Annotated in this window: 336 protein-coding genes, 4 pseudogenes and 1 riboswitch (2 of these 341 running past the window's edge); of the genes and pseudogenes, 200 read left to right on the top strand and 140 right to left on the bottom strand. The window is 74.0% G+C overall.

The features are described from left to right. The 14 genes and pseudogenes from ACGFIG_RS16945 to ACGFIG_RS16880 form a co-directional block, all read left to right on the top strand. On the top strand, positions 1–7,822 hold part of the coding region annotated (locus tag ACGFIG_RS16945; RefSeq protein ID WP_393003756.1) for a type I polyketide synthase (this coding region is incomplete at its 5' end). The annotated region extends 1,688 nt beyond the left edge of the window; 7,822 of 9,510 annotated nt are visible. A gap of 196 nt (positions 7,823–8,018) precedes the next feature. Beyond that, a complete protein-coding gene (locus ACGFIG_RS16940; RefSeq protein ID WP_393003754.1) occupies positions 8,019–8,468 on the top strand; it encodes a hypothetical protein in 450 nt (149 codons plus the stop codon). A gap of 56 nt (positions 8,469–8,524) precedes the next feature. Then, complete coding sequence (locus tag ACGFIG_RS16935; protein ID WP_393003752.1) at positions 8,525–9,256, top strand: hypothetical protein; 732 nt, start codon at positions 8,525–8,527, stop codon at positions 9,254–9,256. Between the two features lie 846 nt (positions 9,257–10,102). Beyond that, entirely contained in the window at positions 10,103–20,239 is a 10,137-nt protein-coding gene (locus tag ACGFIG_RS16930; protein WP_393003750.1) for a type I polyketide synthase, read from the top strand. Positions 20,240–20,282: 43 nt separating this feature from the next. Continuing rightward, a complete protein-coding gene (locus tag ACGFIG_RS16925) occupies positions 20,283–34,844 on the top strand; it encodes a type I polyketide synthase (protein WP_393003748.1) in 14,562 nt (4,853 codons plus the stop codon). Between the two features lie 41 nt (positions 34,845–34,885). Next, entirely contained in the window at positions 34,886–46,114 is an 11,229-nt protein-coding gene (locus ACGFIG_RS16920; protein ID WP_393003746.1) for a type I polyketide synthase, read from the top strand. A 46-nt stretch (positions 46,115–46,160) separates the two neighbouring features. After that, the gene (locus ACGFIG_RS16915) at positions 46,161–60,299 is read left to right on the top strand and encodes a type I polyketide synthase (protein WP_393003744.1); all 14,139 of its coding nucleotides are present in this window, start codon (positions 46,161–46,163) and stop codon (positions 60,297–60,299) included. A gap of 47 nt (positions 60,300–60,346) precedes the next feature. Beyond that, the gene (locus tag ACGFIG_RS16910; RefSeq protein WP_393003742.1) at positions 60,347–71,299 is read left to right on the top strand and encodes a type I polyketide synthase; all 10,953 of its coding nucleotides are present in this window, start codon (positions 60,347–60,349) and stop codon (positions 71,297–71,299) included. Positions 71,300–71,335: 36 nt separating this feature from the next. Beyond that, positions 71,336–76,330: a type I polyketide synthase gene (locus ACGFIG_RS16905; protein ID WP_393003740.1), complete on the top strand. Its 4,995-nt coding sequence runs from the start codon at positions 71,336–71,338 to the stop codon at positions 76,328–76,330. A 51-nt stretch (positions 76,331–76,381) separates the two neighbouring features. Further along, positions 76,382–85,876, top strand: coding sequence for a type I polyketide synthase (locus ACGFIG_RS16900; protein ID WP_393003738.1), 9,495 nt, complete (start codon positions 76,382–76,384; stop codon positions 85,874–85,876). A gap of 25 nt (positions 85,877–85,901) precedes the next feature. Continuing rightward, a pseudogene (locus ACGFIG_RS16895) lies at positions 85,902–91,385 on the top strand (type I polyketide synthase); the annotation flags it as partial. 87 nt (positions 91,386–91,472) lie between these two features. Beyond that, positions 91,473–92,525, top strand: a complete 1,053-nt coding sequence (locus tag ACGFIG_RS16890; RefSeq protein WP_393003736.1) for an ABC transporter ATP-binding protein — start codon at positions 91,473–91,475, stop codon at positions 92,523–92,525. Further along, on the top strand, positions 92,522–93,361 hold the full coding sequence (locus ACGFIG_RS16885) for an ABC transporter permease (protein WP_393003734.1): 840 nt from the start codon (positions 92,522–92,524) through the stop codon (positions 93,359–93,361). The genes ACGFIG_RS16890 and ACGFIG_RS16885 overlap by 4 nt, the downstream gene beginning before the upstream one ends. Positions 93,362–93,706: 345 nt before the next feature. Continuing rightward, entirely contained in the window at positions 93,707–95,119 is a 1,413-nt protein-coding gene (locus tag ACGFIG_RS16880) for a glycosyltransferase (protein ID WP_393003732.1), read from the top strand. A 65-nt stretch (positions 95,120–95,184) separates the two neighbouring features. Here the strand turns inward: ACGFIG_RS16880 and ACGFIG_RS16875 are convergent, their stop codons facing one another. Together ACGFIG_RS16875 and ACGFIG_RS16870 are read right to left on the bottom strand one after the other, a co-directional pair. Continuing rightward, positions 95,185–98,001 (bottom strand): AAA family ATPase, encoded by a 2,817-nt coding sequence (locus ACGFIG_RS16875; RefSeq protein WP_393003800.1) that lies wholly within the window; start codon positions 97,999–98,001, stop codon positions 95,185–95,187. Between the two features lie 561 nt (positions 98,002–98,562). Beyond that, positions 98,563–101,418, bottom strand: a complete 2,856-nt coding sequence (locus tag ACGFIG_RS16870) for an AAA family ATPase (RefSeq protein ID WP_393003730.1) — start codon at positions 101,416–101,418, stop codon at positions 98,563–98,565. Between the two features lie 1,360 nt (positions 101,419–102,778). Here ACGFIG_RS16870 and ACGFIG_RS16865 point away from each other — a divergent pair. Beyond that, on the top strand, positions 102,779–104,155 hold the full coding sequence (locus ACGFIG_RS16865) for an AMP-binding protein (protein WP_393003728.1): 1,377 nt from the start codon (positions 102,779–102,781) through the stop codon (positions 104,153–104,155). Between the two features lie 45 nt (positions 104,156–104,200). Here ACGFIG_RS16865 and ACGFIG_RS16860 read toward each other — a convergent pair whose 3' ends face one another. Next, a complete protein-coding gene (locus ACGFIG_RS16860) occupies positions 104,201–104,680 on the bottom strand; it encodes a cold-shock protein (protein WP_393003726.1) in 480 nt (159 codons plus the stop codon). A gap of 174 nt (positions 104,681–104,854) precedes the next feature. Between ACGFIG_RS16860 and ACGFIG_RS16855 the strand changes: the two genes are divergently transcribed. Then, positions 104,855–105,517 (top strand): 4'-phosphopantetheinyl transferase, encoded by a 663-nt coding sequence (locus tag ACGFIG_RS16855; RefSeq protein WP_393003724.1) that lies wholly within the window; start codon positions 104,855–104,857, stop codon positions 105,515–105,517. Here ACGFIG_RS16855 and ACGFIG_RS16850 read toward each other — a convergent pair. Beyond that, positions 105,514–106,923, bottom strand: coding sequence for an acyl-CoA synthetase (locus tag ACGFIG_RS16850; RefSeq protein WP_393003722.1), 1,410 nt, complete (start codon positions 106,921–106,923; stop codon positions 105,514–105,516). The genes ACGFIG_RS16855 and ACGFIG_RS16850 overlap by 4 nt on opposite strands. A gap of 216 nt (positions 106,924–107,139) precedes the next feature. On the opposite strand from ACGFIG_RS16850, the gene ACGFIG_RS16845 reads away from it, so the two are divergent. The 5 genes from ACGFIG_RS16845 (at position 107,140) to ACGFIG_RS16825 (ending at position 110,757) form a co-directional block, all read left to right on the top strand. Next, positions 107,140–107,814, top strand: a complete 675-nt coding sequence (locus tag ACGFIG_RS16845; protein WP_393003720.1) for an HAD-IA family hydrolase — start codon at positions 107,140–107,142, stop codon at positions 107,812–107,814. Positions 107,815–108,182: 368 nt separating this feature from the next. Then, positions 108,183–109,124: an ABC transporter ATP-binding protein gene (locus tag ACGFIG_RS16840; RefSeq protein ID WP_393003718.1), complete on the top strand. Its 942-nt coding sequence runs from the start codon at positions 108,183–108,185 to the stop codon at positions 109,122–109,124. After that, on the top strand, positions 109,121–109,858 hold the full coding sequence (locus ACGFIG_RS16835; RefSeq protein ID WP_393003716.1) for an ABC transporter permease: 738 nt from the start codon (positions 109,121–109,123) through the stop codon (positions 109,856–109,858). Before ACGFIG_RS16840 ends, ACGFIG_RS16835 begins: the two co-directional genes overlap by 4 nt. 255 nt (positions 109,859–110,113) lie before the next feature. Next, positions 110,114–110,356, top strand: coding sequence for a DUF5988 family protein (locus ACGFIG_RS16830; RefSeq protein ID WP_393003714.1), 243 nt, complete (start codon positions 110,114–110,116; stop codon positions 110,354–110,356). 20 nt (positions 110,357–110,376) lie between these two features. Continuing rightward, entirely contained in the window at positions 110,377–110,757 is a 381-nt protein-coding gene (locus ACGFIG_RS16825; RefSeq protein WP_393003712.1) for a VOC family protein, read from the top strand. A 93-nt stretch (positions 110,758–110,850) separates the two neighbouring features. Here the strand turns inward: ACGFIG_RS16825 and ACGFIG_RS16820 are convergent, their stop codons facing one another. The 8 genes from ACGFIG_RS16820 to ACGFIG_RS16785 form a co-directional block, all read right to left on the bottom strand. Continuing rightward, entirely contained in the window at positions 110,851–111,801 is a 951-nt protein-coding gene (locus tag ACGFIG_RS16820; protein ID WP_393003710.1) for a DUF6528 family protein, read from the bottom strand. Between the two features lie 101 nt (positions 111,802–111,902). Further along, complete coding sequence (locus ACGFIG_RS16815) at positions 111,903–113,618, bottom strand: hypothetical protein (RefSeq protein ID WP_393003708.1); 1,716 nt, start codon at positions 113,616–113,618, stop codon at positions 111,903–111,905. 5 nt (positions 113,619–113,623) lie between these two features. Then, the gene (locus ACGFIG_RS16810; RefSeq protein WP_393003706.1) at positions 113,624–115,075 is read right to left on the bottom strand and encodes a VWA domain-containing protein; all 1,452 of its coding nucleotides are present in this window, start codon (positions 115,073–115,075) and stop codon (positions 113,624–113,626) included. Positions 115,076–115,110: 35 nt separating this feature from the next. Continuing rightward, complete coding sequence (locus tag ACGFIG_RS16805) at positions 115,111–117,291, bottom strand: tetratricopeptide repeat protein (RefSeq protein WP_393003704.1); 2,181 nt, start codon at positions 117,289–117,291, stop codon at positions 115,111–115,113. After that, the gene (locus tag ACGFIG_RS16800) at positions 117,288–118,151 is read right to left on the bottom strand and encodes a hypothetical protein (RefSeq protein ID WP_393003702.1); all 864 of its coding nucleotides are present in this window, start codon (positions 118,149–118,151) and stop codon (positions 117,288–117,290) included. Before ACGFIG_RS16800 ends, ACGFIG_RS16805 begins: the two co-directional genes overlap by 4 nt. Positions 118,152–118,171: 20 nt before the next feature. Next, a complete protein-coding gene (locus ACGFIG_RS16795; protein WP_393003700.1) occupies positions 118,172–119,254 on the bottom strand; it encodes a transporter substrate-binding domain-containing protein in 1,083 nt (360 codons plus the stop codon). After that, on the bottom strand, positions 119,251–120,633 hold the full coding sequence (locus ACGFIG_RS16790; RefSeq protein WP_393003698.1) for a hypothetical protein: 1,383 nt from the start codon (positions 120,631–120,633) through the stop codon (positions 119,251–119,253). The genes ACGFIG_RS16795 and ACGFIG_RS16790 overlap by 4 nt, the downstream gene beginning before the upstream one ends. Before the next feature lie 249 nt (positions 120,634–120,882). Next, complete coding sequence (locus tag ACGFIG_RS16785; RefSeq protein ID WP_393003696.1) at positions 120,883–122,121, bottom strand: PucR family transcriptional regulator; 1,239 nt, start codon at positions 122,119–122,121, stop codon at positions 120,883–120,885. An 84-nt stretch (positions 122,122–122,205) separates the two neighbouring features. Between ACGFIG_RS16785 and ACGFIG_RS16780 the strand changes: the two genes are divergently transcribed. Both ACGFIG_RS16780 and ACGFIG_RS16775 read left to right on the top strand, forming a co-directional pair. After that, complete coding sequence (locus ACGFIG_RS16780) at positions 122,206–123,297, top strand: ferredoxin reductase (RefSeq protein WP_393003694.1); 1,092 nt, start codon at positions 122,206–122,208, stop codon at positions 123,295–123,297. Between the two features lie 14 nt (positions 123,298–123,311). Next, on the top strand, positions 123,312–124,454 hold the full coding sequence (locus tag ACGFIG_RS16775; protein ID WP_393003692.1) for a fatty acid desaturase family protein: 1,143 nt from the start codon (positions 123,312–123,314) through the stop codon (positions 124,452–124,454). 171 nt (positions 124,455–124,625) lie between these two features. Here ACGFIG_RS16775 and ACGFIG_RS16770 read toward each other — a convergent pair whose 3' ends face one another. Continuing rightward, a complete protein-coding gene (locus ACGFIG_RS16770; RefSeq protein WP_393003690.1) occupies positions 124,626–126,191 on the bottom strand; it encodes a polysaccharide lyase family 1 protein in 1,566 nt (521 codons plus the stop codon). 473 nt (positions 126,192–126,664) lie between these two features. On the opposite strand from ACGFIG_RS16770, the gene ACGFIG_RS16765 reads away from it, so the two are divergent. After that, positions 126,665–128,482, top strand: a complete 1,818-nt coding sequence (locus ACGFIG_RS16765) for an acyl-CoA dehydrogenase (RefSeq protein ID WP_393003688.1) — start codon at positions 126,665–126,667, stop codon at positions 128,480–128,482. 60 nt (positions 128,483–128,542) lie between these two features. Here ACGFIG_RS16765 and ACGFIG_RS16760 read toward each other — a convergent pair whose 3' ends face one another. Beyond that, a complete protein-coding gene (locus ACGFIG_RS16760) occupies positions 128,543–130,231 on the bottom strand; it encodes a long-chain-fatty-acid--CoA ligase (protein ID WP_393003686.1) in 1,689 nt (562 codons plus the stop codon). 108 nt (positions 130,232–130,339) lie between these two features. Between ACGFIG_RS16760 and ACGFIG_RS16755 the strand changes: the two genes are divergently transcribed. Beyond that, positions 130,340–131,968, top strand: coding sequence for a glycosyltransferase 87 family protein (locus ACGFIG_RS16755; protein ID WP_393003684.1), 1,629 nt, complete (start codon positions 130,340–130,342; stop codon positions 131,966–131,968). Here the strand turns inward: ACGFIG_RS16755 and ACGFIG_RS16750 are convergent. The 7 genes from ACGFIG_RS16750 to ACGFIG_RS16720 all read right to left on the bottom strand — a co-directional run bounded on the left by ACGFIG_RS16750 (position 131,925) and on the right by ACGFIG_RS16720 (position 137,178). Continuing rightward, entirely contained in the window at positions 131,925–132,101 is a 177-nt protein-coding gene (locus ACGFIG_RS16750; protein WP_393003682.1) for a hypothetical protein, read from the bottom strand. The genes ACGFIG_RS16755 and ACGFIG_RS16750 overlap by 44 nt on opposite strands. A gap of 112 nt (positions 132,102–132,213) precedes the next feature. Then, on the bottom strand, positions 132,214–132,927 hold the full coding sequence (locus tag ACGFIG_RS16745; protein WP_393003680.1) for a spermidine synthase: 714 nt from the start codon (positions 132,925–132,927) through the stop codon (positions 132,214–132,216). Positions 132,928–133,209: 282 nt separating this feature from the next. Beyond that, positions 133,210–133,554, bottom strand: coding sequence for a hypothetical protein (locus ACGFIG_RS16740; protein ID WP_393003678.1), 345 nt, complete (start codon positions 133,552–133,554; stop codon positions 133,210–133,212). A gap of 207 nt (positions 133,555–133,761) precedes the next feature. Continuing rightward, positions 133,762–134,670, bottom strand: a complete 909-nt coding sequence (locus ACGFIG_RS16735; protein ID WP_393003676.1) for a sulfite exporter TauE/SafE family protein — start codon at positions 134,668–134,670, stop codon at positions 133,762–133,764. Continuing rightward, positions 134,667–135,272, bottom strand: a complete 606-nt coding sequence (locus ACGFIG_RS16730; protein WP_393003674.1) for a rhodanese-like domain-containing protein — start codon at positions 135,270–135,272, stop codon at positions 134,667–134,669. Before ACGFIG_RS16730 ends, ACGFIG_RS16735 begins: the two co-directional genes overlap by 4 nt. 54 nt (positions 135,273–135,326) lie before the next feature. Further along, a complete protein-coding gene (locus ACGFIG_RS16725; RefSeq protein ID WP_393003672.1) occupies positions 135,327–136,730 on the bottom strand; it encodes a rhodanese-like domain-containing protein in 1,404 nt (467 codons plus the stop codon). Between the two features lie 178 nt (positions 136,731–136,908). Beyond that, positions 136,909–137,178 (bottom strand): metal-sensitive transcriptional regulator, encoded by a 270-nt coding sequence (locus ACGFIG_RS16720; RefSeq protein ID WP_393003670.1) that lies wholly within the window; start codon positions 137,176–137,178, stop codon positions 136,909–136,911. 211 nt (positions 137,179–137,389) lie between these two features. Here ACGFIG_RS16720 and eccB point away from each other — a divergent pair, with 211 nt between their 5' ends. After that, on the top strand, positions 137,390–138,775 hold the full coding sequence (gene eccB / locus ACGFIG_RS16715) for a type VII secretion protein EccB (protein ID WP_393003668.1): 1,386 nt from the start codon (positions 137,390–137,392) through the stop codon (positions 138,773–138,775). A gap of 16 nt (positions 138,776–138,791) precedes the next feature. Here eccB and ACGFIG_RS16710 read toward each other — a convergent pair whose 3' ends face one another. The 4 genes from ACGFIG_RS16710 to ACGFIG_RS16695 form a co-directional block, all read right to left on the bottom strand. Further along, positions 138,792–139,397, bottom strand: a complete 606-nt coding sequence (locus ACGFIG_RS16710) for a class I SAM-dependent methyltransferase (RefSeq protein ID WP_393003666.1) — start codon at positions 139,395–139,397, stop codon at positions 138,792–138,794. A 98-nt stretch (positions 139,398–139,495) separates the two neighbouring features. Further along, complete coding sequence (locus tag ACGFIG_RS16705) at positions 139,496–140,362, bottom strand: carbohydrate ABC transporter permease (protein ID WP_393003664.1); 867 nt, start codon at positions 140,360–140,362, stop codon at positions 139,496–139,498. Next, the gene (locus ACGFIG_RS16700; RefSeq protein WP_393003662.1) at positions 140,362–141,321 is read right to left on the bottom strand and encodes a carbohydrate ABC transporter permease; all 960 of its coding nucleotides are present in this window, start codon (positions 141,319–141,321) and stop codon (positions 140,362–140,364) included. Before ACGFIG_RS16700 ends, ACGFIG_RS16705 begins: the two co-directional genes overlap by 1 nt. Further along, positions 141,318–142,712: an ABC transporter substrate-binding protein gene (locus tag ACGFIG_RS16695; RefSeq protein WP_393003660.1), complete on the bottom strand. Its 1,395-nt coding sequence runs from the start codon at positions 142,710–142,712 to the stop codon at positions 141,318–141,320. The genes ACGFIG_RS16700 and ACGFIG_RS16695 overlap by 4 nt, the downstream gene beginning before the upstream one ends. A 116-nt stretch (positions 142,713–142,828) precedes the next feature. On the opposite strand from ACGFIG_RS16695, the gene ACGFIG_RS16690 reads away from it, so the two are divergent. From ACGFIG_RS16690 to ACGFIG_RS16665, 6 genes are all read left to right on the top strand, one after another. After that, positions 142,829–143,869: a zinc-binding alcohol dehydrogenase gene (locus ACGFIG_RS16690; RefSeq protein ID WP_393003658.1), complete on the top strand. Its 1,041-nt coding sequence runs from the start codon at positions 142,829–142,831 to the stop codon at positions 143,867–143,869. Continuing rightward, entirely contained in the window at positions 143,866–144,684 is an 819-nt protein-coding gene (locus ACGFIG_RS16685) for a TIM barrel protein (RefSeq protein WP_393003656.1), read from the top strand. The genes ACGFIG_RS16690 and ACGFIG_RS16685 overlap by 4 nt, the downstream gene beginning before the upstream one ends. Further along, positions 144,681–146,042 (top strand): hypothetical protein, encoded by a 1,362-nt coding sequence (locus ACGFIG_RS16680; protein WP_393003654.1) that lies wholly within the window; start codon positions 144,681–144,683, stop codon positions 146,040–146,042. The genes ACGFIG_RS16685 and ACGFIG_RS16680 overlap by 4 nt, the downstream gene beginning before the upstream one ends. Positions 146,043–146,165: 123 nt before the next feature. Further along, a complete protein-coding gene (locus tag ACGFIG_RS16675) occupies positions 146,166–146,549 on the top strand; it encodes a DUF2267 domain-containing protein (RefSeq protein WP_393003652.1) in 384 nt (127 codons plus the stop codon). 269 nt (positions 146,550–146,818) lie between these two features. After that, the gene (locus ACGFIG_RS16670) at positions 146,819–147,574 is read left to right on the top strand and encodes a thioesterase II family protein (RefSeq protein WP_393003650.1); all 756 of its coding nucleotides are present in this window, start codon (positions 146,819–146,821) and stop codon (positions 147,572–147,574) included. A gap of 126 nt (positions 147,575–147,700) precedes the next feature. Beyond that, positions 147,701–148,636 carry a TauD/TfdA family dioxygenase gene (locus ACGFIG_RS16665; RefSeq protein WP_393003648.1) on the top strand — a complete coding sequence of 312 codons (936 nt, stop codon included), beginning with the start codon at positions 147,701–147,703 and terminating at the stop codon, positions 148,634–148,636. Positions 148,637–148,730: 94 nt separating this feature from the next. Here ACGFIG_RS16665 and ACGFIG_RS16660 read toward each other — a convergent pair whose 3' ends face one another. Further along, positions 148,731–149,993 (bottom strand): hypothetical protein, encoded by a 1,263-nt coding sequence (locus ACGFIG_RS16660; RefSeq protein WP_393003646.1) that lies wholly within the window; start codon positions 149,991–149,993, stop codon positions 148,731–148,733. A 326-nt stretch (positions 149,994–150,319) separates the two neighbouring features. Here ACGFIG_RS16660 and ACGFIG_RS16655 point away from each other — a divergent pair, with 326 nt between their 5' ends. Both ACGFIG_RS16655 and ACGFIG_RS16650 read left to right on the top strand, forming a co-directional pair. Continuing rightward, complete coding sequence (locus ACGFIG_RS16655) at positions 150,320–151,954, top strand: BCCT family transporter (RefSeq protein ID WP_393003644.1); 1,635 nt, start codon at positions 150,320–150,322, stop codon at positions 151,952–151,954. 127 nt (positions 151,955–152,081) lie between these two features. Then, a complete protein-coding gene (locus tag ACGFIG_RS16650; protein ID WP_393003642.1) occupies positions 152,082–152,660 on the top strand; it encodes an AAA family ATPase in 579 nt (192 codons plus the stop codon). A 25-nt stretch (positions 152,661–152,685) separates the two neighbouring features. Here ACGFIG_RS16650 and ACGFIG_RS16645 read toward each other — a convergent pair whose 3' ends face one another. From ACGFIG_RS16645 to ACGFIG_RS16625, 5 genes are all read right to left on the bottom strand, one after another. After that, positions 152,686–153,561, bottom strand: a complete 876-nt coding sequence (locus ACGFIG_RS16645; protein ID WP_393003640.1) for an alpha/beta fold hydrolase — start codon at positions 153,559–153,561, stop codon at positions 152,686–152,688. 177 nt (positions 153,562–153,738) lie between these two features. Further along, entirely contained in the window at positions 153,739–154,347 is a 609-nt protein-coding gene (gene prfH / locus ACGFIG_RS16640; protein ID WP_393003638.1) for a peptide chain release factor H, read from the bottom strand. Further along, on the bottom strand, positions 154,344–155,519 hold the full coding sequence (locus ACGFIG_RS16635; protein WP_393003636.1) for an RNA ligase RtcB family protein: 1,176 nt from the start codon (positions 155,517–155,519) through the stop codon (positions 154,344–154,346). Before ACGFIG_RS16635 ends, prfH begins: the two co-directional genes overlap by 4 nt. A 279-nt stretch (positions 155,520–155,798) precedes the next feature. Next, a complete protein-coding gene (gene blaOXA / locus ACGFIG_RS16630) occupies positions 155,799–156,743 on the bottom strand; it encodes a class D beta-lactamase (protein WP_393003634.1) in 945 nt (314 codons plus the stop codon). Positions 156,744–156,836: 93 nt separating this feature from the next. Beyond that, positions 156,837–157,442, bottom strand: a complete 606-nt coding sequence (locus ACGFIG_RS16625) for a DUF4291 domain-containing protein (protein WP_393003632.1) — start codon at positions 157,440–157,442, stop codon at positions 156,837–156,839. Positions 157,443–157,561: 119 nt separating this feature from the next. Between ACGFIG_RS16625 and ACGFIG_RS16620 the strand changes: the two genes are divergently transcribed. Beyond that, complete coding sequence (locus ACGFIG_RS16620; protein WP_393003630.1) at positions 157,562–158,041, top strand: type II toxin-antitoxin system PemK/MazF family toxin; 480 nt, start codon at positions 157,562–157,564, stop codon at positions 158,039–158,041. A 3-nt stretch (positions 158,042–158,044) separates the two neighbouring features. Here ACGFIG_RS16620 and ACGFIG_RS16615 read toward each other — a convergent pair whose 3' ends face one another. Then, the gene (locus ACGFIG_RS16615; protein ID WP_393003628.1) at positions 158,045–158,695 is read right to left on the bottom strand and encodes a flavodoxin family protein; all 651 of its coding nucleotides are present in this window, start codon (positions 158,693–158,695) and stop codon (positions 158,045–158,047) included. Positions 158,696–158,813: 118 nt separating this feature from the next. Continuing rightward, entirely contained in the window at positions 158,814–159,464 is a 651-nt protein-coding gene (locus ACGFIG_RS16610) for a GGDEF domain-containing protein (RefSeq protein ID WP_393003626.1), read from the bottom strand. 263 nt (positions 159,465–159,727) lie between these two features. Between ACGFIG_RS16610 and ACGFIG_RS16605 the strand changes: the two genes are divergently transcribed. The 10 genes from ACGFIG_RS16605 to ACGFIG_RS16560 all read left to right on the top strand — a co-directional run bounded on the left by ACGFIG_RS16605 (position 159,728) and on the right by ACGFIG_RS16560 (position 169,002). Continuing rightward, positions 159,728–159,967 (top strand): DUF397 domain-containing protein, encoded by a 240-nt coding sequence (locus tag ACGFIG_RS16605; RefSeq protein WP_393003624.1) that lies wholly within the window; start codon positions 159,728–159,730, stop codon positions 159,965–159,967. Between the two features lie 185 nt (positions 159,968–160,152). Beyond that, on the top strand, positions 160,153–160,986 hold the full coding sequence (locus tag ACGFIG_RS16600; protein WP_393003798.1) for a helix-turn-helix domain-containing protein: 834 nt from the start codon (positions 160,153–160,155) through the stop codon (positions 160,984–160,986). Positions 160,987–161,093: 107 nt separating this feature from the next. Beyond that, complete coding sequence (locus tag ACGFIG_RS16595) at positions 161,094–161,945, top strand: SAM-dependent methyltransferase (protein ID WP_393003622.1); 852 nt, start codon at positions 161,094–161,096, stop codon at positions 161,943–161,945. 163 nt (positions 161,946–162,108) lie between these two features. After that, positions 162,109–163,164: a LacI family DNA-binding transcriptional regulator gene (locus ACGFIG_RS16590; RefSeq protein ID WP_393003620.1), complete on the top strand. Its 1,056-nt coding sequence runs from the start codon at positions 162,109–162,111 to the stop codon at positions 163,162–163,164. Positions 163,165–163,166: 2 nt separating this feature from the next. Then, the gene (locus ACGFIG_RS16585) at positions 163,167–163,370 is read left to right on the top strand and encodes a hypothetical protein (protein ID WP_393003618.1); all 204 of its coding nucleotides are present in this window, start codon (positions 163,167–163,169) and stop codon (positions 163,368–163,370) included. A 93-nt stretch (positions 163,371–163,463) separates the two neighbouring features. Then, a complete protein-coding gene (locus ACGFIG_RS16580; protein WP_393003616.1) occupies positions 163,464–165,008 on the top strand; it encodes a protein kinase in 1,545 nt (514 codons plus the stop codon). Positions 165,009–165,212: 204 nt separating this feature from the next. Further along, positions 165,213–166,019 (top strand): DedA family protein, encoded by an 807-nt coding sequence (locus ACGFIG_RS16575; RefSeq protein WP_393003614.1) that lies wholly within the window; start codon positions 165,213–165,215, stop codon positions 166,017–166,019. Between the two features lie 609 nt (positions 166,020–166,628). Then, positions 166,629–167,216, top strand: coding sequence for a hypothetical protein (locus ACGFIG_RS16570; protein WP_393003612.1), 588 nt, complete (start codon positions 166,629–166,631; stop codon positions 167,214–167,216). Between the two features lie 104 nt (positions 167,217–167,320). After that, positions 167,321–168,295, top strand: a complete 975-nt coding sequence (locus ACGFIG_RS16565) for a pirin family protein (protein WP_393003610.1) — start codon at positions 167,321–167,323, stop codon at positions 168,293–168,295. A 41-nt stretch (positions 168,296–168,336) separates the two neighbouring features. Then, on the top strand, positions 168,337–169,002 hold the full coding sequence (locus ACGFIG_RS16560; RefSeq protein ID WP_393003609.1) for a hypothetical protein: 666 nt from the start codon (positions 168,337–168,339) through the stop codon (positions 169,000–169,002). Positions 169,003–169,251: 249 nt separating this feature from the next. Here ACGFIG_RS16560 and ACGFIG_RS16555 read toward each other — a convergent pair whose 3' ends face one another. Together ACGFIG_RS16555 and ACGFIG_RS16550 are read right to left on the bottom strand one after the other, a co-directional pair. After that, positions 169,252–169,905, bottom strand: coding sequence for a DUF1345 domain-containing protein (locus ACGFIG_RS16555; RefSeq protein WP_393003607.1), 654 nt, complete (start codon positions 169,903–169,905; stop codon positions 169,252–169,254). 173 nt (positions 169,906–170,078) lie between these two features. Continuing rightward, positions 170,079–170,351: a DUF2795 domain-containing protein gene (locus ACGFIG_RS16550; RefSeq protein WP_089000708.1), complete on the bottom strand. Its 273-nt coding sequence runs from the start codon at positions 170,349–170,351 to the stop codon at positions 170,079–170,081. A 155-nt stretch (positions 170,352–170,506) separates the two neighbouring features. On the opposite strand from ACGFIG_RS16550, the gene ACGFIG_RS16545 reads away from it, so the two are divergent. Beyond that, complete coding sequence (locus ACGFIG_RS16545; RefSeq protein WP_393003605.1) at positions 170,507–170,917, top strand: DUF2267 domain-containing protein; 411 nt, start codon at positions 170,507–170,509, stop codon at positions 170,915–170,917. Positions 170,918–170,971: 54 nt separating this feature from the next. Here ACGFIG_RS16545 and ACGFIG_RS16540 read toward each other — a convergent pair whose 3' ends face one another. Next, complete coding sequence (locus ACGFIG_RS16540; RefSeq protein ID WP_393003603.1) at positions 170,972–172,138, bottom strand: CaiB/BaiF CoA transferase family protein; 1,167 nt, start codon at positions 172,136–172,138, stop codon at positions 170,972–170,974. Positions 172,139–172,212: 74 nt separating this feature from the next. Between ACGFIG_RS16540 and ACGFIG_RS16535 the strand changes: the two genes are divergently transcribed. The 9 genes from ACGFIG_RS16535 (at position 172,213) to ACGFIG_RS16495 (ending at position 179,828) form a co-directional block, all read left to right on the top strand. Beyond that, positions 172,213–173,391 (top strand): glycosyltransferase family 4 protein, encoded by a 1,179-nt coding sequence (locus ACGFIG_RS16535; protein ID WP_393003601.1) that lies wholly within the window; start codon positions 172,213–172,215, stop codon positions 173,389–173,391. After that, positions 173,384–174,373 carry a glycosyltransferase family 9 protein gene (locus tag ACGFIG_RS16530; RefSeq protein WP_393003599.1) on the top strand — a complete coding sequence of 330 codons (990 nt, stop codon included), beginning with the start codon at positions 173,384–173,386 and terminating at the stop codon, positions 174,371–174,373. The genes ACGFIG_RS16535 and ACGFIG_RS16530 overlap by 8 nt, the downstream gene beginning before the upstream one ends. A gap of 236 nt (positions 174,374–174,609) precedes the next feature. Beyond that, on the top strand, positions 174,610–175,629 hold the full coding sequence (locus ACGFIG_RS16525) for a TerC/Alx family metal homeostasis membrane protein (RefSeq protein WP_393003597.1): 1,020 nt from the start codon (positions 174,610–174,612) through the stop codon (positions 175,627–175,629). A gap of 80 nt (positions 175,630–175,709) precedes the next feature. After that, the gene (locus tag ACGFIG_RS16520; RefSeq protein ID WP_393003796.1) at positions 175,710–176,300 is read left to right on the top strand and encodes a sulfite oxidase-like oxidoreductase; all 591 of its coding nucleotides are present in this window, start codon (positions 175,710–175,712) and stop codon (positions 176,298–176,300) included. Further along, entirely contained in the window at positions 176,297–177,031 is a 735-nt protein-coding gene (locus ACGFIG_RS16515) for a ferredoxin reductase (protein ID WP_393003595.1), read from the top strand. Before ACGFIG_RS16520 ends, ACGFIG_RS16515 begins: the two co-directional genes overlap by 4 nt. 19 nt (positions 177,032–177,050) lie before the next feature. After that, complete coding sequence (locus ACGFIG_RS16510; protein ID WP_393003593.1) at positions 177,051–177,344, top strand: DUF6510 family protein; 294 nt, start codon at positions 177,051–177,053, stop codon at positions 177,342–177,344. Beyond that, positions 177,341–177,784 carry a hypothetical protein gene (locus ACGFIG_RS16505; RefSeq protein ID WP_393003591.1) on the top strand — a complete coding sequence of 148 codons (444 nt, stop codon included), beginning with the start codon at positions 177,341–177,343 and terminating at the stop codon, positions 177,782–177,784. Before ACGFIG_RS16510 ends, ACGFIG_RS16505 begins: the two co-directional genes overlap by 4 nt. Before the next feature lie 60 nt (positions 177,785–177,844). Further along, on the top strand, positions 177,845–178,378 hold the full coding sequence (locus ACGFIG_RS16500) for a GNAT family N-acetyltransferase (RefSeq protein WP_393003589.1): 534 nt from the start codon (positions 177,845–177,847) through the stop codon (positions 178,376–178,378). A gap of 148 nt (positions 178,379–178,526) precedes the next feature. Continuing rightward, on the top strand, positions 178,527–179,828 hold the full coding sequence (locus tag ACGFIG_RS16495) for an NAD(P)/FAD-dependent oxidoreductase (RefSeq protein ID WP_393003587.1): 1,302 nt from the start codon (positions 178,527–178,529) through the stop codon (positions 179,826–179,828). A gap of 45 nt (positions 179,829–179,873) precedes the next feature. Here ACGFIG_RS16495 and ACGFIG_RS16490 read toward each other — a convergent pair whose 3' ends face one another. Together ACGFIG_RS16490 and ACGFIG_RS16485 are read right to left on the bottom strand one after the other, a co-directional pair. Continuing rightward, complete coding sequence (locus ACGFIG_RS16490; RefSeq protein WP_393003585.1) at positions 179,874–180,668, bottom strand: spermidine synthase; 795 nt, start codon at positions 180,666–180,668, stop codon at positions 179,874–179,876. Positions 180,669–180,730: 62 nt separating this feature from the next. Next, on the bottom strand, positions 180,731–181,708 hold the full coding sequence (locus ACGFIG_RS16485) for a DUF2267 domain-containing protein (protein WP_393003583.1): 978 nt from the start codon (positions 181,706–181,708) through the stop codon (positions 180,731–180,733). A gap of 230 nt (positions 181,709–181,938) precedes the next feature. On the opposite strand from ACGFIG_RS16485, the gene ACGFIG_RS16480 reads away from it, so the two are divergent. Continuing rightward, positions 181,939–182,253 (top strand): hypothetical protein, encoded by a 315-nt coding sequence (locus ACGFIG_RS16480; RefSeq protein ID WP_393003581.1) that lies wholly within the window; start codon positions 181,939–181,941, stop codon positions 182,251–182,253. A 69-nt stretch (positions 182,254–182,322) separates the two neighbouring features. Here the strand turns inward: ACGFIG_RS16480 and ACGFIG_RS16475 are convergent, their stop codons facing one another. Further along, positions 182,323–182,667, bottom strand: a complete 345-nt coding sequence (locus ACGFIG_RS16475) for an STAS domain-containing protein (protein WP_393003579.1) — start codon at positions 182,665–182,667, stop codon at positions 182,323–182,325. A gap of 56 nt (positions 182,668–182,723) precedes the next feature. After that, positions 182,724–183,080, bottom strand: coding sequence for an STAS domain-containing protein (locus tag ACGFIG_RS16470; protein ID WP_393003577.1), 357 nt, complete (start codon positions 183,078–183,080; stop codon positions 182,724–182,726). Between the two features lie 284 nt (positions 183,081–183,364). Between ACGFIG_RS16470 and ACGFIG_RS16465 the strand changes: the two genes are divergently transcribed. The 5 genes from ACGFIG_RS16465 to ACGFIG_RS16445 all read left to right on the top strand — a co-directional run bounded on the left by ACGFIG_RS16465 (position 183,365) and on the right by ACGFIG_RS16445 (position 187,937). Further along, positions 183,365–185,113, top strand: a complete 1,749-nt coding sequence (locus ACGFIG_RS16465) for a PP2C family protein-serine/threonine phosphatase (RefSeq protein ID WP_393003575.1) — start codon at positions 183,365–183,367, stop codon at positions 185,111–185,113. Beyond that, the gene (locus tag ACGFIG_RS16460; protein ID WP_393003573.1) at positions 185,110–186,162 is read left to right on the top strand and encodes a B12-binding domain-containing protein; all 1,053 of its coding nucleotides are present in this window, start codon (positions 185,110–185,112) and stop codon (positions 186,160–186,162) included. The genes ACGFIG_RS16465 and ACGFIG_RS16460 overlap by 4 nt, the downstream gene beginning before the upstream one ends. Before the next feature lie 91 nt (positions 186,163–186,253). Continuing rightward, positions 186,254–186,601 carry an STAS domain-containing protein gene (locus tag ACGFIG_RS16455; RefSeq protein WP_393003571.1) on the top strand — a complete coding sequence of 116 codons (348 nt, stop codon included), beginning with the start codon at positions 186,254–186,256 and terminating at the stop codon, positions 186,599–186,601. 70 nt (positions 186,602–186,671) lie between these two features. Next, positions 186,672–187,118, top strand: coding sequence for a response regulator (locus ACGFIG_RS16450; protein ID WP_393003569.1), 447 nt, complete (start codon positions 186,672–186,674; stop codon positions 187,116–187,118). Positions 187,119–187,403: 285 nt separating this feature from the next. Continuing rightward, complete coding sequence (locus ACGFIG_RS16445; RefSeq protein WP_393003567.1) at positions 187,404–187,937, top strand: ATPase; 534 nt, start codon at positions 187,404–187,406, stop codon at positions 187,935–187,937. A 39-nt stretch (positions 187,938–187,976) separates the two neighbouring features. Here the strand turns inward: ACGFIG_RS16445 and ACGFIG_RS16440 are convergent, their stop codons facing one another. The 3 genes from ACGFIG_RS16440 to ACGFIG_RS16430 form a co-directional block, all read right to left on the bottom strand. Then, a complete protein-coding gene (locus ACGFIG_RS16440) occupies positions 187,977–188,825 on the bottom strand; it encodes a hypothetical protein (RefSeq protein WP_393003565.1) in 849 nt (282 codons plus the stop codon). 344 nt (positions 188,826–189,169) lie between these two features. After that, positions 189,170–189,598 (bottom strand): OsmC family protein, encoded by a 429-nt coding sequence (locus ACGFIG_RS16435; protein WP_393003563.1) that lies wholly within the window; start codon positions 189,596–189,598, stop codon positions 189,170–189,172. Between the two features lie 78 nt (positions 189,599–189,676). Continuing rightward, the gene (locus ACGFIG_RS16430) at positions 189,677–190,624 is read right to left on the bottom strand and encodes a serine/threonine-protein kinase (RefSeq protein WP_393003561.1); all 948 of its coding nucleotides are present in this window, start codon (positions 190,622–190,624) and stop codon (positions 189,677–189,679) included. Between the two features lie 172 nt (positions 190,625–190,796). On the opposite strand from ACGFIG_RS16430, the gene ACGFIG_RS16425 reads away from it, so the two are divergent. The 3 genes from ACGFIG_RS16425 to ACGFIG_RS16415 all read left to right on the top strand — a co-directional run bounded on the left by ACGFIG_RS16425 (position 190,797) and on the right by ACGFIG_RS16415 (position 193,453). After that, positions 190,797–191,030: a hypothetical protein gene (locus tag ACGFIG_RS16425; RefSeq protein WP_393003559.1), complete on the top strand. Its 234-nt coding sequence runs from the start codon at positions 190,797–190,799 to the stop codon at positions 191,028–191,030. A 205-nt stretch (positions 191,031–191,235) separates the two neighbouring features. After that, positions 191,236–191,982 (top strand): response regulator transcription factor, encoded by a 747-nt coding sequence (locus ACGFIG_RS16420; protein WP_393003557.1) that lies wholly within the window; start codon positions 191,236–191,238, stop codon positions 191,980–191,982. Continuing rightward, on the top strand, positions 191,960–193,453 hold the full coding sequence (locus tag ACGFIG_RS16415; protein WP_393003555.1) for a sensor histidine kinase: 1,494 nt from the start codon (positions 191,960–191,962) through the stop codon (positions 193,451–193,453). Before ACGFIG_RS16420 ends, ACGFIG_RS16415 begins: the two co-directional genes overlap by 23 nt. A gap of 72 nt (positions 193,454–193,525) precedes the next feature. Here ACGFIG_RS16415 and ACGFIG_RS16410 read toward each other — a convergent pair whose 3' ends face one another. Then, entirely contained in the window at positions 193,526–194,377 is an 852-nt protein-coding gene (locus ACGFIG_RS16410; protein ID WP_393003553.1) for an arginase family protein, read from the bottom strand. Between the two features lie 37 nt (positions 194,378–194,414). Between ACGFIG_RS16410 and ACGFIG_RS16405 the strand changes: the two genes are divergently transcribed. Beyond that, positions 194,415–195,101: a helix-turn-helix domain-containing protein gene (locus ACGFIG_RS16405; RefSeq protein WP_393003551.1), complete on the top strand. Its 687-nt coding sequence runs from the start codon at positions 194,415–194,417 to the stop codon at positions 195,099–195,101. 9 nt (positions 195,102–195,110) lie between these two features. On the opposite strand, the gene ACGFIG_RS16400 is transcribed toward ACGFIG_RS16405, so the two are convergent. Beyond that, on the bottom strand, positions 195,111–195,506 hold the full coding sequence (locus ACGFIG_RS16400; RefSeq protein WP_393003549.1) for a VOC family protein: 396 nt from the start codon (positions 195,504–195,506) through the stop codon (positions 195,111–195,113). Between the two features lie 189 nt (positions 195,507–195,695). Here ACGFIG_RS16400 and ACGFIG_RS16395 point away from each other — a divergent pair, with 189 nt between their 5' ends. The 6 genes from ACGFIG_RS16395 to ACGFIG_RS16370 all read left to right on the top strand — a co-directional run bounded on the left by ACGFIG_RS16395 (position 195,696) and on the right by ACGFIG_RS16370 (position 202,062). Beyond that, positions 195,696–195,845 carry a hypothetical protein gene (locus tag ACGFIG_RS16395; RefSeq protein ID WP_165947858.1) on the top strand — a complete coding sequence of 50 codons (150 nt, stop codon included), beginning with the start codon at positions 195,696–195,698 and terminating at the stop codon, positions 195,843–195,845. Positions 195,846–195,853: 8 nt separating this feature from the next. Next, a complete protein-coding gene (locus tag ACGFIG_RS16390; RefSeq protein ID WP_393003547.1) occupies positions 195,854–197,278 on the top strand; it encodes a methyltransferase in 1,425 nt (474 codons plus the stop codon). Then, complete coding sequence (locus ACGFIG_RS16385) at positions 197,271–199,352, top strand: sulfatase-like hydrolase/transferase (RefSeq protein ID WP_393003545.1); 2,082 nt, start codon at positions 197,271–197,273, stop codon at positions 199,350–199,352. Before ACGFIG_RS16390 ends, ACGFIG_RS16385 begins: the two co-directional genes overlap by 8 nt. Before the next feature lie 297 nt (positions 199,353–199,649). Continuing rightward, on the top strand, positions 199,650–200,933 hold the full coding sequence (locus ACGFIG_RS16380; RefSeq protein ID WP_393003543.1) for a citrate synthase: 1,284 nt from the start codon (positions 199,650–199,652) through the stop codon (positions 200,931–200,933). 233 nt (positions 200,934–201,166) lie between these two features. Beyond that, positions 201,167–201,547, top strand: coding sequence for an SH3 domain-containing protein (locus ACGFIG_RS16375; RefSeq protein ID WP_393003541.1), 381 nt, complete (start codon positions 201,167–201,169; stop codon positions 201,545–201,547). 125 nt (positions 201,548–201,672) lie between these two features. Next, complete coding sequence (locus ACGFIG_RS16370; protein ID WP_393003539.1) at positions 201,673–202,062, top strand: SH3 domain-containing protein; 390 nt, start codon at positions 201,673–201,675, stop codon at positions 202,060–202,062. Positions 202,063–202,182: 120 nt separating this feature from the next. Here the strand turns inward: ACGFIG_RS16370 and ACGFIG_RS16365 are convergent, their stop codons facing one another. The 4 genes from ACGFIG_RS16365 to ACGFIG_RS16350 all read right to left on the bottom strand — a co-directional run bounded on the left by ACGFIG_RS16365 (position 202,183) and on the right by ACGFIG_RS16350 (position 207,648). Further along, positions 202,183–203,586 (bottom strand): glycosyltransferase family 4 protein, encoded by a 1,404-nt coding sequence (locus ACGFIG_RS16365; RefSeq protein ID WP_393003537.1) that lies wholly within the window; start codon positions 203,584–203,586, stop codon positions 202,183–202,185. A 354-nt stretch (positions 203,587–203,940) separates the two neighbouring features. Next, on the bottom strand, positions 203,941–204,627 hold the full coding sequence (locus tag ACGFIG_RS16360; protein ID WP_393003535.1) for a fasciclin domain-containing protein: 687 nt from the start codon (positions 204,625–204,627) through the stop codon (positions 203,941–203,943). Between the two features lie 92 nt (positions 204,628–204,719). Continuing rightward, positions 204,720–206,813 carry a M14 family zinc carboxypeptidase gene (locus ACGFIG_RS16355; protein WP_393003533.1) on the bottom strand — a complete coding sequence of 698 codons (2,094 nt, stop codon included), beginning with the start codon at positions 206,811–206,813 and terminating at the stop codon, positions 204,720–204,722. 178 nt (positions 206,814–206,991) lie between these two features. Then, positions 206,992–207,648 carry a response regulator transcription factor gene (locus tag ACGFIG_RS16350; protein ID WP_393003531.1) on the bottom strand — a complete coding sequence of 219 codons (657 nt, stop codon included), beginning with the start codon at positions 207,646–207,648 and terminating at the stop codon, positions 206,992–206,994. A 312-nt stretch (positions 207,649–207,960) separates the two neighbouring features. Between ACGFIG_RS16350 and glgX the strand changes: the two genes are divergently transcribed. Genes glgX through treZ form a run of 3 tightly spaced genes read left to right on the top strand, consistent with a single transcriptional unit; the run spans position 207,961 to position 214,179 of the window. Then, positions 207,961–210,078, top strand: coding sequence for a glycogen debranching protein GlgX (glgX, locus tag ACGFIG_RS16345; protein ID WP_393003529.1), 2,118 nt, complete (start codon positions 207,961–207,963; stop codon positions 210,076–210,078). Positions 210,079–210,133: 55 nt separating this feature from the next. Further along, on the top strand, positions 210,134–212,449 hold the full coding sequence (gene treY / locus ACGFIG_RS16340; RefSeq protein WP_393003794.1) for a malto-oligosyltrehalose synthase: 2,316 nt from the start codon (positions 210,134–210,136) through the stop codon (positions 212,447–212,449). Next, entirely contained in the window at positions 212,446–214,179 is a 1,734-nt protein-coding gene (gene treZ, locus ACGFIG_RS16335; RefSeq protein WP_393003527.1) for a malto-oligosyltrehalose trehalohydrolase, read from the top strand. The genes treY and treZ overlap by 4 nt, the downstream gene beginning before the upstream one ends. A gap of 10 nt (positions 214,180–214,189) precedes the next feature. Here the strand turns inward: treZ and ACGFIG_RS16330 are convergent, their stop codons facing one another. Beyond that, positions 214,190–215,065 carry an alpha/beta fold hydrolase gene (locus tag ACGFIG_RS16330; protein WP_393003525.1) on the bottom strand — a complete coding sequence of 292 codons (876 nt, stop codon included), beginning with the start codon at positions 215,063–215,065 and terminating at the stop codon, positions 214,190–214,192. Between the two features lie 90 nt (positions 215,066–215,155). Here ACGFIG_RS16330 and ACGFIG_RS16325 point away from each other — a divergent pair, with 90 nt between their 5' ends. Both ACGFIG_RS16325 and ACGFIG_RS16320 read left to right on the top strand, forming a co-directional pair. Further along, on the top strand, positions 215,156–215,710 hold the full coding sequence (locus ACGFIG_RS16325) for a YciI family protein (protein WP_393003792.1): 555 nt from the start codon (positions 215,156–215,158) through the stop codon (positions 215,708–215,710). Positions 215,711–215,851: 141 nt separating this feature from the next. Further along, positions 215,852–216,016 carry a DUF4440 domain-containing protein gene (locus ACGFIG_RS16320; protein WP_393003523.1) on the top strand — a complete coding sequence of 55 codons (165 nt, stop codon included), beginning with the start codon at positions 215,852–215,854 and terminating at the stop codon, positions 216,014–216,016. Between the two features lie 183 nt (positions 216,017–216,199). Here ACGFIG_RS16320 and ACGFIG_RS16315 read toward each other — a convergent pair whose 3' ends face one another. The 3 genes from ACGFIG_RS16315 to ACGFIG_RS16305 form a co-directional block, all read right to left on the bottom strand. Next, on the bottom strand, positions 216,200–217,366 hold the full coding sequence (locus ACGFIG_RS16315; RefSeq protein WP_393003790.1) for an epoxide hydrolase family protein: 1,167 nt from the start codon (positions 217,364–217,366) through the stop codon (positions 216,200–216,202). A gap of 321 nt (positions 217,367–217,687) precedes the next feature. Further along, the gene (locus tag ACGFIG_RS16310) at positions 217,688–218,764 is read right to left on the bottom strand and encodes a helix-turn-helix domain-containing protein (protein WP_393003788.1); all 1,077 of its coding nucleotides are present in this window, start codon (positions 218,762–218,764) and stop codon (positions 217,688–217,690) included. A gap of 46 nt (positions 218,765–218,810) precedes the next feature. Further along, positions 218,811–218,972, bottom strand: coding sequence for a hypothetical protein (locus ACGFIG_RS16305; RefSeq protein WP_393003521.1), 162 nt, complete (start codon positions 218,970–218,972; stop codon positions 218,811–218,813). A gap of 238 nt (positions 218,973–219,210) precedes the next feature. On the opposite strand from ACGFIG_RS16305, the gene ACGFIG_RS16300 reads away from it, so the two are divergent. The 3 genes from ACGFIG_RS16300 to ACGFIG_RS16290 all read left to right on the top strand — a co-directional run bounded on the left by ACGFIG_RS16300 (position 219,211) and on the right by ACGFIG_RS16290 (position 221,889). Continuing rightward, complete coding sequence (locus tag ACGFIG_RS16300) at positions 219,211–220,569, top strand: hypothetical protein (RefSeq protein ID WP_393003519.1); 1,359 nt, start codon at positions 219,211–219,213, stop codon at positions 220,567–220,569. Between the two features lie 40 nt (positions 220,570–220,609). Beyond that, a complete protein-coding gene (locus ACGFIG_RS16295; RefSeq protein WP_393003517.1) occupies positions 220,610–221,095 on the top strand; it encodes an NUDIX domain-containing protein in 486 nt (161 codons plus the stop codon). Between the two features lie 383 nt (positions 221,096–221,478). Continuing rightward, complete coding sequence (locus ACGFIG_RS16290; RefSeq protein WP_393003515.1) at positions 221,479–221,889, top strand: hypothetical protein; 411 nt, start codon at positions 221,479–221,481, stop codon at positions 221,887–221,889. 155 nt (positions 221,890–222,044) lie between these two features. Here ACGFIG_RS16290 and ACGFIG_RS16285 read toward each other — a convergent pair whose 3' ends face one another. The 4 genes and pseudogenes from ACGFIG_RS16285 to ACGFIG_RS16270 all read right to left on the bottom strand — a co-directional run bounded on the left by ACGFIG_RS16285 (position 222,045) and on the right by ACGFIG_RS16270 (position 224,594). Continuing rightward, positions 222,045–222,392 (bottom strand): hypothetical protein, encoded by a 348-nt coding sequence (locus ACGFIG_RS16285; RefSeq protein WP_393003513.1) that lies wholly within the window; start codon positions 222,390–222,392, stop codon positions 222,045–222,047. Positions 222,393–222,806: 414 nt separating this feature from the next. Then, positions 222,807–224,006, bottom strand: coding sequence for a pectate lyase (locus ACGFIG_RS16280; protein WP_393003511.1), 1,200 nt, complete (start codon positions 224,004–224,006; stop codon positions 222,807–222,809). A gap of 99 nt (positions 224,007–224,105) precedes the next feature. Continuing rightward, positions 224,106–224,198: pseudogene (locus ACGFIG_RS16275) on the bottom strand (IS5/IS1182 family transposase); the annotation flags it as partial. Positions 224,199–224,315: 117 nt separating this feature from the next. Continuing rightward, positions 224,316–224,594 carry a nuclear transport factor 2 family protein gene (locus ACGFIG_RS16270; protein ID WP_393003509.1) on the bottom strand — a complete coding sequence of 93 codons (279 nt, stop codon included), beginning with the start codon at positions 224,592–224,594 and terminating at the stop codon, positions 224,316–224,318. A 39-nt stretch (positions 224,595–224,633) separates the two neighbouring features. Between ACGFIG_RS16270 and ACGFIG_RS16265 the strand changes: the two genes are divergently transcribed. Continuing rightward, positions 224,634–225,608 (top strand): trypsin-like serine peptidase, encoded by a 975-nt coding sequence (locus tag ACGFIG_RS16265; RefSeq protein WP_393003507.1) that lies wholly within the window; start codon positions 224,634–224,636, stop codon positions 225,606–225,608. Between the two features lie 92 nt (positions 225,609–225,700). Here ACGFIG_RS16265 and ACGFIG_RS16260 read toward each other — a convergent pair whose 3' ends face one another. Then, positions 225,701–226,546: a CHAP domain-containing protein gene (locus tag ACGFIG_RS16260; RefSeq protein WP_393003505.1), complete on the bottom strand. Its 846-nt coding sequence runs from the start codon at positions 226,544–226,546 to the stop codon at positions 225,701–225,703. Between the two features lie 246 nt (positions 226,547–226,792). Here ACGFIG_RS16260 and ACGFIG_RS16255 point away from each other — a divergent pair, with 246 nt between their 5' ends. Both ACGFIG_RS16255 and ACGFIG_RS16250 read left to right on the top strand, forming a co-directional pair. Further along, positions 226,793–227,746: an SRPBCC family protein gene (locus tag ACGFIG_RS16255; protein ID WP_393003503.1), complete on the top strand. Its 954-nt coding sequence runs from the start codon at positions 226,793–226,795 to the stop codon at positions 227,744–227,746. Positions 227,747–227,771: 25 nt separating this feature from the next. After that, positions 227,772–228,944 carry a zinc-dependent alcohol dehydrogenase gene (locus tag ACGFIG_RS16250; protein WP_393003501.1) on the top strand — a complete coding sequence of 391 codons (1,173 nt, stop codon included), beginning with the start codon at positions 227,772–227,774 and terminating at the stop codon, positions 228,942–228,944. A gap of 68 nt (positions 228,945–229,012) precedes the next feature. On the opposite strand, the gene ACGFIG_RS16245 is transcribed toward ACGFIG_RS16250, so the two are convergent. Then, the gene (locus tag ACGFIG_RS16245) at positions 229,013–230,011 is read right to left on the bottom strand and encodes a hypothetical protein (RefSeq protein WP_393003499.1); all 999 of its coding nucleotides are present in this window, start codon (positions 230,009–230,011) and stop codon (positions 229,013–229,015) included. A gap of 615 nt (positions 230,012–230,626) precedes the next feature. Continuing rightward, positions 230,627–232,105, bottom strand: a complete 1,479-nt coding sequence (locus ACGFIG_RS16240; protein WP_393003786.1) for a glutamate--cysteine ligase — start codon at positions 232,103–232,105, stop codon at positions 230,627–230,629. A gap of 183 nt (positions 232,106–232,288) precedes the next feature. Here ACGFIG_RS16240 and ACGFIG_RS16235 point away from each other — a divergent pair, with 183 nt between their 5' ends. After that, positions 232,289–232,627, top strand: a complete 339-nt coding sequence (locus ACGFIG_RS16235; RefSeq protein WP_393003497.1) for a DUF3817 domain-containing protein — start codon at positions 232,289–232,291, stop codon at positions 232,625–232,627. 83 nt (positions 232,628–232,710) lie between these two features. Here the strand turns inward: ACGFIG_RS16235 and ACGFIG_RS16230 are convergent, their stop codons facing one another. Both ACGFIG_RS16230 and ACGFIG_RS16225 read right to left on the bottom strand, forming a co-directional pair. Continuing rightward, positions 232,711–233,571 carry an alpha/beta fold hydrolase gene (locus ACGFIG_RS16230; protein ID WP_393003495.1) on the bottom strand — a complete coding sequence of 287 codons (861 nt, stop codon included), beginning with the start codon at positions 233,569–233,571 and terminating at the stop codon, positions 232,711–232,713. 148 nt (positions 233,572–233,719) lie between these two features. Then, on the bottom strand, positions 233,720–234,259 hold the full coding sequence (locus ACGFIG_RS16225; RefSeq protein ID WP_393003493.1) for a hypothetical protein: 540 nt from the start codon (positions 234,257–234,259) through the stop codon (positions 233,720–233,722). Positions 234,260–234,410: 151 nt separating this feature from the next. On the opposite strand from ACGFIG_RS16225, the gene ACGFIG_RS16220 reads away from it, so the two are divergent. From ACGFIG_RS16220 to ACGFIG_RS16210, 3 genes are read left to right on the top strand one after another with little or no spacing between them, the layout of a single operon-like run. Next, positions 234,411–235,535, top strand: a complete 1,125-nt coding sequence (locus ACGFIG_RS16220; protein WP_393003491.1) for a Vms1/Ankzf1 family peptidyl-tRNA hydrolase — start codon at positions 234,411–234,413, stop codon at positions 235,533–235,535. Further along, entirely contained in the window at positions 235,528–237,282 is a 1,755-nt protein-coding gene (locus ACGFIG_RS16215; protein WP_393003489.1) for a thiamine pyrophosphate-binding protein, read from the top strand. Before ACGFIG_RS16220 ends, ACGFIG_RS16215 begins: the two co-directional genes overlap by 8 nt. Positions 237,283–237,333: 51 nt before the next feature. Continuing rightward, positions 237,334–238,422 carry an iron-containing redox enzyme family protein gene (locus tag ACGFIG_RS16210; protein WP_393003487.1) on the top strand — a complete coding sequence of 363 codons (1,089 nt, stop codon included), beginning with the start codon at positions 237,334–237,336 and terminating at the stop codon, positions 238,420–238,422. Between the two features lie 32 nt (positions 238,423–238,454). Here the strand turns inward: ACGFIG_RS16210 and ACGFIG_RS16205 are convergent, their stop codons facing one another. After that, a complete protein-coding gene (locus ACGFIG_RS16205; protein WP_393003485.1) occupies positions 238,455–238,682 on the bottom strand; it encodes a CDGSH iron-sulfur domain-containing protein in 228 nt (75 codons plus the stop codon). Between the two features lie 215 nt (positions 238,683–238,897). Here ACGFIG_RS16205 and ACGFIG_RS16200 point away from each other — a divergent pair, with 215 nt between their 5' ends. Then, positions 238,898–240,319, top strand: coding sequence for a hypothetical protein (locus ACGFIG_RS16200; RefSeq protein WP_393003784.1), 1,422 nt, complete (start codon positions 238,898–238,900; stop codon positions 240,317–240,319). A 227-nt stretch (positions 240,320–240,546) separates the two neighbouring features. Then, positions 240,547–241,686, top strand: coding sequence for a SigB/SigF/SigG family RNA polymerase sigma factor (locus tag ACGFIG_RS16195; protein ID WP_393003483.1), 1,140 nt, complete (start codon positions 240,547–240,549; stop codon positions 241,684–241,686). A 55-nt stretch (positions 241,687–241,741) separates the two neighbouring features. Here the strand turns inward: ACGFIG_RS16195 and ctaD are convergent, their stop codons facing one another. From ctaD to ACGFIG_RS16170, 5 genes are all read right to left on the bottom strand, one after another. After that, positions 241,742–243,745, bottom strand: a complete 2,004-nt coding sequence (ctaD, locus tag ACGFIG_RS16190; protein ID WP_393003481.1) for a cytochrome c oxidase subunit I — start codon at positions 243,743–243,745, stop codon at positions 241,742–241,744. Between the two features lie 106 nt (positions 243,746–243,851). Beyond that, entirely contained in the window at positions 243,852–244,577 is a 726-nt protein-coding gene (locus ACGFIG_RS16185) for an ATP-binding protein (protein ID WP_393003479.1), read from the bottom strand. A 105-nt stretch (positions 244,578–244,682) separates the two neighbouring features. Beyond that, positions 244,683–245,135, bottom strand: coding sequence for a DUF4383 domain-containing protein (locus tag ACGFIG_RS16180; protein WP_393003782.1), 453 nt, complete (start codon positions 245,133–245,135; stop codon positions 244,683–244,685). 101 nt (positions 245,136–245,236) lie between these two features. Continuing rightward, on the bottom strand, positions 245,237–246,394 hold the full coding sequence (locus ACGFIG_RS16175) for a glycosyltransferase (protein ID WP_393003477.1): 1,158 nt from the start codon (positions 246,392–246,394) through the stop codon (positions 245,237–245,239). A 70-nt stretch (positions 246,395–246,464) separates the two neighbouring features. Further along, the gene (locus ACGFIG_RS16170) at positions 246,465–247,448 is read right to left on the bottom strand and encodes a glucosyl-3-phosphoglycerate synthase (RefSeq protein WP_393003780.1); all 984 of its coding nucleotides are present in this window, start codon (positions 247,446–247,448) and stop codon (positions 246,465–246,467) included. Between the two features lie 221 nt (positions 247,449–247,669). Here ACGFIG_RS16170 and ACGFIG_RS16165 point away from each other — a divergent pair, with 221 nt between their 5' ends. The 6 genes from ACGFIG_RS16165 (at position 247,670) to ACGFIG_RS16140 (ending at position 255,606) form a co-directional block, all read left to right on the top strand. Beyond that, entirely contained in the window at positions 247,670–248,677 is a 1,008-nt protein-coding gene (locus tag ACGFIG_RS16165) for a Gfo/Idh/MocA family protein (RefSeq protein ID WP_393003475.1), read from the top strand. After that, positions 248,670–249,758, top strand: a complete 1,089-nt coding sequence (locus ACGFIG_RS16160; RefSeq protein WP_393003473.1) for a zinc-binding dehydrogenase — start codon at positions 248,670–248,672, stop codon at positions 249,756–249,758. The genes ACGFIG_RS16165 and ACGFIG_RS16160 overlap by 8 nt, the downstream gene beginning before the upstream one ends. A 48-nt stretch (positions 249,759–249,806) precedes the next feature. Then, the gene (locus ACGFIG_RS16155) at positions 249,807–251,642 is read left to right on the top strand and encodes an ABC transporter ATP-binding protein (protein ID WP_393003471.1); all 1,836 of its coding nucleotides are present in this window, start codon (positions 249,807–249,809) and stop codon (positions 251,640–251,642) included. Between the two features lie 97 nt (positions 251,643–251,739). After that, on the top strand, positions 251,740–254,031 hold the full coding sequence (gene secA2, locus ACGFIG_RS16150) for an accessory Sec system translocase SecA2 (protein ID WP_393003469.1): 2,292 nt from the start codon (positions 251,740–251,742) through the stop codon (positions 254,029–254,031). Between the two features lie 188 nt (positions 254,032–254,219). Then, positions 254,220–254,960 carry a GAF and ANTAR domain-containing protein gene (locus tag ACGFIG_RS16145; protein WP_393003467.1) on the top strand — a complete coding sequence of 247 codons (741 nt, stop codon included), beginning with the start codon at positions 254,220–254,222 and terminating at the stop codon, positions 254,958–254,960. A 142-nt stretch (positions 254,961–255,102) separates the two neighbouring features. Beyond that, positions 255,103–255,606 carry a DUF2231 domain-containing protein gene (locus ACGFIG_RS16140; protein ID WP_393003465.1) on the top strand — a complete coding sequence of 168 codons (504 nt, stop codon included), beginning with the start codon at positions 255,103–255,105 and terminating at the stop codon, positions 255,604–255,606. A gap of 175 nt (positions 255,607–255,781) precedes the next feature. Here ACGFIG_RS16140 and ACGFIG_RS16135 read toward each other — a convergent pair whose 3' ends face one another. Both ACGFIG_RS16135 and ACGFIG_RS16130 read right to left on the bottom strand, forming a co-directional pair. Then, positions 255,782–256,735 carry a DUF3500 domain-containing protein gene (locus tag ACGFIG_RS16135; RefSeq protein WP_393003463.1) on the bottom strand — a complete coding sequence of 318 codons (954 nt, stop codon included), beginning with the start codon at positions 256,733–256,735 and terminating at the stop codon, positions 255,782–255,784. A gap of 102 nt (positions 256,736–256,837) precedes the next feature. Then, positions 256,838–257,236: an ankyrin repeat domain-containing protein gene (locus ACGFIG_RS16130; protein ID WP_393003461.1), complete on the bottom strand. Its 399-nt coding sequence runs from the start codon at positions 257,234–257,236 to the stop codon at positions 256,838–256,840. A 165-nt stretch (positions 257,237–257,401) separates the two neighbouring features. Here ACGFIG_RS16130 and ACGFIG_RS16125 point away from each other — a divergent pair, with 165 nt between their 5' ends. From ACGFIG_RS16125 to ACGFIG_RS16080, 10 genes are all read left to right on the top strand, one after another. Continuing rightward, positions 257,402–257,857 (top strand): cysteine dioxygenase, encoded by a 456-nt coding sequence (locus tag ACGFIG_RS16125; RefSeq protein WP_393003459.1) that lies wholly within the window; start codon positions 257,402–257,404, stop codon positions 257,855–257,857. A 110-nt stretch (positions 257,858–257,967) separates the two neighbouring features. Beyond that, the gene (locus tag ACGFIG_RS16120) at positions 257,968–258,459 is read left to right on the top strand and encodes a rhodanese-like domain-containing protein (protein WP_393003457.1); all 492 of its coding nucleotides are present in this window, start codon (positions 257,968–257,970) and stop codon (positions 258,457–258,459) included. A 48-nt stretch (positions 258,460–258,507) separates the two neighbouring features. Next, positions 258,508–259,062 (top strand): winged helix-turn-helix domain-containing protein, encoded by a 555-nt coding sequence (locus ACGFIG_RS16115; RefSeq protein WP_393003455.1) that lies wholly within the window; start codon positions 258,508–258,510, stop codon positions 259,060–259,062. A gap of 273 nt (positions 259,063–259,335) precedes the next feature. Next, on the top strand, positions 259,336–259,938 hold the full coding sequence (locus ACGFIG_RS16110; protein ID WP_393003453.1) for a winged helix-turn-helix domain-containing protein: 603 nt from the start codon (positions 259,336–259,338) through the stop codon (positions 259,936–259,938). A gap of 130 nt (positions 259,939–260,068) precedes the next feature. Next, positions 260,069–260,707 carry a uridine kinase gene (locus ACGFIG_RS16105; protein ID WP_393003451.1) on the top strand — a complete coding sequence of 213 codons (639 nt, stop codon included), beginning with the start codon at positions 260,069–260,071 and terminating at the stop codon, positions 260,705–260,707. Positions 260,708–260,868: 161 nt separating this feature from the next. Next, the gene (locus ACGFIG_RS16100; RefSeq protein ID WP_393003449.1) at positions 260,869–261,267 is read left to right on the top strand and encodes a TraR/DksA family transcriptional regulator; all 399 of its coding nucleotides are present in this window, start codon (positions 260,869–260,871) and stop codon (positions 261,265–261,267) included. A gap of 51 nt (positions 261,268–261,318) precedes the next feature. Then, positions 261,319–262,191, top strand: coding sequence for a DUF72 domain-containing protein (locus ACGFIG_RS16095; protein WP_393003447.1), 873 nt, complete (start codon positions 261,319–261,321; stop codon positions 262,189–262,191). A 313-nt stretch (positions 262,192–262,504) separates the two neighbouring features. Then, entirely contained in the window at positions 262,505–262,933 is a 429-nt protein-coding gene (locus ACGFIG_RS16090; protein ID WP_393003445.1) for a DUF2267 domain-containing protein, read from the top strand. A gap of 211 nt (positions 262,934–263,144) precedes the next feature. Further along, entirely contained in the window at positions 263,145–263,432 is a 288-nt protein-coding gene (locus ACGFIG_RS16085; protein ID WP_393003443.1) for a hypothetical protein, read from the top strand. A 9-nt stretch (positions 263,433–263,441) separates the two neighbouring features. Beyond that, a complete protein-coding gene (locus ACGFIG_RS16080; RefSeq protein WP_393003441.1) occupies positions 263,442–264,710 on the top strand; it encodes a cupin domain-containing protein in 1,269 nt (422 codons plus the stop codon). Positions 264,711–264,819: 109 nt separating this feature from the next. Here ACGFIG_RS16080 and ACGFIG_RS16075 read toward each other — a convergent pair whose 3' ends face one another. The 6 genes from ACGFIG_RS16075 to ACGFIG_RS16050 all read right to left on the bottom strand — a co-directional run bounded on the left by ACGFIG_RS16075 (position 264,820) and on the right by ACGFIG_RS16050 (position 270,683). Next, positions 264,820–265,176 (bottom strand): YciI family protein, encoded by a 357-nt coding sequence (locus ACGFIG_RS16075; RefSeq protein WP_393003439.1) that lies wholly within the window; start codon positions 265,174–265,176, stop codon positions 264,820–264,822. 122 nt (positions 265,177–265,298) lie between these two features. Further along, positions 265,299–265,964 carry a hypothetical protein gene (locus ACGFIG_RS16070; RefSeq protein ID WP_393003437.1) on the bottom strand — a complete coding sequence of 222 codons (666 nt, stop codon included), beginning with the start codon at positions 265,962–265,964 and terminating at the stop codon, positions 265,299–265,301. Then, positions 265,961–268,633, bottom strand: a complete 2,673-nt coding sequence (locus ACGFIG_RS16065) for an FtsK/SpoIIIE domain-containing protein (RefSeq protein WP_393003435.1) — start codon at positions 268,631–268,633, stop codon at positions 265,961–265,963. The genes ACGFIG_RS16070 and ACGFIG_RS16065 overlap by 4 nt, the downstream gene beginning before the upstream one ends. Further along, entirely contained in the window at positions 268,626–269,882 is a 1,257-nt protein-coding gene (locus tag ACGFIG_RS16060; RefSeq protein WP_393003433.1) for a hypothetical protein, read from the bottom strand. Before ACGFIG_RS16060 ends, ACGFIG_RS16065 begins: the two co-directional genes overlap by 8 nt. A 9-nt stretch (positions 269,883–269,891) precedes the next feature. After that, complete coding sequence (locus ACGFIG_RS16055) at positions 269,892–270,152, bottom strand: hypothetical protein (protein WP_089000636.1); 261 nt, start codon at positions 270,150–270,152, stop codon at positions 269,892–269,894. A 123-nt stretch (positions 270,153–270,275) separates the two neighbouring features. Next, entirely contained in the window at positions 270,276–270,683 is a 408-nt protein-coding gene (locus ACGFIG_RS16050) for a hypothetical protein (protein ID WP_393003431.1), read from the bottom strand. Positions 270,684–270,852: 169 nt separating this feature from the next. Between ACGFIG_RS16050 and ACGFIG_RS16045 the strand changes: the two genes are divergently transcribed. Genes ACGFIG_RS16045 through ACGFIG_RS16035 form a run of 3 tightly spaced genes read left to right on the top strand, consistent with a single transcriptional unit; the run spans position 270,853 to position 273,936 of the window. Next, positions 270,853–273,408, top strand: coding sequence for an ATP-dependent Clp protease ATP-binding subunit (locus ACGFIG_RS16045; RefSeq protein WP_393003429.1), 2,556 nt, complete (start codon positions 270,853–270,855; stop codon positions 273,406–273,408). Between the two features lie 13 nt (positions 273,409–273,421). Further along, on the top strand, positions 273,422–273,586 hold the full coding sequence (locus tag ACGFIG_RS16040) for a hypothetical protein (RefSeq protein ID WP_393003427.1): 165 nt from the start codon (positions 273,422–273,424) through the stop codon (positions 273,584–273,586). Then, positions 273,586–273,936 carry a DUF3140 domain-containing protein gene (locus tag ACGFIG_RS16035; RefSeq protein WP_393003425.1) on the top strand — a complete coding sequence of 117 codons (351 nt, stop codon included), beginning with the start codon at positions 273,586–273,588 and terminating at the stop codon, positions 273,934–273,936. The genes ACGFIG_RS16040 and ACGFIG_RS16035 overlap by 1 nt, the downstream gene beginning before the upstream one ends. Before the next feature lie 63 nt (positions 273,937–273,999). Here ACGFIG_RS16035 and ACGFIG_RS16030 read toward each other — a convergent pair whose 3' ends face one another. The 4 genes from ACGFIG_RS16030 to ACGFIG_RS16015 all read right to left on the bottom strand — a co-directional run bounded on the left by ACGFIG_RS16030 (position 274,000) and on the right by ACGFIG_RS16015 (position 277,419). Then, the gene (locus ACGFIG_RS16030; RefSeq protein WP_393003423.1) at positions 274,000–274,242 is read right to left on the bottom strand and encodes a hypothetical protein; all 243 of its coding nucleotides are present in this window, start codon (positions 274,240–274,242) and stop codon (positions 274,000–274,002) included. 19 nt (positions 274,243–274,261) lie between these two features. Beyond that, the gene (locus ACGFIG_RS16025) at positions 274,262–275,257 is read right to left on the bottom strand and encodes a LysR substrate-binding domain-containing protein (RefSeq protein ID WP_393003421.1); all 996 of its coding nucleotides are present in this window, start codon (positions 275,255–275,257) and stop codon (positions 274,262–274,264) included. A 106-nt stretch (positions 275,258–275,363) separates the two neighbouring features. Next, positions 275,364–275,981 carry a hemerythrin domain-containing protein gene (locus tag ACGFIG_RS16020; protein WP_393003419.1) on the bottom strand — a complete coding sequence of 206 codons (618 nt, stop codon included), beginning with the start codon at positions 275,979–275,981 and terminating at the stop codon, positions 275,364–275,366. A gap of 232 nt (positions 275,982–276,213) precedes the next feature. After that, positions 276,214–277,419, bottom strand: a complete 1,206-nt coding sequence (locus tag ACGFIG_RS16015) for an RNA-guided endonuclease InsQ/TnpB family protein (RefSeq protein ID WP_393003417.1) — start codon at positions 277,417–277,419, stop codon at positions 276,214–276,216. A gap of 155 nt (positions 277,420–277,574) precedes the next feature. Here ACGFIG_RS16015 and ACGFIG_RS16010 point away from each other — a divergent pair, with 155 nt between their 5' ends. Then, entirely contained in the window at positions 277,575–278,900 is a 1,326-nt protein-coding gene (locus tag ACGFIG_RS16010) for a M20/M25/M40 family metallo-hydrolase (RefSeq protein WP_393003415.1), read from the top strand. 53 nt (positions 278,901–278,953) lie between these two features. Further along, the gene (locus tag ACGFIG_RS16005; RefSeq protein ID WP_393003778.1) at positions 278,954–279,607 is read left to right on the top strand and encodes a hypothetical protein; all 654 of its coding nucleotides are present in this window, start codon (positions 278,954–278,956) and stop codon (positions 279,605–279,607) included. Positions 279,608–279,682: 75 nt separating this feature from the next. Here ACGFIG_RS16005 and ACGFIG_RS16000 read toward each other — a convergent pair whose 3' ends face one another. After that, positions 279,683–279,874 carry a DUF5703 family protein gene (locus tag ACGFIG_RS16000; protein ID WP_393003413.1) on the bottom strand — a complete coding sequence of 64 codons (192 nt, stop codon included), beginning with the start codon at positions 279,872–279,874 and terminating at the stop codon, positions 279,683–279,685. Between the two features lie 179 nt (positions 279,875–280,053). Between ACGFIG_RS16000 and ACGFIG_RS15995 the strand changes: the two genes are divergently transcribed. Genes ACGFIG_RS15995 through ACGFIG_RS15985 form a run of 3 tightly spaced genes read left to right on the top strand, consistent with a single transcriptional unit; the run spans position 280,054 to position 280,876 of the window. After that, a complete protein-coding gene (locus ACGFIG_RS15995; protein ID WP_393003411.1) occupies positions 280,054–280,512 on the top strand; it encodes a DUF2975 domain-containing protein in 459 nt (152 codons plus the stop codon). Next, on the top strand, positions 280,512–280,724 hold the full coding sequence (locus ACGFIG_RS15990; protein WP_357093745.1) for a helix-turn-helix transcriptional regulator: 213 nt from the start codon (positions 280,512–280,514) through the stop codon (positions 280,722–280,724). Before ACGFIG_RS15995 ends, ACGFIG_RS15990 begins: the two co-directional genes overlap by 1 nt. Continuing rightward, the gene (locus ACGFIG_RS15985; RefSeq protein ID WP_393003409.1) at positions 280,721–280,876 is read left to right on the top strand and encodes a hypothetical protein; all 156 of its coding nucleotides are present in this window, start codon (positions 280,721–280,723) and stop codon (positions 280,874–280,876) included. Before ACGFIG_RS15990 ends, ACGFIG_RS15985 begins: the two co-directional genes overlap by 4 nt. 20 nt (positions 280,877–280,896) lie before the next feature. Here the strand turns inward: ACGFIG_RS15985 and ACGFIG_RS15980 are convergent, their stop codons facing one another. Together ACGFIG_RS15980 and ACGFIG_RS15975 are read right to left on the bottom strand one after the other, a co-directional pair. Further along, a complete protein-coding gene (locus ACGFIG_RS15980; protein WP_393003407.1) occupies positions 280,897–281,886 on the bottom strand; it encodes an SseB family protein in 990 nt (329 codons plus the stop codon). Continuing rightward, positions 281,883–282,302 carry a YbaB/EbfC family nucleoid-associated protein gene (locus tag ACGFIG_RS15975; protein ID WP_393003405.1) on the bottom strand — a complete coding sequence of 140 codons (420 nt, stop codon included), beginning with the start codon at positions 282,300–282,302 and terminating at the stop codon, positions 281,883–281,885. Before ACGFIG_RS15975 ends, ACGFIG_RS15980 begins: the two co-directional genes overlap by 4 nt. A 92-nt stretch (positions 282,303–282,394) precedes the next feature. Here ACGFIG_RS15975 and ACGFIG_RS15970 point away from each other — a divergent pair, with 92 nt between their 5' ends. Genes ACGFIG_RS15970 through ACGFIG_RS15960 form a run of 3 tightly spaced genes read left to right on the top strand, consistent with a single transcriptional unit; the run spans position 282,395 to position 284,701 of the window. Continuing rightward, positions 282,395–282,724, top strand: a complete 330-nt coding sequence (locus ACGFIG_RS15970; protein ID WP_393003403.1) for a hypothetical protein — start codon at positions 282,395–282,397, stop codon at positions 282,722–282,724. After that, positions 282,721–283,782, top strand: a complete 1,062-nt coding sequence (locus ACGFIG_RS15965) for a WXG100 family type VII secretion target (RefSeq protein ID WP_393003401.1) — start codon at positions 282,721–282,723, stop codon at positions 283,780–283,782. Before ACGFIG_RS15970 ends, ACGFIG_RS15965 begins: the two co-directional genes overlap by 4 nt. A 22-nt stretch (positions 283,783–283,804) precedes the next feature. Then, complete coding sequence (locus tag ACGFIG_RS15960; protein WP_393003399.1) at positions 283,805–284,701, top strand: hypothetical protein; 897 nt, start codon at positions 283,805–283,807, stop codon at positions 284,699–284,701. A gap of 25 nt (positions 284,702–284,726) precedes the next feature. On the opposite strand, the gene ACGFIG_RS15955 is transcribed toward ACGFIG_RS15960, so the two are convergent. Next, positions 284,727–285,698 carry an aldo/keto reductase gene (locus ACGFIG_RS15955; RefSeq protein WP_393003397.1) on the bottom strand — a complete coding sequence of 324 codons (972 nt, stop codon included), beginning with the start codon at positions 285,696–285,698 and terminating at the stop codon, positions 284,727–284,729. 176 nt (positions 285,699–285,874) lie between these two features. On the opposite strand from ACGFIG_RS15955, the gene ACGFIG_RS15950 reads away from it, so the two are divergent. The 12 genes and pseudogenes from ACGFIG_RS15950 to amt all read left to right on the top strand — a co-directional run bounded on the left by ACGFIG_RS15950 (position 285,875) and on the right by amt (position 297,851). Next, positions 285,875–286,927, top strand: a complete 1,053-nt coding sequence (locus ACGFIG_RS15950) for an LLM class F420-dependent oxidoreductase (RefSeq protein WP_393003395.1) — start codon at positions 285,875–285,877, stop codon at positions 286,925–286,927. Further along, positions 286,924–287,760 (top strand): undecaprenyl-diphosphate phosphatase, encoded by an 837-nt coding sequence (locus tag ACGFIG_RS15945; protein ID WP_393003393.1) that lies wholly within the window; start codon positions 286,924–286,926, stop codon positions 287,758–287,760. Before ACGFIG_RS15950 ends, ACGFIG_RS15945 begins: the two co-directional genes overlap by 4 nt. Before the next feature lie 162 nt (positions 287,761–287,922). After that, positions 287,923–289,371: a sugar porter family MFS transporter gene (locus ACGFIG_RS15940; protein WP_393003391.1), complete on the top strand. Its 1,449-nt coding sequence runs from the start codon at positions 287,923–287,925 to the stop codon at positions 289,369–289,371. Positions 289,372–289,573: 202 nt separating this feature from the next. After that, positions 289,574–289,876 carry an urease subunit gamma gene (locus ACGFIG_RS15935; protein WP_132237885.1) on the top strand — a complete coding sequence of 101 codons (303 nt, stop codon included), beginning with the start codon at positions 289,574–289,576 and terminating at the stop codon, positions 289,874–289,876. A gap of 43 nt (positions 289,877–289,919) precedes the next feature. Then, positions 289,920–290,255: pseudogene (locus ACGFIG_RS15930) on the top strand (urease subunit beta); the annotation flags it as partial. Between the two features lie 192 nt (positions 290,256–290,447). Then, on the top strand, positions 290,448–292,166 hold the full coding sequence (locus ACGFIG_RS15925) for an urease subunit alpha (RefSeq protein ID WP_393003389.1): 1,719 nt from the start codon (positions 290,448–290,450) through the stop codon (positions 292,164–292,166). A gap of 62 nt (positions 292,167–292,228) precedes the next feature. Further along, positions 292,229–292,792: an urease accessory protein UreE gene (gene ureE / locus ACGFIG_RS15920; protein WP_393003387.1), complete on the top strand. Its 564-nt coding sequence runs from the start codon at positions 292,229–292,231 to the stop codon at positions 292,790–292,792. Between the two features lie 19 nt (positions 292,793–292,811). Continuing rightward, complete coding sequence (locus ACGFIG_RS15915; RefSeq protein ID WP_393003385.1) at positions 292,812–293,489, top strand: urease accessory protein UreF; 678 nt, start codon at positions 292,812–292,814, stop codon at positions 293,487–293,489. Between the two features lie 85 nt (positions 293,490–293,574). Beyond that, positions 293,575–294,204, top strand: coding sequence for an urease accessory protein UreG (ureG, locus tag ACGFIG_RS15910; protein WP_393003383.1), 630 nt, complete (start codon positions 293,575–293,577; stop codon positions 294,202–294,204). Next, complete coding sequence (locus ACGFIG_RS15905; RefSeq protein ID WP_393003381.1) at positions 294,201–295,118, top strand: urease accessory protein UreD; 918 nt, start codon at positions 294,201–294,203, stop codon at positions 295,116–295,118. Before ureG ends, ACGFIG_RS15905 begins: the two co-directional genes overlap by 4 nt. Before the next feature lie 19 nt (positions 295,119–295,137). Further along, the gene (yut, locus tag ACGFIG_RS15900; RefSeq protein ID WP_393003379.1) at positions 295,138–296,163 is read left to right on the top strand and encodes an urea transporter; all 1,026 of its coding nucleotides are present in this window, start codon (positions 295,138–295,140) and stop codon (positions 296,161–296,163) included. 26 nt (positions 296,164–296,189) lie between these two features. After that, positions 296,190–297,851, top strand: a complete 1,662-nt coding sequence (gene amt / locus ACGFIG_RS15895) for an ammonium transporter (protein ID WP_393003377.1) — start codon at positions 296,190–296,192, stop codon at positions 297,849–297,851. A gap of 92 nt (positions 297,852–297,943) precedes the next feature. Here the strand turns inward: amt and ACGFIG_RS15890 are convergent, their stop codons facing one another. Further along, positions 297,944–298,681 carry a YoaK family protein gene (locus ACGFIG_RS15890; protein WP_393003375.1) on the bottom strand — a complete coding sequence of 246 codons (738 nt, stop codon included), beginning with the start codon at positions 298,679–298,681 and terminating at the stop codon, positions 297,944–297,946. Positions 298,682–298,857: 176 nt separating this feature from the next. Between ACGFIG_RS15890 and ACGFIG_RS15885 the strand changes: the two genes are divergently transcribed. The 4 genes from ACGFIG_RS15885 (at position 298,858) to mshC (ending at position 302,486) form a co-directional block, all read left to right on the top strand. Beyond that, on the top strand, positions 298,858–299,571 hold the full coding sequence (locus ACGFIG_RS15885) for an MSMEG_4193 family putative phosphomutase (RefSeq protein WP_393003373.1): 714 nt from the start codon (positions 298,858–298,860) through the stop codon (positions 299,569–299,571). Positions 299,572–299,764: 193 nt separating this feature from the next. Beyond that, a complete protein-coding gene (locus ACGFIG_RS15880; protein WP_393003371.1) occupies positions 299,765–300,349 on the top strand; it encodes a DUF3090 domain-containing protein in 585 nt (194 codons plus the stop codon). Beyond that, positions 300,346–301,161, top strand: a complete 816-nt coding sequence (locus tag ACGFIG_RS15875; protein WP_393003369.1) for an SCO1664 family protein — start codon at positions 300,346–300,348, stop codon at positions 301,159–301,161. Before ACGFIG_RS15880 ends, ACGFIG_RS15875 begins: the two co-directional genes overlap by 4 nt. Positions 301,162–301,247: 86 nt before the next feature. Then, a complete protein-coding gene (gene mshC, locus ACGFIG_RS15870) occupies positions 301,248–302,486 on the top strand; it encodes a cysteine--1-D-myo-inosityl 2-amino-2-deoxy-alpha-D-glucopyranoside ligase (RefSeq protein ID WP_393003367.1) in 1,239 nt (412 codons plus the stop codon). Between the two features lie 149 nt (positions 302,487–302,635). On the opposite strand, the gene ACGFIG_RS15865 is transcribed toward mshC, so the two are convergent. Beyond that, complete coding sequence (locus ACGFIG_RS15865) at positions 302,636–303,427, bottom strand: GntR family transcriptional regulator (RefSeq protein WP_393003365.1); 792 nt, start codon at positions 303,425–303,427, stop codon at positions 302,636–302,638. A 149-nt stretch (positions 303,428–303,576) separates the two neighbouring features. Next, positions 303,577–304,446, bottom strand: coding sequence for a PAC2 family protein (locus tag ACGFIG_RS15860; RefSeq protein WP_393003363.1), 870 nt, complete (start codon positions 304,444–304,446; stop codon positions 303,577–303,579). 273 nt (positions 304,447–304,719) lie between these two features. Between ACGFIG_RS15860 and metH the strand changes: the two genes are divergently transcribed. Then, positions 304,720–308,223, top strand: coding sequence for a methionine synthase (gene metH / locus ACGFIG_RS15855; RefSeq protein ID WP_393003776.1), 3,504 nt, complete (start codon positions 304,720–304,722; stop codon positions 308,221–308,223). A gap of 57 nt (positions 308,224–308,280) precedes the next feature. Here the strand turns inward: metH and ACGFIG_RS15850 are convergent, their stop codons facing one another. Both ACGFIG_RS15850 and ACGFIG_RS15845 read right to left on the bottom strand, forming a co-directional pair. Then, positions 308,281–308,817, bottom strand: coding sequence for a tyrosine-type recombinase/integrase (locus tag ACGFIG_RS15850; protein WP_393003774.1), 537 nt, complete (start codon positions 308,815–308,817; stop codon positions 308,281–308,283). Beyond that, positions 308,787–309,107: a hypothetical protein gene (locus ACGFIG_RS15845; RefSeq protein WP_393003361.1), complete on the bottom strand. Its 321-nt coding sequence runs from the start codon at positions 309,105–309,107 to the stop codon at positions 308,787–308,789. The genes ACGFIG_RS15850 and ACGFIG_RS15845 overlap by 31 nt, the downstream gene beginning before the upstream one ends. A gap of 197 nt (positions 309,108–309,304) precedes the next feature. Between ACGFIG_RS15845 and ACGFIG_RS15840 the strand changes: the two genes are divergently transcribed. Then, positions 309,305–310,054 (top strand): helix-turn-helix domain-containing protein, encoded by a 750-nt coding sequence (locus ACGFIG_RS15840; protein ID WP_393003359.1) that lies wholly within the window; start codon positions 309,305–309,307, stop codon positions 310,052–310,054. A gap of 26 nt (positions 310,055–310,080) precedes the next feature. Next, positions 310,081–310,551, top strand: coding sequence for an NUDIX domain-containing protein (locus ACGFIG_RS15835; RefSeq protein WP_393003357.1), 471 nt, complete (start codon positions 310,081–310,083; stop codon positions 310,549–310,551). Here the strand turns inward: ACGFIG_RS15835 and ACGFIG_RS15830 are convergent. The 4 genes from ACGFIG_RS15830 to ACGFIG_RS15815 all read right to left on the bottom strand — a co-directional run bounded on the left by ACGFIG_RS15830 (position 310,548) and on the right by ACGFIG_RS15815 (position 314,579). After that, the gene (locus ACGFIG_RS15830; protein WP_393003355.1) at positions 310,548–311,093 is read right to left on the bottom strand and encodes an HDIG domain-containing metalloprotein; all 546 of its coding nucleotides are present in this window, start codon (positions 311,091–311,093) and stop codon (positions 310,548–310,550) included. The two genes, ACGFIG_RS15835 and ACGFIG_RS15830, sit on opposite strands and share 4 nt — an antisense overlap. A gap of 127 nt (positions 311,094–311,220) precedes the next feature. Continuing rightward, on the bottom strand, positions 311,221–312,381 hold the full coding sequence (locus ACGFIG_RS15825) for a hypothetical protein (protein WP_393003353.1): 1,161 nt from the start codon (positions 312,379–312,381) through the stop codon (positions 311,221–311,223). Positions 312,382–312,605: 224 nt separating this feature from the next. Continuing rightward, on the bottom strand, positions 312,606–313,022 hold the full coding sequence (locus ACGFIG_RS15820) for a hypothetical protein (RefSeq protein WP_393003351.1): 417 nt from the start codon (positions 313,020–313,022) through the stop codon (positions 312,606–312,608). A 192-nt stretch (positions 313,023–313,214) separates the two neighbouring features. After that, a complete protein-coding gene (locus ACGFIG_RS15815; protein WP_393003349.1) occupies positions 313,215–314,579 on the bottom strand; it encodes an SEFIR domain-containing protein in 1,365 nt (454 codons plus the stop codon). 113 nt (positions 314,580–314,692) lie between these two features. Here ACGFIG_RS15815 and ACGFIG_RS15810 point away from each other — a divergent pair, with 113 nt between their 5' ends. Together ACGFIG_RS15810 and ACGFIG_RS15805 are read left to right on the top strand one after the other, a co-directional pair. Then, the gene (locus ACGFIG_RS15810) at positions 314,693–315,085 is read left to right on the top strand and encodes a hypothetical protein (protein ID WP_393003347.1); all 393 of its coding nucleotides are present in this window, start codon (positions 314,693–314,695) and stop codon (positions 315,083–315,085) included. Positions 315,086–315,233: 148 nt separating this feature from the next. Continuing rightward, positions 315,234–315,632 carry a hypothetical protein gene (locus ACGFIG_RS15805; protein ID WP_393003345.1) on the top strand — a complete coding sequence of 133 codons (399 nt, stop codon included), beginning with the start codon at positions 315,234–315,236 and terminating at the stop codon, positions 315,630–315,632. A gap of 395 nt (positions 315,633–316,027) precedes the next feature. Here ACGFIG_RS15805 and ACGFIG_RS15800 read toward each other — a convergent pair whose 3' ends face one another. Beyond that, positions 316,028–316,759, bottom strand: a complete 732-nt coding sequence (locus ACGFIG_RS15800) for a dienelactone hydrolase family protein (protein WP_393003343.1) — start codon at positions 316,757–316,759, stop codon at positions 316,028–316,030. A 342-nt stretch (positions 316,760–317,101) separates the two neighbouring features. Continuing rightward, positions 317,102–317,272: pseudogene (locus ACGFIG_RS15795) on the bottom strand (non-reducing end alpha-L-arabinofuranosidase family hydrolase); the annotation flags it as partial. Between the two features lie 703 nt (positions 317,273–317,975). Here ACGFIG_RS15795 and ACGFIG_RS15790 point away from each other — a divergent pair. Both ACGFIG_RS15790 and ACGFIG_RS15785 read left to right on the top strand, forming a co-directional pair. Further along, positions 317,976–319,280 (top strand): cellulose binding domain-containing protein, encoded by a 1,305-nt coding sequence (locus ACGFIG_RS15790; protein WP_393003341.1) that lies wholly within the window; start codon positions 317,976–317,978, stop codon positions 319,278–319,280. A gap of 157 nt (positions 319,281–319,437) precedes the next feature. Further along, positions 319,438–320,502 carry an N-acetylmuramoyl-L-alanine amidase gene (locus tag ACGFIG_RS15785; RefSeq protein ID WP_393003339.1) on the top strand — a complete coding sequence of 355 codons (1,065 nt, stop codon included), beginning with the start codon at positions 319,438–319,440 and terminating at the stop codon, positions 320,500–320,502. Between the two features lie 76 nt (positions 320,503–320,578). On the opposite strand, the gene ACGFIG_RS15780 is transcribed toward ACGFIG_RS15785, so the two are convergent. Then, positions 320,579–321,031: a hypothetical protein gene (locus ACGFIG_RS15780; RefSeq protein ID WP_393003337.1), complete on the bottom strand. Its 453-nt coding sequence runs from the start codon at positions 321,029–321,031 to the stop codon at positions 320,579–320,581. 117 nt (positions 321,032–321,148) lie between these two features. Beyond that, positions 321,149–321,365: riboswitch (cobalamin riboswitch) on the top strand. 186 nt (positions 321,366–321,551) lie between these two features. On the opposite strand from ACGFIG_RS15780, the gene ACGFIG_RS15775 reads away from it, so the two are divergent. Then, positions 321,552–323,927: a ribonucleoside-diphosphate reductase subunit alpha gene (locus tag ACGFIG_RS15775; RefSeq protein WP_393003772.1), complete on the top strand. Its 2,376-nt coding sequence runs from the start codon at positions 321,552–321,554 to the stop codon at positions 323,925–323,927. A gap of 62 nt (positions 323,928–323,989) precedes the next feature. After that, positions 323,990–324,985 (top strand): ribonucleotide-diphosphate reductase subunit beta, encoded by a 996-nt coding sequence (locus ACGFIG_RS15770; protein WP_393003770.1) that lies wholly within the window; start codon positions 323,990–323,992, stop codon positions 324,983–324,985. Between the two features lie 28 nt (positions 324,986–325,013). On the opposite strand, the gene ACGFIG_RS15765 is transcribed toward ACGFIG_RS15770, so the two are convergent. Continuing rightward, positions 325,014–328,370 (bottom strand): hypothetical protein, encoded by a 3,357-nt coding sequence (locus ACGFIG_RS15765; RefSeq protein ID WP_393003335.1) that lies wholly within the window; start codon positions 328,368–328,370, stop codon positions 325,014–325,016. A 117-nt stretch (positions 328,371–328,487) separates the two neighbouring features. Here ACGFIG_RS15765 and ACGFIG_RS15760 point away from each other — a divergent pair, with 117 nt between their 5' ends. Next, positions 328,488–329,156: a M23 family metallopeptidase gene (locus tag ACGFIG_RS15760; RefSeq protein WP_393003333.1), complete on the top strand. Its 669-nt coding sequence runs from the start codon at positions 328,488–328,490 to the stop codon at positions 329,154–329,156. A gap of 195 nt (positions 329,157–329,351) precedes the next feature. On the opposite strand, the gene ACGFIG_RS15755 is transcribed toward ACGFIG_RS15760, so the two are convergent. From ACGFIG_RS15755 to ACGFIG_RS15745, 3 genes are all read right to left on the bottom strand, one after another. After that, complete coding sequence (locus tag ACGFIG_RS15755; RefSeq protein WP_393003331.1) at positions 329,352–330,842, bottom strand: CoA-acylating methylmalonate-semialdehyde dehydrogenase; 1,491 nt, start codon at positions 330,840–330,842, stop codon at positions 329,352–329,354. A gap of 124 nt (positions 330,843–330,966) precedes the next feature. Next, entirely contained in the window at positions 330,967–331,425 is a 459-nt protein-coding gene (locus ACGFIG_RS15750; RefSeq protein ID WP_393003329.1) for a dimethylsulfonioproprionate lyase family protein, read from the bottom strand. Next, the gene (locus ACGFIG_RS15745; protein WP_393003327.1) at positions 331,422–332,210 is read right to left on the bottom strand and encodes a cupin domain-containing protein; all 789 of its coding nucleotides are present in this window, start codon (positions 332,208–332,210) and stop codon (positions 331,422–331,424) included. Before ACGFIG_RS15745 ends, ACGFIG_RS15750 begins: the two co-directional genes overlap by 4 nt. Positions 332,211–332,597: 387 nt before the next feature. On the opposite strand from ACGFIG_RS15745, the gene hydA reads away from it, so the two are divergent. From hydA to ACGFIG_RS15655, 18 genes are all read left to right on the top strand, one after another. Continuing rightward, positions 332,598–333,977: a dihydropyrimidinase gene (gene hydA, locus ACGFIG_RS15740; RefSeq protein ID WP_393003325.1), complete on the top strand. Its 1,380-nt coding sequence runs from the start codon at positions 332,598–332,600 to the stop codon at positions 333,975–333,977. 133 nt (positions 333,978–334,110) lie between these two features. Beyond that, on the top strand, positions 334,111–335,721 hold the full coding sequence (locus ACGFIG_RS15735; RefSeq protein ID WP_393003323.1) for an ABC transporter substrate-binding protein: 1,611 nt from the start codon (positions 334,111–334,113) through the stop codon (positions 335,719–335,721). Positions 335,722–335,879: 158 nt separating this feature from the next. Continuing rightward, on the top strand, positions 335,880–337,937 hold the full coding sequence (locus ACGFIG_RS15730) for a hydantoinase/oxoprolinase family protein (RefSeq protein ID WP_393003321.1): 2,058 nt from the start codon (positions 335,880–335,882) through the stop codon (positions 337,935–337,937). Next, a complete protein-coding gene (locus ACGFIG_RS15725; protein WP_393003319.1) occupies positions 337,937–339,970 on the top strand; it encodes a hydantoinase B/oxoprolinase family protein in 2,034 nt (677 codons plus the stop codon). The genes ACGFIG_RS15730 and ACGFIG_RS15725 overlap by 1 nt, the downstream gene beginning before the upstream one ends. 81 nt (positions 339,971–340,051) lie before the next feature. Beyond that, complete coding sequence (locus tag ACGFIG_RS15720) at positions 340,052–340,360, top strand: BMC domain-containing protein (protein ID WP_393003317.1); 309 nt, start codon at positions 340,052–340,054, stop codon at positions 340,358–340,360. A 188-nt stretch (positions 340,361–340,548) separates the two neighbouring features. Then, positions 340,549–341,166, top strand: a complete 618-nt coding sequence (locus ACGFIG_RS15715) for a hypothetical protein (RefSeq protein WP_393003315.1) — start codon at positions 340,549–340,551, stop codon at positions 341,164–341,166. Next, positions 341,163–342,323: a methyltransferase domain-containing protein gene (locus tag ACGFIG_RS15710; RefSeq protein WP_393003313.1), complete on the top strand. Its 1,161-nt coding sequence runs from the start codon at positions 341,163–341,165 to the stop codon at positions 342,321–342,323. Before ACGFIG_RS15715 ends, ACGFIG_RS15710 begins: the two co-directional genes overlap by 4 nt. Before the next feature lies 1 nt (position 342,324). Then, positions 342,325–342,957 (top strand): hypothetical protein, encoded by a 633-nt coding sequence (locus tag ACGFIG_RS15705; protein ID WP_393003311.1) that lies wholly within the window; start codon positions 342,325–342,327, stop codon positions 342,955–342,957. Positions 342,958–342,976: 19 nt separating this feature from the next. Beyond that, positions 342,977–343,264: a EutN/CcmL family microcompartment protein gene (locus ACGFIG_RS15700; protein ID WP_393003309.1), complete on the top strand. Its 288-nt coding sequence runs from the start codon at positions 342,977–342,979 to the stop codon at positions 343,262–343,264. 1 nt (position 343,265) lies between these two features. Then, positions 343,266–343,889: a BMC domain-containing protein gene (locus tag ACGFIG_RS15695; RefSeq protein ID WP_393003307.1), complete on the top strand. Its 624-nt coding sequence runs from the start codon at positions 343,266–343,268 to the stop codon at positions 343,887–343,889. A 1-nt stretch (position 343,890) separates the two neighbouring features. Next, positions 343,891–344,682, top strand: a complete 792-nt coding sequence (locus ACGFIG_RS15690; protein WP_393003305.1) for an alpha/beta fold hydrolase — start codon at positions 343,891–343,893, stop codon at positions 344,680–344,682. Beyond that, positions 344,679–346,121, top strand: coding sequence for an FAD-dependent oxidoreductase (locus ACGFIG_RS15685; RefSeq protein WP_393003303.1), 1,443 nt, complete (start codon positions 344,679–344,681; stop codon positions 346,119–346,121). Before ACGFIG_RS15690 ends, ACGFIG_RS15685 begins: the two co-directional genes overlap by 4 nt. A gap of 171 nt (positions 346,122–346,292) precedes the next feature. Next, complete coding sequence (locus ACGFIG_RS15680; RefSeq protein WP_393003301.1) at positions 346,293–347,465, top strand: CaiB/BaiF CoA transferase family protein; 1,173 nt, start codon at positions 346,293–346,295, stop codon at positions 347,463–347,465. Between the two features lie 11 nt (positions 347,466–347,476). Further along, positions 347,477–348,112 carry an isochorismatase family protein gene (locus ACGFIG_RS15675; protein WP_393003299.1) on the top strand — a complete coding sequence of 212 codons (636 nt, stop codon included), beginning with the start codon at positions 347,477–347,479 and terminating at the stop codon, positions 348,110–348,112. Further along, positions 348,112–349,125: an ABC transporter permease gene (locus tag ACGFIG_RS15670; protein ID WP_393003297.1), complete on the top strand. Its 1,014-nt coding sequence runs from the start codon at positions 348,112–348,114 to the stop codon at positions 349,123–349,125. Before ACGFIG_RS15675 ends, ACGFIG_RS15670 begins: the two co-directional genes overlap by 1 nt. Next, positions 349,118–349,984: an ABC transporter permease gene (locus tag ACGFIG_RS15665; RefSeq protein ID WP_393003295.1), complete on the top strand. Its 867-nt coding sequence runs from the start codon at positions 349,118–349,120 to the stop codon at positions 349,982–349,984. Before ACGFIG_RS15670 ends, ACGFIG_RS15665 begins: the two co-directional genes overlap by 8 nt. Further along, on the top strand, positions 349,981–351,018 hold the full coding sequence (locus ACGFIG_RS15660; protein ID WP_393003293.1) for an ABC transporter ATP-binding protein: 1,038 nt from the start codon (positions 349,981–349,983) through the stop codon (positions 351,016–351,018). Before ACGFIG_RS15665 ends, ACGFIG_RS15660 begins: the two co-directional genes overlap by 4 nt. After that, a complete protein-coding gene (locus ACGFIG_RS15655; RefSeq protein WP_393003291.1) occupies positions 351,015–351,974 on the top strand; it encodes an ABC transporter ATP-binding protein in 960 nt (319 codons plus the stop codon). Before ACGFIG_RS15660 ends, ACGFIG_RS15655 begins: the two co-directional genes overlap by 4 nt. A 62-nt stretch (positions 351,975–352,036) precedes the next feature. Here ACGFIG_RS15655 and ACGFIG_RS15650 read toward each other — a convergent pair whose 3' ends face one another. Further along, a complete protein-coding gene (locus tag ACGFIG_RS15650) occupies positions 352,037–352,696 on the bottom strand; it encodes a GntR family transcriptional regulator (protein WP_393003289.1) in 660 nt (219 codons plus the stop codon). A gap of 113 nt (positions 352,697–352,809) precedes the next feature. Between ACGFIG_RS15650 and ACGFIG_RS15645 the strand changes: the two genes are divergently transcribed. The 8 genes from ACGFIG_RS15645 (at position 352,810) to ACGFIG_RS15610 (ending at position 363,246) form a co-directional block, all read left to right on the top strand. After that, complete coding sequence (locus ACGFIG_RS15645; RefSeq protein WP_393003287.1) at positions 352,810–353,682, top strand: hydroxymethylglutaryl-CoA lyase; 873 nt, start codon at positions 352,810–352,812, stop codon at positions 353,680–353,682. Between the two features lie 39 nt (positions 353,683–353,721). Next, the gene (locus ACGFIG_RS15640; RefSeq protein ID WP_393003285.1) at positions 353,722–354,858 is read left to right on the top strand and encodes a CaiB/BaiF CoA transferase family protein; all 1,137 of its coding nucleotides are present in this window, start codon (positions 353,722–353,724) and stop codon (positions 354,856–354,858) included. Positions 354,859–355,090: 232 nt separating this feature from the next. Beyond that, positions 355,091–355,180: a K(+)-transporting ATPase subunit F gene (kdpF, locus tag ACGFIG_RS15635; protein WP_393003283.1), complete on the top strand. Its 90-nt coding sequence runs from the start codon at positions 355,091–355,093 to the stop codon at positions 355,178–355,180. Beyond that, complete coding sequence (gene kdpA / locus ACGFIG_RS15630) at positions 355,180–356,835, top strand: potassium-transporting ATPase subunit KdpA (protein ID WP_393003281.1); 1,656 nt, start codon at positions 355,180–355,182, stop codon at positions 356,833–356,835. The genes kdpF and kdpA overlap by 1 nt, the downstream gene beginning before the upstream one ends. A 19-nt stretch (positions 356,836–356,854) precedes the next feature. After that, positions 356,855–359,041 (top strand): potassium-transporting ATPase subunit KdpB, encoded by a 2,187-nt coding sequence (gene kdpB / locus ACGFIG_RS15625; RefSeq protein ID WP_393003279.1) that lies wholly within the window; start codon positions 356,855–356,857, stop codon positions 359,039–359,041. Further along, positions 359,041–359,922 carry a potassium-transporting ATPase subunit C gene (locus ACGFIG_RS15620; RefSeq protein ID WP_393003277.1) on the top strand — a complete coding sequence of 294 codons (882 nt, stop codon included), beginning with the start codon at positions 359,041–359,043 and terminating at the stop codon, positions 359,920–359,922. Before kdpB ends, ACGFIG_RS15620 begins: the two co-directional genes overlap by 1 nt. A gap of 91 nt (positions 359,923–360,013) precedes the next feature. Further along, positions 360,014–362,566, top strand: a complete 2,553-nt coding sequence (locus tag ACGFIG_RS15615; protein WP_393003275.1) for a DUF4118 domain-containing protein — start codon at positions 360,014–360,016, stop codon at positions 362,564–362,566. Then, complete coding sequence (locus ACGFIG_RS15610) at positions 362,563–363,246, top strand: response regulator (protein ID WP_393003273.1); 684 nt, start codon at positions 362,563–362,565, stop codon at positions 363,244–363,246. The genes ACGFIG_RS15615 and ACGFIG_RS15610 overlap by 4 nt, the downstream gene beginning before the upstream one ends. A 45-nt stretch (positions 363,247–363,291) precedes the next feature. On the opposite strand, the gene ACGFIG_RS15605 is transcribed toward ACGFIG_RS15610, so the two are convergent. From ACGFIG_RS15605 to ACGFIG_RS15595, 3 genes are all read right to left on the bottom strand, one after another. Then, a complete protein-coding gene (locus ACGFIG_RS15605) occupies positions 363,292–364,158 on the bottom strand; it encodes a MauE/DoxX family redox-associated membrane protein (protein ID WP_393003271.1) in 867 nt (288 codons plus the stop codon). A 66-nt stretch (positions 364,159–364,224) separates the two neighbouring features. Further along, on the bottom strand, positions 364,225–364,821 hold the full coding sequence (locus tag ACGFIG_RS15600) for a cell wall protein (RefSeq protein WP_393003269.1): 597 nt from the start codon (positions 364,819–364,821) through the stop codon (positions 364,225–364,227). A gap of 16 nt (positions 364,822–364,837) precedes the next feature. Then, the gene (locus ACGFIG_RS15595) at positions 364,838–365,251 is read right to left on the bottom strand and encodes a hypothetical protein (RefSeq protein WP_393003267.1); all 414 of its coding nucleotides are present in this window, start codon (positions 365,249–365,251) and stop codon (positions 364,838–364,840) included. Between the two features lie 281 nt (positions 365,252–365,532). Between ACGFIG_RS15595 and ACGFIG_RS15590 the strand changes: the two genes are divergently transcribed. Further along, entirely contained in the window at positions 365,533–365,898 is a 366-nt protein-coding gene (locus ACGFIG_RS15590) for a hypothetical protein (RefSeq protein WP_393003265.1), read from the top strand. 54 nt (positions 365,899–365,952) lie between these two features. On the opposite strand, the gene ACGFIG_RS15585 is transcribed toward ACGFIG_RS15590, so the two are convergent. Further along, entirely contained in the window at positions 365,953–367,821 is a 1,869-nt protein-coding gene (locus tag ACGFIG_RS15585; protein WP_393003768.1) for an adenylyl cyclase, read from the bottom strand. Between the two features lie 398 nt (positions 367,822–368,219). On the opposite strand from ACGFIG_RS15585, the gene ACGFIG_RS15580 reads away from it, so the two are divergent. The 3 genes from ACGFIG_RS15580 to ACGFIG_RS15570 all read left to right on the top strand — a co-directional run bounded on the left by ACGFIG_RS15580 (position 368,220) and on the right by ACGFIG_RS15570 (position 372,773). Next, positions 368,220–370,034 carry a DUF6461 domain-containing protein gene (locus ACGFIG_RS15580; RefSeq protein ID WP_393003263.1) on the top strand — a complete coding sequence of 605 codons (1,815 nt, stop codon included), beginning with the start codon at positions 368,220–368,222 and terminating at the stop codon, positions 370,032–370,034. A 199-nt stretch (positions 370,035–370,233) separates the two neighbouring features. Beyond that, positions 370,234–371,082, top strand: a complete 849-nt coding sequence (locus ACGFIG_RS15575) for an ATP-grasp domain-containing protein (protein WP_393003261.1) — start codon at positions 370,234–370,236, stop codon at positions 371,080–371,082. A gap of 290 nt (positions 371,083–371,372) precedes the next feature. Further along, a complete protein-coding gene (locus tag ACGFIG_RS15570) occupies positions 371,373–372,773 on the top strand; it encodes an endo-1,4-beta-xylanase (RefSeq protein WP_393003259.1) in 1,401 nt (466 codons plus the stop codon). A gap of 169 nt (positions 372,774–372,942) precedes the next feature. Here ACGFIG_RS15570 and ACGFIG_RS15565 read toward each other — a convergent pair whose 3' ends face one another. Together ACGFIG_RS15565 and ACGFIG_RS15560 are read right to left on the bottom strand one after the other, a co-directional pair. Next, complete coding sequence (locus tag ACGFIG_RS15565) at positions 372,943–374,970, bottom strand: hypothetical protein (protein ID WP_393003257.1); 2,028 nt, start codon at positions 374,968–374,970, stop codon at positions 372,943–372,945. 496 nt (positions 374,971–375,466) lie between these two features. Then, entirely contained in the window at positions 375,467–378,094 is a 2,628-nt protein-coding gene (locus tag ACGFIG_RS15560) for a CHAT domain-containing protein (protein WP_393003255.1), read from the bottom strand. A 185-nt stretch (positions 378,095–378,279) separates the two neighbouring features. On the opposite strand from ACGFIG_RS15560, the gene ACGFIG_RS15555 reads away from it, so the two are divergent. From ACGFIG_RS15555 to ACGFIG_RS15545, 3 genes are read left to right on the top strand one after another with little or no spacing between them, the layout of a single operon-like run. Further along, on the top strand, positions 378,280–379,590 hold the full coding sequence (locus tag ACGFIG_RS15555) for a S8 family serine peptidase (protein ID WP_393003253.1): 1,311 nt from the start codon (positions 378,280–378,282) through the stop codon (positions 379,588–379,590). 31 nt (positions 379,591–379,621) lie between these two features. Beyond that, positions 379,622–380,260 (top strand): RNA polymerase sigma factor, encoded by a 639-nt coding sequence (locus tag ACGFIG_RS15550; RefSeq protein WP_393003251.1) that lies wholly within the window; start codon positions 379,622–379,624, stop codon positions 380,258–380,260. Continuing rightward, the gene (locus ACGFIG_RS15545) at positions 380,235–380,699 is read left to right on the top strand and encodes a hypothetical protein (RefSeq protein WP_393003766.1); all 465 of its coding nucleotides are present in this window, start codon (positions 380,235–380,237) and stop codon (positions 380,697–380,699) included. The genes ACGFIG_RS15550 and ACGFIG_RS15545 overlap by 26 nt, the downstream gene beginning before the upstream one ends. A gap of 93 nt (positions 380,700–380,792) precedes the next feature. Here the strand turns inward: ACGFIG_RS15545 and ACGFIG_RS15540 are convergent, their stop codons facing one another. Further along, entirely contained in the window at positions 380,793–381,848 is a 1,056-nt protein-coding gene (locus ACGFIG_RS15540; RefSeq protein WP_393003249.1) for a hypothetical protein, read from the bottom strand. A 403-nt stretch (positions 381,849–382,251) separates the two neighbouring features. Between ACGFIG_RS15540 and ACGFIG_RS15535 the strand changes: the two genes are divergently transcribed. The 7 genes from ACGFIG_RS15535 (at position 382,252) to ACGFIG_RS15505 (ending at position 396,393) form a co-directional block, all read left to right on the top strand. Beyond that, positions 382,252–382,548, top strand: a complete 297-nt coding sequence (locus tag ACGFIG_RS15535) for a hypothetical protein (protein WP_393003247.1) — start codon at positions 382,252–382,254, stop codon at positions 382,546–382,548. 490 nt (positions 382,549–383,038) lie between these two features. Beyond that, positions 383,039–383,854: a DUF4132 domain-containing protein gene (locus tag ACGFIG_RS15530; protein WP_393003245.1), complete on the top strand. Its 816-nt coding sequence runs from the start codon at positions 383,039–383,041 to the stop codon at positions 383,852–383,854. A gap of 5 nt (positions 383,855–383,859) precedes the next feature. After that, a complete protein-coding gene (locus ACGFIG_RS15525) occupies positions 383,860–388,875 on the top strand; it encodes a hypothetical protein (RefSeq protein WP_393003243.1) in 5,016 nt (1,671 codons plus the stop codon). Positions 388,876–388,987: 112 nt separating this feature from the next. Next, positions 388,988–390,178, top strand: a complete 1,191-nt coding sequence (locus ACGFIG_RS15520; RefSeq protein WP_393003241.1) for an AAA family ATPase — start codon at positions 388,988–388,990, stop codon at positions 390,176–390,178. Next, a complete protein-coding gene (locus ACGFIG_RS15515; RefSeq protein ID WP_393003239.1) occupies positions 390,175–393,969 on the top strand; it encodes a DUF5682 family protein in 3,795 nt (1,264 codons plus the stop codon). Before ACGFIG_RS15520 ends, ACGFIG_RS15515 begins: the two co-directional genes overlap by 4 nt. Further along, complete coding sequence (locus tag ACGFIG_RS15510) at positions 393,966–395,882, top strand: hypothetical protein (RefSeq protein WP_393003237.1); 1,917 nt, start codon at positions 393,966–393,968, stop codon at positions 395,880–395,882. Before ACGFIG_RS15515 ends, ACGFIG_RS15510 begins: the two co-directional genes overlap by 4 nt. A gap of 160 nt (positions 395,883–396,042) precedes the next feature. Beyond that, positions 396,043–396,393 (top strand): STAS domain-containing protein, encoded by a 351-nt coding sequence (locus ACGFIG_RS15505; protein WP_393003235.1) that lies wholly within the window; start codon positions 396,043–396,045, stop codon positions 396,391–396,393. Between the two features lie 4 nt (positions 396,394–396,397). Here the strand turns inward: ACGFIG_RS15505 and ACGFIG_RS15500 are convergent, their stop codons facing one another. From ACGFIG_RS15500 to ACGFIG_RS15485, 4 genes are all read right to left on the bottom strand, one after another. Then, positions 396,398–397,216, bottom strand: a complete 819-nt coding sequence (locus ACGFIG_RS15500; RefSeq protein ID WP_393003233.1) for a PP2C family protein-serine/threonine phosphatase — start codon at positions 397,214–397,216, stop codon at positions 396,398–396,400. A gap of 521 nt (positions 397,217–397,737) precedes the next feature. After that, entirely contained in the window at positions 397,738–398,205 is a 468-nt protein-coding gene (locus ACGFIG_RS15495) for an SRPBCC family protein (RefSeq protein WP_393003231.1), read from the bottom strand. A gap of 73 nt (positions 398,206–398,278) precedes the next feature. Beyond that, the gene (locus ACGFIG_RS15490; RefSeq protein ID WP_393003229.1) at positions 398,279–398,992 is read right to left on the bottom strand and encodes a hypothetical protein; all 714 of its coding nucleotides are present in this window, start codon (positions 398,990–398,992) and stop codon (positions 398,279–398,281) included. A gap of 118 nt (positions 398,993–399,110) precedes the next feature. Beyond that, positions 399,111–399,491: a YccF domain-containing protein gene (locus ACGFIG_RS15485; RefSeq protein WP_393003227.1), complete on the bottom strand. Its 381-nt coding sequence runs from the start codon at positions 399,489–399,491 to the stop codon at positions 399,111–399,113. A gap of 253 nt (positions 399,492–399,744) precedes the next feature. On the opposite strand from ACGFIG_RS15485, the gene ACGFIG_RS15480 reads away from it, so the two are divergent. Together ACGFIG_RS15480 and ACGFIG_RS15475 are read left to right on the top strand one after the other, a co-directional pair. After that, on the top strand, positions 399,745–401,055 hold the full coding sequence (locus ACGFIG_RS15480) for a hemolysin family protein (protein WP_393003225.1): 1,311 nt from the start codon (positions 399,745–399,747) through the stop codon (positions 401,053–401,055). A 338-nt stretch (positions 401,056–401,393) separates the two neighbouring features. Further along, positions 401,394–401,615 (top strand): hypothetical protein, encoded by a 222-nt coding sequence (locus ACGFIG_RS15475; protein WP_393003223.1) that lies wholly within the window; start codon positions 401,394–401,396, stop codon positions 401,613–401,615. 234 nt (positions 401,616–401,849) lie between these two features. Here the strand turns inward: ACGFIG_RS15475 and ACGFIG_RS15470 are convergent, their stop codons facing one another. After that, positions 401,850–402,209 (bottom strand): ArsR/SmtB family transcription factor, encoded by a 360-nt coding sequence (locus ACGFIG_RS15470; protein ID WP_393003221.1) that lies wholly within the window; start codon positions 402,207–402,209, stop codon positions 401,850–401,852. A 68-nt stretch (positions 402,210–402,277) separates the two neighbouring features. On the opposite strand from ACGFIG_RS15470, the gene ACGFIG_RS15465 reads away from it, so the two are divergent. Beyond that, complete coding sequence (locus ACGFIG_RS15465) at positions 402,278–403,402, top strand: cation diffusion facilitator family transporter (RefSeq protein WP_393003764.1); 1,125 nt, start codon at positions 402,278–402,280, stop codon at positions 403,400–403,402. Positions 403,403–403,561: 159 nt separating this feature from the next. On the opposite strand, the gene ACGFIG_RS15460 is transcribed toward ACGFIG_RS15465, so the two are convergent. Further along, a complete protein-coding gene (locus tag ACGFIG_RS15460; protein WP_393003219.1) occupies positions 403,562–404,146 on the bottom strand; it encodes a hypothetical protein in 585 nt (194 codons plus the stop codon). Between the two features lie 80 nt (positions 404,147–404,226). On the opposite strand from ACGFIG_RS15460, the gene ACGFIG_RS15455 reads away from it, so the two are divergent. Both ACGFIG_RS15455 and ACGFIG_RS15450 read left to right on the top strand, forming a co-directional pair. After that, a complete protein-coding gene (locus ACGFIG_RS15455) occupies positions 404,227–406,896 on the top strand; it encodes a BTAD domain-containing putative transcriptional regulator (RefSeq protein WP_393003217.1) in 2,670 nt (889 codons plus the stop codon). Positions 406,897–406,989: 93 nt separating this feature from the next. Continuing rightward, the gene (locus tag ACGFIG_RS15450; RefSeq protein WP_393003215.1) at positions 406,990–407,610 is read left to right on the top strand and encodes a hypothetical protein; all 621 of its coding nucleotides are present in this window, start codon (positions 406,990–406,992) and stop codon (positions 407,608–407,610) included. A 75-nt stretch (positions 407,611–407,685) separates the two neighbouring features. Here the strand turns inward: ACGFIG_RS15450 and ACGFIG_RS15445 are convergent, their stop codons facing one another. The 3 genes from ACGFIG_RS15445 to ACGFIG_RS15435 form a co-directional block, all read right to left on the bottom strand. Beyond that, on the bottom strand, positions 407,686–409,014 hold the full coding sequence (locus tag ACGFIG_RS15445) for a PHB depolymerase family esterase (protein ID WP_393003213.1): 1,329 nt from the start codon (positions 409,012–409,014) through the stop codon (positions 407,686–407,688). Between the two features lie 156 nt (positions 409,015–409,170). Continuing rightward, positions 409,171–410,067, bottom strand: a complete 897-nt coding sequence (locus tag ACGFIG_RS15440) for a GNAT family N-acetyltransferase (RefSeq protein ID WP_393003211.1) — start codon at positions 410,065–410,067, stop codon at positions 409,171–409,173. Positions 410,068–410,231: 164 nt separating this feature from the next. Next, on the bottom strand, positions 410,232–411,596 hold the full coding sequence (locus ACGFIG_RS15435; protein ID WP_393003209.1) for an endo-1,4-beta-xylanase: 1,365 nt from the start codon (positions 411,594–411,596) through the stop codon (positions 410,232–410,234). Positions 411,597–411,984: 388 nt separating this feature from the next. Between ACGFIG_RS15435 and ACGFIG_RS15430 the strand changes: the two genes are divergently transcribed. The 3 genes from ACGFIG_RS15430 (at position 411,985) to ACGFIG_RS15420 (ending at position 413,559) form a co-directional block, all read left to right on the top strand. After that, a complete protein-coding gene (locus ACGFIG_RS15430; protein ID WP_393003207.1) occupies positions 411,985–412,191 on the top strand; it encodes a hypothetical protein in 207 nt (68 codons plus the stop codon). A gap of 155 nt (positions 412,192–412,346) precedes the next feature. Then, positions 412,347–413,117, top strand: a complete 771-nt coding sequence (locus ACGFIG_RS15425) for a rod shape-determining protein (RefSeq protein WP_393003205.1) — start codon at positions 412,347–412,349, stop codon at positions 413,115–413,117. Positions 413,118–413,277: 160 nt separating this feature from the next. Next, entirely contained in the window at positions 413,278–413,559 is a 282-nt protein-coding gene (locus ACGFIG_RS15420) for a potassium transporter TrkA (RefSeq protein ID WP_393003203.1), read from the top strand. 148 nt (positions 413,560–413,707) lie between these two features. Here ACGFIG_RS15420 and ACGFIG_RS15415 read toward each other — a convergent pair whose 3' ends face one another. The 4 genes from ACGFIG_RS15415 to ACGFIG_RS15400 all read right to left on the bottom strand — a co-directional run bounded on the left by ACGFIG_RS15415 (position 413,708) and on the right by ACGFIG_RS15400 (position 417,334). Next, positions 413,708–414,289 (bottom strand): TetR/AcrR family transcriptional regulator, encoded by a 582-nt coding sequence (locus ACGFIG_RS15415; protein ID WP_393003201.1) that lies wholly within the window; start codon positions 414,287–414,289, stop codon positions 413,708–413,710. A gap of 15 nt (positions 414,290–414,304) precedes the next feature. Continuing rightward, the gene (locus ACGFIG_RS15410; protein ID WP_393003199.1) at positions 414,305–414,982 is read right to left on the bottom strand and encodes an ABC transporter ATP-binding protein; all 678 of its coding nucleotides are present in this window, start codon (positions 414,980–414,982) and stop codon (positions 414,305–414,307) included. Next, on the bottom strand, positions 414,979–416,106 hold the full coding sequence (locus tag ACGFIG_RS15405; RefSeq protein ID WP_393003197.1) for an ABC transporter permease: 1,128 nt from the start codon (positions 416,104–416,106) through the stop codon (positions 414,979–414,981). Before ACGFIG_RS15405 ends, ACGFIG_RS15410 begins: the two co-directional genes overlap by 4 nt. 115 nt (positions 416,107–416,221) lie before the next feature. Then, positions 416,222–417,334: a DUF4185 domain-containing protein gene (locus ACGFIG_RS15400; RefSeq protein ID WP_393003195.1), complete on the bottom strand. Its 1,113-nt coding sequence runs from the start codon at positions 417,332–417,334 to the stop codon at positions 416,222–416,224. Positions 417,335–417,689: 355 nt separating this feature from the next. Here ACGFIG_RS15400 and ACGFIG_RS15395 point away from each other — a divergent pair, with 355 nt between their 5' ends. After that, a complete protein-coding gene (locus ACGFIG_RS15395) occupies positions 417,690–418,031 on the top strand; it encodes a YciI family protein (protein ID WP_393003762.1) in 342 nt (113 codons plus the stop codon). A 5-nt stretch (positions 418,032–418,036) separates the two neighbouring features. Further along, positions 418,037–419,329 (top strand): RNA polymerase sigma factor, encoded by a 1,293-nt coding sequence (locus tag ACGFIG_RS15390; protein WP_393003193.1) that lies wholly within the window; start codon positions 418,037–418,039, stop codon positions 419,327–419,329. A gap of 208 nt (positions 419,330–419,537) precedes the next feature. Here ACGFIG_RS15390 and ACGFIG_RS15385 read toward each other — a convergent pair whose 3' ends face one another. The 18 genes from ACGFIG_RS15385 to ACGFIG_RS15300 are packed head-to-tail and all read right to left on the bottom strand — an operon-like array spanning position 419,538 to position 448,191. Next, positions 419,538–422,969: a DUF6519 domain-containing protein gene (locus ACGFIG_RS15385; protein WP_393003191.1), complete on the bottom strand. Its 3,432-nt coding sequence runs from the start codon at positions 422,967–422,969 to the stop codon at positions 419,538–419,540. Then, positions 422,966–425,089, bottom strand: coding sequence for a hypothetical protein (locus ACGFIG_RS15380; protein ID WP_393003189.1), 2,124 nt, complete (start codon positions 425,087–425,089; stop codon positions 422,966–422,968). The genes ACGFIG_RS15385 and ACGFIG_RS15380 overlap by 4 nt, the downstream gene beginning before the upstream one ends. Then, a complete protein-coding gene (locus ACGFIG_RS15375) occupies positions 425,086–427,542 on the bottom strand; it encodes a hypothetical protein (protein ID WP_393003187.1) in 2,457 nt (818 codons plus the stop codon). Before ACGFIG_RS15375 ends, ACGFIG_RS15380 begins: the two co-directional genes overlap by 4 nt. Beyond that, entirely contained in the window at positions 427,539–429,917 is a 2,379-nt protein-coding gene (locus tag ACGFIG_RS15370; protein WP_393003185.1) for a baseplate J/gp47 family protein, read from the bottom strand. The genes ACGFIG_RS15375 and ACGFIG_RS15370 overlap by 4 nt, the downstream gene beginning before the upstream one ends. Beyond that, positions 429,914–430,276: a GPW/gp25 family protein gene (locus ACGFIG_RS15365; protein ID WP_393003183.1), complete on the bottom strand. Its 363-nt coding sequence runs from the start codon at positions 430,274–430,276 to the stop codon at positions 429,914–429,916. Before ACGFIG_RS15365 ends, ACGFIG_RS15370 begins: the two co-directional genes overlap by 4 nt. Next, on the bottom strand, positions 430,273–430,617 hold the full coding sequence (locus ACGFIG_RS15360; protein WP_393003181.1) for a hypothetical protein: 345 nt from the start codon (positions 430,615–430,617) through the stop codon (positions 430,273–430,275). Before ACGFIG_RS15360 ends, ACGFIG_RS15365 begins: the two co-directional genes overlap by 4 nt. Further along, complete coding sequence (locus tag ACGFIG_RS15355) at positions 430,617–431,123, bottom strand: phage baseplate assembly protein V (protein ID WP_393003179.1); 507 nt, start codon at positions 431,121–431,123, stop codon at positions 430,617–430,619. Before ACGFIG_RS15355 ends, ACGFIG_RS15360 begins: the two co-directional genes overlap by 1 nt. Then, positions 431,120–432,271, bottom strand: coding sequence for a hypothetical protein (locus ACGFIG_RS15350; RefSeq protein WP_393003177.1), 1,152 nt, complete (start codon positions 432,269–432,271; stop codon positions 431,120–431,122). Before ACGFIG_RS15350 ends, ACGFIG_RS15355 begins: the two co-directional genes overlap by 4 nt. Continuing rightward, complete coding sequence (locus tag ACGFIG_RS15345; protein WP_393003175.1) at positions 432,264–432,686, bottom strand: hypothetical protein; 423 nt, start codon at positions 432,684–432,686, stop codon at positions 432,264–432,266. Before ACGFIG_RS15345 ends, ACGFIG_RS15350 begins: the two co-directional genes overlap by 8 nt. Beyond that, positions 432,683–433,327 carry a hypothetical protein gene (locus tag ACGFIG_RS15340; RefSeq protein WP_393003173.1) on the bottom strand — a complete coding sequence of 215 codons (645 nt, stop codon included), beginning with the start codon at positions 433,325–433,327 and terminating at the stop codon, positions 432,683–432,685. Before ACGFIG_RS15340 ends, ACGFIG_RS15345 begins: the two co-directional genes overlap by 4 nt. Next, entirely contained in the window at positions 433,324–440,820 is a 7,497-nt protein-coding gene (locus ACGFIG_RS15335) for a DUF4157 domain-containing protein (protein WP_393003171.1), read from the bottom strand. The genes ACGFIG_RS15340 and ACGFIG_RS15335 overlap by 4 nt, the downstream gene beginning before the upstream one ends. Then, entirely contained in the window at positions 440,817–441,059 is a 243-nt protein-coding gene (locus tag ACGFIG_RS15330) for a hypothetical protein (protein ID WP_393003169.1), read from the bottom strand. The genes ACGFIG_RS15335 and ACGFIG_RS15330 overlap by 4 nt, the downstream gene beginning before the upstream one ends. After that, positions 441,056–442,882, bottom strand: coding sequence for an ATP-binding protein (locus ACGFIG_RS15325; RefSeq protein WP_393003167.1), 1,827 nt, complete (start codon positions 442,880–442,882; stop codon positions 441,056–441,058). Before ACGFIG_RS15325 ends, ACGFIG_RS15330 begins: the two co-directional genes overlap by 4 nt. After that, a complete protein-coding gene (locus ACGFIG_RS15320; RefSeq protein ID WP_393003165.1) occupies positions 442,882–444,168 on the bottom strand; it encodes a DUF4255 domain-containing protein in 1,287 nt (428 codons plus the stop codon). Before ACGFIG_RS15320 ends, ACGFIG_RS15325 begins: the two co-directional genes overlap by 1 nt. After that, positions 444,165–444,935, bottom strand: a complete 771-nt coding sequence (locus ACGFIG_RS15315) for a hypothetical protein (protein WP_393003163.1) — start codon at positions 444,933–444,935, stop codon at positions 444,165–444,167. The genes ACGFIG_RS15320 and ACGFIG_RS15315 overlap by 4 nt, the downstream gene beginning before the upstream one ends. After that, positions 444,932–445,648, bottom strand: coding sequence for a hypothetical protein (locus ACGFIG_RS15310; protein ID WP_393003161.1), 717 nt, complete (start codon positions 445,646–445,648; stop codon positions 444,932–444,934). Before ACGFIG_RS15310 ends, ACGFIG_RS15315 begins: the two co-directional genes overlap by 4 nt. After that, complete coding sequence (locus ACGFIG_RS15305) at positions 445,645–446,163, bottom strand: phage tail protein (protein WP_393003159.1); 519 nt, start codon at positions 446,161–446,163, stop codon at positions 445,645–445,647. Before ACGFIG_RS15305 ends, ACGFIG_RS15310 begins: the two co-directional genes overlap by 4 nt. 12 nt (positions 446,164–446,175) lie before the next feature. Further along, positions 446,176–448,191 (bottom strand): phage tail sheath family protein, encoded by a 2,016-nt coding sequence (locus tag ACGFIG_RS15300; RefSeq protein ID WP_393003157.1) that lies wholly within the window; start codon positions 448,189–448,191, stop codon positions 446,176–446,178. A 561-nt stretch (positions 448,192–448,752) separates the two neighbouring features. On the opposite strand from ACGFIG_RS15300, the gene ACGFIG_RS15295 reads away from it, so the two are divergent. Genes ACGFIG_RS15295 through ACGFIG_RS15260 form a run of 8 tightly spaced genes read left to right on the top strand, consistent with a single transcriptional unit; the run spans position 448,753 to position 458,797 of the window. Then, positions 448,753–449,709, top strand: coding sequence for an ABC transporter substrate-binding protein (locus ACGFIG_RS15295; RefSeq protein WP_393003760.1), 957 nt, complete (start codon positions 448,753–448,755; stop codon positions 449,707–449,709). Further along, positions 449,706–450,596 carry an ABC transporter ATP-binding protein gene (locus ACGFIG_RS15290; RefSeq protein WP_393003155.1) on the top strand — a complete coding sequence of 297 codons (891 nt, stop codon included), beginning with the start codon at positions 449,706–449,708 and terminating at the stop codon, positions 450,594–450,596. The genes ACGFIG_RS15295 and ACGFIG_RS15290 overlap by 4 nt, the downstream gene beginning before the upstream one ends. Then, positions 450,593–451,420, top strand: a complete 828-nt coding sequence (locus ACGFIG_RS15285) for an ABC transporter permease (RefSeq protein WP_393003153.1) — start codon at positions 450,593–450,595, stop codon at positions 451,418–451,420. The genes ACGFIG_RS15290 and ACGFIG_RS15285 overlap by 4 nt, the downstream gene beginning before the upstream one ends. A 48-nt stretch (positions 451,421–451,468) precedes the next feature. After that, positions 451,469–453,478, top strand: coding sequence for a hydantoinase/oxoprolinase family protein (locus tag ACGFIG_RS15280; protein WP_393003151.1), 2,010 nt, complete (start codon positions 451,469–451,471; stop codon positions 453,476–453,478). Positions 453,479–453,481: 3 nt separating this feature from the next. Next, on the top strand, positions 453,482–455,062 hold the full coding sequence (locus ACGFIG_RS15275) for a class I adenylate-forming enzyme family protein (RefSeq protein ID WP_393003149.1): 1,581 nt from the start codon (positions 453,482–453,484) through the stop codon (positions 455,060–455,062). Further along, the gene (gene purB / locus ACGFIG_RS15270; protein WP_393003147.1) at positions 455,062–456,420 is read left to right on the top strand and encodes an adenylosuccinate lyase; all 1,359 of its coding nucleotides are present in this window, start codon (positions 455,062–455,064) and stop codon (positions 456,418–456,420) included. Before ACGFIG_RS15275 ends, purB begins: the two co-directional genes overlap by 1 nt. Then, on the top strand, positions 456,417–457,178 hold the full coding sequence (locus ACGFIG_RS15265; RefSeq protein WP_393003145.1) for an enoyl-CoA hydratase/isomerase family protein: 762 nt from the start codon (positions 456,417–456,419) through the stop codon (positions 457,176–457,178). Before purB ends, ACGFIG_RS15265 begins: the two co-directional genes overlap by 4 nt. Then, entirely contained in the window at positions 457,175–458,797 is a 1,623-nt protein-coding gene (locus ACGFIG_RS15260) for a thiamine pyrophosphate-binding protein (RefSeq protein WP_393003143.1), read from the top strand. Before ACGFIG_RS15265 ends, ACGFIG_RS15260 begins: the two co-directional genes overlap by 4 nt. 91 nt (positions 458,798–458,888) lie before the next feature. Here ACGFIG_RS15260 and ACGFIG_RS15255 read toward each other — a convergent pair whose 3' ends face one another. Next, entirely contained in the window at positions 458,889–459,713 is an 825-nt protein-coding gene (locus ACGFIG_RS15255; RefSeq protein ID WP_393003141.1) for an IclR family transcriptional regulator, read from the bottom strand. Between the two features lie 199 nt (positions 459,714–459,912). Between ACGFIG_RS15255 and ACGFIG_RS15250 the strand changes: the two genes are divergently transcribed. Next, a protein-coding gene (locus ACGFIG_RS15250) for a hydantoinase B/oxoprolinase family protein (protein ID WP_393003139.1) crosses the window boundary here: on the top strand, positions 459,913–461,373 show its 5' portion. 558 nt of this gene lie beyond the right edge of the window; the window shows 1,461 of its 2,019 coding nt (coding positions 1–1,461); it begins with the start codon at positions 459,913–459,915; its stop codon lies beyond the right edge, outside the window.

The raw sequence follows: 461,373 nt of genomic DNA, 5'->3' as shown, positions 1-461,373 counted from the left end.
GCGCGCCGTCGCCGTGGTGGGCAACCGGGACGACCTCCTCTCCGCGCTCCGGGCCCTCGACGCGGGCGACCCCTCCGGTACCGTCGTCACCGGCTCCGCCACCACCCGCGGCCAGCTCGCCCTGCTCTTCTCGGGTCAGGGTGCGCAGCGTGTGGGCATGGGTCGGGAGTTGTACGCCGGGTTCCCGGTGTTCGCGGCGGCGTTGGACGAGGTGTGTGGGCAGCTGGATTCGTTGCTGCCGCGTCCGTTGCGGGAGGTGTTGTTCGCTGAGGCGGGTTCCGCTGAGGCGGAGTTGTTGGACCAGACGGTGTTCACGCAGGCCGGGTTGTTCGCGGTCGAGGTGGCGTTGTTCCGTCTTGTGGAGTCGTTCGGGGTCGTGCCGGACATGTTGGCCGGTCACTCGATCGGTGAGGTGACGGCCGCGCACGTCGCTGGCGTGTTGTCGCTGGCGGACGCGTGCGCTCTTGTGGCCGCGCGGGGTCGGTTGATGCAGGCGCTGCCGACCGGCGGCGGGATGCTGGCGGTGGCGGCGGACGAGGCGGCGGTGGCGGAGTCTCTCACGGGGATGACGGACCGCGTGGGTATCGCGGCCGTCAACGGTCCGGCCGCCGTGGTGGTCTCGGGTGCCGTCGACGCGCTGGACGAGGTGGAGCGACTCTGGCGGGACCGGGGTACCCGCACTCGCCGGCTCACCGTCAGCCACGCGTTCCACAGTCCGTTGATGGAGCCGATGCTGGCCGAGTTCCGGGCGGTCCTGTCCGGGCTCACGTTCTCCGCCCCGTTGCTGCCGATGGTGTCGAACGTGACCGGTGCGCTCGCTGACGCCGACGAGATCCGCACCCCGGAGTACTGGGTGCGGCACGTGCGGGAGGCCGTGCGCTTTGCCGACGGCGTGACCGCGCTGCGGAGCGCCGGTGTGGACACGTTCCTGGAGATCGGGCCGCAGAGCGTCCTGACGGCGATGGCCGCCGACGTGCTGCCCGACGACGACGCTGTGCTGGCTGTCGCCGTGCAGCGTCGGGACCGCCCGGAGGCGCAGGCGTTGCTGCATGCCCTGGCGGAGTTGCACGTGCACGGGGTTCCCGTGTCCTGGCGGCAGTGGTTCGCCGACAGCGGCGCGCGGCGGGTGGACCTGCCCACGTACGCCTTCCAGCACCAGCGCTACTGGCCCGAGGGCACGGCCGAGAAGCAGGCCGCCCCGGACGGCGGCGACGCCGAGTTCTGGACCGCCGTCGAGCGCGGCGACCTGGCCGCCCTCGCCGCCGAACTCGGTGACGACCCCGACGCCCTGGACGCGCTCGGCCCGGCCCTGCCGGTCCTCTCGCGCTGGCGTCAGCACCGGTCCCGGGACACCGCGCTGGACGGGTGGTCGTACCGGATCGGGTGGGAGCCCGTGCGGTCGAACCCGACGACCAGGCTGTCCGGGCGGTGGCTGGTCGTCACCGTCGACAGCGGCGCCGACGCGGGCGTGGCGAAGACCCTCACCCAGGCCGGTGCCAGGGTGGACACGCTGACCGTGTCGTCCACCCTGAGCCGCGTTGAGCTGGGCGAACAGCTGCGCCGTACCAGCGGGGAGGGCTGGGCCGGAGTGCTCTGCGTCCTGCCCCGCCAGGACCGGCCTCCGGCGGACACGCCGGCGCTGCCCGCCGGCACGGCGGTGCTGCTCGCCCTCGTCCGGGCGCTGACCGACACCGGCCTGTCCGGACGGGTGTGGGCGCTCAGCCGGACCGCGATGCCGGTCACGGCCGGGGAACGGGTCGACGACGTCTGGGCGGCCCTGGCCTGGGGCCTGGGTCGGGTCGTCGCCCTCGAACAGCCTGACCGCTGGGGCGGCCTGGTCGACCTGCCCGACCGCGCCGACCGCGGCGCCCGCGCCGGTCTCGTCGCGGTCCTCGCCGACGGCACCCTGGACCAGGTGGCCGTCCGCCGCAACGGCCTCTTCGGCCGGCGGCTGTTGCCGGCCGCGTCGCCGGCCGGTGCGGGTTGGCGGCCCGCCGGGACGGTGCTGGTGACTGGTGGTACGGGTGCGTTGGGTCGGCATGTGGCCCGTTGGTTGCTGGCCAACGGGGCGGCCGAGGTGGTGCTCGCTTCGCGGCGGGGTCCGGCGGCGCCGGGCGCGGCGGAGTTGGTCGACGAGTTGGGCGCGGTACGGGTGGTGACGTGTGACGTCACCGACCGGGCGGCCGTCGACGCCCTGGTGGCGGACCTGCCGGAGCTGACCGCCGTCGTGCACACCGCCGGGGCGTCCGGCGGCACCACCCCGGCGTACGAGGTGACCGACGGCGAGCTGGCGGAGACCCTGGCCGGCAAGGTGCTCGGCGCCCTGCACCTTGACGCCGCCTGCCGGGGCCGGGACCTCGACGCGTTCGTGGTCTTCTCCTCGGTCGCGGGCGTCTGGGGCGGCGGCGGGCAGGCCGGCTACGCGGCCGGCAACGCCCTGCTCGACACCCTCGTCGCCGCCCGTCGGGCGAAGGGCCTGCCCGCCACCGCCCTGGCCTACGGCCCGTGGGCGGAGGACGGCATGGCCGCCGGGGAGACCGCCGACGGGCTGCGCCGCCGCGGGTTCAGCCCGCTCGCGCCCGAGGCCGCCGTCGCGGCGCTGGGCCGCTGGGTGAACGCCCCCGAGGCGGCACCGGTGATCGTCGACGTCGACTGGTCCCGGTTCGTCACGGCGTTCACCGCCGCGCGGCCGAGCCACCTGTTCGACCGGGTCGCCCCCGCCGTCACCGAGGAACCGGAGCGGTCGGAGAGCGCCGCCGCCACCGACGGGCTGCGGGCCAGGCTCGCGACGCTGCCGGCGACCGGCCAGGAGTCGCTGCTGGTCGACCTCGTCCGCGCGGAGGCGGCGGCCGTCCTCGGCCACCCCACCACCGACCAGGTGCCGGCGGGCCGGGCGTTCCGCGAGCTGGGCTTCGACTCCCTTGCCGCCGTGCAGCTGCGGGACCGGCTGGGCCGGGTCACCGGCCTGACCCTGCCGTCGACCGTGGTCTTCGACCACCCGTCGGCGGCGGAACTGGCCCGCTTCCTGCGTACCGAAATCGTGGTCGGCGCCGACGGCGGCGCGGCCGTCGGCGGCGTGGCCTCTGCCCGGCCGGCTGCCGACGAGCCGATCGCGATCGTCTCCATGGCCTGCCGGTTCCCCGGCGGGGTGTCGTCGCCGCAGGAGCTGTGGCGGCTGCTGGCCGACGGGGTGGACGCGGTCACGCCGATGCCCACCGACCGGGGCTGGGACCTCGACGCCCTGTTCGACAGCGACCCGGAGCGGGTCGGCACCAGCTACACCCGCAGCGGAGGGTTCCTGCACGACGTGGCCGGGTTCGACGCCGCGTTCTTCGGGATCAACCCGCGCGAGGCCCTCGCCATGGACCCGCAGCAGCGGCTGCTGCTGCACACCACCTGGGAGGTCTTCGAACGCGCCGGCATCGACCCGCACCGGGTACGCGGCTCCGCCACCGGCGTCTTCATGGGCACCAACGGGCAGGACTACGCCACGCTGCTGCTGGGCGCCCGCTCCCAGGTGGAGGGCTACCAGGCGACCGGCAACGGCGCGTCGGTGGTCTCCGGCCGCCTGGCGTACTCGTTCGGGCTGCACGGCCCGGCGGTCACCGTCGACACGGCCTGCTCGTCGTCGCTGGTGGCCCTGCACCTGGCCGCGCAGGCGCTGCGCAGCGGCGAGTGCGACCTCGCCCTGGCCGGCGGCGTGACGGTGATGTCGACCCCGGGCGCGTTCCTGGAGTTCTCCCGGCAGCGCGGCCTCGCCGCCGACGGACGGGTCAAGGCGTTCGCCGACGCCGCCGACGGCACCGGCTGGGGCGAGGGCGTCGGCGTCCTGCTGCTCCAGCGGCTCTCCGACGCCCAGCGCGACGGCAACCGGATCCTCGCCGTCGTACGGGGCAGCGCCGTCAACCAGGACGGCGCGAGCAACGGCCTGACCGCGCCGAACGGGCCCGCGCAGCAGCGGGTCATCCGGCAGGCGCTGGACAACGCCGGCCTGAACCCGGGCGACGTGGACGCCGTCGAGGCGCACGGCACCGGCACCACCCTCGGCGACCCGATCGAGGCGCAGGCCCTCCTGGCCACGTACGGCAGGGACCGCTCCGCCGACCGGCCGCTGTGGCTCGGCTCGGTGAAGTCGAACATCGGCCACACCCAGGCCGCGGCCGGCGCCGCCAGCCTGATCAAGATGGTGCTGGCCCTGCAACACGAAGTGCTGCCGGCGACCCTGCACGTCGACGCGCCGACCTCGCACGTCGACTGGTCCTCCGGCACCCTGGCGTTGCTCACCGAGGCGCGACCGTGGACCGCCGACGACCGGCCCCGCCGGGCGGGCGTCTCCTCGTTCGGCATCAGCGGCACCAACGCCCACGTGATCCTCGAACAGGCGCCGCAGCGGCCGGAGCCGGTCGCCCCCGACGGGGAAGGGCCGGCGACGGTCCTGCCGTGGCCGGTCTCCGCCGCCGACCTGCCCGCGCTGCGCGAGCAGGCCGGCCGGCTGGCCGACCGGGTCGCCACGGACGACGACGCGGCCGACCTGGTCGCCTGGGCGCTCGCCGAGGGCCGCGCCCACCTCGGCCGGCGGGCCACCGTGGTCGCCGCCGACCGCGCGACCCGGCTGGCCGCGCTGCGGGCCCTGGCCGGCGGGGAGGACCACCCCGCGCTGGTCACCGCCCGGCGGCGTGCCGGCGGTCTCGCGGTCCAGTTCTCCGGCCAGGGCGCCCAGCGCCCCGGCGCCGGCCGGCAGCTGTACGACACGTTCGGAGTCTTCGCGGCGGCCCTCGACGAGGTCTGCGCGGCGCTGGACCACCAGCTGCCGCAGCCGCTGAAGCCGGTGCTGTTCGCGGCCGAGGGCAGCGCCGAGGCCGCGCTGCTCGACGAGACGGTCTTCACCCAGGCGGGCCTGTTCGCGCTGGAGGTGGCCCTGTTCCGGCTGGTCGAGTCGTTCGGGGTGGTGCCCGGGCACGTCGCCGGGCACTCCATCGGCGAGATCACCGCCGCGCACGTCGCCGGCGTGCTGTCCCTCGCCGACGCCGCCACGCTGGTGGCCGCCCGGGGCCGGCTCATGCAGGCCCTGCCCGCCGGGGGCGGGATGCTCGCCGTCGCCGCCGACGAGGCGGCGGTGGTCGGGTCGCTGGCCGGACTGGGCGACCGGGTCGGCGTCGCCGCCGTCAACGGCCCCACCGCCGTGGTGCTCGCCGGGGCCCTCGACGCCCTCGACGGGCTCGAGCGGCTCTGGCGGGAGCGCGGCGTACGCACCCGCCGGCTGCGGGTCAGCCACGCGTTCCACAGCCCGCTGATGGAGCCGATCCTGGCCGAGTTCCGGGCCGTGCTCGACGGGCTGACGTTCGCCGCTCCGCTGCTGCCGATCGTGTCGAACCTGACCGGGCGGCTCGCCGAGCCCGACGAGATCCGTACGCCCGACTACTGGGTGCGGCACGTCCGGGAGGCCGTCCGGTACGCCGACGGGATCGCCGCGCTGCGCGACGCGGGCGTGGACACCTTCCTGGAACTCGGACCGCAGGCGGTGCTGACGGCGATGACCGCCGGACTGCTCCCCACCGACGACGACGGCACGGCCGTGGCGGCGCTGCGCGCCGGCGCCGACGAGCCGGCCGCCCTGCTCGCCGCGCTGGCCGTCGTGGACGGCACCGGGCGGGACGTCGACTGGGCGGCGGTGCTCGCCGTGCTGGCCGGCCCCCGTCCGGATCCCCGCCGGCTGCCCGAGCTGCCGACGTACGCGTTCCGGCCGCAGCGCTACTGGCCGACCCTCGACGCGACGCCGACGCCGGGCGCCGACCCGGTCGACGACGCGTTCTGGCGGGCCGTCACCGACGGCGACCTGGGCCGCCTCGGCCTCGACCCGGACCAGCCGATGCGCGAGCTGCTGCCGGAACTGGAGTCGTGGCGGCGCCGCCAGCAGCTCGACGGCACCCTGGCCGGCTGGCGGTACCGGGTCACCTGGGAACGCCGGGCGCTGACCGGCGCCGACCCGGGCACGTGGCTGGTGGTGGCGCCGCCGCACCAGGTCACCGACCGGGTGCTCGCCGCCCTCACGGCCGGCGCCGCGGCGGTGCACCTGCTGACCGTCGACCCGGCCACCGTCACCCGCGACGGCCTGGCCGCCGACCTCGACCGGCTCGCCGCCGCGCACCAGCCGACGGCGCTGCTCTCCCTGCTGGCGCTGGACGAGGCGCCGCACCCGGAGCAGACCGCGCTGCCGACCGGCCTGGCGGCGAACCTGCTGCTCGTACAGGCGCACACCGGCCGCTCCGGCCCGGCCGTGCCGCTGTGGCTGGCCACCACCGGCGCCGTCGCCGTCGACGGGGAAGCGGTCGTGCACCCGACGCAGGCCACCACGTGGGGCCTCGGCCTCGTCGCCGCGCTGGAGCACCCCCGGCACGTCGGCGGAGTCGTCGACCTGCCGGCGGGCCCGGCCGAGGCGGCGTACGCGGCCCTGGTCGGGGCGCTGGTCAACGTCGACGGCGAGGACCAGCTCGCCGTCCGGGAGGCCGGCGTGCACACCCGGCGTCTGGTCCGCGACACCGCGCGGCCGGCAACGGGTGACGGGTACCGGCCGAACGGCACCGTGCTGCTCACCGGCGGGGCCGGCACCGTCGCTCGCCACGCCACGGACTGGCTGGGCCGCCAGGGCGCCGAGGTGCTTCCGCTCGCCGAGCCGGCGACCGGGAAGCTCGGTGACCTGATGGAGCAGCTCGCCGCCGAGAGCCGGCCGGTGACCGCGCTCGTGCACGTCCCGGCGGAGACCGGCTCGGTGCCGCTGGCCGAGTTGACCCTCGCGGGTCTGGCCGCCGACCTGGCCGCCACCGTCGGCGACGTCCCCGGGTACGCCGACGAGCTGGCGCACCGGTCGCTCGACGCGTTCGTGCTCTGCACCTCCACCACGGGCGTGTGGGGGGCGGGCGGCCGGGCCGGCCAGTCCGCCGGTGACGCGCTGCTGCACGCGCTCGCGGCGAACCGCCGGCACGGTGGACTGGCGGCCACGGCCGTGGCGTGGGGCCCGTGGCAGGACGATCCCGAGTCGGCCGAGCAGGAGCAGCTACGCCGGCGGGGCCTGCCGGGTCTGCCCCCGGAGCTGGCCGTCGAGGCGTTCGGGCAGGCGCTGCGCGCGGAGGCGGAGCTGATCGTCGCCGACGTACGCTGGGACCGGTTCGTGCCGACGTTCGCGTCGATGCGGCCGTGCCCGCTGCTGACCGGGGTCCCCGAGGCGGGCGCGGCGATGCCCGCCGACGACGACCGCCAGCCGGCGGACGACGAGGCGGCGACCGCGCTGCGGGAGCGGCTGCGCCCGCTGAGCCCCGCCGAACGCGAGGGCGTCCTCGTCGACCTCGTGGGCGGCCTGGCGGCGACCGTGCTGGGCCACGCCGGGGACGCGGGGCTGGAGCCCGACCGCGCGTTCCGGGAGGTCGGCTTCGACTCGATGACGGCGGTGGAGCTGCGCAACCGGCTCCGCGCCGCCACCGGCGTCCAACTGCCCGCCGCCGTGGTGTTCGACTACCCCACGCCGGCGGCCCTCGCCCGGCACCTGCGTGACCGCCTCGTCGAGGACGGCGCCGCCGCGGCGGCCCCGCTGCTCGCCGAACTCGAGCGGCTCGACGGTGTCTTCGCGGCGGACGCGCCGGACCGGCTGACCCGGCAGAAGCTGCTGGTGCAGTTGCAGGCGTTCGTCGCCCGGTGGGGCGACGAGCGTGGTCCCGTCGAGGAGAAGGCGGCCACGCACACCCTCGACGACGCCACCGACGCCGAGATCTTCGATTTCATCCACCGCGAGCTGGGTGGTCCCGGAGGGAGCCTGCCGGGGCTGTAGGAACGGGCCGGCGCGACCGCTGTCGGCGGTCGCGCCGGCCGTGGTCGGGCGGCGTGCCGCACCCGCCCGGCCACGGCCCGTGGGAACGGCGCGCGGTCACGGCCCACGAGCCCCGCCCACCGGACGGCGGGCAGTCTGCGTCGGTAGCGGCTTCGCCGTCGCCATCGCGGCCCACCTGGTCTGGGACATCTTCGCAATGGGCTGCCTGTACTGGGAGTCCGACAATTCCACGGTCCAGTTGTTCGTCGTGCAGCCGCTGAACCTCATTGTCCTCAAGGGGCCGGCGTTCGCCATCCTGCTGTTTCTCGTCATCACCGCGCTGCGTCAGGAAACGAGGTCACTGCATCGGCACCTCCGGGACGAGGCGGGCGACCCGCGTGGCGCGATCACCCCGGCCGAGGTGCCCGTACTGGTGAATCCACCGCTGCGTCTGCGGATGCGGCTACAGGCACTCCTGCGTGGTGACCGTCCGGCCTACACGCGGATGAAGCGGCTGCACTCCGCGCAACTGGACCTGGCATTCGCCAGATGGCGCCGCGACGGAGGCGACCCGCAGCCGCCGGGGGCCGAAGACGCGCTGCGGCAGCGGATTCACGGTCTCAAGACCGAATCTCCGGTCCCGGCGACCGTCGCCGGCAACGGGTGACCCCGGCCCGGACGGGGCTCCATCCGTCCTCAATGGAGTTGTGCCACACTTCCCGGGTGACGCTGCCGCCGACGTCTGATGTGCCCGACGACCCGGGTGCTACCCCGCCGGAACCCGGCCTGGCCGCGCCACCGCCACCGCCGGCGCCGCCGAAGAACAACGGACCTCTCATCATCGGTGTCATCGCTGGGGTGCTGGCGCTGTGCCTGCTCGGGACCTGTGTGGTGGCGGCCGGCGCGTTGGTCGTCGCCAACAGGGACGACGACGGCCGGCCGGTGGCCGTCGCGGACGGAAACTCTCCCGTGCCGTCGTCGACGACACCCCCGGCACCGTCCACGGAGGTGCCGTTGCCGCTGCCGGAGGAGCCGCCTCCCACGACCGAGGCGGCTCCGCCACCGCCGCCCGCGAAGATCGGGCAGTGCATCGTCGTCAGCGAGGACGGCGACTTCCTGGGTATCGGTAACTGCAACGGCACGCGGGGCACCTACCGGGTGGTGTCGGTGGACTACGACCAGGGCACGTGCGCCGATCCCAAGTCCGCGTACATCACGGAAGACGGCTACCGCCTTTGTCTCGAGCGCCATCTGGTGCGCAACTACTGTTACAAATTCCCAAAGGGCGATGGCTGGATCGTCGGCGCGTCGAAATGCAAGGCAAAGGGCACCGTGCACATCGTCGACATTGTCCCAGGGGCCGCCAACGACAGGAAGTGCACCCGGGACTACCGGTGGAACCGCTGGTACCGGTTCACGCACCCGACTGTCGTCTACTGCGTGATGCAGTATTAGCGCCCGCCGTGATGATCCCGCATCCAATGCTCCGCGCTATTGATGTGGTCACGACAGCGACGGTGAACTCGAAGCGCACGTGACGATGTTCACGCTCTGTCGGCCAGGACCAGGTCGGGCGAGGGTGTGGCCGGTGCCGGCCGGGGAAGCGGGGCCCGCCCGTGGCCCCGGATGGCACCGCCACGCCGCCGGGTCAGCCGGGCGTCGCTGAAGGAGGCACCGAACCAGCGGTACGAGAGCGGTCGCGGCGCGGCCACCTCGGGCGCGTCCCGCCCCGGGGCCCGGTCCGGACCCCTCGCGCGGCCGGCACCGAGGTGGTGGGCGGGACGGACGACGGCGGAGCGGCCCACCGGACCCGGCCGCCCCACCTGGCCCCGGCGCACCGACTCGTCGACGTCTGCCGTTTCGGCCCATCTGGCGGGCGCCCCTGGCCAGCTCCCGCAGCGGGGCGAGCCGCGACCGACGCCCACCGAGCGTCGCTCACGTCGTGCCGCCCCGTAGCCGCTACCCTGACGCGAGGACTTCGGTCGGTCATCGATTCGCTCGGTCGCCAACCGACCCACCGGAGCGCGGCTCTTATCGATCGCCGCCACGCCGGGCCCGCCTCCCTGGTCGGCGGTCCCTTACGAAACACGGGCTAGGGGCACCCGTAGGGGCACGCTAGGGGTTGTGACCGCCGTCCGGCGACAATTACCTTTCGTCCGGCGCGTAAGACCTGGTGGGGGCTGAAACGCTTATTGTCTGGCAATTCGTGGTCGGCTGAATGGGCTTAGATCTTCGCGGCTTGTGGCGTCTGTGGACGGTATTGGGTCGCCTGTTTCTTACCGGCCCGAAGAGGTGGCGTCAATGGCGACTGAAGATACGCTCCGGGAGTACCTGAAATGGGTGACGGCGGACCTTCACCAGACCAGGAGGAAGCTCGGCGAGCTTGAGGCGGCCAACCGCGAGCCGATCGCCATCGTCGGCATGGCCTGCCGGTTCCCGGGCGGGGTGGGCTCGCCCGAGGAGCTGTGGGAGCTCGTCGAATCCCGCCGCGACGCCGTCTCCGCGTTCCCCGCCGACCGTGGCTGGGACCTGGCGCGGTTGTTCCACCCGGACCCCGACCACCCCGGCACGTCGTACGTCGCCGAGGGCGGTTTCGTCGACTCGGCCACCGACTTCGACGCCGCGTTCTTCGGCATCTCGCCGCGCGAGGCGCTCGCCATGGACCCGCAGCAGCGCCTGCTGCTGGAGACCTCGTGGGAGGCGTTCGAGCACGCCGGGATCGACCCCTCGACGCTGCACGGCCACCAGGTGGGGGTGTTCGCCAGCACCACCGGCCAGGACTACGTGGGCCTGCTCCAGCAGCCGCCGCCCGGTACGGAGGGCTACATCCTCACCGGCACGGCGGCGAGCGTCGTGTCGGGCCGGATCTCGTACGCGCTCGGCATCGAGGGCCCCGCCGTCACCGTCGACACCGCCTGCTCGTCGTCGCTGGTCGCACTGCACCTGGCCTGCCAGGCGCTGCGGCAGGGCGAGTGCACCCTGGCGCTGGCCGGCGGCGCCACCGTCATGTCCACCCCGTCCGCCTTCATCGGGTTCAGCCGCCAGCGGGGCCTGGCCATGGACGGCCGGGTCAAGTCGTTCGCCGCCGCCGCCGACGGCACCGCCTGGGGCGAGGGGGCCGGCCTGCTGCTCGTCGAGCGGCTCTCCGACGCCCGCCGCAACGGCCACCCCGTGCTGGCCGTGGTACGCGGCAGCGCGGTCAACCAGGACGGCGCGAGCAACGGCCTGACCGCCCCCAACGGCCCGTCCCAGCAGCGGGTCGTGCTCCAGGCGCTGGCCAGCGCCCGGCTCGCGCCCGAGCAGGTCGACGTCGTGGAGGCGCACGGCACCGGCACCACCCTCGGTGACCCGATCGAGGCGCAGGCGCTGCTGTCCACGTACGGGCAGGGGCGGCCGGCGGACCGGCCGCTGTGGCTCGGCTCGGTCAAGTCGAACATCGGCCACACCCAGGCCGCCGCCGGCGTGGCCGGCGTGATCAAGATGGTGATGGCGCTGCGGCACGACACCGTGCCGGCCACCCTGCACGTGGACGAGCCCACGCACAACGTGGACTGGACCGCCGGCGCCGTGGCGCTGGCGACCGAGCCGCAGCCGTGGCCCGCCGGGGAGCAGCCCCGCCGCGCGGGCATCTCCTCCTTCGGCATGAGCGGCACCAACGCCCACGTGATCATCGAGGAGGCGCCCGCCGCCGACCCCGCCCCGGCGGACGCCCCGGACAGCCCCGCCACCGCGACCGACGAGGCCACCGCGCCGGCCGCCGTCGACCCGGCCCCGGTCGACGGGGCCGGCCTCGTGCCGGTGCTGGTCTCCGCCCGCGACGCCGAGTCCCTGACCGCGCAGGCGACCCGCTGGGCCGACTGGCTCGACGACCGCCCCGAGCTGCGCCTGACCGACGTCGGCTGGTCGTCGGTGCGTACCCGGGCCAGCCTCGAGCACCGCGCCGTGCTGCTCGCCGCCGACCGCAACGACCTGGCCGCCGGCCTGCGCGCGCTCGCCGCCGGCGGCGACGCCCCGGGCCTGGTCACCGGCGCGGGCCCGCGCGGCGGCAAACTCGCGTTCCTCTTCTCCGGCCAGGGCGCGCAGCGCAGCGGCATGGGCCGCGAGCTGGCCGCCGCGTTCCCCGTCTTCGGCAGGGCGCTGGCCGAGGTCTGCGCCGAACTGGACCGGCACCTGCCCCGCCCGCTCACCCCGGTGCTCTTCGCGCCCGAGGGCGACGAGGCCGCCGCACTGCTCAACCAGACCCTCTACACCCAGGCCGGCCTGTTCGCCGTCGAGGTCGCGCTGTTCCGGCTCCTGGAGAGCTGGGGGGTCGTTCCGGACGTGCTGCTCGGGCACTCGATCGGCGAGCTGTCCGCCGCGCACGCGGCCGGCGTGCTGTCGCTCGCCGACGCCGCCACGCTCGTCGCGGCCCGGGGCCGGCTGATGCAGGCCCTGCCGGCCGGCGGCGCGATGCTGGCCGTCCAACTGCCCGCCGACACCGTCCGGGCCGCACTGGTCGGCGTCGAGGACCGGGTCGCCGTGGCCGCCGTCAACGGGCCCACCGCCGTGGTCGTCTCCGGCGCCGCCGACGCCGTCGAGGAACTCGAACGCCGCTGGTCGGACCAGGGCGTACGGACCAGGCCCCTGCGGGTCAGCCACGCCTTCCACAGCCCGCTGATGGAACCCATGCTCGCCGAGTTCGCCGCCGTGGTGCGCCGGCTGGAGCTGCACCCGCCGGCGCTGCCGATCGTGTCGAACCTGACCGGCGCCGTCGCCGACCCCGACGAGATCCGCACCGCCGAGTACTGGGTGCGGCACGTGCGGGAGGCCGTCCGGTTCGCCGACGGCGTCGAGCAGCTGCGCGCCCTGGGCGTGCGTACGTTCCTGGAGGTCGGCCCCAGCGGGGTGCTCACCGCGCTGGCCCGCGACGTCCTGACCGCGGCCGGCGCCGACGACGACACCGCCGCCGTGGCGCTGCTGCGCCGCGACCGCCCCGAGCCCACGTCCGCGCTCACCGCCCTCGCGCAGCTGCACGTCGACGGGGTCGAGGTGGGCTGGGCGCCGCTGTTCGCGGGCGCCGACACCACGCGCGTGCCCCTGCCCGGGTACGCCTTCCGCCGGCAGCGGTTCTGGCCCGAGCCGCCGCCCGCCGCCCCCGCCGCCGGTGCGGACGGCGACGACGAGTTCTGGACCGCCCTGGAGCAGGCGGACGTCGACACGCTGCGCGGCGAACTGGGCGACGACGACGAGCAGGTCCAGGCGCTGCTGCCGGCCCTGCCCGTACTCGCCTCCTGGCGCCGGTCGCGGCGGGAACGCTCCCTCGTGGACGGCTGGTCGTACCAGGTGACCTGGCAGCCCGTGCCGGTCGAGGAGCGCGACGGCCCGGCGGGCCGCTGGCTGGTCGTGCTGCCGGCCGACGACGCGCCGGCGTGGGCCGACGGCCTGGCCGGGCTCTTCGGCGACGCCGAACCGCTGGTGCTGCGCGTCGGCGCCGCGGACCTCGACCGTGCGGCGCTCGCCGCCCGGCTGCGGAACCTGGTCGACGGCCGGCCCGTCGACGGCGTGCTCGCCGTCGTCGCCGGCCAGGACCGGCTGCTGCCCGAGCACCCCGGCGTGACCCTCGCCGCCGCCGGCACCCTCGCGCTCGTCCAGGCGATGACCGACCTGGACCTGGTGGCGCCGCTGTGGTGCGTCACCAGCGGCGCGGTGGCGGCGGCCCCGGGCGACCGGGTCGCGCACCCGTTGCAGACCGAGGTCTGGGGCCTCGGCCGCGCGGCGGCCGTCGAGCAGCCGCACCGCTGGGGCGGCCTGGTCGACCTGCCGGCCACCGTCGACGACGCCACCACCCGGCGGCTCGCCGCCGTGCTGGCCGGCCACGGCGGCGAGGACCAGGTGGCCGTACGCCCCGGCGGCACCTGGGCCCGGCGGCTGACCCCGGCCCCGCCGGCGGCCGACGAGAATCCGGCCGGCGACTGGTGGTCCGGGGCCGTCCTGGTCACCGGCGGCACCGGCGCCCTCGGCGGCCACGTCACCCGCTGGCTGCTCGACCGGGGCGTCGGGCGGGTGGTCCTCGCCAGCCGTCGGGGCACCGCCGCTCCCGCCGTGGCGGAACTGCTCGACCGGTACGGCGCCGACGGGCGGGTCACCGTCGCCACCTGCGACGTCACCGACCAGCGGTCCGTGGCGGAGCTGGTGGACTCGCTGCCCGACCTGACCGCGGTGGTGCACGCCGCCGGTACCGACCAGCTCACCCCACTGACCGACACCACCCTCGACGAGTTCTCCCACGTCGTGGCGGGCAAGGTGCTCGGCGCCCTGCACCTCGACGCCTGCCTCGCCGAGCGCGACCTCGGCGCGTTCGTCATGTTCTCCTCCATCTCCGGCGTGTGGGGCAGCGCCGGGCAGTGCGCGTACGGCGCCGGCAACTCCCTGCTGGACGCCCTGGCCGTCAACCGGCGCGACCGGGGCCTGCCGGCCACCGCCGTGTCCTGGACCGCCTGGGGCGGCGCGCACGGCATGGCCGCCGAGAACGTGGCCACCGAACAGCTCAACCGGATGGGCCTGCCGCCCGTCGACCCGGAGAAGGCGCTCGTCGCCCTCGACCGGGCGCTGCGCCGCCCGACGCCCTGCGTGACCGTCGCCGACGTCGACTGGACCCGGTTCCACCCCGCGTTCACCGTGGCCCGGCCCAGCCCGTTCCTCGGCGACCTGCCGCAGGTCCGGGCGCTCGTCGCGCAGGAGGAGGCCGCCGCCCCGGCGGGCGGGGTCGCCGCGCCGCTGCGTCACCTCGCCGCGCTGCCCGCGGCGGAGCAGGAGCGGGAGCTGCTGCGGCTGGTCAACGAGCAGACCGCGGCGGTGCTGGGCCACGCCACGCCCGACGAGCTGCGCGGTCGCCCGTTCAAGGACCTCGGCTTCGACTCGCTGACGGCCGTGGACTTCCGGGGGCGGCTGAACGCGGCCACCGGCCTGCGGCTGCCCACCACGCTGGTCTTCGACTACCCGACCCCCGCCGAGCTGGCCGCGCACCTGCGCGAGCTGGTCTCCGGCGCCGCCCCGGCCGACGCCCCGCAGACCGTCGTCGTGGACGCCGACGAGCCCGTCGCGATCGTCGGCATGGCCTGCCGCTACCCGGGCGGCGTCGACGGGCCGGAGGCGTTCTGGCGGCTGGTCGCCGACGGCGTGGACGCCATCTCGCCGTTCCCCACCGACCGGGGCTGGGAGATTCCCGAGCCGGCCGAGGGGACCCACCCGCCGGCGGGCGGGTTCCTCTACGACGTGGCGGACTTCGACCCCGCCTTCTTCGAGATCTCGCCCCGCGAGGCCCTCGCCATGGACCCGCAGCAGCGGCTCACCCTCGAGACGTCCTGGGAGGCGCTGGAGCGGGCCGGGGTGGACCCGGCGTCGCTGCGCGGCACCCGTACCGGCGTCTTCGTGGGTGCCTCCACCTCCGGCTACGGCACCGGGCTGACCGAGGTCCCCGAGGGCGTCGAGGGCTACCTGATGACCGGCGCCGCGCACAGCGTCATCTCCGGCCGGGTCGCGTACGCGCTCGGGCTGGAGGGGCCGGCCGTCACCGTCGACACCGCCTGCTCCTCGTCGCTGGTGGCGTTGCACCTCGCCGGGGCGGCGCTGCGACGCGGCGAGTGCGACCTGGCGCTGGCCGGTGGCGTGGCGGTGATGGCCACCCCGACGGCGTTCCAGGAGTTCTCCCGTCAGGGCGGCCTGGCCTCCGACGGGCGGTGCAAGTCCTTCGCCGCCACGGCGGACGGCACCGGCTGGTCGGAGGGCGTCGGCATGCTGCTCGTGCAGCGGCTCTCCGACGCCCGGCGGCAGGGGCGCCGCGTCCTCGCCGTGGTGCGCGGCTCCGCCGTGAACTCCGACGGCGCGTCGAACGGCCTGACCGCCCCCAACGGGCCGTCCCAGCAGCGCGTGATCCGGCAGGCGCTCGCCAGCGCCCGGCTGACGGTCACCGACGTGGACGTCGTCGAGGCCCACGGCACCGGCACCGTCCTCGGCGACCCGATCGAGGCGCAGGCCCTGCTGGCGACGTACGGGCAGGACCGGGGCGACGCCGGCCCGCTGCTGCTGGGCTCGGTCAAGTCGAACATGGGCCACGCGCAGGCCGCCGCCGGCGTGGCCGGCGTGATCAAGATGGTCCTGGCCATGCGGGAGGGCACCGTCCCGGCGTCGCTGCACGTGGACGAGCCGTCGCCGCACATCGACTGGTCGGCCGGCGACGTGGAGCTGGTGACCCGGTCCCGGCCGTGGCCGGCGGTCGACCGGCCCCGCCGCGCGGCGGTCTCCTCGTTCGGCATCTCCGGCACCAACGCCCACGTGGTCGTCGAGCTGCCCGCCGACGCGCCCGCCGACGCCGAGGCGGCCGACGCCCCGACGCCACCGGCCGCCGGTGAGGAGCGGGAACGCGCTGCCGGGCTGCTCGCCGCCGACGTGGTGGTCTGGCCCGTCTCGGCCCGCTCCGCCTCGGCGCTGGCCGCGCAGGCGTCCCGGCTGGCCCGGCACCTGCGCGCACACCCCGGCCTCGCCCCGGCGGCGGTCGGCTGGTCGCTGGCCGCGACCCGTTCGGCGTTCGACCGGCGTGCCGCCGTGCTCGGCGCGACCCCCGGCGAGCTGCTGGCCGGCCTGGACGCGCTCGCCGCCGGCACCCCGGCCGGCAACGTGGTGACCGGCACCGTCGCCAACCACGGCGCGGGACCCGTGTTCGTCTTCCCGCACACCACCCCGGCCGGCGCGGCGGCCGGCCTGGTGGGCCGCTGCCCGGTCTTCGACGACGCGCTCGCCGAGTGCCGGCAGGCCCTCGCGCCCTGGATCGACGTCGACCCCGCCGCCCTGGTCACCGGTGCCGACCCCTCCTGGGCCGACCGGCCGGAGCTGGCCCGACCCGTCCTGTTCGCCGTCGGGGTGGCGCTCGCCGCCGTCTGGCGGCACGCCGGCGTCACCCCCGCCGCGGTCGTCGGCGACGGCGACGGCGAGGTCGTGGCCGCCTGCGTGGCGGGCCTGCTGTCCCTGCCCGACGCCGCCCGGACGGTGGCGCTGCGGGCCCGGGCCGCCGCCGGCGAGCTGGACCCCGACGGCCTCCGCGCCGCCCTGGCGGGGATCGCGCCGCAGCCGGGGACCGCCCGGCTGGCCTCCGCCGTCATCGGCGACTGGGCAGACCCGGCCCGCCTCGGTGTCGACCACTGGGCCGACCCGGCCAGCCTCGGTGCCGACCTGGCCGGCCCCGGAGCGCCGAGCGTCCCCGGCGCCGACCGCCCGGCCGATGTCGCCGGGGGGCCGGAGCAGCTGGACGCCGCCCTGCGCGTCGCCGTCGCGGCCGGACACGTGACCTTCGTGGAGGTGTCGCCGGAGCCGGCGTTGGCCGCCCGGGTCTCCGCCGTTCTCGCCGCGACCGGCACCCCCGGCCACGTCCTGGACACCCTCGGCGGACCGGACGACGCCGCCATCCGGCTGCTGACCGGCCTCGCCACCGCGCACGCCCTCGGCCTGCCGGTGGAGCACCGCCGGCTGCTGCCCGAGTCCGAGCCGGTGGACCTGCCCACGTACGCCTTCGACCGGCACCGCTACTGGCTGGAGCGCACCGGCGCCCACCGCTCCGTCCTGCCCGCCGTGGGCCTCGACGTGGTCGACCACCCGCTGCTCAGCGCGGTGGCCGACCTGCCCGGCGACGAGGGGCTGCTGTTCACCGGCCGGATCACCCTCGCCACCCACCCCTGGCTCGCCGACCACGCCGTGCTGGGCACGGTGCTGCTGCCCGGGACGGCCCTCGTGGAGCTGGCGTCCTGGACCGGCCGGCAGGCCGGCGCGGCGACCGTCGCCGAGCTGAACCTGGAGGCGCCGCTGGCGATCCCCACCGAGGGCGGAATCGACCTGCGGGTCCGCGTCGGCGCACCGGACGAGACCGGACACCGGCCCGTCGCCATCCACACCCGGCGCGACGACGACACCGCACCCGACGGCTCCCGGGCCTGGCAGCGCCACGCCTCCGGCCAGCTCGCCGACACCGTCGACCCGGACCCCGCGCCGGCAGCCGTGTGGCCGCCCGCCGACGCCGAGCCGATCGCCCTCGACGGGCTCTACGGCCGGCTCGCCGCCCAGGGCTACCACTACGGCCCCACCTTCCGGGCGCTGCGCGCCGCGTGGCGCTCGGGCCAGGACATCCTCGCCGAGGTCGCCCTGGACGCCGACGCGTCCACCGACACCACGGCCTTCTCCGTGCACCCGGCCCTGATGGACGCGGCGCTGCACGCCATCGGCGCCAGCGCCACGGCCGGCGCCACCGACGCCGCGACCGGCGACGCCGCCGGTGGCGCGCCGAGCACCGACGGTGGCCCCGACATCCGCCCGGGGCTGCCGTTCACCTGGTCGGGCGTGACCATCCGGCCCACCCGCGCCCGCGAGCTGCGGATCCGGCTGCGCGCCACCGACGCCGGCTCCGTGGCCCTGACCATCACCGACACCGGCGCGACGCCGGTCGCCTCCGTGGACGGTCTGGTCCTACGGCCCATCTCCGGCGAGCAGCTGAGCGCCGCCCGCCGCTCGGCCAGCCGGTCCCTGCACCGCCTCGACTGGGTGGCCCCCGCCGCCGGCCGGGCCGACGGCAGCCCTCGGCTGGTCGTCCTCGGCGACGACTGGCCCGGCGCCGACCGGCACCCGGACCTCTCCGCGCTGGTCGCCGACGTCCGCGCGGGCGGTGCCGTGCCCGACGCGGTGGTGGTGACCTGCGCCGGACCGGCCGCCGACGAGCCGCACCCGGCTCGCCAGGCGCACCGCGTCGCCCACCGCATGCTCGCGCTGGCCCAGCAGTGGCTCGCCGAGGACGCCCTGACCGCCGCCCGGCTGGTGGTGGTCACCCACGGCGCGGTCCGGGTCGACCCGGACGAGCGGATCGCCGACGTGCCGGCCGCCACCGCCTGGGGCCTGCTGCGCTCCGCGCAGTCCGAGAACCCCGACCGGATCGTGCTGCTCGACGTCGACGACGACGCTCCGGCCGCCGCGCTGCTGCCGGCGGCCCTGGCCACGGGCGAACCGCAGCTCGGCGTACGCGCCGGCCAGCTCCGGGTGCCCCGGCTGACCAGGCTCGGCCCGCCCCCGGCCGAGGCGTCCGGCCCCGACCTGGCCGCCGGCACCGTGCTGGTGACCGGGGCGACCGGCCTGCTCGGGCGGCTCGTGGCACGACGGCTCGTCACCCGGCACGACGTACGGCACCTGCTGCTGGTCAGCCGCAGCGGGGCGGACGCCCCGGGCGTCGCCGCGCTGGTCGACGAGCTCGCCGGACTGGGCGCCACCGCCCGGGTGGTCGCCTGCGACGTCACCGACCGCGACGCGCTCGCCCTGCTGGTCGACCAGCTCCCCGCCGACCTGCCGCTGACCGGCGTGGTGCACGCGGCCGGGGTGCTCGACGACGGTGTCCTGCCCGCGCTCACCCCCGACCGCTTCGACACCGTGCTGCGACCCAAGGTCGACGCGGCCTGGCACCTGCACGAGCTGACCGAGAAGCTGGACCTGGCCGCGTTCGTGCTCTTCTCCTCGGCGGCCGGCCTCTTCGGCGGCCCCGGGCAGGCCAACCACGCGGCGGCGAACTGCTTCCTCGACGCCCTCGCCCAGCACCGACGCGACCGGGGGCTCCCGGCGCTCTCGCTGGCCTGGGGCCCGTGGGTCAACGACACCGGCGACGGGCAGACCGGGCACGTCGACGAGGCCCGGATGAACCGGGGCGGCTTCGTGCCGCTCGGCGCCGACGAGGGCATGGACCTGTTCAGCGAGGCGCTGCGTTTCGCCGAGCCGGTGGTCGTACCGGTCAATCTGGACCTCGCGCTGATCGGCCGGCACGGGCCGGCGGCGGTGCCCCCGGTGCTGCGGTCGCTGGTCCGCCCGGCGACGACCGGCGCGGCCCGCGCCGCCGAGCGCGACCCGGCCGAGGCGCTGCGGGAGACCCTCGCCGCCACGGCGGAGGGCGACCGCGACCAGGTGCTCTCCGACCTGGTCCGCACCCACGCCGCCGCGGTCCTCGGCTACGCGTCGATCCGGTCGATCGACGTGGAGCGCGGCTTCGTCGAGCTGGGCTTCGACTCGCTGACCGCGGTCGAGTTCCGCAACCGGCTCAACGCGGCCACCGGCCTGCGGTTGCCGTCCACGCTGATCTACGACCGGCCGACGACGGCCGCGCTGGTCGAGTACCTGCGCGGCGCGCTGCTGGCGGAGCGCAGCACGTCCGCGCTGACGGTGCTCGGCGAGCTGAACAAGCTGGAGCACGCCATGCGCGCGGTGTCCACCGGCGACACCGACCGGGCCGCCGTCGGCGCCCGGCTGCGTGAACTGCTCTCCCTGTGGACCTACACCGAGTCCGGTGCGGACTCCGCCGCCGACGAGGGCACCAGCCTCGAGTCGGCCTCCGCCGAGGAGATCTTCAGCCTGCTGGACGAAGAGTTCGGCTCGGCCTGATCCGGCATGTCGCACACCTCGAACCCCGATACGGAGCGTCCCGATGCCCACTGAGGCAGAGTTCCTCGACTACCTCCGGCGTGCGACTGCCGACCTGCGCGACGCGCGCCGGCGGGTGCGCGAGGTGGAGGCCAAGGACCGTGAGCCGATGGCCGTCATCGGGATGGCGTGCCGGTTCCCGGGCGGGGTGTCCAGCCCGGCGGAGCTGTGGGACCTCGTCGACCGGGGCGGCGACGGGGTGGGCGACTTCCCGAGCGACCGGGGCTGGGACCTGGAGCGGCTCTTCCACGTCGACCCGGACAACCCGGGTACGTCGACCAGCAACCAGGGCGGCTTCCTCTACGACGCGCCGCAGTTCGACCCGGGCTTCTTCGGCATCAGCCCGCGTGAGGCCCTGGCGATGGACCCGCACCAGCGGCTGCTGCTGGAGACCTCCTGGGAGGCGTTCGAGCACGCCGGCATCGACCCGCAGGCGTTGCGCGGCAGCCGGACCGGTGTCTTCGCCGGCGTCATGTACCACGACTACGCGTCGCGGGTGCTGGACCTGCCCGACGGCGTCGAGGGCTACATCGGCACCGGCAACTCCGGCAGCGTGGTGTCCGGGCGGGTGGCGTACACCTTCGGGCTGGAGGGCCCGGCCGTCACCGTGGACACGGCGTGCTCGTCGTCGCTGGTCGCCGTGCACCTCGCGACGCAGGCGCTGCGCCAGCGCGACTGCGACTTCGCCCTCGCCGGCGGCGTGACCGTCATGTCCACCCCGGGCACCTTCGCCGACTTCTCCCGCCAGCGGGGCCTGGCCTCCGACGGCCGCTGCAAGTCGTTCGCCGCCGCCGCCGACGGCACCGGCTGGTCCGAGGGAGTCGGGGTGCTGCTGTTGCAGCGGCTCTCCGACGCCCGCCGCGACGGCCGGCGCATCCTCGCCGTGGTCCGGGGCAGCGCCGTCAACCAGGACGGCGCCAGCAGCGGGCTCACCGCCCCCAACGGTCCGTCGCAGGAGCGGGTGATCCGGCAGGCCCTCGCCAACGCCCGGCTCTCGCCGGCCGACGTCGACGTGGTCGAGGCGCACGGCACCGGCACCACCCTCGGCGACCCCATCGAGGCGCAGGCACTGCTGGCCACGTACGGGCAGGACCGGGGCGACGGCGGGCCGCTCTGGCTGGGCTCGGTCAAGTCGAACCTGGGTCACACCCAGGCCGCCGCGGGCGCCGCCGGCCTGATCAAGATGATCGAGGCGATCCGCCACCGCACCATGCCCGCCACCCTGCACGTCGACGAGCCGTCGCCGCACATCGACTGGTCCGCCGGGCAGGTCTCGCTGCTCACCGAGGCGCGGGCGTGGTCGGCCAGCGACCGGCCGCGCCGCGCCGCCGTGTCGTCGTTCGGCATCAGCGGTACGAACGCACACGTCATCCTGGAGGAGGCGCCCGTCGACGACGCCCCGTCCACGGACGAGGCTCCGTCCGCCACCGCCGCGCCGGTGGCTCTCCCGCTGGCCCCGGTCTTCCTCTCCGCCCGTACGCCCGAGGCGCTCGCCGGGCAGGCCGGCCGCTGGGCCGACCACCTCGCCCGCGTCGACTCCCTGCGTCCGGTGGACGTCGCGGCCTCCTCGGTCAACCGCGCGGGGCTGGAACACCGCGCGGTCGTCCTGGCCGGCGACGCGGACGACCTGCTCGCCGGGCTGCGGGCCCTCGCCGCCGGCGAGCCGAACGGCACCGTCACCACCGGGACGTCGGCGCCGCGCGGACGGGTGGCCTTCCTCTTCTCCGGTCAGGGCGCGCAGCGCGCCGGCATGGGGCGCGAGCTGTACGCGGCCTTCCCGGTCTTCGCCGCCGCCCTGGACGAGGCGTGCGGGCACCTGGACCCGCTGCTGCCGCGCCCGCTGCGCGAGGTGCTGTTCGCCGGGGCGGGCACGCCCGAGGCGGAGCTGCTGGACCAGACGGTCTTCACCCAGGCGGGCCTGTTCGCCGTCGAGGTGGCGCTGTTCCGCCTCGTCGAGTCGTTCGGTGTCGCGCCGGACCTGGTGGCCGGGCACTCCATCGGCGAGATCGCGGCGGCACACGTGGCGGGCGTGCTCTCCCTGGCCGACGCGTGCGCGCTGGTCGCCGCGCGGGGCCGGCTCATGCAGGCGTTGCCGGCCGGCGGCGGCATGCTCGCCGTCGCCGCCGACGAGGCAGCAGTCGCCGCCTCCCTCGCCGGGCTGCCCGGCCGGCTGGACGTGGCCGCCGTCAACGGACCCGCCGCCGTGGTGGTGGCCGGTGACGTCGAGGCCCTCGACGAGGTGCAGCGGGTGTGGTCCGAGCGGGGCGTGCAGACCCGCCGGCTACGGGTCAGCCACGCCTTCCACAGCGCCCGGATGGACCCGATGCTCGCCGAGTTCGGGGCCGTCGCCGGCAAGCTGACGTTCCGGCCGCCGACGATCCCGGTGGTGTCGAACCTGACCGGCCGCGTCGCCGACGCCGACCAGCTCTGCGACCCGGGCTACTGGGTGCGGCACGTACGCGGCACGGTCCGCTTCGCCGACGCCGTCGACTGCCTGCGCGCCGAGGAGGTCGACACCTACCTGGAGGTGGGACCGAACGGCGTCCTGACCGCCATGGCGCAGAACTGCCTCGCCGAACGGGCGGAGAACGAGCCGGCGCCCCTGCTGGTGCCGGCGTCGCGCCACGACCGGCCCGAGCCGCAGGCCCTCCTGGAGGCCCTCGCGCTGCTGCACGTGCACGGCCGCACCGTCGGCTGGGCGGACCTGCTCCGCCGGGCCGGCGGCCGGCACCTGGACCTGCCGACGTACGCCTTCCAGCACCAGCGCTTCTGGCTGGAGCCGGCGGGCCGGTGGACGGACGTCTCCGGGGCGGGTCTCGGGGCGGCCGGGCACCCGCTGCTCGGCGCGGCCGTCTCCGTGGCCGGCGAGGACATGGTGGTGCTGACCGGCCGCCTCGCCACGTCGACGCACGCCTGGCTGGCCGACCACTCCGTCTCCGGCGTGGTGATCGTGCCCGGTGCCGCCCTCGTGGAGCTGGCGGTGCGGGCGGGCGACGAGGTGGGCGCGTCGCGGGTGCGGGAGCTGACCGTCGCCGCGCCGCTGGTGCTGCCGCCGGCCGGCGCGGTGCGGGTGCAGGTACGCGTCGGCGCCGCCGACGAGGCGGGCGTGCGGTCGGTGACCGTGCACTCGCAGCCCGAGGAGGCCGTCGACCCCGAGTGGGTCCGCCACGCGGAGGGTGTGCTGGAGCCGGCGACGGCCGACGAGCCGGGCGTGGGGGAGTGGCCGCCGGTCGACGCCGTCGAGGTGGACGTCACCGGTTGGTACCCGGCGCTGGCCGAGCGCGGCCTGTCGTACGGGCCGGTGTTCCAGGGGCTGCGTCGGGTGTGGACGGCCGGTGGCGACGAGGTGTTCGCCGAGGTGGCCCTGCCGGACGAGGTGGCGGGCGACGCGGCGGGATTCGGGGTGCACCCGGCGCTGCTGGACGCCGCTCTGCACCCGATCGGGTTGCTGCCCGGTTCGGAGGGCTCGGGTGGGCCTCGGGTGCCGTTCGCGTTCGAGGGTGTGCAGGTGTACGCCTCGGGTGCGCGGGTGCTGCGGGTGCGGTTGTCGCGTGCGGGCTCGGCGGTGCGGTTGGTGGCGTGCGACGAGTCGGGTGCGGCCGTGGTGTCGGTGGACTCCCTGGCCCTGCGCGAGCTGACCGGGGTGTCGTCGTCCCCGGACGAGGCGACCCGGTCGCTGTTCGAGGTCACCTGGCAGGCCCAGGAGGTCGCCCCGGCCGGGGACGCCTCCGGGTGGGCGCTCGTGGGCGCGCCGGTCGGCGTCGACCTGCCGGCGTACGCCGACGTCGCGGCGGTCACCGCAGCGGTCGCCGGCCCGTCGGACGTGGCGCCGCGCCTGCTACTGGTGCCGGCGGGCGGCCTGTGCCGACCCGGCCACGTCGAGGGCGCGGACCGCCACGACACCGACCCCGACACGGTACGCGCGGCGACGTCGCACGTGCTGGCGACGGTGCAGTCCTGGCTGGCCGCGGACGCGTTGGCGGATTCGCGGCTCGTGGTGATGACCCGGGGCGCGGTCTCGGTGGCGGCGGACGACCAGGTGTCCGACCTGGCTGCTGCGGCGGTGTGGGGTATGCTGCGTTCGGCGCAGTCGGAGCACCCGGGCCGCATCGTCCTGGCGGACGTCGACGGCGACGTGGACGCCGGGCTGCTGGGCATGCTGGCGGCGGTGGCGGACGAGCCGGTGGCGTTCGGCGGTCAGGTCGCCGTGCGTGCGGGCGGGGTGTTCGTGCCGCGTCTGGTGCGCGCGGTCGCCCCGGCGTCGGCGGACGCCGCCGTGGTGGGTGACGGCGCGGTGCTGGTCACCGGCGGTACGGGTGCGCTCGGTGCGTTGGTGGCGGAGCATCTGGTGTCGGTGCACGGGGTGCGGTCGCTGGTGCTCGTGTCGCGGCGTGGTCCGGAGGCCGCCGGTGCGGGCGAGCTGTCGGAGCGGCTGTCGGCGTTGGGTGCGTTGGTGCGGGTCGTCGCGTGTGACGTGACGGACCGGGACCAGGTGTTCGGCTTGGTGGCCGAGGTCGCCGCCGGGGAACGCCTGGCGGGTGTGGTGCACACCGCCGGTGTCCTGGACGACGGGGTCGTGGAGGGGCTGACGGCCGAGCGGCTGGCCGGGGTGTTGGCGCCGAAGGTGTCGGCGGGTTGGCTGTTGCACGAGGCGACGGCGTCGCTGGACCTTGACTTGTTCGTGGTGTTCTCGTCGGTGGCGGGTGTGCTCGGCTCGCCGGGCCAGTCGGCGTACGCGGCGGGCAACGCCTTCCTCGACGCCCTGGCGGCGTACCGGCGGCAGCTGGGTCTGCCGGCCGTCAGCCTGGCGTGGGGCATGTGGGACACCCCCGGCATGGGCGCGTCCCTCGACGACGCGGACCGGGCGCGCTCGACCCGGGGCGGCATCACCGCGATGAGCGCCGAGACCGGGCTGCGCCTGTTCGACGCGGCGCTGACCGCGGACCGCCCGGCCCTGGTGCCCGCCGTCATCGACCTGGCCGCCCTCCGGGCCGCGGCCGGGGCCGGCCTGGTGCCGCCGGTGCTCCGCAACCTGGTGGGCACGACCACGACCCGCCGCCAGGCGGGACAGGGCACCACCTGGGCGACCCGCGTCGGCGGCCTGAGCGCGGACGAGGCACGGGCCCAGATCGACCTGCTGGTGCGCGGCCTCGTCGCGCAGGTGCTCGGGCACGGCGGCGCGGAAGCCGTGCCGGCCGACCGGGCGTTCCGGGAGCTGGGCTTCGACTCGCTGACCGCCGTCGACCTGCGCAACCGCGTGAACGCGGCCACCGGACTGCGGCTGCCCTCGACGCTGGTCTTCGACTACCCGACGCCGCAGGCGCTCGCCGCCCACGTACACGCCGAACTGGCTGGCGCCGCCGCTGGCCCCGCCGCGCCCGGGGCGCGGACCACCACCCGGGTCGACGAGCCGCTCGCCATCGTCGGCATGGCCTGCCGCTACCCGGGCGGCATCGAGACGCCCGACCAGCTGTGGGCGCTGCTGGCCGCCGGCGGCGAGGGGATCGGGGAGTTCCCCACCGACCGCGGCTGGGACCTGGAGAGCCTCTTCGACCCCGACCCCGACCACCCCGGGACGTCGTACACCCGGCACGGCGGTTTCCTGTACGACGCCGGAGCGTTCGACCCCGCGTTCTTCGGCATCTCGCCGCGTGAGGCGCTCGCGATGGATCCGCAGCAGCGGTTGCTGCTGGAGGCGTCGTGGGAGTCGTTCGAGTCTGCGGGTCTGGACCCGTCGCGGCTGCGGGGCAGCCGGACGGGTGTCTTCGCCGGCGTCATGTACCACGACTACGCCTCCCGCCTCATGGAGCTGGCCGACGAGGTCGAGGGCTACGTCGGTACCGGCAACTCGGGCAGCGTGCTGTCCGGTCGGGTCGCGTACACGTTCGGGCTCGAAGGCCCGGCGGTCACCGTCGACACGGCCTGCTCGTCCAGCCTCGTCGCGCTGCACCTGGCCGCGCAGGCGCTGCGTAGCGGCGAGTGCGACCTCGCCCTGGCCGGTGGCGTGACCGTGATGGCGACGCCGGGGACGTTCATCGAGTTCTCGCGTCAGCGGGGCCTGTCGACCGACGGCCGGTGCAAGTCGTTCGCGGCGTCCGCCGACGGCACCGGCTGGTCCGAAGGCGTCGGGGTGCTCCTGGTGCAGCGGCTCTCGGACGCGCAGCGGGAGGGCCGGCGGATCCACGCCGTCCTGCGCGGCACGGCCGTCAACCAGGACGGCGCGTCCAACGGCCTGACCGCCCCGAACGGCCCGTCGCAGCAGCGCGTGATCCACCAGGCTCTCGCCAACGCCCGGCTCACTCCGGCCGACGTGGACGCCGTGGAGGCGCACGGCACCGGCACGACCCTCGGTGACCCGATCGAGGCGCAAGCCCTGCTGGCGACGTACGGGCAGGAGCGTCCGCAGGACCGGCCGCTGCTGTTGGGCTCGATCAAGTCGAACATCGGCCACACCCAGGCCGCCGCCGGTGTGGCTGGTGTGATCAAGATGGTGCTGGCGATGCGGCACGGCCTGGTCCCGCCGACCCTGCACGTGGACGAGCCGTCCCCGCACGTCGACTGGACCTCCGGGGCGGTCGCCCTCGCCACCGAACCCACCCCGTGGCCGGCCGTGGACCGGCCCCGTCGGGCGGCGGTGTCGTCGTTCGGGATCTCCGGCACGAACGCGCACGTGATCATCGAGCAGCCACCCGCCGAGGCGGTCGACGCGCGGCCCGCCGACCGGCCGCGCGCCGACGTCGTACCCCTGGTGCTCTCCGCCGTGGACGCCCCGGCACTGCGCGACCAGGCGGCCCGGCTGGGCGCGCACCTGGCGGCGCACCCGGAGCTGGCGCCGGCCGACGTCGCGCACGCCCTGGCCACCACCCGGGCCGCGTTCGGGCACCGCGCCGTCGTGCTCGGCCGCGACACCGTCGGCCTGACGCGGGCCCTGGAGTCGTTGCACCTCGGCGACGCCACCGCCGACACGGTCACCGGCATCGCGCTGCGCGGCGGGGACCCGGTCCTCGTCTTCCCCGGCCACGGCGACCCGTGGCCCGCCGCCACCGTCGAGTTGCTGGACCGGGCGCCGGAGTTCGCCGCCGGGATCGCCGCCTGCGAGGCGGCCCTCGCGCCCCACGTGGACTGGTCTCTCCCCGCCGTGCTGCGCGGCGCGGACGGCGCCCCGACCCCGGCCGACCCCGGGGTGGCGCAGGCCGTCCGGTGGGCCGTGGCGGTCTCGCTGGGCCGCTGGTGGCGCTCGCTCAGCGTACGGCCCGCCGCCGTGCTCGGCCACGCCCACGGCGAGGTCGCGGCCGCCTGCGTGGCCGGCGCGCTGTCGCTGGAGGACGCGGCGAAGACGATCGCCCTCGGGGCCGGAGCCGACCCGGACGCGCTGGCCGGGATCACCCTCCGGGCGGCCGAGGTGCCGCTGTACTCGGCGGCGACCGGCGGTCCGGTCGACACCGACGGCCTCGACGCCGCCCGGTGGTACCGAGGGCTGGCCGACGGCGTCGACGCCGACCCGGTCGTACGCGCCCTGCTCGACGCGGGCCACCGGGTCCTCGTCGAGGCCGCCCCCGAGCCCGTGCTCGACGCCGGGATGCGGGAGATCGCGGTCGCCGACGACGCCGTCGTGGTGGCCGCCGCCGACACCGGGGCCGGCGGTTGGCATCGGATGCTGACGCTCCTCGCCGGGCTCCACGTGCACGGCGTGCCCGTGGACTGGACGGCGATCCTGGGCGCCCGCACCGGCCCGCCGGTCGACCTGCCCACGTACGCCTTCCAGCGCCAGCGCTACTGGCCGCAGGCACCGGTGGCGACCGGGCCCACCCCCGCCGGCTCCGACGAGGCGGACCGGCACTTCTGGGAGGCCGTGGAACGGGCCGACCCGCAGGCGCTGGCCGCCGCGATGCGGATCGACGAGACCACGGCCCGTTCCCTCGACCCCGCGCTGCCGCTGCTCTCCTCGTGGCGCCGGCGTCGCCGCGACGAGTCCACCGTGGACTCGTGGCGGTACCGGGTGACCTGGAAGCCGGTGACCGTCGCGCCGGAGGCCACCCTCTCCGGCACCTGGTTGCTGGTCGTGCCGACGGCCGCCGCCGAGCACCCCTTGGTCGACGGCGTCGCCCGGGCGCTGGGCGAGGGCGGGGCCGAGGTCGTCCGGATCGACGCGACGGAGCCGGACCGGCAGGCGCTGGCCGACCGGCTCGCGCGTACCGGTGGACCCGTCGCCGGCGTGCTCTCCCTGCTCGGCCTGGACGACGCGCCGCACCCGGCCCACCCGGTCGTCCCGGCGGGCCTCGCCGGCACGTACGCCCTGGTCCAGGCCCTCGGCGACGCGGGCGTCACCGCCCCGCTGTGGTGCGCCACCGCCGGCGCGGTCTCCACCGGCCGGGCCGACCCGCTCGACCGCCCCCGCCAGGCGATGCTCTGGGGGCTCGGCCGGGTGGTCGCCCTCGAACACCCGGACCGCTGGGGCGGCCTGCTGGACCTGCCCACCGAGCTGGACCCCCGGGACCGGGCCCGGCTCGTGGCGGTGCTGGCCGGCGTCGACGCGGAGGACCAGCTGGCGCTGCGCCCCTCCGGGGTGTTCGCCCGGCGACTGGTCCGGGCCCGCGCCGAGCGCACCGCGACGCAGGACTGGCGTCCCGCCAGCGGCGCCGTCCTGGTCACCGGCGGCCTCGGGTCGATCGGCGCCCAGGTGGCGCGCTGGCTGGCCCGCGAGGGCGTCGGCGAGCTGGTGCTCACCGGCCGCCAGGGTCCCGCCACGCCCGGCGCCGACGCGCTGGCGGACGAACTGCGCGCCGCCGGCGCCACCGTCACCGTGGCCGCCTGCGACGTCGCCGACCCCGCCGCCGTGCGGGCCCTCGTCGAGCGGTTGGCCGGGCAGGGCACCCGCATCGGGGCCGTGTTCCACACCGCCGGCGTCGCCCACGCCGCGCCGGTCGCGGCCACCGACGTGGCCGACCTCGCCGACGCCCTGCGGGCCAAGGTGGCCGGCGCGGTGAACCTCGACGAGCTGTGCGGCGACGAGCTGTCGGCGTTCGTGCTCTTCTCCTCCGGCGCGGGCGTCTGGGGCGGCGGGCACCAGGGCGGTTACGCCGCCGCGAACGCCTTCCTCGACGCGCTCGCCGAGGACCGGCGACGGCGCGGCCGGGCCGCCACCGCCATCGCCTGGGGCGCCTGGGACGGCGGCGGCATGGTCGACGCCGAGGGCGCCGCCGACCAGATGTTCCGCTCGGGCGTCCGGGCCATGCGCCCCGACCTGGCGGTCTCCGTACTGGCCGAGGCGCTCGATCACGGCGACACCACGCTCACCGTGGCCGACATCGCCTGGGACCGGTTCCTGCAGACCTACACGCTGGCCCGCCCCCGGCCTCTGATCGCCGACGTACCCGAGGTGGCGCGACTGCTCGCCGCCGGGCAACGCGACGGCGACACGCCCGACGCGGCCTCCCCGCTGCGCGGCCGGCTGGCCGGCCTCGCCGCACCGGAACGCCGCCGGGTCCTGCTCGACCTCGTACGCGTCCACGCGGCGGCGGTGCTGCGGCTGGCCTCGCCCCAGGCGCTCGCGGCGGACCGGTCGTTCCGGGAGATCGGCTTCGACTCGCTCAGCGCCGTCGAGATGCGCAACCGCCTCGCCGAGGCGGTGGGGCTGAACCTGCCGGCGACCCTGGTGTTCGACCGCCCGACGCCCGACGCCCTCGCCGAGCACCTGGCGAGCCGGCTCACCGGCGACGACACCCCGGCGGCAGCGCCCGTGCGGGCGGCCACCGTGCTGGACGAGCCGATCGCCATCGTCTCGATGAGCTGCCGCTACCCCGGCGGTGTCACCGACCCCGAGGACCTGTGGCGACTCGTCGCCGAGGGGCGCGACGGGATCGCGGAGTTCCCCACCGACCGGGGCTGGGACCTGGCCGCCATCTACGACCCCGACCCCGACCGGCCCGGCACCTCGTACGTGCGGGAGGGCGGCTTCCTCAACGACGCCGCCGGCTTCGACGCCGCCCTGTTCGGCATCTCCCCGCGCGAGGCGATGGTGATGGACCCGCAGCAGCGGGTGCTGCTGGAGAGCGCCTGGGAGCTGTTCGAGCGCGCCGGCACCGCGCCGGCCGACATGCGGGAGACCAACACCGGCGTCTTCGTCGGCACCAACGGCCAGGACTACGCGACGCTGCTCATGGCCGCCCGCGTCGAGACCGAGGGCTACCAGGCCACCGGCAACGTCGCCGCCGTCATCAGCGGGCGGCTGGCGTACCACTTCGGGTTGCAGGGCCCCGCCGTCAGCGTCGACACCGCCTGCTCGTCGTCGCTGGTGGCGCTGCACCTGGCCTGCCAGTCCCTGCGGCAGGGCGAGTGCGACGTCGCGGTGGCCGGCGGCGTGACGGTGATGGCCACCCCCGGCCCGTTCCTGGAGTTCGCGCGGCAGCGCGGGCTGGCCCTCGACGGCCGGTGCAAGTCGTTCGCCGCCGCCGCCGACGGCACCGGCTGGGGCGAGGGCGTGGGCCTGGTGCTGTTGCAGCGGCTCTCCGACGCCCAGCGCGACGGCCGGCGGATCCTCGCCGTCGTACGCGGCTCGGCGATGAACCAGGACGGCGCCAGCAACGGCCTGACCGCGCCCAACGGGCCCGCCCAGGAGCGGGTCATCAGCCAGGCGCTGGCCAACGCGCGGCTGACCGCCGCCGACGTCGACGCCGTCGACGGGCACGGCACCGGCACCCGGCTCGGCGACCCGATCGAGGCGCAGGCGCTGCTGGCCACGTACGGGCGGGCCCGTCCCGCCGACCGGCCGCTCTGGCTCGGCTCCGTCAAGTCGAACATCGGGCACACCCAGGCCGCCGCGGGCGTCTCCGGCGTGATCAAGATGGTGATGGCGCTCCAGCACGACCTGCTGCCGCCCACCCTGCACGTGGACGAGCCGTCGCCGCACGTGGACTGGTCGGCGGGCGCCGTCGCGCTGCTGACCGAGGCACAGCCGTGGCCGGACGTGGACCGGCCGCGTCGGGCCGGCGTGTCGTCGTTCGGGGTCAGCGGCACCAACGTGCACGTCATCCTCGAACAGGCGCCCGCCGCGCCGCCGGCCGACACCGGGCCGGCCCGCCCGGCCGACGGGCCGCCGATCCTGCCGTGGGTCGTCTCGGCCGACGGCGCCGACAGCCTGCGGGCCCAGGCGGCACGGCTGGCCGAGTGGCTGCCGGGCAGCGGGACGCCCGCCGCCGACGTGGCCCGGGCACTGGCCACCGGACGTTCCCCGCTGCGGCACCGCGCGGTGCTGCTCGCCGCCGACTCCGACGCCGCCCTCGCCGGGCTGCGGGCACTGGCCGCCGGGCAGGAACACCCCGCGCTCACCCGGGGCGTCGCCGAGCCCGGCGGCGCGCTGGCGGCGCTCTTCTCCGGCCAGGGCGCCCAGCACGCCGGAATGGGCCGCCGCCTCTACGAGACGTTCCCCGTCTTCGCGGCGGCGGTCGACGAGGCGTGCCAGCATCTGGACGCGTACCTGCCGCAGCCGCTGCGCACGGTGCTGTTCGCCGAGCCCGGCACCGCCGAGGCCGACCTGCTCGACCAGACGGTCTTCACCCAGGCCGGGCTCTTCGCCGTCGAGGTGGCGCTGTTCCGGCTGCTCGAACACTGGGGGATCCGGCCCGACTTCGTGGCCGGCCACTCCGTGGGCGAGATCAGCGCGGCCCACGTCGCCGGGGTGCTCGACCTGCCCGACGCCTGCGCGCTCGTCGGCAACCGGGGCCGGCTGATGCAGGCCCTGCCCGCCGGCGGCGGGATGCTCGCCGTCGCCGCGCCCGAGGTCGACGTGCTGCGGGCCCTGTCCGGCACGCCGGGGCAGGCCGCCGTCGCCGCCGTGAACGGGCCGGCCGCCGTCGTCGTCGCCGGCGCGCAGGACGCGCTGACCGAACTGGCCGCCCACTTCGCCGAACTCGGCGTACGCACCAAGCGGCTGCGCGTCAGCCACGCCTTCCACAGCCCGCTGATGGAGCCGATGCTCGCCGAGTTCGCGGCCGTGGCGGCGACCCTGTCGTACGCCCCGCCGACGGTGCCGCTGGTGTCGAACCTGACCGGCGCGGTCGTCGACGCCGAGCAGATCTGCACCCCCGACTACTGGGTACGCCACGTCCGCGAGGCGGTCCGCTTCGCCGACACCGTCACCCACCTGCACGCCCACGGGGTGACCCGGTTCCTGGAGGTCGGACCGGACACCGTGCTGACCGCCCTGACCGCCGACGCGCTGCCGGTGGACGCCCCCGTCGTCGTGACCGGCGTGCAGCGGCCCGGCCAGGACGAGGTGGCCACCCTGCTCGGCGCGGTGGCCCGGCTGCACTGCCACGGCGTGCCCGTACGCTTCCCGGCGCTGCTGCCCGGCGCCGGACTCGTGGACCTGCCCACGTACGCGTTCGCCCACCAGCGGTTCTGGCCGACCCTCGACGCGGCGCCGGCGGGCACCCCCGCCACCGTCCACGACGACGTCGACTCGGCGTTCTGGCGGGCCGTGGCGTCCGGCGACGGCGACGAACTCGCCGGCCGGCTCGGCCTCGACGCGGACCGGCCCCTGCGGGAGCTGCTGCCGGACCTGGACCGGTGGCGGCGCCAGCAGCAGGAGGACACCCTCGCCGGCGGCTGGCGCTACCGGATCACCTGGCGGCCGGAGGCGCTCACCGCGGGCGCCGTCGACGGCACCTGGACCCTGGTGCACAGCGGCACGGACCAGCCGGTCGTCGACCGGCTCGCCGCACTCGCCGCCGCCCGGGGCGCCACCGTGCGGCAACTCGCCGTCGACCCGGCCACGACCGACCGGAGCACGCTCGCCGCGCAGCTCGCCGGCGCCGCGCCCACCCGGATCGTGTCGCTGCTCGCCCTCGACGAGCGGGCGCACCCCGACAGCCCGGCCGTGCCTCTTGGCCTGACCGCGAACCTCGCCCTGGTGCAGGCGGTCACGGACGCCCTGCCCCCGGTGCCGCTGTGGCTGCTCACCCGGCAGGCCGTCGCCACCGGCGCCGACGACCCCGTCGCCCGCCCCGCCCAGGCCACCACGTGGGGCCTCGGCCTGGTGACCGCGCTGGAACACCCCCGGCACTGGGGTGGCCTGCTGGACCTGCCCGCCACGGTGGACACCGCCGCCGCCGAGCACGTCCTGGCGGCCCTCACCGCCGCCGGGCACGAGGACCAGCTCGCGGTACGCGACTCCGGGACGTACCTGCGTCGGCTGGAGCGCGCGCCCCGCGCCGAGGCGCCCGCCGGCTGGCAGCCGCCGGACACCGTCCTGGTCACCGGCGGCACCGGCGCCGTCGGCCGGTACGCCGCCAGCTGGTTCGCCCGGCACGGCGCGCGGCGACTGCTGCTGGTCAGCCGGCGCGGCACGGCCGCCCCCGGGGCCGACGAGGCGGTGGCGGAACTGGCCGTGCTCGGCGCCGAGGCCCGGGTGCTGGCCTGCGACCTGGCCGACCGGGACGCGGTCGCGGACCTGGTCCGCGACCTGCGCGCCGACGGCGAGACCGTGCAGGCCGTGGTGCACGCCGCCGGGGTGGGCCGGCTGAACCCGGTCGCCGCGGTGACCGAGGCGGAACTCGCCGACGTCGTGTCCGGCAAGATCGCCGGTGCCCGGTACCTCGACGAGTTCCTCGACCCGGAGCCGCTCGACCTGGTCGTGCACTTCTCCTCCATCGCCGCCGTCTGGGGCGTCGGCGACCACGGGGCGTACGCCGCCGGCAACGCCTTCCTGGACGCCTGGGCGCAGTCCCGGCCGGACGGACGGGCCCGGCACCTCTCGGTCAACTGGGGACCGTGGGCCGGCGGCGGCATGGTGACCGACGCGCACGCGGCGGCCATGAGCCGGCGCGGGGTGTCCCTGCTCGACCGGGAGCCGGCGATGGCCGCCCTGCGCGCCGGCCTCGACGGCGACGACACCGCCCTCACCGTCGCCGACATCGACTGGGACCGCTTCGCGCCGGTGTTCGCCTCCGCCCGGCCCCGGCCGTTGATCAGCGACATCGCCGAGGTGGCCGCCCAGGCCGCGGCGGCGCGCGCCGACGCCGAGGACGGCGACCAGGTCGCCGGCGAACTGCGCAAGCGGCTCGGCGAGCTGTCGCAGGCCGAACAGGTGCGGCTGCTGGTCGACCTCATCCGCACCGCCGCGGGCGAGGTCATCGGCCACGACAGCCCGTACGCCGTGGAGGCCGGACGTCCCTTCCGGGACCTCGGCTTCGACTCGCTCACCGCCGTGGAGCTGCGGGGCCGGCTGGCCCGCTCGACCGGGCTGAGCCTGCCCAGCTCGGTGGTGTTCGACCACCCGACCCCGCAGGCGCTGGCCGAGCACCTGCGGGCCGAACTGCTCGACGAGGCGTCGGTGGAGGCGCTGCCCACCCTCGCGGAGCTGGACCAGTTGGAGAGCGCCCTCGCGCTGCGCGACCCGGACGACATCGGCCGGGTGCGGATCACGATGCGGCTGCACAGCCTGCTCGAACGGCTCGGCACCGCCGAGGAACGCCGGGAGGACACCGCCGAGGTGGCCGACCGGCTGCGGGCGGCCAGCAACCAGGAGCTGTTCGACCTCATCGACCAGGACCTCGGGCTCTCCTGAGCCGCCCGGGGACCTGTGGTGTCACGAGAAAGCGAGATGTCATGGCGGACGAAGAGCGGCTGCGCGAGTACCTGACGCGGGTCGTCGCCGAGCTGCAGCAGACCCGCCAACGGCTGCGCGAGGTCACCGCCGAGGAGTCCGAGCCGGTGGCGATCGTGGCGATGAGCTGCCGCTACCCGGGCGGCATCACCTCGCCCGAGGAGCTCTGGGAGTTCGTCTCGTCCGGCGGGGACGCCATCGGCGACTTCCCCACCGACCGGGGCTGGGACCTGGACCGGCTCTACCACGCCGATCCGGACAACGCCGGCACCTCGTACACCACCTCCGGCGGGTTCCTGCGCGACGCCGGGCACTTCGACGCGGCCCTGTTCGGCATCTCGCCGCGCGAGGCGGTCGCCATGGACCCGCAGCAGCGGCTGCTGCTGGAGGTCACCTGGGAGCTGTTCGAGCGGGCCGGCATCGCCCCGCTGTCGCTGCGCGGCAGCCGCTCCGGCGTCTTCGTCGGCACCTCCGGGCAGGACTACGCCGCCGTGCTGCACCGGGCGCCCGGCGTCGAGGGGTACGTGCTGACCGGCACCGCCGCCAGCGTCGTCTCCGGCCGGCTGGCGTACACGTTCGGGCTGGAGGGCCCGTCGGTCACCGTGGACACCGCCTGTTCGTCGGCGTCGGTCGCCATCCACCTCGCCTGCCAGGCGCTGCGCCAGCGGGAGTGCGGGCTCGCCCTGGCCGGCGGCGCGACCGTGCTGGCCACCCCCGGCCCGTTCGTCGAGTTCTCCCGGCAGCGGGGCCTGGCCGCCGACGGCCGGTGCAAGTCGTTCGCCGCCTCCGCAGACGGCACCGGCTGGTCCGAGGGCGTCGGCATGCTGCTGCTGGAACGGCTCAGCGACGCCCGCCGCAACGGCCACCCCGTACTGGGCGTCATCCGCAGTTCGGCGGTCAACTCCGACGGCGCGTCCAACGGGCTCACCGCCCCCAACGGCCCGTCCCAGCAGCGGGTCATCCGGCAGGCCCTGGCCGGCGCGAAGCTCACCCCCGACCTGGTCGACGTGGTGGAGGCCCACGGCACCGGCACCACCCTCGGCGACCCGATCGAGGCCCAGGCGCTGCTCGCCACCTACGGCCGGGAACGGGGCGACGCCGCGCCGCTGCTGCTCGGCTCGATCAAGTCGAACATCGGTCACACCCAGGCCGCCGCCGGCATCGCCGGGGTGATCAAGATGGTGCTGGCGATGCGGCACGGCGTCGTGCCGGCCACCCTGCACGTCGACGAGCCCACCCCGCACGTGGACTGGGCTGCCGGCGCGGTCACCCTCGTCACCGAGGCCACGCCGTGGCCGGCAGTGGACCGCCCGCGCCGGGCCGCTGTCTCGTCGTTCGGGATGAGCGGCACCAACACCCACCTCATCCTCGAACAGCCCGAGCCGGCCGGTGTCGAGACCGACCGGCCGGAGGTGCCCGCGCCCGCGCCGGTGCTGCTCACCGGCCGTACCCGCACCGCGCTGCGCCGCCAGGCCGAGCGCTGGTCGCGGCACGTCGCCGACGACGCGCACCTGCGGCCGGCCGACGTCGCCTGGACCTCGGTGGTCTCCCGCTCGCCCCTGGAACACCGGGCGGTCGTCCTCGCCGACGACCGCGACGGCCTGCTCGCCGCCCTGCACGCCCTCGCCGACGACCGGCCCGCCCCCGGCCTGGTCACCGGCGCCGCCGCCGAACGCGGCGGGGTCGCGTTCCTCTTCTCCGGCCAGGGCGCCCAGCGCGCCGGCGCCGGCCGGGACCTGTACGAGGCGTACCCCGTCTACGCCGAGGCGCTCGACGAGGTCTGCGCCCACCTCGACCACCGGCTGCCCCGGCCGCTGAAGCCGCTGCTGCACGCCGAGCCCGGCACCGCCGAGGCCGCACTGCTCGACCAGACCGTCTTCACCCAGGCCGCGCTGTTCGCCGTCGAGGTGGCGCTGCACCGGCTGCTCGGCTCCTGGGGGCTGGCCCCCGACCTGGTCGCCGGGCACTCCGTCGGTGAGTTGACCGCCGCCCACGTGGCCGGCGTGCTCAGCCTCGACGACGCGTGCGCCCTCGTCGCCGCCCGGGGCCGGCTCATGCAGGCCCTGCCCGCCGGCGGCGCGATGCTCGCCGTCGCCGCCGACGAGGCCCGGGTCGCCGAGTCGATCGCCGCGCTGACCGACCGGGTCACCGTCGCCGCCGTCAACGGCCCCGACGCCGTCGTCGTCTCCGGCGACGGCACGGCCATCGACGAGCTGGCCGAACTCTGGACCGGCCGGGGGGTGAAGGTGCGGCGGCTGCGGGTCAGCCACGCCTTCCACAGCCCGCTCATGGAGCCGATGCTCGCCGAGTTCGCCGCCGTCGCCGCCGGCCTCGACCTGCGCGCCCCGACCCTGCCGGTGGTGTCCAACCTGACCGGTGAGCTGGCCGACCCCGCGCAGCTCACCGACCCGGACTACTGGGTGCGCCACGTCCGGGGGGCGGTCCGCTTCGCCGACGGCGTACGGACCCTGCGCGCCCAGGGCGTCGGCACCTTCGTGGAGGTCGGCCCCGACGCCGTCCTCACCGCCAGCGTTCAGGCGACCCTCGCCGAGGCCGAGGCCGGCGACGCCGCCCCCGCCGTGGTGGTGCCGGTGCTGCGCCGGGACCGCCCGGACCGCCGTACCCTGCTCGCCGCCCTCGCCCAGCTCCACGTCGCCGGTACGCCGCCGCGCTGGGCGGACGTCCTCGCCGACCGGCCCGGCCAGCTCGTCGACCTGCCCACGTACCCGTTCGAGCGGCAGCACTACTGGGTGCCGGCCGAGGCGCCCGCCGACGACACCACGACGGGCGGGGCCGGCGCGCTCGACCGGCGGTTCTGGGCGGCCGTCGAACGCGCCGACCTCGACGCGCTGCGCGACACCCTCGCCGTCACCGACACCGCCGCCGCCGAGTCGCTGCGTACCCTGCTGCCCGTCCTCGCCGACTGGCGGCGGCAGCGGCAGGAACACTCCGTCCTCGACGGCTGGCGGTACCGGGAAGAGTGGCAGGTGACCCCAGAGCCCGCCCCGGCGCGGCTGGCCGGCACCTGGCTGCTGGCGCTGCCCGCCGGCGGCGTCGACGACCCGGCGGCGCGGACCGTCCGGGCCGCGCTGACCGGCGCCGGCGCCGACGTGCAGCCGCTGACCGTCGAGCCGGACGCCGACCGGGCGGCCCTCGCGGCGACCCTCGCCGGTACCGACCTCGCCGGGATCGTCTCCCTGCTCGCCGCGGAACCGCCCACCGCCGACGGCACCGTCCTGCCCGGCCTGACCGCCACCCTCGCCCTCGTGCAGGCGCTCGGCGACGCCGGCGTGGCCGCGCCGCTGTGGCTGGTCACCCGGGGCGCGGTCGCCGCCGCCTCGTACGACCGGCTCGTCGACCCGGCGCAGGCCGCGATCTGGGGCCTCGGCCGGGTCGTCGGCGTCGAGGCGCCGCACCGCTGGGGCGGTCTGGTCGACCTGCCACCGGACCCCGACGAGCGGGCCGCCACCCGGCTCGCCGCGATCCTCACCGACTCGACCGGCGAGGACCAGCTCGCGGTACGCGGCCCCGGCGTCTTCGCCCGCCGCCTCGTCCGCGCCGCCCTCGGCGACCGCCCCCCGGCGCGCCGGTTCACGCCCACCGGGACGGCCCTGATCACCGGCGGCACCGGCGGGCTCGGGGCCCGCGCCGCCCGCTGGCTCGCCGCCGCCGGAGCCGAACACGTCGTGCTGGTCAGCCGGCGCGGCCCCGACGCCCCCGGCGCGGCCGAACTGGAGGCCGAGCTGACCGGCCTCGGGGCCCGGGTCACCGTCGCCGCCTGCGACATCGCCGACCGGGCCGCCCTCGCCGACCTGCTCGACCGGGTCGAGGCCGCCGGCCCGCCGGTGCGTACCGTCGTGCACACCGCCGGCATCGCGCAGGCCACCCCGCTGGCGGACGTCACCCCGGCCGAGTTGGCCGAGGTCACCGCCGGCAAGACCGCCGGCGCCACCCACCTCGCCGATCTGCTCGCCGACCGGGAACTGGACGCCTTCGTCGTCTACTCGTCCATCGCCGCCACCTGGGGCAGCGGCGGGCAGGCCGGGTACGCGGCCGGCAACGCCTACCTGGACGCGCTGGTTCGCCAGCGTCGGGCCGACGGCCGGGCCGGCACCGCCATCGCCTGGGGCCCCTGGGCCGACGGTGGCATGCACGCCGCCGACGCCGAACGGAACCTGCGCCGCCGGGGCCTGCCCGCCATGGACCCGGCCGTCGCCATGGGCGCGTTGCAACAGGCCCTCGACCACGACGACGTCACCGTGACGGTGGCCGACGTGGACTGGGCCCGGTTCGCCCCCGCGTACGCCTCCGCCCGCCGCCGGCCGCTGCTGGAGGGCGTACCGGAGGCGCGGGCCGCCCTCGACGGCGGCGCCACGGTCGACGACGGCGACGACGGCCCGGCGGCGACCCTGCGCCGCCGCCTCGCCGCACTGACCCCGGCCCGGCAGGAGGAGAGCGTCGCCGACCTGGTCCGCGAACTCGCCGCCGACGTGCTCGGCCACGACGGCGGGGCCGCCGCCGTCCCGGCGACCACGGCGTTCCGCGACCTCGGCTTCGACTCGCTGACCGCCGTGGAGCTGCGCAACCGGCTTGCCGCCGCCACCGGGCAGGCGCTGCCCACCACCCTGGTCTTCGACCACCCCACCCCGGTCGTGCTGGCCCGGTTCCTGCTCGCCGGCCTCTTCGGCGCCGACGCCGGGGCGGCTCCCGTCGCCGCCCCGGCAACCGTGGACGACGACGAGCCGGTGGCCATCGTCGCCATGGCCTGCCGCTACCCCGGCGGCGTCGACGACCCCGAGCGGCTGTGGCGCCTCGTCGCCGACGGCGTCGACGCGATCGGCGACTTCCCGACCGACCGGGGCTGGGACCTCGACCGGCTCTACGACCCCGACCCGGCCAACCCCGGCACGACGTACGCCGACAAGGGCGGCTTCCTGCACGCGGCGGGCGAGTTCGACCCGGGCTTCTTCGGGATCTCGCCGCGCGAGGCGTCGGCGATGGATCCGCAGCAGCGGTTGCTGCTGGAGGTTTCGTGGGAGGCGGTCGAGCGGGCAGGGGTTGAGCCTGGGGTCCTTCGGGGTTCGCGAACAGGGGTGTTCGTGGGCACGAATGGTCAGGACTATGGGGCACTGCTGATGGCTGCGGGGGAGCAGGCCGAAGGGTTCGGGGCCACGGGGAACGCCGCGAGTGTGGTGTCGGGTCGGGTGGCGTACGCGTTGGGGTTGGAGGGGCCGGCGGTGTCGGTGGACACGGCGTGTTCGTCGTCGTTGGTGGCGTTGCACCTGGCGGTGCAGTCGCTGCGGCGTGGCGAGTGCGACCTGGCCCTCGCCGGCGGCGTCACGGTCATGGCCACCCCCGCCACCTTCTTCGAGTTCTCCCGGCAGCGGGGCCTCGCGGCCGACGGCCGGTGCAAGGCGTTCGCGGCGGCCGCCGACGGCACCGGTTGGGGCGAGGGCGTCGGCATGCTGCTCGTGGAGCGGCTGTCGGACGCCCGGCGCAACGGTCACCGGGTGCTGGCGGTGGTGCGTGGGTCGGCGGTCAACCAGGACGGCGCCTCCAACGGGCTGACGGCGCCGAACGGTCCGTCGCAGCAGCGGGTGATCCGGCAGGCCCTCGCCGGTGCCCGGCTGGGCAGCGCCGACGTGGACGTGGTGGAGGCGCACGGTACGGGCACCACGCTGGGTGACCCGATCGAGGCGCAGGCCCTGCTGGCGACGTACGGGCAGGGCCGCGAGGGACACGAGCCGCTGCTGCTGGGCTCGATCAAGTCGAACATCGGCCACACCCAGGCCGCCTCGGGCGTCGCCGGTGTGATCAAGATGGTGCTGGCGATGCGCGAGGGCGTGGTCCCCGCGACGCTGCACGTGGACGAGCCGTCGCCGCACATCGACTGGTCCGCCGGCGCGGTCGAGTTGGCGACGGAGTCGCGGTCGTGGCCGGCGGTGGACCGGCCGCGCCGGGCGGCGGTGTCGTCGTTCGGTATGTCCGGCACGAACGCCCACGTGATCATCGAACAGGCCGACGAGCTGTCCGAGGCCGCCGCTCCGGTCGGGCACGGTCCGGGCCTGGTGGCCTCGGATGTCGTGGTGTGGCCGGTGTCGGCGCGGTCGAAGGGCGCGCTCGCGGGGCAGGCGGCCCGGCTCGCGGACTTCCTGCGCGAGCGCGGCGACGGCGGCGCCGGTCACCTCCAGCGGGCCGCCGGAGCCGTGGTGGATGCGGCGGCGGTGGGCTGGTCCCTCGCCGCCACCCGGTCGACGTTCGACCAGCGGGCGGCCGTCGTCGGGTCGAGCACGGAGGAGTTGCTGGCGGGGCTGGATGCTCTGGCGTCGGGGTCGCCGGCCGGCAACGTGGTCGCCGGTACGGCGTCGTCGCACGGTGCGGGTGCGGTGTTCGTGTTCCCGGGTCAGGGTGCGCAGTCGGCGCGGATGGCGGCTGGCCTGGTGGGTCGTGCGCCGGTGTTCGACGCGCGGTTGGCGGAGTGTCAGCGGGCCCTTGCGCCGTACCTGGACGTGGATCTCGTGTCGGTGTTGACGGGTGATGACGAGTCGTGGTTGGAGCGGGTCGAGGTCGTGCAGCCGGTGCTGTGGGCCGTCGGCGTCGCTCTCGCGGCGGTGTGGCAGCACGTCGGGGTCACTCCGGCTGTGGTGGTCGGTCACTCGCAGGGTGAGATCGGTGCGGCGTGTGTGGCGGGGATCCTCAGCTTGGAGGACGCGGCGAAGGCCGTGGCGTTGCGGTCGCGGGCGCTGACGGTGCTGCGGGGTACCGGCACGATGGCGTCGGTGGACCTGTCGGCCGAGTCGGTCGCCGAGCGGTTGTCGGCGTTCCCCGGGGTGGGTGTCGCGGCCGTGAATGGCCCGTCGACTGTGGTGGTGTCGGGTCCGCCGCAGCCGGTCGCCGACCTGGTGGAGGCGTGCCAGGCCGACGGGGTGCGCGCCCGACTGATTCCGGTGGACTACGCGTCGCACTCGGCGGCGGTGCAGGAGGTCGCCGAGCAGTTGCGCGCCGACCTGGCGGGCGTGACCCCGCGACAGGGGCACACCCGGCTCGTGTCGACGTTGACCGGGGACTGGGTGGACCCGTCCTCGATGACGGCGGACTACTGGTACGACAACCTGCGGCAGACCGTCCAGTTCGACGCGGCGGTGCGGGTGGCCGTCGCCGCCGGGCACACGACGTTCGTGGAGATCTCCCCGCATCCGGTGTTGACGATGCCGGTCACGGCGATTCTCGACGACGCCGGTGTCACCGGGCACACCCTGGGCAGCCTGCGGCGGGGTGACGACGATCCGACGCGGCTGTTGACGAACCTCGCGACCGCCCACACGATCGGCCTGCCCGTCGACCTGACGGCCGTCCTCGCCGAGGCGGACACCGTGGCACTGCCCACGTACGCCTTCGAACGGGGACGTTTCTGGCTGGACGCGCCCGCGCACCGCGTACGCGACGTCGGCTCCGCCGGCCTCCAGGACACCGGTCACCCGCTGCTCAGCGCGGCCGTACCCGTCGCCGACGACCGGACGGTGGTGCTCACCGGGCGGCTGTCGGTGCGTACCCACCCGTGGCTGGCCGACCACGCCGTCGGCGGGGCGGTGATCGTCCCCGGCACCGGGCTGGTCGACATGGTGGTCCGGGCCGGCGACGAGGTCGACGCCGGCCAGGTGGGCGACCTGACGTTGATCAACCCGCTGGTGCTCCCGCCGGCCGGCGCGGTGCAGGTGCAGGTACGCGTGGGCCCGCCCGGCGACACCGGCGAGCGGAGCGTCACCGTGCACTCCCGCCCCGAGGAGGACGCCGACGCCGAGTGGACCCGGCACGCCGAGGGCCTCCTGCTGCCGCAGCTGCCCGCCCCGGTCGCCGTACCGGGGCAGTGGCCGCCGGCCGACGCCGTCGAGGTCGACGCCGACCTGGACGCCTGGTACGCGCAGATGGCCGAGGGCGGTCTCGGCTACGGCCCCGCCTTCCAGGGGCTGCGCCGGGTGTGGCGTGGCGACGGCGAGGTCTACGCCGAGGTGGCCCTCCCCGAGGAGGCGAGCGCCGACGCGTCCCGCTTCGGGCTGCACCCGGCCCTGTTCGACGCGGCCCTGCAGGCCAGCGGGGTCACCGCCCTGCTCGGCGCCCCGGCGGACACCTCCGGCGCGGGCTGGATGCCGTTCGCCTTCCGTTCGGTCGCCCTGCACGCCCACGGCGCCACCCGGCTGCGGGCGCGGCTGCGCCCGCTCGGCCCGGACACCGTCGCGGTCACCCTCGCCGACACCGCCGGCCAGCCGGTCGCGACCGTCGAGTCGCTGACGTTCCGCCCGGTCGCCGCGGGGCGGGCCGACGAGGCCGCCGCCCTGCGCCGCAGCTCGGTGTTCCACCTGGACTGGACGCCGCTGCCGGGCACCGACGCGGCGGCGGGGGAGACGACCCGCTGGGCGCTGCTCGGCGACGACACCCTCGGCCTCGCCGGGGCGCTCGCCGCCGCCGGGCACCCGGTGCGGGCCCACGCCGACCTGGCGGCACTGGTCGTGGCGGTCGAGGAGTCCGGGGACGTACCCGACGTGGTGCTGGACCTGCGCTCCGGCGCGGAGTCGGACCCGCGGCGGGCCGGCGAGGCCGCGCACGACGCGGCCCGCGACGCGCTCGCGCTGGTGCAGCAGTGGTTGGGCGAGCCCCGGCTGGAGCGGTCCCGGCTGGTGCTGCACACCCGGGGCGCGGTCGGCGCGGCCCCGGGCGAGGCCCCGCGCGACCTGGCCCGGGCGAGCCTGTGGGGGCTGGTGCGCTCCGCGCAGTCCGAGCACCCCGGCCGGTTCACGCTGCTCGACACCGACGACGCCGCCGCCTCCCTGGCGGCGGTCCCGGCGGCCGTCGCCTCCGGCGAGCCGCAGCTCGCGCTCCGCGACGGCGTGCCGCTGGTGCCCCGGCTGGCCCGGGCGCGCGAGGCCGGCGTGCTGCCGCTGCCCGCCGACGAGGTGCCCTGGCGTCTCGACGTCACCGAGAAGGGCACGCTGGAGAACCTCGCCCTGCTGCCCGCCCCCCGCACGACCGGGGAGCTGCCGGCGGGTCACGTCCTGGTCGGGATGCGCGCCTCCGGGCTGAACTTCCGCGACGTGGTGCTGGCCCTCGGCATGGTCCCCGACCAGGAGGTGCTGGGCAACGAGGGCGCCGGTGTGGTGCTCGGCGTGGGACCGGGGGTCACCGACCTAGCCCCCGGCGACCGGGTCATGGGCATCTTCTCCGGTTCGTTCTCCTCGGCGGCGGTCACCGACCGCCGGCTGGTCACCCGCATCCCCGACGGTTGGTCGTACACCGACGCCGCCGCCGTGCCCGTGGTCTTCCTGACCGCCTGGTACGGGCTGGTGGAGCTGGCCCGGCTGCGCGCCGGGGAGTCCGTGCTCGTGCACGCGGCGGCCGGTGGCGTCGGCATGGCCGCCGTGCAGATTGCCCGCCACCTTGGCGCGGAGGTCTACGGCACGGCCAGCCCCGGCAAGTGGCCGGCGCTGCGCGCCACCGGCTTCGACGAGGCGCACCTCGCCTCCTCCCGCAGCCTCGACTTCGCCGACGAGTTCGCCCACCGCACCGGCGGGCGGGGCGTCGACGTGGTGCTCAACGCGCTGCGCGGCGAGTACGTCGACGCGTCGCTGCGGCTGCTCGCCGACGGCGGCCGGTTCGTCGAGATGGGCAAGACCGACAAGCGGGACCCGCGGCGGGTCGCCGCCGACCACCCCGGCGTCAGCTACCAGGTCTTCGACCTCATCGAGGCCGGCCCGGAGAAGATCGGCGCGATGCTGGGCGAGCTGATGGCGCTCTTCGCCGCCGGCGCGCTGCGGCCCCTGCCCCGGCGTACGTGGGACGTCCGGCGCGCCCCCGAGGCGTTCCGCTTCCTCAGCCAGGCCCGGCACGTCGGCAAGCTCGCCCTGAGCGTCCCGCAGGCGCCCCGGCTCGACGGCACGGTCCTCGTCTCCGGGGCGACCGGCACCCTCGGCGCGCTGCTCTGCCGGCACCTGGTCACCGCGCACGGCGCCCGGCAGCTGCTGCTGGTCAGCCGGCGCGGCCCGGACGCCGAGGGCGCCGACGACCTGCTCGCCGACCTCAAGGCGCTCGGCGCGGACGTGTCGATCGTCGCCGCCGACCTGGCCGACCCGGACGCCGTGGCGGACGTGCTGTCCATGGTGGACCGGCGGCACCCGCTGCGCGCCGTCGTGCACGCCGCCGGCGTCCTCGACGACGCCACCGTCGAGTCGCTCACCCCCGACCGCCTCGACGCGGTGCTGCGGCCCAAGGTCGACGTGGCCTGGAACCTGCACCGGGCCACCCTCGGCCACGACCTGAGCGCGTTCGTGCTCTTCTCGGCCGCCGCGGGCGTGTTCGGCGGCCCGGGCCAGGGCAACTACGCCGCCGGCAACGCGTTCCTCGACGCCCTCGCCGAGCATCGGCGGGCCCTCGGCCTGCCGGCGGTCGCGCTGGCGTGGGGCCGCTGGGCGCAGGCCAGCGGCATGACGGGACACCTCGACTCGGCCGACATCCGCCGGCTCGACCGGGGCGGCATGGCCGCCCTGTCCGACGACGAGGGGCTCGCCCTGTTCGACGCGGTCTGGCGCTCGGAGCGGGCGACCCTCATGCCCGCCAAGATCGTCACCGGTGTGGCCGCGCCCGGGTCACCCGTCCACCCGCTGCTGACCAACCTGGTCCGCCCCGCCGGCCGCCGGGCCGCGGCCGGCGAGGCCGCCGACGGGCAGGCGTACGCCGAGACGCTGCGCGCCCTGCCCGACGACAAGCGGGTACGTGCCCTGCGCGACCTGGTGCTGTCGCACGTGGCGGTCGTCCTCGGTCACGGCGATCCGGCCGGCATCGAGCCGACCCGCGCGTTCCGGGAACTCGGCTTCGACTCGCTCACCGCCGTCGAGCTGCGCAACCGGCTCGGCGCGGCCACCGGGCTACGGCTGCCGGCGACGCTGGTCTTCGACAACCCGACGCCCGAGGCACTCGCCGCCCACCTGGCCGGTCAGTTCGCCCCGGCGACCCCGCAGGGCGACGCGTCGACGGCGGGCCGGGAACTGGACCGGCTGGAGGCGGTGCTCGGCGGGCTCAACCCGACCGACGACGAGTTCCGCCGGATCACCGACCGGCTGCACGGCCTGCTGGGCCGGCTGACCGAGCGGCAGGCGGACGCGGACGGCGACGACGACCTGGAGTCGGCCACCGCCGAGAACATCTTCGACCTGATCGACCGCGAGCTGGAGACGTCGTGACCACCAGCCGCAACGACATCGGCATGCCGAGTGAGGTAGGTCCACGGTGAGCAACGAGGACGAGAAGTACGTCGAGTACCTGAAGCGTACGACCTCGGAGCTGCGGCGTACCCGGCGTCGGCTGCGCGAGCTGGAGGCCCGCGACGCCGAGCCCATCGCCATCGTGGCGATGAGCTGCCGCTACCCCGGCGGGGTCGACAGCCCCGAGGCGCTGTGGCAGCTCGTGCACGACGGCGGCGACGGGATCGGGCCGTTCCCCGCCGACCGGGGCTGGGACCTGGAGAACCTCTTCCACCCCGACCCCGACCACCCGGGCACCAGCTACGTGCGCGAGGGCGGCTTCGTCTACTCCGCCGCCGACTTCGACGCCGACCTGTTCGGCATCTCGCCGCGCGAGGCCGTCGCCATGGACCCGCAGCAGCGGCTGCTGCTGGAGACCTCCTGGGAGGCGTTCGAGCGGGCAGGGCTGCCGCTGCCGGCCGTCCGGGGCAGCCGCACCGGCGTCTTCGTCGGGGCGTCCTCGCACGGCTACGACGGCATGATGGCGCAGGCCGAGAACGGCGAGGGGCACCTGCTCACCGGCAACGCCACCAGCGTCATCTCCGGCCGCGTCGCGTACACCCTCGGGCTGGAGGGGCCGGCGGTCACCGTCGACACCGCCTGCTCGTCCTCGCTGGTCGCCGTCCACCTGGCGGCGCAGGCCCTGCGCAACGGCGACTGCGAGCTGGCGCTGGCCGGCGGCGTGACGGTCATGCCCACCCCGGCGGTCTTCGTCGGCTTCAGCCGGCAACGCGGCCTCGCCGCCGACGGCCGGTGCAAGGCGTTCGCCGCCGGCGCCGACGGCACCTCGTGGTCCGAGGGCATCGGCATGCTGCTGCTCACCCGGCTCTCCGACGCGCAGCGGCACGGGTACCCGGTGCTCGCCGTGGTGCGCGGCAGCGCGGTGAACCAGGACGGCGCGTCCAACGGCCTGAGCGCCCCGCACGGCCCCTCCCAGATCCGCGTCATCCGGCAGGCCCTGGCCAACGCCCGGCTCACCCCCGAGCAGGTCGACGTCGTGGAGGCGCACGGTACGGGCACCCGGCTCGGCGACCCGATCGAGGCGCAGGCGCTGCTGGCCACGTACGGGCAGGACCGCGACGACGCCGCGCCGCTGCTGCTGGGGTCGGTGAAGTCGAACATCGGGCACGCCCAGGCCGCCGCCGGGGTGGCCGGTGTGATCAAGATGGTGATGGCGATGCGGCACGGTGTCGTGCCGCCCACCCTGCACGTCGACGAGCCGTCCCCGCACATCGACTGGACCGCCGGGGCGGTCACCCTCGCCACCGCCGCCACCCCGTGGCCCGCCGTGGACCGGCCGCGTCGGGCCGCGGTGTCGTCGTTCGGCGTGTCCGGCACCAACGCGCACACCATCATCGAGCAGGCCCCGGCCTCCGCTGAGGTCGAGGACGAGGCCGGATCCGCGCCGAGGGTCCCGGCGACCCGCACCGTGGCCCCCGTGCTGCTCTCCGCCCGCTCCGACGCCGCGCTCGCCGCGCAGGCCGGCCGCTGGGCCGCCCGGTTCGCCGCCGACGAGACCCTGCGCCCGCTGGACGTGGCCTTCTCGTCGGTCACCTCCCGCTCCACCCTGGACCGCCGCGCCGTGCTGTCCGCGACCGGCCGCGACGACCTGCTCGCCGGCCTGCGCGCCCTCGCCGCCGGGGAACCGGCCGGCACCGTCGTGGTCGGCGCCGGGTCGCCGCGCGGCCAGCTCGCGGTGCTCTTCTCCGGCCAGGGCGCGCAGCGCGCCGGCATGGGCCGGGAGCTGTACGACGAGTTCCCCGTCTTCGCCACCGCCCTCGACGAGGTGTGCGGGTACCTGGACCGGGCCCTGCCGCGCCCCCTGCGCGAGGTGCTCTTTGCCGCCGAGGGGTCGGCCGACGCCGAGCTGCTGGACCGGACGGTGTTCACGCAGGCCGGCCTGTTCGCCGTCGAGGTGGCGCTGTTCCGGCTGGTCGAGTCCTTCGGCATCGCCCCCGACCTGGTCGCCGGCCACTCGATCGGCGAGGTCACGGCCGCGTACGTGGCCGGGGTGCTGTCGCTGGAGCACGCCTGCGCGCTGGTGTCGGCACGGGGCCGGCTGATGCAGGCGCTGCCGGCCGGTGGCGGAATGCTGGCCGTGGCGGCGACCGAGGCCGACGTGCTGGCCACGCTGGACGGCCTGGCCGACGTGGGGATCGCGGCCGTGAACGGGCCGACGGCGGTCGTCGTCTCCGGTGCCGTCGAGGCCCTCGACGAGGTGGAGCGGGTCTGGCGCGACCGGGGCGTGCGTACGCGCCGGCTGACCGTGAGCCACGCGTTCCACAGCCCGCTCATGGAGCCGATGCTCGCCAGGTTCCGCGCGGTGCTCGACAAGCTGACCTTCGCCGCGCCGTCGCTGCCCGTCGTGTCGAACGTGACGGGGGCGCTCGCCGACGCCGACGAGATCCGTACGGCCGACTACTGGGTGCGCCACGTCCGGGAGGCCGTCCGCTTCGCCGACGGGGTCACCGCGCTGCGGGCCGCCGGAGTCGACACGTTCCTGGAGATCGGGCCGCGCAGCGTCCTGACCGCCATGGTCGGCGACGCCCTGCCTGCCGGGGAGAGCGTGCTCGCCGTGCCGGCGCAGCGCGGGGACCGGTCCGAGACGCACGGGCTGCTGGCCGGCCTGGCCGAGCTGCACGTGCACGGGGTGGCCGTCGACTGGCAGCCGTGGTTCGCCGACACCGACGCCCAACGCGTGGACCTGCCCACGTACGCGTTCCAGCACCAGCGCTACTGGCCCGAGGTCGGCGACGCCGCCGGACGGGCCGCGCCGGGCGACGCCGCCGAGGGGGACTTCTGGGCGGCCGTGGAGCGCGGCGACCTGACCGGCGTCGCCGCCCACCTGGCGGTGCAGGACGATCCCGCCGCGGTCGAGGCCCTCGCCCCGGCCGTACCGGTGCTGTCGTCGTGGCGGCGGTCCCGCCAACGCGACGCCGTGGTGGACGGCTGGACGTACCGGGTCGACTGGGAGCCGGTACGCCCCGCCGCCGCGCCGGCGCTGACCGGCCGCTGGCTGGTCGTCACCGCCGACGCCGACGACGCCGGCGTGGCCGGGACCCTGACCGTTGCGGGCGCCCACGTCGACATCCTCACCGTCACCCCGGGCGTCGACCGCGCGGAGCTGACCGGCCTGCTGCGCGGCCACGGCGACCAGGGCTGGGCCGGGGTGCTCTGCGTGCTTCCCGCGACCGACCGGGCGCTGCCGCACGCCCCGGCCGTCTCGGGCGGCGCCGCGCTGCTGCTCACCCTCACCCAGGCGCTCGCCGACGCCGGCCTGCCCGGCCGGCTCTGGTGCCTCACCCGGGGCGCCGTCCGCGTCGGCGTCGGCGAGACCGTCGCCGACCCGTGGGCCGCCCTGGCCTGGGGCCTGGGTCGGGTCGTCGCCCTCGAACAGCCTGACCGCTGGGGCGGCCTGGTCGACCTGCCCGCCCGCGTCGACCGCACCGCCTCCGACGCGCTGCTCGCCGTCCTCGCAGACGGTGGCCACGACCAGGTGGCGATCCGCCCGCAGGGCGTCCTCGGCCGGCGGCTGCTGCCGGCCGCGCCGCCCGCGGGTGCGGGTTGGCGGCCTGCCGGGACGGTGCTGGTGACTGGTGGTACGGGTGCGTTGGGTCGGCATGTGGCTCGTTGGTTGCTGGCCAACGGGGTGGCCGAGGTGGTGCTCGCTTCGCGGCGGGGTCCGGCGGCGCCGGGCGCGGCGGAGTTGGTGGCCGAGTTGGGTGCGGTACGGGTGGTGGCGTGTGACGTCACCGATCGGGCCGCCGTCGACGCCCTGGTGGCGGACCTGCCGGAGCTGACCGCCGTCGTGCACACCGCCGGCGTGGTCGACGACGGCGTCCTCGACGGGCTCGACCTGGCCCGCATGCAGACCGTCCTCGACGGCAAGGTCCGCGCCGCCCGGGTGCTGCACGAGGCCACCGCCCACCGCGACCTCGGCGCGTTCGTGCTCTTCTCCTCCCTCGCAGGGGTCATCGGCAGCGCCGGGCAGGGCAACTACGCGGCCGCCAACGCCTACCTCGACGCGTTCGCTGCCTGGCGCCGCGACCAGGGCCTGCCCGCCACCGCCATCGCCTGGGGCGCCTGGGCCGAGGACGGCATGGCCGCCGCCCTCACCGCCCGGCTCGCCCGCGGCGGGGTCAACCCGCTCCCCGTCGCCGAGGCCGTCACCGCCCTCGGCCGGCTGGTCAACACCGCCGAGCCGGCCGTCACCGTCGCCGACGTCGACTGGGGACGCCTCGCCGCCTCCTGGGGCCGCCCGACGCCACTGATCGCCGCCCTGCCCGGGGTGCCCGCCGTGCCCACCGGCCCCGCCCGCGCCGTGGTCGTCGGCCGGTCCCTGCCGCAGCTCGCCGACCTCGTCCGCACCCAGGCCGCCGTCGTGCTCGGCTACCCGGCCGGCCAGCCGCTGCCCGACCGCACCTTCCGCGACCTCGGCTTCGACTCGCTCACCGCCGTCGAACTGCGCAACCGGCTGACCGCCGAAACGGGCATGACCCTGCCCGCCACGCTGGTCTTCGACCACCCCACGGTCGCCGAACTCGCCGCCCACCTGCACGGCCTCACCGCCGGGCACACCACCAGCGAGGTGGTCGCCGACGGCACGGGCCGCGACCGCGAGCCGATCGCCATCGTCGCGATGAGCTGCCGATTCCCCGGCGGCGTCGCCTCGCCGGAGCAGCTCTGGGACCTCGTCGCCACCGGCACCGACGCGATGAGCCTGATGCCCGGCGAGCGCGGCTGGAACCTCGCCGAGCTGTACCACCCCGACCCCGAGCACCTCGGCACCAGCTACGTCCGGGAGGGCGGCTTCGTCACCGGGGCCGGCGAGTTCGACCCGGCGTTCTTCGGCATCAGCCCCCGCGAGGCCCTCGCCATGGACCCGCAGCAGCGGCTGCTGCTGGAGACCACCTGGGAGGCGTTCGAGCGGGCCCGGATCGACCCGACCGCCCTGCGCGGCACCCGCACCGGCGTGTACGTCGGCACCAACGGCCAGGACTACGGCTCACTGCTGATGGCCACCGGGGACGTCGACGAGAACTACCTCGCCACCGGCACCTCCGCCAGCGTCATCTCCGGCCGGCTGGCGTACACCTTCGGGCTGCACGGCCCGGCGGTCACCGTCGACACCGCCTGCTCGTCGTCGCTGGTCGCGATGCACCTGGCCGCGCAGGCCCTCCAGACGGGGGAGTGCGACCTCGCCCTGGCCGGCGGCGCCACCGTGATGGCCACCCCCGGCATCTTCGTCGGCTTCTCCCGCCAGCGCGGCCTCGCCGCGGACGGCCGGTGCAAGCCGTTCGCCGGGGCCGCCGACGGCACCGGCTGGGGCGAGGGCATCGGCCTGCTGGTGCTCCAGCGGCTCTCCGACGCCCGCCGCGACGGTAACCCGATCCTCGCCGTGCTGCGCGGCAGCGCCGTCAACCAGGACGGCGCCTCCAACGGCCTCACCGCCCCCAACGGCCCCGCCCAGCAGCGGGTGATCCGGCAGGCCCTCGCGAACGCCGGGCTCACCCCCGACCAGGTCGACGCCGTCGAGGCGCACGGCACCGGGACCACCCTGGGCGACCCGATCGAGGCGCAGGCCCTCATCGCCACGTACGGGCAGGACCGTCCCGCCGACCGGCCGCTCTGGCTCGGCTCGGTGAAGTCGAACATCGGGCACACCCAGGCCGCCGCCGGCGTCGCCGGGGTGATGAAGATGGTGCTGGCCATGCGGCACGGGGTGCTGCCGCCCACCCTGCACGTGGACGAGCCCACCCCGCACGTCGACTGGAGCGCCGGCAGCGTCGAGCTGCTCACCTCCGCCCGACCGTGGGAGCCGGTCGACGGCGTACGCCGCGCCGCCGTCTCCTCGTTCGGCATCAGCGGCACCAACGTGCACACCATCCTCGAACAGGCCCCCGCCGACGAGCCGGATTCCGAGCCGACGGCCGGCGGGCCGGGCGGGGAACTGCCCTGGGTGCTCTCCGGGCGCACCGTCGACGCCCTCACCGCCCGCACCCGCGACCTGCGCGACCACCTCGACACCGTCGACGACGCCGGGCTCACCGACGTCAGCTGGTCGCTGGCCGCCACCCGCGCGTCGCACGACCACCGGGCCGTCGTCTTCGCCGCCGACCGCGACGAGCTGACCGCGTCCCTCGACGCGCTCGCCGCCGGCCGGCCCACCCCGCAGACCGTCACCCGTGTCCCCGGCACGCCGGGCGAGGTCGCGTTCGTCTTCCCCGGCCAGGGCTCGCAGTGGGTCGGCATGGCCGCCGAGCTGCTCGACACCGCCCCGGTCTTCGCGCAGACGTTCACCGCCTGCGCCGAGGCGCTGCGCCCGTACGTCGACTGGTCGCCGACCGACGCGGTGCGCGGCGCGCCCGACGCCCCCTCGCTGGAGCGGGTCGACGTCGTGCAGCCCACCCTGTTCGCGGTCAGCGTCTCGCTCGCCGCCCTCTGGGAGTCGTACGGCGTACGCCCCTCCGCCGTCGTCGGCCACTCCCAGGGCGAGATCGCCGCCGCGTACGTCGCCGGCGGTCTCACCCTGGACGACGCGGCGGCCGTGGTCGCCCTGCGCAGCCGGATCATCGCAGGCATCGCCGGGGACGGCGGCATGGTCTCGGTCGCCACCACCGCCGACGAGGCCACCGCGACGATCACCCGCTGGGCCGGCCGGATCGCCCTGGCCGCCGTCAACGGACCCACCTCCGTGGTGGTGTCCGGCGACAGCGCCGCCCTCGACGACCTCGTCGCCCACTACGAGTCCCGCGAGGTGCGGGTACGCCGCGTCCCCGTGGACTATGCGTCCCACTCCGCCCACGTCGAGCAGCTGCGCGACCAACTGCTGGAACTGCTCGCCGGGCTGCGGCCCCGCACCGGCGAGGTCCGGTTCCGCTCCACCGTCGAGGGCGACTGGCTCGACACCGCCGCCCTCGACGCCGACTACTGGTACCGCAACCTGCGGCAGACCGTCCGCTTCGACGACGCGGTACGCAGCCTCGTCGCCGCCGGCTACCAGACCTTCGTCGAGGTCAGCGCCCACCCGGTGCTGACCATGGCCGTGCAGGAGAGCGTCGAGCTGGCCGCCGCCGACCCGGACGCGGTGACCGTCACCGGCAGCCTCCGCCGGGGCGAGGGCGGCCTCGGCCGCTTCCTGCGCGCGGTGGCCGAGGTCTGGACCGGAGGTACGCCGGTGGACTGGCGGCCCGCCTTCGCGGGCCTCGCCGGGCGGCGTCGCGACCTGCCCACGTACCCGTTCCAGCGGCAGCTCTACTGGCCGCAGCCGTCCGCCGCGCCCGCCCCGGCTGCCGGCGTCGCCGGTCCCGTGGCCGACGACGAGGTCGACGCCCGCTTCTGGGCGGCCGTGGAGGCGGAGGACCTGAGCGCGTTCACGGCCGAGCTCTCCGCCACGACCGAGTCGCAGCCGGTATCCGACGCGGCGTTCGCCGACGTGCTGCCGGTCCTCGCCGCCTGGCGTCGCCGGCACCGCGACCAGGCCACCGTGGACTCCTGGCGGTACCGGGACAGCTGGACGCCGGTCGCCCCCGACGCCGCCGGCGAGCCGACCGTCACCGGCACCTGGTGGCTGCTCACCGGCCCCGACGACACCGGCGCGGCCGAGGCCGCCTTCTGCGGCGAGGCGCTGCGGCGGCACGGCGGCACCGTCGTACCGCTGGCGCTGGACGCCGACCGCACGGACCGCGCGGCGCTCGCCGCCCGGCTGCGCGACCTCGCCGACGGTGGCGCCCGGCCCGCCGGGATCGTGTCGCTGCTGCCGCTCGACGAGACGCCCGCCCCGGCGCACCCGTCGGTGCCGGTCGGCTTCGCCGGCACCGTCACCCTCGTGCAGGCGCTCGGCGACGCCGGCGTCCGCGCGCCGCTGTGGTGCCTCACCCGTGGCGCCGTCGCCACCGGCCCGGCCGACCCGCTGCCGCACCCGCTCCAGCAGCTCACCTGGGGCTTCGGCCGGGTAGCCGCACTGGAGCACCCGGACCGCTGGGGCGGCCTCGTGGACCTGCCCGACGAGCTCGACGACGCGGCCGGCCGCCGGCTGGTGCGCGTCCTTGCCGGCGCCGACGGGGAGGACCAGGTCGCGCTGCGGTGGGCCGGCGCGTTCGGCCGCCGACTGCTGCACGCCCCGCTCGGCGACACCCCCGCCCCGCGCACCTGGCGGCCCTCCGGCACCGCCCTGGTCACCGGCGGCACCGGCGCGCTCGGCGGCCACATGGCCCGCTGGCTCGCCGCCAACGGCGCCGCGCACCTGGTGCTGGTCAGCCGGCGCGGCCGGCAGGCCGAGGGCATCGCCGACCTCGAGGCCGAGCTGGTGGCGCTCGGTGCCCGGGTGACCGTCGCCGCCTGCGACGCCGCCGACCGGTCGGCGCTCGCCGCCGTCCTCGCCGACCTGCCGCCCGAGCACCCGCTGACCACCGTCGTGCACACCGCCGCCGTGCTCGACGACTCGGTGATCAACTCGCTCACCCTGGAGCAGGTCGACTACGCGCTCAGCGCGAAGGTCACCACCGCGCTGAACCTGCACGAGCTGACCCGCGAGCTGGACCTCGACGCGTTCATCCTGTTCTCCTCGATGGCCGGCACCGTCGGCAGCTCCGGCGTGGGCAACTACGCCCCCGGCAACGCCTTCCTCAACGCCCTCGCCGAGCACCGGCGGGCCCTCGGCCTGCCCGCCACCTCGATCGGCTGGGGCGCGTGGGGCGGTGGCGGCATGGCCGACGGCGAGTTCGGCCGGATGCTGCACCGCCACGGCGCACCCGAGATGCCGCCGCGGCTCGCCGTCGCGGCCCTGCACCAGGCCGTCGAGCACGACGAGACGTTCCTGACCATCTCGAACATCGCCTGGGACCGGTTCTTCGTCGCGTTCACCGCCACTCGGCCCGGCCCGCTGATCTCGGAGATCCCCGAGGCACAGCGGTTGCAGGCCACCAAGGGCCTCGCCGAGGCGAAGGAGACCGACGAGGCCAACCCCGCCGGCGCGTTCACCCGGATGAGCGCCGCCGAGCGCCAGCAGGCGCTGCTCGACCTGGTCCGCGACCAGGCGGCCACCGTCCTCAAGTACGCCGACGGCCAGGCCGTCGACCCGCACCACGCGTTCCGGGACCTCGGCTTCGACTCGGTGACGGCGGTGGAGCTGCGCAACCGGCTCGCCACCGCCACCTCGCTGCGGCTGCCGGTGACCCTGGTCTTCGACTACCCGTCACCGACCGCGCTCGCCCGGCACCTGCACGAGGAACTGGGCGGCGAGACCGCCGTGGCCGCCGAGACCGCCCCGGTGGCGCTCGGCGACGACGAGCCGGTGGCCATCGTCGCCATGTCCTGCCGCTTCCCCGGCGGGGCCAACGACCCCGAGCGGTTCTGGCAGATGCTGCACGCCGGCCGCGACGCCGTGTCCGACCTACCCGGCGACCGGGGTTGGGACGTCGAGAAGCTCTACGACCCCGACCCCTATTCCACCGGCACCTCCTACGTCCGCAGCGGCGCCTTCCTCTACGAGGCGGCGGAGTTTGATGCCGGTTTCTTCGGGATTTCCCCCCGTGAGGCGTTGGCCATGGATCCGCAGCAGCGGTTGCTGCTGGAGGTGTCGTACGAGGCGGTCGAGCGGGCAGGGGTTGAGCCTGGGGTCCTTCGGGGTTCGCGAACAGGGGTGTTCGTGGGCACGAATGGTCAGGACTATGGGGCCCTGCTGATGGTGGCGGGGGACGAGGTGGAGGGCTTCGCGGGCACGGGCAACGCCGCGAGTGTGGTGTCGGGTCGGGTGGCGTACGCGTTGGGGTTGGAGGGGCCGGCGGTGTCGGTGGACACGGCGTGTTCGTCGTCGTTGGTGGCGTTGCACCTGGCGGTGCAGTCGCTGCGGCGTGGCGAGTGCGACCTGGCCCTCGCCGGCGGCGTGACCGTGATGGCGACGCCCGGGCTGTTCGTGGAGTTCTCCCGGCAGCGGGGCCTGGCCGCCGACGGCCGGTGCAAGGCGTTCGCGGCTGGTGCCGACGGCACCGGTTGGGGCGAGGGTGTCGGCATGCTGCTCGTGGAGCGGCTGTCGGACGCCCGGCGCAACGGTCACGAGGTGCTGGCGATCGTGCGGGGCAGCGCCGTCAACCAGGACGGCGCCTCCAACGGGCTGACCGCCCCGAACGGGCCCTCGCAGCAGCGGGTGATCCGGCAGGCACTGGCCTCGGCGCGGCTCTCCACGGCCGACGTGGACGTGGTGGAGGCGCACGGTACGGGCACCACCCTCGGTGACCCGATCGAGGCGCAGGCCCTGCTCGCCACGTACGGGCAGGAGCGCGACGAGCCGCTGCTGCTCGGCTCGGTGAAGTCGAACATCGGCCACACCCAGGCCGCCGCCGGTGTCGCCGGTGTGATCAAGATGGTGCTGGCGATGCGCGAGGGCGTGGTCCCCGCGACGCTGCACGTGGACGAGCCGTCGCCGCACATCGACTGGACCTCGGGCGCGGTGGAGCTGGCGACGGAGTCGCGGCCGTGGCCGGCGGTGGAGCGCCCGCGCCGGGCGGCGGTGTCGTCGTTCGGCATCTCCGGCACCAACGCGCACGTCATCATCGAACTGCCCGAGGACCGGCCCGCCGAGAGCGCGGAGACCGACGGCGAGGCCACCGAGGGCCGCAGCCCGGGACTCGTGGCCTCCGACGTCGTCGTCTGGGCCGTGTCGGGGCGGTCGAAGGGCGCGCTGGCCGGTCAGGCCGCCCGCCTGGCCCAGCACGTCCGCGCGCACGCCGACCTCGACGCTGCGGCGGTGGGCTGGTCCCTCGCCGCCACCCGGTCGACGTTCGACCACCGGGCCGCCGTCGTCGGCGCCGGGGTGGCCGAGCTGCTGGCCGGGCTCGACGCCCTGTCCGCCGGCGCGCCGGCGGGGAACCTCGTCACGGGTACGGCCTCCGGAACGGGTGCGGTGTTCGTGTTCCCGGGTCAGGGTGCGCAGTCGGCGCGGATGGCTGCCGGGCTCGTCGGTCGTGCGCCGGTGTTCGACGCGCGGCTGGCGGAGTGCCAGCGGGCCCTGGCGCCGTACCTGGACGTGGACCTGGTTGCGGTGTTGACCGGCGAGGACGAGTCGTGGTTGGAGCGGGTCGAGGTCGTGCAGCCGGTGCTGTGGGCCGTCGGCGTCGCTCTGGCGGCGGTGTGGCAGCACGCGGGGGTCACCCCGGCTGTGGTGGTCGGTCACTCGCAGGGTGAGATCGGTGCGGCGTGTGTGGCGGGGATCCTCAGCTTGGAGGATGCGGCGAAGGCCGTGGCGTTGCGGTCGCGGGCGCTGATGGTGCTGCGGGGCACGGGGACGATGGCGTCGGTGGACCTGTCGGCCGAGGCGGTCGGCGAGCGCCTCGGGGAGTTCCCCGGCGTGGGCGTCGCGGCGGTCAACGGCCCGTCGACTGTGGTGGTGTCGGGTCCGCCGCAGCCGGTCGCTGACCTGGTGGAGGCGTGTCAGGCCGACGGGGTGCGGGCGCGGTTGATCCCGGTGGACTACGCGTCGCACTCGGCGGCGGTGCAGGAGGTCGCCGAGCAGTTGCGCGCCGACCTGGCCGACGTGACTCCGCGACAGGGCCACGTCCGGCTCGTCTCCACGCTGACCGGGGACTGGGTGGACCCGTCCTCGATGACGGCGGACTACTGGTACGACAACCTGCGGCAGACCGTCCAGTTCGAGGCCGCCGTGCGGGTGGCCGTCGAGGCGGGTCACACGACGTTCGTGGAGATCAGCCCGCATCCGGTGTTGACGATGCCGGTCACGGCGATCCTGGACGACGCCGGTGTCACCGGGCACACCCTGGGCAGCCTGCGGCGCGGCGACGACGATCCGACGCGGCTGTTGACGAACCTCGCGACCGCCCACACGATCGGCCTGCCCGTCGACCTGAGCACGGTCCTGGCCGAGACCGACACCGTGGCACTGCCCACGTACGCCTTCGACCGCAGCCGCTTCTGGCCCACCACGGTGACGGAGCAGGACGGCGCCGAGGTGACCCCGAGCGGCGTCGACTCCGCGTTCTGGGCGGCCGTCGAGAGCGAGGACCTGGCGGCGCTCGCGGAACTCACCGAGCAGGACGCGGCGGAGTCCCTCGAACGGCTGGGCGCGGCCCTGCCGGTGCTCGCCTCCTGGCGGCGCCAGCAGCGCAACCGCTCCAGCCTGGACGACCTGCGGTACCGCAGCGTCTGGCAGCCGTACACCGGGACGCCCGTCAGTTTCCTGCCCGGCGCCTGGTGGGTGATCGCCGACGAGCGGAACCCGGAGGAGGGCGAGGCCGCCGCCGTCGAGCTGGCCGGCCGGGGCGCCGACGTCCGGCTGGTGTCGGTGCCGGAGAACCTGACCGACCGGGACGCCCTCGTCGCGCACCTGAGTGGCGCCACCCGTACCGCCGACGGCGGAACGGCCCCGGTCGACGGGGTGCTGTCGCTGCTCGCCCTCGCCGACGGCGCGGTCGACGACACCCAGCCGGTGCCGCCGTTCCTCGCCCGGTCGCTGGCGCTGATCCAGGCGCTCGGCGACCTCGACGTCGCCGCGCCGCTGTGGTGCGTCACCCGGGGCGCCGCCGGTACCACCCGGGGCGGAGCGCCCGGTCGACCGGAGCAGTCGCTGCTCTGGGGCCTCGGCCGGGTCGTGGCCCTCGAACACCCCGAGCGCTGGGGCGGCCTGATCGACGTACCGGCCACCCTGGACGACCACGGCTGGGACCTGCTCTGCGCCGCGCTCGCCGGCCTCGACGGCGAGGACCAGCTCGCGGTCGACGGCGCCACCATCCTCGTCCGCCGGCTGGTGCGTTCGCCCGGCGGTGAGACCGCCACCGACGAGGCCGGCTACCCGGGCACGACGCTGGTCACCGGCGGCACCGGCGCGCTCGGCGCGGAGGTGGCCCGCTGGCTGGCCGCCCGGGGCGCCGAGCACCTGATGCTGGTCTCCCGTCGCGGTGCGGACGCTCCCGGCGTCACCGACCTCGTCCGGGAACTGACCGGGGCGGGCACGCGGGTGACCGTGGCGGCCTGCGACGTGGCCGACCGGGCGGCGCTGGCCAAGCTGCTCGACGAGGTGCCGGCCGAGGTGCCGCTGACCAGCGTGGTGCACGCGGCCGGCGTGCTGGAGGACGGGGTGCTCGACGGGCTCACCGCCGACCGGCTCGCCACCGTCCTGCGGCCCAAGGTGCTCGGTGCCCTGCACCTGCACGAGCTGACCGTCGGGCGGGAACTGCGCGCGTTCGTGCTGTTTTCGGCGATGGCCGGCCAGCTGGGCGCGGCCGGGCAGGGCAGCTACGCCGCCGCCAACGCCTACCTCGACGCCCTCGCCGAGCAGCGGCACCGCCAGGGTCTGCCGGCCACCTCGGTGGCGTGGGGTCCCTGGGCGGCCGGCGGCATGGCCGCCACCGACCAGGCCGTCGAGGAGCGCCGCCGTCGTACGGGCGTGTCCCGCCTCGACACCGGGCAGGCGCTTACGGCGCTCGCGCAGTGCGTCGCGCGGGACGAGCCGGCGACGATGGTGGTCGGCATCGACTGGGCCCGCTACGTGCCCGGGTTCGTGGCCGTGCGGCCCAGCCCGCTCATCGCGGGTGTGGCCGAGGCGCGTCGGGCCGTCGCCGAGCGGGCCGAGGAGACCGGCGTCTCCGCCGAGTCCCTGGCCGCGCTGCTCGCCGGGCAGACCGATGCCGAGCGGCGCAAGACCCTGCTGGAGCTGGTACGCGGGCAGGCCGCCGCGGTCCTCGGGCACGCCTCGATGGACGCCGTGGAGCCGGACCGGGCGTTCCGGGAACTCGGCTTCGACTCGCTGACCGCCGTGGAGCTGCGTAACCGGCTCACCGCGGCGACCGGCGTCCGGCTGCCCGCCACGGTGGTCTTCGACTACCCGACCGCCGCCGGGCTGGCCGAGTACGTGCGGGCCGCGATCGTCGACGGCGGGGTGGTCGGGGTCGCACCGGTCTTCGGTGAGCTGGACAGGTTGGAAGCGGCGCTCTCCGGCTCGGCGCCGGACCGGAGCGCCCGAATTCGGATCACCGAGCGGCTGCGGGCGCTGCTGGCCTCCCTCAACGAGGCCGACGCGCCGGCGGGCGGCGACACGGTCGCCGAGAAGCTCCAGGACGCGACGCCGGACGAGGTCTTCGACTTCATCGACCGTGAGCTGGGGATGTCCTGACGTGATCGCTGCTGCGACGACGGGTCAACACAAGGAGTGCGCGGTCCATGGCTGACGAGGCGAAGCTTCTCGACTACCTCAAGCGGGTCACCGCTGACCTGCACCAGGTGCGCCAGCGCCTGCGCGAGGTGGAGGCCGGTGAACAGGAACCGGTCGCCATCGTCTCCATGAGCTGCCGCTTCCCGGGTGGGGTGCGGTCGCCCGAGGACCTGTGGGAGGTGGTCGCGTCCGGCCGGGACGTGGTCTCCGACTTCCCCGAGGACCGCGGCTGGGACCTCGGGTCGCTCTACGACAGCGACCCCGAGCAGTCCGGCACGTCGTACACGCGGCAGGGTGGCTTCGTCCACGACGTGGCCGACTTCGACCCGGGCTTCTTCGCGATCTCCCCCCGCGAGGCGCTGGCCATGGACCCGCAGCAGCGCTGGCTGCTGGAGACCTCCTGGGAGGCGCTCGAACGGGCCGGCATCGACCCGCACTCGCTGAAGGGCAGCCGCACCGGCGTCTTCGCCGGCAGCACCGGCCAGGACTACGGCACCGTGCTGATGGGTGCCGCGCAGGGCCTGGAAGGGCACCTGATGACCGGCAACGCCGGCAGCGTCGTCTCCGGCCGGATCGCCTACACGTTCGGGCTGGAGGGGCCGGCGGTCACCATCGACACCGCCTGCTCGTCCTCGCTGGTCGCCCTGCACCTCGCGGCGCAGGCGCTGCGGCAGCGGGAGTGCACCCTGGCGCTCGTGGCCGGGGTCACCGCCATGTGCACGCCGGCCGCGTTCGTTGAGTTCTCCCGGCAGCGGGGCCTCGCCGCCGACGGCCGGTGCAAGGCGTTCGCCGCCGCCGCCGACGGGACCGGCTGGTCGGAGGGGGTCGGCGTACTGCTGCTGGAGCGGCTCTCGGACGCGCAGCGCAACGGTCACCCGATCCTCGCCGTGGTGCGGGGCAGCGCCGTGAACCAGGACGGCGCCTCCAACGGCCTCAGCGCCCCGAACGGGCCCTCGCAGCAGCGGGTGATCCAGCAGGCCCTGGCCAACGCCGGCCTCGCCTCGGGCGGCGTGGACGTGGTCGAGGCGCACGGTACGGGTACCCGGCTCGGCGACCCGATCGAGGCGCAGGCGCTGCTGGCCACGTACGGGCAGGACCGGGGGGACGCCGCGCCGCTGCTGCTGGGGTCGGTGAAGTCGAACATCGGGCACGCCCAGGCCGCCGCCGGGGTGGCCGGTGTGATCAAGATGGTGATGGCGATGCGGCACGGCGTCGTGCCGCCCACCCTGCACGTCGACGAGCCCACCCCCGAGGTCGACTGGTCGGCCGGCGAGGTCTCGCTGGTGACCGAGGCGACGCCGTGGCCGGCGGTGAACCGGCCGCGCCGCTCGGCGGTCTCCTCGTTCGGGGTGTCCGGCACCAACGCGCACACCATCCTGGAGCAGGCCCCGGCGCCCCAGCAGTCCCCGTCGGCCGCCGCCGCGCCGGTGGTCGAGCGGCCGCTCGTGCCGGTGCCCGTGTCGGCCCGCGACGCGGCGGGCCTCGCCGCCCAGGCGGCCCGCTGGGCGGCCCGGATCGCCGCCGACGAGACCCTGCGGCCCCTCGACGTGGCCTTCTCGGCGGTCACCTCCCGGTCCACCCTGGACCACCGGGCCGTGGTGCCCGCGACCGGCCGCGAGGAGCTGCTGGCCGGGCTGCGCGCCCTCGCCGCCGGGGACCCGTCGGGCACGGTGGTCGCCGGCCAGGCCGGCAACCGAGGTTCGCTCGCGGTGCTCTTCTCCGGTCAGGGCGCGCAGCGTGCCGGCATGGGTCGGGAGTTGTACGCCGAGTTCCCGGTCTTCGCCGCCGCGCTGGACGAGGTGTGCGTCTACCTGGACGCGTTGCTGCCGCGTCCGCTGCGGGAGGTGCTGTTCGCCGAGGCGGGCAGCCCCGAGGCGGGTTTGTTGGATCAGACGGTGTTCACGCAGGCCGGGTTGTTCGCGGTCGAGGTGGCGCTGTTCCGGCTGGTGGAGTCGTTCGGGATCACGCCGGAGTTCGTGGGTGGTCACTCGATCGGTGAGATCACGGCCGCGCATGTGGCGGGGGTGTTGTCGCTGGTCGACGCCGCTGCCCTGGTGGCGGCGCGTGGGCGGTTGATGCAGGCGTTGCCGGCCGGTGGCGGAATGCTGGCCGTGGCGGCGACCGAGGCCGACGTGCTGGCCACGCTGGACGGCCTGGCCGACGTGGGGATCGCGGCCGTGAACGGACCGACGGCGGTGGTGGTCTCGGGTGCCGTCGAGGCTCTCGACGAGGTGGAGCGGGTCTGGCGCGACCGGGGCGTGCGTACGCGCCGGCTCACCGTCAGCCATGCGTTCCACAGTCCGTTGATGGAGCCGATGCTGGGCGAGTTCCGGGCCGTGCTGGACGGGCTGACCTTCGCCGCGCCGTCGCTGCCGGTCGTGTCGAACGTGACCGGGGCGTTGGCCGAGGCCGACGAGATCCGCACCCCCGACTACTGGGTGCGGCACGTCCGGAAGGCGGTGCGGTACGCCGACGGGGTCACCGCGCTGCGGGCCGCCGGAGTCGACACGTTCCTGGAGATCGGGCCGCAGAGCGTACTGACCGCGATGGCGGCCGACATCCTGCCCGGCGACGACGCCGTGCTCAGCGCGGCCGTGCAGCGCAAGGACCGGCCCGAGACGCACGGGCTGCTGGCCGGCCTGGCCGAGCTGCACGTGCACGGGGTGGCCGTCGACTGGCAGCCGTGGTTCGCCGACACCGGCGCCCGCCGGGTGGACCTGCCCACGTACGCGTTCCAGCACCAGCGCTACTGGCCCGAGGCGGGCGCCGGGTGGACCGGCGACGTCACCGCGGTCGGCCTGCGCCCCGCGCAGCACCCCCTGCTCGGGGCCGCCGTCGGCGTCGCGCACGCCGAGGGCTTCCTGTTCACCGGCCGGCTGGCCCGGCGTACCCACCCGTGGATCTCCGACCACGTTGTCTTCGACACCGTGCTGCTGCCCGGCACGGGCTTCGTCGAACTCGCCCTCCAGGCCGGCGCGCACGTCGGTGCGGACCACGTCCGCGAACTCACCCTCGAATCGCCGCTGATCCTGCCCGAGACCGGGGGCGTGGACATCCAGCTCTGGATCGGCCCGGCCGACGAGACGGGCTGCCGGTCCGTGTCGCTGCACTCCGCGCAGGACGGCGAGCCGGCCGAGGGCGCCGGCGAGCGGACCTGGACCCGCAACGCCAGCGGCGTGCTGGCCAGCGGCCCCGCCGCGCCGAGCGGCCCCGTCGGCTGGTCCGACCTGACCACCTGGCCGCCGCCGGGCGCGACCGAGGTCGGCACCGACGACCTGTACGTGAACCTCGCCGCCCAGGGCTACGACTACGGCCCGTCCTTCATCGCCCTGCGTTCCGCCTGGCGGCGCGGCGACGACCTCTTCGCCGAGCTGGCGCTGCCGGAGGCCCCCGCCGCCGAGGCCGGCGGGTACGGCCTGCACCCGGCCCTGCTCGACGCGGCCCTGCACACCCTCGGCCTGACCACGCCGGCCGGGGAGCCGTCCGGGGCGGACATGCCCCCCGGGTACGGCCGGCTGCCGTTCTCCTGGAACGACGTCGCCCTGCACGGCGCCGGGGCCGCGGCGGCCCGCGTGCGGGTCTCGCACACCGGCCCCGACAGCATCTCGCTGCTGCTCACCGACGTCACCGGCGCACCGGTCATCTCCGTCGGCTCCCTCGTCCTGCGGCCGGTCTCCGCCGACCAGCTCCGCACCGCCTCCGGCGGCGGCACCGAGTCGCTGTTCCGGGTCGAGTGGGCGCCGCTCGCGCTGCCCGCCGGCCCGTCCACCGTCGACTGGGCGGTGCTCGGCGACGCGGCGGCGCTCACCGACGCGGTCGCGGCCACCGGCACGGCCGTGGCGGCGTACCCCGACCTGACGGCCCTGGCCACGGCGATGGACGACGGGACGAACGCGCCCGGCGTGCTGGTCCTGCCGTTGCTCGACCCGCCCACGTCGGCGGACGTGCCGCGCGCCGTCGCCGAGGCGACCCACCGGGTGCTCGCCGTGCTCCAGCAGTTCCTCGCCGAGGAGCGCTACGCGGTGTCCCGACTGGTGGTGCTGACCCGGGGCGCGGTCGCCACCGACCGGGACACCGACCTGGCCGACCTGGCCGGCGCCGCCGTGATCGGCCTGCTGCGTTCCGCCCAGTCGGAGAACCCCGACCGGTTCGTGCTGGTCGACGTCGACGACGTGGCCGGCTGCGCCGCCGCGCTCGTTCCGGCCGTCGCGACCGACGAGCCGCAGGTCGTGATCCGCGCGGGCGTCGCCGCCGGCGCCCGGCTCACCCGGGTCCCCGCCGTGGCCGAACCGCCGGCCGCCCCGTTCGACTCCGACGGCACCGTCCTGATCACCGGCGCCACCGGCACCCTCGGCCAGCTGATGAGCCGGCACCTCGTCAGCACGTACGGCGTCCGGCACCTGATCCTCACCAGCCGGCGCGGCCGGGCCGCCGGAGGCGTCGCGGAGCTCTGCGCCGAGTTGGAGGCGCTCGGCGTGCGCGTCACCGTCGCCGCCTGCGACGTGGCCGACCGCAACGCCGTGGCCGAGCTGCTGGCCGCGATCCCGGCGGAGCACCCGCTCACCGCCGTCATCCACGCCGCCGGCGTGCGCGACGACGGCGTCATCTCCTCGCTCACCCCCGAGCGGATGGACGGCGTGCTGCGGCCCAAGGTCGACGCCGCCTGGCACCTGCACGAGCTGACCGCCGACCTCGACCTGAAGGCGTTCGTCTCGTACTCCTCGCTGGCCGCCACCGCCGGCGGCCCGGGCCAGGGCAACTACGCTGCCGCCAACGCGTTCCTCGACGGGCTGGCCCAGCACCGCAAGGCGCGCGGCCTCGCCGCGCTCACCCTCGCCTGGGGTCTCTGGGCCGACCGCAGCGGCATGACCACCGAGCTCGACGACGTCCACCTCAACCGGATCTCCCGCTCCGGCGTCGCCGCCATGGAGGCCGAGGAGGGGCTCGCCCTCTTCGACGCGGCCTGCCGCACCACCGACGCCGCGCTCGTCCCGGCCCGGCTGGACCTGGCCGCCATGAAGGTGCAGTTCGCCGGCGGCAGCATCCCGCCCCTGTACCGGGCCCTGATCCGCACGCCCGCCCGCGCCGCCGCGGCCACCACCGGCGCGTCGCTGGTACAGCAGCTCGCCGGGCTCGGCGACACCGAGCGGGCCGCCGCGCTCGTCGAGATCGTCCGGGGGCAGGCCGCCGCCGTGCTCGGCTACCCCGACCCGGCGGCCATCGAGCCGCGCCGGGCGTTCAGCGAGTTCGGCTTCGACTCGCTCACCGCCGTCGAGATGCGCAACCGGCTCAACAACGCGTTCGGGATGCGGCTGCCGGCCACCCTCGTCTTCGACTACCCGACCCCGCACGACCTGGCGGCCTTCCTGGGTACGGAGATCGCCGGCACCCCGGTTCCCGTCCGGCCCGCGACCCCGACCGTGGCCGTGGGCGACGACGAGCCCCTGGCGATCATCGGCATGGCCTGCCGGCTGCCCGGCGGGGTGTGGTCGCCCGACGACCTGTGGCGGCTGGTGGTCGACGGCGTCGACGCGATCAGCGACCTGCCGACCGACCGGGGCTGGGACCTCGACAGCCTCTACAGCCCGGACCCCGACGCCCCCGGCACCTTCTACGCCCGCGGCGGCGGCTTCCTCAGCGGCGTCGACCGGTTCGACCCCGGCTTCTTCGGCATCTCGCCCCGCGAGGCCCTCGCGATGGACCCGCAGCAGCGGCTGCTGCTGGAGACCACCTGGGAGTCCTTCGAGTCCGCCGGCATCGACCCCGCCGACGTACGGGGCAGCAGCACCGGCGTCTTCGTCGGTACCAGCGGCCAGGACTACGGCTCGCTGCTCGCGTACTCGCCGGAGGCAGCCGAGGGCTACATGCTGACCGGGATGACCAGCAGCGTCATCTCGGGCCGGGTGGCGTACACGTTCGGGCTGGAAGGGCCGGCGGTCTCGCTGGACACGGCCTGCTCGTCGTCGCTGGTCGCCCTGCACTGGGCCGGCCAGGCGCTGCGGCGCGGCGAGTGCGACATGGCCCTCGCCGGCGGCGTGATGGTGATGGCCACCCCGACCGCCTTCGTCGAGTTCTCCCGGCAGCGCGGCCTGGCCGCCGACGGCCGGTGCAAGTCGTTCGCCGCGTCCGCCGACGGCACCGGCTGGTCCGAGGGCGTCGGCATGCTGCTCGTGCAGCGGCTCTCCGACGCCCGCCGGCAGGGCCGCACCGTCTACGCGGTGGTACGCGGCTCGGCGATCAACCAGGACGGCGCCTCCAACGGGCTGACCGCCCCGAACGGGCCCTCGCAGCAGCGGGTGATCCGGCAGGCACTGGCCTCGGCGCGGCTCTCCACGGCCGACGTGGACGTTGTCGAGGCGCACGGTACGGGCACCACCCTCGGCGACCCGATCGAGGCGCAGGCCCTGCTCGCCACGTACGGGCGGGAGCGGCCCGGCGACCGGCCGCTGCTGCTGGGCTCGATCAAGTCGAACATCGGCCACGCCCAGGCCGCCGCCGGTGTGGCCGGCGTGATCAAGATGGTGCAGGCCATCCGGCACGGCCTCGTCCCGGCGACGCTGCACGTGGACGAGCCGTCCCCGCACATCGACTGGACCTCGGGCGCGGTGGAGCTGGCGACGGAGTCGCGGCCGTGGCCGGCGGTGGACCGGCCGCGCCGGGCGGCGGTGTCGTCGTTCGGCATCTCCGGCACCAACGCCCACGTGATCATCGAGCAGGGCGACGAGCCGGCCGACGCCGCACGCGTGGACCCGCAGCCGGGCCTCGTGGCCTCCGACGTCGTCGCATGGCCGCTGTCGGGGCGGTCGAAGGGTGCCCTGACCGGCCAGGCGGCCCGCCTGGCGCAGTACGTCCGCGAGCGCGGCGAGGTCGACGCGGCGGCGGTGGGCTGGTCCCTCGCCACCACCCGGTCGACGTTCGACCAGCGGGCCGTCGTCGTCGGGTCGAGCACGGAGGAGTTGCTGGCGGGGCTGGACGCCCTGGCGTCCGGAACGCCGGCCGGCAACGTCGTCGCCGGCGCCGCCACGCCCCACGGCGCGGGTGCGGTGTTCGTGTTCCCGGGTCAGGGTGCGCAGTCGGCGCGGATGGCGGCTGGCCTGGTGGGTCGTGCGCCGGTGTTCGACGCGCGGTTGGCGGAGTGTCAGCGGGCTCTTGCGCCGTACCTGGACGTGGACCTGGTGTCGGTGTTGACGGGTGATGACGAGTCGTGGTTGGAGCGGGTCGAGGTCGTGCAGCCGGTGCTGTGGGCCGTCGGCATCGCTCTCGCGGCCGTCTGGCAGCACGCGGGGGTCACCCCGGCTGTGGTGGTCGGTCACTCGCAGGGTGAGATCGGTGCGGCGTGTGTGGCGGGGATCCTGTCGCTGGAGGACGCGGCGAAGGCCGTGGCGCTGCGGTCGCGGGCGCTGACGGTGCTGCGGGGTACCGGGACGATGGCGTCGGTGGACCTGTCGGCCGAGTCGGTCGGCGAGCGCCTCGGGGAGTTCCCCGGCGTGGGCGTCGCGGCGGTCAACGGCCCGTCGACTGTGGTGGTGTCGGGTCCGCCGCAGCCGGTCGCTGACCTGGTGGAGGCGTGTCAGGGCGATGGGGTGCGGGCGCGGTTGATTCCGGTGGACTACGCGTCGCACTCGGCGGCGGTGCAGGAGGTCGCCGAGCAGTTGCGCGCCGACCTGGCGGGCGTGACCCCGCAGCAGGGGCACACCCGGCTCGTGTCGACGTTGACCGGGGACTGGGTGGACCCGTCCTCGATGACGGCGGACTACTGGTACGACAACCTGCGGCAGACCGTCCAGTTCGAGGCCGCCGTGCGGGTGGCCGTCGAGGCGGGTCACACGACGTTCGTGGAGATCAGCCCGCATCCGGTGTTGACGATGCCGGTCACGGCGATCCTGGACGACGCCGGTGTCACCGGGCACACCCTGGGCAGCCTGCGGCGCGGCGACGACGACCCGACGCGGCTGTTGACGAACCTCGCGACCGCCCACACGATCGGCCTGCCCGTCGACCTGACGGCCGTCCTCGCCGAGACCGACACCGTGGCACTGCCCACGTACGCCTTCGACCACCAGCGGTACTGGGTCGAGCCTCCCGTGCACCGGGCGCAGGACGTCAGCTCCGCCGGCCTCCAGGACGCCGGGCACCCGCTGCTCAGCGCCACGCTGACCTTCCCCGACAGCGAGCGGATGGTCTTCACCGGGCGGCTGTCGGTGCGTACCCACCCGTGGCTCGGCGAGCACCGGGTGATGGACAACATCCTGCTGCCCGGCACCGCCTTCGTGGAACTCGCCACGTACGCCGGTGAGCAGGCCGGCTGCCCGACGGTGGAAGAGCTGACCCTGCTCGCCCCGCTCGTCCTGCCCGAACTCGGCGCGCTCCAGGTGCAGCTGACGGTCGGCGACCGGGACGACGACGGGCGGCGTACCGTCCAGCTCTACTCCCGGCCCTACCGGGACGGCTCCGACGAGATCCTGGCCGACGTCGCCTGGACCTGCCACGCCACCGGTCTGCTCGGCCCGCAGCCGGCCGACGCCGCGCCCACCTTCGACCTGGGGGTGTGGCCGCCGCCCGGCGCGACGCGCGTCGAGTCCGACGACTTCTACTCCGGCATCGAGGCGACCGTCTTCGGGTACGGCCCGGCGTTCCGTGGCCTGCGGGCCGCGTGGACCCGCGACGACGAGGTCTTCGCCGAGGTCGAGCTGCCCGCCGACCACCACACCGAGGCCGGCCGCTTCGGCGTGCACCCGGCGCTGCTGGACGGCGCGTTGCAGGCCATGTCGATCGGCGGCTTCCTCGGCCGGATGGGCGACGGCGCCGACGCCAGCGTGCCCCGCCTGCCGTTCGCCTGGACCGGCGTCTCCCTGCTCGCCGCCGGCGCCACCGCCCTGCGCGTACGCGTCGCCGCGGCCGGCGAGGTCGGCGTCTCCTTCCAGGTGGCCGACGCCACCGGCGCCCCGGTGCTGCACGTCGACTCGCTGATCATGCGCCGTGTCTCCGGCGACTCCCTCGGTGCGGCCCGCTCCGGCCGGCACGAGTCGCTGTTCCAGGTGGACTGGCCGGTGCTGCCGGTGCCCACCGGCCCCGTGCCGGCGGCCACCCGTTGGGTGGCGCTCGGCGACGACCTGGCGCTAAGCGCCGCCTGCGAGGCGGCCGGTGCCCGGGTGCGTACCGACGTCGACCTCGACTCGCTGGGCGACCTGCTCGCCGGGGGCGAGCCCACGCCCGAGGCGGTGATCGTCCCGGTCGGCGACGCCGGAGACCCGACGGACCCGGCGCTCGCCGCGCAGGCGCGCGCCATCACGCACCGTACCCTCGCCGCGTTGCGGACCTGGCTCGCCGACGACCGGTTCGCCGACTCGCGGCTGGTGCTGGTCACCCGAAACGCGGTCGCGGCAGGGGAGCGGCAGGCGGTCAACCTGCGCCAGGCCCCGGTCTGGGGCCTGCTGCGCACCGCCCAGCTCGAACACCCGGGCCGGTGCCAGCTCGTCGACCTCGACGGCGCCCCGGACAGCGCCGCGGCGCTGGCCGCCGCCATCGCCTCCGGCGAGCCGCAGCTCGCCGTGCGCGACGGGCAGGTCCGCACGCCACGGCTCGGCCGGGTTCCGGCCGGCGTGGAGCCGCTGCCCGGCGGGATCGACCCGGACGGCACCGTGCTGATCACGGGCGGGACCGGCGTGCTGGGCCGCATCCTGGCCCGTCACCTCGCCACCACCCACGGCGTACGGCACCTGCTGCTGGCCGGGCGGCGCGGCGCGGCGGCCGAGGGGATCGGCGACCTGGTCACCGAACTCGCCGGCGCCGGTACGGAGGTGACCGTCGCGGCCTGCGACGCCGCCGACCCCGACGCCCTGTCGGCGCTGCTGGCCGGGGTGCCGGCAGCGCACCCGCTCACCGCCGTGGTGCACGCCGCCGGCGTCCTCGACGACGGCGTGCTGGAGTCGATGACCCCCGAACGGGTGGACGCGGTCGCCGTGCCGAAGATCGACGCGGCGTGGCACCTGCACCGCCTCACGGCCGACGCGAACCTCGCGGCCTTCGTCCTGTTCTCCTCGGCGGCGGCCACGCTGGGCAGCGCCGGCCAGTCCAACTACGCCGCGTCGAACGCCTTCCTGGACGCCCTCGCGGCGCACCGCCGGGCACACGGGCTCGCCGGCATCTCGCTCGCGTGGGGCCTATGGGAGCAGGCCAGCGGCATGACCGGTCACCTCGGCGACGACGACGTGCGGCGGATGGCCGAGCAGGGCGCCGCCGGCCTGGCCACCGAGCAGGCGCTGAACCTCTTCGACGCCGCGTGGCGGCTCGACGCGGCGGCTGTCGTGCCGATGCGCCTCGACGTCGGGACGCTGCGCGGACAGGCGGAGGCTGGCTCCCTCGCGCCCATGCTCCGGGCCCTGGTCCGGGTGCCGACGCGGCGCTCCGTCGACGCCAGCGGCGCCCGCTCCGGCGGGGTGCAGCTCAGCCAGCGGCTCGCCGGCCTGGCCGGCCCGGAGCGGCTCAAGGTGGTGCTCGACGTGGTACGGGCGAACATCGCCGCCGTCCTCGGTCACGCCGGCGCCGACGCGGTCGACCCGAACCGGCTCTTCACCGACCTGGGGTTCGACTCGCTCACCGCCGTCGACCTGCGTAACCGCCTCAACGGCCTGTCCGGGCTGCGGCTGCCGGCGACGCTGGTCTTCGACTACCCGACGCCGACGGCGCTCGCCGAGAAGCTGACCAGTGAGATCGCCGCCGACGCGGCGCCCTCCACGCAACCGCTCTTCCAGGGCATCGACACGGTGGAGAGCCTGCTCACCGCGATCCCGCTCGACCCGGTGGCCCGCGCCCGGTTCACCGCCCGGATGCAGGACCTGCTCGCCAAGGCGTCCGACCTGGCGGCCGGGCCCGCCGTGGAAGCGGACCGGCCCGACCTCGACTCGGCCAGCGACGACGAGATCTTCGACTTCATCAGCAAAGAGTTTGGAATCTCCTGAGATGACCAACCTTCGGATCGAGGCAGGGGCCACCCGATGAGCGACGACAAGCTGCGGTACTTCCTGAAGCGGGTGACCGCCGACCTGCACGACACCAAGCGCAAGCTGCAGACTGTCGAGGCGCGCGACCAGGAGCCCCTGGCCATCGTCTCGATGAGCTGCCGCTTTCCGGGTGGCGTGCGGTCGCCGGAGGACCTGTGGGAGCTTGTCGCCGACGGCCGGGACGCGCTCACCGAGTTTCCGGACGACCGGGGTTGGGACCTGGAGGCGCTCTACGACCCGGACCCGAACAAGCCGGGCAAGAGCTACACGCGCATCGGCGGGTTCCTCGACGCCGCCGGTGACTTCGACCCGTCCCTGTTCGGGATCTCGCCGCGTGAGGCCCTCGCCATGGACCCGCAGCAGCGGCTGCTGCTGGAGACGTCCTGGGAGGCCATCGAGCGGGCCGGCATCGACCCGCTGTCGCTGCGCGGCAGCTCCACGGGTGTCTTCGTCGGGCTGAGCACCTCGAACTACGGCATGGGTCTGCCGAACGTGCCCGAGGGCGTCGACATGTACATCGGCACCGGCAACACCACGAGCGTCGCGTCGGGCCGGATCTCGTTCACCCTCGGCCTCAACGGTCCCGCCGTCAGCGTCGACACCGCCTGCTCCTCCTCGCTGGTGGCCCTGCACCTCGCCGTGAACGCGCTGCGCCGCGGCGAGTGCGATCTGGCCATCGCCGGCGGCGTCACCGTGATGGTCACCCCCGGCGTGTTCGTCGTCTTCTCCCGGCAGCGCGGCATGTCCGTCGACGGCCGGTGCAGGGCCTTCGCGGCCGGCGCGGACGGCACCGGCTGGGGCGAGGGCGGCGGCGTGCTCGTCGTGGAGCGGCTGGCCGACGCCGAACGCAACGGCCACCCGATCCTCGCCGTGATCCGGGGCAGCGCCCTCAACCAGGACGGCGCGTCCAACGGGCTCACCGCCCCGAACGGCCCCTCCCAGCAGCGCGTCATCCGCCAGGCCCTCGCCAACGCCCGGCTCGGCACCGCCGACGTCGACATGGTCGAGGCGCACGGCACCGGCACCACCCTCGGCGACCCCATCGAGGCGCAGGCGCTCATCGCCACGTACGGGCAGGACCGGCCGGCCGACCGGCCGCTGTGGCTGGGCTCGGTGAAGTCGAACATCGGCCACACCCAGAGCGCCGCCGGCGTCGCCGGGCTGGTCAAGATGGTGATGGCGCTGCGCAACGGCGTCATGCCGGAGACCCTGCACATCGACGAGCCCTCCCCGCACGTGGACTGGTCGGCCGGAGCGGTCTCCCTGCTTACCGAGTCCAAGCCGTGGCCGGAGCTGGACCGCCCCCGCCGCGGCGGCGTCTCCTCCTTCGGGGTCAGCGGCACCAACGCCCACGTGATCCTGGAGGAGTACCGTCCGCGCGTCGCCGACCCGGCGACCGTCGACGGCGAGCAGACCGGCGGGGCCACCGCCGTCGAGCCCGCGCGCCGGCCCGGCCTGGTCGCCTCGGACGTGACCCTCTGGCCGGTGTCGGCCCGGTCGAGGTCCGCCCTCGCGGGCCAGGCGGCCCGGCTCGCGGCCTTCCTGCGTGAGCGCGGCGGGATCGACGCGGCGGCGGTGGGCTGGTCCCTGGCGACCACCCGGTCGACGTTCGACCACCGCGCCGCCGTCGTCGGGTCGAGCACCGCCGAGCTCCTCGCCGGGCTGGACGCCCTCGCCACCGGCCAGCCGGCCGGTAACCTCGTGAGCGGCACGGTCACCAGCGCCGGCACCGGCCCCGTCTTCGTGTTTCCCGGTCAGGGTGCGCAGTCGGCGCGGATGGCTGCCGGGCTCGTCGGCCGTACGCCGGTGTTCGACGCGAAGTTGGCGGAGTGCCAGCGGGCCCTGGCGCCGTACCTGGACGTGGACCTCGTGTCGGTGTTGACCGGGGACGACGAGTCGTGGCTGGAGCGGGTCGAGGTCGTGCAGCCCGTGCTGTGGGCCGTCGGCATCGCCCTGGCGGCCGTGTGGCGCGCGGCGGGCGTCGTCCCGGACGCGGTGATCGGCCACTCGCAGGGCGAGATCGGCGCGGCCTGTGTCGCCGGGATCCTCAGCCTGGACGACGCGGCGAAGGCGGTGGCGTTGCGGTCGCGGGCGCTGACGGTGCTGCGCGGGACGGGGACGATGGCGTCGGTGGACCTGTCGGCCGACGCGGTGGCCGAGCGCCTGCCCGCCTTCCCGGGTGTCGGTGTCGCGGCGGTCAACGGCCCGTCCACCGTCGTGGTGTCCGGCCCGCCGCAGCCCGTGGCCGACCTCGTGGCCGCCTGTCAGGCCGAGGGCCTGCGCGCCCGGCTCATCCCGGTGGACTACGCCTCCCACTCCGAGGCCGTGCAGCAGGTGGCCGAACAACTCCGCGCGGACCTGGCCGACGTCGCCCCGCAGGCCGGCCACACCCGGCTGGTCTCCACGCTGACCGGTGACTGGGTCGACCCGACCGCGATGACCGCGGACTACTGGTACGACAACCTGCGGCGGACCGTGCAGTTCGACGCCGCCGTACGGGTGGCGGTCGCCGCCGGGCACACCACGTTCGTCGAGATCAGCCCGCACCCGGTGCTGACGATGCCGGTCACGGCCATCCTCGACGACACCGGCGTCACCGGGCACACCCTGGGCAGCCTGCGCCGGGGCGACGACGACGCGACGCGGCTGCTGGCCAACCTCGCCACCGCGTACGCCATCGGCCTGCCCGTCGACCTCGCCGACGTCCTCGCCGAGACCGAGGTCGCGCCGCTGCCCACGTACGCCTTCGACCACCAGCGGTTCTGGCTCGACGGCAGCGGCGGCCCCGACCTGGAGAGCCTGCTGGCGGGCGCGGGCGGCGACCCCGGCGACGCGAGCTTCTGGGCCGCCGTGGAGCGCGGGGACGTCACCGCCCTCGCCGAGACCATCGCCACCGAGGACACCCCGGCGCACGAGGTCCTCGACGCGCTGCTGCCGGCCCTGCCGATGCTCACCTCCTGGCGCCGGCAGCGGCGCCGGCAGGCCGACATCGACAGCTGGCGCTACCAGGACACCTGGAAGCCGCTGACCGGCGTCGCCAACCGGGGCATGAACGGCACCTGGGTCGTGGTCATGCCGACCGGCGACATCATCGAGCCCTGGCAGGACGCCTGCGTCGAGGCGTTCGCGGCGGCCGGCGCGACGCTCGTGCCGGTGGCCGTGTCCACCCCCGACGTCGACCGCGACCAGTTCGGCAAGCTGATCCAGGAGGCGCTCGCCGCCGCGTCGGGCGGCGACACCGCCGCCGAGGTGACGGGCGTGGTCTCGCTGCTCGCCTTCGACGAGCTGGCCCACCCGCTGTACCCCTCCGTGCCCGGCGGCTTCGCCGCCACCGTCGCGCTCTTCCAGGCCCTCGGCGACATCGGCCTGCGCGCGCCGATGTGGAGCGTCACCTCCGGCGCCGCGTCCGTCGGCATGGCCGACCTGCTGCGCTCCCCGGTGCAGTCGCTGGTCTGGGGCTTCGGCCGGGTCGCCGCGCTGGAGCACCCGCAGCGCTGGGGTGGCCTCGTGGACCTGCCCGAGGCCGTCGAGGACCGCTGCGCCGACCTGCTGGTCGCGGCCCTCACCACCGCCGGCGAGGAGGACCAGATCGCGGTACGCCCCGGTGGCCTGCTCGCCCGCCGGCTCACCCGCGTCCCGCTCGGCGACAGCCAGCCCGCCAACCCGTGGCAGCCGTACGGCACGGCGCTGGTCACCGGCGGCACCGGCGCGCTCGGCGGGCACGCCGCCCGCTGGCTGGCCCGCAGCGGCGTGGAGAACATCGTCGTCGTCAGCCGGCGGGGCATGACCGCGCCGGGCGCGCAGCAGCTCGTCGACGACCTCACCGAGCTGGGCGCCCAGGCCACCGTGGTCGAGTGCGACGCCTCCGACCGGGACGCCCTGGCGGAGCTGATCGACCAGATCCCCGCCGAGTACCCGCTCACCGCGGTCGTGCACGCCTCCGCCGTACTCGACGACGCGATGATCAACGACATCCGGCCGGAGCAGATCGAGCGGGTGCTCCAGGCCAAGGTCGACGTCGCGTACAACCTGCACGAGCTGACGCTCGACCACGAGCTGTCCGCGTTCATCATGTTCTCGTCGTTCGCGGGCAGCGTGGCCAGCTCCGGCGTCGGCAACTACGCCCCGAGCAACGCGTTCCTCGACGCGCTCGCCCAGCACCGGCGGGGCCTCGGCCTGACCGCCACCTCCATCGCCTGGGGGGCGTGGGCCGGCGGCGGCATGGCCGAGGGGCCGCTCGGCGAGCTGCTGCACCGCCACGGCGTACCCGAGATGACCCCCGAGGCGGCGATCACCGCGCTGCACCAGGCCGTGGACCACGGCGAGGCGTTCCTCACCATCGCCGACATCGCCTGGGAACGGTTCTCCGTCGCCTTCACCGCCACCCGGCCCGGACCGCTGATCAGCGACCTGCCGGACGTCCGCCGGCTCGCCACCGCCGAGGCGGTGGCCAGCGTCGAGACCGGCGCCGGCCCGGACTCGTTGCAGGAGCGGCTCGCCGGGCTGCCCGCCGCCGACCGGCTCGCCGTGCTGCTCGGCCTGGTCCGCGGCCAGGTCGCCGCCGTGCTCAACTACCCGTCCGCCGAGTCGGTGGACGAGCACCGGGCGTTCCGGGAGCTCGGCTTCGACTCCGTCACCGCCGTCGAGCTGCGCAACCGACTCGGCTCGGCCACCGGCGTGGCCCTCCCGGTCACCCTGGTCTTCGACTACCCGACGCCGACGACCCTGGCGGAGTACCTCTTCGCCGAGGTCGCCCACGACGACGTGGTCACCCCGAACGCGCTCCTCGACGATCTGGACCGGATCGCCGACAGCCTCGACGTGGTCGCACGGGACGAGGCGGCCCGGGTGCGCGCCACCGTACGCCTGCAGGCCATGCTCTCCCGGCTCGGCCAGGACAGCGGTGGCGCCGACATCGGCCGGCACCTCGACGACGCCACCGACGACGAACTGTTCGCGATGGTGGACAAGGACCTCGGCATCTCCTGACCCCCTCAGCTCCAGCTCTCTCCCGTCTCTTTTCGAGGAAGCGGCACTCCGATGGCCAATGAAGACAAGCTCCGCGATTACCTCAAGCGGGTCATGGCTGATCTCCACGACACCCGCCGCCGACTCAGCGAGGCCCAGTCCCAGGAACTGGAGCCGGTGGCGATCGTGGCGATGAGCTGCCGGTTGCCGGGCGGGGTGCGCAACCCCGACGACCTGTGGGAGCTGTTGCGGGAGGGCCGGGACGCCGTCGCTCCCTTCCCCGACGACCGGGGCTGGGACCTGGAGCGCCTCTACCACCCCGACCCCGACCACCCGGGCACGTCGTACGCCCGGGAGGGCGGGTTCGTCGACGGGGCCGGGGACTTCGACTCCGCCTTCTTCGGCATCTCGCCCCGCGAGGCGCTGACCATGGACCCCCAGCAGCGGCTGCTGCTGGAGACGTCCTGGGAGGCGGTCGAGGCCGCCGGCATCGACCCGGCCTCGCTGCGCGGCAGCCGGACCGGGGTGTTCGTCGGCACCAACGGGCAGGACTACGGCACCCTGCTGATGATGTCGCCCGACGGCGACGAGGGGCACTCGATGACCGGGGGCGCGGCGGCCGTCGCGTCGGGCCGGGTGTCGTACGCCCTCGGGCTCGAAGGGCCGGCCGTCTCCATCGACACGGCCTGCTCGTCGTCGCTGGTGGCGCTGCACCTCGCCGTGCAGGCGCTGCGGGCGGGGGAGTGCGACCTGGCGCTGGCCGGCGGGGTGACCGTGATGGCCACCCCGGGCCTCTACATCGGATCCAGCCGGCAACGCGCCCTCTCCACGGACGGGCGGTGCCGGTCGTTCGCCGCCAGCGCCGACGGCGCCGGGTTCTCCGAGGGCGTCGGTTGGCTGCTGGTCGAGCGGCTGTCCGACGCCCGCCGCAACGGCCACCACGTCCTCGCGGTGGTACGCGGCACCGCCGTCAACCAGGACGGCGCGTCGAACGGGCTGACCGCGCCCAACGGGCCCGCGCAGCAGCGGGTCATCAGCCAGGCCCTCGCCTCCGCCCGGCTCGCCACCGCCGACGTCGACGTCGTGGAGGCGCACGGCACCGGCACCAAGCTGGGCGACCCGATCGAGGCGCAGGCACTCATCGCCACGTACGGGCAGGACCGGGGCGACGCCCCGCCGCTGCTGCTCGGCTCGGTGAAGTCGAACATCGGCCACGCCCAGGCCGCCGCCGGCGTGGCCGGCGTGATCAAGTTGGTGCTCGCCATCCGGCACGGCCTCGTCCCGGCGACGCTGCACGTCGACGCGCCGTCCCCGCACATCGACTGGACGGCCGGCGCGGTGGAACTGGCCACCGAGGCACGCCCGTGGCCCGAGACGGGCCGGGTACGGCGGGGCGCCGTCTCCTCGTTCGGCATCTCCGGCACCAACGCCCACGTGATCATCGAGCAGCCGGCGGAGCCGGCCGAGGCGCGCCCGATCGGCTCCGCCCCCGGCCTGGTCGCCGCCGCCGCGCTGCTCTGGCCGGTGTCGGCCCGGTCGAAGGGCGCCCTCGCCGGCCAGGCGGCCCGGCTCGCGGCCTTCCTGCGCGGGCGCGGCGAGATCGACGCGGCGGCGGTGGGCTGGTCCCTGGCGACCACCCGGTCGACGTTCGACCACCGCGCCGCCGTCGTCGGGTCGAGCACCGCCGAACTGCTGGCCGGGCTGGACGCGGTCGCTGCCGGCCTGCCGGCCGGAAACGTGGTCACCGGTGTGGCGTCGAGCCCCGGCGCGGGTCCGGTGTTCGTGTTCCCCGGTCAGGGCGCGCAGTCGGCGCGGATGGCCGCCGGGCTCGTCGGCCGTACGCCGGTGTTCGACGCGAAGTTGGCGGAGTGCCAGCGGGCCCTGGCGCCGTACCTGGACGTGGACCTCGTATCGGTGCTCACCGGGGACGACGAGTCGTGGTTGGAGCGGGTCGAGGTCGTGCAGCCCGTGCTGTGGGCCGTCGGCATCGCCCTCGCGGCCGTCTGGCAGCACGCCGGTGTCGTGCCGACCGCGGTGATCGGCCACTCGCAGGGCGAGATCGGCGCGGCGTGCGTCGCCGGGATCCTCAGCCTCGAGGACGCCGCGCGGACCGTGGCGCTGCGGTCGCGTGCCCTGGCGGTGCTGCGCGGTACGGGGACGATGGCGTCGATCGACCTGTCGGCCGACGCGGTCGGCGAGCGCCTGCCGGCGTTCCCGGGTGTCGGTGTCGCGGCGGTCAACGGTCCGTCCACCGTCGTGGTGTCCGGCCCGCCGCAGCACGTCGCCGACCTCGTGGCCGCCTGCCAGGCCGAGGGGGTCCGGGCGCGGCTGATCCCCGTGGACTACGCGTCCCACTCGCCGGCCGTGCAGGAGGTCGCCGAGCAGCTGCGGGCCGACCTCGCCGACGTCGCTCCGCAGGCCGGCCACACCCGCCTGGTCTCCACCCTGACCGGACAGTGGGCCGACCCGCTCACCATGGGCGCGGACTACTGGTACGACAACCTGCGGCAGACCGTGCTCTTCGACGGGGCCGTGCGGGTGGCGGTCGCCGCCGGGCACACCACGTTCGTCGAGATCAGCCCGCACCCGGTGCTGACGATGCCGGTCACGGCCATCCTCGACGACACCGGCGTCACCGGCCACACCCTGGGCAGCCTGCGCCGCGACGACGACGACGCGATCCGACTGCTGACCAACCTCGCCACCGCGCACGCCATCGGCCTGCCCGTCGACCTGGCGAAGGTCCTGCCCGCCGCGGCCACCGTCGACCTGCCCACGTACGCCTTCGACCACCACCGGTACTGGCCCGCGCCGCCGCTCTTCCTCGCCGCGCCCGACGCCGCGCCGGACATCGACCGGTGGCGCTACCGGGTCACCTGGCAGGCCGTGCCCGACCTGCCGCTGACCTGGCTCGCCGGCACCTGGCTGGTGCCGGTGCCCGCGGCGTTGGGCGACGACCCGCTGGTCATCGACGTGCTGTCGGCTCTCGGCAACTTCGGCGCGGACGTCGTACCCGTGCGGCTGGACGTCACCGACGACCCGGCGGCGCTGGCCGAACAGTTGGGCGCCGCGCTCGTCGGCCCCGACGGACCCGTCGCCGTGCTCTCGCTGCTGGGCCTGGACGAACGCGCGCACCCGGAGCACCCCGCGACCTCGCTGGCCGCCTCGGGCACCGCCCTGCTGGTGCAGGCGCTCGGGCTGCTCGGCGTCGAGGCGCCGCTGTGGTGCGCCACCCGGGGAGCCGTCGCGGCCTGTGCCGACGACCCGGCGCCGCGCCCCGTCGCCGCCTCCGTCTGGGGGCTCGGCCGCGCCGTCGCCCTGGAACACCCCGCCCGCTGGGGCGGCCTGCTCGACCTGCCGGACGTCCTCGACGCGCAGGCCGGCGCGCTGCTCTGCGCGGCCCTCGGCGCCAGCGGCGACGAGGACCCCTTCGGCGACGACGACGGCGCGGACCAGTCCGGCCGGGGCGAGGACCAGCTCGCCATCCGCGACTCCGGGGTCTTCGTGCGCCGGCTCGCCCGGATCACCGAACCCGAGCCGACCGGCTCCGGCGACGCGGACGACACCTGGCGGACGCGCGGCACCGTGCTGATCACCGGTGGCACCGGCGGGCTGGGCGGGCACCTGGCCCGCTGGGCGGCCCGCTCCGGCGCCGCGCACGTCCTGCTGGCCAGCCGGCGTGGCCCGGACGCCCCGGGGGCCGCCGAACTGGAGGCGGAGCTGACCGACCTCGGCGTACGGGTCACCGTGGCCCGCTGCGACGTCGCCGACCGGGCGCAGGTGGCCGACCTGCTCGCCGCCGTCCCCGGCGACGCCCCGGTGACCGCCGTGCTGCACACCGCCGCCGTCCTCGACGACGGGATCGTCGACACCGCCACGGCGCAGCGCCTGCACACCGTCGCCGCGCCCAAGTGCGCCGCCGCGCTGCACCTGGACGAGCTGACCCGGGACCTCGACCTGGACGCGTTCGTGCTCTTCTCCTCGGTCGCCGGCACCACCGGCAACGCCGGGCAGGGCGCGTACGGGGCCGCCAACGCCTTCCTCGACGCCCTCGCCGAGCGACGCCGGGCCGAGGGACTGCCCGCCCTCTCGGTGGCCTGGGGCGCCTGGCGCGGTGCCGGCCTGCCCGCCGACAACGAACGCGCCCAGGAGCGGCTGCGCCGGGGCGGCATGATCGGCATGGACCCGGAGCTGGCCGTCGAGGCCCTCGCCCGGGCGCTGCGGCGCGCCGAGACCACCACCGTCATCGCCGACATCGACTGGGCCCGCTTCGCCCCCGCGTTCACCCTGGTGCGGCCCAGCCCGCTGCTCGCCGACCTCGCCGAGGCGCACGAGGCGACGCAGCCCGCCCCGCAGGAGACCGCCGAGGAGGAGACGGACGTACCGTCGGCCCTGGCCCGGCGGCTCGCCGGGCTCGCCCCGGCGGAGCGCGCCGCGACGCTGCTGGAGCTGGTGCGGCAGTGCGCGGCGACCGCGCTCGGCTACGGGGCCGCCGACGACATCCCGGCCACCCAGCCCTTCCGCGACCTCGGCCTGGACTCGCTGACGGCCGTCGACATGCGCAACTTCCTGGCCGCCGCCACCGACCTGCGGCTGCCCGCGACGCTCGCCTTCGACTACCCGAACCCGACGGTGCTCGCCGCGCACCTCGACGAACTGCTCACCGGGATCGCCCCCGACGTGGCCGCCCCCGCCCCGGCCGCCGCGGCCGAGGACGACGACCCGATCGCCATCGTGGCGATGAGCTGCCGCCTGCCCGGCGGGGCGGACACCCCGGAGCAGCTGTGGCAGCTCCTCGCCGCCGGCGGCGACGCCATCGGCGAGTTCCCCACCGACCGGGGCTGGGACCTGGACCGGCTCTTCGACTCCGACCCGGAGAAGGAGGGCACCAGCTACGCCCGCGAGGGCGGCTTCGTCACCGGCGCCGCCGACTTCGACGCCGGCTTCTTCGGCATCAGCCCCCGCGAGGCCCTGGCCATGGACCCGCAGCAGCGGCTGCTGCTGGAGGCGTCCTGGGAGGCGATCGAGCGGGCCGGCATCGACCCGCACACGCTGCGCGGCAGCGCCACCGGCGTCTTCGTCGGCACCAACTACCAGGACTACCGCAACCTGATGTTCAGCGCCGAGGGCGCCGAGGGGCACCTGATGACCGGCAACGCCGGCAGCGTCCTCTCCGGTCGGGTGTCGTACACCCTCGGGCTGGAGGGCCCCGCCGTCTCGGTGGACACCGCCTGCTCGTCGTCGCTGGTCGCGCTGCACTGGGCCTGCCAGGCGCTGCGTCGCTCGGAGTGCTCGCTGGCTCTCGTCGGCGGCGTCACCGTCATGTCCACCCCCGGGGTGTTCGTCGGCTTCAGCCGGCAGCGGGGGCTCGCCCCCGACAGCCGGGTCAAGGCGTTCGCCTCCGCCGCCGACGGCACCAGCTGGGGCGAGGGCCTCGGCCTGCTGCTCGTCGAGCGGCTCTCCGACGCCCGCCGCAACGGCCACCCCGTGCTCGCGGTCATCCGCGGCAGCGCCGTCAACCAGGACGGCGCCTCCAACGGCCTCACCGCCCCGAACGGGCCGTCGCAGCAGCGGGTGATCCGGCAGGCGCTCGCCAACGCCGGCCTCACCCCGGCCGACGTGGACGCCGTCGAGGCGCACGGCACCGGCACGAAGCTCGGCGACCCGATCGAGGCCCAGGCGCTGCTCGCCACGTACGGCCGGGAACGGCCCGCCGAGCAGCCGCTCTGGCTCGGCTCGATCAAGTCCAACATCGGCCACACCCAGGCCGCCGCCGGCGTCGCCGGGATCATCAAGATGGTGCTGGCGCTGCGGCACGGCTACCTGCCGCAGACCCTGCACGTCGACGAGCCGACCGACCAGGTGGACTGGAGCGTCGGCGCGGTCGAGCTGCTCGGCGAGGGCCGCCCGTGGCCGGTCACCGACCATCCGCGCCGCGCCGCCGTCTCCTCGTTCGGGATCAGCGGCACCAACGCGCACACCATCCTGGAGCAGGCCCCGGAGCCGGCCGAGGTCGAGCAGCCGACGGGGGACCCGGCCCGGCTGCCGGTGGTGCCGGTGCTGCTGTCGGGTCGTACGGCGTCCGCGCTGGGCGCCCAGGCGCAGCGCTGGTCCGAGCAGCTCACCGGGCTGGAGGCCCCGCGTACGGTCGACGTCGGCTGGTCGTCGGCGGTCTCCCGGGCCACGCTGGAGCACCGGGCCGTCGTGCTGGCCACCGACCGGATCGCGCTGGGCGCCGGGCTGCGCGCCCTCGGCGCCGGCGAGGACTCGCCGCTGCTGGTCACCGGCGTGGCCGCGCCCCGGCCGAAGGTGGCGTACCTCTTCTCGGGCCAGGGGGCCCAGCGGGCCGGGATGGGACGCGAGCTGGCCGAGGCGTTCCCGGTCTTCGCCGCCGCCCTCGACGAGGCCTGCGCCGCCCTCGACGCGCACCTGCCCCGCCCGCTCAAGCCGCTGCTCTTCGCCGAGCCGGACACCCCCGAGGCCGGGGCGCTGGACCGCACCGAGTTCACCCAGCCGGCGCTGTTCGCGGTGGAGGTGGCGCTGTTCCGGCTGTTCGAGGCGTGGGGGGTCCGCCCCGACGCCGTCGCCGGGCACTCGATCGGCGAGTTCGCCGCCGCCCACGCCGCCGGCGTGCTCTCCCTGGCCGACGCCGCCGAGCTGGTCGCCGCCCGGGGCCGGCTGATGCAGGCGCTGCCAGCCGGCGGGGCGATGCTCGCCATCGCCGCCACCGAGGCCGAGGTGACCGCCGCGCTCGGTGACCGCGCCGACCGGGTCTCCGTCGCCGCCGTCAACGGTCCCGCCGCCGTCGTGGTGTCCGGGGCCGGCGACGCCGTCAAGGAGCTGGCCGCCGAGTGGACCGCCCGGGGCGTCCGGATCCGGCGTCTCACGGTCAGCCACGCGTTCCACAGCCCGCTGATGGACCCGGTGCTCGACGACCTCGCCGCCGTCGCCGGACGGCTGCGGTACGCGGCCCCGACCATCCCGATGATCTCCACCGTCACCGGCGCGCCGGTCGACGTGGCGGAGATCGGCACGCCGGAGTACTGGGTGCGTCACGCCCGCGAGGCCGTACGCTTCGCCGACGCCGTCGCGGCGCTGCGGGAACGCAACGTCACCGGCTACGTCGAGATCGGCCCGGACGGGGTGCTCACCGCCCTCACCCAGGCCGTGCTGGCCGAGGGCGCCCCGACCGGCGGCCGGACCCCACTGGTGGTCCCCGTCCTGCGCCGGGACCGTCCCGAGCCGACCACCCTGCTGCGGGCGCTCGCCGCGCTGCACACCCACGGCGTCTCCCCGGACTGGTCGGCCCTCTACGCCGGCACCGGCGCCCAGCGGGTCGAACTGCCCACCTACACGTTCGACCGGCAGCGCTACTGGCCGGAGCCGCCGCCCTGGGCCACCCTCGTGGCCTCCGACGAGGACACCGAGGTCGAGCGCCGCTTCTGGGCGGCGGTCGAGGCCGAGGACCTCGAGTCGCTGGCCCGCGACCTCGACGTGCACCGCGACCAGCCGTTCGGCACCGTCCTGCCCGCCCTGTCGGCGTGGCGCCGGCGCGGCCGGGAGCGGGCCCTGGTGGACGGCACCCGGTACCGGGCGGTCTGGGAACCCATGGCGGACGCCGCGCAGGAGCAGGATCCCGGCCGCTGGCTGGTCCTGCTGCCCGCCGACCGGGCCGACGACCCCGACCTGCACTCCTGCACCTGGGCCCTGGGCACCGAGGTGACCATCGTGCCGGTGGACACCGCCGCCGACCCCGACGAGCTGTGCGGAGGGTTCGCCGACGTGCTCACCGAGGCGCTCGGCGCGGGCGACGGACCGCTGTCGATCCTCTCCTTCCTGGGCCTGGACGACGCCCCGCACGCCGAGCATCCGGCGCTGCCGCGTGGCCTCGCCGCGACCGTGCACCTGCTCCAGCAGCTCGTCGACCTCGACGCGCCGGCCCGGCTCTGGTGCGTCACCCAGGGCGCCGTGGGCGTCGGCGACGACGACGTCCCGGCCAACCCCCGGCAGGCGATGCTGTGGGGCCTGGGCCGGGTGGCCGCGCTGGAGCAGCCCGCCCGCTGGGCCGGGCTGGTCGACCTGCCCACCGACCTCGAGCCCTGGACGGCGATGCGGCTCGGCGGCATCCTCACCGGCGGCGGTGTGGAGGACCAGCTCGCCGTCCGCGCGTCCGGGGTGCTGGTACGGCGGCTCGTCCCGGCCACCACCGCCGGGGAGCCCACGCCGTGGCAGCCCCGGGGCACGGTGCTGATCACCGGAGGCACCGGCGCGCTCGGCGGGCACGTGGCCCGCTGGGTGGCCGCCGAGGGCGCGGAACGGGTGGTGCTGACCAGCCGCCGGGGCACCGACACCCCGGGCGCCGCCGAGCTGCTCGCCGAGCTGACCGGCCTCGGCGTGGACTGCCGGGTCGCCCGGTGCGACGCCGCCGACCGGAGCGCGGTGGCCGAACTCCTGGCCGACCTCCGGCGGGAGGGACCGCCGCTGCGCGCGGTGGTGCACGCCGCCGGGGTCAGCGAGGTGGTGCCGCTGGCCGACACGACCCTGGAGGACCTGGCGTACGTCATCGCTCCGAAGCTGTCCGGCGCCGAACACCTCGACGAACTGCTCGACGACGCCGAGCTGGACGCGTTCGTGCTCTTCTCGTCCATCGCGGCGGTGTGGGGCAGTGGCGGGCAGGGCGCGTACGCGGCCGGCAACGCCTACCTGGACGCCCTCGCGGAGCGGCGACGTGGCCGGGGGCTGGCGGCCACCTCCGTCGCCTGGGGACCGTGGACCGAGTCGGGCATGTACACCGAGGGGGCGGCGGAGCAGCTGCGTCGCCGCGGCCTGCGGGTGATGCCGCCCGGCGTGGCGATGGCCGGGCTGCGGCACGCCCTGGCCGCCGGCGACACCTGCGTCACCGTCGCCGACGTCGACTGGGCCACCTTCCAGCCGCTGTTCACCTCGCTGCGGCCCAGCCCGCTGCTGGCCGACCTGCCGGCCGTACGCGAGCTGTCCGCCGCCCCCGCCGAGGTGCCGGACGCGTCGTCCGCGCCCGTCGCCCGGGACCTGCTCGCCGGGATGCGGGCGCTGCCCGCCGACGAGCGGCGGGCCGCGCTGCTGGAGATGGTGCGGGTCGACGCGGCCAAGGTGCTCGGCCACCCCTCCGCCGACGTGATCGAGACCGACCGGGGCTTCCTGGACCTCGGCTTCGACTCGCTCACCGCCGTGGAGCTGCGCAACCTGCTCACCGCGGCGACCGGGCACGACCTGCCCACCACGGTCGTCTTCGACTACCCGACCCCGGCCGGCCTCGCCGACCACCTGTACGAGGAGCTCTTCGCGGACGGCGTGGCCGGCGACGACGGCGACGAGGAGTCGGTCCGCCGGGCCCTCGCCGCGATCCCGCTCGACGAGCTGCGGGCGGCGGGCCTGCTCGACCAGCTGCTCCAGCTGGCCCGCACGAGCGCCGGTACGCCGGCCGTGGCGTCCGCCGCCCCGGCCACGTCGCCCGCGCCCGAGACCCAGATCAGCGAACTCGACGTCGCCGGCCTGGTCCGGATGGCCCTGGAAGGCTCCGACTCGTGACCCGGCTGGCCCTGAGGAGCCCCCGATGACTGTTTCCCTGGACCAGGTCGTCGGCGCGCTGCGCGCGTCCCTGCTCGACAACCAGAAGCTCAAGCAGCAGAACCAACAGCTCACCGCCGCGCTCAGCGAGCCGGTGGCGATCATCGGCATGAGCTGCCGGTTCCCGGGCGGCGTCGGGTCGCCGGAGCAGCTGTGGGACCTGGTGGCCGCCGGCACCGACGCCATGTCGGCGTTCCCCGACGACCGGGGCTGGAACCTGGGGGCGCTCTACGACCCCGATCCCGACCCCGACAGCCGGGGCACGTCGTACGTGCGGGAGGGCGGGTTCCTCTACTCCGCCGGGGACTTCGACCCCGCCTTCTTCGGCATCAGCCCCCGCGAGGCCCTCGCCATGGACCCGCAGCAGCGGCTGCTGCTGGAGACCGCCTGGGAGGCGTTCGAGCGGGCCGGCATCGACCCCACCACGCTGCGCGGCGCGCCCACGGGTGTGTACGCGGCCACCAGCAGCCAGGGCGACTACGCGGCGCTGCTCACCGGGGTGACCGGCGGCGTCGAGGGCTACCTCGGCACCGGCAGCGCCGCCGCCGTGGCCAGCGGCCGGATCTCGTACGCGCTGGGGCTGGAGGGCCCGGCGGTCACCGTGGACACCGCGTGCAGCTCGTCCCTGGTCGCGCTGCACCTCGCCTGCCAGGCGCTGCGGCTGGGCGAGTGCACGATGGCGCTGGTCGGCGGGGTGTCGGTGATGGCCACCCCGACCGTCTTCGTGGAGTTCTCCCGGCAGCGCGGCCTGTCCACCGACGGCCGGTGCAAGTCGTTCGCCGCCGCCGCCGACGGCACCGGCTGGTCCGAGGGGGCCGGCATGCTGCTGGTCGAGCGGCTCTCCGACGCCCGCCGCAACGGCCACCCGGTGCTCGCCGTGGTACGCGGCAGCGCCGTCAACCAGGACGGGGCGAGCAGCGGGCTGACCGCGCCGAACGGCCCGTCCCAGCGCCGGGTGATCCGGCAGGCGCTGACCAACGCGGGGTTGACCGCCGACCAGGTGGACGTCGTGGAGGCGCACGGCACCGGCACCACGCTGGGCGACCCGATCGAGGCGCAGGCGCTGCTGGCCACATACGGCAAGGAGCGGCCCGCCGAGCGTCCGTTGTGGCTCGGCTCGGTGAAGTCGAACATCGGCCACACCCAGGCGGCGGCGGGCGTCGCCGGGGTGATGAAGATGGTGCTGGCCATGCGGCACGGGGTGCTGCCGCCCACCCTGCACGTGGACGAGCCCACCCCGCACGTCGACTGGTCGGCCGGGGCGGTGTCCCTGCTGACCGGGGCGCAGCCGTGGCCGGAGACCGGTCAGCCGCGCCGGGCCGGGGTCTCCGCGTTCGGCATCAGCGGCACCAACGCGCACGTCATCATCGAGCAGGCCACCGCAGCGGACACCGACGACGCCCGGCCGGCCGGTACGCCCGCCCCGCCGGCGCCGTGGATCGTCTCCGCCCGGTCCGCGCCGGCGTTGGCCGGGCAGGCCCGGCGGTTGCTGGAGCACCTGGCCGACCAGCCTGACCTGGACCCCGCCGACGTGGCGTACTCGCTGGTCACCACCCGCGCGGCCCTGCCGCACCGGGCAGCGGTGATCGGCGGGGACCGCGACGCGCTGCTGGCCGGTCTGCGCGCGGTCGCCGAGGAGCGCACCTCCTCGGGCGTGGTACGCGGGGTGGCCCGCCCGGCCGGCAAGGTCGCGTTCCTCTTCACCGGCCAGGGCGCCCAGCGCCCCGGCATGGGCGCCGAGCTGTGCCGCCGGTTCCCGGTGTTCGCCGCCGCCTTCGACGAGGTGGCCGGGGAGCTGGACCGGCACCTGAGCCGCCCGCTGCGGGAGGTGGTCTTCGCCGAGCCCGACTCGCCCGAGGCGGAGCTGCTGGACCGCACCGAGTTCACCCAGCCGGCGCTGTTCGCCTACGAGGTCGCCGCGTACCGGCTGGTCACCGCCTGGGGGCTGCGCCCGCAGCACCTGCTCGGGCACTCGGTCGGCGAGCTGGCCGCGGCGCACGTCGCCGGGGTGCTGTCGCTGGCCGACGCGGCGACCCTGGTGGCCGCCCGGGCCCGGCTGATGCAGCAGCTGCCGCCCGGCGGGGCGATGCTGGCGGTACGGGCGTCCGAGGCCGAGGTGACGCCGCTGCTCGACGAGCGGGTGTCGCTGGCCGCCGTGAACGGTCCCCGGTCGGTGGTGCTCTCCGGCGACGAGGAGGCCGTGCTGGCGGCGGGTCGGCGGCTGGCCGCCGAGGGCCGGCGGTCCCGCCGGCTGCGGGTCAGCCACGCGTTCCACTCCGCCCGGATGGACGACATGCTGGCCGACTTCCGGGTCGTCGCGGAGAAGGTTACCTGGCATCCGCCGGCCGTGCCGATCGTCTCCGACCGGACCGGCGAGCCGCTCACCGCCGCCCAGGCCACCGATCCGGGCTACTGGGTCGAGCACGTCCGCGACACGGTCCGCTTCCACGCCGGCGTCGCCACCCTGGCCGCCGCGGGCGTGGCGACCTTCCTGGAACTCGGCCCCGACGGCGCGCTGACCGCGCTGGCCCGCGAGTGCCTGCCCGACGTGGAACCGGCGGCCTTCGTGCCGCTCGGCCGCCGGGACCAGCCGGAGCCGGCTACGCTGCTCGCCGCGCTGGCCGCCGTCGACCTGCGCGGCGCCGGGGTGGACTGGGCGGCGCTCTTCGCCGGCAGCGACGCCGCGCGCGTCGAGCTGCCCACCTACGCCTTCCACCACGAACGCTTCTGGCCGGACCCGCCCACCGTGGACCTCGTCCAGCCCGCCGCGACCGGCGAGGACGAGGAGTTCTGGGCGGCCGTGGCGCAGGGGCGACCGGACGCACTGGCCGCCGCGCTCGGCCTGCCCGCCGACCGGCAGGACGCATTGACCGAACTGCTGCCCGCCCTGGCGTCCTACCGGGACCGTCGGCGTCGCGGCTCGGAACTGGACGGGCTGCGCTACCGCGCCGACTGGGTCCGCGTCGACCCGCCCTCCGCCGGCACCGTGCCGGCCGGCCGGTGCCTGGTGGTGGCCGGGGTGGACACGGACGCCACGGCCGTGCTGGCCGCGCTGCGCGCCGAGGGCCTGGACCCGGTGCTGGTGAGCGTGGGCGACGACCCGGACGAGATCGCCCGGGTCCTGCCGACCGACGGCGCCCCGTCGGCCGTGGTCTCGCTGCTGGCGGCGGGGGTGCCGGTCGAGGCCACCGGGACGGCCGCGCTGGCCGGGACGGCCGCGCTCGTACGGGCACTCGGCGCCGCCGGGAGCGGCGCGCCGGTGTGGACCGTGACCCGGGGCGCGGTGGCCGTCGACGCGCACGACGCCGCGCCCGGCGTGGCCGGCGCGTACCTCTGGGGTCTGGGCCGGGTGCTGGCGCTGGAGCAGCCGCGCCTGTGGGGCGGACTGGTCGACCTGCCGGCGGAGCCGGACGACACCGCGCTCGCCGCGCTCGCCCGGATCGTCGCGTCCGGCGGCGACGAGGACCAGCTGGCGGTACGCCCCGGCGGGGTGTACGCACGCCGGCTCCGGCGTGCCCCGGCCGGCGCCGCCGACGTCGACTGGCGGCCCCGGGGAGCGGTCCTGGTGCACGGGTCCGCGCAGGTGCGTACCCCGCACCTGCTGCGGTGGCTCGCCGAGCGCGGCGCGACGCACCTCGTCCTCGTCGGCCCGGTGGCGGACGCCGACACGATCGGGGGGGACGTCACCGTCACCGCCGTCGACGACCTCGACGGGCTGCCCGAGGCGCTGGACCGGCTGGCCGCCGCCGGCACCGAGGTCCGTACCGTCCTGCACGTCGCCGACTCCGACGGGGCCGGCGACCCGGTCGCGGCGCTGGAGCCGCGCGACCTGGCCGACGCCGTGGCCGCCCGTACCGCCGCGGTGGAACTGCTCGACCGGGCCTGCGCCGACCGGCCGGTCGACGAGTTCGTCGTCTTCACCTCCACCGCCGCCGTCTGGGGCAGCGGGGGAGCGGCGGTCGCCGCCGCCGCAGGCGCCGGGCTGGAGGCGCTGGCCGCCGGCCGACGCGCCGCCGGCCGTCCGGCCACCGTCGTCGCCTGGGTGCCCTGGGCGGAGGAGGTCACCGACCCGGCACAGCTGCGCCGTCGGGGGGTCGATCCGCTCCCCGCCGAGCTGGCCGTGTCCGCGCTCCAGCAGGCCGTGGGGCGCGGCGACGACCAGCTCGCGGTCGCCGACCTCGACTGGGCCGCGTTCGTGCCGGCCTTCACCGCCGTACGGCCCAGCCCGCTGCTGCGCGGCGTGCCCGAGGCGGCGGTCGACGCCGACCGGGACGCCGCCGGCGGCGAGGCGACCGATCCGGCCCGGGCACTGCGTGAGCGGCTGGCCGGCGTGTCGGCCGGCGACCGGCACCGGATCCTGCTGGACCTGGTCCGGGCGCGCGTGGCCACCGTGCTCGGGCACGCCTCGCCGAACGCCGTCGAGGCCGACCGGGACTTCCTGGAACTCGGCTTCGACTCGCTGACCGCGCTGGAACTGCGGGACGCGCTGCGCCAGGAGACCGGGGCGGAGCTGTCGGCGACCCTGCTCTTCGACCACCCCACCCCTACGGCGCTGGCCCGTCACCTGCTCGGTCAGCTCCTCGGCGCGGACGCGGCCGGGGACGGCGCGAACGACGCCGGGGCACCCGCCGCGGAGAGTGCCGGCGGTGGTCTGCTCGGCGGGTTGTTCAACCAGCCGAAGGCGCGCGAGGACCCGGCCGGGTACGCCGAACTCCTGGTCAAGCTCGCCCAGTTCCGGCCCAGCTTCAGCGAACCGGCGCAGCTCACCCGCCCGGCCGGCATCCTGCGGCTGGCGGAGGGGAGCGCCAGGGCGCAGCTGGTGTGCTGCTGCACCATGTCGCTGCTCTCCGGCGCGCACGAGTACGCCCGACTCGCCGCCGGCTTCCGGGGCGTGCGCGACGTCTGGGCCCTGCCCAACCCCGGGTTCGGGGTGGGCGAGGAGCTGCCCGCCGATCTCGACGCGTTGCTGCGGGTGCACGCCGACACGGTGCTGCGCGCCGTCGGCGCCGGCCCGTTCGTGCTGGCCGGTCACTCGGGTGGCGCGATGGTGGCCAACCTGCTCGCCGGGGAGTTGGAACGCCAGGGCCGCTCGCCGGACGCGGTGGTGCTCATGGACACCTACCCGGCGAACAGCGAGGTGCTCGGCGGGTGGGTGCCGCAGCTGCTCGACGGGATGATCGACCGGGACACCGCGTACACGCCGATGGACGACTGGCGGACGACGGCGTGGGCGGGCTACCTGCCCCTGTTCCTGGACTGGCAGCCGACCGAGATGGCGGCGGCGACCCTGCTGGTACGGGCCAGCGAGCCGCTGGGGGAGTGGGACGGCGAACCGGACGGCTGGCGGTCGCGCTGGCCCTACCCGCACGAGGCGGTCGACGCGGCCGGTGACCACTTCAGCATGGTCGCCGACCGGGGACCGGAACTCGCCGGCACGGTCCAGCGCTGGCTGGCCGCGCGGGGCCTGTGACCGGTCCCGCCCCTGGCGTGCCCCTAGCGCCCCCTATCGGCACACGTACATCTATCGGACCGACGTTCCAGGACGGAGCATGACGACGTGGACGAGGCAGTGGTGGTCACGGAGCTGGTCAAGCGGTACCAGCCCAACATGCCACCGGCGGTGGACGGGCTGAGTTTCTCCGTCGCCGCCGGTGAGGTCTTCGGCCTGCTCGGGCCGAACGGTGCGGGCAAGACGACGACGATCGGGGTGCTGACCACACGGGTGCGGGCCACCTCGGGCCGGGCCCAGGTGTGTGGCGCGGACGTGATCGGCTCGCCCGCCGTCGCCCGGCAGTTGCTGGCGGTCGTACCGCAGCGGGTGAACCTGGACCGGGCGCTGACCGTCCGGCAGAACCTGCTGTTCCACGCGGCGTACCACCGCGTGCCCCGGGCGCAGCGCATCCGGCGGGCGGACGAGCTGCTGGACCAGATGGGGCTCAAGGACTTCGCGAACTCCCGCACCGACTTCCTGTCGGGCGGCCTCGCCCAGCGCACGATGATCGCCCGCGCGCTGATGCACTCGCCCCGGGTGCTCTTTCTCGACGAGCCGTCCTCCGGCCTCGACCCGCAGTCCCGGCTCTTCGTGCACGACCGGATCGCCGAGCTGAAGCGGGACGGGGTGACGGTGGTGGTCACCACGCACGACATGGACGAGGCGGAGAAGCTCTGCGACCGCGTCGGCATCGTCGACCACGGCAAGCTGCTCACGCTGGACACCCCGTCGGCGCTGACCCGGACGCTGCCGGGCAGCAGCACCCTGACCCTCGTGGTGACCCCCGGCGCCCCCGCCGAGGAGGTGCGGGCCGCGCTCGAGTCGATCCCGGACGTGGAGCAGGTGGAGCACTTCAAGGTGACGGCCCCGGCGCCCGCCGCCGCGCCGGCGTTTCCGGGCATGCCGGCGATGCCGATGCCCGCGCCGGCGCTCGACGCGCCCGCCGATCCGGGCGCCCCGCTCTCCTTCCGGCTGTACACCAGCGGCCAGCCGGCCAACGCCATCCCGATGGCGATGAAGATCCTCGCCGACCTGGGCTGCGAGGTTCGTGACCTCAACATCGGCCAGCCCAGCCTGGAAGATGTCTTCATCCACCTGACCGGAAGGGAACTTCGGTGAGCGTCGCCGCCCCCGCCCCCCCGTCCGCACCGTCGCCGGCCGCGGCACCGCCGCCGGTGCGCGCGCTGGACCAGTTCGCCACGTTCCGGGCGGTGCTCTCGCGGGACCTGTTCGTCACCGGTCGGGAACTGATCGGCTTCCTGCTCCAGGTCTTCATCCAGCCGCTGTTCATGCTGCTGATCTTCGGCAAGGTGCTCGGCGACCTGGGCTACGCCAGCGACGACTTCAGCAACGTGCTGCTGCCCGGCGTCATCGCGCTGAACGCCTTCCTGATCGGGCTGGAGAACACGGCGCTGCCGATGATGATGGACTTCTCCTTCACCCGGGAGATCGAGGACCGTCTCCTGTCACCCATGGCGATCCCGCTGGTGGCGCTGGAGAAGATCGTCTTCGGCGGCATCCGCGGCCTGATCGCCGGCGTGGTGCTCATTCCGGTCGGCATGCTCATGCTCGGTGTCACCTGGCCCGCTGCGGTCATCCTCAAGGTGATCGCGGTGCTGGCGATCGGCGCGCTGGTCGGTGCGGCGGTCGGCCTCGCCTTCGGCACGTTGGTGCCGACGCAGCACATCCAGATCATGTTCACCGTGGTGATGACCCCGATCATGTTCACCGGCGCGACCCAGTTCCCGCTGCTCGGCCTGGACTCGCTGCGCTGGTACCAGGTGGTCTGCTCGTTGAACCCGCTGACCTACATCAGCGAGGCGACCCGGTCGCTCGTCGGCCCGCCGGGCGTCGAGTCGCTGCCGCTCTGGCTGTGCATGTGCGTCCTCACCGGGGTCTTCGTGGTGTTCTCGGCGATCGGCATGCGTGGCTTCATGCGTCGCGCCATGGACTGACCGCCCCAGGATCCGATCCGCCGATGGCCCGAACCGCTCCCGCGGTTCGGGCCATCGGCGTGCGCCGTGAACGGGCAGGTCACCGCGTCGAAATAGCCGCGAAGGAAATTCATCTCACCGGTGGGCGTTTCGTGCCGACCGTGGCAGGCTGTATGGACGGCGAGGGATCATTCGTCCGGTTGCCCCGTGGCGGCAACCGTCTGATCGAAGCCTCCGTCGAACGTTGTCTCACGGCACACGTCGCATCCGACCCGCCGCCGACGAACGGCTCCCCGGACAGCCCGTCGGCGCGTACGTGACGGTCGGGCGCGCGGGTCGCCGCACAGGCGGAAGGAGTGGCGGACGGTGGACACCACCGGAGACGACCGCGGCCCAGCGGTGCTGGTCGTCACCTACAACAGCGCGGGGATGTTCAACCCGTTGCTCAGCATCGTGGGCGAGCTGAAGGCCCGCGGCGTCGGCAACGTCCACTTCGCCTCCACTGAGGACCGCCGGGCCGACGTCGAGGGGCTGCGCGGCCCGGGCCGGGTCACGTTCGTGTCGCTCGGGCCGCCCCGGCCGCAGTCGTCACCCGAGACCTGGGACGATGCGACGTACCGGCAGTTGACCACGAGCGACCGGGTCGCCAGCTTCGCGCGCTACCTCGACGTCAGCACCGACTACGACCACGTGCGGCAGCTCTACCAGCGCTGCCTGCGGGCGATCGACGAGATCGGACCGACGCTGGTGGTGGTGGACAGCCTCGCCAGCTGGGCGATGGACGCGGCGCAGACCCGTGGACTGCCCTTCGTGATCAGCGTCTCGCTGCCGCCGTCGAACTTCCTGCAGGAGCAGTTGCCGGTGCGCTACCCCGCCCCGTTCTCGGGACTGCCGCACCGGATGACGCCCCGGCAGCAGGCGGCCAACACCCGCTTCCGCAGCCGGCTCGTACGGGCGCTGATGGAGCCGGAGCGGTTGCGGCGTAGCCTCGCGGCCGTCGACAGCCGGAAGGCGGCCGGCATCCACAACGCGGAGATGCGCCCGGCGGGCTACGTCGAGGCCGCCGAGGTGCTCATGGCGTACACGGTCTTCGGCTTCGAGTACCCGTTCGCGACCGCCCCGGAGAAGCTGCGGATGCTCGGCCCCGTGGTGCCCCGGGAACTCCCGCCGGCCGACGGGGACGAGGAGCTGACCGGATGGCTCGACGAGCACCCCTCGGTGGTCTACGTCGGGTTCGGCACCATCATGCGCCTGTCGCAGGGGCAGGTGGACGCGATCGTCGAGGTCGCCGAGCGGCTCGGGCCCGAGCACGCCGTGCTGTGGAAGGTGCCCGCGCGCCAGCAGCACCTCCTTCCGCCGCCGCGGCGGCTGCCGGGCAACCTGCGGGTGGAGGCGTGGCTGCCGTCGCAGCACCGGGTGCTGGCCCACCCGCACGTGCGGGTCTTCTTCAACCACGGCGCCGCCAACGCCATCCACGAGGCCGTCCACTTCGCCGTACCGCAGCTGGTGATGCCGTTCTGGCTGGACTGCCCCGACGGCGCGGTGCGCGCGGTCGACAGCGGGGTGGCGCTCTGCGTCGAGCGGACCGACGCGCTCGACGTCGAGGACGTCCTCGCCAAGCTCGGGCGGCTGCTGGGTGAGGAGACGTTCCGGGCGCGGGCGCAGCTGTGGAGCCGGCGGATGCGGCAGGCCGGCGGGGTCACCGCCGCCGCCGATCTCGTGCTGCGGCACCGCGACGAGGCGGCGGCCCGGCGTGGCGTCGGGCTGGTCGTCGGTTGAACCGCAGGCCGCCGTACGCGCCGACGGGGCGCGGGGCCTTCGCCACCGCGCCCCGTCGGGGGCCGTCAGGACGCGGCGCCCTGCGTCTCGTCGGCCAGCGCCTCGGCGTAGGCGACGAGCCGGGACGGCAGGTCGGTGCGGCGCTTCACGTCGAGCTTGCGGTAGACCCGCGTCAGGTGCTGCTCGACGGTGCTCACCGTGATGAAGAGCTTGCTGGAGATCTGCCGGTTGGTGTGGCCCTGTGCGGCCAGCGCGGCGACCCGGCGTTCGGCGTCGCTGAGCCCGTCGTCCGGCTCCTGGAGTTCGGCCGCGGCCGGGTACGCCGGCAGGCCGCTGCCCGGCTCCCGGCGGATCAGCCGCTGCGCCAGCACCGACGCCCCGCAGTCCTGGGCGAGCTGGTAGGCGCGGCGCACGAGCAACCGGGCGCGGGCGGAGTCCCCGGCGCGCTGGAGCGTCTGGCCGGTGTCGCCGAGGGCCCGGACGAGCTCCAACCGGTCGCCGCTGGACTGGAGCAGGTTGACCGCCTCGGAGAGCAGCTTGCGCCGGTGGTCCTGGGCGGCGGTGGTCGCGAGGAGGCGCAGCGTACGGCCCCGGGTCCGGTCGTCGACCCCGTGCGGCACCCGCAGCTGCTCCTGGAGGAGCTGCGTGGCCTGCGTCTTGTTGCCGACGCTGAGCTGCACCCGGGCCAGCTCCAGCCGCCACGGCACCAGGCCGGCCGCGTCGATGCCCCAGGTGCGCATCAGCTCGCCGCACCGCCGCAGGTCGGTGGTGGCGGCGTGGGGCCGGCGTACGGCCAGGTGGTGCCGGGCGCGGGCGGCCAGGTAGTGCAGGCCCAACGGGGTGCGGAACATGCCGGGCGGGATCGGGTGGGCGAGCCACCGGTCGGCCTCGGAGAACCGGCCCGACTCGGTCGCGGAGGCGACCAGGGTGGACAGCGGGCCGGCGACCGCCACTCCCCACGCGGGGGCGGGCATGTCCGCCAGGGCGGCGCGGGCGTGGTGCTCGGCGCCGGGCAGGTCGCCGACGCGCAACGCCGCCTCCGCCCGGATCGCCCGGATCACGGCCCGCCAGCCGGGCGCGTGCTGGGCCGCCGGACGGCCGAGCAGCACGTCGCCCCAGACCGCGGCCCGGTCCGACCGGCCCGCCCAGAGCAGCGCCAGCAGGGGAGCGGTCAGCAGGCCCAGGGCGCCGTCATCCGTGTGGTGCCGTTGCAGGAGCTGCTCGGCGGTCGCCACGGTGTCGTTGTCGGCGGTCGGCGTCAACGCGGTGCCGAGCACCGTCACCGCCTGCAGCAGCGGGCTGATCGTGGTGGGCGCGCTCGCGGCGCGGCTCCAGGTGGTCGGGGTCTGCCGCACGCTGGCCAGGTGGTCGGGGTGGGAGAGGGAGACCAGCAACTGCATGATCCGCAGGCGGCCGGGCAGGACGGCCGAGCCCTGCTCCTCGTCCGCCGAGAAGGCGCCGACCGCCTCGGTGGCCTCGTCGATGCGGCCCTGCCACAGCAGGTAGGGCACGGCGGACAGACCAGCGTCCGTGGACCAGCCGGCGGCCCGCGCCGTCTGCACCAACTCGGTCAGCTGCCCGTTCACGGTCAACGGGTTGATCTGCCAGCGGGCGTTCACCAGCATCTCGGTGGTGGCGGTGCGCTGCTGCTCGTCGACCGGGGCGCGGGAGAGCAGCCGCAGGCAGGCTGCCGCCACGTCGGGACGGCCCGACGCGAGCGCGTGACCGGCGGCGTCCTGGAGCACCGGCACCATCCAGGACGCGACCGCCGAACCGGCGGCCACGAGGTGCTCGGCGACCACGCTCGCCTCGGCGCCGCGGTCGTGCAGCACCTCGGCGGCCCGCTGGTGCAGGCTGCGCCGTTCGTCGGCCGACATGTCGCCGAGGATCGAGCGCAGGATGCGCGGGTGGCGCAGTTGGTCGGACTCCATCAGACCCGAGGTACGCAGCACCCGTACGGCCGGGACCGTGGACTCGGGCACCACGTCGAGCAGGTGGCCGAGCAGTTCGGTCGTCGCGGGCCGGTTGAGCACCGCGAGCGCCTGGGCCACCCGGCGTACCCCGGGCTCGTGCCGGTAGAGGCAACCGAGCACGGCCTGGTCGAACGCGTCACCGACGACCGGGCCGTAGTCGTCGCTGCTCTCGCCGCTGGCCCGCTCCTCGAGCAGCGCCCGGGTGAGCAGCGGGTTGCCGCCGGTCATCCGCACGCAGTGCTCGGCGGTCCTGCGGGCGTCGGCGTCGTCGACGGCGCCCTCGACCAGCCGGGCGACGGCGTCGACGGTCAGCGGTGGCAGGCCGATCCGGGAGAAGTGCGGCTGGCTGAGCAGCTCGGCCCGGAAGAGCGGGTGCGGGGGGCGCAGCGTCGACGCCTCGGCGAGCACCACCATGATCCGGGCGTGGCGCAGCCGCCGGGTTACGTAGAGCAGGCAGTGCAGCGAGGCCGGGTCCGCGTGGTGCACGTCGTCGACGACGAGGATCAGGGGCCCGGTGGCGGTCAGGTCGAGCAGGGTGGCGAAGAGGCCGTGCAGCAGGGGCGCCCAGGCCCGGTCGCCGTCGGCCGCCTCACCGCCGGGCTCGGGCAGCGGTACGGCGAAGGTGGCGTCGCGCAGCAGCTTCTCGACGTGCGCCGCCGTCTCCGGGGCGAGCCGTGCGGTGTGGAACAGCTGCCCGACGACTCCCAGGTGGAGCCCGCGCTCCGCCCGCGAGCCGGCCGCGCTCATCACCTGCCCGCCCGCGCCGGCCGCCCACTCGCTGAACGACTCCAGCAGGCTCGTCTTGCCGCTGCCGACGGCGCCGGTGACCAGCGCGACGTGCCCGCGCTGTTGCTCCTCACATGCGCGGAACGCGCGCCGCAGACGGGTTGTCTGTTCCTCTTGCTGCACCAACACCAGCGGGTAAGCCCTTCTTGTACGCGGTGCGGGCCCGGGACCCCGGTGTGCCGACACCGCCCCCCCCTGCCGGACAGCCGCCCCTCCACCCGCGACTACCGGATAGGGGTGGAGCGCACCGGGCCGCCGTGCCGGGTGGACCTGGAAATCTTCCGCCGGACCGGCGTTCTGGCCGTACGGTCCGCGCGTCCAGGCGAGTCTGGCACCGGCGCGGTGGTGCGACAACGGGCGCGAGACCCCATCGTTTCGCGCACAAACCTGCGGCCCCGGATCGCATTTAGGGGTTGCGCGAATCGCAATGAGGGGTGCCGGGGTCAGCCAGTCGGGGGAGACGACGCCCCGATGAACGGCTGATGTCGGGTGGGCAGCTTGATGGTGCCACATCGGGCCTGCCGGTGCACGCCCGTTGGCACGGACAGTGGCGGTGGACGGACTCGCGGCGACGGTCGCCGGCAGCGACGGTCCGGTGACGACCGACCGGGTTGCGGGAGCCGTGACGGCCGGCGAGAGGCGAGGGGGCGCGGGGTGGCGGCCGGGGTGGACGGACCGGCGGGATCAGCGCGGCCGGGGCCCGGAAGGCCGGCGGCCCGGGTCGTCGGGGCCCCGCGACGGTGGATTCAGCACCGTCGCCCCGGGACGGTCCAGCCGCAGTCGGAGGGCCAGTTCGTTGCGGGAGTTGACGTCCAGCTTCCGATAGATCCGGGTCAGCCGCTGCTCGATCGCGCTGACCGTCAGGAAGAGCTGCTCGGCGATCTCCCGGTTGGTGTGGCCCTGGGCGGCCAGGGTGGCCACCCGGGACTCCGCGTCGGTCAGCCCCTGGATCACGACCACCGTGCCCGCGCGGACATCGGCGGCACCGCTCTTGACGGTGGGGACACTGGGCCGCAGCATCGGGATGCCGCACTCCTCGGCGAGCGCCCGGGCCGACCGCGTCGCGACGCGCGCCTGCCGCCGGTCGCCGGCCTGCTGGTAGGCGTGACCGAGGTCGGCCAGGTTGTGCGCCAGCTCCATCCGGTCGCCGCACTGCTGCAGCAGCAGCACGGCGCTGCGTAGGTGCGGGATCCGGTCCTGTCCGTCCTCGGTGGCGGCCAGGACCCGCAGCGCGGCGGCCCGGTACCGGACGTGGACGGGCCGCAGCCGGGCCAGCTCGTCGCGGACCAGCCTGCCGGCCTGCTGGCGGCGGCCCATCCGGAGCAACGCCCGGGCCGACTCGGTGCGCCACGGGACGAGGCCCGAGAAGTCCAGCCGCCACCGGTGCATCAGCTGTCCGCAGAGTTGGAAGTCGGCCAGCGCGGCCTCGGGGCTTCCGGCGGCGAGGGCGTGCGTCCCGCGGGCGTGCAGGTAGTGCAGCCCGATCGGCGTCTCGAAGATCGCCGGGGGCACCGGCACCTGGAGACAGGCCGCGGCCGTGTCGAGCTGGTCCATGTAGGTCAGGGCCCGGATCCGGACGGCGAGCGGTATCCCGATCACCACACCCCAGCCCTTCGGCGAGAGCTGCCCCAGCGCCTCGTCGGCCAGCTTGTCGGCGCGGGGAAGGTCACCGAGCCGGCCGGCGATGGCGGCCCGGAGGGCGGTGAGCGTTGCCGAGGGGGTGGGGTGGTGCGGGGCGGCGGGGTGGCGTCCCAGCCGGTCGCACCAGTCGCCGGCCAGGTCGAGCCGGTCGGCGTAGATCATGGCGATGAGGGCGCAGACGGCGGTCCACATGTGGGGTTCGTCGTCCAGCCCGGTGGTGGACAGCGTCCGCTCGGCCTGCTCGACCACGCTGGCGTCACCCCGCTCGAGCACGGCGGACAGCAGGGTCGTCCCCTCGATTCCGCGCTTCACACGTGCCAGCGTGAGCGGGTTCCGCGCGGCCACGGTGGGAGCGGGGCGGTCGACCGTCACGCCGGGGTAGAGCGTTGACATCCAGCCCGTGATCACGAGTAGCTCGGCCACGGACCGCGGATCGGCGCTGTCCGCCCGCTCGCTCAGGTGTCTGACCAGCTCGACGGCCTTGTCGATCTCACCGTGCCAGAGGAGGTACTGGATGGGGCCGGCGGCCTGCTGGCTGCCGAGGTGCCCGGCGCGGATGGCGGTGGCGACGCCGATCAGGTGGGGGATCGCGGCCTGCGGGTCGAGCCGCCACTCGGCGCGCGCCAGCGCGGACCGGATCCGCGCCCGCAGGCACTCGCCGGCGCCACCCCGGTGTGCGCGGCGCAGGTACCGCAGGGCGGTGTCCACCTCGCCGTCGAGCAACGCCTGCTCGCCGGCGTCCAACAGGGTCTGCGCCATCCAGGGCTCGGTCAGCTCGTCGATTCCGACCAGGTGCGGCGCGATCCGCACCGGGGGCGCGTCGTCGTCGTGCAGCAGACCGGCCGCCCCCAGATGCAGCCGTACGCGTTCCTCGGCGGTCATCCCGTCGATCACGGCCTGGGTCACCGCCGGATGGCGCAACCCCTGATCGTTGATCAGCCCCGCGCTGGTCGACTCGTCGATGGCGTCCAGCGCGGTGCGCGACCGGGCGTCGACGAGGTGCGGCAGCAGGGTGCCGTGCAGCGGCTCGCCGGTCACGGCGAGCACCCGGGCGGCGTTGAGCACCAGGTGGTCGCAGCGGTACAGGCAGTTCAGCACGGCCTCCCGGAACGACTCCCCGATCACCGGACGGTCGGCGGGCCGGGGCGCCGCGGCCCGGTCGTCGGCGAGCGCCTGCACCAGCAGCGGATTGCCGCCGCTGATCAGGTGGCTCTCCTCGGCGATGCTCCGGGCGACCGGGACGCCGAGGCGCTGGGCGAGCAGTTGGAACGTCCCCTCGGCGGTGAGCAGCGGGAGGCGGATGCGGTGCAGCCTCGCGGGTTGCAGTAGTTCGGCGTGCACGTCCGGACGCCACGGCCGGGTGCGCGGGGCCTCGGTCAGGACGATCAGCACGGGCAGGCCGGCGATCCGTCGGGCCAGGTAGTCGAGGCAACGCAGCGACGGGACGTCCGCGTGGTGGATGTCGTCGATCGCGACGACCAGCGGGCCCCGCGAGGCCATCTCGAGCAGGGCGGTCCCGATCGCGGCGGTGGCCCGGGCGGTGTCACCGTGCTCCGTGTCGGCGTCGGTCCAGGCGAGGACGCCCGCGTCCAGCAGCCGTCCGAGGCGGGCCCAGGTGTCCGGGCTGCCGGCCTCGTGCAACGGCGCCGCGCGTACGAGTTGCCGGACCACCTCCAGCGGTACGGTGCGTTCGGCGCGGGAGGCACTCGCGCTCACGACCCGTGCGCCGGCGTCGTGGGCCCGTCGGGCGAAGGTCTGCAACAGCGTGGTCTTGCCGGAGCCGACCGGACCGGTCAGCACGGTCACCGTCCGGCTGGTCGGCGAGGCGTCGTTGCGGAACAGGTCCGTGAGCCGGCGTTCCAGCAGGCTGAGTTGGCACGACCGCTCGGTCAGCTCCATCGACGCCGCCTCCGGGGGAGCGTGCGGTCCGCGGTCACCGGATGGGCCGCTCGCCCTGCGCGGCCCCGGAGCTCGACCAGATCGGAGACCGGCAATTCTTGACCCATTCCATTATTAGCAAATATCGACAAACATCGAGCTTTGGCCGAGGTGCCACCGGCTGGCTCGACCGGTCGGTTACTCCGAGTCGCGCTCCAGTCGGCGTCGGCGGCAATTCTCCAGCCCTCTCCCGGGCTGACCTCCCCCTATCGACTCCCGTGATGGTGGGAGTATGTCAGTTCGGCAATTGGGCGGCAAGCCGAGGTTTGTAAAGGATGGGCAAACATTCTTACCCGTCTCGGGTGGCGAGATCGGGCCTTGCGCCCGGATCGACAACGGAAAGTCGTCGCGCGGTCCCGTTACGTGACAGAGCGCTCTCGTAACCCATTGGTCCTGCCATTCTGGCCCGCTTGTCGATTGGCGACCGGGCTTTTACGTGCTAGGCGTCCGGTTCGTTCCCCGGTGCGTCGTCGCGGTGCGCCCCGGGCCTCGGCCGGTCACCCCCGTTCATGGCCGCTGGGCCTGTTCCGCGGGTGCGGGGCGCAGGCGCTGGAGTCGTCGTGTAATCGCTGTTCAACTCAGCGTTGATAAAACCTCGTCGACTGTCGGGGCCGTCTCGGCCCGGGCGATGGCGGGCGGCGGCGGGTGCGTCGGCTGGCGTGGTGCCGAGGTGCGGGGGTTGCGTCGGAGGTCGGGCGTGCGGCCCGGCAATTGCCGCACGCCCCGATTGTTGCGGTGCGGAAGACCGCCCGCGCGAAGTGCGACTGGTGGCTGCCCGTTTCGGTCGAGGATCAGGAGCCGGCATGCGCGGGCGGGTGCCTACGATTCGGACCTTTGGGAAATTCAGCGATTATGTTGTTAAAAAAGAATTATGTATCTGCTGCTCGATGATGGCCGGAGGCGCTGACCGCCGGCCGCCGGAAGAGTCTCCTCCGATATTGCAGGCGTCAATGCATAACACGCACCGACGTAGTCCGTCAGGTTTTCTCCGGCGGAATCCGAGTTCGATTTCCGCACGTCCCGTCAAACGGATATGGCTCCAATATGTACGGCGCTGAAATAGTTACCCCCGCCGATCGTCGCCGGAGTGGGAACGGCATCCCGTCCTACCTGGCTGGTCGGCCCCGACAGGGGATCCGGGCGCGGCGGCTAGGGGTTGTGCCGGGCGATAGCCCGGGCCTAATTTCGGGGCACCCGTTTCCAACGTCGGGTCAGCCGGATATGGGGCCGTGCGGGCCCATGACCTGAAGGGTTCTGTGGCCGTCGTGATGTCCCAGCTGCCGCCGCGACTCGTTGACGCCCTCCGCAGGGGATAGCGGAGATGACACTGCTGCCGGCGCTGCGGGGATTCGGTGCGGATCGGGCCGACGCGGTCACGGTGGCCGGCACGACCCTGTCCAGCGAGGCCCTGCTCGGCTGCGTCACCGCGGTCGCCGACCGGATCAGGGGCACGGACGCGGTCGCGGTCGACGGCGCACCGACCCCGGAGGCGGTGGTCGGAATGCTCGGCGCCGTCCTCGCGGGCGTCCCGCTCGTACCACTGCCGCCCGGCGCCGACGAGTGCGAACGGGGCCGCATCCTGCGGCAGTCCGGGGCGACGGTGGTGCTCGGCCGCGACCGTTCCGGGTCCCACCGGCTGCCCACGGTCCCGGTCGACCTGCGCGAGCGCTCCTCGACGCATCATCCCGAGCCGGAGCCGGGCGCCGACGCGGTCATCCTCTACACCGGTGGCGCCGCGGGGCCGCCGCGCGGGGTACGCATCTCGCGCCGTGCCATCGCGGCCGACCTCGACCTGCTGGCCGACGCGTGGCGGTGGAGCGAGGAGGACGTGGTGGTGCAGGGCACCCCGTTGTACCGGGCGTACGGCCTGGTCGTGGGCCTGCTGGGCGCGTTGCGGGTCGGCAGCCGCTTCGTCCACCTCGACCGAGACGCCACCGCGGGACCGGTCGGCACCATGCACCTGGCGTTGCCCGAACAGTGGGCGCGGATCGCGCTGGACGGGCCCCGGGCCCGCGCGCTGTCCGCGGCGCGGATCCTGATCTCCGCGGACGGCCCCCTGGCGTCCGCCGTGGCCGAGCGCCTCCGACTACTCACCTCGCACACCCCGGTGCAGGCGTACGGCACCACCGAGACGCTCATCGCGCTGACCGGACGGGCCGCCGACCGCACGGTCACGGGCGTCGTCGGCACCCCGCTGCCCGGCGTCGAGACGCGCGTGCTGGACCGCGAGGCCCGGCCGGTGCCGGCCGACGGCGAGTCGGTCGGCGAACTCAGCGTCTGCGGGCCCACGCTGTTCAGCGGGTACGTCGGGGGGCCGGGCTTCGCCGCCGGTCGCTGGCACGCCACCGGCGACCTGGCGAGCGTGGCCGCCGACGGCTCGTACCGGATCATCGGCCGGTGCGGACTCGACGTGGTGCACAGCCGGGGCCGGCGGATGCACGCCGGGCAGATCGAGGAGGCGCTGCTGAGTCACCCCGGGGTGCGCGACGCCGCCGTCGTCGGCACGCCGCACCACGCGCTCGGCGAGCAGGTCACCGCGTACGTCGTCGCCGAAGGGCTGACCGCGCAGGTGCTCATCGACCACGTCGGCCGGCATCTCTCGGCCGGGCAACGACCCCGGCGGGTGCACTTCGTCGACGAGCTGCCCCGCAGCGCGCTCGGGCGGATCAGGAAGTCCCTGCTGATCGCCGGCGGCTGAGCGGACCGGACAGCGGGCGGGTGCGCCACCCGACCCCCGCGTCGGTCAGCCCTCCACCCAGCCGTGCCGTCGGGCCAGGTCCAGCATCCGGGCGCGCACCGCCACGATCTGCGCGCCGGTCAGATCCGACACGGAGGTCACCAGCGCCTCGGTGGTCTCCGTGCAGAAGGCGCGCTCGGAGAGCACGTCACACAGGCCCTCGTCGTCCTCCGCGCCGCCGGTGGCCGGTCCGCCGTCCCTGCTGCGCCCGCCGCCGACCGTCACGCCCGTCCGCGCCGCAGCCGCGGTGCCGCCCGCCGGGTTGCGCTCCGCTCCCGGGGCGGCGCCGATCACCCGCACCAGCACGGCCTTGGGACCGCGGTCGGTCTCCACCGCGTCGTACTCGACCGGGACACCGGGCGTCAGCGCCCACTTGTCGCCGTCCAGCATGTTCGCGTGCACGAACACGTCGTCGCTGCCGTTGTCCGGGGCGATGAACCCGTAGCCCCGCACCTCGTCGAACCGCACCACCTTGCCAGTAAGCATCGCTTTTCCCGCATCCATCCGACCAAAATCCGCATGCCCCGCCCGTGGGACCGGGGCCGGCCCCCAGAGTGGCAGCCACCCGTGTGGCCCGGCACCCGTACCCGACCCCTATGGTGCACCGTACCGCCGACGCGGGGGCGGCGAGGGTTGCCGCAGCGCCTAGCATCGGCGAACGTGATCGAGCAGATCCTGCCCCCCGCCGTGGCGGTGGCCGAGTCCTTCACGGACCCCACGGGCCTGACCCTGTTCCCCGAGGAAGAGGCGCTGGTGGCCCGGTCGGTGGAGAAGCGCCGCCGGGAGTTCACCACCGTGCGGCACTGTGCCCGCCTGGCCCTCGGCGACCTGGGCCTCGCCCCGGCGCCGATCGTCTCCGGCGCGCGGGGTGCCCCGGTCTGGCCGGACGGGGTGGTCGGCAGCATGACGCACTGCGAGGGCTACCGGGCGGCCGTCCTCGGCCGTACGACGGCGTTCGCCACCCTCGGGGTGGACGCCGAGCCGCACGCGCCGCTGCCCGACGGGGTGCTCGACGCGATCGCCCTGCCGGCGGAGCGGACGCGCACCGCCACGCTGGGCGCGGCCCGCCCCGCCGTCTGCTGGGACCGCCTGCTGTTCAGCGCCAAGGAGGCGGTCTACAAGGCGTGGTTCCCGCTGACCGGCCGGTGGCTGGACTTCTCCGAGGCGGACATCGTGTTCGACCCGGCCGGCACGTTCGAGGCGCGGCTGCTGGTGCCCGGCCCGGTGCTCAGCGGGGCCGAGGTGACGGGCTTCGCCGGCAGGTTCCTGGTCGAGCGGGGACTGGTGGCCACCGCGATCAGCATCCCGGCCGTCGCGTCCTAGTCCGCGCTCAGCCGCGTCTTCTGCACCTTGCCGAGGGCGTTGCGGGGCAGCGCGTCGACCAGGCGTACCTCGCGCGGCCGCTTGTGCGCCGACAGGTGCCGGGCCACGAAGTCGATCAGTTCGGCCCCGTCCACCCCGTCGCCCACCACGTACGCGGTGACCTGCTGGCCGAGATCGGGGTGCGGGGTGCCCACCACGGCGGCCTCGCGGACCCCCGGGTGCGCCAGCAGGGCGTCCTCCACCTCGCCGGCGCCGATCCGGTAGCCACCGCTCTTGATCAGGTCGGTCGACGCCCGGCCGACGATCCGGTGCCAGCCGTCGGGGTCGACGGTGGCGACGTCCCCGGTGCGGAACCAGCCGTCCGGGGTACGGCTCGCCGCGTCGGCGTCCGGACGGTTGAGGTACCCGTCGAACAGCGTGGGACCGGTGACCTGGAGCTCGCCCATCGCCGCCCCGTCGGCCGGCAGGACGGCGCCGTCGTCGTCGACGAGCCGCGTACGCACGCCGGGCAGCGCCAGCCCGACGGTGCCCGGTCGGCGTGGACCGTCCGCCCGCGCGCTCACCGTGATCAGGGTCTCGGTCATCCCGTACCGCTCGACGGCCCGGTGACCGGTGAGGGCGGCGAGGTCCGCGAACACCGCCGCCGGCAGCGCCGCGCTGCCCGAGACGAGCAGCCGCGCCGGACGCAGCGCCCGGGCCGCGTCCGGGTCGGCGGCGATGCGGGACCAGACGGTCGGCACCCCGAAGTACATCGAGCCGTTGGCGGCGGCGTACCGGTCGGGGCGGGGCCGGCCCACGTGGTGCAGCCGGCTGCCCAGCCGCAGCGGCCCGAGCACGCCGAGCACCAGCCCGTGCACGTGGAACAGTGGCAGGCCGTGCACCAGCAGGTCGTCCGGCGTCCACGCCCAGGCGTCGGCGAGCCCGTCCAGGCAGGCGGCGACCGCCCGGCGGGAGATCACGGCACCCTTCGGGGCGCCGGTAGTGCCGCTGGTGTAGAGGATCACCGCGGTGCGCGCCGGGTCCGGCTCGGGGTGCACGGTGTCCGACCGGCGGGTCAGGTCGACGGGCACGACGGGCCGGCCCGCGCCCTCGGCGGTGCGTTCCGCGCCGGCCGCCACCAGCAGCGCCGCCGCGCCCGAGTCGCGCAGGATGTGGTCACGCTCCATCGGCCCCGCGTCCGGCGGAACCGGCACCACCGCAGCTCCGGCGGTCAGCGCGCCCACCACGCCGACCACCGTCTCCAGGGTCGCCGTGGCCTCGATCGCCACCCGGTCGACGCCGTGCAGCTCGTCGGCCACCGCCGCGGCCAGGCGGCGCAGTTGGTCCCAGGACACCGCCCGGTCGTCGACCCGGATCGCGTCCGGGCGCTCGTCGGTGCCCTCCGTCAGCCAGCTCAGCAGCGGCATGGTGCGATCCTCTCAGCGGCTCGGGGCCGGTCCGACCTCGGCCGGGGCGCGCCGGCACCGGACGCCGGGGCACCCGGGACGCCGGTAGGGTCGTGGGCAGCTGGCGGATCCGGGTGGGCGCGTGCGCCGCGCCGGCAGGACCGGGACGACGGTCCTGACCGTAGTCGGGGCCTGGGGGGCCTACCACCCCTACCGGCCGGGCCGGACGGGCGGGAGGTGACAGCGGTGGTCGCGGACGCGACGACGGTACCCGACGGTGTCCGGGCCGTGGTGCTCGACCTCGACGGCGTGCTGGTCGACAGCCTGGCCGTGGCCAGGGAGGCGTTCGCGCTGGCCTACGCCGAGGTGGTGGGCGACGGCGTGGCCCCGGTCGAGGAGTACTGCCGCCACCCGGGTCGGTACCTGCCGGAGGTGCTGGAGCTGATGGGCCTGCCGGCGGCGCTCGCCGAGCCGTTCGTCCGGCAGAGCAACCGCCTCGCGCACCGGGTCACCCCGGTCGACGGGGTGGCGGACCTGCTCCGCACCCTGCGTCGGCGGGGGATCGGGCTGGCTGTGGCCACCGGCCGCAGCGGCGTGCGCGCCCGGGACCTGCTCGGCCGGCTCGACCTGCTGCCGCTCGTCGACCACGTGGTGGGCTCGGACGAGGTGCCCCGCCCGAAGCCGGCGCCGGACATCGTACGGCGGGCACTGCACCTGCTCGGGGCCCGGCCGGCGGACGCACTGATGGTCGGCGACGCGCCGAGCGACCTGGTCAGCGCGCGGGCCGCCGGGGTGGTGGCGGTGGCCGCGCTGTGGGGCGAGTCCGACGAGCAGACCCTGCGCGCCGCGGGACCGGACGTCGTCCTGACCCGGCTCGGCGAGCTGCTGCCGCTGTGCCCGGCCCGGCGATGACCAGCTGACCCTCGACCGGCCGCCGACCCTGGAACGGACGCCCGCCCTCGCCCGGGCGTCGAGCATGGGACGGGCAGCGGCCTCGGGTCGGCGCCCGTGCGGACCGGACACCCGGGGTGACCGGTCGACACCCCTGCCTCCGGGACGCGTCGTCGGTCGGCACCCCTGTCCCGGGTCGTTTTCCATGTCGACACCCCCGATTCGTCAGCTGATCAGTTGATCGGGACATCGGTTGGCCGGATGATGTCGGGCGGCGGTCGACCTGGCTCCGGCCGGTACCGGCCCGTTCTCGCAAGCCGACGCCGCGATCAGCCGAGGGGTCCCGCCCTTCTCGACGGCAAACCGCACGTGAAGGAGGACCACCCCACATGCCGGTCATCGAAGTCGATCATCTGCAGAAACGGTACGGCGAGAAGATCGCGGTCGACGACGTATCCTTCACGGTCGAACAGGGCGAGATCTTCGGCGTCCTCGGCCCGAACGGGGCCGGCAAGACGACCACCGTGGAGTGCGTGCAGGGGTTGCGTCGTCCCGACGGCGGCACCATCCGGGTGCTCGGGCTCGACCCGGTCCGCGACCGCACCGAGGTGCGTCAGCGCGTCGGCGCCCAGCTCCAGGAGAGCCAGCTGCCCGACAAGGTACGGGTGTGGGAGGCGCTGGACCTGTACCGGTCCTTCTACCGCAACCGGGCCGACATCGACGAGCTGCTGACCGACCTGGGCCTGGCCGAGCAGCGCAACACCTACTTCCAGAAGCTCTCCGGCGGGCAGAAGCAGCGGTTGTCGGTGGCCCTGGCGCTGGTCGGCAGGCCGGAGGTCGCCATCCTCGACGAGCTGACCACGGGCCTCGACCCGCAGGGCCGCCGGGACACCTGGGACCTGGTCGAGCGCATCCGCGACCGGGGCGTCACCGTCGTACTGGTCACCCACTTCATGGAGGAGGCGCAACGCCTCTGCGACCGGCTCGCGATCATCGACAAGGGACGGGTGGTGGCCATCGACAGCCCCGCCGGCCTGCTCACCCGGGTCGGCAACGAGCACCGGGTGCACTTCCGTCCGGCCGAGCCGGTCGAGGACGCCCTGCTGCTCGCGTCGCCCGACGTGACCGGGGTGAACCGCTACGGCGCGGAGATGACGGTGACCGGCACGAAGGACGTGCTCCAGTCGGTCATGTCGGTGCTCAACGGGCGCGGGATCACCTACACCGACCTGCGGGTCGAGCAGCCCAGCCTCGACGACGCGTTCGTCGCCCTCACCGGCCGTGGGGGCCGGACCGCCGCGCAGTCCCCGACCGACGGGAGGTCGTCGTGAGCGCCCTGTCCAAGCTGATCGCCGTCGAGACGAAGCTGTTCCTCCGGGAGCCGGTGTCGTTGTTCTTCGTCTTCGCCCTGCCGATCGGCCTGATGCTCGTCTTCGGTCTGCCGCAGCGCGCCGGCACGGCCGCCGACACCGGGCAGCACGCCGAGCAGACCTTCCTGCCGTCGCTCGCGCTGGCCCTCACCATCGGCATGCTCGCCCTGTTCACCCTGCCGATGGCGCTCGGCATCTACCGGGAGCGTCGGGTCCTGCGCCGCCTGGCGACCACCCCGGTGCAGCCCGCGCTCCTGCTGGTCGCCCAGGTCGTGGTCAACCTCGTGATGGGCGTGCTCGGCGCGGTGGTCACCGCGATCGCCGTACGGTTCCTGCTGGATCAGCCGGCACCGGCCAACGTGCCCGGGTTCGTGCTGGCCTTCCTGCTCGGGGTGGCGTGCCTCTTCGCCGTCGGCCTGCTGATCGCGGCGCTGGCGCCGTCGGCCAGGGCAGCACAGTCGATCGGCCCCGCGCTGTTCTTCCCGCTGCTCTTCCTGGCCGGCGCTTGGTTGCCCCGCGACCGTATGCCCAGCGCCCTGGCCGCCGTGGCCGACTACTCTCCGCTCGGTGCCACGGTCGACACCATCGGCGCGGCGTGGGCGGGCGCCAACCCCGAACTGCCGCAGCTGATCGCCCTGGCCGTGACGGCCGTCGTCGCCTCCGTGGGGGCCACCCGGTTCTTCCGCTGGGAGTGAGACCCGGGCGTCCCGGTCGGTGCGGGGGACATCGTCGCTGCCCAGGGCCGTTCCTAGGGGTGCCCTAAGGGTGTCGGCCGAATGTGATCTGCATTACGTTCGAAGCTGAACGGGCGGCCGGTCACCGGACAGAGACGTTCGACCGCGAAGCGTCCGTTCACCCGGCAACGGGTGTCGTCAGGCCTGTGTGGACGGAGCCGCCGCTCCCACGCGGCGGCTCCTCCGAGGTGTGCGGAATGCGACGGAGGTCGTGCCATGAAGGACGTTTCGCAAGCTGATCCGGTCACCCGGGACGCCGCCGGCGTCATCGACGTCGTCCTGGAGGGCGGCCCGGTTGACCTGCCCGCCGACCTGCGCAGCCGGCGGGTGGCCGGGGCCGAGGAGAAGATCAAGGTCCTGCACTACGGCGGGTACGAGCACTTCGAGCGGGGCGCCAGCGCCGCCACGGTCGACCCGGTGGTCTTCCGCTGGACCGGCCGGACCCGGATCGCCGAGTAGGAGAAGGGCGCAGCAGTCTCATGAGGGCACAGGACCAGCGGCCGGGACCCCACCTGACGGTCGTCGACACCAACGAGGCGATCGCCTTCTACACGGACGTCTTCGACGCCGTCGCCATCCAACGGGAGTGTCTGCTCGACGGGCGCGTCCTGCACGCGGAACTGGCCGTCGGCGGCCACCACCTGACCGTGAGCGAGTGGTGGGAGACGGGCGGCCCGTCACCGGCCGAGGGCCGCGACGACGTGTTGACCATCGAGCGGACGGACCCGGAGTCGGTGCTGCGGCGGGCGGTGGCCGCAGGTGCCCGCGTCGAGCCGGCCGCCGACCCGTCGCGCCGGCCGCTGCTGCGCGATCCCGCCGGCCTGTGCTGGACCGTCGTCGGACCAGCCCGTCCGGCGTAGGTCGACCCTGCCCTCCACGCGACGGGGCCCGCGCTCGCCGAGCGCGGGCCCCGCTGTGGTGCGGCTGTCCCGGCACTCGGTGCCGGGCCCCGGTCACTCGAAGCCCGGCGTCCAGATGCGCGCCTTGTAGAACTCGGCGCCCGAGCGCTTGCGGTCCGGCGACTGGGAGAACCGCACGGTCGGGCTGCCCCAGGTGCGCGAGCCGGTGTTGTCGGCGCGTACGGACACCACCTCCCCGGAGGAGTGCCGCACGTACGACTTCACCCGCGTCTCGCTGGAGATCTTCCGCTTGGTGAACGAGCCGCCCGAGGTGTTGATCTCGTAGACGCCGTCGGTCGCGGTGCACAGCAGCTTGTACCTGTTGCCGTAGTCGGGTTGCAGGTCGTGCCCCAGGTTGCTGCTGCCGAGGCTCACCGAACCCCCGTAGTACTTGAGCCGGGTGTTGCGGTAGGAGCCCTCGACCGCGTAGTGCACCAGCTTGCCCTTGCCGATCGCCCAGAGGATCTTGTAGGTCGGGTCCCAGAGGACGCCGTGGGCGCCGGGAAGGCTGACCGTCTGCACCTTGGCCAGCGAGCCGAGGTTGCCGACGCTCGTCGGGGCGTAGAGCGTGAGGTAGCCGTGCGAGCTGGCCACCACGACCGAGCCGTTGCCCGGGATCCGCTCGATCGCGTGCGGGTTGCCGCCCGGGGTCGCGCTCCAGGCCAGGTCGTTGAGCTCGGTGTGCTTCTCGCTGTCGATGTCGACGATGCCCGCCCGGCCGCCGGAGGCGACCATGAGCGCGATCCAGCCCTGCTTCTGCGTCGAGCGGATCTTCACGTCCGACAGGTTGGACCACGCGCCGCCGCCGGGGCTGAAGCTCCAGTGCACGTTGGCGTCGGTCCAGCTCTTGTTCTTGTGGAACACCAGGACCTTGTTCTTGACCTGCTCGGTGGTGGCCACGTAGTAGCTGGTCGCCGCCTGCGCGGGGGCCGGGCCCAGCAGGGCCGCGGTCGGCGCGGCGACCGCCCCGGCCGCCAGCCCGCGGAGAATCGTGCGTCGCTGCATGCTCAACATCCTCCCGTGATCATGTTGAGTCACACATTCTGCCACTATCGTCCACATTGGTCTGTGCCTTTCGGCGAGGAGCGAAGGAGTGACCTCGGGGCTCAGGGGCGGCGGGCGTTGCGCTTGCGTACCGCGAAGAAGAGCGCCGCGGCCCGGCGGACGCCGCCGGGACGTCGCGGGTCCGCGGCGATGTCGTGCAGCAGGTCCCGGTCGGCCCGCCCCGCGGCCAGCGTCATGAGCAGGGCGAAGCACTCCCGGGCGCCGTCCCGACCGGTGGGGCCGTGGGCGCCGTCGGCCCAGTGCGTCAGCAGTGCCGCGAGCACGTCCGCGCGGAACGACGGCGTGCCGGCCTCGCCGGCCCCGGCGCGGCCGGCGAGCAGGTGCCCGGCGGCGATCGCGCCGTCCGGCTCCGCGAGGCGCTCCCGCAGGAAGGCCGGCGCGACGGCGGCCCGGCTGATCGCCTGCAACGCGACGAACCGCGTCGAGCGGGTGTTCATCAGCGTCACCCACTCGTCCGGGCGCCAGTCACGGGCGAGCGGCCCGGCCGCCAGGTACTCCACCAGGCTGGGCCAGACCGAGGCCAGGGCGTGCCGGTCGGCCCGGAAGAGATCCGTGGCGAGCAGGATCTGCCGTACGTGCGCGGGCCAGTCGGGCAGCACGGTCGCGGGGGGCACCGGCGCGTGGGCCGCCGACCAGTCGACGACCGCCGCCACCGGATCGCCGCCGGCGACGGCGGCGGTCGCCGCCACCTCGACGAGGTCGGTGTGCCGGGCACCCAGCCAGGCGGCCACCGCCTCGCCCCCGTCGGGGCGGTGCCGCAGCGCGGCGCAGGCGTCGTCGAGGCTGTCCCGGCCGCCGCGCAGCAGGGCGCGGACGAACTCGTCGAGCAGGGCCTCCGGGCCGGGCTGCGGGGATGCCCCCGCCTGCCCGCCCTCCCAGACCAGCACCGCGATGGTGGCGGTGAGCGGATTGTGGACCGGCCCGGTGATGCGCTGGGCGTGGGTCCAGTCCAGGAACCTGCGGGCCGTGGCGCCGTCCGGGAACCAGCGGGCCGCCAGCAGCGCCACGTCGGCGTCGGTGAAGTGCGCCAGGTGGTACGCCGGGTAGCCGTCACCCAGCACGGCCAGCTCGTCCTCCGCCAGGTGCCGCGTGGTCACCAGGAGCCGCCAGGGCCGCGGCGTGCCGGCCGGGCCGGGCGGACGGGCCAACTCCGCGAGACGGTTGAGCACGACGGCCCGCTCGTCCGGGTCGGTGACGGCGTCGAGCGCGTCGACGCAGACCAGCCACCGCCGGCCGGGGGCGGGGGGTCGCTCGACGTCGAGCGGGGCGCCCTCCCCGGGGTACGCCTCGGCGAGCGCGGCGGGCAGCGGCCGGTGCACCAGGGCGGCGGCCGGCAGGCTCACCAGCACCGGCCCGGCCGGACAGCGCCGGCGTCGACCGCGACCGGCGAGCCACCGCCGCGCCGACCGGGCGCTCTCGTAGCGTACGAGCGCCGTCTTCCCGCTGCCCGGCTCCCCGATCAGCAGCACGTCGCCGGTGCCGGTGAGCAGGTCCGCCACGTCGACGCCGTCGCCGGACGGAGCGAGCCGCGGCACCGCGCGACGCGGCACGTACACCTCGGACAGTGGCTTGACGTAGCCCCCGAAGCGGTGCGGGTGGACGATGCCGGCGTCCTCCTCCCTGCGCCACACCGGGCGCAGGGCGGCCCACCAGCCGCGCCGGCTGCGGGTGTGGCGGCGCACGGCGACGAGCGCGCCGGCGAGCGCCAGCGTGCCGCTGACGACGCTGGCGACCTTGTCCGAGACGTCCAGGTCCATCGGGGTCAGGGGCGGCCGGCGCCGGGCTGCTCGGCCGCCAGGTGGTGCGCGCCGCATCCCTCGCAGTACGCGCCGGTCTGCTCCTCGTCGCAGTGCCACCACGGCGCGGGCGGCCCCGCCGGCGCGGCCCGCTGTGCCGGCGGCTCCTGCGGTCCCCACCGGGACGTCTGGTGGGCCACGACCAGGGAGGACTGCGTGAGCCGGGCGTCGACGTCGGGCCTGAGCCGCACCCGGCCGCCGGCGGCGTCCAGGACGTCCACGATGCGGGCGAGCAGGGCGACGTCGTCGTCGCGGCCCGTGGCGTGGGCGAGCGCCACCGCGTGCCCGAGCTGCTCCTCCGCCTCGGCGACTCGGCCGGCCCGGGCGGCCGACAGCCCCCGCTGGACCGCCGCCGCGTAGTCCTGCTGGCGGGTGTAGTACGCCACGCTCTCGTTGATCTCCGAGTAGCGCAGCGCGTCCTCGGTCCACTCCACGGTGAGCGGCGCCTCGACGGGCGCGGCGTCCGCACCGGCGTGCACGCTCAGCCAACCGATGCGCCGCCGCACCCCGGGCGCCATCGCGTCGACCTCCAGGGCGACGTGGTAGTCCCGCTGGTCGTGCGGGCTCCACGCCCCGACGGGGTAGTCGGTGGCCAGCTCGCCGGCCGGCACGCCGCGCCCGGTCAGGTCGGCGAGCGCCGGGTGCACCTGCTTGACGAAGCGGACCCGGGCCAGCCCTGTGGTGCGTACGCGCAGCCGCACGTCGGGGACCCGCCGGGACATCGCCCGCCCCAGCACCGTCCGGAACTCGTCGGCGAGCCCGGTGAGGTCCTCCACCGGCACGACGGGGTTGGCGCCCAGTGCCTCCGCGATGCCCAGCAGCTCCACCGCGTCCCAGTCGTGCACGCCGTCGGCGGAGCCGATGGCGCGGCAGTCGACGGTGAACCGGCCGACGCACTCGTCCACCGCCGCCCGCAGGTCGGCGGGGCGTTGGGACTCGTTGCGCCCGTCGGTGAGCAGGATGACGTGCCCGATCGCGTCCGGTCGCGTGGCCAGCAGCTGGCGGGCCAGCAGCAGCCAGGTGCCGATGGCCGTGCCGCCGTGCGGCGCCAGGTGCCGCAGCGCGTTGCGGGCGGCGGCACGGGTGGTCTCGTCGGCGACCGCCAGCTTGCGGTCGCCGGGGTAGACCATGGTGGCGTGCGCGGTGCCGGACACGACCGCGAACGCGACCCCGTCGGGCAGGGCGTCGATGGCCGCGGCGGTGGCCTGCCGGGCGGCGCGCATCTTGGCCTGGGGCGCCCCCATCGAGCCCGAGGAGTCGATGAGGATCACCTCCGCGAGTTCGTCGTGCCGGACGTCCTCCTGGGTCGGCTCCTCGCCCCGGACGGTGGCGACCACGTCGAGCACCGCCCCGTCGGCGGAGATGCACTCGGTGTGGTGCGCGCGTAGCCGCAGCGGCAGATCGTTGGCGGGGGACACGGATGACCTCTTTCCGTCGGGGCCGGCGGCCGGGCTCACCACCACGTCACCGGCCGGTACGCGTTGGCCAGCTCGACGAGCGCGATCCGTTCCCGCCGGTCGGCGGTACGCCGGGCCCGGGAGCGGCAGCGGCGTTCGAACGCGCGGCGCAGGGTGTCCTCGTCGAGCGGGTGGCCGAACAGCCGCCGGCCGCCGTGGCGTCCCTCGGTCAGGTCGCAGCCCAGCGCGATCCGCAGGATGTGCGCCTCCACCTCCTCGCGTTCGCCGAACGGGGGCAGCTTGTCGACGGTCGCGGCCGCGTCGAGCGCGGCGTCGAGCCGGCGTCCGTCGTCCGGCGCGTCGAGCAGGATCCGCACCGCGCAGGTCACCGCCACCGGCGAGGCGCGGGAGGATTCCGGCACCCTGAGCAGGGCGTCCGCCGCGCTGCGGGCGTCGGCCGTGGCCAGCAGGCAGCGGGCCAGCCCGAACGCCGCGCCCACCACGCCCGGATCGGCGTCCCACACCCCCCGGTAGTGGTCGGCGGCCGTGCGCGCGTCGCCGTCGAGTTCGCAGGCCACGGCGTACGCGAGCCGGGTGGACACCTCGCCGGGCAGCCAGCCGTAGACCTGTTCGAAGCGGTGCCGGGCGGTGCTGGTGTCCCGCCCCACCAGGGCCACCAGCCCGCGGTGCCACCACAGCGACCAGTCCCGTAGGTCCTCCGGGAAGCCGGCGAGCAGCGGTCTCGCCTCGTCCGCCCGCCCGGCGGCGAGGTGGGCCCGCACCGCGCGGTAGGTCACCTGCGCGGTCCGTTGCGGCGCGGTCCGCAGCAGCTCGATGAGTTCGGCAGGGTCGGCGGGACCGAGCGAGGCGAGGAACCCGGCGGCCGGGTCGGCGCCGTCGACCAGGGGCGTGGGCAGGCCGAGCATGATCTCCACGGCGTCGAGGGCGTCGCGGTCGGTGTGCAGGGCGAAGGCGCACGCGGAGGGGCTGAACAGGGTGGACCGGGTCGGCCGGGGCACGCCGTCGGTCGACGAGCTGACCTGCCGTCGTACGCCCCGGACCTGCTCGCGCATCTCGGCCGCCGAGGCGAACCGGTCCTCGGGCTCGACGGCGGTGGCGCGGGCGAGCAGCCGCAGGAACGGGTCGAGCCGCGCGGGCACGGGCAGCCGCAGCACGTCCTGCCCCGCCGGGACGCGGGTCACCTCGGTGGAGCGGGGCACCAGGGTCAGCGCGGCGAGGGTCCGGCCGACGGTGTAGAGATCCGAGCGCACGCTCGGGCCGGCGGGCCCGAGCCGCTCCACCTCGGGCGCGGTGTAGCCCGCGGTGCCCCACGCCGGACTCACCGTGTTGTCGATCCGGCGGGCCGCGCCGAAGTCGACCAGTTTGATCGGGTCGTTGGCGCCCTGCCCGCCGACCCGCATCACGTTCTCCGGCTTCAGGTCGCAGTACAGCCAGCCCTGCTCGTGCAGGTACTCGAAGGCGTCGAGGATCTGCACGGCGTAGCCCAGCGCCTGCGCCACGTCCACGGCGGTCGACCCGCCGCCCGGGCCGGCCGTGCTGCGGGCCTCCTCCAGGGTGCCGCCGTTGACGTACTCCATCACCAGGTAGCCGGCGTCCCGGTCGGACTCGGGCCGCAGCGCGTGGGTGATGGTGACGATCCCCGGGTGGTTCAGCGCGATCAGCGCCTGCCGTTCGGCGACGAACGCCGCGACGGCCTCCCGGTCCTCCGGGTTGCGCTGCCCCTTCAGCACCCGCCACGCGCCGTCCATGTCCTCGTCGCGGGCGAGGAACACCCAGCCGACGCCGCCGTTGCCCAGGCAGCCCACGATCCGGTAGCGCCCGGCGCGCAGGTCGCCGTCGGCCAGGGGCGGGGTGAAGGAGTACCGGGTGCCGCAGTCGGGGCAGAACCCGGCGACGCGGGGCAGCCGGGGGCCGCGGTGGCGGTGGCACCGCGTGTTGCCGCAGTAGCGGGAGTGCTCGGGCACGACCGGCTGCGACACCACCGCCGTCAGGGGGTCGTGGGGCCGCGCGGTCGGCAGCACGGCCGGGCGCTCCCACGGCCGCGACGACGTACGCGGCGGCCGCGGGTCGACCGCCGGCGCCCGGACCGCGCCGCCGGCCGCGTCGGGCTCGGCCTCCGCGCCGGCCCCGCGGCACTCGTGGCCCCACAGCCGGCAGAACCCGTCCTCGTCGACGGTGCCGGGGCAGTTGCGTGCCGCGCAGTCGTCCGCCGTCATCGCGTACCCCCGTTCACGGTCCGCTGGTAGTCGCGCACCGCCCGGCTCGCGCCGGTCACGGTGAAGGCGTCCGGGCGCAGGGCGGCCAGCGCCTCCCGGTACGCCCGCTCGACCTCCGGGTGCTCCGCGCGGCCCTCGTCGGCGGCCTTCTGCCGGTAGGCCTCCAGCCGCCCGGTCAGCTCCAGGTGGCAGCCCCGGCGCAGCCGGCGCCGCGCGGTGTCGGTCCGCTCGACCGCCCGGTCGACGGCGGCCCCCAGGGACCCGTCGTCGCGTTCGGGCTGGACGTCGCCGCGCCACCACTGGCCCCGGCCCGCCGCCTCGGCGGTGGTGAGCCGGTCCAGCAGCCCGTCGACCGCGAGCGCCGCCAGCGGATCCGTCCCGTCGCCCAACCCCTCGCCGGCGGCCTCCGCCGCGAGCTGCCGGAGCCGTTCGAGCGAGGCGCGCAGCCGCCGGGCCCGGACCGCCAGCCGGTCCCGGCCGTACGCCTCGACGATCCGGCGGATCCGGGCCACGTGTTCGCGGGCCGCGACCAGGATCTCCTGGACGCTCATCGCCTCGGTGTGCACCGGTTCGCCGGTCGCCGCGGTGAACCGGACCTGGCAGGGGTCGTCCAGCAACCGGGCCAGGGACTCCGCGCCCGCGCCCGTCGGCTCCTCGACGCCGTCGAGGTCGTCCACCAGCCGGTCGAGGGCCAGCGACAGGCAGCCGAGCCGGTGCAGCAGGTCCCGGGCCTCCTGGGCGCCGGCGGCGGCCGGACCGTCGGGCTGCCGGAAGGCGTCGGTGACCAGTTGCTGCACGTCGAGCAGCTGCTCGCAGACCCAGGCGTGCGCGGCGAGGGTGGCGTCGAGGCGTTCCCGCACGGCCATTCACCCGCCGCCCATCAGTCGGCCGGCCGCGTGGTGGTCGGCGTGGGGTCGGGGGGCGGCCACCGCGTGGTCGCCGGCCCGGGCGAGGGCATGCCCCGGTCCCGGTGGCCGGCGAGCCACCGGTCGTGGGCCTGCTGCCACACCGTGGCCGTACGCGGCTGCGCCAGCACGTGGTTGACGAACGAGGTCAGCTCCCGGCCCTCGGTCAGGTGGAACGCGAAGGCGTGCGGCTCGTCGGTGAACCAGGTGCAGTTCTCGTCCCGGTGGTGGGCGCAGGACCGCCGCTCCGGCCGGGGCGCCTCGGTCACCAGCGTCGTGTCCGGTGCCATCCGGGCGAAGCCCAGCAGGATGTTGTCGTCGGTGCTGACCCCGTCCACCTGGCCCTGGCGCAGCATGACCAGGCAGTCGACCGGGTGGGGAGCCTGCACCGGCACCGGCCGCAGGCCTCCCGTGGTGCGGTAGCCGGCGATCATCGCCAGCGAGGTGGTGTTCGCGGCGGCGCAGACCCGCCGGCCGCCGAGCTGTTCCATGCCCGCGAACTCCGGGGTGCCGTCGGCGTGCCTGCGGACCAGCACCGTCTGCCCGGAGTCGAGGTAGTCGTTGGAGAACAGCACCCGCCGGGCCCGCTCGCAGGACGCCGTCAGCGAGGTGGCGACTACGTCGATCTCGCCCTTCTCGAGCATGGTGAAGGCGCCCTGGCCGGGTGGCACCGCCTTGAAGGTGAGCCGGGCGCGCGGGTCGTCGCCGGGCCAGAGGGCGCTGGCCACCGCCAGCATCAGCTCGATGTTGAAGCCCTCGAACCGTTGGGTCTGGGCGTCCCAGTGGCTCATGGTGGCGTCCGACGGGTCCACGCCGGCGACCAGTTCGCCCCGCTCGAGGATCCGGCGCGGTGGCGTCGGGGTCGGCGGGAGGCTGCGGCGTACCGGGCAGACCCCGCCGGTCTCGTCGGTGTTCGGCACCGTCGCCACCCCCGGCGGGCGCGCCGGGGGAGCGGGGGAGGGCGCCGGGGGCGCGGCGCAGCCGGCCAGGGCGGCCAGCAGCGCGAGCGACGCGGCCCGCCCGCGCCGCTTCGGCGGGCTGCGCCGGGGCGTGCTCACTGGTACTCCAGGTAGCGCTGGCGCAGCCCGGCGACCACCCCGGCGGCCGCGAGCAGGCTGACCCACGCGGCGGCGCCGCCCAGGTGGCGGCGCGCCTCGGGCAGGTCGGCGACCATCCGGGCGACCTCCTCGTTGCGGGTGGTCAGTTCCGTCAGCAGGTGCCCCTCGGCGGCGACGAAGTCCCGGCCCGCCGATCCGTCGCCGAGCACGGTGTCGACCGCGCCGCGGAAGGCGTCGGGTGCCTTGCTCTGCCGGGCCGGCCAGACCGTCTTCTCCAGGACGGTGCAGTCGATCCGGTCCCCGGGCGGTGCCGACCCCGTGGCCGGGGGCCGGCAGAGGTCCCGGCTGTCGAAGTCCGCCTTGTGCCCGGCCGGGTCGACGCTGGCGCCCAGGCCCAGGTAGACGTCGGCCCGCCCGGCCAGCAGGGAACCGAGTCGCTGCTGGGTGGCGCTCTGCGCGTCGATGGCCCGTTCCAGCTCCGGGAAGCCCCGATCGGCGTCCGGCCAGTGCCACCACGAGGAGGCCAGCATGGCCAGTACGGCCACGGTGCCCGCCGAGGCCAGCAGCAGTCCCGCGTTCAGCCGGCGGCGGGTCCGCCGGCGCAGCCACACCTGCACCAGCACCAGGGCGGCGAGGGCGGCCAGCGGCACCAGGACGGACGCGGCCAGCCACGGGCGGGCGTCGGCGCGGGCGTCCAGCAGCAGCCTGGTGTCGTAGTTCCACAGGCCCTGGGCCGCGGTGAGCAGCTCGGTGGACATGTAGTGCGACGCCTGGCGGGCGTAGGCGGAGGCGAGCACCGCGCGGGCCGCCGGACTGCCGGTGCCGGTCTGCTCCGCGCCCGCCGGTGGGCAGGGTTCCCGGTCTTCGGCGGTCGCCGTGGGCAGCGGACCGGCCACCCGCAGGGCGGCGCAGACCACGTCGCGGTAGACCCTCAGCCGGGCGGCGATCGTCGCCAGCCGGGTGAGGCGGTCCGGGTCGTCGACGGCCCGGCCCATCGAGTCGGTCAGCGTGCGCTCGACCTCGTGGACGGACGCGTCGTAGGCGGCCACCAGCGAGGCCCGCCGCTCCTCGTCCGGCGGCAGCAGGAAGACGGCGCTCGCGGCGACGTCCGCGTCGGCGAGGCCCTGGTAGATCTGCCGGGCGGTGGTGCTGGTGTCCACGGCCGTCGCCGCGGAGCGCTCGCCCAGCGTGGTGGCCGACGCGCGGGACTGTACGGCGACGACGGCGGTGGCGGCCAGCGCGGCGAGCAGCACCGCGCCGCTCAGCACGATCAGTGCCGGGGTCGTCCGGAGCGCCTCGCGCAGGCGTCCCGGGCGCGCGGGCCCGGTGGCCGGGGTCGCGCGGTCGGCCCCGGGCTCGTCCCCCGTGTGCGACGCCATGCCGGTCCTCCCGCTCGCCGAGGGCCCGTCCGGCGGCCTCCTGGCGGAAGGCGTCGCGGTACCGGAGGCGTCCCCCGTTCGCCCCGCCGGCGGGTCCACCGCGGCCTTCGGCGCTGGGGCCGGCGGCCGGTCGGCTGATCACGGACGGGGGAGGACAGGCTGACATCTTCCGCGCCAGGGCAGCACGGGTATGTCCGGTATCTGACCACAGCGTGACCGGCTCGACACGCAGCGGATCGGTGCGTCGGATCAGGACGCCGTCTCGTCGCCCTCGGCGCGGGGCGGGAAGGCCAGGGCGAGGGTCAGGTCGAGGACCGTCGCCGGGTCGCTCAGGCGCTCGCCGTAGAGCTCGCGCAGTTTGCCCATCCGGTAGCGGACGGTCTGCGCGTGCACGAAGAGGTCGGCGGCGACGTCGTCGCGCCGGCCCTGGTGCAGCAGCCAGGAGCGCAGGGTCTCGGTGAGTCGTTCGGCGGTGCCGGGCGGCAGCGACGCGAGCGGCGCCAGGACCCGGGCGCGCAGGTCGGCGACGGCTTCCGGGTCGGTGCTCAGCACCAGCTGGGCGAGGTGTTCCTCGGTGTCCAGCGCCGGGCCGTCGTCGCCGGGGCGCAGGCCGAGCGCCAGGGCCCGCAGCGCCCGCTGGTAGGAGGAGGCGACCCGGGTCCAGGGTCGGGCGGGGCCGAGCACGGCGCGGCGCCCGTGCAGCACCCGGGCGAGCTGTCGCCGCCGGTCGCCGTGGCTGTCGGGCACCAGCAGCACCGCCAGGTCCTCGCCCGCCCCGCCGCCCGGCGGGTCGTCGCCGCTCTCCAGGGTGCGCGAGGGCAGCCGCGCGAGCGCCGCCCGGAGGTTGGCCCGCGACAGCAGGACGACGGTGAGGGTCTGCGGTGGGGGCCAGTCGGCCCGCTCGGCGCTGCGCAGCAGCGCGTCCTCGGGCTCCCCGGCGAGCAGCCGCTGGGTGAGCCGTTCCAGGTTGCGCCGCCGGGCCTGCCCGGCGCTGGCCAGCTCGTCGGCGTGACCGGCCACGCTGGCGGCGGAGAGTTCGTCGATGTACGCGAACATCAGCCCGGCGAACTCGGCGACGGTGGCGGCGGACGATCCGCCCTGCACGGTGGTGGTGGACATCTCCCGCCAGGAGACCCGGGCGCCGACGCGGTACGCGGCGAGCAGCGCGTCCATGCTCCGGCCGGAGCGCGCCTCGCCGCTGCCGAGGGCGTACGCGGCCTCCAGCGCGCCGGTCAGCGGAGTGCTCGGGTCGCCGCCGTGGGAACGCCCGATGAGTTGGAGGAACGTGCCGAGCGCGAGCTGCACCGCCGTCTCGATCTTCTCGCGCATCTGGCCGGTCAGGGTGCCGGAGTAGCTGGGCACCTCGGCGGTGATGGCGGTGACGGTGCGCTCGGCGAGCAGAGGCAGCCGGTCGTGCAGATCGCCGGCCACCCGGGCGTCCAACTCGAGGCGGGCCGCGCGCCGCGTGGCCTCCGAGCGTTCGGACACGTTTGTTCCCTCCGCACAAAAAGCCTCGTTGGGTTTACCTTCGCAGGTCAAGATTTTATGCCATTCTGCCGCGACTATCGAATCATGACCACCACCGTCCCGAACCCCTCCGGGAAGGCGGCCCTGCGGGGCCGGATCCTTCGGCTGGCCGCGTCGGTCACCACCCCGCTGCTGCCCGACGACTACCTCGACATGGTCGCCCCGCTGCGCTCCGGCGCCGACCTGCGCGGCCGGATCCTCGCCGTGCGCCCCGAGACCGCCGACGCGGCGACGCTGGTGATCCGGCCCGGCCGCGACTGGCGCGGGCACACCCCCGGGCAGTACGTCCGCCTCGGCGTCGACGTCGACGGCGTACGCCAGTGGCGGGCCTACTCGGTCACCTCCGCGCCGGCGCGTCGGGGCGGGCCGATCTCGGTCACCGTGAAGGCGATCCCCGACGGGGTGGTCAGCAACCACCTCGTCCGCCGGGCCCGGCCCGGGACGCTCGTCCAGCTCGACCAGGCCCAGGGCGACTTCGTGCTGCCGGGCCGGCCGCCGGCCCGGGTGCTCTTCGTGACCGCGGGCAGCGGCGTCACCCCGGTCATGGGGATGCTGCGCGCCGACGTGCTGGGCGGCGCCGACGTCGTCGTCGTGCACTCGGCGCCCACCCCGGACGACGTGATCTTCGGCGCCGAGCTGCGGGACCTGGCCGCGCGGGGCGCGATCCGACTGGTGGAGCGGCACACCGACACCGACGGGCTGCTCGCCGTGGACGACCTCGACCGCCTCGTGCCCGACCACCTCGACCGGGAGACCTGGGCCTGCGGCCCGGTCGGCCTGCTCGACGCCCTGGAGCAGCACTGGACGGCCGCGGGGCGCGGCGACCGGCTGCACACCGAGCGGTTCCGGCCGACCGTCATCGCGACCGGCGAGGGCGGCACCGTCACCTTCGCCCGCTCGGGTGTCACCGTCGAGGCCGACGGCGCCACCCCGCTGCTCGACGCCGGCGAGAACGCCGGGGTGCTGATGCCCTCGGGTTGCCGGATGGGCATCTGCTTCGGCTGCGTCCTGCCGCTGCGCCAGGGCGCGGTCCGGGACCTGCGCAACGGCGCACTGACCACGGCGGTGCCCGGCGACGGCGTCCGCATCCAGACCTGCGTGTCGGCGGCGGCCGGCCCCTGCGACATCGACCACTGACCGGAGTACCTGACGTGACCGTGATCCAGAACAAGTCCGTAAACCCGATCGCCCACCTCACCGCCGAGGACATCGAGACCATCGGCAGGGAACTCGACGCGATCCGCGACCGGGTGCTCGCCGACCGGGGCGAGCGGGACGCCGCGTACATCCGGCGGATCATCTCCACCCAGCGCAAGCTGGAGATCGGCAGCCGGGTCGTGCTGCTGTTCTCGCTCTTCCCGCCGGCCTGGATCGTGGGCACGGCCGGCCTGACCGTGGCCAAGATCCTGGAGAACATGGAGGTCGGCCACAACATCCTGCACGGCCAGTGGGACTGGATGCGCGATCCGAAGATCCACTCCACCACCTGGGAGTGGGACATGGCCAGCCCGGCCGAGCAGTGGAAGCACTCGCACAACGAGCTGCACCACACCTACACGAACGTCCTCGGCAAGGACAACGACCTCGGCTACGGCATCATGCGGGTCGACGAGGACCAGCGCTGGCACCCGATGCACCTGGGGCAGCCGCTGTGGAACTTCGTCAACGCCTGCTTCTTCGAGTACGGCATCGCCGCGTACGACCTGGAGCTGGGGCGCAACCTGCGCAAGGGCCGGCACAAGGACCCGGGATTCCGGGCCCGGGCCAAGGCCGTCGGCCGCAAGATCCGCCGGCAGGTCCTCAAGGACTACGTCCTGCACCCGCTGCTGTCCGGGCCGTCCTTCCTGCACACCCTGGCCGCCACCTTCACCGCCAACGTGCTGCGCAACCTGTGGAGCCACTCGGTGATCATGTGCGGGCACTTCCCGGAGGGCGTGGAGACGTTCTCCAGGCGGTCCATCGTGGGCGAGACGCGCGGTGAGTGGTACGTGCGGCAGATGCTCGGCTCGGCCAACATCAGCGGCAGCCGGCTGATGCACATCATGACCGGCAACCTGTCGTACCAGATCGAGCACCACCTCTTCCCGGACCTGCCCAGCAACCGCTACCAGGAGATCGCCCCCGAGGTACGGGCCCTGTTCGACCGGTACGGGCTGAGGTACACCACCGGCTCCCTGCCCCGGCAGGTCTTCTCCGCCTGGAAGAAGGTCGTCCGGCTCTCGCTGCCCAACCGCAGGACGCCCGCCCGGGCCGACGACCGTCCCGCCCCGGCCCTCGCCACGTCCGGAGTCTGATCCGCCGCCCGCCGCCTTCTGCTCGTCGCGGGACGCGCTGGGCGGCGGCGCCGGGTTCGGCCGCGGGGGAAGCAGGGGCCGGGGCGCGGGGGCCGTCGTGTCTGACGACCCCCGCCGTCGCCCGGCGACCGGTGGTGGGAGCTGCGGGACCGCCGGTGCCGGACCGCGCCGCTAGCCGGCGTACGTCTCGAACTCGGCGACCTTCGGCGCGCCGCCCGAGCTGGTGATCCGGTAAGTGATCTTGGCTAGCGACGTCGCGGGGAAGGTGATGGTGCCCGCCCCGCTGCCGGAGGCCAGCACGGCACCGGTGCCGTGGTTGACGAGCTGCCAGGACCCGATGCTGCCCTGGGTGCCCGACGGCTCACGGATGACGACCCGGGACACCGTGGTCGCGGAACCCCACTTGATCGAGATGTCCCCGGTCGCGCCCTCCGGCGACCAGTAGGTGCTCAGGCTGCCGTCGCGCACGTTGCCGTAGCTCGTACCGCTGGCCTTGCTGGAGCCGTCGGAGCCGGCCCCGATGCTGAGGTTGGTGCCGCCGGGCTGGGTCGGTCCCGGCGTGGGGCTGGTGGGAGCCGGGGTGGGGGTCGTCGGCCCCGGGGCGGGGGTGGTCGGCGCCGGCGACTGTGGCGTGCAGTTGCCGTCCGACTCCCGCAGGCCCATGTTGGCGCCGGCGGTCTGGCGGACGACGTCCGGCACGCAGCTGGCCCCGTCGAGGCGGTAGGAGTACGGGATGCTGACGCTGGTGTTGGAGACCGGGTCGGGGCCGGCGGGGTTGTTGTCGCCGCTGCGGCTGGACCAGGTCACGTTGTCGAAGATGTTGCCGGCGACCTGCCAGTAGCCGGCCTCGCTGGTGTAGAAGGTGCCCAGGACGTCCTTGGAGTTTCGGAAGTAGTTGTTCTCCACCTTGGCCCTGGCCCCGGCCCGGGAGTTGATGCCGGACTCGTGCAGGCTCACGTAGTGGTTGTTGTAGATGTGGGCGATGCCCCCGCGCAGCAGGGGCGTACGGGAGTCGATGTTCTCGTACAGGTTGTGGTGGAACGTGACGAAGCCGTTCGAGCGGTCGGTCTCGCTGGAGCCGATGAGGCCGCCACGGCCGGAGTTGCGCAGGATGCTGTAGGACAGGGTCACGTACTGGGTGTCGTCCTTCATGTCGAAGAGGCCGTCGTACCCCTCCGACTCCCCGCCCGAGGCCTCCAGCGTGGCGTGGTCGACCCAGACGTTGCGGACGCCACTCTCCATGCCGATGGCGTCGCCGCCGTTGGACGTGGGTGAGCCGGACTTCTTGACGTTCCGGATGGTCACGTTCCGGATGATGATGTTGCGGGCCTCGCGGATGTGGATGCCCAGCTGGTCGAAGACGGCTCCGGTGCCGACTCCGATGATCGTGACGTTGCTGATCTGCTTGAGTTCGATCACGCCGTCGGCGGTGTTGCAGCTGTTTCCCGACACCTTGGCGGTGTTGCCGTGGTTGATGGTCCCCTGCACCTCGATGATGATCGGGGTGCTGCTGCTGGGTCGGGTGCACAGGGCCGTGTGGATCCCGGTTCCCGTGCTGACGCGTACCGTCTGCCCGCCCGCGCCGCCGGTGGTCCCGCCGTTCTGGGTGGCGTAGCCGGTGGCGGTGCCGACGGCCGCCGACGCCTCGTTCATCGGCAGGGCCGCCACACCGATCGCGGCCCCGACGGCCGTCGTGGCCAGTGCCACCTGGAGTCGCAGGGCGACTGGTCGTCTCATCTCTCGCCTCACTTCGTCTCGAATGCCGGGTCGTGCTGCCACCTGTCGTGGGTCGCGTCGGCGGGTCGTCGGGGCTGCCGGCTGCCGGCTGCCGGACGGCTCGCTGGTCGACCCTGAGGTGGGGGTGCTGTTCCGATGTGGATCGGGTCGGCGGTCGCGCTCCGGCTCCGACCTCGGGGCCGCGTCGGCCGCGAGGCCACCGTGACCGTGTCGCCGCCCGTTCCGCCTGTCGTGGTGCCGTCGCCCGGTGCCCGGAAAGCGCTTTCCAGCGAAGGATAGGGAGCCGTCGATAAATCTGGCAAGGGCTTGCCCGGATTGCGGTGTCCTATCCGGGCTCGCCCGGCCGCGGCGGCTGCGACCCGCACGGCGTCGCATGGTGCGCCGGCCGGGCGGATCAGTCAGGATGACCTGCGCGAGGGCGTCGCCCGGGCCGCGCCGCGGCCGCCGGCCCGTCCATCGAGGGAAGGAGACCCGTGTCGTCCAGCCTGCTCTCCCGTCGCGACCTGCGCTTCCTGCTGCACGACTGGCTGGAGGTGACCCGGCTGACCGAGCGGCCCCGCTACGCCGAGCACTCCCGGGAGACCTTCGACGACGTGCTGGAACTCGCCGAGCGGGTGGCCACCGAGCGGTTCGCCCCGCACAACCGGGCCGCCGACCTCGCCGAGCCCACCTTCGACGGGGGTCGGGTGCACACCATCCCCCAGGTCAAGCAGGCCCTCGACGCGTTCGCCGAGACCGGGCTGCTGGGCGCCGGCATGGACGCCTCGGTCGGCGGCCTGCAACTGCCGCACGTCGTACGGGCCGCCTGCTTCGCCTGGCTCCAGGCCGCCAACGTCGGCACGTCGGCGTACCCGCTGCTGACCCTCGGCAACGCCAACCTGCTGCTGGCGCACGGCAGCCCCGAGCAGATCGACACCTGGGTCCGGCCGATGGTGCAGGGGCGCTTCTTCGGCACCATGTGCCTGTCCGAGCCGCAGGCCGGCAGCTCGCTGGCGGACATCACCACCCGTGCCGAGCCGCAGGACGACGGGACGTACCGGCTGCACGGCACCAAGATGTGGATCTCCGGCGGCGACCACGAGCTGTCGGAGAACATCGTCCACCTCGTGCTCGCCCGGATCCCCGGCGGCCCGCCCGGGGTGAAGGGGATCTCGCTGTTCATCGTCCCGAAGGTGCTGCTGGGCGACGACGGCGCGCTCGGCGCCCGCAACGACGTCGTGCTGGTCGGCCTCAACCACAAGATGGGCTACCGGGGCACCACCAACACGCTGCTCAACTTCGGCGAGGGCGTGCACCGGCCGGGCGGGCGCCCCGGCGCGGTCGGCTACCTGGTGGGCGAGGCGCACCAGGGCCTGGCGCAGATGTTCCACATGATGAACGAGGCGCGCATCGGGGTGGGCGCCGGCGCCACCGCGCTCGGCTACACCGGCTACCTGAAGTCCCTGGCATACGCCCGGCAGCGGCCACAGGGCCGCCCGCTGGCCGACAAGGACCCGGCGGCGCCACAGGTGCCCATCGTCGCCCACCCGGACGTACGCCGGATGCTGCTGGCGCAGAAGAGCTACGTGGAGGGCGCCCTGGCGCTGGTGCTGTACTGCGGCCGGCTGCTCGACGAGGAGAAGACCGCGCCCGAGACGGCCGACCGGGAGCGGGCACGCCTGCTGCTGGACGTGCTCACCCCGATCACGAAGAGTTGGCCGTCGCAGTGGTGCCTGGCCGCCAACGACCTGGCCATCCAGGTGCACGGCGGCGCCGGCTACACCCGCGACTACGACGTCGAGCAGCACTGGCGGGACAACCGGCTCAACCCGATCCACGAGGGCACCCACGGCATCCAGGCGCTGGACCTGCTGGGGCGCAAGGTCACCATGCGCGGCGGGGCCGGGCTGGCACTGCTGGTGGAGACGGTCCGGGCCACGACCACCCGCGCGTGGAAGGCCGGCGGCGAGGTCGCCGAGCTGGCCGCCTCGCTCGGCGCCGCCCTCGACCGGGTCTCCCTGGTCACCCGCCGGCTGTGGGGCACCGGCGATCCGGAGGTGGCGCTGGCCAACGCGAGCGTCTACCTGGAGGCGGTCGGGCACGTGGTGATCGCCTGGATGTGGCTGGAGCAGGTGCTCGTCGTCGAGGCGGCCGGCGGCCCCGGCGACGGCCCGGACGCCGACCTGCACGCCGGTAAGCGGCAGGCCGCCCGGTACTTCTTCCGCCACGAACTGCCCCGCACCGGCCCGCAGTTCGACCTGCTGGACAGCCTCGACCGGACCACCCTGGAGATGCGCGACGACTGGTTCTGATTTCCGTCGCCGGGCGTCGGGTCCGGGCCGCCGGTGCGGGGCCTGCCCGTCCCGGTGGTCTCAGCCGCCGGCGAGCAGCCGGTCGCGGACCTCGCGGCGCAGGACCTTGCCGAGCTGGGAGCGGGGCAGCTCCTCGACGACGACCACGCGGCGGGGCACCTTGTACCCGGCCAGGTGCCGCCGGCACGCCGCCCGGACGTCCGCCTCGTCGAGCTGGGTCCCCTCGTCGGCGACGACCGCCGCCACCACCTCCTCGCCGTGCTCGCCGGGCAGGCCGACCACGGCGGCGTCGCGCACACCGGGAACGCTACGCAGCGTGTCCTCCACCTCGGACGGGTAGACGTTGAACCCGCCCGTGATGATCAGTTCCTTGATCCGGTCGACCACGCTGACGAAGCCGTCGGCGTCGGTCACCACGACGTCCCCGGTGCGCAGCCAGCCGTCGGGCAGCAGTGCCGCCGCCGTCTCCGCCGGGCGGTTCCAGTAGCCGGCGAACACCTGCGGCCCGCGGACGAGCAGCTCGCCCGCCTCGCCCGGGGCGCGGTCGCGCGACGGGTCCTCGGGGTCGACGATGCGGATGTCGGTGGACGGGAACGGCACGCCGACCGTGCCCGGCCGCCGGGCGGGGGAGACCGGGTTGCCCAGGGCGACGGGCGAGGTCTCGGTCATGCCGTAGCCCTCGACGAGCAGCCCGCCGGTGACCGACTCCCACAGCTCGACCGTCGCCGGGGGCAGCGCCATGGCGCCGGAGATGGCGTACCGGGCCGAGGAGAGGTCGACCCCACGCTCCCGGGCGGCCGTGGCCAGCTTCTCGTAGATCGGCGGGACGGCGGGCAGGAAGGTCGGCGGGCGGCGGCGTACGGCGTCCAGCGTCTGGTCCAGGTCGAAGCGGGGGAAGAGCACCAGCGTGGCGCCGATGCTCACCGAGAAGGTCAGGCAGAGCGTCAGCCCGTACGCGTGGAACAGGGGCAGCACCGCGTACACCGTCTCCTCGCCGTCGCGCAGGCCCGGCACCCAGGCGCGACCCTGCGCCGCGTTGGTCCGCAGGTTCCGGTGGGTCAGGATGGCGCCCTTCGGGGTGCCGGTGGTGCCCCCCGTGTACTGCAACAGCGCCGTGTCGTCGGGGCCGGGGGCGGGGTGCGCGGCGTCGAGCGGGCTCGCCTCGGCCACCAGCCGCTCCCAGGACAGCGCGCCGGGCGCGGGACCCGTCATCGCCGCGCGGGTGGCCCGCGCCCGGGCCAGCGGCAGCCGCAGCGCCCAGCGTTTGCGCCGGGGCAGCGCCCGGGTGAGGTCCACCGCGACCACCGTCTCGACGGCCGTCTCGCCGGCGGCCTCGCGTACGAGGGGGGTGATCCTGTCCCAGACCACCGCGACGCGGGCGCCGTGGTCGGCGAGTTGTCGGGCGAGCTCCTGCGCGGTGTAGAGCGGGTTGTGCTCCACCACCACCGCGCCGAGCCGCAGCACGGCGTAGAAGGCGACGACGTGCTGCGGGCAGTTCGGCAGCACCAGCGCCACCCGGTCGCCCCGGCCGACGCCGAGCCGGCGCAGCGCCTCGGCCGCCCGGCCCACCTGGTCGGCCAGGTCGGCGTACGTGGTGCCGGCGCCGAAGAAGTCCAGGGCGACCCGGGGACCGAACCGGCGGGCGGCGTCGCGCAGCAGGTCGACCAGCGACTCGTCGGACGGCGTGACGCTCGCCGGCACGCCCGGGGCGTAGCTGCGCAGCCAGGGCCGCTCCACGCTCAGGTCCATGTCTCTCCTCCGCCGTACGTCCTGTTCCTACCCCACGGTAACCTACGGTTGCGTAGGTAGCGGTCGAGGTTCCCCCCAGCCGACCCGCGCCGGTCGTACGATCCAGGGGTGCGGGATCGACGGGTCGCAGCGCTCTGGTCGGTGTTCGTCCTGCTCGCCGCCGGGTCGTCGGCGCTCGTCACGCTCCGCCCGGACCGCCTCTCCGACCTGCACATCTATCGTGGCGCGCTGCTGCACCTGCACGCGGGCCGACCGCTCTACGAGTTCGTCGCCGACAACGGCGGCCCCTTCACCTACCCGCCGTTCGCGGCGCTCGTGCTCTGGCCGGTCGCCGCCGTGCCGGAGGGCGTCGTGCAGGGTGCCTGGCTGGTGCTCACCTGCCTCGCGGTGGTCGCCATCGCGGTGCCGGTGGGCCGCGTGCTGGCCGACGGGCACCGCCGGCACCTGGTCGTGCCGGCGGTCGCCTGCGCCCTGATGCTCTCCGCGCCGGTGCAGAGCAACCTGCGCTTCGGCCAGGTCAGCGTCTTCATCGTGCTGCTCGCGCTGCTGGACGGCATGGGCATGGCCCCGGCCCGGCTGCGGGGCGTGCTCGTCGGGGTGGCCGCCGCCGTCAAGCTGACCCCGCTGCTGTTCGTGGTCTACTTCCTCGTCACCGGCCGGTACCGGGACGCCGGGCGGGCCGTGCTGACGTTCCTGGCCTGCGCGGCGCTCGGCGCGGCCGTCCTGCCGGCGGAGAGCGGCACGTACTGGACCGAGGCGGTGCGCAACACGTCCCGGATCGGCAACCTCGCCTCCCTCGGCAACCAGTCGGTGCACGGCATGCTGTTGCGGCTCGGCCTCGACCCGGGATCGTTGCCGGCGCTGTGGGCGGCCCTGGTGGCCGTCGTCTGCGCCGTGGCCCTGCTGCGTGCCCGGCACCTGGCGGCGAACGGGCGGCCCGGTCACGCCGCCGTGCTCGTCGGCTGCGCGACCGTCGCCGCGTCCCCGGTCTCCTGGACGCACCACCAGATCTGGCCGGTCCTGGCGGCGATGCTGCTGATCGGGGCCGCCGGGTTCGCCCGCCGGGTGGCCGGCGCCGCCCTGCTGGTGACCATGGTGGTCTCGCTGGGCGTGGTGCTCGCCCCGGTCTCGCCGACCCCCGGCATCCAGTTCCTCCTCGAGAACGCGCGGGCGCTCGGCGTCGCGACGCTCTGCCTCGCCGGGTTCGGCGGGGCGGCGCTGGCCGTGGCCGGCGCGCGGCGCCGCTCCCCGGCGGCCCGTGGCTGGCTGCGGGCGGGCACCACCGCCGCGCTGGCCGTGGCGTTCTTCGCCGTGCAGCCGCTGCCGGCCGGCGCCGACCCGACCTTCAAGGCGTACGCGCTCGCCGACGTGGACAACCCGCGTTACTTCTTCGTCTGCCGCGGCCCGGTGCAGTGCGCCGCGTACGGCACGGACGCCCCGGTGACGTTCGGCACCCGCAGGGAGAAGACCAAGGTCCGGGTCAACGGCGTGGTGTCGCCCGCCGTGGCCCGGCTGGAGTACCACTCCGCCCCCGGCGGCGCGCCCCGGGTCATCCCGCTGCTGGCGCCCCACCCGGGCCCCCGGACGTTCTCGTTCCGGTCGGCGACCATGGCCCACGGCCGGCTCGTCGCCTACGCCGCCGACGGGCGACCGCTGGCCACCTACGACGAGGAGTTGGCGGCGGCACTCGACGTCACCGGCGCCCGGCGGAGTGGTGCATCGCCTGCCGCCCCTTGACCACGGCCAGGACGACGACCACGGCCAGGGCCACCACGCCGATGATCACCAACCAGCGGACCGCCTCCAGCAGCAGCCCGAGCAGGACGAGCGCGCCCGCGATGACGCCGACGACCCAGAGCATGGTCCGCATGTCCACCTCCGTGACTCCCGACCGCGCCGCGCGGCCCCCGCCCGCCTTCCCGCTGCGTACGACGGCATGCCGGCGCCGGCCCGGGCGTCCGTCGTCAGGGCGATCCCCGGGGTCAGCGCCGGGCGACGTACACGGTGTTCGCCGACTCCCCGCCGGTCAGCGGGTTGGCGAACGGCACGACGTGCGCCCGCGCGGTGCGGAACACCGTGGCGAGGGTCGCCTCGAAGTCGGGATCGGGCGGATCGTCCGACCAGAGGGCGAACACCCCGTCGGGGTGCAGATGGGCGGCGAGCCGGCGCAGCCCCTCCGACGTGTAGAACGCGGCGTGGGTGGGGTGCAGCACGTTGCGCGGCGAGTGGTCCACGTCGAGCAGCACGGCGTGGAACCGCCGCCCCGGCTCGCGCGGGTCGAAGCCGCTGCCGTCGGCGACGGCGGCGAAGAAGTCGGCGTGCACGAAGCGGGTACGCGGATCGGCGGCCAGCCCGGCGGCGAAGGGCAGCAGTTCCCGACGGTGCCAGTCGATGACGTCCTCGATCGCCTCCACCACCAGCAGCGAGCCGACCCGGTCGTCGGCGAGCGCGGTGCGGGCGGTGTAGCCGAGCCCGAGGCCGCCGACGACCACGTCGAGGTGCTGCCCGGTCAACGGGGCCAGGCCCAGCCGGGCCAGCTCGATCTCCGCGACGGGGAAGAGGCTGGACATCAGGAACTCGTCGTCGAGCTTGACCTCGTACACCTCGACGTCGAGCGACGGGTCGCGGCGCCGACGCAGGCTGATCAGGCCGATCGGCGTCTCCCGCCAGGCCAGTTCCTCGAATCGCACTCCCACGGGCGGGATGCTACCCGTCGGCGCCCTGGTGCACCCGCGCTGAACGTCGCGCGGGCAATCCTAGTCACTGCGCCCGGCAGGCCCTCGCCGAACCCTGACGGACCCACCATCATCTGATGCAGCAGGATGACGAGATGGCCGCCGAGGACGCCACCCCAGATCGCATGACCGACGCGGAGATTCACCAACTCGCCAGGCTGCTCGCACGGTACGCGGCCCAAGAGTTGGACCAGTTCGAGCATTGGTGTGTCGAATCGCCGTATGGCCCGGTGTTCATCGACATCAGTCGACGATGCGCTCCAGGCACCGAAGACGCGTACCACGTCCTCGGGCCACTACCCGGTCAACCCCGCGACCCGCACTAATCGCCGTGACCGTCACGACGGCGAGGACCCAGTTCGTACTGTCCACCACCGCGTCCGGCGGCACGGTCCAGCGCTGGGTCAGGCACAGCAGCATGATCACCAGGGTGTCCACGGGCAGGAGCCACCCGCGGGAGCTGAAGCGGACATACACCACGCTCCAGGCGGCGAGCCCGGTGGCCACGCCCACGACCAGCGCGCGCCGGTCGGGGGCCGCCTGGAACAACGCGGCGCCGCTCACACAACTCAGCGCCGTGGTGCGCATGAGGACCGCGTAGCGTCGACCCAACCGGCGCAACTCGCCTTCGGTGGCGCCGGCAGGCTGCGGTGGTAACGGACCCGGTCGCCATGCGCTCATGACGGCGTCCCGTCCTTCGACCGCATCGGGCTCATCCCGGGGCGGAGCGGGAGCGTCGTGCGCGCCCGGGCCGACGACTACCTGCTCGAACGTCCACCAGCGTCAGCGTAATTCTTACATCGATCCCTGTCTGTGCCCAGTCGTATTGGAGTCAGACGACACCGGGCGCGGCGGAACCTGCTGGCGTCTCCGTCGCACCCCGGCGACCGCCACTGCCACCACCACCGTCGCCGTCGCGACGGTCCACGGCAGCGGGGCCGTCCGTAGTTGTTCGGGCAACTGCTGGGCCAGCACGAAGACGCCCATCGCCGCCACGAACCAGCCGAACGCGGCACGCAGCACGGCCTCCGGAACGCGCCCGGCCAGCCGGCCGCCGGCCAGGCTGCCGACGACGGCGGCGGCGGTCACGGCCGTGGCCAGGCCCGGGTCGATGTCGACCGTGGACAGGTAGCCGGCCAGCCCCGCGAACGACTTCATCGCGATGACCACGAGTGAGGTGCCGACCGCGACCGGCATCGGCAGGCCGCCGAGCAGCGCGAGGGCCGGCACCACCAGGAACCCGCCGCCGGCGCCGACCAGCCCGGTGACCAGCCCGACCAGCACGCCGTCGAGGAGCACCCGCGCCATGGGCAGCTCCCGCCGTTGCCGCCCGGGACCGGTGCGCCGGCCGCGCAGCATGGCCGTCGCGGTGGCGAGCATCATGACGGCGAAGCCGGCGAGCAGGACGGCGGCCGGGACGTACGCGGCGAGGCGGCCACCGGCGTACGCGCCGGCCATGCCCGCCGCCCCGAAGAGCAGGCCGGTGCGCCAGCGGACCCGACCCGCCCGGGCGTGCGGCAGCGCGCCCACGACGCTGGTCACCCCGACGACGAGCAGCGAGGTGGCGATCGCCTCCCGGGCCGGCAGGTCGGCGACGTAGACGAGCAGCGGTACGGCGAGGATGGATCCGCCGCCGCCGAGCAGGCCGAGGCTGACCCCGATGAGGACGGCCAGCGCGACGGTCAGCGCGAGGCCGCCGGTCACGGCAGCGGCCGGGGCGTTGCGGGGTCCCCCAGCCGGCTGACGAGGGTCTGCACGTCGCAGCTCGCGCCGCGGTTGTACGGCAGCCTGCCGAGCAGCATGCCCATTGCGCAGGTGTTGGTGACGGCGGCGAAGGTGAGGCCGGCGCCGATGAGGCCGGCGACCCACTTCAGGCCGGGTACGAACACCGAGCCCAGGATGCTGAGCAGCACGATCGAGCCGGCGACGAGGCGGACCTGCCGCTCCAGCTCCCAGCGGGGCGTGCCCCGCCGCACCGGTCCCTGGGCGGCCTGCCACGCGGTCATGCCCCCGTCGAGGACCCTGAGGTGGGGCAGGCCGACACCGGCGAGGGCCTCACCGGCCCGGGCGGCCCGGGCACCGGAGCGGCAGATCAGCACCACCGTCTCGTCGAGGTGCCGCCGCAGCTCCTCGCGGTGCTCCCTGAGCACGTCGAGCGGGACGTTGTATGCGCCGGGGACGTGGGCCGTCTCGAACTCCGCGGGGGTGCGCACGTCCAGCATGCGGGGGGCGCGTCCGGATTCGATCAGCTCGCGCAGCGTGACGGCGTCGAGGGTGGCGGGGTGAGTGTTCGGTGAAGTGTCCATGTCTCCTCGTCAAGGGGATGCAGCGATGAGTCGTCGTACGGGGGCGCGGGTCGGTCAGGCGGCGCGGGGGCTCATGGCGACCCCGGCGGCCTCGGCCCGGTCGAACCTGTCGTCGATGACGACGACCTCGCGGCCCGCGTTGGTCAGCAGGGACGCGGCGACGGTGGCCCGGTACCCGGAGCCGCAGTGCACCCAGACGACGCCGGCGGGCACCTCGGCGAGGCGGCCCGGCAGGTCGGGCAGGGGGATGTGCACGGCGCCCTCGACGTGACCGCCGGTCCACTCGTTGGTCATCCGGACGTCGAGCACGACGTCCGGGGCGGGCAGCCCCGCCGGGGTGTCGCCGGCCCGGGCGGCGGCCAGCGCGGGGAAGTCGGCCATACGCAGCTCACGCAGCTGTCCCGGCTCCGTCGCCCAGTGGCCGGGGTCGCCGGTGGCCTGGGCGGCCGGCCGGTCGATGCCGATGCGGACCAGTTCGCGCTGGGCGTCGGCGACCTGCTCTTCGGTCTCGGCCAGCAGGGTGAGCGGGGTGCCCCAGTCGATGAGCCAGCCGAGCCAGGTCGACATCGGGCCGTCGAGCCCGAGGGCGACCGTGCCCGCCAGGTGCGACGTGGCGTACGCCTTGCGGTGGCGCAGGTCGACGACCCACTGGCCGGCGGCGATCCGCTCTCGCAGTTCGGCGGCGTCGGCGCGGCCGACCGGGGTGAGGTCCACCGGCGCCGGGCCGGCGAGGTTCGCCACGCCCATGTGGGCGTAGTACGCGGGGTAGGCGTCGAGCCCGGCGAGGGTCTCGGTGACGAACTCGTCGGCGGCCAGCCGCAGCACGGGGTTCGCCTGCTTCTCCCGCCCGATGGTCGACTCGGGCGCGTCGGACTGGCTGGCGGAGCAGAAGCTGCCGAATCCGTGGGTGGGCCACACCTCGGCGCCGTCGGGTAGCAGGTCGGCCAGGCGCCTGGCGGAGGCGTGCTGGTGGTGGGCGAGTTCGTGGGCGTGCTGCCCGCCGAGCAGGTCGGTGCGGCCGGTGGTGCCGAAGAGCAGCGAGCCGCCGGTGAACACGCCGACCGGGCGCCAGCCGGCGCCGTCGGCCTCGTCGAGCACGTACGACAGGTGGTGGAACGTGTGCCCCGGCGTGGCGAGCACCCGCAGCCGCAGTGCGCCGGAGACGGGCACCGTGTCGCCGTCGGCCACCGGCGTCCGGTCGAAGCCGACCTCGTCGTCCGCGCCGACGAGGTAGCGGGCGCCGGTCACCCGGGCCAGCTCCAGTCCGCCGGAGACGTAGTCGTTGTGGATGTGGGTCTCCAGCACGTGCGTGACGCGGACGCCCTTCTCGCCCGCGAGGTACAGGATCCGGTCGATGTCCCGCTGGGGGTCGACGACGATCGCCACCGTGCCGTCGGAGGCCAGGTAACTGCGGTCGCCGAGCGAGGACGTCGCGATGACGGACACCTCAACTGCCATTGCCGTGCTCCTTGAGGGTCAGATACCCCGGGGGGTATATGCCGGACACACGTCGGGTATGCCGACGCGTGCGCTGTGTCTACCCGCACGCGCTGCTGTCACGCGGGCGCGTACGGGACGTTCCTGTCGATGACGGTCAGGCGAGGACGGTCATTCGGTCGCGGTCGTTCGGTCGCGGTCAGGCGAGGGCGAGGAAGAGCTTCTCCAGCTCCTCCTCGGTCATCTCCGGGGAGTCCCCCCGCTCGCGGGCGGCGGTGCAGTGGCGCATGCCGGAGGCGATGATCTTGAAGCCGGCCCGGTCGATCGCCTTCGACACCGCGGCGAGCTGGGTCAGCGCCTCGCGGCAGTCCTGGCCGGTCTCCATCATCTCGATGACCGCGTTGAGCTGGCCCCGGGCCCGCTTCAGGCGGGTCAGGGCCTCGCTCGTCATCTCGGGTCGAAGCTGCACCGCACGCCTCCTCGCTCACTCCACGATACCCCGGGGGGTACCCGTACGTGCCATGCTACCTGCTCACGTGAGGAGCGTCCGCGTCCGCGTGGTGATCCTGTTCGCACCGTCGGGTGCCCCGCCGGGAATGCGGCGCCGCCGCGACGCAGGGTCGTCGGCGCATCGACGCAACGCTTATCCTGTGCCCCGACCGCCCACCGGAAGGGATGCGATGCCGTCGCGGCAGGACCAGCTGCACTCGTACCAGTTCACCGTCCAGCGGGCGGTCTCCGCCCTGGTGATGCGGGAGACCGACCCGGCGCAGTCGCCGTTCCGCCGGCTCGCCGGCGCCGGCCTGGCCAGCGTGCTGGTCGCGGCCATCGGGCTGGGCGGGTTCGCCCTCTACGGTCTCTTCACCGGGGGTGGCAGCACGTGGCGCGACCCGGGCGCGGTGATCGTGGAGAAGGAGTCCGGCGCCCGGTTCGTCTACCGGGAGGAGAAGCTGCACCCGGTGCTCAACTACGCGTCGGCTCTGCTGATCATCGGCGCGGAACGGCCGAAGACGGTGCTCGTCTCCCGCCGCGCCATCGACGGGGTGCCGCGCGGGCTGCCGCTGGGCATCGCCGACGCCCCCGACTCGCTGCCCGCCAGGGGGCGGCTGTCCACCGCGCCGTGGACGGTCTGCTCCGTCGCCGCCGAGGCCGACCGGGCGACGCCCCGCTCAGCCCTGCTGATCGGTGTGGCCCCCGGCGGGGGCCGGGCCCTGGGCGATGACGCGCTGCTGCTGCGCGACCCCGACGGCGGGCTGCACCTCGTCTGGCACCAGCGCCGCTACCTGGTGCGGGACAGCAACCGGGTGCTGGCGGCCCTGGCGACCACCCGGGCCGGGGCGGTCCCGGCGGCCCCGGCCCTGCTCAACAGCCTGCCTGCGGGCGCGGACCTCGCGCCGCCGACCCTGCCGGATGCGGGGGAGCGCTCCGCGGCGGTGTCCGGGGCGCGGGTCGGCGACGTCTACCTGGTGCGCAACTCCGGCGGTGGCCGGCAGTACGCCGTCGCGCTGCGCGACGGCCTGGCCGGCATCACCGAGTTGCAGGCCGGCCTGCTGCTCGCCCGCACCGGCCAGGGCGAGCCGAAGCCGATGACGCTCGGGCGGTTCGCGGCGCTGCCCAAGCTGCCCGATCTCACCCCGACGGGGCCCACCGCCCCGCCGACCGCCCCGCCCCGGCTCGCCGCCGCCGACGGGGCGGCGCTCTGCGCCCGGGTGGGCGACGACGGCGGCGTCACGGAGGTCCGGCTCGGCGTACGGCTGCCCGACCTCGCCGCCGCGCCCCGCACCGCCCCGGTGGCCGGGGGCGGGGTGCGCGCCGACCACGTCGTGGTGGAGCCGGGCCGGGGCGCGGTGGTCGAGGCGGTCGCGGCGCCCGGCGCGACCGGCGGCGCGGTCTCCGTGGTCACCGACCTGGGCCGGCGCCATGCCCTCGCCGGCGGCGAGGTGCTCGGCACGCTCGGCTACCGCGACGTGCGGCCGGTGCGGCTGCCGGCCAGTCTGGTCGCCCTGGTGCCCGCCGGCGCCACCCTCGACCCGGCCGCCGCGCGGGTCGTCGCCGCCCCCGCCTGAGTCCGCCCCGCGTGGATCAGTCGGCGGGGCGGCGCAGCACGGTGACGGCGAAGTCGGCGTCGTCGCGCCACGGGCGCAGGTCCCACGTGGCGAAGCGGTGCTCCAGCCGCAGCCCGGCGGCGACGGCGTCGGCGTCGAACCCGGTCAGCGGGTAACCCCGGTCGGTGCCGAAGCCGACCGCCAGCACGCCGTCGGGGCGCAGGTGGGCCGCGACGCGGCGCAGCACCTCCCGCTCGGTGCCGGGGGCGACGAAGGCCAGCACGTTGCCGGCGACGACCGCCGCGTCGAACAGCTCCGGCTCGCCGACCGCCGCCAGGTCCAGCTCGGCCAGGTCGGCGACCAGCCAGCGCGGGCCGGGATGGTCGGCGCGGGCGGCCTCGACCAGCGCCGGGTCGGCGTCCACCCCGACCACGGTGTGGCCCCGGGCGGCCAGCGCCGCGCCCACCCGCCCGGTGCCGCAGCCCGCGTCGAGGATCCGGGAGCCGGGCGCGACCAGCGCGTCCAGCAGCCGCGCCTCGCCGGCCAGGTCGGCCCCCTCGGCGGCCAGCCGACGGAACCGGTCGATGTACCACTGCGAGTGCTCCGGACCGGTGTCGGTCTCCCATCGGGTCGGGTTTCCCATGCGGCCACCGTAGCCGGGCCACCGGTCTCCCCGCCGGGTCGGGGCGGTGGTCACCCGGCTCATCCTCGGTCAGCCCACCGTCCGGCAACCCCGCCGCCTCAGCCCTTCTCCGCGCCGCTGGTGAGCCCCTCGGTGAGCAGGCGTTCGCTGGCGAAGAAGAGGATCACGATGGGCAGGGTGAGGATCACCGAGCCGGCCATCAGCACCGTCTTCGGCACCTCGACGCCGTCCGCGAGCTGCGCCAGGCCCAGCGACACCGTCCACCGGTGCGGCTTGTCGACCAGGAACAGCAGGGCGAACAGGAACTCGTTCCAGGCGATCATGAAGTCGTACAGGGCGACGGCCATGATCGACGGCGCGGCCAGGGGGAGGCTGACCCGGCGGATGATGCCGAGCCGCCCGGCGCCGTCGATGGCCGCCGACTCCTCCAGGCTGACCGGGATCGTCTCGAAGTAGTTGCGCAGCATGTAGACCGAGACGGGCAGGGTCTGCGAGATGTAGACCAGCACCAGGCCGAGCAGCGAGCCGCGCAGCCCGGCCCGGGTGAAGACCACGAAGAGCGGGATGGCGATGACGATCGACGGGAAGAGGTAGACCGCCAGGAAGAGGAAGTCGACCTGCCGCCGGCCGAAGAAGCGCAGCCGGGCGACCGCGTACGCGCCGGGGATCGCCACGGCCAGCGTCAGCAGCGTCGCCGCGACCGCGACCAGGCCGCTGTTGCGTAGGAAGGTGAGGAAACCCTGGCCGCCGTCGTCGACGGCCCTGACCACCTCGGCGTACGTGTCGAAGGTCAGCTCGCCGAGGCCCACCACCAGCGAGCCCGGATCGAGCAGCAGCCGCTCGATGGGGCGCACCGAGAGCACCAGCATGTAGTAGAAGGGAAAGGCGGTGACCAGCAGGAACGCGGCGATCACCAGCCGGCGCAGCCAGCGCAGGCCCACCGTCTCGATCCGGTCCCGGTCCATCAGCCGTCCCTCCGTGCGCCGAAGAAGCGCAGGTACACCACCACGAACACGATGAGCACCACGGCGAGTACGACCGCCTGTGCCGCCGCCGCGCCGATGTCCGTACGCGCGGTCAGGAACTCGTAGACTCGGACGCTGACCACCTCGGTGCCGGCGGCGCCGCCGGTGAGCAGGTAGACGTCGTCGAACTTGTTGAACGTCATGATGAACCGCAGCACGCCCAGCAGGCCGATCACCGGCAGCAGTTGCGGCAGCAGGATGTGCCGGAACCGCTGGGTGGGCGTGGCCCCGTCGACCCGGGCCGCCTCCTCCAGCTCGCCGGGAACCGCCTGGAGCCGGGCGAGCAGGAACAGGAACGCGAACGGGAAGTAGCGCCACGCCTCGAAGGCGACCACCGTGGCCAGGGCGGTCGACTCCTGGGACAGGAACGGCACCGGGGTGTCCCAGCCGAGGAACCGCCGCCCCCAGTCGTTGACGATGCCGAGCTGCGGGTCGAGCATCACCTGCCAGACGAAGGTGACCGCGACCACCGGCGCCACGTACGGCAGCAGCATCGACGCGCGCACCAGGGTGCGGCCCCGGAACGGCCGGCGTACGACCAGCGCCGCCACCAGGCCGAGCACGATCGAGCCGGCGGTGCTGGCCACGGCGTAGACCAGCGTGGTCCACAGCGTGTCGGCGAAGCCGGGGGTGTTCAGCACCCGCTCGACGTTGTCCATGGTGAACTCGCCGAACAGCCCGGTGCGCCGCAGCGTGGCCAGGCGTACCCGCTGGAAGGCCAGCACGACGGTCCAGACGATGGGGATGCCGATCACGGCGACCACGACGAGCAGGGTCGGGGCGACCAGCGCGAGCCCGGCGCGGGACTCTCTGCGGCGCAGGGTCAGCGGCCGGCGGCGGGCCGGGGCCGGCCGCTCCCGGGCGGGGGAGCGGCCGGTGCCCGGTGGGGCGGTGGTCAATTGACGCCCGCCTTGATCGCCTCCACGTCCTTCTTCGCCCGGCCGGCGGCCGCGGCGGCGTCGGTCCTGCCGGCGATCACGTCGTTCAGGGCCTTGGGCACCGGCAGCTCGCCGAGGATCGCGCCGACCAGCTTGCCCTGGCCCTGGGCCAGACCCCAGCGCTGGAAGGTGTCGGGGCTGCGCCGCAGGCTCGCGAGCACGTCCTCGCCGTAGACCTCGGCGAGCGGCTTGCGGGTGTCGACCCCGGCCTGGCTGGTGTTCCAGGCGGCGAGGAACTTCTCCGGCTCGGTCAGGGTGCCCTTGCGGACGGGGAAGCGCCCCTCGGGGGACATGCCGAACCAGCGCGGGTAACCCTCGCCGAGCATGTGCTCCACGAGGGCGCTGGCCGGGCCGGTGGCCGCGCCGTCGAGCACCGCCCAGGAGCTGATCTCGCCGTACTGGGCGGGTTCGGGGCCGTTCGGGCCCTTGATCGCGGTGACGAAGCCGCTGTTCTTCGCGAGGAACGCCGGGTCGGCCTGGCACTGCGGGCAGGTCGGCCTGGCGTCGTCGCGCAGGCCGGCCAGCTCGTCGAGGATGAACGGCGACCAGACCAGCATGGCCGCCTTGCCGGCGAAGTAGGTGGCCCGGGTGGTGTCGACGTCCTGCGCGCCCCTGACCGAGCTGGTGCGCATCAGGTCGCCGTAGAACCGGAACGCCTCGACGCACTCCGGGGAGTCCAGCCTCACGGCCCCGGAGTCGTCGGTGAGCTGGCAGTTGTTGGCCAGCGCGAGATGTTCGAAGGTCTGCTGGGTGAACACGTCGCCGGGCGCGGTGGCGGCGGTGACGCCCGCGACGCCGCCGGCGTTGAGCCTCGTCGCGGCGGCGGCGATCCGCTCGTACGTGTCGGGGGCGGGCAGCCCGGCGGCGGCGAACAGGTCCTTGCGGTAGACGAGCAGCTGGCCCCAGCCGTCGCTGGGCACGGCGAGCTGCACGCCGTCGTCCGAGGTCAGCTCCAGGGCGCGCGGTGCGAAGGTCTGCCGGCCGAGTTTCTCGACGACCTCCGCGTTCGCCGAGGGGTGCAGCAGTTCGTTGCCGGCGAGGGTACGGACGCCGGCGAGCGGGAGCGCGCCGACCACGTCGGGCAGCTCCCCGGCGGCGGCGCTGGTGGCGATCAGGGAGGGGAACTGGTCCTCGTTGACGGTGACCAGGTCGACGGCGATGCCGGTGCTGGCGGTGAAGTCGGCGATGATCGCCTTGGTGGCCGTGACCCGGTCGGCCACGTCCTCCAGGCTCCACACGGTGATCTTCCTGCTGTCGCTGTCGGATCTGTCGTCGCCGCAGGCCAGCAGACCGGCCCCGGTGACTGCCATGATCAGGGTGGCGGCGAGTATCCGCATCGGAGGTGCTGACATCGGTGGCACTCCTCTCGAAGGGTATACAAAGGATTGAACGCCTTCGATTGATCAATTACAAGACATATGCCGATTTATTGCCTACGATGGAACCCAGTGCTACCGGGATGTGACTCATGGTCAACTGGGTTGTCTCGCTCGCCGGGCCCCGCCGGATCAGCCTCGAGCCCTGCCTTCCGGACCCGCTCGGCCCCGGCCGGGTCCGCGTCCACACCTGCTACTCCGGCATCTCGGCCGGCACGGAACTCACCCTCTACCGGGGCAGCAACCCCCGGCTGAGCAAGGACTGGGACGACGTCAGCCGGATGTTCGTGCCCCGGCAGAGCACCGTGCCGTACCCGCTGGTGGGCTTCGGCTACGAGGAGGTCGGCGAGATCGTCGAGGTCGCGCCCGACGTGGTCGACCGGCGGGTGGGGCAGGTCGTCTGGGGCATCTGGGGGCACCGCGCCGAGGCCGTCGTGCCCGCCGACACGGTGCACCCGCTGCCCGCGAACCTGGATCCCCTCGCGGCGGTCTTCGCCCGCCCCGGGGCGATCGCCCTCACCGCGGTGCTCGCCGGCGACCTGCACCTGGGCGACTGGGTCGCGGTCTTCGGGCAGGGCGTCATCGGGCTGCTCGCCACCCGGCTCGCCGTCCTCTCCGGCGCGCGGGTCGTCGCCGTCGACCGGGTACCCGCCCGGCTGGCCCAGGCCGCCCGGCTCGGCGCGCGCCTCGTCGTCGACGCGGGCGCCGAGTCGGCCGCGACCGTGCTGCGCCAAGCCACCGACGGGAGGGGCGCGGACGTCTGCCTGGAGCTGTCCGGGGCGTACCCGGCGCTGCACGAGGCGATCCGCGCCACCACCCACGCCGGCCGCGTCGTGGCCGCCGGCTTCTACCAGGGGCAGGCCGACGGGCTCGGCCTGGGTGAGGAGTTCCACCACAACCGGATCCAGCTGGTGGCGGCCCAGGTCTCCGGGCCGACCCCGGCACCCGGCATGGCCGGCCGGTGGACCGGGGCCCGCGTCGCACACACCTTCATGGACCTGGTGGCCGAGGGCAGCGTCGACCCGCTGCCGCTGGTGAGCCACGTCGTCGACGCGAGCGCGGTGGCCGACGCGCTCGCGCTGCTCGACCGCGGTGACGCTGACGCCCTCCAAGTCGTGCTGAGGTTCCGATGACCATTCCACTCGCCTGCCAGGAGCAGCTCCTGCCGGGCACCGACCTGATCCAGAAGTACGCGCTCGCCACCGCGCTCGGCTACGACGCGATCGAGCTGCGCGGCCGAGGCGACCTCGGCCTCGCCCGCCGGCTGCCCGAGCTGCGCCGGGCCCGCGCCGCCGGGGTGCCCATGCCCACCGTCTGCGTCGAGATGGACCACTTCATCGGCGACTTCGACCCCGACCGGTCCCGCGACGCCGTGCGCAACCTGCGCTCCCAGCTCTCCGTGATCGCCGAGCTGGGCGGCGTCGGGGCGATGACCCCGGCCGCGTGGGGGATGTTCTCCCGGCGACTGCCGCCGTTCGAGCCGCCCCGGCCGCCGGCCGGCGACCGGCAGGTGCTCGTCGACGCCCTGGGCGAGCTGGGGGAGCACGCCCGCGCCGAGGGGGTCACCCTCTTCCTGGAACCGCTCAACCGGTACGAGGACCACATGGTCAACCGGCTCGACGACGCCGTCGCCCTCTGCGCGGCCGTCGGGCTGCCCTCGGTGCGGGTGGTGGCGGACACCTTCCACATGAACATCGAGGAGGACGACGTGCACCGGGCGCTGCGCGCCGCCGCGCCGTACCTCGGGCACGTGCAGGTCAGCGACTCCAACCGCCACCAGCCCGGCGCCGGGCACCTCGACTGGCCGGCGCTGGTGCGCACCCTGTTGGAGATCGACTACCGGGGCTGGCTGGCGCTGGAGTGCCGGCTGCGCGGCGACCCCGTACGCGCCCTGCACCAGGCCGCCACCGTGCTGCGGCACGCGCTGCCCCGGCAGGCGGCGGCATGAGCACCGGCACCGCCGGCGGCGCGTACACCGCCGACGCCGGGGCCCGCGACGCCGGGGCGCTGCGCCGCCTCGCCGTCGCCACCCTCGAGGCCAACTGGGAACACGACCACACCGTGCCGTCGCGCACCCTCTACCCGCACCAGTGGAGCTGGGACTCGGCGTTCATCGCGATCGGCTGGTCCCACGTCCGCCCCGACCGCGCCTGGCGGGAACTGGCCAGCCTGTTCCGGGCCCAGTGGCTCGACGGGCGGGTGCCGCACATCGTGTTCAACCCGGCGCTGCGCGTCGGCTCCTACTTCCCCGGGCCGGAGTTCTGGGCGTCGGCGCTCGCCGAGGGCGCCCCGGCCGCCGCCACCTCCGGGCTGATCCAGCCGCCCGTGCACGCGCCCGCCGCCTGGCTGGCGTACCGGCGGTGCCCCTCCGAGGCCGCGCGGGCGGCGCTGCGCCGGCTCTATCCCCGGCTGGTGGCCCAGCAGCGCTACCTCGCCGCGCACCGGGACGTCGGCGGGGGCGGGCTGGCCTGCATCGTCCACCCGTGGGAGTCCGGGCTGGACAACAGCCCCGCCTGGGACGCGCCGCTGGCGGCGGTGCCCGCCGACGCGGCCGTCATGCGCGCGTACCGCCGGCACGACACCGCCCACGCCGACGCCGCGCACCGCCCCACCGACCTCGACTACGCGCGCTACGTCGCGATCGTGGCGTCCTACCGCGAGCGCCGCTACCGCGACGCCGACCTGGCCGCCCGGCACCCGTTCCTGGTGGAGTGCCCGCTCGTCAACGCCGCGATGGGCGCCGCCGAGCACGCCCTCGCCCGGATCGCGCCGCTGGCCGGCGCCGACCCCGGCCCGCACCGGGAGCGCGCCGCGCGGATCACCGAGGCCCTCCTGAGCCGGCTGTACGACCCGACGACCGGCACCTTCCAGCCCCGGGACCTGCGCGCCGACCGGCTCGTGCCGACCCGCACGGTACTCGGCCTGACCCCGCTCGTGCTGCCCGACCTGCCGGCGCGGCAGGCGTCGGCACTGGTCTCCGAGGCGTGCTCCCCGCGCTTCGGGCTGGCCGCCCGGATGGACCGGCCGCTGCCCAGCCACGACCGCACGGCGCCGGACTTCGAGCCGCTGCGCTACTGGCGCGGGCCGAGCTGGATGAACATCAACTGGCTGGTGCAGCGAGGGCTGCTGTGCCACGGACGACCCGACCTGGCCGCCGGCCTGCGCGACTCGATGATCGAGCTGGTGGCCCGCTCGGGCTGCCACGAGTACTTCCATCCGGACACCGGGGCCGGGCTCGGCTCACCGGCCTTCAGCTGGACGGCCGCGCTGCTGCTCGACGTCCTCGCCGCCGACCCGACCGGCTGAGCCGACCCGGCGGGGCACCCGACGGATCCGGCGGCGATTCCCGCTCGGCGACGCCGCCGGTCGCGACGGTTTGCCGACACCGGGCGCGGGTAAGCGCGGGGCCGGTGACGACAGGAGGCGGCCGTGCGGTTTCCCCTATTCGTCGATGCGGTGTCCCGCCGCGCCGGCCTGCCCACCACGCAGGCCGCCACGATCGCCCGCGCCGTGTTGCAGACCATGGTGGAGCGGATGAGCGGTGGCGCTGCCGCCCGCCTCCCCGACGAACTGGACGGGTACCTCACGGGCCCCGGCGGCGACGGCGCGGCTCCCGCGCCCGGACCGGCGGACTTCGTCCGTCGGGTGGGGGAGCGGGCCGGGGTGGACGAGGCCACCGCCCGGACGGCCACCGGCGCCGTCTTCGCCACCCTCCGGGAGGCGGTCACCGTCGACGAGTTCCGCGACATGGTGGCCCGCCTGCCCCGGGACTTCGACGGCATGACGCAGCCGATCCCCCGCCCGGACGCCTGACCGGCCGTCGCGCCGCCACCCGTCGAACCGCTCCCCGCGGCGATCCGGCACGCGGATCTCCGCGTACCGGCGACGCGCCCTATGCTTCTGTCGACATGGCCCCATAGGTGTTTCATGAGGCCGCTCGTGGAGCATGGCGAGCGGCCCACGTGGCCGGTCCAGCGGCGTCGACGGCTGCCCCGCACCCCGGGCGGCCCGGCCCGCCGGAGCGGCCACGCACCCGCTCCAGCGCCAGCGGCACTGGAGCGTCCCCCGACGAAAGGCGCGCGGTGACCTGGTTCCTCCCCGCCGACGACCGGCGCTCCGCCCCGGTCCAACTGTTCTGCCTGCCCTACGCCGGCGGCGGCGCGAGCATCTTCCGGCGCTGGCAGGACGGTCTCCCCGACGTCGAGGTGCTGCCGGTGCAGCTGCCCGGCCGCGAGAACCGGATCAGCGAGGACCCGGCGTTCCGGGCCGCCGACGTCGCGTACGCGATCGCGGAGCGGATCCGTGGCCCGTACGCGATCTACGGCCACTCGATGGGCGGCCGGGTCGCCTTCGAGATCGTCCGCGAGCTGCGCCGCGCCGGCCGCCCGCTGCCGCTGCGCCTCTACGTCGGCGGCGCGCGTGCCCCGCACGTCAACGCGCCCAGCCACTTCGACGGACTGTCCGAGGTGGACGACGACGAGTTGCTGCGCCGCCTGGAGGCCGGCGGCGGGTTGCCGGCGGGGCTGCTGGAGTATCCCGAGCTGGTCGAGCTGCTGCTGCCCCTGCTGCGCGCCGACTTCGCCCAGGTGGACGGCTACCGCTACACCCCCGAGGAGCCCCTGCCGATGCCGATCGTGGCCTTCAGCGGGCGCGCCGACGACACCGTCTACCGGGAGCACAGCGGCGGCTGGCGGGAGCACAGCAGCGCCGGCTTCACGTTGCACGAGATCGACGGCGGGCACTTCTTCCTCAACGAGCGGCTGCCCGAGCTGCTCGCCGTGATCCGCGCGGACCTCGCGGCGGCCCACGCCGAGGCGGCCGCCCGCCGCCACGGCTGAGCTGACCGGCACGGGCCGCCGTCCGGACCACCGTCCCGCCACGCGCGACGTCGGCGGGGCGAGGAGCCGTCAGCACCGCCATCCGCCGACGTCCGCGACGTCGGCGGCGACGACAGGAGTGAGAGCATGAGTGATCCGGGCGCCACGCTGCCGGTGGTCGTCGAGAACGACGGCCGCGAGCTGACCGAGCTGATCGCCGCCCGCCGTGCGGAGCTGCGCGCGAGCCTCGTGGCGCACGGCGGCCTGTTGTTCCGCGGGTTCGACGTGGGCGGCGTCGAGGGCTTCGACCGGGTGGTACGGGCGCTGTCCGGTGAGCCGCTGCTCTACACCGAGCGTTCGTCGCCCCGGCACGCCATCGCCGGCCGGGTCTACACCTCGACCGACTACCCGCCGGACGAGGAGATCTTCCTGCACAACGAGAACTCGTACCAGGCCCGCTGGCCGCTGACGTTGTTCTTCCACTGCCTCACCCCGCCGGACACGCAGGGCGCCACCCCGCTGGCCGACGTCCGCCGGGTGCACGACGAGATCGACCCGGCGGTACGCGAGGAGTTCCTCCGCCGCCGCTGGATGCTGGTACGCAACTTCCACAGCGACTTCGGCGCCCCGTGGCAGCACGTCTTCGGCACTGAGGACCGTGCCGAGGTCGAGGCGTACGCGGCGGCGAACCGGATCGAGGTGCAGTGGCAGGGCGCCGACGGGCTGCGTACCCGCGCGGTGCGCGACGCGGTGCACCACCGGCCCGGCTCGGACACCCCGCGCTGGTTCAACCACGCCACGTTCTTCCACGTGAGCACCCTGGCCAAGGACCTCCAGGAGGGACTGCTCGCCATGTTCGGCACCGAGGGGCTGCCGGCCAACACCTACTACGGCGACGGCGGCGAGATCCCCGACGACGTCGTGGAGCACCTGCGGGCCGCGTACCGGACGGCCAGCGTCCGCTTCGACTACCAGCGCGACGACGTGCTCGTCGTGGACAACATGACCGCCGCGCACGGGCGGGAACCGTTCACCGGCCCCCGCAAGATCGCCGTCGCGATGGCCGAGGCGCACACCCCCTGACGCTGCTGTCCGGGCCGCTGGCCCCGCACATCCCGCCGGTGTCGAGCGGCCCGGCGCCGGCCTCAGGCTTCGTCGTGGCGGCCCGGCGCCGACCTCAGGCCTCGTCGCGGCGGCCCGCGACGTCGGCCTCCGGCAGCTCCTCCGGATCGGCGACCCAGGCGGAGAAGACCGGAATCCCGTGCCACGGGCCGGGCTCCCCACCGCCGGGCCGGTCGTCGGTGGCAACCGCCACCACGGCGTACGGGTGGCCGAAGCGCAGTTCCGCGATCCGGGCCACCCCCTCCGGTGGCAGGCTGACCGCCGAGGCGAAGCCGGTGACGGCGGCCGCCTCGAAGCCGTACCGGCCGTAGCGGGCCACCGCCGCCTGGGCCGCCTCGAAGTCGAGCCCCGGCGAGCCCAGCAACCCCTCGAACGCCCCGGCGACGGCGGAGAAGCCCAACCCGGATGCGGTCAGGTCGTGCCGGCTGCGGGCCGACCAGCAGGGCAGCACGGCGCTGACCCGCTCCTCCCGCCCATCCGGCGCGTACGTGTAGGTCGGCTCCTCGCGCAGCGTCCACAACGGACCGTCGCCCAGTGGGACGTCGAACAGGGACCGCCGCTGTGCCGGCAGTTCACGCTCCGGCGTGTCGGCGGCGGCCGTCGCCATCTCGTGGGCCGCCGCGAGGACGTACGCGGCCGGTACGTCGGGTGCCGCGACGACGGAGACCACCAGCAGCCCGGCCCCGCCGGGGGCGGTACGCGCCGGGGCGGCGTGCGCGGCCACGGTGCCGGCCCACACGGTGCCCGCGATCCAGCAGCGGTGGCCGTACTCCGGGCTGCGCAACACCCGGCGCAGCCCGCGGGCCCAGGCGCTGCCCGGACCGAGGGCGTCGGCCGGCGCCACCTGGAACGGATTCGCCCACGAGACGCGGGTGGCCAGCGCGCTGGCCAGCACCAGCAGCACCCGGGGGGTGACCTCCAGTGGGAACGCGTCGATGAGACCGAGCGTGTGCTCGCGGGCCCACGCGTCGAGTCCGGCCTGGTCCGGCAACGGCCCGGTCGTGGTCGACGCGGGCAGCGCCGACCGCCAGCCGTCGAGCCCGGCCGTCGCGACTCCCGGCTGCTGCCAGAACGCGGTCGCCGAGGGCACCAGCGGATGCGGCGCCGCCAGCAGGGCGCCGGCGGCTGCGGCGGCGGCCTCCGCGTCCGTGCCGAGCGCCTCCTCCAGCGCGGCGCGGGTCGAACCGGTGGCGGCCGGCGCGGCGAGCGCCAACAGCAGCCACGCGCCGAGCGGGGACGCGACGTGGTGCCCGTCGCCGATCACGGCGTGCAGACGGTCGGCGTAGTGGGCCAGGGGCGTACGGATGTCGGTCGTCACCGCCCCACTGTGCCCGCTCGATGAGGTCACGTCACCACCACCACCGTGGAGCGCCCCTCCGGTTTTGTCACAGCACTGTCATGAGACCGCAGGGTCCCCTCCACCATCGACGCCGAGAGTAATCGCCGGTCGTCGCCGGCGTCCCTGGCAGTCGAACTCGGGCGGGTTCCCCTGAGCCCGCCCGTGGACGGCGGGGCGCCCAGCGGTACCTGTCCGAATTCCCGGCGCCCAGACGGGTCGCGGGACAACTTGAGATGCGGGCCGACCGGCGCGCGGCGCCGGCAATGTGGCCTGCGCGCCCGGACGCCCACGGAGGTCCACAGACCATGACCGTGTCCGCCACAGGCCCGGCAATCGACGACACCCCGCCGGACGGCGCACCACCTGGACCGGGCCGCCCCCGGCAGGGCATCGACCGGACGGTGCTGGGCGTCGCCGCCGTGGTGTCCGTCCTCTTCGTCGCGTGGGGCATCGTCGCCACCGAGAACCTGGCTTCGGTCAGCGGCACCGCGCTCGACTGGGTGGTGCGCTCGTTCGGCTGGGTCTTCGTGCTGGCCAGCACCGGCTTCGTGGTGCTCTCGATCTGGCTGGCGTGCAGCCGGTACGGCCGGATCAAGCTCGGCCGCGACGACGACAAGCCCGAGTTCGCCACCGTCTCGTGGGTGGCGATGATGTTCAGCGCCGGCATGGGCATCGGCCTGATGTTCTGGGGTGCCGCCGAGCCGCTGTCGCACCTGGCGACCCCGCCGCGCGGCCTCAACGAACCGAACACCCCGCAGGCCGCCCGGGTGGCCATGGAGTACTCCCTGTTCCACTGGGCACTGCACCCGTGGGCGATCTACGCCGTCGTGGGCCTGGCGCTGGCGTACTTCACCTTCCGCAAGGGCCGGCGAGGTCTGATCAGCAGCGCCTTCTTCCCCCTCATCGGGGAGCGCGCCGGTCGTGGGCCCGGCCGGGCCATCGACGTCTTCGCGATCCTCGCGACGCTGTTCGGCTCGGCCGTCTCCCTCGGCCTCGGCGCCCTCCAGATCAACAGCGGCCTGACCAACCTCTGGGACGTGCCGAAGTCCACGCCGCTGGCGATCGGCATCATCGCGGCGCTCACCGTCGCGTTCGTGGTCTCCGCCGTCACGGGCGTCAAGCGGGGCATCCAGTTCCTGTCGAACACCAACATGGTGCTCGCGGTGGCGTTGATGTTCTTCCTGCTCGTGGTGGGCCCGACGGTCTTCGTCCTCAACACGCTCACCGCGTCGACGGGCGGCTACCTGTTCAACCTCGTTCCGATGAGCTTCCGCACCGGCGCCTTCGGCGGCGAGCAGTGGATGGCCGGTTGGACCATCTTCTACTGGGCCTGGTGGATCTCCTGGACCCCGTTCGTCGGCGCCTTCGTCGCCCGCATCTCCAAGGGCCGCACCATCCGGCAGTTCATCCTCGGTGTGGTGGCCGTCCCGAGCCTCGTCAGCATCGTCTGGTTCTCGGTGTTCGGTGGCACCGCCATCGACCTGCAACTCGGCGGCACCGACCTGTCGGCCGCGGTCAAGCAGAGCCCCGAGGCGGCACTCTTCGCGGTGCTGCGGGAGTTCCCGTTCTTCACCGTCACCGCGATCGTGGTCATGGTGCTGGTGGCGCTCTTCTTCGTCAGCGGCGCTGACGCCGCCTCGGTGGTGATGGGCACGCTCTCCTCGCGCGGCAATCTGGAGCCGAAGGCCTGGCTGGTCTCGATGTGGGGCATCCTGACCGGCCTGGTGGCCGCGGTGCTGCTGCTCGCCGGTGGGCTTTCCGCCCTCCAGTCGCTGACCATCCTGGCCGCCCTGCCGTTCCTGTTCGTGATGGTCGGCATGGTGGTCGGGCTGCTCCGTGAGCTGCGGCGCGAGCCGGACAGCGCCACGATGCCCCCGCAACTGCGCGCCCTCGTGTCGGCCACCGCGCCACCGGCACCCACCGATCCCGACGCTTCCTGACCGATACCAGTGGCGGGAGCCGTCCCGGACCGGGGCGGCCCCCGCCACGCCGTGCTCGGACGTACGATCGGGCGTCCGTACGGCGGGGCCCCGCAGGATCCCCCCGGGCCGATTGAGGAGGCGCGCAGTGACACAGGTCCCGCCCGTCGCCGCGGCGGTGCCGCGCCTGATCGTGCTCAACGGGCCGCCCGGCTGCGGCAAGTCGACGCTGGCCCGGCGGTACGTCGAGGACCACCCGCTCGCGCTCGACCTCGACATCGACCGGATCCGCGACCTCATCGGCGGGTGGCGTGAGCAGGCTGGTCCCGCCGGCCTCCTCGCCCGTGGCGTCGCCCTGGCGGCGGCCCGGACGCACCTGACCGGCGGCCACGACGTGATCGTCCCGCAGTTCCTCGGCCGTGTCGACTTCATCGAGCAGGCCGAGCGCGTCGCGCACGACACCGGCGCGGACTTCCACGAGATCGTCCTGCTCGACGACAAGGAGAACGCGCTGCGGCGCTTCGCCGAACGCAGCCGTACCTCCAGCGACCCTGGGCATCTCGACGCCCAGCGCCTGCTCGACCGCTACGGCGGGGCCACTGAGCTGGCGGCCATGTACGACCGGCTGCTCGCGGTCATGGCCACCCGGCCCGGGACGCGGGTGGTACGCACCGAGCACGGCAGGGAGGACGAGGCCTACCGGCGGCTCCTCGCCTGCCTCGCGTAGGGCGCGGTCACCCGACCCCGCCGGGTCAGCAGTGGACCCGACCGAGGAATTCCCGCACGAGCGGCACCACCTCGTCGAGGTGCGTCTCCAGCAGCCAGTGCCCGCCGTCGAGCAGGTGCAGTTCCGCGTCGGGCAGGTCCCGCAGGTACGCCCGCGCCGCGCCCTCGGGCATGTAGCCATCGTGCGGTCCCCACACGATGAGGGCCGGCGGCCGGTGCCGGCGCAGGTACTCCTGCTGGCGCGGAAACCAGGCGAGGGTGCTCCCCTGGTCGGCGAGGAGCCGGACCAGGGCCGCGCGTCGGGGCGGATCCAGCAGTGCCGCCGCAAGCCGCCACAGGTCCGGGCTCACCCGGTCGACGAGCCGCTCGGGTAGCTCACCGAGGAACTCGCCGCGGAAGCCCGCCTCGCTGACAGCGGCGGCGAGGCGCTCGCGCCCTTCCTCGCTCGGGTGGCGCCAGAACCGTTTGAGCGGCTCGTACCTGGGGCCGTGCTGGTCCTCGTAGATGTCGCCGTTCTGGATGACGAGCCCGGCGACCCGCTGCGGCGCGGCCATCGCCAGGCGCAGCCCGAACTGGCTGCCGTAGTCCTGTAGGTAGATCACGTATCGGGTCAGCCCCAGCACCTCCGTGAAACGCCGGAGCATGCCGGCGTAGGCGTCGAAGGTGTACGCGAACCGGTGGGGATCGGGCGTGTCGCTGTAGCCGAAGCCGGGGTGGTCGGGGGCGATGGCCCGCCACCTGTCGCCGAGGGCGGGCAGGAGGTTGCGGAACTGGAACGACGACGAGGGGTAGCCGTGCGGCAGGAGCACCACCGGCGCGTCCGGCGGCCCCGCCTCCCGGTAGAAGATCGTGATCCCGTCGACGTCGACGGTCCTGTGGTGCACGGCTGCGTCGGCCACCATGGGTCTCCTGACCGGCCACGGAACGGGTGGACGTCTCGACGGTGCCAGAAACCTGTCCGTACCGGGCGCTGTTCGGCCCTGATCGATCCCGGTGGGAGGCGTGGTGCCGGCGCTTCGGCACGCCCGCGCGGTCCTGACGTTCCGGAGCCGCGGGCGGGACGCCTTCCGCGCCGACGGCTACGGACGCTCCACGCGGATCGGGTCGCCGCGGACGAGTTCGTCGTGGATGCGCCAGCGGGCGGTGACGACGGCGCGCCCGGCGGCCTCGTCGCCGTCCGCGATGCGCTGCCGCAGCAGTTCGAGGGCGAGGCGGCGGTTGAGGCTGAACTGCCGTTCGGTGTCGACCACGACGACGAGGCCGGAGGGGCGGTGGGTCGCCCGTACCGCCGTGCTCGCCTTGTTCCGGTGCTGGCCGCCCGGGCCGCCGGTGCGGCAGGCCACGATGTCGACGTCCGCCTCCGCGAACGTGGTGGCCGGGCCGTCGAGCTGGCACGGCCGGGCGACGACGTACCAGTTCTTGCGGCCGGTGCCGGCCCGGTAGGGGCTGGGGGCCTGCCAGCACAGGGTGCCGGTCCACGAGGCGGCGAACGCCTCGGCGTCGGTGCCGGAGATCCGGATCAGGGCCGACCGGTGGGTGCCGGGCCGGTCGCCGGGCACGGTCTGGACGCGCTGGGTCGTCAGGCCCCGCCGGGCGGCGTCGGCCTCCAGGCGGCGCAGCAGCCGGGCCAGCGCCCACGCGCACTCCTGCGGGCCGCGCCCGGCGGACATGAGCAGGTGCAGGGTCACGACCGCCCCCGGCCGCGGCGCTCGTCCCGGCGCTCGGGCCGGGCGGTGGACCCGACGTCGGGCGTCTTGTAGGTGACCAGGGGAACCGTGGTGGCCACGGGGGTGGCCAGGCCGTGGTCGACGAGGTCGCCGATGACCCGCTCGATGCGCTTGTAGGCGGTGGGTGCCTCCTCGAAGAGCAACTGCCGGTCGCCGCACACCACCAGCGACCCCACCGGGGTACGCCGCAGCTCCTCGACGGTGTGCTTGGCGCGGCTGCGGCGCAGGGCGTCGGCGCGGGACATCTTGCGGCCCGCGCCGTGCGCCACGGAGTGGTTGGCGTCCGGGCCGGCGTGGGCGGCCACCAGGTAGGAGAGGGTGCCCCGGGTGCCGGCGACGAGCACGTCGCGGCCGTCGCCCGGCGCCGCCCCCTTGCGGTGCAGGTAGACCCCGTCGCGGACCTCCACCAGGTTGTGGCACTGGTCGACGACGGGCCCGGTGGGCTCGGCCCCCAGGGCGTGGGCGACCCGGGCGGCGAGCAGCCGCCGGTTGAGCGATCCCCACCGTACGGCGTCGTCGTGCGCCGCCAGGTAGGCGCCGGGATCCGGTGCGGGGCCCGCGCCGTGGGCCTCGGTGTGCGTGCGCAGGATCCGCTCGCCCAACCCTCGCGAGCCGGAGTGCACGACGAGCACGAGGTCGCCCGCGGCGAGCCCGAGGCGGCCCGCGTGGCCCGGCTCGTAGACGGTCCCGACGCGCGCCAGCTCGACGAAGTGGTTGCCCCGACCGACGGTCCCGAGTCCCTCGGTGTGACCGCCGGGGATGTCACCGGCCACGACGGCCCACGCGGGATCGTCGGCGTCCCGCTCGGGGTGCAGCGGCCGGTCGAGGTCGGGGAACCGGGCGGCGAGCCGCTCCGGCACGGCGCGCTTGAGTCTGATCGGGAACACGGCGATGCCGCAGCCGATGTCGGAACCCACCAGGAACGGGTACAGCACGGTGGACGCCATGGCGGCGCCGATGGGGGCGCCCTTGCCCGGGTGCAGGTCCGGCATGGCGGCGACGTGGACCATGCCGTCGAGGGCGGCCACCTGCTGGCACTGCGTCAGGGCGTCGGACTCGATCCAGCTCGTGGGGGAGGCGAACACGGCGACGGTCGCCGGGGTGGACTGCGGCAGGGAACGGTGAGGAGACAAGGACGCTCGCTTCTCGCGCAGAGGGGAATGGACGGACGGCGCCACGGCGCCGGTCGGTGCCGCGCCTGTGGCGATGGGGTGCTGGCCGTCAGAACGTCATGGCCGACACGATTCCGAAACCGTCGGCGTGCGGCAACCGGTTATCCGCTGCGTCGTTCGTGGCCCCTCGCCAGCCGTGGCCGGGCCGAAGCACGCGCGTCGGCACGCGCGCCAGGCGTTCGGGGCGCGAGCCGTGGCCGGGCCAGGGCACGCGCCCTGCGGCGCTCGGCCGGGGCGCGGTCAGGGCGCGGGCAGGGCGCCGAGGCGGTGCAGCAGCTGCCGGCCCAGCGGCAGGCGCTTGGCGGCGTCGCCGTCGGCGCGGATGTCCACGTTCAGCGCGAAGCAGTACAGCCGGTCGCCGCGCTCGACCCAGCCGACCCACCATCCGGTGCCCGGGTCGGTGGCGTCCGTCTGGCCGGTCTTGCCGTGCAGGGCGTACGCGGCGGTGCGCTCCAGGCGCAGGATGTCCCGGACGGTGGCCTGGTGTCCCCGGTCGGCCGGCAGCTCGCCACGGGCCAGCCGGGCCAGCCACCGCGCCTGCTCGTCGGCCGAGATTTTCAGCGGCCCGGCCAGCCAGAACCGGTCCACGACCGATCCGACCTGGCCGTTGCCGTAGCCGAGCCGGTGCAGCCACTCCCGTTCGCGGTCCGGCCCGATGCGGCGGGCCAGCTCCTGAAAGACGGGCACGTTGGAGACGCGGACCGCGTCGCGCAGCCCCATGTCCCGCTCCCACGCGGCGACGCGCTGCGGCCCGCCACCGTACGGGACCTTCTCCCGCTCGTCGCGCACCACGCCGGTCTCGAGCGCGATCAGGCTGTGCGGGATCTTGAACGTCGAGGCGGGGATGAACCGCCGCTCGGCCCGCTCCCGGTCGACCATGACGACGCGTCCGGCCGTGACGTCGTACATGACGAAGGTGCCCCGCAGGCCGGCCTGCCGGAACAGGCCCGCCAGGTCGTCGCGGACCTCGACCGCCGGTGCGGCCGGCGTGGGCGACGGCTCCGCGGCGGCGGTGGCGTCGGTCTGCCGGGGTGCCACGGGCGTGCTCCCGGTGCAACCGGTCGCGCCGGCGAGCAGGATCAGGGCGACGGCCGCCGCGACCGCGCCGCGTCGCGGGGAGCGGGCGCGCGTTCCGGTGAGGCCCGGCTGCGCGGTCAGTGCCCGCGCCCGGGTCGGGAAGGCCATTCCGTCACCACCTCCGTTCGTGCCGGCACCGTCGCCTCAGTCAAGCACGGTCAGGGGGTACGCCGCGCCCGGCGTTCGCGTCGTCGCGCCGGTTCACGGGCGCACGGTCGCGCCGATCACGGCGGCCACGTCGGGCGGCAGCGGGTACGGGCGCTCCGGCGGCAGCAGCGCCTCGGCGGCGGCGTCGTCCCCGGCGTCGAGCGCCGCGCGCACCGCGTGGGCGGTCGGGGTCACGTCGGTCAGGCCGACCAGCCACTCGTCGACGTAGCGCCGCACCGCCTCGCCGGAGAGCCCGACCTGGAGGGACCGGTGCGGCAGCGGAGCCAGGCGCAGGGACCGTTCCGGGTCCCACTGCACCCGTACGGGGCTGGCCCGCAGCCGCCGCGACCAGGTTTCCCGGTCGGGGTGCAGGTCGCGGTCGAAGCTGCTCGGGCACGAGTTGGCCAGCGCCCACTCGAAGCCGGCGCGGGTGATCTCGACGGCCAGCACCCGCTCCTGCCCGGGCTTCGCGGCCCACCCGCAGCGGTACATCATCCAGCGGAACGACGGCTTGATCCAGGTCATCCGCTCCCGCTTGAACGGTGGCACGAAGCGGCCGGCGGCCAGCGCCGGGTGGGCGATCTCCGGCGGGTACGCCTGGTAGACGGTCACGGTGTCGGCGGTGTGCCGGGCGCGGACCTGGTGGAGGGGAACGGGCATGGCGCCGATCCTGACGACCCGTCCCGGCCCGGTCCACCGGATTGTTCCGTCCCGGCCCTCCGGTCCGCCGGTTCGTCCCGCCAGGGCCGGGGCCTGCGGTGGGGGATAGGCTGCCGGTCGTGGCAGGACTTCTCAGGAGCGTGGCGGCGCGCATCGGCAGTGTGATCCCGGCACCGCGACCCCGGCCCGGCACGGCGCAGCCCGCCCGGCCCCGCCAGGTGGCCGCGTTGCAGCGCCGGCAGCTGTCGTACGCCCCGGAGCTCGACGGGCACGCCGACCCCGGCGAGATCGTCTGGACCTGGGTGCCGTACGAGGACGACCCGCGGCAGGGCAAGGACCGCCCCGTTCTGGTGGTGGGCCGGCACAGCCGGACCCTGTTCGGGCTGATGCTGTCCAGCCAGAGTGAGCGCGACGGGCAGCGGCACTGGCTCGGGCTCGGTCCGGGCGAGTGGGACCGGGACAACCGGCCGAGCTGGGTACGGCTGGACCGCGTGCTGACCATGCGGGAGGACAGCATCCGCCGGGAGGGCGCGGTGCTGGACCGGGCGCGTTTCGACCGGGTCGGGCAGGCCCTGCGCGCCGGCTACGGCTGGCGCTGACCGTCAGCCCGGCTCGCGGCTCGGGCCGATCCCGGCGTCGCGGGTCTCCGGCGGTGGGTACGGCTGCTCGGCCAGCAGCCGGGCGAGGTGCGCGCTGTTGAGCGCCAGCGCCTTCGTGGTGCGCCCCGTGGTGTCGGGCTTGGGTCGGGCGTCGAGGTAGTCGACCTTGTGCAGTGCCTCGCCGACCCAGTAGGTGGCACCCGCCGCAGGGCAGGTGAAGCCGACCTCGTTGAGTGCCTGCTGCACCTCGCCGATCGTGTGGTGCGCGCCGTCCTCGTTGCCGACGACCGCGACCCCGGCCACCTTGCCGTAGGTGAGCAGCCGGCCCTCGGCGTCGGTCTCGGAAAGTTCGGCGTCGAGCCGTTCGAGGACCATCTTGCACACGGCCGACGGCTGACCCAGCCAGATCGGCGTGGCGATGACGAGGATCTGCGCGGCCATCAGCTTGGACCGGATGGCCGGCCAGCCGTCGCCGTCGCCCTCGTCGGTGGAGACCCCGAAGCGCACGTCGTGGTCGACGACCCGGATCAGCTCACCCGGCACGCCCTGGTCGGCGAGCGCGTCGAGCACCTCGTGCCCGAGCACCTCGGCGCTCGACGGGGTGGGGGACCGCTTCAGGGTGCAGTTGAGGACCAGGGCCCGGATGCTCGCCACGGTGCTTCCCCTCTCGGCCGGTACGGGGCTGGTCCTCCCGGCATACCCCTCAACCGCGGCGAGACACGTCGAAACGCCTCGCGTCCGGCCGCCGACCGGGCAGGAAGGGCTGGCCCGCTCAGCACTCCGCCAGGCGGGCGGTGTCGACGAGCTGCCGGGGCGCGCGGGCCGCCCCGAGGCTCTTGGCCCGGTACATGGCGGCGTCGGCCCGGTCGAGCGCCTCGGTGAGCTGCGCCGGCCCGGTGACGGGGGCGAGCCCGACCGAGGCGGTCACCTGGACGCTGAGCCCGCCCAGCGGAATGGGCGCGGCGAGGCTCTCGCAGAGCCGCCGGGTGGCGTGTTCGATCCACCGCCGGTCGATCGTCGGGCTGGCCAGCAGCCCGGCGAACTCGTCGCCGCCGAGGCGGGCGACCAGGTTGTCCCCGGCGAAGGCGGCGAGCCGTTGGGCGACGCTGATCAGCACCTGGTCGCCGGCGGCGTGCCCGTAGCGGTCGTTGATCTGCTTGAAGTCGTCGAGATCGAGCACCACGGCGATCAGCGGCTGCCCCGCCGCGTCGGTGAGCAGCGTGGCGGCCAGGCGGTAGAACGCGCGGCGGTTGGGCAGGCCGGTGAGGGGGTCGTGGCTGGCGGCGTGCCGCTCGGCGGCGAGTTCCGCCTGTAGGTGCCGGATCTCGACCTCGGCCTGGATCGCGCGGCGCCGCAGCTGCCAGGAGGTGACGAGTGCCCCGGCGGCACAGATGCCGGACGCGATGGTCAACGGATCCGGCACGAGACCTCCCATCACCACGAATGTCTGCGGCCCCGACGCGACGGTCCGCGCCCGCGCCAGGTCTCGTCGGACCGTGGGCGACAAACCCACGGTCGGTGACTCTGAGTGAACGGATGGGTACCGTCCACGTGCGTTATCATGCTCGCTGTCCGATGCAGATGCAATAGCAGATGCACGTGCAGGAAGCCCTTCGTCGATGCCGTGCGCCACTCGCGAGCCACCGCTGCCCGGCGTCGCGGGGGGCTCGCGAGAGAAAGACGCCCATGCAGCAGCCTCCGAACGGCGTTCCCACCAGCCAGTTGCCCCCGCTCCGCTGGCAGAAGAGTCGCCGGAGCAACCCCAGCGGCAACTGCGTCGAGCTGGCCGAACTGCCCGGGGGTGCCGGCATAGCCCTGCGCAACTCCCGGCATCCCGAGGGGCCGGCGCTGATCTACACAGTGGACGAGATCGCCGCCTTCGTGCTCGGCGCCCGCGACGGCGACTTCGACGACCTCATCGCCTGACGGGTCCCGTACGCGGGACAGATTTCGCGCACCGAAGGAGTTCGCCTCACTCACAGTTCATGGCATGCTTACACGTCGGCCACGCGGGGGGCGCCTGGTCGGCATGAACCGGCATGTGGAGGTCGGCTGTGACGATGGGTCCCGCCGAGGGCGGTGGTGGGGGGACCGGCCCGACGGTGCTGCGCATGTTGCTCGGCGCCCAACTGCGCCGGTTGCGCGAATCGAGCGGGGTGACCCGGGAGGGCGCCGGGTGGGAGATCCGCGCCTCCGAATCGAAGATCAGCCGGATGGAGCTGGGCCGGGTCGGCTTCAAGGAGCGCGACGTCGCGGACCTGCTCACCCTCTACGGCGTCACCGCCTCCGCGGAGCGGGAGGCGCTGCTCAAACTGGCCCGCGACGCGAACAGCCCGGGCTGGTGGCACCGCTACGGCGACGTGTTGCCCGGCTGGTTCCAGTCGTACCTCGGGCTGGAGGCGGCCGCCGTGCTGATCCGCAGCTACGAGGTCCAGTTCGTCCCCGGCCTGCTCCAGACCCGGGAGTACGCCCGGGCGGTCGTGCTGCTCGGGCACGGGCGGGCCGCGCCCACGGAGATCGAGCGCCGGGTCGCGCTGCGCATGCAGCGTCAGCGGCTGCTGCACCGCGAGCGCCCGCCACAGCTCTGGGCGGTCGTGGACGAGGCCGCGCTACGCCGGCCGATCGGCGGCCCACGGGTCATGCGGGACCAGGTGACCGCGCTCATCGAGGCGACCAAGTCGCCGAACATCCGGCTCCAGGTCATCCCGTTCGCCGCCGGGGGGCACGCCGCCGCGGGCGGGGCCTTCACCATCCTGCGCTTCGGCGACCAGGAACTGCCCGACATCGTCTACATCGAACAGCTCACCAGCGCGCTCTACCTCGACAAGCGCGACGATCTCGACTACTACGCGGTGGCGATGGAGCGACTCTGCGTCGAGGCCGAGCCGCCGGAGCGTACGCCCGAGATCCTGGGCGGGATCCTGGACGACCTCTACCCGGGGTGACCACGGCGGGGTCTCGCCCGACTCGCGCGGCGGCTACCATGGTCGCCGACCGGCGACAGTGGACGGACGCCCCCGGTCGCGGGTGGCGCAGAGTCGTGGAGGCTGCCTTGACCACCGATGCCCCGGGTGCGACGACCGGCCCCGCCCACCCCAGCGACCGCATCGACACCGCGGTGGCCCACCCCGCGCGCCGCTACAACTACTGGCTCGGTGGCAAGGACAACTTCCAGGCCGACCGGGACTCCGGCGACCGGATGGCCGCGTCCTTCCCGACCATCCGCACCGCCGCCCTGGAGAACCGCCGCTTCCTCCAGCGGGCCGTGCGGCACCTCGCGCGGGACGCCGGCATCCGCCAGTTCCTCGACATCGGCACCGGCATCCCGACCGCCGACAACACCCACGAGGTGGCCCAGGCGATCGCCCCCGAGTCGCGGGTGGTCTACGTCGACAACGACCCGATCGTGCTCGCGCACGCCCGGGCGCTGCTGACCAGCGCGCCCGAGGGCGCCACCGCCTACATCGACGCCGATCTGCGCGACCCGGAGCGCATCCTGCACCACCCCGACCTGCTGCGCACCATCGACCCGTCCCGGCCGGTGGCCCTGATGCTGGTCGCGATCCTGCACTTCGTCAGCGACGACGACGACCCGTACGCGGTGGTCAGGCGGCTGCTCGACGCGCTGCCGTCCGGCAGCTACCTGGCGGCGTCGCACGCCACCGACGACTACCTGCCCCGACACGTGGCGCAGGAGGCGAAGGCGGTGGCTGCCCGGGCCGACGGGCCGCACGGCCTGATCAACCTGCGTACCAAGGCCGAGTTCAGCCGGTTCTTCGAGGGGCTGGAGCTGGTGGAGCCCGGCGTCACCTCCGTCGCCGACTGGCGTGCCGAGGACGCCCCGCAGCCCCGCCCGTCGGTGGCCGAGGTCAGCATGTACGGGGCGGTGGCCCGCAAGCCCTGACCGCCCACGCCCTTCGCCGGCCCGGACCGCTGCGGTCCGGGCCGGCTCTGTGTGGCCCCGCGCTCGTCCGCCACCCCACCCTCCCGCCTACGGCGTTGACGGCGGCACCCCCGCTCGCCTAATCTCTGTATCGATCCAGTCTGAATCGATACAGAGGAGCGCGGTGAAGCCGACCCTGCAAGCCGTCGCCGACGCCGTCGGCGTGTCCCGCAGCACCGTCTCCAACGCCTACAGCCGCCCCGACCAGCTCTCCGCCGCCCTGCGCCAGCGGATCCTGGACGCCGCCCGGCAGCTCGGCTACCCCGGCCCGAACCCCACCGCCCGGTCGCTGCGACGCGGCTACGTCGGCGCCGTCGGGGTGCTCTTCGAGTCGCAGCTGTCGTACGCCTTCACCGACCCCTTCGCGGTCCGCTTCCTGGCCGGCGTCGCCGAGGCGGCCGAGCGACACGGCACCAGCCTGCTGCTCGTTCCGCTGCCGGCCGACGAGGCTGCCGCGCGGCGGGCGGTGGAGAACGCCGCCGTCGACGGCTTCTGCGTCTACTGCGTCGGCGACGAGGGCTGGGTGGTCGACGTGCTCCGCGAGCGCGGCCTGCCCGTCGTCACCACCGCTCCCCGCGACGACGCCGGCCCCGACGAGCGCTACGTCGGCATCGACGAGCGGGCCGCCGCCCGGTCCGTCGCCGCGCACGTCGCGGGGCTCGGGCACCGGCGGGTCGCCCTGCTCGGCGACGCCGTGCGGCCCGGCGTGGCACCGGGCGAGGTCCGCCTCGCCGACGTGGCCGACGTGGCCCACCCGACCACCCGGGCGCGCCTCGCCGGGTTCGCCGACGCCTTCGCCGAGGTCGGCGTCGCCTGGTCCGAGCTGACCGTGCTCGCCGCCACCGCCAACAGCCGGTCGGCCGGAACGGCCGCCGTCGCCGCGACCCTCGCCGCCCCCGAACCGCCCACGGCGGTGCTGGCCTGCGCGGACGTGCTGGCCCTCGGCGTGCTCGACGCGCTCGCCGGCGGCGGCCGGCCACCCGTCTCGGTCACCGGCTTCGACGACATCGCCGAGGCCGCCACCGCGGGCCTCACCACCGTGCGGCAACCCGCCGAGGAGAAGGGACGCATCGCCGCCCGGCTCCTGCTCGACCCGCCCGCCGATCCGGCGGCGACGCACGTCCTGCTGCCCACCACACTCGTCGTCCGGTCCTCCACCGGACCCGTCCCAGGGAGCTGACCATGGAACAGCCCACCGGCTTCATCCTCGCCGTCGACGCGGTGAACCGACACGTCAACTCCGCCCGGCCGGACGCCCCCGTGTGCCCGGAGCGGCCCCGCGTCGCGCGACTCGCGCCCACCCGACTGGCCACCGCCGGCGCCCTGCGCCGGCTCGCCGACCGCATCCAGCCGCCGCCCGTCGCCAGCACGCCGCGCTGCTCCTGAGCGCAGGCCGTGGCCCGCCCGGACCGGACGACCGGCACCCGGGCGGGCACCGCGCTGGTGGCGACCGGCCCCGGCAGGGCAGACTGAACGGCTATGTCGCCGTTCTCGCCCACCCTGCGGTTGCACGACCGGTACGTCCTGCGCGAGCGCATCGGTCTCGGCGGGATGTCCGAGGTGTGGCGCGCCGACGACGAGGTGCTGCACCGACCCGTCGCCGTCAAGGCCCTGACCCGGGAGTTCGCCACCGACCCGCAGCTGCGGGCCACCATCCAGCGCGAGGCCCGCGCCGCCGCGCGGCTCACCCACCCGCACGTCACCCAGGTGTACGACTACGGCGAGGCGACCCTCGACGGCGGCATGGTCGTGCCGTACCTGGTGATGGAGTTGGTGCAGGGGCGCAACCTCGCCGACCGGCTCGCCTCCGGCCCGCTGCCCTGGCCGGAGGCGGTGCGGATGGCCGCCCAGGTCGCCGGCGCGCTCGCCGCCGCCCACCGCATCGGCGTCGTGCACCGCGACGTCAAGCCCGGCAACGTCATGCTCACCGAGACCGGCGCCAAGGTGCTCGACTTCGGCATCGCCGCACTCGCCGGACCGCTCCACCCGCGCGCCGGACAGACCGGCGAACTGCTGATGGGTACCCCCGCCTACTTCGCCCCGGAGCGGATGCGGCCCGGGCCGCCCAACCCGGCCAGCGACGTCTACGCCCTCGGGGCGCTGCTCTACCGCACCCTCACCGGTCGGGCTCCGCTGCCCGTGCAGACCTGGGAGGACGCGCTGGAGGTGCACGCCGGACACCGACCGGTGTCGCCCCCGCGCGTCCTGGGGCTGCCGGCCGACATCGCCGAGCTGACGCTGGCCTGCCTCGCCACCGACCCGGCGCACCGGCCGAGCGCCGCCGCGCTCGCCACCCGCCTCGGCGCCGGTGCCCCGGCCGGCCCGCCCACGGCCGTCGCGCCGACCGCCACGTCGCACCTGCCCGCCGCCGCGCCCGCCCCGCCGGCGCATCCGCCCACGCTGATCGACCGCTCCCTGTCGGCGCCGGCTCCGGGGCCGACCACCGGCCGCGCCGGGGTGCCGTACCCCGCCCCGGCCGGCGGGCGTCATCCGGTGACCGCCCGTACGGCCCGACCCGGCCCGGCTGCAAGCACGAGGACGACGCGCGACCGGCCCCTCACCGCCCTGGTCGCCGTCGGCGTCGCGCTGCTCGTCGGGCTCGTCGGAGTGTTCGTCCTCGCCGACGACGGAAGCCCGCCGCCGGCGGCGGCCCCCGTCATCGACGCGCCCACCACCACCGAGCCGGCACCAGCGCCGACCAGCGCCTCCGCCCCGCCGCCGGTGACCGCGCGGCCCGACCCGGTCGCCCTGCCACAGTTCGTCGCCGAGTTCGCCGCGCTGCTCGCCTGGGCGCAGGCCCGCGGCGAGATCGACCGCAAGACGGTCGAGGGGCTGCGGGACAAGCTCGCCGACCTGGCCCGGGGCAAGCAGAAGGACCGGGCCAAGCGGGTCGAACAGCTGCGCGAGCGCCTCGCCAAGGCCGCCGACGAGGGGCAGATCCCGCCCGACACGGCGCAACGCCTCGACGACCTGCTCGACCGGGTCGTCGCGGGGCTGCCCGACGACGACGAGGACGACGACTGAGCCGCTCAGCCGACCTCGACCGGCGAGCCCACCCGACCGCCGCGCACCACCTGCGCGTACGCCCCCACGCACGGCTGCGGCCCAGCTGCGGCAGCGGCGCGACCCGGTTGAGCCGTCCCTCCGCGCCGCCACTGTGGAGCGTCCGTCGAGCGGAGGGGGCGGCCCCGTGGCGGATTCTCAGGAACGGTTCGTAGCGTGTGGGTCATGATTCGTACCGCGCACGCCCTGCTCGCCTCCGGCACCGACACCGCGGAGGCCGCGCCGCCCGAGGACGGACTGGTCGGCTTCGTCATCGGACTGGTCGAGCGGCTCGGCGGCCCCGGCGCGGGTCTGGCCGTCGCTCTGGAGAACCTCTTCCCGCCGATTCCCAGCGAGGTGATCCTGCCGCTGGCCGGCTTCGTCGCGGGTCAGGGCCGGATGAGCGTGGTGAGCGCGATCTTCTGGACCACCCTCGGCTCGCTGCTCGGCGCCCTCGCGCTGTACTGGATCGGCGCCGTGCTGGGCCGGGAGCGGATCCGGGCGATCGCGCAGCGGCTGCCGCTGGTCAAGCTCAGCGACGTGGACCGCACCGAGGAGTGGTTCCTGCGGCACGGGGTGAAGGCCGTCTTCTTCGGCCGGATGATTCCGATCTTCCGCAGCCTGATCTCCATCCCGGCCGGCGTGGAGCGGATGCCCGTGCTGACCTTCGCGGTCTACACGACGCTCGGCAGCCTGATCTGGAACACCACCTTCGTGATGGCCGGCTACCTGCTCGGCGACAACTGGCACCTGGTCGAGGGCTACGCCGGCGTGTTGCAGAAGGTGGTCATCGTCGCCTGCGTGGCGGCCGCCGGCTGGTTCGTGGTCTCCCGGATCATCCGGGCGCGGCGGGGCGTGGCGGAGGCCGTCGACCCCGTTCCGCCCGTCGACCCCGCCTCGCTGCCGTCGGCGCCGGATCCGACGGGGCGGGGCACGATCTACCGCAGTGCCCACTCCGACGCGCAGGCCCCGCACCGCGACCTGTCCCGCTGAACCCGGTGCGGGGCGCCACCCGCCGCCTGCGCGTCCTCCCGGGCGGGATCTTGGTAGGAAAGCGCCCCCGCGAGGGCCGTTTCGTACCAGGATCCCGCCGGCTCACCCCGCAACCGCCCGCGTCGAGTGTCGGGTTTGTGAGTGGATGTCCGGATGAGGCTTGGCGGTATGTGGTCGTCGGGGGTCGGAAAGGCGGGGGGTGTCCGGTTCGGGGGTGTGACCGGCCGCATCGTGGGGGTGGAATCGTGGCCGGGGCGGGGTCGTTACACCATGCGTACGACCGAGGCCAACCCGCTCCGTGCGGGGAGGGGCCATCCGCCCGAAGGGAACGAGGCCACACCGCCTCGCTTTGAGCCGGCGGGCGGGGATCCCGGGGAATGGTGGCGGGCCGGTCGTGGTTACACATGGTCGCGGTCGACGTGAGGGCATCCCCCTGCCCCGCGAGACAGCCCGGTTTCCGCAGGCTGGCGTGACCGATCTGATCTTCCTCCAGTCTCTTGCTGGAGTTTTCCCCTTTCGAAGTTCGTTGGGCGCCTGACGGTGCTTGCACCCGCGTGTAGCCGATCCCCCTCGGTGCGTGGGTGCCAACCCCCGAATGGAGCATCTGTGATGAACACGATTCTGCGTAAGAGCGTTCTTGGTGTTGCGGGTCTGGCGTTTGCCGGTGGCGTGTTCGCCGGTCCGGCTGCCGCGCATGCCGCGCCGGTGGTGGAGTCGGTGCCGGTGGCGGTGCAGGCTGACAAGCCGTCGGTCGACAAGGGCAAGTTGGTGCCGCATGGTGTGCAGGGCGCGCAGTCGCGGGTCGACCTGTCCGACGAGCAGGTGGCCAATGTGAAGGCGATCATCGCGGCGACGAAGAAGGCCGGTATGGACGAGCGTGCGGCCGTGGTGTCGATCGCGACCGCGTTGCAGGAGTCGAAGCTGGAGAACCTGGGTCACCTGGGTGACCGCAACGACCACGACTCGCAGGGCCTGTTCCAGCAGCGCCCGTCCAGCGGGTGGGGCACGGTCGAGCAGATCACCGACCCGGAGTACTCGACGACGGCGTTCCTGAAGGGCCTGAAGCAGGTCGACGGATGGCAGGACATGCCGCTGACCAAGGCCGCGCAGACGGTGCAGGTGTCGGCGTACCCGGACCACTACGCCCAGTGGGAGCAGATGGCCGCTGACCTGGTTGCCGAGCATTGGAACAGCTGACCCGCGCACGTGAATGAGTGATGCCGCTGGCCGGTACCCCACCCGGGGTGCCGGCCAGCGGCATGCCCGGACCGGTGGCGGCTGTCCGGGCGTACAGTCGGGCGGTGGAGCGCACCGAGAAGATGCCCGCCGCCGAGACCCGACCACCCGGCGTGGCCACGGCCGATCCCGGCAGCGTCCTGCTGCCGGGCCACGACGTGCCGCTGGGTCGCTACACCACCGTCCGCCGGCTGCTTCCACAGCGGCAACGGCGGATGGTCGGCGCGTGGTGCTTCGTGGACCACTTCGGCCCGGACGACGTGGCCGAGCGGCCCGGCATGGAGGTGCCGCCGCACCCGCACACCGGCCTGCAGACCGTGACGTGGCTGCTCGACGGGGAGATCATGCACCGGGACAGCCTGGGCAACGTCCAACCGATCCGTCCCGGGCAGCTCAACGTCATGACCTCGGGGCACGGCATCGCCCACTCGGAGCGGTCGCCCGAGCGGCATCCGCCGCTGATGCACGGCGTGCAGCTCTGGGTGGCGCTGCCGGATCCGGCCCGCGCCGGAGCCGCCGACTTCGCCCACCACGCCGACCTGCCGCGCTGGCGCGACGGCGAGCTGGACGTCACCCTGCTCGTCGGCGAGTTGGCGGGCGAGCGGTCCCCGGCCGTGACGTACACGCCGCTGCTCGGCGCCCAGCTGGAACTGCGCGGGCCCGCACCGGCCACGCTGCCACTGCGCGCCGACTTCGAGTACGGGCTGCTGGCCATGTCCGGCACCGCAGAGGTCGACGGGGTGCCGTTCGCGCCCGGGGCGCTGCTCTACCTCGGCGCCGGCCGGGAGCGGCTGACTCTGACGGGCGAGCCGGGCAGCCGGCTGCTGCTGCTCGGCGGGGCCCCGTTCGAGGAGCCGCTGGTGATGTGGTGGAACTTCGTCGGCCGCTCGCACGAGGAGGTGCTCGCCGCCCGGGAGGACTGGATGGCGGGGCGACGCTTCGGCGTCGTCGCCGACGATCCCGCCCCGCCGTTGCCCGCCCCGGCGCTGCCGACCACCCGTCTCAAGGCGCGCGACCGCAGCGGCGGGCTGCGGGGCTGAGGCGGCAGGCGTGGCCGGGCGCGGCGCGGGTAGACGCCGGCATGCCGACCACAGCCACTTCCCGCGTCGAGGACAGGAAACGCCTGGTACGCCGGCTCGCCGGCAGCGGTCGAGGCTTCGCCGAGCAGTACGGCTTCCGGGTGATCAACAATCCGTCGAGCCTGTTCCAGGTGCTCTGCCTCGCCGTGCTGCTGGCCCGCCGGGGTGACTTCCGGCGCGCCGTGGACAGCGCGCACGCCCTGCCCGCGGCGGGCTGGGACAGCGCCGCCCGGCTGGCCCGTTCCCTGCACGCCGACCGGGTGCGCGTGCTGCGCGACAGCGGCCAACGCGGTGACGTCGACGCGCTCGCCGACACCCTCGGTGATCTGGCCCGCGCGGTGGTGGAGCGCTACCGGGGCGACCTGCGCCGGCTGCGCGCGGCGGCCCACCACGACCCGGCCCGGGAGCGGGAGCTGCTCGCCGAGCTGCCCGGAGTCGACGCCGAGGTGGTCGACCTGTTCCTGCGCGAGGCCCAGGCGCTGTGGCGGGAGGTGGCGCCGGTGGCCGACCGTCGGGCACTCGTCGCGGCCCGCCGGCTGGGGCTGGGGCGCTCCGCTGACGACCTGGCGGGCCTGGCCGGCAGCGGGGAGTCGGAGCGCCTGGCCTGGCTGGTCGGCGCGCTGGCCCGGGTCGACCTGGAGAAGCGGTACGCGGAGCTGACCGCCTGACGTTCGGTGGGCTGGCCCACAGTTCCGCCGTAATCAGCCGAACGGATGATGTTTCATCGTATGATGGTCGCGGCGCTGATGACCGCCCGGTTCGGGCGTACATCGACCGCCTGTTGGTCGCGGCCCGGTTCGGGCCCGACCAGCCACCGGACAGGTGCTGTGTGGCGCCCCGGTCGCGGTTCGCGACGGGGGCGCCCCGCCTGTCCGGCACCGCGGCGTCCCGCCCCTGCCGACCACGTCGCCGGGCTACTACCTCGCCAAGCCGGCCAGCAGGTTCACCGTGACCGCGATGATGAACGCCCCGAACAGGTACGACACCATCGCGTGTCGCAGCGCCGTACGGCGCATCTCGTTGTCGGTCAGTGCCGTGTCGGAGACCTGGAAGGTCATCCCGACGGTGAACGCCAGATAGGCGAAGTCGGAGTAGCGGGGCGGATCCGCCTGGTTGAAGTCGACCCCGCCGTCCGGCCCCGTGTAGTAGATCCGCGCGTAGCGGGCGGCGAACACGGTGTGCACCACCAGCCAGGACAACACGACGCTGAGCACGCCCAGCCCTCCGTAGACGTTGCGGGCGGGTGCGCCGGACGCGTCGTGGGTCCGGGTCACCACGACGCCGACGGCCAGCAGGCTGGCCAGGCAGGCGATGAGCAGGAGCGCGTCACGCGCCGCCCGGTTCGGGTCCTCGTGCACGGCCACCAGGGCCGTACGCCGCGCGTCCATCGGCCACAGCTTGTGCCAGACCAGCACCAGCCAGCTCAGCGCGGCGGCGTCCCAGCCGGTCAGCGGCGCCAGCTCCGGCGTGACGGTCAGCGCGGTGAGCCCGCCGACGATCACGCCGACCACGCCCATCACGGTGAGCTGGATGGCGGCCGGGCTGTGCCCGACCGGCCGGCGGGTCGTCATCCGTCACCGGTGCGGTCCCGCCCGGCGCGGGTGCCGCGGTACGGTCCGGCCCGGCCGCCGGTACGGCTGTCGCGCCGCGACCCGGTGCGCGTGCCGCGCCGCGACCGCGCGCCCCCGTCCGGCCCCGGCACGTCCGGCGGTCCCGGCAGGCTGGTGGCCCGGAACAGCAAGGCTCAGATGCCGCGCAGGTGCTGCGACACCCGCTGGTGCCGCTTGTCCCGGGCCTGTGCCGCCCGTTGGGCGGGGCCGACCTCCGGGGCCGCCTCGATGCCCGCCGAGCGGGCCACCTCGTTGCCGTTGGCGTAGTCGACCGGGGGCAGGGCCCGCAACGCGCGCAGCACGTCCGGCGGGGCGCCCTCCCGTTCGGCCTCGCGTACCACGTCGTCCTTCCCGGCCGGGTAGTCCAGGCTCGACAGGTACTGCAGCACGTCGGCGTAGCTCGCCATGGTGTCGGCTCCTCCGGGGCATCGATCGGGTCACGACCGGCGGCGGTTACCCGCACCACGGGTCGTCACGCGCCGCCCGGTGCGGAAATTGCCTTCGTTTCCCGGCCGGGCCGGCGGGTACGCGCAGGCCCCGACGCAACCCCGAAGGAGACCGGATGAACTACGACACCTTCGTCGACCAGGTCGCCCAGCGCACCCGTACCTCCTCGGACCAGGCCGTGGCGCTGACCCGGGCGACCCTGGAGACCCTCGCCGAGCGCCTGACCGGCGGGGAGGTGCTGGACCTGGCCGCCCAGTTGCCCAAGCCGTTGCAGCTCGTGTTGAAGCCGAGCCCGCGCACCGAGTCGGCGGAGCGGTTCGGCGCGGCCGAGTTCGTCGCCCGCGTCGCCGTGCGGGCCGGCGTGACCGAGCCCGCCGCCCGCGACGCCGCCCAGGCGGTCTTCGTCACCCTGCGCGAGGCGATCAGCGGCGGCGAGTTCGACGACGTGGTGGTCCAGCTGCCGCGCGACTACCGGGACATGGTCGAGCCCGCGATGGCGCCGGGCGCCACCCTGCGCCGGTCCTGACCCGGCGGCTGATCCCCGGGCGGCACCCTCGCCGCCGACAAGGTCCCGCCGCGCTCAGGCGACGGCGCCGGCGGCGCGCAGGGCGGCCACGCGCTGCGGGTCGAGGCCCGCCTCGACCAGGACCTCGTCGGTGTGCTCGCCCGGCTGCGGCGGCGGACGGCGCAACGCGGTCGGGGTGCCCGAGAAGCGGGGCGCCGGGGCCGGCTGGGTCACCCCGTCGCGTTCCACGAAGGTGCCCCGCGCGGCGAGGTGCGGGTGCTCCGGCGCCTCCCGCCAGTCCAGCACGGGCGCCACGCAGGCGTCCGAGGAGCCGAGCAGCGCCGTCCACTCGTCCCTGGCGCGGGTACGGAACAGCCGCGCCCACGACCGGCGCAACGCCGGCCAGTTCGCCGGGTCGGTGCGGTCCAGCGCCTCGTCCGGGGGCAGCGGGAAGCCGGTACGCCGGACGAGTTCCTCGTAGAAGCGTGGCTCCAGGGCGCCGACGGCCAGGTACCGGCCGTCGGCGCACTCGTACGTGTCGTAGAAGGGAGCGCCCCCGTCGAGCAGGTTCACCCCCCGCGCGTCCTGCCACATCCCGAGCCGGCGCAGCGCGTGGATCTGGGTGCTGAGCACCGCCACGCCGTCGACGATGGCCGCGTCGACCACCTGGCCCCGCGCGCCGCCGCGCACCGCGTACAGGGCGGAGACCAGGCCGAGCGCGAGCATCATCGCGCCGCCGCCGAAGTCGCCGAGCAGGTTCATCGGCGGCACCGGGCGCTCGCCGGCCCGGCCGATCCCGTGCAGCGCCCCCGTCAGCGCCACGTAGCCGATGTCGTGCCCCGCGTACGGGGCGGCCGGGCCGTCCTGCCCCCAGCCGGTCATCCGCCCGTAGACGAGCCGGGGATTGACCGCGAGACAGTCCGCCGGGCCGACACCGAGCCGCTCGGTGACCCCCGGCCGGAAGCCTTCGATCAGCGCGTCGGCGCCGGTGACCAGGGCGAGCACCGCCTCCCGGCCGCCCGGGGACTTCAGGTCCACCCCGACCGAGCGGCGTCCCCGGTTGAGCAGGTCCGGGTGCGGGGTGCCGAACGCCGCCGGGTCCACGTCGGTGGCCCGGTCCACCCGGATCACGTCCGCGCCCAGGTCGGCCAGCATCATCGCGGCGAACGGGCCGGGGCCGATGCCGGCCAGCTCGATCACCCGTACGCCGGCCAGCGGGCCGGCCGCAAGGTCCTCGGTCATCGGCACACCATAGGCGAGGCGCGTTTGCCTCGTACGGGGTCGGGAACCCGCCCGCCGAGCACGGGGGAGGTGGCGTGGCCGACGACCGGATCAGGGTGGCGATGCTGCACGGTCCCGGTCGGCCCGACGCCGACGGCGTCAGCGACTACGTGACGCACCTCGTCGGGGCGCTCGACGGCGTGGGCGTCGAGGTGACGCCGGTGCCGGTACGCCCCGACGGCGACCGGGAACGCTGGCGGGCCGCGACCGTCCGGGCCGCCCGCCGGGTGCGCCAGCTGGCCCCCGACGTGGTGCACGTGCAGTTCGCCCCGTCGGCGTACCGGTTCTCGGGGCAGCCGGGACTGCTGCCGTGGCGGCTGCCCCGGCGGGTGCCGCTGGTCACCACCCTGCACGAGTACGGCTGGTGGGCCTGCCCCGGCTGGCTGCCGGGACGGCTCTGGTCGGCGCTGGAGCGGGCCCGCTGCTGGGACCGGGAGTCCGGCCGGCTCGTGCCCGCCAGCGCGGCCGTGATCGTCACGAACCCCGGCCACGGCGAGGTGGTCCGCGCGCGCACCGGCCGGACGGCCACCCACATCCCGATCGCCCCGAACGTCGTCGACCACGTCGGCGCGCCCACCGCGGGGACGGGCCTGCGGGCGGAGCTGGGCCTGCCCGAGGGGGCCCCGCTGCTGGCCTTCTTCGGCTTCGTGCACCCGGTGAAGGGAGTGCGGTACCTCATCGAGGCGCTGCCCGCGCTGCGTCGCGACCACCCGGACCTGCGGCTGCTGGTGGTCGGCGGCTTCACCTCGCAGGCGCTACCCGAGCGGGAGGCGCAGGAGTTCCGCGCCGAGCTGACCGGGCTGGCCCACCGGTGCGGGGTGGCCGACGCCGTGACGTTCACCGGTCACCTGCCCGCCGAGCGGGTCTCCGCCGCGCTGCACGCCGCCGACGCGGCGGTGCTGCCGTTCACCGCCGGGGTGAGCACGAAGAGCGGGGCCCTGCTCGCCGCGCTCGCGCACGGCCTGCCGACCGCCGTGACGCAGCCCGACGACGGCGACGGGGAACTGCGCCGAAGCGGCGCGGTGGCGGTCATCGGCGCCCGCCGGGACAGCGCCGCGATCGCGCGTACCGTCGGGCGGCTGCTCGCCGATCCGGTGCTGCGCCGCCGGCTCGCCGAACGCGGGCGCGCCTTCGCCGCCGCGTACTCCTGGCCGAGGGTGGCCGCCGCGCACCGCGACCTCTACGCCCGGACCCTGGGCCGCGCGGATGCCTGACCGGTACGCGGACATCCTGGTGGTCGACCTGCTCGGCGGGATCGGCGACCTGATCATGCTGCTGCCGGCGGTGCACGGCCTGGCCCGCCGCAACCCCGGCACGCGGCTGCGGGTGCTCACCCACGATCCCGGGGCGGACCTGGTGCGCGTCGACCCGGCGGTCGCCGAGGTGCGCACGCCCCGGCACGGCGGGCCGGGCGCCGAACGGGAGGCCGTCGTCGAGGCGCTCGCGGCCACCCGGCCCGACCTGGCGGTCACCACCACCCGCTACGACGGCATCCCCGACCTGCTCGCCGCCGCTGCCGGACAGGCCGTGACGAACCTGTGGCGCGATCCGCCGCCGGAGCAGCCGGTCGGCGACCGCTACCTGGAGATCCTCTGCGCCGAGGGGCTGCTCGGGGCGGCCGACCGGGCCGTCCGGCCCCGGGTGCACCTCGCCGACGGGGCCCGGCGGGCAGGGGAGCGGGCGGTGGCCCGGCTGGTGGGCGAGCCGCCGGCCCCGCCGGTGGTGCTCGTCACCGACGCGGGCATGGCGGTCAAGCGCTGGCCGCAGGGGCACTGGCGGGAGCTGGCCCGCGCCCTGACCCGGCGCGGGCACCCGGTGCTCACCGTGGGCCCGGTCGACCCCACGGCGCCGGTCGGGGCGCCGCTACCCCGCTCGGACCTGCCCACCCTCGCCGGGCAGTTCGCGGCGGTGGGCCGCCGCGGTGGGGTGGTGGTCGGGCCGGACACCGGGCCGGTGCGGCTCGCCGCCGCGGCCGGCGCGGCGACGGTCGCGCTGTTCGGTCCCACCGACGCCCGGCGGTACGGGATGGGCGGCGCCGACCTGCAGGGCCTGCCCGGGTGCGCGTACCGGCGTCCCACCGCCATCACCGAGCAGCCCTGCTGGTGGGAGGCGCGCTGCCCGCTCGACGCGGACGCGCCGGCGTGCATGGTCGACCTCGACGTGGACGCCGTGCTCGCCGCCGTCACCGCCCGCTGACCCGCCGCGTACCGCCCGACGGATAACGCGTACGTGCAGGTGAGGTGACGGACGAGCGATCTGGTGTGCCCCGTTTGCCGCGTCCACGGGCCTGCCCTAACCTTGTCGCGACGAGGGGAGTACTTCCCACGAGCCATCCCGGTCAGTACGGCGTGCCCGAAACACGCCTCGGGTGGCTGCCCACCAAAAGTGGGTGAAGGAGACCTCGAACATGACAGGGTGTTCGAGGAGGCTCCATGTCCGATTTGCCGTATCTTGCCGCCACCGGTCTCCAGTCGGTGGGCACGCCCACGCTGTGGGGCGTCACCATCGCCGCCGTGATCCTGCTGCTGGTGCTGGACTTCCTGGTCACCCGCAAGCCGCACGAGGTGTCGATGCGGGAGGCGCTGGGCTGGTCCGCCTTCTACATCGCCCTGCCGCTGGCCTTCGGCGCCTGGGTCTGGTACCGCTTCGGCTCGAAGCAGGGTGTGGAGTACCTCACCGGTTACCTCGTCGAGAAGTCGCTCTCGGTCGACAACCTGTTCGTCTTCATGCTGCTGCTGGCCGCGTTCGCCGTACCGGCCGAGCTGGCCCAGCGGGCCCTGCTCTACGGCATCACCGGCGCGCTGCTGCTGCGCGCGGTGTTCATCGCCATCGGCGCGGCGGCCCTGCAGACCCTGGACTTCGCCTTCCTGATCTTCGCGATCATCCTGCTGCTCACGGCGGCGAAGCTGCTGCGTGACGCCCTCACCGGGCACGAGCAGGAAGTCGACATCAGCAAGATGCGGTCGGTGCGGCTGCTGCGCAAGTTCATGCCGGTCACCGAGGACTACCACGGCCCGAAGATGGTCGTCCCCATCGCCGGCCGGCGCACGCTCACCCCGTTCGCGCTCGTGGTGACCGCGCTGCTGGCCACGGACATCGTCTTCGCCGTCGACTCGGTGCCTGCCGTCTACGGCATCACCGAGGACCCGTACCTGGTCTTCGCCACCAACGCGTTCGCCCTGCTGGGGCTGCGGGCGCTCTACTTCGTGCTGCACGCCGCGCTCAGCCGGCTGGTGCACCTCAGCTACGGCCTGGCGATCATCCTGGCGTTCATCGGCCTCAAGCTCGGCCTGCACTGGGCGCACGGCATCTGGCCGGGCGTGCCGGAGATCCCGACCCTCGCCTCCCTGGGCGTCATCGTCGGCGTCCTGGTGATCGTCACCCTCACCAGCCTGCGGGCCACCAGCAAGGCCGGCTGGGGCGAGAAGGAGATCGTGATCGAACGGCACTGAGGCGTCACCCGTCGCGGTACGGTCCCGTCCGACCGCGCCCGCCCGCCCGATCCGGCTGCTACGACTGACGGGTGGGAATCGTGTCACCGGGCTTCCAGGGTCGGCCCCGCGCCGCGGAGCCGACCCTGCCGCCGGGGCAGTACCTGACGCGGGACTTTCCCGTGCTCTCCGCCGGCCCGACGCCGAAGGTGCCGCTGGAGACCTGGGAGTTCGTCATCTCCACCGAGACCGGCGTCGAGTTCCGGTGGAGCTGGGACGAGCTGATGGCGCTGCCCCAGGAGACCCCGACGGTGGACATCCACTGCGTGACCCGCTGGTCGAAGCAGGACACCGACTGGCAGGGAGTCTCGCTGGACACGCTGCTGGAGGGGATCGACACCGGCGCTGGGTACGCGCAGGCCCACTCGTACGGCGGCTACACCACGAACCTGCCGCTGGCCGACCTGCGCGGCGGTCGGGCGTGGGTCGCGCACCGCTTCGACGGCGCGCCGCTGCCCGCCGAGCACGGGGGCCCGGCCCGACTGCTCGTACCGCACCTGTACTTCTGGAAGTCCGCCAAGTGGGTGCGCGGCATCCGGCTCACCGTCGAGAACCAGCCCGGATTCTGGGAGACCGCCGGCTACCACGACTACGGGGACCCGTGGCGTGAGCAGCGGTACCAGGGCGATTGAGCGCCCCGCTGCGGTGGCGGGTCGCCCGGTTGCGCGAGCGCCGGGTGGAGACGCCCACCGCGCAGACCCTGGTGCTGGAGGTGCCCGGCTGGCCGGGCCACCTGCCCGGGCAGCACGTCGACGTGCGGCTGACCGCCCCCGACGGCTACCAGGCGGCGCGGTCGTACTCGCTGGCGGCCCCGGTCGACGGGGACCGGGTCGCGCTGACGGTGCAGCGGGTACCCGACGGTGAGGTGTCGCCGTACCTGATCGACGTCTACGCCGAGGGCGACCCGGTGGAGGTGCGCGGCCCGGTCGGCGGCTGGTTCGTCTGGCGGCCGGAGGAGACCTCGCCGGTGCTGCTGGTGGCGGGCGGGTCGGGCGTCGTGCCGCTGATGGCGATGGTCCGCGCCCGCCGCGCCGCCGGCAGCCAAGTGCCGTTCCGGCTGCTCTACTCGGTGCGCACCCCGACCGACGTGTTCTACGCCGACGAACTGCGCCGCCGGGTCCGCGACGACCCGGGCCTGGACGTCGCGTACGTGTACACCCGTGAGGCGCCGGAGGGCTGGCGCGGGGAGCCGCACCGGATCGGGCGGGCCGACGTCGCCAGCCACGGCTGGCCGGCGGAGCGGGAGCCGCTGTGCTACGTCTGCGGCCCGACCGGGTTCGTGGAGACCGTCGCGGACCTGCTCGTCGGGCTGGGCCACCGGAGCGGGCGGGTGAAGACCGAACGGTTCGGCCCGACCGGATGAGCGTCGAGAGGAGCGGACGATGACCGACCCGTCGTACCTGGACGGCAACATGCTCGACGGCCCGCTGCGGGAGCTGTTCGCCGTCGACCTGAGCACGGCCACCGGGCGGTGCGCGCACTGCGGCACCCTCGGTGAGTTGGCCGGCCTGCGGGTCTACACGCACGCGCCCGGGCTCGTCGGTCGCTGCCCGAACTGCGCCGAGGTGATGCTGCGGCTGGTCCGCTCGCCCGAGCACGCCTGGCTGGACCTGCGCGGGGCCACCTTCCTGCGGGTGCCGATGCCGGCGGAGCAGCCGTACCGGAGCCCGCGGTGACGGCGGGGGAGGGCGACGCGACCCGCGGATCGGACGGCGACGGGGCGACGGAGGAGGCACTGCGGGCGCGATCGGCACGGGAGGTGTTCGACGACCACCTGCGGTTGGCCGCCGAGCACCGGTTCGCCGAGGACCTGGCGCGCAACGTGTCACCGTCGTGCGTGGTCCTGGAACGCCGGGGAGTGTTCCGCGGCCACGCGGGGGTCCGCGAGCTGGCCCGGTGGCTGGAGGACGAGCTGCCCGGCGCCCGGTACGAGTACACGAACCGGATGGTCGAGGACCGGATGGCGTTCCTGGAGTGGACGGCCCAGATCGAGGGCGTACGGGTCCGCGACGGGGCGGACTCGTTCCTCATCGAGCAGGGCTGGATCGTCGCCCAGACCATCCACTACACGCTGGAGCGGGCCGGCGCCCCGGCGGACCCGCCCGCGGGCAGGTGAGAGCCGAGGCGCTCGCAACCGGCTGGACAACGGCGGGGCCCGGGGCGACAGTGGTTCGCCGTGAGATATCTGCGTACGGCGGGTCCGGCCGCCATCCGTCGGCCCCGTCCCGGCGACGAGGCCGAGTTCGTCGCGGCGGCCCGGCGCAGCCGCGACCTGCACCACCCCTGGCTCGCCGCACCCGACGACCCGGCGCGCTACGCCGCGTACCTGCGCAAGATCCGCCGCCGTGACCACGCCGGCTACCTGATCTGCGACCGGGACTCCGGGGCGATCGCCGGCTACGTGAACATCAGCGGGATCCTCCTGGGGGCGCTGCGTGGCGGCTACCTCGGCTACGCCGCCTTCCTGCCGTACAGCGGCACCGGGCACGCCTCCACGGGGGTCGGTCTGGTGGTCCGGCACGCGTTCGACACGCTCGGCCTGCACCGGCTGGAGGCGAACATCCAGCCGGGCAACGAGCCGTCGCGCCGCCTGGCCCGCAAGCTCGGTTTCCGGCTGGAGGGCTACTCGCCGGACTACCTGTTCATCGACGGGGCGTGGCGCGATCACGAACGGTGGGCGATCACCGCCCCGGCACCCGCCGTCTCGTAGGCATCTCCCTACTGATCCCGCCGGGTGCGGACGTTCGGGCGACGCGGGGAGGTGGAGGCGGTGGGGGTGCCGGGTATGTCCGGTTGGCCGGGTGACAGCCGTCCGACTCGCCGCGTTTGTCCCGCCCCGGCGCGGGTACGGGGCCGCAATGACGAAACCTCGTGTGGTGATCGTGGGGGCCGGGTTCGCCGGTTACCACGCGGCGAAGACGTTGAGCCGGCTGGCCCGGGGCCGGGCCGAGATCGTGCTGCTGAACTCCACCGACTACTTCCTCTACCTGCCGCTGCTGCCCGAGGTTGCCGCCGGCGTGGTCGAACCCCGCCGGATCTCCGTGCCGCTGACCGGAACGCTGCCCGGGGTGCGGGTGCTCATCGGCGAGGCCGACCACGTCGACCTGCAGAACCGCTGGGTCGGCTTCACCCAGCCGGAGGGCGACCGCAACCGGATCGCGTACGACCGGCTCGTGCTGGCCGTCGGCAGCGTCAACAAGCTGCTGCCCATCCCCGGCGTGACCGAGTACGCGCACGGCTTCCGTGGTTTGCCCGAGGCCCTCTACCTGCACGACCACGTGGTCCGGCAGATCGAGCTGGCCGAGCAGGCCGAGGATCCGGCCGAGCAGCGGGCGCGCGCCACCTTCGTGGTCGTCGGCGCCGGCTACACCGGAACCGAGGTCGCCGCACACGGTCAGCTGTTCACCGACGAACTGGTCTCCCAGCGCCCCCGACTCAAGATCCGCCCGAAGTGGATGCTGCTGGACGTCGCGCCCCGGGTCCTGCCCGAGCTGGACGAGCGGATGTCGAAGACCGCCGACCGGGTGCTGCGCCGCCGCGGCGTGGACGTGCGGATGGGCACCTCGGTGGCGGTGGCCACCGCCGACGGGGTCACCCTCACCGACGGCGAGTACGTGCCGACCTGCACCCTCGTCTGGTGCGTCGGCGTACGCCCCGACCCGTTCGTCGCCGAACTGGGCCTGCGTACCGAGAAGGGCCGCCTGGTCGTCGACGAGTACCTCACCGTCCCCGGCTTCCCCGAGGTGTACGCGTGCGGCGACGCCGCCGCCGTGCCCGACCTCACCCACCCCGGGCAGATCTGCACCATGACGGCGCAGCACGCGCAGCGGCAGGGCAAACTGGCCGCGCACAACATCGCCGCCTCCTACGGGGAGGGACGGCGCAGGCCGTACAAGCACCACGACCTGGGCTGGGTGGTGGACCTGGGCGGCCGGGACGCGGCGGCGAACCCGCTGAAGGTGTCGCTGTCCGGGCTGCCCGCCAAGGCGGTGACCCGTGGCTACCACCTGCTGGCGATGCCGGGCAACCGGGCCCGCGTGAGCGCCGACTGGATGCTGGACGCCGCACTGCCCCGTCCGGCCGTGCAGCTCGGCCTGGTCCCGGCCAACGCCGTTCCGCTGGAGAGCTCCTCGCCCGAGGTGGCCGTCCGGGCGCGCTGACGCGCCGGGACCAGTCGTTGTCCGAGCGCGCGGTCGGGCCGCGATTCAGCGCGCGGTCAGGGTCGCGTCGGTGGCGGGACGGGCGCCGGCCACGAACGCGTCCAGGGCCGGCCCGTGCAGCACGCCACCGGGCACCGGATCCCGCGCGACCCGGGCGGACAGCCGGGCCACCGGCAGTCGCCCGGGCCGCGCCGCGGCGGCGAACACCACGTTGCCGTACCGCCGCCCGCGCAGCATCCGGCGGTCGGCGACCAGGCAGACGTCGGCGAGGACGGCCCGCAGGGTCGCGGCGTGGACCCGGGCGAAGACCAGCGGCGGCAGGTCGGTGACGTTGACCAGGAGTACGCCGTCGGGGCGCAGCGCCCGGGCCACCTCGGCGACGAACTCCACGCTGCGGACGTGGGCGGGCATCCGCGCCGCCCGGTAGATGTCGACCAGCACCAGGTCGTAGCCGGCCGAGGGCAGCCGGGTCAGGGCGTCCCGGGCGTCGGCCACCCGTACGTCGACGCCGGCGGGCGGCGCCGGCAGCTCCCGGGTCACCAGGTCGACCACGGCCGGATCGCGTTCCACGACCAGCTGCGGCGAGCCGGGCCGGGTGGCGGCCACGTAGCGGGGCAGCGTCAGCGCGCCGCCGCCGAGGTGCAGCACGTCCAGCGGGCGGCCGGGCGGGGCCGCCAGGTCGACGACGGCGGCCATCCGCCGTACGTACTCGAAGCGCAGGTGCCGGGGGTCGGCGACGTCCACGTAGGACTGCTCGACGCCGGCAGCGAGGAGCGTACGCCCGGTGGGGCGGGCCGGGTCGACGACCAGCTCCAGCCGGGGCGCGTCGCGGGGATCCACCCCGGCAGGCTAGCCGAGCCGGGGTGGGCCGGCGGGTGGCCGCCCGCCGGCCCACGCGAGCCTCAGCCGGCCGCCATCCCGGCGCCCGCCTCGTCGATCGCGTCGTCGACGGCGTGCGCGAGGTCCACGTCCATCGCGGTCACCGCGCCCGCCTGCCGGGACCGTACGGTCAGCACGGCGCTACCCGGGTCGGGGCGGCTGATCCGCGGGCTGCGCCCGGTCTCCTGCCGCAGCCGGTCGATCCGGTCCAGCACCCGGTCGAGGTTGTCCGCCGGCAGCTGGACGGTGCGGGTCAGCGCGTCGCCGTCGCCGGACCAGTACGGCAGGTCGCCGAGCGCCTCCCGCAGGTCCGCGTCGCTGAGCGGGGGCGTCGCGCTGACCGCGCCGACCACCCCGCCACCGACGGGCGGCGGTTGCAGGAGGTCCCGCAGGCCGTCGGGCACGTGCAGCGACTCGATCAGGTCGCCGTCGTGGTCGGCCAGCGCCGCCACGGTCGCCTCCGCCTGGTAGCGGGCCTGCTCCGGGGTACGGCCGCTGATCCGGCCCACCTCGGCCAGGAAACCGGGCAGTTCCCGGTGCCGGCGGATGCCGTCCACGGGGACGACGTCGTGCAGCTTGGCCGGCACGGCCGCCAGCAGTCGGCGGCGTTCCGCCTCGTCCAGGGCGAACGCGAGGACCAGCACGGTCGACTCGACCCCCACCTTGGCGCTGCGGAAGTCGGCCCCGGTACGCCGTACGACGTCGTCGACGAGCGCGTGGTAACCCATCGGCGTACCGTCCGGTGCGCCCGGTGCCCGCTTCGGCAGGGGGCGGCCGGCCTCCGGGACGCCCGCCGGCGGCGGAGCCGGCCCGCCCCGGGTGCTGTCCGGCTTGTGTCGCCCGGCCGGCGGCGGACCGGCGCGCTTGCCCTGATCCAGGTGCGTGATCTGCTTGGAGGCGCTCAGGCTGGCGCCCGTCTCGCTGGCCTGCATGCCGCGCTCGCGCGCCTGGCGGGCCAGCGCCCGGCGGCGCTGGTTGTCGCCCTCCATCTGCTTGCGCATGGTGACACCTCGCTTCCGCTGGTGTTCCCGTCGCTTCCGCCGGTCGCCTTCCCGTCGTCGCCGGCACCGAAACGGACGCCGGCGGCCGGGCCGGCGACGCCTGCGGGGCGGGACGCCGTTGGCGCCTGCGGGGAAGCTTCATCCGGCCGGGGTGAGGGCCCCTCACCCGGTGGGGGCCGACGATCGCAGCGGACCGGGGTACTTCCGAGAACGCGGAAGGGCAGGTCGTCATGAAGCGGATCGTCGAGATCGTTCCCGCCCGACCCGGCTGGTACGCCCGCTGGCGCCTCTCACCCGAGGACACCCGCTGCTACCCGGTGAGCCTGTGGGCGCTGCTGGAGGAGGGTGACGGCTCGGGGCGCGAGGTGGTCGGGGTGGACTGCATCGGGCAGTGGCCCGGCGCGGACGACAACGAGGCGGGTGGGGTGTTCGTCCGCTATCTCTTCCAGACTCCCGATTCCGGGCCGCCCGAGGACGCCGAGCCGCCAACCACGGGACAGCGGCGGAGCACCGGGCCCCGGCTGCAACCCGTCACCACACCCTGATCATCACTCCGGCCCCCGGCCCCTGGTCCCAGGGTCGGGGGCCACCCCTCGCCGGTGCGGGGGACCGGCTCAGCCCGCCCGGCGGATGTCGCCGTCGGCGGCGCGTTCCACCATGAGCAGCTCGGTCAGGCCGGTGCGGTCGAGCAACTGCTGGAGCTGGGGACCGACCCCGCAGAGCCGGACCGCGCCCGTGCCGCCCTGATGGGCGGTCAGGAACGCGCTGAGCCCGGACGAGTCGCACAGGCTGACCGCGCTCAGGTCGAACAGGAGTTCCTGGTAGCCGTCGCGGCGCAGCTCGGCGGCGGCGGTGACGAGGTCCGGGGCGGTGTCGAAGTCCAGCTCACCGGACAGCCGGAGCCGGGCGCGTCCGGCGTCGAGCCGGGTCACCTCGATGGTCAACAGCTGGGCGGCCATGCGTCCATGTTCCCAGTCGGGGGCCGCCGTGCAAAGCCAGGGGCCGTCGGGTCGCGTCAGAGCGTGCCGGTGGGGCGACGGGCGGCATCCTCGGCCGCCGTCAGGCCCTCGCCCAGCGGCCGGGCGAGCAGGCCCGTCACGCCGGTCATGTCCAGGATCGTCTGCAGGAACCGGGGCACCGCGTGCAGGCGGAGAGCGGTGTCGCACTGCTGCCCCTCGCGCCACGCGTGCACGATCACCCCGAGGCCGGTGCTGTCGATGAAGAGCAGGCCGCCGAAGTCGAGGACGAGGCTCTGGGGAGCGTCCATGAGCATCCGGTCGACCTCGGCGCGCAGCGGGCCGGCGGTGGTGTAGGCGAGGTCGCCCCCGACCCGGATGAGCGGCGCGGCCGGATCGGACAGGTCGACTGCCATGCTCAACGGAGTAACCTCGGGTTTGCTCCGGTATGACAGCACGATCACGCCTTTCCGAAGGCCGCCTGGGTGCAGGGGTGAGGGGATCGTAACAATCCCCGGCGGGTCCCGCCCGGTACGCGAGCACCGCCCGGGCTGCTCCGGGCCGTACCGCTGCGGGTGCATCAGGGCGACGGCTGCCAGGTGGCGGTCGCGGCACACGGGCGTAGGGTGGTGTCAGAGATTTGACCACCTGCGCCGCGTCGCGGTGCTACGGCCGTCGACAAGGAGTGGGGCTTCAGCTGGTGACTGCTGCCGACGTGCGGGACTGGGAGCCCGGCGACGGACGGATCTCCACGCCGCGTGCCGCACGGGCCACGGCGTGCTCCGCCGACGCCCCGGCTCGCCCCGCACCCGTGCGCGCCGACCGGGAGCACCGCACGCCCGACTGGTCCGAGGTCGTCGAGCACTTCCGCGAGGGCCTCGTCGTCTGTGACGCGGGGGGTGTCGTCCGGCACGTCAGCCCGGTCGCGCAGCGGCTGCTGCCCGAGGTCGCCCCGGGTGAGCTGCTCGCGGCGGCCGGCATCGCGGGGCTGGCTGGCGACGCCGAGTTCAGCCACCACGGCCGCCGGCTGCGTGCGCGCCGGGTGCCCCTGTCGGGCGCCCGCTGCTGCTGGTACGTCGAGGACGTCACCGACAGCGTCACCCGCTCCGACGCCCTGCTCGCCGAGCGGGCCCGCTCGGCGTTCCTGGCGGTCGTCGGTGAGAAGCTCGGCAACCCGCTGCACCCGGACCGGGCCGCCGCGGCGGTGGTCCGGCTGGCCGTGCCGACGCTGGCCGAGGTGGCGGTGCTGGTGCTGACTCCCCGTTCCGGGCGGGCGCGCTGGTGGCGGGCCGCACGCAGCGACGACGACGCCCCGGTCGTGGACAGCGGCGTCGTGCCCGCGTCCGACCTGCCGGCGGCGATCGCCGAGGGGCTGGACGGCGGGGAACCGCACACCGTCGACTGGCTGGTGGAGCAGGCCGTGGAGGCCGGCTGGCTGTCCGGGTCGACCCCGGCGGAGGTCTCCGCGCGGGTGGTGCCGCTGCCGGGCCGGGACGCCCCGGCCGGCGCGCTGCTGGTCGCGCGGCGCGTCGAGCGCGGCTACGACGGGGCTGACGTGGACCTCGTCCGGGCCTTCGCGGCCCGGGCCGGGGCGGCCCTGACCACGGCGCTGCTCTACCGCGACCAGGCCGAGGTCGCCGACACGCTCCAGGCGAGCCTGGTGCCGGTGGAACCGGCCGAGGCGACGGGCGTGCAGTGGGGCACCGCCTACCGCCCGGCCCAGGCCGGACTGCGCATCGGCGGCGACTTCTACGGTGCGCATCGGCTGGCCGACGGCGGCTCGGTGTTCTTCCTCGGTGACGTCTCCGGCAAGGGTGTCGAGGCGGCTGTCTTCACCGGCCAGTTGCGGCAGTGCCTGCAGGCGCTGCACCGGGTCGAGTGGCAGCCGGGGCGGCTGCTGAAGCTGCTGAACGACGCGCTGCTGGAGACCAGCCAGGCACAGGGGCAGGGGCGTTTCGCGACCATGGTGCTGGGCGTGGTCCGCGCGCAGCGCGAGGGCGGCCTGACCCTGACGATGGCCGGTGGCGGCCACCTGCCGCCGCTCGTGCTGCGCAATTCCGGCGAGGTCGAGCCGGTGCCGCTGTCCGGCATGCTGGTCGGCGTGGTCCCTGATCCCCGCATCGGCGAGGTGACCGTCCGGTTGGAACCGGGCGAGACCTGCCTGCTCTACAGCGACGGGGTCACCGAGGCGCGCGGCGGGCGCCGCGGCGACGAGCAGTTCGGCACGGAGCGGCTGGTCCACGCCCTCAGCGGCTGCCAGCGGATGCCGGCGCCCGCGCTGGCCGAACGGGTCGAGCAGGTGACCTGCGACTGGTTGGCCCACGGCGACCACGACGACATCGCCGTGCTCGCGCTGCGCGCGACCGGTCCGGGTGAGCGGGCGACCCGGCATCTGCACGCGGTGCCCGACACGGCCACGCCGGCCGAGGTGAGGGGGATCCGACCGTGACCGCCACTCCGACCGCCGCCGAGGCCACTGCGGCCGGCGCCTGGTCCGGATACCTGGACTGCCTCCAGGAAGCCGACGAGTACGCCGCCGTCGAGGTGGCCGTCGGCCTGCTCGAGGCCGGCGTGCCCGCCGAGCGGCTTCTGCTCGACCTGGTCGCGCCAGCGCAGGCCGAGGTCGGGGAGCGGTGGGCGCGCAACGAGTGGAGCGTCGCGCAGGAGCACGCCGCGACGCACATCAGCGAGCGGGTGGTCGCGGCGGTGGCCGCGTACGCGAACCCGCGCCCGACGCGGGGCCGGGTGGTGGTGGCCTGCATGGACGGTGAGTGGCACGCCCTGCCGCCGCGGCTGGTGGCCGAGGTGCTGCGGTTGCGCGGCTGGCAGGTCACCTTCCTCGGCGCGAGCGTTCCCGCGCCGCACCTGGTGTCGTACCTGCACCGGCACGACGCCCACGCGGTGGCGCTCGCGTGCGCGCTGCCGATGCGTCTGCCGCACGCGCACCGCATGGTCGAGGCGTGCCGCCGGGTGGACGTCCCGGTGGTGGTGGGGGGCCGGGGATTCGGGGTGGACGGTCGCTGGGCCCGCCGCCTCGGCGTCGCTTGGGCGCCCGACGCCCCGAGCGCCGCCGACCTGGTCGCCGACGAGCGCGCGCTGCGCCGCGTCCCGCCGGCGGAGCTGAGCCACCTGGCCGACGACGAGTACACCAGCCTGGGCAAGCGGCGCGGCGAGCTGATCGACGGGGCACTGGCGGACCTGAGCGAACGCGTACCGGGGACACGCGACTACACGCCGAGTCAGTTGGACTCCACGGTCAGTGACCTCGGATACATCGTGGACTTCCTGGCCGCCGCGCTCTACGTCGACGACAGTTCGCTGTTCACCGAGTTCGTCGACTGGCTGGTCGAGATCCTCACCAGCCGCGGTGTGCCTGCCGCCACGCTGGCGTCGACTCTGGAACACTACGGGCGGGTCCTGCGCGACTTTCCCCGGGCCGCGCGGTTCCTGGCGGCGGCCCGATCGGCCGCGGCCACGGCGGGCGGCCAGCCCGGGTGACGCTGAGCGCCGGTGCGGCCGTGCCGGTCACCCCTGCTTATACTTGCCACACTGCAAGGATCGTCCTGTGGTGGAGCGAGGGAGACCAGGGGTGACGTTCACCGTCACGTACGCCGACCGCGACGGCGGGGCGACGCGCCTGCGACTGGCCGGCGAGCTCGACCTCAGCACCGCGCCCGAACTCAACGCCGCCATCGACCGGCTCGTCGACGCCGGCAAGCGCCGCCTGCTCGTCGATCTCACCGACCTCACCTTCTGTGACTCCACCGGGATCGCCGCCTTCGTCCGGGGTGACAACCGGGTCGCCGCCGACGGCGGTTGGCTGCGGGTGACCGGCGCGAGGGGGCGGGTCGACCGACTGCTCCAGGTGACCGGGCTGGCGGAGGTGCTCAGACACGATTCCGGCAGGGCCGACCCGACAGCGCGCTCCGCCGGCTGATGGGCTAGATTTCCCCGCCGGCACAGAGCGCCTAGCGATTCTCCGTTCCACCGACACGAAGCAGGTAGTGATGGGTGCAGAAACCCCGAGTCCGGTTCGCATCCTCGTGGTGGACGACGACCCGGGTGACGTGCTGATGATCGAGGAGGCCCTCGCGGACTCCGACGTCGACAAGGTCATCGACGTCGTCAGCGACGGCCAGGAGGCGATGGAGTTCCTGCGTCGCGAGGGTCGCCACACCGACGCCCGGCGGCCGGACGTCATCCTGCTCGACCTGAACATGCCCCGGATGGACGGGCGGCAGGTGCTCGGCGAGGTCAAGGGCGACGAGGACCTGCGTACGATCCCGATCGTCGTGCTCACCACCTCCAACGCCGACACGGACATCGTGGGCAGCTACACGTTGCAGGCCAACGCCTACGTCACCAAGCCGATCGACCTGGACGACTTCAACGACGTGGTGCGCCGCATCGACGAGTTCTTCGGCCGGGTGGTCGTGCTTCCGAAGCGCTCCTGAGCCGCCGCCCTGCCCGGCGACGGCAGCAGGTACCGCCCCGACCGGTGACGGCAGCAGGTACCGCCCCGACCGGTGGCGGCAGCAGGCGCAGTCCCGTCCGGCGGAGGCAGCAGGTGCCGCGCTCGCCGGCTGGCCCGGCCGGGCGCCTCTGCGCGGATCGTCCCCGCCGGCGCGCCCGGCCGCGTCCGCATGGTGAACAATTTTCCCGAACCCCCTCCGCTGCCGCCCCCAGCGCCGAGGATCCAGGGTGGGGAAGGAATCACCGGCTGCCTGGGGGGCGACAGTATGAGGTTCTGCGTCGTGGAGACCGGATACGACCAGGGGCAGGTCGATTCCTGCCTGGACGAGATCGGCATCCGGCTGGCCCGGCTGGCCGCCCGGGCGGAGGGCGCCGCGAGGGCCGGGCGCGAGTGGGACGAGATCCGGGACGAGGCGACGGCGCTGCGTGGGCTGCTGCAACGGCTCGACCTCGGCGACGCGGACCGGACCCGGCGCGCCGGCGAGGCGGCGGACCTGCTGACCCGCGCGCGCGTCGAGCTGGACGCCGCCCGGGAGGAGGCCCGGCAGGTGCGCGAGCGCGTCTACGCCGAGGCGGTGCAGGCCCGCCGGGAGTTCGAGGAGGCGCTGCACGCCCGGCGCCGGCGCGAGGAGCGGGTGGACCGGATCCTCGACGGCCTGACCACCGAAACTGTCCCGGCCGACACCCCGACGGCTGCGGCCGCGGTGCCGGGCGGCGGTGTGCCGGCTACCCGGATCGGCGCCCGTGGCGGCGCGGACGCGGCCAGCGACCCGCCGGGCGGCCGGGCCGGGATCCGCTGACCCCGGTGCCGCGGGGGCGTCACGTGCCCCTGGCGGCCGTCACGTCAGCGCGGCGACGACCGTGGTGGCCAGCCCCTCGTGCTGGGCGTACGCGTCGGGGAAGGCCGAGATCTGGACGGCCTGGGCGGCACCGGCCACGCTCATCTGCTGCCAGCCCGGCACCTCCCGCAGCGCCTCGTAGAAGGCCCGTGCGGCGTAGGCCGGGCGCATCAGGTCGCGTACGGTGCCCCAGCCGCTGCTCGGGCGCTGCTGGAACAGGCCCACGGAGTCGTGGTCGGCGCCGCTGCCCTGGTGGGGGTACCGGCTGGACTCCGGGAGCACGTCGCTGGCGAGGTTGTAGAGCCGGCTTTCCTGCATGGCGGTCGCCACGGCGACGATCATGGCGCGGCGGGGCATCTTCAGCTCGGCGCCCACGTCCACGATGATCTTGGCGTTGTCCATCTGCGCCTGGGTGAGTCCGGCGACCGGGCGCGGGCGGGGCGGCGGGGTCGGCTTGCGTGGCGCCTTGCGGGTCGCCGAGGGGGTCGGCTTCGGCGTCGGGCTGGGGCTGAGCGAGGGCGAGGGGGAGGCCGAGGGGGTCCGCTCCAGTGACCGCGAGGCGCGGTCGTCGTCGACGGCCCGCTCGATCAGCGCCTCGGCCACGGGCTCCCGCGCGGTGTCGGCGTCCCCGCGCGTGCCGGCGAACGCCGCGACGCCGAGGCAGCAGGTCACGCCGGCGGCGAGTGCGGCCCGGACGGGGGTCGAGGCGAGCAGGGCCCGGCCGCCACGGCGCGGCGCCTCCCGTACGCGGTGACGGCCTGTCGTCCGATCGGTTGAGGTGGGATCGTCCGGTCGGGCGGCCGGCGGATCCTGGGTCAGCTTCTGGTCGAGGGGATCGTCGTGGTGCACCCGCCGAGGCTAGAAAGCTGAGCGCCGGCTGCCATCGGTCTGCTTGGTGGCATGCGCCACAATTTGCGTCGATCTGCGGGGCGAATGGGGGCGGCGGGCAAGGAAAGCCGCCATTCGCCCTTGTCCGCCCCTCCGTATATATCCGATTAGGGGTAGGAAAGCGGGTGGAAGTTGGTCTTGGGTAGGGGCGAAACGGGCGGAGCCGGACCCTCCACCGAACGGTGGAGGAGCTCCCCCTCGTCGGACGACCTCCGGTCGGTCAGCGGGGCGACCCGACGCGGGGACGGCTGGTCCCGGTGCCTACCGCCCGTGCCGGGGCCACCAGAGGCGTCCGGAGGGGGAGGTCAGTGCCGGCCGTTCTCCGCAGGCGTCACGGTGAGCCGGTGCCGGCTGCCGTCGCCGCTGGAGAAGGGCCACAGCCGGTCCGCGTGCTCCACCAGCTCGGTCAGCTGTTGCCGGCTGAGGCCCGCCGACGAGATGGAGGCGTGCACGTCGGCCCGGTACCTGCCGTCGTCGTCGCGCCCGAGCTTCGCCTCGGCGCGTACCTGCACGGTGTGCGCCTCGTCGGTGATCTCGCCCGCCGCCTCGACCGCCGCGTGGTGCAGGCAGGACGCGAAGGCGGCGGCGAGCAGCTGCTCCGGGGTCAGCCCCGAGCAGTGTGGCGCAAGTGGGGACGCCAGAGCCGTGGACAGGCTCCCGTCGTCGGTGCGTACGTGGCCGCCCTCGGCGGTCGCGGTGGCCGTCTCGTTCAGCCAGGAGCTCGATTCCGGCATCGCGTTCCTCCCGTCGCTCACCCGCCCGGCTACCCGGCCCCCGGGCCGTGAAACCGCAGGTGACCGGCGCGAGGAGGTTCAGCCGGCCTGGGTGGACCAGTCGGGCAGGGGAGCCGCCTCGGTCGCCTCGGCCGCCGCCCGCTCGGTCCACGGCGAGATCGGCCCGCCGCGCTGCCGCGGTATGGCCGGCTGGTGCAGCGGCACGTACACCCGGGCGTCCACCGCCTCCGCGAGCAGCAGCGCGGCCATCAGGCTCGACGGCCGGTCCGCCGGGTCGTCGGCCAGGCAGTTCGCGCACAGGTCGGCCACCTCCGGCGGCAGCCCCTCGATCTCCGGCAGCGGCAGCGGCGGCTGCCGCAGGCGCGCGCCGAGCAGCTGGGTCGTGCTGCCCGCCTCGTACGGCAGTCGCCCCGTCAGGCAGTAGTAGAGCAGCACGCCGAGGGCGTACATGTCGGCGGCCGGGGTGGCGGGCGCCCGTTCCAACTGCTCCGGCGCGAGGTAGGCCGGCGTGCCGACCACCATCCCCTCCGGTGACCGGTCGGGGGTGCCGGACGGGGTGGCGATGCCGAAGTCGAGCACCTTCACGCCGCTCGGGGTCAGGATGACGTTCGCCGGCTTGACGTCGCGGTGCACGATGCCGTGCGTGTGGGCGGCGGCGAGCGCGGCGCTCACCTCCGCGCAGACCCGTACGGCGATGCGCCAGTCCAGCGGCCCGGCCCGCAGGTGCTCGGCCAGCGTCTCGCCCTCGGCCAGCTCCATGACGATGTAGGGCACCCGGCCCTCGGGGCCCGTCCCGCAGGTGCCGAAGTCGTGCACGGAGGCCACGTTCGGGTGCACCAGCCGGGCGGCGGAGCGGGCCTCCGCGCGGATCCGCTCCACGGAGGTGTCCTGGCCCTCCTGCCCGGGGGACATCACCTTCACCGCGACCGGCCGGTCCAGCACCGCGTCGTGGGCCCGCCAGACCTCCGACATGCCGCCGATGCCGATGCGCTGTTCGAGCCGGTACCGCCCGTCCAGCGTTCTCATCGACCGCTCCCTGCCCCTCGTGGCCCGTCCCCACGACGGGTCGCCAACGCTGCGGTACCCGGGCTCCGATCAGGGCAAACCGTTGCCGGATCCGGGCGGGGCAACCCCCTGCTGCGGTAGCTTGCGAGCCAGACCCGGTGTCGGGGCGCGGTACGGGAGGGCGGGCGCAGGGATGAGCGAGGTGACCGTACGCTTCGTCGACGGCCCGGCCCACGACCTGGTCCGGGAGTTGCCCGCCGAGCCCGACGGCTCCCCGCCCGCGCACTGGATCCTGCGCCACCCCGACGGCGCGGGGCCGGGTACGGGTGGCGGGCCGGACCACCTCTACCGGCGGGAGCACCCCGTCGGCGGCGGCACCTGGACGATGCGCTTCGTGCGCACCTATCCGGTGGGCATGACCGAGTGAGCCCACCCGGCGCACGCCGGGCCACCCCGAGCAGCCCGACCCGCCGGGCTCGGCTGCCGCCCGGCTCGGGCGACCGGACTGGTCGACTGTCGGACTGGTCGGCTGCCGCTCGCGGCCGCCGGTCCGTGGGCGGAATGAGGCAGGCACAGCGGGGGCACAGGTGGCGCACAGGCCGGGCACAGCGCGCCGGCACACGATGGGGGCCATGGTGACGGACGGGCGGACCGGGGCGGGCCGCGTGGAGCTGCGCCGCCCCGACGGGGAGCCGGTGCGGGTGCTGGTGGTCGACGACGAGCCCACCCTGGCCGACCTGCTGTCGATGGCGCTGCGCTACGAGGGCTGGCAGGTGCGCACGGCCGGCGACGGCACGTCGGCGCTGAGCGCGGCGCGGCAGTTCCAGCCCGACGCCGTGGTGCTCGACGTGATGCTGCCCGACGTGAACGGCTTCGAGGTCCTGCGCCGGCTGCGCGAGCACGCCCCGACGGTGCCGGTGCTCTTCCTGACCGCCCGGGACGCGGTGGAGGAGCGGATCGCCGGGCTCACCGTGGGCGGCGACGACTACGTCACCAAGCCGTTCAGCCTGGAGGAGGTGATCGCCCGGCTGCGGGCGTTGCTGCGCCGCTCGGGCTTCGCCGTGGCCGCCCGCTCGGACGCGGTGCTCACCGTCGGCGACCTCAGCCTCGACGAGGACAGCCACGAGGTGCGCCGCGCCGGCCAGCCCATCACCCTCACCGCCACCGAGTTCGAGCTGCTGCGCTACCTCATGCGCAACCCGCGCCGGGTGCTCAGCAAGGCGCAGATCCTCGACCGGGTCTGGAACTACGACTTCGGCGGCCAGGCCAACGTGGTGGAGCTGTACATCTCGTACCTGCGGAAGAAGATCGACGCGGGCCGCAAGCCGATGATCCACACGCTGCGCGGCGCGGGGTATGTCCTCCGACCGGCGGAGTGAGCGCCCCGGTGGCCGGCTGCGCCACCGGCTCGCCGGGCTGTCGCTGCGTACCCGCCTGGTGGTCATCCTGGTCGCCCTGCTGGCCCTGGTCAGCGTCGCCATCGGCGGCATCACGACGGTCGCGCTGCGGCAGTTCCTGATCGACCGGGTCGACGACCAGCTGGCGCCGATGCGCGGGGGTCCCGGGCGCGTGCCGTCGCCCTTCGAGGTGCCGCCCGGCGCCATCGGCGGGCCGGAGGCGCGGATCCCCAGGGGCCTCCCGCCGGGAACCGTCGTCGCCGAGGTGGCCGACGGCCGGGTGGTCCGGGCCTGGACCCTGGCCGGTCGGGAGGAGCGCGCCGTACCCCCCGAGGACCTCAGCGGTCTCGCGGACGTGCCCACCGACGGCCGACCCCGCACCCGCGAACTCGGCGGGCACGGCGACTACCGGGTGGTGGCGCGCCAGCTTCCGGGCGGGACCGTGCGGGTGCTCGGCCTGCCGCTGTCGGGCGTGTCGGAGACCGTCTGGTGGCTGGTCGCCGCGCAGGCCGGCGTGGCGACCGTGGGGCTGCTGATCGCCGGCGGGGCCGGCGCCCTGATCGTGCAGGCGACCCTGCGCCCGCTGCGCCGCGTCGCCGCCACCGCCGGCCGGGTCAGCGAGCTGCCCCTGGACCGCGGCGAGGTCGCGCTGTCGGTGCGGGTCCCGGCCGCCGACACCGACCCGCGCACCGAGGTCGGGCAGGTGGGCGCGGCGCTCAACCGGATGCTGGGGCACGTCGGCGCCGCGCTCGCCGCCCGCCAGGCCAGCGAGACCCGCGTACGCCAGTTCGTCGCCGACGCCAGCCACGAGCTGCGCACCCCGCTGGCGGCCATCCGGGGGTACGCCGAGGTGGCCCGGCGCGGCCGGGACGAGGTGCCGCCCGACGTGGCCCACGCGCTGCGCCGGGTCGAGTCGGAGAGCGCCCGGATGACCAGCCTCGTCGACGACCTGCTGCTGCTCGCCCGGCTCGACTCGGGCCGCCCCCTCGCGGTCGAACCGGTGGACCTGTCCGCCCTGGTGGTGGACGCGGTCGGCGACGCGCACGTCGCGGGGCCGGAGCACCGCTGGCGCCTCGACCTGCCCGACACGGTCGTCCGGGTCCCCGGCGACCCGGCCCGGCTGCACCAGGTGCTGGCGAACCTGCTGGCCAACGCCCGCGTGCACACCCCGCCCGGGACCACGGTCACCACCACCCTGCGGGTGGCCGGCGACGTCGCCGTGCTCGGCGTCGTCGACGACGGTCCCGGCGTGCCGCCGGTGCTGCGGGACGAGGTGTTCGAACGCTTCTCCCGGGGCGACAGCTCCCGGTCGCGGGCGCACGGCAGCACCGGCCTGGGCCTCGCGATCGTGGCCGCCGTGGTGGAGGCCCACCACGGTGCGGTCGAGCTGGACACCCGGCCGGGGCGGACGGTGTTCACCGTCCGGCTGCCGGGCGCCACCACGGACGCCTGACCGCGCCCCTCCTCGCGCGCCCGACCTCCACACCTGCGCCGACGCCCGGGGTGCGGTGTCGGCGGACGGCCTTCAGGCGGCCAGCAGCTCGGCGAGGGCCTGCGCGATCCGTTCCGCGTGCCGCCCGTCCGGGTCCTCGTCGGCGTTGAAGTCGGTGACGCTCATCCCGATCAGTCGACCCGAGTGCACCAGTGGTCGGGCCAGGGCGGTCAGGTCGGCCCAGTCGAGGCCGTCCGGCTCCGGATAGCTGACCGCCGGCAGCACGAACGGGTCGAGCACGTCGAGGTCGAGGTGCAGCCAGGCGGGTGTCGTACCGGCGGCGAGGTCGCGGCCCACCGCTGCCGCGTCGGCACCGCGCAGCCGGGTGGCCGGCACCAGGTGCACGGCCGGGTCGACCCGGGAGGCCTCCCGGCCGTCCGTGTCCCGGTCGAGCGGCCGGTGGCCGAGCACGTGCACCTGGTCGGGGTCGACCAGCGGCCCCTCCCGGTCGAGGACCCCCGCCGGGCCGTGGTCGGTGACGATCGACAGGTCCATGTCGGCCGCCTCGCCGGTGGGCGAGGTGCGGCCGTCCTCGAAGTCGAGGTGGGCGTCGAGGAACCACAGGTCGAAACCGGAGGACAGCCCCTGCAGGATGCCCGGCAGGATCGCGCAGTCGCCGCCGAGCACCAGCGGCTGCCACCCCGTGTCGATCAGGGCCGTCACCCGTACGGCGATGGCCCGGGTGGCGCGGCGCACCTGCTCGACGCCGATCACCCCGGTCTCCGGGTCGCGGGCCGGGTCGTCGATCAGGGTGTCGACCGCACCGGCGTCGGCCACGCCCAGCCGGCCCAGCAGCCCGGCGGCCCGTAGCGCCGCGGGCGCCAGCCGCTCGCCCCGGCCGCGTCCGGAGGAGTCGAGGGGGGCGTCGAGCACCGACCATCGCACATTCGGAGGCTAGCCCGGCCGTGGCAGGCTGGGCGGCATGTACCGGGAACGTCCCGCCGGGTTCGCCGGCGCGGTGCTCTGGACCAGCGACACGGCGGCGGGCGCCGCCCCGACCAGGGTCCTTCCCGACGGCTGCGTCGACCTGCTCTGGTCGAGCCGCCGCGGGCTCACGGTGGCCGGCCCGGACCGCACCGCCCACCTCAGCGGCGGCGGGCCGGCGGAGCGCTGGGTGGGGCTGCGGCTGCCGCCGGGGACGGGCCGCGCGGTGCTCGGCGTACCGGCCGTCGAGTTGCGCGACCGGCGGGTGCCGCTGGCCGAGCTGTGGGGCGAGCGGGACGTCGCCCGGCTGGCCGAGCGGGCGGAGGCGGCCCCGGCCGAGGTGCTCACGGAGATCGCCGTGGGGCGGCTGCGGGCGGCCGGCGGGCCGGACCCGCTCGGCGCCCGGGTCACCGCCGCGCTGGCCGCCGGCGCGAGCGTGGCCGCGATCGCCGCCGGGACCGGCCTCGACCCGCGCGCCCTGCACCGCCGGTGCCGCGACCTGTTCGGGTACGGCCCGAAGACCCTGGCCCGGATCCTGCGGATGGGGCGCGCGCTGGCGCTGGCCCGCGCCGGCACCCCGCTGGCCGAGGTGGCGGCCCGCTGCGGATACGCCGACCAGGCCCACCTCACCCGCGACGTGCGCGACCTGGCCGGCGTGCCGCCGACGGCCCTGCTGCCCCGCTGAGCGGGCTGCTCAATGCTGCGGCAGCGGGCAGAACAGGTCCACGCCGTTGCCGTCGGGGTCGAGCACCACCGCGTACCGCTGGCCCCAGTAGGCGTCCCACGGCGGCAGGTGGCCCTCGTGGCCCTCGGCGACCAGCTCCGCGTAGAGCCGGTCCACCTCGGCCGGGTCGGCGCACCGGAAGGCGAGGCTGGCCCCGCCGCCGCTTGTGGGCGTGAAGTCCGGGTCGAACGCGCGGATGGTCTCGACGGTGTCCCAGGCCAGCCGCAGGCCGCCGGGCAGGGTGACCTCCACGTGCGGCGCGGTGTCGGCGTCGGCCGGGATGTCGAGGCCGAGCCGCCGGTAGAAGGCGAGGGAACGGGGCAGGTCGCTGCTGACCATGCCGATGAGATCGAGTGTCGGTGCCATGGCGCCACCGTAGGCACGCGCCCGCACGCGCGTCTTGAACGAAACGGACAGCGGACGGAGTGCCGGGTGTGGCCCGCACGACCGGGACGATCGGCGTACCGTGGCAGACAACTCCGGCTTTCCGGGCAAATCCTCCAAGAGGTCGTGCCCGCGTACGCCGATCTCGAGACGCGAGGGAAGGAGCGGTCGGTGGAACACCTGGCCTACCTGGACGCGGGGTCCGGCAGCCTGATCGTGCAGGCGGTGGTCGGCGGGGTGGCCGGCGCCGCGGTGGCGGCCAAGCTCTACTGGCGGCGACTGGTCGACCGGTTCCGCCGCCAGCCCACCGACCAGCGCTGACCCGGCCCATGGCGAACTCCCGCACCGGTCTGCGCGCCGAGCCAGGTTCCTTCCGCGACCCCGCCAACCGGGTCTTCCACCTCGACGGCGACGTGCTGCGCGGGCTGGACGAGCGGGCCGCCGGGGAGTGGCGCGCGCTGGCCGCCACCGAGTTCTTCCCACCGCTGCTCGCCGCCGGCAAGGTGTGCGGCACCGAGGCGGTCGAGTCGCCGACCGCGCCGGCGGGCGACCGGTGGGCCGCCGTGCTGCGCCACGAGCGCATCCCGTTCGTCTCCCACCCGTACGAGTGGTCCTTCACCATGCTGCGCGACGCGGCGCTGCTGCACCTGGAGATCCTGCGGGCGGCCCTGCCCGCCGGGTTCACCACGAAGGACGGCTCGGCCTACAACCTTCAGTGGCGCGGCGCCGAGCCGGTGTTCATCGACGTCGGCTCGTTCACCCCGGCCCGCGACGGCGAGCCCTGGGCCGGCTACCGGCAGTTCTGCCAGACCCTGCTCTACCCGCTGCTGCTCGGCGCCCACCTCGGGCTCGACTTCCAGCCCTGGCTGCGCGCCCGGGTCGACGGCATCGAGCCCGACCAGATGCGACGGCTGTTCGGCGGTGCGCGGCGGCTGCTGCCGGGCGTACCCACCCACGTGCACCTGCATGACGCCATGCAGCGACGAAACGCCCGGGCCAGCACCGCCGACGTCCGGTCCCAGCTGCGGGCGGCCGGCTACTCGCGAGAGCTGGCGCTGGCCACCGTACGGGGGATCGAGAAGCTCGTCCGGCGCCTGGAGCACCGCCCGCCGGCCAGCCACTGGGTCGACTACCAGCGCACGTGCGCGTACACGGCCGACGACCGGGCCGCGAAGGAGCGCTTCGTCGCCGAGGCGTTGGCCGACGGGCCCCGGCCCCGCCTGGCGCTGGACCTCGGCGCCAACGACGGCCGGTACGCCCGCCTCGCCGCCCGGCACGCCGACTACGTCGTCGCCGTCGAGCAGGACCCGGCCGTGCTGGACGGGCTCTACCGGGACCTGCGCGCGCAGGGGGAGCGGCGGATCCTGCCCCTGGTGATGGACCTCGCGGACCCGTCGCCCGGCGGTGGCTGGCGCGGCGTCGAGCGGGCCTCGTTCGCCGACCGGGCCGACGCCGACGCGATCCTCGCCCTGGCCGTGGTGCACCACCTGGCGATCGGGCGCAACGTGCCGCTGCCCGAGGTGCTGGACTGGCTGGTGGGGCTGGCCGCCCCCGGCGCCCGCGTGGTGGTGGAGTTCGTCCACCCCGAGGACCCGATGGCCCGGCGGCTGCTCGCCAACAAGCCCGAGGGGCTCTTCCCCGACTACCGGCCGGCCGAGTTCGAGCGGCTGCTCGCCGCGCGCTGCCGGATCACGCGGCGACTCGACCTGCCTTCGGGCACCCGCACGCTCTACACGGCGGTCGTGGGTGGCTGAGCCGGCACCCGGACCGAGCGCCGGACCGCCGGACCCCGGAGCGCAGGCCGCGTCGCACACCCGGCCGGCGTCCGGCCGGTGGCCGGGCTGGGCGGGCGGCTGGCGTACGGAGCTTGGGCGGCTGGCCGAGGTGACGGGGCTGGTCGGGCTCGTGGTCACCCAGCCGCTGCTGGACGTCCTCGGGCGCAGCCCCGACTTCTTCCTGTTCCACCGCGCCGGGCGTCGGGAGATCCTGCTGCTGGTGGCGCTGGTCGCGCTGGTGCCCACCGCCGCCGTGGCGCTGCTCGGCGCGCTGTCCCGGCTGGCCGGGCGCACCGCCCGCGCGGCGACGCACACCCTGCTGGTCGGCCTGCTGCTCGCCGCGCTGGCCGTGCAGGTCGGCCGGCACGGTACGCCGCTGCGGGGCGTACCGCTGCTGGTGCTCGCCGGCGTGGTGGGGGCCGCCGGGGCCGCCGCGCACCGGCGGTGGCGCGCGCCCGGGCGGGTGCTGCGGCTCGCCGCGCTCGGACCGCTGCTCTTCGTGGGCCTGTTCGTGTTCGCCTCGCCCACCACGACGGTGGTGCTGCCCCGGGGCGAGGGCGGCGCCGCCGGGATGGCCGGGCCGGGCAACCACCCGCCGGTGGTCGTGCTGGTCCTCGATGAGCTGCCCCTGGTCTCCCTGCTCGGCCCCGACGGGCGGATCGACGCCGCCCGGTTCCCGCACTTCGCCGAGCTGGCCGGCGGCTCCACCTGGTACCGCAACGCCACCGGCGTCAGCGGCTGGACGCCCTACGCGCTGCCGGCGATGCTCACCGGCCGGTACCCGCAGCGCGCGGCGGCGCCGCACTACTCGCAGTACCCGGACAACCTCTTCACCGCCTTCGGCGGCCTGTACGACATCCGGGCCGAGGAGAGCATCACCCGGCTCTGCCCGCCCAGCCGCTGCGAGCAGCCGGTCGCGCCGGAGCAGGGGATGGGGGTGCTGATCCGGCAGGCCGGCGGGCTGCTGCGCCAGCTCACCGCCCCGGTCGACAGCCGCGTCGACCCGGAGGACTCGTACCGCGAGCAGACCCGCGCGGAGGCGGGCATCGACGCCGCCGAGCCGGTGCCGGCGGACCCGAAGTTCCGCTGGGACAGCCTGGACGACAACCAGCCGGCCCGCTTCACCAGCTTCCTCGCCGGGCTGCGGCCGGCGCCCCGGCCCACCCTGCACTTCCTGCACCTGCTGATGCCGCACTCGCCGTGGGCGTACCTGCCGTCGGGGGTGCGCTACGACGCCCCGCACGACCTGCCGAACGACGGCGACGGCTGGGCGGAACTGGCCCGCCGGCGGCACCTCGCGCAGCTCGGCTACACCGACCGGCTGATCGGCCAGACCCTGCGTACGCTGCGCTCCGCCGGCCTCTACGACAAGGCCCTGCTGGTGGTCACCGCGGATCACGGCGTCAGCTTCACCCCGGGCGCGCAGGGCCGGGGCATGGACGCCATCCGGACCGCCCCCGGCGAGGTCGCCTGGGTGCCGACGTTCGTCAAGACCCCCGGCCAGCGCGCCGGGCGGATCGACGACCGGAACTGGCAGCACGTCGACCTGCTGCCCACCATCGCCGACGAGGCCGCGATCCGGCTCCCGGGGCCGGTCGACGGCCGCTCCGCCCGGCAGGCGCCGCGTGCCGAGGCGGGCAAGGTCTTCTACGACCGTCCCGGCGAGCCGACCCCGATCTCCGGGGGCGTGCCGGCCCCGGTCGCGCCGCCCGCGTCCCATCCGCTGGTGGGCACCGCCGTCGGCGACCGTCCGGTGGGCGGGAGCGCCCGCGTCGCCGACCTGGCCGCGTTCGGGGCGGTGGACCCGGACGCCGGGCGGCTGCCGGCCGCCGTCTGGGGCGACGTGCCGGAGGAGGTGCCCGACGGCACGCCGCTGGCGATCGCCGTCAACGGTCGGGTCGGCGCGGTCGTCCCGGTGGTCCCGCGCGACGCGGGCGGACGGCGCTTCGCCGCCCTGCTCGCCGACGACCGGCTCTTCCACGCGGGCGCCAACCGCCTCGACGTCTACCGCGTGGCCCCCGACGGCGCCCTGCTGCGCCTCGCCCTCTCCTGACCCGTCCCGCCCCGGGCATCCGATCGACGTCGGTCGAGGGGTCCGCGCCATCGGGAAAGCGCGTTCCAGGGCGCGGACCTCATGCTCAGCGTACGGCGGCGCCGGGGCGGGCGGTAGCGTTCCCAGGCGACGCCGGCTTCGATGCGTCCGGGATTGAGTGGGTTTCTCGGCCCGCAGGTCGGGAAACGGGTGACGCATGCCTCACCGTCGAACCACGACGGGCGGTACTACCTCGACCGTGATTACGGTAAAAGCGAAGGCAATTCAACGCAGATCTGCCGGCGAAGCGAGGGAAACATGACGGAAGTCAAGCTCGATCACTCCGGTGGGCAGCTTTCGATGCCGGTGCAATCCGCAGTCGAGGGCCCCGCCGGCATCGGGGTGGGCAAGCTGCTGAAGGAAACCGGGATGACGACGTACGACCCCGGTTTCGTCAACACCGCGGCCTGCTCGTCCGCCATCACCTACATCGACGGCGACGCGGGGATCCTGCGTTACCGCGGGTACCCGATCGAGCAGCTCGCGGAGAAGTCCTCCTTCCTGGAGGTCTCCTACCTGCTGATCTACGGTGAGCTGCCGACCCAGCAGCAGTTGACCGACTTCACCGAGCGCATCCGCCGGCACTCACTGCTGCACGAGGAGATGCGTCGCTTCTTCGACGGCTTCCCGCGCGACGCCCACCCGATGGCCGTGCTCTCCTCGGCCGTCAGCGCCATCTCCACCTTCTACCAGGACAGCCTGGACCCGTTCGACTCCCGCCACGTCGAGATGTCCACGGTGCGGCTGATGGCGAAGGTCCCCACCATCGCCTCGTACGCCTACAAGAAGTCGATCGGGCAGCCGCTGCTGTACCCGGACAACTCGCTGGGCTACGTGGAGAACCTCCTGCGGATGACCTTCGGCGTGCCGGCTGAGGCGTACGAGGTCGACCCGGTGATGGTCAAGGTGCTGGACATGCTGTTCATCCTGCACGCCGACCACGAGCAGAACTGCTCCACCTCGACCGTGCGGCTGGTCGGCTCCAGCAACGCCAACCTCTTCGCCTCGGTCTCGGCCGGCGTGAACGCGCTCTTCGGCCCGCTGCACGGCGGCGCCAACCAGGCCGTGCTGGAGATGCTGGAGAAGATCCAGGCCGACGGCGGCGACGTCGCGTCCTTCGTACGCAAGGTGAAGGACAAGCAGGACGGCGTGAAGCTGATGGGCTTCGGGCACCGGGTCTACAAGAACTACGACCCGCGCGCCGCGATCGTGAAGAAGGCGGCCCAGGACGTGCTCGGCCGGATGGCGAAGCCGGACCCGCTGCTGGACCTGGCCATGCAGCTGGAGGAGATCGCCCTCGCCGACGACTTCTTCGTCTCCCGCAAGCTCTACCCGAACGTGGACTTCTACACCGGCCTGATCTACAAGGCCATGGGCTTCCCGACCAAGATGTTCACGGTGCTCTTCGCGCTGGGCCGGCTCCCCGGCTGGATCGCCCAGTGGCGCGAGATGATCAACGACCCGGAGACCAAGATCGGTCGCCCGCGGCAGATCTACACCGGCTCCGCCGAGCGGGCGTACGCCCCGTTCTCCGAGCGCTGACCGCCACTCCACGGCACCTGCAGGCCGTCGACCCCACCCGGGTCGGCGGCCTGCCGCCGTTCCGTCGTCGGGGACACTCCTGCGGCGGTGCCGGAACGCGGCGGCCCCGCCGGCGCACCGGAGGTCAGGCTGTCCCGATTAGCTATTCAGGATCTTGCATATCCGGGTGCTCCCTCTTACGATCTTCGAAACCGCTTACCGGAATCGGAGCGGTCAACCACGGGGAGTAAGAAATGCGGAGATCCAAGTCGGTTGTCGCGCTCGCTCAGGCGGCGCTCACCCTGGCCGCGGCGGCCGGGATCGTGGCGGTCGCGGGGGCGCCGGCGAGCGCGGGTTGCAGCCACGCCTGGTCCGACAAGGACTACGGCAGCAACCAGGTGCAGGACGCCGGAACCACCGGCCTGGCCCTGCGTACCGGCCCGCACACCAGCTGCGGGCTCGTCACCCGGATCCCGAACGGGCACTGGGTGACCCTGGACTGCCAGGGCTACGGCGACACCATCAACGGCTGGAACGGCTGGACCCACGTGCGGTACGGCAACGGCGGTCCGACCTACTCGGGCTGGGTGTTCGACCACTACCTCGACGACGGCGGCTCGTACATCGACTGCTGACCCGTCCGCCTGGCGCGGGCGGTGGTGCGACGCCCGTCCAGCCATCCGAGATCTCGCACCTACGGACGTCTGCACTTTCGAAACCGTCCACCGATATCGGGGCGGTCGACCACGGGGAGTAAGAAATGCGGAGATCCAAGTCGGTTGTCGCGCTCGCTCAGGCGGCGCTCACCCTGGCCGCGGCGGCCGGGATCGTGGCGGTGGCGGGGGCGCCGGCGAGCGCGGGTTGCAGCCACGCCTGGTCCGACAAGGACTACGGCAGCAGCTACGTGGAAGGCGCCGGAAGTACCGGCCTGGCCCTGCGTACCGGCCCGCACACCAGCTGTGCACTCGTCACCCGGATCCCGAACGGGCACTGGGTGGCCTTCGACTGCTGGACGACGGGCGACTACTACAACTCCTACGACAACTTCTGGCAGCACGTGCGGTACGGCAACGGTGGCCCGACGTACTCCGGATGGATCGCCTCGTCCTACCTGCACGACCCCTACGACGGGAACCTCGCGGAGTGCTGAACCGGTCGGGCGGTGCCGCGCTGGCATCGCCCGACCTCCGGTCGCGGGGCGCGGACTGACCGGCCCGCCTGCCAGGGACGTCAGCACGACCCCGCGGCGCCGACGCAGCGGGGTCCGGAATCAGCGGAGGCCGGCGGCGGCCAGGAGGTTGCCCTCCGGGAGGGCCGGGAGGGTGCGTCCGCGGGACATGCGCTGTTCGGCGCGTTCGGCCGCGAAGGCCGGAGCGGTGGCGACAGCGGCAGCGTAGCTGGCTGCGGTGCGCTGGGCGATCGCCGACCAGCCGTACTGATCGTGCACCATCCGGCGGGCCCGGCGGGCCAGGGCACGGGCGCGCTCGGTGTCGGACAGCAGCGCGTGCACCGCCTCGGTGAGGCCGTCGGGATCGTGCGGGCGGAAGGTCATCCCGGTGACCCCCGGCTCGACGATCTCGGCGAGCCCGCCGGTCGCGGCCACGGCCAGGGGAGCGCCGGCGGCGGCGCCCTCCAGGGCCACCATGCCGAACGGCTCGTAGATGCTCGGCACGGCGAAGCAGTCCGACGCGGCCATCACGGCAGGCAGGTCGGTGCCGCCGAGGAAGCCCGGCAGGCTCACCGTCGCGCCGAGGCCCAGGCGGTGCACCTCGGCCTCCAACTCCGCGCGGTACGGCCCGTCGCCGACGATGACCGCGCGCAGCCCGGGGTGCCGCTCGCGTAGCCGGGGTAGCCCGGCGATCAGGTGCTGCACGCCCTTCTCGTAGACCAGCCGGCCGGCGAAGGTGACCAGCGGCCCGTCCCCGGCGAACCGGGCGCGGGCCTGCGCCACCGCCGCGGCCGGGACCTGCCAGCGGTGCGGCTCCACGCCGTTGGGCACCACCTCGACCCGGCCGGTCGGCACGCCGAACAGCCCGGTCACCTCGTCGCGCATGTAGCCGGAGCAGACGATGACCCGGCCCGACTCGCTGGCCAGCCAGTGCTCGACGCCGTGGATGGTGCGGTTCATCTCCTCCGGCAGCCAGCCCTGGTGCCGGCCGGCCTCGGTGGCGTGGATGGTGCTGACCAGTGGGATGTCGAGGTGCTCGCGCAGGGTCATCGCGGTGTGCGCGACGAGCCAGTCGTGGGCGTGGATGACGTCGTAGGCGCCGGCCTCGGTGGCGCGCAGGGCGGCGCGGGTGAGGGTGTGGTTGAAGGCCATGGTCCAGGCGAGCAGGGAGGAGGTGGCCAGGGGGAAGGTGACCGGGTCCTCGGCGGCGCGGACGATGCGGACGCCGTCGGCGTACTCCTCGAGGGGTGCGTCGTCGGTGTGCCGGGTGACGACGGTGACCTCGTGCCCGGCGGCGGCCAGGGCGACGGAGAGGGCGTGCACGTGCCGGCCGAGGCCACCGACCAGGACCGGCGGGTACTCCCAGGAGAGCATGAGGATGCGTCGGGTCTGCGGGGGCGTGCCCTGCCCGGCCTGCGTCGGGACCTGGGGACGGGAGGTCAGGGTGGGCCGGTGGACCCGGCCCGGGGTGTTGGTGGGCTGCTCGCCGACCCGCAGGGTCGTCACATTGGTCTCCGTCCATGCATGGTGGAACGCGCCGGCAGCGGTGGCGGCGGAAGGGTGCGAGAGGGTTGGCCGAGAGGCCGGGTCGGGGCGCGCGCGGGCGCGCACCCGAGAACAAGCAAAGGGCATCGCGGCGGATCCCGCATCTCGAAAGGGCCCAAGGTGACGGAGGACACCTGACGGTGTCAGGCGGGGTCAGTCGGGGTGATTCCGGTCGACGGTCCGGCCCGGGGGGAGGGGCGCCGATCGGGTGCGGGGCGGCCGGACCTGCGGCGGGCGCGGGCGCGGGACGACGTCGGCCGCCGACCCCGCACACGGGGGTCGACGGCCGACGGTGCTACGCGCGACGGCGCGGGCTCAGTGGGAGTGGTCCTCCTCGTGGGCGGTGTCCGGCAGGTTGCCGAGCACCTTGTCGATCACGTGGATCCGGGCGCCGCTGGCCCGGTAGTCGGCGCAGACCGTCTCGGCCCGGTCGGCCAGCCGGGCGCCGGACCCGGCAGAGGTGACGGCGAGGTCGGTGCCGGCGAGCGTGGTGACGGGGCTGGCGGCCACCAGTTCGGCGACCGGGTGCGTCCCGGCGACCAGGTGTTCCCTCAGCAGCCCACGCAGCGTGGCGGTGTCCTTGAGCAGCAGGTTGTCGATGTTGGCGGTGGAGAACTTGGCCCGGAAGGCGTCGTCGGTCGGGGCGAGGATGGTCAGGCCGCCGGGGGCGGACAGCTCCTCGGCCATCCCGGTGGCCCGCACCGCCGCCTCGAACGTCGTGAGCACGGGGATCCAGGTGAGGGCCTCGTCGGGGGCCCGGCCCACCAGTGAGTCCGGGTTGCCCGGCTCGTCCCCCGATGGCAGCGCGTCGCACAGCGGTCCGCTGACGGTGACCGCGCCGGTGTCGCCGGTGCGGTCCGCCGGGGCGGGACTCTCCTGCGAGCTGGTGCAGCCGGTGGCCGCGACCAGGAGTGCCAGGGCCGCCCCGGCCATCGCCCGCCGGCGACGGGTGGCCCGCGGCGCGGACCCGGGGCGCGGGTTCGGGATGGGGGTCTGGGACACGGTCTCTCTCCACTCCGCAGCGGGTACGGGAGGCGCCGGCAGGACGGCGAGACCGTCCTGCCGGCGCCTCGTTTCAGGCGGGTTTCAGCAGGTCACAGCCGCGCGCACTGGGCGGAGCGCGGACCGCTCACCGAGTTGGCGACCTGATCGTTCGTCGGCGCCGAGGCGTTGCCCGTGCAGGACAGCGGACCCTGGACGGTGTTGCCGGCCACCAGCGGGCCGGTGCCCGTGCTGCCGACCACGCCGACCGGGCCGTTGATCTCGTTGCCGACCAGGACGACCGGGCCCCGGGTGGCGGTGGCGTTCACCGGACCGGAGACCTTGCTGTCGGTGACGACGAACCCGGCGGCGCCGGTGGCGTTCACCGGACCGTTGATCGAGCCGCCGTTGACGACCAGCGCGGCACCGGGCAGCACCTGGATCGGGCCCCGGACGGTGGCCCCGTCCAGGCAGGCGAACCCGGAGACGGTCAGCGGACCGTTGTGGGTGCCGGTCAGGGTGGCGGCCACCCGCTCGCCAGCGACCAGACCCTCGACGGCCTGCTCGTCGAGCAGCAGCGGGATCAGGCCCCGCTCCGGCTGCGACAGCGGCACCAGGTAGCTGTTGCCGACCTTGATCACCTTCCAGCCGTGCGCGGCGAGCCGCTGGGCCACGGTGGTGCGCTGACCGGCGGGGCCGTCGGTGCGCTCGCCGTTGTACTGCTCCTCGGTCAGCCGGTACGCGCAGGGCGCCTGCTCGAGGATCCGCGCCGGGGTGGGGGCGTCCAGCGGCGGCGGGGCCTCACCCGGGTGCGGGGCCGGGTACGCCTCGATCTCGCGGGAGCCCCGGAACACGATCCGTCCCTCGTTGGCGGACTGCGACACGATCCCCTCGGCACGGGCCTTGGTGATGCTGGCGACGTTGGCGCCGTGGTACGCGAAGAACTGGTTGAACGTCCACAGCGCGGAGTAGGTCTTGCGCCGGCGGTTGTTCGCGGTGTTGCCCTCGTCGGGCCGCGTCGGGCCACCGGAGCTGCGCAGCTCCAGCAGGGAGTTGACCACGTTCTTCAGGCCGAGGGTGTTACGCAGGATGGTTTCCTCGCTCAGGCCCACGTTGGCCCCGGGGGTGCACCCGTAAGGACAGGCCCACCAGCCGTCCTTGGCGCCCTGGGTGTACATGTGGCCTTCGATCATCTTCTGCGACTCGTCGAAGATGCCCTGCGCCACGTTCTGGTGCCGCGGCGGCAGCATCGGCAGGTCACCGGTGTTGGCGTTGCCGTACTCGTGGCCGTCGTAACCGGCGATCGGCCGGTAGTCGCGCACCATCTCGGCGAGGGCCCGGGTCTCCGGCTGGCGGATCAGCGAGTGGTCCCGGTTCAGGTCCTGGCCGGTGGAGTTGCCCCGGCTGTTGGCCGCCCGTCCGTCGCCGTTGATCGCCGGCACGATGAGCATCGTGGTCTTCGACAGCAGGTCGAGGGTCTTGGCGTCCTTGGTGAAGGCGAGCTGCCGAGCCATGATCAGGCAGGCCTCGCGGTCACCCGGCTCGTTGCCGTGGACGTTGCAGTTGACCAGCAGCGGGTTGGTCGCGGCCACCGCCTCCGGCGTCGCCGCCGGCCGGGGGTAGCCGATGATCAGCATGTTGATCGGCCGGTTCAGGACGGTACGGCCGATCTCGACGACGCGGACCCGCTCGCTGGCCTCGTCGAGCGCGGCGGTGTACGCGTACTCGTTGACGTCGCTGGTGTACTGCGCGCCCAGCGTCTCCTCCCACTGGGTGCGCAGGTTCTCACCCGGGGTGCCCGGGTCGCCCCAGTGGCCGCGCGTGGTGCCGCTGACCGGCGCCGAGTACGGCTGGACCTCGGTGCCGAACCGGGCCCGGACCCGCCACTGGAAGCTGTTCCCCGGTGCGAAACCAGCGTCGGCGAAGGTCGGCTCGTCGTTGTTGACCTGCCGGTTCGGACGCCAGACGCCGGCGATGACCGGCGTGCCGGGCGTGCCGTCGGCGGCGAGCGGGGTCCGCTCGATCTGGTAGTCGGTGGCGCCTTCCACCCGGGTCCACGCCAGCGTGACGTACCCGTCGCCCTGCACGGCCGTGAGGCCCTGTACCTGGTTGGGCTCCGCCTGCTGCAGGGCCGCGACCTGCTGCGCCTGCGCCTGCGCCGGCACCGCCGTCGCCACGAGGGCGGCGGCGAGCAGTGCGGAGAACACACCGGCCGTTGTCCGTCTGTATCTCAAAACGATCTCCAAACAGGAGGGATGGCTGGGTGCGCCCAGCACACCCGCAGCCGGCCCGGAGTTGGGAGGCCGCCGGTGATTCTTGAGGATCATCTGAGATTCCCCATGCGGGGGCCGGGGCATGGATGGCGGTAACGGTAACGCAAGGTCCTCAAGCGGTACGCAGCCGGTAGCCGACGCCGCGTACCGTCTCGACCAGACCGGCGTCGTCGAGCTTGCCCCGCAGGGCCGCGACGTGCACGTCGAGGTTGTGCCGGGTGCCCCAGGTGGTCTGCCAGACGTCCAACTGCAACCGGTCGCGGGGCACCACCGTGCCGGCCTGCCGGGCCAGCGCCACCAGCAGGTCGAACTCCTTGCGGGCCAGGCTGACCTCCCGCTCGCCCACCCACACCTGCCGGGCGTGCACGTCGATGCGCAACCTGCCGGCCCGCAACTCGCTCCTGCTGCGGGCGCTGCGGGTGGTGCGACGCGTCACCGCCTCGATGCGGGCCTGCAACTCCACCATCGAGAACGGCTTGACGACGTAGTCGTCGGCGCCGGCCCGCAGGCCGGCCACCCGGTCGTGCTCCTCGGCGCGGGCGCTCACCGCGATGATCGCGACATCCTCGTCGGCCTGCCGCAGCCGCCGGCAGACCTCCAGACCGTCCCGGTCGGGCAGGTTGAGGTCCAGCAGGACCAGATCGACGGCGTCGGCCTGGATCGCCTCGGCGGCCGTCAGCGCCGACACCACCTCGTGTCCCCGCCGGCGCAGGGCCTTGGCGAGGGCGGACGCCACCCGCAGATCGTCTTCGACCAGGAGTACCCGCACCCACACCTCCCCTGGACCTCGTCCCCGCCGGATGCTGCGAGTCTGGCCGACGATCAACGACTTGACCAGTGCAGACGCAAGATCCTGACCGCTCGTCCGAGCCGATCGTGGTACCGGGAGGGCAGGCAAGGATGACGTCCAGGGCAGGGGACGGCCAGTGCCTACCAGCCGGGTGTATCCCGATGATCGTCCGATCGGGTGGATTGGCGGCGGAGCGCGCGGGGCAATACCCGCACGCGCGCCACCCGGCCCCCGTCGTGTGGTGCGCTCAGGGTGCGGTGCCGCGCTCATGATCTCGCGCGAGGGAGCGACATGCAGGTCTGGCCGGGTGAGCGGTACCCCCTGGGGGCCACCTACGACGGGATGGGCACCAACTTCGCCATCTTCTCCGAGGTGGCCGAACGGGTCGAGCTGTGCCTGTTCGACGAGTGGGACACCGGGGCGGAACGGCGGGTCGAGCTGCGCGAGGTCGACGCGTACGTCTGGCACGCGTACATCCCCGGCATCGAGCCGGGCCAGCGCTACGGCTACCGCGTGCACGGGCCGTACGACCCGGCGAACGGGCTGCGCTGCAACCCGGCCAAGCTGCTGCTCGACCCGTACGCCAAGGCGGTCGACGGCGACGTGCGGTGGGACCCGGCCGTCTACGACTACGAGCACGGCGACCCGGAGCGGATGAACACGACCGACTCGGCGCCGTTCATGCCGAAGTCCGTGGTGGTGAACCCGTACTTCGACTGGGGCAACGACTCCCCGCCCCGCATCCCCTACCACCACTCGGTCATCTACGAGGCACACGTACGCGGCCTGACGATGCGCCACCCCGACATCCCCGAGGAACTGCGCGGCACGTACGCGGGCCTCGCCTCACCGCCGATGATCGAGCACCTGAGGAGGCTCGGGGTGACCGCCGTCGAGCTGATGCCGGTGCACCAGTTCGTGCACGACCACCGGCTGGCCGACCTGGGGCTGCGCAACTACTGGGGCTACAACACCATCGGCTTCTTCGCCCCGCACCACGGCTACTCGGCGCTCGGGCACCTCGGCCAGCAGGTCCAGGAGTTCCGGGGCATGGTCAAGGCGCTGCACGCCGCCGGCATCGAGGTCATCCTCGACGTGGTCTACAACCACACCGCCGAGGGCAACCACCTCGGCCCGACGCTGAGCTTCAAGGGCGTCGACAACCCCAGCTACTACCGCCTGAGCGAGGACGACCGCCGCTACTACGTCGACTACACCGGCACCGGCAACAGCCTCAACGTCCGCAGCCCGCACTCCCTGCAACTGATCATGGACTCGCTGCGCTACTGGGTGACCGAGATGCACGTCGACGGCTTCCGCTTCGACCTCGCCGCCACCCTCGCCCGCGAGTTCTACGAGGTCGACCGCCTCTCCACCTTCTTCGAGGTGGTGCAGCAGGACCCCGTGGTCAGCCAGGTCAAGCTCATCGCCGAGCCGTGGGACGTCGGGCCCGGCGGCTACCAGGTCGGCAACTTCCCGCCGGTGTGGACCGAGTGGAACGGCAAGTACCGCGACACCGTGCGCGACTTCTGGCGCGGCGAGCCGGCCACCCTCGCCGAGTTCGCCTCCCGCATCTCCGGCTCCGCCGACCTCTACCAGGACGACGGGCGCCGCCCGTTCCACAGCATCAACTTCGTCACCTGCCACGACGGGTTCACCCTGCGCGACCTGGTGTCGTACAACGACAAGCACAACGAGGCCAACGGCGAGGACAACCGCGACGGCGAGAGCCACAACCGGTCCTGGAACTGCGGCGTCGAGGGCGACACCGACGACGCGGCCGTACGCGCCCTGCGGGCCCGGCAACAGCGCAACTTCCTGGCCACCCTCATGCTGTCGCAGGGTGTGCCGATGATCGGCCACGGCGACGAGCTGGGCCGCACCCAGCGCGGCAACAACAACGCCTACTGCCAGGACAGCGAGCTGGCCTGGGTCGACTGGGACGACGCCGACCCCGACCTGCTGGAGTTCACCCGCAAGCTGGTCGACTTCCGTCGCCGCCACCAGGTGTTCCGCCGGCGACGCTTCTTCACCGGCCTGCCGGTGCGCTCCCGCCTCGTCGACGAACCCCTGCCCGACCTGGCCTGGTACACCCCCGACGGGCGGGAGATGACCGGCGAGGACTGGGGCAACGACTTCGGCCGTTCGGTGGCGCTCTTCGTCAACGGCGAGGGCATCCGCGAACGCGGCCAGTACGGCCAACGCCACGTGGACGCCTCCTTCCTGCTCTGCTTCAACGCCCACGACGCGCCACTGGACTTCACCGTGCCCGGCCCCGAGTTCGGGCGGCACTGGGAACTGGTGATCAGCACCGCGGAACCGGAACCGGAGAAGCCCACGGTGGTCGAGGCGGGCGGCACCCTGCGCGTACCCGACCGGTGCGTGGTGGTGCTGGAGAGGACGGCCTGACGTGTCGCACACCCCCCGACCCGACGCCGATCCCACGGACGCACCGGCCGCCCGGGTGGGCGCCACCTACCGCGTGCAGGTCCGCCCCGGCTTCGACCTCGACGCCACCGCCGGCCTCGCCGACTACCTGGCCGACCTGGGCGTCACCCACCTCTACAGCGCGCCCCTGCTCACCGCCACCCCCGGCTCCGCGCACGGCTACGACGTCGTCGACCACCGCGCCGTCAACCCGGAGCTGGGCGGCGAGGCGGCCCGGCAACGGCTGCTGCGCGCGCTGCGCACCGCCGGCCTCGGCCTCGTCGTCGACATCGTGCCCAACCACGCCGGGGTGGCCGTACCCGCCGCCAACCCCGCCTGGTGGGACGTGCTGCGCCGGGGCCGCGACTCGGCGTACGCCGGCTGGTTCGACATCGACTGGGACCGGGGCCGGCTGCTGCTGCCGGTGCTCGCCGACACCCCGGACGCGCTCGACGACCTCAAGCTCGCCGACGGGGAACTGCGCTACCACGAGCACCGCTTCCCGATCGCCGACGGCACCGGCGACGGCCGCGACGTCGGCGGAGCCGACCAGGGCAACCCCCGCGAGGTGCACGACCGGCAGCACTACGAGCTGGTCTCCTGGCGGCGCGGCGACGCCGAGCTGACGTACCGCCGGTTCTTCGCCGTCTCCGACCTGGCCGGGCTGCGCGTGGAGGACCCGGAGGTCTTCGCCGCCACCCACGAGCAGGTCCTGCGGTGGGCGGCGGCCGGCGAGGTCGACGGCATCCGCGTCGACCACCCCGACGGGCTGCGCGACCCCGCGGCCTACCTGGCCCGGCTGCGCGCCGCCGCGCCCGACGCGTGGCTGGTGGTGGAGAAGATCCTGGAGTACGGCGAGGAGCTGCCGGACTGGCCGGTGGACGGCACCACCGGCTACGACGCCCTCGCCGCCGTCTGCGGGCTCTTCGTCGACCCCGACGCCGAGGGCGACTTCACGGCCCTCGACACCCACCTCGTCGGCCGGCACACCTCCTGGCAGGACCTCACCCACGACACCAAGCTGGCCGCCGCCACCCGGCTGCTGTCGGCCGAGCTGACCCGCCTCGCCGCGCTCGCGCCCGACGTGGACCGCGACGCCGCCCGGGCGGCGCTGGCCGAGCTGGCCGCCGCCTTCGCCGTCTACCGGGGCTACCCGCCGCACGGCACCCGGCACCTGGCCGCCGCCCGCGCCGAGGCCGGCCGTCGCCGCCCGGACCTGACCGCCACGCTGGACGCCCTCACCCGCCGGCTGCGCGACCCCGACGACGAGCTGGCGGCACGCTTCCCGCAGCTCACCGGCGCGGTGATGGCCAAGGGCGTCGAGGACACCGCCTTCTACCGGTGGAGCCGCTTCGTCGCACTCAACGAGGTCGGCGGCAGCCCCGCCCACTTCGGCGTGCCGCCGGCCGAGTTCCACCGCTTCGCCGCCGCCCGGCAGGTGCGCTGGCCGGCGAGCATGACCACCCTCTCCACCCACGACACCAAGCGCGCCGAGGACGTCCGGGCCCGCCTCGCCGTGCTCAGCGAACTGCCGGGACGCTGGGCCGACCTGATCGCCCGGTGGACGGCCCGCGCGCCGCTGCCCGACCCGGCCTTCGCGCACCTGCTCTGGCAGACCGCCGTCGGTGCCTGGCCGATCGAGCGGGAACGGCTGCACGCGTACGCCGAGAAGGCCGCCCGCGAGGCGTCGGTGTCGACGAGCTGGGCCGACCCCGACCCCGCCTTCGAACGCGCCATGCACACCGTCGTCGACGCCATGTACGACGACCGGCAGCTGCACGCCGAGCTGACCGCCTTCGCCGCCGAGATCGCCCCCGCCGGCTGGTCCAACTCGCTCGGGCAGAAGCTCGTGCAGCTCGCCATGCCCGGCGTCCCCGACACCTACCAGGGCACCGAACTGTGGGACAACTCGCTGGTCGACCCCGACAACCGCCGCCCGGTCGACTTCGCCGTACGCCGGCAGCTGCTGGCCCGCCTCGACGCCGGCCCGCCCCCGCCGGTCGACGCGGACGGCGCCGCGAAGCTGCTCGTGGTGTCGCGCACGCTGCGGCTGCGCCGCGACCGCCCGGAGCTGTTCACCGGCTACCGGCCGGTGCCGGCCCACGGGCGCGCCGGCCGGCACGCGCTCGCCTTCGACCGGGGCGGCGCCGTCGCGGTCGCCACCCGGCTGCCGCTGGGCCTGGCCCGCGCCGGCGGCTGGGACGACACGACTCTGTCACTTCCCGTTCACGAGATGACCGACCTGTTCACGGGCCGGGCCTACAGTGGCGGGCAGACCCCGCTGGCCGACCTGCTGGCCACCTACCCCGTCGCGCTGCTGGCTCCCACCATCGAGTCCGTGGAGGCTTCATGACCGAGTTCACGGTGTGGGCGCCGCAGGCCGCCCGCGTCCGGCTGCGCCTGCCGGGCGACGCCGACCACGAGATGCGCGCCGGCTCGGACGGCTGGTGGCGGGTCGAGGTGCCCGCCGCCGGCCCCGGCACCGACTACGCCTTCCTGCTCGACGACGACGACCGGGCCCTGCCCGACCCCCGCTCGCCCTGGCAGCCGCACGGCGTGCACGGGCCGAGCCGGCGCTACGACCACGCCGCCTTCGTGTGGACCGACCAGGCCTGGACCGGCCGGCAGCTGCCCGGCGCCGTCCTCTACGAGCTGCACGTCGGCACGTTCACCCCCGAGGGCACCTTCGACGCCGCCATCGGCCGCCTCGACCACCTCGTCGACCTGGGCGTCGACATGATCGAGCTGCTGCCCGTCAACGCCTTCAACGGCGAGTACAACTGGGGCTACGACGGGGTCTGCTGGTTCGCCCCGCACCAGCCCTACGGCGGCCCCGACGGCCTGAAACGACTGGTCGACGCCGCCCACGCCAAGGGGCTGGGGGTGATCCTCGACGTCGTCTACAACCATTTCGGGCCCTCCGGGGCCTACGCGCCGATGTTCGCGCCGTACCTCACCGAGCAGAGCAACACCTGGGGCCGCACCGTCAACCTCGACGGCCCGCACTCCGACGGCGTACGCCGCTACATCACCGACAGCATCCTCATGTGGCTGCGCGACTACCACGTCGACGGGCTGCGGCTCGACGCCGTGCACGCCATGCCCGACTCCCGCGCCACCGGATGGCTCGAGGAGGTGGCCATCGAGGTCGAGGCGCTCGCCACCCACCTCGGCCGGCCGCTGTCGCTGATCGCCGAGTCCGACCTCAACGACCCCCGGCTGATCACGCCCCGGGAGGGCGGCGGCTTCGGCCTGCACGCCCAGTGGAACGACGACGCCCACCACGCCCTGCACACCCTGCTCACCGGCGAGCGGCAGGGCTACTACGGCGACTTCGGCTCCCTCGAATGCCTCACCGACGTGCTCACCGGCGGGTTCTTCCACGCCGGCACCTGGTCCAGCTTCCGCAACCGCCAGCACGGCCGGCCCGTCGACCGGCAGCGCACGCCCGGCCACCGGTTCGTCGCGTACCTCCAGAACCACGACCAGATCGGCAACCGGGCCACCGGCGACCGGATCTCCGCCACCCTCTCCCCGGGGCTGCTGCGCGTCGGCGCGACGCTGCTCTTCACCGCCCCGTTCACCCCGATGCTGTTCATGGGGGAGGAGTGGGCGGCCAGCACCCCGTGGCTGTTCTTCACCAGCCACCCCGAACCGGAGCTGGCGACCGCCGTCGCCACCGGCCGCAAGCGGGAGTTCGCCGCCCACGGCTGGCCGGAGGGCGACGTGCCGGACCCGCAGGACCCGCAGACCTTCGTCCGTTCCCGGCTCGACTGGGCCGAGCTGGACAAACCCGAACACCGCGAGATGTACGAGTTCCACAAGCGGCTCATCGCGCTGCGCAAGAGCCGGGCCGACCTGTCCGATCCTCGGCTGGACCGGGTCGACGTCCGCCACGGCGACCAGTTCCTGGTGATGCGCCGGGGCGAGTGCCTGGTGGCGGCGAACCTGGCCGCCAAGCCACAGCGGATCACGCTGCCGGGGGTGGCGCGCCGGGTGCTGCTGGCCACGGGGGAGGGGGTGTCGGTGACCCGCGACCGCATCGAGCTGCCCGCCGAGACGGCGGCGATCGTGGCGCTCTGACCGGCGCTGGTCAGCCCGCGTCGAGCACCTCGCGCAGCTTGGCCGCGAACTCGGCGGGCTTGCCCGCGTAGCCGAACTCGCCGTCGAGGAAACCGCCGTGGTGGCTTGGGAACACCACGGCCTCCTGGCCGAGCAGCGCCGCGGTGGCGACGGCCGTACGCGCCGTGTAGGTGCCCGTGGTCTCCTCGCCGACCGCGATCACGACCCGGGCCGGACCGGCGGTGAGCGCCGCCGCGTCGGGGCGGTAGTCGGTGACCGCCCAGGACGCCTTCGACAGCAGCGGGTCGTCGCGGGAGCCGTCGTCCTCGGTCGGCAGGCCGAACGCCGCCGGGTCGGGCGCGGGCTGGGCGAAGAAGTCGTCGGTGAACTCGCCCTGCCAGGAGGCCAACGCCATGAAGGCGGCCATGCCCGCGCCCATTCCCTTCGCCTCGTACGCCTCGTAGAAGGCGGTCCGGGCCCGCTCGGCGGCCTCGGCGTCGGGGAGCACGGAGTTGATCGGCGGCTCGTGCGCCACCAGCGTGCCGACGTCGCCGGGGTGGGCCGTGACCAGTTCGAGCCCGGTCACCGCACCGCCGCTGCTGCCGAACACGTCGACCGGTCCGGTGCCGAGCGCCTCGATCAGCAGGTGCAGGTCGGCCGCCTGCTGCTGCGGCTTGTGGTCCGACCGGCCGTCGCTGCGGACGCTGCGGCCCAGGCCACGCGGGTCGTAGGTGACGACCGTCCGGTCGGTGAAGTGGGCGGCGAGCGCGCCGAAGCCCTCCGCCGTCATCGGCTGACCGATCATGAGCAGCGTCCGGTGCCCGCCGGGGGCCGACACGGGCTCGCGTACGTCGTAGACCAGGTCGACGCCGGGCACGGCGAGGGTGTGGGTTTCCATCGTCGTCATGCCGGCGAGCGTACGACCGACGGGTGACAGATCCGGTGCTACGCGCGGGAAACGGCCCCACCCGCCCCGGGTTTCGGCACCGGCGTCAGGATCTGCGGTACGAAGTTCTTCTGCTATCACCGCGACCGGCGCGACTCCCTGGCTCTGCGCAAGGAGCTGCGCGAGGAGCACTGGTCCTACATGGACCGGTACGCGGAGCGGATGATCGCCCGTGGGCCGACGTTCGCCGCTGACGGGGAGACGCCGACCGGCAGCGTGCACATCGTCGACCTGCCCGGTCCCGCCGCCGCCCGGGCGTTCGCCCTCGACGAGCCCAACTACCAGGCCGGCGCGTACCGGGACGTGCTGCTGCGCCGGTGGCACAACACGCTGGGGCGCACCATGTGGGACTTCCCGGGCGGCCGGACGGGTGGTGACCGGTACCTCGTGCTCGGCCTCGGGGCGGGGGAGGCCGCCGACCTGGACGCGAGCGCGGACCGGGACGAGCTGATCGCGTACGGGCCGCTGCTGTCGGACGACGGTGTCAGGTGGCTGGGCACGGCGGCGCTGGTCCGGGCGGAGGACCCGGATGAGGCGCGTGCCGTGCTGACCCCGGACCGGTACGCCGAGATCGAGGTCCACGCGTGGGCGTTCGGCGGACCGTGACTTCATTGGCCCTCTCGGTTGGGCCGACCAGGGTCGTGCCGAGGTTCGGTTGTGCCGCGAACGCCCTACCGGGCTGACGTCGCCGTTCTGCCGCGAGCAAACCCGCTTGTCCTGTTGCGGCGCGCTGCGGAGGATCGGTGGATGGATCTCCTCACCGCGGAACGGCAACTCCAAGCCGCCCAGCGCGCCGCTGACGTCGAGTCCCTCGACGCGCTACTGCACCTGCAGGCCGTGGGTGCCGGACCGGACGGCACGGTCTTTAGCGATCGAATTACTCTGATCGCAATCTGGTGGAATGGCAGGTAGTTGACACTGACTCGTTGGCGACCGAAAAGGCTCACAGTCGACGGCGACAAAGCGAATCCGGCTCGAATAACAGCCTCGCCATGCGACGCAAATCCCACCGCCGCCAATTGAGCCCTTCTCAGTTCACGCGTCGGCCAGGCGGTGTCGCTTCCACATTTCCGACTGCGTACCGGGAAAGGGCGTTCACGCTCCGCCGCGCAGTGGCCGGAAAAAGTCCCGCAGGTCGTTGGCGAGCATGTCGGGCTCCTCCAGGGGCAGGAAATGGCCTCCGCGCGCGGGACCGCGCCACTGGCGCAGATCGCGATAGACGCGCTCGGCGTACTCGCGGGGGTAGTTGTGGTCCTCCCGCGTGAGCCGGACTCCTGCCGGCACGTCGACATCGGTCAGAGGTGGAGTCCGAGAGTCGTCGTAATAGGGCCTGAAGGACGAGCCGATCGTCCCGGTGACCCAGTAGAGGGTCACCATGGTGAGCAGCAGGTCCTTGCTGAACCGTGCTTCCGTGTCTCCGTCGCAGTCGCTCCAGGCCCGGTACTTCTCCACGATCCAGGCGGCCAGGCCGGCTGGGGAGTCGAGCAGAGCCGCGGCGAGGGTGTCCGGCCGGGTGCTCTGGATGGCGGCGTAACCGTCATCGCCACCGTCGTGCTCGTTCGATCGCGTCTCCAGGTATGCCTGCTCGGCGGCGGACAGCGGCTGGGTCTCGTCGAGAACGGGGTGCAGGCTCGGATGGTGGGTGTGGATCCCGACCACCCGCTGCCGGTGTCTGGCACCGAGAAAACCGGTGACATGAGAGCCGATGTCGCCGCCGTACGCGCCGAATGTGTCGTAGCCCAGGACGTCAGTCATCAGCCGGGCCCACAGGTCAGCGACGACCGGAGGGGTCACCGGGCCGTGACGCGGCAGCTCCGAGAACACGAAGCCGGGCAGGGACGGAACGACGACATCGAAGGCGTCGCCCGGGTCGCCGCCGTAGGCAGCCGGATTGGTCAGCCGGGCCGCCAGCGGCAACATCTCCACGAAGCTGCTCGGCCAGCCATGGGTCAGCACCAGCGGCAGCGGGGCGGAGGAACCGGTGGAGGTTGCCGCACGCATGTGCACGAAGTGCACACGTCGGTCGTCCAGGATGGCGGTGTAGTGCGGCACCGCGTTGAGTTCGCGTTCCCGGGCACGCCAGTCGAAGTCGCTGCGCCAGTGCGTCACCAGCTCACGCAGGTAGTCCGGGTCCGTGCCGGCACGCCATCCGGCCGCGGTGGGCTGGGGGAAACGGGTACGCGCCAGCCGTTCGGCCAAGTCCGTCAACACGTCGTCGGGCACGTCGATGGTGAATGGCACAGCTTGCGGCAAGGACGACATGGGAAGCGCCTCCGTGACCTGGAACGGATGGGATACGCGTCCCCAGGTCAGCTCGCCGTGTCGGCTCGCCCGATGGCTTCGAGGGAAGCACCTCCGGACACTACCGGGCAGGAACCCGGCAGCCAACCGGGTGAACGGTCGCCGTTGCCCAGCTGCGCCAACGCCAGGAGTGCGCCCACCACCTGTTGGGAAGCGCTCACTACTTGCATCCCGCCGCCCGGCAGCGCTCCAGGACCTCGCCGTAGGCGTTCCGCCTCTGCTCCAATGCCTCGGCTCGATCGACGATGGCCACATCCGGCCAGGAACGGCTGGCCGGCGCGATCAGCGGGTCAGGCCGACCAGCGTCGCCAGGCGCGCGACGTCGGCCGGCGCCGGGTGACCCCGGGCGACCTCCGCGATGACCGTACGCGCCAGCGGCCGGCACCGGACCTCGGCGGGCGCGACGGCGTCCGCCTCGACCAGCGCACGTCCCGCCCCCGACAGGTCACCGACCTGGAGGTACGCCCGCGCCACGTCCACCAGGTAGGCGGCCCGGTGCTCGGCCGGCAGCCGCCGCCACGCCTCCCGGCGTACCGTCTGCTCGTGCCGGCGCAGCGCCTGCCCGGCGTCCCCCCGCTCGATGGCCGCCACCACCCGGGCCGCCTCCACGGCACCCGGCCCGAAGCCGGTCCGGTGCGGGTCGTCAGCGGCGACCCGCGCCGCCAGGTCGACAGCCCGCCCGATCAGCTCCTCGCTGCGGGTGTCGCCGCAACCGGCCGCAGCCAGCCCGGCCTGGAGCAGCAACGCGCCGTGCACCGGCTCCGACGCGGACCCGACCCGGCGGGCGGCGGCCAGCGTCGCCACCAACGCCAGCCGGTCGCGGCCCAGCGCCCGCAGCGCCTGACCGACCGACACGGCCGCCGCCCCCGCCAGCACCGCGTCGCCGCCCGCCACCCCCGCCGCCCGGTCGGCGGCCAGCCACCCCAGGTCGGCCTCGCCGAGCTTCACCAGCACCGACGACGTGATCCGGTACGCCTGCACCAGCAACCCCGGCGCCTGCGCCCGCACACCCTGCGCGGCGGGCAGCAGCCTCGGCAGCAGGCGCACCACCTGGGCGTAGTGCGCATGCTGGTAGGTCAGCCAGGCGTGCGCGACGTGCCGGCCCGTCTCCGCCACCGACGCGGTCCCACAATGATCGTCGTAACGGGCGAGAGCGGCCCGCACACCGTCCACGCCGTCCGGTTGGCCGGTCGACGGCGGCGGGCGGCGCTCGCCGAGCAGCACCAGCGGATCGACGCGCAGCACCCGGGCGATCTCCTGGATCACCGGGTACCGGTCGAGCGGACGTACGCCCCGCTCGGTCTTGTCCACCCAGCTCTTCGACCTGCCGAGCCGGTCGGCGAACATCTGCTGCGTCATCCGCCGCCGCGCCCGCCAGCGCGCCACGCGCCGACCGATGGGCTCGTCAGCGCTGGTCACGCCGCCACCGCCGGTCCGGCACCGCCCGGGTGGTTTCCTCCACCGGTACGCGCTCCGCCTCGGCCTGATCCAGGAGGCGTCGCTTGGCCGCCTCCCGCTCCGTCGCCTCCACCTGCTCGCCCCGACTCGCCGACTCGTCGCCCTGCATCCCTATCTCCCCTCGATCGAGGAGCGCGGCGACAGGTGGAAGCACCCTGTCGCCGCGCTCGCAGGTTCCTGAGGCCAGCGAAGTCGACTGTTGGGCGCCGGACCAGATGGCGAGCGATGCGTCTGGTTGCGTCACCCTCGGTGCGGTGTTGCGCCGGGTTGCGCGGGGCCCCACGGTGCCGCAGTAGCCACATAGGCTCGTCACTGCTGGTAGTCGCTCGATACCTGGAGGCTCATTCATGGCGCGGCCGGTCACGAATACGGCGTTCGAGGCTCTGCTTCGCGCCGCCGGCTATGGCAACGCCCACGCCGCCTTCGCGCGTCAGCTCAACCACGCGGGTCGCATCCACGGCGCCTGGCGCTACGACGCTGCCAGCGTGTACTGGTGGCTCCGAGGGCGTCGCCCGGCCGAGCACGTCCAAGACGCCATGGCCAAGACGTTCGCCCGAAAGCTCGGCCGTTCCGTTACCGCAGCAGAACTCGGCTTCACGGCCAGAAATGTCACCACGAACGCCAGCTACCCTCGTTCTCCCAATCACGCTGTCGAGACCGCCGAGCAACTCTGGGCGATGCTTGCCGAGCAACTCTCCCCGCAAGCAACCGGGGCGTTCCAGAACGACGTAGCCCTGCATGCTGCGCTCGCCTGGCGGTACGACCTCCCGGACGAGACGGTGGCGAACAGCGGCCGGCAGCCGGTCACGACTGCTGACATCGATTCCCTGTATGCCCTCGCCGACCACTTCACGGAGCTCGATCGACGCCACGGGGGCGGTTCGCCGCGCACCCGGGCGATCATGATCGATCTACTGACGCGCCAGGTCTCCCCCATGCTGCGTGGCAACTACACGGACGCCACTGGGCGCAATCTCATGCGCGCAGTCGCAACGCTCTCCGGCCAGCTCGCCTTCATGTCCTACGACGCAGGCAACCACCCCGCCGCCCAAAGGCTTCTGACGGTCGCCCTACGGCTCGCCAAGGCTGCCGACGACCGCCTGTACGGCGCCCATCTGCTCGCCAACCTCGCCACGCAGGCCGTGTACCTCGGGCACGCTCAAGATGCTGCACGACTCGCCGAGGCCGCTATCGACGGAGCAGGCCGCGCTCCCGCCGCAGTCCGTGCCCGGTTGTACACGACCGCCGCCAGCGCATACGGCGGCTCGGGCGAACGGCGTGCCTGTCAAAGCGCCCTGGCAAAGGCCGAGCGTGCGTTGGACAGGATGGATGCGGGCAACTGCCCTCGGTGGGCTTCCTACTTCAGCGCGGCTCACTTCGCTGGCGCGGCGCTACGGTGTCTGAGCGACCTGCGCCTGTGTCGACAGGCCCTGCGACACGCGCCCAGCGCCGTCATGCTCGCCGATCAGAACGCCCGAACACGTGCCCTACACACCGCGCTCATTGCCACGATCCATGCTCGTGCCGGGGACATCGACGCCGCCTGCGACCGGGGGCGCGAGCTGGCGGGGTACGCGCCGGGCATCCACTCCGCCCGCGTGGCCCACCGCGTCCACGAACTCATCACCGCGCTCACCCCCCACAGGGCAATACCCCAGGTCAACGGCCTCCTTGTGCATCTTCCGGCTGGCAGAACGCACAACTGACGGCGAGACAACACGGAGACACGGCGGCTAGCGTCGCAAGGTGACCTGGACGGATCCCGCCACCTGGTATGCCAACCTGCCCGCCTTCCATGCTGCCGCAGGAGCGCTTATCACAGACCCGGTAGGAAAAGTTCTACTCGTGAAACCCACGTACCGCGATCACTGGGCCTTCCCAGGCGGGTACGTGGAAAAGGACGAGTATCCGCATGAAGCCTGCACCCGCGAGGTCCGCGAGGAACTGGGGCTGGCTGTCGATGCGGGTGATCTTCTCGTCGTGGACTGGGCGCCTGCCGCAGGCCAGCGGCCCCGCGCTCTGATCCACTTCACCTTCGACTGCGGAACACTCGACGGCCTTGAGGGCATCGACCTGCCTGGGCAGGAACTGGAAGATGTCGCCTTCTTTCCGCTTCCAGAGGTTGAGCAACGGCTTCCAGTCAATGTTGCACCCCGAGCCGACGCGGCGATACGAGCCCGAACCCAACATGTTCCGGTGTATCTCGCCGGAGGCGCCGTCCCTCGACGTTGAAGCGCGATAACTGCTTGTGGAACTCGCACATCCCACGGTGCTCTGGTCGTTCAGGTCAGCCGGGTACGAGGGGTCCACAGATCTTGCGGCTGCGGCTCCTTCGAGGTCATGGCGGTCGTCCGCCGAACACCCCGGCGTGGACCTCGATCTCGGCGTACCGGTCAAAGGCCGGCACGGCACGCGCCTCGCGATCATCGCAGCGGTGTAGCGGTCCATGTAGGACCGGTGCTCGGCGGCTACAGGTGCAACGACGGCAGTAGGCGTCCATGTGTCCGTACCGCGCCGGTACTAGCGGAAGGCCAACTCGTCGGTTGACGCGCCCACCGCGGAACGTTGCGAAAGTATTCCGGACAAACCGATTCAGATGGAGGTACGACATGAGGATGCGCCGGTTCGTCGCCGCCCTGACCGCAGCGACAGTCACGACGTTCGGTGCGGTGGCCATTGCCCCGGCACCCGCCCAGGCGGCCACCGGCTGGGACCTGACCGGCACTCCCGGTGACGTCGCCGGCGCCTGGGCTTACGGCACCTGGTGGTGGTCCGGCGGGCGCCTGTACGTGGAGGTGAAGCTCAAGGACACCAAATCCGACGGTTACTCGGCCGTCGTAGGCCTTACTGCCAGTTACAACGACGGCGGCACGCGGCACGAGCACGTGGGGAACACCAGTGGGTACGGCAAGACCGTCACCAAAGAGTTCAACTTCGCCGGAAACGTCACGAAGATCACCGGGGAGGAGTGCCTGGTGAACAGCAACACCAGCTGCATCAACCTTTCTAGCGGCCGAATCTACTGACGCGAACCGTCCGACGACAACGGTAGGAAAGGCGTGGGGTCGTCGTCTGCTGGCGGCGCCCCACACGCCACTCGGCGTCAACCAGGAACTGGCACTCCAGCAGGTGATCCCGCCGCCTTCCCGGCCGCCCGCGAACGACCACAGGAAAGCACTGGTCAACTGGCCTTGTAGGTGAGGTAAGAGCCCTTCGGCCAACTGTGGAAGTTGTTGAGCTCAGAGGCCTGACCGCTGCAGTCGGGGGTCCGGTAGCCGGGGACGCTCCGGAAGCCACCGCTCCAGGCCAGCAGCCAGGTCGCGTCGGCCGGGACCTGACGGCAGACGCCGTCAGGCGTGGCCTGCCTGCCGACCACCTCGGTCGGGTAGCTCGAGTAGAAGACCAGGCCCGTGTCGGGGCTCTGAAACGGTTCGCCGGCAGCGGCCGGCGACGCCGACAGCGTCGCGGTCAGCATGGTGAGCAGGGCGGCGGCGAGACCTGAGGCGATTCGGTAGGCGGACCTGCGCATGAGTGTCCTTCCGGGATGGCGCTCGGGGAGAGACCGAAGCTCGGTTCAAACCCAGGAGCAGAGTTATCTACATCGATGCCACGATCCACCCAGAAAGTTTCTGTGTCAACCAAACAGAAACCGGATCCGAGCCTTCCTCATCACGATCAGGCCTGTAGGCATCCGTGCCCTCGAAAGCGTCCACGCCGCGCGCCGGCGCATCGCACGCCACGCGGAGCGGGACCGTAGAGTTGCGATCCTCGCCCGGCCTGAAGGGCCGGGCCCTCCCTTGACAGGGAGAGTCTATGGCTTCGAAGACATCAGAATGCCGCCGAAGTGGAGCACGGGTTCAGTGAGCTCGCCCCCGTACGACGGACACCGAAGGGGCGCCCGCCTGGCGGCGGGTGCCCCTTCGCGAACAAACGTGTCTAGTGACTACCGGAAGGTGACGTCACTCCTGGTGACCTTGCAGTTGGCGTCGTTCCAGCCTTCACCGAGGTAGCTGGGTTCGCTGCCCTTGGGCACACCCTTGTACTTGCCGCAGATGGTGGCCGAGCCGATTACGACCACGCGAGTGATCGTCGCGGTGTCGTTCCAGTTGCTGTTGATGCCGGCGAGCATGTCGATGTCGTCGACGAGGACGTTGTCGATACGCACGTGACGGGTGTGCGAGGTGGAGCAGTTGCCACAGGCGCGGTACAGCTTGCCGGACCCCTTGAGGTAGAAGCCGGAGATGTTGACCGTGCCGTTGCCGTTGTGCTGGAAGGTCTTGTCGCTGCCGTTACGCGCGCCGCCACCGATGACGTAGGAGGTACCGCCGTTGGTCTGCTTGAAGGTGGCGGCGTCCTCACCGATGTCGTTCCACCACACGTTGCGCAGTGTGCAGGTGCCCTCGCAGTGCACGCCGTCACCGGCGGGCGAACCGAGGATGACGTTCTGCAGCGTGCCACCATTGGCGATCTTGAACATCGGGTCCTGCGACTCGCCCTGCCCACCGTCACCGATGCAGCAGTACGTCTTCATCCCGCCGTCGAAGGTGCCGGAGACGCTGACCGTGCCCGAGATGCTCACCGAGCCGGCCGACGACGGCCACGCACCAGTCGGCGCGCCCGGGTTGCTGGTCGGGTTGGCCGTCGGGCCGCTGGTCGGACTGGTGGTCGGGGTCGACCCGCCGCTGGAGTACGTCTCGAACTCGGCGATCCGTGGGGTGCCGGACGCGCTGGTGATGACAAAGGAGATCTTCTTCAGCGACGTCGAGGAGAAGTTGATGGTGCCTGGGGCGCTGCTGCCGCTGGCCAGGACGGAGCCCGTGTCGTGGTTCTTGAGCTGCCAGCCGCTGATCGAGCCGCCGCCCGAGGCCTGCACGATGGCGGCCGAGGACACCGTCGTGGCGCTGCCCCACTTGACCGAGACCGTGCCGGTCGAACCGCTCGGCGACCAGTAGGTGCTGGGGTTGCCGTCGATGACGTTGCCATAGCTGGTACCACTGGCTTTGCTGGAGCCGTCAGCGCCGGCGCCGAGGCTCAGGTTCGTGGCGGCCGAGGCGTTGGGAATCTGCAGCGCCAGGGCGACGACGGCACCTGCGACCGCGGTGGCACCACCGGCCAGCCACCGCGTGGCGACTTTGCGTCTCATCTGAGTTCACCTTTCAGGCATGAGCACCGGGACGGGAAAGCGCTTTCCAGCAACGATAGAGACTGACCAATAAAGAGGCAAGGGTCACTTCTTGTTGACGATCACATCCTGTGCGTGGTGCCACGCGGTGGTGGCCCCGACGGCGGATCCGGCGGCGAGGCAGGCGTAGGTGTCACCGGTGCGCAGGTGGGCCGGGGGCGCATCGCGCTGACCTGCAAGCTCAGGATAAAAGTGCTCGAAAAATCATCCTCGCCGGCTGACCACCGGCCCGATGCCAGGCAACGCCTTCACCCAGTTACGAGACGTCCCTCAGACCGGGACGAAGGTGGCGGCCAGCACCCGCCAGGTGCCGTCCTCACGCACCCAGAGTCGGGTGTAGCGCAACCGCGCGGACATGGCGGCACCGCCCTGAACGGCATCCACCGCAGCGACCATGCGAGTCACCCCAGTCTGACCGTCTTCCTGGACGTCGAGCGACTCCTCCACCAGGCTGGTGATTCGCAGTGCACCGGAGCGGTAGCTCTCCAAGTCGTCTTCCTTCGTAACGTTTCGCTGGTCCGTAATGGAGTACCCGAAATAGGGGGGCAACTCTTGAGATCAATCCTGCGCTGGTCCACATCGGTCAGCATGGCGCTCGCGCTGGTCCTGACCGGCTCGGCGGTCGCCCAGGCGAAGCCGAGCACGGTCGAGAAGAACGGCAACACCACCACCGTCGCCCGTACCAGGGACGGTCGTGCGATCACCAACAAGGCGATCGCCGCCGAGGTCGCCAGGTACTGGACGCCGGAACGCATGGCGAGCGCCGTCGACCTCGACATCGCGAAGCCCGCGAACGCCACCGCGTCGCTGGACCGGGCGCCGAAGCCCGACGGGCCGGCGGGCTCCGTCGCGCCGCGTCGACCGAGTGTCGCCAGCGGCTCTGACGTGGGCATCCAGCTCAACGAGTCGGCCGTCGTCGGCAAGGTCTACTTCACCACCCCCAGTGGCGGTGGCGCCTCGTGCTCGGCGAGCGCGGTCGCCAGCGGCAAGGCGCGACTGGTCATGACCGCCGGGCACTGCGTGCACCAGGGCGCCGGCGGGCAGTGGTACCGCAACTGGCAGTTCGTGCCGCGCTACCGCAACGGGGCGCGCCCGTTCGGCACGTTCGTGGCCTACCAGCTCACGGCCCGTACGGCGTGGACCAACAGCAGCAACCACGACGAGGACATGGGCATCGCCATCATGCACAACGGCGGAAACTGGGGCCTGAAGGTCGTGCAGACCGTCGGCGGCCACGGCATGCGCTGGAACTGGGGCTACAACATCAGCCTCGTGACGGCCCTCGGCTATCCGTCCAACCTGGGCGGCGGCGAGAGCCAGTACTACTGCCAGAGCGGCACCTGGCACGCGGGCGGCCAGCAGATCCGGATGTGGTGCAACATGACCTACGGATCCAGCGGCGGTCCCTGGTTGCAGGAATACAACGACCAGAACGGTCTCGGATACATCAACAGCGTCGTGAGCCACGGCGACAACCCGGGCAACGGGCAGTTCGACGGCCCGTACTTCGACAACGACATCAAGAGCCTCTACGACTTCGCGGAGGGTCTCTCCCCGGCGTGACAGGTAACTGACGGCAGAGCCCCGGCCATTGGCCGGGGCTCTGCGCGGCGGTGCGCGTCATCGGCGGGGAAACTCCCCTCCGAAACAACCGGTCACTTGAAGCGGATGAACTTCGAGAACTGGTTGTTGGCGGTGCCCACCGAGACGGTCCGGTGGCTGTACTTGTCCGCCGAAACGTAATTGTATTCGTCGATTTCGAAGGTGCCGTTCGCGTTTACCTTCGTCACGAAGGCGACGTGACCGTAGGTGCCGCCCAGGCGCACGGCGACGTCACCGGCCTTCGGGCTGTTGTAGACCGGCACACCGGCGCGTCCGGCGGCGGCCACCCACTCCTTGGCGTTGCCCCACCGCGCCTGACCCTTGTACTGGTTGTGGAAGGCGACGCCGACCCGGCTGCGCAGCGCCCACGCCACGAAGCTGGTGCACTGCCCCTTGTAGAAGTTCCAGGGGTCGATGCCCGAGGTCTGGCCCTTGTAGGGGTAGTCGTCCTTCGCCGGGTAGGTGGTCCCGGGGGAGATCAGCCGGTGCGAGGCGTTGTTGTTCTTCAGCGTGGAGTTGAGGTTCTTCTTCGCCCCGGCCGCGAAGTCCTGGTACGCGTGGGAGCCGTTGTAACCGGTGTTGTAGTAGACCCGCACCGTCTTGCCGGTGCGGTTCCACGCCGAGGCCGCGTTGTTCTTGATGCACTGGCCCTTGCCGCTGCCGGCGCCCTTGAACTCGTAGCAGCCCGGCTGGGTCGTGCCGTAGTCGGACAGCGAGCCGGCGTGGTCGGAGACCGAGCCCGCGTGGTCGCTGTTGTAGTAGAAGCAGAACTCGCCGGAGTTGCAGACGCCGTCGCGGGCCGCTGCCTGGGCCGGCGCGGCGACCGCCAGGACGCCGATGGTGGCGCTGAGCAAGCTCGCACTGAGGGCGCCGAGGACGCGAACGGTGACCGAGCGCATGATCACTTCCCTCCTGGGGTGGGTGAGGAGGGCCACGCTACAAGCCATCGACCGATTGCCATACCCCTCAATTGCGGCGCGGCGGGAGCAGGTTCGCGATGCGGGCGCGCCAATCTGCCATGTTCCGTGGCGTTCTGTCCCGATTCCGGCTCGTCGGGCCTGTGCTGCGCATAGCGTCAGGAGTGGCGGCTGTCCGCCGCCGGGCCCCGCCCTGTGCGGGTCAGGACGAGCTGACGGTGGTGCGACGTGGACGAGACCGAACCGATGCTGCTGGACCCGCGGGAGCGACACGCCGAGGGTGCCGGGCTGACCCGGGCACTGGGCGTGCTCAGCCTCGCCCTCGGCGCCGGTGGGCTGCTGGCCCCCCGCGTGCTGGCCCGGCTGACCGGCGTGGACGACTCACCCGCCGCGCGTACGGTCATCCCCGCCGTGGCCGCCCGCGAGCTGGCCCACGCGGCCGGGCTGCTCGCCGGCCGCCGGCCCGTCGGCTGGACGTGGACGCGGGTGGCCGGCGACGCGCTGGACCTCACCCTGCTCGCCCGGGCCTGGGCGGGCGGATGCGGCGAGCGGCGCCGGCGGACCGCCCTCACCACCGCCGCCGTCGCCGGCATCGCCGCCGTGGACCTGGTCGCCGCCGTACGCGCCGGGCGGGCCCGGGCCGCACGCCGCCGGATGATCGACATGGAGGTGGCGGTCACCGTCAACCGCTCCCCGGCCGAGGCGTACCGGTTCTGGCGGGACCTGGAGAACCTGCCCCGGTTCATGTCCCACCTGGAGTCGGTGCGCGCCGAGGACCTGCGTCGGTCGCACTGGACCGCGCGCGGGCCGGCCGGCCGGCGGGTCGAGTGGGACGCGGAGATCATCGACGACCAGCCGAACCGGTCGCTCGCCTGGCGTTCGATGCCCGGCACCCGGGTGCCCAACGCCGGGCGGGTGCGGTTCGTGCCCGCGCCGGGCGACCGAGGCACCGAGGTGCGCGTACGGCTGCGCTACGCCCCGCCGGCCGGCGCGCTCGGCCGGGCGGTGGCGAAGCTCTTCGGCGAGGAACCCGAGCAGCAGGTCCGCGACGACCTGCGCCGGTTCAAGCAGGTGGTGGAGACCGGTGAGGTGGTCCGCTCCGAGGGCAGCCCCGACGGCACCTCCGTGCGCCAGCAGGTCATGCAACGCCCCGCCCAGCCGGTGCCGACCGGCCGCCGCTGACCGCCCGCCACCGAGAGGACGAAGGATGAAGGCCACCGCCTGGATGGGCAGGGACAGCGTCAAGGTCGTCGACGTGCCCGATCCGAGCATCATGAACGCCCGCGACGCGATCGTACGCGTCACCTCCACCGCGATCTGCGGCTCCGACCTGCACCTCTACCACGGCTACATCCCCGACATGCGCAAGGGCGACATCCTCGGCCACGAGTTCATGGGGGAGGTGGTGGAGGTCGGACCGCAGGTACGCAACCTGCGCCCCGGCGACCGGGTGGTGGTGCCGTTCCCCATCGCCTGCGGCCACTGCTCCTCCTGCCAGCGTGGCCTCTACTCGGTGTGCGAGAACTCCAACCCCAACGCCGGGGTGGCCGAGAAGATCATGGGTCACTCGCCGGCCGGCATCTTCGGCTACTCCCACCTGCTCGGCGGCTACGCCGGCGGCCAGGCCGAGTACGCCCGCGTGCCGTTCGCCGACGTCGGCCCGATCAAGGTGCCCGACGAGGTGCCGGACGAGCAGGCGGTGCTGCTTGCCGACGTCCTGCCCACCGGCTACATGGGCGCGGAGATGTGCGACATCAAGCCCGGCGACGTCATCGCCGTGTGGGGCGCCGGCCCGGTGGGACTGCTCGCCGCCGCCAGCGCCCGGATGCTCGGCGCGGAGCGGGTGATCGTCATCGACCGGTACCCGTACCGGTTGCGGCTCGCCGAGGAGCACGCCGGCGCGGAGACCATCAACTACGACGACACCGACGTGCTCGACGCGCTCAACGCGATGACCGCCGGCCGGGGGCCGGACGCCTGCATCGACGCCGTCGGCCTGGAGGGGCACCACGGCAACGCCGCCGTGTACGCGTACGACCGGGCCAAGCAGGCCGCCCGGCTCGAGACGGAGCGGCCGTTCGCGCTACGCCAGGCGATCCTGGCGTGCCGCAGCGGAGGCGTGGTCTCGGTGATCGGCGCGTACGGGGGCTTCGTCGACAAGTTCCCGATGGGCGCGCTCATGAACCGGTCGTTGATCATGCGTACCGGCCAGTGCCACGTGCAGCGCTACACCCGTCCGCTGCTCGAACGCATCCAGCGCGGCGACATCGACCCCAGCTTCATCGTCAGCCACCGGATGCCGCTGAAGGACGCCGCCAAGGCGTACAGGATCTTCCAGAAGAAGCAGGACGACTGCACCAAGGTCGTCCTCAAGGTCTGAGCGGGAGGGCGGCGCGCCGCGACTCGGCCCGGGGGCGGCGAACACCCCCGGGCCTCGTCGACACAGGCTCAGGCCCAGGGGGCCGTCGGATACCAGGGGATGATCTCGCGGCGGGCGAGCAGCCGTACGTCCCAGTAGAGGAACGTGAAGGCGCCGGCGACGATGAACGCGACCGCGGTCAGCACCGCCAGGCGGCTCGGCCGGGCGCTGAACCAGCGTTGCAGGCGCGAGCCGGCCAGCCAGGCCAGCAGCAGGAACAGCACCGCCATGATGACGATGTTGCCGATGGACTGGAGTGTGAACGCCGCCGCGCCGTAGAGCGGGTTGCCGCTCTCGGCGGCGTCGCGGAACATCTGCCGGAACAGCGCGAAGGGCCGGCCGATCAGGAAGCCGGCGATCAGGGCGCCCATGAAGACCATCGGGGCGTTGGGGAACCGCCGGGCGATGCGGGCGAACGGGTCCGGTACGACGCCGAGCGCGGCCAGCCCGAGGTAGATCATGATGAGCCCGATCGCGCCGAAGACCACCATGGACTGGATGCTCCTCGGCGACAGCCCGCCGGGGGAGTTGGGCGCGGTGGAGAACTGCGGCATCGACGTGCCGACGAGGCCGACGATCGCGCCGTAGACGGCCGACACGGTGATCATGCCCACCGACATCCAGCCCAGCGGCTTCAGCGGCGTGACGATCCGGCTGAGGCGGCTGCCCGTGGTGCCGGTCAGCGGGGCCAGGGCGCCGAACGCGGCGATGTTGCAGGCGGTGAACGTGCCCGCGATGCCGGAGACGAACGCGAACAGGATGCCGGCCGCGATGCCCTGGATGGGCGTCTCCTTGGCGTCGTGGCCGAGCAGCGTGTTGGCGACGTTGTCGCCGATCGTCCGGTCCACGAACTCCGCCGACCAGATGACGGTCAGCAGGAACCCGCCGAGGACGCTGAGCAGGATGATCAGACCGCGCCGTCGCGGAAAGTGCCCGTTGACGAACGCGGACGTCCCGACCCGGGCGGTGTCGGAATCGAGTCGGACGGGCGCGTCGGGTCGCGGGGAAGACCTCTGGGTCTGCGTCACATGCGCTCCTCGGGGGTAGGAGGGGCCGGTCGGGAAGGGGGAAGCCGGCGCCCGCGACGGCACTGGTGACCACGATCGGCGTCGTGGCCACGAATCCGCCTCGGTGGGCCACCGATCGAGATGGACGCGCGCACGGCGCCCCGGACCGAATTGGCGCGGATCGATGTCCGCGCTTCATCATCGGGGGACGGCCACCACCCGGGTTCTTCCATCGTGCGCAATTCCGCCCCGCCCTCTCCGCCCCGCCTCGCCCCGGTTGAGTCGAGGACGATGTCTCCCCGAAGGGGTGCTCGGCGACCACCGCCGTGGTGATGCCTCTCTGTCCCTGTCGAGCTGATGTCGTAGACGATTCAGCCGATGCCCCTGATCCCGTGGCCGCCTCGGCTCGGTGCAGGCATGGTGGGCTCCTCGCAGCGGCCGGGGCAGGCGTGGACCCGCCGGGGGACGAGAAGCAGGACCCACTGCTCGGTGGCCTCCGCGCGTGGGCGACGCAGCTGACTTCGCCGACCGTGAATCGTTTACGACATCAGCTCGACAGGGCGCTCGGCACCATCGGCCCGGCTACCTGAACGCTGGGCGACCGCCGTGCTGGGCCCCGTACTGACGTGACGGCGGTCAGGGAATGGGCCACTCGTGGACCGGCCGGTTGCTGTGCATCAGCGTCACGTAGTGCCGTACCACCTCGCGCAGCGCCTCCGGCCGGTCGAGATGGTCGGCGGACTCCAGCCGGTGCAGGGTCTCCACCTGCCAGCTCGCGCCGTTGCGCCCGGTCAGGCACCGTTGCTCGATGATGCCGAGCAGCCGGTCCCGCTCGCCCGGCTCCAGGCCCCACCGGTCCAGCCCGTGGTGGGCCAGGGGGAGCAGCCGGCGCAGCACCAGCTCGGTGACCGGGAGGTAGCCGAGGCCGGGCCAGAAGACCTGGGCGTCGATGCCGTACCGGGCGCAGGCGGTGAAGTTCTCCTCGGCCGCGCTGAACGACATCTGCGACCACAGCGGCCGGTCGGCCTCGGCCAGGGCCCGGACGAGCCCGAAGTAGAAGGCGCCGTTGGCGACGGTGTCGAGCACCGTCGGCCCGGCCGGCAGCACGCGGTTCTCCACCCGCAGGTGCGGGCGGCCCTTCAGCACGTCGTACACGGGGCGGTTCCAGCGGTAGACGGTGCCGTTGTGTAGGCGCAGCTCGGCGAGCTTCGGCACGTCCCCGCGAGCCAGCGCCTCGGCCGGATCCTCCGCGTCGCAGACCGGCAGCAGCGCCGGGAAGTAGCGGACGTTCTCCTCGAACAGGTCGAACACCGTGGTGATCCACCGCTCGCCGAACCACACCCTCGGGCGTACGCCCTGGGCCTTGATCTCCTCCGGCCGGGTGTCGGTGGCCTGCTGGAACAGCGGGATGCGGGTCTCCCGCCACAACTCCCGGCCGAACAGCAGCGGCGAGTTCGCGCCCAGGGCCACCTGGATACCGGCGATCACCTGCGCGGCGTTCCAGTAGTCGGCGAACTGGGCCGGGCTGACCTGGAGGTGGAACTGGGTGCTCGTGCAGGCCGCCTCCGGGGTGATGGTGTCGGCGGTGACCGCCAGCCGTTCCACGCCGTTGATGGCGATCCGCAGATCCTCCCCGCGGGCGGCGAAGATCTGCTCGTTGAGCAGCGCGTAGCGCGGATTGGCCGACAGCGTCTCGGCGGTCAGGTGCTCCGGGCGCAGCGTCGGCAGGATGCCGATCATCACCATGTGCGCGCCCACGCCCCGCGCCCTGGTCTCGGCGGCGTTGAGGCTGGCGCGCACGCTCTGCTCGAACTCGCCGGTGCCCGTGCCGGCCAGCCGCCGCGGCGCCACGTTGATCTCGACGTTGAACTGGCCCAGCTCCGTCTGGAAGCTCGGGTCCGCGATGGCGGCCAGCACGTCGGCGTTGCGCATGGCCGGCATCGAGTCGTCGTCGACCAGGTTGAGCTCGATCTCCAGGCCGGTCATCGGCCGCTCGACGTCGAACCGGGACTCGCGGAGCATCTCGGCGAAGACGTCCAGGCACCGCCGTACCTTCTCGCGGTAGCGGGCCCGGTCCTCGCGACTGAAGGTCCGCACCCCGACGTCCTCGCCCATGGTCACCGCCCTGTCACCGTTGGTCCCCCTAACCTCGCACGCCCGGGGCGGGCCGGGGAAGACCCGAAGCTTCTTGTACGTACCCACCGGGGGCCCGGGTGATCCCTGTCGCCTTCACCGGTTGTGCGGCAGGTGCGCGCGGCGGGGTGGTTAGCATGTGCGGCAACCGGTGGGGGAGTGACAATGCGCGAGAAGATCACCCGGCTCTTCGTGGCGGCGGCGATCGCCGAGGCCTGCTCCTGGCTGGCCCTGCTCGTCGGCATGGCCGTCAAGTACGGCCCTCCGGGCAACGAGATCGGCGTACAGATCTTCGGCCCGATCCACGGCGCGCTCTTCGTCGCGTACGGGCTGCTGGTCCTCGCGATGGCCCGGGTGCACCGGTGGCGGCCCTGGCCCACCCTCGTGGCGCTGGCCTGCGCCGTGCCGCCGTTCGCCACCCTGTTCTTCGAGCGGTGGGCGGCGCGGCGCGGCATGCTGCGCACCGCCGGCGAGCCGGATCGCCCGCTGACCCCCGTCGGCTGACCGGCCACCCGACCCGCCGCCGGGTCATCGGCGGGCAGGCCGGTCCGGCGACCGGGTCACCGGCTGGCTGGCTGCCGGGTGGGTCAACCGGCGAGGAAATCGCCCAGCGCGGCGGCGAGCTGCTCCGGGGCCTCCTCGGCCATGTGGTGGCCCGAGTCGATCGCGGCCACCCGCACGTCGTCGGCCCAGTCCCGCCAGATCGCCGCCGGGTCGCCGTACAGGTCGACCATGTCGTCGCGCTCCGACCAGCAGAACAGCACCGGGCAGGCGATCCGCCGCCCGGCGGCCCGGTCGGCGTCGTCGGCCGCCCGGTCCGGGCCGAGTCCGGCGCGGTAGTCCTCGCACATCGCGTGCACCGTCGCCGGGTCGTGGATGGCCCGGCGGTAGTCGGCGTACGCCTCCTCGCCCATGGCGGCCGGCGACCCGCCGTACCAGGCATCGGGGTCGGCGGTGATCACCCGCTCCGCCGGCTTGTCCGACTGGCCGAGGAAGAACCAGTGCCACCAGCGGGCCGCGAAGCGGGCGTCGGCGCGGGCCAGTGCCTCCCCGATCGGCACCCCGTCGAGCACGCCCAGCCGGCTGACCCGCTCCGGGTGGTCCAGCGCCGTGCGCATCGCCACGTAGCAGCCCCGGTCGTGCCCCACCACCGCCGCGCGGTCGTGCCCGAGCGCGTCGAGCAGGCCGACCACGTCGCCGGCCATGGCCCGCTTGGCGTACGTGGTGTGCCCGGGGTCGCTCGGCGGCTTCGACGAGCCGCCGTAACCGCGCAGGTCCGGGCAGATGACGGTGTGCTCGCGGGCGAGCAGTGGCGCGACCCGGTGCCACGTCGCGTGGGTGCGCGGATGCCCGTGCAGCAGCACCACGGGTGGCCCCGAGCCGCCGTGGCGTACCCGCAGCCGGACCTCGCCGACGTCGATGTGTTCCAGCGTGAACCCCTCGAACATGGCTGCGACCGTGCCCGCCCGCGCGGCGCCGGAAACGCGCCGGCCGCCCGCTCGCAACGCCCCACGCTTCCCGGCAGCGCCAGCGCCAGCGGCGGCGGCGACGCGGCGGCCCGGCGGGAGGCGGCCCGGCCAGGCGGGGAACTGGCCGTCAGGTCAGCGCCGACCAGGTCACCAGGACGGCGACCAGCAGCGCGCCCAGCACCGCCTGGAGCAGCAGCGGCGGCCCGAGGTGCGACCACAGGGTGGCGGTACGCGGGGTGAGCAGCTGACCCGTCGTGAGGTTCACGATCCGCTCGATCTTCGGCGGCAGGTCCGGGTCACCCTGGCGGCGCAGTGTGAGTTGCACGTGGTCGGCCGGGTGCAGGGCGCTCTGCGGCAGGTGCCCGTGCAGCTCGACCTCGCAGAGCTGCCCGGCGCCGGTGCGCAGCCGCACCGGTGTGACCAGGTATTCGGGGCCCTTCTTCAGGTCCTTGAACCGTCGTCGGGTCGCGCCGGAGCCGGCGGAGAGCAGGGAGCGCACCAGCGCCACCAGTAGCCCGGCGATCCCGGCCGCCGCGAGCACGGCGACCAGCACCGGCTGACCGATGCGCACCTCGCGCGGGTAGCCGTCCATCAACCGCACGATCCGTCCCGTGACGATCCGTTCGGTCGGGTGGACGATCCGCCGGATGTGCAGGTCACTGTCCATCTAAACCACCCAGAGTCCGCTTGCGTTCACTCATGGTATCGGCCATTCGGGTTGAACGACATGAATGAAACCCCGTCACGCGCTCGCGGCGGTCAGGTGACAACGGCAGCGGCGCGGGTAAGCGGGGGGCCGAGCTGGAAAGGGGTCGAGCATGCAGCTGTCCTTCCTGCGCCCGCTCTACGACCGGCCGGGACCGTGGGTCTCGGTGTACCTGGACGCGTCCGCCAACACCCAGGACGCCCACCCGGCGCTCGATCTGCGCTGGCGGGCCCTGCGCCAACAACTCCAGCAGCAGCGCGCCGACTCGGGCACCATCGATGCCGTCGAGCGCGTCGTCCGGGAGCACGACCCGATGCCGGGGGACTACGGTCTGGCGGTCTTCGGCGCCCGGGGCCGGGTGGTGCTGTCGGAGTACCTCTCCGCGCCGCCGCTGCGGGACCTCGCCGCGTACACCCCGTTGCCGCACGTGATGCCGCTGCTGGCGCAGCGCGGCGAGCAGGTGGCCTGGGTGCGGGTGCTGGCCGACCGGACCGGCGCCGACGCCATGGCGATCAGCGCGGGCGGCGTGCCGCGCCGCGCCCACGTGACCGGCCGGGAGGACTTCCAGTTGCGCCGGGTGCAGCCCGGCGGCTGGTCGCAGTCCCGGTACCAGCGCGCCGCCATGGAGGCCTGGCACCACAACGCCGGTGACGTCACCGCGGCGACGGTGGAGCTGGCCGAGAAGGTCGGCGCCGAGGTGGTGGTGGTCGCCGGCGACGTGCGCGCCACCGGGATGATCGCCGCCCAGATGCCGCCGCGCTGGCAGGACGTGGTGGTCCGTACGGACGCCGGGTCCCGGGCCGGCGGCGCCGACCAGAGCCTGCTCGACGACCTCACCGTGCAGACCATCGCCGAGGTCGCCGACCAGCGGATCACCGCCGCGCTGGACCGCTTCGGCATGCAGGAGGACGTCGGCGCCGGGCTGGACGCCGTCGTGTCCGCCCTGCAACGCAACCAGGTCGAGACGATGCTCATCGTCGACGACCCGTCCGCCAGCGGGGAACTCTGGATCGGGCCGGACCCCACCGAGATCGCCACCGACCCGGGGCAGCTCGCCGCCATGTCCGTACGCGATCCGGAGAAGGTCCGTGCCGATGCCGCCCTCGTGCGCGCGCTGGTCGGCACCGACGCCGAACTGACCGTGCTGGGCCCGGACGAGGCGCCGGAGCTGACCGACGGCGTCGGCGCGGTGCTGCGGTACGTCGACGCCGCGACGCCGGGGCGCGGCGGTGGCTGAGCGTACGGTGGCCGACCTGGTGGTCGAGCGGCTGCGGGCCTGGCAGGTGCCCCGGGTCTTCGGCTACCCCGGAGCGGCCGTCGCCCCGGTGGTCGAGGCGTTGGACGCCTCGGGCGGGGACCCGGCGTTCGTGCCGGCCCGGCACGAGGAGACCGCCGCCTACATGGCCACCGGGCACGCCAAGTTCACCGGCGGGATCGGGGTCTGCCTGGCCACCCAGGGGCCGAGCGCGGTGCAACTGCTCAACGGCCTCTACGACGCCAAGCTGGACAACAAGCCGGTGGTGGCGATCGTCGGCGAGGACGTCGCCGGCCCGCTCGGCGGCGCCCACCAGGAGATCGGGCTGAGCCGGCTGTTCGCCGACGTGTGCAACCAGTTCGTCCAGTACGGCCGCCTGCCCGACGGGGTGCCGGCCCTGCTCGACCAGGCGTTCCGTACCGCCGCCGCCACCCGCAGCCCGGTCTGCGTGGTGCTGCCGCGCCAGTTGCAGGAGGCCGTGGTGCCCGACCTGCCGTCCCACGCGGCCGGGGTGCTCTCGGCGTCGCCGGGGGAGCCGCTGGCCCGGGTACTGCCGCACGCCGTCGACCTGGACGCCGCCGCCCAACTGCTCGGCAACGGCCAGCGGACCGCGATCCTGGTCGGGCAGGGTGCCCGGGGCGCGGCAGGTGAGATCGTCGCCCTCGCCGAGCGGCTCGGCGCCGGGGTGGCGGCCTCGCTGCTGGGCAAGCCGGTGCTCGACGAGCGGCTGCCCTTCCACGCGGGCGTGCTCGGCGAGGTCGGCACGACGGCCGCCGCCGAGCTGATGGGCGGCTGCGACACGCTGCTGCTGGTCGGCACGAACAACCCGTGGACGGACTACTTCCCGATGCCGGGGCAGACCCGCACGATCCAGATCGACATCGACGGCCGCCGCTTCGGCGCCCACTATCCGGTCGACGTCCCGCTCGTCGGCGACGCCCAGGAGACGCTGCGGGCGTTGCTGGACAGGGTGCCCGACAGGCCGAACGCCCGATGGCGGGAAACCGTCGAGGCCTCGGTCGACCGCTGGCGGGCCGAGCGGGCCGAACGGATCGCCGCCCCCGCCGAGCCGGTGAACCCGCAGCTCGTGCTGCACGAACTCGCCGCCCGGATGCCGCACCGCGGGGCGGTGGCGGTGGACGTCGGATCGGTCCTCTACTGGTACGCCCGGCACCTGGACCTGCCGCCGGGCGTCAACGCGCAGCTCTGCGGCACCCTCGGCTCGATGGGCTGCGCCCTGCCGTACGCGGTGTCGGCGAAGCTCGCCGCCCCGGACCGGCCCGTGATCGCCCTGCTCGGCGACGGCGCGATGCAGCTCAACGGACTGGCCGAGATGGTCACCGTGGCGCACCACTGGCAGGAGTGGCGCGATCCGCGCCTGGTGGTGCTGGTGCTCAACAACCGCGACCAGTCCGGCGTGGGCGGTCGTACGCCGATCGACCCGACCCGGCGCCGGCCCGATGTCCCGTACGCCGGCTGGGCGCGCCTGCTCGGCCTGCACGGGGTGCGGGTCGACCGGCCGGAGCTGGTGGGCGCCGCCTGGGACGAGGCGCTGGCGGCCGACCGTCCCTGCGTGCTGGAGGCGGTGGTCGACCCGTTGGTGCGCCTGGCGCCGCCCGAGCCCGCGTTCGCGGACCTGCGTGAGGTGTTCGCCGGGGGCGAGGCGGCCCGTCGGGTACGCGACCGGATGCTCGCCGGGCTGGCCGTGCAGGCCGACGACGTCGTTTGATCCACCCGGCGGCGGGCACTGAGGACGGGCAGTACGACGCTGGAGGTCACCTTGTCAGAGCCCCTCGACCGACCGTACGGTCGCGCGCCCCTGCCGCAGCCCCGTGGACCGGTCTCGGCGGCCCTGCTGGAGGCGCTGCGGCGCACGCCGCACGACCTTCCGGCGGGGCTCGGCGCCGCCCTGGACCCCGCCGACCCGCTCACCGACGAGGACCTCCAGCTCACCCTCTTCTGCTGCTACGAGCTGCACTACCGCGGCTGGCGGGGCGTCGACGACGACTGGGAGTGGCAGCCGTCCGTGCTGGCGCTGCGCGCGTACGCCGAACGGCACTTCGAGGCGGCGGTGCGGGCGCTGGTGGGGCCGCTGCCGACGCCGCTGCCCGGCGGGGTACCGGCGGCCCTGGCCGACGTGGTCGCCGCCGACGACGGGCCGTCGCTCGCCGGGCACCTGCAACGCCGCGCGTCGCTGGCCCAGTTCCGCGAGTTCGTCACCCACCGCTCGATCTACCACCTGCGCGAGGCCGACCCGCACAGCTGGGCCCTGCCGCGCCTCGGCGGGCCGGCCAAGGCCGCCCTGGTCGAGATCCAGATGGACGAGTACGGCAACGGGCGCCTCGACCGGATGCACGCCGAGCTGTTCCGGGTGACCATGGACCGGCTGGGGCTGGACACCGGCTACGCCGCGTACCTGGACGCGGTGCCGGCGGTCACCCTGGCCACCAACAACCTCATGTCGCTGTTCGGGTTGCACCGGCGGCTGCGCGGGGCGCTGCTGGGGCACCTGGCCGCGTACGAGATGACCTCCTCGCTGCCGAACCGCCGCTACGGCAACGGGCTGCGCCGCCTGGGCCTGGACGAGGCGGCCACCCGCTTCTACGACGAGCACGTCGAGGCCGACGCCGTGCACGAGCAGATCGCCGCGCACGACCTGTGCGGGGGACTGGTCCGGGTGGAGCCGGGGCTCGCCCCGGACGTGCTCTTCGGCGCCGCCGCGGCGCTGGCGGTGGACCGGCTCTTCGCCGCGCACCTGCTGGACGCCTGGGCCGCCGGTCGCACCTCCCTGCGCGCCCCCGCTCCGCTGCGCATGGAGGTGCGGAACCACCCCCATCCCGCCCCCGACCTCCCCGCCGCCGTGGCCTGACCGCCGGACCGTCACGTGTGACGGGAGTGGGGTCAGGAGGCGCGGGTGGTGCCCGCGCGGAAGCCGACGGCCTTGTGCGTACCGTCGCAGAACGGCTTGAGCGCCGACTTGCCGCAGCGGCACAGCGCCACCGTGCCGCGCCTCGCGTCGATGGTCTCCCCGTCCGGGGTGAGCAGGGCGAAGTCGCCCCGGACCAGCAGCGGCCCGTCCTCGTAGGGCGTGATGGTCGCCGCCGCGGGGGCGTCGTCGTCGGTGCGCATGGGCGCAGATGTGCCCCTTACCGCGGCACTGAAACCCCTGCTCACCGGCGTGCCGGGGCCGGCGGTGACCGCCGTCGTGGCCCCGTCCGGCGGGGCCGGCGCCGCCCCGCCCGGGATCTTCTGATTGGTCCCGCCCGGTGGGGGATGCCCTGTTTGAACCCCATCGGGACGGGAAGCCGGGCCGCGTGGTGAGCGAACGAGGCAAGGTGGGGCCGGTGCACAAGGTGCGCAAGGGGCTCACGGCCGAAGGTGCCGGGCTGGCGGGCGACCGGGTGGTGGCCGCCGGCAGCGCGGCGCGGGTGCTGGTGGCCGCCACGGCGCGGGCCCTGCGCGGGACCGACTGCGCCGACCTCGGGCACCCCGGACACCCGGGGCCGCTGTCGCGCTTCACCGGCGCGCCCGAGCCGGTACGCCGGGCGGCGGTGCTCCGGGCGGCCGGCCGGGTGGCGCTGACCCCCGGTCAGACGGCCGAGGTCGACGCCGGCCGGGTCGCCCGCTGGTTCGCCGAGCAGTACCCGGGCCGCCGCTACCCGGGGGTCCTGGTCGGCTCCCCGCACGGCGCCGCCGCGCACCTGGCGATGGCGCTCGGCGTGCCCTGGCTGCCGGCGGCGTTCGAGATGACCGTGCACTGGGCGCAGGGCGCCGTGGACCGGCCGCAGGCCGCCCTGGACCATGGTGCCGCGCTCACCGCCCGCCTCCTCGGCGGCAACGCCGACCTGCACGTACGCCAGGTGCACTGCCCCGCGAGCCGGGGCGCGCTGGCCGGCGCCACGGTGTCCCTGGGGGCCCGGTGGCGGTCCCTGCCGGCCGCGTACGCGCGCTTCCTGGCCGATCGGCTGGAGCCCGGCGCCCCGGTGCTGCTGCTGGGCGACGCCCGCACCTGGCCGGTGTTCGACTCCGCCCCGGGGCACAGCTTCCAGGTCGGCTGCCCGGGCAGCGGCCTCGACCCGGTCGACTTCCACCCGGACAGCCACGCCCTGCGCCAGGTGCTCCGCTCCGCCGGCGGGGACGGCGCGCACTGGCAGCCGCCGGAGGTCACCTCGCCGCCCGAGCCGGCGGAACACGGCGTGGAGTCCGGTTTCGAGGCCGCCGTCCGGGAGTGGACGGGGCGGCACGGGCATCCGCTGCACCGGGTTCTCGTGCCACGACCGGAGGCGCTCAGCGCCGCGACTGCAGACCTGTACCGGCGCTGGCTGCGCGCCGCCGGCAAGACCGGCGACCGGCTGGTGGTGGAGTGCGGCCGGCTGCTCGACCCGTGGCAGGTGGTGCGGGCCGGGATGGTGCCGTACTGGTGCGAGAACGCCACCCGGCGCAGCGTGGAGGAGGTGGAGTGGTGGCTCGCCGGCAGCGAGCCGTTCAGCTCGGTGGACGTGCTGCCCGAACCGCCCGGCCTGCGGTCGCCGGCGCTGGCCGGGCTGCCCCAGTGGCTGGCCGTCGCCGGCTTCGGTCGCCGCCGGCGGGCGCTGGACCGCACCTCGGCGCGCGGCTACCCGGTCACCTCGGTGCCCACCCGCCGGGCCACGGAGGTGCTGCGGGCGCAGCCGTACGACCTGCCGACGCCGCCGCCGATGACGGTCGCCGACGCCCTCGCGGCGCTGCGTGACGGCGGCGCCGGCCAGGGCCTGCTGGTCTGTTGAGCCGGCCCTTTCGAAACATCCTCGCGAACCCCGGGTCCCGTGATTGAGTACCTACGGAGCGGGAACACCGCTGGCTGCGACGGCCTGATCACGCCGTCCGGCGTGGCGCCGTCACCCGCTGACATCCCAGTCATGTGACCCACTTTCCGGCCCGGGCGTGGTGCGACCACGCGCGCGCACGACCGGTTCCTGAATCCGGGCGGGGGACCTTCCTGAGGGAGGCGCGGATGTTCGGACAGACCACCACGACCACACCACCGCCGACCGAGCGGGGCCTGGAGGACCTCGACGCCGCCGCACTGGCGTACGCGGCCCGCATCGAGGGCCTTCCGCCTGAACGACGCCAGGAGGCGCGCGACGACCTCGTCCGCTTCGCCCTGCCGTTCGCGGGCCGGCTGGCCCGCCGCTACCGGGGGCGTGGTGAGCCGCTGGAGGACCTGGAGCAGGTCGCCCGGCTCGGTCTGGTCAACGCCGTCGACCGCTACGACCCGGAGCGGGGCTCGTTCACCGCGTACGCGGCCATCACCATCGTCGGCGAGATCAAGCGGCACTTCCGCGACCGCACCTGGGGCGTGCACGTGCCGCGCCGGCTGCGCGACCTGATCCTGGAGGTGGGGCAGGCGACGTCGGCGCTGACCAGTGAGCTGTCCCGGGCCCCGACGGTCGCCGAGCTGGCGGAGCGGCTGGAGACGCCGCAGGAGGAGATCCTCGCCGCGCTGGAGTCGGCCGCCGGCTACAGCCCGGCCTCGCTGAACGCCCCCGTCGGCGGGGAGAGCTCGGCCGAGTTCGGTGACCTGGTCGGCGAGTCCGACAACGCGCTGGAATCCGTCGACGACCGGGTGACGGTCAGCGGGCTGCTGCACCGGCTGCCCTGGCGGGAACGGCGGATCCTGGCGATGCGCTTCTACGGCAACCAGACCCAGGCGGAGATCGCCGCCCGCTTCGGCATCTCCCAGATGCACGTCTCCCGGCTGCTGTCGCGGGCGTTGACCTGGCTGCGTCAGGCGATGCTGGCCGACGCCCCGCCGCCGTGGCAGAACGGGGCCGCCGAGTCGGAGCCGGCGAAGACCCGGATCTCGGTCCGGCACAACGGCGACCGGGTGGTGGTGGAGGTCGGCGGTGAGGTCGACCGCGACGGCGCGGACCAGCTGCGCCGCGCGATGCTGGAGGCGGTGACCGGGCAGCCCGCCGAGGTGGTGGTCGACCTGGTCGGCGCGGGCGGCTTCGACGCCGGCGGCATCGCCGCGCTGATGGCCGGCCGCGAGGCCGCCGCCCGTACGGGGGTGCCGCTGCGGCTGACCCGGGTCCAGCCGGCCGTGCGCCGCTCGCTCACCGCGGCGGGACTCGCGGCGGCCCGCGAGAGCTGACCACGTCGAAAGGGCCGGCACCACGCGGTGCCGGCCCTTCCACGCGTACGCCCGCTCAGTGCTCGGGCGTGTCGCCGGGCCCGCGCGGGTGCCGCCAGCGGTCGTTCTCCTGCGGCTCCCGCTGGGCGCCGAGGTGGGTCTCCTCCGGCTCGTCGGTCTGCTCGAAGCTGGGCCGGCGCACCTCGTCCGGCTCCGGGACGTCCACCGGCCTGGCCCCGGACTGTGGGGCCGGCTGGTACTCGGCGGCCTCCCGTGCGCCGTGCGCCCCCTCGAGGGACGGCGACTCGGGCACGTGCCTCTCGCGGTGCAACTCGTCGCGGAAGTCCTGCGGCGGCTTCGTGGTGCGCTGCGGCAGGTCCCGGCCGAGGTCGGCGACGAGCGGGCCGTACTTGGCGTCGAAGGCGGGGCGCTCGGAGCGGATGCGGGGCATCCGGTCGAAGTTGCGCAGCGGCGGTGGGCAGGTGGTGGCCCACTCCAGCGAGTTGCCGAAGCCCCACGGGTCGTCGACGGTCACCTGTGCCCCGAAACGCCAGGACTTCCAGGCGTTCCAGATGAAGAACAGCGTGGAGGCGCCGAGCACGAAGGCGAAGATGCTGGAGAAGGTGTTGAGCGCGGTGAAGCCGTCGCTGGGCAGGTAGTCGGCGTAGCGGCGGGGCATCCCCTCGTTGCCGAGCCAGTGCTGGACGAGGAACGTGCCGTGGAAGCCGACGAACATCGTCCAGAAGTGGACCTTGCCGAGTCGCTCGTCGAGCAGCCGCCCGGTCATCTTCGGCCACCAGAAGTAGAAGCCACCGAAGAGCGCGAAGACCACCGTGCCGAACAGCACGTAGTGGAAGTGGCCCACGACGAAGTAGGTGTCGTGGGTGTGCCAGTCGGCGGGCGGGCTGGCCAGCAGCACCCCGGTGAGGCCGCCGAAGAGGAAGGTGACCAGGAAGCCGATCGCGAAGAGCATCGGCGTCTCGAAGGTGAGCTGCCCCTTCCACATGGTGCCGATCCAGTTGAAGAACTTCACCCCGGTGGGCACCGCGATCAGGTAGCTCAGGATGCTGAAGAACGGCAGCAGCACCTGGCCGGTGGCGAACATGTGGTGGGCCCAGACGGTCATCGACAGCACCGTGATCGCGGCGGTGGCCAGCACGAGGCCGGTGTAGCCGAAGATCGGCTTGCGGGCGAAGACCGGGATGATCTCGGTGATGATGCCGAAGAACGGCAGCGCGATGATGTAGACCTCGGGATGGCCGAAGAACCAGAACAGGTGCTGCCAGAGCATCGGCCCGGCGGTTCCCGGGTCGTAGACGTGGGCGTTGAGCAGCCGGTCCGCCGCGAGCGCCATCAGCGCGGCGGCGAGCAGCGGGAACACCAGGATCACCAGCACGCTGGTGAAGAGCATGTTCCAGGTGAAGATCGGCATCCGGAACATGGTCATGCCGGGCGCGCGCAGGGTGAGGATCGTGGTGATCAGGTTGACCGCGCCGAGGATGGTGCCCAGGCCGGAGACCACCAGGCCGATCACCCACAGGTTGGCGCCGACGCCGGGGGAGTGCTCCTGGCTGCTCAGCGGCGAGTACGCGGTCCAGCCGAAGTCGGCGGAGCCGCCCGGGGTGAGGAATCCCCCGACCACCATCAGCCCGCCGAACAGGTAGAGCCAGTACGCGAGGGCGTTGAGCCGGGGGAACGACACGTCCGGGGCGCCGATCTGGATCGGCACGATGTAGTTGCCGAACCCGAACGCCGCCGGGGTGGCGAACAGCAGCAGCATGACGGCGCCGTGCGAGGTGAAGAGCTGGTTGTACTGCTCGGCGGAGAGGAACTGCATGCCGGGGCGGGCCAGCTCGGCCCGCATCAGCATCGCCTGGATCCCCGCGACCAGGAAGAACCCGAACGAGGTCAGCAGGTAGAGCAGACCGATCTGCTTGTGGTCCGTGGTGGCCAGGAACCTGGTCAACTTCCCGCCGGGCAGGGCCTCGCGCATCGGCCCGGGGTAGCCGCCGAAGCGTGCCGGCGCCAGGATCGCCGGCCCCCGGTCCCGTGCAGGTGCGGTGTTTCCCCGCTTGGGCATGTGACTCTCACCCCGCCATGACGACAGATAGGACGGCGCGGCTACCCGCCCCACAGCCTATGAAACCAGGCGACAGCGGTTATTCAGGCGAGAGTGGTAAATTCGGTCAATTGGCCGGCAGTATGGCCCAGACGACCTTCCCGTCACCGGCCGGCGAGCTGCCCCAGCGCTGGGCCAGCTCGCGTACCAGCATCAGCCCCCGGCCGCCCTCGGCCCGCAGGTCGGGGCAGCGGGCCCGCACCGAGGTCCGGCTGCCGTCCGTCACCGCCACGTGCAGGTACGGCCGGCGCAGGGTGAGCGTCACCTGCATCGGCGTCCCGGCGTGCCGGACCACGTTGCCGACCAGCTCGCTGAGCACCAACGAGGCCGGACCGGCGACCTCGGGCAGGTTCCACCGGGCGCACGCGTCGGTGACCAGTTCCCGCGCCCGCCGGCAGGCCCCCGCGACCGGTTCGAGCCGGACCCGCAGCCGGGGTGTCGCTGCCGCGTTCGCCACCCGGGTCGCCTCGTCGCAGTCCCGGCGTACGGGCACCAACCGGCAGGCGGTCGACTGCGCCAGCCAGGTCGCCGCCTCGGCCGGCGGGGCACACAGCACCACGGGCACCGCGGGCCAGTCGGCCGCCCGGCGGGCGGCCGCGGCGAAGACCGCGAGGGCGAGCCGGTCACGCACGGTGATGTCGGCGAGGTCGACCACGAGCGCGTCGGGCTGGTTCGCGAGGCAGCCGTCCAGCACGGTGTGCACCGTGCGCATGGTGGCGAGGTCGAGGCTGCCACGCAGGCGTACGACGGTCACGGGTGACCCGTCGCGCACCTCGCAGGTGATCCTCCGCATCCGCGCCCTCGCTTCGCCTCGTCGAGGTCTGCGAACTACCCGGGGTCGGGTGGGGCGAAACCGCGACCGGCCGGGGCGCGACGCGCCCCGGCCGGTCCCGATGAGTCACCGCGCGGTACGGTCCCGCGTCGTCAGGACGCCGAGCGCGATCATGCCCACGCCGAGGAACAGGTGCAGCCAGTTGTCGGCGTTGTTGACGGGGATGAAGTTGGCCCCGCTGTTGTGGTCGACCACCAGGCCGTAGAGCCAGAGCACCAGGTAGATCGCGCCCCCACCGATCAGGTACGCCCGTGCGCCCGCGACGGTACGGGCCAGCGCCAGCCCGGCCACCCCGAAGAGCAGGTGGACGATGTTGTGCAGCACCGAGACCTGGAACAGGCCGAACAGCTTCGCCTCGGAGTCGTGCCCGGCGAAGCGCAGGTCGTAGTAGTCGCTGGTGATGCCCGGCACGAAGCCGAGCACGCCGACGAGGAGGAAGACCACCGCCACGACGGTGGCGGCCCGCCGGACGGGCGCCTTGCCGTCCGCCGGGTTGTGCCGGGCGCGGGAGCGCGCCATGGGACCGGTCACCGCCGTCTCCTCACTGTGCGGGAATACCGAGCGGACCGGGCCTTCCCACTGTTCGCACCGACAAACCCGCCGTCGGCGCGGATCGCCGGTCAGGCCGCCAACAGGCGCCCGGCGGTGGCGAGCTGGCGGACCCGCTCGTAGAGGCCCACGTACTTCTCCGCCATCACCGCGGGCGTGAAGCGCACGGCGGCCTCGCGCCGGCACTCGTCCGGGTCCAGCATGTCGGCGGCCAGCAGCAGCTCGCCGAGTTCCTCCTCGTCGGTGGTGAGCAGGCCGGTGCGGCCGTGCTCGATCAGCTCGGGCAGGCAGCCCCGGGCGGTGGCCACCACCGGCGTGCCCAGGGCCAGCGACTCGACCACCGCCGTGCCGCCCGGCTCCTCCCAGCGCAGCGGGAACAGCGAGGCCCGGGCGCCGGCCAGCAGGTCGTCGCGGTCCTGCCCGGCCACCGTGCCCACCCAGCGGACCAGGTCGCCGTCGACGTGCGGCGCCACCTCGTCGTAGAAGAACCGCACGTCCGGGTTCTGCCGGGCCTCGTCCCCGGCGGCGGCCAGGTCCTCCGGCCGGTGGTACGGGCCGACGGGACCGGCGAGCACCAGCGGCACCCCCACCCGCCGGGCGAGGCGCGCGCCCACGTCCTGCCCCTTGCCCGGGTTGATCCGGCCCAGGATGAGCGCGTAGTCGCCCTTGTCGGCGCGGGGCCGCCGGTCCGCGTCGACGGCGAGCGGGGTGGACAGGTGCACGTGGCCCACCGAGTGCTCCCGCAACGCCCGGGGCGCGCGGGCCAGCTGCGAGGCCGAGACGCCGTTGACCCGGACCCGGTCGCCGCCGTCGAGGTTGCCGTAGAGCGCCGGGTGCTTGGCCAGGTCCCAGTGCAGCGTGTGCAGCGCCGGCGGGGCGTCCGGGCCCATGGCGGTGAGCGTGGCCAGGCCGACCGCCTCCACGTGGTCGTGCACCAGGTCGATGTCGTCGCGCGAGTGCAGCACGCGCACCACCCCGTTCAGGTGCGCCTGGGAGATGCCGCAGACCTGGTTGTACGGCCGCTGCAGGGCGTGGAACTGCCCGTCGGGGAAGACGGAGAACTTCTCGTCGACCGGCAGGGCGCTGCTGTCGACCGACGCGAGCACCACCCGTACGCCGAGGCGGCGCAGCTCCGGCACGAGCGTGGCGATGACGTTCTCGATACCGCCGTAGCCCGGCGGCGGCACGGACAGCCACGGACCGGCGTTCATCAGGACGGTGAGGCTCATGCGACGTTCCTCTCGACGGGGCCGCGGGCCGTCCGCGCCCGGCGCGGCACGGGCACGACGGGTCGCGCGTTCACGCCGCGGCGACCCGTCGGCGGGGGATGCGGTGGCGCAGCTGCGCCAGGGGCGGCCGCTCCTCGACGGAGACGTCGCTGACGACGATCTCCCGGTCCAGGTTCGGCAGGGCGTCGGAGCCGCCCCGGCGGAACTGGGTCAGCAGCGCGGCCGGCATGGCACCCGGCGCCGCCCAGCCGCGCCGTTGCAGCCGCGACCAGGCGGTCAGCATGATCTGGGCCGACATCCGGCCCAGCGCGGCGGTGTCCTGGTGGCGGTGCTTGCGCTCGCCGAGGTCCACCTGGGCCAGCGCGTCCAGGCCGACCAGGTCGAGCAGGTCGATGAGCATCGCCGTCTCGACCCCGTAGCCGGAGACGAACGGCACCTGCTCCAGCACCTCCCGGCGGCCCGCGTACTCGCCGGCGAGGGGCTGCACGAAGCCCGCCAGCTCGGGCCAGAACAGGTTGAGCATCGGCCGGGCCATCAGCTCCGTCACCCGCCCGCCGCCGTCGGCCTCCACGCTGGACGCCCCGACCAGCGGACGGTGGTAGAAGCCCTTCACGAAGTCCACCGAGGGATCGGTCAGCAGCGGGCCGATCAGCCCGGTCACGAAGTGCGGACGGAACTCGCGCAGGTCGGCGTCGACGAACGCCACCACGTCGCCCTCGGCCGCGGCCAGCCCCGCCCAGAGCGCGTCGCCCTTGCCGGTCAGCCGGGGCAGCCCCCGGGTCATCGCGTCCTGGCTGACCACCTCCGCCCCGGCCGTACGGGCCACCTGGGCGGTGCGGTCGGTGGAGCGGGAGTCCACGACGATCAACTCGTCGATCAGCGGCACCCGTTCCATCAGGTGCTGGCGGATGGTCGACACGATCGCGCCGACCGTCGCCTCCTCGTTGTGGGCCGGCAGGACCACGCTGACCCTGCTGTCGCCCTTGGCGCGAATGAGGTGCCGGGCCGGCCAGTCACCCGCCGACGTGGTGCGGTAGGTGGCCCACGCCTCCACCACCGGTGACACGATCGTTTCCGCTTTCCGCACAGGCACCCCCAGATCGTGGCGGAAAAATCCTGCTCCTATTTCCCACTGCCGCGCTCGCGCTAACGCAGCATGCCTCACAGCCTGATCACGTCGGCGGCGTGGCCGGGTTCCGCCCTGGTGAACGTTTGGTTGCGCGCGTGCCGGGGGAGTGCTGTCGGCGACGCGAAACGGCGGCGAAGGGGCTTCACATGCGCACGTGCCGGGTGGGACTGGTAGGGGCCGGCGGGGTGGCGCGACGCCATGCCCGGGTGTTGGACGGATTCGCCGACGTGGAGCTGCTCGGGGTGACCGACGTGGTGCCGCAGGCCGCGGCGGAGTTGGCGCGCGCGCACGGCGCCCGCACCTTCGGCGACGTCGACGAGCTGCTGGCCGCCGGCCCGGACGCGGTCTACGTCTGCGTGCCGCCGTTCGCCCACGGACCGGCCGAGGAGGCGGTCGTCGCCGCCGGGGTGCCGATGTTCGTGGAGAAGCCCGTCGCCGTCGACCTGGTGACCGCCGAGCGGGTCGCCGACCTGGTGGCCCGGCGCGGGCTGCTCACCGGCGTCGGGCACCACTGGCGGTACCTGCCGGTGGTGCAGCAGGCCCGCGAGCTGCTCGGTGACCGTCCGGTGCGGATGGTGGCCGGCGCGTGGTGGGACAAGGTGCCCCCGGTGGACTGGTGGTCGCGGCGGGACCGCTCCGGCGGCCCGGTGGTCGAGCAGGCCGCGCACGTGCTGGACCTCGTCCGGCTCCTGGTCGGGGAGGCCACCGAGGTCACCGCGTACGGCGACGGCACCCCGCCGCCGGTCGACGGCGCCGACATCGACTCGGTCACCACCGCGGCGCTGCGGTTCGCCGGTGGTGCGGTCGGCACCCTCACCGCCGCCTGCGTGCTCGGCTGGAAGCACCGCGCCGGACTGGAGATCCTCGCCGACGGGCTCGCTCTGTCGTTGAGCGAGGACGGGCTGGTCGTGCGCGACGCCGACGGGGAACGTCGCTTCGCCGCCGACCCCGACGCCGCCCGGGTGGCCGTGGACCGGGCCTTCGTCGACGCGGTCCGGGGCGTCGGCGACGACGTCCGTGTCCCGTACGCCGAGGCCCTCGGCACCCAGCGGCTGGCCCTCGCGATCGCGGACTCCGCCCGCACCGGCCGGCCCGTACGGCTGGACGTGCCCGCCGCCGCGCCGCTCGCCGCCGGGGTGGCCGTCGATGCGTGACAAGGTGGTGGTGGTCAGCGGCCCGGGGCGGGTGGAGCTTGTCGAGCAGGACGCCGCCGAGCTGACCGACGGCACGTTCCGGGTCCGGACGCTGTTCAGCGGCGTGTCCGCGGGCACCGAACTCAGCTACGTCAAGGGCACCAATCCCTACCTCAACGTCACCTGGAACGCCGACCTCGGGCTCTTCCAGCCGGGCGCGGCCAGCACCCCCTTCCCGGTGACCCGCCTCGGTTACATGCAGGTCGGCAGGGTGGTGGAGAGCCGTACCCCGGCTGTCGCCGTGGGCACGGTCGGTGCCATGACGTACGGCCACCGCACCGGTTGGGTGGCCGACCCGGTCGCCGAGCGGTTCGTGCCGCTGCCCGACGACCTCGACCCGCTGCTCGGCGTCTACGTCGCGCACATGGGTCCGATCTGCGCCAACGGGGTGCTGCACGCCGCCGCCGACCTGCACGGCGCGGACGTGCGGTCGCTGGGCGACGGGGTGCGGGGCCGCCGGGTCGCGGTCGTCGGCGGCGGGGTGGTGGCCCTGCTCACCGCCCTGTTCGCCAGGCGGCACGGGGCCGCCTCGGTGGTGGTGCTCGACCCGACCCCGCAGCGGCGGGCCGTCGCCGAGGCGCTGGGCCTGCGGACCCTCGACCCGGAGGCCGACGACCCGGCGGTGGTGCTCAAGACCCGCTGGGCGCACGGCCCCGGCGACCGGGGCGCCGACGTGGTGTTCCAGTGCCGGGGGCAGGCGTGGGCGCTGCAGCTCGCCCTGCGCCTGCTGCGCCCCCAGGGCACGGTGGTCGACCTGGCCTTCTACCAGGCCGGCGCGGACGCGGTGCGCTTCGGCGAGGAGTTCCACCACAACGGGCTGACGCTGCGGTCTGCCCAGATCGGCCGGGTGCCGCGCGGGCTCGCCCCCACCTGGGACCGGGAGCGCCTCTCCGCCGAGACGATCGACCTGCTGCGCGCGTACGGGGACGTGATCCGCAAGCACCTGGTCTCGGCCGTGGTGCCGTTCGAGGACGCGCCGGCGCTGCTGACCGACCTCGCCGAGCGGCGCCGCCAGGAACTACAGGTGGTGCTGACCGTCTGACGCCCCGCGCCGGGCCGGGCGGGTGGCGCGGCCCGATACCGTGCCAGCATGAGCGCCGACGCGTCCGTCACGACCGCCGCCGACCCCCTCACGACCGCCGACGCGCCCGTCACGACCGCCGCCGGTGGTCCTGCCGGAGCCCCGGAGGACCGGCGGGTCGGCCTCGCCGCCCTGCTGCCGTACCTGCGTGCCCACCGCGGCACCCTGGCGGTGGTGGGCGTGCTGTCGCTCGCCGGGGCGGCGGCCTCGCTGGCGCAGCCGCTGCTCACCCGCTCGGTGCTGGACGGGCTCTCCGCCAGCCGGCCCGTGGCGGGGCTGGTCACGGCGCTGGTCGCCCTGGTGCTGATGGGCTCGGCGCTCGGCGGGGTGCGCGACTACCTGCTGCAACGCACCGCCGAGGGGGTCGTGCTGGACACCCGGCGGCGGCTGGCCGGGCACCTGCTGCGGCTGCCGATCGCCGAGTACGACCGCCGCCGCACCGGCGACCTGCTCTCCCGGGTCGGCTCGGACACCACCCTGCTGCGCGCCGTGGTCACCTCCGGGCTGTTCGAGGTGGTCACCGGCGCCGTGATGGTGCTCGGCGCGGCCGGGGCGATGCTCCTGCTCGACCCGGTGCTGTTCGGGGTGACCCTGCTCGGGGTGGCCGCCGGGATCGGCATCGCGGTCGCCTTCGCCCGCCGGGTGCGGGGCCTGGCCCGGGCCGCCCAGGAGCGCATCGGCGAGATGACCTCGGCGGTGGAGCGGGCCATCTCCGCCGCCCGCACGATCCGCGCCGCCCGCGCCGAGCGGCGCGAGGCCGACGCGATCGGCGTCAGCGCCGGGCAGGCGTACGCGGCCGGGCTGCGGGTGGCCCGGGTGCAGGCGTTCGTCGGCCCGGCCAGCAGCGTCACCATCCAGGGGGCGTTCCTGCTGGTCCTCGGGGTGGGCGGGGCGCGGGTGGCGGCGGGCGCGATCACCGTCGGGGACCTGGTCGCCTTCATCATGTTCCTGTTCTTCCTGGTGCTTCCGCTCGGGCAGGCGGTGCACGCCTACACCCAGTTGCAGACCGGCCTGGGCGCGCTCCAGCGGATCGAGGAGATGCTCGCCGTCCCGGTCGAGGGGGCCGCCGACCGGCCGGCCGCCGCCCCGGCCAAGGCCCCGTCCGGCGGGGCCCCGGCGTCGGTCGAGTTCGACCGGGTGGGCTTCGGCTACCCCGGCGGCCCGCCGGTGCTGCGCGAGGTGAGCTTCACCGTGCCGGCCGGCACCCGGACCGCCCTGGTCGGCCCCTCCGGCGCCGGGAAGTCGACACTGCTGGCGCTGGTCGAGCGCTTCTACGAGGTGATCGAGGGCACGCTGCGCGTCGACGGGGTGGACGTGCGGGACCTGCCCCGCGACGCGCTGCGCGCCCGGATCGGCTACGTCGAGCAGTCCGCCCCCGTGCTGGCCGGCACGCTGCGGGAGAACCTCCTGATCGGCGCGCCGCAGGCCACCGAGGCCCGGCTGCGCGCGGTGCTCGACGAGGTCAACCTGGGCCACCTCGCCGAGCGCGCCCCCGAGGGGCTGGACGTGCAGGTGGGTGAGGGCGGGGTGCTGCTCTCCGGCGGCGAGCGGCAGCGGCTGGCGATCGCCCGCGCCCTGCTGGCCGGGGCGCCGGTGCTGCTGCTCGACGAGCCGACCAGCAACCTCGACGCCCGCAACGAGGCCGCGCTGCGCCGGGCCATCGACGCGGTCGCGGCCCGGCGCACCCTGCTGATCGTGGCGCACCGGCTCTCCACCGTCGTCGACGCCGACCAGATCGTGGTGCTCGACGGGGGCCGGGTGGCGGCCACCGGCACCCACGACGAGCTCACCGGGACCAGCCCGCTCTACCGTGAGCTGGCCGCCCACCAGCTCCTGGTGACCTGAGCGCCGCACGCGTGCGACCCGCCTCGCGGCGACACCCGCGCGGTGGTACGCCGGGCGGGCCGCCAACGACGGCTCCGGTCGCGTACCGTTGCCGCTCATGGGTGTGTCGCAACGCTTGAAGACCAGGTTCCGCCGGTTCCTCCAGCGCCCGGGGACGACCGTCGACCTGGGGCCGCTGGAGAAGCTGCTGCCGGCCGTCGAGGCGCGCGAGGACGAGCTGTCGGCGCTCGACGACGCCGAGCTGACCGAGGCCGCCGGCAAGGCCACGGGCTACGAGGAGATCTGCGCGATCGGCCGCGAGGCCGCCCGCCGGGGCCTCGACCAGCGGCCGTACGACGTGCAGCTGCTGGGTGCGATGGCGCTGCTGTCGGGCAAGGTCGCCGAGATGGCCACCGGTGAGGGCAAGACGCTCACCGCCACCATCGCCGCGTACGGGCACGTCCGGCTGGGCAACGGCCCGGTGCACGTGCTCACCGTCAACGACTACCTGGCCCGGCGTGACGCCCTCTGGATGGAGCCGGTCTACACCCTGCTCGGCCTGACCGTCGGCTGGGTCAACGAGGCGTCCACCCCGCAGGAGCGGCGCGACGCGTACGCCTGTGACGTCACCTACGTCTCGGTCAGCGAGGCCGGCTTCGACTACCTGCGCGACCAGCTCGTCACCGACGTGGCGGACCGGGTGCAGCCGCCGCTGCGCACCGCCATCGTCGACGAGGCCGACTCGATCCTCATCGACGAGGCCCGGGTGCCGATGGTCCTCGCCGGCGCGGTCGCCGGCGAGCAGGACCCGGTGCACGCCGCCGCAGCCCAGGTGCGGGGCCTGCGCAAGGGCAAGCACTACACGGTGGCCGAGGACGGCCGCAGCGTCGCCTTCACCGCCGCCGGCCTGGCCGCCATCGAGGCGAAGCTCGGCATCGACCTCTACGACGAGGAACACGTCGCGCAGCTCTCCGCCGTGAACGTGGCCCTGCACGCGCACGCCCTGCTGCACCGCGACGTCGACTACATCGTCCGGGACAACTCCGTCGAGCTGATCGACGAGATGCGCGGCCGGGTCGCCCAGCGCCGCCGCTGGCCGGACGGACTCCAGGCGGCCGTGGAGGCCAAGGAGGGCCTCGACGCCACCGCCGAGGGCGAGGTGCTCGGCACGATCGCCGTGCAGGCGTACATCGCGCTCTATCCCAAGGTGTGCGGCATGACGGCGACCGCGGTGCTGGTCGGCGACCAGCTGCGGGAGTTCTTCGGCCTCGAGGTGGCGGTCATCCCGCCGAACACCCCGTGCGTGCGCGAGGACGAGCCGGACCGCATCTACGCCACCCGGGCGGAGAAGGAGGAGGCGCTGGTCGACGAGATCAAGCGCAACCACGAGCGCGGGCGGCCGGTGCTGGTCGGCACCCTGGACGTGAAGGAGTCCGAGGGGCTGGCCGCCGGCCTGAACGCCGCCGGGGTGTCCTGCGTGGTGCTCAACGCGAAGAACGACGACGAGGAGGCGGCGATCATCGCCGAGGCCGGCGCGTACGGCGCGGTGACCGTCTCCACCCAGATGGCCGGCCGGGGCGTGGACATCCGGCTGGGCGGCAGCGACCAGGCCGACCGCGACCGGGTCGCCGAGCTGGGCGGCCTCTACGTGATCGGCAGCGGCCGGCACGACAGCCGCCGGGTCGACGACCAGCTGCGCGGCCGGGCCGGGCGGCAGGGCGACCCGGGTGGCTCGGTCTTCTTCGTCAGCCTGGAGGACGACCTGGTCGTCCGGCACGCCGGCGACGCCGTTCCGGCTTCGCCCCGGATGAACGCCGACGGTCTCGTCACCGACGATCAGGTCGAGTACGCCGTCGAGCACGCCCAGCGGGTCGCGGAGGGCGTCAACCACGAGATCCACCGCAACACGTGGCGCTACAGCGTCGTGATCGAGCAGCAGCGCAAGGCCCTCGCGGAGCGTCGGGAACGGCTGCTGACCAGCGACGTGGCGGCGCTGATGCTGCTGGACCGGATGCCCGACAAGGCCGGCGAGATGGACGAGGACCTGCTCGCCCGGGCGGCCCGGTCGATCGCCCTCTACCACCTCGACCGGCTCTGGGCGGAGCACCTCGCGGAGCTCTCCGAGGTGCGCGAGGGCGTGCACCTGCGCGCGCTGGGCCGGCTCGACCCGCTGGACGAGTTCCACCGCGCGGCGGTGCCGGCGTTCAACGACCTGATCCCCGAGATCGAGCGGCGCACGCTCGCCACCTTCGAGGAGACGGAGTTCGCCGACGACTGGGAGCCGGACGAGGCGAAGCTGGTGCGGCCGAGCGCGACCTGGACGTACCTGGTGCACGACAACCCGTTCGGTTCGGAGCTGGACCGGTTGATTGCCTCGGTGGGACGGCGGCTCAGCTCCGCGTCGCGCTGACGCTGTAGGGGTCCCTTCCGACGCCTCCGGGCGCCCGGAAGGGGCCCCCTTTTGCGCCGTTTCGACCCCGGTTTGCGAGGGTAGTAGGCCGGGTCCGAAGAGTCGGGAGAGAACCAGGCGATGGAACAGGTGACGGCACCGGCCGGCCGTGCGGCGGCACGCGTTGCGACGACGGGGGCAGCGCGGCGGTGAACCTGGAGATGCGGGACCCGGCGGTGGAACGGCTCGGCGTCCTGGAGACCGCCGCCCTGCTGCGCGAGCTGACGGCCGCGCTGATCGCGGGCGACGACTTCGACCAGGCGCTGGGCGCGCTCGTACGCACCACCCGCGACGCGGTCGCCGGTGTGAGCTGGTGCGGCTTCACCACCCTGCGCGCCGGCGAACCGGCCGGGGCGGCGGCCTCCGACGCCCGCCTGGCGGGCCTGGACGACCTGCGGCACGGCCCCGACTCGCCCGCGATGGACGCGGTCCGGCGGCGGGAGATGATCCTCTCCGACCGGTTGGACCGCGAGGGGCGGTGGCCGGCCTGGACGCCACGGGCCCGGGAGTTGGGCGTGCACGGGGTGATCTCCGCGCCGGTCGACGTCGACGAACAGGTGATCGGGTCGATCAACCTGTACGCCGGCACCGCCGACCTGCTCACCCCCGGGCACCAGCTCACCGCGATGCTGCTCGCCGAGCACGCCGGGCTGCTGCTCGCGGCGGTCCGCGACCGGGCACGCAGGGCCGCCCAGGCCGGGGAACTGGATTCGGCGGTGCTCGGCGACGGGGTGGTCGGGCAGGCCATCGGCGTGATCATGACCCAGCGCGGCTGCCCGGCCGAGGAGGCGCTCGACGTGCTGCGCAGCGCGGCGTCGTCACTGGACATCCCGCTGCGTCAGGTGGCCGACCGGCTGGTCGCCACCGTGTCGCGCCCCCGGGACAACTGAACCTGGGCGGCCAGCCCGCCGTCGGGTCGGGGCCGGGTGACCGGTGGGACGATCGGGGCCGGTGGGCCGCGTGTCGTTTCGGCGTACGGGCGCCCGGGTAGCACCCTGGACTGGTGGACGCATGCCGACCTGGGGAGGAACCATGCAGAGCCGGCTGCGGGTGCAGGGGCACCCGATCCAACCGATGCTGGTGACGTTCCCGTTCGGGCTCTTCGTCAGCGCGACCGTGTTCGACCTGACCGACGTGCTCGGCGGGCCGGCCTTCCTCGGTGAGGTGGGCTACTGGACGACCGTGGCGGCCCTGTTCGCCGCCGCGCTGGCCGCCGTGGCCGGCATGATCGATCTGTGGGACGTGCCGGTCGACCGCACCCGGCGCACGGCGATCACCTTCAACCTGGTGAACGTGGCGATGGCGGCGCTGTTCCTGATCTCCTGCCTCGTCCGTGCGGACGCGCCGCAGCGGGGCGCGTCCGTCGTGCTGCTGCTCACCGAGCTGGTGGCGTTGGGCGTCGGCGCGGTCGGCGTCTCGCTGGGCGCCCGGCTGGTGCGCCGCTTCGACGCCGGACGCCGGGCCGAGGCCACCACCTTCGACGCGTTGGCCGGCACCCCGGACTCCACCATCGACCTGGCCCCCCACCGCCCCTGACGCCCCGCCCCGGCGGCGCCCCCCGCCCCGGCCCCAGCTGCGTCGATCATGCAGTCGTGGTGGCCGGTAGGGGCCGCTTCGCACCTTTCGCAGGGCACCACCACTGCATGATCGACGAGGCGCGACGCCACGCCGCACGGGCGACGCGAGCTGGAAGGGCGGGCGGCGGAGACGGCTAGCGGGGGTGGGATTCGGCGTGGTGGGCGGCGAGGACGTCCGCGCCGAAGTCGCTGGCGGGGCGGCGCAGGACCGTGTGCGCGTGGTTGCCGTCGTCGCTGGTGTTGTCGTACTCGATGAGCAGGTCGTCGCCCTGCACGCGGTAGTAGTGGCGGCGTCCGGGCACGGTCGGACCGGCCCAGGCGAAGTGCAGCCGCCCGGCGTCCAGCCGGCGCGCCTCCCGGATCGCCAGCTCGGGCGGGAGCCGGTCCAGATACAGCGCCACGAGTTGGTCCAGCAGGGCCCGTCCGGTCGGCCCGAGCCGGTCGGCGGGTACCCCGAGGGGCTCCAGCGGCCCGCCAACCTGGGCGCGGGTGGCGCTGATGATGTCCCCGGGGGCCTCGTCGGCGACGATGGCGGCGGACCGGCCGGCCGGGCCCATCGCGTCGAGCAGGGCGCGCCCCAGGTCCTCCTCCACGCCCAGCGGGCGGGAGACCGGGTGGCCGGCGTACCGGACGGTGGCCGGGTTGGCGCCGAGGAAGATCGGCGCGGGGGAGACCTGCCCGGCCACCACGGTCATGCTCACCGAGAGGTGGTGCCCCTCCAGGCGCCACGCCCAGGCGTCGTCGCGGGCCGGATCGCCGAAGACGGCCACCCAGTAGTCGCCGCTGTGCCGGCCCCGGCGCCAGCCCTCCGCCCGGTCCAGCACCTCCTCCAGCGCGACGATCGCCATCGCCTGGGCGTACGCCGGTGGGCTCAGCGCGGTGGCCAGCAGCCGGTGCGCGGCCTTGCGGCCCGCGCGGTCGAGGTCGGCCAGGCAGACTCCCGGGCGGGGCCGCGGCCGGTACTCGATCCAGCGGCGGGCCGCGTCGTCGTCGAACCGATGGGCGGCCCGGTCGCGGGCGGGCTCGTCCAGCGCGGCCAGCAGCGCCGCGGCGGCGGCGCGCATCTGTTCGGGCAGCGGATCCTCCACCGGACCTGTATACCGGCTGTCGGGCGCGTGCGCCGGGCGTCGCCGGCAGCGGTCAGCGGGGCACCTCGCGCACGACCGAGCGGGACACGGCGGCCGTCGCGGTCAGGCGGTCGGTGCCGTCAGCAGCGCGAACATCTCGGTCAGGTCGAAGAAGCGGGCGGTCTCCACCGCCGAGGGGCTGCCGTGGTGCGGGTCGGCTCCGGCGGCGAGCAGCGCCCGGACGGCCTCCGTGCTGCTGCGGAAGGTGGCGGCGGCCAGGGCCGTCTGGCCCCGGTCGTTGGCCCGGGTGTGGTCGGCGCCGCGGGCGAGCAGGGCGGCGACCGTCTCGGGGCGGGCGTGGTAGGCCGCCAGGAGCAGCAGGGTGTCACCCTTGTCGTTGGTCAGGTCGACGGGCAGCCCCGCGTCGACGTAGTCGGCCAGTTCGGCGGTGGCGCCGTCGCGCGCCAGGTCGAACATCCGGTGCGCGAACGCCAGCGTCTCGGCGTCGAGTTCCTCACTCACCGGTCCAGGTTAGTCGGAGCTCGGCCTGACGGGTCGCGCGGCCGGCGGGCTGGGAGGCGGAGCCGATGGATGGCGGTGGCGTCCCGAGTTCTGGGAATGCCTACTAAACCAATAGGGTTTGCAGCCTATGCTGGGTCGACGCTCCGCCGAACCGCGAGGACCGCCATGCCCGACCGACGCCCACCCGACCTGCTCACCGTCGCCCGCCGCTGGGCCGCCGACCCCGCCCGCTGGCCGGTGCCGCTGCGCTTCGATCCGGCCACCCGCTGGTACGCCCGGCTCGCCCACGACGCCGACCACGAGGTGTGGGCGTTGAGCTGGCTGCCCGGCCAGGGCACCGACCTGCACGACCACGGCGGCTGTGGCGGGGCGTTCCTGGTCGTCTCCGGGGTACTGACCGAGGAGACGGTCGGCGGGGGCGTGCTGCGCCCGCACCGGCTGCCGGCCGGCTCCGGTCGCCGGTTCGGCCCCCGGCACGTGCACCAGGTGTCCAACCGGGACGACGAGCCGGCGGTGAGCGTCCACGTCTACCGCCCCGCGCTGCGCAGGATGACCAGCTACCGGCTCACCGAGGGCCGGCTGCGCGTCGCCGAGGTGGCCGAGGCCGGAGTCGCCTGGTGAGCGCGACGCCGTCCCGTCCCCTCCGCCCGCGATCCGGTACGCGCCGCCCACCCCGCACCGGCCGTACACCGTCGTACGTGAACCGTCAGCACCCAGTGGAGGCAACGACCATGCCGCAGACCGACCCGCACGCGTGTCCGGCCCCGGTGGCCCCGCCGGGCGCCCGGGGTATCGACGAGATCCTGGCCGCCGCCCGGGCGCGGCTGGACCGGCTGGACCCCGAGCGCGCGCACCTGGAATACCGGGGCGGGGCGCTGCTGGTCGACATCCGTCCGGCCGCCCAACGGGCCGCCCACGGCACCGTGCCCGGCTCGCTGGTGATCGAACGCAACGTGCTGGAGTGGCGGTTCGATCCCCGCTGTGCCGCCCGGCTGCCCCAGGCGGTCGGCTACGACCTGCGGGTCATGGTCATCTGTCAGGAGGGCTACACCTCCTCCCTGGCCGCCGCCGCCCTCCAGGATCTCGGGCTGCACCGGGCCACGGACGTCGTCGGTGGCTTCGTCGCCTGGCGGCTCGCCGGCCTGCCCGTGCTCGGCCCCACCCCGCCGCGACCCACGTCCACCCCCGCGCCCCCGGTGACCGCCGGCCGGGCGCCGTCCTGACCGTCACGCTCCACCGGGCGTGGCGGCACCGCCGCCGCAGGAGGCTCCATGTCCGTCGTCGCCATCCCCACCCGAAACCACTCGACCGTACGCCCCGAGCGGACCGGGTCGGTCCGACCGCGAGCCACACCGAGCGTCACCATCACCCTCGACCTCGCCCCGGGGCCGGTCAGCCCCCGCCTGGCCCGGCTGTTGGAGCTGATCGGCGAACTCGCCGAGTCGGGGGAGGGGCGGCTGGGCTCCGGCGTCGCCGAGGAGCGGCCGGCGGCGCCCCGCGCGGTGCCGGCCGCCGTGGACCCCCACGCGATCCGGATCGCCACCGGCTCCCGGGTGGTCCACCAGGGCGCCCGCGTCATCCCGCTGACCCGCATCGAGTACGACCTGCTGCTGTTCCTGGCGCAGCAGCCCCGCCGGGTGTTCACCCGGCTGCAGTTGCTGAGCCGGGTGTGGGGCTACGAACACGCGGTGGCGCGCACCGTCGACGTGCACGTGCGCCGCCTGCGCGCCAAGCTCGACGAGGAGATGCCGGTGGTGACCACCGTCTACGGCGTCGGCTACCGCCTCGCCGACGAGGCCCGCATCGAGATCGAACACCACCGCTGACGGCGCCACCCGTGCGGCGTGCCCGGACCCGGGCGCGCCGCGCCGCCGTGTCCGGGTCCCGAACCGGGCGGGCACCCCCCTAACCGGCCAACCGGGCGGCTCTGCTGTAATCATCAGGCTTCGTACGCAGAGCGAGCATCCGGCTCCGATGCGTTCGTCAATTGTCACATTCATGCAACGCAGTCGCCCCTTGACCCTCGCGTGGGCGCCGGGAAACATCGATGAAGCGGCGTCCCGGGCCGTGGGGAACACCCGGACCAGCCAAGGAGGACCATGTCGGTCAGCCCCGCCTCGTCGCGCGCCGGATGGCATACGTCCCAGCCCGCTGTTCCCGGTCGTCCCCCGGGAGGCCAGCGGCGCCCCGCCCACACGGCCGCACCGATGCTGACGGTGACCCTGAACATCCCGCTGGCATCCGAGGAGTCGCTGACCCCGCCCGCCCGGCGGCTGCTGGAGGCCGCCCGGGAGATGCTGGAACGCGGCGAGGGCACCATCATCACCGCCGCCGTCGAGCGTCGCCCCGACCCGCTGCCCGCCGGCCGCTCGCCGGTCCGCCCGCCCGCCGCCACCATCCCCACCCTGCACATCCTGGCGTCGTCCCGCTCGGTGCTGCGCGACGGCGAGCCGTTGCCGCTGACCCGGCTGGAGTTCGACCTGCTGCTGCACCTCGTCGCCCATCCCCGCCGGGTGTTCACCCGGTTGCAGCTGCTCAACGCGGTGTGGGGCTACGAACACGCCGGCGTGCGCACCGTGGACGTGCACGTCCGCCGGCTGCGCGGCAAGGTCGGCGTCGACGTCCCGCTGGTCACCACCGTCTACGGCGTCGGCTACCGGCTGGCAGACGACGCCCACGTGACCATCGACCGCAACGGCTGACGACCGCCCTCACCGTGACCGGACGACCGCCCACCGCGTGACGACCGCCCGTAGTGGCTGACGGCCGCTGCCCCACCGCGTCTCGTGCGGGCGGCCCGTCCCCGGGCGGCCGGCGGGGCACCATTGTCGAATGCGCGTCCGACCCATCTCCCCGCAGCGGCTCGTCGCCGAGCTGACCGAGCGCCTCGCCGCCGCCGACGCCCCGGGCCGGCTACGGGTGGCGGTCGACGGCGCCCCGGCGGCCGGCCCGGACGAGCTCGCCGCCGCGCTGGTGGACCCGCTGCGCGCGCTCGGCCGACCCGCGCTGCACGTACGGGCCGACGACTTCCTCCGCCCCGCCTCGGTGCGCCTGGAATCCGGCCGGAGGAACCCCGACGCGTTCTACGAGGGCTGGGTCGACGAGCAGGGGCTGCGCCGGGAGGTGCTCGACCCGGCCGGGCCCGGCGGCTCCGGGCGCGTACTGCCGTCGCTGTGGGACGCCACCGCCGACCGGGCCAGTCGCGCCGCGTACGTCGATCTGCCGCCCGGGGGAGTCCTGCTGGTCAGCGGGGCGCTGCTGCTCGGCGGGGCCCTGCCCTTCGACGTCACCGTCCACCTGGCGCTCTCCCCGGCGGCCCTGGCTCGGCGCACCGACCCGGAGCTGCGCTGGACGCTGCCCGCCTTCGCCCGGTACGCCGACGAGGTCGCCCCCGCCTCCTTCGCCGACGTCGTGGTCCGCGCCGACGATCCCCGGCACCCGGCGCTGGTGGAGTCCCCGGTGTCGCCCTGACGCCTCGTCGTGGCGGAAAGTCGTCGGTTTGACCGTCGGCGGGGCGGGGTAATCGCCCGGCTCACAGAGCGCGGGTGATCCGCTCGCGCCGCAGACCACCACGGCGCTGGGCCCACGCACCGGTGCCCAGGCGTATCACCAGGGCAGAAAGGCAGGCAGCGATGCTCGTCCACGACACGATCGGTACGGGCCGGTCCCAGGCGGAGATCGACCAGATCCGGCGCTCCCTGCAGGCCCGCTACGACGAGATGTCCGCGGAGTACGAACAGGCGGTGCTGCAGAGCCAGGTGCTGCGGCTGGTGGAGGTGGGTGACACCGCCGGCGACGACCAGGCCGACAGCGGCACCAAGACGGCGGAGCGGGACACCGCGCAGTCCCTGCTGCGCAGCATCCTCGACCGCCGCGCCCAGTACGAGCACGCCCTCAACCGGCTCGAGGAGGGCACGTACGGCTTCTGCGAGGGCTGCACCTCGGCCATCCCCGTCGAGCGGCTGGAGATCTTCCCCTCCGCCACCACCTGCGTGCAGTGCAAGCAGAACCGGGAGCGCCGGGCGGCCTGACCCCCGGTTTCAGCGGCTGCGGGTCGGTCCGGGACGCGGTGAGGTCGACCGATGGGTGAGATCAGGGTCGGCACCGCCTCCTGGACCGACCGCACGCTGCTGGACTCCGGTTGGTACCCGCGGACGGCCGACACCCCCGAGAAGCGACTGGCGTACTACGCCCGCCAGTTTCCGCTGGTCGAGGTGGACGCCACCTACTACTCGCCGCCCGCCGAGCGGACGGCGAGGCTGTGGGCCGAGCGCACCCCGGCCGGCTTCACCTTCAACGTCAAGGCGTTCAGCCTGCTGACCGGGCACCCGACCCGGCCCAACGCGCTCTACAAGGACCTGCGCCCGGCGACGGAGAAGAAGAACCTGTACCCGGACGACCTGCCACCGCAGGCGTACGAGGAGGTCTGGACGCGCTTCCTCGCCGCGCTGGACCCGCTGGTCGAGGCGGGCAAGCTGGGCGCGCTGCTGTTCCAGTTCCCGCCCTGGTTCACCATCAAGCGCGACAACAAGCAGTACCTGCTGGAGGTCGCGAGGCGGTGCGCCCCGCTGCGCCCCGTCTACGAGTTCCGGCACGCCTCCTGGTTCGACGGCGACAACGCCGACGAGACCCTCTCCTTCCTGCGTGAGCACCGGCTCGCGTACGTCTGCGTGGACATGCCGCAGGGGCACCGCTCGTCGGTGCCCCCGGTGCTGGCCGCCACCGCGGACCTCGCGGTGGTCCGCTTCCACGGGCACAGCGACAAGTGGACCAGCCGCGACATCCACGAGAAGTTCGGCTACCGCTACTCCGACCGGGAGCTGCGCGACTGGGCGCCGAAGCTGCGCGAACTGGCCGACTCCACCAGCCAGACCCACGTGCTGATGAACAACTGCTACCGCGACTACGCGCAGACCAACGCCGCGACCCTCGCCGGGCTGCTCGACGCCGCCTGAACGGCGGCAGGCGCCCGGCTTTTCATCCCGTCCGGGTGAGGGCCGCTCACCCCGCCGCCGCGCAGCATGGACGGTGCGTGTGGTCGGCAGCGGCCACGCGAGGCGACACCACGGAGGTGGATGGTGATGACGGTTCGGGTGGTACCGGGTCGACGGCCCGGCGCCGTGCTGCACGTCGTCGGCACGTCCGCCGCCGCCCGGGGAGTGCCGCGCCCCGCCCGGGTCGGCCCGACCCGGCAGCCGCGTGGCCCGGTGGGGCCGCCGCGACGTGACGACGACCGACGGTGGGAGACCGACGTACGGGGGTGGAACGATGGCTGAGCAGCTGCATTCGGCGTTCGAGTCCTCGATGGACAAGACCAACCTGATCCTCAAGGAGATCGAGCAGGCCTACGGCTGGCCGAAGGAGCAACGCAACCAGTCCTACTGCGCGCTGCGCACCGTGCTGCACCTGCTGCGCGACCGGATGCCGGTGCAGGAGAGCGTGGAGTTCGCCGCGCAGCTGCCGGTGCTGGTGCGCGGGATCTACTTCGACGGCTGGAAGCCGCAGGACGTGCCGATCAAGCTCAACCGGGACGACTTCCTGCTGGAGGTCCGCCAGGGCTTCCCGTACGACGTCGAGGGAGGCCCGGAGCGCGTGGTACAGGTGGTGCTGGACACCCTGCGCTGGCACGTGACCCAGGGCGAGTGGGACGACGTGAAGGCCACGATGCCCCGGGACATGGCGAACATCATTCCCTGACGCGCCGCCCGTGGGCGACGGCCCGTTCCACCTCGGGTGGGGCGGGCCGTGGCGGCTCTCGAGGGCCGGGGGACCGGGCCCGGCGAAGCGCCGGTGTGAACCGGAACGGGCGTCTACGGTGGGGTTAGAGAAGATCGCGCGTGGGGTACCACCCGCTGCACGACGGAGACCCCGGCGCAACGGCGGGGCGGCACATCCCTAGGGAGCACCGATGGCACTCAACGACGACGACATGCAGACCACCAGCGGCGGCGGCCTCGAGGGCCCGGCCGACGGCGGTGCCACGCCGGGCCAGCAGGACGGTGGCGCCGACGGCGGTGCCGACCGCGGTGCCGAGCGCGGTGCCGACAAGGGGGCCGACCAGGGCGCGGAGGGTCCCGCCGACGGCGGTGCGACCCCCGGCCAGCACGACGGTGGTGCCGACGGCAGCGCGGAGGGCCCGGCCGACGGCGGTGCGACCCCGGGCCAGCACGACGGCGGCGCCGACGGCAGCGCCTGACGGATCGCCATGACTGACATCGACCCGCCGGGCGGCCACGGCCGCCCGGCGGTTCCGTCCGCGGCCGCCGCCGCGCTCGCCCGCTGCGTGTCGGTCGAGCAGGCGAAGTTCGCCGCCGCCCACTGGGGACGCACACCGCTGCTCTCCCGCGCCGACGAACTGCCCAACCCGGCCGGCTTCACCGACCTGCTCAGTCCCGCCGACGCCGACGAGCTGCTCAGCCGCCGCGGCCTGCGTACGCCGTTCCTGCGCATCGCCAAGGACGGTCAGCTCGTGCCGGCGACCCGCTTCACCGGCGGCGGCGGCGCGGGGGCCGAGATCGGCGACCAGGTCCTCGACGAGCGTGTGCTGGAGCTGTACGCCGACGGTGCCACCCTCGTCCTGCAGGGCCTGCACCGCACCTGGCCCGCGCTGGTCGACTTCGCCCGCGAGCTCGGCACCGCCGTCGGGCAGCCGTTGCAGGTCAACGCGTACCTGACCCCCGCCGGCAGCCAGGGCTTCGCCACCCACTACGACACCCACGACGTCTTCGTTCTGCAGGTCGACGGCCGCAAGCACTGGCGGATCCACCCGCCGGTGCTGCCCGACCCGCTGGAGAAGCAGCCGTGGGGCGGCCGGGCCGACGAGGTCGCCGCCACCGCCGACGGGCCCGCCGCGCTGGACGTGGTGCTCGCACCCGGCGACGCGCTCTACCTGCCCCGCGGCTGGCTGCACAGCGCGCAGGCCCAGGAGTCCAGCTCGCTGCACCTGACCGTCGGCGTACGGGCGCTGACCCGCTACGCCCTGGTCGAGGAACTGCTCGCCCTCGCCGCCGAGGACCAGCGGTTGCGCGCCACGCTGCCGTTCGGCGTCGACGTCGCCGACCCGGACGCGATCGAGCCGGAGCTGACGGAGACGGTGGAGGCGCTGCGCGACTGGCTGCTGCGGGCCGACCCGGCGGCGGTTGCCGGCCGGCTGCGGCAGCGGGCCTGGCCGGCCGCCCGGCCCGCGCCCATCCGGCCCCTGGCCCAGGCCGCCGCGCTGGCGACACTCGACGTCGACACCCGACTGGCCCCGCGACCCGGCCTACGGTGGCAGCTCGACCCGCGCGGGGACCGCGTCGCGCTGGTGCTGTTCGACCGCACGATCAGCCTGCCCGCGACGTGCGCGCCGGCCGTGCGCGCCCTGCTCGGCGCCGAATCCCTCCGGGTCGGCGACCTGCCGGGCCTCGACGACGACGCCGACCGGCTCACCCTGGCCCGCCGGCTGCTGCGCGAGGCGGTGCTGGTACCCGCCTGAGCCCGCCCACCGCCCCATCGCCGACGCGGCCCCGGCCGGGCCGTGCCATTTCGGCGCGGCCCGGCCGGCGGGCGCGGCCTTCCGAGCCGCGCCCGAGGAGGGGTCCGGCTCAGGCGGCGTCGACGGCCGCCACCGGGCGGACCTCGATCGGCAGGGTGGTCGCCCGGGACAGCTTCTCCGCCCAGCCCAACGCCGCGTCGAGATCCGGCACGGCGATCACCGTGAACCCGCCGATGTGCTCCTTACCCTCGGCGAACGGGCCGTCCGTCAGCAACGTCTCGCCGTCGCGGACCCGGACCACGCGGGCGGTGCGCGCCAGTTCCAGGCCGGCGCCGAAGACCCAGACACCGCTGCCGCGCATCTCCTGGTTGACGGCCTCGACGTCCCGCATGATCGGCTCGAGGAACTCCGGCGGCGGCGGGGCGTCCCCGTCGGGCTGGATCACGTTGAGCACGAAGTTCCGCATCGCACGCTCCCTCTTGTCGGGTGGCCGGCATGACCCGGCCCTCTCCGTCTACACGAACGGCGGGCGGGCGGATCGACGACGCGCTGCGGCAGCCTTGCCCGCACCGGCCCGGCGACGGCGGATCAGCGACCGGCGACCAGCAGCGCGACGGTGGTGACGAGCCCGGCGGCGAGCACGACGGTCATCGGCCGCGGGCCGAGCACCGCGTGCCGGCGGTCGGCGAGGACCTTCGCCGGCACCAGACCGACCAGCGGCCCCAGCAGCGTCACCACCAGGGCCAGCACCGGCAGCCCGACCCCCAGCTCGCCGCCGTACCGCTCGCCCGCCGCCCGCGCCGCGCTCCCGAGGGCGTACGCGAGCACCGCCCCGGCCACCCCGCACAACGCCAGCAGCGGGTTGACCGAGCCCGGCAGGTCACCCGGCTGGCGGGTGCGGTTGAGCAGCTCCCGCACCCCGGCCAGCAGCGGAGCCGGTCGACCCGTGGCACCGGGCACCGGCGCCGGTGGCCCGCCCGCCCGGCGGCCCGAGCCGCCCAGCCGACCACGCAGCGCCTGCCACAGGTCGGCGACCTCGGCGTCCACCCGCTCCTGCTCATCGCGGGCGTCGGCCAGCTCCCGCTCCGCGCGCCGCAGCTCGGCCTCCGCCTCGGCGACGGCCCGCTCGGCGGCGGCACACTGCTGGGCGTGCCAGGTGTGCGCCTCGGCCCGCTGCACGCGCACCCTCGCGCTCAACTCGGCCAGCCGACGGATCTGGGCCGCGTACGACTCACTGGTCACGGGTTCGTTCATCGCGCCGGCCCGTACGGAATGATGACCTGGCCGGTGCGGTGCACCGCCCGGTCGAAGAACAGCCCCCGCCAGGGGCGGGGATACCAGTCGGGCCCGCCGGTGCCCGGATACAGCGACGAGCCCAGCTCGCCGCCGTGGGCGTCCAGCGCCACCCAGGCGCCGATCTGGTCCGTCCGGGCCGCCGGCCCGCCCAGGTCGGCCCGCATCCGGGCGACACCCCGCCACCAGGCCAGCACGTGGGTACGCCGCTCCGGCCCGTCGTGCAGGATCCGGCGCAGCTCCTCCAGGCCGGTACGCCGCCCGATCCGCGTCGCCAACGTCCCCGCCGCCGCGTCGACGGCGAACAGCAGCAGGTAGTGCGGGATGCCCGGCGTGCCGAGCCCCTCGGCGGTCTCGACCATCAGCTCGCCGACGGTCTCCTCGTCGTACCAGGCGGCGTCGTCGGCGAGATCCTCGTAGAGGGACCGGGCGGCCGGGTCGGCGTCCGGGTCGAGGCAGGCGATGGAGAAACGCGCCGTGCCGGGGCGGTGCTGGCGGGCCAGGGAGCGGGCCGCCGCGTCGAGCACCGCGCACGCCTCGTCCACCCGGGTGCCGAGCACCGCCAGGTTGCGGCCGGGAGCCCGGGGCAGCCGCAGCGCCGCCGAGCGTGCCTGTACGTCGATGATCTCGCCGAGCAGCGCCACCGGCGTACGCGGGTGGCCGGTCTCCGGGGCGGCCAGCGCCCGGAAGTCCGGCGCCTCGGCGAGCTGAGGGATCGCGTCGCCGTCGAAGAGGCGGGCCGGTGCGGCGTCCTGCGGGCGCATCCGCCACAGCCGGTGCTGCAACCCGCTCCACGTCTCCCAGTCGCTGGCCGACGGGATCCGGGCCACCTGGTTGCCCTCGGCCATGCCCGACTCCGCGTTGACGACGGCGTGGTGGCGCGGCAGGGACTGGGCGGCGTCGTTGCGTTCGGCGAGGATCCGCAGGGCCTTCGGCAGCGCGATCCGCAACGTGAACTGCGCGACCAGCGCCGGACGACCCCACAGGGCCTCGATGCCGCGCACGTCCTGCGAGGCGAGCACCAGGTGGATGCCCTGGGAGCGGCCGCGCCGGGCCAGGTCCTCCAGCAGGTCGGCGGCCTCCCGGGCGACCACGTCCCGCCCCGCCAGCAGCATCTGGAACTCGTCGACCACCGCCACGATCCGCGGCCAGTGCCCCGTGGGGTCGACCGCGCGCAGCTCGGCGAGCTTGGTGACCTCGTGCTTCTTCGCCGCGTCGGCGCGCCGGCGCAGCTCCTCGGCGAGGAAGCGCAACAACGCCAGGCCGAACTCCCGGTCGGTGTTGACGTTGATCCCGACGAGCCGCATGTGCGGCAGCCAACTCGGGTCCCGGCGGCCCTTGGCGAACCGCGCGAAGGACACTCCCTCCTTGAAGTCCAACAGGTAGAACTCCAGCTCGGCGGGGGAGTAGCGGGCGGCCAGCGCGCCGATCCAGGCGAAGATCAGGTTCGTCTTGCCGGTGCCGGACGGGCCGCCGATCAGCGCGTGCGGCGGATAGTCGCCCAGCGTGAGCAGCACCGGCCGGCCGTGCGGGCCCTCGCCGATCGGGGCGGTCAGCCCGGTGGCGGAGTCCTCCCGCCACATCTGCTCCGGCGGCGGCAGCAGGTCGGTGAACGGGGTCGGGGCGGGGCCGGCGTTGACCCGCGCCGCCACGTCCCGGCAGGTCTCGGTGACCAGCACCGGCGGGGGCGGCGGGTCGAGGCGTACGGGCAGGCCGTTCGGCCCGCCGATCCGGGCGCCGTCGGCGTGCGCGCCCACCCGGGTCACGGTGGGATCCTCGGGCAGCGACACGCCCCGGACCACCAGGTGCACGCCGCAGGCCGCCCCGGTGCGGACCACCCGGTCGAGCTGCCCGCGCTCGTGCCGCGACAGCTCGTCGCCGCCCAGCAGCACCGCCACCCGCCACGGCTCGGGCCGGCGCCCGGTGACGGCGGCCAGCTCGCGTAACGAGCCGTACTCCCCGGCCAGCACCGTCTCGTTGATGCGGCGGATCTGCTCGACCAGGTCGTCGAGCAGCCGGGCCAGCCCGCCCGGGCCGACGAAGGTGAGCAGCCCGGCGGTGCCGAGGGGGGCGAACCCGGCGAGGCCGCCACCGAGGTGCTCGGGGTCGTAGCCGACCAGCCGGACGGCACCCGGGTCGGCCCGCCCGACGCCGCGCAGCAGCAGCGCCGACACCACCGCGTCGCAGCCCTCCCGGTCGTCGCCGGTCAGCTCGACATGGCCGGCGTCGAGCAGCGGCACCAGCGCCGGCACCGGTTCGGCGCCGGGGATGCGTACCGTGCCGATGCGCAGCGCGCCCGGTGCCTCGGCCCGCCGGGCCGGCGTGGGTCGCCACCGCGACCAGTCCGCCGAGGCGGCCCCGGGAGCCTCCCGCTGGGCCGCGTCCGCCGCCCGCCGGGCCAGTTCCGCGATCCGCGCGGCGTGCCGGTCGTCGATCTCGGCCAGCCGCCGGTCGCGCTGCGCGCCCACCCGCTCCGGCACGACCGCCGCGGCGCGGCGGACCTTCGCCAGGCGTTCCCGGGCCGTGGTCAGCTCGGCCTGTGCGGTCGACACCCGGGTCCGGGTCGCGCCGAGGGCCTCGCCCAGCATGCCCCGAACCCGGGTGACCAGCTGGTTGCGCCGGTCAGCCATCGACGCCCCGCCCGCGCGGATCCGCGCTGACGCCGGACGCCTGGCGGCCCGTGGGTGGGCTCGACCAGACGCGGCCGGCCGAGCCGGTCCGGCCCGGGGCTGGCCCGTCGCCGGCCGGGGCGCCCCGCCGGGCCGCCGCCTGGTCGCGGTTGTCGGGCGCTGCGCCGGGCCGGGCGGACGACGCCCGTTCCCGCGCTGCGGCCGCCTGGTCGTGGGCCGCCCCCGCCCGTTCCCGCGCGGCCGCGACCCGTTCCCGCGCGGCGGCCACCCGGCCCTTCGCGGCGTCGGCGCGGCGCTGCCACTCGGCGTCGTCCGCCCGGTCGCGGGCGGTCTCCGTCTGCCGCTCCCGCTCCGTGGCGGCACGTCGCTCCCGGGCGGTCTCGGCCTGCCGGGCCCGCTCGTCGTCGGTGGGCAGGTCCCGGCCGAGCCGGTCCAGCAGCACCCCGGTGAGCACCCCCGCGGTGACGGCCGGGTCGGCGGCGTGCGGCTGCTCCGTCTCGCCTCGTCGCGGCGGGGGCATCCGGCAGATCCGGGTGAGCAGGGTCTCCAGCACCGCCGGCGGCAGGCCGGGCAGCAGGTCCCGGACCCGGCCGTCCAGCTCGCGGCGCAACCGTCCCAGGTCCTCGGCGCGCGGCGGATGCCCGAGCAACTCTCCGGCCAGGTCGCGTAGCAGGGGCGGGGCCACCGCGGCCAGGCCGAGGCCGACGTCGGCGTGCGCGCGGCGCAGCTCGGTGTGCAGGCGGTCGCGGTCGCCGGCCCGGACCCCACCGACGACCCGGCGCAGCAGCTCCCGGGCGTCACCGACCTTCTCGTCGGGCTGCTCCGGCGGGCCCTCCCGGCCGCCGGTCAGCTCCGCCACCCGCACCGCCCACCAGCGGCGGGGCGCGGCCTCGGCGGCCGGCTCGGGTGCCGCGGCCTCCGGGGCCGCCTCGCGCGGCGCGTCGTGCGCGGGCCGGCGCTGCTGCTCCTGCGGCCCCGGGGCCGGGGAACCGTCGGCGGCCAACCCGATCGCGGCGAGGTACGCCGACAGCTGCTCCTGCGCGACGCGCAGCGCGTAGCCGGCGGTCTCGGCGTGCTCGGTGGCGGCCGACAGCTCCGGCACCCCCATCGGGTTGGCCGACTCCTGACGGACCCAGCGCAGCCGCTCGGCGGCCAGCCCGAACTTCTCCAGCGCCAGCGCCAGCTGCGCGAGCGGCAGGTCATCGGCGGCGGCGCGGACCTGTGCGCCGACGTCCTCGACGATGGACACGACCCCGCCTCAGAGCGTCGCGACGTAGAGTTGCGCCTGCTCGACGGCGACGAGTGTCGCGGCGAGGCACTCCTCCAGCTCCTGGCTGGCCTGGGTCAGCGAGGACTGGGCCGCCTCGACCGTCTCGTGCCCGCTGCCCTCCAGCGCGCCGGCCAGTGTCTGTTGCGCCTCGGCCAGCTTCTCGCCGGCCGCCTGCACGGCGCTCTGGCCGTCGCCGATCTGTTGGAGCGCGACATCGATGGCTGCCTTGAGCTCGGCGACGCTCGCCACGGCGAAACCTCCTGGGGGCGGGGAGGCCTCCATTAGAGCCTATCCCTCACGGTGAGAGAACTTCCGACTGTCAGTGTTCCTGCCCCGCCGACCGGTTGTCGACCGGAAGCGCCGGTAGTCCGATCAGTGGGACCCGTCGGGCGGGGTCGCCCGGTCGCGCAGCCAGCGCGGCCCGTACACCTCGGCACCGTGCGCGGCGACGCGTTCGCGCAGCTCACGGTCGGCGGTGACGACCAGCCGCCGGCGCTGCGGCGCGGCGGTGACCAGGTCGACGACGGCGTCGTCCCCGGACCCGGGGGCGGCGACCACCCGGACCTCGGCCGTGCCCGGCACGTCCCGGGCCCGGCCCTCCACCACCAACACCACCTCCACCGGCGGCGGCAGCCGCTGCGGCAGCCCGGTGGCGGCCACCGTGGCCAGCGAGTCGCGCAGCCGGGCGGTCGCGCCCGCGCGGTCACGCCACCAGCCGTCCGGGCGGGATCCCACCACGTTGGCGGCGTCCACGATCAGCAGCGGCGTCGTCGACTCCATACCGCCACCCTGCCATCCCACCCACCCCGCCCGCGAGGCGGAGGAAGGGTCCCTTCCGCCACCGCAGCGTGCCCTCGCCTCACCGGGCGGGTGGCGGGATTGTGGCGTTTGTCGGGCCGACCGCCGGGTAGCCCCTGGCGACCGTCGCGCCCGACTGCGGAGGACAGACATGATGGGACCCGGTGACTTCGGCTCCGACCCCTGGGACGAGTTCCTGGCCCGGTACTTCGGCCGGGGCGAGGGTGGGCGCCGACCCACGCACCGGGTCGACATCACCCGGCTGATGACCGCCGACGCCCGGGAGATGCTCGCCGACGCGGCCCGCCGGGCCGCCCAGCGGCAGAGCAGCGACCTCGACACCGACCACCTGCTCTGGGCCGCGCTGCAACGCGAACCGCTGCGCGACCTCGTCCGGCGCGCCGGCGCCGACCCGGACACGCTGCTCAACGCGCTCGGCGGGCGCGGCGAGGGCGCGCCGAGGGGCGAGGTGCCGCCGAACCTGTCGCTCACCCCGGCGGCCAAGCGGGCGTTGCTCGACGCCCACCAGCTGTCCCGGGCGATGGGCGCCAACTACATCGGCCCCGAGCACATCCTCATGGCGCTGCCGCTGAACCCGGAGTCCCCGGCCGGGCGGATGCTCGCCGCCGGGCGGATCCAGCCGGAGTCGTTGCAGGCCGCCAGCGCCGAGCGCGGGCCGATGACCGGGCCGAAGCCCGACCGGGGCACGCCCACCCTCGACCAGTACGGCCAGGACCTCACCGACCTGGCCCGCAACGACCAGATCGACCCGGTCATCGGCCGGGCCGACGAGATCGAGCAGGCCGTCGAGATCCTGTCCCGGCGGACGAAGAACAACCCGGTGCTGATCGGTGAGGCCGGTGTCGGCAAGACCGCGATCGTGGAGGGGCTGGCGGAGCGGATCTGCGACGGCGACGTGCCGCAGACGCTGCTCGGCAAGCGGGTGATCCAGCTCGACCTGGCCGGGCTGGTCGCCGGGACCCGGTACCGGGGCGACTTCGAGGAGCGGCTGAAGAAGGTCATCGACGAGATCCGGGCGCACCGCGAGGAGCTGATCGTCTTCCTGGACGAGATCCACACCCTGATCGGCGCGGGCGGGGCGGGCAGCGAGGGCGGCATGGACGCCTCCAACATGCTCAAGCCGGCGCTGGCCCGGGGCGAGCTGCGGGTGATCGGCGCGACCACGCTGGACGAGTACCGCAAGAGCATCGAGAAGGACGCGGCGCTGGCCCGCCGGTTCCAGCCGGTGTTCGTGCCGGAGCCCACCGTCGACGACACCGTGCAGATCCTGCGCGGCCTGCGGGACCGGTACGAGGCTCACCACCAGGTGCGCTTCACCGACGAGGCGCTGGTGGCCGCGGCCGAGCTGTCCGACCGGTACGTCACCGACCGGTTCCTGCCGGACAAGGCGATCGACCTGATCGACCAGGCGGGCGCCCGGGTCCGGCTGCGGACCCGCACCCCCGCCTCCGACGTGCGGGAGCTGGAGACGCAGCTCGACGAGGTACGCCGCGACAAGGAGCAGGCCGTCGCCGACGAGCAGTACGAGAAGGCGTCCACGCTGCGCGACCGGCTCGCCGAGCTGGACGAGCAGATCCGCCTGGCCCGGGGTGACGAGGGCGGCTCGTCGCAGGTGCCGGCCGTCGGGCCGCAGGAGATCGCCGAGGTGGTCTCCCGCGCCACCGGCATCCCGGTCAGCCAGCTCACCGAGGAGGAACGCGACCGGCTGCTGCGCCTGGAGGGGCACCTGCACGAGAAGGTGGTCGGCCAGCAGGACGCCGTCACCGCCGTCGCCGAGGCGGTCCGCCGGTCGCGTGCCGGGTTGGCCGACCCGGACCGCCCGATGGGCAGTTTCCTCTTCCTCGGGCCGACCGGCGTCGGCAAGACCGAGCTGGCCCGGGCCCTCGCGGAGGCGCTGTTCGGCGAGGCCGACCGGATGGTCCGGCTCGACATGAGCGAGTTCCAGGAACGGCACACGGTCAGCCGGCTCGTCGGCGCCCCGCCCGGGTACGTCGGCTACGAGGAGGCCGGCCAGCTCACGGAGGCGGTGCGCCGCCGCCCGTACGCGGTGGTGCTGCTCGACGAGATCGAGAAGGCCCACGCCGACGTGTTCAACATCCTGCTCCAGGTGCTCGACGAGGGGCGGCTCACCGACAGTCAGGGTCGGACGGTCAACTTCAAGAACACCGTACTGATCATGACGAGCAACCTGGGCTCGGAGCTGATCACCGGCGCCCAGCGCGCCGTCGGGTTCGGCACCGGCGCCGAGGGCAGCGACCAGGAGCGCGACGAGCTGCGCGAGCGGCTGATGCGCCGGCTCCAGGAGAACTTCCGGCCGGAGTTCCTCAACCGCATCGACGAGGTGATCATCTTCCGTCGGCTGGAGGCCGAGCAGCTGCGCCAGATCACGGGCCTGCTGCTGGAGGAGACCCGCCGCCGGCTGCACGCGCAGGACATCCAGGTCGACTTCACCACGCCCGCCATGGACTGGATCGCCGAGCACGGCTACCAGCCGGAGTTCGGCGCCCGGCCGCTGCGCCGGGTCATCCAGCGGGAGGTGGACAACCAGCTGTCCCGGATGCTGCTGGAGTCGGCGATCTCACCGAGCCAGAAGGTCACCGTGGACGCCCGCGACGGGCGGCTCGCCTTCGACGTGGCGGCCGGCGAGCGCGGCTACAGCCCGGCCGCGACGTCCCATCCCCGATGAGCGGAGGGCGGACATGACCGAACCCGAGGAGACCCACGACGAGAGCGACCGCACCGATCCGATCCTGGCCCCGCCGACCGCCAACCCCGCCCGGGTGCGGATGCCGCCGGGGGGCGCAGGCCAGCAGGGCGACGACCCCGAGCCGGCGGAGTCCGACCGCCGCCGAGAGGAGGGCTGATGGTACGCGAGCAGCGGCTCGAACCCGAGGTGGAGGTGCTCTGGGACGACTTCCACGCCCAGGTGAACGTCCCGTCGGAGCAGTTGCGGCAGTGGCTGCTGACCCGCGGCTCGGGCGAGGAGTCGTTCGGGCCCGACCCGGACCTCGACCTGCCCGGGTTGGGCCGGCGGATCCTGCGGGTGCTGACCAAACGCAAGGTCGACCTCACGCCTGAGGACATCCGGGTGATGCGGGACGCCATCGACGAGATCCAGACGCGGCTGGACGAGAAGCCGCCGCGCGGCAATGCCGACGACGAGTGGCGGCACGCCCTGCTCGATCTGGGCCACGACGTCCTCGTCGAGCGCTGACACCGCACGACTGGCGGCGCCCGGGGCCTCCCGGGCGCCGCTGGTCGTGCTCAGCGATCGTGGTCAGCCGTGCTCGCTCTCCAGGCTGCCGATCGTCAGGCCCGCGGCGTCGGCCGCCGCCTCACGGTCGGCGCGGGCCCGCTCCTCGCGGGTCAGCAGGTTGGCGTACTCGGTGATGTCCGCCGGGTCGGGCACGTCGGGCAGGCGACGCAGGAACGTCTCCACCTCGCGGGCGGCGGCGGTGTGCGTGGCGGCGGCCTGCCGGAGGACCTCCCGGTCGACGGCGGCGGGGTAGGGATCGGTCATGCCCGCCTGATACCCGGCGTCACGCCGTTCGCACCCCGTCGGCGTCGGCGGCCGTCAGCCCCCGTGCCCCGTAGGCCGGGTTGCGCAGCAGCCAGGACAGGTACTCCGGGTGGGCCGCCAGCGAGTCGGTGTACGCGGCCAGCGCGTTCTCCAGCACCAGGTCGGCGTCCCGGGCGGCGGGGGAGTCGGGGTGCCAGCCCAGCATCAGCCGCCAGCGTAGCGGCGTACCGGCGAGCATCCGGGTGACCAGCCCGGAGACCGGGCGGAAGGTGGCCTGGCAGAGCGCGATGGCCTCGCCCGAGTCCACCATGTCGATGCAGCAGCGCACGTCGGTCTCGTACACCTTGCGGGGGGTGAAGCCGGCGCGGGCGCAGGCGGCGGCGAAGCAGTCGCCGAAGCAGCCGTCGCCGGGCGCGGCGACCCACTGTTCGCCGCTGAGGTCCACCAGGCTCACCTCCGTCTGCCCGGCCAGCGGGTGGTGCTCCGGCAGCAGCACGAGGACCGGGTCGACCGCCACCTCCCGCCAGCTCAGCCCGAACTCGGCCGGTGGGGCCGCGTCGCCGCACACCCCGATCAGCGCGAAGTCCAGCCGCCCGCCGGCGACCAGCTGGGCCAGCTCCTCGGCGGACCAGGAGGCGTGCGTGGTGATCTGGGCCGGTGGCGGCTCGGCGGCGAGGCGGTGCACCAGACGGCCGAGGATGGGGCTGTTCACCCCGCCGAACCGGTACCGGCGGGGCACGTCCCCGGCGCCGGCCAGCCGCGCCGCCTCGTCCTGCAGGCCCTTCATCGCCGGCAGCAGCACCCGGGCCCGGGCGAGCACCAGCTCGCCGAGGGCGGTCGGGCGGGCGCCCCGGCGGTCCCGTTCGAACAGCGGCCCGCCCAGGGTCCGCTCGATGCGCTGGAGCTGGGCGGTGAGTGCCGGCTGGGCCAGGCCGAGCGTCGATGCCGCCTTGGTCACGCTCCCCGTCTCCGCGATCGCGCAGACCACCCTCAGGTGTCGCAGCTCCAGATTCATACCGTGACGGTATGACCCCGTAGCGATCGACGGAAGGCCCTGAACGGATCAACGATCCCCGATGTGCTTCCGATCTGCCCGCCGCGCCGCGAACGGGCCCACCGGCTCAGGCCGGCGGCGGCTCGGTCAGGTCGGCCAGGTCGGCCAGGTAGGTGGGTCGGCCGGTGACGGCGTCGCGCACCTTGTCGACCACACCCACGGCCGGCTCCACGACCCGGTTCCACGGAGGGCTCGCCGGGGTGCCGGGGTGCGGGCGCGTGGGGGCCGCCTCCTCGGCGATCTCCAACCGGTTGCCCAGCCGGATCAGCTCCTCGGCGGTGGCCACCTCGCGCAGCGCCGCGACCAGCGCGCCCGCCTCCTCGACGTGGCGGTGCACCCGCGCGGCGACGTCGGCGAGCCCGTCGCCGTCGAGTTCCCGCAGGGCGGTCAGCAGGGCCCGGTCGTCCGCGATGGCCCGGTCGATGCGCTCGGCGGCGTCGGGCAGGGCGGCGCGTACGGCGGGCAGCAGGTACTGCTCCTCGGCGGAGAGGTGCCGCGACAGCGCCGCCGTCAGCACCTCCAGGCCCCGCTCGGGGGCGGGCTCCGGGCCGGGGCCGGTGAGCCGCCCCAGCAACTCGCGCAACTGCCGGTGCTCGGTGTCGAGGATGTCGGCGATGCTGCGCCCGCCCGGCCGGAAGCCGTCGTCCTCTCCGGTCGGCGGCAGCGGTGGCAGGGGAACGGTCATGGTGCCCTCCTCTGGTGGCGGGCGGAGCGTGTGGTGGGTAACGGTCGCGAGCGGCGGTACCCGGCTCCGTCGGCGGCGAAACCGTGCCCGGTCGCCCGCCGGCCGTGGACCCCGACGGGCCCCTGGCGGTGGCGAGCGCGGCGGCGCCGGGCGGAGCGGAGCCGGCCGTCGGGGCGGGACGACCGCGCCGGGCGGGGCCCTGGTATGAAGAAGCGTTGACATCCTCCCCGCCCTAAAGGGCGGGGATTTCCTGGGTCACCCCAAAGGTTTCCTGCTTCACCGACGGACGCCCCGTCCGAGAGGACTCTCGTTGAGGTCTTACACCGCCTCCACAGGCAATCACGGAGAGCCCCTCCGCGAGAATGTTGCGGGCCGCGTTGACGTCGCGGTCGTGGGCGTTGCCGCACCGGCAGGTCCACGACCGCACGTTCAGCGGCATCCGCTCAGCGAGCGCACCACACGCCGAGCACAGCTTGGACGACGGGAACCAGCGGTCCACAACAACGAGGTTGCGGCCGTTCCAGTCGGCCTTGTATTCGAGCAGGGTGCGGAACTGTCGCCAAGCCGCGTCGCTGATAGCACGAGCCAGGCTGCGGTTTTTGACCATGTTGCGCACGGTCAGATCCTCGATCACGATCGTTTGGTTCTCACGAACGAGCCGAGTGGTCAACTTGTGCAGGTGATCCCGCCTGCGGTCGGTGATCCGGGCGTGCACGCGGGCGAGGTTGAGTCGGGCCTTGTCCCGGTTCGCGGAGCCTTTCTCCTTCTTGGACAGGTTCCGTTGGGCGCGGGCGAGCGCGGCCCGGTCACGGCGCTCATGCTTCGGGTTTACGACTTTCTCTCCGGTGGAGAGGGTCAGCAGGCTGTCAAGGCCGGCGTCAACGCCGACCATGCCCGAAGTGGGAACCTGCTCGATTCGGTCGTCGCACAGCAGCGACACGAACCAGCGACCGGCCGCGTCCTGCGACACGGTCACCGTGGACGGCTTCGCGCCCTCGGGCAGTGGTCGGGACCACACGATGTCCAGCGGCTCGGTCATCTTCGCCAGGGTGAGCCGGCCGTCGCGGTAGCGGAACCCGCTGGTGGTGTACTCCGCCGACCGGCGCGACTTCTTCTTGCTCTTGAAGCTCGGGTACCGGGCTCGTTTGGCGAAGAAGTTCGTGAACGCGACTTGCAGGTGCCGCAGGCACTGTTGCAACGGCACCGACGACACCTCGCTGAGGAAGGCCAGGTCGTCGGTTTTCTTCCACGTGGTCAACATCGCCGACGTGGCGTTGTAGTTGACCCGTTCCTGGCGCAGCGTCCACGCCTCGGTGCGGGCCTGCAACGCCATGTTGTAAACCAGCCGGACACACCCGAACGTGCGGGCAAGCTCGGAAACCTGCGCGTCGGTCGGGTAGAAGCGGAACTTGAACGCCCGCTTCACGGTCTTGGGCACGTCTCACAATCTAGCAAGCTAGCCAGTAAGCCTTGCGGTGGCATGCGAGTGGGCGCCTATCCGCCTTGGCGGCGGATGGGCTTTTCCTGCCCTGCTCCGCAGGGGTTCCGTTTCCTCTCCGGCCTGAAGGCCGAAGTATCCACGGAAGGAATCCGATGACGAGCGACGCCTCCGCCCGACCCGACCCGACCGGCGAGGTCGTCGACCTCTGCCGCGACCTCCTGCGGATCGACACCACCAACACCGGGGACAACGACACCAGCGCCGGGGAACGCCTCGCCGCCGAGTACGTGGCGGAGAAGCTGGCCGAGGTGGGCGTCGAGCCGGTGATCCACGAGTCGGCGCCCGGTCGGGCCAACCTGGTCGCCCGCATCCCGGGCACCGACCCGAGCCGCGGGGCGCTGCTGGTGCACGGCCACCTCGACGTCGTACCGGCCGACGCCGACGAGTGGTCGGTGCACCCGTTCTCCGGGGAACTGCGTGACGGCTACCTGTGGGGCCGGGGCGCCATCGACATGAAGGACTTCGACGCGATGGTGCTGGCCGTGGTGCGGCACTGGCAACGCACCGGGGTACGCCCACCCCGCGACATCGTCCTCGCGTACACGGCCGACGAGGAGGCGGGCAGCGACTACGGCGCGCACTTCCTGGTCCAGCGGCACCGCGGGTTGCTCGACGGCTGCACCGAGGCGATCGGCGAGGTCGGCGGCTTCTCCTACTCGGTCAACGAGAACCAGCGGCTATACCTGATCGAGACCGCCGAGAAGGGCATCGACTGGCTGCGCCTGCACGCGCGGGGTCGCCCCGGGCACGGCTCGATGATCCACGACGATAACGCGGTCACCGCGCTCGCCGAGGCCGTGGCCCGGATCGGTCGGCACCGCTTTCCCGTGGTGGTGACCGACACCGTACGGGCGTTCCTGGAGGAGGTCTCCGACCTGCTCGGCATCGAGCTGGACCCGGAGGACCCGGAGACGGCCATCGCCAAGCTCGGGCCGATCGCCAACATCATCGGCGCGACGATCCGCAACACCGCCAACCCGACCCGGCTCGCGGCCGGGTACAAGGACAACGTGATCCCCGGCCGCGCCACCGCCACCATCGACTGCCGCAGCCTGCCCGGGCAGTCGGAGCTGCTGGAGCGGCAGCTGCACGAGCTGGTCGGCCCGGACATCGCCATCGAGTACCTCCAGCGTCAGCCGGCGCTGGAGACCACGTTCGACGGTGACCTGGTCGACGCGATGTCCGCCGCGCTGCGCGCGGAGGACCCGGGGGCGCACCCGGTGCCGTACATGCTCTCCGGCGGCACCGACGCCAAGGCGTTCTCGCAGCTCGGCATCCGCTGCTTCGGCTTCGCGCCGCTGCGGCTGCCCGCCGACCTGAACTTCTCCGCGTTGTTCCACGGCATCGACGAGCGGGTTCCGGTGGACGGACTACAGTTCGGCGTGCGGGTTCTCGACCGGTTCCTCCGCACCTGCTAGCCCCCGCCAGGCACCTCCGGCGGGAACCTCTGATCGTGAAGGGACTGACCCACATGACCGACCAGCACGGTGAGCTGGACGCCGCCCTCGAGCGCGTGATCGACGCGGCCCGTCACCACCTGGCCGCCGTCCGGGCCGCGCAGGGCCGCATCGACGACGACGACGTCTGGCAGGCGTACGTCGCGCTGAACAACGCGTCCTTCGCGTACGACGAGCAACTCCTGGACGCCTTCGGCGAGGTCACCCCCTGGGACGTCGAGTCGATCGACCCGGACGAGGCCGACCAGCGCTTCGGCGCCGTGGAGGGCGCGGAGCCCACCGACCCGCACCCGCGGGTCGTCTCGGTGCGGCAGCGGCGCGACTACCGGGTGCCGAGCGTGTCGGCGCTGATCCGCATCGCCGAGGCGGCCCGGCGGGAGAGCACCCCGGCCGAGGACGAGCCGGAGCCCGTGGAGGGGGTCGGCGAGGCCGTGCTGGAGCTGCTCCAGAGCGGCGACGGCTCGCTCGGCGCGCTGGACGTGCCGGAGCTGGAGGCGCTCGACGGCGTGGTGATGGTCAGCGAGGTCGGCACGCCGGTCGACCTGGAGTCCTTCGACGACGACGACCCGGTGGGCCCGTTCCAGCCGGCCGCCGACGACCGGCTGGTCGGCCGGCTCGACGAGCACCCGTTCATGGAGCTCGACGAGGAGCACGACCACGTCCACTAGGCGCTGACGGCACGCCCGCCACGGGCGAAGGCCCGGGGCCCGACCTGATGGTCGGCCCCGGGCCTTCTGTCGTGCTCAGTACGACAGGCCGGGCTGCGGCTGGTTGACCCGGCGGCGACGCAGCATGACCTGCCGCGTGCCGTCGCGGTACAGCCGTACCCGCGCCAACTCCCACCCGGAGAACTCCGCCTGGATCGCCAACTGCGCCGCGGCGGTCAACCGGTCGACGTTCGGCGGCAGCCGCAGCGGCGCGTACTCGTAGTCCATGGGATCCATGCTGCCCAGCCGGCCGGCCGTCCGCCACCCCCTCGCCGCCGCCACCGGGCGGGGCGTCGCGCGCGCGGCGCCCGACCCGGTCGCGCGGGGCGTCGGGAGAGATTGCCGAACCGATTGACAATCGATAGGTTGCGAGCGATAGTCGATGCATGTTGAACGAGCATCGAGCGGTGGCGCCGCTCAGAGTGTTCCTCGTGGTGCTGTTCGGGATCCTGGTCATGCTTCAGGCCTTCTCGCTGCCCGGGCAGTTCGCGCACATGGCCGAGGAGTCCCCCGACCTCGCCTACCTCAGGTGGCCGATGACCGCCGTCGCGGTCTTCTGGGTGCTGTGCGTCCAGGTCGTGATCGTGGCCACCTGGCGGCTGCTCACCATGGTCAGGAACGACCGCATCTTCAGCGACGCCGCCCTGGCGTGGGTGGACACGATCGTGTGGGCGGTCGTGGCCGCCTGGGTGGTGCTGCTGGGCGTGTTCCTCTACGTCGGCTTCAACGCGTCCGACCCCGGGCTGCCGCTGCTGCTGTTCCTGCTGCTGGTGGGCGTGGCCGTGCTGGGCCTGCTGATGGTCGTCATGCGCGCGCTGCTGCGGCAGGCCACGACGCTGCGGACCGACATGGAAGCGGTGATCTGATGCCCATCGTCGTCCGCATCGACGTGGAACTGGCGAAGCGCAAGATGAGCGTGGGCGAGTTCGCCGAGCGCGTCGGTCTCACCCCGGCGAACGTGGCGGTGCTCAAGAACGGCCGTGCCAAGGCCGTCCGGTTCAGCACCCTGGAGGCCATGTGCCGGGTGCTCGACTGCCAGCCCGGCGACCTGCTCGAATGGGTGGAGGAGACGCCATGAGGTATCTGCTCGCCGTTCTCGCCGGCGCGCTCGGTGTCGCCGGCGTGGTGCTCGGGGAGGCGGACGACTCGCCGGGCCTCCAACTCCTGGGCGGTCTGCTCGTCGTCGGCGCGGTCGCGTTCGGCGTACGGATCGCGCGGCGCGGCAGGTAGCGCGATCGGAAACGGGCCGGTCAGCCGGCGGGCGGGTTCGCCGCCAGCAGGGCGGCCAGCGACGACGCGCCGAGGGCCAGGGCGCGCGGGGTGCCCGCGTCCACCACCAGCCCCCACGCCGGGTCCGGCCAGTCCGCGAGCAGGTCCGCGCAGGGCACGGCGACGAACGGCACGCCCTCCCCGGCGAACGCGGTCAGCGCGTCCGGGGAGGTGAAGACGGGCAGCAGCGGCGCGCCCGTCGGGTCGGTGACGATCGTCCACGGCACGTCGCCGTCCGGCCCCGGCTCCGCCGCCAGCGGTACGCAGACGGCCGAGGCGGCCAGGATGCCGAGGTAGCCGGGCAGGTCCCGCCGCGCGCCGGCCTCGTCGAGCAGGTCCAGCACGGACGGGCCCGGAGGAGGCGGGGCGGGCGCCCGCACGGGGTCGGCAGCGGATTCCACCACGCCCGCGCCGGGCTGCGCGGATGCCCCGGCGGGGGCGACCGGCTCCGCGGAATCGCTGGCGGGCACGCCGGGGTGCGCGACGGGCGCGGCGGGTTCCGTGGCGTCCGCGACGGGCGCGGCGGGTCTCGTGGCGTCCGCGACGGGCGCGGCGGGTCTCGTGGCGTCCGCGACGGGCGCGGCGGGTCTCGCGGCCCGGCCGCGCGGCATCGTCGGCTCCGGCCGCACCCGGGGGCCGGTGGGCGGCAGGACCTGGCAGGACAGCGCGCCGGGCTCCGTGGTGAGAACCACGGCGGCGGTCTGCGCCGCGAACCCGCTCCACCAGCGCAGCCCCTCGGCGGTGCGGGGCGTCTCGTACCACCAGCCGCCGGCCCCGCGCGGCGCCTGCCAGCCGAGTTCGGCCAGGCGTCGCTCGTCGTAGGGCGGGCAGATCCCGCGCACGGAGTTCCGCCGCACCATGAGGTGCAGCCGGCGGGGGCCGGCGGCGAGCTCCAGGTCGGTGTCGTGGTCGCAGCCCGACAGCGTGTCGTGGAGCCGGGCGACGACGTCGGGCCAGCCCGACGAGGTCATGCCGGCGGCCCCGCGAGGCGGCCGTCGAGTCGCCCGAGCCGTCCCATGGCCTCCTCCAGCCGGCCGAGGGAGGCAAAGTCGCCGGGGGCGCCGAAGAGCCCGTTCAGGTCCGCGCCGAGCGTCGCGTCGAGACCCTCGGTGCGCTCGCCGAGCTGCGCGGTCGCCGCGGCGCGGGCCTGCCGGTACGCCTGGAGCACCATCGCCGCGAGATCCTCCGTGCCCGCCCGCAGCGCCGTCGGCGCGAGGCTCAGGTCGGTGAGCGCGCCGGTGGCGTCGACGGTCGCGGACACCAGGCCGCTGTCGTCGGTGGCCGTGGCGGTCAGCTCGTTGAGGTCGTCGGTGAGCCCGGCGAAGCGACGCTCGATGTCGGCGAGCCGTCCGGCGAGGGTGTCGAACGCGGACAGCGGGTCTGACATGAGAACCTCCCGTGCGCGGTGTCTTCCGGGGTGGCGGCTGGCGGCGACATGATCGTATCGTCGTCCCGCCGGGCGAACGGGGGAGGAACGGCGTGCCTGACATCGACGTCGACGTGCAGGCGGTACGTCGGCTGGAGGCGGCGGCGAAGCGGGTGGCCACCTCGCTGAGCGCGCTGGAGAGCCACATCGCGTCCGCCGGCGACATACCGGACGGGGCCTTCGGGCACCTGCCGTTCGTCAGCGACATGCTCCGCGACAAGTACGCCGAGCAGGTCACCGGCGGGGTGGAGCTGTTCCGCTCCGGCCACGACGCGTTCGAGCGGGTCGGCGGCACGCTGGGCGCCACGGCCGAGGCGTACGAGCGCACCGAGCAGGACATCGACGCCTCCTTCCGCGCCATCGGCGCCGGGATGACCCGGTGAGCGGGCCCGCGGGCACCGCCGTCGAACTCTGGAACGGCATCGACACCGCCCTCTCCGGCGTGGACAAGGCGGTGGACGCTGTCTGCCGTACCCTCGCCTGGCCGCTCATCCAGCTCGTCGACCTCGTCGACGGCGAACCGGCCGCGCTGCGCGCCAAGGCCACCGAGTGGGACACCCTCGCCGGCCAGGTGCGGGAGCTGGCCATGAACCACCGCGGCGTACGCGAGGCCGAGCAGGCCGCTTGGCGCTCCCCGTCCGGCGCGGCGTACGGGCGGCGGATGGCCGAGGTCGAGCAGCAACTGCTGGACGTCGCCGAACAGTTCGCCGCCACGGCCGAGTACCTGCGTGGCGTGGCCGACGCGCTGCAGACCGTGCACGACGTCCTGGTCGACATCTGCGTCGAGTTCGTCAACTTCCTGCTGGTGACCCTGGTCACCGCGTTGCTGATGGCGCCCTTCACCGCCGGGGCGTCCTGGGCGGCCGGGATGGCGCTCGGGGTCACCCGGGGCATGATCGCGCTCGCTCGGATGCTGAAGATCATCCGGCCGCTGGCGGCGCACCTGCAGAAGGTCATCCGGCTGCTGCAACGGGTCCTGCTGCACCTGCGCAAGCTGCGCAACCACCTGGACAAGCTGGTCGACAAGCAGAAGGCGCTGCGGGCCGGCCAGAAGTACGCCGACCGGCGCCGCGCCGCCGGCGCCGCCGACAAGTGGCACCACCGGTTCACCGACCCGGCGAAGGGCACCTGGAAGCTCGGCAAGTCCGGCACGCCGTTCGACATGAGCACGTTCGAGCGGCTCGGGGCGCTGCGGGCGCACGGCATGGCCGACGGGGCGCGCATGATCGGCCGGGACTGGGTCACCAACCTGCCGTGGAACATCCCGAACTCCGTCGTGCACGGCGTCACCTGGGGCACCGTGGCGACGGTCTCCGGCCTGTCGGTGCCCGGCACGGAGCAGGTCGGTGACAAGGTCGACGCGGCGGTACGGGGTGGCGCCGAGTGGATCGACCAGAATGTCTTCGGGCAGCCGCCGGCGCAGGAGCCGGCCGGCAGGTGACGGCCGATCGAGGGGGTGCGCGGTGTCCGAGGGGCGCAGCCGGCTGGGCCGGCTGACCGACGCGGTGCTGGGGGGTGCGCGCGCCGCCCGGGACAAGGCCCGGGAGCTGCGCGACGAGTTCCGCACCACCGACGAGCCCGAGCGCGCCCTCGTCGCGCCCCTGCTGCCCGGCGAGGAGATCCGCTACGTCGGCCTGGCGCCGGTACGGGCCCCGGAGACCCACCGGGCCGGCAGCCAGCTCGCCGACCGGGTGCACGCGGAACTGGCCGAGGCGCTCGACCCGCGTGCGCTGTTCGGGCTGCTCAACATCGTCAACCCGGTCGCCTGGGTCGACGCCGTGATGACGCCCGTACGCGTCGCCGCCGGCGTCCTGCTGCTGCCCGGCAAGGCCGCCGTCCTCGCCGCGGGCACGCCGGAGGCGGCCGAGCCGGAGCCGGCGCCGGGATCGGCGCCCCGGGAGCCGCTGCCGCTCACCGCCGAGCAGGAGGCGTTCCGGGCCCTGTTCCGGCTCAGCCGCCACCGACCGCTGGCCGACCAGCTCGCCGAGATCGCCTACCGGCGGCGGTACGTCTTCAGCGGCGACCTGGCCACGCTCGCCGGCAGCCTGCTGCTCTTCCTCGAGCGCTACACCGGCACCCCGCTGGCCGTCACCGACACCCACCTGCACCTGCTGCGGATGGGCCGCCGCCCCGACCCCGACCGCGAGGACCGGCGGCGTCCGCAGGTGCTGTGGAGCGTGCCGCGGCAGCGTGTCGCCCGCATCGACTCCGAGCACGGGGCCCGCCTGGTGCAGTTCCCGTCCACCATCGTGTTCGACGACGGCTCCTGGATCCGGATCGTCAACCCGGCCACCCGCGACGACCAGTCCCGCTTCCTCGCCGCCGTACGCGATCTTCCCGGCCAGCGCCCCACGGCCTGACCGCACGCGCACCCCCGGGCCGGGGTCAGCCGTCGCGCTCGGGGTAGCCCACGGGTACGGCCGACACGTCGTCCAGCGCGGTGACGATCTCCTCGGGCAGGGTCATCCGCTCGACCTGGAGCGCGCCGAGCAGCTGCCCGACCGTCCGCGCGCCGAGGATCGGGGCCACCACCCCGGGCCGGTCGCGGATCCACGCCAGCGCCACCTCCGTCGGGGAGACGCCCAGCCCGCCCGCGGCGATGGCCACCGCCTCCACGATGCTGGAGCAGCGGGGCTCCAGGTAGGTGGCGACGAACCGCTCGAAGTGCGCCGAGGCCGCCCGCGAGTCGGCGGGCCGGCCGTGCCGGTACTTGCCGGTGAGGACCCCGCGACCCAGCGGCGACCAGGGCAGCACGCCCAGCCCGAGGGCCTCGCAGGCGGGCAGCACCTCCCGCTCCACGCCCCGCTCCAGCAGCGAGTACTCCACCTGTGCCGCCACCACCGGCGCGCGCCCCGGCCAGGCGCTCTGCCAGGCCGCCGCCCGCGCGGTCTGCCAACCGGCGAAGTTCGACACGCCGACGTAGCGGACCCGGCCGCTGGCCACCGCGTGGTCGAGCGCCGCGAGGGTCTCCTCCAGCGGGGTGTCGGCGTCGTAGCCGTGCAGCTGGAACAGGTCGACGTGGTCGGTGCCGAGCCGGCGCAGCGAGGCGTCCAGGGTGCGCAGCAGGTGCCCACGGGAGCCGTCCCGCCGCCGGCCGCTGCCCGGGCGCAGCCCCGCCTTGGTGGCGATCAACAGTTCCTCGCGCGGCACCAGCGTGCCCAGCAGCGACCCGATCACCGACTCGGCGTCGCCGTCGCCGTAGACGTCGGCGGTGTCGATGAGGTTGCCGCCCGCGTCGAGGTAACTCTTCAGCTGGGCGGCCGCATCGTCGGCGTCGGTGTCCCGGCCCCAGGTCATGGTGCCGAGCGCGAGCCGCGAAACCGCCAGCCCGCTTCGGCCGAGCGGTCGCTGTTGCATGGGTGAACCTTATTTCGAACCGCGGTCCGCCGATATCCTCGCCGCCGTCAAGTGTGTCGGGCGCGTCGCTTTTCCGACCGTCCGGACGCCGTTCGGGTGGTGGTGACCGGTGGACGGGCCTCCTTCCGGCATTGCGTAACCTGATGCGACCTGTGGTGCGGATGGGGGAGGACCTAGTGCGACTCGGGCTCAGCCTCGGATACCAGACAGCATGGAGCACACCGGCCGATCACCTGGCCTTCGCCCAGGAGGCGGACCGGCTCGGCTACTCGGTGGTGTGGGCGGCGGAGGCCTACGGCTCCGACTCGCCGAGCATGCTCTCCTGGATGGCCGGGCAGACGGAACGGATCGACCTGGGCAGCGCGGTGATGCAGATCCCCGCCCGTACCCCGGCGATGACCGCGATGACCGCGGCGACCATCGACGCGCTCTCCGGCGGCCGGTTCCGGCTCGGCCTCGGCGTGTCCGGCCCGCAGGTCTCCGAGGGCTGGCACGGCGTGCGGTTCGGCAAGCCGCTCGCGCGGACCCGCGAGTTCGTGGACATCGTCAAGCTGGCCGTCGCCCGCAAGTCCGTCGCGTACGACGGCGAGTTCTACACGCTGCCGCTGCCCGACGGCCCGGGCAAGGCGCTGAAGCTGGGCTTCCACCCGCCGCGCGAGCACATCCCGATCTACCTCGCCGCTGTCGGCCCGAAGAACCTGGAACTGGCCGGCGAGATCGCCGACGGCTGGCTGGCGATCTTCTACAGCCCGGAGTTCGCCGAGGAGCAGCTGGCGTCGGTGCGCGCCGGGCGGGCGAAGGTCGGCAAGGAACTCGCCGGCTTCGACGTGGTCCCGTCGGTGCCCGTGGTGGTCGGCGACGACGTCGCCACCTGCGCCGAGCTGGTGCGCTGGTACGCGGCCCTCTACGTCGGCGGCATGGGCAGCCGTCAGCAGAACTTCTACAACCAGCTCGCCACCCGGATGGGCTACGGCGACGCCGCCCGCGAGGTGCAGGACCTCTACCTGGCCAAGCGGCAGCGCGACGCCGCCGCCGCGGTGCCGCTGGAGTTCATCGACCGCACCTCGCTGCTGGGTCCGAAGGAGCGCATCGCCGAGCGGATGCGGGAGTACGCCGCCTCCGGCGTCACCACCCTCTCCGTGACCCTGTTCGTCGGCGACCGGGACAGCGGTGTGCAGACCCTGCGTACCGTCGCCGAGGCGCTGGACCTCTCGGGAGTCGGCGAGTGACCTGGATCGAGGCCATCGTCCTGGGCATCGTCCAGGGACTGACCGAGTTCCTCCCGGTCAGCTCGTCCGGTCACCTGCGGATCACCTCGGCGATCTTCTTCGACCAGGACGCCGGGGCGTCGTTCACGGCGGTCACCCAGTTGGGCACCGAGGCGGCGGTGCTGATCTACTTCGCGAAGGACATCTGGCGCATCACCCGTACGTGGCTGGTCGGTATCCGGGACAAGTCGGTGCGTTCCAGCCTCGACTACCGGATGGGCTGGTACGTCATCGTCGGCTCGATCCCGATCGGGCTGTTCGGGTTCCTGTTCAAGGACCAGATCCGTACCGCCGGGCGCAACCTGTGGCTGGTGGCGACCACGCTGATCGTGTTCGCGTTCGTGCTGGCCTTCGCGGAGTACTGGGGGCGGCAGACCCGCACCCTGGAGAACTTCAGGATGCGCGACGGCGTGGTGATGGGCTTCGCCCAGGCGATGGCGCTCATCCCGGGAGTGTCCCGCTCCGGCGGCACGCTCACCGCCGGGCTGTTCCTCAACCTCACCCGGGAGGCCGCGGCGCGTTACTCGTTCCTGCTGGCCATCCCGGCGGTGGTGATGTCCGGGATCTTCAGCGTCGGTGACGTCTTCGAACCGGCGGCCCCCGGCACGTCGGTGCCGAGCCTGGCCCAGATGATCATCGCGACCATCATCGCCTTCGGCGTCGGCTACGCGGCCATCGCCTGGCTGCTGCGCTACGTCGCCCACCACACCCTGTACGTCTTCGTGCTGTACCGGGTCGCGGTGGGCACCCTGGTGCTCGCCCTGCTGATGACGGGCACCATCAGCGCCACCTGATCCGCCCGCACAAGCCGGCCCCCGGACCCCGCAGCGGGTGCGGGGGCCGGAGCTTGTCGTTTGGGTCTATCCGGCACAAGTGGGACTTCTCGGCTATAGCCTCGTGGTGTCGCGCCATCTCGGGAGGGGATCGCCTGTAGCTCGCGCGGGAGGGAGGGCGCCGTGTCTGCCAGCGGCGGCCGGCGACGCGGGCGGGGGCGGCCACCGAGGCGGAACCTCGTCGCGGTCCTCTCCGTCGTCGTCCTCTCCGGCGCCTTCTTCGGCTACGACCAGGGCGTCATCAGCGGGGCGCTGCGCGACATCCGCCGGACCTTCCAGGCCGACACCTTCGCCGTCGAGGTGGCGGCGAGCTGGGTGACCCCCGGGGCGCTGGTGGGGGCGTTGCTCGGTGGTCACCTCGCGGATCGGATCGGCCGTCGCGGGGCGCTCCGGGTCGCGGCGACCGCGTTCGTGGCGGGCACGATCCTGCAGGCGGCCGCGCCGGTGCTGGGGGTCCTGTTCGGGGCGCGGCTGATCCTGGGGCTGGGCATCGGGGTGGCGTCGGTCGCCGGGCCGATGTACGCGGCGGAGGCCGCGCCGGAACGCATCCGGGGCAGCCTGCTGGCCGTGTACCAGTTCTCCACCACGTTCGCCATCTTCATCGGCTACCTGGCCGACGAGCTGTTCGAGTCGGGCGGTTCCTGGCGCTATCTGCTGGGCGCGGCGGCGCTGCTGGGCGTCGCCCTGGCACTCGTCACCACCGTGATCCCGGACTCCGCCGTCTGGTACCTCAAGCGGGGAGACAAGCGCCGGGCGGAGGCGTCGCTGAAGGCGACCACGCCGGCGCAGAAGGTGCCGCAGCGACTGCACGCTGTCGAGGAGGGACTCACGGCGGGGCAGGCGGGCTGGCGGGAGGTGCTCTCGCGGCGGTGGCGGCGACCGCTGGCGCTCGGCGTCGGCCTGGCCCTGTTCCAGCAGTTGACCGGCATCAACGGGATCATCTACTACGCGGACCCGATCTTCTCGGCGGCGGGCTTCCACACCCCGCAGGAGCAGCTCACCGCGACCACCTGGGCGATCGGCGGGGTCGATTCGCTCTTCACGCTGGTCGCGGTCGCCTTCCTGGACCGGCTCGGCCGTCGTCCGTTGCTGCTGGTCGGCCTGCTGGGCATGGCGGTCTCGCTCGTGGTGGTCAGTCTCAGCTTCGCGCAGCTGGGGCCGGGCGCGGAGCGGGCCGCGGCGGCCGGGCACCAGCCCACCGACGCGGGCGTCTTCCTGCTGGTCGGCGTGGTCATGTTCGTCGCGTTCTACGCCATGTCGATCGGGCCGGCTGCGTGGACCGTGATCAACGAGATCTTCCCGGGACACATCCGGGGCCGGTGCGTGGCGATCGCCTCCGCCACGCACTGGGGTACGGAGTACCTCGTCACGCAGTTCTTCCTGAACATGCTCAGCGCCCTGGGGCGATCCGGGGTGTTCGCGCTCTTCGCCGGCACCTGTGTGATCGGCTTCCTGTTCCTCTGGCGGTACCTGCCGGAGACGAAGGGCAGGACCCTCGAGGAGATCCAGCAGATGTGGGCCGCCGGTGGGCGCGCCCGGCGCTCCCGCGGCGGCGCCGACCGCTCCGGCTGATCGGCGGACGCGTCGATACGGGACGCGGAGTTGCGTGATTCCGGTCCGCACCGGCAGCGCAAAGCGTACGGTCCTACTCGAAGCGACACTTAACCGGCGTAGCGGACATACTGGTCAAGCTGAGCTGCCGGTGCCAAGGCCGAGCCGAGTCCGTCCGGCCCGGCCGGTCGCCCCCGATCGACAGTCGCGAAGGACCCGAACAGTGCATCTGACACCGAAGGAATTCGACAAGCTCACGATCCTCTCGATGGCCGTCGTCGCCAACGCCCGCAAGGCCAGAGGGATCAAGCTCAACCACCCCGAGGCCGTCGCGGTGATCTGCGCCGCCGCGCTCGAGGGGGCCCGGGAGGGCAAGACCGTCGAAGAGGTCATGAACGAGGCCCGCAGCACACTGAGCGCCGACGACGTGATGCCGGGCGTGCCGGACATGTTGCCCATGGTGCAGGTCGAGGCGGTCTTCACCGACGGTTCCCGACTGGTCACCGTGCACTCGCCGATCCGGTAGGCGCAGGAGTCCGGACGCGATCTTCGAGAAAGGCGGAGCAGAGATGGCCAAGCAGCATCCCGGCCCCAACTCCAAGCACGTGCGGCCCATCGGCGGGTACGTGCTCAGCGACCAGCCGCTGGAGTTGAACGCGGGCCGGCCGGTCACGGAAGTCGTCGTGCAGAACACCGGCGACCGGCCGATCCAGGTCGGCTCGCACTTCCACTTCTTCGAGGCCAACCGGATGCTCGCCTTCGACCGCGAGGCGGCGTTCGGCAGGCGGCTCAACATCCCGGCGACGACGTCCATCCGCTTCGAGCCGGGCGACAAGAAGACCGTGCAGCTCATTCCCTTCGGCGGGCAGCAGCGCGTCTACGGGTTCAACGGGCTGGTGCAGGGCTGGAGCGGAAGCGAGTCGATGCCCAGCTACCGGCCGGACCGGACGGCGGCGATCCACAACGCCAAGACCCGGGGCTTCAAGTTCGGCCCGGAACAGCAGGAGAAGCCCGAGCAACAGGACAAGCCCGAGGGCAAGAAGAAGTAGGTCCACTATCCCGCAGGGCTGCCAGCCTCGGGCAGGAGAGAAGAACAGATGAGCCAGATCTCCCGGCAAGAGTATTCCGGAATGTACGGCCCCACGACGGGCGACCAGATCCGCCTCGGCGACACGGATCTCTACATCGAGATCGAGAAGGACCTGCGGGTCCTGGGCGACGAGGTGATGTACGGCGGCGGCAAGACCCTGCGCGACGGCATGGGGGTGCACAACCAGTACACCAACGCCGAGGGGGGCCTGGACCTGGTCATCACCAACGTGACCATCCTCGACGCGACCCTCGGCGTGGTCAAGGCCGACGTCGGGGTCAAGGACGGCAAGATCGCCGGCATCGGCAAGGCCGGCAACCCGAACATCATGGACGGGGTCACCCCCGAGCTGATCACCGGACCGGGCACCGAGGCGATCTCCGGCGAGCACCTCATCCTGACCGCCGGGGGCATCGACACGCACGTGCACCTGGTGACGCCGTTGCAGGCGCAGGCCGCCCTGAGCAACGGTGTGACCACCCTGTGGGGCGGCGGCACCGGCCCGACCGACAGCACGAACGGCGTCACCATCACTCCCGGGCCGTGGAACATCCAGGCGATGATGCGGGCCTTCGAGAGCATCCCCATCAACATCGGCCTGATGGCCAAGGGCAACAGCACCGGCCGCGCGCCCCTGGTGGAGCAGATCATGGCCGGCGCGCCGAGCTTCAAGATCCACGAGGACTGGGGCGCCCCGCCCGCGGTGATCCGGGCCTGCCTGGACGTCGCCGACGAGTTCGACGTGCAGGTCAGCATCCACACCGACACCCTCAACGAGAGCGGCTACCTGGAGGACAGCATCGCCGCGTTCGAGGGCCGGACGATCCACACCTTCCACACCGAGGGCGCCGGCGGCGGCCACGCGCCCGACGTCATCAAGATCGCCGGCCAGATGAACGTGCTGCCCAGCTCGACCACGCCCACGGTGCCCTACGGCATCAACAGCCAGTCCGAGCTGTACGACATGATCATGGTCTGCCACAACTTCAACCCGCAGGTCCCCTCGGACGTGGCCTTCGTCGAGAGCCGGATCCGCACGGAGACGATCGCAGCCGAGGACGTGCTGCTCGACGAGGGCGTCATCTCGATGATGCAGAGCGACTCGCAGGCCATGGGGCGCGTCGGCGAGACCTGGTTGCGGACCATCCAGCTCGCCGGGCAGATGAAGGCCACCCGCGGCAAGCTCGCCGAGGACTCCGACGCCAACGACAACTTCCGGGTGCTGCGGTACGTGGCCAAGATGACCATCAACCCGGCCATCACCCAGGGGATCTCGCACGTGCTGGGCTCGGTTACGCCGGGCAAGATGGCCGACCTCGTGCTCTGGGAGCCGGCCTTCTTCGGCACCAAGCCGAAGCTGGTCCTCAAGGGCGGCATGATCGCCTGGTCGATCATGGGCGACCCGAACGCCTCGCTGCCGACGCCGCAGCCGGTCTACTACCGGCCCTCGTTCGCCGCGTACGGCAGCCAGCTCGCCAAGACCTGCGTGACCTTCGTGTCCCGCGCCGCGTACGAGGCCGGCATCGCCGAGCGGCTCGGCCTGCAACGGCAGGTCATGCCGGTGTACCGGACCCGGGGACTGACCAAGCGCGACATGGTGCGCAACGACCGGACGCCGAAGCTCGAGGTTGATCCGGAGACCTTCGCCGTGAAGATGGACGGCGTCCACGCGACGGTGCCGCCGGCCCGCAACCTTCCCCTGAGCCAGCTCTACTTCTTCAGCTGACGCCGCCGGGACCGTCCGTCGAACGCGTGCGGTCCCGGCACACCGACCGAGAGGAGAGGCCCGTGCTCGTCGAGACGGTGCTGGGCAACATGAACGAGCCGGACTGGACGGCCCGGCTGAAGGAAGCGCGCGTCGACGACCTGGTGCTCGACCAGTGGGACGCCCAGAAGAGCCGCATCCGCAAGACGACGACTTCCGGCGCGGAACTGGCGGTCTCGCTGGCGCGGGGCGTGCGGCTGCGTGACGGCGACGTCCTGGCCTGGGACGACCTGACCGCCACGGCGGTGGTGGCCCGGGTGCGGTTGGGCGACGTCATGGTGGTCGACCTCGAGAAGCTGCGCGGGGAGTCGGCCGAACTGCTGATCCGCTCGGCCGTCGAACTCGGGCACGCCATCGGCAACCAGCACTGGCCGGCCGTGGTCAAGGGCTCGAAGATGTACGTCCCGCTGACCGTCGACCGCAAGGTCATGGACTCGGTGATGCGTACCCACGCCTTCACGGGCATCACCCACGAGTTCGTCCCCGGCACGGAGGTCATCGCGTACCTCGCGCCGCACGAGTCGCGGCGGTTGTTCGGCGGGGCCGACTCGACGCCGCACTCGCACCTGCCCGCCGACCTGAACTGAGGGGCCGGCGGTGCGCACGATGGTCGAGACCCTGAAGCTGTTGCAGTTCGGCGACTCGGTCTTCCCGGTGGGCGCCTTCTCCTTCTCCAACGGGCTGGAGATGGCCGTGGAGCACGGGGTCGTCCACGACCGCAGGACCCTCCAGGACTTCGTCCGGACGGTCACCCGGCTCGCCGCCACGGGAGACGGCGTCGCCCTGCTCGCAGGCCACCGGGGCGCCGCCGCCGGGGACCTCGACCGGATCCGGCTCGCGGACGAGGCCGTCCACCTGCGCAAGATCAACGAAGAGATGCGCGTCATGTCCGTACGCATGGGACGCAAGCTGGCCGAGGCCGCGACCCGGATCGTCGGGGAGACCCTGCTGAAGAAGCGGATCGGCGAGTCGGCGAACGGCGTGCCGGTCACCTACCCGGTCGCCCTCGGGGTGGTCTTCGCCGAACTCGGGGTCGGCGAGGAGGACGCCTTCGCGGCCCACCAGTACGGCACGGCCTCCACGGTGCTCGGCGCGGCCGTCCGGCTGATGCGGGTGGACCACCTCGACGCACAGTCGATCCTCTTCGCGGTCAACGAGAAGGTCGCCGACGACTACCGCGAGGTGCGCACCGCGGACCTCGACGACATGCAGACCTTCGGCCCCCACCTCGACGTCCTGGCCGCCGCGCACCAGCACACGCACGTGCGGATGTTCATGAGCTGAGTGCCCGGCGGAGAGCCGACGGGCGACCGCGCGAACCATCCCCTCCCGAATCTGAACCGAACTCCCCAGAAGGACAGGTCACGAGATGAAGTCGGCAAGTCGTATCGGAGTGGGCGGCCCGGTGGGCAGCGGCAAGACCGCGATCATCGAGGCGGTGGTGCCCCGGTTCGTGGAGAACGGACTGCGGGTGCTGGTGATCACCAACGACGTCGTCACCACGGAGGACGCCAAGCACGTGCGGCGCGCGCTGACCGGGGTGCTGGTCGAGGAGCGGATCCTGGGCGTGGAGACCGGCGCGTGCCCGCACACGGCGGTACGCGAGGACCCGAGCATGAACCTGGCGGCCGTGGAGGACATGGAGGCCCGCTTCCCGGACAGCGACGTGGTGCTGATCGAGAGCGGCGGGGACAACCTCACCCTGACCTTCAGCCCCGCGCTGGTCGACTACTTCATCTACGTCATCGACGTCGCGGCCGGCGACAAGATCCCACGCAAGAACGGTCCGGGCATCTCCAAGTCCGACATCCTCGTCATCAACAAGACGGACCTGGCGCCCTACGTGGACGCCGACCTCGCCGTCATGGCGCGCGACGCGGACGCGATGCGCGACGGCAAGCCGGTCGTGTTCACCAACTGCAAGACGGGCGAGGGCGTCGACGAGCTGGTCTCGCTGATCCGCCGCAACGCGCTCTTCGACGCCGAAGTGGTCGCATGATCACACTGGACAGTGCGCGGGAGCTGGAGCCGTACCAGGACCAACCGGCCCAGCTGCCCGCCGCGTCCAACGGCAAGGTCGGGGTGCTGCGCCTCGGGTTCGAGCGGCGCGGGGAGCGCACCATCCTGCACGACCTCTACCGGCAGTCGCCGCTGCTGGTGCAGCGGGCGCTCTACTGGGACGAGGAGATGCCGCAGTTGCCCTGCGTCATGATCCTCACCACCTCCGGCGGGGTGCTGCAGGGCGACCGGCTGCACGTGGACGTGGACCTGGCGCCCGGCAGCCAGGCGCACCTGGTGACCCAGTCCGCCACCAAGATCCAGGAGATGGACGCGAACTACGGCACGCAGATCCAGCGGTTCACCCTCGCCGAGGACGCCTACCTGGAGTACCTGCCGGAGCCCACCATCCCGTACCGGGGCAGCCGGTTCGTCACCGACACCCGGGTGCGGTTGCCGGCCAGCGCCACGCTGCTCTACGGCGAGATCCTGCAACCCGGCCGCAAGCACTACCGCGACGGCGAACTCTTCGCGTACGACCTGTTCTCCTGTTCCGTGCGGGCCGAGCGGCCCGACGGCCGGCAGCTGTTCGTGGAGAAGTTCGTGGCGGCCCCCGCCACGTTCGAGGCGGCCCGGGTCGGGGTCATGGACCGCTTCCACATCTTCGGCAACGTCGTGCTGCTCACCGGTCCCGAGCGGGCCGCCCGGGTCTACGAGCGGACCTCGGCGCCGGTCTGGGACGAGCGGACCCCGCTGGCCAGCGCCGTCAGCCGGCTGCCGAACGACGCGGGTCTCGTCTTCAAGGTCCTCGGCCAGGAGACGGAGCCGGTCCGCGCCGCGGTACGCGCCTTCTGCGTGGCCGCCCGCGAAGAGGTGACCGGCCACACCTTCCCGCCCGCGTTCAGCTGGCGTTGAGCCGACCAAGGAGGTTGCCGTGAGCGCTGTGACGCACGGCTGGCACAGGCTGAGCAGCCGCAACCCGTTGGTCGGCTTCGTCGACGCCTGCCTGCGCGGACCCGCTCAGGTCGTCTTCCAGAACAACGCGCTGACCGGCCTGCTCATCCTCGTGGCGCTCGCCTGGGGGGCGGTCGAGAACGGCCAGCCACGGGTCTTCGGCGGCGGCGTCCTCGGCCTCGTCGTCGGCACCGCCACGGCCCTCGTCCTCCAGGTGGACCGGACCTCGCTGCGGCAGGGGATGTTCGGCTTCAGCCCGCTGCTGACCGGGCTCGCCGTCCCGACCTTCCTCGACGACCGGCCGCTGATGTGGCTCTACCTGGTGCTGGGCGCCGCCGCCACGACCGTGGTCACGCTGGCCCTGAACGCGATCTTCAAGAAGTGGGGCCTGACCGCGTTCACGTTCCCGTTCGTGCTGACCACCTGGGTGCTGCTGCTGGCCGCGTACCAGTTCGACCGGTTCACCGTGCTGACCGACATGACACCGAAGTTCCCCGGGCAGGGACCGCTGGCCGGCGGCAGCTTCGACTGGGCCCTCGTGCCGACCTTCCTGCGCGGCGTGTCCCAGGTGTTTCTGATCAACAGCTGGGTCACCGGGCTGATCATCGTGGTCGCGCTGCTGGTCAACTCCCGCTGGTCGGCGCTCTTCGCGCTGGTCGGCGCCGTCGGCGCGACCCTGCTGGCGCTCTGGTTCGGCGCCGACGGGGCCTCGCTCGACAAGGGCCTGTACGGCTTCAACGCGGTGCTGACGGCCATCGCGGTGGGCGCGGTGATGCACCGCCCCGGCACGCTGGCGACGCTCTACACCCTGTTCGGCATCGCGCTGACGCTCTTCGTCCAGCTGGCCCTGGCCACCGTGCTCACCCCGCTGGCCATCCCCGCGCTGACCGGGCCGTTCAACGTCGCCACCTGGTTGCTGCTGCTGCCCAAGCGGCACTTCGCGCCGTTGCCCAACCACGAACGCGTCGAGGAGACCGTCGTCTCCGCGGTGAAGCGCACCGTCTGACCGTACCGAGAGAAGAGGTGAGCGCCGTGCTCGCTCAGCAAGCGGTGAACTCGGGCGACACCGCCTGGGTGCTGGTCTGCACCGGCCTCGTGCTGTTCATGACGCCCGGCCTGGCCGCCTTCTACGGCGGGATGGTCCGCACCCGCAACGTGCTCGCGATGCTGCAACAGAACATCATCGCGCTGGGCGTCGTCAGCCTCACCTGGGTGCTGGTCGGCTACACCATCGCCTTCGGCGACGACGCCGGCACCGGCCTCTTCGGCAACCTCGAACTGTTCGGGCTGACCGGCCTCGGCGTCCCGCCCGCGCCCAACCTGCACGTCGTCGCCGGCCAGGTGACCGTACCCACCCTGGCGTTCGTCGCCTACCAGATGATGTTCGCGGTGATCACCCCCGCGCTCGTCACCGGGGCCACCGCCGGCCGGCTGAAGTTCCTCGGCTGGGCGCTGTTCCTGGCCGTCTGGTCCATCGTGGTCTACGCCCCGATCGCGCACTGGCTCTGGCACCCCGACGGCTGGCTGGCGAAGTTCGGCACCCAGGACTGGGCCGGGGGACTGGTGGTCCACGCCTCGGCGGGGGCCGCGGTCCTGGGCACCCTGCTGGTGGTGAAACGCCGCCGGGGCTGGCCGCGCACCGCCGCCCCACCCAACTCCATCCCGTTGACCATCCTCGGTGCGGGCATCCTCTGGTTCGGCTGGTTCGGCTTCAACGGCGGCGACGGACTCCAGGCCAACGGGGTGGCCGCCCAGGCGCTGATCAACACCCACCTCGCCGCCGCGGCCGGCATGCTGCTCTGGCTGGTGGCGGAACGGTTCAAGGACGGCCACAGCACCGTGGTCGGCAGCGTCTCCGGTGCCGTCGCGGGGCTCGCGACCATCACCCCGGCCGCCGGGTACGTCAACACCATCTCCGCCATCGTCATCGGCGCGATCGCCGGCATCGTCTGCCACACGGCGCTGCGGCTGAAGTACCTGCTCCGGCTCGACGACGCGCTGGACGTCCTCGCGGTGCACTTCGTCGGCGGCATGCTCGGCACGCTGCTGCTCGGCCTCTTCGGCGACAGCGGCGTCAACCCGCTCGGCAAGGACGGGCTCTTCCTCGGTGGCGGCGGATCCCTGCTCTGGCACCAGCTCGTCGGCGTCCTCAGCGTGGTGGCCTTCGCCTTCGTGCTCAGCTGGGCGATTGCCGCCGCCGTGCAGGCGCTCGTCGGGCTCCGCGCCCCGGCTGACGAGCAGGACGACCTCGACCATGCCCAGCAGGGCGCCGCCGCGTACCACCTCGGCGGCGTCGCGGGGCTCAGCGGCACGGGCGCGCCGCAGCGCCGGCAGCACCGGGCCGGACGGGAAACGGCTGTGGCGCCCGCCCAGCCGGCCGGGCACGCCCGGCTGGTGACAGCGACGGTGGACCCGACCCTGCTGCCGACGACGCGGGAGCTGCGCGACGCCCTGCGTGCGGCGGGCGCCACCGCCATCGTGGTCTCCGACGCCACCGTTTCCACCGCCGAGCCGGCCTCCCGCGCGCTGCCCCGGGGCTACTGGCAGGACCAGGACCTCCTGGATCGGGCCCGGGTCGAGGTGGTGGTGCGGCAGGAGGCGGTGCCCTCGGTGCTGGACGTGCTGGGCCGCTACGGCGCGGACCGGTCGGAGAGCTTCGTGCAGGACGTCCAGCCCGCGACGGACGTACGCTGAGTTCCGGCCGGCCCGCCGGATCCGGCTCGCGGCACGGACGGGGGACCGGCGTACCCCGGTGGACCTCCGGCGGCGGGCTACGCCGGAGCGGGTCACCGCGCGGAGCGGACCTGCCGGAGCAGCAGCGCGACGGTCGACAGGGCGAGCGCCGCCCAGGCCGGCACCCAGAGCGGGCGTTCCTGCGCCACGGTTCCGACGCCGCCACCGGCGGCGTAGCAGGTCAGCCCCAGTAGCCCGAGGAGCGCGCCCTGCCTGGCCCGGCTGCGGCCCCGGCCCGGCCCCACGAGCCAACGGCCGACGCGCTCCCCGGTCTTCGCCACCGTGCCCGACTGGTAGGTGATGGCGGTGGTGATGCCGGCGGTGCGGGCGAACAGCGTCGCCAGGGCGCCCAGGGCGAGGCCGCCGGCGGCGGCCAGCGTGACGCGCGGCAGCCCGCCCTGGTGGCCGTAGCGGAGCAGGACGTTGAGCACCGCCCACAGCGACATCGCGAGCACGGCGGCGGCGAGCCCTCGCGCGGACGGCGAGCAGCGGCTGCGGGCCGCGCGTATCTGCGAGACCACGCCCGTGCCGACGGCGAATGCGACCAGCGAGGCCGCCGACTCGGGCCAGGTGGGATGCCGCCCGGCCATGCTCAGGCCCAGGAAGATGGCGTTGCCCGACTGGTTGGCGACGAACGCGCCGTAGCGCAGGAAGGCGAAGGCGTCCACGAAGCCGGCGATCGCCGTGGTGAGGGCCAGGACCAGCAGCGGTCGTCGGAACTCGCGGTACGAGTCGTCGGGGTCCGGGGCGTCGCGGCCCGTCGAGGACTGCGGGGAAGCCGAGTCGCCCATCGCGTCGCACGCACCCTCCGAGCCAGGACCTGGACCACCCGTCCGTTCCGTCGGCGCGGACCGATCAATTCTCATGTTATTGGACTTTCACGGGGGAACCGGGTTGATGCCGCATACCTGTCATCCCGACATGCCGGCGGAGGGCCGCTGTCGGGCGCAGGCCATAGGGTGGTCCCGTGGCGACCCTTCTGCTTCTGCGACACGGCCGGACGACCGCGAACGCGGACGGTGGGCTGGCCGGGCGCCAGCCCGTCGAGCTGGACGACACGGGCCGGGCCCAGGCGGGCGCGGTCGGCGAACGGCTGCGGGCCCTGCCGTTCGCGGCGGTGGTGACCAGCCCGCTGATCCGCTGCCGGCAGACCCTGGAGCTGGCGCTGCCCGGGGTCGCCCCGGTGGTGGAGGAGGGGCTGATCGAGTGCGGCTACGGAGCCTGGGAGGGCCAGCCGCTGAAGAAGCTGGCCAAGGACCCGCTCTGGCCGGTCGTCCAGCAGCACCCGAGCGCCGCGGTCTTCCCCCAGGGCGAGGCGATGGCGGCGATGGCGGCGCGGGCGGTCGCCGCGGTCCGCAGCTGGGACGCGCGGATCACCGCCGAGCACGGTCCGGAGGCGGTCTGGTTGGCGTGCAGCCACGGCGACGTGATCAAGGCGATCGTGGCCGACGCGCTCGGCGTACACCTGGATCTGTTCCAGCGGATCGTGGCCGACCCGGCGTCGGTGACGGCGATCCGCTACACCCCGCTGCGGCCCTTCCTGATGCGGCTCAACGACACCGGCGGCGACCTGGCCGGGCTGGTGCCGCCGCCGCGCAAGCGGCGCCGGGGGGCGGCGAAGTCCGCCGGCGCCGGCGACTCCGACGCGCCCGTCGGTGGCGGGGCGGGAGCGGGCCGGTGACCAGCCGGGAACGCCCCGGGCCGTGGCCTCGGGGCGCGGGGGACCCGGACCGGTTGGGCGGGTCGGCGGCGGGTCGGCTCCGGCCGCCCGCCACGCCCGGCTACGGCGGCCGGTGCGCCGGGCGCGGCGGGCGCGCGGCGATTCGCGTCGGTGGGGTGCGCGGTGCCGTGGCGCGCCGGATAGGGTCGTGGGTATGACCCACCAGGTGCACGCCTTCGAGCCGCCGGAGCGGTTCGTCGCCGGGACGGTCGGGCCGCCGGGGGAGCGCACGTTCTTCCTGCAGGCGCGCGGCGGTGGCCGGCTGGTCAGCGTCGCGCTGGAGAAGGTCCAGGTGTCGCTGCTCGCCGAGAAGCTCGAGGAGCTGCTCTCCGAGGCGCAGCGCCGATTCGGCGTGGAGCTGCCCGAGCCGGTGGCCGCGGTCGGCGACAACGACCCGCTGGACACACCGGTCGACGAGGAGTTCCGCGTCGGCACGCTCGGGCTGGCGTTCGACGTCGACACCGCGACCGTGGTGATCGAGGCCATCGCCGTCGGGGAGGGGGAGGCCGAGGTCGACCTCGGTGAGCCCGACGACGACGAGGAAGCCGAGGACGACGACGAGGAGCCGGACGACGACCTCGACCGGCTCCGGGTGCGGCTGACCCCCGAGGCGACCCGCCAGTTCATCGAGCGGGCCCGACGGGTGGTCAACGCGGGCCGGCCGCCCTGCCCGCTCTGCGGCCAGCCCCTCGATCCCGCCGGTCACCTCTGCCCGCGCCACAACGGTTACCACCGGTGACATCGGATCTCCAGCCCCGACAGGACGGCGAGGCCGCGCTCCGGTTGCTCCGCGACGGCCACCTTGACCTGGAGGGGCGGCTCGTCGACGCCTCCAACACGACCCTGCGCGGCATCCTGACCCTCGACGGGCTGACGGCCCGCTGCGTCTACAAGCCCATCCGCGGTGAGCGCCCACTGTGGGACTTCCCGGACGGCACGCTGGCCGGCCGGGAGGTCTCGGCGTACGTGGTCTCCCGGGCCACCGGGTGGGACCTGGTCCCGCCGACGGTGCTGCGCGACGGCCCGTTCGGCCCGGGGTCGTGCCAGCTCTGGATCGACGAGCCCGACGAGGCCGAGCCCCTCGTCGGGTTCGTGCCGGCCGACGCGCTGCCGCCCCGCTGGTTCCCCATCGCCGCGGCCCGCGACGACGACGGCGCGCCGTACGCGCTGGCGCACGCCGACGATCCGCGGCTGGCCCGGCTCGCGGTGCTCGACGCGGTGATCAACAACGCGGACCGCAAGGGCGGGCACGTCCTCGTCGGCCCCGACGACCGGATCTACGGCGTCGACCACGGGGTCAGCTTCCACGTCGAGGAGAAGCTGCGCACGGTGCTCTGGGGCTGGGCCGGCCGGCAGCTGCCGGCGGACGCCGTGGAGACCCTCGACGCCCTCGCCGGCCAGCTCCCCGGGGCACTCGGCACCGAGCTGGCCGAGCACCTGACCCTGCGGGAGGTCGCCGAGCTGGCGGCCCGGGTCGACCGGCTGCGGCGCAGCGGCCTGTTCCCGCAGCCGTCACAGGACTGGCCTGCGGTGCCCTGGCCCCCCATGTGAGCGCTCGCGGCTGGTCCACGACGTTGTCATGTTGATCACTGTGGGCCGGGCCTGCCGCGCTGAGCCGGCTGGTTAGGCTGACGGTCATGGACTCTTGGGCGGGACATGAGGTGCCGCGGCTGCCGGGCAGGGGCCAGCCGCTGTCGTTGTTCGACTCCGCGCGGCAGGGCACCCACCCGAGCGACCCGACCGGCACCGCGACCATGTACGTCTGCGGCATCACCCCTTACGACGCCACACACCTGGGGCACGCCGCCACCATGATCGCGTTCGACCTCGTGCAGCGGGTGTGGCGCGACACCGGCCTCGACGTGCGCTACGTGCAGAACGTCACCGACATCGACGACCCGCTGCTGGAGCGGGCCGAGCGCGACGGCGAGGACTGGAAGGTCCTGGCGATGCGGGAGACCGCGCTGTTCCGGGAGGACATGGAGGCGCTGCGGATCATTCCGCCGGCGCACTACGTCGGCGCGGTCGAGTCGATCCCCGACATCGCCGAGCGGGTCCTCCTGCTGCTCAAGGACGGGGCCGCGTACCGCCTGGAGGACGGCACCGGTGACGTCTACTTCGACATCGCCGCGTCCCCCCGCTTCGGCTACGAGTCCAACCTGACCCGGGAGCAGATGCTGGAGATCTTCCCCGAGCGCGGCGGCGATCCGGACCGGGCCGGCAAGCGCGACCCGCTCGACCCGCTGCTGTGGCGGGGCGCCCGTGAGGGCGAGCCGTCCTGGCCGGGCGGCGAGCTGGGCGCCGGCCGCCCCGGCTGGCACATCGAGTGCACCGTCATCGCGCTCAACCTGCTCGGCGACCGGATCGACGTGCAGGGCGGCGGCAACGACCTGATTTTTCCCCACCACGAGTGCTCGGCCGCGCACGCCGAGCGGCTCACCGGCGCGGCGCCGTTCGCCGCGCACTACGTGCACGCCGGCATGATCGGCCTGGACGGCGAGAAGATGTCGAAGTCCCGGGGCAACCTGGTGTTCGTCTCCCGGCTGCGCGCCGACCAGGTCGACCCGATGGCGGTCCGGCTGGCCCTGCTCTCCGGGCACTACCGCGCGGACCGCGCCTGGACCGACGAGCTGCTCGCGACGTCGCTGGAGCGGCTGGGCCGCTGGCGGCGGGCCGCCGCCGCGCCCGCCGGCCCGTCGGGCGAGGAGTTCCTGGCCGGCGTACGCGCGAGGCTCGCCGACGATCTCGACTCGCCCGGCGCACTGGCGCTGGCCGACGCGTGGGCCGAGGCGACCCTCGCCGGCGCTGCCGACGACCCCGCCGCCCCCGCCCTCTTCGCCACCACCCTGGACGCCCTCCTGGGCCTCCACCTCTGACCCCACCCACCCCGCCCCGCCCGCACCCCCTCGGGCGTCGATCATGCAGTTGTGGCGCCCCGCGAAGGGTGCGAATCGGCGGTGACCGCCCACCACAAGTGCATGATCGACGGGGCGTGGCGGGGGTGGGGTGTGGGCGGGGCGGTGGGTCAGCCCAGGACCAGACCCGGGTCCGGGGCGGGGTCGGGGGTCGGGGCGGGGATCTTGTACTCCTCGGTGAGCGTGGTGACCGGGCCGGGCCAGGTGGCCTGGGCTACCTCGATCGGCTTGCGGTGGGCGTCGTAGGCGACGTGCAGCAGGTGCAGTACCGGCGTGTCGGGGCGGATCTGGAGGATCTCGGCCTCCTCGCGGCTGGGCTGGCGGGCGCTGATCGTGTCGGTGGCGGAGACGTAGCGCCGGCCGGTGGCCTCCTCGGCCTCCTGGTAGAGCGGGCGGCCGAACGCCTCGGCGCGTTCGAGGGACGTGCCGGCGGTGTCGGCGGGCAGGAACCACGAGGCGCCCACCTCGACGGGGGAGTCCTCGGTGCGGACGAGGTGGCGGCGGCAGAGCAGGTCGGTGCCGTCGGCCACCCCGAACGCGTCGGCCACCTCGGGCGGGGCGGGGGCCCGGCCGACCGAGACGAGCTGTTGCCGGTACCGCGCGGCCAGGTCGGTGTGGTAGCCGCGGAAGCCGCCGTAGCGGCCCCGGGAGAGCCGGTTGAGCCGCCGCCGGGTGCCCCGGACGTACGTCCCGGAGCCGGGCTTGGTGATCAGGATGCCCTCGACCCGCAGCTGGTCGACGGCGCGCTGCACGGTCTGCTTGGCCACGCCGAACATCTCGGCGATGGCCGGGATGGACGGCAGCCGTTCGCCCGGCGCCCAGTCGCCGCGGCGGATCTGGGTCTTGAGCTGCGCGGCGATCTGCCGGTGCGGGAACTCGGCCGCGCCCGGATTGATCTGCATGCCTGCCTCCTCGATCACAGCTAGGTTCCTAGGATGTCCTAGGGGTGGTGACGGCGCCACCCCGGACACGCCGAGGTGCCGCGCACCGGCACACGAAAGGGCCCCGGACGACGAACGTCCGGGGCCCGACGGGGCAGGGGAGAGGGGCGCTACCAGGAGCCGGCGGTGGGGCCGGCGGAGCCGCCCCGCCGGCGCAGGTACTTCTCGAACTCCTGGGCGATCTCGTCACCGGTCAGCGGGGTGATGCCCGCGTCGCCGACGCGCTCCTCCAACTCACGCACATACTCGCCGAGCTCGGCGTCCTGCTCGGCGGCCCCGCGCACCCGCTGCTCCCACTCGGCGGCCTCCTCGGCCAGGTCGGCCATGGGAACCGGCAGGTCGAGCACCTCCTCGACCCGGTGCAGCAGGGCGAGGGTGGCCTTCGGGCAGGGCGGGTTGTTGGCGTAGTGCGGCACGTGCACCCAGAACGAGACGGCGTCGACCTCGGCGCGGTTGCAGGCGTCGTGCAGCACGCCGACGATCCCGGTCGGCCCGTCGTAGCGGGTGGGGGTGAGCTGGTAGCGCTGGGCTGCCTCCGCGTCGGAGGCGCTGCCGCTGATCGGCAACGGCCGGGTGTACGGCACGTCGGCCAGCAGCGCGCCGAGCACGACCACCCGCTCGACCTCCAGGCTGTGGCAGATCTCCAGCACCTGCTCGCAGAAGGTGCGCCAGCGCATGCTCGGCTCGATGCCCCGGATCAGTACGACGTCCCGCTCGGTGCCCTCGGGGCTGGCCACCATGAAGCGCGTCGTCGGCCACTCCACCCGGCGGGTCTCGCCCTCGGACATCGTGATGGTGGGGCGGCTGACCTGGAAGTCGTAGAAGTCCTCCGGGTCGATCTCGGTGACCTGCCGGGCCTGCCACACCTGCTCCAGGTGCTCGACCGCGGCGGTGGACGCGTCGGCGGCGTCGTTCCAGCCCTCGAACGCGGCGATCGCCACGGGGGACCGCAGCACCGGCAGTCCGTCGAACTCGGTCACGCCGTCACCTCACCCTGCTCGTCGGAGGCGGCGCCGGGACCGGACCCGGCCGTCCGCCCGCCGGGCGTGGTGCTGTCGCTGTAGTCCTTCACGTCCGTCAGCCTACGTGTCTGGGCGGGATGCGGCCCGTCGGCCGCGCCGGTCGCGCCCGGCGGGGGCCAGCCATACCGCGATGAACCGGACAGCGTGATCCCGCTGACACAATGTGGGAAGGGCCGTACGGGGGGATCGGTACGGCCTCGGCGGCACTAACCTGATCCCGTGCGGACCTCATTGCTCAACGTACTGGCAGACCGGATTCTCGTCGCCGACGGCGCCATGGGCACGATGCTGCAGGCGGCCGACCTCACCCTCGACGACTTCGAGGGCTTCGAGGGCTGCAACGAGGTCCTCAACGTGACCCGACCGGACGTGGTGCGTGGGGTGCACGAGGCGTACCTGGCCGCCGGCGCCGACTGCGTCGAGACGAACACCTTCGGCGCCAACCTCGCCAACCTCGGCGAGTACGACATCCAGCACCGCATCCGCGAGCTCTCCGAGGCCGGGGCGCGCCTCGCCCGGGAGGCCGCCGACGCGTACGCCACCCCCGAGCGGCCCCGCTTCGTGCTGGGCTCGATCGGCCCGGGCACCAAGCTGCCCACCCTCGGGCACGCCGACTACGCGACCCTGCGCGACGCGTACCAGGAGAACGCCGAGGGCCTGATCGACGGCGGGTCGGACGCGCTGATCGTGGAGACGTGCCAGGACCTGCTCCAGGTCAAGGCCGCGGTGGTCGGCTCGAAGCGGGCCATGGCCCGGCTCGGCCGCACGGTCCCGATCATCTGTCACGTCGCCGTGGAGACCACCGGCACCATGCTGGTGGGCAGCGAGATCGGGGCGGCGCTGGCCGCGATCGAGCCGCTGGGGGTCGACCTGATCGGGCTGAACTGCTCGACCGGGCCCGCCGAGATGGGCGAGCACCTGCGCTACCTCTCCCGGCACTCCCGGATTCCGCTGTCGGTGATGCCGAACGCGGGCCTGCCGGTGCTGACCGCCGACGGGGCGTACTTCCCGCTGACCCCGGTGGAGCTGGCCGACGCCCTGGAGCGGTTCGTCACCGAGTACGGCGTCTCGCTGGTCGGCGGTTGCTGCGGCACCACCCCCGAGCACGTCCGGGTCCTGGCCGAGCGGCTGCACGGCACGCGCCCCGCACCGCGCGAGCCGCGGCACGAGGCCGGCGTCTCGTCGGTCTACCACCCGGTGCCGTTCGCCCAGGACGCCTCCCTGCTGATGGTGGGGGAGCGCACCAACGCCAACGGCTCCAAGGCCTTCCGTGAGGCGATGCTCGCCGCCGACTGGCGGGCCTGCGTGGAGATCGCCCGCAGCCAGGCCCGCGACGGCTCGCACCTGCTGGACCTCTGCGTCGACTACGTCGGCCGCGACGGCACCCGCGACATGCGGGAGCTCGCCGGCCGCTTCGCCACCGCCTCCACCCTGCCGATCATGCTGGACTCGACCGAGCCGGCGGTGATCGAGGCGGGGCTGGAGATGCTCGGCGGCCGGTGCGTGGTCAACTCCGTCAACTTCGAGGACGGTGACGGGCCGGAGTCCCGCTACGCCCGGGTCATGCCCATCGTCAAGGAGCACGGGGCCGCCGTGGTGGCGCTGCTGATCGACGAGGAGGGGCAGGCGCGCACCGCCGAGTGGAAGGTGCGGGTCGCGGGCCGGCTGATCGACGACCTCACCGGGCGGTGGGGGATGGACCGCGCGGACATCCTGATCGACGCGCTGACGTTCCCGATCGCCACCGGCCAGGAGGAGACCCGGCGCGACGGCATCGAGACGATCGAGGCGATCCGGGAGATCGCCCGCCGCTGGCCGGGCGTCAACTTCACCCTCGGCATCTCCAACGTCTCCTTCGGGCTCAACCCGGCGGCCCGGCAGGTGCTCAACTCGGTCTTCCTGCACGAGTGCCGCGAGGCGGGCCTGACCAGCGCCATCGTGCACGCCAGCAAGATCCTGCCGTTCAACAAGATCCCCGACGCGCAGCGGGAGGCGGCGCTGGACCTGATCTACGACCGGCGCCGCGAGGGCTACGATCCGGTGCAGCGGTTCATCGAGATCTTCGAGGGCGTGGACGCCGCGTCGGCGCGGGCCGGGCGGGCGGAGGAGTTGGCCGCGCTGCCGCTGGAGGAGCGGCTCAAGCGGCGGATCATCGACGGAGAGCGCACCGGCCTGGAAGCCGACCTGGACGCGGCGATGGCGCAGGGGCGCAGCCCGCTGTCCATCATCAACGACATCCTGCTCGACGGCATGAAGGTCGTCGGCGAACTGTTCGGCTCGGGTCAGATGCAGCTGCCGTTCGTGCTGCAGTCCGCCGAGGTGATGAAGACGGCGGTGGCGTACCTGGAGCCGCACATGGAGACCGCCGAGGACGGCGGCAAGGGCCGCATCGTGCTGGCCACGGTGCGCGGCGACGTGCACGACATCGGTAAGAACCTCGTCGACATCATCCTGTCCAACAACGGCTACGAGGTCGTCAACATCGGCATCAAGCAGCCGATCAACGCGATCCTGGAGGCCGCCGAGCAGCACCGCGCCGACGCGATCGGCATGTCCGGCCTGCTGGTCAAGAGCACCGTGATCATGAAGGAGAACCTCGCCGAGATGGCCGCGCGCGGGGTCGCGGAGCGCTGGCCGGTCCTGCTGGGTGGGGCCGCGCTGACCCGGGCGTACGTCGAGGACGACCTGCGGGCGATGTTCCCCGGCCAGGTGCACTACGCCCGCGACGCCTTCGAGGGGCTGTCCCTGATGGACCGGGTGATGACGGCGAAGCGCGGCGGCGCGCCCGTGATCGACGCGGAGCGGGAGGCGGCCCTGGCGGCCCGCCGGGCGCGCCGCGAGCGGCAACGGGCGATCGTCAGCGAGTCGTTGCCGGAGCTGGACGACGCGTCGGTGCGCTCCGACGTGGCCACCGACGTGGAGGTGCCCACCCCGCCGTTCCTGGGCACCCGGGTCGTCAAGGGCGTGCCGTTGGCCGACTACGCGGCGCTGCTCGACGAGCGGGCCACCTTCCTCGGGCAGTGGGGCCTGCGGGGCGCCCGCAGTGGGCAGGGGCCGTCCTACGAGGAGCTGGTGGAGACCGAGGGGCGGCCGCGGCTGCGCTACTGGCTGGACCGGCTGATCGCCGACCAGGTGCTGGAGGCGGCCGTGGTGTACGGCTACTTCCCCGCGTACGCCGAGGGCAACGACCTGGTGGTGCTGGACGAGAACGGGCACTCGGAGCGGGCACGGTTCTCCTTCCCGCGGCAGCGGCAGGAGCGGCGGCTGTGCCTGGCCGACTTCTTCCGTCCGCGCGGCGACGAGCTGGACGTGGTGGCGTTGCAGCTGGTCACGGTGGGGCAGCCGATCAGCGAGTACACGGCGAAGATGTTCGCCCGCAACGAGTACCGCGACTACCTGGAGGTGCACGGGCTGTCCGTGCAGCTCACCGAGGCGCTCGCGGAGTACTGGCACCGGCGGATCCGCGCCGAGCTGACCCTGCCGGGCGGCCGTACGGTGGCCGACGACGATCCGGCGGACCTGGCGGGTCTGCTGCGCACCGACTACCGGGGCTGCCGGTACGCGTTCGGCTACCCGGCCTGCCCGGACCTGGAGGACCGGGCGAAGATCGTGGAGCTGCTGGGTGCGGAGCGGATCGGTGTGCAGTTGTCGGAGGAGTTCCAGCTGATGCCGGAGCAGGCGACGGACGCGATCGTGGTGCACCACCCGGAGGCGAGCTACTTCAACGCCAAGTGATCACCGCAGGCGCTCTGACCTGCGGTGGAGCGCCTGCAACAGCCCCGATTTCCATGATCATGCCGTCTCCATGCCGTCGGGGATCTGCGGGTCGTCGGCGAAGGCGTGGTCGATAGCGCGGCGGGTGCGGTCCTCGCTGGCCGGCAGCAGGTGCGTGTAGATCCGGAGCGTGAAGCCGGGGTCGGAGTGCCCGAGGTACGCCGAGAGGGCCTTGACGCTCTCGCCGGCGTCGAGCAGGACCGAGGCGTAGGTGTGCCGGAGCACGTGCATGCCGTTGTGTCGGTTGTCGGGGACGCCGGTGGCGCGGATGGCGGGCTTCCAGACTCCCGAGTTGAAGCCCGTCCGGCTCAGCGCCGTTCCGGCCGGGGTGGTCAGGTAGAGCGGCACGGTCCGCGGCTCGCCGGTCGAGGTGCCCCACGGCAGGGTGACGTCGACCGGCGGGTACTGCTTGGCGTGCTCGGCGAGCCGGCGCGATACCGACTCAGGTAGCGGAACGTCCCGGACCTTGCCGCCCTTGGGCGGCGCGAAGATCAGGCGGCCCCGGACGAGCTTCACCTGGCGGGTCACGTGCAGGACGGGCCGGGCAGAGTCGATGTCGTCCGGGCTGATGCCGAAGATCTCACCCTGCCGGAGCCCGCAGCCGGCGCCTCCAGGTCCACCGGAACCACCGGCTGACGCACCGTCACCGGCGGCATGGTCGGGCTGACCACGGTCACGTTGATGACCTCGCCGGAGTTCTCCGACAGCGCGTACAGGTGCACCGTCCACATCGGGTGCTTTGTCTCCCGGTCGAACTTCTGCTGACCGTTCTGGTCCAGCTTCGGCACCTGGTTCACCGACACCTCGTACGACACCCGCGAGGTGTCCAGCAGCAGACGTCCCATGACTGACTCCTTCATCTCATGAGCTGAGCCCGTATCGGTGGGCCAATTGCGTCCTTCTTGGACGGCAGCTCTTCTGGAATCAGGGTGCATCGATCAGTAGTGACGAGTTCACCACGAGACATGGACGACAAGGGACGTCCTTGTTAGGATTACTCGTCCCCCGAAACCGTCCCGCCATCCAGCCCGCAGGAGTCGAGATGCCAAACGACCGCCTACGCAGCGGGATGCTCAAGAAGGGCCTGACGCCAGCCACGCTCGCTGACAAGCTGGGCGTCGATCCGAAGACCGTCGAACGGTGGGTCACTCAAAGCCGGAACCCTTACCCGCGCTATCGCCACTCCATCGCCGAGCTGCTGGAGGAGAGCGAGTCGTACCTCTGGCCGGACGCTCTACCCACGCAGCGAGCCGTGCAGGTCAGCCAGTCTGAGGTCGTCCACATCTATCCGCGCCGTGGAGCCGTGCCGACCGACCTCTGGCAGCAGCTATTGGAGAAGGCAACCCGACAGGTCGGCGTGCTCGTCTACGGCGGACTATTCCTGCCGGAGTTCAACCACCGATGGGTGCCGACCCTGCGAGAGAAGGCGTTGGCCGGGGCTCAGGTTGAGCTGCTATTCGGCGACCCGGAGGGCAAGCACATCGCCGAACGCGGCGACGACGAAGGCATCGGCCAGGCTATGTCCAGCAAGGTCCTGAACGCGCTGGCCTTCTACAAGGACCTGCGGGACCTGCCCAACGTCGGGATCTACTACCACGACACGATCCTCTACAACTCCATCTACCGCTTCGACGACGAGATGCTCGTCAACACTCACCTCTACGGCACACCAGCCGCCTACGCCCCTGTGCTGCACCTGCGCCGGCTCGGCGGCGGGGACCTGTTCGACAGCTACGTCGCCAGCTTCAACCGAGTCCTCGGAAAGAAGCGGGCCGTCTGGCCGGAGCACTGAGTCACCAGCGATGAGAGGCTAGGGCTATGGCCCGGATCGAGCACTTCAACAACCCGAACGCCCCGAAGCCGAACAGCATCGTCGTGGCTGTAACCGTCTTCGTCCAGGACGAGCACGGACGGGTGCTGCTCATCCAGCGAACCGACAACGGCCTATGGGCACTGCCCGGCGGCGCCCAGGACTTCGGCGAGTACATCGCCGAGACGGCGGTACGCGAGACACGCGAGGAAGCTGGCGTCGAAATCGAGGTGACCAGCGTCGTCGGGATCTACACCAACCCACATCATGTGGTCGAGTACAGCGATGGCGAGGTGAGGCAGCAGTTCTCGATCTGCTTCCGTGGCCACTACGTCAGCGGTCAGCCAACGTCGAGCGACGAGTCCTCGGAGGTGCGGTGGGTCGCACGGGACAAGCTGAATGAGCTCTCGATCCACCCGTCGATGCGGCTGCGGATTGACCACGGCTTTGAGAACCGGCGGCAGCCGTACATCGGTTAGGCCGCCAGTCGCTCCTTCGTTCGGTGCACGGCTTCAAGCAGCGGTGCTTCTGCCTTCATCCAGAAGCGCGTCACCAGATCCTCCGGGCCGTAGCGTTCACGGATCTCAGCCAATCGCTCTTCCACGGTCAGGTCTTGCCCGTCAGGCCCCGTAGTCATGTCGGCGAACCAGAGGGCGTCGGAAGTCGGTGACTGTTCGAGGGGAAACTCCGCCATGAGGGCTGGCTTCAACCCCCGTTCCTCAGCTTCGTAAGACGCGCACGAGTGGTGGGCGACCAGACTTGCTAGTCGTGGGTGGAAGCCCCGCCGGAGCAGCCATCGAGCCCCATCCAGCGCGTGGAAGCCCGTGTCAGCGATGTCCGGGGCGTAGCCGATGTCGTGCAGCCATCCAGCAGCAGTAAGCAGTTCCGCGTCATCGCCGACGAGTCGGCCGAGGCTCTCAGCCTTCGCTCCGACGGCCTGTACGTGCTTCCATCGACGGGGAAGAGCCACAGAGAGGCACTGCTCGGAGAGTTGAGCGGCACGGTCAGCAAGACGGTTCACCGTGTCAGGCTACGGCTCCCTCGCCCAGAGTTGTAGAGGCTGGCGCATCTACTAGACGGTTGCGACAGGGTTGATTTGCGCCGTCACTGGAGCTGCCCTGGCAGGCCATAGGACCGCAAAGTCGCTCTCACTTCTCTGAGGCGATGCCGAAGATCGCCGCGTAGTGACCTGCGAGCAGAATGGAATCTGGATAGTCCCGGTCAACCCTCCGGATTCGGTTCAAGTCGTCGGCGGCTTCATGGAACCCCTCCGCCCAGTGTGCGAACGACATCCAAGCTCCCGCTACGCGTGCCAGTGGCATAGCCGGAACGCCGCCTTCGTTCGGCAGGAGGGAGAAACTCCCGTAGTTCTCGCTGATGAACATAAGTAAAACATAGAGCCGCGTCAGGCATCCTGGGTGCTCATCGCTGGGCTCGGAAACCCATTCGTCCCGCAAGTGCCCAATCGTCACCAGCGCGGTCGCTGCGCCCATAAGCGCCAGGTGAAGCCTCATTGGATCGACACCTTCGGAAGAAAACCTGCCCGCAATTATCAAGGTGGCCAACAGGTCCGCTTCCAGTTCCATTCGCTGCTCTGCGCTCAACCGGCTTACCAAGGGAAGGGTTTCGCTGGATGATCGCAGCTCGGCAAGCAGAGCAGCTACGGTCCTGTCGCGGCGTGACGACAGATCCCGCGCGACGTGGTGACTGATCTCATGGGCAATTGTGAACTCTTCGGCGTAGCGGGCGTGCAGGTCCAGAGCGTCGAGGTAGCTTTGGTCGGGGAACCCCATAAACTTCGTTCCCTTGACCGCGAGCAGGCCTCCAACCTTAAACCTTTCGATAGCCTCGTCGAGCTCCTCACGCATGCCATCCAAGATCTGCGCGGCCTCGTGGCGGGTTCTATTCCTTGAGTCGCCAATGCTTGCCATGTAGGTTAAGAATATTGCCGCATAAACAATGACTGCCGCACTAAATTCGCTAGACATCGCGACCATGCCACTGCGGACGTTCTGACCCGTGAATGCAGTGTCATCACTGCTGAGGGTGCGTCCTGCATATATATTGCTTGCCCGTGTACGCCATCTAGGGTCAACGAGGCCAACTATTTCCTCCACCATCCCATGCATCACGGGGCAATTGGATCGGCTTGAGGGAGCGGTCGGGTTCCAGTCGAGGAGGTCCTTCGGGATCTTCCCGCCAGCCCTTTCGATATCCGATCGAATGGCGCTGTTCGCCCAGTAGCTCAATCGCGGTTCGCCGGTTCGCGCAAAGAAGAGGCCGCGAGACTTCTTCAACTGCCAGGACATGCGACCCATCAAACCACTTGCATCGCCCCTACGTCACGTCTGGCGGATCGTTTGGGCGCGGCGGCAGTTGTCAACTTGTACCAGAGGGCATCGTTGTCCCAGTTCGGCCCCCAGGGCATGCCGAGCACGGGCACATCAGCTGACGGATCACAGCGTGTCGAGTGGGATGTCTAGTCCCACCACATGATTGACGGATGCGTCCCACCTGATGTTTGACGGTTGGTCTAGACATTAAGGGTGACCTTGCGGGGTCGGCTGGCTTTCAGGTTCCGGACGGGGTGGTCGGTGGTGCGGCGGACGGTGCGGGTGCCGTCGTCGCAGTGGATGGCCAGGTCGGTGTCGGTGACGTCGATGGTGACGGTCTTGTGGGCGTAGACCCGGCCGAGGGCGATCTTCTGACCGACGACCATGACGACGCCGCTGTTGGAGGCCCGCCGCTGCACTCGGACTGGTCCGGTGGCCGGTTGTGGTGGCGGTCCGGCGGGGCGGGCGCTGCGTAGCCGGGCCACCTGCGCGGGGGTCAACGGGTTGGGGCGGGTGCGCAGCAGCTCGCGGGTGTCCAGGTCGAAGAAGGCCAGGGTGTGTTCCTCGATGCGGACCCCGACGCGGCGGCCGGCGAGGATCTCGGCGGCTAGGACCATGTGCTGGCCCAAAGAGACACAGCCGTTGGCGCCAACGGTACGGTCGACTTCCACCGGCCCGGACGTCTGGCCTGTCGGCGCCGATGGCAGGGGTGGTGGTCCGGACGAAGGCCGACGGGATGGCTTGGAGGCGCTGTTTTCGGGTTGCACTCGAATGAATCCGCCCGGTCCATCGGGGTGGTTTAGCCTCTCTTACTGCGAGTCCTCGGCCAATGGAGGTTGGCGGTGTTCGGTTAGGTTAACAATGGAACTGTCAACGGCTCGTCGCGTTGGTGGCCAACCCGGTATTGGGATCTCTAGACCGAACCCTGCGACCCGCCATTCACCCACCTGCCAGCGAAGAATGAGGACGATACCCGAGACCTGTGTGTTGGGTTGCCAGACAAAGGGATCACCCCCTACTTCCGTCAGGAGAACCACTTCGTAATCCAGTTCGAAAGGTCGGGGTCGCTCAGCGGCGCCCCAAGTGTCAGGGTCATATCCCGCATACGCTACTTGGAACTCATTGAGCTGTGTTGAGAAGAAGTCCTCCCTCAGCCAGTGCTGTGGCTCTGGAAGCGAAAGATCCTGCGCGACTTCTTCTCTATCTACTCCCCTAAGCCGGGGATGGCGTTCGTTGGCTAGAATCCAGGCTTGGGCCAAGACTAGGCGCGTTTGACGATCCAAGCCCTTCCAAACATCCTCCATGCGCCCATCCTTGACCGCCTCCAGCCATCGGTGGGCCGTATCCACGGCACTGCCTTCACCGAAATGAGATCCCATTATTGCGAGAAGGGCCTGAAGCCTCTCAAATGCTTCATCGGCGACGCCTGACCTGGGTCCGAAGGTTAGCGTCCGCCTGAAAGCCGAGACGGCGGCGAGGAATTGTTCATCGTCCTCAAGCACGCATCCGAGAGTAAACGCCGCCCGAGCCGCCACCTTTCGATCAGGGGCGTCGACAGAGGCTGTCAGTATCTTTATGGCTTCCCTGGTTTCACCCGCTGCCAGCAGGTGCTTCGCCTGCGACAAGACGTCGAAGCCCGGTGTATCCGTGTCGCCGAAATCTATTGGTACCTCTCCGAGAGGCTCAGGCACGACCGCCGGCTTATTCAAGAGGTGGCGCAGCAGTGGGACTAGGTTCCGATCGTTAGGTCTTCCGATCGTGTACCTACTAGTCAGCGAGAGAGGGGAAGGGATGAGGTGATTGTCCGCCGCCTCAACCACAACGGGTATGAACTTTACGTTCTCTCGGTCTGAATAGTAAAGGTCACCTGTAACAATTGCGCCTTCCCATCGCACGCCGTATCCGCGCCCAGGCGTTTCTCTCCCAAGAAATCGTCGTGCATACTGCTCTGTAAAGACGAGCAGTACATAGGCTGATTCCGAAATCTGATCACGCATCCAGCGAGCCCAGTCCAGGGGTGGGTTTGCCTCGACGAACTGGTCGATCTGTGCGTCGATCCCCTGCCTACGAAGGTCCTGCGCCAAGCCCAATATGTTTCGCTTGTGATCATCGCTGTCGTGGCTGTAGGAGATAAAGACGCGAATAGCCTCAGAGGGACTGGGGTCGTTCAGCACTGCTCACCTGCTTCCGCTACGTGATTGATCAGATCTTATACGCAGGATTGGCTTGTGTTCGGGAGGTCGTGGGAGGCGGGCGATCCGTTGCGCCAAGCTGTCATGATCAATGCATGTCGCGCGAAGCTCACCTGCAAATGGTCCAATCGGTCATTTCGCGCCTATCGGCGCACTCTATGACAATTAAGGGATGGTGTGTCACGGTGACGGCAGGCTTGCTGGCGGCAGGCTCGGCAACTCCAGCTTCAGCGTTCGCGCCTCTGGTTGCCTTTTATGTGGTGCTTGCCTTCGCGGTCCTTGATGCCTACTACCTCTCCTTGGAGCGGGCATATCGCCTGTTGTATGGGCAGGTTGTGGCGAATCAGACCTCTGAATGGTCTCTAGATGTGCCGAGGCCGGCTACTCGTTCGGTGGCTAGCGCGCTCCTGAGTCCCGCGATTGCCATCCTCTACGGCATGTCTGCTTGCGCGTCGGCCTTGGCGGCTGCTTACCTCCTGATGCGATGAGCCAGCAACGGTGCGGGGTCAAGTAACGCCTAGAGTGGGGGTAGCGCGACGTACCAGCTGCGCACCAGTCGATGGAAATGATGGTGTCAGATCATCGACCCTTGGAAGATCTTCACGTTTAGTCCGGGCGTCAGTACCGTTTGCGAACATGGCGTCCCGCGGCAAGTCGAAGCTTTGGCAGTACTGGGGTTACGCGGTCCTCGCCGTGCTTCTTCTGTCCTTGGGCAACGCCAAGTTCGGCCCAGCCACATACGCGGTGCTCCTCGGGCTGCTGCTCTTCTTCGTCCTCTTCCAAGCTCCGGTGTACTGCGGCGCGATCAACCGGAAGCGCGGCAGCGTCGTGGAGTTCTGCCGCAACAACTCGACCGGGCTGATCCTCGGCTGCCACCTCCGCCAGCACAAGTGGCAGAAGCTCGGGCGCGAGTGGTGGTCGTTGGGCTGGCGCCAGAAGACCGAAGGGCTCTGGACCGGGGGCCAAGCGAAGCTCGCCACCCTCAGCTTCGTGGTTGGCACCGTGGTCAGCGTCGTCGGGCTCTTCAAGAAGTAGCCAGCCAGAAGGCCGCCGTTCGGCGATGTGGTGCGGCAGCGCTCAAGATCATGCCGTCTGCAGGCCGTCTGAGGTGAACCAGCGGTGACCAACGACGAGGAATGACGGCAGGTGTCGGTGCAGGTCAGCGGCCTTTCGGTCCGGTTGGCGGTGGTATGCCGATCAGCGTTCACATTGCAACGCCGTACCCGAGCTCCATCAGATGCTGGCCGATGGTGATCATGTCTGGTGTGGTGGGAATCCGCTCAGCGTTGACCATGTGTGAGCGGCCGCCGCCGATGATCGGGCTTTCAGGACCTGTGTGAGCGCGCCGTCGCCGATGATCGGGCTTTCAGGATCTGCGTGGACGCGCCGATCGGGAGCGGATCCCGATCGGCGCGTCGTGGAGCGCGGTGTCAGCCGAGGTGCCGGGCGAAGAAACGTAGCGCGCTGTCCAGCTCGAATGCCGGGATCTCGCCGTGCCTGCCGGGGTTGGCGTGCAGGGTCTTCTCGGTCGAGGCCAGGGCGTCGAACAGTGCCAAGCCCTGAGCCCGCGGCACCCGCTCGTCGTCCCACTGAAGCAGGAACTCCACCGGGACGGTGATCCGCGCGGCGGCCTGCGCTGATGCCAGCGCACCGCCCAGGCCCAGCACCGCCGCGCGGACCCGGGGTTCGGCGGCGACGAACGGCACACCGAGCCCGCAACCCAATGACACGCCCCAGTAGCCCACCGGACCGGCGCCGACGTACTCGAGACCGTGGAGCGCGTCCAGGACCGCCCTCCATTCGGGGACGGTCTGGCGGGCCACGAGCGCCTGGAAACCAGCGATCAGCGGTGCCAGGTCCTCTCCGGCGTCCACACGAGCCTGGTTCTCGGTCGCGATCCGGTCGTACTCCTCATCCTTCGGCCGGTCGCCGTGGCCAGGCGCGTCCACCGCCGCCACCGCGAAGTCACACTCGGCCACGAAGCGGCGTGCGCGGGCCACGATGCCGGGGGCCTTCTTGTGCTGGCCGCCGCCGTGTCCCATCAGGATCAGGGGGCGGGTACCGACGGCACCTTCCGCCGTCCACAGCACGCCGGGAATGCCATCGATGATGAACAGTTGTTCGCAGACGCCGTCGGACGACGTCGCAGAGTCGAAGTGCATAGCGCTCACGCCTTTCGGGATGCCTTGCGGGCGCTCCCTAGGCCATGCGAGGGAGGGAGTCCCGACCTGTCACAGCGTTGATCGGTCTCACCTCCTCGGTTCGCAGCAGCGCACAGCGACGCCGAAAGTATCACGAAGGCTCGCTCGCTTCTGCGCACGCAGGTCGCCGAGCGGAGGATGCTGCGGGAAGCAGCGTCCTGTCCCCGGATGGCCCGGCACCGCAACCAGGTGCGACGCCACGTGGCGCCGCCTGAGCCGGGAGAGGCCCGGGCGGGCTCGGTCCTGCACCGAGCCCGCCCGTCCCGTTGCCTGTTCCTGGTGGTGGGTTGTGGTGTGGAGTGGTCAGCGCTGCAGGGTGAGCAGGCCGGGTCGGTGGGGCAGGAGGCCGTAGTCGCCGCCGGAGTTGGGGGGTCGGCCTTGGTAGAGCAGTCGTAGGTTGCAGGGGTTGATGGTCATGGTCTGGTCGGCGTTGCTGCGGATCAACTCGCCGTGGCTGATGTCGTTGGTCCGGGTGGGCGGTTCGGGATCGTGACGTACGTGCTGTCGGAGAGATGGTGGGTAGCCACCGCGGCACCGAAGTAGCGACCTGACGGGTGTGGAACAAGATCCTGTTAGCGCTCACACCCATGGATGAGTGCGGATTCTCAGAAAGTTACGGGATTATCGAGCGATAGTTTCGCCGCTGTCGATGGCGTCGGCGACGGACCGGGCCGTCCCGGAAGCTGGCCGGGATCGATCAGGCGGCGGCCCGGCCGCAAGCCGACAAAGGGCTACAGGCGACTTCCCCGCCATGCGCCGGTGGGCTGGGTGCGGCCGCGCCGCGGTGTCTTCCGGAACGCGGCCGGTTGAGGATGTTATCGATAACCTGCTATCTTTCCGGCGGGAGTGAAGGGCACACTCCCTGTCACCTCAGTCGATCGGCAGGCGCCCCGAGGGGTACGCCCGCTCACCGCCTCGCCGGTCGAGGACCAGTCCGGGCCGCTGCGCCGATGTCATGTGACCGCGCGCGGCCGGGCGACTCCGTCCGGTCGTACGCCCAGCTTCCCTCGCCTTGTCGCCGGCGGCCCCGGTACCGGCTCGACCCGGATCGCCGACGGCGAGGAGAAGCGGTTCGAGTCGTCCGCGCCCTCTGTTCCGGCGGGGGTGCGGCCGGCGGTCGCCGGGTCGACGTCGCGCAGCGCCACCGGCACAGGACCAACGGCCAGGAGGTCAGGCAATGCTGAAACACCGGCACCTTCTCTCATCCATCGCGGCCGCGGCGGTCCTTGTCGCCGCGACCGCCGGCGCGCTGGGCGGCGGCTTCCGCACAACGACGGTGGCCGCGACGAACGGCACCCTCGCGGCCACCGCGGGCTGCGGCAAGGCCCCCACGCTCACCAGCGGGACGCGCACGATCCAGAGCGGCGGACAGAATCGCAGCTACATCCTGCGGATCCCGGACGGGTACGACAGGAACCGTCCCTATCGGCTGATCTTCGGCTTCCACTGGCTGAACGGCTCGGCCAGCAGCGTGGCCTCCGCCGGCTACTACGGGCTCGCGCCGCTGTCGGGCAACAGCACGATCTTCGTCGCGCCCCAGGGCATCGACGCCGGCTGGGCCAACACCAACGGTCGGGACCTGACCCTCTTCGACGACATCTCCCGGCAGGTCGAGGACGACCTCTGCGTCGACACGACCCAGCGCTTCGCGCTCGGCTGGAGCTACGGCGGGGCCATGAGCTATGCGGTCGCCTGCGCCCGGCCCACCGTCATCCGGGCAGTCACCGTCCTGTCGGGCGCCAACCTCAGCGGATGCAACGGTGGCACCCAACCCGTCGCGTACTTCGGCATCCACGGCCTCTACGACAGCGTGCTGAACATCTCGATGGGCCGGTCACTTCGCGACACGTTCGTCAGGAACAACGGTTGTACCGCGCAGAACCCGAGTGAGCCGAGCAGAGGCAGCCTCACCCACATCACCACCAGCTACTCCGGCTGCCGGCCCGGATATCCCGTGCAGTGGGCCGCGTTCGACGGAGACCACACCCCGAGTCCCGTCGACGGATCGTCCAGCCCCAACGACGCCAGGACCTGGACCTCGGGGGAGATCTGGCGGTTCTTCACCCAGCTCCCATCCACCACGCCGCCGCCCACGACCGCGCCGCCCACGACCGCGCCGCCCACGACCGCGCCGCCCACGACCGCGCCGCCCACCACGCCCCCGCCAACCGGCGGGCCGGGCGCCTGCGCCGCCACCTACCGCACGGTGAACAGTTGGCCCGGTGGGTTCCAGGGTGAGGTCGTGGTGGCCAACGTCAGCACCACCACGATCGACGGCTGGACCGTGCGTCTGACCCTGGCCGGCGGCCAGGCCATCAGCAGCCTCTGGAATGGCACCCACACGGCCACCGCCGGCGACATCACCGTCCGCAACGCCGCGTACAACGGCACGTTGGGCCCGAACGCCTCGACGACCTTCGGGTTCACCGCCACCGGCGACGGCGCCACCACGCCCAGCAACATCACCTGCACCAGCCCCTGAGCGCGGCGAGACCTGGGGCCCGGAGCCAGCTGGCTCCGGGCCCCAGCGGAGGAGAAAACCTTCCATTTTCAGATTGTGAGCCGTAGACATCTTTTATCGCCATCGACCTGCCGCTATATTGCGGGCACTGTCGATCTTTCCCGATGACGAGGTGCACATGTTCGACAACCCGACGCTGCGGCGGCGTACCCTCCTGGCTGGTGTCGCCGGTGCCGCGGCCGTCCCCATCGTCGCCAGCCCCGCGTGGGCGGCGTTGCCCAAGGTCTACATCGACCCGGGCCACGGTGGCACCGACCCCGGCGCGGTCGGCAACGGGCTGCAGGAGAAGAACCTGACGCTCGACATCTCCCTGCAACTGCGCAGCATCCTGCTGGCGAACTGGGCCGTCGACGTCCGCATGTCCCGCACGACCGACATCACCCGCAGCCTGGCGTACCGCACCGACGACGCCAACGCGTGGGGCGCGAACCTGCTCGTCAGCGTGCACATCAACTCCGGCGGCGGCACCGGCTTCGAGAGCTACCGGTACCCGTCGGCGAACGCCGCCACCGTCAACCTGCACAACGCCCTGCACCCGAAGGTGATCGGCAAGATGCGGACGATCGGCTCGGTCACCGACCGGGGTCTGAAGACCGCGAACTTCCACATGCTGCGCGAGTCGAACATGCCCGCGGTGCTGACCGAGAACCTCTTCATCGACTCCGTCGCCGACTCGAACCTGCTCAAGCGCGCGGACTTCATCACCGCGACCGCCCGCGGCCACGCCGAGGGGATCGCCGCCTACCTCGGCCTGGGCACGCCCACCCCGCCCGCGTTCAGCACCATCGTGGACAACGCCACGGCGGGGCGGTTCACGGCGAGCACCAACTGGGGCACCTCGTCGTACTCCGCCCAGCGCTACGGTGCCGACTACCGATTCGCCGACCCCACGCCCGCCAGCGACGCCGCCTGGTTCAAGGTGAACATCCCGGCGGCCGGCAACTACCGCATCGAGGTGCGGCACCCGGCCGACGCCGGCTACAACAGCTCGGCGCCGCACGTCGTCGTGACCGCCTCGGGCAACCAGACGGTCAACGTGGACCAGCGCTCCAGCGGCGGCGTCTGGCGCTCGCTGGGCACCTTCGCGCTGGCCGCCGGTGACCGGAACCTGGTCGCGGTCAGCCGCTGGACCAGCGCCACCGGCTATGTGGTGGCCGACGCCGTCCGGGTCACCCGGGTCTAGTCGTACCGCGAGGGCGACCGGGATCGCGTCGATTCGCGATCCCGGTCGCCCCGGCCGTTCCACACGCCGGGCGTCGTCAGTGCCAGTTGTGCGACTCGACCACCTGGCAGACAAGAACCGCGCCGCCGGTACGGGCCGACAGTTCCTCGGCGTCGCGCAGCGCGAACCGCACCGGCCAGCCCGCGCCGAGCTTCAGATAACGTTCCCTGCCGGTGGGCGGCAGGAGCAACTGGTAGGGCTGCAACTGCCCGCGCGAGGCCGGCCGTCTCTCCTCCGGCCACAGCCGTCGCTGCTGGCCGCCGTGCAGGAGCGCGACGCGGGCCAGCAGGGTCAGGGTGGTGTAGCCCATCGGGATCGCGCGGTGCAGTTCGTCCGCGGACGGTACGCGATCGGCCGGGAACACCCGCGACGGTTGCTCGCGCGCCCAGTACAGCAGCCCGGCCCAGGGCAACGCGCCGTCGAAGGGGTCGCCCCCGTACGTGGGCCAGTCGATGCCACGGTGCGCGGCCGTCCCGCCGTCGGTGAACACGACCGCGACTGTACCGAGCGGACGAGGGGCCTGCGTACCGCCGTCGCCGGTCGACGGGTCCTCGACGACACGCCCGGGGGCGACATGTGGGGTGTGACAACGCCGCCAACCCTATATATGGTGTCGGGCGCAGCTGGTTCGGCCGCCCATCCGGGGCGGTCGAGGCAAGAGGGAACCCGGTGGGAATCCGGGACTGCCCCGCAGCGGTGAGTGGGAACGACCGCCGTCATCAGCACTGGGCCGCCAGCGGCCTGGGAAGCGACGGCCAGTAGGAGACCGGCGCGTCCGGTCACGCCCGCGAGTCCGAAGACCTGCCAGTGCGCCGTACGCCCGCATCGGGGTGTGCGGCGGTCCGAGGCCGCGTGGGACGGCCGACGCCATCCCGACGCGTGCCCCGCGCGCGTCGTCGTCGGTGTCCGCTCCCCGCGTGCCCAGGAATCCGTCTGGGATCAAGGCTCGCGAGGAGTGAGTGGTGACAGTCACCGAGGTTGTTCCGGCCGCCGGCACGGCGGTCGACGATGTGGCCGTGACAGGCCAGCGGCGGCCACGGACGCGGGTCCGCACGCGCGACGGCGGCACCGAGCCGGTCGACGTCGACCGGATCGTCCGCGCGATCGAACGGTGGGCCGACGACCTCGCCGACGTCGACCCGCTGCGGGTGGCGACCCGCACGATCAGCGGCCTGTACGACGGGGCGACGGCGGACGAACTGGAGCGGCTGTGCGTCCAGACCGCCGCGGAGCTGATCGGCGAGGAGCCGCAGTACTCGCGGCTGGCCGCCCGACTGCTGGCCGGGTACGTCGACCGGGAGGTCCGTCGGCAGGGCATCGGCTCGTTCAGCGAGGCGATCGGCCGGGGGCACGCCGAGCGGCTGATCGGCGACGACACCGCCGCGTTCGTCGCCGCCCACGCCGGTGTGCTCGACGCCGCCGTCGACCCGCGCGGCGACCTGCGCTTCGAGTACTTCGGGCTGCGTACGGTCCACGACCGCTACCTGCTGCGCCACCCGACGAGCCGGCTGGTGCTGGAGACCCCGCAGTACTGGCTGCTGCGCGTGGCCTGCGGCCTGTCCCGCACGCCGGACGAGGCCATCGGGTTCTACCGGCTGATGTCGAGCCTGGCCTACCTGCCGAGTTCGCCGACGCTGTTCAACTCCGGCACCCGGCACACCCAGATGTCCTCCTGCTATCTGGTCGACTCCCCGCGCGACGAGCTGGACTCGATCTACCAGCGGTACGCGCAGGTGGCGAACCTGTCGAAGTTCGCCGGCGGCATCGGCATCGCCTTCTCGCGGGTGCGCTCCCGGGGCGCGCTGATCAGGGGCACCAACGGGCAGTCCAACGGGATCGTGCCGTGGCTGCGGACGCTGGACGCCTCGGTGGCGGCGGTCAACCAGGGTGGTCGGCGCAAGGGCGCGGCCTGCGTCTACCTGGAGCCGTGGCATCCGGACGTCGAGGAGTTCCTCCAGCTGCGCGACAACACCGGCGAGGACGCCCGGCGGACCCACAACCTGAACCTGGCCAACTGGATCCCGGACGAGTTCATGCGGCGGGTGGAGTCCGACGGGGTGTGGTCGCTGTTCGACCCCGACGTGGTGCCGGAGCTGCCGGACCTGTGGGGCGACGAGTTCGACGCGGCGTACCGGGCCGCCGAGGAGCAGGGCCGCTACGTGCGGCAGGTCCCGGCGCGGGAGCTGTACGGGCGGATGATGCGTACGCTCGCCCAGACCGGCAACGGGTGGATGACGTTCAAGGACGCCGCGAACCGGCTGTGCAACCAGACCGCCGAGGCCGGCAACGTGGTGCACCTGTCCAACCTGTGCACCGAGATCGTCGAGGTCTCCAGCGACGCGGAGACCGCCGTGTGCAACCTCGGCTCGGTCAACCTCGCCGCCCACCTGGGTGCGGACGGCATCGACTGGGAGCGGCTGCGTGCCACCGTCCGCACCGCCGTGACGTTCCTCGACCGGGTCATCGACATCAACTACTACCCGACGCCGCAGGCGGCGGCGAGCAACCCCCGCTGGCGGCCCGTCGGGCTGGGGCTGATGGGCCTGCAGGACGTGTTCTTCGCGCTGCGGCTGCCGTTCGACTCGCCGGCGGCCCGGGAGCTGTCCACCCGGATCAGCGAGGAGCTGTACCTGACGGCTCTGGAGACCTCCGCCGACCTGGCGCGCAGCGCGGGCGCCCACCCGGCGTACGGGCGGACCCGGGCGGCGCGCGGGCAGCTGCAACCCGACCTGTGGGGTGTCACGGGTACCCAGACGGCGCGGTGGGCCGCGCTGCGGGAACGGGTCGCCGCATACGGGCTGCGCAACTCGCTGCTGGTGGCGATCGCGCCGACCGCCACGATCGCCTCGATCGCCGGGTGCTACGAGTGCATCGAGCCGCAGGTGTCGAACCTGTTCAAGCGCGAGACCTTGTCGGGGGAGTTCCTCCAGGTCAACACGGCCCTCGTGCGGGAGCTGAAGGCCCGTGGTCTGTGGACGGAGCGGATCCGTGCGGCCATCAGGCGCGCCGAGGGCTCCGTGCAGGACGTCGTGGAGCTGCCGGCCGAGGTGCGGGAGCTGTTCCGTACGGCGTGGGAGCTGCCGCAGCGGGCGTTGATCGACCTGGCCGCCGCGCGTGCCCCGTACGTCGACCAGTCGCAGTCGCTGAACCTGTTCCTGGCGGCCCCGACGATCGGCAAGCTCTCCTCGATGTACCTCTACGCGTGGAAGGCCGGGCTGAAGACGACGTACTACCTGCGTTCCCGGCCGGCCACCCGGATCCAGCAGGCCACCGTCGCGCCCGTCGGGCCGGCTCCGGTCGGTGGTGTCGTGGCGCCGGTGGCGACCGTCGACGAGGCGCTGGCGTGTTCGTTGGAGAACCCCGAGGCGTGCGAGGCGTGCCAGTGACCATCTCCGACACCCGTGAATCAGTGACCACCCCCGACACCCGTGAGCCGGAGGCCACCCACATGCTGCTCGACCCGGGGATGGATCTCACCCTGCGCCCGATGCGTTACCCGCACTTCTTCGACCGGTTCCGTGACGCGATCCGCAACACGTGGACGGTGGAGGAGGTCGACCTGCACGCCGACCTCGCCGACCTCGACCGGCTCTCCCCGGCCGAGCGGCACCTGGTCAGCCGCCTCGTGGCGTTCTTCGCCACCGGCGACACCATCGTCGCCAACAACCTGGTGCTCAACCTCTACCAGCACGTCAACTCGCCCGAGGGTCGGCTCTACCTGTCGCGGCAGCTGTTCGAGGAGGCCGTGCACGTCCAGTTCTACCTGAACCTGCTCGACACGTACGTGCCCGACGACACCGAACGCTCCGCCGCGTTCGCCGCCATCGGGAACATTCCGTCGATCCGGCGCAAGGCCGAGTTCTGCTTCCGCTGGATCGACTCACTGGGCGAGCTGCGCGAGCTGCGTACGCGGGCGGACCGGCGGGCGTTCCTGCTGAACCTGATCTGCTTCGCCGCCTGCATCGAGGGGCTGTTCTTCTACGGCGCCTTCGCCTACGTCTACTTCCTGCGCTCCCGGGGGCTGCTGCACGGCCTGGCGTCGGGCACCAACTGGGTGTTCCGCGACGAGTCCATGCACATGGCCTTCGCCTTCGACGTGGTGGAGACCGTGCGGGCTGAGGAGCCGGACCTGTTCGACGACGAGCTGGCCGGGCAGGTGCGGCAGATGCTCACCGAGGCCGTCGAGTGCGAGGTCCAGTTCGCCGAGGACCTGCTCGGGCGGGGCGTGCCCGGGCTGTCCCTGGCCGACATGCGCGAGTACCTGCAACACGTCGCCGACCGGCGGCTCGTGCAGCTCGGCGTCCCCGCCCACTACGGGTCGGCCAACCCGTTCGCGTTCATGCAGTTGCAGGACGTCCAGGAGCTGTCCAACTTCTTCGAGCGGCGCGTGTCGGCGTACCAGGTGGGGGTGACTGGCACGGTGGCCTTCGACGACGACTTCTGAGCCCCGGCGCCGTCGTCGTGGCGGTGGGTCACGTCGCCTGCATCGAGATGTCGAAGGCGGCGTCGCGGACGTCGGCGACCGGATGCCCGCGCAGCAGGTGCAGCAGTTCCCGCCAGGGCGCGGACCAGCCGTACGCCCGGCCGCCGCCGGCCAGCGCCACCGCGAACAGGCCGGTGGTGGCCTCACCCCGGGCGGCGAGGTCGCGGGCCGTGGCGAGCACCGGCGTGGCGTCGAGGGGCTCCGGCGAGGCGGTGCGTCGGGACAGGAACCGGGCGAGCCGGGCGGCGAGCGCCGGCCGCCCGGCCACCAGTTCCGCGATGGCCAGCGTGTCGGCGGTCAGCCGGTCGCACGTCGGGCCGTCGAGCGGCAGCAGCGCCGTCAGCAGGGTGCCCGCCTGCGACACGTACGCGTGGTGTCGGCCCAGCTCGTCGGCCATCCGCCGCCACGGTGCGGCATCCGTGCGCGGGCCGGCCGTCCAGGCCGCGGAGGCCTCGGCCGCGATGGCGTCGATCCGTCGGCGGGCGGGGCGGTCCCGGGCGGGGCCGCCGAGGTCCGCGTCGGTGTCGTCGACGCGGACGAGGGCGCGCAGGGCGGCGACGAGCACGTGCTGCTCGGGGCGCTCCGGGTGGCGCAGCACCGCGTCGACGATGGGGCGCACCGCCTGCCAGTCGTGCTGTTCGTGCAGGTCGGTGAGGGCGGCCGTGACGAGTTCGGTGAGATCGGGCGCCCAGGGCAGCCAGTGCACGAGCCGGGGCCAGGCGATCCGGCCCACCTCCCGGTCGCCGCTCGCGCAGGCCCGGGCCACGAGGGCGGCGTAGCGGGGGCGATCCGGGGCGGCGACCGCGTCGGGCGGGGTCGCCAGGACGGTCAGCGACTCCTCCCGGCTGCCGGCGATGGCCTGTTCGAGGATCGGCCAGCTCTGCGGCGCGTGCAGTCGCTGCCGGGCGGCGGCGACGATCGCGGCCCGCACGTCGCGGTGCTGGTCGGGCTGCTGCCACGCGGCCACCAGCACCGCCATCGCCTCGGGGGGACCGAAGCGGCCGAGCAGCCGCAGCGCCTCCTTGCGGCTGGTCACCTTGCCCCGGCCCAGGGCGACGGCGGACAGCGGGGCCACCAGGTCGGCCGGGCGGGTGGAGCGGACGACGCGACCGGCCGCGTACAGGGCGGCCCTGGCCCGCTCGTCGTCGGCGTACGACAGCAGCAGCGGCAGCGTCTCGTCGGGCCGGCCGATCCACGGCAGGGCCGCCAGGGCCGCCTCGGCCAGGGTGACGTTCGTCGAGTCGACGTAGCGCAGCACCAGCTCGCGCCCGGCGTCCGGCACCCGCGCGGCGGCCCGTACGGCGGCGGCCCGGTGATGCAGCGGGGTGCCGGCGTCGGCGGCGAGGCGCGCCTGCAACCGCACGTACGCCTCCTGCTGGCGTGGCGGCCACCGCTCGGCGTGTACGGGTTGCCCGGGGATCCAGCGGGTGCCGGCGGTGAGGAACGCCCCCTTCGGCGGGCGGTGCAGCACCTGGTCGAGCAGGTCGTGACGTCGGGCGCTGACGGTCGACCACACGGTGGGCAGGGTGATGGTCGAGGTGTCGGAGTCCAGCACGTGGGCGACCCGCTGCGTCCGGGTCCTCGGGTCGGCCAGCCACAGCTCGACGGCCTCCCGTACGACGGCGGCGACGGTGCCCGGGGCCGTCGCGCGGCGCAGCAGCTCCTGCAGGTCGGGCAGCCGCCAGGCCCGCCGCCCGAGGGCGTGGGTCACCGCGAACAGCGCGGTGAACCGGCCCCGGGCCATGCCGGCCTCGATCCATCCGCGCAGCCGGGCGAGGACCAGCTGCTCCTGGCCCCGGCGTAGCGTCGTGTCGAACCGTCCGAGCGACGGCAGCCGGTGCCCGCCGAAGAGCCGGTCGAGGGTGTCCAGCGCCCACCGCAGCAGGGCTGGTTCGTCGACGTGTCGACCCAGCACCCGGGCGGCGAGGGTGCCGAGCGCGGAGAGGGTACGCGTCGACGCGTCGCGGGTGGTCGTGGCGTCGACGGTGATGCGGGTCAGCATCTGTGCGGCGTCCGCGCGCAGCAGCGGGGCCAGGTTCGCCAGCTCCGCCAGCGCCACGGCCCGGACCGGGTCCTGCTCGTTGCGCAGCCGATCCAGCTGGGCCAGGGCCTCGGCCGCCGCGTCGGGGTCGCGGCTGCGCCGTGCGGCGGCCAGCAGCAGTTGGTACGCGACGGCCCGGTCGTGCGCGTCGGCGGCGCGCAGGGCGGGGGTGAGCGCCGCCGACGCCGCCGGCCAGGGCAGCAGGGCGCTCCACGACCGTACCCGCGCCTCGTCGTGGCGGACCTCGTCGAGGGTGAGCACCCGTCGTGCCTCCCGCTCCCGCCAGGCGTGCGGCAGCACCTCCAGCAGCGACGCGTCGGGGATCCGGGTGGCGGTCTCGACGTCGGCGAACACGGCGTCGTACAGCTCGCCGCGCCGGGCCGGGGGCAGGGCCGCCAGCAGCCGCGTCAGCAGGTTGTCGTGGTCGCGTACCCGCCGGCCGAGGGCGACCAGGTCCGCCTGTGGCAGTCGTACGAGTCGACGCAGCAGCGCCGGGGGCAGCCCCTCGTGGCGCAGCCGGTCCACTCGGGACGCCTCGGTCAGCAGGGCCAGCACCCGCCCCGGGGCGGACGCGGCGAGCGCACCGTAGTCGGCCAGGGCGCCGGGGAGGCGTCCGTCAGGCGCGTACCGTTCGAGCAGCGTCAGGGCGCGCTCCGGTCGGCGCCGGCCGGCCACCAGGACCCGCTCGCCGTGGGTCGTCCACCAGCGGTCCCGTTCGGCGGGGGCGAGGTGGGGCAGCGTCGACTCGGCGTGGTCGAGCACCACGTCGCCGTGGCGACGGGCCAGGCGGACCGAGCCCGGCAACGCGTGTTCGACGGCCGGCAGCAGCCGGCGGACGGTGTCCGCCCCGCAGGCGGACAGCAGGGCGACCGCCTCGGTGGCGCCGAAGCGGTCCAGCACGTCGTCGACCAGGCCGTCGGCGACCGCCGGCCGGCGCATGCAGCCCAGCGTGCGGTAGACCAGGTGACGCAGGTCGGCCGGCGCGTCCCGGACGAATGCGCGCAGGTCGTCGCCGGCGAGCCAGCCGGCGCGTAGGCCCGCCTTCACGGCGACCGCCCGGACCGTGCCGTGCGGGTCGCCGACCGCTGCCAGCACCGCCGCGCGGTCGCCGACGATGGCGGCGGCGGTGACGGCCAGGAACCGGTGGTACGACGCGCCGCCACGCAGGTCCGCCAGGATCTGCGGCAGCTCGCCCGTGGTGGCCAGCTCGCGGGCCCGGCGCGCCAGCGCCGCCATGCGCTCCCCGTGGTCCAGCGCGTCCAGGACGCCGAGCAGCCGTCGTGTCGATCTCCGCACGCCGTTCATTGTGTCGGTCGCGGGGGCCGGGCCGCAGACCCGTTTTCCACCCGGCGTCCACCGGCGTCCCCCGGTCCCTGTCTGCCGGCGACGGTGCCGGGGCGAGGTGCCTTGCCGGCGTCTGCCATGCTCGGGCCGGTGACGACCGGCCACCCCACCAGCCCCCGCACCCACCGCCGTGTCCGCAGCCGCCGCACCCGCGTCGTGTTGATCTCCGGCGCGGTCGCCGTGCTTCTCGCCGCCGCCGTGTTCGTCGTCGCGGTGGTCGTGCCGCTGGTGCGGCCGGCGGGGCCGCGTCCGCTCTTCCAGCTTCCGGTCGCCTGCGGCGAGACGTGGCAGTTGGGCACCTATCCCGGTCACGACGACTACGACGTGGACCTGTTCCCGACCGAGGGCAAGGCGTGGGGGCGGCCGGTGCTCGCGTCGTACGCGGGGAAGGTGACCGTGGCGGGGATCAACGGATCGCTGGGTGGCCGTACGCCGGACGATCCGGACGGGCCGCGTGGCCGAGGCGGCGGCTACTGGGTGAAGATCGACCACGGCGGCAAGTGGGAGACGCAGTACCTGCACCTGCTGGAGCCACCGCTGGTCCGGGCCGGTCAGCGGGTCGCGCAGGGCGAGCAGATCGGGCGGGTGGGCAGCACCGGCAACTCCGGGGCGCCGCACCTGCACTACGAGCAGCGCCGGGGCTGGGAGAAGGTCGAGGCGTACTTCGACGGCGTGCCGTCGGGGATCACCCACGACGACACCGAGTACACGGTCACGCGCAAGAGCAACAACTGCGTCGGGGGATGACCGCCGGTGACCCCCGTGCGGCCGGGCTCGTGCTGAGCCCGGCCGCTGGGGCCGGCGACGTGGTGCCCGTGCTGAGCCACCGGAACGGCAGGTGCCTTGCCGCTCCGTTCGCACCTCGTCGGCGGTGTGGTGGGGCCGGGGGACCGCCCGCTGGCCCTGGTGCCGAGCCGCGAGCTGGCCTCCGGCCCCGGGGGGTCAGGAGGCGGTGGGGAAGTGGAAGTCCGACCCGATCGTCTCGGCCCGGCCCGGCCACCGGCTGGTGACGACCTTGCCGCGGGTGTAGAACGCCACCCCCTCCGTGCCGTGGATGTGGGTGTCACCGAAGAGCGAAGCCTTCCAGCCCCCGAAGGAGTGGTAGGCCATCGGCACCGGCAGCGGGACGTTCACGCCGATCATGCCGACCGTGACGTCCCGGACGAAGCGGCGGGCCGCCGCTCCACCGGAGGTGAACAGGGCGGTGCCGTTGCCGTACGGGTTGGAGTTAATGATCCGGACGGCCTCGTCCAGGGTGTCGGCGCGCAGCACGACCAGGACCGGTCCGAAGATCTCCTGCTGGTACGCGGCCATCTCGGGTGTGACCCGGTCCAGCAGGCACGGGCCGACGAAGTAGCCGCCGTCGTGGCCCTCCACCCGCAGGCCCCGGCCGTCGACGACCACCGTGGCGCCGGCTTCCTGCGCCTCGTTCACGGAGGTGATGACCCGCTCGCGCGCCTCGCTGGTGATGACCGGGCCCATCTGGGAGGACGCCTGGTCACCCGGGCCCACCACGATCGTCGACGCTTCCCTGGCCAGCAGTTCGATCAGCTCGTCGCCGGCCGTGCCGACCGCGACCACGGCGGAGATCGCCATGCAGCGCTGCCCCGCCGAGCCGTACGCGGCGGAGGTGATCTGCCGCGCCGCCTCGGCCAGGTCGGCGTCGGGGAGCACCACGGCGTGGTTCTTCGCTCCGCCCAGCGCCTGGACCCGCTTGCCGGAGGCTGCGGCGCGCTGGTGCACGTAACGGGCGATCGGGGTGGACCCGACGAACGACACCGCCGCGACGTCGGGGTGGTCGAGCAGCGCGTCAACGGCCGGCTTGCCGCCGTGCACCACGTTGAACACCCCGTCGGGCAGGCCGGCGTCGGCGTACAGCTGGGCGACGAGGTTCGAGGCGGACGGGTCGCGCTCGCTGGGCTTGAGGACGAAGGTGTTGCCGCAGGCGATGGCGATGGGGTGCATCCACATCGGCACCATGACGGGGAAGTTGAACGGGGTGATGCCGGCGCACACCCCCAGCGGGGCGCGCAGCGAGTACGAGTCGATGCCGGTGGAGACCTGGTCGGAGTAGGCGCCCTTGAGTAGTTGCGGGATGCCGCAGGCGAACTCGATCACCTCCCGGCCCCGGATCACCTCGCCGCGCGCGTCCTCGATCGTCTTGCCGTGCTCGGCGGTGACCAGCCGGGCCAGGTCGTCCTCGTGCCGCTCCACCAGGTCACGGAGCTTGAACAGGACCTTGGTCCGGCGGGACAGGGAGGTGTCGCCCCAGGACTCGTAGGCCTTGGCCGCCGTGGCGACGGCCTGGTCGATCTCGGGCTGCCCGCCGATCGCCACCTGTGCCTGGGGCTGTCCGGTCGCGCTCTGGTACACGGTCGCGTACCCGCTGCCGGCGACGGACGCCCCACCAATCCAGTGCTCGATGCTGCGCACCGCACTCTCCTTCGTCAATCGACGCTCCGAACGTCGCCGGATTCGTTCTGCGATTCGGTTCATGTGCTGTGGGTCGGGCGGGGTCCCGGCACGTCGTACGTGACCGGGATCCCGCCTGTGGGAGCTAGAGCCACCGGGTGCCGATTCCCCGCAGGTCGGGGGTGCTGAAGGAGTAGAGCAGCTCCATGCTGTCCGTGCTGTCGGTCTCGATCGCGTGGCCGACGCCGGCGGGGATGTACATCGCGGTGCCCGGGCCCGCCTCGAACTGTTCGTCGGCCACGGTGAACAGCGCCGTGCCGGACAGCACGTAGTAGAACTCGGCGGAGTCGGCGTGCAGGTGCAGCGGGTGCTTCATCCCCGGCTCCATGCGGTAGACGCCGGTGAGGAACTCGCACTCCGGATCGCCGGTCAGTTGCCGGTCGACGAGGCGGTGCACGAGGCCCTCGTCGTCCGGGTTGTGGTTGAGGGCGGAGATCAGCTCGTACGCGAGTTCGTCGCGGTGCACCACGAACGCCGGGCGTGGGCCCTTCGCCCCGGGGGTGGCGGCTGCTATCCGGCGGCCACCGGTGGGTAACGCCGTCACCGCTCGGCGTCCACGCTCGTCGCCCCGAGGGGGATCTGGGGGCTGGTGAGGGGGCCGTGGTGCTTGGAGAGGCAGAGCGCGTCCCAGCCGGTGACCACCCCGTGGATGACGCCCGGTTCCCAGCACAGGTACTCGCCCGAGCGGTAGACGTGCTCCGGGTCCGTGGCGCACCAGCCGCCGAGGAAGAAGATCTCCTCGGTGCTGTGGTGGAACTCCAGGGCGGTCTTGGCGAAGCGCCGGGGCAGGACGAACAGGATGGTGTCCTTGCCGGTCTCCTCGACCTTGCGCAGCCGGATGCACTGCGTGGGCACCTCGAGGTCGCCGTGGCTGCTCGTGTCGGTCACTCCCGCGAACGCCTCTCGCACGGGGAGCCAGCTGGTCGGGTCGAAGATGTCGACGGTCTCGCCGAACGGCTTCGACGGTGCGGGGCGCTCGTCCGTGCGGACCTCGAACGGCGAGTCGGTCCAGAAGATCAACGTCGCGCCCTGCTCCGACGAGACCGGGCCGATCTCGGTGCCGGACGGCAGGAAGAGGTAGTGCCCGCGCCGGCACTGGCGGCCGGCGATGGTGAGGTCACCGTCGCGCACCAGTAGTTCGAGGTCGGCGCTGTTCCAGTGTTCCGGCATGACCCAGCCGGGTGGGACGTCGACGACGAGCGTCTGTGCGCCGGTCTCCGGGTCTTCGTTGATGTGCCGGGTGAGCAGTCCGAAGGGCAGATCCTTGGCCCGCCACACCCGCTGGGATACCTGGTCGATGATGACCCGTCGCTTGCCGGAATGAGTCACGGTGGACCTCCTTCGGGTTGCGCAGGATTGTATGTAATCGCTGTGGCACCGTCTAGGCCGTCGTCCCGGTGGTCGGGATCTACGCAGTCGACGAAGGTGCAACCCGTGCTTCGGCGCGGACGGGCCGAAGATCATGTATGCAAAACCGTCCCTGTCGACCCGTTCCTGGTCGGCGGTCCGGCCCGCGGTGCGGATCTGCCGGAGTGGGCGGGGTGCGGGCGGCGCGCGCCGGGCGGCGGTGCCGACGACAGTATGCCCGCCCGCGGCCGGCGCCCGGGGTGGTCGCGGTGGTCGGGCTCCTTGTGCCTGGTCAGGTCACTTGTATACGATCCAGCGTCTAGTCGTCCTTCCAGCCGCGTTTCCTCATCTGCTCGGAATCGGGGAGAGATGTCGCGAAGATTCGGTCTCGTCGGTGGGACGGTGGTCACCGAGGACGGCGTACAGGCCTCTGACGTGCTCATCGAGTCCGGGCGTATCGAGAGCATCGGTCAGATACCGCCGTCGGCGGACATCGAGAAGGTTGATGTCCGAGGGAAGATCGTGATTCCCGGCGGCGTCGACGTGCATACACATTTGGATACGCCGTTCATGGGCGCCGTGACCTCCGACGACCATGCCTCGGCGAGCCGCGCCGCCGCCGTGGGTGGTACGACGACCTACGTCGACTACGCCTTCCAGCGACCCGGCGAGCGCCTGCCGGAGGTCCTGGGGCGGTGGGCCGGTCGGGCCGGGGGCCGTTCCGCCATCGACTTCAGCTTCCACCTGGCCGTGACCTCGCCGTACCCGGATCTCGTGGCGGACATGGCGCTGGTGGTCGCCGACGGCGTGACCAGCTTCAAGGTGTTCATGGCGTACAAGGGCCTGGCCATGCTCGACGACGGTCAGCTCTTCTCGATCCTCGACGAGTCGAGTCGGCTGGGCGCGACGCTCTGCGTGCACGCCGAGAACGGGCACGTCATCGACGTCCTCGCCGAGCGGCTCGTGCGGGCGGGCAGGACCGGGCCGCTGGCGCACATGCTGTCACGGCCGCCGGAGACCGAGGTGGAGGCCGTGCGACGCGCGATCACGCTCGCGAACATGGCCGACGCCCCGATCTACTTCGTGCACCTGTCGACCGCCGGCGCCGTCGCCGCCGTCGCGGAGGCCCAGCGGGCGGGGCGCCCGGTCTCGGGCGAGACCTGCACGCACTACCTCCTTCTCGACGAGGACCTCTACCACGCGCCCGGGTTCGAGGCGGCCAAGTACGTCGTCAGCCCGCCCCTGCGCGGTCGCGAGCACCGCGAGCAGCTGTGGCAGGGCCTGCGGGAGGGCACGCTGGGCGTGGTCAGTTCGGATCACTGTCCGTTCTGCATGGACGGACAGAAGACCCTGGGCGCCGACGACTTCAGGCGGATTCCCAATGGTGCGCCGGGCATCGAACACCGCGTTCCGCTGCTCTACGGGCACGGGGTGCGTCCGGGGCGACTGAGTCTCGAACGCTTCGTCGACGTGGTGTCGACCGAGCCGGCCCGCCGGTTCGGGCTCTACCCGACGAAGGGCGTGATCCGGCGCGGTTCGGACGCCGATCTCGTCGTGCTCGACCCGCAGGCGGCCTCGGTCGTGCTCGCGCAGACGATGACGCAGAACTGCGACTACACCCCCTTCGAGCGGTGGCACGTCCCGGGGCGTGTCGACGCGGTCTACCTCAGGGGCGAGCTGATCGCCCGTCGTGGGCGTTTCGTCGGACGTCAGGACGCCGGAAAGTTCCTGGCCCGTCGCCCTGCGTGATGGTTTTGGGATGTGGCCGTACGGAGCCTTGACAGCGCATGACTTGTATACAAACATCAGCGCTTGTGACCTGCTTCATAAGGTTTCTCTGCGTCAGCTGAAGCAACCTTGCACACAATGTGGAGGTGTTGGCATGGGAATACGTTCCGTGCGGGTACAGGCCGTGGCAGTGCTCGCCGTTGCGGGCCTGGCTCTCGCGGCCTGCGGGAACGATGCGAAGAAGTCTGATGCCGGCACCGGCCAGACCCTGACCATCGCCGCGCCCGGTGTCGTGTCGAGTCTCGACTCCGAGCGCTACCAGGGTTTCATCTCGATCGACCTGCTACCGAACACCGCTGGCACGCTCGTGCGCTTCAAGAAGCCCGAGGCCGGCGCGACGAAACTCCAGACCCCGGACCAGATCGAGCCCGAACTCGCGGAGTCGTGGAAGCTGAGCGACGACCGCAAGCAGATGACCTTCACCCTTCGTGAGGCCAAGAGCCAGTTCGGCAACACCCTCACCGCCCAGGACGTGAAGTGGTCGGTCGAGCGGATGGTCGAGAGCAAGGGTGTGCCGATCGCCAAGACCCTGATGGGCATCGGCGGCTGGGACATCGCCAACCCGATCACCGTCACCGACGACAAGACGTTCACGATCAACGTCGCCAAGCCGAACGCGGTGAGCGTCTCCATCCTGAGCACCTTCTTCATGACCATCTACGACTCGGTGGAGGCGAAGAAGCACGCCGCGGCGGACGACCCGTACGCCTACAAGTGGCTGGGGGAGAACACCGCCACCTTCGGGCCGTACCAGGTGAAGTCCTTCGACCCGGGCAAGGAGGTCCGCCTCACCGCCAACCAGAACTACTTCCGCGGTACGCCCAAGGTGACCGACGTGGTGGTGCGTGCCGTCGCCGACACCTCGAACCGGCTCCAACTCGCCCAGAGCGGGCAGGTCGACGTCGCCACCGCGATGACCTTCGACCAGCTCTCCTCGCTCGAGAAGAGCGGTGACGTGCGCCTCGAGCGGGTGCTCTACCCGAACATCGACGTGCTGGTGCCGAACCTCAAGGCGAAGCCGTTCGACGACAAGCGGGTGCGCGACGCCATCTCGCTCGCCGTGGACCGCAAGGCGATCGTCGACTCGGCGTACCAGGGCTTCGCCACCGCGTCGGCCGACTACATCCACGACGACTTCGGTGCCCCGGCGGCGGACAAGCCGTTCACCCACGACATCGACCGGGCCAAGCAGTTGCTGGCCGAGGCGGGACTGCCCAACGGCTTCTCGATGGAACTCGCCTACAACGCGGCGAACGTGGGGGCCCACAGCGAGCAGGTGGCCGTCCTGCTGCGCTCGCAGCTGGCCAAGGTCGGCATCGACGTCAAGCTGAACAACGTGGCCTCCGGCGCGGACTTCGACGCCGCCAAGCGTGAGGGCAAGCTGCAGACCTGGCTGGCCACCAGCACCCCGCTGGTGCCCGACCCCGCCTACTACCTGCAGGTCTTCTACTCCACCGGTGGACTCACCAACCTGCAGAACTACAGCTCGCCGACCCTCGACGACCTCAGCCGCAAGATCCTCGAAACCCAGCCGGGGGCCGAGCGGGAGGCGCTGGTCAAGCAGGTCAACGACTTCATGGTCGATGACATGCCCGCCGTGCCGCTGGTCGACGGCCAGAAGTACTACGTCTTCAAGAAGAGCGTGACCGGGTTCGTCAGCTACTCCCAGGGCCACGTGAACTACTACGACATCAACATCTCCTAGCCCCGGTCGGGCGTCCCCGGCACCGTGGCCGGGGACGCCCCGACGGGCGGTGGTTCCGGACGGACCGCCGTCGAGCCGGTCACCGCCACCGGCGCCTCTTCAGAAAGCTGGAACAGCCGACAAGACCGGTGTCTCCCCAGAAAGCAGGAAGTTCACTGATGTACCGACTAGGAGTTGACGTTGGTGGCACGTTCACGGACGTTCTGCTGATCGAAGAGGCGACCGGCAGGACGCGCCGGACGAAGGTGCCGTCGACGCCCCACGACCAGTCCGTCGGTGTCATCGAGGGCGTGACCCGCGTGCTCGCGGACGCCAAGGCCCGCGCGGCGGACGTCCGCCAGTTCCTGCACGGAACGACGGTGGCCACCAACGCCGTACTCGAACGTCGGGGGGCCCGGGTCGGCCTGATCGTGACCGTCGGCTACCGGCAGGTCCTGCACATCGCGCGCTCGTTCGTGCCGGGCGGTCTGGGCGGCTGGATCGTCTGGGACCGGCCGGCCGAACTGGTGGCGCTGGAGGACGTACGCGAGGTCGCCGGCCGGCTCGACTTCCGGGGCGACGAGGTCGAACCCCTCGACGAGTCGGCCGTCCGCGCCGCCGTCCGCCAGCTCGTCGACCGGGGCGTGGACGCCCTTGCCATCGGCTTCCTCAACTCCTACGCCAACCCGGCCCACGAACTGCGCGCCGCCGAGATCGCCGTCGAGGAGGCGCCGGGCGTACCGGTGTCCACCTCCGCCGGTGTCCTGCCCGAGCTGGGTGAGTACGAGCGCACGCTGACCACGGTGGCCAACGCCTACGTCCGCCCCGGCGTCGGGGCCTACCTGCGCAACCTCAGCACGAAACTCATCGCCGAAGGGCTCGTCGGCGAGCGTCGGGTGCTGCGCTCCGACGGCGGCCTGATGACCTTCGAGCGCGCCGAGGACATCCCCGTCAGCCTGCTGATGAGCGGGCCCGCCGGCGGGGTCGCCGCGGCGGTGGCCCTCGGGCCGGCCGCCGGCTACCGCGACCTGCTCACCCTCGACATGGGCGGCACCTCCACCGACGTCGCCCTGATCGAGGACGGCACCCCCGTCATCCGGCGCGAGACGACCGTGGCCGACCTCGCCGTGCGCGCCCCGTCGATCGACGTGCAGACCGTCGGGGCCGGCGGCGGTTCGATCGCGCACGTGCCCGAGCTGACCGGGGCGCTGCGGGTCGGCCCGGCCAGCGCCGGCGCCCTGCCCGGTCCGGCGACGTACGGCCGCGGGGGCGTGCTGCCCACCGTCACCGACGCGAACGTCGTGCTCGGCTACCTGCCGCACGCGCTGCTCGGCGGGGCGATGCCGCTCGACGTCGAGAAGGCCCGTACCGCGGTCGGGACCGTCGCGACCAAGCTCGGCGTGTCGGTGGAGGCCGCCGCCGCCGCGATCATCGACATCGTCAACGAGAACATGCTCGGCGCGCTCCGGCTGGTCTCGGTGCAGCGGGGCTACGACCCGCGGCGGTTCGCGCTCGTCGGGTTCGGCGGCGCGGGCCCCCTGCACGTCAACGCCCTGGCCAAGCTGCTCGGCTCCTGGCCGGTGCTGATCCCGCAGTCGCCGGGGGTGCTCTGCGCCTACGGCGACGCCTCGACGGGCGTGCGGGCCGAGGCGAACAGGTCGCTGGTACGCCCGCTCGACGACATCGACGAGGAGCAGTTGCGGCGTGAGTTCGCCGAGCTGTCCGCGCAGATCGACACGGAGTTCGACCGGGCCGCCGTGCCCGCGGACGCCCGTACGGTGCGCTTCGAGGCCGACGTGCGCTACCACGGCCAGGGCTTCGAGGTCTCCGTCGCCGTCGGGGAGTCCCGGCAGGAAGCGCTGATCCCGAAGCTGCGCAGCGGGTTCGACGAGGCCCACCAACGCCTGTTCGGCTTCGCCCTCGACGAGCAGCACGAGGTCGTCAACATCCGGGCGGTGGGGGTCTCCGAGGCCGGGCGGATCAAGCCGGTGGAGATCGAGCACGGCGACCGGGACGCCTCCCGCGCGATCATCGGCCGCCAGCAGGTGTACGTCGACGGGGGCTGGCAGGAGGCGTCGCTCTACGACCGCACCGCCCTGCGCGCCGGCAACGAGCTGCCCGGGCCGGCGATCGTCGTCGAGATGGATTCCACCAGCCTGGTCCTGCCGGGCTGCGTCGCACGCGTCGACAGGCTGGGCAACCTGCTCATCCTGCCGACCGAGGATGGAGTGGTCTGATGAGTGCGGTCATCGTCGAGACGCCGCGGCCGGCGCGTGCGGTGGAGGTCGAGCCAGCGGTGCTCGACATCGTCGAGAACGCGTTGCGCAACGCCCGCTTCGAGATGGACGCCGTCGTCCTGCGTACCGCGATGTCGCCCGGCATCCGGGAGCAGCACGACGCGTTCCCGCTGATCGCCGACCGGCGCGGGCGCATGGTCGCCGGGCAGTTCGGCTCCTTCATCGACGGCTTCCTCTCCGGCTACGACGGCACGGTCGAGGAGGGTGACGTCTTCTTCACCTCCGACCCGTACGCCTGTGACGGCGCCATCAGCCACGCCAACGACTGGCTGGTGCTGCTGCCGATCTACCACCAGCGGGCGCTGGTCGGCTGGGCGGCGATGTTCGGCCACATGAGCGACGTCGGCGGCAAGGTCCCCGGCAGCCTGCCGACCGACGCCGTGTCGATCCACGAGGAGGGGGTCATCGTCCCGCCGGTGAAGCTGTTCCGGGGCGGGACGCTCGACCAGCAGCTGCTGGACACCGTCCTCAACCAGGTGCGGCTGCCCAGCTGGAACCGGGCCGACCTGAACGCGGTCCTGGCGTCCTGCCGGACCGCCGAGACCCGGGTCCGGGAGCTCTGCGACCGGTTCGGCGTGGACACCTACCTGTCGACGCTGGACCTGCTGCTGGAGCGCAACCGGCAGGCGATGGCGAAGCTCTTCCGCCAGGTCATCCCGGAGCAGCCGGTCACCTTCGAGGACTTCGTCGACGACGACGGACGCGGTGAGGGACCGTTCCGCATCCGGTGCACGCTGTGGCGTGAGGGCGACCGGGTCGTGCTCGACTTCACCGGGACCAGCGACCAGGCCGACGGGTCGATCAACTTCCTGCTGAACGAGAACGTCCTGCGGATGTTCTTCGGCGTCTACACGATCATGGCGGTCGACCCGCTGATCCTGTTCAACGACGGGTTCTATCCGCTGGTCGACGTCCGTATCCCCGAGGGCAGCCTGCTCAAGCCCCGACGGCCGGCGGCCATCTCGTGCCGTACGCACGCCCTGGGCCGGCTCTTCGACGTCCTCGCCGGGCTGCTGGGACAGTGCGAGCCGGACTTCCTCTGCGCGGCCGGGTTCTCGTCGAGCCCGCACCTCATGTACTCCGGTCTGGACCGCTCGGGCAAGTGGTTCCAGCTGTACCAGATCGGCTTCGGTGGCGTGCCCGCCCGCCCGGCCGGCGACGGCTTCGACGGGCACTCCATGTGGCCCTCGTTCACCAACGTGCCGAACGAGTACCTGGAGGCCTACTACCCGCTGCGCATCGAGGCCTACGAGTCGATCCCCGACTCGGGCGGCGCGGGTCTGCACCGGGGCGGAAACGGCATCCGGGTCGGCTACCGGTTCCTCGAACCGGGTGAGGTGTCCATCCACGACGACCGGTGGTTCACCAAGCCCTGGGGCGTGCTCGGCGGCGAGCCGGGACAACGCGGCACGAAGATCCTCCAGAAGGCCGACGGCTCGCGGCAGGTGGTGCCGGCCAAGTGCGACCACGTCGCCGTGACGCCGGGCGACCTCCTGGACTTCGTCACCTGGGGTGGCGGCGGCTGGGGCGATCCGCTGCAGCGCGATCCGGAGCAGGTGCGCTACGACGTCGAGCAGGGTCTCGTCACCGTCGAGGGCGCCCGGCAGTACGGGGTCGTGCTGGTCGGCGACGACATCGACCACGACCGCACCCGGGCGCTGCGCGCCGAGCTGGCCGCCGCCCGGCCGGAACTGCCCCGCTTCAACCGGGGCGGCACGCTGGAGGAACTGAAGGCGCGCTGCCTCACCGAGACCGGGCTGGCCCCACCACGGGATCCGTCCCGCACCCGGGTGCGGGACGAGCCGACGGCGGCCCCCGCACGCACCGCTGCCACGACGCAGACCCGGCGCCCGGCCGACGCGGCCGGGGCGGGTGGCGTCCGGCCGGGAGCGGGACCGCGCCCGCAGACGCCGACGCTCTCCCCGTTGGAGGCGCTCGTGCACCACATCGCCCGGCAGGTGACCGGGCGATGATCCCCACCCCTTCCAGGACCAGCGACGTCCTGGACAACGGCGGGCACCCGCCCGTCGACCAACCCGCAGAGGAGAACTGTCATGGCTGACCTTCAGATGTCCGCGCTCGGAATGATCGAGACCCGTGGCCTGGTCGCGGCGGTCGAGGCCGCCGACGCGATGGTGAAGGCCGCCACCGTTGTGCTGGTGGGCACCGAGTACATCGGCGGTGGACTGGTCACGGTGGTGGTCCGCGGCGACGTCGGCGCGGTCAAGGCCGCCACGGACGCCGGCGCGGCCAGCGCCTCGCGGCTGGGCGAGGTCGTCTCCGTGCACGTCATCCCCCGCCCGCACAGCGAGGTCGAGGCGATCCTGCCCACCGGGGCGACCCGGGGCGGAAGCAAGGCCTGACCAAGGCGTCGCGTGCTCATCGAAGGAGCTGATACATGAGTCGGGTGTGGACTGCCGTCGATATCGAAGACATCGCCCGGTCGCACGAGCCGCGCGAAATCCTTCTGGGCCCGCGTGACCTGATCTCCCCGCATGCCGAGGACATCGCACGGGGCCTTGGCATCGACATTCGCAGGACAGGACAGGACGTGCCGCCGGAGTCGGCGCCAGCACCGGTCGCTGCCGGCTCCGGCGGGACGCAGGGCGGATGCGACGACGCCGACGGCTGCTCGTGCGGCTGCGCGGGCGCGGAGGAGGCGGAGCGGACCATCCGTACGATCGCCGCCGCGCTCTCGTCGGCGAACCCGGACGCGGACGCGTCGACGGTGGCCAGCGAGACGTTGCGGGCGCTCGGCGCCTTCGGCGGACCGGGCGTCGGTACTCCCGAGCAGGCGCAACCGCTGCCCGGTCAGCTGCTGCCCAAGAAGGCGAAGGGGGCCCGCCCCCAGTTCTTCGCCGACCCGGGCATGGAGGCCCTGGTCTCCACGGTGGTCACCCTCTCGTCCGAGGTGTGGGTGCTGCGCGAACGTCTGATGACGCTGGAACGTCTGCTCGCCGACCGGCGGGTGGTGGAGCGCGGCGCGGTGGACGACTTCACCGTCTCCGGCGAGGACGCGGAGGTCCGCGACACCGAGGCGGCGGCCTTCGTCGCCCGGGTGCTGCGGGTCTTCTACGAGTGGCGTGAGGAGATCGTGCGGGAGGAGACCCCGGAGTCGTACCGGGAAGTCGTCCGGCAGGCCTTCACGCAGGTGGGGGAGGGGAAGTGAAGCAACAACAGCAGCACGGCCTGTTGCCGAAGGAGAACCACGACGAACTCGCCCGGGAGAACTTCGTCCGGGCGCTGAAGTCGCACATCTCCAACGAGGTGACCCCGGGGGTCCGGGAGTTGTACACGCACCGCGTCGCCCCGCGGTACGAGCGGGAGGAAGGTGTCCCGCCGCGGGACCGGCAGTCGGTGCGCAGGGCGATGGAGCCGGAGCCGTACTACCAGCTCTGGAGTTCCGTACGCCGGGCGAGCCAGGACCTGCTCTGGAACGTGGTGGCGGACAGCATCGGCCGGCAACTGGACGACCTGAAGGCGCGGGCGAAACGGGCCGAGCGGGGGCTCGGCTCGCTCGAACTGGACCCCGACTTCACGCTGCCCTGGTACTTCTGGGGCATCGACATCCACGCCATGCCCGGCGGGTACCGGGGCGAGTACGTGGCGGAGGACCTCACCGCCGGGGCGCTCTACGACCGGGGCGTCTACGTGTACGCCATGGGCCAGATGGGCGCGCTCAACGACGACTACGGCCAGTCGGTGGTGAACAACTACCTGAAGAAGCAGCACCGGGACTTCCGTCCCCGGCGCATCCTGGAGATCGGGTGCGGGGTCGGCAACTCGACGCTGCCGTACGCGGAGGCCTATCCGGACGCCGAGGTGCACGGCATCGACGTCGGCGCGGCCCTGCTGCGCTACGGGCACGCCCGCGCGGAGTCGTTGGGCCGTAAGGTGCACTTCTCGCAGCAGAACGCGGAGGCGACGAACTTCCCCTCGGGGCACTTCGACCTGGTCGTCTCGCACATCCTGCTGCACGAGGTGCCGCCGGACGCGGTCCGCGCCATCCTGCGGGAGTGCCACCGGCTGCTCGCCCCCGGCGGCATGATGATCCACGCGGACTTCCCCGGCTACGCGGGCCTGGATCCGCTGGTGCAGTTCCTCATCGACTGGGACACCTGGAACAACAACGAGCCGTTCTGGGGCCCGATGCGGGACATGGATCTCGTCCAGGCCGCGCGCGACGCCGGGTTCACCGGCGACTGCTCGGAGCTGTCCTGCAAGCGGGAGTGCGTCGAGGAGGTCACCACGCCGACCGGCCGGATCCTGCAGAGTGGCGAGCGGCGGCGCAGCGGCAGCCTCGCCCTGCTCGTGGGCAGGCGCTGACGTGGCGCGCGAGGGCATCGAGCTGCGGACGTTCGCGTTCGTCGACCGGCTCCAGCCGCAGATGGCCGCCCTGATGGGCAGCATCATGTCCGGCGACCCGGTCGTCGAGGGGATGTCCCAGCTCTACCTGGAGATCTCGCCGGGCAGCGACGTGTACGCGCTGGTCGACGCGGCCGTGAAGGGGGCCGGGGTCCGGCCGGGCTCCCAGGTCGTCGAGCGGCAGTACGGCATGACGGAACTGCACTCGATGTCGCAGGACGCCGTCCGCCAGGCGGGCCAGACGATCCTCGACCTGCTCGGGATGACCGAGGCGGACGCGCAACCCGCGGAACTCGTCTCGGCGAAGATCGTCTCCAACATCGACGCCTACCAGGCGCAGTTGGTGAACCGGTCCAAGAAGGGTTCCCTGCTGGTGGCCGGCGAGTCGATGCTCGTCGTCGAGTGTCAGCCGGCCGCCTACATCTCGGCCGTCGCCAACGAGGTGGAGAAGTCGGCGGACGTCAAGATCGTGGACGTCCGGGGGGTGGGTCAGTTCGGGCGGTTGTGGGTCTCGGGGCTCCACTCCGAGGTCGACTCGGCCCGCGACGCCGTCCGGCATGCCTTCGAGAACACTCCCTGGTCCCACCGACGCTAGAGGAACGAGGTGGTTCGGCATGCGTATCGCCCGGGTGATCGGGTCGGTCGTCAGCACCGTCAAGGCCGACACGCTGACGGGAGCGAAACTGCTTGTCGTCGCGCCGCTGGGTGAGACGCCTGCCGCAGAGCCGTACGTCGCGGTCGACACCGTCGGCGCCGGCAGGGGAGAGGTCGTCCTGGTCGCTACCGGCGGGGCCGCGCGGCTTGCGGAGCGGCAATCCAGTCAGGCGCCTGTGGACTCCACCATCGTCGCGATCGTCGACCGGTTGGAGACCGAGGCGTGGATCAACTACGTGAAGGACTGACGTGGATCTGTGGGATGCGGGTGCCCTCGGCGTGGTCGAGACGCGCGGACTGGCCGCCTCGATCGTCGCCGTCGACGTGATGGCCAAGGCGGCCGAGGTGCGGGTGATCGGTGTCCGCCGGATCGGCGCCGGCCTCGTCACGGTGTCGTTCATCGGTGACATGGCGTCGGTGCGGGCGGCGATCGAGAGCGCGCGGCGCGCCGTCGCGGCGGTCGGCGGGACGCTCGACTCGACCGTCATCGGTCGGCCCGCCATCCCGACGGGACTGCTCCGCGAGGCGGCCCCGACCGTCGGGGAACAGGCCGCCGGGGAGCGGGCCGCGGGAGCGGAGTCTGCCGGTGAGCCGGCTGCCGGACGGGAGCCCGCCGGGAAACGGGTCGCCGCACCGGCGTCTGGCGTGGCGCCGGTCGGCGGCGACGAGGCCGGGGCACCGGCCGGGGGCGACGAGGCCGGGGCATCGGCCGGGGGCGACGAGGCCGGGGCGCCGGCGGGGAAGGCCGTGACCGGCGCAGGGCAGAAGCGGCGGTCGGCGCGCTCGGCCGCCCCGAGACGGCGCCCGCCGTCGGCCGGCCCGCCGTCCGACGGTGACTCGGTACCACCTACCGACCGACCACGAGGGAAGTGACATGCGCGGATACGTCGGCCCGGCGGGCGGGCAGATCCACTACCGCACGAGCGGTGACCGGGGACCCACGGTGGCGCTGTTCCACGAGTCGCCACAGGCGTCCAACGTCTTCGAACCCGCCATGGGCGCCCTCGGGCGGTCGCTTCGCGCGTTCGCCTTCGACACGCCCGGATACGGCCAGTCCGACCCGCCGGTCGGTCCGCTGGAGATCCCCGGGTACGCGCGCCTGCTGCTCGACGCGATCGACGCGCTGGGCATCGAGGAGTTCGCCGTCGCCGGGCAGCACACGGGTGCCTCCCTGGCCCTGGCGGTCGCCGAGATCGCCGAGCCCGGGCGGGTCACCCACGCGATCCTCTCGGGGCTCGTGCTCGACCGGGCCGAGCGGGAGGAGTTGGGCGCGTCCTGGGCGCCCGACAAGCCGATCGATCCGGCCGGCGGGCACCTGAGCGACCTCTGGGCGCGGTACCTGGAGATCTGGGAACAGCCGCCGGAGCTGGTCAACCTCGCCGTGGCGAACATCGCGTCGGTGTTCGAGCGCTACAACTGGGCGTACCGTGCCGCCTTCCGGTACGACCCGACCGACGCCCTGCGCGACGTGCCCTGTCCGGTGCTCCTGCTGACCGCCGAGCGGGACATGCTGGCCCACTGCGACGCGATCGCGCTGGCGGTCCGTCCGGACGCCAAGGCCGTCCGGCTGACCGACACCACCGGCCAACTGCCGTGGCGGGTGCCGGAGGAGTTCGCCGCGGTGGTGTCCTCCTTCGTCACCGAGGTTCCGGGAGGGGCGCCGTGAGCGAGGACGCGGATCTGATCGTCATCGGCGCCGGTACCGCGGGTCTGCCCTGTGCCATCGAGGCGGCGCGGGCCGGGCTGCGGGTCGAGTTGGTGGACGCCGACGACGACATCGGGGGGACACTGCGGGTCTCCGCCGGACACATGAGCGCCGCCGGCACCCGCCGGCAGCGGCTGGCGGGCATCGACGACGATCCGGACCGGCACTTCGCCGACGTGACGCGGATCGGGCACCACCGGGGGGACGCGGCCCTGATCCGGCTGGCGGTCGACGAGGCCCCCGGGGTCGTGGACTGGCTGGACGAGAACGGCTTCCCGTTCGTCCCGGGCACGCCGGTGGTCTACCACGGGCACTCCCCGTACTCGCGGCCCCGGACGTACTGGGGGGTGGCGCACGGCCGGTCGATCCGCGAGACGCTGCGGCCGCTCCTCGACGAGCAGGTGGCGTCGGGCCGGATCAACCTGCGGCTGCGGACCCGCGCCGCGCGCCTGAGCACCGAGGGCGGTGCCGTCACCGGCGCCGTCGTGGACACCGCCGAGGGCCCCCGCGAGCTGAGGGCGGGCGTGACGGTCCTCGCGTCGGGCGGCTACGGGGCCAACCCCGCGCTGTTCTCCGCGCTGACCCCGGGTGCGCCGCGTCTGGTGACCAACGCGGTGCCGACCGCGACGGGCGACGCGATCGAGATGGCCCTGCCGCTGGGCGCCGGGGTCCGCTTCGCCGACCTGCACACCCCACGGCTCGGCCTGCTCGAACGTCGCTCCCAGCCCGGGCGGGTGGACTTCTGGTCCGAGCTGGTGCACCTCGCCCCCGCCGAACGTCCGCCCCGGGAGATCTGGGTGAACGCGCGCGGTGAACGGTTCGTCGCCGAGGACCTCGACGACGTCACGCGGCACGAGCGGGCCGTGCAGGAGCAGCCGGGGGCCGAGTTCTGGATCGTGTTCGACGAGGCCAGCATCGACGCCGGGTCGTCCCTGGTGCCCTCCTGGGGCGCGGAGCGGCTCCGTGAGGAGGCGCGCCGGGGGGACGTGGCCTGGGTCGCCGACGACCTGGCGGGCCTCGCCCACCTCGCGGGCATCGACCCGGAGGGGCTGTCGCGTACGACGCGGGAGTACAACCTGGCGGTCGAGCGGGGATCGGATCCGCTGGGTCGGCGGGTCCTGGCGCACCGCGTCGCCCGGCCGCCCTACTACGCGGTGCGTTCGGTGGCCGCGTTGCTGTGCAGTTTCGGCGGGCTGGACGTCGACACCGACTTGCGGGTCCGGCGTGCCGATGGGGGTGTGGTCCCGGGGCTGCACGCCATCGGGGAGGCCCTCGGGATGGGGGCCACCAGCGGGGCCGCGTTCTGTGGGGGGATGGCGGTGACCCCGGCGCTGGCGTTCGGTCGCCTGCTCGGGCGGCGGTTGGGCGGCCGGCGCGATCAGCAGGGGGCGTACCTCTGATGCCCTGTATGCACTGAGGTCCGAATGTGGGCCTTCCCCAGATTCCCGTCGACGGAATCCGCCGTTGACAGTTGACAGCGAATAGCTGTTGTATACAACGACCACTCAGTGGGCTGTTATGAGAGGTGTCCAATGTCTAGCGATCTGCACCACGAAGGACCGCTCCACGGCGTGCGCGTGGTCGAGTTCGGGTCCCTGCTCGCCGGGCCCTTCTGCAGCCAGCTGCTGGCCGACTTCGGCGCCGAGGTCATCAAGTGTGAGCCACCCCGCCAGGGCGACCCGATGCGCGAGTGGGGTCAGGAGAAGCCCCACGGCAAGTCGTTGTGGTGGCCGATCGTGGCGCGTAACAAGAAGTCGATCACCGTCGACCTGCGGACGCCCGAGGGTCAGGCGGTCGCCCGGCGGCTGATCGCACAGTGCGACGTGGTGGTCGAGAACTTCCGCCCCGGGACCATGGAACGCTGGGGCCTCGGCTACGAGCAGACGTCGAAGGACAACCCCGGTCTGGTTATGGTCCGGGTGTCCGGCTTCGGCCAGACCGGGCCGTACTCGACGCGGCCCGGCTACGGCTCCGTCGGAGAGGCGATGGGCGGCCTGCGGTACGTCGTCGGCGACCCCCAGACGCCACCGAGCCGGGTGGGCATCAGCCTCGGCGACTCGCTGGCCGGGACCTTCGCCGCCCTCGGCGCGGTGATGGCCCTGCGGGTACGCGACCGCAGCGGCCGCGGCCAGGTCGTCGACTCGGCGATCTACGAGGCGGTGCTGGCGATGATGGAGTCGCTGCTGCCCGAGTACGCGTTGGGCGGTCACGTGCGCGAGCGCACCGGGGCCATCCTGCCCAACATCGCGCCCTCCAACGTGTACCCGACCCGTGACGGCGGGCTGGTGCTCATCGCGGCCAACCAGGACACGGTGTTCCGGCGGCTGGCGGCGGCCATGGACATGGCGGACCTGGGCACCGACCCGCGCTTCAGCACCCACGTCGCGCGCGGCCGCAACCAGGCCGAGCTGGACGAGACCATCTCGAAGTGGTCGGAGCAGCACGACACCGAGCAGCTGATGGCGCTGATGATCAAGCACGACGTCCCGGTCGGTCAGGTCTACCGCGCCCCGGAGATGCTGAACGACGAGCACTTCGCCGCCCGCGAGGCCATCGTCCGGCTGGCGCACCCCGAGTTCGGCGAGTTCCCGATGCAGAACGTCGTGCCGAGGCTGTCGATGACGCCGGGCAAGGTCAACTGGATCGGCCCGCAGCTCGGCGAGCACACCGACGAGGTGCTGACCGACGTCGTCGGCCTGGCGACCTCCGAGATCGACGAGCTGCGCGCCAGCGGCGTCATCTGAGGACGGACACGGTGAACGATCTCCACGCGGACTACCGCAGGGCCGGCTTCGGCGGCGACCTGGGGCGCGGCACGCGCCGGGCGCTGCTGCTGGTCGACTTCGTGCGGGCCTACCTCGACCCGGCGTCGCCGCTGTACGCCGGCGAGGAGGACCCGCCGGCCCTGCGCGCCTGCGCCACCCTCCTGGAAGCCGCCCGGCGGCACGGCACGCCGGTGGTCCACACCAGGGTGGAACTGAGCCCCGGCGGCCTCGACGGCGGCCTGTTCACGCGCAAGGTGCCGGCCCTGCGGGTCTTCGAGCGCGGCGGCGAGTTCGGCGTCGCGCCGCCGGCCCTGGCCCCGCTGGCCGGCGAACCGGTCGTGACCAAGCAGTACGCCAGCGCGTTCTTCGGCACCAGCCTGGCCAGCACCCTGCGGGTGCTGGGGGTGGACGCCCTGCTCGTCGCGGGCGCCTCGACGAGCGGGTGCGTCCGGGCCAGCGCGCTGGACGCGTTGCAGCACGGGTTCGTCCCGCTCGTCGTCGCCGACGCGTGCCTGGACCGGGATCCGCGTCCGCACGAGGCCGCCCTGTTCGACCTCGGGGCCAAGTACGCCGAGGTCCTGACCCTGGACGAGGCGACGACGCTACTCGGACCGGGAGGTGTGTGATGCGGGTCCTCGGGTACGCACGGCGGCGGTTGCTCTTCCTGCCGCTGGGGCTGCTGTCCGTCATCGTCCTGGCGTTCCTGCTGGTCAACGCCCTGCCAGGCAACCCTGTCGGGGTCATCGCGGGGCCGGCCGCCTCGCCGGAGGACCTGGTCGAGATCGAGCGCCGCCTCGGCCTGGACCGTCCCCTGTGGGAGCGGTTCGTCGACTACCTCGCCAACATGGTGCGTGGCGACCTCGGCTCGTCGTACTACACCGACCGGTCGATCGTGTCCGAGATCCTGCGGTTCGCCCCGGCCACCCTCGAACTGGTCTTCCTGTCGCTCGCCATCGCCGCGATTCTCGGCGTGGGCCTCGGCACCCTGGGCGCGTACTACAAGGGCACGATGGCCGACCGGACGTCCCGGTTCGTCATCACCACGTTCCAGTCGATTCCCGACTTCTTCCTGGCCCTGCTGCTCATCTACCTGTGCTTCTACGTCGCCGGGTGGGCGCCCGCGCCGGTGGGCCGGCTCGGCCTGATGGACGAGCCGCCACCGACCGTCACGGGGGCGCTGCTGGTCGACTCGCTGCTCTCCGGTGACATGCAGATCTTCCGGTCGGCGGCGGCGCACTCGATGCTGCCGGTGTTGACGCTGGGCATCTACTACTCGGCGTACTTCGCCCGCAGCACCTACGCGTCGCTCGTACCGGCCCTGGAGTCCAAGCAGGTCGAGTTCGCGCGGGCCTGCGGCCTTCCGGAGCGGACCGTCCTGGCGTACGCCTTCCGGCAGGCGCGGACCCCGATCCTGACCTACGGCGGCATCCTGCTGGCCGCGCTGCTCGGCGGCGCGGCGATCATCGAGACCATCTTCTCGTGGGGCGGCTTCGGGGAGTGGGCGATCGACTCCATCCTCCAGCTCGACATGCCGGCCGTGCAGGGCTTCATCCTGGCCGCCGGTTTCGGAACCCTGTTGGCCTTCACCGCACTGGACATCCTCGTCGCGGTGCTCGATCCGAGGGTGCGTTATGACTGAGACCCTGACCGCCGACCCCACCACGGTCACCGCCCCGGCGACCAGGAAGCGACGCGGGGGTCACCGGCGGCTGCGGCTGTGGGTACCGACCGCGATCCTGACGAGCATGCTGGCGGCGGCCTACTTCGCCCCGCTGCCCCACGATCCGGCCGAGCCCGCCGCCGCCACCCTCACGGCACCCGACGGCGAGCACTGGATGGGCACCGACAAGTTCGGGCTCGACGTGTTCAGCCGGTTGGTGGCCTCGGCGGGCGTGGACATCCCGCTGGCCCTCGCCGGCATGCTGATCTCGCTCGTGGTCGGCGTGCTGCTCGGGCTGGCCGCCCTGCACCGGGGGCCCTGGGGCGAACGCGTCGTGCGCGCGCTCGACGTCTTCCAGGCCTTTCCGCTGCTGATCCTGGCGATCGCCCTGGTCGCGCTGATGGGCAACAACATCGAGAACGTCGTCGTGGCCATCGCCATCATCAACGTTCCACGGTTCGTCCGGCTGGTACGCAGCGAGGGCCTGACCATCCGGGAGAGCCGGTACGTCGAGGCGGCCCATGCCATCGGCGCGACCGGACCACGCGTCATGTTCCGGCACATCCTGCCGAACATGACCGGCATCATCCTGGCCCAGGCGTCCCTGGCGGTGGCGCACTCGATCGTCGTGATCGCCTCGCTGTCCTTCCTGGGCATCGGCATCAACGCCGCGGACGCCAGCTGGGGAGCAATGATCCAGACAGGAGCGCAGAACATGACGACCGGCCAGTGGTGGGTCTCGGTCTTCCCCGGGCTCGCCATCTTCCTGACCGTGCTGTGCTTCAACGCCATCAGCGACGAACTGCAGGACTCCTTCGGCCGGGCGAGGCAACGATGAGCACCCTGAAGGCACTGCGCCGGCCACGGCGGCGCCCCACCGGCCCGGACACCGAGGGCGCGGGCCGCCGCCTCCTCGAGGTACGCGGGCTGACCACACGCTTCGACACGCCGGACGGAGTGGTGCACGCGGTCAACGGCGTCGACTTCCACGTCGACCGGGCGGAGATCGTCGGCGTGGTCGGCGAGAGCGGCTGCGGCAAGTCGGTCACCATCCGGTCGATCCTCGGCCTGGTACGCCCTCCGGGGCGGGTGGTGGACGGCACCGCCTGCTTCAACGGTGTCGACCTGCTCGGCCTGCGCGGCGCGGAACTGCGCCGGCTGCGGGGCAAGGAGATCGGCTTCATCGCGCAGAACCCGTTCAGCGCCCTGAACCCGGTGATGCGCATCCACCGGCAGTTCGCCAACATCATGGCCGCGCACGGCGCGAAGTCCGACGGCGAGGTCCGGGCCCGGGCGCGTGCGGCACTGAGCGACGTCGGCATCGCCGGCCCGGACCGGGTGCTCGACGGCTACGCGCACCAGTTGAGCGGCGGCATGGCCCAGCGGGTCGTCATCGCCATGGCCATGCTGCTCAACCCCGCGTTCGTCATCGCCGACGAACCGACGACCGGTCTCGACCTGACCGTGCAACGGCAGATCCTCGACCTGATCCGCGCCCTGGTCCGTGAGCACGACCGGTCGATGCTGCTGGTCACCCACGACCTCGGTGTCGTGGCCCAGTACTGCGACCGGGTGGTCGTCATGTACGCCGGCAAGGTCATCGAACACGGGACGGTGCGGGAGGTGCTCAACTCGCCGCGGCACCCGTACACGCAGGCGCTCATCCGGGCCATTCCCCGGCCGGGTCAGCCGCTTGTGCACCTCACCGGGCGACTGCCGAACCTCGTCGACTATCCGGTCGGGTGCCCGTTCCGGGACCGCTGCCCGCACGCCTTCGAGCCGTGCGGGCAGGTGGTCCCGGAAGCGGTGACCGAGGCGTCTGGCCAGACGTACTGGTGCCACCTGCCGCAGGAGAGGGGGGCCGTCGGATGAGCCTGCTGGAACTGGCGAACGTCAGCAAGGAGTTCGACCTCGGGGGAGACACGCGGGTCTACGCGCTCGACGACGTGTCGCTCTCGGTGGACGCCGGCGAGACGGTGGCGATCATCGGCGAGAGCGGGTCCGGGAAGTCGACCCTGGGCCGGCTGGCGCTGCGACTGATCGAACCGACCCGGGGAACGGTCCACTTCGAGGGTACGGACGTGCTCGCGTTGCCCGCCGCGGAGATGCGCAAGCTGCGCGCGAAGATGCAGATCATCTTCCAGGAGCCGTTCGAGTCGTTGAACCCGCGCATGCGGGTGGGCGACATCATCGGTGAGCCGCTCGCCATCCACCGGCCCGGAATGTCGGCGCAGGACCGCCGGGCCCGGGTCGACCGGGTCATCGAACAGGTGGGGCTCCCGCCGGACATGGCGCGGCGCTATCCCGGTGAGCTCAGCGGCGGGCAGCAGCAGCGGGTGGGCATCGCCCGGGCCGTCGTGACCGAGCCGTCCCTGATCGTCCTCGACGAGCCCACCTCGTCGCTCGACCTGTCGGTACGCGCCCAGATCCTGCAACTGCTGGCCGACCTGCAGGCGGAGCTCGGCATGGGCTACCTGTTCATCTCGCACGACATCCACACGGTCCGCTACGTCAGCGACCGGATCGCGGTCATGTACCGGGGCCGCGTCGTCGAGACGGGCCCCTCCGAGCGGGTGTTCGCCGACCCGCGGCACCCGTACACCCAGGCGCTGCTGGCCGCGGCCCTGCCCGTCGACCCCGACGAGGAGATGCCGCCGGCCCGCCTCGTCGGCGACCCGATGAGCCCGACCACGCTCGTGAAGGGATGCGTCCTGTACGGACGGTGCCCGGTGGGCGAGGACCGGTGTGCGCAGACCGAGGTGCGCCTGACCCCGGTCGACGCCGACCGCGAGGTGGCCTGCATCAAGCCGGGCGCGTCCGCGAGCTGACGACGGCCGGCCGGGTGTCGCCGAGGATCGGCGAGCACCCGGCCGGCCGTCGCCGGCCGCCCTCAGGCTTCGGAGCCGCCGTCCACCATGGCGTCCAGGAGCACCGTCCGGGCGGCCAGCACGTGTGCCCGCATGGTGCTCGCCGCCCAGTCGGCGTCCCTGGCCCGCAGCGCCGCCACGAGATCACGGTGGTGCGCCATGCTGCGGGCCAGCGCGTCCGGTGAGTACAGACGGAACGCCCGGACGATGAGCGGCACCTCCACGACCGCCGACAGCAGCGAGGTGAGCCGGGGGCTGGCGGCGGCGCTGATGACCAGTCCGTGCAGTTCGGAGTTGAGGTTGGCGATCTGCTCCAGGTCCGGCAGGGTCATCCGCTGCGCGCGTTCCTCCATCTGGTCGCAGAGCAGGCTCAGCTTCGGCAGGCAGTCGGCGTCGATGCGCTTGGCGGCCAGGGACGCGCCGTAGCTCTCCAGACGTGCGCGGATCTCGTAGATCTCCTGCAGGTCGACGAGCGACCACTCGGCCACCCGCGCGCCACGGTTGGGCTGGAAGACGACGAGGCCCTCGGCTGTGAGCCGGCGCAGGGCCTCCCGGATCGGGGTCCTGCTCACGCCGAACTGCCGGGACAGTTCGACCTCACCCAGGCGTTCGCGTGGGCCGATCGCGCCGCTCAGAATCGCGCTCCGTAACGCCTCGTAGGCGTCCTCCGCCGCATTCGTCAACCGTGCCTCCGTGGTGTGAGCGGCGTGCGGCACTACTCCTTGCCGCGTGCCCGACGGTCTGAGATTGTATACACATGGCAGTTCAATTGGTAGAAGTGTCCCCTCGCGACGGTTTGCAGAACGAAGCCGAGATCCTGCCGACGGCGCGCAAGGTCGAACTGATCCGGCGGTGCGTCGACGCGGGCGCCCGGCGGGTCGAGGCGGTGTCGTTCGTCCGCGCCGACCGGGTGCCCCAGATGGCCGACGCGGAGGCCGTCATGGCCGCGGTGCCCCGGCGCGACGACGTGTCGTACATCGGTCTGGTGCTCAACCGGCGCGGGCTGGACCGGGCGCTCGCGGCCGGGGTGGACGAGGTGAACTGCGTCGTCATCACCACCGAGACCTTCGGCCGGCGCAACCAGGGCGCCTCCGTCGACGAGATGGTCCGGGCGTGGCACGACATCGCGCGGGCCACCCACGCGGCCGGGCTGCGGGCCAGCGTCACCGTCGCCGCCGCCTTCGGCTGCCCCTTCGAGGGCGACGTCTCCCCGGCGACCGTCGGTGACCTCGTCCGCCGGCTGGCCGACGGCGGGCCCGACGAGATCGCCCTGGCCGACACCATCGGCGTGGGCGTGCCCAGCCAGGTCCGGGAACTGGTGGCCGCGGCGACGGCGGCGGCACCGGGCGTGCCCCTGCGTGGCCACTTCCACGACACGCGCAACACCGGCATCGCCAACGCCCTGGCGGCGGTCGAGGCCGGCATGACGGTGCTCGACGCGAGCGTCGGCGGGATCGGGGGCTGCCCCTTCGCCCCGGCGGCCACCGGTAACGTCGCCACCGAGGACCTGACCTACGCGCTGCACCGTTCCGGCCACCCGACCGGCCTCGACCCCCGCAAGGTCGTCGAGACGGCGGACTGGATCGGCGAGCAGCTCGGCAAGGCGGTGCTGCCGGGCGCGCTCGGCCGGGCCGGCTGGTTCCCGGGCGAGCTGGCCGGGAAGGGCTGAGCGGTCCGCGTCGAGTCGACAGGCGAGGGAAGCGTGGCGATGGGGGAGCAGGCGTCCGGGCCGCTCAGCGGCGTCCTCGTCGCCGACTTCTCACGGATCCTCGCCGGCCCGTACGCGACCATGCTCCTGGCCGACCTCGGCGCCGACGTCATCAAGGTGGAGGGGCCGGGCGGGGACGACACCCGGACGTGGACGCCGCCCGTGCGGGAGGGCACCTCCACCTACTACCTCGGCGTCAACCGCAACAAGCGTTCCATCGCCCTCGACCTCGCCGACCCCGCCGACCTGGACGTCGCCCGGGAGCTCGTCCGCCGCGCCGACGTCATGATCCAGAACTTCCGGCCCGGCGGTCTGCGGCGTTTCGGGCTCGACTACGACAGCGTCGCCGCCGTCAACGAGCGGATCGTCTACGCCTCGATCAGCGGGTTCGGCGCCGGTGGCGGCGCCGACCTGCCCGGCTACGACCTGGTGGTCCAGGCCGCCTCCGGGCTGATGAGCCTCACCGGCGAGCCGGACGGTCCGCCCTACAAGGCCGGGGTGGCCGTGTTCGACGTGATCGCGGGCCTGCACGCGGCCGTCGGCATCCTGGCCGCCCTGCGGCACCGCGACCGCTGCGGAACCGGCCAGCACGTCGAGGTGGACCTGCTCTCCTCCGCGCTGTCCGGCCTGGTCAACCAGAGCAGCGGCCACGTGGCCGGCGGCGCGACGCCGTTCCGGATGGGCAACGGGCATCCGAGCCTGTTCCCGTACGAGCCGCTGCCCACCGCCGACGGCGACCTCGTCGTCATCGCCGGCAACGACGGGCAGTTCCGCAAGCTGTGCCACGTGCTCGACCTGCCCGGGCTGCCCGACGACCCACGGTTCGGGCGCAACCAGGACCGCACGGTCAACCGGGAGGCACTGCGGCCCATCCTGGTCGCGCGACTGGCCGAGCGGACCCGCGACGAGTGGTTCCGGGACCTGCGCGCGGCGGGTGTGCCGTGTGCCCCCATCAACACCGTGGCCGGCGGCGTCGACCTGGCCCGGCAGCTCGGGCTGGACCCGGTGGTCGTCGCCGGCGGCGTGCCCGGCATCCGCAACCCGATCGGCTTCGCCGCGACGCCGCCCCGCTACGACCTGCCGCCGCCGGGGCTCGACGAGCACGGCGACGAGATCCGGGACTGGCTGACCGGCTGACCAGCCCGGCCGCGTGAAGAGGGCGTCAAGAAACGGCCCTCCGCCGTCATGATCGCGTCATCACCCCTGTCCCCTCGGGGAGCCACGGAGTTTCGATTGCCCGGCACGGCCGGAAGGCGGTCGTGCCGAGTGGTTCCGGTAAGGGAGTCAGCGTGTCCGACGTGGTGTTCGTCCTGGTGACGGTGGGACTGTTCGCCGTACTCGCCCTCGTGCTGAGGGGCGTGGAGAAGCTGTGAATGTCGTCGATGCCGTCGGCCTGGTGCTGGCGCTGGGCCTGGCTGTGTTCATGGTGGTCGCGTTGCTGTTCCCGGAGCGCTTCTGATGTCCACGACGACAGCCGGCGCCCTCTTCGTCCTGTCCCTGGTGGTGGCGCTGGTCGCCGTACACCGGCCGTTCGGCGACCACGTGTACCGGGTGGTCGCCGGGACCCGGCACACGCGCGTCGAGCGCGGGCTCTACCGCCTGGTCGGCGTCGATCCGGCCGCCGAGCAGACCTGGGGCGTGTACGCCCGCGCCGTACTGGCCTTCTCCGCCGTGTCGATCCTGTTCCTGTACGCGTTCCAGCGGTGCCAGGACCACCTGTGGCTGTCGCTCGGCCACGAACCGGTCGTCGCCCACGGCGCCTGGAACACCGCCGTGTCGTTCGTGACCAACACGAACTGGCAGTGGTACTCGGGCGAGTCGACCATGGGTCACCTGGTGCAGATGGCCGGCCTGGCGGTGCAGAACTTCGTCTCCGCCGCCGTCGGCGTCGCCGTGGCGGTGGCCCTGGTCCGCGGCTTCGCCCGCAGCCGTACCGGCGAACTGGGCAACTTCTGGGTCGACCTGACCCGGATCACGCTGCGGATCCTGCTGCCCGTCGCGGTTCTCGGGGCACTGGCGCTGATGGCGGGCGGGGTGGTGCAGAACCTCTCCGGCGGCACCGAGGCCGGCACCCTGACCGGTGGCACCCAGACCGTCACCGGCGGGCCCGTGGCCAGCCAGGAAGTGATCAAGGAACTCGGCACCAACGGCGGCGGCTTCTACAACGCCAACAGCGCGCACCCGTTCGAGAACCCGACCTCCTGGACGAACTGGATCGAGATCTTCCTGATCCTGCTGATCCCGTTCAGCCTGCCGCGCGTCTTCGGCCGGATGGTCGGCCAGACCCGGCAGGGCCACGCGATCGTCGCGGTCATGGCCGTCCTCGCGCTTGCGAGCGTCGCGCTGACCAACGTCTTCGAGCTCACCGCCGGTGGCACCGTCCCGCAGGCCGTCGGCGCCGCCATGGAGGGCAAGGAGGTGCGCTTCGACGTGTCGAACTCGGCCACCTTCGCCGCCGCGACGACGCTGACGTCGACCGGGGCCGTCAACTCGTTCCACGACTCGTACACGGCGCTGGGCGGCATGATGACGCTGGGCAACATGATGCTCGGCGAGGTCGCGCCGGGAGGTGTCGGCGCCGGTCTCTACGGGATGCTGGTGCTCGCCGTGATCACGGTTTTCGTGGCCGGGCTGATGGTCGGCCGCAGCCCCGAGTACGTGGGCAAACGGATCGGCTCCCGCGAGATCCGGTTCGCCTCGCTGTACTTCCTGGTCACCCCGGCGCTCGTGCTGGTCGGCACCGCCACCGCCTTCGCCACCGGCAACGACGCGACCGCGCTGAACGTCGGCCCGCACGCCCTCTCCGAGGTGCTCTACGCGTTCACCTCCGCCAGCAACAACAACGGCTCGGCCTTCGCCGGCATCACGGTGAGCACGCCGTGGTGGAACACGGCGCTGGGCCTGTGCATGCTGCTCGGCCGGTTCCTGCCGATCATCTTCGTGCTCGCCCTGGCCGGGTCGCTGGCCCGCCAGCGACCGGTGCCCGCCTCCGAGGGCACGCTGCCGACCCACCGGCCCCTGTTCGTCGCGATGGTCGCCGGCGTCACGGTGATCCTCGTGGCGCTGACCTTCCTGCCCGCGCTCGCGCTCGGCCCGCTGGCCGAAGGGCTGTGACCCGATGAGGAAAGTGACCATGACCGTCGACACGCGGGCACCGCACGACCGGGCCGAGGCGGGCACCCCCGCCGTACGCGGCAGCCGGGGCGGTGGCCTGCTGGACGCGCGGCAGCTGCTGCGGTCGCTGCCCGACGCGCTGCGCAAACTCGACCCCCGCACCCTGTGGCGCAACCCCGTGATGCTGATCGTCGAGATCGGCGCGGCCTGCACCACCGTCCTCGCGCTGGCCGACCCGTCGGCGTTCGCGTTCACCGTCACGGCCTGGCTGTGGCTGACCGTGCTCTTCGCCAACCTCGCCGAGGCCGTGGCCGAGGGGCGCGGCAAGGCCCAGGCCGCCAGCCTGCGCCAGGCCAGGAGGGACACCGTCGCCACCCGCCTGCACGGCTGGACGCCGGGCGCCGCGGCCGGCACCTACCGTGAGGAGGCCGTGCCCGCCCCGGAACTCGCGCAGGGCGACGTCGTCTCGGTGGAGGCGGGGCAGCTGATCCCGGGCGACGGCGACGTGGTGGAGGGCATCGCCAGCGTCGACGAGTCGGCCATCACCGGCGAGTCCGCCCCGGTGATCAGGGAGTCCGGCGGCGACCGCAGCGCGGTCACCGGCGGCACCCGGGTCCTCTCCGACCGGATCGTCGTACGGATCACCCAGCGGCCGGGGGAGAGCTTCGTCGATCGGATGATCGCGCTGGTCGAGGGCGCCAACCGGCAGAAGACGCCGAACGAGATCGCGCTGAACGTCCTGCTCGCCGCGCTCACCATCGTCTTCCTGCTGGTCGTGGCCACCCTCCAGCCGCTGGCCGTCTTCGCCAAGGGCTACCAGGCGGCGGCCCCCGACACCGGCGCGATCACCGACGCCGGCGTGACGGGCGTGGTGCTGGTGTCGCTGCTGGTCTGCCTCATCCCCACCACCATCGGGGCGCTGCTGTCGGCCATCGGCATCGCCGGCATGGACCGTCTGGTCCAGCGCAACGTGCTGGCCATGAGCGGCCGCGCCGTGGAGGCCGCCGGCGACGTGGACACGCTGCTGCTGGACAAGACCGGCACCATCACCCTCGGCAACCGGCAGGCCGCCGGGTTCCTGCCCGTCGACGGCGTCGACGCGAGCCTGCTCGCCGACGCGGCGCAGCTGGCCAGCCTCGCCGACGAGACCCCCGAGGGCCGTTCGGTGGTCGTCCTGGCCAAGCAGGAGTTCGGGCTGCGCGAGCGTGAGCCGGGCCTGATCCCGCACGCCACGTTCGTGCCGTTCACCGCGCAGACCCGGATGAGCGGCGTCGACGTCGACGCCGCCGGGAGCGCACCCCGGCCGTCCCGGCGGATCCGCAAGGGCGCCGCGTCCGCCGTCACGGCGTGGATCCGCGCGCACGGCGGCGAGCCCACGGAGCAGCTCGGGCGGACCGTCGACGAGATCAGCGGCGCAGGCGGCACACCCCTCGTGGTCGCCGAGCACGTCGACGGCGAGCCGGCCCGCGCCCTGGGGGTGATCCACCTCAAGGACGTGGTCAAGGCCGGCATGCGGGAGCGGTTCGACGAGATGCGCCGGATGGGCATCCGCACCGTGATGGTCACCGGCGACAACCCGCGTACGGCCGCGGCGATCGCCGCCGAGGCGGGCGTCGACGACTTCCTCGCCGAGGCCACCCCCGAGGACAAGCTCGCCCTGATCCGGCGTGAACAGCAGGGCGGCCGGCTCGTCGCGATGACCGGGGACGGCACCAACGACGCACCCGCCCTCGCCCAGGCCGACGTCGGCGTGGCGATGAACACCGGCACGTCGGCCGCGAAGGAGGCCGGCAACATGGTCGACCTCGACTCCGACCCGACCAAGCTGATCGAGATCGTGGAGATCGGCAAGCAGTTGCTGATCACCCGGGGCGCGCTGACCACGTTCTCCATCGCCAACGACGTGGCGAAGTACTTCGCGCTCATTCCCGCCATGTTCGCCGGCATCCACCCGGGCCTCGACGCGTTGAACGTCATGCGGCTGGCCAGTCCCGAATCGGCCATCCTCGCCGCCGTCGTCTTCAACGCCGTGGTCATCGTCGCCCTGATCCCGCTGGCCCTGCGCGGCGTGCGCTACCGGCCGGAGTCGGCGTCGCGGCTGCTGCGCCGCAACCTGCTGGTCTACGGCCTCGGCGGCATCGTCGTGCCGTTCGTCGGCATCAAGCTCGTCGACCTGCTCCTGCAACTCGTCCCGGGGGTCTCCTGATGCGCCTGCCCACCTGGCTCTCCGCACACGTGGCCGCGCTGCGCGCGCTGCTGGTCTTCACGGTGCTGCTCGGCCTGGCGTACCCGCTCGCCCTGGTCGGCGCCGGCCGGCTGCCCGGCCTGCGCGACAGGGCGGACGGGTCCCTGCTCACCGCCGACGGCCGGACGGTCGGCAGCGCGCTGATCGGCCAGGCGTTCACCGACGCCGACGGTGAGCCCGTGTCCCGGTACTTCCAGTCCCGGCCGTCGGCCGCCGGAGCCGGCTACGACCCGACGGCCACCGCCGCGTCCAACCTCGGCCCGGAGAGCGTGCTCGACACGCTCGCCGCGGATCCGCAGGGGTCGGGCCGGAGCCTGCTCAGCCAGGTCTGCGCCCGCAGCCGCGCCGTCGGCGAACTCGAGGGCGTCGACGGCCGGCGTCCCTACTGCACCGACGACGGCGTGGGGGCGGTGCTGGCGGTGTTCCGCGCCGGCGGGCTCACCGGCCCCGTCACCCGGGTCGTCAGCGCCAACCAGATCGCCCCGGCCACCCCGTTCCTCGCCACGTACGAGGGGGTGGCCGTGGAGCTGGCCCGGCCCGGCGAGGACCTCGTGGCCGCCGGGGGTCTGATCGTGCCGGTCCGGGGTGCCGCCCCGGACCTCCCCGCCGTGCCCGCCGACGCGGTCACCGCCAGCGGCAGCGGCCTCGACCCGCACATCAGTCCGGCGTACGCCGACATCCAGGTGGCCCGGGTGGCCCGGGAGCGTGGCGTGGCCCCGGCGGCGGTCCGGCGTCTCGTCGCCGAGCACACCCGGGGGCGGGCGCTCGGTTTCCTGGGCGCCCCCGCCGTCAACGTGCTGGAACTCAACCTCGCCCTCGACGAGGCGCTGCCCGTCGGGTGAGGGACGGCGTGGGGTGGGGCCGGCGTGCCCCGCCCCACCGTGGTCCGTGGTCCGACGACCGGCCGTGCCGGTGATCAGGGAGGATGTCTGCGTGCCCAGGGGAGAACTGCGCATCTACCTCGGGGCCGCGCCCGGCGTCGGCAAGACGTACGCGATGCTGGAGGAGGCCCGGCGGCGCGCCGAGCGCGGCACCGACGTGGTGGTCGGCCTGGTCGAGACCCACGGCCGCGCCCAGACCGCCGCGATGGTCGGCGACCTGGAGGTGCTGCCGCGCCGGGTGGTGACCTACCGCGGCGCCGCGTTCACCGAGATGGACCTCGACGCGGTGCTGGCCCGGCGGCCCGAGGTGGCCGTGGTCGACGAGTTGGCCCACACCAACGTGCCCGGCTCACGGCACGAGAAGCGCTGGCAGGACGTGCGGGAACTGCTCGACGCCGGCATCACCGTCCTGTCGACCGTCAACGTCCAGCACCTCGAATCCGTAAACGACGTCGTCGCGCGCATCACCGGCACCACCCAGCGGGAGACGGTGCCCGACGCGGTGGTCCGCGCCGCCGAGCAGGTCGAGCTGGTCGACATGACCCCGGAGGCGCTGCGCCGCCGGATGGCACACGGCAACATCTACCGGCCCGACCGGATCGACGCGGCTCTCGGCAACTACTTCCGGGTCGGCAACCTCACGGCCCTGCGTGAGCTGGCCCTGCTGTGGCTGGCCGACAAGGTCGACGAGCAGCTCGGCGCATACCGCGCCCAGCAGGGGATCTCCGAGACCTGGGAGGCCCGCGAGCGGGTGGTGGTGGCGCTCACGGGCGGGCCGGAGGGCGCGACGCTGGTCCGCCGCGCCGCGCGGGTCGCGGCCCGCAGCAAGGGCGCGGACCTGCTCGCGGTGCACGTCGCCCGCAGCGACGGGCTGGCCGGCGCCGATCCGGCACAGCTCGCCCGGCAGCGCGTCCTGGTGGAGAGCCTCGGCGGCACGTACCACCAGGTGCTCGGCACCGACATCCCGGCGGCCCTGCTCGACTTCGCCCGGGGCGTCAACGCGACCCAGTTGGTGCTCGGCGCGAGCCGGCGCGGGCGGTTCGCGCAGCTCTTCTCCCGTGGCGTGGGGGTGACCACCACGGCCCTGTCGGGGCCGATCGACGTGCACCTGGTCACCCATCCGGAGGTGGGCCGGGGGCGGCGCGGCGCGGGCGTGCCGGCCGCGCTGTCGCGGCGACGCCGGCTGCTCGGTTTCGGTCTCGCCGTGTTCGGCATGCCGTTGCTGACGGTGCTGCTGCGGGCGCTGCCGGACCTCAGCCTCACCAACGACATCCTGCTCTTCCTCACCGGCGTCGTCGGGGTCGCGCTGGTCGGTGGGCTGTGGCCGGCGTTGGTCGCCGCGCTCGGCGGGTCCCTGCTGCTGAACTGGTTCTTCACGCCCCCGTTCCGGACGCTGACCATCGCCGAGGCCGACAACCTGCTCGCCCTGGGTGTCTTCGTCGCCGTCGCCGTGGCCGTCAGCGGGGTCGTCGACGTCGCGGCGCGGCGCACGAGGGAGGCGGCGCGTGCCTCGGCCGACGCGCAGACCCTGGCCACGGTGGCCGGTGGTGTCCTGCGCGGCGAGCGGCCGCTGCCGGCGCTGCTGGACCGGCTGCGCGAGACGTTCGGGTTGCGCGCGGTCAGCGTCCTGGAACTCGTCGCCGACGCCGAAGGCCGACCGGGGCGCGCCAGCGAGGACGGGGCGTGGCGGATCGTGGCCGGCGTCGGTGAGGATCCGGCGGGCAACCCGGGTGCGGGTGAGACGGCCGTTCCGGTGGACGACCGGCTCACCGTGGTGCTCTCCGGCCGGCGGCTGGAGGCGGCGGACCGGCGCGTGGTGGAGGCGTTCGCCGCGCAGGCCGCCGTCGCGCTGCGCCAGGAACGCCTCGCCGAGGAGGCGGCCAGCGCGCGGCCGCTCGCCGAGGCCGACCGGATGCGTACGGCGCTGCTCGCCGCGGTCAGCCACGACCTGCGTACGCCGCTGGCCTCGGCGAAGGCCGCGGTGAGCAGCCTGCGCAGCCACGACGTCGAGTTCGACGCCGACGACCGCGACGAGCTGCTGGCCACCGCCGACGAGTCCCTGGACCGGCTCGGGCGGCTCGTGGCGAACCTGCTGGACATGAGCCGCCTGCAGGCCGGTGCCCTCGGGGTGACCCGCGTGCCGATCGGGCTGGAGGACGCGGTGCCGAGGGCGCTCGACGAGCTGGGTCCGCAGGCGGCCGAGGTCAGCACCGACATCCCCGCCGACCTGCCGGCCGCCGTCGCCGACCCGGGGCTGCTGGAACGGGTGCTGGTCAACATCGTCGCCAACGCGTTGCGGCACAGTCCGCCCGGACGGCCCCCGGCCATCACCGCCAGCGCCCACGCCGGGCGGGTGGAGCTGCGGGTCATCGACACGGGCCCCGGCATCCCGGAGGATCAGTGGGAGCACGTCTTCCTGCCGTTCCAGCGTCTGGGCGACCGGGACGCCGCCACCGGCGTCGGTCTCGGTCTGGCGCTGTCGCGTGGGCTCGCCGAGGCCATGGGTGGCAGCATCACTCCCGAGACCACCCCCGGGGGTGGCCTCACCATGGTGCTGCGGTTGCCCGCCGCCGCCCTGAGCGCCGCGGAGGGGCAGCCGGAATGACCCGCATCCTGGTCGTCGACGACGAGCCGCAGATTGTCCGCGCCCTGCGGATCAACCTGCGGGTCCGGGGCTACGACGTGCAGGCGGTGGCGACGGGCACGGCGGCGCTCAAGGCCGCCGCCGCCGATCCGCCCGACCTGGTGGTGCTCGACCTCGGCCTGCCCGACCTCGACGGGGTGGAGGTCATCCGGGGGCTGCGGGGCTGGACGCACGTGCCGATCATCGTGCTCTCCGGTCGGGCCGGCAGCCAGGACAAGGTGGCGGCCCTGGACGCCGGCGCCGACGACTACGTCACCAAGCCCTTCGGTATCGACGAGCTGCTCGCCCGCATCCGCGCCGTGACCCGACGGCTGCACGTCAGCGTCGACGCGACCACGGCCACGACGCGGGTGGGCCGGCACACCGTCGACCTCGCCGCCCGTACGGTCACCCGGGACGACGGTGTCGACGTCCGGCTGACCCCCACCCAGTGGGGGGTGCTCGAACTACTGCTGCGCCATCCGGGCAAGCTCGTCAGCCAACGTCAGCTCCTGCACGACGTCTGGGGGCCCGAGTACCAGAGTGAGACCAACTACCTGCGCCAGTACATGGCCCAGTTGCGCCGCAAGCTGGAGGACGACCCTGCCCGCCCCCGCCACCTCATCACCGAACCCGGCATGGGCTACCGGTTCCGGCCCTGACCGCGGCGCGCCCGCTCCGGTCGCACCTTCGGGTCACCGACGGGGTCAGGCGGGGGCGACCGGGAGCCGGGGACCGGTGGGTGGTGCCGTGGCGGCCAGACTGAGCAGGGTCTGTCCGGTGGCGTCGTCGACCACGGCGACCCGTACGGCGTCGGGTGCCCGGTCGGCCAGCGGCACGGCGAACACGGCGGTCATCGGTCGACCCTGGTAGCGCCCGGCGTGCCCGACGAAGCGCCAGTCGCCGTCGTCCCAGTGTTCCCGTACGTCCGAGCGGAGCAGCGGTGCCACGCGCCGGTAGGCGTCGCTGAGCTGTAGTTGCTGGACGGTGGCCAGCAGCGGCACGCCCGCGCCGCCGCGTAGCGGGTGGGTCAGCCGGGCGCGCAGCCGGCGCAGCGGCAGCAGCCACGTCCGGTCCAGCTCGGGTGAGAGTGCCACCACCGTCGCCAGTTCGGCGAGCAGCACGGCGCCAGCGGCCACGGGTCGGTCGGCGAGCGCGGCCGACCAGCCGTCGGTGGCCGTCCAGGCCAGTCCGCCCGCGGCCAGCAGCAGCCCGGCCCGGGCCAGGCTGCGGTCGGTGACGGGGGTCGGGGTGGCGCTCAGGCAGCCGCAGGACGATGCCGGTGCGGCTCGGCGGGAGTACGCGAGGAAGCCGAGGAAACCGGCTGCCAGCACGGCTGCGGCTACCGCCTCCAGGCGGTGGACGGGCGGCAGCAGGAGCAGCGCGCCGAGCGTCAGCTCGACGCCGCCGAGCAGCCGGTACGCGGGCAACGCCCGGCGTTGGCCGAGCAGTGGGGTGAGCGCGGAGTGGCCGGCCGCCGTGGCGGCGTGCCGGCTGACGAGCTTCACCCGGGCGGACCAGACCAGCACCGCACCGACGACCAGCGGTTGCAGCGCCGCGAGCATGTCGATCATGGAACCTCCATCGGATGGTCCGGGACAGGTCCCGGCGGTCGCGGGTGTGCCGCCGGGACCTGCGGGCTATGCGGCGGCGTAGACGGTGGCGATGTCGATCTCGTTGGTGTCCGGATGCCAGGCGCCGAGCACCTGCACGTGCCGGCCGACGCGCAGCAGCGACAGGTCGCTGACGGCCGGGGTGCCGTTGTAGACGGCGGCGGAGCGGTCCGGCACGACGTGCGCGACGATCCGGTGGCCCTTGTGGTCGAGGTGCAGCAGGTTGCGCCCGACCGCGGCGATGTGCGCGTGCAGGTTGACGATGTTGACCCAGACGGAGTCGGCGGCGAGGGTGCCGTCGGGCAGCCGGACGCCGCGGGCGTAGAGGCCGTCGCCGACGGCGATCCGGTCGAAGGTGGTCGGGTGCAGTTTCCAGATGCTCGTGCCGTCGGTGATGCGGATCGAGTGCAGTACGGTGTCCGAGCCGGTCACCAGCAGCATGCTGCCGGTGATCCTGCTGATCCGGCCCTCGGCGAAGTTCGGGTCGGGGGCGCCGGGTTCGACGACGGGGGCCTCGGCGGCGAAGGCCGCCTCGGGGGCGAGCGAGCCGAGGCCGGTGGCGCCGACCACGCCGCCGAGAGCGGCGGTGGCGAGCAGCCGGCGCCGGTCCAGGGTCTGGTGCATGGCGGGTCTCCCTCGTTCAGACGGAATCGACGGAGCAGGGCCGCAGCCCGGTGGAGAGACTGGCGATCGCGCTGTACGCGGCGGGCGTCAGGTCGATGATCCGGTTGCTGCCGCAGGCCGAGCCGCAGCAGGTGCGTTCGCCGCAGAACAGGTCGGTCTGTGGGCCGCAGTCGGCGATGGCGGTGCCGACGCGGGCGCCGTTGCAGAGGTTGGTGGTGTAGTGCCGGAAGCCGCAGCCTCGGCGGCTCATGCCGGTGATCCCGCACGCGTGGGGCCGGGTGATGGCCAGGCAGGCGTCCGAGGTGTTCGGCCAGGCGTGCTGGTAGTTGCCGGACGAGCAGGTGCCGCAGGCGCCTCCGCCGGCGGTGCCGCAGGGCCCCCAGGCGCTGCCGCAGCAGAACCAGGACACCTCTCCGGTCAGTGCTGCCATGGGTCCTCCCTCCGATTAATTGATCGATATCGATCAATTTCCGTGGAGGGTGATTGTTTCGGTACGAACAATCGAAGTCAATGGATGTATTCGAGTTCCTGCGTGCGCCGGGGAGATGCGCCGCGCCCCGTGCGGCACCGGGGCCCGCCGTCGCCGGGGGTGGGGTGGTGGATCGATCCAAAGAAATTTTTTGCCTCTGCTGGCGAGGGCCGTGGAACTTATCTCCATCGCGGGATACCCTCCGGGTGACACCTACCGTCCACCGTGGAGGAGACCGAACAATGCGCAAGCTGATGTCAGCGGTCGGAGCCGGGGCGATGCTGACCGTGGGGCTGCTGGCCGGTGCCGGCCCGGCACAGGCGGCGAGCTGCACCCTCGTGCAGTCCGAGATCTACAACGGCGCCAACATCATTCTCTGGTCACAGGGCTTGCAGGGCTGCTCGGGCGACGTCTACTGGGAGATCCAGTCGGGCGATCCCGGCACCAGCAGCTGGCAGGTCGCGCAGAGCGGTACCACGTACTACGACAACCAGGTGTCCAGCTACTACGGCGACGTCGAGCTGCCGTGCTACCTGCGGGTCTACGCGAAGTTCGGCACCCAGGAGAAGCTGACCCAGCCCGCGCACAACAACAACTGCGCGGGCTGACGAGCGGGACCGGACGGGGCGGGATGCCGCCCCGTCCGGCGTCTGCCGCGGCGGTTACCGGCTGGGGTAGCGCGTGAGGTAGACGGGGGCGCCGACCCGCGTCACGTCGGCCGCCTCGCCCACGCCGTTGACCACGTGGTCGATCGTGCCAGCGCTCAGGTTGACGGTCATGACGTGCCGCAGCCGTACGCCCGGCGTGACGGGGACCTCGAAACCGTTCTCGGTGCGGATCGACGGGTTGTTCTGGTTGAACACGTACACCCCGCCGCCGTGCAACGTGTGGTGCCGCACCCGGTCGCCGACCTTGTACCCGGCCCAGCCCTGGACGTCGCCGTTCATCCAGTCGGCCTGCGTCGGCGGGTCGTACGGCAGCTCGTTCTGGTAGAGGACCGTCGTGCCGTGCTCGCCGTTCCAGACCGTGTTGTACCGCTGGAAGTGCTCGACGAAGAGGCCGGTGGCCGTCACGTGGTCGCCGTTGATGACGGCGCCGTAGCGGCCGGTGTTCGTCCGCCAGCGGTCGGTGTCGCCGTTGACGCCCTCGGTGAAGCCCTCGACGCCGTGGTCCCCGCGCCACACCCAGGTGTGGTCGATCAGGACGTGGTCGGCGTTGACCTCCAGCGCGGTGTGCGTCCTGCCGACGTGCGGCCCACCGACGCGGAAGTACACGTCGGAGAGCGTGACGGGGTTGCGCGGGTCGCTGACGTTGCGGCCGTGCTCGCGCCCCACCCGCAGCAGCACCGGCGACTCGGTCAGGCCGGCGTCGATGGTCACCCCGGCGACGACGACGCCGGGCACGCCGGCGACGTCCAGCGGTACGGCGCCGTGCACGGCGGTGAGCGTGGCGTGACCGATGCCGAGCACCACGGTGTCGGGCCGCCGGACCTCGATGCTGCGGGCGATGTCGTACACGCCGGGGGTGAGCAGCAGGTGCTTGCCGCGGGCTAGCTGGCTGTTGATGACGTGCACCGGATCGGACGGCTTGGCGATGAAGAAGTCCCGGATGCCGATGGTGCGCCCCGGCGTCATGCCGTCACCCCAGGAGATGCCCCGGCTGTCGCGCCGGACGGCGGGGACGCGGACCTGGTAGCGGCCCCGGTCGTCGACGAAGAGGTACGGCTTCTCCCTGCTCACCGGCGTCGTGTCCAGCGTCGTGTAGGGCGGGTCGGGGAAGCCGGCGTCGTCCGGGGCGCCCACGGTGCCGGCGAAGACCTGGTTCCACACCGCGTTGGACCAGCTCTCGACCTCGCTGTTGCGGGTCAGCCACTGCTGCTGGGAGCCGTTGGTGGTGGCGGGCAGCCGGGAGTCGGCGATGAAGCCGCCGCTGGCGTACTGCGGGCCGGCGGTGCAGTAGTCCATCAGGGACAGGCCGCCGCCGCTGATGTCGAGCCGGCGCATGGAGACCGCCTGGGACACCGCCCAGAAGTTCGCCGAGGAGCGGCAGCCGTCCTGGCCGGCGGCGTTGATCGACAGCGACAGGTTGGACAGGGTGCGCCAGAAGTTGACCAGGGCGATGCAGTTGGCGGTCCCGCCGCCCTCGAGGCAGCGGTTGTATGCCTCGATCTTGCCGTTGACGGTGACGTCGGTGGGGGAGGCGCCCAGGCCGGAGACCTCGGTGTAGTAGCCGACCTTGACCTGTAGGGGCTGCGCGGGCGTGCCGTAGCTGCCGGGCTTGAAGAGGTACGCGTGCCGCGCGGTGCCCATCTCGGCGTCGACCTGCCGGGCGTGCGCCGCGTCGAGGGTCGCCTGGATCTCGGCGACCGGTGTGTCGGGGTCGAAGATCGTCACGTTGGGCCCGAAGTCCGGGGCGCCGTGCCGGGCCGGTCCGGCGGCGGCGGCCGTGCCGGTGGTGCTGGCGACGGCTGTCAGCACCAGGCCGAGGGCGAGCGTCCGGCGGAGCCGCCGTCGCGCGTCGGGGGACTGCATTCTCATAGTTCGTCCTCTCCGCCGGCCGGGCGCGGGTGCCGGGCTCGGCGACGTGGTGGGGAGGTGTTCCGGCACGGCGCGGGTGGGCGCGCCGATGGCCGGCTCGCGGTCGTCGTCAACCTGCTTCAAAGGGCGGCGGCGGGGGACGACGCCTTGTGAGAGCGCTCTCTCGCCATCGCGACTTCTGTCACGACGTGAAAGAAGGGTTGGCATGTTTCTACCCTGTCGATCCGCCCGGCGCTACTGCTGCGCCGCCGCGATCAGGGCGGGTTCTCGTCGAGCGACCGCGCCGGGCCGCGCACCGCACGACGCGGGTGGCGTGCCCCTGCCGGCTCGATCGATGTCGGTGTCGGCCGTCGATGGTAGGAACGTGCCTTCCGGTACGGGGGACGGCGGGGGTGCGCGTGATCGAGGTTCCTGATGCGGTGGTGGCGGAGTTGGCGGCACCCGTGGCCGCCGCGCTGCCACTCGTCGTCGCCCGTGTTCCGGCGGCACCGGCGGCCGAGCTCGGCCGGCTGCGGGCAGCCGACGAGGGGGGCGCCTGGCCGATCCGCGAATCCACGGTCGGGCACCCGGCGGTGCCCCGGTTCCGCTCCGGCTCCGGGGCAGGGCCGGACGACCCGCCGGTGCGGGACGCTCTCGGGTCGCTGCCGCCGTTGCTCGTCGAACGCCTGCTCGGCGCGCTGGAACTGACCGTGGCGGAGCTGGACCTGGCGGGCGGCACCCCGGACCTGGCCGGTCTCCTGGGCGCACCGATCACCGGCGCGTTCTCCATCGTCAGCATGGGCGGGCAGAGCGAGGCGATCAACGGCGCAGCCGTGCTGGAGCAGCTCCGGCCCGGCGTGTCGTCGCTGGTCGCCGCGCTGGCGCGCCGGCTGGCCACCCACCCGCAGGTGGCCGCCCATCTGGTGGTGGAGCCGGGGATCACCGCCGAGCAGGACATCGCCGCGGCGCACGGTGCGGCCCAGCTCGCGCTGGCCGTGGCCACCGCCACCGCCGTCCTGCGCCGGGTGGGCATCCCGCCCTGGGCCACCGAGGCGCCGGCCGTGCTCGGCGTCGCGATCGGCACCGCCGTCCTGCTGCTCCGGCAGGCCCCGATGCCCGCCGGCTACACCGCGGCCGTGCTCGCCCGGGCCCGGGCGGAGTACCTGCTGCCCCGCCACTCCAGCGGGTCGGCGCTGGTGTCGGGGCACCGGTTCGCGCTGCTGGAGGGCACCGGTGCCCCGGAGGTCGATTTCGGCGGCAACGGACTGGTCGCGGTCGTCCCGGGCGGTGCGGTGATTCGCACCGGTGTCGAGAGCGGACAGGTGCGGATCATGTTGAGCATCTTGGACGGGCCGCCACCGGACGTCGCGACCGGTTGGGAGGAGATCGTCGAGGTCAGCTGGCAGGCGGCCGTCGGCGGCGCCTCGGTGCTCGGGCCCCGCGCCGGTAAGTCGCACCGGGAGCCGGCCACCCCGCCCTGGCCGGGCGACTACCGGCTGCGGGTGCACGCCCGGGGGCGGGACGAGACCGACGAACGCGACGCCGAACACTACGAGATGGTGGTGTGGCAGGCGCCTGCCGCGCCCGAGATCGTGCATGCCCGTACGGACCGGCTCGGCCACCGGCTGCGCGGCGAGCCGGAGCCGGCGCGGCCCGAACGGCCCGAAGCCGCCTACCGGTGGCTGCGTCAGAGCGCACTGAGCGTGGCCGCGACGGTGACGGTGGTGACCGGGGCAGGCGTGCCGGACGTGCTGCGCGCCTTCGGGGCGGACCCGGCTCGACCGGAGTCGATGCGGGCCCTGCGCGAGGACCTGATGCGGCGGCGCTCGAGCGACCCGTGGGTGGCGGTGCTGGACGTCGGCGGCGCCGTGCTCGCCGTCGAGTACAACGACTGGCAGGGCTCGACGGGGCCCGTGCTGACGCGCGCGTCCGCCGGCGGCCGGGCCGCCAGCATGTTCTGGAACGTCAACGCGCTGACCCGACTGTCGTTCGCCGAGCGCGGCGAGGTACTGCTGTCGGTGGAGCCCTTCGGCGACCTCGGCGCGCCACCACCGGTGGCGGAGGTGCTCGCGGGCCTCGACTTCGCCGACCACCACCGTGGCAAGCAGCTGATGGGCCTGGTCGCGGTGCAGCGGTTCACCGGCCACGGCATCACCGCCGAGGACCTCGCCCGGATCGAGTCCGCCGACGTCGCCTTCCGGATCCCCCCGGACCTACCTACGCTGTAGCCGCGCCGGCCGCAGCCCGGTGTGTCCGTGTCAGGGGTGTCGTCGGCCGCGGTCGCGCTGCTGCGCGCGGCGTGGGCCGGTTACGCGTCAACGACCAGCCGGACCCTCACCTCCTCGCGACGGGCGGAGTGCCGCCGGCCGGTCCCGCGCCGGCCCAGCGGCGCTCGCGTCGTCAACGCCGATGGGGCAGCATGCAACCGTGCTCCTGATCGTCGCCTCGGACCCGCTACGACCGCGCCATCCGGACGCCCACTTCGCGCCGGAGGCCCGCGCCGCGCGGGAGGCCGGCGTCGAGGTCGCCGTCGTCGACCACGACGCGTTGGCCCGTGGCGACGACGTGTCGCGGGCGGTGTCGCGGGTGACGGCCGAGGGCGTCGCGGTCTACCGTGGCTGGATGCTGCGCAGCGAGCAGTACGCCGTCTTCGCGGACGCGTTGGCCCGACGGGGCGTCAGCCTGCGTACGAGCGGCGAGCAGTACCGGCGCGCCCACGAGCTGCCGGGCTGGTACCCGGACCTGGTCGAGCTGACGCCACGCTCGGCGTGGACGGTCGGCACCGAGCGTGCCGAATTCGACTGGGCGAGGCGTGCGCTCGGCGGCGGGGCGGCGGTGCTGCGCGACTTCACCAAGTCGATGAAGCACCACTGGCACGAGGCGGCGTTCATCCCGGACCTCGACGACGGCGATGCCGCCTGGCGGGTCGCCAGCCGCTTCCTCGACCTGCGCGGCGAGGACCTCGTCGGCGGCCTGGTGCTGCGCCGGTTCGAGCGGTTCACCACTGCCGAGGTCCGCACGTGGTGGGTCGACGGCGCCTGCGTCCTCGTCGGCGCCCATCCCGACAGTCCGCACGACACGCCGCCGGAGGCGTTCGACGCGGGCCCGGTGAGCGGTTCGGTGGCGGCGCTGGGGCTGCCGTTCGTGACCGTGGACCTGGCCCTGCGCGCCGACGGCGTCTGGCGGATCGTCGAACTCGGTGACGGGCAGGTCAGCGACCGACCGTCCACCATCGACCCGGCCGCTCTGGTCGACGTCCTGCGTCGCGGATCCTGACCTCCGAAACTTCCGGTGCTCCCGTCGACGTCGGCCCGGCTTGCGGGCAGGGCGTGAGCCTGCCCGAGGCGGCGATGGGGCGCGCATCCGTCGGAAGAATCCGATAACCGGGCGTTGAGGTTCCGGACATGTTCCGATACGGTCCGATGGAAGGGCTTCGATCAACTCACGGTGTCGAGGATGCTGACGTCGGCGTGGTCTCCGGGCGACCACCCCATCGGCACCGCACCGTGGCGGGCGGTTGCCGGGGCGACCTTCCTCATCCATCCGGTTCATCGAAAGGCTCTGCCATGGACAACGTTCCAACTCCTGCCGGTGGGCGCCCGGTCGCCCGCCGGGGGCCACGCGTCGCGCTGGCGTCGGTCGTGGTCGGTCTCTCCGCCGTCGCCGCGACGGTCGCGGTGGCGTCCAGCGCCAACGCCGGGACGACCCTGGGGGCGTCGGCCGCCGAGAAGGGGCGCTACTTCGGCGCCGCGGTGGCCGCCCACAAGCTCTCCGACACCACGTACGTGGGGATCCTCAACCGGGAGTTCAACTCGGTCACCCCCGAGAACGAGATGAAGATCGACGCCACCGAGCCGCAGCAGGGGCAGTTCACCTTCGGCAACGCGGACCGGATCGTCAACCATGCGCGCGCCAACGGGATGAAGGTGCGCGGGCACACGCTGGCCTGGCACTCCCAGCAGCCCGGCTGGATGCAGAACATGAGCGGCTCCGCCCTGCGTTCCGCGATGCTGAACCACGTCACCCAGGTCGCCACCTACTACCGCGGCAAGATCGACTCGTGGGACGTGGTCAACGAGGCGTTCGCCGACGGCGGCAGCGGGGCCCGGCGCGACTCGAACCTGCAGCGCACCGGCAACGACTGGATCGAGGCGGCGTTCCGCGCCGCGCGGGCGGCCGATCCTGGCGCGAAGCTCTGCTACAACGACTACAACACCGACGACTGGTCGCACGCCAAGACCCAGGCCGTCTACAACATGGTCCGCGACTTCAAGTCCCGGGGCGTGCCGATCGACTGCGTGGGCTTCCAGTCGCACTTCAACAGCGCCTCGCCCTACCCGGGCAACTACCGCACCACGCTGTCGAGCTTCGCGGCGCTCGGCGTCGACGTGCAGATCACCGAGCTGGACATCGAGGGCTCCGGCGACAGCCAGGCCACCGCGTACCGCAACGTGGTCAACGACTGCCTCGCCGTGGCCCGGTGCACCGGCATCACCGTGTGGGGCATCCGGGACACCGACTCCTGGCGGGCCAGCGGCACCCCGCTGCTGTTCGACGGGAACGGCAACAAGAAGCCGGCGTACACCGCCACCCTGAACGCCCTCAACGGCGGCAGCACCCCGCCGCCCACCACCGCGCCGCCGACCACCCCGCCGCCCTCGACCCCGCCGCCGTCCGGTGGCTGCGCCGCGACGGTCTCGCTGAACTCGTGGAACGGCGGCTTCGTCGCCACCGTACGCGTCACCGCCGGAAACACGGCGGTCAACGGCTGGACGGTCGCGCTCACCCTGCCCGGCGGTGCGACCGTCACCAACACGTGGAGCGCGCTCGCCACCGGTTCCAGCGGTGCCGTGACGTTCCGCAACGTCGACTACAACGGCCGACTGGCCGCCGGGGCGACCACCGAGTTCGGCTTCCAGGGCACCGGAACCGGACCCACCGCCACCCCCACCTGCACCGCGAGCTGATCCGTCGGCGGCCCGGCGGGGGAGACTTCCCCGCCGGGCCGCCGCAGGCACCTGTTGTTCCACCCGTGTGGCGCAGCGGTTCGACACGGAGGGCGGGCGTGTCCCGCCCTCCGCCGTCGTCACCCGGACGCCCGCCACCGCCTTCCCCCGACGTCAGGGAGGATGCGGCCTACGTGTCGCGGAGGCGAGCGAGCGTGTCCTCGATTCGTTCCTGTAGCAGCTCGTCGGCCCAGACGATGTCATCCGCGGAGCTGCCCACGCCGGAGCGGTCGTCGCGGTCGAGGAGTTCCTCCAGGGCGGGGATCGTCTCGACCGCCCGCAGCTCCAGGATGATCGCGAGGGCGAACCGGCCGCCGTAGTCGACGACTCCGCGGGTGAGCGGCTCGGCCAGCTCCGCCGTCGGTACGCCGAGCCGGGCGAGGGCTCGGGCGGCGGACAGCCTGCTCCAGCGGTCGCCCAGACGGTCGCGCAGCTGCGGTTCCAGATGGGCGACCGCCGCCGGGGCGGCGGACGCGAGGTCGGCGATGAGATCGGCGGCATGACGCGCGGGGGTGTCTCCGGCGACGAGCACGGCCTCCACCGTCGGCAGCACGCCCGCCGGTCCGGTCACGGCCGCTACCACCCGCGCCGCCAGGACCTGTCGCTCCCGCTGCGGGTGGATCCGGTCGGCGCTGCCGGTCAGCTGCGTGGTCGCGACGGGCAGCAGCGGCGCCAGGGCGTCGCCGAGCTCACCGACGTCCGACATGGACGTCCATGGCACCCGAGCGTCTCCGGTCAGGATGGCGCGCAGGGCGTCGAGCACCACGTCGGTGTCCCCGGTCAGCCGCCGGACGGCCAGGGCCGCTTGCAGGTCGCCCGTCCGCACCGCCTGGTTCCGCCAGTGCGGGACGGCGGCGTGCTCGTCGTGACCCGACATGAGGAGCGCCCCAGCGACCTGCGGACCGGCGTGCGGCATGGCGGCGAGCAGGTCCGGCACGAGCGCGGTGGCGTCCGTACCCCAGTGCCCGACCAGCCCCGCCAGCACCTCGGCGGACGCCGGATGGCTGACCAGTTGGCCCCGGACGGCGGCCAGGACCTCCGGTGTGCAGCGGACCGCGCCGGGGGTGAACCGGAATCGGTGGCCCCTGGCGGCCGCCGCACAGACCGGCTCGACCCAGCGCGGGTCACCGAGCCGCTGCAACGTCTCGACCGCCCGGTACTCGACGGTGAAGCCCGGTTCTCCGGCGGAGTCGGGGAAGCCGCCGGCGACCTCGGCCAGCACATCGGCGAACTGCCCCGCGGCCGCACCCGCCTGGCGCAGCACGTCGACGACCCCGTCGCGAACGTTCGGATCCGGGTCGTCGAGCAACGGCGCCACCAGCGGTACGAACACCGGCGGCGCCGCGCGCCGGGCATCGCAGCGCCTGCTCAACGCCCAGAGCCCGGACGTCCGGGTTCCCGGCTCGGTGGAGCGCAGCAGGTGCTCGACGACCGCGGCCGCCACCGGGGCGGACGGCGCGACCACGATCTCCTCCGACCACTCACCTCCGCGACTCCAGGCCCAGGTGACGCCCGCGTCGTCGTCGATCGCGGCCACCAGGGCGGGGATCGTGCCCGCCGGCCAGTCCAGGCGCGCACGGAGCAACGCCACCGCGGCGGCCACCCTGACCTGCGGGTCACCGTGCAGCGCCGCGTCACCCAGCACCGTTTCCGCGGCGGCGGAGTCCACCTCGCCCAACGCGAGTGCCAGCGCCGCCCGCGCCGCCGGATGGTCCTCCACCGCCCATCGCCGCCACAACGGCTCGGCGCCCGCCCCCGCCTTCGTCGCGGCGTAGGCCGCTGCCTCGCGGACCTGCGGGTCGGCGTCGTCGAGCAGGGCCACGAGACGCTCCCGTTGGTCGGCGACCGCCGCCCGTACCCGCGTGAAGGCGGCGCCGTAGGCGTGCCGGTCGTCGGCCAGCATGCCCAGCATCCAGGCGAGGTCGGTACGGCAGTTCGTGGCCCCGGCGGCGAGCTCCGCGAGGAACGGCACCGCGGTCACCGTGGCCGGGTAGACCGTGCCCTGATGGAAGATGCTCCCGTGCAGGTCGGAGATCGCCGCCGAGGCGACCGCGCCGTCCTCGGAGCCAGCCTTCCGCAGCAGTTCCGGTGTGTCGAGGGCGCTGCCGTAGGAATGTGACAGCTCGTCCCAGGCCACAGCGTCAAGATCGTCGAGCACGCGCGCAGCCTACGTGCCGTCCGCGACGGACGTCCGACCCCACCGGGGTCGCGGACCGGCCCGCTGATCTCCAGATGCGGGTCGAGATTGCGGTACGGTGCCGCTGACGGTCGCGAAGGGGCGGTGCGGCACGGTCCCGATCGGACGCCGGTCGTCGGCGGCTACGCGCGGACCCCGCCGACCCGCTGCGGTACGGCGACGAGGCCAGGGCGCCCGAGCCCCGAGCTGAGGGTGGACGCATGAACGCGAGAGGCGGACGGTGGTGACCAGGACCGGCTGGGCTCTCACCGGTGTCGGCTTCCTGGTCTGGGCGCTCTCGCCGCTCCTGTGGGTGACGGGGAAGCTTCCCCTGGACACCAGCCTGTTCATCGGCTCGACCGCACTGCTTCCCTGCATGATCTATTTCGGAATCGGAAAGCGTGGCAGGGGCGGCGACCGACACTAGCGGCGGGTCCCTGTGCCGAGGAGCGGAGCAGCGGGCGGACCGCCCTGCCGGTCAGCCGGCGCCGAAGCAGACGAAGGCGGCGGCGGTGGCATGGGCGGCGCCGCCACCGTCGTCGAACGCGCGTCGGGCGTCGGCGAGCGCCACCGCCGGTGCCGCGCCGGCGCGCATCCGCCGGTGCAGGTCCAGCATCAGCGCGGTGGTCAGGTCCGCGGGGACCGGTAGCACGGCGGCGATCAGGCTGCGGGCGCCCAGCGCCAGCAGTACGGCGGTGAAGCCCATCACCTCGTCGCCTGGCCGCACGCCGGAGAGGCCGGAGTCGCAGGCGGAGAGCACCACGCAGCCCGGCGGGCGGGTCAGCCGCTCCAACTCGTACGCGGTCAACGGTCCGTCGGCCAGTTCGAGGGTGGAGAAGAGCGGGTTGTCGGCGCGAAAGGTGCCGTGTGCGGCGATGTGCGCCAGCCCGGTCCCGTTCAGCGCGTCGGTGACCGCGTCGGCGGTGGCGGCAGCGCCGCTGAGGTGGCGGGCGCCGGGCAGGGCCGCGCCGAGCTGGCGTACCTCCGCCTCGGCGGCGGGCAGCCGGGGCCCGGCCACCAGCACCGGCGGGCCGGGCGGGACGCTCCGGCCGACGGCGCGCATCCAGACCGTCGCCGAGGGCGCCACGGTCACCGGCCGGCCGGCGCAGGTCGGCAGGCCCGACCACGGTACGGCGTGCAGCGCGCCGATCGGGACGATCACCAGTGGACGCTCGTCCAGCAGTTGGCGTACGGGGTCGAAGAGTTGCCGGTCCAGCGCGGTGGCGGCGAACTCGACGCCGGCCCGGGCGCTGGCCGAGTCGCCGGTGGTGACCAGCCGGCGCAGCCCGAAGCGGTGTCGGCGGGCGGAATCGAGCGCCTCGTCGAGCGGGCCGAGGTCGTGCAGGCTGGTCCGGCCGTCGCGGACCAGCACCGCCCGCAGCCGTGGCCCGTGCGCCACCAGTTCCAGCAGCACGGCGTCCCCGAGTGTGGCGGCGAGGGCGCGTACGGTGGGCGGCGCCACGAGCCCTCCGCCGTCTGTGCCCCGGGCTCCGCCGTCCGCGCCCCGGGCCAGTTCCCGGATGCGCTGTTCGAGTCGGCCCTGGCTGCGCCGCAGCGCGTGTCCGGGGTGGCCGGCCAGCAGCGCGTCCTCCAGGGCCGTGCTGACCATCCGTAGCTCGGCCAGGGCCGTGGCCAGCTCGGGGTCCTGCGGTGGCTGTACGGCGCGCATCCGCAGGGCGTTGGCCCGCCAGCGTTCCGCCCAGGCCAGCACCTGCGCGGGCGTGCCGGTGCGGATGGCGATGTCCAGCCCTTCGGCGGCCAGCTCGTGCCCGTACGCCCCGCTGTGCGCGCGTAGCTCCGTGGCGCCCAGGGAAGCCCGGTGGCCGTCGAGCACCGCCAGTCCCCGGCGCAGGGCCCGGGCCGCGCTCCGCAGGTCCCCGTCGAGCCGGCGGCGCAGCGCGAGCGCGTACCAGCCCTGGGCGCGGTGGGGTGCGGTGCCGCGGCGGTGCGCGCGGGCGGCCACCGCCAGCAGTTCGGCCGCGCGGGCGGGCCGGCCCAATGTCTCGGCCAGCCGGGCGGCCTCGATCCGGGTGGTCAGTGCCGGCGAGGGCCAGCCGGTGGCGTCGAGCTGTCCCGCGGTGCGCAGCATGGCGGTGAGCAGGGCCGTCGACCGGGTGCCCCGGGCGAACTCGGCGCGCAGCTCGACGTGCCGGGCGAAGGCGGCCCAGATGCGGCGTCCCTGGCGGCGGAAGCGGGCCCGTGCCGAGGCGGCGGCGGTCGCTGCGGTGTCCAGGTCGCCGGCGAGCAGGGCCGCCCGGGCCCGGGCCAGCAGTGCCTCGGCGAGGTCCGAGGCCATGCCCTGCCGGCGCAGCTCCGTCACGGCCGAGGTGGCCACCTCGACCGCCTCGTCGACCAGCGGCACCGAGAGCAGCAGCTCGAACCGGTCCAGCAGCAGCGCCGGTCGGGGCACCGACAGCCGGCGGTACTCGTCGTCGACGGCGGCGAAGCTGCGTAGCGCGCTGGCGACGTCGCCGCGCTGGCCGGCGGCGATGCCGATGTTCCAGCGGGCGTCGGCGGCGGCCAGGTCGAGGCCGAGGCGGCTGAAGATTGCCGCGGAGCGCGACAGGTCGTCGTCGGCGTTGCGGCCGGTGCCCCGGTGGGCGTTGAGCAGCCCGCGGTTGTTGCGGGCCCGTGCCTCCAGCAGCAGGTCGCCCTCGCGTTGGGCGATCTCCACCGCGATGGCGTAGTCCCGGACCGCCTCGTCGAACCTGCCCCGGTAGTGCAGCACGACGCCCCGCTGCATGCGGGCCCGGCCGGCGTCGGCGCCGGTCAGTCGGGGAAGTGCCAGGGTCACGGCGCGGAGCGCCGCGCCGGTGTGTCCGGCGTTGGCCAGGACGTACCCGAGGCTCATCCGGGCCAGTGCCCGTACGCGGGGCGAGTCGGCGACCCGAACCGCCCGGCGCAGGTGCCGCAGGGCGCCCGGCAGGTCGTTGAGTTCCCGCAGGGCGAGCCCGATGGCGCGTTCGGCGGTGGAGCGCTCGTCCGGGTCGGGATGACCGGCGGCGAGGATCTCTCGGCCGATCGCGATCGCCTCGCGGGGGTAGCGCTGGACGGCGTCGAGTGCGGCCTGGGCCGTGACGGCACCGGAAACGGCGCTGTCGGCCATGCCGGGAAGACTTCCCTAGTCGCGCTCTCCGGTCAATCGCGCTGACGGGTGTCGGACATGTCGCCTGGCCGACGATCAATTGACACTCAACTATCCTTTGAAATAATCGTCGGGTGCCTCGGAGAGCGCATCCGTAGCTGCCTGGCCCGTCGCCGACCACGCATCTTCGACCGCCTGGAGGACCGGTGCCGTCTGACGACTCCCTCGCGTCGCGTCCGCCTGCCGGGCTGTCCCGCCGGCAGGTGATGGCCTGGTCCACCCTGGCCGCGGCGGCGGCACCGCTCGGCCTCCTCGGGGCCGGTGGACCGGCCGTCGCCGACGAGTCGCCCGACGCCACCTACCAGCGGGTCTTCCTGGAGGCCCTGGCCGCCGACCCGGACCTGCGCCGGCACACCGTCAAGGGCCGGGAGTTCCTCTACCGCCCCCGGCAGCTCCTGGTGGCCCACCCGGACGTGCAGCGGGTCGTGAGCCGGTTGCGCAGCTACGGTCATCCGGTCACCGAGGGCGTCGGCTTCGGCGGGGTCGCCCGGCTCGTCTTCGCCGCCGAGACCGACGTCCCGGCGGTGGTGACCAGGCTCCGCGACCCGCAGCAGTGGCCCGGGCAGCAGCCTCCCCAGGTCCAGCCGCACCACGCCCTGCTCGGGTTCGGCAACATCATGGGCAATCCCGGAGGGCCGCCCCGGGTCGCCGCCGCCCTGCCGGCACCGGATCCGGCGCGGGCGGGCGAGGGCGCGGGAGTGACGGTGGGGATCTGCGACACCGGCATCTGGCGCCAGGCCGGCTCCCGCCATCCCCAGTGGCTGGCCGGCAGCTATCTTCCCGAGGTCGACGACGAGGACGCGGTCTACGTGGGCTCCGACGTGCTCGCGTTGCAGGGCGGCCACGGCACCTTCGTCGCCGGAGTGGTCCGGCAGGCCGCGCCGGGCGTACGTTTCGATCCCGAGGCCGCGCTGAACGCCACCGGCGTCGGCGACGAGGAGATGCTGGTCGCGGCCCTGGGGCGGCTCGATCCGCAGGTGTCGGTCGTCAACCTCTCGCTGGGCTACTTCACCCAGGACGATCAGCCTCCGCTGCCCCTGGTCAACGCGCTGGCCGGGCTGCCCGGCAGGGCTGTGGTCGCGTCGGCGGGCAACGCCGGCACCAGCCGTCGGGCCTGGCCCGCCGCCCTGGAGCGGGTCCTGGCGGTGGGCGCGGTGAGCGCCGGGCCCACCGGCCCGAGCCCGGCGCCGTACAGCAGCTACGGTTCATGGGTGGACGCCTGCGCGCTGGGGGATCGGACCAGCACCTACGTCAGGGGTCGGCTCCAGTTGCCGGGCCAGCCGACGCGGTACTTCGACGGCTTCGCCGCCTGGGCCGGCACCTCGTTCGCGACAGGTCACGTCGCCGGCCGCCTCGCGGCGCTGATGACCAGCGCCGGGCTCAGCGCCGAGGCGGCCCAGGCCGCGCTGGTCGCCGGCCCCCGCTGGCATCCCGACTACGGTGTACTCGTCGCGTGAGATCGGCGTCGGCGCCCCGGGCGGTGCCCGGATGAGCGAGCGCAGCACCGTGGGGCTGGTCGCCGCGGCCTCCGGTGGCGACGAGCCGGCGTGGGGCGAGTTGGTCCGCCGCTACACCCCCCTCGTGCTGTCGGTCATCCGGTCCCACGGGCTCGACCAGGTCGACGCGGCGGACGTGAACCAGACCGTCTGGCTGCGTGCGGTGGAGCACCTGGGGCGGCTTCGGGAGCCGAACGCCCTGCCCGCCTGGCTGGTCAGTACCACCCGGCGTGAGTGCTACCGGCTGCTGCGCCTCGGTCGACGGATCCAGCCGTTCGATCCGTACGACGACTCGGTCGACGGGCACGTCGGCGCCCGCCTGCTGGTGGATCCGGTCACCCCGGACGAGGGCCTGCTGCGCGCCGAGCGGCAGCAGGCGCTGCGGGAGGCGTTCGCTCAGTTGCCGCCGCGCTGCCGGGAGTTGCTCGCTTTGCTGATGGCCGATCCGCCGGTCAGCTACCGCGACATCGGTGCGCGGCTGGGCATGCCGGTGGGCAGCGTCGGCCCGACGCAGGCCCGGTGCCTGCAGAAACTGCGGAACTGTCCGGCTCTCGCTGCCTTGCTGAGGGCGCGTCCGGCCGGCGAGGGGAGCGGAGGTGACCGGGATGGAGCCGTGGCCGCCAGCCGCTGACGAGGCCCTGCTGGCCGAGTTGCGGGCCGCCCTGCGCGACGCCGACCCGGTGCCCGAGCACTTCCTGTCCGCGGCCAGGGCCGCGTTCGCCTGGCAGAGCATCGACGCCGAGCTGGAACTCGCCGAGCTGACCTTCGACTCGGTCTGCGACCCGGAGCCGGCCGGCCTCACCCGCTCCACCGGATCGACCCGTACGTTGATGTTCCGCAGCGGTCCGGTCGTGGTCGAGATCGAGGTGACCTCGACCGGGATCGTCGGGCAGGTCTCACCGGCCCGGGGTGGCCGGGTGGTGGCCCAGACCTCCGTCGGCCCGTACGAGGAGGTGCCGGTCGACGCGGTGGGCTTCTTCTCGATGGGGGTGCCGCCCGCCGGCCCGGTCCAGCTCTGCGCCCACACCTCGGGATTCACGGTGGCGACCGCCTGGGTCAGCCTGCGCTGAGCGGGCCGTGGGCGGGCGGTGCCCGGCCGGACAGGTGGAACGGAGGTCACGGGCCCCGTCCGTGACCTCCGTTCCCACCCGCCGGCAGGGTGACTACTTGGCCCGCTGGGCCACCGTGATGTCGTACCGGACGCCGCCGAGGTCGGCCCGTGCGGCGCCGGTGGTGTCCGGGCCGATCTGGGTCACGTTGACGGCGGTCCTCTCCTGCGTCGGCACGGTCGCCGTGAAGTTGAGCGAGAACACGAGCCGCTCACCGGGGTTGAGTTCCAGGTTGTCCAGGCTGGCCTGGCCGATCTCGACGATCTCGACCTGGTTGCGGCCGACCTCGCGGACGCCCTTGCCGGCCTTGCCGCCCTTGACCCAGCGCTCGAACAGGGTCGGTCCGAGGTCGGCGACGAGCCGGCCACCGGCGGCCTGGAACGGGGCCCCGGTCTGGCCGAAGACGACACTGCTGCGCGCCGGCCGGGTCAGGGTGTTGCCGATGGCGAACGGGCGAATCTGCGCCAGACCGCCGGCGGTCACCGCCACCGAGTCGACGTTGCGCCAGGCGATGTTGTTGTTGTGGCGGGTGTTGACGCCGATGTCCGGGCCCTCGAAGGTCATCGGGTCGTTGGGGGAGACCCAGCGCGCCAGCAGGCAGAAGTGACCCGGGCCGGGCACGTCGTCCCACGGGATGGTGACCGAGGTGACGCCCGGGTAGACCGGCACTGCCATCGCCCCGATCTGGGTCCACGCCCCCGGCCAGGCCGCCCCGCCGCCGGGGGTGGTCCGGTAGACCCAGATCGTGCCCTCCTCCATCACGCTGTCGCCGTACGGGCCGGGGTTGCGCAGCTTGATGAAGATGTAGTTCCGCTGGCCGACGATCGGGTTCTGGCTGGTCGCGCACTCGACGGCGGTGGGGCAGACCTTGATGTCCGAGCTCTGCCAGAGCGGGTTGAGCGCGTGCGGCTCGAACCCCAGGTCGGCGGGCGTGTCCTGCATGTACACGTCGACCGCGCTGGCGGTGCCGACGCCGCCAGCGCGGCTGTCCGCCGGGCCGGTCAGGGGAGCGGCCCCGGCCGAGGTGACGGACAGCAGCGTTGCCAGTGCCGCGCCGGTGAGCAGGGCGAGCGTCGAACGACGAGCCCTTCCTGCGAGTCTGGTAGACACATTTCCTCCCGATGATGGGGGATCGCCGCACGCCCCGGGGCGGTCGCGTCGGCGGGTGGACGCCTTTACGGAGCCCAATCGACGCCAATAAATACATCTGTCGCCGGTCGATGTCAGATGGCGGGGTTTCGTATCAAGCCGACGAAAGCCGCGCCGCGCTCGGAGGCCGGCCGTGGAAGAGGCTTCGCCGGGATCGCCGTGCCGGTCAACGCGCCGCGACCCGGCAGCTCCGACTCCTCGCCCTGCTCAAACACCTCCGGCCGCGCCGCCCGCAGCACCGGCAATCAGCCGGTCCGTGATCATCACGATCGCGGGCCGGGTCGGGCAGTGGGGTCCCCTGACGTCGAGCGAGTCGATCGACGACAATCGGAGACCGTCATCGTCCACAGTCGAGAGGACACGAGTGAAACGTCGCTTGCTACACGCCCTGACGGTCGCGACCGTCGTTGTCGCCGGTTCGGCCGTGGTGGCCGCGCCGGTGTCGGCGAGCGACGCGTGGGGCATCGTCTGCAATCTCCGGCAGAACACCTGGCTGCGCGCCGCACCGCACAGCCACGTGCTGCTCACCCTGACGGCCGGGCGCGGGTTCCGCTGGCACGGTCAGGTCTGGGCTGTCGACGACGACGTCTGGATCTACGGCCACGGCGCCGAGCACCCGTCCGTGGACGGCTGGGTCCCGGCCGGCAACACCACCTGCTGAACCGGCAGTCGAGTCGGGGTGGCCGCGGGCGGTCGCGGCACCCCGGCGCGGGGTGGCCGATCGCGGCCACCCCGACGCGCGGTGGCGGCCGGGAGCCGCCGACGTGCCGATCCCGGTCGTTCATCGAGCTGGGCATTGCACCAATCGCGGCGCCGACCCGATCGAGGGGCGGCGCCGCTACTGTTTCGGACCGCTGAGCATCGGCCGTGACCTGGATCACTAAATGGCCTCCCCTGGGAGGTGCGGCCGGCCGCTCCTGGTGCGTCACGGCGGACCGGAGCTGCGACTTCCACGGGTCTCGTCCTGTTCGTCCCGCCGACCCCGGCTCGGTTGCCCGGCCGATGGGTCGCTGTCGTGTCGGTCACTACTGTTAGCGTGCCCTCGTTGTCGATCACGGCCGATTCCTCACGAAATCTGGCTGTTCTGCCACTGCGGAGGGTGTTCCTGAATGGGCTGGCTAGCGGTGGGGGACTCTTACGAGATCTCTCTCGTGGACGGAAAGGTGGCGGCCCGGTCCACCGGCCCACGCGCCGGCGGCCGTCCACTGAAGACGCTGCCGAAGGTGCTGCGGGACGCCCCCGAGGTGGACCGGCTGCGCCAACTCGGCCAGTGGCTCGACCGGCACGCGGCGGAGTGCCTGGCCCGCGTCGACGCTTGGGTGGTGTCCTCGCTGCCGGTCCCGACCGGGCTGCTGGCCCGGGTCTGGCCGGACCCCGCCTGGCGGGACGCGCTGCGCGACCTCGTGGTGCTCGGTGACGACCCGGCGGAGCCGGGCTTCCTGCGCGACGTCACCGACACCGGTGACCTGCGGGTGGTCAACCTCGACGGGGAGACCGTCCGGCTCACGCCGGTCAGCGCCACGTTGCCCCACCCGGTGCGCCTGCCCGACCTGGTCGACCTGCGCGAGTTCGCCGAGGAACTGGACGTGACCCAGCGCGTCGAGCAGCTGCACCGCGGCACCTGGGCCAGGCCCGACGACCTCGGGCAGCGCGACACCACGATCCCCGACTTCCGCGGCACCACGGTCCCCAGCCGGCTGGCGGCCCGGGCCGGCACGCTCGGCTTCCGGGCCTCCGGCTCGCAGATCAGCTGCCGCGTCTGGGAGGCCGGCCGCACCGTCGAGGCGACCCTGTGGTTCGAGGAGGACTACTGGAGCTCCGAGGCGACCCTCGGCACCCTCTCGTGGCGGGTCGTGGACGGGCCGACGCTGCGGTTGACCGAGGTCGGGCCGGTGGCCTGGTCGGAAGGAATGCGGATGGCGACGGCCCTCTCCGGCGCCGTGACCGGGACGGGGAGCAAGGCGTGAGCGCGATGACGACTACGACGGACGGACAGTCGGCCGAGAGCCTGCTGGCCGCGGGCGCGGTGCTGCCGAGCGGTACCGCCGGGGCCGGGGACCGGGCGGTGCCCCTCACCGCCCGCACCTACCGGCACCCCGCCCTCGACGACCGGCCGGTGGTGCGCCTGGTCGACGCCGCGCTCGGCGAGGGCGAGGACATCGCCCTCGAGTTCCTCGGCCTGACGCCGGGCGCCGAGCCGGTCGTCGTAGGGCTGGGCCCCCGCCGCCCGTTGGCCTTCCCGGAGTGGGTGCTGGTGCACCACCCGGCGGACGGCCGGCACGCGCTGGCGGTGGTGCCGGAGTTGCAGAAGCTGGCCAAGCAGGTGCGCTCGCGCCCCAAGACCGCCCTGGACGCCCACCAGGGCATCGCCGACCGGTTCGCCCGTTCGCTGCCGCACTTCCTGCCGACGTTCTTCGAGCAGGCGGCGCGGGTGTTCCTCGCCGCCGGGCAGGACGCGTACGCCACGCAGCTGTTCAACAAGGCGCGCAAGGCGGAGGCGCAGCACGGCCTGCAGGTCGACCTGCACCGGCTGGACGAGGTCTACGTGGAGTTCGCGTCGGCAAAGGTGGTGTCCGCGACCGCGTTGGCCGGCTACGCGAAGGAGCTGTCCGCCCAGTTGCCGGCCGACGAGGCGCTGGACCGGTTCTGCCGGCTGGCGCTGCGGGCCGCGGCCGCCGGGGTGGTGCCGTCCACCCAGTCGGCCACCGCGGTGAACCGGCTGGTCCGTACGGCCAGCAAAGCCGCCGGCAAGGCAGCTGCCGCGGTCGCCGAGCGCGCGGACGTCTACCTGACCGAGCTGCTCCGGCTGCCGGTGGCCGCCGAGGCGCCGGCCGGCTGGTGGAAGGCGCACCTGCCGGCCGTGACGGCGCTGGCCGGTCGCGACCCGGCGATCCGTGGCAGCCTGCTCGACCTGATGCCCGCCGACAGCGACGAGCTGGTCGCCTGGCTGGCGCTGCTGGCTGACACCGGCGCGCTCGCCGGTCTGTGTGATCCGGACGTGCCGGACGCGGCACGCCCGCGCGACGGCTCCGTCGGCTGGCTGCGTCGCTTCCTGGGTCGGATCAGTTCCGTGAACCAGCACCGCCGCCGTCGGATGCCGCAGCTGTACCCGCTCGTCGAGCGGATGGCCGACCGGCTGCGCGTCGAGCTGGCCGGCAGCGGCGAGAGCCTCGACGTCGACGGTGACCTCGACCTGCTCGACCTGCTGCTCGCCCTCGGCCTGCCGGTGACGCCGCCCAAGCAGGGGGCCGCCCTCGACCTGGCGACGTGGGTCAAGCGTGACGGCGAGCGGGACCTGCTCGCCGTGGCCGGCGACGACCGGTTCACCGCCGCCCTGCGCCGGGGTCTCGACCAGCTCGACGGCCAGCAGCCGGCGTTGCGCCGGATGGTCGACACGCCGGGCGTCCGGCCGATGCTGGCCGACTGGCTGCGGGCGCGGATCCGCGCCCGCTTCGCCGCCGGGCTGCCGTACCTGCCGGCGGCGGTGGACTGGCTGGGCCGGATCCCGGTCGAGGCGCTGCGGCTGGTCTCCGACGTCGTGGGTGGGCTCGGCGAGCCGGGCAGGGCCGGCGACCTCGGCCAGGCCCTGGGCGTCGACCTCGCCGAGCGCGTCGCCCGCACCCTGCGCGGTGGCCTTGTCGACGAACTGGGCTGGCCGGACTGGGAGCTGGCCTGGCAGGAGGTGACCGGCGGTGACCGCACGGTCGAGCTCTCCCGGCAGGAAGCCTGGCCGTACGTCATCCTGGGTGGGCCGACCACGGTGCGTGTGATCGGCGCCGAGGGCATCGTGCTCCGCCACGACCTGCGCATCCCGGCCAACGACATGTGGGGCCAGCCCGGCTACCACTACGTCGACGGCCACCTGCTGGTCTACTGGCGTTCCAAGGCGCTCAACTACGACCTGCGCGGCTACTGGCACTCGGCGCCCGGTGAGCCGCAGCCCCTGCAGGGCCGCACCCAGGGCAGCCAGGCGCGTGGAAAGCAGAGCACCCTGCCGTTGGCGGGCGGCGGGCGCACCACCGGCGACGGCGTGCTGCACCCCGGTGACACCGTCGTGCCGTCGGAGCTGCCGGTCATCACCGACGGCACCGCCCACTGGGTCTACCGGCGCGGCGAAGACGACGACACGCACGGCTGGCGCGAGTACGACCCGGTCGCCAACACCCACGGCGGGTGTGGCCTGCCCCGGTTCCTGGCCGACCTCCCGGTCGACGGCAGCCGGCTGCGGGCGTCGGCCAGCTGGCTGCGTCCGGCCCTGTCCGACCGGGCCACCCCGGCAGCGGTCCCGGTAGACGGTCTGCTCGGCTGGCGGGTGGTCACCATGCCGGACGGCTCGGTACGCGGCGACGACCTCGCCGGTCGTACGGTGACCGTGGCCGCGGGGCAGGAGCCGATCGCGGCGCTGGTGCTGCCCGGCGACGACCGGCCCCGGGCCGTGCTCAACGGCCTCGTCCTGGTCGACCCCGACGGGACGGCGTCGGCGGCCCCCGGACCGCCGTCCAGCCGGGACTACAACCCCGCCGCCCCGCCGCTGCCGCCGCAGGCGTTCGTCGGTCACCTGCTGCCCCGGGACCCGGCCGGCTCCACCGCCCTGCGCCGGATGGACCGGGAGACCGCCGCCGCTCTGCTCAAGGTCGCGATCGACGAGCGGCGCGCCGCCCTGGCGGAAGAGGCCGCCCGCGCGGCGACGCGGTCCGGGCCGACCGTGGCCACGCAGGCGGTCACCGGCCTGCCCGTCGCCGTCGCGACCGCCACGGTCGCCGCCGCACCCGCCACCGACGAGGACGCCACCGACGAGCTGGTGGAGCTGGTCGGGTCGACGTTGCCGGCGATCGGCCACGACGCCCTGCTCGCCGGGGTCGCCGGGGCGCTGCGGCTGGCCGCCCGGGTGCGCACCGACCTGGACGCGGTGACCGAGCGGCTCACCCGGTCGTTGTCCGCCCCCGTCGCCGAGGCACCGCCAGCCGCTGCGGCCGGACCCACCGACAGGCAGCTGAGCGCGGCGCTGGACGGGCTGCGCGGCTCGATCTACGGGGCGGGCACCGTGGCGCACGCCTTCACCCAGTTCCGGGCGTTGGCCACCCAGCGCTCCGTCACCGGCGGGGGCAATCCCGCCGTACGGCTGCACCTGGACGGGCCGGCGCTGCCGTCCACCCTGAACTGGTGGTCGCTGCTCGGCGGCGTCGCCGCCGTCGCCTACCGGGCCGTCGCGGCGGTCACCCCCGACGAGCACCGGGAGGCGCTGCGCGCGCTGCTCACGGAGCTGGACGGGCTCGACCTGGGCGCGGCGGCCGAGCCGGGGCGGTGGCGCCGGTGCGTACTGCACGTGCTGGACGACGAAATGAGGAACCCCGACGGCTCGCGCCGCTACCCGCAGCCGGGCATCCTGCCGCTGCCCGACGGGGCGTTCCTCGCGGTGCTCAACTCCAGCGGCACGACCACCGGCTACTTCTTCGAGGCGCTGCACCACGACCCGGCCGGCGTCTTCGCCTTGCCCGAGCCGTACACTTTGCACTCCTTGGAGCCCGTCGGTGACGAACGGCCGGCCGGCTGGCTGGCCGCCTTCCGCACCGAGTGGGCCGCGCGTGGCCCGCTGCCCTGGCGGCCGGAGGCGGCCGAGCGGTTCGCCGAGCTGACCGGCATCACCCCCACCGCCGCGAAGCTGGTGCTGGCCGGCCTGCCGTACGCCGACTCGGCCGGCACCGTGCCCACCGAGCTGCGCAAGGCACTCGGGATCAGGCAGGTCGGCGAGGTCAAGCTGGCCTTCGGGGTCCTGCGGGAGGCGAGGCCGGCACTGCGGCTGGCCGTGGTCTCGGCGCTGCTGCCGGCCGACCCGGCCCGGCTGTGGACCGACGGACCGGACGTGGCCGCCGCCGCGGCGGTATGGAACGCCGCTCTGGGGCGCCGGGCGGTCGTGCCCGAACAGCTGCTCGCCGAGGCGACCCGTGCGATCCGCACCGGCTGGGCGCCCGCGAAGGCGTTGCCGGCGCTGCTCGACCCGGCCCGCTCGGCCGAGCTGAGCACCGACCTGGCCTTCGAGGTCCGGGGCAACCGGGCCCGGCCCGTCGCCAAGCGCACGGCGGGCTTCACCGGGCACGTGCTGCACTCCACCATCGCCCTGGCGGCCTGGGTAGCGCACCACACGCCGGTCGGCGACCCGTGCCGGGCGGCGCTGCCGGCCGCGTTGGCCACGATCCGGGACCGGCTGGCCAACCCCGACCTCATGCTCGACCTGGAGCAGTACGTCTACCTGCCCGAGTTCCGGCAGGTGGCGGGCACCCCGTCGGAGACGGGCCCGGGCTGGGAACGCTACGGCGCCATCGTGCTGTCCACCCACGACAGCCGACCGTTGCCCGCGCTGCGGCCGCAGCTGCTCGACGCCGACGGCACGGACCCGTACCTGCCGGCGCTGCGCAGGGACGTGGCCAAGCCGTACCCGGTGGAGGTGGCGCTGCGGCTGGTGCGCGACCCGCGCTTCGCGGCGCTGCTCGCCGACGCGGGAGAGCCCGCCGACGGCGCGCGGGCGGCGGACGGGACCTGGTGGCCGCAGGATCCCACCCGGTCGGCGTCCGACGTGGTCGCCGAGGTCGCCGAGGCGTACGGCCTGGGCACCGACGCGGCGGCGGCGTACCTGATGCTGCTGGCCATGCCCGACCCGACGGACCGCAACACGGCGAGATGGACGGGCTGGAAGCCGGCGCGGCTGAAGGCGGCACGCGCCGAGTTGGCCGGCACCGACCTGGTCGTCGAGGCCAGCCGGTCCCGGGCCGGCCGGTCGCTGTTCCTGCCCGGCCCGTGGCTGGAGCGCGGCGCCGGGCAGGTGCCGATCGAGGGCTGGAAGTTGGCCCTGTTCGACCTCGCCCCCGACGGCACGGCCGCGCTCGGGGTGACCGTGCCGTTCGAACCGGCCGCGGAACTCTACCGGCGGGCCTGGCGACGCCTCCGCGACGGCGACCGGCCCCGCCTCGCCGACCTGCCCGGCCGCTGACCCCTGTCCGGCGGGTGGTGGCGCCCGCGACGACCTTCCCCGGCCGTCGCGGCGCCGCCGCCCCGCCCACCCCTGTCCCGAAACACCCCAAGAGAGAGATCGAGGAACACCCGTGACCGTGACGGAAGACGTCCGCCCCTCCGAGGCGCCGGAGAACGCCGCCCAGGTCCTCTCGGCCGAGCAGCGGTACGCCGACGAGCTGGCGTTCCTGGCCGCGTACGACGACGGGGCCCGGCCCCCGGGCTGGGCGCTGACCCCGCGCGCCGTGGTCACCTTCATCCAGGGCAGCGACGGCGAGGCGCTGAAGCTGCTCGCCGACCGGCGCACCGGCGCGGACGGTGGCGCGCTGCCGGCCAGCATGACCATCCCGGCGAAGTTCGTCGGCGAGCGGAGCCTCGTCGAGCGGTGCGTGGTGACCCTGGCCGGTGAGCGGGGCCTGCTGCTGGTCGGCGAGCCCGGTACCGCCAAGTCCATGCTCTCCGAGCTGCTGGCCGCCGCCGTCTGCGGCACCAGCGCCCTGACGGTGCAGGGCACCGCCGGCACCACCGAGGACGCCTTCCGCTACGGCTGGAACTACGCCCTGCTGCTCGCCCAGGGCCCGACGCCGCAGGCGCTGGTCGACTCGCCGGTGCTGACCGCGATGCGTACCGGTCGGGTGGTGCGCATCGAGGAGGTCACCCGCTGCCTGCCCGAGGTGCAGGACGCGCTGGTGTCCATCCTGTCCGACCGGCGGATGAACGTGCCGGAGCTGTCCGGCACCGACGACGGCCTGATCCGCGCCGTGCCCGGGTTCACGGTGATCGCCACCGCCAACCTGCGGGACCGGGGCGTGTCGGAGATGTCCTCGGCCCTCAAGCGCCGGTTCAACTTCGAGACCATCCACCCGATCTCGGACGCGGGCGTCGAGACCGACCTGGTCCGCCGGCAGGCGACCGCCGCCGTGCAGCGCGCCGGCGCGCCGTACGCGGTGGACGACGCGGTGCTCGACGCGCTGGTGACCGTGTTCCGCGACCTGCGTTCGGGCCGCTCGGGCGAGGGCTGGGACGTGGAGCGGCCCGGTACGGTGATGTCCACCGCCGAGGCGGTGCAGGTGGCGGTGTCGCTCGGCCTGGCCACCGCGTACCTGCCCGGCGCGGACGCGCTCGACCTGGTGCCCGGGCACCTGCTGGGTGTGGTCCGCAAGGACGACCAGGACGACCACGCCCGGCTGCTCGGCTACTGGGACGGCCCGGTCCGCCGCCGTGCCGAGGACGGCTCGGCGATGTGGCGGCGGCTCTGGGACCTGCGGGAGAGCCTGCGGTGACGACCCTCTCTCGAACGTCGCCCGCCCCGCCGGCGGCCGACCGGTCGACGGCCGATCCGCGTGTCGTGCTCGACGCGCTCGCCGCTTCGGCCCACCCGTACCTGATCGGGGTGCGGCACCACAGCCCGGCGCTCGCGGCGGTGGTGCCGGACCTGCTGGACGCGGCCGGGGCCGAGGTGGTCTGTGTCGAGCTGCCGGCCGACTTCCAGCGCTGGCTGCCGTACCTGTCCGACCCGGCCGCCCGGGCCCCCCTGGCCCTCGTGGGCAGCCACGGCGCGGACGGGCAGATGGGCTTCTACCCGTTCGCCGACTTCTCCCCGGAGCTCGCCGCGATCCGCTGGGCCCGCCAGCGTGGCGTCGAGGTGCGCTGCTGCGACCTGCCGCTGGGCGATCCCGGCTGGACCGCCGAGACCGCCGAGCCGGCGACCGCACCCGGCCCGGGCCCCGACTCCGCCCCGACCGCCGGCGCCGGGTCCGCCGCCGGTGACGGCGCCGCCGAAGACGCCGGGGGGCCGGTGCCCGCACCGGGCCGGTCGTACGCCGCCGCGCTCGGCGCCAGCGGCACGGGCCGCGACGGTGACGACCTGTGGGACCGGGTGGTCGAGGTGCGTGCCCCGGGCTGCCCGCCCGAGGCGCTGCGTCGGGCCGCGCTCGGCGTCGGCTGGGCGATGCGCACCGACAGCGCCAGCCGTGACGGCGTACCGGCCCGGGACCTGGCCCGCGAGCGGCACATGCGGCGGGTGCTGGCCGAGGCCGGTGCCGACGGCCGGCGGGTCGCCGCCGTCGTCGGCGCCTTCCACGCCCCGGCCCTGCTCGCCGCCCCACCCGCGGTCGACGGTGCCGTCGAGGCCACCCGGCCCGCCCTCGCCCCGAACGGCCCGGTCCGGGCCGTGTCGGACCCGCCCGCGCCGGCCACCACCGGCGGCACGGCGGTCACCTCCCTGGTGCCGTACGCGTTCGACCTGCTCGACTCCCGTTCCGGCTACCCGGCGGGGATCCGCGACCCACGCTGGCAGCAGTCCGTCTTCACCGCGGCCGGCGACCCCGAGCGGATCCGGGCCGCGGCCGCCCGGGCGGTCACCGACGTGTGCCGGGAACTGCGCGCGGCGGGCCACACCGCCGGCACCGGCGAGGCCGCCGAGACGGTACGGCTCGCCGACGACCTGGCCCGGCTGCGGGACCTGCCCGCCCCGGGCCGCGGCGAGGTGCTGGAGGCGGTGACCACCGTGCTCGGCCAGGGCGAGTTGCTCGGCCGCGGCCGGGCGCTGGCCAGGGCGCTGGAGACGGTGCTGGTCGGGGCCGAACGGGGCCGCGTCGCCCCGGGCACGCCGCGCTCCGGGCTCGGCCCGGCCGTCGAGGCGGAACTCGCCACGCTGCGGCTGCCCAACCCCGACAGCCCGAAGTCCCGCGAGATACGGCTGGACCCGCTGCGCACTGAGCTGGACGGGCGGCGGGAGGTCCTGCTGCAACGCCTCCAGGTCTGCGGCGTCGGCTACGGCGAGGCGATCGCGGTGTCCGGCACCGGTGACGGCGCTGCCCTGACCACCCGCTGGGAACTGGCCTGGACGCCGTCCGTGGCGGCCCGGCTGGACCTGGTCGGCGTCCGCGGGGTGACCGCGGCGCTGGCCGCGACCGGCACGCTGCGGGAGCGGTTCCGCCGGGAGGCCGCCGACGGTGGCCCCACGGCCGCGCAGCTGCTCACCGGGCTCCGTGACGCCGCCCGGTGCGACCTGCCCGAGCTGGTCACCGACCGGCTCGAGCTGGCCGCCGCGGTGCTGCCGGGCACCGGCACGCTGCCCGAGCTGCTGGCCGCACTGGATCTGCTGGAGGCGCTGCGCCGCGAACACCTGCCCGGCACCACCGCCGACGGCCGGGCCCGGGCCGCCGAGTTGGCCGTCGTGCTGCTGGACGCGGCGGTACGCGGGCTGCCCGGACTGGCCGGCAGCGATGCCCCGGCCGACGCCGCCGCCCTGGTCGACCTCGCGGTGCGGGCCGGCGAGGACCGGATCGGTCTGCGCCTGGACGAGGCGCTCGACCACCTGGCCCGTGCCGGCTCGCCGCTGATCCAGGGCGCCGCCCTGGCCGCCCGGGTGCTGCTCGACCTGACCGACCTGGAGACGCTGGGCGGCCGGGTGGCCGGCTGGATCGACGCGGCGACCGGACCGGACACCCGGCGGCACCTGCACCGGCTGCTCGGCGGCCTGCTCGCCGGGGCGCACCCGCTGCTGCAGTCCGCCCCGGCCGCGCTGGACCCGCTGCTGGACCGGATCGAACGGCTGCCCGACGCCGACTTCCTGGACCGGCTGCCGGCGCTGCGCGGCGGGTTCGACGTGCTCACCCCGGCGGCCCGGGAGCGGCTGCTGCACACCGTCACCGAACGGCTGGGCGACCGGCTCGACCTGAGCCTGTCCGCCCCGCCCGAGCTGCTGGCCCGCTGGGCCGCCGCCGACGGGGCCGGCCGGGCCGCCCTGCTCGCCCGCCACATCCCGATCCCGGGCGCGCCGACCGGCGCGACCGACGCCCCCGGCGGCACCAGCGCCCCCGTCGACGCCGACGCCCCCGTCGACGCCGACGCCCCCGTCGACGCCGACGCCCCCGTCGACGCCGACGCCCCCGCCGGCGCCGAAGTCCCCGCCGGCAGCGAGGCCCCCGCCGGCGCCGGACCCGCGCTGGAGGACGGGCTCACCCCGACCGACCGCTGGCGGCTGCTGCTCGGCCGCCAACCCGACCGGTTGCCGGCCGACGCCCGCCGCTACGCCCGCGCCCTGGACGAGCTGTACGGGGCCGGCCAGGGCGAGGGCGCCACCGACCTCGGCCAGGCGGCCGGCGGAGGACAGGAGGCCTCCTTCCCGACCGCGCGCGAGTGGGCCGACGAACTCGAGGCGCTGTTCGGCACCGCGGTCCGCGAGGAGGTCATCGCCCGGGCGGCCGAGAACGGCCGTACGGACGTGCTCACCGAACTCGACCCGGCCGCGGTACGCCCCTCGATGGAGCTGCTGACCTCGGTGCTGTCGCTGGCCGGTGGTCTGCCCGAGGGGCAGTTGGCCAAGCTGCGGCCCCTGGTGCGGCGGCTGGTCGAGGAGCTGACGAAGCAACTGGCGACCCAGATGCGCCCGGCGCTGACGGGGCTGAGCAACCCGCGCCCGTCACGCCGTCCCGGCGGCCGGATCAACCTGGCCCGTACGCTGCGGGCGAACCTGGCGCACACCCAGCGGCTCGACGACGGCCGGACGGTGGTGGTGCCGCAACGCCCGGTCTTCAACACCCGCACCCGCAGGGAGGCCGACTGGCGGCTGGTGCTGGTGGTCGACGTCTCCGGCTCGATGGAGGCGTCGGTGGTGTGGTCGGCGCTGACCGCCGCCGTCCTGGCCGGGGTGCCCACCCTGTCCACCCACTTCCTCGCCTTCTCCACCGAGGTCGTCGACCTGACCGGCAGGGTCGACGACCCGCTCTCGCTGCTGCTGGAGGTGCGCGTCGGCGGCGGTACGCACATCGCCGCCGGGCTGGCCGCCGCCCGCTCGCTGGTGACCGTGCCGAGCCGCACCATCGTCGCGGTGGTCAGCGACTTCGAGGAGGGCTACCCGCTGGCCGGGCTGCTCGGCGAGGTCCGCACGCTGGTCGGCTCCGGCGTGCACCTGCTCGGCTGCGCCGCGCTGAACGACAGGGGAGCGCCCTGCTACTCGGTGCCGGTCGCCGAGCAGCTCGTCGCGGCCGGGATGCCCGTCGCCGCTCTCAGCCCGCTCGAACTCGCCCGCTGGGTGGGCGACCGCATCCGCGGAGGATCACGTTGACGGACCGCACAGCCACCGCCGCAGACACCGACCGGTTGCCGCCGGTGCTGCCGGCAGTCGCCGCCGCGGCGGTGGCGGCCCTGCCGCCCCGGCTGCACAAGCGGCTGGACGCCACCGTCGAGCGGCTGGCCGGCGTACCGGTCGGGCCGGTCGACGGGGGCGTGTCGGTCGACTGCGGCCCGGAGGCGCTGGTCACCCTGACGCCCGGGCCGACCGGCGCGGTCACCGACGCGCAGCAGGCGCGGTGCAGCTGCCTGCTGGCGCCGCGCTGCCTGCACCGTACGGCGGTCCTCCTCGCCTGCCCGGTCGCCGACCCGGCCACCCACCCCGATCCGGCGTCCGCCGCCGGGGGACCGTCGACCGCCGAGCCCGCCAGTCGCGCCCGGGGGACCGGGCGTACCGCAGGAGAGGCTGCCGGTCGTGGCCGCCGGGGCGCGGCGCCGACGAAGGCGCAACGGGCCGCCGCCGGCGCGTTGTGGCGGGCGGCCGTCGCGGTGCTCGCGGCCGGCGCGCCGGCCGCCGGGGCAGTGCCCCAGGCCGAACTGCTGCGGGCCGCCCACAGCGCCCGGCTGGCCGGCCTGCCGCGGGCCGAGAGCGCCGCGCTGCGTACGGTGCGTGGCCTGCGCGCACACCGGGGGCGGCAGAACGGTCACCGGCTGGCCGAGCTCGTCGAGGTGTTGCACGACCTGCTGTACGTCGCCGGCCGGCTGTCCGCCGGCGACCCAGACCCGGCGCTGGTCGGCGTCCTACGGCGTGCCTACCAGCCGGACGGCACGCTTGAGGTGTACGGCGTCTGCCGGGAACCGGTGATCAGCGCGACCGGGTACGCCGGGGTGGTCACCCACCTGGTGGCCGCCGACGGGCGCCAGCTCTCCTTCGGCGACGTCCGGCCGGGCGGCCCGGACCGGGCGCGGGACTGCGCCCGGGCGGTCACCGAGATGGGCGCGGTCGCGGTCAACCACGCGGTGCTGTCCCGTGGTGGCCTGCGGATCACCGGCACCACGGTCTCCCCGGACGGCCGCCTCGGCGCCGGCAAGGGGGTCCGGGCGACCCCGCTCGTCGAGACCGACTGGGCCACCGGGCCGGTGGCGGAACTGTTCGGCCGCCCGCTCGCCGAGGTGGTGACCGCCCAGCTCGCCGTCGAGGACCCCGAGGACCCGGGCCGGGCCGGGACCGCGCTGGTCGGCGGTGACCTGGTGGTGGTGGGCGCCGTCGGTGACCAGGTGCTGGCCCGCGAGCTCGCCCCCGCCGCCGGCGCGGCGGCGGAGCGCGTGCCGGTACCGGACGGGCCGGTGATCCGGCTGGTGGCGGTCAGCTCGCACCCGATGCTGGCCCACGTGGCCAACCTGCGGCGGCTCGCCTCCCGGCCCGGCCTGCGGATCCGGGTGGTCGGCCGGCTCGACCCGGACCGGGCCGGCACGCTCCGCCCGCTCGCGGTCGGTCCGGTCCCCGGCGAGGCCACGACGCTGCGGCTGCCGGCGGAGTGGCACGGGCGGGTGGACCTCGGCTACGACGAGCTCCAGGGCGGTCAGCTGCCACCCCGCGACCCGGCCGCGCCGGGTGGGCCGGTGCTCGCCGTCGGCGCGGACGCGGTCGCGGAGTCCCCGCTGTGGCGGGTCCGTCGGCTGGTGGAGCTGGCCGTCTCCGGCGGTCGCCGGGCCGTGGCCGAGGCGGCCCGTGGCGACGGGGCCGGCCTGGCCGGCCCGCTGCGCCGGGCGGGTTTCACCACGGCCGCCGCCGTGGCCGCCGGGCTCGCCGACGAGTCCGACCGGCGCGGCCGGGACGCGTTCGGTCGGCTCACCGATCCCGATCCGGACCGGTACGCCTGGGCGTGGCTGGCCGCGACCGCCCACCTCGCCGCGGCCGAGCGGGAGCTGATCCGGTCCTCCTGGACCGCACCGCCCCTCGGCTGACGCTGTCGACGCCGGCGACCCCGCGACCGGCGCCCCGCCCGAACCACGGGTGGGGCGCCGGTCGGTGAGCGTTCGGGGCCGGCGTCTGGCACGGTGGGTACGGCACACTGAGCGGCATTGGCGTGGCCGGGCGACCGGTACGTCGCGACGAGGGGGATTCGTGGACTTCACACTGTCGACCCGGCCGGGGCGTATCGGCACGGTGGTGGAGGTTGTCGGTGAGGTGGACATGAGCACCACACCCCAGTTGCGTGACCGGTTGCACGAGGTGGCACAGGGCGGTGCCCGGGTGGTGGTGGTCGACCTGACCGGCGTCGGGTTCCTGGACTCCAGCGGCGTGGGTGCGCTCGTGGTCGCCTACAAGGACCTTCGGGAACGGGGCGGGTGGCTCGGTCTGGCCGGGGTCAGTCGGCCGGTGCGCTCCGTGTTGTCGATCACTTCGGTCGACCGGGTCATCGGCATCTTCGACACCGTGCGGGACGCCGAGGAGGCGTCCGCCGCGGCGACGTGATGCCTCATTCCGTGCCGGCGCTGGCGCGGGCGGTGTCGGCGCCGGCGGTGCTGCGTCGCGGCCCGTGGCCGCCGTACCAGTCCACGATCAGCAGGGTGGCGTCGTCGGCGAGGGCAGGCCCGGCGGTCGCCAGCACCGCGTCCGACAACGCCCGGACCGCCTCACGGGGGTGCAGGTGCCCGATCTCGCGTAGGGCGGCGGGCAGATCGAGGTCGGCGGCGTTGCGTTCGCGTACCCCGTCGGTGACGACGACCAGCCGGTCGCCCGGCGTCAGGAGAATCTCGCCGCTGCGGTAGCGCTCGTCGGGGAACATGCCCAGGGGGAAGTTGGCGGGCAGTTCCACCGGCGTGGCCCGGCCGTCGCGGACCAGCAGCGGCGGGACGTGCCCGGCGTTGAGCAGTTCGCAACGCGCGGTCCGCAGGTCGATCCGGCCGAGCACGGCGGTCACGTAGGCGCCCCGTACGTTCGCGTGCTCGGCGACGGCCCGGTTGGCCTCCTCGGCCTGCTCGACGAGACCGCCGCCGCGGCGGCGGGTGTTGCGCAGGCTGCCCACGCCGAGGGTGGCGGTCAGCGCGCTCGCCACGCCGTGGCCCATCGCGTCGGTGACGCTGAGGTGCAGCAGGTCGCGGGCCACGCTGTAGTCGAAGGTGTCCCCGCCGACGCTCGCGGCCGGCTCCAGCCAGCCGGAGAGGGCGAACGCGGCGGCCTCGCAGGTGAACGAGGCGGGCAGCAGACGCCGCTGGATCTCCGCGGAGAGCGTGAACGGGGTGCTGCGCTGCCCCCACTCGAACAGGTCGGTGTGCCGGCGGTTGGCGATGACCACGAACGCCAGCGCGTGTGCTGCTGACCTGCGCGACCACGTCGGCGTTCGGCTCGTCCGGCAGGTCGATCTCCAGCAGGCCGATGGTCTCGCCGCGTTCGGTGACGGGCGCGAGCACCGTCCAGCTGCCGTCTCGGGCTACCACCTGGCTCTGCTGCTGGCGGAGGACCTGCTCGTGAGGTCCACCGTCGAAGGGGAGGACCTCGGCGTTCTCCTCGCCCTGACGCCGACCGGGGCCGTGGTCGACGGGCTCGTGGGTCAGGCGGACCAGGGCCCGGCCGCTGAGGTCGGCGATCAGCAGCGACACGCCGAGCGCGTCCAGGGCCGTGGCGATCGCACCGGTGACGGCGTGGACCGCCTCGACCGGCGGGGCGTCCTCAGCCGACTGCAACATTCCGGCCAGTACGGCCCGCTCACTGTCCTGCACCAGGCGAGCATAGGCAGCCGTCGCCCGGGCGTCGCGGCGGGCGAACAGGCGTGCGGCGACTGTCGGCGGCGGCTGCTCCATCCGTACGGCTCGCGGGTCAGTCGGCCGCTTCGATGTATGCCGCCAGGTTCGCCAGCGAGGAGGCGATCCCGGCCTCGTGGTCCGCCTGGTCGATGCCGGGTGGCACGTCCGTCGCGGTGACGGTCACCTCGGTTCCCGTCCCGGCGGCGGCGAGGTGCCAGGTCATCGTCATGGTGCCCGCGTACACCGGGTCGTCGGCCTCGAACACGGCCCGCTGCACCACGCACCGCGAGGGCACCAGGGCGGCGAACCCGACGTCGACGACGTCGGCCGCGTCCGACGTCTTGCCGGGGCTGTCCGCCGCGTCGAGGTAGGTCAGGACCATCCGGAATCCGCCACCCGGCCGGGGATCCCACCGCTCGATCCGCCCGCGCATGCCGTCCGGCGGCAGCCAGGCCTCCAGCGACGCCCGGTCGAGCAGGGCGCCGTAGACGGTCGCCGGTGGTGCCGCGATCACCCGGCTGGCGCGGTCGGTCCTTCCCACGGCCCCGATCCTAGGGCCGGGGTTCAGGCCTTGACCATCGTCCGCGCCGCCGGCGGGAGAGGAGCCGGCGTGCTCACTCGCCCGGGCCTGCGGGAGCTGGGCCGTTGTCGACGAAGTCGAAGGTCAGGCCCTCCCGGGCGGCACCGGCGCCCACCCGTTCGACGACCAGGCCCTGCCGGTCCGTCGCGCGGAGGCGGACCCCGCCCTCGCCGCTGATCGTGTAGGTCGGGCGGCCTTCGCTCTTCTCCCGCGTCTTCTCGATGGTGAACAGTTGGCCGGCCCGGCCGGCATCGCAGGCGGTGGCGACGACCGTCGTCGGGGCGCTGCCGTTGTCGCGCAACCCCATGCAGTCGGGCTCGCCGCCGGCGTGTGCCTTCGCGGTGCGGATCTGGTGGCGGCTGCCGCTGGCGGGCAGCAGCACGAACAGGCTCTTGTCCGTGTCGCCGGAGGTCATGCTCAGCCGTCCCTTGGCGTCGACGGCCAGGATCGACTCGAAGGACCCGACCGGCCGCAGGACGACCTGCCGTTCGCCCCGCAGGATCGGGTCGGTGCTGCCGGTCGCTCCCGGGCCTGTCGACGGCGACTGGTTGTCCGGCCCGTTGCCGGTGGGCGAGGGCGTGTTCGCGGTGCCGCTCGCGGGCGCCGACGTCGCCGGCGAGGTGGTGGGTCCCCCGGCCGTGGGAGTCGTCGAGGTGCAGGCTGCCATGGACGCGGCGGCACCGACGGCGAGCGCCGTCGCGACGGTGGCACGAAGGACAGCCGTGGCAGGGGACGACAGGTTCCGCATGGTCAGCTCCTTAGAGGATCCTCAGGAGCGTAATCCCCCGTCGCCATCCGCGCGGCAGTCGTACCGCCGCTGTGGCGAGCGGGTGCCGGTCGTCGTCACGACCCGCCGCTGCGGGCCGTCACGGGGTGTCGACGACCTCGCGGCCGAGGGGCCAGAACGCGGCCGGGACGAGCTTGAAGTTGGCGATCCCGAACGGGATGCCGATGATCGTGAGGCACAGCGCGGCACCGGTCAGGATGTGGGACAGGGCCAGCCACCAGCCGGCGAGCACCACCCAGAGGACGTTGGCGAGCCCGGACGCGACTCCGGCACCGGGCTTGGGCACGACGGTGCGGCCGAACGGCCACAGGGAGTAGACGGCGAGCCGGAGCGACGCGACGCCGAACGGGATCGTGACGACCAGGACGAAGCAGATCAGCGCGGCGATGCCGTAGCCGACGGCGAGGACGATGCCGCCGCCGAAGATCAGCCACAGCAGGTTGAGCACAAACCGGATCATGTCTCCGAGCATGACCGACGCGTGCCACCGGGTGGCGCGACCGACAGGGCCGGCAGCTTCCCGACCAGGCTCGCGGGCAGCGCCGTGACGCACGCCGCCACCCCTGCGTCCGCCGCTGCGCGGCCTGGAACCGCAGGTGGCCCCGCCCGGCGGCGGTAGGGCCTGAGATGTCCGACACACCGCGATCGTGGCGGTTCGGGGCGGCTACGGTTGGTGCTCCGGACGGTCCGGTGGGGGAGGCGTCGAACAGGCCGTGGACGGCTATGGCGTGCAGGTCACGCTGGTGCTCGTGTTGGTGTTGGTGAACGCGGTGTTCGCGGGCAGCGAGATGGCGTTGGTGTCGCTGCGGGAGAGCCAACTGCAGCGCCTGGAGCGGGCCTCCCGGTCGGGGCGGGTGCTGGCGAAGTTGGCGAGGGACCCCAACCGCTTCCTGGCCACCATTCAGATCGGCATCACCCTGGCCGGCTTCCTGGCCTCGGCGGCCGCGGCGGTGTCCCTCGCGGCACCGCTGGTGGGGCCGCTGGGGTTCCTGGGGTCGGCGGCGGAGCCGGTGTCGATCGTGCTGGTCACCATCGTGTTGACCTTCGTCACCCTGGTGCTGGGCGAGCTGGCGCCGAAGCGGATCGCGATGCAACGCGCGGAGGGCTGGGCGATGCTGGTCGCCCGCCCGCTGGACGCGTTGTCGGCGTTCTCCCGGCCGGTGGTGTGGCTGCTGAGCAAGGCCAGCGACGCGGTGGTGCGCCTGGCCGGCGGTGACCCCCGCGCCAGCCGCGAGGAGGTCACCACCGAGGAGTTGCGGGACATGGTCGCGGCGCAGCGCACCCTCACGCCCGAACACCGGATGATCATTTCGGGTGCGTTCGAGGTCGCCGAGCGGATCCTCCGGGAGATCCTCGTCCCGCGTCGCGAGGTGGTCACCCTGTCAGCGACGCTGTCGGCGCCGCAGGCGCTGCGGGAGCTGGGCAGGTCGGGGCAGACCCGTGCCCCGGTCGTGGGTCGTGGCGGCCTGGACGACACCGTCGGCGTGGTGCACATGCGCGACCTGCTCGACCAGGACGGCCCGGTCGCCGCGTACGCGAGTCCGCCGTTGTATCTGCCGGAGACGTTGAAGGTGACCGAGGCGATCCGGGAGATGCGCGCCCAGCGGCAGCAGTTCGCCCTCGTCGTGGACGAGCGGGGCTCCATCGACGGGATCGTCACGATGGAGGACCTCGTCGAGGAGATCGTCGGGGAGATCTACGACGAGACCGACCGGGACGTGCAGGCCGTCGTGCGGGAGGCGGACGGGGCGCTGTTGATGCCGGGCGGCTTCCCGCTGCACGACCTGCCGGACGTGGGCATCGACCTCGACGAGGACACCCTCGAGGTCGGTGACTACACGACGGTGGCGGGCCTGGTCCTGGCCCACCTCGGCCGGATCCCGAAGACACCCGGCGACACGGTCGAGGTGCCGGGCCTGACCGCCGAGGTCGCTGAGGTGACCGGGCGGGCCATCACCCGGGTACGCCTGCGTGCGACGCCGACGTACGGGCACGAGCCCGGCGAGGACGCGACGAGTTCCTGACCGGCCCGGCGGGCGACTCGCGGGCGAGTGGCGCGGGCGGCGGTGCCTCCGGGACAGGTGTCCTGCCGCCGGCCGTGCCTCCGGGGGCGGCGGCCATGCCGCCAGTCTTACCCGACAGTAGCGGCGTGAATTCCTTCAGCTACCTCTCAGGTGGCGTTGGTAGTTTCCCGGCGCGGCGGGATCCACGGTGGACGCCGCAGATTCCTTGTGCCGTAAGGGTTTCGTGTGGAAGTCCCATCGGGGGTACACAGTGGATCGGGTTCCTCGCCCTGTGATCTAATCGGGTGAGTTTGTCCGCAACCGGTCGGATTGCCCGATCGGGACTTGAAGGAGAGTGCATGCCCGTCACCGCCGACCTCACCAAGCTGGTCGACAAGGCCTACCAGGACAAGACCCTCGCCGAGATCGTCGACGCCCCGGTGTCCGCCCTCGCCGGGGTCAGCGACGGCGACGCCAAGCTGCTCAAGGACGCCTTCAACATCACCACCGTCGGCGACCTCGGCCGTAACCCGTACTTCCGCACCGCCAGCGCCCTGGTGGCCCTGAACGGCACCAACTAGCACCACGGCGGGCGCCCGGCTGCCGAGAGTCCTTCCGGCCGCCGGGCGCCTGCCCTTTCGGCCCGAATCCGCCGCCGCCCAGGCGCGGCGGGGTCCCGCCGATTGCGGGGCCGGCGGTGCGGCCCCGTCGAGGGGGGCATGGGTCACGCGGGGAGTGTGCCGCCGCCCGCTCCGCGCGCCGGGTGGCCCCGCCAGAGGGCTCGTCCTGTCCGTCCCGGCGCGGCCCGGAACCCGTCAGTCGTGTTCCGGCTCTCCCGTCACGTGGTGCGCGGCGGCGTGCAGAACCTCGGAAACCAGCCGGCGGACGTGTCCGCCGCGGGCGGTGTAGAGGGCGCGGCGGCCGTCGCGACGCACCGTCACCAGCCCGGCCAGGCGCAGCTTCGCCAGGTGCTGCGACACCGCCGGCCTCGCCACGCCGACAGCCGCCACCAGCGCGGTCACGTCCTGCTCGCCCTCGCCGAGCAGGACCATCAGCCGCAGGCGGGTGCCGTCGCCGAGCATCCGCAGCATGTCGACGGCGACGCCCACCTCGGCGTCGCCGGGCGGGCGCTGTTGCCGCCCGTTGGCACCTGCAACATTGTCGCGTGCGTACATGAGCACATATTATCGGGCTGCGAACCGGCGGGAAACGACCCTGCCGCGCCGTACCCGAGGGGGCCTCGATCGTGCGGAACCAGCACCACGACCACCATCACGGCCACGGCGGCGACGGCCGGCGGGACGCGCCGCACGCGGACAGCCACACGCACGACCACGCGCACGCGAGTGGGCCGGGGGCGTGGTGGCACCGGCTGCGGCACACGCTGGTGCCGCACTCGCACGACTCGCGGGCGAAGGTTGACCCGGCCCTCGAATCGTCCCGCGCGGGGCTGCGCGCGCTGTGGATCTCGCTGGTCGGGCTCGGGATCACCGCCGCCGCGCAGGCGGTCATCGTGGTCCTGTCCGGGTCGGTGGCGCTGCTCGGCGACACCCTGCACAACGTCGCCGACGCCCTGACCGCGGTGCCGCTGGGGATCGCGTTCCTGCTGGGCCGCCGTGCCGCGACCCGCGCCTACACCTACGGGTTCGGGCGGGCCGAGGACCTCGCCGGCATCGTCATCGTCCTGGTCATCGCCGGCTCCGCCGTCGCCGCCGCCTGGACCGCCGTCGACCGGCTGCTGCATCCCGCGCAGGTCACCCACCTGCCGTGGGTGTTCGCCGCCGGGATCGTCGGGTTCGCCGGCAACGAACTCGTCGCCCGGTACCGGATCCGGGTCGGGCGACGGATCGGCTCCGCGGCGCTGGTCGCCGACGGCCTGCACGCCCGTACCGACGGCTACACCTCACTCGCCGTCGTCGCCGCCGCGCTCGGCGCCTGGGCCGGTTGGAACTGGGCCGACCCCGTCGTGGGCCTGGCCATCGCCGTCGCGATCACTCTCGTCCTCAAGGACGCCGCCCGGGAGGTGTACCGGCGGCTGATGGACGCCGTCGACCCCGCGCTCGTCGACCAGGCCGAGACCACGCTGCGGGCCGTCGAGGGCGTCCGCGACGTGACCGCGGTACGGCTGCGGTGGATCGGCCACCGCCTGCACGCCGAAGCCGACCTGGTCGTCGACGCCGGCCTCAGCCTCGTCGCCGCACACGAGATCGCCGCTGACGCCGAACACCAGCTCACCCACGCCGTGCCCCGGCTGACCACCGCGACCGTCCACACCGACCCGCACAGCCATCCCGGCGCGCACCACCACACCGACCTGTCGCACCAACGCCGTAGCGCCGGAGAACCCGTCGCCGGCGAGCGCCCCTGAGGGGCACCGGCAGCGGCCCGCTCCTGCGCCCCACGCAGCGCCCGGCGGTCCTGACACCGGGTGGCGCGGTCAGGGCCGGACCCGGAGGCGGTCCCGCAGGTCGCGACGACCGTCGGGCCGTCATGGACAGTCGGGCACCGCGCCGGGCGACCCTGCCCGTCAGGCGTCGCGGCAGGTCCAGGTCACCGTGCCGTCCACCGCGTCGCCGGGCAGCCCGCCCGCACCGGTGGTGGCCAGCTTGGCGAACGTCCACGTCCCGCCCCCGCGGTCGTCGGTGACCACCTCGCTGGACGTGCTGTCCGGCCACGTGCCGTAGACCGTGCCGTCCACCGCGATGCTCGGCCGCGAGCCCGGGGCGACGAGTTGACCCTTGGGGTACGTGCCCGGTCCCGTGTACTCCTCGATCCACAGCTCCAGCGTGACCCGCCGGCCGTCGACCGGGCCGTCGAGCAGGCCGGCGCCGACGTAGAAGGTCCTGCCCTCCTCCCCGGTGCTGCCCTTCGCGTACTCGGCGCAGCTCGCCGGGATGGTGCCGTTGTTCGTCGGTGCCGCCGCCGTCTGGTCGCCCGCGAGCGTCGTCGCGCCGCTGAGGCTGAGCGTCACGTTCAGTTGCGGGCCGAGCGATCCGCCGCCCTCGTCGTCGCTCCACCCGACCTTCGGGCCGCCCGCTGCACCGCAGGCGGCGTTCGTCGCGAGCAGCATCGTCGTCAGGATCACCGAGCCGGTACGGCGTGTCCGTAGCATGGTTGCACTCCCTGTCTGGCCGTGCGGGCAAGCTTGACCGGTGCCGCCAAAATTGCGCCAAACACGAGGCGGAGGTGCGGGTGCGCTTCGAGGTACTGGGGCCGGTACGGGTGTGCACGCCGGACGGCGAGGCGACCCTGGCGCCGAAGCCGCGGGCGCTGCTCGCCGTGCTGCTGGCCGCCCGTGGCCGGTCGGTCACCGTCGAGAAGCTGCTGGCCGAGCTGTGGCCGCAGGGCGCCCCGTCGACGGCCGTGGCGACGCTGCAGATGCATGTCTCGGCGCTGCGCCGGGTGGTGGGCGAGCGGCTGCGTACCGCGCCCGGCGGCTACCGGCTCGACCTGGCCGGCGCCACCCTCGATGCCGCCGAGTTCGAGCAGACCGGCGCGCTCGACCTGTGGCGCGGTGACGCGTACGACGGGGTGCGGGCGGGGCCCTCCGTGGCAGCGGCGGCGGCCCGGCTCGCCGAACTGCGGCTCGCGGCCCGGCACGAGTGGGCGCAGCGGGCGCTGACGCAGGGCCGGCACGTCGAGGCCGCCACCGAGTTGGCCGGTTGGGTGGCCGAACAGCCCACGGCCGAAGGGCTCGTCCGGCAGTTGATGATCGCGCTGTACCGCTCCGGCCGCTCCGGCGACGCGCTGAGCGCGTACGACCAGGTCGCCGCCGCCCTCGGCGAGCTGGGCGCCCGGCCCGGCCCGGAGCTCGACGCGCTGGCCGCCGCCGTACGCCGGCAGGACCCCACCCTCGACCTGCCGGCCCCCGGAACACCCGCGCAGCGCAGCCGGTTCATCGGTCGCCGCCGCGAGTTGGACCGGGTGATCGGTCTGCTCGGCACGGCCCGGCTGCTCACCGTCGTCGGGCCCGGCGGCGCGGGTAAGACCCGGTTCAGCCTGGAGCTGGCCCGTGAGGTGGCCGACGATCACGACGCGGTGCACGTCGTCGAGCTTGCCGAGCACCGCGACGGACCGCTCGACGCCCGGCTGGCCGCGGCGACCGGCATCCGCGAGGAGCCCGGCGTGGCGGTGCGCGACACGGTCGTCCGGCAGCTGACCGGCCGCGTGCTGCTGGTGCTGGACAACTGCGAGCACGTCCGGGCGGACGCGGTGACACTCGCGCACGCGCTGCTCGGCGCCTGCCCCGGCCTGCGCCTCGTCGCGACCAGCCGGGAACCGCTCGGCCTCAGCGGCGAGGTGGTCTTCACGCTGGGTGGGCTCGCCACGCCGGTTGCGGGCGTGACCGATCCGCGTGCGGACGCGATGCGGCTGCTCGCCGACCGGGTCGCCGCGGCCCGCGGGGGTGCGGGGCTGGTCCCCGCCGAGCAGGCCGCGGCCGCCGAGCTGTGCCGCCGGCTCGACGGGTTGCCGCTCGCCATCGAGCTGGCCGCCGCCCGGCTGCGCGCGGTACCGCTGTCCGAGATCATGTCGCGTCTCGACCGGCGTCTCGACCTGCTGACCGGCACGTCGCCGGTGCCGCGGCACCAGACCATGCGAGCGGCCATCGACTGGGGCTACGACCTGCTCACCGAGCCGCAGCAGACACTGCTGCGGCGGCTCGGTGTGTTTGCCGGCGGCTTCGACCTGGCGACGGCGGCCGAGGTGGCCGGCGCGGATCCGCTCGACGCGCTCACCCAGCTGGTCGACCGGTCCATGGTGGAGTTCGAGCAGGGCCGCTACCGGCTGATCGAGACCATCCGCGAGTACGCCCGCGAGCGCCTCGACCCGGCCGAGCGCGCCGAGGCATACGGCAGGCTGGTCGCCGTCTGGGAGAGACGCCTCGCGGCGCCGCCGCCGCTGGACGGCCCGGCACACACCGAGTGGCTGGCCGGTGTCGGGGCCGACCACGACACGATCGTGGCGGTGCTCGACTGGACCCTGCGCGACGGTGACCCCGCGAAGGGGCTGGGGATCGCCGCGGCGATGTGGTGGTACTGGTGGGTGGCCGGGCGGATGGCCGAGGGCCGGGCCTGGCTCGGCCGTGCGCTCGCCACCGCCCCGCCGGAACCGTCCGCCCTGCGGGCCCGGGCGCTGCGGGCCGCCGCGGCGCTGGCCCGCAACTCCGGCGACCTGCCGGCGGCCCGCCGGCTGGGGGAGCAGGGCCTGGCCACGTTCCGGGAACTCGGCGACCGGACCGGCATGCTCGCGGCGCTGAACAACCTGCTGATCACCGCGCAGGCGCAGGAGGACTACCCGGCGTCGCTCGCGTTCGGCCACGAGGCGCTGCGGATCGCCGAGGACGACGCCGACGCGCGGATGGTCGCGGCGGCGTCCAACAACACCGCGGGCACGCTGCGCTGCATGGGCCGCCTCGACGAGGCGGAGGAGCTGTTCCACCGCGCGCTGGCGGGCTTCCGCGCCCTGAACGACCGGCGCGGTGAGGCGGCCGCGCTGACGAACCTGTCCACCATCGACCGCCGTCGCGGCCGTAACGCCCCCGCGCGTGCGGCCATGCGGGAGGCCCTGGCGATCTACACCGAGCTGGGCATCGCCGAAGGACAGCTGGACGCCGTCGAGGGGCTGGCGCAGCTCGACGTCGCCGAGGGCGACCCGGCGGGCGGGTTGCGGCTGCTGGCGCTCGCCGAGCGCGAACGGTCCGCGCTGGGCGCGCCCAGCTTCACGCCGGACGAGATCGCCGACCGCGACCGGGCGGAGGCCGAGGCCCGCGCCCGGCTGGGGCCGACGGAGGTGGCGCGCGCGTACCGGCAGGCGACCGTGACGACGCTGGCGGAGGCGGTGGCGCAGCTGCTCGGCGACTGACTTCCCGCGTGACCCACGCCCACCCCGGCGGGCCCACACCGCCGCCGTGCCGGCGTTTGGGTCTTCTTTGGCGCCGCCGCCCATCCTGTCGACGTGATCCGATTTGCCAGGCCAGCCGCCATCCTCCTGCTGAGCGCCGCGACGGTGTCGGGGTGCGCGGCAACCGGCCCGACCGCCCGGGACGGTGCCGTCGCGGCGACGCCGTCGGCCGACCCGTCCGCCGCCGCGACGGCGGAGGGCACCGGCGCGACGCCCGCCCCGACCCCCGAGTCGATCCAGACCGGTACGCCGGGGGCGACGGGGCCGGCCACCCCGAAGCCCGCCGGCAAGAAACCCGCCGGCAAGACGCCGTCGGCTCCGGCCACCGCGGAGGATGCCGGCCCGCGCATCGTCTACCTGCGCGTCGCCCGCAAGCCGAGGTGCGCCGAGGGGACCGCCGTCTTCCGGGCCGACCCGGTGCCGCTCGTGATCGAGTGGAAGATCACCGGCGCGACGGGTGGAGCCCTGTCGGTGGACGACCCGACGAACACCCCCGGCACGTACGGGCCGGTGGATCTCCAGGGCTCGCAGGAGTTCCTCTTCTCCTGCAACGGCGACGTCGGCAGCACCGAGACGCACACCTACACCCTTTACACCGTCGGCGGCGGGCCGGTGCGTTCCGCGACCGTCACCGCCTCGGCCAAGGTGCTCGACAAGGGGCTCGGGATGGGCTGATCCGACGCCGCCGCGCTCGCACCGGGGCTGACCGGGTGTCGGGGCGGCGCCGGTGTCGGCGCCGCCCCGGCCGGTTCAGGCGATCGTGCAGGTGGTGCCGTTGAGGGTGAACGAGGAGGGGTGCCCCGTGTCGCCGGTGTGGGTGGCCTGGAAGCCCACGCTGACCGACGCGCCGGGCGCGAGTGTGGCGTTGTAGGAGACGTTGCGGGCGGTGACCGCGCCGCTGCTGGGGGCGTACGTCGCGTTCCAGCCGTTGGTGATGCTCTGGCCTGCGGGCAGCGTGAACGCCAGCGACCAGCCGTTGAGCGTCGCGGTGCCCGTGTTGGTGACGGTCATCGAGGCGGTCAGCCCGGTGTTCCAGGCGTTCACGGTGTAGTCCACCCGGCAGGTGCCCGGCCCGGGCGGGGGAGTGCTGGGCGGGGGAGTGTTGGGCGGCGGCGTCGTCGGGGGCGCGGTGGTGGGGGGATGGGTGGTGGGCGGCGCCGTGGTGTCGAGCCCGAAGAAGCGGATCGCCTGCGCCGCGTCGACCGGCAGGTTGTGCGACACCCCCTGCATGCTGATCGCCTCGACCGGTGCCCGGTCGCCGCTGCCGCCGTAGCGGGTACGTGTGTAGCCGGCCTGCGGGCTGTCGGTGTACGTCGGCGTCTGGCTCAGCCCGTGCACGTTGGTCCACTGCTTGATCTGCTCGCCGAAGTTCGGGTAGCGCAGCACCTCGTCGTTCGTCCCGTGCCACGTCTGCATGCGGGGCCGGCGTCCGGTGTAGCCCGGGTAGGCGTTGCGGACCAGGTCCCCCCACTGCTGCGGGGTCCGGACGATCTGGCCGTTGGCGCACTCGCTGTTCCACTCGGAGCCGTTGGTGGTGGCGAAGCAGCCGAAGGGGACCCCGGAGAACGCCGCGCCGGCGCTGAACACGTCGGGGTAGAGCCCGAGCAGGACGTTTGTCATCATCGCGCCCGACGAGATGCCGGTGGCGAAGATCCGGTCGGGGTCGACGGCGTACCGCTGCCGGACGTGGTCGACCATCGACTTGATGCCCACCGGGTCGCTGCCGCCGTCGCGGCGCAGTGCCTGCGGCGAGGAGACGTCGAAGCACTGGCTGCTGCGGGTCACCGACGGGTAGACGACGATGTAGCCGTACCGGTCGGCCAGGGCCGCGTACTGGGTGCCGGAGTACATGGCGGGTCCGGTGCCGGTGCAGTAGTGCACCGCGACCAGCAGCCCCGGTCGGGGCGCGACGGAGTCCGGCACGTACAGGTACATCCGTAGGTTGCTCGGGTTGGGACCGAAGTTGGTCACCTCGGTCAGGGTCGCGGCGGACGCCGGCGGGGCGAGCGCCACCGCCGCCAGCGCCGTCAGCACGGCGGCGGCCAGGGCGGCGCCCAGCACTCGGAGTCGGGCTCTCATGGGTGGTTCCTCTCAGACGGCGGACAGGGCGGGGTTCCGATCGAGGGCTGCCCGGCTGCCCGATCACGTCCGGCTCAAGAACATCGACAAGTATCTATAAATGCGGCGGATCCCGCAAGCGCCGGCAGTGGGACCGTCGTCCCGCCGCCCGCGTCGTCACGGCGTCAGGCGCTTCTCGAACCAGTGGTGGGCGTACGGCTCGTCGTTGTACGCCTCGATCTCCCGGTAGCCGGCCGCCCGGTACATCGCAATCGCCTCCGTCAGGTTGCGGTTGGTGTCCAGCCGCACGGCGGTCCAGCCCCGCTCGGCGGCCTGGCGTTCCAGCTCGCCCAGCATCCGCCGCCCGAGCCCGAGCCCGCGTACGGAGTCCGCCACCCACACCCGCTTGATTTCGGCGGGCGCGTCACGGTGGAGCTTCACCGCGCCGCAGCCGACCGGCTCGGCGTTGAGGGTGGCGAGCAGGAACACGCCCGCCGGGGGGACGAGTTCCTCGTCGCGGACCGGGTTGCTCCGGGCCGGGTCGAACCCGTCGTCGAAGCGCCGCGCGACCTCCCGGGCGTAGGCCCGCATGCAGGCGCGGGCCCGAGGGTCGCCCGGCGGGCAGGGCTCGACGAGCACCATCGACGCGACGAGCAGCCGCTGCACCTCCGCCATCGCCGCGACGAGCCGCTCGCGGTGCCGCCCGCCCAGGGGGGCGAGGATCGACCGGGCGAACTCGTCGGAGCACTTGTCGAGTTCGGCCCACTCGGCGCGGCCGGCGTCGGTGAGCGTGGCCACCCGGACCCGCCCGTCCCCACCGGCCTGTTCGGACGGTCCGACGGCGACGAGGCCGTCGCCCTCGAGCGCGCGCAGGAGGCGGCTGAGGTGCCCCGAGTCCAGCCCGAGCCGGGACCGCAGGGCGGCGACCTCGGCCCCGCCGGGGCCGATCTCCCACAGCAGGCGGGCCTGCGCGAGGGGGCGGGCGCGCGCCATGTACTCGTCGTCGAGCGCCCCCACCCGCTGGGTCACCGTCCGGTTGAACCGCCGCACGGCGGCGATGAGCTCTGCTTCCACGAAGCCTGACTTTAGTCAGCCGTATGTGGCCCGCGCCAGTGTCTTCCGGCGAGTGCGACGACCTTCCGTGCGTCGCCGGTGGTGCGGGATCGAGCCGTACGCCGATCCGGCGGCGCCGGGGCGGCGCGCTGGGCGCCACCCCGGAGCCGTCCGGTGACGTGTGCTCAGGAGGCGGTGCAGGAATACACCTGGGGACGGGACCAGTTGCCGTTGGCCATCGTGGTGAACCCGAAGACGTTGCCGCTGCCGTTGGAGCGCATCGTCATGACGTTTCCGCTGCTGTCCCAGCTCGGGGTGCCGTTCCAGGTGGCGGAGACCTTCTGCGGGGGCGTCACCGCGACGACGACGGTCCAGTTGGTGGCCCCGCTGACCGTGACGTTGCTGTTGAACCGGTCGCCCCACCGGGTGCCGTCGCTCAGCGTCGCGGTGCAGCTACCGCCCGGCGGCGGGGTGGTCGGGCCGGTCGTCGGCGGCGGCGAGGTCGGCGGGGGCGTGCCGTTGTTGAGGGCGGCGAGGACCGCGTCGTACGCGGGCTTCTTGTTGCCGCTGCCGTCGAACAGCAACGGCGTGTCCGAGGCCCGCCAGGAGTCGCTGTCCCGGATGCCCCACACGGTGATGCCGGTGCACCGGGCGACCGCGAGGCAGTCGTTGACCACGTTGCGGTACGTGGTGGCTGAGGCCCCCGCGATGTCCAGCTCGGTGATCTGCACGTCGACGCCGAGCGCCGCGAAGCTGGACAGCGTGGTGCGGTAGTTGCCCGGGTAGGGCGAGCCGCTGTTGAAGTGCGACTGGAGGCCGACGCAGTCGATCGGTACGCCCCGGGCCTTGAAGTCGCGGACCATGTTGTAGACGGCCTGGGTCTTGGCGTGCGACCAGTCGTCGGTGTTGTAGTCGTTGTAGCAGAGCTTCGCGCCGGGGTCGGCGGCGCGCGCGGCGCGGAACGCCGCCTCGATCCAGTCGTTGCCGGTGCGTTGCAGGTTCGAGTCGCGCCGGGCCCCGCTGCCGCCGTCGGCGAACGCCTCGTTCACCACGTCCCACGAGTCGATCTTGCCGCGGTAGTAGGTGGCGACCTGGGTGACGTGGTTCAGCATCGCGGAACGCAGGGCGGAGCCGCTCATGTTCTGCATCCAGCCGGGCTGCTGGGAGTGCCAGGCCAGCGTGTGCCCCCGCACCTTCATCCCGTTGGCGCGCGCGTGGTTGACGATCCGGTCCGCGTTGCCGAAGGTGAACTGCCCCTGCTGCGGCTCGGTCGCGTCGATCTTCATCTCGTTCTCGGGCGTCACCGAGTTGAACTCACGGTTGAGGATCGTGACGTAGGTGTTGTCGCTGAGCTTGTTGGCGGCCACGGCGGCGCCGAAGTAGCGGCCGCGCTCCGCCGCCGACGCGCCCAGGGTGGTGCCGGCGCTCGCCGTGCCGGGCAGCACCGTGGCGCCGGTCGCCGCGAGCAGTCCCACGGCGGCGACGGCGAGAGCCGCGTGTACGCGCGAGCGTGATCTCGACCGGGTGTCCCGGTCGCACCTCTCGGTCATTCCTGCTCCTTCCGGGGCCCGGTCCGCACTGTCGGGGGTGGACCGGTGTGGTGGGGGTGTGTCGGATCGGGGCGCTCGGCGGGCTGTGCCGCGGGCCGGTCGACCCGCCTGATCGATCCCGATGGATGTGGAGTATGGCAGCGCGAGACATCGGCGAGCAACAATTTCCGGAAAACTAACGATAGCTAAGTCGGCGACCGCTCCGGTGCGCCTGTGGTGCCTGCCTGGTCAGCCGCACGCGTGGACGTGCGTCCGGGCGCGCTCATGGAAACGAGGCGATCGGAGATGAGTCGTGCCGGACGGATTTTCCGGAGTGCTTCCGTAACGGCTCACGGGCCGGGCGGCGACGGCGTGGCCGATCGACGGGCCGCCCGGATATGGTGGTCGCATGCAGGATCGGTACGGTCTCCGCCGCGCCGGCAAGCGGGTCTCGCTGCCGGCGCTGCTGATGCTGACCGTGCTGATCATGGTGCTCTCCGCGGCCCGCGCCGTCGGGCTGTGCATCGTCTTCCGGTGCACCAGGCGGGCCATCCCCGGCTGCGTGCCCGCCTGGTCGGCCGACCGCGCTCCGCCCGGGCTGGCGTTCGCCGTCTGAAGCCCGTCCGCCTTCCCCGCGTCCTGTGACGCGGGGCCCGTGGCTTGGAGCACCATGCCGACCCTGCCGCACCCTCGATCCATCCTGTCCCGGTCCGTCGACGACGGACCCCGACCCGGGGCGTACGCCGTCGCGGCCACCCCGCCACGGAGGCGGTGACCGTGCTGGCCCCCGGCGCGTACGCCCGCCTCGGCCTGCGCTATCCCGTCGCACTGGACCTGGGCACCTCGACCGTCCGGATGTGGACGCCGACGTCCGACGCGGTCGTCGCCGAGCCCGCCGTCGTCGCGTGGAACTCGGCCGGCGCCCAGGCCGTCGGGCGGGCCGCCATGCAGCTGCGCGACACCGGTGACGTGAAACTGGCGTGGCCGGTGCGGCACGGCGTGGTGACCGACTTCTTCGCCTGCGTACACCTGCTGCGGGTGGTGGCCGCGGCGAGCGGCCGGCCGGGCGACGACGTCTCCCCGGTCGTGGTCGGCGTGCCGGCCACCGCCACGCTGCGGCAGAAGGACCTCCTGGTCGCGGCCGTCCGCCACGCGTTCGGTGGGCGGGTCGCCACGGTCGAGGAGCCCCTGGCCGCGGCCCTGGCCTGCGGGGCCGACCTCGACGGGGACGACGTGGTCGTCGTCGACATCGGACACGGCCGCACCGAGATCGCCCACATCACCGACCGGGCCGTCGAGGCGGCCGAGCACATCGGCGTGCCCAACGTCCTCGACCAGGTGCCGCTGATCGCCGCCACGGTCCGACGCCTGGGCGCCCGGCCGGTCTGGCCGGGGCGACGACGGCTGCTGATCACCGGGGGCGGGGCGGTGCACCCTGAGCTCGGAGCCCGACTGGCCGCGCTGACCGGCCGGGTCGTCACGATGCCCGCCGACCCGCACCTCGCCACGCTCGCCGGCCTGCGCCTGCTGCTCACCCGCTGACCGGCACCGTGCCGCACAGCGGCCCGGCCGGCGGTGCACACCGCCGGCCGGGCACCCGCACCCCGCCCGGCTGCTCCGCACCCGCCCGACCGATCCCGCACGTTGATCGCCTGCCCGGCCGGGACCGAACCCCCGGCCTCTCACCCACCGAGGAGTTCCGATGGACGTCGAACTGACCCCCCTGCCCGGTATCGGGTACCGCCGCATGTTCACCACCGACGCGGGACTGCGCATCGGCGTGGTGACCCACTACGGCGGCGGCCGGCGTGAGCTGGTCTACCAGGACGGCGACGACCCCGACGCCACCCGCAGCATCACCCTGCGCCGCGACGAGGCCGTCACCCTCGCCGGACTGCTGGGCCTGCTCGACGTCCTCGACGTCACCGTCACCGGCCCCGATCCCCGGGGAGCCCCGGTGACGAGCACCCCCGCCGCCGGGTAGGCCGCCGGACCGGGCGAGGGGGAGCGGCCGAGGGGGCGAGCACCCGTGGCCTGGTCCGGCAACCTGTCGTCACCCCGGCCCGGCGCGTCGTACGCGCCGCCGTCGTGGTCGTGAGCGGCCTGTCCTCCGGCCCCGGGAACGCTGGTGCTCAGCCCTGTTGTCGCAGGTAGGGGCCCAGCAGTTCCCGGGTGAGGGCGAGCACGGCGGCTTCCGGGGTGCCGTTCTCAATCATCTGCGAGGACGCGTAGACCACCGCCTGGACCAGTTCCGCCGCGGCGTCCGGGTCGCTGGCGCCGTGCTCGGCCAGGGCCGCCACCAGGGGCGTACGCAACTGGTCGTGCAGGACGCGGGTCTCCTCGGCGAGGACGGCGCCCGGCACGCTGGCGGCGAGGCCGCGCATGACCGCGTGCTCCCCCTGGGCGACGAGGCGCAGGTTCGCCTCGACGTAGGCCAGCACCCGTCCGCCCGGATCGCCGGCCCGGTCCATCTGCTGCGTGACGTACGCCGACCACTCCGGGAACATGTCGGCGATGACGGCGTTGAGCAGATCCTCGCGGGACTTGAAGTACTGGTAGACGCTGGGGCGCGCCAAGCCTGTCCGCTTGCCCACCTCGGCCAGACTCGGCGCCTGTGCCCCGCTCTCCGCGAGGATCTCCCGCGCCGCCGCCAGGATCGCCCGTCGCTGCCGGGCACGGTGCTCGGCCACCGTGGGCGCCTGGATCTTCGGCACGGAAACCCCCTGTCGTCACGACACGGGCATGAGTCGCCCGTCGATCATCTCGTACACCGTCGTGCAGTGGCGCAGCACGTCGTGGTCGTGGGTGACCATGACGGTGGCGACGTCGTTCTCCTTGGTCTCGCGGGCGAGCAGCTCCACCACCTCGTGACTGCGGGCGCGGTCGAGGGCGGCGGTCGGCTCGTCCACCAAGAGTAGTCGCGGCCGGTTGACCAGGGCACGGGCGATGCCGACGCGTTGCCGTTCGCCACCCGAGAGCTGGTGCGGCCGGCGGTTCGCCTTGTGGGCCATCCCGACCTCGTCGAGCAGGGCCATCGCGTCGCGGGCCCGGGAGCCGTGACCGCCGAACCGGGCCGGCAACCGGACCTGGTCCACGGCGGTCAGCGCGGGAATGAGGTTGCCGGACTGGAACACGAAGCCGACGAACTCCCGGCGCAGGGCCGCCCGCGCCCGCGCGCTCGGCACGGTCATGTCGCGCTCGGCGAGGGTGACCGAGCCCGACGTCGGGACGGTCAGCCCGCCGGCCACCGCGAGCAGGCTGGACTTGCCCGCCCCCGAGGGGCCGACCACCGCGACGAACTGCCCGGGGGCGACCGTCAGGTCGACGGAGTCCAGGGCCGGCACGACGTCGTCGCCGTCGCCGAAGCGCAGGCTCACGCCGCGCATGACCAGGCCGGTGTCGGTCATCGGTTCGCTCCCAGTGCGGTCAGCGGATCCACCGCGGCGATCCGGACGATGGCCACGGCGGCTCCGGCCAGGCCGAGGAAGAGCAGGAGGAGGGCGGCCACCACGATCGCCGGCGCGCTGAGCGCGAACGGGATGCCGCTGCCGACCAGGCTGCCGGCGGCGGTGCCGACCGCGACGCCCGCGCCCACGGCGAGCAGCAGCAGGGCGAGGGCCTGGGCCAGCCCGTCGCGCAGCAGGTATCCCGTCGGAGCGCCCATGGCCCGCAGGACGGCGATCTCCGCGCGGCGTTGGATGGTCCACACGGTGAAGAAGGCGCCGACCACGAGCGCGGAGATGGCGTAGAGGAACCACTCGATCAGTCGCAGGGTCGACGTCTCGGCGGTGTATCCGGGCGAGGCGCCGTACGACTCGGTGCGGGACAGGCTTTCGGTGCCGGCGGCCCGGTCACCGGCGGCCAGGTCGATCTCGGCGCCGTCGGCGGCGCGCACCGCCACGGCGGTGATCTCGTCGTAGGTGCCGCCCGGCACGGGCTCGCCGGGGCGTACGCCGGCCTTGATCTCCTGCCAGATCCGCAGCGGCAGGTAGGCCACGTCGACGTGACCGAAGGTGTGCTGGTCGGCCATGGCGCCCACCACCGTGAGCTGGGTGCCGATCCGGTCGACGGTCACCGTGTCACCGACGCGCAGCCCGGCCTCGATCGCGGTCCGGCTCACCACGATGCCGTTCGCGTCGCCCAGCCGTGCGCCCTCGGCGACCGGTGGGGAGAGGAACGAGTCGGTGGGTACGCCGAACAACGCGAGGTCGATCTCCACGCCCGAGCCGCTGCGGGCGTTGATCAGCGCGTTGCCGAAGGGCGCCGCGTCGGCGACCTGGGGCTGCGCCTTCCACGAGTCGACCGCGGAGATGTCGATGACGCTGCGGGAGAAGGCCGAGTCGTGCTGCACCCCGTCGGCGAAGGCGAAGGAGGTCGCCGGGATGCGCTGGAGCCCCGACACGCCGTCGTTCACCAGGCCCGTGGAGAGCCCCGACAGCAGCACCACCAGCACCGCGATGAGCGCGACCACCGCCCCCATCAGGCCGAACCGGGCTTTGGCGAACCGCAGTTCGCGTAGCGCTAGGAACATGCCCACCACCGCGGGCGCACTTTTGCTGACAGCATGTCAGCATCGTATCAACATGCTGTCGGCATCATTCCCGGGCGTCGCCCCGGGGCCCGACCGGCGGGTGGTGGGTCCCTCCCTACGCCGACCCGACGAACTGGCTGACGTGGTAGGCGGTGCTGCGGTTGTCGGGCGTCCTGGTCCATTTCGAGACCATCAGGTGCAGGTCGTTGGCCCGCCGGCTGGACCACGGGTGGATGAAGCCGCCGTAGAGGCCCGGCTCCTGCCAGGAGGTGACCTGGATCCGCTCCGCCGTCCAGGCCCGGTCCGGCCCGTCCGCCGTGCGGGTGACGATGCACCCCGTGGCGCCGTTGAGGTACGACATGACCCAGGTGCCGTCGGCGAGCCGCCGCACCGAGGGCTCGCCGAAGCGACCGGTCAGGATGGGCGTGCACGGGCGGCCCCAGCCCCAGTTGCTGCCGTTGAAGCCCCATCCCTCGTACGACTCGGGGAAGAACAGCCGGTCCCAGCGGACCCGGCGCAGCATCATCGGCCCGTGCTGGCGCCCGGCGCGCACCGAGAAGACGTACACCCACTCCCCGTCGCGCTGCATCGTCCACATCTGGAACGGATCGGTGTTGGCGCCGTCGTTCCACCACTTCAGGGGCGTACGGATGAAGTCGTTGCCGTTGTCGCTGTAGGCCAGCCCGGCGTAGCGCGAGCGCCAGTGCGGCCCGGCTGGGCCGGCGGAGTTCCAGTTCTCGATGCTCATGTACGACACGAGCTGCCGGCCGGTCTCGGGGAAGGCGATGCCGTCGGTGGGGATGACGGTCACCTCCCACAGCCCGTCGATGCCGACGCCGTGGTGGCCGTTGTGCATCAGCTCCGGGGCCCGGCCGTTGCCCGCGACGCGGGCGGCGCTGTCGAAGACGATCCCGCCGGCGGCGCCCGGGTGCACGGCGGAGCGCAGCAGCACCGGCGAGCGCCAGTCGTTGGGCACCGGGGGGCCCTCCGGCCACGGAGTGTCGAACGTGTCGCCGAACAGGTATCCGATCGAGCCGTTCTCCAGCACGTACGGGATGCCGAGGTCGGTGCCCGCGACCCGCCACCGGTGGTTGGTGTCGAGGTCGGCGCCCGTGAGGCGCTTCTTCCAGGAGGCGGCGTGGGCCGTGCCGGGGGCGAGGACCGGCGCGACGGCCGTGGCCATGCCGGCCGCGGCGAGGGTGCCGAACAGCGCGCGTCGAGTGGGCATCGTGACCGTCCTTGTCGCGAGGGTCCCGCAGGGCACGGACATGACCGGACCCGGCGCATCAAACCATCAACATCGATGTAAGGGTGGAACCTACGACCAACCGGGCGGCGTGGTCAAGGAGCCCGCCCCGCGCAGTCGGTGCGGTGCGGACACGAGCTGGGACGGCGATCCCGCTGGTGGGGACACGGGTCGCGCAGCGGCTGCCCGCATCCCCTCGTGCCGGCCGGTGCGAGGCCGCGGAGAATAATCGGCCAGGGGTGTCCATCCGGCCGGCTCCCGTCCGTAGTGATGTCGTACGGCGTCGCCCGGCACGGGAGGGTGACGCGACACGGAGGGGAGTCGGATCGTGAAGTACATGCTGCTCATCAACGCGGGTGCGGTCGGCGAGGACGGCGGCGCCGACGGGTGTGAGGTCGGCGACTGGATGGCGTACGACAAGCAGGTCCGGGAGGCGGGCATCCTGGTCTCCGGCGAGTCGCTGGCGGACCTGGTCACCGCCACCACGGTCCGGGTCGGTCCGGACGGCAGGCGTACCGTCACGGACGGGCCGTTCGCGGAGACCCGCGAGATCCTCGGCGGTTTCTACGTGATCGACGTGCCCGATCTCGACGTCGCGCTCGACTGGGCGGCGCGCTGCCCCGGCGCGCGCGGGGGCGGATCCGTCGTGGTCCGGCCGGTCGCCGACTTCGCGGGCTGAGCGCGGTGGGCGAAGCGCCCGCCGGCAACGGGGCTACGGACGAGGATCCGGCGGCGGTCGTGGCGGCGGTGTTCCGCGAGGAACGCGGTCGGCTGCTGGCGGCCCTCGTCCGCCGCTTCGGCGACCTCGACCTGGCCGAGGAGGTCACCTCCGAGGCTGTCGAGGTGGCGCTGGCGCGGTGGCCGGTCGACGGTGTCCCGCCCCGCCCCGGCGCCTGGCTGATGACCACGGCGCGCCGCCGGGCCGTCGACCGGCTGCGCCGGGACCAGGCCCTCGCCGCGCGGCTGGCGATCCTCCAGGCGGAGGCGGACCGGGCGGACCCCGCCCCCGCGCCGGGGGCGGGTGGCGAACTGCCGGACGAGCGGCTCCAGCTCTTCTTCACCTGCGCGCATCCCGCGCTCGCGGCCGAGGACCGTGGGGCGCTGACCCTGCGCTACCTGGCCGGGCTGAGCACGCCCGAGGTGGCCCGCGCCTTTCTGGTGCCGACGGCGACGATGGCCAAGCGGCTCACCCGGGCGAAGAAGAAGATCCACGAGGCCCGGATCCCGTTCCGGGTGCCGGACGCGGGCGAACTGCCGCAGCGGCTGCCGGGAGTGCTCCAGGCGGTGTATTCGATCTTCACCGAGGGTTACGCGGCCAGCGAGGGGCCACGCCTGCAACGGCGCGATCTCGCCGAGGAGGCCATCCGGCTGGCCCGCATCCTGCGCCGGCTGCTGCCGGCCGAGCGGGAGGTCGCCGGGCTGCTCGCGCTCATGCTGCTGGTCCACGCCCGCCGCGAGGCGCGTACCGGGCCCGACGACGAACTGGTGCTGCTCGACGAGCAGGACCGTGGTCGCTGGGACCGCCCGATGATCGCCGAGGGACTCGACCTGGTGCCCGTCGCGCTGACCGGCGGGCCGCCCGGCCCGTACGGGGTGCAGGCCGCGATAGCCGCCCTGCACGTCGAGGCGCCGGACCTCGCCACCACCGACTGGCCGCAGATCGTCGCGCTCTACGACGTGCTGCTCGCCCTCGCGCCGTCCCCGGTCGTCGCGCTCAACCGGGCCGCCGCCGTGGCGATGCGCGACGGTCCGGAGGCGGGCCTGACCCTGCTGGCCGAACTGGCCGACGAGCCGCTGTTGCGGGGCCACCATCCGTACCCGGCCGCCCGGGCCGACCTGCTGTGCCGCCTCGGCCGGCACGCCGAGGCCGCCGAGGCGTACCGGGAGGCGCTCGGCCTGGCCGGCACCGAACCCGAACGGGCCCTGCTGCGCCGCAGGCTGGCGGCGATCGAGCGGTCCCGCGCACCGGGCACGTGACGGCGGGGGACGGCCGGCGGGATCGTCGGTGGCCGGACGATGGGCCCAACGGACAAGGCGGGCCCGTGAGGACCCGCCTTGCCACTGTTGGTGACTACCAGAGGACTTGAACCCCTGAACCACATCCGCGATTCGCAACCGTGCTAAGTGGCAGTCACCGCAAGCGTAGGCGGGACCCCCGCGGGCGCGCAGTCACCCATGTGACAGCTCAGCTGACGTTGCCCGAGTTCCGCGCACCGCCGCCGACCAGGATCTGACCGTCCGTCGACACGTTGTCGGTGACCGACCACAGGCGCTTGGCCGGCGCGCCGGACCAGGACGGGTTGCACATGATCCCGGGGTCGCAGTTCTGCGCGAGGTTGTCCCGGATCGCCATGATCGGGCCGCCGGCGCCGTACGCCCAGACGCCGAGGCCCGTGCCGGCGGCCACCGAGATCCGGTTGTCCGAGACGAACACGTGGCGCATGTTGCCGATCTTGATGCCGCGGATGGTCCCCGAGCCGCGCCACCACGCCTTGTAGAGGTGGATGTCGTTGCCGGTGACCCGGATCGTGCGACCGTGGATGGGCGGCCCCGGGCGGTACGAGATCCCGATGTGGACGCCCTCCGCCACCTGGTCGAAGCGGCAGTCGGAGACCTCGACGTCGCCGACGGCGGTCCCGCCCCCGATCACCACCCCGCAGGCGCCCACCGAGGTCTCCGCCGCCGCCGTCAGCGCCAGCCGGTACGCGCGGGCGTACCGGTCGCCGAAGGCCGGCTCCAGCAGGATGCGGTCGGCGACGCTGCGCAGGTGCCGGGCGGCGGCCGACGGCGTCTGCACCGGGCGGGAGGGGGGCGAGGCGGCGACGGCGGCCTCCCACGCGCCCTGGCTCAGTGCCGAGTCGAAGCGCAGGCTCGCGCCGGGGGCGGGCAGCGCCACCTCGCGGCGGTCGCGGGCGATGTCGTCGGCCCGCCGTACGTCGAGCCCGCCGCCGACCAGGTAGTCGCGCAGCGTCTGGCGCCCCTCGTCGGTGTCGAAGATCCGCCCGGCGCTCTCGCCGAGGCGTCCCTTGAGCGAGGTGAGCTGCCGCTTGTAGGTGGGCAGCCGCCCGGGGTCCTGCGTGGCCAGCTCCACCAGGCGCAGCACGTACGCCCCGGCGGCCTCGTCGCCGCGCAGGTCCTCGGCCGTGGGCGGGTGGAGCGTGGTCAGGGTCCGCCACTCGCTCTCCGGCACGATCGAGTTCATCCGTACGCCCCACTGGCCGACCCGCACGACGGTGTTCCACTCGCCGCGCTCCAGCCGGTCGTCGCGGTCGAGGGCGAGGCGGCCGACGAGCTGGCCGGCCAGCTGGCCGCGGAACTTCTCGTCCTTGACCAGCTCGGCCAGCGTGAGCGAGGCGGGGCGGGGTGGGCAGGAGAAGCGGCACCGGGTGACGATCGCGTGGTCGGGGTTGACCAGCAGCACACCCTGCTGCCCGTGGCCGATGCGGAAGTCCGAGTCGAGCACCCGCACCCGGCCGGCCGGGGTGCCCTCGTCGTTGCGGACCGTCAGGCAGGTGTTCTGCGGCGACGCGCCGGCCACCCCGGTGAGCTGGACGTGCTCGACGGTGACCTCGGCGCAGTTGATCGCGGTGACGGGCCCGAGGCGGTTCGAGGCGTACGCCGGGCCGGGGGTCTCCACCGCCAGGTGGGCCACCGACACGGTGCCGCAGTTGACGAACATCAGCGCGTGCTCGTGCCCCTGCACCCGTACGCGGCTGGCCGGGCCGGCACCCAGCAGCCGGATGTTGGCCCGTCCGGTGAAGGTGACCGGCGTGGCGCTGGTGTACAGGCCGGGCGCGAAGCAGATCAGCACGTCGCCGGCGGGCAGCGTGTTGAGGGCCTGCACCCAGTCCATGCCCGGCCGGACGGTCACCGTCGCCCAGCCGCCGGTGGTGGCCGCCGCGAGCTGGTCGATGGCGGCCTGCACGGTGGTCGACCCGGCCAGCGCCGGGTGCCCGGTCGGGTCGTACGACACCCGGTCGGCGCGCGACAGGCTGGCCGTGAAGGTCAGCGGCAGGCCGGTGGGCTGCCCGGCCTCGTCGAGCAGGACGGCGGTGACCTCCTGGGTGGCGGTGGCGGAGTCGAGCTGCCAGGCGCAGCGGGCCCGCCCGTCGGCGCCCGTCTCGACGGTGACGGTGGCGGCGGTGGTGGACCCGGAGGTCACCCGGCCCTGGCCGACGCTGACGCTGAACCTGACCCGGGCCTTGGCGACGGGCCGCCCGCCGACGGCGACTCCGGCCACCAGGTCGTGGCCGAGCGGCACCAGGGTCGCCGGGCTGGCCGGCACCGGCACGGCCTCCTGGCCGTCGCCGCCGAGCAGGCTCAGGGCGAGCTGACCGGTCAGCGGGGCGAAGACCGGCCGGCAGTCGCGCAGCACGCTCCACTGGCTGCCGTCGTACGCGACGACGCCCAGCCGGCCGTGGGAGCGGCGTGGCCCCTGCGGGGTCTGCGGCACGGGCGTGGTGCCGACCCGTGGCCACTCCACGTCGTGCACCGCCGCGCGGGCGGGGAACGCCCACCAGTCGCCGGTACGGTAGCCGCCCGAGGCCGCGAAGCGGATCTTGATGCCGAGCTCCAGGTCGAGTTCGGCGCCGCCGGCGGGCACCGTGCCCCGCCCGTCCCAGCGGCGCACCCGTGGCCGGCTCGGGAAGTCGGCCCGGTCGAGGCTGCCCGTGGCCGTGGCGGGGCGGATCACGATCCGGTCGCCCTCGACCCGGTCGACCTGCACCAGGGTGCCGGGCAGGCCGTTCTGCTCCCGGCCGTCGTCGGTCAGCTCCACCCAGGAGCCGTTGGCGAAGCCGGCGCTGCCGTCGCGGCCGGGAACCTTCACGGTCAGCACGTCGACGTCGACGCTCTCCCACGTCGCCACCGTCGAGGCGTTGTCCCGGGACCACACGTAGGTGGCGCTGCCCGGGGCGCCGCCGGCGAGGATCTCCACCCGGTAGTACTGGTTGTCCAGCCCGGTGTACGGCGACCCCGTCGGGATGACGCAGTCGCCGCCGGCGGCGCCGGTCGGGTCGGCCCGGACGGCGAGGGTGCCGGTGGAGGCGGCGGTCAGCTCGGCCCAGCCCGGCGGGGTGTCCGCGCAGCCGACCGGCGTGTTCGGCGGCCCGGCCTGCACCAGCCGCACCTGCCAGACGGTACGCAGCCGGGTGGCGGTGTCCGGCCCGCCGAGGGCGACCTCGCGCAGGGCCGGGTCCTCGGTGGCGGTCACGTGCTGCGGCCACACCTGTAGCCAGGCGACGTAGACACCGGCGGGCACCGGGGCGCCGGTGGGCAGCCAGGTGCCGTCGAGGCGGCGGACGAACGGGCCGGCCGCCGGCAGGTCCGGCTGGGCGAAGACGGAGACCTGCGCGTCGTTTTCGCAGAGCACCCCGTCGAGGTAGTAGCGGCCGGCCGACAGCTTCAGGTCGGCCCCGCCGGTGAGCGCGAACGCCCCGCCGGCCAGCGGCGCGCCGACCGGGCCGACCACGTCGGTCAGCGCCGTGGCGCGCAGGTGCGCCTGGATGTCCTGCTGCTCGTTCCAGTCGGCGTCCAGGTCCACCCGGCCCTGCTGCTTGCGTACGCTCGTCGCGTGCCGCCGCTGGTCGAACGTGGCGCGGCTGATGTCGCCCTTCATGGTGTGGTTCCTCCGGTCGGCAGGACGGGCAGGGCAGCGGCCACCCGCCCCAGCGGCAGGTACTCCGCCAGCGCGAGGGCGAGGTTGTTGAGGCGTTGCGGGGTCAGGGCCCGCCGGAACGCGCCCATCTCGGCGCCGGACTCCGCGCCGGTGTGCAGCTCGGCGGCGGCGCTGCCGGCGAGGCGGCCGTAGGTGGCGTCGCCGTAGCGGGTGCTGGCGAACGCCGGGCCGACGCGGGTGGCCACGTCGGGGTCGCCGGGGTGGGCCTGCTCGGCCAGGTCCGGCTGGCAGCGGTAGCGGCGCGGCGTGACCGAGCCGGGCCGCAGGTAGCTGAAGCGGACGTGGCCCTGCTGGCGTCGGGCGACGGTCGCCGGCTGGTCGAAGAGGCAGTCCGTGGCGGTCAGCACCCGCACGTCGGTGACGCCCAGGACGGTCACCCCCACCAGGTCGGCCTCGGCGTCCGGGGCGGTGATCCCGCCGTGCACGAGGGTGTCGGCCACGGTGAGCGGGCCGTCGCCGGTGGCCAGCGCGCCCGTGACGCAGCGGTGCACGTCCACCCGCGTCCGGTCGTTGCCGGCGGCGACGGTCAGGCCCGTCGCCGCCGGGCCGACGGTGCAGTGCCGCAGCTCGATCCGGCCCAGGCCGGGCCCGCTTGCCGGGGGTGCGGCGACGCCCACCGCCCCGGAGACCAGCAGGCCGTCGAGGACCAGTTCGCCGGGGCGCTCGCCGGTGCCGGTGCCGGTCACCGAGAGGCCGCCGAGCAGGCAGGGCCGCACGCCGACCGGGTCGAGGTCGCTCTGCCGGCGTGGCCGGTCCGGCGGCTGGGGCCACCGGGCGGCCAGCACGCTCAGCCGGCTGCCCTGCCCGACCCGCACGACGAGGTCCTCCGCGTAGCGGTGGCTGTCGGTGAGCACGATGCGCCCGGCCGTGCCCGGGTGGGCGGCCTGCCAGTCGTGCCAGGCCGTGACGGCCTCGCCGATCGAGGCGACGACCTCGCCGGGGCGCGGCGGCTCGGTCACGCTCACCGCGAGCTGCCAGTCGACCGGCCCGTCGGCCGCGCCCAGGTCGCCCCGGCGCGGGTACGGGCCGGCGCCCACGTCGGCACCGAAGGCGTACCACCAGGAGACCGCCAGGCGGTGCACGGGCCGCCCGGCCGCGACCGTGATCCGGCCGCGTACCGGGTCGACCCGCACCAGGCTGCCGGTCGGCCGTTCCCACCCGGTCAGGTCGCAGATCCGCAGGTGCTCCAGCGGTACGGGGCGCAGCTCGTCGCCGGGGACCGGCTGGATCCATACCACGAAGGACGGGTCGTCCTCCCGGAACCAGCGCAGCTCCTCCGGGGCGGGCGGGGCGGCGGAGGCGAGCGCGGCCAGCTCGTCGCGCAGCGGGCGGCGGCGCAGCGGGCCGGGCACGTTGGCCTCGTCGGCGCGGTGGTCGATGTCCGGCTCGGTCACCGTCGGCCCGGTGAGCTGCCGGTCCACCCCGACCGGGTCGATCCACCACCGCCCGTCGGGTGGTTGCGCCACCGGGGCGGCGGTGGCCCGGTCCAGCCGGTACGACGGCAGCGGCCACACGTACATGCCGATGTTCGCGATGTTGGGGCGGCCCTGGCCGGCGTCCATGGCTCGTACGTCCACGCTGCGGCAGACCGGCTCGAACGGCCCGCCGACCAGTTCGAGGGGCCCCGCGTCGCGGATCGCGGCGGTGGCCGGCGCGGTCCGGACGTGGTTGACGTGCTGGGTGGTCACCAGGCGTTCGAAGAACTCCACGGCGGCGGTGCTCCAGCCGGTGTTCGCCCGGGTCAGCTCCTCCAGGGCGGCGGTGGTGCCCTTGCGCCGCCGGAACCGGATGGTGTCGGCCACCCGGGCCCGGTCGGAGAAGCCGGTGCCGTCGGCCAGCGGGTGCAGCCGGCCGGCGCCCACCAGCTCACCGAGGTACGGCACCACCCACTCGGCGCAGGTTTCCACGAACCAGTCGTCGGCGAGCTGGTCGACGTCGGCGCCCAGCGCCTCGGCCTGTTCCGCCATCACCTCGACCAGGGCGCGCAGCACACCGCCGGCCGCCTCGTCCTGGCTGCGCAGGGCTCCCGGCAGCAGCGCCCAGATCTCCTCGGCCCTCATGATGCCTCCAGCAGGGTGACGTCACCGGCGTCGGCGGTGAGCAGGTCGGCGGGGAGCAGCAGGTCGCCGGTGCGCCGCGCCGGTGCGGCGGGGATGACCTCGGCCCGGCCGGCGGGCTGCCCGGCCTCGTGCAGCAGCTCCAGCACCACCGCCGCGACCCCGGGCACCGTGTGCAGCAGCGCCTGCACCTCGCTGGCGCGTACCGGCTGGGCGTAGTCGCGGGCGTCGAAGCTCAGGCCGGCGACCAGCGCCGCCCGGGCGGCGCCGGCGACCGCGGTGAACCGGTACCCGGGCGCGACGAGCAGCCGGGCCGTCACCGTGACCCGGCGGCGGTGGTGGCCGAGGATGCGTACGGGCACGGCGGGCTGGCGGGCCGCGTCGAGGGCGCGCAGCAGGTCGGTGCGCACCGGTGCGTCCTCGGGGACCGCCGCGCCGTCGGGACCGGCCACGGTGAGCAGGACGATCTGCCGCTGCCCGTCCCAGACCAGGTCGGCGCGGGCCTTGCCGATGCCGGCGAACGCGCGGGCGAAGTCGGCGTGGTCGTGCAGGGAGACCACCCGGCCCAGGGTCCGTACGGCCAGCGGGGCGTTGCGGCGCGCCCGGTCCACGCCCTCCGGGTCGTCGGCGCCGGCGGCGGGCACCGGGTTGGTGACCTCCATCAGGCCCAGCGGCCGGGACAGTGGGATCGTCAGTCGTCCCGGCGCCAGGTCGGCCAGCCGGCCGATCCCGGACCGGTAGGTGGCCACCACGTTGTCCTGCCCGGTGGGCAGGCGCGCCCCGGTCCGGCCGTCGCCGAAGGTGACGCTGACGGTGCCGTCGTCGGCCCGCCGGACGGTGTAGACCCGGGCCGTGGGTGGCTGGCCGAGCAGCGCCGGCACCTCCTGCCAGCGGACCCCGTCGACCCAGACCGCCAGGGTGGTGCGCGAGCCGCTGGCGGTGGCGGCGGGCACGTGGGTCAGCGGCGCGTGCCGCAGCGTGAACCGTTGGAACGCCTGCCGGGCGTCGCCGCCGCCGAGCACCTCGGCCCGGCTCTCCCCGTGCGTCGCCTCGGCCACGTTGCCCAGCATGCGGACACTGTCGCGGCGGTAGGTGTGCGCGACGTTCGCCTCGAGGTCCACCGTGGTGGTGTCGCGGATCCGCTGGACGGTGACCACCTCGCGGACCGCCGCGCCGGCCGGGTCGACGCCGGTGAGCACCAGCCGCCGGCCGGGCTCCAGCCCCGGTGCCGGGCGGGCCAGCTCCAGTGTCGACGTCCGGGCCAGGGGTGCGGTGAGCGGCACCGGGGCCAGGGGGAGCAGCCGGCTGTCGCCCAGGACCGTCGTCGCGCGGCGGGAGAAGGTGTCCGAGTCGCCGCCGGTCACCGTGACGCGGGTGGTGCGGGCGGCGATGCCGAAGTCCGCCACCGGCAGGTCCGCGACCGTGTCCACCCGGCGTAGCTGCGGGGTCCCGCCGGTCTCCAGCACCAGCCACGACCCGGCCGTGATCGACGGGTACGACTGGTCCAGGTGCAGCTCGCGTACGCCCGCCGCGAACGGGGCGTCCACCCAGCTCTGCGCGCGGCCCGCGTACGCGCCGGGCAGCACCTGGTTCGTGCCCGGGTTCAGCTCGCCCACCCGCAGCGCCACGGGCAGCGCCGACCAGGGCTGGGCCTGGTGGCCGAACAGGGCGGCCCGCTGCGTCAGCAGGTGCACCTGCACGGCGGGCACCTGCTGGCGTAGCTCCGCGCCGAGCGCCCGGGCGGTCACCGGGGCGTCCAACCCGACCACCGTGTACGCGGGCACCACCTGGCCGCCGTCGAGGGCCGTGGCCGCCTGCGGCAGCACCGCCGTGACGGCCCGCACCCGGCGTACGTCGAACCAGTCGGGGCCGACCAGCAGCAGCGCGTGGCCGGGGACGAGCACGGTCTCGGTGCCGGCGAGGTGGAGCGTGTCGTCGCCGGGGCGCACGGCGCGGGGCTCGGTGACCCGTAGCCCGACGGCGTTCAGCTCGGGACGGGCGAGCAGCGGCTCGACCGTCTCGAACACCTGGGGCAGCTCGCCGGGGCCCGGCACGCTCTGCGCCTGGCTGCCCGCCGGGATCGGCACCCCGTCCGGCGCGCCGGGCGTGGCGGTGACGGTGATGGAGAGCCAGGTGGTGGCGGCGACGCCGGGCCGCAGCTCGTAGCCGATGGCCCGGGCCAGCATCAGCACCGAGCCGCGCTCGGTGGCGGTGCCGAGGAAGCCCTCGTTGGCGATGCGCTCCTGGTAGAAGGCGAGCACGTCCAGGGTGCCCGCCCAGGCGTGCAGCAGCGCGACGGCCGGGTCGTCGGCCTCGCGGGTGGTCAGCCCGGCCAGCTCCGGCCGGCCGCCGAGGCGGGCCAGCATGTCGGCCACGAAGTCCGCCTGCCGGCCCAGCCGGTAGTCGATGCCGCCGCGCCCGGGCGGGTTGGGCCCGCGGCCCGCTCGTGTCGTCACAGGCCACCCACCAGGTCGAGGTGCAGGATGCCGTGCTCCGGCACGCTGGGGTCGTTGTCGAGGCGGATCACCTCGGTGTCGCCGGTGCGCAGCACCCGGGCGGCCAGCTCGCCGCCGGGCGCCACACCCACCGGGTGCAGTTCGGTGACCCGGACGTCGGTGACGCCCGGGACCGTCACCGCGGCGGCCAGCAGCTGGCTGACGTAGAGCGGGGTGCCGAAGCTGAACCGGTCGGGGTGGAAGAACCCGCGACCTCCGCCGGGCAGGTCGCGGTCGGAGAACAGCTCCAGCAGGGCCCGGCGTACGTCGGAGCGGAACGCCCCGGGCGTCACGCACACCCACAGCCGCAGCTCCACCGGCAGGTCCACCGGGTCGCGTAGTTGCAGGTCGTAGCCGGCCACCCGGAACCGGTCGAGGCGGGCGGCGAGGCGGCGGGCCAGGCCCGGCTCGGCGGCCAGCCGCTGGCCGCCGAGCAGGTCGAGGGTGAGGAAGACCGTCCACCAGGATCCGGTCCAGCGGATCCGGGCGGTGGCGCCGGCCACCTCCGGCAGCCGCAGCGCCGCGGCCACCCAGTCGCCGGTGGTGACCGCCCGTTCCTGGGTGGCGAAGGCGACCGGTGCGTGCTGGCGGGCGTGCTCGACGTCCTCCGGATCGGTGCCGCCGACGGCGGGCAGCGGGTTGGTCACGCCGAGGACGCCGGCACGGTCGGTGACGAGGGTGGTCAGCGCGTCGTGGCCGAGGTTGCCGGCGGCGCCGCCGCCACGCCACCAGGTCGCCTGGAACACCGTGCCGGCCGGCGGCCGGCGGCCCGACACGTCGTCGCCGAAGCGCAGGCCGACCCGCCCGTCGCGTTCGCGCTCCGCGACGAAGCCCTGGTCGAAGCGGTCGGCGTTGAGCAGGTCCCGGCGGGGCCGCCAGCTGCCCTCGGTGGTCTCCAGCCGGATCAGCGGCAGCGCGGCGCGGGGGTCCTGTGCGAGGGCCTGGCTGGCCGGGGTGTCCGTCGGGAACGGGGCCGCCGCCGCCACCGGCTCGGCGGTGAGCACCGGCCGCCACCGGGCCTCGGCGGCGGGCGGCAGGTGTCCGCGTACGGCGATGGCGTGCTGGACGGCCACCACGTTGCCCCGGGCGACCGCGCAGGTGACGAGCTGGCCGGTGCCCGTACCGGCGACGGAGGCGGTGACGGTGAGCGGGAACGCCAGCCGGTCGGCGGCACCCCACTCGACCTCCAGCACCGGCAGCCCCTCCACCGGGTCGGTGCCCGGCCGTGCCGCCACCAGCCGGACGACCTGCCGGTGGGTGGGGTCCGCGTCGGCGTGTCGCCCGGTGGCGGGGGAGAGCACCTCCTCCAGCAGCAGCAGGTCGCCGGCGGCCAGCCCGGTGGCCGGCAGGTCGACCAGGGTGGCCCGGGTCGCGCCGGCCGGCAGGCGGCAGTCCCGGCCGCCCCAGACGTGCAGGGCGATCTCGTTGCGGGCGGCGCGGGGGGCGAGCGCGGTCAGCGTCTCGAAGCCGGTGGCGCCGTCGGCCAGCAGCGTCGCCGCGTCGGCGGGCGGCAGGACCGGGGTGGCCCGGTCGGCGGCCAGCACCGGGGTGCCGGCCGGCACCCCCCGGGTCTCGGCGTCGGAGCCGGCGGCGACGCGCACGCTGAGCCAGGCGCGGGCGGCGCAGCCGTCGTGCACCGTGTAGTCGAGCAGCCGGGCGTGCCGGCGCACCGAGACCCGGCTGCGGGCGGTGCCGAGGTACGCCTCGGTGCCGGCGGCGTCCTGCCGGTAGGAGAGCCGGTCGGCGACGTGCGCCAACGCCTCCACCACGGTGATCAGCGGGTCGGCCGGGTTGCGTTCGGCCCAGCCCGGCAGCGCCGCGAGCCGGTCGAGCATCAGCCGCCGGAAGCCGTCGTAGTCCTTGGCCAGGTAGTCGACCGCCGCGGGGGCGGCCGGTGGCGGGGGCACGGTCGGCGCGGCGGGGGCCGGGTCCAGGTCGCTGGGGCAGTTGGCCTTGAAGGAGAACACAGCCGCCGCCAGCACCGGGTCGAACCCGGGCGGCACCCGCTCGTCCACGGCTGAGCGCACCAGCCGCAGTGTGTACGGGGAGAAGTCGCCGGCCCGGTCCACCCGCACGGTGAGCACCGCGGCGGAGGCGGCGACGCTGAGTACCCGTACGCCGGTGATCCGCACGCCACCGTCGACGACCACGTTGCCGGCGACCAGCGCCGGGGCGCCGGGCACGCCGCCCGGCTGGCCGGGCAGCGGATGCAGGAAACCGACCCGCAGCAGCTTCTGGTCTGCCGCGTCCACCTCGACCCAGTCGATCCCGTTGAACGCGCTGCCGGGGCGGGCGACCTCGGCCCGGCGTTCGTCGTCGGTGCACCGCACGCTCATCCGGTCCCCCTCGAGATCCGTACCTCCGCCGGGCGGCCGGTGGCGCGCATCCGGTAGCCGACGTGCACGCGTACGGCCGCCTCGGCCAGGTCGACGCGGACCTCGTCGACCTCGATCAGCTCGCCGAGCCACCGTTGCAGTGCGCTGCGGGCCTGCAACTCGGCGGCGCCCACCACCGCCTCGTCGACGGGGGCGAAGAGCAGGTGGCCGAGCCCGGCGCCGAAGTCCGGCCGGTTGACCCGTTCGCCGGGCGCGGTGAACAGCACCGCCTCCACCAGGTCGGCGACGTGCCGTTCGGGGCCGGCCAGCCCCGAGCGGCCCCGGTTGTCGGGGCGCCACGGAAAGGCCGGGTACGTCACGACGCCACCACCCGGACCTGAAATCCGCTCACCGTGGGCGGGCCTTGCGGTATGCCCTCGGCGCTGACGCCCAGGCCGACGCTGGTGGTCAGCATCGCCGGTTGGCCGTTGACCAGCACGCGGGCGGCCGGGGTGGTCCACTGGATCCGGACGCACGGCTGGGGCTTGGTGCCGGCGCCGACGGGGACCTGGAAGGTGCAGCCGGCGACCGGATAGGCGTCGGCGGCGGTGAGCACCGGCAGCCCGTTGACGAGCACCCGGGAGTTGCCGGTCTGCGCGGTGACCGGCCCGGTGTGCGGGCAGGAGACGACGGCTCCGACGTGCAGCGGCGGGCCTGGCATCACGTCACCGTCAGGGCGGTCTGGTTGACGGCCACGGTCGGCCCGACCAGGGTGATCGAGGCGCCCTTGCCGTTGGAGATGACGATCCCGGTGTCGTTGATCGAGATCATCGCGCCGGTCAGCGTCTTGAGCAGGATGCCGCCGGCCGGGCCGGGCGCGTCGGAGATCATCAGGGTGGCCTGGCCGGGGGTCTGCAACACGATCGGCGGGGTGAGGGGCGGCGCGGCGGCCACCAGCGCGGGGATCTCGGCCTTCGAGCCGTACCAGCAGCCGGTCCAGATCGGATGGTCGGCGTCGCCCTGTTCGAACTCCACCCACACGCCGGTGCCGGGCAGCGGCACCGTGAACATGCCGGCCTGGATCCCGGCGAGGGGGAAGCAGGGCATCGCCCAGGTCGACGGGGGCAGCGTGACGTCGGGGACGGTCACCTGGATGCGGCCCTGCTGCAACGGGTCGACGTGGTTGACCACCGTGCCGCGATACTTGCCGTAGTACCTGGTCGTCATGGGTGTGCCCTCCCTGAGGTGGAGACGTGGGCGTTGCGGGCCAGGGAGAAGCGCTGCTTGACCTCGCCCGCCTTGACGGTGGTCGTCACGCTCTTCACCACGTACTCGCCGTCGTAGGCGCGTCCGGCGCCGCGCACCCCGACCAGCCGCCGGCACTGCAACAGCCGGCCGTAGCGCAGCACGTCCAGCGAGCCGGAGCCGGTGATCACGTTGGCCGACTGGGCGGCGCGGGCCAGGCCCCGGGCGAGGGTCTGCACCACGTCCATCCGGGCGGTGGCGTCGTCGGTGCCGGCCGGGTTCGACCGGCCGATGTTCATCCGCCGGTACGACAGCGGGACGGGGATCCTGCGGCCCAGCGGCGGGTTCAGCGGGGTGACGTCCGGCACCGGCAGCGGGATCGGCACCCGTACCTGCTCCGGGAAGGCGGTGAGCAGGTAGAGGGTCTTCTGCACCCCGTCGAACGAGAACGACAGGGACTCCACGTTGGAGCCGGCGTCGGCGTTGACGGTCAGCGCCGGCTGGGGCTGGCCCGCGCGGACCTCCGGCCCCCAGTAGGCGACGTTCATGCCGGGGGTGGGGCCCGGCTCGACGTAGAAGGTGTAGCCGACCTCGTCGGCCAGCTGCGACACGTACGCGAAGGTGGTGCCGCGTACCGCCGGGATCCGTTGGATCGGGTTCGGGGCGAAGACCAGCACGCTGGGCACCAGCATCGGCACCACCCCGTACGCGGCGAACGGGGCGAGCAGGGTCAGCACCCGGGCCTCGGCCGGCATCGGCATCGGCAGGTCCGACAGGTCGATCAGGTCCATCATCTGGCTCACGTCGACGCCGGTGAGGGTGAGCGTGGAGGCGCCGGCGTCGTTGCTGCGGGCCACGTCGTGGCGGGTGACGACCCCGTCGGAGAGCACCTGCGGGCGGCCGTCGAGGTGCAGCACCAGCAGGACCCGGGTCGGCGGGTCGAGGCTGCCGTCGGCGAGCATCCGTTCGGCCAGCGAGCCCCGGCCCAGGGCGAAGCGGAGCTGGAACCCGGAACGCTGCCCCGCGTTCTGGGTCACCTGCGCCTCCTGCAACGCCTCCACCAGCTCGTACGGGGCGGGGCGGAAGGTCAGCGGCCCGATGAGCAGTTGCAGGCGTACGCCCCTAGCCATCGCCGCCTCCCGGGAAGCCCTCGGGCAGCGCCACCCGCACGACCCGGCCCGGCTGTTCCAGCTCGGCCGGGTCGGCGGCGCCGTTGGCGTCGCAGAGCTGCCAGAACGCGGTCGGGTCGCCGAGCGTACGGGCAGCCAGCAGGTCGACCCGGTCGCCGTCGGCCACCTGCTCCCAGCCGGCCGTGGCCAGCCGCTCGGCGGGCGGCACGAAGCGGCGGCGCAGGTGGACCAGTTCCCGGCCGGTGTCGGGGTCGACGGTGACGGCGGTGCCGACGCCGGCGTACCGGCTCTGCGGGGGGATCGTTCCCGGCGACGGCTCGCCGACGCCGCCGGCGCCGGTGGCGGCGAAGAGGGTCTCCGCGACGCGGCTGTGCGCGGCCACCAGGGCCGGGTCGGTGTCGTTGGGCCCGGTCACGGCAGCCGGTCGATTCCGAGGTCGCCCAGCCGGCCGCCGCGGGCCCGGCCGGCGAGCTGTTCGAGCTGCTGGTGGGCGGCCATGGCGAGCCCGCCGGCCCGCCCGGCGGTGCCCACGTCGTTGACGGTCAGCACCCGCAGGCCCAACCGGATCTTCGCGCGGATCGGGTTCAGCATGGGATCGAACGCCTCCTCCGTGATGGTCAGTTCGGTGATGCGTACCGGCCAGAGCCGGCGCCGCCCGAAGGCCAGCAGCACCAGCGGGGCCGGTGGGGGGACGACCTCCAGGGTTCCGGCGGCCAGCAGCGCCGCCGCGTCCTGCACGGCGGCCAGGCTGGGGTAGGCCAGCGACTCCAGGGCGGCCAGCTGTGCGGTCAGGCCGAGTTCGGCGGTGTCGCGGTCGGCGAGCTGGTCGGCGGCGTCGAGTTCGGCCTCCAGGGTGAGGGTCTGCACGGGCGGGCCGGTGATCCGCAGCGCCTCGCCCTTCGCGCCGCCCTCCGCGCCGCCGGTCTTGAGCTGGAAGCCGCGGGTCAGCGCGTCCGGGTTGTACTGGAGGGTGATCACGCGCCGGGTCCGGCCGCTGTCCGGGTCGAGCACGACGAGGCCGGCGCGGAGCAGGCGGGGGCTGAGTGGGCTGGTCACGGGGTGCCTCCGGGGGCGGTACGCCGCCAGCGGATCCGCTCGGCGACGGCACGGGTGATCCGTCCGGTCAGCAGCTGCGGGCTGAGCCCGTCGAAGGTGAGCCGGGCGTCGGTGAGGTCGGTGATCCGGATCTGGCCGGTGGACACGCCGACGGAGTCGAAGAGCAGGTTCATCCGGGCGACGGTGGCGCGTTCCAGCGCGATGGGGCGCAGCGCGCCGGGGTGGCCGGTTCCGCCCGCGCCCCGCCGCATCCCTCCGCCGACCGTGAGGTGCGTCAGCGCGCCGGGGGCGAGGACGATCTCGTTGCCGGCGCCCAGCGGCAGGGTGATCTCGCGCGGGTTGTCGACCGACAGGTCCACGTCGACGTTGCGGATCTCCAGCCGGCCGGGCGGATCGGTCGACGGTTCGTCGTCGCCGAAGTCGGCGATGGTGTGCAGCAGGTCGTCGCGGGACTCGGGGGTCGGTTGGAGCAGCCGGTTCAGCCGCACCAGGCGTGCGGTGCGGGCCTGCTGCACCTCGCCGGTGGTGAGCTGCCAGCGCAGTACGTCGATGTCGCTGTCCGGCGGCGGCGCCCCCTCCGGGCCGACGGTGGGCACGTGCACCCGGTAGACGAGGGCGTCGCCCTCGACCATGAACCGGCCGGGTGTCCACCAGGGCAGCGCGCCGGTGAGCCGCCGGTAGTCCACCGCCCCGTCGCGCAGGGCCAGCCGGACCTCCCAGACGCGGGTGCCGTAGAGGAATCCGTCGTGGGCGACGTCGAGGTCGATGTGCCCGTTGAGGCTGTCGAGGACCTCGCTGAGGTTGTAGGTGTGCAGGATCCGCAGCAGCCCGTCCCACTGCGTCGCCATGGCGGCCCGCCGCTGGGCGCTGGTGGTGCGGGTGGGCGTGGTCGGGGCGGCGCCGCCGAGCAGCGTCGCGAGGTCGAGGCTGAACGTCGCGTCGCGGATGTCCAGCGAGGGCAGCTCGCCGGAGCCGGAGTTCAGGTCGTGGGTGAGGTCGCCGAGCAGTCCCCGTTCGACGAAGACGTGCAGGCCGAGGCCGGTGTCGGTGAAGTCGAGCCCGCTGATCTCCCCGCCCCGGGCGGTGACCCGACGTCCCGGCGCGGCCCCGCCGGGGGTGGCCGGGTCCTGTTCGTAGCCGATGGAGGTGAGGCGCAGCCCGTACTCGGGGCGGCCGGCCGGGGCGCCGAGCAGCCGTAGCTCCCGTCCGGATTCGGCGGTGACCTGCGCGCGGATCGCGGTGAGGGCGGGCTCGCGCAGGCTGAGTCGCAGCGCGCCCAGGTCGAGGAAGTCGACGGTGAGGCCGGCGGCGGCGAAGTCGGCGCTGCCGTGCGACAGGAACGTGGCGATGTCGAAGCCGACCCGGGGCGCGCTGATCGCGCCGATGTCGAGCCCGCCGAGGACGCGCATGCCGGCCGCGGTGCCGGTGGCCTCCACCACGAACCCCTCCTGGCCCGCGCCGGGGCGCAGCCGCAGCTCCCCGAGGACGGCCTCGCGGTCGGCGTCGAGGCGGATGGTGACGCCGTCGTGCAGGTCGACCAGCAGGCCGCTGGCGCGGGTCTCCTGCACCACCACCTCGCGTAGCAGCAGTCGCCGGAACCGGCCGCCCGGAGTGCCGGCGGGGTACAGGTCGATGCGTGCCCGCGCGGTGATGCCGGTGAAGGTGAGCGCGCCCTCCCCGGGGGCGATGCGCAGGCCGAGCGACTCGCCCTGCCAGTTCAGGGCGTCCACCGCGACCGTCGCCAGGCGCAGCCCGGGGGCGCCGTCCGGGCCGATCTCGATCCGGTCCGGCCCGACGCGGATCAGGCCCGTGTCCAGGCCCTGGATGCCGACGTGCTGCTCGTGTTCGCCGGGGCGCGGGCCCACGCCGAGGTGGCCTTCCCCGCCGACCACCCGGGCCTCGATGCGGCCGCCCCGGCCGAAGCCCAGCGTGAGCTGCGCGGCCCACAGCGCGCCGTCGACGTGCAGCGCGGCGTCGATCTGGCCGGCGATCTCGACCCGGGTGGCCCCGGTACGCAGCCGCCCGGCGGTCAGCCCGGCCGCCCGGGTCCAGCGCAGCCCGCGCAGGTCCACGTCGAGGATCTCCAGCGGCGGCAGGTCCGGCTCACCTGCCGGCACGGGGGTGGCCCGGCCGAGGCCGACGTCGAGCACGCCGCTGCGGTAGCGCAGGTCGCGGCCGGTGACCCGGTCGATGTGCAGCCGCTCGACGAACAGTTCGGCGGTGGCGGGGACGAGCCGTCCGGTGGCGTCGCGGTGTTCGGGGGTGCTGTCCCAGCGGCCGGTGACGGTCAGCCCGTCGAGCACGGTCGGCCCGCGCGAGGTGATCCGCCCGTCGCCCGCCCGCCAGTCGATCGCCGACAGTTCGATCCGGGACGGGCCGATGTCCTCGAACCGTAGCCCGCCGCCCTGCTCGGTCACGATGCGCCCGCTCACCCCGGCCCGGCGTACGGTGACGCGGCCGTCGGGCGTGCGCAGGGTGGTGTCGGTGAGGGTCACCCCGTCGAGGCGGGTGGCGACGGCGTCGGTGGGGTCGCTGATTACCCGTCCGGTGGCCGGGTCGACCTCGTGCGCGCCGGCGCGGATGAGGTCGACGGTGACCGCCGCCGCGCCCGGGCCGGTGGGCTGCCCGCCCACCGTGCCGGTGATCGTGGTCGGTGGTCCCTGCAGGGCGCGGGAGACCACGGCGAAGCGCAGTTGGTCGAGTTGGCCGACGGTGAGCCGCCCGGAGTAGGTCGCCTCCGCGCCGGAGAGGTCGACGTCGAGGTCGCGCAGCCGGACGCCGACCAGCGCCCCGGAGACCGCCTCCACCGAGTAGCCGGGCGCCGGCTCGGTGACGTCCATGCCGACCTGGTCGGCGTCGATCCGGTCGATGACCATGTTGCGTACCAGCGCGCCGCGGGTCTGCCGGCCTGAGCCCGTCGCGGCCGTGCGGACCAGCACGTCGAGGCTCATCCGCCCGATCCGGGTGCTGCCGCGCGAGTAGAGGCTGCGTCCCGGCGAGCGCAGGCTGACACCGGTCAGCTCGGTCTGCTCCACCACGAGGTCGGGCATGCTCAGGTCGTCGCCGCGCGGCACCACCCGGCCGTGGATCGCCTCGCCGGGGCGCCCGTCGGGTCGCGTCGGCGCGGTGAACGCGATCCGGCGGGCCTCCATGCCGGGGCCGCTCGCCCCGGTGACGACGAGTTCGCCGACGCCGAAGCCGACGGCGCTGCGCCGGGTCGGCAGGGCCTGCTCGGCGGCCGGGCCGGCCAGCTCGGGCGGCAGCAGCCCGCCGCCGTCGGTGTCGAGGTCGGCGCGCAGCCGCAGCCGGCGCGCCTCGACCCGCTCGATCGCGTACGCGCCGGCGCGCACGTCGGTGGCGGTGGCCTCGGCGAGCTGCACGCTCACCCCGAGGGTGGCCGGGTCGAGCGAGGCACCGAACCCGGTGAGGGCGAGCCCGCCGACGGAGACGCCGAAGTAGCGGCGGGCCTGCTCGCGCAGCTGTTGCAGCTCCTGCTCCTCGGCGCGGGTGCGGTGTCCCGGCACGTACCGGTCGGCGGCGTCGACCGGCTCGGCGGGGCGCGCCTGAAGTTCCCGGATCCGCGCCAGGCCGGTCAGCCAGCGGGTCAGCTCGGCGCGCCGCTGCGCGTGGCGGGGCTCGTCGGGCAGCGCGGCCAGTTGCTCGCGTACCTGCTCGGGGGTGGGCAGCTCGGCGGCGGTCAGGCGCAGGGCGGGCGCACCGTCGGCGCCGGGCAGCAGGCGTACGCCGGCGGCGTCGACCGACGCGGTGGCGGCGCGTACGGTGGCGGCGGGCTCGGGCGGGGTCCGGTCGGCGCGGAACCGGTCGATCAGCTCGTCGTCGGGGAGGTACTGTCCGACGCGGGAGGGCAGCGACGCCTCGGCGTGGACGGGGTCGATCTCCACGCCGGCGGCCTCGACGCGGCCGGTCAGCCCGGTGACCCGGATGCCGCCGATGTCGAGGGTGCCGCCGGCGCTCGACCGCAGCCGGTCGGACAGCTCGATCATGCGGCGGCGTTCGGCCTCGCTGAGCGAGTCGGCGTGCCAGCGGTGCCGCCCCTCCAGGCGGTGCAGCTCCCGCTCCAGCGGTTCCAGCTCGGTGACCTGCCGGCGTACGGCGGCCAGCCGCTCCCGCAGCGCGGGCTGCGCCGTGGGGTCGGCGCGGGTGAGCCGTTCCTCCAGCGACCGCTGCTCGGCGCGCAGCCGGGTGGGCAGGCTGGTGCCGACGCCGAGCAGCGTCCGGCCGATCTCCACCCGGCCGATCTGTTGCATGCCGGCGAAGGAGAGCCCTTCGGCGGTGGCGCTGGCGAAGCTGACCTGCAACGAGCGCAGCATGCCGGCGGCGTCCTCGACCCGCTCGCCGACCGTGCGGGGCGGCCGGAGGACGCCGTCGGTGATCAGGCCGATGGCGGAGTTCGCCAGGGGCGAGAAGATCTCCCCGGCGGTGTACGAGGCGAGCTGGCGGGCCAGGAACGGCGCACCGGCCGTGTACGGGGCGAGCAACGCGTCGCTGATCTTGGACAGGAAGGGCAGCCCGCCGTAGAACGAGATGACGTTGTGCAGCAGATGGATCAGCGGGTTGATCAGCGGGATGCCGATCCAGCCGCGCCGCGACGGCTCGTCCAGGTCCTCGGTGCCGGTGGCCCCGGCGCGGAAGAACAGGTGCGCCAGCCCGAACCGGGTCAGTCCCAGCGTCCCGCCGGGCAGCGACTCGCTGGCGAGGACCACGTCGGCGGCACTGACGCCGCCCACCCCGGCCTGCGCGCCGACCGGCCGCTCGTAGCCCCGGTCGGAGAAGGACGCCACGACGTCCAGGTCGGTGAGGGTGATCCGGCCGGTGCGCAGGGAGCTTCCGGTGAACACCCGGTTCACGCCACTGAGTTCCAGCCGGGGCAGCCGCAGCCGTACGACGCCCTGCCGGGCGTCGACCGACAGGGACAGTTCGTTGGACCGCTCGCCGGGGGTGCGGTCGCGCAGTCGCGCCCCGCCGACGTCGCCGCTGACCCACTGCAACTCGTGCAGGTCGAAGTCGCGGACCGTCACCTCCTCGGTGAACAGGCTCAGGCCGGTCCGGCTGAGGAAGAGCAGCTTCAGGCCGACGGCGACCAGCCGGCCCAGCTCGCCGAAGACCCGGGGCAGGCCGCCGGAGTCGAGCTGCTCGGGAACGAACGTCGGCCGGTTCCGCTCGTGGTAGAGGCGCAGCTGCTCGACGAGGGACTCCAGCCCCGGCACCCGGTCGGCCCGTACCTCCCGGGAGCGCAGGAACACCCAGCGGCGGTCGTCGAGGGCGTACAGCTGGATGACCAGCGAGCGCAGCTCGGTGGCCTGCGCGGCCGTCCAGAGCCGGTCGTCGCGCAGCCGGTCGCGCAGCGCGTCGCGGGTCTCCAGCCGGCGGGGTCCGGAGATGGCGGTGGTCGCCAGCGACGCGCGCATCTCGGGGGTCATCGCCGACTGCATGCGGGCCCAGCGGTCCGGGTCCTCGGCGGCGAGCCGGCTCTGCTCGGCGGCCGGCAGGTTGCGTACGAGGTGGAAGGCGAGACACGCCTCGCGGGGGTTGACCCCCCAGTCGAACAGCCCGACGTCGAGCAGTTGGCGGGCCTGCCGGGCCAACTGGGCGGGATCGCGGCGGGCGAACAGGTCCAGCAGCTCGGGGCGCCACCGCTCGTGGGTCAGGTACGCGTCGGGCAGCGCCTCGACGATCCGGTCCAGGTCCCGCAGCGCGTCCAACCGGCGGACCACCGAGGTGAGCGTCTCCCGGCCGGGCCCGGCCGGGTGGGCCGGGGCGACGGCGGTGTCCCGTTCCAGCCCGATCAGTCGGCGGACCAGCTCCACCGAGTTGTGCCCGTCCACCCCGGCCTGCACCTGCTGGTGGATCTCGGCGACGATGCGGTCGGCGTCGGCCCGGCCGCCGGTACGACGGGTCAGGTCGATCGGCTCGGCGAGGCTGCCGAGTCCGGCGTACCGGCCGCCGAGGATGTCCTCGGCCGGGATGTTCTCCTCCAGCCGGGCGAACCAGCGGCCCTGCTCCAGTCGCACCCACCGGTCCTGGGCGGCCAGTGGCAGGCTGCGCAGCAGCAGGTACGCGAAGCGGGCCTCGTGGTCGCGGATCGCCCAGTCGAAGATGCCGTACGACAGCAGCCCTTCGACGCGGGTGAGGTTGTGGTGTTCCTCCCGGGCGGCCAGCACGACGAGCAGCCGGGGACCGAGGGGCGCGCCGACCCGCTTCTCCTCCCACGGCAGCTGGTCCAGCAGGGCGTCGATGCGCCCGGCCTCGTCGAGCCGGCGGACCGCGTGCCGTAGCCGGGGGCCCGGCTCGGGCGGGCCGGCGGTGCCGGCCGTGGCCCCGGCGGTCGTCGCGTCGGCCGTGGCCCCGGCGGTGGGTGGGGCCGGTGCCAGTCCGGCCAGCAGTTCCAGCGCCTGAGCGCCCTGGCGCTGGCCGATGAGCCGCTCGACGCGGCGCAGCCGCTCCCGCAGTCCCGTGTCCTCGTCGAGCCGGGCGGCCTCGGCGGCGGTCCCGCCGAGCGCCGTGATCTGCTCGCGCAGGGCGTCGGCGTCGCTGCCCCGCTCCGGCGCCTGCGTCAGCAGGCCCCGGAAGTGTCTGCCGCGCTCGCCGGTGAGCAGTTCCCGCAGGACGCTGGTACGCAGGGCGCGCAGCACGTCCAGCGCCGTGCGCCGCTCGACGGGACCGAGTCCCTCGGTGTCCAGCCCGCGTACGTTGTCGGCCTCCAGCAGGCGCAGCAGGTAGGGCGTCTGGCCGCCGAGCGCGGCGAGGGCGGCACCCGGGTAGAGCCGGTGGTGGCCGTCGTCGAGGTTGCGGCCCAGGTCGGTGCGGCGTGCCGACGGCAGGCTGTGCACCAGGCTCCGGGCGACGAGGAACGGCAGCGTGTCCAGCACCCGCAGGCAGCCGCGCACGTCGTCGCCGGAGACCCACAGGCCGTCGAGCAGGTCGATGATCCGGGCCCGTTCGGCCCGGTACCGGCGCTCGACGAGTTCGCTGAGCTGCGCCTCCAGCGGTCCCGTACCGGCTTGCGCGTCGGGGGCCGGCGTGGGGCGGGCAGCGGTCGCGACGGCACCCGTGTCGGCGGCGACCGCGCCGGCCGGTAGCCGGGCCGACGGCGTCCAGAGTGCCCGCCCGGCCGCGGCTGCCTCCGCCAGCGCCCGCGCCTCGGCCTCCGGGTCGGTGCCGCGCTGCGTCGTGGTCGCGGCGGCGCCGGCCTGGGCCAGGTGGGCGAGTTCGTGGGCGAGCAGGGCCCGCCCGGTCGCGCGGGTCGGGTCGTAGCCGGGGGCCAGGTGCAGCGCCCCGTCGGCGAAGAGGCCTCTCGCGCCGTGGTTGGCGGCCCGCCGCCCGGCCTCGCCGAGGTGCACCCGCACGGTGTCGGGCCGCAGCCCCAGCGCGGGGGCGTACCGGTCGACGAGGTCCCGGGTCAGCCTGGCCAGGTCCGCGTCCCGGTCGCCGGGCGGGGACTGTGGGCGTACGGCCGCCTTCCGCTCGCTCACCGGTGGGCCTCCCGGCAGGCGGGGCGGCCCAGCTGCGCCCAGATCGCCTCGGCCAGTGCCCCCGGCAGGTCCGTTCCCGCCGGTGCCGGCAGCGGGCCGGTCGGGGGAGAGGTGGGCGGCAGGCCGCGCTCGGCGAGCAGCCGGGCCAGCCGTACGCCCACCGCGGTGCCGAGTGCGGCGGGATCGGGCGCCTCGACGCCGGTGAGGACGAGTTCCCGGATGTCGACCTCGACGTTCATGACCACAGCCCCGGGTCGGCGGGCCGGTCGTGCTTGGCGTACTCGGCGGCCACGGCGTCGAGCACGTGCCGCATCCGGACGGGGCCGCGCTCCCCGGCGGCGACGAGGGCGGCCCGCAGGGCGACGGTGTGGATGTCGCCGCCGGTGAGGTCCAGGCCGGCGAGGCGGTGCAGGTCGAGGTCCTCCGTGGCGACCTGCGGCGGGAAGGCGCGCCGCCACAGGTCGGCCCGTTCGGCCGGGCCGGGGTGCCCGAAGGACACCAGCACCCGCAGCCGGCGCAGGAACGCCGGGTCGATGGCGGTACGCATGTTGGTCGTCAGCACCGCCACGCCCCGGTACTGCTCCATGCGTTGCAGCAGGTACGACACCTCGATGTTGGCGTACCGGTCGTGGCTGTCCTTCACCTCGGAGCGGCGGCCGAACAGCGCGTCGGCCTCGTCGAAGAGCAGCACGGTGCCGCCGCGCTCGGCGGCGTCGAAGATGCGGCGCAGCTGCTTCTCGGTCTCGCCGATCCACTTGCTGACGACGGTGGCCAGGTCGACGCGGTGCAGGTCCAGGCCGAGGGCCCCGGCGACCACCTCGGCGGCGAGGGTCTTGCCGGTGCCGCTCGGGCCCGCGAAGAGCGCCGTGACCCCGAGCCCACGCCCCGTACGGCGCCCGAAGCCCCGCTCGGCGAGCAGCGCGCGGCCGGCCGCGGCGGCGGTCAGCTGCCGCAGTTGGGTCAGGGCCGGCGTGGGCAGCACCAGGTCGTCCCAGCCGGCCCGCACGTAGATCCGCTCGGCCACCCCGTCGAGGTCCCGGCGGACCCGCTCGCGGACCAGGTCCCGGGCGTGCGCGGCCGGATCGGGGGCGGGTCGGGCGGCGGTGGCGAGGATCTCGTGGTGCCCCAGGTCGAACTCGCGGGCCAGCTCGGCGGCCGGGCGTGCGGGCAGCAGTCCCCGCCACAGCGCCCGCTGTTCCTCGCGGCTCGGCCGGTCCACGTTCGGCCCGGCGGCGATCCCGTCGAGCGTGACGGCGTGCGGGGCGGAGATGACGACGTCGCCGATGAGCCGCCCCAGCAGGTGCGCCACGCGGCCGGTCAGCTCGGGCGGTTCGTCGCCGGTCAGCTCCACGACCAGCACCGGGTCGGCGAGCACCACCTCGCGGTTCCAGAGCCGGACGAGGGCGTCGCGGTCGGCGACGGCGTCCGGCAGGTCGCCGGCCGCCAGCCGGTGGGCGGGGCGGCCCACCGTCGCCGCGGCGGCGGCGATGACGTCCGTGCGGTCGGGCCGGTCCGGCCCGCTGATCCGCAGGGCGTGGCGGCCGGTCTGCCACGCGGCGCAGAGGTCGGTCGCGGCCCGCCGCCGGCTGGGCGGCAGGCTCGCCGGTGGTGCGGGCAGCTCCGTGACGTACGGCCGCAGCCGCTCGTCGAGCCGCCCGGCGCCGCGTACCTCGTGCAGGATCCGCTCGTCGGCGTGCAGCGGGGCGTGCGGCAGCGGGCCGTCGCCGAGTTCGACCAGCCGGGCGGCGCGCAGCGGACGGTCGGGGGACAGGGCGTCCCAGTGCCCGCCGGGTAGGGCGTCCAGGCACCAGGCGAAGGTGGGCGGGCGGTCCAGCAGGCCGAGTGCCCCGGCGAGGGCGGCGACGAGCACGTCGCGTTCGAAGCCGGTCAGCCCGAAGCCGCCGGCGATCCGGTCCAGGTGCGCGCCGTCGCGGCGGGTGGCCTGCGCGGGTTCGCCCTTGAGCAGCAGCCGGATCCGCTCCACCTCGGCGGCCAGCCCGTCGTCGGCCCGCTCGGCGACGGCGGGGGCGGGCCAGCGGGCGGGGGCGCGGGCGGCGGGCATCACAGCACCACGGAGGGGCCGGTGTAGCGGCCGGTGGGGTCGGTGCTCAGCGGACTGTCCACCCCGTCCACCCGCAGCCGGGCCAGGTACGTGCCGGCGGGCAGGTCGCGGAAGGCGAAGCGGATCCGGTCGGTGCTGTCGGCGCCCGGGGCGACGCCGTTGCCGGGCGGCGCCGGCAGGATGGTGCCGGCCGCCCCGGTCAGCGAGAGGGTGACCTGCTGCGTCGCCTCGACCCGCGGCTGTGCGGTGACGGTGACCGCGCCGGTACGCAGCACCACCGAGTCGACGGTGCGGCTGGAGTCGACGACCACGTCGGCGGGGGCGATGGTGATCGTCGGCCGGTAGGTGACCGGCACGGCGTCGGAGCTGAGCGCCGCCCGGGGCGCGGGCGGGTCGCCCAGGTCGACGGAGTGGGTGACGACCAGCCCTCGCAGGCCGGCGGCGACGGGCCGGTCGAAGGCCGACAGCGGCACCCGCAGCTCGGTGGCCGACGCGGTGGCGGGGCTGGCGGTGGCCGTACCGACGCGGATGCGGGTGTCGGGGCCGGTGAGGTTGCGGCCGGTCACGACGAGGGTCGCGGCGGCGGTGACCGGGGTGCCGGTCGGCCCGTCGGCGCGTACGGCGTCGACCTCGGGTCCGCGTACGTCGACCGTCCCGGCGGTGACCGCCCGTACGGGCAGCGGCTCCCGGGCTGCCCGCAGTGGGTCGATCAGCACGACCGAGACGTCGAAGAAGACGCTGCTGCGGTAGGGGGCGCTGAACGCCGACCAGAGCCGGAAGCTCTCCTCGCCGCCGGGGCTGTTGGCGACGGTGATCCGTAGCTGTTCGACCTGCTCGGCGAGGCGGGACTCGGCCACCGGCGCCGGCAGGGTCGGGTCCGGCGGGTCGGGGGCGAGCGACCGGCGGATCGCCGTGCGGGTCAGCACCGGCGTCTCGTGCAGCATCGCCAGCAGGTGCCCGAGGAGGATCTCGCCGGTCAGCGGGTCGTGGCCGTGGACGCTGGCCACGTAGTGCAGGTCGACGCCGAGCGGGACGGCGGCGACGTCGTCGCCGGCGGCGTTGCGCGGCGGTGGGCCGAGGTTGGCCCAGGTGGGGTTGCGGGTGACCCGGCTGAGGAAGAGGTTGACCTGGTTGCCTTCCTGGTTGCCCACGCTGACCCGGTCGGGCGGGCCGGCGGAGACGGACACCCCGCCGACGGTCGACGACGCGCCGGTGGCCCGCAGGTACGCCATCAGCTGGGCGCGCAGCACGGCGGTCACGGCGGCGAGGGCGTACGCGCTGCTCATCGGGGCCGTCCCTCCGGGTCGCGCAGGTATGCCTCCAGCTCGGGGGCGGGTCCCGGGTCCACGGCGGGCGCCGGCGCGACGGGCGTGACCGGCGCGGGCGCGGCGGGTGCGGTGCGCCGCCCGGGGGCGAGCCGCACGTCGATCCGGCCGATGTGCAGGTGCACGGTGGGGCGCTCGGGTGCCCGGGCGGCGGCGCGGGTCACCGGCACGGCGCGCGGGGCCGCACCGGTGGTCACCGGCCGGAGCACGGTCGCCGGGGCCACGGGCGGCGCGGCGGGTGGCGCCGGCGCGGGCGCGGGCGCGGCGGGAGGGTCCGGCCGGACGGGCGGCGGGGCTGGTCGGGGCGCCGGTGGCGGGTGCTCGGGGTCGACCGGTGCGGCGGCGGCCCGTACCGCCTCTCGTGGGCCGGTCGGTGCGGCCGGCTGCGGCGAGGGTGCGGGTGGTGGGGCGGTGACCGGCGCGGGTGGCGCGGTCCGCGCGGCGGTGGGGACCCTCGGCGGCCCGCGGTCGGGGGCCGGCTCGGCGGTCGGCGGCGGTGGGGGAGTGGCGGCGGGCGCGGCCGTCGGCGTCGCGACGTGCGGCGCGGGCGCGCCGGGCACGGCGGGGCGGGCCGCCGGCAGGGGCGGCGCCTCCCGCTCCATCTCGTACGCCTCGAAGCCGCCGCCCGGTTCGGGCTGCTGCGGTTCGAAGCGACCCGGGGTGCGGGGCCGCAGCCGGGGCGCGGCGTCGACGGCGAGAGCGGCCAGCGCCGCCAGGTAGTCGGTCACGGCACCTGCTCCAGGTACGCGGCGCGGCGGTGCGGGCCGAGGCCGAGCACCTCCGCCTCCGACCAGCCGTACGCGCGGGCCAGGCGGTGCACCTCGCCGAGCAGCCGCCGGACGCGGCCGTCCGCGGCCTGCCACGCCCAGCCGGGCACGTCGAGCAGCGCCTCGGTGGTGGTGCCGCAGCCCGGGCAGGTCAGGGTGACCGCGACGACTCCGAGGGGGTCGCGCGCGGCCATGGCGGCCGACACCTCCGGCAGGGTGGCGTCCGGATCGGCCAGCGGCGGGTCGGCGGCGAGCAGGCACGCCCGCAGCAGCCACCGCTCGGCCGCTGCGGCGTCCCCGGCCCGCGCCGCCCCCTGGAGGTCGGCTGGCGTGGGCAGCCGCAGGGTCAGCTGGTGCCCCCGCCAGCGCAGCGTGAACGTCCCGGTGGCCGGGCCGGCCTCCTGCCGGTCCGGCGCGGCGGCCAGCAGGTCGGCCACGGCGAAGTCGACCTCGAGGCGTTCCGGGCAGGCCGGGCAGTCCAGGGTGGCCTCCACCCGGTCGCCGGTCCAGGCCCGCGCCGTCGTCAGCAGCAGGGCCGCCACCTCGCCCACCGGCAGCCGGTCGGCGTCCTCGCGGCCCAGCAGCAGCAGGGGGCGTCGCGGTGCCGGCTGCCCGAGCGCGTGGTCCCAGGCGGAGACCAGCTCCGCCTCGGTCGGCGGCGGCCCGGCGGTCACGAGCCGAGCCGGGGTTCGGTCGGTTCGGTGACCGCCTCGTCGCGTTCCCAGCCCTCGTTCTCCAGCTTGATGTGCTCGATGGCCACCGCGTTGGCGTTGGCGTCCAGCTCCGGCAGCGCCTGGTACTCCGACACCCAGCAGCGGAACAGCCGGTACGACTGGGCGACCTGCCCGGCCTCGTTGAGCAGCTCGATGGTGATGTCGCGCCGGAAGTCGGCCAGCGACGCCTCCGAGCCGAGGCCGGCGTGCAGTGCCCAGATCCGCCCGGCCCACTGGGCGAACTCGGCGTCGTGGGTCAGGCCGCGCTCCAGCGTGACGGCCTCGAACTCCGTACGCCCGGGGGACTTGCGGCTGGTCGACGGGTCGCCGCCGTCGCGGTGCTTGACCACCTCGGTGGTGCGCTTGAGCGCGCTGACCTTGCTGACCCCGGCCACGTAGCGGCCGTCCCACTTGACCCGGAACTTGAAGTTCTTGTACGGGTCGAAGCGCGTCGGATTGACCGCGAACTGCACCATGACTCACACCTCTCAGGACGGGCTCTGGCCGGCGAGCTGCTGGATCCGCACGATCACGAACTCGGCGGGTTTGAGCGGGGCGAACCCGACGACGACGTTCACCACGCCCCGGTCCCGGTCGTCGCCGGTGGTGGTCTCCGCGTCGCACCGCACCAGGTACGCCTCGCGTGGCGTGCGCCCGGCGAACGCGCCCTTGCGGAACAGGTCCTGCATGAACGACGTCAGGTTCAGCCGCAGCTGGGACCAGAGTGGCTCGTCGTTGGGCTCGAAGACGGCCCACTGGGTGCCCCGGAAGACGCTCTCCTCGATGTAGAGCGCGAGGCGGCGCACCGGCGTGTACTTCCACTGGCTGGCCAGCACGTCGGCGCCGGCGGTGGTGCGCGCTCCCCAGTTGACGGTGCCGACGACCGGGAAGGTCCGTAGGCAGTTGAGCCCGAGCGGGTTGAGTACGCCGTTCTCGGCGTCGGTGAGGGGGTGGACCAGGTTGGTCACGCCGCGCAGTTGCGCATCCGTGCCCGCCGGGGCCTTCCACACGCCCCGCTCGGTGTCCTGGCGGGCGTACAGGCCGGCGAGGGTGCCGCCGGGGGCGACCGTACGCGGCCGGAAGCCGTCGGTCGGGTCGGGGATCCGCAGCCGGGGGAAGTGTGCCACCGCGTTGGGTCCCTTGACGCCGAGCTGGTTGATCCAGTCCAGCGCGCGGTCCGGGTCGTCGACCCCGGGCGGCGGGTCGACCAGCAGCATCGCCCGGCGCCGCGCGCACAGCTCGTAGGCGGCGGCCCAGACCGCGTCCGGGTCCAGCCCGGTGTCGACCGTCGTCGGGTCGCCGGGCTTGGCGCGGGTCGCGTCGGGGATGCAGAGCAGGTTGAACAGGTCGGTCCTGAGTAGGGCGTAGATGCCGGTGTAGGCGGCCTCGGAGCCGATCAGCGCGGCGGTGCCGGGCAGCGTCGTGCCGTCCGAGCCGGTGACCAGGTCGCCCTGGCCGAGCCGCTTGGCTCCGACGGGGGTGTACCGGCCGACGTTCGTGGTGGCGCCGCCGAGGCCGAGCAGGGCGGCGCCGTCGGCCACGTCGCCCGACGCGGTCGCGCCCGTGACGGTGAAGGCCGCGTCCACGGCCGCCGGGGCCACCAGCGGGTCGACGTCGCCGAGGACGCGCAGGCCGCCGTCGGCGGTGGGTAGCACGCGGACCCGCAGCCCGGCGGCCCCGTCGGCGGCGCCCAGCGCCGTGTTGATCTTGCGTTGCAGTAGCGCGGCCACGCCGGCGGGCGAGGACGGCAGCCGCTCGCCCTTCTCCAGCGCCGTGACGGTCACCGCGCCCACGGCCGGGACGGTCTTGGTGGGGTCCGCCGGGTCCGGCTTGGTGGGCCGGTCCGGTTGCACGGTGAGCCGGTAGTTCTTCGCGGCGTCGACCGTGGGCGAGCCGATGGCCGCGCCGACGGTGCCGCTGGGCACGGGCCGGCCCGCGCCGCTCGCCCCGGCCCGGGCCCGCACCAGGGCGGAGCCCCGGTCGGGGTCGTTGAGCACGGCGACGGCGTACGCGGCGCTCGCCGGGTCCGAGGACAGCCCGGTGAAGCGCTCCGTCGCGCCGGTGGCCGCGTCCTGGATGCTGAGGTTGAACGTCTTGGGGTCGGCGGCGTCGTCGTGGTCGACGTCGATCAGCAGACCGCTGCCCCACGCGCCGGTGCTCGCCGCGTCCAGCAGCAGCGCCGACTTCGGGCCGGTGCCCACCTTGTCCAGCAGGGTGACCGAGGCCGAACGGGCGTCGGCGCGGGGCACCCGTACGACGAGCGCGGCGGAGCCGCCGTTGCGGAAGAACTGCTGCACGGCGAGGCTGAGTTCGGAGTCCCGGTCGACGCCGCCGAAGCGGCGCTCGAACTCGCCGAAGCTGTTCACGCGTACGGCGCGGTGCTCCGGGCCGGTCCGGACGTATCCGACGAACGCGGCCACCCCGGTCGCCACGCCGATGACGGGCCGGACGCCGCTCGGGGCTTCCTCGATGTAGACGCCGGGGTAGCTCGGAGTCACGGGCATGACTACCTCGTCTCGGAGTGGAAAGTCGGCTGCCCACACCCTCCGCCCGCAGGTCAGCGCCCCCTAGCGGGCACCCGACCGTGTCGCGACGCGAACCCGACAATGCGTCCCCGCCTGGTCACATTCCGTTAACCGATCGGCTGCGGTGCGCCGCTGAAGGTCCCGGAGGTCGTGCGCCGTTCGGTCAGCGCGGCGGGCGGGTCTGATGGCGGTGAGGTCGGCACTGTCCGGCCCGGGGCGCTTCGCCGGCGCGGCTGGTGGCCCGGATGTCCGGGATTCGTCACTCAACGTGACTGTCGGGCCCGGTCGGCGCGTTCCCCTTCGGGCCCGGCGGCCGGTCCGGTCGGTCGGCATCGGCCCGTTTGTCCAGCGTGTTCATCGGACTCCGGTTTGCGGCGGCGGACTTCGGCCCCGTCGGCTGGAGCCAGCCCGCGGCTACTGTCTGTCGCAAGGAAGGTGAGGCCGAATCTCTTGACTGCGCCCGCCGCTCGGCAGTAGCGTCCCACATTAAGCAACGGTAACCATAATATGAGCCGCTAGGTATCTGGGGTAGCCATGAGAATGCGAGCATTGCGCGCTGCGGTAGCAGCCCTGCTGGTGACCGCCGCCGTTGCGGCCTGCGCGGAGAACCAGAGCCCGACCGAGTCCGGCGGAGGCGAGGCAGCCCCGTCGGTGGCGGTCAACTTCGGCGTCGGCGTCGACCCGGCGTACTCCCCGATCTACCTCGCCGACCAGGAGAAGCTGTTCCAGGCCAACGGCCTGAACGTCACGGTCACCCAGTTCCAGGAGGGCACCGGCGGCCTCGACGCGATCCTGGCCAAGCAGGGCCAGATCACCGCGAGCACCGAGTCGAGCCTGCTGAACCGGGCCACCCGCGGCGACATCAAGGGCCTGGCGGTCTTCTCGCAGTCGCCGAGCTTCATCAAGCTCGTGGCGCGCTCCGGCATCGCCGACGTGGCGGGCATCAAGAAGTACGGCGTCGTGCCCGGCACGGTCAACGAGTACGCCACCAACAAGGTCCTCGCGGCGCGCGGCATCAGCCGGGAGTCCGTCGAGTTCGTCAACGCCTCTCCCGCCGAGATGCCGGCCCTGCTCCAGCGCGGCGACGTGGACGGCTACATCATGTGGGAGCCGTGGCCGTCGCGCGGCGTCGCCAACGGCGGCAAGGTCCTGCTGACCAGCGGCGACATCGGCTACGTCTACAACCTCGTCATCGGGGTCGACGGCGCCTGGTACGAGGCCAACAAGGAGGCCGCCAAGAAGGTCGTCCAGACCATCGGCCAGGCGTGCGAGCAGCTCACCAGCGACCCGGCCAAGGCGGGCACCGTCACCGAGAAGGCCATCAAGGTGCCGGCGGCGGAGGCGCAGAAGCTGCTGGAGGGCGTCCAGTGCCAGGTCCGCGACTTCACCGACGAGGACCTCAAGCGCTACGGCGAGATCGCCCAGTTCCAGCAGGACAGCAAGATCGTCGCGCAGAAGGCGGACCCGGCGGCCGTCATGGTCAAGGGAGTGGCGTGACAGTCAACGGCACCGCCCCCGCCCCCACGGCCGGCCGACCCGCCGACCGCGCCGGCTCCCCGATCCGCATCCGCGACGTCGACATCCGCTTCGGTGAGTTCGTCGCCGTCAGCGGCGCGAGCCTCGACATCGCCGCCGGTGAGCTCGTCTGCCTGCTCGGGCCGAGCGGCTGCGGCAAGTCCACGCTGCTCAACGCGGTCGCCGGGTTCGTACGCCCGGCGGCCGGCGAGGTGAGCTGCGGCGGCGAACCGGTGACCGGGCCGGACGTGTCGCGAGGCGTGGTCTTCCAGAGCGCCGAGGCGCTGTTCCCCTGGCTGACCGTACGACAGAACGTCGCCTTCGGGCCGCAGATGCGCGGCGTGCCCAAGGCCCAGCGCGACGCGGTCGTCGACCGGTACCTGGCGATGGTCGGCCTCGCGCACAGCGCCGAGCGGTTCCCCGAGCAGCTCTCCGGCGGCATGCGCCAGCGGGCCCAGCTCGCCCGGGTCCTGGCCAACGACCCTTCGGTCGTGCTGATGGACGAGCCGTTCGGCGCGCTGGACGCCCAGACCCGGCTGGTGATGCAGGTCGAACTCGACCGGATCTGGCGCGAGACCGGGGCCACGATCGTCTTCGTCACCCACGACATCGGCGAGGCGATCCTGCTCGGCGACCGGATCGTCACGATGACGGCGGGACCGTCGGCGGCGATCAAGAAGGACTACCGCTGTGACCTGCCCCGGCCCCGTGACCTGACCGACCCGGCCTGCGCGGAGCTCTTCCGGGAGCTGCGCGAGGACATCGGCGCCGAGGTGGCCCGGACGCTGCGCGCCCAGGGACTCGACGACGGCCACGACGGCCGGCCCGGCGCGCACCGCGCCGACGACGACCGGAGGGAGGGGCGATGACCGTCGAGGCACCCACCGTCCCCGACCGCACCCGGGCGGCGGCCACCGCCGGCCCGCGCCGCAACCGCTGGCCCCGACTGACCCGGGTCGGGCTGTCGGTGCTGTCGGTGGTGCTCGGCGTGCTGATCTGGGACCTGGTCAGCCGCAACTACACCGCCTTCTTCCTGCCCTCGCCGCGGCTCACCCTCGACGGCGCGGTCGAACTCGTCCGCGACGGCACCCTGTGGGACTCGATCAGCGCGTCCTCGACCCGCATCCTCACCGGCTGGCTGCTCGGCGTGCTCATCGGCGTACCGATGGGTCTGCTGATGGGCTGCATCCCCTGGCTGCGGCTGATGCTCGACCCCTACATCCAGTTCTTCCGCTTCGTGCCGCCGATCGCCTTCGTCACCCTGGCCATCATCTGGCTCGGGCCGGGGGAGGCGTCGAAGGTGGCGCTGATCTTCTACACCACCGTCTTCATCGTCGCCCTCAACACCCTGGCCGGGGTGCTGTCGGTCAACGAGATCCGGATGCGGGCGGCCCGTGCCCTCGGCGCCGGCCCCGTACGCAGCCTGGTCTCGGTCGTGCTGCCGTCGACGGTGCCGCACGTGGTCACCGGCGCCCGGCTGGCGATGGGCAACTCGTTCCTGACGATCGTCTCCGCCGAGATCGTCGCCGCCCAGAGCGGCCTGGGATCGCTGATCTGGACGGCCCGCAACTACGCCAAGACGGAGTGGGTCTTCGTGGGCATCATCGCCCTCGGCCTGCTCGGCTACCTCTTCGACTGGATCCTGCGTCTGGTCACGGGACGGACCCTGCGCCGATACGGCGTCACGTTCTAGCGACCGACCCGTCGCCGACGCCATCCACCCCTACCCGAAAGGCTCGCCATGCTCTGCATCGGCGTCGACATCGGTGGCACCTTCACCGACGTCATCGTCTACGAGCCGGCCACCGCCCGGCTCGCCGAGGCCAAGACCCTCTCGACCCCGCACGACCCCGCGGCGGCCATCTTCGAGGGCCTGGCCAAGCTCGGCGTCAGCCTGGACACGGTCGACCGGTTCGTGCACGGCACCACCCGGGTCACGAACGCGCTGCTCGAAGGCTCCGGCGAGCCGGTGTCCGTGCTGGCCACCGAGGGCTTCCGGGACGTGCTGGAGATGGGCCTCGGGCACCGGCCGCGCCTCTATAGCGTCAAGGAGAGCGCCCGGCCGCCGCTGGTCGAACGCCGGCACCGGCACGTGCTGCGCGAGCGGATCGGCGCCGACGGCAGCGTCGTGCGTCCGCTCGACGTCGACGAGCTGGACGAGGCACTCGACCGGGTGGCCGCCGCCGGCCCCCGGGCGGTGGCGGTGTGCCTGCTGCACTCGTACCGCAATCCCGCCCACGAGCGGGCCGCGGCGCGGCGACTGGCGGAGCGCTACCCCGACCTGGTCTGCACCGTCTCCTCGGACGTGGTGCCGGAGCAGGGCGAGTACGAGCGCTTCGCCACCACCGTGCTCAACGCCAGCGTCCGGGCGACCGTCGCCGACTACCTGCGCGGGCTCGGCGACGCCCTCGCCGACGGCGGCTACGCCCACCCCCTGTCGATCATGACGAGCAGCGGCGGTGTCGTCTCCACCGACGAGGCCGGCCGGCTGCCGATCAACCTGGCCCTCTCCGGGCCCGCCGGCGGGGTCGCCGCCACCGTGCACCTGGCCACGCTGGCCGGCTACCCGAACGTCATCACCTGCGACATCGGCGGCACCAGCACGGACGTCTGCCTGATCAAGAACGGCACCCCGTTGATGACCAACGACGGGAAGATCGCCGGCTACCCGAACCGGACGTTCCAGGTGGAGATCAACACCATCGGCGCCGGTGGCGGCTCGATCGCCTGGCGCGACCTGGGCGGGGAACTGCGGGTCGGGCCGCGCAGCGCCGGATCGACCCCCGGCCCGGCCGCCTACGGCCGGGGCGGCACCGAGCCGACCACCACCGACGCGCACCTGCTCGTCGGTCACCTCGACCCGCAGGAGAGCCTCGGCGGTGAGGTGCCCCTCGACGCCGACGCCGCCCGTACGGCCCTGGCGGGGCTGGCCGGCACGTTCGGTCTCGACGAGCTGGAACTGGCGCACGGCATCCTCACCCTCGCCACGGTCAAGATGACCAGCGCCATCAAGGAGATCTCCGTGGCCTGCGGCCACGACCCGCGCGACTTCGTGCTGATGCCCTTCGGTGGCGCCGGCCCGATGCACGCCACCGACCTCGCCGACGAGCTCGGCATCCGTCGGGTCCTGGTGCCGCCGGTGCCGGGCAACTTCTCCGCGCTCGGCTTCGTCACCGCCCAGGCCCGCCACGACTACGTCCGTACCGTGCTGGTGCCGGCCGACGACGACGGCCTGGCGGCCGTCCGGGCGGCCCTGGCCGACCTGCGCGACGCCGCCCTGGCCCAGCTCAAGGCCGAGGACGGCGTGGAGCCGGACCAGGTCAGCTTCGGTCTGTCGGTCGGCATGCGGTTCCGGGGGCAGAGCTTCGACCTCGCCGTCGCCCTGCCCGAGCTGCCGGCCACCGCCGACGAGCTGGTGACGGCCTTCCACGCCGCCTACGCCGAGCGGTACGCCTACACCCGCTCCGACCACCCGGCCGAGATCGTCAACTGCCGGCTCACCGCGTTCGGGCCCCGCCCGGCGGTACGCTTCGCCGCCCCCGCCGGCGGCCCGGTGGAGCCCGGCCGGACCCGCCTCTACCGCCCGGGCGGCTGGGTCGAGGCGACGGTGTGGCGCCGTGCCGACCTGGGGCCCGGCTGCGCCGTCGCCGGTCCCGCCGTCGTCCGCGAGAACGGCAGCACCACCGTCGTCGGCGGCGGATGGAGCGCCACCGTCGACGACCACGGAAACCTGCTGCTGACCAAGGAGTGATCCGTGACCCCGCCCGCCCTCGACCTCACCGTGCTGGACCGCGCCGCCCGGGACCCGGACCGCGCCCTGTACGTCTTCGACGATCCGGGCCGACCCGTGACCACGGGGGAGTTCGCCGACCTCGCCGGCCGGGCGGCGGCCGTCCTGGCGGCCCAGGGCGTCGGCCGTGGCGACCGGATCGCGGTGTGGTCCGAGAACGGGCTGGCCTGGCTGGTGCTGCTGGCCGCCGCGGCCTGGCGGGGCGCCGCCCTGACCACCCTGCACCCCGGCCTCACCGGGCCCGAGCTGACCTCGGCGCTGGCCCGCAGCCGGCCACGGCGCCTCTACGCCGCCGAGCGGGTACGCGACCGGAACGGCCCGTCCACCGTCACGCAGGCCCTGGCGGCGTTGCCGCCCGGCGAGCGCCCGGACGGCTGGCACGTTCTCGGCGCCGACCTGGGCGCGGCGGCGCTGGCGGGACTGCCCGGCTGGGACGACCCGGTCCCGCCGCCCGTCGGTGACCCGGACGCCGCCTGCAACATCCAGTTCACCTCCGGCTCCACCGGCCCGGCCAAGATGGTGTCGCTGAGCGCGGCCAACCTGCTGGCCAACGCGGCCTGGACGGCCGAGGCGGCCCGGCTGCGCGCCGACGACCGGATCGCCTCGCCGCTGCCCCTGGCCCACGCGGCGGGGCTCGGCAGCGGGGCGATGCTGGCGCTCGTGACCGGCGCGCTGTGGGTCTCCACCCGCAGGTTCCGCACCGAGCCGGTCCTCGACCAGATCGAGCGGCACGCGTGCACGGTCCTGCAGGCCGTACCCACCATGGCCTCGATGCTCACCGACCGCGTCGAGCAGGACCCCGGGCGCTGGGACCTGTCGTCGTTGCGGGTCGGCTTCCTCGGCGGCGCCGCCTGCGCCCCGGCGCTGCTCACCCGCACCCGGCGGGTGCTCGGCCTGGACCGGGTGGCGGTCGTCTACGGGCAGACCGAGGCCGGCCCGACGATCAGCCTGGACCCCGGCGACGGGAGCTGCGGGGCACCCGGGCACACCGTCGGACGCGTCCTGCCGGCGCTGGAGGCCACCGTGGTCGACCCCGCCACCCGCACCCCGCTGCCCGCCGGGCAGGTCGGCGAGCTGCTGGTACGCGGCAGCTCGGTCACCTGCGGCTACGTCGACGACCCGGCCACCACCGCCGCCACGATCACCAGCGACGGCTGGCTGCGCACCGGCGACCTGGGCGCGCTGACCGGCGACCGGGTCCTCACCCTGGCGGGCCGGATCAAGGAGCTGATCATCCGTGGCGGCGAGAACGTGCACCCCGCCGAGGTGGAGGCCGTCCTCGCCGACGACCCGGCCGTGGCCCGGGTGTGCGTGCTCGGCGTGCCGTCGACCCGCTGGGGCGAGGAGATCGCGGCGCTGGTCGTGACCGTCCCGGGTGGGCACTGCGACGTCGACCGGCTCACCCGTACCGCCACCGAACGGCTGGCCCGGCACAAGGTGCCGACCCTGATCCGTACCGTCGCCGACCTGCCGCTGCTGCCGTCCGGGAAGGTCGACCGGCGGGCCGCGCGGGACCTGCTCGACGCTGCGGGGGAGGAACGCTGATGCAGCTCGGATCGTGCTTCCTGGACTCGCTCACCGTCACCAGCTTCTTCGGCAACGCCGAGATGCGTGGCGTCTTCAACGACCGCCAGCTCATGCAGTCCTGGCTCGACGTCGAGGCCGCCCTCGCCCGGGGGCAGGCGAAGCTGGGCATCATCCCGTCGGCCGCCGCGCAGGCGATCACCGAGGCGGCCCGCGTCGACCGGCTCGACACGGCGGTGCTCGCCGCCGACGCCGCCGACACCGTGCACCCGCTGGTGCCGCTGGTACGCGCGCTCACGGCCGCCTGCCCCGGCGACGCCGGTCGCTACGTCCACCTGGGTGCCACCACCCAGGACGTGATGGACACGGGCTTCGTCCTGCGGGCCCGCGACGGCCTGGACATCGTGCAGCGGCAGGTCGACGAGCTGGTCCGGGCGCTGCGGCGGCTGGCGCTGCGGCACCGCGCCACCCCGATGGCCGCCCGCACCCACGGCCAGCAGGCGCTGCCGACCACCTTCGGCCTGCGCTGCGCCGTGTGGCAGGACGAGTTGCAACGCCACCGCGTCCGGTTGCGGCAACTGCGCCAGCGGCTGCTGGTGACGAGCATGGGCGGCGCGGCCGGCACGATGGCCGGCTACGGCGCGCAGGCGTTCGCGCTGGAGCAGGCCGTCGCCGCTGACCTGGGGCTCGGCGTCGCCGCCACCCCCTGGCACGCCACCCAGGACCGCTTCGCCGAGTGCCTGATGGTCTTCGGTCTCGTCGCGGCCAGCGCCGAGAAGCTGGCCCGGGAGGTCTACTTCCTCGGCCGTACGGAGGTCGGTGAGGCGTACGAGTCGCAGCGGGCCACCCAGGTCGGCAGCAGCACGATGCCGCACAAGCGCAACCCGATCCGCTGCGAGGCGGTGATCGCCGCCGCCGGCACCCTGCGGGCCCAGGTGCCGCTGGCGTTGCAGACCATGGTCGCCCAGGACGACCGGGACATGGGCGTCGGGATGACGCTGTGGAAGCTGCTGCCGGAGTGTTTCATCCTGCTGGGTGGCGCGTTGCAGCGACTGGTCGACGTCTTCGGTGACCTCGGCGTCAACCCCGACCGGATGCGCGCCAACCTCGACCTCACCGGCGGGCTGGTGCTCTCCGAGGCGGTGATGCTGCGCCTGGCCGGCCCGCTCGGCCGGGAACAGGCCCACCACCTGGTCATGCGGATCGTCCGCGACAGCCTCGAGCAGGGGCGCCCGTTCGCCGAGACGCTGCGCGCCGACCCGCAGGTGGCCGCCGCCCTGCCCGCGGCCGAGCTCGCCGGCCTGCTGGATCCGCTGTCGTACGTCGGCCATGCCGCCGCGCTGGTCGACCGCGCCCTACTGAATTCGGAGTCGCCATGACCGACGCCCACCGTGCCGAGGAGTCCGTGCTGTTGCACCGCGACGGCCGGCTGGCCCGGGTGACGCTGAACCGGCCCGCCCGGCGCAACAGCTTCGACCTGGCGATGCTCGCCCGTTTCGAGGACGTGCTGCACGAGCTGTCCCGCGACGAGGGGACCGAGGTCGTCGTGCTCACCGGTGCCGGCACCGCGTTCTGCGCCGGCACCGATTTGCACGAGCTGGCCACCCTCGACGCCCGGGCCACGATGTCGGTGCAGCGGCGCACCGCCGAGCTGGTCGAACGCTGGTACCGGCTGGAACAGACCACCGTCACAGCGTTCAACGGCCCGGCCATCGGCTCCGGCGCCGTCCTCGGCCTGGCCAGCGACCTGCGGGTGGCCGCCGACACCTGCTTCGCGACCTTCCCGGAGGTGGGCTTCGGCATCCCGCTGACCTGGAGCGGCATGGCGATCCTCGCCGACCTCGTCGGCGCCGACCTGGCCAAGCGCTGGCTGCTGCTCGGCGAGCGGATCCCCGCCGACGAACTGCGCGCCCTGCGGCTGGTGACCGACGTGGTGCCCCCGGGGCGGCTCGCCGACGCCGCGACCGGGATCGCCGACCGGCTGCTGGCCACCTCGGCGGTCGGGCGGTCGATGACCAAGCGGGCCGCCCGCCTGGCCGGGCCCCGCTTCGAGGCCGCCGCCAACGACTCCTACCTGGGCGCGCTGAGCGTGGCGCTGCGCCCCGCCGGTGACTACCTCGCCAAGAGGTCCGAGTGAGGGCCGGCGAGGCGATCGCCGACGCCGTCGTGGCGCAGGGGGTCGACACGATCTTCGGGCTGCTCGGCGACGCCAACATGTTCCTGGTCGCGGACCTGGTCCAGCGCCACGGCGTCCGGTTCGTGGCGGCCCGCAACGAGAACGCCGCGGTGATGATGGCCGACGGTTGGGCCCGCGCCACGGGCCGGTGCGGCGTCGTCACCGTGACCCAGGGTCCCGGCCTGGCGGTCGCGGGCGCCGCGTTGACCATCGCCCGGCAGGCCCGCACCCCGCTGGTGCTGATCGCCGGCGACACCCCGCCCGGCGATCCGTTGCACGTGCAGAGCTTCCCGCAGCAGCCGTTCGCGCTGGCCACCGCCGGGGCGTTCGTGCCCGTGACGGCGCCGGCCACGGCGGCCCGCGACGTCGGCCTGGCGTTCCGGGCCGCCGCCGAGGGCCCCGGCCCGGTGGTCCTCGACGTGCCCATCGATCTGCAGGACGAGCCGGTGCCGGACGGGGCCCCGCCCGTGCCGGCCCGCGCGGTGACGCACCGGCCCGCGCCGACGCCGCCCACCGACACGGCGGTCGCCGACCTGGCCGGCCGGCTGGCTGCCGCCCGCCGCCCGGTGCTGCTGGCCGGGCGGGGCGCCGAGGCGGCGGCCGACGACGTACGCCACCTCGCCGACCGGTGCGGCGCGGTGCTCGCCACCACCGTGCTGGCCGCCGGGCTCTTCGCCGGCCACCCGTACCACCTCGGGGTGGCCGGGGGACTGGCCCGGCCGCTCACCCGGCGGGTGCTGGCCGAGGCGGACCTGGTGGTCACCTTCGGGGCCGGACTCAACCGGTGGACCGCCGACCACGGCGCGCTCTTTGCCGGGGCGCGGGTGGTCGCGGTCGACGTCGACGCGCGGGCGCTGGGGGCGCGCTGGCCGGTCGACGTGGGGATCGTCGGGGACGCGGCGGCCACCGCGCGGGCCGTGACGGCCCTGCTCGACACGATCGAGCGTCCGGACTGGCGCAGCTCCGCCCTGGCCCGGGAGATCGCCGCGGCCGACCCGTTCGATGGCATCGAGTTCGTCGAGGGTCCGGCGGCGATCGACCCCCGCGCGTTCCTGCGGGTCTGCGCCCGGCGGTTGCCGGCCCGGCGTACCACCGTGGTCGGGGTGGGGCAGTTCGGCGGCTGGCCCAATCTGCTGCTCGACTCGTCGGCCGTGGACCGCGCGTTCATCGCGCCCTGGGAGTTCGGCAGCATCGGGGTCGGCCTGCCGTATGCCGTCGGGGCGGGGGTGGGCCGTGCGGACCGGCCGGTGGTCGCGTTCGAGGGCGACGGCAGCCTGCTCACCGGTCTCGGTGAGCTGGACACGCTGGCCCGGGTGGGGGCGCCGGTGCTGCTGGTGGTCCTTGACGACGGTGGCTACGGCGCGGAGGTGCGCAAGTTCGGCCCGCGTGGGGTCGACCCGGCGTTGGCCCGGTTCCCGGCTCGGGATTTGGCTGCGGTGGCCCGGTCTTTGGGCGTGCCGGCGTGGACGGTCACCGACGAGGCGAGCGCCGAGGCGGCGTTCGACGCGGTGCTGCCGGTGACCGGGCCGGCGGTGCTGCACGTGCGGGTCCTGCCCGAGGTCACCCAGGAGCGGTTCTGACGGTGTGCGCCGCACTGCGCCGCCGCCGGCACCTGACGTGGTGCCGGCGCGACGGCGGGGGCCTGTGGTGACCGGTTCGTGGGCGGTGCGGTCAGTCGCCCCACCGGTCGCCGAAGCCGTGGCCGAGCTGTCGGGACAGTTCGGCGGCGGTGCGGCAGGCGGCGTCGGCGAGTTCCCGGGTGCGGGCGTCGTCGAGGCGGAAGATCGGCCCGGAGATGCTGATGGCCGCGGTCACCCGGTCGTGCCGGTCGCGTACGGGGGCGGCCACCACCCGCAGCCCGTGTTCGCTCTCCTGGTCGTTGAGGGCCCAGCCCTGCTGCCGGACGGTGGCCATGTGCGCCACGAAGGTGTCCAGGTCGGTGATGGTCTCGCTGGTCAGCGCCGTGAACGGCACGGTGGCGAGCAGGGCGCGCAGGGCGTCGTCGTCGTGGTCGATGAGCAGGGCCTTGCCGGCCGCGCTGCACCACAGGGGGATGCGTCGGCCGAGCCGGGAGACGAGTTGCACGTTGCGGGTGCCCTGGACCACGTAGAGCGAGAGGGCGTCGGAGCCTTCCAGGATGGCGAGGTTGACGCTCTCGCCCTCCTGCTCGGCGAGCTGGTGCAGCAGCGGGCGGGCCAGCGCGTGCAGGTCGATGCCGGCGAGGAAGCGGGCGCCCAGCTCGAAGACGGCGACGCCGAGCCGGTAGGTGCCGTTCTCCTCGTTGCGTTGCAGGAAGCCGGCGTCGGCCAGCGCGCGGAACAGTCGGCTGGCCGTGGACTTGTGCAGGCCCAGTTCGCGGCTGACGTCGCTGACCTTGCGTTCGATGGCGTCGCCCCGGAAGGCCAGCAGCACGCCCAGGGCGCGGTCGAGCGCCTGGGTGCCCGACTCGCGGGGGGCGACGCCCTCCTCGGGCGTCGGGTCAGTGGCGTACGGCATCTTGCTTCCCTGCCTTTCCGGCTGCTAGGTTTCATAATATAACTCTAGGACCACATGATGGTCCATTGCATGGTGGTCCACCGCGCGACGGTCCACTGCGCAGCGGCCCACCGCACGGTGGAGCACCCGCCCCGAACCAGCCCGGGCCCCGGTCCGGCGGCAGACACGGACCGACACCGGAAATCAGTGAGGCATCCGCATGACTGTGAATCCGATCGACCTGGAAGTCGTCACCGAAAGTCTCATCTCGATCGTCCGGGAGATGCGACAGACGATCTTCCGTACGGCGCACTCGCCGGTGATCGCCGACGCCCAGGACTTCTCCTGCGCGCTCTTCGACCCCTCCGGGCAGATGGTCGCCCAGGGACGGGACATGCCGGGGCACGTCATCGCCATGCCGGCCTCGGTCGCCGAGATCTTCGCCGACTTCGCCGCCGAGATGCGCCCGGGTGACCTCTACATCGTCAACGACCCGTACCGGGGCGGCAGCCACCTCAACGACGTCACCCTGATCAGCCCGGTCTTCGTCGGCGAACAGATGTTCCTCTTCCCCTGCGTCCGGATGCACTGGGCCGACATCGGCGGCATGACCCCCGGCAGCGTGTCGGGCCAGGCCACCGAGATCCTCCAGGAAGGGCTGCGGATCCCGCCGATCAAGCTGATCGAGGAAGGCCGCCCGAACCGGGCCGCCTTCGACATCCTCTTCGCCAACGTCCGCATGGCCGAGGAACGCCGCGGCGACCTCGAATCCAGCATCGCCGCCTGCCACACCGCCGAACGCCGGCTGCGCGAACTCGTCGACCGGTACGGCACCGACATGATCCTCGACTGCGTGACGGCCAACATGGACCGCACCGAGCAGCGCCTGCGGGACATGATCCGCGCGCTGCCCGACGGCACCTACCGCTACGAGGACTACCTCGACCTCTACACCGACAACGACTACGACGCCGCGATCGTCCGCTGCCGGCTGACCGTCGACGGCGACGAGATCGAAGCCGACTTCCGGGGCTCCTCCCACCAGGTCGCCGCAGTGGTCAACTCGTCGCGGGCGATGACCGTCGCCGGCGTTTTCATCGCGGTCAAGTCCGCCCTCGACCCCGGCGGACTGGTCAACCACGGGGCGTTCCGACCGCTGCGCGTGCTCACCGAGCCCGGCACGGTGGTGCACGTCAGCTACCCCGCCCCGGCCAACGCCCACAGCGAGGTCCGCAAGCGGGTCATCTCCGCCGTGATGGCCGCGTTGAGCCAGGTCGCACCCGACCTCATCGCCGCCGACCAGTTCGGCACCACCTTCCAGAACCTCATCGGCGGCGTGGACGAGCACACCGGACAGCCCTACCTGTACTACGACTACCCGGCCGGAGGCAACGGCGGATTCCTCGAATCCGACGGCCCCAGCGCGATGAACCCCGTCGACCTCGGCGACATCTCCACCATCCAGTCCGTCGAGCGGCTGGAAACCGAGATCCCGATCCTCGTCGAGGCGTGCGAGCTGCGCGCCGGATCCTGCGGCGACGGTACCCACCGGGGCGGCCTCGGCAGCCGGCGGGAGACCCGGCTGCTGGCCAGCGGCGGGGCGTACTCCGTGCAGACCGACCGCACCACCGTCCCCCCGTACGGGCTGCGCCACGGCGGCCCGGGCGCCCCGACGGTCACC

The organism is Micromonospora sp. NPDC049048 (genome assembly GCF_043197615.1).
Lineage (GTDB): Bacteria > Actinomycetota > Actinomycetes > Mycobacteriales > Micromonosporaceae > Micromonospora.
The sequence above is the reverse complement of the archived record's forward strand: the minus strand, read 5'-3'. Positions and strand labels throughout refer to the sequence as shown.

Coding starts and splice junctions, on each gene's coding strand:
- ACGFIG_RS16940 (WP_393003754.1), top strand. CDS start 8,019: ATGGGCTGCCTGTACTGGGAGTCCGACAATTCCACGGTCCAGTTGTTC.
- ACGFIG_RS16930 (WP_393003750.1), top strand. CDS start 10,103: ATGGCGACTGAAGATACGCTCCGGGAGTACCTGAAATGGGTGACGGCG.
- ACGFIG_RS16925 (WP_393003748.1), top strand. CDS start 20,283: ATGCCCACTGAGGCAGAGTTCCTCGACTACCTCCGGCGTGCGACTGCC.
- ACGFIG_RS16920 (WP_393003746.1), top strand. CDS start 34,886: ATGGCGGACGAAGAGCGGCTGCGCGAGTACCTGACGCGGGTCGTCGCC.
- ACGFIG_RS16910 (WP_393003742.1), top strand. CDS start 60,347: ATGGCTGACGAGGCGAAGCTTCTCGACTACCTCAAGCGGGTCACCGCT.
- ACGFIG_RS16905 (WP_393003740.1), top strand. CDS start 71,336: ATGAGCGACGACAAGCTGCGGTACTTCCTGAAGCGGGTGACCGCCGAC.
- ACGFIG_RS16900 (WP_393003738.1), top strand. CDS start 76,382: ATGGCCAATGAAGACAAGCTCCGCGATTACCTCAAGCGGGTCATGGCT.
- ACGFIG_RS16870 (WP_393003730.1), bottom strand. CDS start 101,418: ATGGAGCTGACCGAGCGGTCGTGCCAACTCAGCCTGCTGGAACGCCGG.
- ACGFIG_RS16865 (WP_393003728.1), top strand. CDS start 102,779: ATGACACTGCTGCCGGCGCTGCGGGGATTCGGTGCGGATCGGGCCGAC.
- ACGFIG_RS16860 (WP_393003726.1), bottom strand. CDS start 104,680: ATGCTTACTGGCAAGGTGGTGCGGTTCGACGAGGTGCGGGGCTACGGG.
- ACGFIG_RS16850 (WP_393003722.1), bottom strand. CDS start 106,923: ATGCCGCTGCTGAGCTGGCTGACGGAGGGCACCGACGAGCGCCCGGAC.
- ACGFIG_RS16840 (WP_393003718.1), top strand. CDS start 108,183: ATGCCGGTCATCGAAGTCGATCATCTGCAGAAACGGTACGGCGAGAAG.
- ACGFIG_RS16830 (WP_393003714.1), top strand. CDS start 110,114: ATGAAGGACGTTTCGCAAGCTGATCCGGTCACCCGGGACGCCGCCGGC.
- ACGFIG_RS16825 (WP_393003712.1), top strand. CDS start 110,377: ATGAGGGCACAGGACCAGCGGCCGGGACCCCACCTGACGGTCGTCGAC.
- ACGFIG_RS16820 (WP_393003710.1), bottom strand. CDS start 111,801: ATGCAGCGACGCACGATTCTCCGCGGGCTGGCGGCCGGGGCGGTCGCC.
- ACGFIG_RS16815 (WP_393003708.1), bottom strand. CDS start 113,618: ATGGACCTGGACGTCTCGGACAAGGTCGCCAGCGTCGTCAGCGGCACG.
- ACGFIG_RS16805 (WP_393003704.1), bottom strand. CDS start 117,291: ATGACGGCGGACGACTGCGCGGCACGCAACTGCCCCGGCACCGTCGAC.
- ACGFIG_RS16790 (WP_393003698.1), bottom strand. CDS start 120,633: ATGGCGTCGCACACGGGGGACGAGCCCGGGGCCGACCGCGCGACCCCG.
- ACGFIG_RS16780 (WP_393003694.1), top strand. CDS start 122,206: ATGACCACCACCGTCCCGAACCCCTCCGGGAAGGCGGCCCTGCGGGGC.
- ACGFIG_RS16770 (WP_393003690.1), bottom strand. CDS start 126,191: ATGAGACGACCAGTCGCCCTGCGACTCCAGGTGGCACTGGCCACGACG.
- ACGFIG_RS16760 (WP_393003686.1), bottom strand. CDS start 130,231: ATGGACCTGAGCGTGGAGCGGCCCTGGCTGCGCAGCTACGCCCCGGGC.
- ACGFIG_RS16750 (WP_393003682.1), bottom strand. CDS start 132,101: ATGCGGACCATGCTCTGGGTCGTCGGCGTCATCGCGGGCGCGCTCGTC.
- ACGFIG_RS16740 (WP_393003678.1), bottom strand. CDS start 133,554: ATGCGCACCACGGCGCTGAGTTGTGTGAGCGGCGCCGCGTTGTTCCAG.
- ACGFIG_RS16730 (WP_393003674.1), bottom strand. CDS start 135,272: ATGGACACTTCACCGAACACTCACCCCGCCACCCTCGACGCCGTCACG.
- ACGFIG_RS16725 (WP_393003672.1), bottom strand. CDS start 136,730: ATGGCAGTTGAGGTGTCCGTCATCGCGACGTCCTCGCTCGGCGACCGC.
- eccB (WP_393003668.1), top strand. CDS start 137,390: ATGCCGTCGCGGCAGGACCAGCTGCACTCGTACCAGTTCACCGTCCAG.
- ACGFIG_RS16710 (WP_393003666.1), bottom strand. CDS start 139,397: ATGGGAAACCCGACCCGATGGGAGACCGACACCGGTCCGGAGCACTCG.
- ACGFIG_RS16705 (WP_393003664.1), bottom strand. CDS start 140,362: ATGGACCGGGACCGGATCGAGACGGTGGGCCTGCGCTGGCTGCGCCGG.
- ACGFIG_RS16695 (WP_393003660.1), bottom strand. CDS start 142,712: ATGTCAGCACCTCCGATGCGGATACTCGCCGCCACCCTGATCATGGCA.
- ACGFIG_RS16690 (WP_393003658.1), top strand. CDS start 142,829: ATGGTCAACTGGGTTGTCTCGCTCGCCGGGCCCCGCCGGATCAGCCTC.
- ACGFIG_RS16685 (WP_393003656.1), top strand. CDS start 143,866: ATGACCATTCCACTCGCCTGCCAGGAGCAGCTCCTGCCGGGCACCGAC.
- ACGFIG_RS16680 (WP_393003654.1), top strand. CDS start 144,681: ATGAGCACCGGCACCGCCGGCGGCGCGTACACCGCCGACGCCGGGGCC.
- ACGFIG_RS16665 (WP_393003648.1), top strand. CDS start 147,701: ATGAGTGATCCGGGCGCCACGCTGCCGGTGGTCGTCGAGAACGACGGC.
- ACGFIG_RS16655 (WP_393003644.1), top strand. CDS start 150,320: ATGACCGTGTCCGCCACAGGCCCGGCAATCGACGACACCCCGCCGGAC.
- ACGFIG_RS16645 (WP_393003640.1), bottom strand. CDS start 153,561: ATGGTGGCCGACGCAGCCGTGCACCACAGGACCGTCGACGTCGACGGG.
- blaOXA (WP_393003634.1), bottom strand. CDS start 156,743: ATGGCCTTCCCGACCCGGGCGCGGGCACTGACCGCGCAGCCGGGCCTC.
- ACGFIG_RS16625 (WP_393003632.1), bottom strand. CDS start 157,442: ATGCCCGTTCCCCTCCACCAGGTCCGCGCCCGGCACACCGCCGACACC.
- ACGFIG_RS16605 (WP_393003624.1), top strand. CDS start 159,728: ATGCAGCAGCCTCCGAACGGCGTTCCCACCAGCCAGTTGCCCCCGCTC.
- ACGFIG_RS16600 (WP_393003798.1), top strand. CDS start 160,153: ATGTTGCTCGGCGCCCAACTGCGCCGGTTGCGCGAATCGAGCGGGGTG.
- ACGFIG_RS16585 (WP_393003618.1), top strand. CDS start 163,167: ATGGAACAGCCCACCGGCTTCATCCTCGCCGTCGACGCGGTGAACCGA.
- ACGFIG_RS16580 (WP_393003616.1), top strand. CDS start 163,464: ATGTCGCCGTTCTCGCCCACCCTGCGGTTGCACGACCGGTACGTCCTG.
- ACGFIG_RS16575 (WP_393003614.1), top strand. CDS start 165,213: ATGATTCGTACCGCGCACGCCCTGCTCGCCTCCGGCACCGACACCGCG.
- ACGFIG_RS16570 (WP_393003612.1), top strand. CDS start 166,629: ATGAACACGATTCTGCGTAAGAGCGTTCTTGGTGTTGCGGGTCTGGCG.
- ACGFIG_RS16560 (WP_393003609.1), top strand. CDS start 168,337: ATGCCGACCACAGCCACTTCCCGCGTCGAGGACAGGAAACGCCTGGTA.
- ACGFIG_RS16555 (WP_393003607.1), bottom strand. CDS start 169,905: ATGACGACCCGCCGGCCGGTCGGGCACAGCCCGGCCGCCATCCAGCTC.
- ACGFIG_RS16550 (WP_089000708.1), bottom strand. CDS start 170,351: ATGGCGAGCTACGCCGACGTGCTGCAGTACCTGTCGAGCCTGGACTAC.
- ACGFIG_RS16545 (WP_393003605.1), top strand. CDS start 170,507: ATGAACTACGACACCTTCGTCGACCAGGTCGCCCAGCGCACCCGTACC.
- ACGFIG_RS16540 (WP_393003603.1), bottom strand. CDS start 172,138: ATGACCGAGGACCTTGCGGCCGGCCCGCTGGCCGGCGTACGGGTGATC.
- ACGFIG_RS16530 (WP_393003599.1), top strand. CDS start 173,384: ATGCCTGACCGGTACGCGGACATCCTGGTGGTCGACCTGCTCGGCGGG.
- ACGFIG_RS16525 (WP_393003597.1), top strand. CDS start 174,610: ATGTCCGATTTGCCGTATCTTGCCGCCACCGGTCTCCAGTCGGTGGGC.
- ACGFIG_RS16510 (WP_393003593.1), top strand. CDS start 177,051: ATGACCGACCCGTCGTACCTGGACGGCAACATGCTCGACGGCCCGCTG.
- ACGFIG_RS16495 (WP_393003587.1), top strand. CDS start 178,527: ATGACGAAACCTCGTGTGGTGATCGTGGGGGCCGGGTTCGCCGGTTAC.
- ACGFIG_RS16485 (WP_393003583.1), bottom strand. CDS start 181,708: ATGCGCAAGCAGATGGAGGGCGACAACCAGCGCCGCCGGGCGCTGGCC.
- ACGFIG_RS16480 (WP_393003581.1), top strand. CDS start 181,939: ATGAAGCGGATCGTCGAGATCGTTCCCGCCCGACCCGGCTGGTACGCC.
- ACGFIG_RS16475 (WP_393003579.1), bottom strand. CDS start 182,667: ATGGCCGCCCAGCTGTTGACCATCGAGGTGACCCGGCTCGACGCCGGA.
- ACGFIG_RS16470 (WP_393003577.1), bottom strand. CDS start 183,080: ATGGCAGTCGACCTGTCCGATCCGGCCGCGCCGCTCATCCGGGTCGGG.
- ACGFIG_RS16450 (WP_393003569.1), top strand. CDS start 186,672: ATGGGTGCAGAAACCCCGAGTCCGGTTCGCATCCTCGTGGTGGACGAC.
- ACGFIG_RS16445 (WP_393003567.1), top strand. CDS start 187,404: ATGAGGTTCTGCGTCGTGGAGACCGGATACGACCAGGGGCAGGTCGAT.
- ACGFIG_RS16435 (WP_393003563.1), bottom strand. CDS start 189,598: ATGCCGGAATCGAGCTCCTGGCTGAACGAGACGGCCACCGCGACCGCC.
- ACGFIG_RS16430 (WP_393003561.1), bottom strand. CDS start 190,624: ATGAGAACGCTGGACGGGCGGTACCGGCTCGAACAGCGCATCGGCATC.
- ACGFIG_RS16425 (WP_393003559.1), top strand. CDS start 190,797: ATGAGCGAGGTGACCGTACGCTTCGTCGACGGCCCGGCCCACGACCTG.
- ACGFIG_RS16420 (WP_393003557.1), top strand. CDS start 191,236: ATGGTGACGGACGGGCGGACCGGGGCGGGCCGCGTGGAGCTGCGCCGC.
- ACGFIG_RS16415 (WP_393003555.1), top strand. CDS start 191,960: ATGTCCTCCGACCGGCGGAGTGAGCGCCCCGGTGGCCGGCTGCGCCAC.
- ACGFIG_RS16405 (WP_393003551.1), top strand. CDS start 194,415: ATGTACCGGGAACGTCCCGCCGGGTTCGCCGGCGCGGTGCTCTGGACC.
- ACGFIG_RS16400 (WP_393003549.1), bottom strand. CDS start 195,506: ATGGCACCGACACTCGATCTCATCGGCATGGTCAGCAGCGACCTGCCC.
- ACGFIG_RS16390 (WP_393003547.1), top strand. CDS start 195,854: ATGGCGAACTCCCGCACCGGTCTGCGCGCCGAGCCAGGTTCCTTCCGC.
- ACGFIG_RS16380 (WP_393003543.1), top strand. CDS start 199,650: ATGACGGAAGTCAAGCTCGATCACTCCGGTGGGCAGCTTTCGATGCCG.
- ACGFIG_RS16375 (WP_393003541.1), top strand. CDS start 201,167: ATGCGGAGATCCAAGTCGGTTGTCGCGCTCGCTCAGGCGGCGCTCACC.
- ACGFIG_RS16370 (WP_393003539.1), top strand. CDS start 201,673: ATGCGGAGATCCAAGTCGGTTGTCGCGCTCGCTCAGGCGGCGCTCACC.
- glgX (WP_393003529.1), top strand. CDS start 207,961: ATGCAGGTCTGGCCGGGTGAGCGGTACCCCCTGGGGGCCACCTACGAC.
- treZ (WP_393003527.1), top strand. CDS start 212,446: ATGACCGAGTTCACGGTGTGGGCGCCGCAGGCCGCCCGCGTCCGGCTG.
- ACGFIG_RS16330 (WP_393003525.1), bottom strand. CDS start 215,065: ATGACGACGATGGAAACCCACACCCTCGCCGTGCCCGGCGTCGACCTG.
- ACGFIG_RS16320 (WP_393003523.1), top strand. CDS start 215,852: ATGGATCTCCTCACCGCGGAACGGCAACTCCAAGCCGCCCAGCGCGCC.
- ACGFIG_RS16315 (WP_393003790.1), bottom strand. CDS start 217,366: ATGTCGTCCTTGCCGCAAGCTGTGCCATTCACCATCGACGTGCCCGAC.
- ACGFIG_RS16310 (WP_393003788.1), bottom strand. CDS start 218,764: ATGACGCAGCAGATGTTCGCCGACCGGCTCGGCAGGTCGAAGAGCTGG.
- ACGFIG_RS16305 (WP_393003521.1), bottom strand. CDS start 218,972: ATGCAGGGCGACGAGTCGGCGAGTCGGGGCGAGCAGGTGGAGGCGACG.
- ACGFIG_RS16300 (WP_393003519.1), top strand. CDS start 219,211: ATGGCGCGGCCGGTCACGAATACGGCGTTCGAGGCTCTGCTTCGCGCC.
- ACGFIG_RS16290 (WP_393003515.1), top strand. CDS start 221,479: ATGCGCCGGTTCGTCGCCGCCCTGACCGCAGCGACAGTCACGACGTTC.
- ACGFIG_RS16285 (WP_393003513.1), bottom strand. CDS start 222,392: ATGCGCAGGTCCGCCTACCGAATCGCCTCAGGTCTCGCCGCCGCCCTG.
- ACGFIG_RS16280 (WP_393003511.1), bottom strand. CDS start 224,006: ATGAGACGCAAAGTCGCCACGCGGTGGCTGGCCGGTGGTGCCACCGCG.
- ACGFIG_RS16265 (WP_393003507.1), top strand. CDS start 224,634: ATGGCGCTCGCGCTGGTCCTGACCGGCTCGGCGGTCGCCCAGGCGAAG.
- ACGFIG_RS16260 (WP_393003505.1), bottom strand. CDS start 226,546: ATGCGCTCGGTCACCGTTCGCGTCCTCGGCGCCCTCAGTGCGAGCTTG.
- ACGFIG_RS16250 (WP_393003501.1), top strand. CDS start 227,772: ATGAAGGCCACCGCCTGGATGGGCAGGGACAGCGTCAAGGTCGTCGAC.
- ACGFIG_RS16240 (WP_393003786.1), bottom strand. CDS start 232,105: ATGGGCGAGGACGTCGGGGTGCGGACCTTCAGTCGCGAGGACCGGGCC.
- ACGFIG_RS16235 (WP_393003497.1), top strand. CDS start 232,289: ATGCGCGAGAAGATCACCCGGCTCTTCGTGGCGGCGGCGATCGCCGAG.
- ACGFIG_RS16230 (WP_393003495.1), bottom strand. CDS start 233,571: ATGTTCGAGGGGTTCACGCTGGAACACATCGACGTCGGCGAGGTCCGG.
- ACGFIG_RS16225 (WP_393003493.1), bottom strand. CDS start 234,259: ATGGACAGTGACCTGCACATCCGGCGGATCGTCCACCCGACCGAACGG.
- ACGFIG_RS16220 (WP_393003491.1), top strand. CDS start 234,411: ATGCAGCTGTCCTTCCTGCGCCCGCTCTACGACCGGCCGGGACCGTGG.
- ACGFIG_RS16205 (WP_393003485.1), bottom strand. CDS start 238,682: ATGCGCACCGACGACGACGCCCCCGCGGCGGCGACCATCACGCCCTAC.
- ACGFIG_RS16195 (WP_393003483.1), top strand. CDS start 240,547: ATGTTCGGACAGACCACCACGACCACACCACCGCCGACCGAGCGGGGC.
- ctaD (WP_393003481.1), bottom strand. CDS start 243,745: ATGCCCAAGCGGGGAAACACCGCACCTGCACGGGACCGGGGGCCGGCG.
- ACGFIG_RS16185 (WP_393003479.1), bottom strand. CDS start 244,577: ATGCGGAGGATCACCTGCGAGGTGCGCGACGGGTCACCCGTGACCGTC.
- ACGFIG_RS16180 (WP_393003782.1), bottom strand. CDS start 245,135: ATGGCGCGCTCCCGCGCCCGGCACAACCCGGCGGACGGCAAGGCGCCC.
- ACGFIG_RS16175 (WP_393003477.1), bottom strand. CDS start 246,394: ATGAGCCTCACCGTCCTGATGAACGCCGGTCCGTGGCTGTCCGTGCCG.
- ACGFIG_RS16165 (WP_393003475.1), top strand. CDS start 247,670: ATGCGCACGTGCCGGGTGGGACTGGTAGGGGCCGGCGGGGTGGCGCGA.
- ACGFIG_RS16160 (WP_393003473.1), top strand. CDS start 248,670: ATGCGTGACAAGGTGGTGGTGGTCAGCGGCCCGGGGCGGGTGGAGCTT.
- ACGFIG_RS16155 (WP_393003471.1), top strand. CDS start 249,807: ATGAGCGCCGACGCGTCCGTCACGACCGCCGCCGACCCCCTCACGACC.
- secA2 (WP_393003469.1), top strand. CDS start 251,740: ATGGGTGTGTCGCAACGCTTGAAGACCAGGTTCCGCCGGTTCCTCCAG.
- ACGFIG_RS16140 (WP_393003465.1), top strand. CDS start 255,103: ATGCAGAGCCGGCTGCGGGTGCAGGGGCACCCGATCCAACCGATGCTG.
- ACGFIG_RS16125 (WP_393003459.1), top strand. CDS start 257,402: ATGCCCGACCGACGCCCACCCGACCTGCTCACCGTCGCCCGCCGCTGG.
- ACGFIG_RS16120 (WP_393003457.1), top strand. CDS start 257,968: ATGCCGCAGACCGACCCGCACGCGTGTCCGGCCCCGGTGGCCCCGCCG.
- ACGFIG_RS16115 (WP_393003455.1), top strand. CDS start 258,508: ATGTCCGTCGTCGCCATCCCCACCCGAAACCACTCGACCGTACGCCCC.
- ACGFIG_RS16110 (WP_393003453.1), top strand. CDS start 259,336: ATGTCGGTCAGCCCCGCCTCGTCGCGCGCCGGATGGCATACGTCCCAG.
- ACGFIG_RS16105 (WP_393003451.1), top strand. CDS start 260,069: ATGCGCGTCCGACCCATCTCCCCGCAGCGGCTCGTCGCCGAGCTGACC.
- ACGFIG_RS16100 (WP_393003449.1), top strand. CDS start 260,869: ATGCTCGTCCACGACACGATCGGTACGGGCCGGTCCCAGGCGGAGATC.
- ACGFIG_RS16095 (WP_393003447.1), top strand. CDS start 261,319: ATGGGTGAGATCAGGGTCGGCACCGCCTCCTGGACCGACCGCACGCTG.
- ACGFIG_RS16090 (WP_393003445.1), top strand. CDS start 262,505: ATGGCTGAGCAGCTGCATTCGGCGTTCGAGTCCTCGATGGACAAGACC.
- ACGFIG_RS16085 (WP_393003443.1), top strand. CDS start 263,145: ATGGCACTCAACGACGACGACATGCAGACCACCAGCGGCGGCGGCCTC.
- ACGFIG_RS16080 (WP_393003441.1), top strand. CDS start 263,442: ATGACTGACATCGACCCGCCGGGCGGCCACGGCCGCCCGGCGGTTCCG.
- ACGFIG_RS16075 (WP_393003439.1), bottom strand. CDS start 265,176: ATGCGGAACTTCGTGCTCAACGTGATCCAGCCCGACGGGGACGCCCCG.
- ACGFIG_RS16070 (WP_393003437.1), bottom strand. CDS start 265,964: ATGAACGAACCCGTGACCAGTGAGTCGTACGCGGCCCAGATCCGTCGG.
- ACGFIG_RS16065 (WP_393003435.1), bottom strand. CDS start 268,633: ATGGCTGACCGGCGCAACCAGCTGGTCACCCGGGTTCGGGGCATGCTG.
- ACGFIG_RS16050 (WP_393003431.1), bottom strand. CDS start 270,683: ATGGAGTCGACGACGCCGCTGCTGATCGTGGACGCCGCCAACGTGGTG.
- ACGFIG_RS16045 (WP_393003429.1), top strand. CDS start 270,853: ATGATGGGACCCGGTGACTTCGGCTCCGACCCCTGGGACGAGTTCCTG.
- ACGFIG_RS16040 (WP_393003427.1), top strand. CDS start 273,422: ATGACCGAACCCGAGGAGACCCACGACGAGAGCGACCGCACCGATCCG.
- ACGFIG_RS16035 (WP_393003425.1), top strand. CDS start 273,586: ATGGTACGCGAGCAGCGGCTCGAACCCGAGGTGGAGGTGCTCTGGGAC.
- ACGFIG_RS16030 (WP_393003423.1), bottom strand. CDS start 274,242: ATGACCGATCCCTACCCCGCCGCCGTCGACCGGGAGGTCCTCCGGCAG.
- ACGFIG_RS16025 (WP_393003421.1), bottom strand. CDS start 275,257: ATGAATCTGGAGCTGCGACACCTGAGGGTGGTCTGCGCGATCGCGGAG.
- ACGFIG_RS16020 (WP_393003419.1), bottom strand. CDS start 275,981: ATGACCGTTCCCCTGCCACCGCTGCCGCCGACCGGAGAGGACGACGGC.
- ACGFIG_RS16010 (WP_393003415.1), top strand. CDS start 277,575: ATGACGAGCGACGCCTCCGCCCGACCCGACCCGACCGGCGAGGTCGTC.
- ACGFIG_RS16005 (WP_393003778.1), top strand. CDS start 278,954: ATGACCGACCAGCACGGTGAGCTGGACGCCGCCCTCGAGCGCGTGATC.
- ACGFIG_RS16000 (WP_393003413.1), bottom strand. CDS start 279,874: ATGGACTACGAGTACGCGCCGCTGCGGCTGCCGCCGAACGTCGACCGG.
- ACGFIG_RS15990 (WP_357093745.1), top strand. CDS start 280,512: ATGCCCATCGTCGTCCGCATCGACGTGGAACTGGCGAAGCGCAAGATG.
- ACGFIG_RS15985 (WP_393003409.1), top strand. CDS start 280,721: ATGAGGTATCTGCTCGCCGTTCTCGCCGGCGCGCTCGGTGTCGCCGGC.
- ACGFIG_RS15980 (WP_393003407.1), bottom strand. CDS start 281,886: ATGACCTCGTCGGGCTGGCCCGACGTCGTCGCCCGGCTCCACGACACG.
- ACGFIG_RS15975 (WP_393003405.1), bottom strand. CDS start 282,302: ATGTCAGACCCGCTGTCCGCGTTCGACACCCTCGCCGGACGGCTCGCC.
- ACGFIG_RS15955 (WP_393003397.1), bottom strand. CDS start 285,698: ATGCAACAGCGACCGCTCGGCCGAAGCGGGCTGGCGGTTTCGCGGCTC.
- ACGFIG_RS15925 (WP_393003389.1), top strand. CDS start 290,448: ATGAGCCAGATCTCCCGGCAAGAGTATTCCGGAATGTACGGCCCCACG.
- ACGFIG_RS15915 (WP_393003385.1), top strand. CDS start 292,812: ATGGTCGAGACCCTGAAGCTGTTGCAGTTCGGCGACTCGGTCTTCCCG.
- ureG (WP_393003383.1), top strand. CDS start 293,575: ATGAAGTCGGCAAGTCGTATCGGAGTGGGCGGCCCGGTGGGCAGCGGC.
- ACGFIG_RS15905 (WP_393003381.1), top strand. CDS start 294,201: ATGATCACACTGGACAGTGCGCGGGAGCTGGAGCCGTACCAGGACCAA.
- ACGFIG_RS15890 (WP_393003375.1), bottom strand. CDS start 298,681: ATGGGCGACTCGGCTTCCCCGCAGTCCTCGACGGGCCGCGACGCCCCG.
- ACGFIG_RS15880 (WP_393003371.1), top strand. CDS start 299,765: ATGACCCACCAGGTGCACGCCTTCGAGCCGCCGGAGCGGTTCGTCGCC.
- mshC (WP_393003367.1), top strand. CDS start 301,248: ATGGACTCTTGGGCGGGACATGAGGTGCCGCGGCTGCCGGGCAGGGGC.
- ACGFIG_RS15865 (WP_393003365.1), bottom strand. CDS start 303,427: ATGCAGATCAATCCGGGCGCGGCCGAGTTCCCGCACCGGCAGATCGCC.
- ACGFIG_RS15845 (WP_393003361.1), bottom strand. CDS start 309,107: ATGGGACGTCTGCTGCTGGACACCTCGCGGGTGTCGTACGAGGTGTCG.
- ACGFIG_RS15840 (WP_393003359.1), top strand. CDS start 309,305: ATGCCAAACGACCGCCTACGCAGCGGGATGCTCAAGAAGGGCCTGACG.
- ACGFIG_RS15835 (WP_393003357.1), top strand. CDS start 310,081: ATGGCCCGGATCGAGCACTTCAACAACCCGAACGCCCCGAAGCCGAAC.
- ACGFIG_RS15825 (WP_393003353.1), bottom strand. CDS start 312,381: ATGTCCTGGCAGTTGAAGAAGTCTCGCGGCCTCTTCTTTGCGCGAACC.
- ACGFIG_RS15820 (WP_393003351.1), bottom strand. CDS start 313,022: ATGGTCCTAGCCGCCGAGATCCTCGCCGGCCGCCGCGTCGGGGTCCGC.
- ACGFIG_RS15810 (WP_393003347.1), top strand. CDS start 314,693: ATGTCGCGCGAAGCTCACCTGCAAATGGTCCAATCGGTCATTTCGCGC.
- ACGFIG_RS15805 (WP_393003345.1), top strand. CDS start 315,234: ATGGCGTCCCGCGGCAAGTCGAAGCTTTGGCAGTACTGGGGTTACGCG.
- ACGFIG_RS15800 (WP_393003343.1), bottom strand. CDS start 316,759: ATGCACTTCGACTCTGCGACGTCGTCCGACGGCGTCTGCGAACAACTG.
- ACGFIG_RS15790 (WP_393003341.1), top strand. CDS start 317,976: ATGCTGAAACACCGGCACCTTCTCTCATCCATCGCGGCCGCGGCGGTC.
- ACGFIG_RS15785 (WP_393003339.1), top strand. CDS start 319,438: ATGTTCGACAACCCGACGCTGCGGCGGCGTACCCTCCTGGCTGGTGTC.
- ACGFIG_RS15770 (WP_393003770.1), top strand. CDS start 323,990: ATGCTGCTCGACCCGGGGATGGATCTCACCCTGCGCCCGATGCGTTAC.
- ACGFIG_RS15765 (WP_393003335.1), bottom strand. CDS start 328,370: ATGAACGGCGTGCGGAGATCGACACGACGGCTGCTCGGCGTCCTGGAC.
- ACGFIG_RS15760 (WP_393003333.1), top strand. CDS start 328,488: ATGCTCGGGCCGGTGACGACCGGCCACCCCACCAGCCCCCGCACCCAC.
- hydA (WP_393003325.1), top strand. CDS start 332,598: ATGTCGCGAAGATTCGGTCTCGTCGGTGGGACGGTGGTCACCGAGGAC.
- ACGFIG_RS15735 (WP_393003323.1), top strand. CDS start 334,111: ATGGGAATACGTTCCGTGCGGGTACAGGCCGTGGCAGTGCTCGCCGTT.
- ACGFIG_RS15730 (WP_393003321.1), top strand. CDS start 335,880: ATGTACCGACTAGGAGTTGACGTTGGTGGCACGTTCACGGACGTTCTG.
- ACGFIG_RS15725 (WP_393003319.1), top strand. CDS start 337,937: ATGAGTGCGGTCATCGTCGAGACGCCGCGGCCGGCGCGTGCGGTGGAG.
- ACGFIG_RS15720 (WP_393003317.1), top strand. CDS start 340,052: ATGGCTGACCTTCAGATGTCCGCGCTCGGAATGATCGAGACCCGTGGC.
- ACGFIG_RS15700 (WP_393003309.1), top strand. CDS start 342,977: ATGCGTATCGCCCGGGTGATCGGGTCGGTCGTCAGCACCGTCAAGGCC.
- ACGFIG_RS15690 (WP_393003305.1), top strand. CDS start 343,891: ATGCGCGGATACGTCGGCCCGGCGGGCGGGCAGATCCACTACCGCACG.
- ACGFIG_RS15670 (WP_393003297.1), top strand. CDS start 348,112: ATGCGGGTCCTCGGGTACGCACGGCGGCGGTTGCTCTTCCTGCCGCTG.
- ACGFIG_RS15665 (WP_393003295.1), top strand. CDS start 349,118: ATGACTGAGACCCTGACCGCCGACCCCACCACGGTCACCGCCCCGGCG.
- ACGFIG_RS15660 (WP_393003293.1), top strand. CDS start 349,981: ATGAGCACCCTGAAGGCACTGCGCCGGCCACGGCGGCGCCCCACCGGC.
- ACGFIG_RS15655 (WP_393003291.1), top strand. CDS start 351,015: ATGAGCCTGCTGGAACTGGCGAACGTCAGCAAGGAGTTCGACCTCGGG.
- ACGFIG_RS15640 (WP_393003285.1), top strand. CDS start 353,722: ATGGGGGAGCAGGCGTCCGGGCCGCTCAGCGGCGTCCTCGTCGCCGAC.
- kdpA (WP_393003281.1), top strand. CDS start 355,180: ATGTCCACGACGACAGCCGGCGCCCTCTTCGTCCTGTCCCTGGTGGTG.
- kdpB (WP_393003279.1), top strand. CDS start 356,855: ATGACCGTCGACACGCGGGCACCGCACGACCGGGCCGAGGCGGGCACC.
- ACGFIG_RS15620 (WP_393003277.1), top strand. CDS start 359,041: ATGCGCCTGCCCACCTGGCTCTCCGCACACGTGGCCGCGCTGCGCGCG.
- ACGFIG_RS15610 (WP_393003273.1), top strand. CDS start 362,563: ATGACCCGCATCCTGGTCGTCGACGACGAGCCGCAGATTGTCCGCGCC.
- ACGFIG_RS15605 (WP_393003271.1), bottom strand. CDS start 364,158: ATGATCGACATGCTCGCGGCGCTGCAACCGCTGGTCGTCGGTGCGGTG.
- ACGFIG_RS15600 (WP_393003269.1), bottom strand. CDS start 364,821: ATGCACCAGACCCTGGACCGGCGCCGGCTGCTCGCCACCGCCGCTCTC.
- ACGFIG_RS15595 (WP_393003267.1), bottom strand. CDS start 365,251: ATGGCAGCACTGACCGGAGAGGTGTCCTGGTTCTGCTGCGGCAGCGCC.
- ACGFIG_RS15590 (WP_393003265.1), top strand. CDS start 365,533: ATGCGCAAGCTGATGTCAGCGGTCGGAGCCGGGGCGATGCTGACCGTG.
- ACGFIG_RS15585 (WP_393003768.1), bottom strand. CDS start 367,821: ATGCAGTCCCCCGACGCGCGACGGCGGCTCCGCCGGACGCTCGCCCTC.
- ACGFIG_RS15570 (WP_393003259.1), top strand. CDS start 371,373: ATGGACAACGTTCCAACTCCTGCCGGTGGGCGCCCGGTCGCCCGCCGG.
- ACGFIG_RS15560 (WP_393003255.1), bottom strand. CDS start 378,094: ATGGCCGACAGCGCCGTTTCCGGTGCCGTCACGGCCCAGGCCGCACTC.
- ACGFIG_RS15550 (WP_393003251.1), top strand. CDS start 379,622: ATGAGCGAGCGCAGCACCGTGGGGCTGGTCGCCGCGGCCTCCGGTGGC.
- ACGFIG_RS15545 (WP_393003766.1), top strand. CDS start 380,235: ATGGAGCCGTGGCCGCCAGCCGCTGACGAGGCCCTGCTGGCCGAGTTG.
- ACGFIG_RS15525 (WP_393003243.1), top strand. CDS start 383,860: ATGACGACTACGACGGACGGACAGTCGGCCGAGAGCCTGCTGGCCGCG.
- ACGFIG_RS15490 (WP_393003229.1), bottom strand. CDS start 398,992: ATGCGGAACCTGTCGTCCCCTGCCACGGCTGTCCTTCGTGCCACCGTC.
- ACGFIG_RS15485 (WP_393003227.1), bottom strand. CDS start 399,491: ATGATCCGGTTTGTGCTCAACCTGCTGTGGCTGATCTTCGGCGGCGGC.
- ACGFIG_RS15475 (WP_393003223.1), top strand. CDS start 401,394: ATGCCCGTCACCGCCGACCTCACCAAGCTGGTCGACAAGGCCTACCAG.
- ACGFIG_RS15470 (WP_393003221.1), bottom strand. CDS start 402,209: ATGTACGCACGCGACAATGTTGCAGGTGCCAACGGGCGGCAACAGCGC.
- ACGFIG_RS15460 (WP_393003219.1), bottom strand. CDS start 404,146: ATGCTACGGACACGCCGTACCGGCTCGGTGATCCTGACGACGATGCTG.
- ACGFIG_RS15445 (WP_393003213.1), bottom strand. CDS start 409,014: ATGAGAGCCCGACTCCGAGTGCTGGGCGCCGCCCTGGCCGCCGCCGTG.
- ACGFIG_RS15435 (WP_393003209.1), bottom strand. CDS start 411,596: ATGACCGAGAGGTGCGACCGGGACACCCGGTCGAGATCACGCTCGCGC.
- ACGFIG_RS15430 (WP_393003207.1), top strand. CDS start 411,985: ATGCAGGATCGGTACGGTCTCCGCCGCGCCGGCAAGCGGGTCTCGCTG.
- ACGFIG_RS15420 (WP_393003203.1), top strand. CDS start 413,278: ATGGACGTCGAACTGACCCCCCTGCCCGGTATCGGGTACCGCCGCATG.
- ACGFIG_RS15410 (WP_393003199.1), bottom strand. CDS start 414,982: ATGACCGACACCGGCCTGGTCATGCGCGGCGTGAGCCTGCGCTTCGGC.
- ACGFIG_RS15405 (WP_393003197.1), bottom strand. CDS start 416,106: ATGTTCCTAGCGCTACGCGAACTGCGGTTCGCCAAAGCCCGGTTCGGC.
- ACGFIG_RS15400 (WP_393003195.1), bottom strand. CDS start 417,334: ATGCCCACTCGACGCGCGCTGTTCGGCACCCTCGCCGCGGCCGGCATG.
- ACGFIG_RS15395 (WP_393003762.1), top strand. CDS start 417,690: ATGCTGCTCATCAACGCGGGTGCGGTCGGCGAGGACGGCGGCGCCGAC.
- ACGFIG_RS15385 (WP_393003191.1), bottom strand. CDS start 422,969: ATGAAGGGCGACATCAGCCGCGCCACGTTCGACCAGCGGCGGCACGCG.
- ACGFIG_RS15380 (WP_393003189.1), bottom strand. CDS start 425,089: ATGAGGGCCGAGGAGATCTGGGCGCTGCTGCCGGGAGCCCTGCGCAGC.
- ACGFIG_RS15370 (WP_393003185.1), bottom strand. CDS start 429,917: ATGAGCGTGCGGTGCACCGACGACGAACGCCGGGCCGAGGTCGCCCGC.
- ACGFIG_RS15360 (WP_393003181.1), bottom strand. CDS start 430,617: ATGCCAGGCCCGCCGCTGCACGTCGGAGCCGTCGTCTCCTGCCCGCAC.
- ACGFIG_RS15355 (WP_393003179.1), bottom strand. CDS start 431,123: ATGACGACCAGGTACTACGGCAAGTATCGCGGCACGGTGGTCAACCAC.
- ACGFIG_RS15350 (WP_393003177.1), bottom strand. CDS start 432,271: ATGGCTAGGGGCGTACGCCTGCAACTGCTCATCGGGCCGCTGACCTTC.
- ACGFIG_RS15330 (WP_393003169.1), bottom strand. CDS start 441,059: ATGAACGTCGAGGTCGACATCCGGGAACTCGTCCTCACCGGCGTCGAG.
- ACGFIG_RS15325 (WP_393003167.1), bottom strand. CDS start 442,882: ATGCCCGCCGCCCGCGCCCCCGCCCGCTGGCCCGCCCCCGCCGTCGCC.
- ACGFIG_RS15320 (WP_393003165.1), bottom strand. CDS start 444,168: ATGAGCAGCGCGTACGCCCTCGCCGCCGTGACCGCCGTGCTGCGCGCC.
- ACGFIG_RS15305 (WP_393003159.1), bottom strand. CDS start 446,163: ATGGTGCAGTTCGCGGTCAATCCGACGCGCTTCGACCCGTACAAGAAC.
- ACGFIG_RS15300 (WP_393003157.1), bottom strand. CDS start 448,191: ATGCCCGTGACTCCGAGCTACCCCGGCGTCTACATCGAGGAAGCCCCG.
- ACGFIG_RS15295 (WP_393003760.1), top strand. CDS start 448,753: ATGCGAGCATTGCGCGCTGCGGTAGCAGCCCTGCTGGTGACCGCCGCC.
- ACGFIG_RS15285 (WP_393003153.1), top strand. CDS start 450,593: ATGACCGTCGAGGCACCCACCGTCCCCGACCGCACCCGGGCGGCGGCC.
- ACGFIG_RS15280 (WP_393003151.1), top strand. CDS start 451,469: ATGCTCTGCATCGGCGTCGACATCGGTGGCACCTTCACCGACGTCATC.
- purB (WP_393003147.1), top strand. CDS start 455,062: ATGCAGCTCGGATCGTGCTTCCTGGACTCGCTCACCGTCACCAGCTTC.
- ACGFIG_RS15265 (WP_393003145.1), top strand. CDS start 456,417: ATGACCGACGCCCACCGTGCCGAGGAGTCCGTGCTGTTGCACCGCGAC.
- ACGFIG_RS15255 (WP_393003141.1), bottom strand. CDS start 459,713: ATGCCGTACGCCACTGACCCGACGCCCGAGGAGGGCGTCGCCCCCCGC.